Origin of the sequence: Streptococcus thalassemiae (assembly GCF_903645285.1) — a bacterium.
Classification (GTDB): Bacteria; Bacillota; Bacilli; order Lactobacillales; family Streptococcaceae; genus Streptococcus; species Streptococcus thalassemiae.
On sequence record NZ_CAHJXN010000004.1, the window covers coordinates 305 to 461,677 of the forward strand.

A 461,373-nucleotide genomic window follows, 5' to 3' on the forward strand; every position below is an offset into this window, starting at 1 on the left:
TCGGATTTTATCCGAAGGGCTATTTTTGTATTTAGGGGGCAAAAAAGGGGCAAAACTTTTTAAAAAATCTTTTTCATAACTTTATCCAGTACATTGATTGCTTCATCTTTCATGTTCTTCGTGACGTGGGTGTAGATGGAAGTAGTGACTTCAGAGTCGGAATGACCACCCCTGTCCATGATTGTTTTTAGCGGAATTTTATTTTCAGCTAAAATGCTAATAGTTGTATGTCTGAAGATGTGAGGGGACAGATGTTTGGGGATTGGTTTTTTAAGGCGTTCGTTTGTTCGATGGAGAGATTTACTTAGAATAGAACTATGGATTGACCTACCAATGTTTGTGACTAATATACGAGTGCTTTTGTACCAATTTAGGTCAGTATTTTCACTGAGCTGGTTCAGTTCAATCATTTTGTCTAGTATCTCAATTTCTCTTTTAGTTAAGTGGGTAGTTCGAAAGCTTGCAAAAGTCTTAGTACCGTCATCATCTGGAATGTATCGGTTGAATGTTGTGTGGATGTCTAATGTCTTGCTATCTTTGTGATATTTGTCTGACGTAAGAGCAGCTAATATCTCCAAACAATTGAGGAGGATAGAAGTTTGATTAGTAGCTGACTAGTCCTTGTGTTATCTTGCTATATCGTGCAGCAATATTTCTATGTACAAGGTTCTAATACCTATATTTTTGACAATAATATAAGAAAATAGTATACTAAATAGACAGTCATTTATTGTAGTGATAACGGTTAGGAGAAAATAGTGTTAAAACGTATTTTAAATATAGCATTAGCTTATGTCGGTGTTGTTATTGGTGCTGGACTATCTTCAGGCCAAGATTTAATGCAATACTTTGTTAGTTTTGGTAAATGGGGTATCATTGGAACGATTGTTCTTGGAATCATAAGTATTATTTTTGGTAAAATTATCATTACCTTAGGAAGCTATTTCCGTTCAAATGATCATTTTGAAGTTCTTTCCCAAATTGCCGGGCCTATTACTAATAAGATTCTTGATTTTGCTTTAATTGTTTCCTGCTTTGTAATTGGTTTTGTTATGATTGCTGGGGCTGGTTCAAACCTTAACCAACAATTTGGTTTGCCATTTTGGTTGGGAGGATTGATTTGTGCTATCTTGGTCATTATTGTCAGTTTTCTTAATTTTGAAAAGATTACCAGCGTTCTTGGGATATTTACTCCTTTGGTCTTTGTCATGATTATCATTATGGCAGTCCATACGTTCGTAGGGAAAAGTTTTGATTTTGAAGAGTTAGAAGCAATCACAGCTACACTTTCTTCTCCGATGCCCAATGTATGGGTTTCTTTACTAAATTATTTCGCACTAACTGTTATGACTGGTGTATCCATGGCATTTGTCTTAGGAGGTTCTGTCATGAGAATTGGTGTTGCGGAAAAAAGTGGTCTCTTAGGTGGACTTGTAGTTAGTTTGATTATTACCGTAGCAACTGGTATTTTATACGCCAATATAAAACTTGTTTCAACTGTTGATATTCCTATGTTAACCATTGCGGAGCAGATTCATCCTCTATTTTCTTTGCTGTATGCTCTAATTATTTTTGGACTCATTTTTAATACAGCTTTCAGTTTATTTTATGCCTTGGCAAAACGTTTCTCTTCAAACAAACCTAAGAGCTTTTACCCTATTCTAATTGCTACGGTCGCTATAGGATATGGTTTATCTTTTATGGGATTTAAAGAATTAGTCTCCATTATGTATCCTCTTTTAGGTTATGTCGGTTGTCTAATGCTGGTCATTTTAGCAGTGGCATGGATAAAAGAAAGAGGAAACATCAAAGGGGAAAAATCTTTAAGACGAAAGATGATTCGATTGATAACCAAAAAATATGACGATGAACAAGAATATACTATTAGAGATAAAGCGACATTTCACCAACTCGGTGAAGATTCTATTATAGATACTAAAAGTATCAAAAGTGATATCAAGGATTTGGTAAAAGAACAGTTTGTTGATGATGATGCAAAACATGATGGAAGCATCTTATCTTAAATGATAATAAAGTTGGAGAAAAATCTTTAAAATCAGAAAAGTGCATGTTATCAGGTGTCAAAAACACTTGATAATATGCCTTTTATTGTAATACTAGATAATTTATATTCTCTTAAAAATTTCTTCAAACCATGTCAGTCTAATCTACAAATTCAAAACAGTGTCTTGAGCTGACCGCGTTAGTTTGATCTGTAACCTCAAAGTTCTGCTTTAAGCAAGCTGTGGCTAGATTTTTAGTTTGCTATTTGATTTTGATTGAGTATCATTTCATATTCTCTTAAAAATTGAGTTTTTTCATCCTTAGCTGAACTGACTTTTGAAGTATTTTTATTTTCATAAATAGACACTAAACATTAACTCATCTATTTGCTAGTAGCTAGTCAGACAAAGACTGACTTATATATGGGGAAAATCTTCTTTCAAGTGAGTTTTATCTTTATCCGGAACTAGAAAATAGCAATTATATCTACGAACTATATTCCATCGTGGGGAGGAGAGAGACTAGTTTGGATGATTAAGAATAACCTACTAGTAAAAAATAGATCATTTTTTAATATGAGATAAAAACCGATATTAAAAGCAATTTATTTCTATTTTTTAACATTTCATTGTATAATAGCAATATACGCAAATATCATGTGTCATTAGGTTAATACTCTTAGAAAATCTTTTTAAACCACGTCAGGCTAATATACAGACTCAAAACAGTGTCGTGAGTAGCCTGCGTCTAGTTTCCTAGTTTACGCCTTGATTTTCATCGAGAATAACTTTTCTATTTCAATTTTAAGGAGAAAATACAGAGTGAAAAAAATAATGCTAATTATCAATCCAACTTCTGGAGGAGAAAAAGCTTTAGATTACAAAGAGAAGCTGGAGAATAAAGCAAGAGAGTATTTTGATGATGTGGAAACTAAAATTACTCAAAAAGCCAAAGATGCTACAAATTTCGCAGAAGAAGCTGCTAGAGAAAGATATGAATCAATTCTAGTTTTTGGTGGAGATGGTACAGTCAATGAAGTTATTTCAGGGATTGCTGAAAGGGACTATATTCCTAAACTGGGAATTATACCAGGTGGTACTGGTAACCTGATTACAAAACTTTTAGAAATCAATCAAGATATTGACGGAGCTATTGAAGAGCTAGATTTCAATTTAACTGATAAGATTGATATCGGAAAAGCAAATGGTCACTATTTTGGATATATCTTTAGTATCGGGTCTCTCCCTGAAGCCATTCATAATGTTGAAATTGAAGATAAAACGAAATTTGGTATCTTGGCTTATGCAGTTAATACCATGAAGTCTGTCATGACAGATCAAGTCTTTAACATTAAAGTTGAAACTGAAAATGGAAATTACCTTGGGGAAGCAAGTCATGTTTTAGTACTTCTAACAAATTATTTTGCCGATAAAAAAATTTTTGAAGAAAACAAGGATGGATATGCAAATATTCTCATTTTGAAAGATGCTTCTATATTCTCTAAATTATCTTTGATTCCGGATTTGTTAAAAGGAGATCTTGTAGAGAATGAAAATATTGAATATATAAAGGCACGTACTATTAAAATTTCTTCTGATATCGAATTAGAGTCGGATGTCGATGGTGATAAATCAGATAATCTACCAGTCGACATCAAGGTACTAGGACAACACATTGAAGTCTACTCTGGACCTAAGGAACAATCATAAAACTCAAAGCCTTGTTACCGAGGCTTTTTTATTATGTGATTTTCAGTAGCCAGATTTATTCTATCTAATACAAGTAAAATTAAGTATTTAAGATCTAGCAGATTTAGCATATGATGAATAAAAGAAAGGATGGCCTAAATATTTTAACAGATTTACGAGGCTAATCATGGTATAATAAAAGGTAATGAAAAATTCCAACGAGGCAGAGATGAAATTACTTTATACTGATATTCGGACTTCTTTGACTGAGGTTCTAACCAGAGAGGCGGATGAGCTAGTTGCTGCTGGTAAGCGGGTTTTCTACATCGCCCCCAACTCTCTTTCTTTTGAAAAGGAACGTGCCGTGCTGGAATGCTTGTCCCAGCAGGCTTCTTTTGCGATTACCGTCACGCGTTTTGCTCAAATGGCTCGTTACCTGATTTTGAATGATTTGCCTGCCAAGACCAGTCTTGATGATATTGGTCTTGGGATGGTCTTTTATAAGTGTCTTGCGGCACTCGATCCCAAGGATTTACGTGTTTATGGTGCGATTAAGCAGGATCCTCAATTTATCCAGCAGTTGATTGAGCTTTACCACGAGATGACCAAAGCTCAGATGAGTTTTTTGGACTTGGAAAACTTGACTGATGAGGATAAGCGAGCGGATTTGCTCTTGATTTTTGAGAAAGTAACGGCTTATCTCAATCAAGGCCAGTTGGCTCAAGGAAGTCAGTTGTCCCATTTGATTGAAGCTATTGAGAATGACAAAGTTAGTAGTGATTTTACTCAAATCGCCTTGGTTATTGATGGCTTTACTCGTTTTTCTGCTGAGGAAGAGCGAATTGTGGACCTACTTCATGGCAAGGGTGTTGAGATTATCATTGGAGCCTATGCTAGTAAGAAATCTTATACCAGTCCTTTTAGCGAGGGGAATCTCTATCAAGCCAGTGTGGAGTTTCTCCATCATCTAGCCTCTAAATACCAAACACCTGCTCAGGATTGTTCTCAAACGCATGAGCAGATGGATAGTTTTGATAAGGCCTCTCGTTTATTGGAATCGTCCTATGACTTTTCAGAATTAACATTGGATGTCGATGAGAAGGACCGTGACAACTTACAAATCTGGTCTTGCTTGACGCAAAAAGAAGAGTTGGAATTGGTAGCCCGTAGTATTCGTCAGAAATTACATGAAAATGCAGACCTGAGTTACAAGCATTTTCGTATTCTCTTGGGGGATGTAGCTTCTTACCAATTATCTCTTAAAACCATTTTTGACCAGTATCAGATTCCTTTCTATCTTGGTAGAAGCGAATCCATGGCTCATCATCCCTTGACACAGTTTGTCGAGTCTATTTTGGCTTTAAAACGCTATCGTTTCCGTCAGGAAGATTTGATAAACCTTCTCAGAACAGGTTTGTATACCGACCTCAGTCAGGCTGATATTGACTCATTTGAGCAATATATCCGTTATCTTGGTATCAATGGCTTGCCAGCCTTTCAGCAAACCTTCACCAAATCCCACCACGGAAAATTTGATTTAGGACGTTTGAATGCTCTTCGTCTGCGTATTTTAACCCCTCTTGAGACTCTTTTTGCTAGCCGAAAACAAAAGTCTGAAAATCTCTTGCAAAAGTGGAATGTCTTTCTAAAAGAAGGAGCAGTAACTAAGCAGTTACAAGATTTAACAGCTACCATGAAAGCCCTAGAGCAGGAAAGACAGGCCGAAGTTTGGAAGGCATTCTGCCATGTTTTAGAACAATTTGCGACCGTTTTTGCTGATTCACAGGTTAGTCTAGAGGACTTCCTAGCCTTGCTCCATTCTGGAATGAGTCTATCTCAATACCGTACTATTCCAGCGACAGTGGGCACCGTTCTGGTGCAGAGTTACGATTTGATTGCGCCCTTAACAGCTGACTTTGTCTATGCCATTGGTCTGACTCAGGATAATTTGCCAAAAATTGCTCAAAACACCAGTCTTTTGACAGACGAAGAAAGACAAAATTTAAACCAAACGACTGAAGAGGGAGCGCAATTGCTGATTGCCAGCAGTGAAAATCTCAAGAAAAATCGCTACACTACGCTTTCCTTGGTCAATTCTGCTCGTAAGCAGTTGGTCTTGTCGGCTCCAAGCCTTTTTAATGAAAGTGAAAGCAAGGAATCAGCTTATCTTCAAGAGCTAGTTCATTTTGGATTTAGGCGGAGAGAGAGGAGGATGAATCACAAGGGGCTGTCTAAGGAGGATATGGGTTCCTATCACAGTCTTTTGTCTAGTCTGGTTGCCTATCACCAGCAGGGCGAGATGAGTGAGACGGAGCAAGATTTGACATTTATTAAGGTTCTGGCGCGTGTCATGGGTAAAAAACTAGACCAGCAAGGTCTGGAAAATCTAGCCCTCCCAACCAGTCCAAGTAGCAAGCAGTTAGCTAAGGACACCTTACAAGCTCTCTATCCATCTGACAAGGAATTTTACCTGTCTACCTCTGGTTTGACGGAGTTTTACCGAAACCAATACAGTTATTTCCTCCGTTATGTTTTAGGCTTGCAGGAAGAATTGCGCCTGCGTCCAGATGCCCGTAGTCACGGGAATTTTTTGCACCGCATTTTTGAACGTGCCTTGCAGTTGCCTGACGAAGATTCTTTTGACCAACGTTTAGAACAAGCTATTCAAGAAACCAGTCAAGAGCGGGAATTTGAGGCTATTTATCAGGAAAGTTTGGAAGCCCAGTTTACCAAGGAAGTTTTGCTTGATGTTGCACGGACAACTGGACATATTCTCCGACACAATCCAGCCATCGAAACCATCAAAGAGGAAGCGAATTTCGGTGGGAAAGAGCAAGCCTTTATTCAATTGGACAATGGACGCAGTGTCTTTGTACGAGGTAAGGTTGACCGGATTGATCGTTTGAAAGCTGATGGAGCGATTGGAGTGGTAGACTACAAGTCGAGTTTAACTCAGTTCCAGTTTCCTCATTTCTTTAATGGGCTTAATTCTCAGTTGCCAACCTATTTAGCTGCCTTAAAAAGAGAAGGGGAGCAGAACTTTTTTGGTGCTATGTACTTGGAAATGGCTGAGCCCGTCCAATCTCTGATGGCCGTTAAAAGTCTGGCAGGTGCAGTAGTAGAAGCTAGCAAGTCAATGAAATACCAAGGACTCTTTTTAGAAAAAGAAAGCAGTCATTTGGGCGAATTTTACAATAAAAACAAGGCCAATCAGCTGACGGATGAGGAATTCCAGCTCCTGCTGGACTACAATGCCCATCTTTACAAGAAAGCAGCTGAGAAGATTTTAGCAGGTCAGTTCGCCATTAACCCTTATACTGAAAATGGCAGAAGTATTGCCCCATACGTCCAGCAACATCAAGCCATCACAGGATTTGAAGCCAATTACCACTTGGGCCAAGCCCGTTTTCTAGAAAAGTTGGACTTAACTGATGGCAAGCGTCTTGTCGGAGAAAAACTCAAGCAAGCTTGGTTTGAAAAAATAAGAGAGGAGTTGAATCGATGAAGCCTATTCCCTTTTTAACTGAGAAGGAAATTCAAAAACTGCAAGAAGCAGAAGCGCATTCGAGCAAGGAACAAAAGAAAACTGCCGAGCAAATTGAAGCCATCTACACTTCTGGTCAAAATATCCTTGTTTCAGCGTCGGCTGGTTCTGGGAAGACCTTTGTCATGGCCGAGCGCATTCTGGATCAATTGGCGCGTGGTGTCGAAATTTCTCAACTCTTTATCTCAACCTTTACCGTTAAGGCTGCCACAGAGCTTAAGGAACGTTTGGAGAAAAAAATCAGCCAACAAATCCAAGAAACGGATGATGTCGAGCTCAAACAACACTTGGGTCGCCAGTTGGCAGACCTACCCAATGCTGCCATCGGAACCATGGACTCTTTCACACAAAAATTCCTTGGTAAACATGGCTATCTGCTTGACATTGCGCCTAATTTCCGTATTTTACAAAACCAAAGCGAGCAACTTCTTCTAAAAAACGAAGTCTTTCATGAGGTATTTGAAGCCCATTACCAAAGCAAACAGAAAGAGAAGTTTAGTCATTTGCTGAAAAACTTTGCTGGACGTGGAAAAGATGAACGGGGGCTACGCCAGCAAGTCTATAAAATTTATGACTTCCTCCAATCCACCAGTAATCCGCAAAAGTGGCTGAGTGAATCTTTCCTCAAAGGCTTTGAAAAAGCTGATTTTAGCAGTGAAAAAGAAAAACTGACCACACAAATCCAGCAAGCCCTTTGGGATTTGAAAAGCTTTTTCCGTTATCATCTGGATAATGATGCCAAGGAATTTGCAAAGGCTGCTTATTTAGAAAATATCCAGTTAGTTCTGGATGAAATTGGCTCCCTAAATCAGGAGTCCGATGGTCAGGCTTATCAGGCAGTACTTGCGCGTGTTGTCGCAATCTCTAAAGAGAAAAATGGTCGAGCTCTGACGAATGCCAGTCGTAAGGCTGATTTGAAGCCACTGGCTGATGCCTACAACGAAGAGAGAAAGATCCAGTTTGCTGAACTGGGACAACTAGCAGACCAGTTAACGATTCTTGACTATCAAGAACGTTATCATGGAGATACATGGGAACTAGCTAAGACTTTCCAAACCTTCATGGGTGATTTTGTAGAAGCTTATCGTCAGCGTAAACGTCAGGAAAATGCCTTTGAATTCGCTGATATTAGCCATTACACCATTGAGATTTTAGAGAATTTCCCGCAAGTTCGTGAGGCTTATCAGGAGCGTTTCCACGAAGTCATGGTCGATGAGTATCAGGATACCAACCACATTCAAGAACGGATGCTGGAATTGCTGTCGAATGGTCACAATCGCTTTATGGTGGGAGATATCAAGCAATCTATCTATCGTTTCCGTCAGGCAGATCCGCAGATTTTCAATGAGAAATTCCAACGCTATGCGCAAAATCCCCAAGAAGGCAAGCTCATTCTCCTCAAGGAAAATTTCCGAAGTAGTTCAGAAGTGCTGTCAGCAACCAATGATGTCTTTGAACGTCTCATGGACCAAGAGGTCGGCGAAATCAACTATGATAACATGCACCAGCTTGTTTTTGCCAATACCAAACTGACTCCTAATCCAGAAAACAAAGCAGAATTGCTCCTCTACGATAAGGACGACTCAAATGAGGAAGAAGAGAGTCAAACAGAAACGAAACTAACAGGCGAAATGCGCTTAGTTATCAAGGAAATCCTTAAACTTCATCAGGAACAAGGTGTTGCCTTTAAAGAAATCGCCCTTCTGACCTCCAGCCGCAGTCGTAATGACCAGATTCTTCTCGCCCTGTCTGAGTACGGGATTCCTGTCAAAACTGACGGAGAGCAAAACAATTACCTCCAATCCCTAGAAGTACAAGTCATGCTGGACACCCTTCGTGTTATTCACAATCCCCTGCAAGACTATGCCTTGGTTGCCCTTATGAAGTCTCCTATGTTTAGCTTTGATGAAGACGAGTTAGCACGTTTGTCCCTTCAGAAAGCAGAGGATAAAGTCCAAGAAAATCTCTATGAAAAACTGGTCAATGCACAAAAAATGGTAACAAGCCAGAAAAACTTGATTCACACCGCTCTAGCTGAGAAACTAAACCAATTCATGGATATATTGGCTTCTTGGCGACTGTATTCCAAAACCCACTCCCTCTATGACTTGATTTGGAAGATTTACAACGACCGTTTTTATTATGATTATGTGGGAGCTTTGCCAAATGGGCCTGCTAGACAGACCAATCTCTATGCCCTAGCACTGCGTGCTGATCAATTTGAAAAGAGCAATTTCAAGGGCTTGTCGCGTTTTATTGGTATGATTGACCAGGTTTTAGAAGCCCAGCACGATTTGGCAAGCGTGGCCGTCGCACCGCCAAAAGATGCAGTAGAGCTCATGACCATCCACAAGAGTAAAGGGCTGGAGTTTCCTTACGTCTTTATTCTCAATATGGATCAAGATTTCAACAAGCAAGACAGCATGTCAGAGGTCATTCTCAGCCGTAAAAATGGACTTGGTGTCAAATATATTGCCAAAATGGGGACAGGAGCAGTGGAAGAACACTATCCTAAAACCATCAAACTCTCCATTCCTAGCCTGACCTATAGACAGAACGAAGAAGAATTACAGCTGGCAAGCTATTCTGAGCAAATGCGTCTGCTGTATGTTGCCATGACGAGGGCTGAGAAAAAGCTCTATCTTGTCGGCAAGGGTTCTCGCGAAAAGTTGGAAGCCAAGGAATATCCAGCAGCTAAAAATGGAAAACTAATTAGCAATACTAGACTGCAAGCACGGAATTTCCAAGATTGGCTTTGGGCTATCAGTAAAGTGTTTACTAAGGACAAACTCAACTTTAGTTATCGTTTTGTTGGAGAAGAACAGTTGACCAGAGAAGCTATCGGAGAGTTAGAAAACAAGAGTCCTCTACAAGATAGCTCCCAAGCAGACAATCGCCAGTCTGAAACCATTAAAGAAGCCCTTGAAATGCTGAAAGAGGTGGAAGTTTATAATAGTATTCACCGCGCAGCCATTGAACTTCCTAGTGTTCAAACCCCAAGTCAAATCAAGAAATTCTACGAACCAGTTATGGATATGGAGGGTGTCGAGATTGCAGGTCAAGGCCAGTCAGTAGACAAGAAAATTAGCTTTGATTTACCAGATTTTTCAACCAAAGAAAAGGTAACAGGAGCTGAGATTGGTAGTGCTACCCACGAACTCATGCAGAGAATGGACCTCAGTCAGCGACCAACGCTTGCTAGTCTGACAGAAACTCTCAAACAAGTTCAAACCAGCCCAGCTGTCAGAGACAAGATCAATCTTGCTAAAATTCTTGCATTCTTTGACACAGCGCTCGGTCAGGAAATTCTCGCTAATACCAACCATCTCTACCGCGAGCAACCTTTCTCCATGCTCAAACGAGATCAAAAGAGTAACGAAAACTTTGTTGTCCGTGGTATCCTTGATGGCTATCTGCTTTACGAGGACAGAATCGTTCTGTTCGACTATAAGACAGACCGCTATGATGAACCAAGTCAACTCGTAGACCGTTATCGTGGTCAGTTAGCGCTATACGGAGAAGCTCTATCTCGAGCCTATTCGATTGAAAATATTGAAAAATATTTGATTTTACTCGGTAAAGACGAGGTTCAAGTTGTAAAAGTATAATCTAGAAAGGAGACCTCATGACACTTCCAGTTAGAAAATCCCTACATGATGCGGTTTTACAGGCTTCAAAAGCGGATACTTGGGAACAAGCTACCAAGGAATGGAATGAAGTTTCCTTGATTTTTAACGGTATCGGCCGTAGCAATTGTGTCTGTGGAAATGCCATCAAGTACGCCTACGAACTCTTTAACGGTGTCACAGGTCAACGCCTCTTTCCAATTGGTAGCGACTGTGTTCGTCATTTTCATCGATTGTCCCTTGACCAGCAACTGGAAGAGGAAGAAAAACTGCTCAGAAAGGTTGAAAATCTGACAAGAAAAGCCCATAAAAAAGAGAAAATCAAGGTCAATAAAAGTGACTTTGACGAGCGACTTCTAAAGTGGCTCTGGGAAAAAGGTGTTTTTAAACCCAATCGTGGCAATCAGTTCTCCCCTGATAGAGACTACCAGCTCTTCCTAGAAGTCTTTCAAGGAGGAAGTTGGACCAAGGCGGAGCCAAAGAAAAAGGCTCGGATGGAAGAAGTGCTTGAAAAGTGTATCAAACCCTTTTTACTTGGAAAACCAGATGACCAACTCTATCTTGTCAAGTTAGGCAAGGAGAAAATTGATTACGAACAAGAACTCCGTATCCAGGCAGAGAAAGAGCGCAAGAAAAGAGATAAAATCGCCAAGCAATATGCAGATAATCTGGTTCTAGCTATGGGCCCAGCAGAGCGGGCTTATCAAGATTACTTTGGTTTTACAGAGACACTGACTCAAGAAGAACGAAAGTGGGAGAAAATTCTTTTTGGTAAAAATCGGACAGAACGGGCTATCAAGGCCAAGCAATATCAAAAAGAGCTGGAAAAAGACCAACGAATTGCCAGTCAGGATCCAATTGAAAGAAAGCAGAAGCAGACCTGGCTCCTCAATTCCTATTTTCGTGAGCTTCCTGAAGAAAAAGCCAGATTTGCTCGGCTCTTATTAGAATATCGAAAAAGTGGAGAAGTGCCTTTTTCAACTGAATACTTATCAGACCATCTGCTAGACTTTTTCTATAAAATGAAAGCCTTTGAGTTTGAAATCGCACCAGAACAAGTCCGAGACTTTTTAAAAGAAAGCCTCCCAGCAGATCATCTCTCCTCAGCACAAGAAAGCTGGATAGAAAGCATTCTCCTCAACTGCCTCAAACCATTTTTAGAACGATTAGTGATATGAGTAACACCTACCGTGGAAGTTTCATGGTGGGTTTAATTTACAAAAAATATAGGGACAAAGTCTAATATTTTCTATCATCTTTGAGTACTAAAACTTCTTAGTTTTCGTACATGTCAATTAGCGTCAATTGTAAAAATCAAAAGCATAAAATAATACATAATTTATTTTATGTTATATCTGTGTTATAAAAAACCAAAAGCCTATGCAAAAGTGCTCAAATTATGATAAAATAGACTATAAGAAAAACACTATTTATATTAATTAGATTTTTATTTTATAAGGAAAAAAACTCAATGGCTACTATTCAATGGTTTCCTGGTCACATGTCTAAAGCGCGTCGACAGGTGCAGGAAAATTTAAAATTTGTTGATTTTGTGACGATTTTGGTGGATGCTCGGCTACCTTTATCTAGTCAAAATCCTATGTTAACCAAGATTGTGGGTGATAAACCAAAACTCTTGATTTTAAATAAGGCAGATCTGGCTGATCCAGCAATGACCAAAGAATGGCGTCAGTATTTTGAATCACAGGGAATCCAAACTCTGGCTATCAACTCCAAAGAGCAAGTGACTGTAAAAGTTGTGACTGATGCTGCTAAAAAGCTCATGGCTGATAAGATTGCACGCCAGAAAGAACGCGGTATCCAGATTGAAACCTTGCGTACCATGATTATTGGGATTCCAAATGCTGGTAAATCAACTCTCATGAATCGTTTGGCTGGTAAGAAGATTGCCGTTGTCGGCAACAAACCAGGTGTTACCAAGGGACAACAATGGCTTAAAACCAATAAAGACCTGGAAATCTTGGATACACCAGGGATTCTCTGGCCTAAGTTTGAAGATGAAACTGTTGCACTGAAACTGGCATTGACTGGAGCTATCAAGGATCAGTTGCTTCCTATGGATGAGGTAACTATTTTTGGTCTTAATTATTTCAAAGAACATTATCCAGAAAAGCTGGCTGAACGCTTCAAGCAAATGAAAATTGAAGAAGAAGCGCCTGTTATTATTATGGATATGACCCGCGCCCTCGGTTTCCGTGACGACTATGACCGTTTTTACAGTCTCTTCGTGAAGGAAGTCCGTGATGGCAAACTCGGTAACTATACCTTAGATACATTGGAAGACCTCGATGGCGACGATTAGAGAAATCAAAGAACTACTTGAAACGGTCAAAGACATAGATAGCCCTATCTTTTTAGAACTCGAAAAAGATAATCGCTCAGGAGTTCAAAAAGAAATCATCAAGCGTAAAAAAGCCATTCAGGCAGAATTGGATGAGGATCTTCGTTTGGAAGCCATGCTTTCCTATGAAAAAGAACTTTATAAGCAAGGATTGACCTTAATTGCTGGTGTTGATGAGGTCGGCCGTGGTCCTCTGGCTGGACCTGTAGTCGCAGCAGCCGTTATTTTACCTAAAAATTGTAAAATTAGAGGCCTCAATGACAGCAAGAAAATTCCTAAAAAGAAACATCTGGAGATTTTCAAAGTAGTTCAAGACCAAGCCTTGTCAATCGGAATTGGTATCATGGATAATCAGGTCATCGACCAAGTCAATATCTATGAAGCAACCAAACTGGCTATGAAGGAAGCTATCTCCCAGCTCAGTCCTCAACCTGAGCACCTCCTGATAGATGCCATGAAACTGGAATTGCCCATTTCACAAACCTCCATCATCAAAGGAGATGCCAACTCCCTCTCGATCGCAGCAGCTTCTATAGTAGCCAAGGTGACACGTGATGAATTGATGAAGGACTACGATCAGCAGTTTCCTGGCTATGATTTCGCTACTAATGCAGGATATGGAACATCTAAACATCTGGACAGCCTCATAAAACTAGGAGTTACCCCAATTCACCGAACCAGCTTTGAACCCGTTAAATCACTGGTTTTAGGTAAAAAAGAAAGTTAATTGAAAGGAAATACCATGGAGGAACAGTCGGAAATAGTCCGTTCTAAGAAAGAATTCGCCTTTGCATCCAGCACTATACTATCCCAAGTTGGTCGAGGAATCATTGTCGGTCTCGTCGTTGGAATTATCGTCGGATCCTTTCGTTTCTTAATTGAAAAGGGCTTCCACCTGATACAAGGACTTTATCAAGATCAAGCGCACCTATTTGTTAATTTATTTATTATCGCCCTGTTTTATTTAATCATCTGCTGGCTCAGTGCCAAACTGACACGCTCTGAAAAAGACATCAAAGGTTCGGGAATTCCGCAAGTCGAAGCCGAATTAAAGGGATTGATGACCCTAAACTGGTGGGGCGTTCTTTGGAAAAAATATGTGCTAGGTATTCTTGCTATTGCCAGTGGACTCATGCTGGGGCGTGAAGGGCCAAGTATTCAACTGGGAGCAGTTGGTGGCAAAGGAATTGCCAAGTGGCTCAAATCCAGTCCAGTAGAGGAACGTTCCTTGATTGCCAGTGGAGCTGCAGCAGGTTTAGCCGCTGCCTTTAATGCTCCGATTGCTGGACTTCTCTTTGTGGTAGAAGAAGTCTATCATCACTTTTCACGCTTTTTCTGGGTCTCAACTCTAGCAGCCAGCATCGTAGCGAATTTTGTGTCTCTACTCATATTTGGCCTAACACCCGTACTGGATATGCCAGACAATATCCCACTCATGACCCTAGACCAGTATTGGATTTACCTTCTTATGGGAGTTTTTCTTGGACTATCTGGTTTTCTCTATGAGAAAGCTGTGCTCAATGTTGGCAGAGTTTATGATTGGCTTGGTAAAAAAATCCGTTTGGATAGAGCTTATTATCCAATTCTAGCTTTTATTCTCATCATACCAGTCGGAATCTTCATACCCCAAATCCTTGGTGGTGGAAATCAGCTGGTTCTTTCCTTAACTGAGCAAGATTTTAGTTTTCAAGTTCTATTAGCGTACTTTTTGATTCGCTTTGTTTGGAGCATGATTAGTTATGGAAGTGGCCTTCCAGGAGGAATTTTCCTACCTATTTTGGCGCTCGGTTCCTTACTTGGTGCCCTAGTTGGTGTTATCTGTGTCAATCTTGGACTTGTCAGTCAGGAGCAATTCCCTATATTTGTCATTCTAGGAATGAGTGGCTATTTTGGAGCCATATCAAAAGCTCCCTTAACCGCCATGATCCTCGTAACTGAGATGGTAGGAGATATTCGCAACCTCATGCCACTTGGTCTTGTCACTCTTGTTTCTTATATTATCATGGATTTGCTCAAGGGTGCACCAGTCTATGAAGCCATGCTGGAAAAAATGCTTCCAGAAGAAGTATCCAGCGAAGGAGAAGTTACACTTATCGAAATACCAGTTTCTGATAAAATTGCTGGGAAACAAGTTCATGAACTCAACTTACCACACAACGTCCTCATCACCACCCAAGTCCATAATGGCAAGAGCCAAACAGTTAATGGTTCAACCAGAATGTATCTCGGAGATATGATTCACCTAGTTATTCCAAAAAGTGAAATTGGGAAAGTCAAGGATTTGTTGTTGTAGAAGTTATTACATAATTTAAATTATGTAATAACAACTATCCTCAAATACATTAGAAAACCGATTCTCAGCAATGAGATCGGTTATTTTTTACTGATGGGGAATTTTACATATAAATAATTGAATCTTCTTAAAAATAAGACTATAATTAAGTTAGAAATGATAAAACATAAAGCTAGAAAGGAGTTTACTGTATCAAATCTGTACAGTAAGATTAAAATCATGAAAAAGAAAACGATAGCAATTATACAATGTATTTTGTATCTCATAGCTCCTTATATAGCTCTTCAGTTATGTAGAATGAACAGAAGTATCGTTACTGATAATCTCTTTTTTATTTTCCTTGTTCTGCTGACTATTTCATTCTGGTTTAGTATTTGGAAACTAGAAAAAGCACTAGCTAATGATTCACAATAATAACTCCGAAGACTTAGATCCCTTTTACTCAGGTCTAAAAATCTCCACAACATCTTTCCGAAAAACTATAATTTTCTTGAAAAATATACAAGTCTATGCTATACTACTAGTAGACTTATTTATGGAGAAAATACATGAAGCGTGAGATTTTACTGGAACGAATCGACAAACTAAAACAAATCATGCCCTGGTATGTTCTGGAATACTACCAATCTAAGCTTGCTGTTCCCTATAGCTTTACAACCTTGTACGAATACCTCAAGGAATATGACCGATTTTTCAGCTGGGTTTTGGAGTCTGGTATTTCAAACGCTGATAAAATGTCCGATATTCCTTTATCAGTTTTGGAAAATATGTCTAAGAAAGATATGGAATCTTTTATCCTTTATCTACGTGAACGTCCTTTGCTGAATGCTAATACAAGTAAACAAGGTGTTTCACAGACAACTATCAATCGAACCTTATCAGCACTTTCTAGTCTTTACAAGTATCTGACCGAGGAAGTTGAAAATGACCAGGGAGAACCTTATTTCTATCGTAATGTAATGAAAAAAGTTTCAACCAAGAAAAAGAAAGAGACCCTTGCTGCCAGAGCTGAAAACATCAAGCAAAAACTCTTTTTAGGTGATGAAACAGAAGGTTTTCTAACTTATATTGACCAAGAGTATCCACAAGATCTTTCAAATCGCGCTCTCTCATCATTCAACAAAAATAAAGAACGTGATTTGGCCATTATTGCCCTTCTCTTGGCGTCTGGTGTCCGCTTATCTGAAGCTGTTAATCTGGATTTAAGAGATCTCAATCTAAAAATGATGGTGATCGATGTCACTCGAAAAGGGGGCAAAGGTGACTCAGTCAATGTCGCTGCTTTTGCTAAGCCTTATTTAGAGAATTATCTAGCCATTCGAAATCAACGCTATAAGACGGAAAAAACAGATACAGCCCTTTTTTTGACTCTCTACAGAGGTGTTCCTAATCGTATCGATGCTTCTAGCGTTGAGAAAATGGTTGCTAAGTACTCAGAGGATTTTAAAGTGCGTGTAACACCCCATAAACTGCGCCATACGCTAGCAACTAGGCTCTATGATGCTACTAAATCACAAGTTTTGGTCAGTCACCAGCTAGGACACGCCAGTACACAAGTCACTGACCTCTATACCCATATCGTCAACGATGAACAAAAAAATGCCTTGGATAGTTTATAAACTACATAAAATAAATTATGTAAAAAAATTCAAAAAAAGAAGTTGCTTGTTTTAGCAACTTCTTTTTCTTTATATCTGATACCAGTAAAGTAGCGTGGAATATCAATTGTTTCTATATTTTTGAAGTTCTCGTCTACCTACTACTAATTAAAATAATGTAGATAAGGAAGGATATTTTTGCTTGTAGGAATTCTAAAAATCAAGCTTTTCTGGATTCAAATCTCTTCATAATCACAGTTAGACGCCAACGGTAGAGAACCCCACTCACGATTAGACTAATAATCAAACCGATCCAGTAAGAATAAGCTCCAAAATCTGTTAGGGAATCAAATACCATAGCCACTGGTATTGCTACGCCCCAATAACCAACCAAACCAAGGTAAAAAGGAATAACGGTATCCTTATACCCCCGCAAAATTCCCTGAAGCGGTGCCGCAAAGGTATCTGCTAACTGGAAAAAAAGACTATAAGTCAAAAAACGCGCTGTCAAATCGATAAATTCTGGGTCGTTACCATAAAGACTGGCCACATTTCCCCTAAAAATGTAAAGGAAAGATAAGGTGAAGGCCGCAAAAACGAGGGCAGTCCATCTTCCTAGACCAATATAGGTTTTCGCATCATCAAATCGCTTGGCTCCCACTTCATAGGAAACGACAATGGCCATAGCCGATGAGATACTCATAGGAAAGGCGTACATAAGACTTGAAAAGTTCATAGCTGACTGGTGACTAGCAATAATCAAGGACGAAAACTTAGCCATAATCAAGCCAACCACGGAAAAGATAGCCACTTCCGCGAAGACAGTCCCCCCAATAGGCAGACCTAAACGAACTCCTTCCTTGATTTTATCCATATTAAGCGGAATGCGTTTCTCAAAATGCAAGGCTTTGAGCTTCTCCTGTTTAAATAAAACCAGAACAGAAATCCCCAGCAATACCCAGTAAGCCAAGGAAGTTCCTAAACCAGCACCAGCCCCTCCCAGCTCTGGAACTCCAAAGGCACCGTAAATCAAGAGATAGTTAAATCCGCTATTGAGAGGGAGTAACAAAAGCATGAGATACATGGACAGTTTGGTCAAGCCCAGCGAATCCAGCAAGGAACGAATGACACTAAAGAGCAACAAAGGGATAATCCCAACAGATAAAAACCAGAGATAACGAACCGCTACTGCAGCCACTGGTGCTTCTAGTCCGATATGATTCAAGATTGGTGGTGCCAAGAAAAGTACCATCCCCAGCAAGACCACAGATAGACCCAAGGCCAAATAGATGAACTGGTAAAAATCTGACACAACTTCTTCCTTTTTACCTCTACCAAGATGGTGACCAATGATGGGCACCAGAGCTGACACAATCCCTGTTAGGAATGTAAAGAATGGATTCCAGATACTGGTTGCCATAGACACACCAGCCAAGTCCAAGGTATTGTATTGGCCAGTCATAGTCGTATCAACAAAGGATGCAGAATAATTGGCAAATTGATAAATCAGGATTGGGAAGAAAATTTTTAAAAATAATACTAACTTCTCTCGTAAACACTTTGTCTTATACATACTTCTCTTTCTATTCTGATTTATCTAAACCAAAGAGTTTCAGACCATAGTTTTTCAAACTTAGCGGAGGGTTATTAGATTTTGAAGTAGTATGCCAACACGCACATGTACGACAATAATAGCTTCTAACTAAACCTCCATTATCATATTGAACCGCATGGTCAGCTTTTTCTTTAGTTTCATATTGAATTTTAGAACGATTAGATGCGGGACAGTAAATTCCGCTATTAGATTTTGCTTTTCTCTCCCTACGTTTTCGAAAATAATTCATATTCTAACTCCTATCAAGCTTGATAGACGATTTGTCCCTTACAGATGGTATATTTAACCTGCCCTTTTAAGGTTTCACCGATGAATGGTGAATTAGCTGCTTTCGAAGCAAAATGGGAGTCCACAAGGCGGTCAGCCTTAGCATCAAAAATAGTGATGTCCGCTGGACCATTCTCAGCCAAGTAACCTGCTTCAAAATTGTAAAGCTTGGCTGGGTTATATGTCATTTTTTCGAGTAATCCCATCAAGCTTAACTCACCAGCTTCCACCAAATAAGTTAAACCGAGAGAAAGAGATGTTTCCAAACCAGTCATACCAGATGGCGCTTTGGTAATATCCTCAACATTTTTTTCATCTACATGATGAGGCGCATGGTCAGTCGCAATAACTGTGATGACACCTGACTTGAGACCTTCAATCACGGCACGACGGTCTGATTCCAAACGAAGCGGCGGATTCATCTTGGCATTACTTCCTTGTGTCAAAAGGAGCGCTTCGGTCTTAGAAAAATGCTGTGGCGCTACTTCTGCTGTGACTTGCGCACCCAAACCTTGAGCAAACTCAACTACTTTGACACTTTCTTCCTTAGACAAATGCTGAATATGGACATGAGCCTTAGTTGCATAGGCAATCATAACATCACGCGCCATCATAGCATACTCAGCTACCCCAGTCGCACCGCAGATATGGAAATGCTCTTTAGCAATGTTTTCGTTAAATCCAAGAACACCGTTCAAACCTGGATCTTCCTCATGGAGACTAATAAAGGTATTAAGCTTTTTGGCTTCCTCCATGGCTTCCTTGACAACTTTACTGCTTTCAAGTGGGATACCGTCGTCTGAGAAACCAACCGCACCAGCTTCTAAAAGTGTCTTGAAGTCAGTCAAGTCTTGGCCATTAAAATTCTTAGTAATGGTCGCAACCGTCTTAACATGAATCTTCTCTTTGGCAGCTGACTGGAGAACTTCTTGCAAAGTCTCCACGTCCGAAATGGTTGGACTAGTATTAGCCATCATGACAACCGTTGTAAAACCACCGGCAGCAGCTGCTAGGGCACCTGTATGAATATCTTCCTTGTGGGTTTGACCAGGTTCACGGAAATGAACATGAATATCGACCAAGCCAGGAGCAACTACAAGACCACTAGCATCAAGCACCTCCGTCCCTTCTTCTTTAATCTCAGGAGAAATTTTGACAATTTTCCCATCTTGGACTAAGACATCACACACTTGATCCAAACCAGACTTGGGATCCATTACACGACCATTTTTGATTAGTAGCATCTACTTTCTCCTTTATTCATAGAAATCAACTTGGGTATCCAACAATTTATCCCCATCATAAACAAACTTGGCTGAAAAGAAGGGTTTGTCCTCTAAAAGCCACCCAACAAAGGTATGGTCACCTTCCCAAGTCGGCTTACTCAAAACCTCGTCATAGGGAACCCATTCCAGCGTCCCCTCATTGCAGTCAATCAAGTCCCCTTCAAACTCTGTCACCTTAAAAACATAGGTGTACCAGTCTAAATCTGGCGTAAATTCAGGAAAAGTGATGACACCTTTTAGAACTGGTTTGGCTTTGAGCCCTGTTTCTTCAAGGATTTCACGCGCTGCGCATTCCTGAGGGGTCTCTCCTCTCTCTAGCTTACCACCCACACCAATCCATTTGCCTTCGTGGACATCATTAGGTTTCTTATTACGGTGGAGCATGAGTAGTTCTTTCCCGTTATCAATGTAGCAAATCGTCGCTAACTGAGGCATATTTTCTCCTTATCTAAGCCAATCGATTGGCTCTTGTCCTGTCTCTTTTAAGAATGCATTAGCCTTGGAAAAAGGCTTGGAACCCCAAAATCCTCTGTAAACAGATAACGGACTGGGATGGGCTGATTCGATAATCAAGTGATGAGGATTGGTAACTAAGGCCTTCTTCTTGCGTGCATAGGCTCCCCAGAGTACAAAAACGACTGGTCTATCTAGATGATTGACCACCTGAATCACAGCATCCGTAAAAGGCTCCCATATCTGCCCAGCATGAGCATTGGCCTGTCCAGCAGGAACCGTCAAACAAGCATTAAGAAGTAAGACTCCTTGCTCAGCCCAAGCTGTCAAATCATGAGATTTCTTAACTCCGATATCATCTGACAATTCTTTCAAGATATTTTGCAAGGAAGGCGGAGCTGGGATAGAGTCAAGTACAGAAAAACTCAAGCCCTGCGCTTGACCTGGCCCGTGATAGGGATCTTGCCCTAGAATCACCACCTTAACTTCTTCTAGGGGTGTGGTCAAGAGAGCTTGAAAAACCTTTTCCTTGGGCGGATAAATAGTCCCCTGAGAATAGACCTGCTCCATAAACTGATTGATTTTCCCAAAATAACCCTCAGGTAATTGCGCCTTAATCAAAGCATGCCAAGACGAGTGTTCCATAGCTGACTCCTTTATTTTTACTGCCTCTATTATAGCAAAAAGTGGCTGTCTAAACCACTTTTTACAGTTTATCTAAATAATCCAACAAGTCTTCGTAAGAATGGACTTCGTAAGTCGGCTGGGCTTGTGTGTGATTTTCAACACGATGAGGGTTGTACCAGATAGTATCAATCCCCGCATTATTGCCACCTTGAATGTCGGCGGTTAGGGAATCTCCAATCATCAGAGTCTTTTCTTTACTAAATCCAGCAATTTGCTGGCCAATCTTTTCATAAAAAAGAGCATCTGGCTTTTGTGTTTGCAACTGTTCAGAGATAAAGACTTGATTGAAATAAGGTACCAGACCCGATTGAGCCAAACGACCTGTCTGAATGACAGTAATGCCATTTGTCGCAGCATACAGCTCGTAATCTCTCTCGATGAGGCTATCTAAAAGTTCATGAGCACCTGAAAAAGTTTGCCCCTGTTGGGCAAGATAAAATTGGTAACGCTGGGCTAGAAAACTACCGTCTTTTTCCTGTCCAAAATGAGCAAATAAACGAGAAAAGCGCGTGTTAACCAGCTCTTGTTTACTGATTTTCTTTTGCTCCAAGTCCTTCCAGAGAGCCTTGTTCATAGGAACGTAATAGTCTTTATAGGCCTGAATATCTGCAACCCCTTCTTCTTTTAGAAGTTGCGTCAAAGCCACATCCTCAGCAGCATCAAAATCAAGAAGAGTGTGGTCAAGGTCGAAAAGTAGAAATTTGTAGGACAATTTGAGGTTTTCCTTTCTAAGATAAACAACTTTTACTTCAGCCAGCTGTTCAATGTAAAAACTTAAAAGTAGTATAGTATCACAAAGAATAATAGTTCTAATGTATTAACTAACCCATACTATTCTAGTGAATTATAGAAAAATCTCCTATAAATTCGAGCAATAGTTAACATACATACAAATATGACTCCCAAAATAGATAACACTATTTTCACAAAATTCATTTCAGAGCCTATTACATAGATATGAAAAAGAGGGACTAGTCCTACACATAGAGACAATAGATAAATACTAAATCTTATCTCCCCAAATCCTGCAAAAAAATGTTTCATTTTAAATATCCTAATTTTACCTTTCGTCTTAATAATCCACTAACAAATCTATTGACTTCTCATTTTTTTGAAAAATTTTGACAACAAATTTACTCCACTTAATGCTACTAAGACTTCAATGGGCAAAAAATAGTAATTCCATATCAAATGAGAAATCAGCAATGTTAGAAATAGTATACAGTCAATATAACTATTCTGAAAATACTCTGTAATTACATAATACAGAAATACCACAACCATCAAAATTAAAACAACCATCATAATACTATTATCCTGTTCTTAATTTATTGTCACTTTTTCCATCCCATTCATCAATAGCATTAAAAAATCCAATCAATAAATGGTTACCTATTCACGAACGCTATTTCCAAAATTTAATTTTTGGGGAATTTAGTAACGCAATTCCAATTATCAATACACCTAATATAAATAAAAGTATTTCCCAAAATTTATTCTCAGTTTTAATAAAAGGTATAAGATACATACTAACCAATATGGAACTTACTCCTAAAAGAGCAAATATTAGTCTAACTTTATCACTTAGTCGAATCATCTTCTATCCTCATAAAATAAGTAAGCGCTCCATTCAGTACAACGTTTCTCCAAAAAGAAAGCAATCCCTTGTGTAGAGATGATACTTCATTAAGAGACACATCTCTTCATTACCTAGATAAGATGCTTTTTTGCATAATCATATTCTATAGATGAACAGATTTGCAAACCTAATTAGTTAAAATTATTTCATTTGTTGTACGAACAGGATGAATCTAGATTATCTTCTTATTACTAATCAATATCCTTCGTGACTTCATCTTGGCATATTCTCTATTCATACAGAAATCAAAATTTTGCCTTAACCAACTTGTATAATAGAAAAAATCTAGTTGATTGATTCTGATGAGCCGTATTCTAATTTTATCAATCTTTTCTTGCCAGTTATTATTGTTACTAATAGAAATCTCATACAGCAGTAACTCGGCAAGACCTGTACACAGAAGGGTGTTCTGAGAATCTTCGATTTTTTTCAAAATATCCTCAAAGATCTCGCTATCCGTTAAAAAGGTAGATTGGTTAATCGCATCATACAGCAGAATACACATTAAGTCAGAATAATTTAGCTCTGATTTTTGTATTTTATCCTTTAAAGTATTGCTCAAATCCCTGTCAAACGAATCTTCTTTTTGCCATTTATTTTGATTGAAAAGAAATTCCGTCTTATTAAAAACGATATGGTTGATATCCATTATATTCCAAAAAAATATTGTAGTAAGCACGATGAGGGCAGAAGGAATTTTTAAAATAAATACTAGAATAATAGCTATTTCAAGAATAAAACTCCATATAATCCTCGATTTTAAATCATCAGCAGACAAACTTTTACGGTGGAATGAAAAATAGGGTGAGAATCTCACATTTACTTTCTTCTTTCCTGTAAAAATAAAAGGAAAAATTGTAATAAGACCTTCTTTCTTGTATACATCTTTCAATGCATATACTAGGTCTAAAACTATTTTTGAGAAAATCAAGCTACAGAAAGTAAGACCCATACTGATAACAAAATCAAGGGGAATTTCTAAATTCAATGGCAAGTTATTCACTAAGACATGCAACTCTAACCACAAAACTAAAAAAGGGAGCATTAGTAACAAAATAATTAGTTTACGCATCATAATTTTACAGCACCCTTATCTTTTTTTAAATTTTACATAAACTATCATTGCTATGGTTAAAATCAAAAATATTAAATTAATCATAATGATTAATTTCTTTAGTTCCTCATCAACATGATCATATGCTAAAAAAGTTACAGAGGAAATTAGTAGAAATGCCAAAAATACAATAACAAAAATTTTTTCAATTTTCATACCCATTTTACAATCACCATAAGTCCTTTAAGTTTAGATTTCTGCGATGAATATCATTATTTGCCCAAATTGTTGTGATGGCATCACCAATTGACATCCAAGTTGCAAATCTGTTAATAGCAGAAGTTGCAAAACCTGCTTTATTGATAACAACTTTAATCATCATCGTCTCTATAAAAATATTTTCTATACACTCTTGATAATACCAAAATTAATGTCAATATCATACCAAGAGCCATAATAATGGAATTTATTAGATTTATTTTAGTATGTCCAATCACTAGTCCAATAATTGGACTAGTAGACATGCTTAGATATAATAAAAATAACAAAAAATGAATTTCACCAATTCCTGCAAAAAAATGTTTCATAGCTATAGTTTTATCCCCATAAATATCCATAAAATTTACCGTCTACGATATCTAAACCATATGCAATGGCTCCTCATAATGAGAATACTTCAGCAACAGTAACCGCAATATTAAGAGTATTAGTAATAGTTGCCATACTAACTCCACCAATATATCTTGTTAGAGCACTTCTAACGACTCGGCTCATCATACCACGATTAGCAATTAACTTTTTAATGGCATATGTCTGGTATACTGACATCCCTCCATAAACTGCAGTTGCAGCAATATTATCACGTTTGTTCCACCAGTTACAACCAACACCACCCCCATCAAGATACATCATCTCTTCTTCATCAATCGCAACATAGTTGTTTGGTAATACAAGCTCCATCAAAATACTCCTTTTTTCATACAGCGTGGTTAGGATAGTGTCCTAACGATAGACAACTTCGTTTTTTTCTCTTCGTCAGCTAGATAAGATATCCTTTCACTATTTGATTTTAAAGAGAACTAAGATTTAACCATATCTATCTCATTTCTTATTTTTAAATAACTCATACTCTTTTTCTCTGATAAAGGGAAGTGAGAAATTAGAAAAAATTAGTAGAATTGAAAATAGGTATCCGTCTTTTTGCATTGCTAAAACATAGCCTAAAAATAAATAGACCATCAAATCTAGTACAAAAAGAGAAAATATCCTCCTTTTCATTACCTTACTTTTCTTAAAGATTCTGTTTAATAGAATCTTTATCGTAGTATCTACACAAATTTTTATCAAAAAGATAAGAGCAAATACACGATTAGCAACTGTACCATGAAGAATAAATGGAAATATAGTTAATATAAAACTAGAAATCTCTAAATATTTTATCCAAGGAGATTGAGACATCTTACTTTTAAACTGACTGATTTTCCTATACTCGCTAGCTAATCTAGTATCAAAATCTTTACCAATTATATTAAAGATTAAGAACTCCAGGATAAAAATAACTATTAATACGATATAAGTAGAAACCTTTCCTGGGAAATATTTATTGATTAAAATCGGGAAACTCATTAACAGAATCGAATTTATGGCTAGACAGATAGATACTATTTTATTTTTCGCTGAATATATAGGGAGCGATACTATCGAATAGAGAAACGCTAAAAAAAGAAGCAAGAAATACTCCGTGCTGCTAATTAGCGGAGCCCTTAATGATAAAAATAGATAGACACCCCACACGATGATATGCGCTTTACGAATTGACTCTAGATTACTCATCTACCTACTCCTAATATGCAAAGAGAATCCATTTTTAGCTCACATTCTCTTTCCAACAAGTCATAAACGTTTCATGATATTTCTTTCTTCTACATTAGGTAAAGTTGAAATACATTTTTTGCAAGTGAAAATATAATCGTTATTAAAAATCCCAAAAAGATCTATCCTTCTTCTAGACCTAAACCAAGTCAGATTAAAGATACAAATATAATGATAAGGCTTTATTTTACTTTAGACTACCATAAAACAAGGAATCTTTCAACAAAATTCATTGGTAAAACACTATCCTATACAATTGACAGCTCAAATCTTTCAGAATAGAACAATCCTAACTATCGAATACCCTGATTTCATAAATATCTATGTAATTCTAGACTTAGAATTCCTATAAACTAAATGTTTTCGCACGATTCTAAGCCATTGATTGCCTTAAATTTTAATTTTTGAAGAATTCTAAAGCTAGAATAGTCGTACCATCACAATCATTTTTGAATTATTATACTCAATGAAAATCAAAGAGCAAACTAGGAAACTAGCCGCAGGCTGTACTTGAGTACGGCAAGGCGACGTTGACGTGGTTTGAATTTGATTTTCGAAGAGTATTAACAATTTAGAAACGCTATGATTCCACTCCTTTTACATTAAAAAGGAACTGCCCAAGCAATCCCTTTCTGATTTTGAAATTATTTACTTAAAATTTTATAGTTGAGATAATCAATAGCCCACCTATAAAAAGAGTTATAGTAAAATTTCTTATTTATTGATTTCAAGCTCCGACAACTGTGTTTGAATAACTGACAGTTCTGCACCAGCCTGAAGAAGAGCAGCTGCAGTATAGGCACCTTCTACAATTGGAACCCTATTGATGATGATACTTTTATCACTGAAATCAGCCACTATTTCTAAGTTCATTTTAGCAGAACCTAGGTCAAAAAAGGCTAATAAAGTATCTGCTGGATTTTCGGAAACAACCCTATCTACTTGATCAAAACTTGTTCCAATTCCTCCATCTTCGGTTCCTCCTACATAAGTAATCGGAACATCTTTAGCTACTTCACTAATCAGTTCAACAACACCTTGTGCAATGTGTTTGGAATGTGAAACGATAACAAGACCAATACTTCCCATTAAACCACCCCAGTTTCTAAAAGAGCAGTAAAGAGTAATCCTGATGAGAATGATCCAGGATCAATATGTCCAAGAGAACGTTCTCCTACATAAGATGCCCTTCCTTTAGTTGCAAGTAAATCTTTGGTAGCATTCACTACCTTATCAATAACCTCTTGAGTCAATTGACCAGCAGACAAAGCGGCAATAACAGGAGTCCAAACATCAACCATTGTCTTTTCTCCAACTTCTGCTTTCCCACGTTTGATAATCATATCCAAACCACTTTGTAAGATTTCTTCTAATTTCGAATTTGAATCAGCCTTGGCCATGCCCATAAAAGCAGAGCCATACAAGGGACCAGAAGCACCGCCTACCTTACTCAGTAATTGCATTGAGACAAGTTTAAACACATCACTGTTAGTCTCAAATTGCTTTCCTTCTAAGTTTTCCATAACTGCAGCCATGCCACGCGCCATATTTCCACCGTGGTCTCCATCTCCTATAGGAGTGTCTAACTCACTAAGGTAATCTTTCTGTTCTTGAATCTTTTCATTAAAAAGCTTCATCCATTCAAGAGCTTGTTCAGTATTCATTTGACATTTCCTCCTTGAGTTTTACCAAGCTGGGGTAGTAACAGGTGCATTTAGAGCATCCAACCACTCATCATCTGCCAATCGAATCAATGTTAATGACAAGCCAGCCATATCGATTGATGTCATATAGTTTCCAATTTTCTTAAATGCCAACTCAACACCTTTTTCATGGAGTAATTTAGCCACATCATTTGCAAATACGTATTGTTCCATAAGTGGAGTGCTTCCTAAACCATTGATGAGAAGGCCATAGCGTTCTCCAGCTTTAAGTTGGAAACCTTCAGATAATTTTTCAACCAATTCTGAAGCCAATTGTGCTGAAGGTTGCATTTTCTCTTTCTTATATCCTGGTTCACCGTGGATACCAACTCCATATTCAAATTCATCATCTTCTAGAATAAATCCTGGTTTCCCAACCTCAGGAACGGTTGCTCCAGACAGGGCCAGCCCAATTGTTTTAATTTCTAACACAAGTTTATCGGCCAAGTCCTTCATTTCAGCTAATGATTTACCAGAACGAGCTGCAGCACCCAAAATTTTATGGACTAAAATAGTACCTGCAACACCTCGACGGCCTTGGGTATAGAGACTATTTTCAACAGCGATATCATCATCAACCACAACACTTGCTACATCAATACCTTCCATTTCAGCAAGTTCTTGTGCAATTTCAAAGTTCATAATGTCACCAGAATAGTTCTTGATGACCATGAAAACTCCAGCACCTTCATCAGCTGCCTTAATGGCTTCTAAAATCTGGTCCGGAGTAGGTGAAGTAAAGACTGCTCCACAAATGGCAGCAGACAACATTCCTTCTCCTACAAATCCAGCATGACTTGGTTCATGTCCTGAACCTCCACCAGAAATGAGTCCAACTTTTCCTGTCTTTTCTGCCTTTCTAACGATGACATCAAAACCATCTAAACGTTGAACCAAGTCATCATGCATGAATGACAATCCCTGCAACATTTCATCAACAACTTGTGTCGGTTCATTTATAATTTTTTTCATGAGAAACTCCTTTCGGCATGTACCTTTGTTTTCGCTTTCATTATATATTTTTTACTGCTGGCTGATAAGGGACAGATTCTATTATTTGTCCCCTTTTAAACCCGTTTCAAAATTTTTTTTGGTAAAATGAAGTAAGTAAAAGAAAGGCTTCCTATGGCATCATCACTTATTACAAAAAAACGGATTGCCAAGGCATTTAGAGACCTATTGGCTACTAGAGAATTTGACAAAATCTCTATTGTAGAGATCATGGAATCAGCTGGCATTCGTAGACAGACCTTTTATAATCACTTTCTTGACAAATATGAACTGCTAGACTGGATATTTGAAAATGACTTAACCGAGTATATCACCAATAACTTGGACTTCATTTCAGGCCAAAAACTATTGCAAGAATTATTTTTTTATTTCGAACAAGAGCGTGACTTTTATATTCAACTTTTTGATATTCAAGGGCAAAATAACTTCTATGACCACTTTATCAGCTACTGTCGCTTGCTTGTATCAAAAATTTTAAGAGAATACGGTCAGATTGATATCGATTCATCTGCTTATACTTGTTTTTTGTTAGACTACCATTCACATGCTCTATCAGAAATCGTGAAGGCTTACGTCAATAAAAAAAGTCCAGTTCCACAACCAGACTTTCTAATCATGACAATTATTGGAAAGAAACCACAATGACATTTATTTCAAATCATAAACAGAAAATTATTTCAAGTTACATTTCAGCAACTGTCAGCAGTCATCCTGAATTAGAAAAACACCCTACCTTACCATTAGTCTATCAAAAAAATCGCAATCCTCATCAGGTTCCAATATTGTCGGGTGGGGGTTCCGGTCACGAACCTGCGCATATTGGATATGTGGGAGAAAGAATGCTTACTGCTGCTATCTATGGCCAATTATTTACTCCTCCTACAAGAACTGAAATCTTAGAGTCCATTCGTTTTTTAAACAATGGTCACGGTGTCTTCATCATTGTAAAAAATTTCGAAGCAGACATCAAAGAATTTAGCTCAGCCATTAACACTGCTAGAAAAGAAGGGATTAAAGTTGGCTATAGTCTAGCGCACGACGATATTTCCATTGAACCTCATAATAGATTTCAAATTAGAGGAAGGGGGCTTGCAGGGACTATTTTACTTCATAAAGTTCTAGGATATGCAGCTCAAAATGGTGCTGACATAGAACAACTAACTGATTTAGGTCATGAACTTGCTCCCGAAATCGCAACAATTGGCTTTGCAACGAAAGCTGCTAGTCTCCCCCAAGCCACCCTTCCACTATTTAACTTGGAAGAAGGAAATATTTCTTATGGTATTGGGATACATGGCGAAGAAGGCTATCGTATCGTCCCATTCCAATCATCGGAAATCCTTGCAAATGAAATTATAAGTAAATTAAGATTGCACTATCATTGGAAAAAGGGTGATCAATCTATATTGCTTGTAAATAATTTAGGCACTACCAGCAACCTAGAAATGGGCATATTTCTCAATGATCTCCTTCAACTCTTAGAAATTGAAGGAGTCACTATTACCTTTATAAAATCAGGAACATTTATGACCAGTTTGGATATGGCAGGCATATCCGTAACTCTTTGCCCTGTAAAGAATAAGCAATGGTTAGAAGCGCTCAATGCTCCAACAACAGCTTTTGCATGGTAATTTGCTTGTATAACTCAAAAGGGCTACATCACTTGATGGCCCTTTGTTTTTATCTTATACTCAATGAAAATCAAAAAGCAAACTAGGAAACTAGCCGCAGGCTGTACTTGAGTACGGCAAGGCGACGTTGACGCAGTTTGAATTTGATTTTCGAAGAGTATTACGTTTAAAAGAACTCATTCTTGCAATTTCAAATAGGCCATCTATCCCTTACAATTCTTCCGGTGAGCTTTGAGTTTTTTTAGAGCCCAATCATAATGACTGGAGGTGCTACTGACAAAGTAGGAACCTAGACTTGTCCCTCCCGTCCACTTATAGATACCTTTGGTAAAGAGTTCGTCATTGCTAAAAACTTCTATCAACTCTAAAACCTCCCTATGTGATTGTTCTAGGAGTCTAGTCGCTTCTTCTAAGGAGGTTTTCTGGTGCTTTTTCCAAAAAGCGACATTCATCTCCCCATAAGTTTTCCAATTATAAGGTTCAGGGAGAAAAGGTTTTTCGTGACCTTCTTGATTAGAATATACCCAAGTCGAAAGTAACTGATGCCATTCATAAAGATGAATCAGGACATCCCGTAGATTTTTATCCCTTTTCCAGTGAGCTTCTTTTTTCTTTGGGTCTCTTGAAAAATCAAAAGGAGTCTGTAGCTCATCTTCACTTAGTTGGGAGATGAAACGATTGAGCTTTTCATAATTTTCCTTAGAGGCTAATACTAGTTCCTCTTTCGTTCTCGATCTAGGCACAGAGTTCTCCCTTCATTTTCAAGTAAGTTGAGGTGTTTTCTTACTTCATTATACCACAATAAAACTGGCTGTTTCTCTCAACAACCAGTTTTTTCACTTTTAAGCTAATTACTTACTGTTTTTCTTCTGAAAGAAAAGTGATACTATGGTTAAGATAGCAAAAGCTATACCAACATACCAGTAGGGTTGATCTAGGGTCGTTGAACGACCTGATAGATTGACGATTCCGCGAAAAAGCATACCAGTTGTTAGAACAGCTACTGACGAGTTCCATAAGTTTAGACTGATTCGCCCTAAGTTTGGAATGATTTTCAACAGTAATGCCAGAATAATGCCCCCTACTAGAGGGACTACAAAAAGATAGTGCATATGAAGGGAGATTTCCCCAAAACTGAAAGACTCGTAGATATGGCTAAATACTAAAAAGAAAATAGTAAGAATGCTATAGCTGACTAGCGTCTTTTGGAGGCGTTTGTTTTTATTTTTAGTAACCGATGTAGACAATATCACTCACCGCCCTTTCTGATATTTTGCTTCCACCTGTAGTCGGTTTATTGATTACCTGACCATTACAGTAGAGAGTTGAAGAACCTCCACCATCTAGGTTGTAGGCCGTCTTCACTTCGTAAGATTTCATCACTTCTGCCATCTGGTAAAGAGACAAGCCCTTGCTCTCCGAAGTACGACCATCTGAAACAACAATGATATAGTGGTTTTCATCGATAATTCCAATAGCTGTACGAGGATTTGAAGCCATAGCCTGACCAACTTCTGTATTGATACCGACAGAAATCTCACCGTTTTCAACTAGAGACGGACCAAATGCCAGTAGATTAACTACACCATCTTGAACTAACTGGTTAGCTGTGATTTGCTTCTCGTAAATGATTTTAAAAGAGCCATCCTTGTAAATGGCAAGGTCACCATTACTGGCGTCTTCACGGACACTATCCCGATAGACGACACCATTACGGATAACATAACCTGAGCTATTAGCTCCATAGTAGTCGCCATTGACAGCTAAAATAGCATTGTTTTCAGCTGCTGTCACGGAGGTTTTGGCTGTGACGTTGGTTCCATAGGAGTTTTGAGCTAGGGCTGTTTTCAGATAATCTGCAGAGCTCAGAGTCACATCCGCCACATAGATTTGCGTATCATTCACCGTCTTTTCAGTTAGATTGACACTGATATTTCCATCTGAATAGCTGGTATCCGTTACTTGGGCATTTTTTGCTGCTTGACTTGCTACTGCTGTGTTAAATGTCGAGTTACTATTAGATACAGTGGAGATAGTCTCCGCTAGTACAAATGTCTTTAACATCGAATAGGTAAAGGAACTTGTCAGAAGCAAGCCAAAGACCGAGGCGTATAGATAAGCTTTCTTAAAAAATTTCATACTGGATAACAAGTCCTTTCTTTGAAAATAAATCGTGTCTGAACAGTCCAAGATACCATAAAGAGAAGCATTCCTACAAAAATTTTAGCCATGAATAAATTGATTCCGAAACCTGTATTAAAAAGGCTAATTAGGAGAGTATCTAAGAAAAAGAGAACAACAGACAAGGTTAAATAACCTGCACCTGTTTTTAAATTACTTGCTTTATTTTTAAATACCAATTTTTTATTAGTCGAAAAGTTGAAGATAGAGCTGGTCACACGAGCCAGCCCATTTGATAGGAGGAGGTGTAAACCTGATGGAATAAAGCTTAAGAAAAGAATCGAAAAAACATAAACTAGATAATCCACGATAAAACTACTCAATGATGAAAGAGCGAATTTCAAAATGTTTTTGTAAATTATTAAACCATCTCAAATAGGTCGAAAGTGAGAAGCTTGATTGTCGTTTATATAGACTGTTTCAATAGGAACTTCCAAAATCGGATATTGCTTGCTGGCTTCCAATAGCATATTCATTTCGTACTCATAGCGTTGGCCTTCCACTTCCATCATAAAAGGAATCAAGTCTGTCGTGAAAGCACGAAGTCCTGTCTGTGTATCTGAAACTGCTACGCCTGTTTGGATTTTAAATAAGATACGTGTCAAGCTATTTCCAAAGCGACTACGCAAGGGAACCTTACCAGTAAAAGCACGAACACCAAGAACCAAAGTGCTAGGATTTTCGTTGGCCTTGTTACTAGTGCGGAGTATGTCCCAAATCTTGTGTTGACCATCCGCATCTGCTGTAACGATAGTTCCAGGCATCTTGAGGGATTGAATGTAAGCAAAAGCTGTTTTCAAAGCCTGACCCTTACCTTGATTGACCTGATGACGAAGTACAGTACCATAGTTTTCAGCCTGAGCAAATATTTCTTTACATTCAGGAGAACTACCATCATCAATTACAATGATAGAAAAATCACCCTTCTTGTGAATTTTTTCAATCAGTGTTAGCAGATTAAAATCAGGTTGATAAGCTGGAATAACTAGATAATTCATAGCTGTACCTCTTTCTTTTTGTTTGTATAAGTATACGTTCACTTGCTTAAAAAATCCTTATAACTGCTTTTTTATAAAAATAAATTGATGATTTCTCAAAAATAGACCATAAAGAGAAAACTCCATAGAAATGATTTCTACAGAGTTAGAACAGTATCTTTATAATAAATCTCTACAACTTATCCTTTAATTTCTCAACAAAGAGATAGGCTGCTGGACAGGTCAAAGTATTCTTAATCGTCAAATGGTTGATTTGATGAATCTTTTTGCGGTCAGTATGAGGGAATTCACGACAGGCCTTTGGACGAACATCATAGATAGAACAGAGATTATCTCCTCCTAAAAATGGGCAAGGCATGGATTTGAAAACCTTGTCTCCATCTTCATCCACCTGCAGAAACTCCGCTTCAAAAGCAGGTAATTTCATCTTAAAATACTTGGCAATACGAGTAATATCCGCTTCTTTAAAATCAGGTCCCAATGTCTTGCAACAGTTAGCACATGCAGTACAATCAATCTCCGCAAAGACTTCTTGGTGAATCTGCTGGGCTATCTTATCTAGATTTTTTGGTGGCTTTTTCTTTAGATTGGCTAAAACTTTTCGATGCTCCTTCTGTTTTTGCAAGGCTAGCTGATGGTAATACTCAATATCAATTTCTTTAGACATGGTTTCTCTCTTATTCTATTTGTTTCCCCCTATTATATCATGCCTCTGACTCATTGAAAAGTAGACTTTATCGAACCATGCTTTTCTAAAATACGTCAAAAAACCTTGCAACTAGGTTACAAGGTTGATCACACATTAATCGAAATTAACGTATTCTTTTTGAAGTTCAAGCACTTCTTCCATTGTTGAACACTCTGTAAGGGCACGGTTAGCGTACTCTTCCATCTTAGCAGTATCCAATTTCTTCATCAAGCTACGTGTACGAAGGACAGATGTTGCTGACATAGAGAATTCATCCAAGCCCATTCCGACAAGAAGTGGAACAGCTGTTTGGTCACCAGCCATCTCACCACACATACCAGCCCATTTACCTTCAGAGTGAGCTGCCTTGATAACGTTGTTGATCAAGCGAAGGATTGATGGGTTATATGGTTGGTAAAGGTATGAAACTTGCTCGTTCATACGGTCTGCTGCCATTGTATATTGGATCAAGTCGTTTGTACCAATTGAGAAGAAGTCAACTTCTTTAGCAAATTGGTCTGCAAGCATCGCTGCTGCAGGGATTTCAATCATGATACCAACTTGGATGTCATCCGCAACTGCAACTCCTTCAGCAAGAAGGTTTGCTTTTTCTTCATCAAAGACTGCTTTAGCTGCACGGAATTCTTTCAAAAGGGCAACCATTGGGAACATGATACGCAATTGACCATGAACAGAAGCACGAAGAAGGGCACGGATTTGTGTACGGAACATTGCATCTCCAGTTTCAGAAATAGAGATACGAAGGGCACGGAATCCAAGGAATGGGTTCATTTCATGTGGCATATCGAAGTAAGGAAGTTCCTTATCTCCACCGATATCCATTGTACGAACAACCACTGGTTTACCATTCATTCCCTCAAGAACAGCCTTGTATGCTTCATACTGCTCGTCTTCTGTTGGGAAATCTTGAGAATCCATGTACAAGAACTCTGTACGGTAAAGTCCAACAGCTTCTGCACCGTTGTTGTTAACACCTTCAACGTCTTTTGGAGTACCAATGTTAGCGGCCAACTCGAAGTGTTTACCGTCAGCAGTCACTGTTTGAGCATCTTTCAAAAGGGCCCATTCAGCTTTTTGTTTAGCATAAGCTTCACCAGCTGCTTTAAATTCTGCCGCTTGTTCATCTGTTGGGTTGATAATCACTTCACCAGTAATTCCGTTAACGGCAAGGATATCACCGTCTTTCACCACTTCAGTGATGTTATTTGTCCCCAATACAGCTGCAATTTCAAGTGTACGTGCCATGATAGCTGAGTGGCTTGTACGTCCACCGATGTTTGTTACAAAAGCTTTTACAAAGTTTTTGTCCAATTGAGCTGTATCAGATGGTGTCAAGTCATGCGCAATCACGATTACTTCTTCGTTGATAGAAGCTGGGTTTGGCAATTTCTTACCAAGAAGATTTGCCAAGACACGTTTTGTCACGTCGCGGATATCCGCTGCACGTTCTTGCATGTATGGGTTGTCTTCCATACCTTCAAAGATAGTGATGAACATGTCAGTCACTTCTTTAAGACCTGCTTCTGCGTTGACTTTCTTAGCACGAATTGTTTCTTTAATCTGACCAATCAATTCTGGGTCAGAAAGAACCATCAAATGAGCGTCAAAAACTTGAGCCGCTTCTTCACCAAGCGTACCTACAGCTTTCTCGCGGATAAGAGAAAGCTCGTTTTGAGAAGCTTCAAGAGCAACATCCAAACGAGCCTCTTCTGCGTTTGTATCTTCGACTGAAATAGTCTCGAATGACAAATCCGGTTGAACGAGTAGATATGCTTTTGCAACTGCAACACCGTCAGATGCTGCGATTCCTTTAAGCATTTCTGTCATTTCCCTTATGCCAATCCTTCTTTTTCCATTGTTTCTGAGATTGCAGCGATAGCGTCATCTGCATCTGCACCTTCAGCTGAGATAGTTACGTCAGCACCTTGGCCAACACCAAGACTCATAACACCCATAATTGATTTAAGGTTAACTGATTTACCTTTGTACTCAAGAGTGATATCTGAAGCAAATTTGCTAGCAGTTTGTACCAACAATGTTGCTGGACGTGCGTGAATACCTGTTTCTGCCACTACGTGGAAATCTTTAGAAGCCATAGTTTGACTCTCCTTTTGTTCTTTCTTTTTTGAGTTATATGTGATAACCCTTACAATTTGGTATTATATCATCTTCTAGGATTTTTTTCAAGCATTTTCTGGATTTTCCTTCAATTTCCTTTCAGATAACTTGCTGAAAATCTTCTGTCCTAGATAACAAAACACAGGATATAGTTTCTTTAAAAACAGTTTATAGGATAATCATTGCTGTTTTACAAAACAAACACTACATATTGTGTTTTGTGAGCTTGAGTAGAAAAATTGACCACTATATTTAGTTCAAATCATTGACAAAATTTTATTTTCTGATATACTAAGATAGTATTAAATTTTGAAGAGGAGTTACACAATGGTAACCGTTTATTCTAAAAACAATTGTGTCCAATGTAAAATGACCAAGCGTTTCTTGGACAGTAATAATGTCTCTTATCGTGAAATCAATCTTGATGAGCAACCTGAGTACGTCGATCAAGTTAAAGAGCTCGGTTTTAGCGCAGCTCCTGTTATCCAAACACCAACTGAAGTCTTTTCAGGTTTCCAACCAGGAAAACTGAAACAATTAGCATAATCTTAGTACATCATCCAGAAGAAACTGCTTTTAGGGCTAACTTAGAAGCCTTTCTTTTGTAATTAGATAAGGGAAATTTTATGGGATTAAAACATCTTGAAGACGTGACTTACTTCCGTCTTAATAACGAAATTAACCGTCCTGTTAATGGACAAATCATGCTTCATAAAGATAAGGAAGCCTTGGATGCTTTCTTTAAAGAAAATGTAGTTCCAAACACTATGGTTTTTGATTCAATCAAAGACAAAATCAATTACCTCATTGAACACAACTACATCGAAACAGCCTTTATCAAGAAATACCGTCCAGAGTTCTTGGAAGAATTGGCTCAATTTATCAAAGACCAAAACTTCCAATTCAAGTCATTCATGGCAGCTTATAAATTTTACAATCAATATGCCTTAAAGACTAATGACGGTGAATACTATCTTGAAAATATGGAAGACCGTGTCTTCTTCAACGCCCTTTATTTCGCTGATGGGAATGAAGCTGTTGCAATCGATATTGCCAATGAAATCATCCACCAACGCTACCAACCTGCTACTCCTTCCTTCTTAAATGCTGGACGTGCTCGCCGTGGTGAATTGGTATCATGTTTCTTGATTCAGGTAACAGATGATATGAACTCTATCGGACGTTCTATCAACTCTGCTCTTCAACTTTCACGTATCGGTGGAGGTGTGGGTATTACCCTCAGCAACCTTCGTGAAGCTGGTGCACCTATCAAAGGCTACGAAGGAGCAGCTTCTGGTGTCGTACCAGTCATGAAACTCTTCGAAGACAGCTTCTCTTACTCTAACCAATTGGGGCAACGTCAAGGTGCTGGGGTGGTTTACCTCAACGTCTTCCACCCAGATATTATCGCCTTCCTTTCAACTAAGAAAGAAAACGCCGATGAAAAAGTTCGTGTCAAAACCCTATCACTTGGTGTTGTAGTACCAGATAAATTCTACGAATTAGCACGTAAAAATGAAGAAATGTACCTCTTCAGCCCTTACTCTGTAGAAAAAGAATACAGTGTGCCATTCAACTACATCGACATTACTGAAAAATACGATGAATTGGTCGCAAATCCAAATATCCGCAAGACAAAAATCAAGGCGCGTGATTTAGAAACTGAAATCTCTAAATTGCAACAAGAGTCTGGCTACCCTTATGTCGTCAACATTGATACGGCTAACCGTGCAAACCCTGTTGATGGAAAGATTATCATGAGTAACTTGTGTTCTGAGATTCTTCAAGTCCAAGAACCAAGCTTGATCAACGATGCTCAAGAATTCCTTCAAATGGGTACTGATATCTCATGTAACCTTGGTTCAACCAACGTAGTCAATATGATGACTTCACCTGACTTTGGTCGCTCTATTCGAGCAATGGTACGTGCCTTAACCTTTGTAACAGACAGTTCTCACATCGTAGCAGTTCCTACTATCGATAATGGAAATAGCAAGGCTCATACCTTTGGTCTTGGTGCTATGGGGCTTCATAGCTACTTAGCTCAACAATTGATTGAATATGGATCTGCTGAGTCTGTTGAATTCACTAGCATCTACTTTATGCTTATGAATTATTGGACCTTAGTTGAGTCAAATAATATTGCGCGTGAACGTGGTATCACCTTCCACAACTTTGAAAAATCAGACTACGCTAAGGGAAGCTACTTCGACAAGTATGTAACTGGCGAATTTGTTCCAAAATCAGACCGTGTTAAAGAACTCTTCAAAGATGTCTTTATCCCAAGTGCTGCTGACTGGGCTGAATTGCGCGACAAGGTTCAAGCAGATGGTCTTTACCACCAAAACCGCCTTGCTGTAGCGCCAAATGGTTCTATCAGTTACATCAATGACGTTTCGGCTTCTATCCACCCGATTACGCAACGTATCGAAGAGCGTCAAGAAAAGAAAATCGGTAAAATCTACTATCCTGCTGCTGGCTTGTCAACAGAAACCATTCCTTACTACACTTCTGCTTATGACATGGATATGCGTAAGGTGATTGATGTCTATGCTGCTGCAACTGAGCACGTGGACCAAGGACTTTCACTCACTCTCTTCATGCGCAGTGACATTCCAAAAGGTCTTTACGAATGGAAGAAAGAAAATAAACAAACGACACGTGACTTGTCTATCCTTCGTAACTACGCCTTTAACAAGGGTATCAAGTCTATCTACTACGTCCGTACCTTTACAGATGATGGTGGAGAAGTCGGTGCCAACCAATGTGAAAGCTGTGTAATTTAGTTTCTAGCATAGAAACACTATTTTTCCCTAAGCAGCACTGATAAAATCAAATCTACTATGTCATAACATAATTTATGTAACATTTTAAAAGTCGGGCTTCCGACTTTTTGTGCGATACTCCTATAGAATTATGATAAAATAGAGATAATTGTGAGTTCGCAATACTAAACACAGAAAGAGATTTCAAATGGAAACTTACTACAAAGCCATTAACTGGAATGCCATCGAAGATGTCATCGATAAATCAACTTGGGAAAAGTTGACAGAGCAATTCTGGCTCGATACACGTATTCCCTTGTCAAACGACTTGGATGACTGGAGAAAGCTATCTAACAAAGAGAAAGACTTGGTCGGAAAAGTCTTTGGTGGTTTAACCCTTCTGGACACCATGCAATCTGAAACAGGTGTTCAAGCCCTTCGCGCAGACATCCGTACACCACATGAAGAAGCTGTTTTCAATAACATCCAATTTATGGAATCTGTTCACGCTAAATCTTACTCTTCAATCTTTTCTACCTTAAATACTAAGGCTGAGATCGAAGAAATTTTCGAATGGACCAATACCAATCCTTACCTACAAAATAAGGCTGAGATTGTCAACGAAATCTACCTAAACGGTAGCCCACTTGAAAAGAAAGTTGCTAGCGTTTTCCTAGAAACCTTCCTCTTCTATTCAGGTTTCTTCACTCCCCTCTACTATCTTGGTAACAACAAACTTGCCAACGTTGCGGAAATCATCAAATTGATTATTCGTGATGAATCTGTTCACGGAACCTACATTGGTTACAAATTCCAACTTGGTTTCAATGAATTACCTGAAGAAGAGCAAGAAAAGCTAAAAGAATGGATGTACGACTTACTCTATACTCTTTATGAAAATGAAGAAGGCTACACAGAGAGCCTCTATGACGGTGTTGGTTGGACGGAAGAAGTTAAAACCTTCCTTCGTTACAATGCTAACAAGGCACTCATGAACCTGGGACAAGATCCACTCTTCCCAGATTCAGCTGATGATGTCAACCCAATCGTTATGAACGGTATTTCAACAGGAACTTCCAACCACGACTTCTTCTCTCAAGTCGGAAATGGTTACCTTCTTGGCGAAGTTGAAGCCATGCAAGACGATGATTACAACTACGGTTTAGACTAATACTCTTCGAAAATCTCTTCAAACCACGTCAGCTTCGCCTTGCCGTAGATAAGACTGACTTCGTCAGTCTTATCTACAACCTCAAAACTGTGTTTTGAGCAACCTACGGCTAGCTTCCTAGTTTGCTCTTTGATTTTCATTGAGTATAATTCTCCACCACTCTTAACCATCAAAAAGTAAACTAGAAACAACAAAATAATAACTTAATAAAAATATCGAAAGTTTTGAAAATAAACCTCGATATTTTTGTTTTTGTTTTATTTTGTTGTTTTTGTATTTGAATGATGAGCTAGTTTATGGTAAGATAGTAGTAGGAAACGAGGTGATAGTATGCTCAAACAAGAAAAATTAACCAAAATTTTAGAGATAGTAAATAGTAAAGGAACCATAACGGTTAAACAGATTATGGACGAAATAGCCGTTTCAGATATGACTGCAAGGCGCTATTTACAGGAATTAGCTGATAAAGATTTGCTGATTCGTGTGCATGGTGGAGCTGAAAAACTTCGAACCAACTCCCTTTTGACTAATGAGCGATCAAATATTGAAAAACAAGCCCTCCAAACGGCAGAAAAACAAGAAATAGCCCGTTTTGCAGGCAGTCTAGTAGAAGAAAGAGAAACTATTTTTATTGGACCAGGAACAACATTAGAATTTTTTGCGCGCGAATTGCCTATTGACAATATCCGCGTCGTGACCAACAGTCTACCTGTCTTTCTGATTTTAAGCGAACGAAAATTAACAGATTTGATTTTGATAGGTGGAAATTATCGCGATATTACAGGTGCTTTTGTTGGCACATTGACCCTACAAAATCTCTCTAATCTCCAATTTTCTAAAGCTTTCGTTAGCTGTAATGGTATTCAAAACGGAGCTCTAGCTACTTTTAGCGAGGAAGAAGGAGAGGCTCAACGCATCGCTTTAAATAATTCTAATAAAAAATATTTACTCGCAGATCATAGTAAGTTCAATAAGTTTGATTTTTATACTTTTTATAATGTATCAAATCTTGATACTATTGTTTCAGATTCTAAACTAAGTGATTCAATCCTTTTTGAGCTATCTAAACATACTAAAGTCATCAAGCCTTAATCAACTGAAAGATTCTGGGTAAGAACTCAATTTCAGAAGTAAATCTTCCCACAATAAAACGCATAATATCAAGGTTTTTCAACACCTGATATTATGCGTTTTTCTGTATCAAAAACTTTTTGCGCGATTGCTTTATCTGCCACCTCAAAGCTATGCATTGAGAAATCTGCGACTCGCTTCCTAGTTTAAAGTTTCTCTTTGATTTTCATTGAGTATAAGCAACGTGATTAGATAAGAGTTTTGCAGAGTACTAGATATAAGATTTAAAACTTTTTTGGAAATTGGTTACGATTGTTGAAACGGCATAAAATCTGAATCAAAGGAGATAGTATCCCATTCTTCAGGATTGATAAAATTTAAAAACAAATTTTTAAATTCTTCCAGCTCATAATCCGAATGACAAATCCATTCTTTACCAGTCGAGACATACCATTTCCCAAGTTTTTTCAGCTCCTCATTAGTCAAACAAGGTATTTGAGAACATTTTTCGAAATTTATAATATAAACTTTTTCATAAATAGATTGGATAAAATCTTTGAACATCTTTTGCCTCACTAGAATTCTATATCTAATGACTCATTCTACTACTCAATCACTTGAGTTTCCGCTAGTTTCTTGTACCAGTGAGCTGATTTCTTCGGATAACGTTCTTGAGTTTCAAAGTCTACATAGAAGAGACCGTAACGTTTTTCATAACCATTTGACCATGAGAAGACGTCCATCAATGACCAAATGAAGTAACCTTTTACATTCGCTCCATCTGCAATCGCATCAGACAAGACCTCTAAGTGTTGTTTGACATAATCAATACGGCCATCATCGTAAACAGTGTTATCAACGAACTCATCTTTATAACCAAGTCCATTTTCAGTGATGTAAATCTTCTTGTAGTTAGGATAATCTTTCTTCACTCGCATGATTTGATCATACAAACCTTGAGGGTAGATAATCCAATCCCAGTCCGTGCGTGGCACATAGTCAGGAGCTACACGACGACCAACACCTTTGATTTGGTATTTAGAGCTTCCTTTTTTACCTTTACCATTATGGATGATTTCAGTTTCTCCATCAAAGGCTTCCATCCAGTCACTCATATAGTAGTTAATTCCAAGGAAGTCATTCAAGTCTTTTGCGGCTTCTAATACTTCGAAATCTTCGTCACGCAAGTCAAGCTTTCCACCATTGGCAGCCAAGATAGCCTCTACCCCTGCCAGGGTCTTTTCAGAGTAGTGACCCAGATAAGTTGCATCCAAGATAAATTTGTTATGGATAATGTCCTCCAATTCTGCCGCAATAACATCTGCTGGATTTTCAGGATCTAGAGGATACTTGGTTGGCAGTGCGTGAACAACACCAATTTCACCTTTATAACCTTTATCTTTATATAGCTTAACTGCACGCGCATGAGAAACCATCATATTGTGGTGCGATTGGAAAACTTTGGCAAGGTCGTACTGAATACCTGGAGGGAATTTCCCAACCAAGTATTGACCATCACCAATTGGCCCAATTTCATTAAAGGTTGTCCAATAGTTTACTTCTGGAAATTCTTCAAAACAGAAGGCAGCGTAGTCTACAAAGTGTTCGATATTTTCACGGTTTAAGAAGTCTCCATTTGAGTGGAGAGCTTCTGGCGTGTCAAAGTGATGAAGAGTTACAAAGGGCTCAACATGACGTTTGTGACACTCCGCAAATAAATTATGATAAAACTCGACACCTTTCTGATTTACTTGACCGTAACCAGTCGGGAAAATACGTGACCAAGCAATAGAAATTCGAATGCCATTGACACCATACTCTTCTGCCAACTTGAGGTCAACTGGGTATCGATTGTAAAAATCACTGGCTGGTTCTGCAGTGTACCAGTAGTTATCTTCAAGATACTTATCCCACGCAACTGGTCCTTTTTCATCAGTATGTGTAGCACCTTCTGCTTGATAGGCAGCTGTTGCGCCACCGAAAATAAAGTCTTTTGGTAATGTTTTTGACATATAATTCTCCTTTTAATTAAAAAAGAAATAAGATGGAGAGGAGGCTAGTGAGGCTTTATTCTCCATCTCACTTCTTGTATCAAGTCACCGAATTAACAAGGCGATTAGGAAATTCGCCATAGCGATTTCCGTAACGATAGGAGACTGTTTCACAGTCCCTAGCCTTAATCGAATTGAGCTTGTACGAATGCAAGAGCACCTTTTCCATCACGAGTTAATTTGATGTATTGAGCACCTTCTGTTTTCGCAAGTTTAATACCGAGTTTATCAGTTTCTGCTTTCATATCTTCAAAGTTTGAAGCAACTTGAGGAGCAAGGATAACAAGATCAAACTCTGGTAACATTTCACGGTGAGCACCATAACCACCTGCTGCTGCTTTCACAGGAACATTGTACTCTGCTGCTGCCTTATTCAAAGCATTTGCAAGGAGTCCACTTGTACCTCCACCTGCACAGAGAACGAGGACATTTGTTTCTTCAGTGATTGTATTTTGTGCTGCTTCTACACCCGCTTTCTCAAGAATAGCATCTGCTTTTGCAGTGTTGAAGTTTGCAGCAACTTTTTCTTTCAATTCATCATTAGACTTACCTGAACGTTCTTCTTCAAGAATTTGTTCATCATAGACTTTAAGGAATGGATAGTAAATGACTACGTCAACCACGATTAGAAGAGCAGCAAGAATGAATGATAGAACTTGGAAGTTAGTACCAAGAACTAGACCTAGTGGAGCTGGAGTTGTCCATGGTAGATTAGCAGTAAATGAGTTCATTCCAAGTGTTTCAATAAAGAATTTGAAAATCCAAACGTTTGCGATTGGAGCAAAGATAAATGGAATGAAGAAGATTGGGTTCAAAACAAGAGGTGCACCAAACAAGATTGGTTCATTTACACCGAAGAAGGTTGGAACTACTGAAGCACGTCCGATTGCACGGTTACGTTTAGATTTTGTCAACCACATGAACATGAATGGAACAACCAGTGTCGCACCAGTACCACCCATGGTAACGATAAACATTTGTGTACCAGAAGTAAGAATCTTGTCAGCGTGCATACCTTGTTGGAGAAGGTTCAAGTTGACTTCGGCATTGGCATAGGTAATAGCTGCGATAGCAGGTTCAACGATAGATGGACCATGGATACCAACAAACCAGAAGAAGGCAAAGGCACCAAAGATAATGGTAATACCAAGGTATCCGTCTGCTGCTGAGAATAATGGTGCAAAGAATTTACCGATTGATTCAGCTACGCTTGCACCAACAAAATGACGAGCTAGTAAATCAAGAGCATAAAGTGAAACCACTGAGAGAGTGAATGGAATCACATCTTTAAAGACTTGTGAGATATTTGGTGGAACTTCGTCAGGCATGCGAATAGTGACGTTGTTCTTAACACAAACCTTATAGATTGCTACAGTAACAAAGGCAGCAAGGAATGCTGAAAGCAAACCTTTTGTCCCCAAGAATCCAGTAGCTAGACCATTTTCGATAGGGTCAGCTGCCAACATCAACAAACCAACAATTGCTGCCAACAATGTTGACATATAGTTGATTTGATTTGTTTTCTCCATGCTACGGTTTACTGAGTCGGTCAATGACTTAGCTGTTGTACCAGCTACCAAGAGAGCTAGAATCCCCATTGAATAGCTATAAGGTTTCATGAGGAGATTAACAACATCATCAGACCATTTAAAGCCCCATGAGTTGGGTACAAAAGCAATCAAGATAAAGATACTTGAGAAGAGAATAACAGGCATACCTGCAATGAAACCATCACGAATAGCACGAAGATAGATATTACGAGATAATTTCTCAAAGAAAGGCTTTCCTTTCTCGATAAATGCAATTAGTTTGTTCATTACTTAACTCCTCTCTTGTAAAGTTCAATTAAGTGATGCATCAAATCTTTTAACAAGATAGTTGTCATCAAGTGGTCTTGACCATGCATCATGGTTACACTATAAGCCAAATCTTCGCCAGCTGCTTCCTTAGTCAATAGACTTGTTTGTGCGTGGTGAGCCTCAGCGATACAGCTACCAGCTTCCTCGACTAAGATATCCGCTTTCGCAAAATCGCCGGCTTCAGCAGCTTTCAAGGCTTCCAATAATTTTGAACGAGCATCGCCAGCATAGGCTACGATTTCAAAACCTAACAATGTTACTTCTTCTCTATTCATGATAGAATTCTCCTTATATAATTTTAAATAATTTTTATGATAATAAACGTTGGATATGTAGAACTAGATAAACTCGTTCACTTTTATACAAATCAAGACCCGTATGTTGTGTAATCACATCATAGATTTTGGAACCAATCTCGAACGCTTTTGGATAGGATTGTTTGATATGATCTTCCATATCAAGAAGCGATTGGTTATCATCCCTAGATCTGTCTAAATAATCCAAGAAATAATTCAGATGAATCATAAAACGATCATAGAAATGATTATTCTCTTTGGTTCGTTGAATTGCATATTCCTTTAGAACTTCCTCAACATTCTTGAGAATTTCTTTCCTCTTATCAATCGACTCCACAAGTTCCACTTCATTTTCACCTTCGGCATTGATGAAATGATAAGCAATCCGAATAATTTCGTCCTCAGGAAAATGATCTGCTAGCTTCTGGCTATAAATTTCAAATGCTTCATTTGCGATTTGAAAAGCGACAGGATACTTAGTGGAAATATCTGGCAGATTACTATCCTTGTACCTTCCTTGTGCTAGAGCTTGGTAAGAACAGTAAATATGATCTGTCAAGGTTACGTAGAGATACTCTTGAATCGGATAATGATATTTCTTTGATAGCTTATCAATGATTTCATAGGTCACTGTGATAAAATCAAGCGGAACATCTTTGAGGAGAGCCATAAAGTTTTCTCTTGACTCTTCGGTCTTCATCCGAAAGATTTTCTCAACCTGATGTTCAGCAATCAAATCCCCCTTCTTCTTTCCAAATGTAATCCCTTTACCAATCACAATCACTTCTTCTCCTTTATCATTTCTGACAAGCGAAACATTGTGATTCATTGGATTTAGAATTCGATACATGTCAACCTCCTTTTATATCTTAAAGGTATATGAGTACAAAAAATGACCACAAATGAACTAGAAAATCAGTCGATTTCTAATTCACCCGTGATCATGCCTAATATTACTTAGTAACACTCACCTTGTATTAACTTGTGATTTAAGTATAGCACAAGTCGGTTATTTTGTAAACCTTTACATACAACTTTTTTTAAAAATTTTTAGATTCATGTTCCTAGACTAGGAGGACTTGCTTACACACGTTCTTTCCATGAAGTCGCTGTTGTTTGAAGGACTTTGTTGAGTTCGTCAATGTTTTCAAATCCAGTTGTGCGAAGCCATTCGCGAGCTGCTGCTTCACCATCTTTGATGTAAGCTTCAACTGATCCAGCCCATGTAGCACGGCCACAAAGAACTCCGTTAAAGTTTGCACCTGATTCATGGGCAAATACAAGAGTATCTTGGAAGAGTTTAGCTGATACACCAGCACTCAAGTAGATGTATGGCAAGTTAGTTGCTTCATCTTGTGCTTTGAAGAAGGCTGCTGCTTCTTCACGTGTATAAACCACTTCACCTTCAGCGAAGCCTTCAACATATTTAATGTTAACAGGAACTTCTACTTTCAAGACATCAATGTTAAAGCGTGGGTCTGAGAAGACTTTCATAGCACCAATAACTTTGTGTGGTTTTACTTTCGCATATTCTACAGAACCAGCGTCCGCAATTTTTTCATCATAAGCAAGGATTTCAAGGAAGAATGGGATATCTTCAGCCACACACTCAGAACCGATACGTTCGATGTAAGCTTGTTTTTCTTGGTTGAGTTCGTCTGAGCTATCTACATCATAGTAAAGCAAGAATTTAACTGCATCTGCACCTTCTTCTTTGATACGTTTTGCAGACCAAACATCCAAGCAGTCTGGCAAGCGTTTTGTACTTGTTGTATCATAACCTGTTTTTTCATAAGCAAGGAGAAGACCAGCTTTTTCATCAAGAGCTTTAGTTGCTGGAAGTCCATACTCAGGGTCAAGAAGCATAGATGAAGCGTATTTAGTCAATTCATCTGCAACTAAGACTTTAAGTTCTTCCATTTGAGCCACAGTTGGTTCTTCTGTTTGGTGTTGAGCCATGAGGCGTTTCAAAGCACCGCGTTGGTCAAATGCAAGAGCTGAGATGATACCATTTTCATCAGAAAGTTTTTCTAAGCGTGCACGTTTTTGTTCTGTTAAAGCCATTTTATACCTCTTTTACTATTAATTGATCATATAGAGCTTGATAGTTGGCCATGTTGACATGACCTGTCATTTTTTCTTGAGCATTGAGCATACCAAGGACATTTGCCTTGATGAGTAATTCTGCATCCGATTCTTTGTGAAGAAGTCCTGAAGAAATTCCTGCCACAGTAGAATCTCCAGATCCGACAGGGTTGACTACCTGAATTCTAGGAATATCTACCTTGTAGAAAGTGTCGCCATGTTTGGCAAAGGCACCGTTGGCACCAAGTGAAACGATAATCCATTCAATCCCTGCAAACAAGGGTTCTTGAAGGACTTCTTTTAATTCATCCAAATCCTCAGAAACTTCTCTTCCTAGAAGTTGAGACAATTCCTCATTATTTGGTTTGATGACTGTTGGTTTATGGGGTGATTCAAGAACCGCCTGAAGTGCTGCACCAGAGCAGTCCAAGACAACAGGCTTGCCAGCTTGATTAGCAAGTTCTACCAAGCTCGCATAGTAATCAACTGGAAGACCAGCTGGTAGACTACCTGAGATAGCTACTACTTCAACTGACTCCAAGAGTTTTTTGAAATGTTCCAAAAAGTCTTGACCTTCCTGTTCCAATACTACAGGTCCTTTTTCAAGAACTTCTGTTTGGTTGTCTCCGTGAAGAATAGCAATACAGTTACGAGTTTCTCCCTGAATTGAGAAGAAATCTTTCTTTACTTGATCATCGATATGTTCAACCAAAAACTCACCAAGTTTGCCACCCACTAAACCAGTAGCAAGAACAGAATCACCAAATTCTGAAAGTACTCGAGTGACATTGAGTCCCTTACCACCAGCCGTTTTGGTTACATCCACCACACGATTGACAGTATCAATCTTCAACTCATCCAAGGGATAGGAAATATCAATGGATGGGTTCATTGTGACTGTTAAAATCATAAGTCACCTCTTAATCGTGGTATTCTCCGCGATCCCATTTTTCAAGGAATTCAGTGAAGAAGTTTGCGTCTGTTTGTTGAGCATTGTGACTTTCAAGGTGTTCAATTTTCGCAATCAATTTCTTGTTTTCTTCAGATGGTTTGTATTCAGCATGGATGAAAGCTTCGATGATGTCACACATGAGCAATTCACCAGTAATCTTACCACCAAATCCGATAACGTTGGCGTTCAATTGTTCTTTAGCATAAAGTGCTGTTGTCATATCACGAACCAAGGCAGAACGGACACCTGGAACTTTATTTACAGCGTTGTTGATACCAACACCAGTACCACAGATACATACCCCAAGATCAGCTTGACCGCTAGTTACGGCTTCACCAACTTTTTTACCAAAGATTGGGTAGTGAGTACGTGTATGGTCATATGTACCAAAGTCAATGACTTCATATCCTTTTGATTTCAAAAATTCTGAAACCGCCATTTTTTCATCTGTTACGATGTGGTCACATCCAATTGCAATTCTCATTTTTATCTTACCTTTCTTACTGTAATCTAATTAGCACATTTTGTTCAACATGTCGACACGAATCTGGTGACGTCCACCATCGTATTTACCGTTAACAAATCCTTTAGCGATGTTTTTAGCCAATTCATCACCGACAAGTTGTGCACCCATAGTGATCATACGTGAGTTGTTGTGGCCACGAGTCATATAAGCTGAACGTTCGTCAGATACTTCTGCAGCAACCATTCCTTTGATTTTTGTTGCGACCATAAATGGACCAGCACCGTAAGCATCAATCACGATACCAAGGTTTTGTTCTTCTTTGTTTACTTCTGCAGCAACAGCAAGAGTCACATCAACAAAGTCTTGACCTTCAGCTGTAACATCCACAACGTGGAAGTTTTCTTTTTCCAAGAAGTCTTTCACAACTTCTTTCAATCTCAAACCTGCAGCATCTGCACCGATAACAATAGACATATTGTATACTCCTTTTTATTTTTTCTATGCTGGATTCCAGCAGTGTATTGGCTGTCTTTAAAAAACAGTCAATTAGTCCTCACAAACATAATATACTACTATTGTTTGAAAAAGTCAACAGTTTGTGTTTGTTTTTGTTATTTATTTTTTACTTTTTTATAAAACTTCTATCTCAAACCCTATTTCTTCAACCTGATTGGCTTCTAAGAGACGAACATTCTTCTTATCTTCTAAATGATCTCCTTCTTCAAGGGATGTTGACAAGCCAGACCATGGTTCAAAGGCAATGAAAGGTCCCTTGTTCAAAGTTGACCAGATGATGAGGTTTGGAAACTCTGCAAAGTGCACTTTCAATCCCTTATCATGTTTACGGGAACGAAGGGCAATTGTTCGAGATTGCAATTCATCCAAAGTCACTGCATCTGTGCTGAAAAGATCATAGCTGAGGTCTAATTCTTTTTGACCATCTAGCCATGGACTTCTATCTTGAAAATCAAGCAGACCCGTGTCTGGGAAAGGACGTGGAACAGAGCAAGTCTCTTCTTTCTCAAACTCTAAATAGTAATCTTCATAGACCTCATCATCCAGTAGAGGACAATTAAATCCTGGATGTCCACCAATAAAGTAAGGCATGACCTTGCTAGTTTCTTTATTAAATATTTTGTATTGAGTCCGTACTGTCTTTCCTGTAAGGATATAAGTGATTTCTAGGCGGAAATGATAAGGGTAGTTCTGATAGCTATTCTCATCGTCTTCAATTGCAAAAGTTACACTCTTGTCTGTCTGTTCAACTAATTCAAATTCTTTCTTACGAACCAGACCATGACGAGGAATCTTTCCTTTGCTTGCCTGACCCTTCTCATCTATATAGACGGCTGTATCCTCTCTCAATGAACCACAAATAGGAAAGAGAACAGGAGCTTGTCCGCTCCAATAAGTGACATCCCCTTGCCACAAATACTCAAGTCCCTCAGCATCTTTTATAGAAGAAAGAGTCCCACCAAAACTGTTAAATTGAACTCTTAATTGTTCTGATTTTAATTCAATTACCATTATTTTCTCCAATTTCTTGATAGTTTATAAAAAACTAGGCTGTCACTCCTAATGGTATGACAACCTAGTTTCAACAATTTACATTTTATAGGAGCGCATTATTTTGCTTTTGCTGCGTACTCTTCGTTACGTTTGATCATTTGTTTTCTGTACCAAGCAAAGATACCGATATAGAATACAAGGAAGACTACAGCACCAAGGATTGCTTTGATATCACCAGTTGTAGTGTTACCAATTGTCCAACCAAGAAGTTTTTCGATTGGTCCTTCAAGAGTTGAGTGAGTGATCAATTGAGTTTCACTCACACCTGCTGGGAAGGCACCTACACCTTTAGCAAGTTCTGTTGCAAATGGTGCAATAAGGGTACCTGAAAGAAGGAAGAGAGGCAACAAGAGTGTTCCGAAGATGATCATACGGAGCAATTTACCACGAGTTACAACCAAGAGAGCTGGAGTAACACCCATAGCAATGATACCTGCAAGTGGCAAGATACCATTTCCGACTTTTGAAAGAAGCACAGCTTCAATCAACATGATTGGTGCAAGTACGTTAGCACAAGCCCAGATTTCAGCACGACCAGCGATGAATGGCCAGTCAAGACCGATGTTGAATTTACGTCCTTGAAGACGTTTAGTAGCAACGTTTGTAATACCTTGTGATAGTGGTTCTACGGCCGCGATGAACCATGAACCGATAAGTGAGAAGAGTTCCAAAGATACACCGGCAGTCAAACCAAGAGACAACCATCCTCTGATAACAAGACGCCATTTATCTGCATCTTCAACTCCTGCAATTGGATGTGGAGTTCCCATAATACCGATAACGATACCAAGGATGAAACCGATGAAGAATTTAGATCCCCAGAAACCGATTTTCTTGTTCAATTTTGCAGCGTCAAAGTCATATTTATCAAGACCTGGGAAGAATTTTTCAAAAATCTTATCCAAAACCATGATAACTGGGTTCATCATGTAGTTCATGTGAGTTGATGTCATTGGTGATGAACTTGGTGCGTTAAGAAGGTCATCAAATGTAGGTTTCATCAAGTCAGAGTTGATAATTTTCAACACACCAACAAGGACGATAGCTGCTGTAGCAATAAAGAGTGAAACCCCTTGACTCACACCGTTGTTATCTGCATACCATTTAATCAAAAGACCTGTGATAGACAAGTGCCAGATATCAAAGATATCAACGTCAAGTGTATCAGTTTTCTTCATAGCTAGCATCACTATGTTGACAATCAACATGATGAGCAAGAAGTAAAGTGTCCAAGCAGATCCCCAAGTGATTGTTGCAAGTGGTGCCCAACCAACGTCAGTAATACTCAATTGGATACCAGTGTTTTCAACGAATTTTGCTAGTGATGCTGAGAAAGCAGTGTTTAGCATACCGATGATGGCACCGATACCTGTAAGAGCGATGGCAAGTTTGATACCACCTTCAAGCGCTTTGGAGAATTTCACTCCAAAAAGTAGAGCCAATACTGTCAAAATGATTAACATGATGACAGGTCCACCCATATCTAAGATGGGATTGAAAACCTTTCCGATTAGGTCAAAGATTGCATCCATAACAGTTCCTCCCTTTTTTATGTTATATGAATGTTAACAAATTAGAATTAGCTTAACCCGTGTTCTTTAATGGCTGCTTCAATATTATCATATACTGGAGCACTCATAGCTGGGATACGGAATAAGATTGGTCCAGCTTCGATAACTGGAATACCTGGGTCAAAACCAAGGTCTGTCGCAGCAATTGGTGTGAAGATGTCATAACCTTTGATAAGGTCTTCGTTAACGTCTTTGACCATGACTGCATCACAGTGCACATCGTAACCACGGTTTGAAAGTTCTTCTTCAAGAGCACTTTTAATTTGGTGGCTTGAGTTAACACCTGCACCGCAGGCAGCAAGAATTTTAATCATATGGATCTCCTCCGATTTAATATTTTTAATAGACAAGATTAAGCGATTGCTTCAGCGATATAAGCATAGAGGGCTTCTGGTTCAGAAATTTTTGATAGGTCTTCAAGATGACCATTTCCAGTAAAGAAGTCCATCAACTGAGCAAGAATGTTTGTTTGACTTGAACTCGAATTATTGATGATAAAGAAGAGCAAGGATACTTCTACTTTCTTATCCGGCGCAATCATATTGTGGAAAGTCACCGGTTTCTCTAATCGAACGACCACAACTTTTTCAGCCAGATTATGAACAATATCTGTGTGAGGAATAGCCACATTAGGCAAATCCTTACCCAAAAATTCCATATCTAAGCCAGTTGGAAATGACTTTTCACGCGTGATCAAGGCTTCACGATAGGTTGGAGTTACGATTTCTCGTTCTTCCAATAAAGTTGCAACCTGATCAAAGAGATGTTCTTGATTATCCGCTTCTAAGCAAAACACAAGGTTTTTGTCAAAGAAATGATCTAATCCCATAAGTTTTTCCCTTCTTTCCATTAACTTTATGCCATAAGTATAACACTATATGAAATCGTTGTCAATAGTTTTCTGTTGATTTTTGTCTCTTTTTTTATATTTTTGTTGTGTTTATAGTTTGTTATATAAAAATAAACACACAAACAAATACTACCAGCATTTTTTCTGTTCTAATACTCAATGAAAATCAAAGAGCAAACTAGGAAGCTAGCCGCAGGTTGCTCAAAACACAGTTTTGAGGTTGTAGATGAAACTGACGAAGTCAGTAACCATACCTATAGCAAGGCGACGCTGACGTGGTTTGAAGAGATTTTCGAAGAGTATAAAAACTAAAAAAGCAGACCATTTAAGCCTACTTTACGATTGATTCTTATATAAATTCCTATTAACAAGAAAAACAATTCTGATAACTTATTCTTCATCCATACTCAAGACACTGAGGAAGGCTTCTTGTGGGACTTCAACTGATCCGATAGCTTTCATACGTTTCTTACCAGCTTTTTGTTTTTCAAGGAGCTTACGTTTACGAGAAACGTCACCACCATAACATTTAGCAAGTACGTTCTTACGAAGGGCCTTGATATCAGTACGAGCCACAATTTTGTGTCCAATTGCTGCTTGGATAGGAACCTCAAATTGTTGACGAGGGATGATTTTCTTGAGTTTATCAACGATGAGTTTCCCACGTTCGTAGGCAAAGTCCTTGTGAACGATAAAGCTGAGGGCATCCACCTTGTCTCCATTGAGAAGGATGTCCATTTTAACCAGCTTAGACGGACGATACTCTGACAATTCGTAGTCAAAGCTTGCATAACCACGCGTCGAAGACTTGAGTTTATCAAAGAAGTCAAAGACGATTTCAGCAAGTGGAATTTGATAGATAACATTGACACGGTTATCATCGATATAGTCCATCGTCACAAAGTCCCCACGCTTACGCTGTGCCAACTCCATCACTGCTCCAACAAACTCCTGTGGTACCATGATCTGCGCTTTAACATAAGGCTCTTCAATGGTCGCAATCTTAGTTGGGTCTGGAAACTCAGATGGGTTAGACACATCCATTGACTCACCGTCGGTTTGATTAACCTTATAGATAACAGATGGAGCTGTCATGATGAGATCGATATTGAACTCACGTTCCAAACGTTCTTGGATAACATCCATATGGAGAAGTCCAAGGAAACCACAACGGAAACCAAATCCAAGTGCCTGAGATGTTTCTGGTTCAAATTGGAGACTAGCATCATTCAGCTGCAATTTTTCAAGGGCTTCACGTAGGTCATTGTACTTGTTTGATTCGATTGGATAGAGACCCGCAAAAACCATAGGATTCATCTGTTTGTAACCATGTAATGGCTCTGCTGCAGGATTGGTTGCCAAGGTAACGGTATCACCCACACGCGTATCCTGAACAGTCTTGATAGAAGCCGCAATATAACCAACATCACCAGTCGCAAGAAAATCACGACCAACTGCTTTGGGTGTAAAAATACCGACTTCCGTAACATCAAAAGTCTTGCCATTGCTCATGAGCTGAATCTTATCGCCAGGTTTAACAACCCCGTCCATAACACGCACTTGGAGGATAACCCCACGATAAGCATCATAAACTGAGTCGAAAATCAAGGCCTTAAGTGGCGCCATCACATTACCTGTTGGTGCTGGAACTTTTTCTACGATTTGCTCGAGGATTTCCTCTATACCAATACCAGCCTTAGCAGAAGCCAAAACTGCTTCACTGGCATCCAAACCAATGACATCTTCAATCTCCGTACGCACGCGCTCAGGATCTGCAGCAGGTAGGTCAATTTTGTTAATGACTGGCATGATTTCCAAATCATTGTCCAAGGCTAGATAAACGTTGGCAAGGGTTTGAGCCTCAATCCCTTGAGCGGCATCGACCACCAAAACAGCACCCTCACAGGCAGCTAGCGAACGCGAAACTTCATAGGTAAAGTCAACGTGCCCCGGTGTGTCAATCAAGTGAAAAATATAAGTTTCCCCATCTTTGGCAGTGTAATTCAACTCGATGGCATTCAACTTAATGGTAATCCCACGTTCCCGTTCTAGATCCATGCTATCCAAAAGCTGAGCCTGCATTTCACGACTTGAAACCGTCTCTGTTTTTTCCAAAATGCGGTCTGCTAGAGTCGATTTCCCGTGGTCAATATGGGCGATAATAGAGAAGTTACGGATCTTCTCCTGTCGTTTTTTCAATTCTTCTAAGTTCATGATTCTCTTCCTTTCAGGGTATCTATTTATTATAAATTGTTTTTGACATTTTGACAAGACCATACCCTGCTAGGAGTACTAATCTTCAGCAACAAAGCCGTCATTTTCGATAAAGTGGTGTTCTGTCATTCCTTGGTCTGTAAAGACAATCCCGTGAAGGACACCACCATAAACAGCTCCTCCATCCATCCCAATCTTACCATCTTCTGTAATCCAAAGCTCAGCTGTACCACGCTCTTGCTTTAACAAACCATAAACCGGTGTGTGACCAAAAACAATAGTTTTCCCAGTATGATTTTTGGCTTCGTGGAACGGTTTTCTAAGCCATACTTTCTTGTAATCTGTGGTTTCATGCCAGTCATCCAAGGTCAAATCAATACCTGCATGAACAAAGATATACTTATCTGTCTCTACCACAAAAGGCATTTGACGAATAAATTCGACCAAGTCTGCTGCTTCAGTAGCAACACGCTTGGCATCCTCGACCCCATCAACTGGTGCATCCAAGGGACGACCTAGGATAGAGTTAATGGTTGTATCTCCACCATTGCGACGATAGTGGTCATAGCTTTCTTCTGGGTTATCAAGCCAAGTCAAAAACATATACTCGTGGTTCCCTGACAAACAGATAGCCCCTTGATTGTCCACCAAGTCCTTGACCATTTCAAGGACACGGCGACTATCTTCACCACGGTCAATCAAATCGCCTAGAAAGAGCAACTGGGTCTGACCATCCCATGTTTTGAGAAGGTCTTCCAGCATCCCAGCTTTTCCATGAACATCTCCAATTACATAATAGCCTGTCATCTTATTTCTCCCTGTTTCTCAACAATTCTCTGGCTTGCGTCAGGGCTGCTTCCGTCACATCATCACCTGCCAGCATCTTGGCAACTTCTTCCACTCGCTCTTCAACCGTCAAGAGACGAGCAGTTGAAACCGTTGAATGGTCATTACTAATCTTCTCAATAAAGAATTGATAATCCGCAATCGCAATCACTTGTGGTAAATGGGAAATAGCTAGAACCTGCCCATGCTGACCAATCTTGTGAATCTTCTGTGCAATAGCCTGAGCTACACGACCTGAAACTCCTGTATCCACCTCATCAAAGACAATACTAGTCTTACCCTCTTTACGAGAAAAGGCAGACTTAATGGCTAGCATGAGACGAGATAATTCCCCACCAGAAGCAACCCTGACCAAGGGTTTAAAGTCTTCGCCAGGGTTGGTTGAAATGTAAAACTCGACCATTTCATTGCCTTCACGACTGAATTTGCCCTTGTTAAAACGAACCTGAAACTGGGCTTTTTCCATATAAAGATCTTGCAGTTCTTGTTTAATCTCTGCTTCGAGCTGCTGAGCCAAGTCATGACGAGCAGATGCAAGCTGACCTGCCAAATCAACAAGATTGACTTCCAATTTCTTAAGCTCTGCTTCCATGTCCTCAGACGAAAGGCTATTTCCTGTCAAGAGATTGTATTCTTCCGTAATCTTTGCAAAATAAAGCAAGACATCGTCTACAGTCCCACCATACTTACGCGTAATGGTATGAAGGAGATCCAAACGATTCTCGACCTGCATGAGACGATTGCCGTCAAAATCAAGGTCCTCAATGATAGCTTCTAAACGCTTGCTAATGTCTTCTAAGACATAGTAGGTCTCAGACAGAGAACTTGAAATTTCACGGTACTCAGGGTCATACTCTTCAACACTTTCCATGTCATTCATGGCTGAACGAACATTGGCCAGACTTGAAAAGTCTTCATTGTCCAACATACTGTAGGCATTAGTCAGTGTATCCGCAATATTTTTATGGTTGAGAAGTTTATCTCGCTCTTGGTTAAGAGCCAAGTCTTCCCCTGCCTGCAAGTTTGCCGCCTCTATCTCTGCCATTTGAAATTCCAACATTTCAATACGTGCCTTGTGTTCCTGTTGGTTTTTCTTGACTTCCAGAACCTGCTTACGCATTTTACGGTAGGCATCAAAACTCGTTTGATAGGTTTCTTTCAAGTCCCAAAAAGATGCATCGCCAAATTCATCCAGCATCTGGATATGCAGTTGGGGACGCATTAACTCTTCTTGGTCATGTTGACCATGAATATCCACAAGATGTTGTCCAATAGCACGCAAAACAGACAGATTAACCATCTGGCCATTGACACGACTAATACTCCGACCATTTTGCAAGATTTCCCGACGAATGATAATTTCATCACCCAATTCTAAACCTTGCTCATCAAAAATTTCCTGTAAAAGGCGACTATTCTCAACTGAGAAAAGCCCCTCAATCTCTGCCTTTGGCGCACCATGACGAATAACATCTGTCGTCGCACGAGCTCCCAACATCATATTCATGGCATCAATGATAATCGACTTCCCTGCACCCGTTTCACCAGTCAGGACAGTCATCCCCTTTTCAAAATTGAGGGAAATAGCCTCAATAATGGCAAAGTTTTTTATCGAAATTTCAAGTAACATATAGACCTACCAATTTTTTACTTGTTCAAAGATTTCCTCAGCTAGACTTTCACTTCTGGCAATGACTAAAATCGAACTATCATCAGCTAAACAGCTGAAAATCTTGTCCGCAAAAGTCTCAATTAACTGAGCTTTTACAAAAGCTGTATTTCCTGGAATCACTTGGAGATTGATCATCTTGTCCATCAATTCAGCTGACTCAATATTATCTTCAGCCAGTTGCAAACTTTTCACGATTGATTTTGGTAATTCGTAGACATAGGTGTTGTCTCTCAAAGGAATTTTGACAATACCTAATTCTTTAATATCTCGGGATACAGTTGCCTGAGTGGCAGTGATCCCTGCCTCTTTCAAATGTTCTACAATTTCTTCTTGTGTACCGATTTGATAATCTGTCACAAATCGTCTAATTTTTTCAAGTCTCTCTTTTTTATTCATTTTTAAATTGACTATGCGCCCTCTCTACTACTTCTTCAATATCAGCAAGAATCTGATTGCCTGCTGACTCTTCTTTTTTCAAATACGCTAAAAACTCAATATTCCCATGACCACCTTGGATGGGAGAAAAGTCCAAACCAAGGACTGAAAAACCTTCCTCTACTGCCATAGCTGTTACAGATTCAAGAACATTCTGATGGACCTTGGCATCGCGAATAATTCCATTTTTCCCAATCTGCTCACGTCCTGCCTCAAACTGGGGCTTAACCAAAGCCACAACCTGACCCTGATTAGCCAAGACACGGTGCAAGGCCGGAAGAATCAGACTGAGGGAAATGAAACTCACGTCAATACTGGCAAAGCTCGGTTCCTTTTCAAAATCAGTCTTTTCTGCATAACGAAAATTGAACTGCTCCATGCTGACCACTCGTGGGTCTTGGCGTAGTTTCCAAGCCAACTGATTGGTGCCGACATCAACTGCAAAGACTAACTCAGCACCATTCTGCAACATGACATCGGTAAAGCCTCCAGTAGAAGCACCGATATCAATCGTGGTCGCTCCATCAACTGACAAATCAAATACCTGCAAGGCCTTTTCTAATTTCAAGCCACCACGGCTGACATACTTGAGTTTTTCACCCTTGAGTTTTAGCTCGGTGTCGTCCGGGATTTTCTCTCCTGGTTTATCAAACCGTTCTCCATTCAGGACTGCTACGACTAGTCCAGCCATGACACCGCGCTTGGCCTGTTCTCGCGTTTCAAACAAGCCCTGTTTATAAGCTAGTACATCCACTCTTTCCTTAGCCATTGATTCTCAAACTTTCTACTACACTTACAATTGATTCTGTTTCAAAGGGAACCTGCTGAGCAATTTCCTCTAGTTTTGCATTAGCTTGATCCAAGGTTTGGTTACAAAAGGCAATGGCCTCTTCCAAGCCCAACAAGGCTGGATAGGTTGACTTTTCAGCCTGCAAATCCTTTTGAGGAGTCTTGCCGATTTCCTCAAAACTAGCTGTCACATCTAGCACATCATCTCGAACTTGAAAAGCAAGACCAATCAATGCACCAACAGTTTTCAGTTTTGCCTGCATCTCAGGTGCCAATTCGGCTATAATAGCAGCTGCTTGGAAGGGATAAGCTAATAGTTTTCCAGTCTTATTAGCATGAATCGTCTGAAGTTCTTCCAAAGACAAATGCTGGTGTTCACCTTCCATATCCAAAACTTGCCCTGCCACCATGCCTAGACTTCCTGAAGCAAGAGATAAATTGGCAATCAAGTCTACCTTTATCTGACTTGGCAAATCTGCCTGCGCTATCAAGGCATAGGGGTCCAAGAATAAAGCATCTCCAGCCAAAATGGCCATAGCTTCACCGAATTTCTTATGGTTGGTCAAGCGCCCCCGACGGTAATCATCATCATCCATGGCAGGAAGGTCATCGTGAATCAAACTCCCTGTATGAATCATTTCCAAGGCAGCGGCCACCTGCGCGTGAGCAGGTTTGATAGCAACTTGCAAGGCTTCCAGAACTTCTAGCAAGAGAAAAGGCCGAATTCTCTTGCCACCAGCATGAATGGAATAGAGAACAGACTCTCGCAAACTAGAGGCAAACTGCTGGTCTCCATAAAAATCTTCCAAAGCCGACTCAACAAGAGCTAATTTTTCTTGCTTCTTCATTCAAAATCACTTTCTGTTCCGTCTTCTTGCATGACCTTGACCAAGGTCTTTTCAGCCTTGTCCAGCGTCGCTTGGAGCTCTTTTGACAAGACTATACCCTTTTGAAAGGCAGCAATCGCATCTTCCAGAGCAATCTCACCATTTTCCAAACTTTGGACAATGGTCTCCAGTTCTGCTAGATTTTCCTCAAATTTCTTTTGTTTTGACATCTTTAACCTCTAATTCTACTTGACCATCTCGCATCAAAAGCGTTACTTGATCTTTTTTCTTCAAACTCTCAACCGAATCAACCACGGACTCTTCTTTTTTGACAATAGCATAGCCACGCGCCACGATTCGACTGGTATCCAACATCAACAAGGCTTCTGAAAGTCGCTTGACTTCAGCAACCTTGGCATCATAAACCAGCGCCATTTGGCTACGGAGGAGCTTATCCAGCTGACCAAGACGGTCTTGATAACGTTGGATTTTGGTAACAGGTGATAACTGAACCAGTCGATGCGTCCTTGCTTGGACGACTTGTTTGTTATCAGAAATCCGTGTACGTAAACTTTGTTTTAAGCGCAGTTGCAGTTGATCCAAGCGTTGCAAATAGCCATCATACAAGCGCTCTGGCTGTCTAAAGATAACTGACTGACTGCATTTTTTCAAAGCTTCTTGTTTCTTAGATAGGACATTTCGGACTGCTGTTGCCATCCGCTTTTCCTGATTTTGCAAATGAGCTAATAGATCCAACTTGGTCACAGGTGTTGCTAGTTCAGCAGCAGCTGTTGGTGTGGCAGCGCGGCGATCTGCCACAAAATCTGCCAAGGTCACATCTGTCTCATGCCCCACACTAGAAATAACTGGCAAACGAGACTCAAAAATAGCTCGTACCACAATTTCTTCGTTAAAGGCCCAAAGATCCTCGATAGAACCACCACCACGACCAATAATCAGCAAGTCCAAACCGTCTCGTTGATTAGCACGCGCAATATTTCGAGCAATTTCTTCTGCTGCTCCATCTCCTTGAACCTTAGTCGGATAGAGAAGGATATCTACACCTGGAAAGCGCCTGCTGACGGTCGTGATAATATCTCGAATAACGGCTCCACTGCGACTGGTTACTACACCAATTCTCTTAGAAAATTGGGGCAGAGGTTGCTTGAAACGTTCTTGAAACAGGCCTTCTTCTGTCAATTTTTTCTTGAGTTGTTCAAACTGAATCGCAAGCGCACCAACCCCATCAGGCTCAGCTTTTTCAATGATGATGGAGTAGCTACCGCTCGGTTCATAAACCTGCACACGCCCAATCACATTGATCTTCATCCCTTCCTCCAGGTCGAAACCTAATTTCTGATAAATCCCAGACCAAATAGTCGCTTGAATAACTGCATGGTCATCCTTTAGGGAGAAATATTGGTGAGTAGGTCGTTTACGAAAGTTGGAAACTTGACCAGTTAAATAGACCCGTTCCAAGTAAGGGTCTTTATCGAATTTCATTTTCAGATACTTGGTCAAAGTTGTTACCGATAAATACTTTTCCATCTCCACCTACTACTCATTTTCTTGCTCTTTCATGGGTATTATTATACCAAAAATATGCCTAAAAATCTCCATTTATGTACCATTATGAGTGAAAAATAGAAAAAGGAGGCAAGGCCTCCACGTCTGATTATTTACTATTTCGAGCTTCTTCCAAAATCTTTGCAATTTTGGTCGTCAACAGGTCAATAGCAACTGTATTGCTGACCCCTTCAGGAATGACGATATCAGCATAACGCTTGGTTGGTTCGATAAACTGGTGGTACATTGGTTTAACTACACCTAAGTACTGGTCAATAACGCTATCAAGGCTGCGGCCACGTTCTTCCATATCGCGCTTGATACGACGAATAATGCGCACATCATCATCCGTATCCACAAAAATCTTGATATCCATCAAATCGCGCAGACGCTTGTCCTCCAAAACCAAAATCCCCTCAACGATAAAGACATCTTGAGGCTCCTGACGATAGGTCTTGCTACTCCGTGTATGTTCTGTATAGTCATAAGTCGGGATGTCCACCGGACGCCCTGCCAACAATTCCTTAATCTGCTCAATCATCAAGTCTGTATCAAAGGCAAAAGGATGGTCATAGTTGGTTTTGACACGCTCTTCAAAGGTCAAATGAGACTGATCCTTGTAGTATGAATCATGCTCAATCATGGAAATCTTTTCATCAGGAAAATGCGATAAAATGGCTCTTGAAACACTGGTCTTACCTCCACCAGAACCACCTGTCACTCCGATAATGATTGGTCTATTTTGCATGCTATCCTCCGTTTTTTTATCCGTCGTCTATTCTATCACATTTTTTGCAAAATTTATAGTCTGATTTGGATAGTCTAGGGGAAACAACACTCCCTACACCCCAGTTAGACTAGCTAAAAACCTTCCTTGGCTTGTAGAGTTTGTCCCGTTTTTCTAGAATGGCTAGCAATGTATCGCCTTCAAAAGCAGCCAGTTCTTTGTCTGTTTGGTCGAGCTCGATAAAGCGACCAAAGCGCACTTCTGTAGCCTCTTCTGGACTTAGAAAAACTTTGACGAGGTCCCCTGTCCCAATCTCTAGAGGATGGAGAAAGTCCAATTGGCCAGCCTCCACTTTTTCAGCAATTTCTTCCAAGGTAAGAGCATCTTCTAGTTGCAAACCTGCTGCACTAGTCCGTGTCAGATGTGACATATGAGCCGCATAGCCCAATTTTTCTCCCAAGTCAACCGACAAGGTACGGATATAAGTCCCTTTACTGCATTTTACTCGAAAAGTAAAACGTGCCAAATGGCCCTCATAAGAAATAGGACTTGTTCGCTCAAATTGATAAATGGTCACCTGACGCTCTGGACGCTCCACTTCTTGGCCAGCACGCGCATACTCATAAAGCTTACGACCATTGACCTTGACAGCTGAATACATAGGCGGAATCTGAGTAATAGGCCCAGTCAGATTGGCGATTGCTTCATCAACAAGCTTTTCATCCAAGTGCGACAAAATAGGTGTCTCAGCGACCACTTCCCCACTAGCATCCTCTGTCGTCGTTGAATAGCCAAGAGTGATTTCCCCCTCATAGACCTTGCCCTCATCCTGCATGAACTCGACCATGCGTGTCGCCTTGCCAACCGCAATAGGCAAAACGCCCACTACATCCGGATCCAAGGTCCCACCATGACCAATTTTCTTGGTTCCCAAAATCTTACGCAGTTTAAAAACCGCATCATGCGAGGTCATACCCGCTTCTTTTTTTAAGTTGATAATACCATTCATATGTTACTTTCTACTCCCCCTTCAGTGCTTCAAACTTCGCTTTCATGGTTGGATTTTTTCGGGTCAATTTTTTAACAGAGACATCTTCCAATTTGTTGTTAGCTAGACGGAGTTGGTTTTCGGATGTGGTTAGGAACTTCTTAACCTCTTCCATGCGTTTGATGGCCTTGTCGATTTCATCGATAGCTTTACCAAAGTTGGTCGAAGCTGAATTATAGTTCTTAGCAAAGGCTAGTTTAAAGGCATCCAAATCTTCCTCAAAATGTGTAATGTCAATATTTTGTTCGCGAACCAAGGCCAACTCCTGCTTATATTTTAGAGAATTAAGCGCCGCATTACGCAAGAGCCCAATCAACTGAATAAAGAATTGAGGACGGACCACATACATCTTTTCATACTCGTGACTGACGTCAACAATCCCTGTATTAAAGTAATCATTATCGGCCTCAAGCATGGTTACCAAAACCGCATATTCACAGTTCTTCTCCCGACGGTCCTTGTCCAATTCCTTGTAAAAATCTGCATTCTTGTGCTTCTTCTCTGTCCCGTCAGCTTCATTTTTCATCTCAAACATAATGGATATAATCTCTACTCCATTTTCATCACACTCCCGGAAGATAAAGTCACCCTTAGACCCACGCGCTGAAACCTTGTTATCCTTCTCAAAGTAAGCATTTGGGAAGGCAAAACTACGTACCTTGTTAAACTCACTTTCCGCATAGTGTTCTAGGCTTTCCCCAATCGCTTTTGTGGATTGTTGAGCTTTGAAATTCTTATAAAACTCGACTTGTTCACTGGCTGCCTTGAGCTGGGCTTCGTAGTTTTGCTTAACAGAAGCCAAAGATAATTCATTTTCCTTTTCCTGCAAAAGCAGTTGGTTTTTAACCTGATCCCGTTCTTTTTCTAGGTCAGAAAGTGTCTTTTGCAGTTGATTTTCATGCTCTAAACGCAAGGTGACCAATTGGTTTTCCAAGGCCTGTACTTCCTTGTCCTTGGCCAAGAGAGCCTCATGGCTTGTCTGTTCAACCTCTTTCTTGGCCAATTCTTTTTCTGTATCAAAATTTTGGATTTGACTCTGTAATTGCGCAATTTCTTGATCCTTCTGAGCTAGTTTAGACTGTTGTTCATTCATGGCCTTTTGCTCAGCCAAAGCCAGTTCCTGCTTCATGCGATCGTGCAATTCCTTATCAAACTCTGCTGTTCTCACTTGGGATAAAAGTTCAGCATACTGACTTTCATTTACTGTAAAGACTTCCCCACAGTTGGGGCATTTGATTTCGTTCATATCGTTCCTCTTTCTAGACTTCTGTAACCATTATATCATGCCTGAGGGAAAATCAAAAACAGTGAGTCGAAACCCACTGTTTATCTTCTTTTACTTTAAATTTTTTCCAAGGCCAAGCGCAAATCTTCAATCAAATCATCTACATTTTCAAGTCCGATAGACAAACGAATTTGGTTTGGTGTGACACCTGCTGCTTCTAAGTCTTTTTCTGACAATTGACCGTGAGTAGTTGTTGCTGGGTGAACAACAAGAGACTTGGCATCTGCCACATTTGCAAGGTCAGAGAAGATTTCCAAATTATCAATAACCTTGCGTGCTTCTGCCTCCCCACCTTTGACATGGAAAGTAAAGATTGAGCCCACACCTTTTGGCAAGTATTTCTCAGCCAAGGCATGATAAGGACTGTCTGCAAGTTTTGGATAGTTTACCTTTTCTACCTTAGGATGGTTGACAAGGAAATCAACAATTTTCTCTGCATTTTGCACATGACGTTCGACACGAAGTGAAAGGGTTTCCAGTCCTTGGAGTAACAAGAAGGCATTAAATGGCGACAAGGCTGCACCTGTATCACGAAGCAATTGGACACGGACAGCGATAATAAAGGCTGCTGCACCCACATCACGAGTATAGCTCAAATTGTGGTAGCTTGGATCTTCCTCAACAAATTGAGGGAATTTTCCTGAAGTCGCCCAGTCAAAACGCCCGCTATCGACAATCACTCCTCCAATAGTTGTACCATGCCCACCGATAAACTTAGTCGCAGAGTGAATGGCAATATCGACACCGTGAGAAAAAACGTTAATCAAATAAGGTGTTGCAAAGGTATTATCCGAAACTAGTGGAATCTGGTGTTTATGAGCAATCTCAGCCAATTTTTCCAAGTCAGGAATGTTAATCAAGGGATTGCCCAAGGTTTCAATCAAGACAAGCTTGGTATTGTCATTGATAGCTTCTTCTACTTCCTCCAAATTATCCACATCGACAAAGGTTGTTGTGATCCCATAACGAGGAAGGGTTTCTTTCAAGAGATTGAAGGTTCCACCGTAAATAGTCGAAGCAGCCACTATATGGTCACCTGCATGAGCAAGAGCCAAAATCGTATAAGTCACTGCGGCCATACCTGATGCTGTTGCAAGAGCTCCGACACCACCTTCGAGAGCTGCAATTCTTTCTTCAAGAGCAGCCGTTGTAGGATTGGTGATGCGAGTATAAATGTTCCCTGGTTTTCTCAAGGCAAAAAGATCTGCACCTTCCTGCGTGTCATCAAAAACGAAGGATGTTGTTTGATAAATAGGTACTGCACGAGATTTGGTCGCTGGATCAACTACTTGTCCAGCATGTAATTGTAGGGTTTCAAATTTAAAATCACGAGTCATAAGGCGACCTCCATATAGTTTGATTAAGGATATTGTAGCACCTTGAGTTATAGTTTACAAATATCAGTTTTCTATATTTTGATATAAGAAATAGCTATTACCTTATTTTGAAAATGAAAAAAGCACGACTCAATCGTGCTCATTTTCTTAATCTACATAAGTATCTTCGTTTTTATTGAGGAAGGCATATGGAAGCCCCATCAAAAGACCTCCTCCGATAAAGTTTCCAACGAAGGTTACACCCCAGTGGCGAAGCATATTTCCAACACCGAAATTAGCAATTGAGTCAGCAGCAACACTGAATTTCACAATCGCGAAAGAAGCAAAGTTCGCCGCAATGTGCTCGTTTGTTAAGAATACAAACATGTAAATCGCTGACAACACAAGCCAAAGTTTGGCACCACCATCTTTGACCAAAACAAATGAAAGAATCGCAATATTTACGAAAATATTTGCCAAAATCGCCTCAAGCAAGACCAATTCATTTGAGCGGCCTAACTTCATCTCAACAACACCTGAAATAAAGCTATCGTGAGTCAGATGTGCATAGGCTGCTGAATGAGCAAATCCCCAACCGGCTATCAAGGCCCCGATAAGGTTGAACAAGGTACAGTAAAGTAAAATCTCAGCTGTTTTTCTCCAAGAGATTTTTTTCAAGAAACTACCTGCAGTCAAGAACGTCATGTTTGATGTTACCAACTCGGCATTCAAGAAAACAATGTAGGCCAAACCCCAAGCAAAAACAAAGGGGAAGAGGAAACGTCCACTACCTGGTGCAATTTTATTAATCAAGTCAGCCCCAACTGCACCAGCAGCAGTACTGAAGGTTAAAAATGCACCCGCGAACATAGAACGAATCGCATACTTAAATTTGCTTTGACTATAAAGACTTTCTTTCTTCTTGCAAGCAAATTCAATCTTTGAGATAAATTCTGATGAAACCATAATAAACTCCTAAATCTTTTTTCTTGATAATTATATCACAAACTTTAGAATTAAGGAAGCGTTTTCTGTGTTTCATAAAAGTTTATTTTTATGAAAATCTTAAAAAAATCAGTGAAATTCTGGATTTCACTGATTTGTACTAATAAAATTGTTTATATGGTTGATTGAAAGCTGTTAGGATTTCATCAGATGTTTGTGAATAATCTTTTGTTTCTTTCAAATCACCTTTTACAATAATACGTTCTGTAGCAGCAAGGTCTTCACAGGTTACTAATGTGATTTCATTGACCCCATCTCTATCATCAACTTCATCAACACGATCCGGTGTCACACGTTTGACTTCACGGATTTCATAGGTATAAACTTTATTTTTATCAGTTAGATAAATCTTCATACCATTTTTAGCGTTATCCAAAGGAGAAAATAACATTTTATTAGCATTATCGACCCCAAAAATATGATGACTAGCTAGACTATAATTTCCTTCTCCCATTACTTGCTCGCGTTTCATTGTACCAGCGCCGTAGAAGAGATTAACATTATCAAGTCCTTTAAAAATCGGCAAATTCATTTCCAATTCAGGAATTGCAATTCCCCCAATAACTGGTAATTTTTGAGCATCCCATTGAGAAGCTAGAACAGCTTCCGAAGAGATCGCTTTGACCGAATCAAAATCAAAATTTCCTTCTGTATCCTGATTTTCTTCTATTTTTTCTTTTGATACCTGGCTAACTTGATACTTATTGGTATTCCAGACCATGAAAATATTTCGAATTTGCGCATTAAAAATCAAAGCCAGTGACAGTAATATCAGAAATCCTGCTAGGATATTTGTCAGCAGATTTTTTCGTTTGTTTTTCTTTTTATTATTTTTTTGAGACATTATGCTTCACCTTCTGTTTCATTTTCTGTCCCAACTTCTTCTTTTTCTGCCGCTGCAACCGTTGTGAAGGTCACTATCTGAGCATCTTGATCCAGGCGCATTACTTTAACTCCCATAGTTGCGCGTCCTGTTTGTGAAATATTGGCAAGATTGGTTCGAATCATGACACCTGTATCAGTGATAATCATCAAATCCTCATCCCCTTGAACAGTCATAAGACCGGCCAGTAAGCCATTTTTTTCGGTAATTTTAGCTGTCTGCATTCCCTTACCACCACGACCTTTTGTTGGGTATTCAGTAGCGACTGTACGCTTACCATATCCTTTTTCTGTGATAATAAGAACCTCATCTTGATCAGTAATCAAGCTGGCACCAACAACTGTGTCTCCTTCACGAAGGTTAACACCTTTCACACCAGTGGCGATACGGCTCATACCACGAACGGCTGATTGATTAAAACGAACTGCATAACCAAACTTGGTACCAATGATAATATCCGTATCTTCTTCCGTCAACAAGACATTGATTAACTCATCTTCATCCTTTAGATTCAGCGCTTTGAGACCATTTTGACGAATATTGGCAAATTCCTTAACACTGGTTCTCTTCACAATACCGTGACGGGTTGTAAAGAAGAGATAAGCATCATCACTGCGATCAGACTCAACATTGATAACCGTCTGAATACTTTCGTCTTCATCCAATTTCAAGAGATTGACTACTGGTAGCCCTTTGGCCGTCCGACCATACTCAGGAATTTCATAACCTTTCAGGCGATAGACACGTCCTTTATTTGTGAAGAAGAGCAGGTGATCATGAGTGCTAGTTGACACTAACTCTCGGACAAAATCGTCATCCTTAACGCCTGTACCTTGAACACCGCGGCCACCACGTTTTTGAGCAGTAAACTCAGCTTGGTCCAGACGTTTAATGTATCCCTTGTTAGAAAGGGTAATCAAGACATCCGATTCTTCAATCAAATCTTCATCTTCAAGACTCAAGACTTCACCGATCATCAACTCTGTACGGCGTTTATCGGAAAATTTACGTTTAACTTCATCTAATTCGTCTTTGATAATTTGAGAAACACGTTCTGGCTTAGCAAGAATATCCGCCAAATCCGCAATCAGAGCTAAGAGGTCATCATACTCAGACTGAATCTTATCGCGTTCCAAACCTGTCAAACGACGAAGACGCATATCTAGGATAGCCTGACTTTGACGTTCAGACAGCTTGAACTTACTCATCAACTCGGCTTGCGCTTCCGCATCCGTTTCACTAGCACGGATAATACGAATCACTTCATCGATATGGTCTAGCGCAATTAAGAGACCTTCTAAGATATGAGCGCGTGCTTCCGCTTTTTCCTTATCAAAACGGGTACGACGAACAACTACTTCTTTTTGGTGCTCGATATAAGCATCCAAAATCTGACGAAGGGACAAAATCTTCGGTACACCATTTTGGATAGCAAGCATATTGAAACCAAAGTTGGTTTGCATCTGGGTCATCTTAAAGAGGTTATTGAGGATAACATTGGCTGAGGCATCGCGCTTGACTTCAATAACAAATCGAACACCTTCACGGTTTGACTCATCACGAACCGCTGTGATCCCCTCAATGCGTTTTTCCTGAACCAAACGAACAATATGCTCATGCACCTTGGTTTTGTTGACCATATAAGGAAATTCTGTTACAACAATGCGCTCACGGCCAGTCTTAGTTTCTTCGATTTCAGTACGAGAACGAAGAACAATCGAACCTTTACCTGTTTCGTAAGCCTTATGGATACCTGATTTCCCCATGACAAGGGCACCTGTTGGAAAATCTGGCCCAGGCAAGACTTCCATCAAGTCCTTGGTAGTCACTTCAGGATGATCCATGACCAACTTCACTGCATCAATGGTTTCACCCAAGTTGTGAGGTGGAATATTGGTCGCCATCCCAACGGCAATACCAGTTGCTCCATTGACCAAAAGGTTTGGAAAACGAGCTGGCAAGACCAAGGGTTCACGTTCATTGGCATCATAGTTATCAACGAAATCAACTGTATTTTTATTGATATCACGAAGCATCTCCAGAGCAATCTTGCTCATACGTGCCTCAGTGTAACGCTGGGCGGCAGCACCATCACCATCCATGGAACCAAAGTTCCCATGCCCATCTACAAGCATGTAACGGTAGCTCCACCATTGAGCCATACGAACCATGGCTTCATAGATAGAGGAATCCCCGTGTGGGTGGTATTTACCCATGACGTCCCCTGTAATACGAGCAGATTTTTTATGAGGTTTGTCTGGAGTAACACCCAATTCATTCATTCCATAGAGAATCCGACGGTGAACCGGTTTCAAGCCATCTCGAACATCAGGAAGAGCCCGGGCTACGATAACACTCATGGCGTAATCGATAAAGCTCGTCTTCATCTCCTTTGTCAGATTGACATTCACTAAATTTTTATCCTGCATTAATAAATGCCTCATTTCACAATTAGTAAGTAACAACATTATACCATAAATTCCCATCTATTTCAGCCTCTAAACCACTAAAACGTTTACATTGAGAACTATAAGGCATATTCGTGACAAAGTTTTTTAAAAGTGATAGAATGAAGTTATCTGGGGAAAATCCCCTAATAAAATTAAGGAGATGTTTAGAACAATGACTTCAACTAAACAACACAAAAAAGTTATCCTTGTCGGTGATGGTGCTGTAGGTTCATCTTACGCTTTTGCACTGGTTAACCAAGGAATTGCACAAGAGCTTGGAATTATCGAAATTCCACAATTGCATGAAAAAGCTGTTGGTGACGCGCTTGACCTTAGTCACGCCCTTGCCTTTACTTCACCTAAAAAAATCTATGCAGCTCAATACTCTGACTGTGCAGACGCTGACCTTGTTGTAATCACTGCAGGTGCTCCTCAAAAACCAGGTGAAACACGTCTTGACCTTGTAGGTAAAAACCTTGCTATCAACAAATCAATCGTAACTCAAGTTGTTGAATCAGGTTTCAAAGGTATCTTCCTTGTTGCTGCTAACCCAGTTGACGTTTTGACTTACTCAACTTGGAAATTCTCTGGTTTCCCTAAAGAACGCGTTATCGGTTCAGGTACTTCACTTGACTCAGCTCGTTTCCGTCAAGCACTTGCTGAAAAATTAGATGTGGATGCTCGTTCAGTGCACGCCTACATCATGGGTGAACACGGTGACTCTGAGTTCGCTGTTTGGTCACACGCTAACATCGCTGGTGTAAACCTTGAAGAATTCCTTAAAGACACTCAAAATGTTCAAGAAGCTGAATTGATTGAATTGTTTGAAGGTGTTCGTGATGCAGCCTACACAATCATCAACAAAAAAGGTGCAACATACTACGGTATCGCAGTAGCCCTTGCTCGTATCACTAAAGCAATCCTTGACGATGAAAACGCAGTACTTCCACTTTCAGTATTCCAAGAAGGTCAATACGGAGTTGAGAACGTCTTTATCGGTCAACCAGCTGTTGTTGGTGCACATGGTATCGTTCGTCCAGTAAATATCCCATTGAACGACGCAGAAACTCAAAAAATGCAAGCATCTGCTAAAGAATTGCAAGCTATTATTGACGAAGCATGGAAAAACCCAGAATTCCAAGAAGCTTCTAAAAACTAATTTAACTATAGACAACTCCTTGAATCATCAAGGAGTTGTTTTTTATCTATATGATATAGTCTATTGAAGTTAGAGTAGTACACAACTGCTTCTAAGATCTGGTTAAAAATTGCTTTCTTCAGATTTTATAGTGCGTTGAATCTATAACAGTACGCATCAACTGCTAAAATATTTCTATAAATCAATTTTCCTTTCCTAATCGATTTGTTCATATCTTATTTCAATCCATTATACATCTTCCCACAATAAAACGCATAATACCAAGGATTGTCAATACCTTATCTTATGCGTTTTTTCTGATTTCAAAGAATGTTGACTCGGCCTTCTTTTTTAATTATTTTCAAAATAGGAATCAACCAACTTTTGAATGCTCCCTTCTTTAGCTGCTGGAATGGTATCTGCTAAAACAAAATTCTTTCTACTGATATCTTGAGAGAGATTTCCAAAGATAAAATTAGTGGAAATGTTATAGATAATTTCTGAAGGAGCAAATCCATAAACTTGATTTTCTAGGATATGTTTTAAACGTTCTTCAGGATTTGGGAATGCATCTTTTAAACCATTGCTATTATATAACCGCTTCACAAGTTCTGCAATATAGAGGCCTGACTTCATATATAAATCAATAAAAGTTTTAGATGAATCTTCAAATATCTCTGGATTTTCCTTTTCTAAATCATCTACCATCCTTTTTACCACACGTTTAGGCGTGAAAATCTGGTTGGTCTTCTGCGGTGGAATATAATCAAAAATATCTTCTTTTTGATCTTTAAAATAATCTGCCAACTCCTTTTTCTTGCGGAGAAATCCTTGAATAGCTTCGTCAAATGTTGCTTTATCAAAGAGATGCCCTGCAAAATCTTGTCCACCATCTCTCAAATAACGAAATTGGTCAATCGTAATACCAGTCACCTCAAAGAAGACTTGCTCAGGAACAAAGGTCTCAAAATTATCAAGTGTTAGAGATTGATTGCCATAAGCCATAATAAAACTTGGGATGGTTCGTGCAAATCCACGAAGATGGTCACGAATCTCATCTTGAGCTGATTGTTTCAACTGCTCAACACGTTTTCTCTCAACCTGTTCGATAAATCTCTCAGGCATTTTCTCTACTTCTTTTTTGAGTGTTTGTTCTAGTTTTTCTTTGTGAATGAGATTATTTTCTTCTAAACGTTTATCCAAATCTTCTTGAATCTTATCCTTTTGCTCCTTATCAACTGCTTCTTTAATTTGTTGCTGCAATTCTTCCCTGATATGAGCTTCAGAAATTTTTCTTTCGATATCATTTTTTCGAATTTCATTCTCAAATGTTGCTGTAATTTGTTTCTTGATTTGGTCTGTTTCCCGAGTTTTAAAGTTGTATTCAGCTTTTAAATCTTCTACAATCACTGAAGAAACTGTCTTGCTCAAGTCATTGACTAGTTGCTTTTGAGTTTTATCTTCGTCCTTAGTGACCAGTTCAACAACAGACTGACCGAGTCCATAGACTTTTTCTCCAAAAAGTCGCATTTGCTGATTAACTACGATTTCATGGTCTACTACTGCATTCCCCTCATCATCTACTGTAACATCTGAAAAGTCTAATAGTTCAGATGATGTTTGTAACTTCCCTTCCTTTTCAACTGGGAGTTCATTTAAAATGTCTAGAACTGTTTGACTAGCTTGGAAAATACCGCTGATATTATCAAATAAGAGATTGGACATAAAGCCACGTTTAAGAACTTCTCTAGCTTTTATCTGGCGAGGAATGGTTAGAACCGCCTTAGCATCAATTTCAACCATCTTACCAGCACTATCTTCAGCTATGACAGGGAAGAAATTTAGTAATTCTCTGATATTTTCTTCACGAGTTGTCGAAGTCCCGCCGCCTCCTGCAGTTGCAAGCGATAAGTTGTTGGCAAACTCATCAAAGAGAATCAAGGTTCTTTCCGGCGCAAAGTCAAATACATAGGCTCTTTCTTTGCGAAAGTGATTTCCTTTGTTATCGGTCCATGAGTAAGGATTTTGAGCACGGAAGGCGGCCTGCATATAAAGTGCAGGTGATTTCAAATTTGATAACATCAATACGCCCGTCCATTCAGGGATAGTGACACCTGTCGTCAATTGACCGACGGATAGGGTGATGGTTTTGTCATTCTCTGCTATCGCTTTTCTAACCAAATCTAAGGATTTGAGTTTGACTTTATCGTCATCCTCAGACATACGCCCGTCGCCAGCAGCTAACACAATCTCATAATTTTCATAGATGGGATGTTCTTCTAGTAGAGCTTTTAAAGCTTTAGCTGAGGCTACACGTTCTAACAGCCAAAAAGTATGCTTGAGTTCATTTCGAAGTTCTTTAGTTGAAAATGGATATTTTTCATTGCTCGATAGAGTATCTAACCAATTTCTGACATCTTGCTCATGGATAAATTTCCCTTTATCATCTGTGGCGAAAAATTCACTCAAGTCAAAAGCATAGTCGATATTTTCGCCATCCAGTTGAACACCTTTTTCTAACTCCTCACCAATCATCTGAGACATTTGATAGGTAAAGAGATTTAACTGAGGTAAGGTTTCATATGGATTTTCCTCTTCTTGCTCAGAAGACCAAGTCGATTTAGCAGACTGTTCATCCGCATAAGACCAGTTGTAGATTTGATCCTCTGTAAAATCTCCTTTGGCCAATGCCTTAAATGGTGTACCTGACAAATGCAGAGTGAAATTCCGCCGAATCTTATTAAAAGCTTGGTCTGTCTTAAAGGTATCAACTCCTTCGTGAGCCTCATCGATAACCAATAAATCCCAGTAGAGATCTGTAACCCATTTAAGTTTGTTATGCTCTCCACCTAGATAAGCAGAGCCTTTCAAGTCTTGGAGACTGATAAAAGCAAGTTGTCTTACATCGTCATCTAAAATACCAACAAATTCTTTACGTGACAAGGTTGGACGACTCTTAAGGCTGTCTGATTCAGAAACAAACTTATAAGTCGTTTGACCTGCTATGAATGTTTCGAAATCATCATACCATGAGTTAGCAATGGCAGGCCTGTTGGTTACAATTAGGACATTAACAGCTTCCATTCGACGAGCTAGGTCATAGGTAGACAAGGTTTTACCAAATCGTGGCTTGGCATTCCAGAGAAATTTGCCTCCAGCATGTTCTTGGAAATAAGCTAATGTATTAGCAACTGCTTCTTCCTGCTCTTGTCGCAAGGTATAGTCCTGTCCTTGTCCAGGCTGATAACCTGATAAATCATGCTTAACAAACTTATCGAAGAGATTTTTGGATTTTTCAGGAGTTCCATTAAAATAGAACCATTCCGTCTTAGGACGACGCTCCACATCATGAAAAGAAAGGAAATGGTGGAAATCATGATCCTTAAAAGTCTTTCCTTTATCAGGTTCTTCCGTATAAGTCGCATCTCCAGTCCATAAGACATCTGTATCAATATGAGCAGTATGCGTTTGCTCCTTGATACGTTGTGTGACATCACGTTCTGTATAACCAATCTTAATCCAGCCTTCATTACTGGTTACCGTAGGAGTTGTGTAGGCATAGATTTTAGGATGAATTTCTTTAGTTGTTTTAATTTCTACTGGCATAAGTATTCCTTTTTTTAAAAAACTAAGATAATTTTTCTAACTCTGTTAAATCGATTCCCATCGTGTTTAAAATGTCATCAAACACTACAGTTTTAAATTCATCAGCATACTGATTGAATAGATTCATTAAAGCTTTATATAATCTTTGAAAATCTTTCTTATCAAGTACAATTTTTAAAAATAGAATAACCACTATAAAACGTTTATTATCATATCTCCTTATCCCAAAATGATTTGCTATTTGAGATATTCTGACATTTCTTAAATTAACATTATACAGTCGTTCATCATGTGCACAGATATTTCTAACTAGGTTAGCCACTTTCAAACATGCACTTAAATCTGCACTAGATAGTCTAAATGTATTGTCTTTATTTTGTGTTCTATATTTATCTGTATAAAATTTTGCAATGATATTCTTTGTACTATCCGTTAAAATATTGTAAAAATTAGCAATGTTTCCCATTGTAAGAAAATTAACTAAAACCCAAAGTGGTACTTCCCCATGTTCCTCAATGTAATGTTTAATAGCGCCAGTTCTATCTACCTTATCATGAATCGTCTTGGTTAAGATAGAGATTTGTTGAAGAACTTTTTTAGGATCATTGTCTACAAAATTTGCAATATCTAAATAAGCATTCTTACGAGGGTGTTTTTTAGAGAATTCATATGCAACTGTGGTCTTTATTGAATTTTCGAATATCAATAAATATTTCAATAATAATATCCTTAGTTCTCTATCAAATAAAAACAAGGCCTTTAGTTCGTTAAAGTGGGTTCCTTTTTGATAAATTTCAGGTTCAACAGGTCGATTATTGCTGTCCTTTACTAAAAATAAATCTTTATAACCGTTTATAACATTGTAATAGTTTTCTTGTTCTAAAAATCTCTTTGGTTTCCCATTCGTTGGTACTACAACACCCCTGTTTCTTAAGATTGTTAACTGTTGATTAAATGTTTTATGTTCCTTCAAACTTATCTCCTATAAAATAAAAAGGGTCAGGGCATCGTATGCTTCCTGACCTAATCCTATATATCTATTATAGATCACTGAGCGCTATTTGTCAAATAAAAATACTTCTCTAATCCATCTCCCTTACATGTGTCTCAATAAAGGCAATTTCCTCAGGAGAAAGGTCATATTTTTGATAGAGCTGATGGTCAATATCAGCCACTGATTGTGTCCAATCAATGTCCGAATTGACCGTGAAGTCTTGGAGTGGGACTTTGGCCCAAGTTGCTGGAGGATTATCTTGCGTTAATTTCAAAATACCTAACATAACTCTAGCAAATTTAGTTTTAATATACTTAAAACAAGCCTCTGCTTCTATTTTTGTGTCAAATTTTCCAATAGATATAAACGTCTGAGAATACCCGATTAGGGGTTCCCCGATTAGGGGTGTTGAAAGCACTTCACCTAAAGCACCACTTCCGTTAGCTTTAGGTAAAATAATTTTCCAAAAGAGCAAGTTAGGATGCTCTCGTAAGTATTCTTTTTTTAGATATTTTACAGAGCGCCCGTTTTTCTCTCGTCCAATTATTTGAACGTATTCTGTATTTGAATCTACTTTATCTTTAAATACCTCAGGGTATCGTTCAAAAATATTTGTAGAAACAGCTTTTCTGTGACTTGAATCAGTTCTAGAGATTAGTTCCGGAAAATCTTCAAACATAATGTCTGTCAACTTGTGACTATCTGAGCCAAACATAATTTCTGATAGTGATGGTTCTTGCAACTTTTTAACTTTTCTATAGATACTATCAAGTAAAGGCTCAGAGATAAATGTCTCTATTGGTTCAAAATCTTTATTTTTGTCATGATAAGTGATGACAACACCGCCTTTAATATCAGTCCCAGGAAAAACTTTATTGCTCTTTAATTCATAAAATTTAACTTTTAAATGTCTACTATTTAACATTTTATGATTCCATTTTTTGGGAGTTCCTCCTGTATTCGCAAGAAATCTAGCTGGGGTCACTAGCACAGTTTTATCTGAAATTTTATAAGATTCCTCCATAAAGAAATGATAAATAGGCCTTGTCTGAGTATTCGCCCCTTCAATTTCCTCCTGATAAGGCGGATTTCCTATCACGACATCAAATTTCATTTCACTTTCCTCACTTGATAGGCGCTCAAAACCTATCATTTTATTCTTTTTCCAGTCTTTGATTTGGGTTTTAGATTCTTCTACTTCTTGAATTTCTAGCTCATCTGTAAACAAGCTTAGTTGTTGAGATTGCCCTTGGATAGCTGAATAAGGACTGGTTTTTTTCAGTCCATCCATCTGAAAGACATTGTAAGAGATAATAGTCGCAATCTCTTTCTTTTGCTCTAATGTTGGTTGATTTCCAGTCTTAGCAAGATAGTAGTCCTCAAATGTCGCCAAAAGATTCTCACGCGCCAAAAGGAGAGAATCTCCTTGATACTCATAACCATAAGAAGCTCGGTAAGCTTTTTTTAAAAGTTCATAGAAGGTTACTTCATCAGAAACTTCACGACTAATCCTTTGCAGTTTTCTATCTACAAACCCAACACGCTCAGATAATGGAATTTCCTCACCAGTTACCGTATCATATCGCGTTACCATATAAGGTGCTTCACCACAGGTAATTTCTAGCCAGCGCACTTGGATATAATCTTCAAGATTCAGAGTTTCAAGTTTAGCTTCAACGTAACCATTTTGCTTTTCAACTAACCAAGTTGGCGTAAAAACTTCGGCTCTAATCTTAGTCCGATCTTTTTGCTCATATTTGGATTTTTCAGATCTGGGTTGAATCAAGTTGGCATAGGTTCCCGTCACCTTACTTGGATTGATGCGATCACTTGGAGCAAATCCCTTTCCTAACAATTCATAAGAATGCGTAGCCCAAACAATTGATTTCTTTGTCGTTCGATCTTTTAAAAGAATTTTTAATAAGTCAGCCGATTCTTTAGCTAAACTTTCTTCACTAATATCTATTGTCATAAGCAACCTCTCTTATATTGTAAGCCCTATTATATCATATTTTAAAGAATGAAAATTGACTTGGAAAAAAGTAATTCAATAAATATCTCTCCGATGACCAACTTCTAAAGTAGCAATGACTAATTCATCATCTACAATTTGTACGATAACTCGATAATTACCAATTCTATAGCGCCATTGACCAACGCGATTACCAACCAAAGCCTTTCCGTGTCGTCTTGGATCTTCCAAAACATTGGTTTGTAAATAGTTTGTAATTATCTTCTGCGTATAACGATCCAATTTTTTCAATTGCTTGATGAAACGTCTTGTTGGAACTAATTTATACAAATTATTCATCCTCCAAGCCTAAATCATGCATCATTTCTTCCCAAGTAATGGGTTCAACTCCTTTTTCCAAGTCTTCTAAATACTCTTGATAGGCTAAATCTGCCACACGAGCATCGTATTCATCTTCTAGAGCTTCAAGAGTTTTGGTGCGGATAAGTTCCGACAGGGAAACTCCTTCAAACTTAGCCATTGCTTTCATAAATGTTTTATCAGCTTCAGAAACTTTTAATGTAATAGTAGCCATCTTTTGTACTCCTTTTTTAATGGTAACACTATTGTATTACTTTTTAGGTGTTCAGTCAATATAAAAAGAACACCTTCTCAGCGTTCTTTCTATATGTCTGTCAAGGGTGTTGCGGTATCTGGTGAGGTATCATAAACCTTAAAGTCTACTCCAACTCCTAGATCAGCTTGTGCTAGCTGATTGACCATAGTCATGTGAGCCAGTTCCTTGATATTGTTCTCCTTAGACAAATGTCCTAGGTAGATTTTCTTAGTACGATTTCCTAGCGTCCGAATCATGGCTTCGGCACCATCTTCGTTAGAAAGGTGACCCAGATCCGATAGGATTCGTTGTTTGAGTCGCCAAGCGTAAGAACCTGCTCGCAAAATCTCTACATCATGGTTGGACTCGATAAGATAGCCATCCGCATTTTCGATAATCCCTGCCATACGGTCACTGACATAACCTGTATCTGTCAAAAGGACAAAACTTTTATCATCTTTCATAAAGCGATAGAACTGCGGTGCGACTGCATCATGACTTACACCAAAACTCTCGATGTCAATATCTCCAAAGGTTTTGGTTTTGCCCATCTCAAAGATATGCTTTTGCGAAGAATCCACCTTGCCAAGATATTTACTATTTTCCATAGCTTGCCAGGTCTTTTCATTGGCATAAAGATCCATACCATACTTGCGAGCCAAAACGCCCACTCCATGGATATGGTCTGAATGCTCATGCGTAATCAAGATGGCATCCAAGTCTTCTGGCTTGCGATTTATTTCAGCAAGTAGGCTGGTGATTTTCTTACCAGATAAGCCCGCATCCACTAAAAGCTTCTTTTTTGGGGTTTCCAGATAAAAGGAATTTCCACTGGAACCCGACGCTAAAATACTGTATTTAAAGCCTATTTCACTCATTCTAGTCTTCTACTTCATCCTCCCATACTTCTTCTTTCACTGCATCCTTATCATAAGGGAGCACAATGGTAAAGGTTGATCCCTTACCGTATTCACTCTTGGCCCAAATAAAGCCCTTATGTTGTTTGATAATTTCCTTGGCAATAGACAGTCCCAAACCTGTACCACCTTGGGCACGACTTCTAGCACGATCCACACGATAAAAACGGTCAAAGATACGTGGTAAATCCTGCTTAGGAATGCCTAAACCATGGTCTGAGATGGATAAAATCATCTGGTCTTCAGTTGTCTTCATTCTGACAGTGATTTTACCCCCATCTGGCGAATACTTAATAGCATTATTTAAAATATTGTCGACAACCTGCGTCATCTTATCTGTATCAATTTCCATCCAGATAGAATTGATAGGATAATCTCTCACCAACTCATATTTTTTCTCCTTTTCCTGTCCTTTCATCTTGTCAAAACGATTGAGGATAAAGGTAATAAAGGCAGTGAAGTTAATCAGTTCCACATCCAAGTGACTAGTGGCGTTATCAATCCGTGAAAGATGAAGGAGATCGGTCACCATGCGCATCATACGGTTAGTTTCGTCCAGAGACACCTTGATGAAGTCTGGTGCTACAGTTTCACACAAAGCCCCCTCATCCAAGGCTTCAAGATAGGATTTCACGCTGGTTAAAGGAGTCCGTAACTCATGACTAACGTTGGAAACAAAGAGTCTTCGTTCGCGCTCTTCCTTCTCCTGCTCCGTCGTATCATGCAAAACAGCCACCAAACCTGAAATAAAGCCAGACTCTCGACGTATCAAGGCAAAGCGAACTCGAAGGTTCAAATATTCGCCATTGATGTCTTGGGAATCTAGCAACAATTCTGGACTTTGGGTAATCAAATCACGCAATTCATAGTCTTCTTCTATCTTGAGTACTTCCAAAATACTTCTATTCAGGACATCTTCTTTAACCAACCCCAGTTGCTTCTTGGCTGTATCGTTAATCATGATAATCTGCCCCCGACGATTGGTCGCAAGGACCCCATCTGTCATATAAAACAGAATACTATTTAGTCTCTTACTCTCTTGTTCTAGATTTTCCTGAGTGAGACGAATAACCTCCGACAAGTCATTCAAATTATTGGTAATATTGGTGATTTCAGACCCACCTTGCATATCAAGAACCTTGGAATAATCTCCTGCAATCAAATCTTTAACCTTTTGATTGATTTGCTTCAACCGAATATTATCACGTCTATTCTCCAGTAATAAGAGGGTCACAACAAGGATGAAACCTAACAAAATCAGGATAAAGATAAAATCTCTGGTAAAAATGGTTTGTTTCAGTAAATCAAGCATTATTTCTCATGTAATACCCTACACCACGGCGCGTCAAGATATACTCTGGTCGGCTAGGCGTATCTTCAATCTTCTCACGCAGACGTCGTACAGTCACATCAACCGTACGGACATCACCAAAATAGTCATAACCCCAGACCGTCTCAAGCAAGTGTTCGCGCGTAATGACTTGACCTGTATGCGATGCCAAATGATACAAAAGCTCAAACTCACGGTGGGTTAAGTCTAGTTCTTCGCCATATTTTTTAGCCACGTAGGCGTCTGGAACAATTTCTAAATCCCCAATTTGGATAGGCTGAGGTTTGCTATCTGCTTCCTGCCCATCTACTGGCATAGGTTGAGAACGACGCAGCAAAGCTTTAACACGCGCCTGCAACTCACGATTGGAGAAGGGTTTGGTTACATAGTCATCTGCTCCAAGCTCTAAACCGATAACCTTATCAAATTCACTGTCTTTAGCCGACAGCATGATAATAGGCACACTGCTGGTCTTGCGAATGGTCTTAGCAACTTCTAAACCATCAATTTCTGGAAGCATCAAATCCAGAATAATAATATCTGGCTGCTCTGCTTCAAATTGCTCTAGCGCTTCACGACCATTAAAAGCAGTTACAACCTCGTAACCTTCCTTGGTCATATTAAACTTGATAATATCCGAGATTGGTTTCTCATCATCTACAATTAGTATTTTTTTCATATGTTCACCTTTTTCTCTACTATTATACCAAAAAAATAACAAGAAGACACAATAGCTAGTCTTTGTTAGTGTCTATATTGGCTTTTGCATAAGCCTGCCAGATTTTTTGTTGGGGTTTGGCAAGTGGGTAATTCTTGAACTCTTCTGGTGAAAGCCAGCGAACTTCTCTATCGGAAAAGTCATGGTAGTCAGTCACCTGACCTGTTACAATTTGAACATGCCATTTACGATGACTAAAGACATGCTTGACAGTCTCAAAATAAACATCAAACCAAGCAACATCTAGGTCATAGTCCTGCTGGAAACTCTCCTCTGGACTGGGGCCAAAGTTTACACTTTCTTCCGCAACCTGATGAAAGAGGTCAAACTGCTCTTCTTGCGAAAAATCATCAACTTCTACCAGTGGGAAATGCCAAAAACCTGCCAATAGCTTTTCGCTTTCATTTTTTTCAAGCAAAAATTGTCCCTGAGCATTTTTCACAACTAAGGCTTTTAGATAAATGGGAACTGGCTTTTTCTTTGGAGCCTTAATTGGATAACGCTCCATGGTTCCATTCTGATATGCCGCACTAAAGTCCTTCACTGGACTGTCTTCTGGTCTAGGATTAACTGGCGCCTCAATATCAGACCCCAAGTCCATCAAAGCTTGATTAAAATCACCTGGCCGTTCTGGGTCAATCAAGATTTCCATCATTGCCTGAAAAATTTTGCGATTACTTGGAATCCCAATATCATGGTTGACTTCGAACAGACGGGCCAAAACACGCATAACATTACCATCTACAGCTGGCTCAGGCAAATTAAAAGCGATACTGGAAATGGCTCCTGCTGTGTAAGGACCAATCCCTTTTAAACTAGAAATTCCTTCATAGGTGTTTGGAAATTGGCCACCAAAGTCAGTCATAATCTGCTGGGCTGCAGCCTGCATATTACGAACTCGAGAATAATAACCCAAACCTTCCCAAGCCTTCAACAAACGCTCTTCAGGCGCATTCGCCAAACTTTCCACTGTTGGAAACCAGTTCAAGAATCGTTCGTAATAAGGGATAACCGTATCCACCCTGGTCTGCTGGAGCATAATTTCAGATACCCAGATATGATAAGGATTTTTACTTCTGCGCCACGGTAAATCTCGCTTGTTTCCATCATACCAACTGAGGAGTTTCTCACGAAAAGAAACAATCTTCTCCTCCGGCCACAGAACGATACCGTATTCTTTCAAATCTAACATATCTCTAGTATAACACAGAAGACTCTAACTGTCCTTTTCCTAGTATTAAAAAGCCTCTTCCCAAGAGAAAGAGGACTAATACTCAATGAAAATCAAAGAGCAAACTAGAAAGCTAGCCGCAGGTTGCTCAAAACACTGTTTTGAGGTTGTGGATAGAACTGACGTAGTCAGCTCAAAACACCGTTTTGAGGTTGTGGATAGAACTGACGTAGTCAGCTCAAAACACCGTTTTGAGGTTGCAGATAGAACTGACGTAGTCAGTAACATCTATACGGCAAGGTGAATCTGACGTAGTTTGAAGAGATTTTCGAAGAGTATAATTCTTATTGATGAACTGCTTGCAGTCTGAGAAAAAATGAGCTTGGATTAAAATCTCCAAACTCATTTAAAGTCAATTGCAATATACTAGAACAAGCCTAATACTGTTCCATCGCTTTCAACATCCATGTTGAGAGCAGCTGGTCGTTTTGGAAGTCCTGGCATGGTCATGACATCACCAGTTAATGCAACGATAAAGCCTGCACCTAATTTTGGTACCAATTCACGAATGGTAATTTCAAAGTTTTCAGGTGCTCCAAGTGCATTTGGATTATCTGAAAAACTGTATTGAGTTTTAGCCATACAGATTGGCAATTTGTCCCAACCGTTTTGAACGATTTGGGCGATTTGTGTTTGAGCTTTCTTCTCAAAGTTTACTTTGCTACCACGGTAGATTTCAGTAACAATCTTTTCAATCTTTTCTTGGACAGAAAGGTCATTATCATACAAACGTTTGTAGTTAGCTGGGTTTTCAGCGATAGTCTTGACAACCGTTTCAGCAAGCGCTACTCCACCTTCTGCACCATCAGCCCAGACACTTGCCAACTCAACTGGTACATCGATTGAGGCACAAAGCTCTTTCAAGGCTGCGATTTCTGCTTCAGTATCAGAGACAAATTCATTGATTGCTACGACTGCAGGTACTCCAAATTTACGGATATTTTCAACGTGGCGTTTCAAGTTAGCAAAACCTGCACGAACCGCCTCCACATTTTCTTCTGTCAAAGCGTCTTTAGCTACACCACCATTCATCTTAAGGGCACGAAGGGTTGCGACGATAACAACTGCATCTGGAGATGTTGGCAAGTTTGGTGTCTTAATATCAAGGAATTTCTCAGCACCAAGGTCTGCACCAAAACCAGCTTCAGTAACTGTGTAATCAGCCAAGTGAAGGGCTGTGCTTGTTGCCAAGACTGAATTACATCCATGAGCAATATTAGCAAATGGACCACCATGTACAAAGGCAGGCGTTCCATAAATTGTCTGAACCAGGTTCGGCTTAATAGCATCCTTCAAGATCAAAGCTAAGGCACCTTCAACCTGCAAATCACCTACAGAAACAGGGGTACGGTCATAGCGATAACCGATAACGATATTAGCCAAACGGCGTTTCAAGTCCTCGATGTCTGTTGCCAAGCAAAGAATTGCCATGATTTCGGAAGCAACTGTAATATCAAAGCCATCCTCACGTGGAATACCATTTAGAGGGCCACCAAGTCCAACGGTCACATGGCGAAGGGCGCGATCATTCAAGTCCACAACGCGTTTCCAGAGGATACGACGTTGGTCAATTCCCAACTCATTCCCTTGGTGCAAGTGATTGTCAATCAAGGCTGAAAGCGCATTGTTAGCAGTTGTAATAGCATGCATGTCTCCAGTGAAGTGGAGGTTGATGTCTTCCATTGGTAGCACTTGGGCATAACCACCACCAGCAGCACCACCCTTAATCCCCATTACTGGACCAAGAGATGGTTCGCGGATAGCAATCATTGTTTTCTTGCCAATCTTATTCAAGGCATCCGCAAGACCAATAGTAATAGTTGATTTCCCTTCACCTGCAGGCGTTGGATTGATGGCAGTAACCAAAATCAATTTACCAACTGGATTACTCTCAACTGCACGAATTTTATCAAAGCTGAGTTTAGCCTTGTACTTTCCATACAACTCCAAATCATCGTAAGAAATACCCAGTTTCTCTACAACATCAACGATTGGCTTCAACTCAATACTCTGTGCGATTTCAATATCTGTTTTCATTCAAAACTCCTCTAACCTCTTATATGATAATTCATTATAACACAAAACAAGATTTTTAACATCCCAAAACTCTCTAAACGTTCGTAAATATCCCTATTTTTGAGGTTTTTAGAGTCCTTTCTTAAATTTTATATGGCTTTATAGTTTTAAACTATAGTAGATTCTTATTATTTTTTATATATATTCAAGCGCTTTCTTTTGCTTATTATTTTTTTTTTGGTACAATGGTGCTATGAAAATTTTAGTTACATCGGGCGGTACCAGTGAAGCTATCGATAGCGTCCGCTCTATCACTAACCATTCTACAGGTCGCTTGGGGAAAATCATCACAGAAACCTTGCTTGCTGCAGGGCATGAAGTTTGTTTAATTACGACAAAACGAGCTCAGAAGCCAGAAGCTCACCCTAATCTAAGCATTCGAGAAATTACCAATACCAACGACCTTCTACTGGAAATGCAAGAACGGGTTGCAGATTATCAGGTTTTGATTCACTCAATGGCTGTTTCTGACTACACTCCTGTTTATATGACAGGGCTTGAGGAAGTTCAGGCTAGCTCCAATCTAGAAGAATTTTTAAGCAAGCAGAATCATCAGGCCAAGATTTCTTCAACTGATGAGGTTCAGGTTTTGTTCCTTAAAAAAACACCCAAAATCATCTCTCTAGTCAAGGAATGGAATCCTGCTATTCATCTGATTGGTTTTAAACTACTAGTTGATGTATCTGAAAATCATCTAATTGACACTGCTAGAAACAGTCTTATCAATAATCAAGCAGACCTAATCATTGCAAATGACCAGACTCAAATTTCAACAGACAAGCATCGAGCAATCTTTGTTGAGAAAAATCAGCTTCAAGTAGTCCAGAGTAAAGAAGAAATTGCAAAACTCCTCCTTGAAAAAATTCAAGCCTACCATTCTTAGAAAGGAAAGCTATGGCAAACATTCTCTTGGCTGTAACGGGGTCTATCGCCTCTTACAAGTCGGCAGATTTAGTCAGTTCTCTAAAAAAACAAGGTCATCAAGTCACGGTTTTAATGACTCAGGCCGCTACAGAGTTTATCCAACCTTTGACACTACAGGTCTTATCACAGAATCCTGTCCACCTTGATGTCATGAAGGAACCCTATCCTAATCAGATTAATCATATCGAACTTGGAAAAAAGGCAGATTTATTTATCGTAGTCCCTGCAACAGCTAACACAATTGCAAAGCTAGCCCACGGCTATGCTGACAACATGGTAACCAGCATAGCTCTAGCCTTGCCCAAAAATATTCCTAAACTCATCGCACCAGCTATGAATACAAAGATGTATGACCATCCAGCAACTCAGGCTAATCTGAAAACATTAGAAACCTACGGCTATCAGCTGATCGCTCCTAAGGAATCCCTCCTAGCTTGTGGAGACCACGGACGAGGAGCTTTAGCTGACCTCACAATTATTTTAGAAAGAATAAAGGAAACTCTCGATGAAAAAACGCTCTAATATTGCACCTATTGCTATCTTTTTTGCAACCATGCTCGTGATACACTTTCTGAGCTCACTTATCTTTAACCTTTTTCCATTCCCAATCAAACCGACTATCGTTCATATTCCTGTCATTATTGCCAGCATTATTTACGGTCCACGCGTTGGGGTTACACTTGGATTTTTGATGGGGCTACTTAGCTTAACTGTTAACACGATTACAATTCTACCGACAAGTTACCTCTTCTCCCCATTTGTACCAAACGGAAACATCTACTCAGCTATCATTGCAATTGTCCCACGTATTTTGATTGGTTTGACTCCTTATCTAGTCTATAAACTGATGAAAAACAAGACAGGTCTGATTCTAGCTGGTGCCCTGGGTTCACTTACCAATACTGTCTTTGTCCTTGGTGGAATTTTCTACCTTTTTGGAAATGTTTTTGATGGTAATATCCAAAAACTCCTAGCAACTGTTATCTCAACAAATTCGATTGCCGAATTAGTCATTTCCGCAGTTCTAACCCTAGCCATTGTTCCAAGACTACAGACTTTGAAAAAATAAAAACATCTCCACTTTCAAACCTGAAGGTGGAGATTTTGCTCTATACAGTTTCTTTTTAATGAAATCTTTACTAACTTTTAACTAAAAAATGATCTATAAACCCAAGTAAATTCTTGCTTTATTGTCTGGTTTATTGTACTATACTAGTGTATATACAGTTAAAAAGGAGATTCTTATGAACACACGGAAAAAGACACAATTTATGACAATGACAGCCCTCTTAACGGCTATTGCAATTTTGATTCCAATTGTTATGCCTTTCAAGATTGTCATTCCGCCTGCTTCTTACACTTTGGGGAGCCACATCGCTATTTTTATCGCCATGTTCTTGTCGCCCTTGATGGCAGTTTTTGTCATCCTAGCCTCTAGTTTTGGATTTTTGATGGCTGGCTATCCCATAGTTATCGTTTTTCGAGCTTTTTCCCATATCTTTTTTGGGACTTTGGGAGCTCTTTACCTACAAAAATTCCCCGATACTCTAGATAAACCAAAAGCTTCCTGGATTTTCAACTTTGTTTTGGCTGTTATTCATGCCCTTGCTGAAGTATTGGCCTGTGTCCTTTTTTACGCAACTTCTGGTACCAATGTAGAAAATATGTTTTATGTTCTCTTTGTGCTAGTTGGATTTGGTACAATTATCCATAGTATGGTAGACTATACATTAGCACTAGCTGTCTATAAAGTGCTTCGAAAACGCCGTTAAAAGGAAGAACTATGACAAAAGATCGCAAACAAGCCCTTCTCCAACTCTTGAAAGAAGCTCCAAAAGCCCTCAATGGCCAAAGTTTGGCGGAACATTTTCATGTCACACGTCAGGTCATTGTGCAGGACATTGCAATTTTGAGAGCCGATGGCGCTCCTATCCTATCCACTAATCGTGGCTACGTCTATAAGCAAGTTGATGTCAATCCATACGTCCACAAACTTTTCAAAGTCAAACATGAAGTTGAAGAAATCGGTCAAGAACTCCTTGCTATCGTAGATAATGGAGGGCGTGTCCAGAACACCTTGATTGACCATCCCGTTTATGGAGAAATTGAAACCTTGCTGAAACTGTCTTGCCGCAGAGATGTGCAACATTTTCTAGAACAAGTCGAGCATTCTGACTTTAGACCTCTATCTGAATTGACAGATGGCATCCATTACCACCTAGTCGAAGCCGAAACACAACAAGACCTCCACTATATCGAGGAGGCCTTGGATCAGCTAGGTTATTTAGTAAAAGATTAGAAAATTTTCTTTTCCCAATCATCTTCTGTACGGTGGCGGTAGAAAAATTCAGATTTGTCAGGATCTTCCATCATCTCCATCAAGGGTAACATATCATAGGCCAGATCCAAGTTTGGAATCTGGTCTTTTTGCACCCAAGAAACTTCTCCAAATCCAAAAGATTGAGACTTTTATATAGAATCAGCTATAGCATGCTCTAAAGACTATCCGCTTGATTTTATATCGAAAAGCTTCTCCATAATTTTTCACAATTCTTTCCCTTAACTTTATTTTCGAGCGATAAACATTCCATATTCTTTAGGAATAATCAACATACCATTATTAAACTCAGTTTCCAACCTTTTACGAATTATTTCCTCTTCTAGCGAACCTATTTCTGAAATTCCTTTAAAGGATTGGATGTATTGAACTAGATCATCTATTCTAGTTACCTGTAACTCATCATCATAGAGTAATGTATCGACAGAGTTAAAATACCTACTCAGGTACCTTTTACCATTTTGTAAAGTAAACGTTTTATTTTCTAAATCTTGATTAACCTCATATTTAAATAAACTTGCCAAATAATCTACAACTCCATTTTCACCAAATGTAGCACAGTAAAAAATTCCGCCTGTTTTTAAGACTCTATTCACCTCAGAGAGCGCTTTAGGAATATCATTTACATGATGTAGAAGCATATTAGCAATAACAATATCAAAGGTTTCATTCTCAAAAGAAATCTTTTGAATATCCATTATTTCATAGTTAACATTGTCTCTATTTCCAATCACTGATCTCGTTGTTCTCACCATATCTTTAGAAAAATCTGTAATAACCAACTGCTTCATTTTATCTATAGAATCACTATTACTTTTCCACAGTTCTCCTGTACCACATCCCAATTCTAGAACATTTACTTCATCAGCTATTTGGTAGTTAGAAAATATCCAATTGTTAAATCCTAATTTATTTTTCGAATACTTCTTATGTATGCTTACTCTAATATCAAGATTATCTTGTTTTGCATATTGTTCAATTACTTTATCATCCATTTTCTGGTACTTCCTTTCATATTTTAAGATTATACCATAAAATAAAACAATCTCCGATTTCAACATTGAAGGTGGAGATTGTTCAAAATATAGATCGAAAAGAATAATAAGAAATTTAGAGATATTCAGTTGACTTACACCACCATACTTAGCCTATATTTCAGTACCTTACTTTAAAAGATAACATCTATCAACTAATCATAGAACTAAAAAATTTCTTTCTCCCAATCGTCTTCTGTACGGCGAGGATAGAAAAATTCAGATTTGTCAGGATCTTCCATCATCTCCATCAAAGGTAACATATCATAGGCCAGATCCAAGTTTGGAATCTGGTCTTTTTGCACCCAAGAAACTTCTCCCTCTTCTGAAGAGCGAAGGGTACCAGAGAACTCAGTCGCCTTATAACAAATGACAATGTAGCGCCCACCTGTATCTAGTGGCCAATTTTTAATGCCGACAAGTTGAGGATTTTGAATAGTCAATCCTGTTTCTTCGTAGATTTCACGAATGACAGACTCCGCAAAAGCCTCACCATTTTCAACATGACCTCCAGGAAAGGCATAACCTGACCAGCGATTGGTTTCAGGAGCGCGATACTGCATCACCACGCGCTGAGTTTCGAGGTCTTCAATCAGACAAATATTTGTTAAAATCGTTAATTGGGAACGGGACATAAATTTACTCGCTTTCTAAATATTTAAATATAGAAATCAAGTATTTCTATATCATCAAAAACATCAAAATCCAAGTCATAAATAAATGATATTTCAAAAGTAGCATCTAATTCTGATGACTCATACTCAAATTCTGTATCTCCAACTTCTTCGTAGAAAGGGCTCTTGGTAACAATATTAAAGTCTATATTCACATCAATGCTTGCTTTACACTTAATTTCATAAAAGTCATCTTCAAATGTGTATTCTTCAATCTCCACTCCTGTAATCGTTACATATTCAAATTCTCCCCAACCTAAATCACCATAGTCATTTTCAAAATTCATGTTTGGCAGTTCACTTTTTAAGTATTCCTCTATTACATCACTAATTCCATAATCATTTTCTACAATTTTTAATAATTCAGAAACATCTGTGACTTTTCTTCTTTTGATTACAGATGATATACTACTTATTGATTGAGAAGGCGATTTTACTAAAGGTTTTACTGTACTATCATTTAGAGAAGGTGATACTATTTTAGCAAAATCTAGTAGTGTATCACTAATAGATTTTGCTACTTGAGATGATACTTCCTCTTGTGAGAATTGTTTCATGAATTCCAGTTCATCCATTAAATAAAAATCTGCTCCAGTCTCATTTTTCATTTCCTCAATAAGTTCAATCCTTGGACCAATAATCTGATATTTCTCCTTACCATTTCCATCATTTCCAACACAAACTTTATAGTTTAAATCGGTTTTACTATCCTGTTTTCCATCAGAGGTTACAAAAATTACATGTTTGATTCTATCTTCCTTTGCTTTGCTAATTATATCCTTCCAAATAATTAAATCTCCAAACTTTTGTTGGTACTTTATACCATTATAACTTCTTGATAATTTTTTATTAGCATCATTAAAACCAGGTGGTATCCCATTTTTATATCTTTCTTCTCCCTCCTTTTCAATTTTTGTAATCATATCTTGAGTATATCGCTCTCCTGTTTTACTCTCCATAATTTGAATCAAAATTTTAAAGGTATTTTTTTGATTATCGCTAATTGATGAAATCTTTTCAATAAGTTTGGCTTCTATGTCAAGTTTATCGGAATTCAATAAATTTGATAAGAATGTAGTTAATTCGTTTTGTTGTAAATCATTTCTAAAGGTGAGACTTGAAAATAGCTTTTTGAATCCGACTTCACCTTATTCCAATTCTTGCTGAAATCATTTTTAAACTTTGTCACATTTATTTCATTCAATAACAATGTTTCGGATTTATGAAAGTGGAATTCTAAAGCTACAAGATATGGAATATAAATTTTATCTTGTACTTTGAATTATCTCAAAATATTCTTTTGATGCTTCTGGTGTAAACCTAAATACACAATGAATTAGTATCAAACACAATAATTGTATTTTCATTTGTCATATTTTCTTTATTAAATGGTTCTCTGTAAAAACCATAAAATTCTTCTTTATAGTCCATCTTTTTTCTATCTCCCTAATCCAAGGCCTTTACTTCCAGCATCATATCACGAATCTGTGCTGCTAGTTCAAAGTCAAGCACTTCGACGGCTTCTTGCATTTGTTTTTCGAGTTTCTTGACTAGTTCTTTGCGCTCTTGCTTATTGAGGCTATTGATATCAACTTCCTTGTCTTCTTCCTTAGCAACTGCCTTGGTTACGGCAATCAGGTCACGGATTTCTTTCTTAATGGTTTGTGGCACGATACCATGTTCTTCATTATAGGCCATCTGGATTTTGCGACGACGGGCCGTTTCATCGATAGCACGTTGCATAGACTGGGTCATAGTATCTGCATACATGATAACATGCCCTTCGCTGTTACGGGCAGCACGGCCAATGGTCTGGATAAGGCCACGTTCATTACGAAGGAAACCTTCCTTGTCAGCATCGAGAATGGCAACCAAGCTCACTTCAGGAACATCAATCCCTTCACGGAGGAGGTTGATTCCGACCAAGACATCAAAGACACCCAAGCGCAGGTCACGGATAATCTCAGTCCGCTCCAATGTCTTGATATCCGAGTGCATGTACTTGACCTTGATACCCATTTCCTTGAAGTAGTCGGTCAAGTCTTCTGCCATCTTCTTGGTCAAGGTTGTGATAAAGGTACGCTCGTTCTTTTCAACACGGGCATTGATTTCACCTAAAAGGTCATCAATCTGTCCCATTGTCGGACGGACTTCCACCTCAGGATCCAAAAGACCTGTCGGACGAATGATTTGCTCAATCACTGTCTCGGTCTGTTCATTTTCATAGTCACCAGGTGTCGCTGAAACGTAAACAATCTGATGCACATGGCTTTCAAACTCTTCACGACGGAGAGGTCGATTGTCCAAAGCTGATGGCAAACGGAAACCATAATTAACCAGCATTTCCTTACGCGAACGGTCCCCATTGTACATGCCCTTGATCTGCCCCATAGTCATGTGACTCTCGTCAATCATAATCAAAAAATCATCTGGGAAGAAGTCGAGAAGCGTATAAGGAGGCTCACCTTCGCTACGACCATCCATGTGACGAGAATAATTTTCAACCCCGTTAGTATAGCCCATCTCACGCAACATTTCAATATCATACTCTGTCCGCTGTTTCAAACGCTGGGCTTCAAGTAATTTACCTTCCTTTTCAAAGATAGCTAACTGCTCCTCCAACTCGGCCTGAATCTTGGCAATGGCAACTTCCATGTGGTCATCATTGGTCACAAAGTGAGTAGCTGGGAAAATAGCCAAATGATCCACTTCTCCTAAGACCTGACCTGTCAGAGCCTCAACTTCACGAATACGGTCAATTTCGTCTCCAAAAAATTCTACTCGAAAGGCGTGTTCATCACGAGATGCTGGGAAAATCTCCACTACATCCCCACGCACACGAAATCTTCCCCGTTGGAAATCAATATCATTACGTTCAAACTGGATATCAACCAAGTCATGCAAGAGTTTATCACGAGAAATCTCTAGACCAGGACGGAGACTCACGACACTATCAGCGTATTCCTTGGGCGAACCCAAACCATAGATACAAGAGACTGAGGCCACGACAATAACATCATTACGCTCCAAAAGGGCTGAAGTCGCTGAGTGACGGAGCTTGTCAATCTCGTCATTGACAGAACTATCCTTCTCAATATAGGTATCGCTTGAAGGTACATAGGCCTCTGGCTGGTAATAATCATAGTAGGATACGAAGTACTCAACAGCATTTTCAGGGAAAAATTCCTTAAACTCCCCATAGAGCTGTCCTGCTAGAGTTTTATTGTGGGCAATAACCAGAGTTGGTTTATTGACTTTGGAAATGACTTGACTCATGGTATAGGTCTTCCCTGTACCAGTCGCCCCCATCAGAATCTGAGCTTTTTCTCCCCCCTCGATATTATCAACCAACTGCTCAATAGCTTGAGGTTGGTCTCCTGAAGGTTGATATTTTGATACTAGTTTAAATTGATTATCTGTAATGCGGTTAATCATAAGAATCCTCTCTCCATGTGCTATTCCTATTTTAGCATACTTGTAGCATTTTCACGAAGAAAAGGACGGACCGAAGTCACATCCTTTCATTTTCTTTCTTTAATTGATAAGCGAGATAAAGAATCAGCAGAAACAAAATAATACTGGACACGATGGAACCCTCAATACCAAAAGACCCACCAGATAGCCAGTCTTGATTGCCTTGTGGAGTAAATTTCATGATTGATGTTCCTGAAGACTGACCACTAACTAATACTCCAAAGAGGTTTCCCTGTGCGAAATTCCAAGCTCCATGAATACCACCTATACCCCATATAGTATCTGTTTTAAGAAGATATAGGGACATGGCAACTCCGAATAAAAAGAGATCAATTGCAGATAAGAAAGTTATGCCTGGATTTCCTAAATGAAGTAAGGTAAAGAGACTACTAGATATGATAATAGCGACTTTAATATTGGTTCTCTTAGCCAATTGTGGAATCAGCCAAGCACGAGTAACCAATTCTTCTGCCGTTCCTTGTAAAATCCAAAATGGAATGGTAAAAATGACAAAGATAAGCGAATAAGTATCCAAGTGAATGGAGTCAAATTGATACTGCCCCAACACTACTAGTCCAGCCAAAGCAAGTATAAAGAGGGATAGACCAAGACCGTATCCTTTAAATAAGGCACTTAAAAAATTTTCTTTATAGAATCCCAAGGTTCGAATCGGTCTTTTCTCTACTTTTCTAGTCCATCTAAACACAGTTAAGATGATAAAACCAAAGGACAGTAAATCTAAAATTAAATGAAAGTCACTTGTTTTATCCATCAAGCTCTGATGCAAGGTCTGTAAGTAGCTTGCAAGATTTTGACCAGCCTCTCCAAAATTTCTAAAAAGTCCGATGAGAGCTAACAAACTAATACCATACAGAGTAAAAGCCACAAACTCTCCTATGAAGACAAAAGCAAAGGCTAACAAGGGGCTTGTGTAAATGTTTAAACTCATTTTTGAAGCTTGGAAGTCTTTAAATATTCTTTTGTTCTTCATATCCCCGTCCTCTTTTCTTCTATTATATACTATTATTATAGCACTTTATAGTAGCAATTCAAGAAAGAAAAGAAAAAATCAATGTTATATTTTCTGACACAAAAATATAAAAATTTGCCTTTTTTTACTTTTTCTGATATAATGGGAGAATATTCGGAAAAGGAGACTAAAAATGAAGAAAAAATTTCTAGCATTTTTGCTAATTTTATTCCCAATTTTCTCATTAGGTATTGCCAAAGCTGAAACGATTAAGATTGTTTCTGATACCGCCTATGCACCTTTTGAGTTTAAAGATTCAGATCAAACTTATAAAGGAATTGATGTTGACATTATTAACAAAGTCGCTGAGATTAAAGGCTGGAACATTCAGATGTCTTATCCTGGATTTGACGCAGCGGTCAATGCGGTTCAAGCTGGTCAAGCTGACGCTATTATGGCAGGGATGACAAAGACGAAAGAACGTGAAAAAGTCTTCACCATGTCTGATACTTACTATGATACAAAAGTTGTCATTGCAACTACAAAGGCACACAAGATTAGTCAGTACGATCAATTGTCTGGTAAAACTGTTGGTGTTAAAAATGGAACAGCCGCTCAACGTTTCCTAGAAACGATTAAAGATAAATACGGCTTTACTATTAAAACATTTGACACTGGTGATTTGATGAACAACAGCTTAAGTGCTGGTTCAATTGATGCCATGATGGATGATAAACCTGTTATCGAGTATGCCATTAACCAAGGTCAAGACCTCCATATTGAAATGGATGGTGAAGCTGTAGGGAGTTTTGCTTTCGGTGTTAAAAAAGGTAGCAAATACGAGCACCTAGTTACTGAATTTAACCAAGCCTTGGCTGAAATGAAAAAAGATGGTAGTCTTGATAAAATCATTAAGAAATGGACTGCTTCATCATCTTCAGCAGTGCCAACTACATATACTCTAGCAGGCTTAAAAGCCATTCCTGTTAAAGCTAAATATATCATTGCCAGCGATTCTTCTTTTGCACCTTTTGTTTTCCAAAACTCAAGTAACCAATTTACTGGTATTGATATGGAATTGATTAAGGCAATCGCTAAAGACCAAGGTTTTGAAATTGAAATCACCAACCCTGGTTTCGATGCCGCTATCAGTGCTGTTCAAGCTGGACAAGCTGATGGTATCATTGCTGGTATGTCTGTCACAGATGCTCGTAAGGCAACTTTTGACTTCTCAGAATCCTACTACACTGCCAATACTATCCTTGGTGTCAAAGAATCAAGCACCATTGCTTCTTATGAGGATTTGAAAGGAAAGACAGTTGGTGTTAAAAACGGAACTGCTTCTCAAACCTTCCTAACAGAAAATCAAAGCAAATACGGTTACAAAATCAAAACCTTCGCTGATGGTTCATCAATGTATGACAGTTTAAACACTGGGGCAATCGATGCCGTTATGGATGATGAACCTGTTCTCAAATATTCTATCAGCCAAGGGCAAAAATTGAAAACACCAATCGCTGGAACTCCAATCGGTGAAACAGCCTTTGCCGTTAAAAAAGGAGCAAATCCAGAATTGATTGAAATGTTCAATAACGGACTTGCTAACCTTAAAGCAAACGGTGAATTCCAAAAGATTCTTGACAAATACCTAGCTAACGAATCTTCAACTGCATCAACAAGCACTGTTGATGAGACAACTATCTGGGGCTTGCTTCAAAACAACTACAAACAACTCCTTAGCGGGCTTGGTATCACTCTTGCTCTAGCTCTTATCTCATTTGCTATTGCTATTGTTATCGGAATTATCTTCGGTATGTTTAGTGTCAGCCCGTATAAATCTCTTCGTGTGATTTCTGAGATTTTCGTTGACGTTATTCGAGGTATTCCATTGATGATTCTTGCAGCCTTCATCTTCTGGGGAATTCCAAACTTCATCGAGTCTATTACAGGCCAACAAAGTCCAATTAACGACTTTGTAGCTGGTACTATTGCCCTTTCTCTCAATGCAGCGGCTTACATCGCTGAAATCGTTCGTGGTGGTATTCAGGCCGTTCCAGTTGGCCAAATGGAAGCCAGTCGAAGCTTGGGTATCTCTTATGGAAAAACTATGCGTAAGATTATCTTGCCACAAGCAACTAAATTGATGTTGCCAAACTTTGTTAACCAATTCGTTATCGCACTTAAAGATACAACCATCGTATCTGCTATCGGTTTGGTTGAACTCTTCCAAACTGGTAAGATTATCATTGCCCGTAACTACCAAAGTTTCAAGATGTATGCAATCCTTGCTATCTTCTATCTTGTAATTATCACACTTTTGACTAAACTAGCGAAACGCTTAGAAAAGAGGATTCGTTAATGGCAAAATTAAAAATTGATGTAAATGATTTACACAAAAGCTACGGAAAAAATGAAGTTTTAAAAGGAATTACGACCAAGTTCTATGAAGGAGATGTTGTTTGTATCATTGGTCCTTCAGGTTCTGGTAAGTCAACTTTCCTTCGTAGCCTCAATCTTTTGGAAGAAGTTACTAGCGGTCACATCACTGTGAACGGTTATGACTTAACTGAAAAAACAACCAACGTTGACCACGTCCGTGAAAATATCGGAATGGTGTTCCAACACTTCAATCTCTTCCCACACATGTCTGTATTGGACAACATCACCTTTGCTCCTATTGAGCACAAGTTGATGACTAAGGAAGAAGCTGAAAAATTGGGAATGGAGTTGCTTGAAAAGGTTGGACTAGCAGATAAGGCTAAGGCCTGTCCAGATAGCCTGTCAGGTGGTCAAAAACAACGTGTAGCCATCGCTCGTGGACTTGCAATGAATCCAGACATCATGCTCTTTGATGAACCAACTTCTGCCCTTGACCCTGAGATGGTCGGAGACGTACTAAACGTTATGAAGGAATTGGCTGAGCAAGGTATGACCATGATTATCGTAACCCATGAGATGGGATTTGCTCGTCAGGTTGCTAACCGCGTTATCTTTACTGCAGATGGCGAGTTCCTAGAAGACGGAACACCTGATCAAATCTTTGATAACCCTCAACACCCACGTCTGAAAGATTTCTTGGACAAGGTCTTAAACGTTTAAATGCAAACTGTAAGGATTTCCTTGCAGTTTTTTTCTATCTCGTATTGGAATTTTTGATTTTTCGGAAAATTATGTTAGAATTAAGTTTATGAAATGAGGTTTCCTCATACCTAGCAAAACTAGGAATAAAAATAGAAATTAGGTAGCTAGATGTCATCTAAGGTTATTGTTACAATTTTCGGTGCGAGTGGAGACCTGGCTAAACGCAAGCTCTACCCTTCCCTATTTAGACTATATAAATCCGGCAATCTTTCCAAACATTTTGCCGTTATTGGAACTGCCCGTCGTCCTTGGAGCAAGGAATATTTTGAATCTGTTGTCGTCGAATCGATCCTTGATTTGGCAGATAGTACCGAACAGGCTCAAGAATTCGCTAGCCACTTCTACTATCAAAGTCATGATGTCAATGATACAGAACACTATATTGCTCTACGTCAATTGCAGGCTGAACTAAATGACAAGTACCAAGCTGAACACAACAAGCTCTTCTTCTTGTCTATGGCGCCTCAGTTCTTTGGAACTATAGCAAAACACCTCAAGTCTGAAAACATTGTAGACGGTAAAGGTTTTGAACGTTTAATCGTTGAAAAACCATTTGGTACAGATTACGCAACTGCAAGCAAGTTGAATGACGAGCTCCTAGCAACATTTGACGAAGAACAAATTTTCCGTATTGACCATTATCTTGGTAAGGAAATGATCCAAAGCATCTTTGCAGTTCGCTTTGCAAACCTGATTTTTGAAAATGTTTGGAACAAGGATTTTATCGACAATGTTCAAATTACCTTTGCGGAGCGCTTGGGTGTAGAAGAACGTGGTGGCTACTATGACCAATCTGGTGCCCTCCGCGACATGGTACAAAACCATACACTGCAACTTCTTTCTCTCCTTGCTATGGACAAACCAGCCAGCTTCACAAAAGATGAGATCCGTGCCGAAAAGATTAAGGTCTTTAAAAACCTCTATCATCCAACTGATGAAGAACTTAAAGAACACTTTATCCGTGGTCAATACCGTTCTGGTAAGATTGATGGCATGAAATACATCTCTTATCGTAGCGAGCCAAATGTGAATCCAGAATCTACAACTGAAACCTTTGCATCTGGTGCTTTCTTTGTAGACAGCGATCGATTCCGTGGTGTTCCTTTCTTCTTCCGTACTGGTAAACGTCTGACTGAAAAAGGAACTCATGTCAACATCGTCTTTAAACAAATGGACTCTATCTTTGGAGAACCACTTGCTCCAAACATTTTGACCATCTATATCCAACCAACAGAAGGCTTCTCTCTTAGCCTCAATGGGAAGCAAGTAGGAGAAGAATTTAACTTGGCTCCTAACTCACTTGATTACCGTACAGATGCGACCGCAACTGGTGCCTCTCCAGAACCATACGAGAAATTGATTTATGATGTCTTAAATAACAACTCAACTAACTTTAGCCACTGGGATGAAGTTGGTGCGTCATGGAAATTGATTGACCGTATCGAAGAACTCTGGGCTGAAAATGGTGCCCCACTTCATGACTATAAAGCTGGAAGCATGGGACCTCAAGCAAGTTTTGACTTACTTGAAAAATTTGGTGCCAAATGGACTTGGCAACCAGATATCGCCTATCGTCAAGATGGTCGTTTAGAATAAAAAAAATTTCCTGCAAGTTTGTAGCTTGCAGGATTTTTGCTTCTGATTAGATTAAGCCTTCCAAGAGACCCTTCATAAAGTTTTCTGAGTTAAACTCTCCAATATCATCGATTTTTTCACCAAAACCAATCAATTTTACAGGAATATTGAGTTCTTCACGGATGGCTAGAACCACACCACCTCGAGCAGTTCCATCAATCTTAGTCAAGACAATTCCAGTTAATGGCGTTATTTTTGAAAATTCTTTGGCCTGTACAAGAGCGTTTTGACCTGTTGATGCATCCAGAGCCAAGAAGGTTTCATGGGGTGCCTCTGGAACAACACGCTTGATGATACGACCAATCTTTTCCAACTCAGCCATGAGGTTATCCTTATTTTGCAGACGACCAGCGGTATCAATCATGAGAATATCAATACCTTCAGCTACGGCACGTTCCATGCCATCAAAGACTACGCTGGCTGGGTCAGCTTTTTCAGGTCCAGTCACAACTGGAACATCCACACGGCGTCCCCATTCTGCTAATTGGGCAACGGCACCAGCACGGAAGGTATCTGCCGCAACCAACATGACCTTCTTCCCAGCTTGTTTGTAGCGGTGGGCTAGTTTCCCGATAGAAGTTGTTTTCCCAACACCATTCACACCAACGAAGAGCATGACAGTCAAGCCCTCTTGGAAGTGGATGCTTTCATCGTAGTTTCCATCCTTTTCATAAAGCTCAACCAATTTCTCAATGATAACACGGCGAAGGGCATCAGGTTTCTTGGCGTTTTCAAGCTTGGCTTCGTAGCGTAGCTCCTCGGTTAAGTTAGAAGCGACCTGTACACCAACGTCACTCATGATCAGCAGTTCTTCCAGTTCCTCGAAGAATTCTTCATCGACAGAGCGGAAATTGGCAAAGAAGGCATTCAAGCGGGCACCGAAGCCTGTGCGAGTTTTCTTGAGACTGCGGTCATATTTTTCCTGAACAGTTTCTTCTTCTTGAGACCTTTCTGGTTCAAGCACTTCAGAACTATTTTCTTCTACAGTCTCTAGGAGCTCAGTATTCTCTTCCTCTGGGACTTCTTCTGAGTTTGGCAATTCTTCCACTTGTTGAACTTCTACAACTGGCTCTGAATCCTGACTCTCTTCAACTGTCTCTTGATTTTCCTCTTCTTGGAGCTCAGCTTGTTCAACAATTTCAACCTCTGCTTCTTCTTGAGGAATTTCCTCAGCTTCTGTAAGGGCAGGCTCCGTATCTTCAAACAAATCAAGATTTTCCAGAGCTTCTTTTACAACTTCTTCGATTTTAGGTTCTTCTTTTTTTCCGAATAGACGGTCAAATAATCCCATATCTTAGTTCTCCTTTAGCACATATTCTTCGATAACCCAGGCGACAGCCTCTTCATCATTGGTCATTGGAGTTACCACATTTGCGACTGCCTTGACTTCAGGAACAGCGTTTTGCATGGCAACACCGAGCCCTGCCCATTCAATCATAGAAAGGTCATTGGCCTCGTCACCACAAGCCATGACTTGGCTTTGGTCGATTCCAAGATGGCTGATTAGTTTTGCCAAACCTGTTGCTTTGTGAACATTCTTTGGTGACCACTCTAGCAACATTTCACGTGATTTAAAGATTTCATATTGGTCAAACAATTCTGGAGAAATATTCTGAATAGCTGCATCCAAGGGTTCTTGAGCAAAGGCAGTAACACATTTATTATAGGTCATTTGACTAGCTAGGTCTTCAAAGTCCACTGGAACAAAGGCCAAAGCTGGATTAAATTTGGCATAAAGACTTTCTTGGTCAGATTGGATTTGATAAACAGTTCCTTCTGAAATAGCATCAAGAGGCAGCGATAATTTCTCTGTTTCCTCATACAAGCGCGCCACATCATCATATGAAAAGACTGTCTTATCAAGGATTTCACCTGTATTTTTCTGAACCAAACCACCATTAAAAGTAATGGTATACTCATCTTCCTGACCGTCAGTCCCTAGCTCATGGAGAAAGAAATCCATGGATTTTAAGGGACGACCAGTTGTCAATACAACCTTGATACCACGATCACGCGCAGCTTTCAAAGTTGCCTTGGTACGATCCGTCAGCCTTTTATCAGTAGTCAACAAGGTCCCGTCTAAGTCCAATGCAATCAATTTTATATCTGCCATTATAAGCCCTCCATATAAGCTATAACCGACTGGTCCTTATGGTGACCAATCACAGTCTTTGCTAATTCTAAAATTTCAGGTCGTGCATTTTCAGGAGCTACAGGATGTCCCACAACCTGCATCATATGCAAGTCATTTAGATTGTCTCCAAAAGCCATGACCTGATTCATTGTGATACCAAGTTTTTTAGCCAATTCAACAATAGCCACTCCCTTATCGACATAGTCCAGAACAATATCAATGGATTCAAAGCCAGTTGTCATGGCCTTAACACCAGGAACATGTTCATTAACCCAAGTTTCCCCAGCTTCCAGCGTCTCTTCTGTGAAGTTGGTTGTGAATTTGAAAATGTCATCTGTGATATCTTCCAAACTTGCTACTTTTTGAATATTTTCATTATAGTGCTGACTGACTTTTAAATAGGTCTCATCAACCGTATCTAGCACATAAGATCCCTTTTTTCCCGTCAAGAGCAATTTATTGATATCTACATAAGGTGACGTTTTCAGCTTTTCAAAAGTCGCCAGATAAAAATCACGAGACATGGTCGCTTCATACAAGTCTTGACCTCGATATTCGACTAAACTGCCATTTTCCGCTATGAAAATAATGTCATCACGTACATCAGCAAATAATTTTTCTAGAGACAGAAATCCACGCCCCGAAGCCACCGCAAAGTAAATCCCTTTTTCCTTATAGGAAACCAAGAGAGACTTAAGGCGATCCACATCAAAGCACCCATTTCCATCTAGGAAGGTTCCGTCCATATCCGTTGCTACTAGTTTAATTGTCATCCTTCAATACTTTCTAAATCTTTTAACTTAACTGAAACAATTTTTGAGACACCCGATTCTTGCATGGTCACTCCATAGATAGAATCAGCCGCTGCCATGGTTCCCTTACGGTGGGTCACAACGATAAACTGGCTGTCCTTATCAAATCGATTGAGGTAATCCCCGAAACGTTTAACATTGGCTTCGTCAAGTGCAGCCTCTACCTCATCCAAGATAACAAATGGAATGGTCTTGACACGAATAATGGAGAAGAGCAAGGCAAGAGCCGATAGAGCTTTTTCTCCACCACTCATGAGGTTGAGAGACTGGATTTTTTTACCTGGAGGTTGAACAGAAATCTCCACACCAGCTGTTAAAAGGTCGCCCTCAGTCAATATCAAGTCTGCCTGACCTCCGCCAAACATCTGTTTGAAGGTCACTTTAAAGGACTCACGAATAGCTTCAAAGGTGGATTTAAAGCGGTCTTTGACCTCATCATTCATCTCTGTAATGGTCTCAAGGAGCAGATTTTTCGCTGACAAAATGTCATCTCGCTGGCTATTGAGGAAATCCAGACGGCTGTGAACTTCTTCGTACTGTTCAATAGCATCTAAATTGACAGGACCCAGTGAGCGGATAGCTTTCTCTAAATCCTGCACCTCTTGCTCTGCCAGATTGAGATTGTCCAACTCATGTGCCTTTTCTAAAGCTTCAGTATAGCTAATCTGATACTGGTCTGTTAATTGACTTTGTAAATGGCGTAAGCGCTCGCTGACCTTTTCTTTCTTAGCTTCAGCACGTGTTTGCTTGCGAATCCACTCCTCATTCTGCTGGCGAGCCTGATCCAAATGACTAGCAATATCATCTAGTTGCCCTTCAATATCATCCAACTCAAACTGCTTGCGAATCAAACCTTGTTGGAGGTTTGTTTTCTGAGTTTTGGCTTCTTCGGCCTGTTGACTGAGCAAATCCGTATCAACTTTCTCAAGATTGTCAACCTTTTGTTGTAGAAGGCGCTGGATCTCCTCTTGCTCGATATTCAAATTATCCAATTCCTTGCCTAAACGCTCAATATCAGCTACTTCATAACGTTTTTGCCCTTGTAGTTCGGTCTTAAGCAAGCGAGCTTGCGCTAGCTCTTCCTGCAAGTTCTGATAACGTTCTTGGATGGCATTTTTGTTAGACTTAATCCCTTCAATCTCAGCTTCCAGATTTTGCTTATCACTGGCAATAGTAGCAAGGCGTGCTTGGCATTTTTCCTTGTCTGCTTGCCAATCTCCTTCAGAAAGACGATCTAATTCCTCTTCTTGGAGTTTCCAAAGAGTTTCTAGATCTTCAACTTGCTGACTGGTCTGCTGATAAGCAATAGACAAGCCCTGCTCCTGAATACGTGCCTGCTCTCCTTGAGATTTGATGGCTTCTAATCTTTCTGTTAATACTATCATCTCATCTTGCAAGGTCTTCAAAGATGCTTCTTCTAAACGAAGACTTGCTTCTTCTTCAGCAATTTCTTTTTGCAATTGCTCCAGTTCTGGCTTGATGAAGATGCTGTTGTTCTGACGATTGGCACCACCTGCATAGGAACCACCTGTACGCAACTCTGTCCCATCTAAAGTCACCATACGAACCTGGTAACGAACTTGTCGAGCTGCTGCACGCGCATGTTCTACAGTATCAAAAATAGCCGTCGTAGCTAGCAAGTTCTTGAAAATAGCTTCCAGTCTAGTATCGAAAGTAACTAACTCATCAGCCATACCCAGAAATCCTGGACTTGCAGCGATAGCATCTTGATTCTGGCTAGAAATCGTACGCGCCTTGATCGTTGTCAAAGGAAGGAAGGTTGCTCGACCTGCTCTGTTTCGTTTAAGGAAATCAATCGCCTTGGTTGCCGCATGTTCATCTTCTACTATGATATGCTGGATACTTGCCCCTAAGGCAATCTCAAGAGCTGTTTGATAATGAACATCAAAGGTCAGATGCTCACTGACTGCCCCAATAATCCCACCAAGGCGGTCTTTTTCTTGGAGAACACTCTTAACACCTGCATAAAAGTTGCTATGATTTTTCAGGATATTTTCCAAACTTTGAGCTCTGGCTTGCTTGTTTTTAAAACTGTCCAGACGGTCAAAGAGTTGACTTTGTTGAACTTGATAGGAAGTTTTCTGTTCCTCTTGCTCCTTGGCACAGACTTGGTAGTCGGCCAATAATTTTTGAACCTGCTCCTTGGCAGTTTCAAGCTCTTCCTTTTGCTGATCAGCTTTCTCTTTAGCTGTAGCCAGTTGTTCTTTCAGTTTTTCTAATTGATCTGCTTGTTTTTGAGAAAGCTGACGACTATTTTCCAACTCGTTTTCGATACGGGTCAGTTGATTTGAGACATCTGCTTCTTCTTGTAAAAGACCTACAAAGCGTTCACGCAAGAGCTCAATCATCTGATCAGGATCATCTGAAAAAGCTAGCAATTCAGCCTCTAAACGATTGAGTTTTTGATTATTTTGGACTAGATTTTCCTCTAACAGAGTTAAAGAGCTTTCTTTATCAGACTTTTCTTTGCTGAGTGAATTTCTCTTATCCTCCAAAGCAGCCAAACGAGCTTGTGCCTCCTGTTGATTCAAGGCCACTTGCTCGGACTCCAGTTTCGATAAGGCTAATTTTCTTTCTAAATCACTAATCAGACTGGTCAAATCCATCAAACTGCCTTGGTCTTTGGTCATTTCAGCCTGTAAATCTTGGCGTTGCTTCTTGAGATTCTGATTTTCTTCTTCTAATTTTTCACGCTTTTGGTAATAACTAGTCAAGAGTTCCTGAACCTGAGCCAACTCTTCTTCTGTCGAGTCTAGTTCAGCCTTATTTTCCTTGATTTGAGCAACAAGGACATCCAAGTAAATAGCCTTGCGTTGACCTTCCAAGTCTAAAAACTTACGGGCATTCTCAGCTTGCTTCTCAAGAGGCTTGATTTGATTATCCAACTCGTAGATAATGTCTTCAAGACGGTCTAGATTATCCTGAGTTTGTTGCAGTTTACTTTCAGTTTCTTTTCTGCGAGTCTTGTATTTTAAAACTCCAGCAGCTTCTTCAAAAATAGCTCGGCGTTCTTCAGGCTTGGAGTTAAAAATTTCCTCAACCTTCCCTTGGGAAATAATGGAGAAGGAATCTCGTCCCAATCCAGTATCCAAGAAAAGGTCATGAATATCACGCAGACGGACTTTCTTGCCGTCAATCTTATATTCGCTATCTCCACTACGATAGATATGGCGTTCTACCCTAATTTCTTGCCCTGCATCCTTGATAAATCCGTCATGATTATCCAGAGTCACAACTACAGAAGCATAATTAAGCGGTTTGCGACTTTCTGTTCCGGCAAAGATAACATCCGGCATCTTACCGCCACGGAGACTCTTAACACTTGACTCCCCCAAGGCCCAACGTAGACTTTCTGTAATATTCGACTTTCCAGATCCATTGGGTCCAACAACTGCCGTCACACCTTGGTCAAAGACGACCTTGGTCTTATCAGCAAAAGACTTGAATCCCTGAATTTCGATTTCCTTTAAATACATGAATCCAGCCCTTTCTCAACGGCGTTTTTGGCAGCTTCCTGCTCTGCTAATTTCTTGGAACGACCTTGACCTTTACCAATGCTCTTGCCTTCAACAAGAACTTCTACATCAAAAACCTTATCGTGGGCAGGACCCGTTTCAGAAATCACCTGATAACGAATAGCCACATCTCCATTGACCTGAAGTAACTCTTGGAGATGGGTTTTGTAGTCTGTAATCATCTCAAACTCACCTGCTTCAACCTTAGGAATCATGACTTGATAGATAAATTCCTTGACCTTGGCCACATCCTTATCCAAAAGAAGGGCACCAAGAAAGGCTTCAAAGGCATCACCAAGAATGGTGTCACGATTGCGACCACCAGATTTTTCTTCCCCCTTACCCAACTTGATAAATTGATCAAACTGGCAATCACGCGCAAAACCAGCCAAACTCTCCTCGCGAACAATCATGGCACGGAGTTTAGACAAGTCACCCTCAGGCTTTTTAGGATATTTTTTATACAGATATTCTGAAATCAATAACTGTAGAACAGCGTCTCCTAAAAATTCCAAGCGTTCATTGTGTGAAATTTTTAAGAGGCGGTGCTCATTGGCATAACTCGTATGAGTAAAGGCAGTCTCCAGTAAATTTTTGTCTGCAAATTCGATTGCAAAATGGTTTTTAAGTACAGTTTGTAATTCTTTCATACCAACCTCTTTCTAACTGATAACAGTCCTTTTTATTATATCAAAAAAAGCCCCCTGAGTCACTCTAAAACGGGACTGGAGAGCATTTGGGAATTCTTTAAAAAGAGATTTTCAGTTTTAAGGGCCAATTTAGGGCTGTGTAAAGAAAAAAGCCCTACTAAAGGCTTTCTTAGGATGTTTACATCCACCCTGAGGGAATCGAACCCCCATCTCAAGAACCGGAATCTTACGTGATATCCATTACACTAAGGGTGGAAACTTGTTTTATTATAACAGAAATTTGCTCTAATAACAAGTTTTTTTCTAGTGAGATAGCCCGTCTTAGTGGGAAGCATCCCCATTCCAAATAGAGTTTTTCACAATCACATAATCAACGTGTTTAAGGTCAGCAACCTGACGTCCACCTGCATAGGAAATAGCACTTTGAAGGTCTTGTTCCATCTCAGTTAAAGTGTCTTGCAAATGACCTTTTGCAGGAAGCAAGATACGTTTGCCTTCCACATTTTTGTAAGCACCTTTTTGATATTGTGAAGCTGAACCGTAGTATTCTTTGAATTGTTCACCATCGACTTCAATCGTTTTCCCTGGACTTTCGATGTGTCCTGCAAAGAGGGAGCCAATCATAACCATGCTGGCACCGAAGCGGATAGACTTAGCAATATCACCGTGAGTACGAATTCCTCCATCAGCGATAATCGGTTTACGCGCAGCCTTAGCACACCAGCGTAGAGCAGCCAACTGCCAACCACCTGTACCAAAACCAGTCTTAACTTTGGTGATACAAACCTTACCAGGACCGATTCCAACCTTAGTAGCATCCGCACCAGCATTTTCCAATTCACGCACAGCTTCTGGTGTTCCCACATTTCCAGCAATAACAAAAGTATCTGGCAATTCTTTCTTAATGTGTTGAATCATAGAAATCACGCTATCCGCATGACCATGAGCAATGTCTATCGTGATGTATTCTGGAGCATCAGCCTTGAGCTGGCTAACAAAATCATACTCATAATCCTTAACACCGACAGAGATAGAAGCAATGAGCCCTTGATCGTGCATGCGTTTAATAAAAGGAATGCGTCCTGCCTCATCAAAACGGTGCATAATGTAGAAGTACCCACCTTTAGCCAGTTGCTCTGCTACATGTTCATCCAAAATCGTCTGCATATTCGCTGGCACAACAGGTAGTTTAAAGGTGTGCTTTCCTAGAGTGACACTTGTATCCGCTTCTGCACGGCTTTTAATCACACATTTATTTGGAATCAATTGAATATCTTCGTAATCAAAAATTGGAAATTCATTTAACATCTCGATGTCTCGTTTCTTTTGTAATGACCTACCTATGCTCTCGCATCACTACGCCTTTTCTGACGTTTCCTTAACTTATTATAAACTAAAGTACAGTTTTTGTCAAATTATTTTGTGAATTAAAATATATCGTTCGGTTTTTATTGTATAAATAACAATAAAAAGAGGAGAGATTATTTTCTCTCCATTTCTCCTCTATCCTAATAATACTCTCCCTGGCGGTAGTCCCATGAGTTAAAGGTGTCTGACAGGTGCATCATAATCTTATCAATGTCAAGCCCTTTGCGGATTACAACTGGAGCTGGTGAAGTTGAACGTGCTCCCCCTTGTTCTGGGATGAGTTTGCCGTCCTTATCGACCATAGACACCATCACACCTTGCTCGTAGCGAGTTTCAATCGTTTTGTCAGGTTGGATAGATGCCACATAGTCGTCTGCTTCAATGACAAGGTCCACTGCTCCTTCGATACGTTCTCCGATTCCTTCTACCTTACCACGGTTTCCTTTTCCAGATGGGTTTGCAGATGAAGCGTATACCATCTTGCCTTCTTCCCAAAGTTTGGCAGCCAATTGTTCACCAGCTTTCCCAAATTTGATAACAAAACAGCTAGTACCACGCACGTCAGTCATGAGTTCTTCACGGCCATCCCCGTATGCTTTCAATTTTTCAAAGGCTTCTGGTTTCCAAGGAAGGATACAACCAAGAAGAATATCTTCATCCCAATGTTTTTGGTAAAAGGCTTCAATTTCTGGGTTAAGTTGTGCTAAAGCACGAAGCTCATCCATGCTACCGCAGAGAACAACACCTGGTTTGTTACGGTTACGCTCTTTGGCTTCAAACTTACGTTCAAGACCTGCCTTGTCGCTAGTCATAATAATGTAGCCAACTTTTGTAGGACAAACGATACATCCGCCCTCACCTTTTAAAATATCATAGCCTTCTTGTGAAAGTGTTCCCTTCCATTGAATATGTTTTGTCATAATTCTATTTCCTTTTCTAATTTTCTTCTAATCCTGCCAGTAGGCTGGTCGTTGTTTTTCATAAGCAGCAATCAAATCTTCATACTGCAAGGTAATACCAATATCATCCAAACCATTTAAGAGTTTGTGTTTCCATTCGCTATCAATTTCGAAAGTGAATTCTCCAATTGGTGAGATGATTTTTTGTTGTTCCAAGTCCACAGTTACCTGGTCGATTGGTTTCAAGTGGGCTAGTTTCTCTCGAACCTCTCTAGGCTGAACAATAGGTAGCATGCCATTATTGAGTTCATTATTGTAATGAATGTCACCGAAAGATCCTGCAATCACGACTTTAAAACCATAGTCTGCTAGAGCCCAAGCCGCGTGTTCCCTCGAAGAACCTGCGCCAAAGTTATCCCCTGATATGAGAATACTGGCTTTCCGATATTCAGGTCGGTTAAAGACAAAGTCTGGATCCTCAGTATACTTGTCATCCAAATAACGCCAAGCATACATGAGGTACTTACCAAAGCCTTTTTTATCAATTAACTTGAGAAACTGCTTGGGTAGGATTTGGTCGGTGTCGATGTTATCATTCATGAGAGGAACGGTCGTTCCCGTATAAACTGTAAATTTCTCCATATCCTCTCCTTACTGGGCTTCTGGCATTTTCCGAACATCTACGAAACGCCCTGCGATAGCTGCCGCAGCTGCCATAGCTGGACTGCAGAGATGGGTCTTAGCGCCAAAGCCTTGTCTGTCCTCAAAGTTTCGATTGCTTGTTGAGGCACAATGTACACCATCTGGAACCTTATCAGGATTCATCCCTAGACACATGGAGCAACCTGGGTCTCTCCACTCAAAACCAGCATCCAGAAAGACCTTGTCCAAGCCCAACTTCTCAGCAGCTCGTTTCACAGGACGAGAACCTGGGACTACGATAGCCGTTAAGTTGGGAGCTATTTTCTTCCCTTTGACAAATCGCGCAGCCAGTTGCAAATCGCTGAGACGAGCGTTGGTACATGAACCTATAAAGATATAACCTAGTTCAATATCCGCTGGCTTTTGACCTGGTTCCAAATCCATATAATTGTAGGCTCGTTCATCATTCATATCCTTAATTTCTGGGAAACTACTGTCAAAGTCAACCCCCATAGCAGGGTTGGTTCCCCAGGTCACCATAGGAGCAAGGTCTGAGACATCCATCTGGATAACCTTATCGTAAACAGCATCCTCATCACTGACAATTGTTTTCCAATCCGCCACAGCCTCTTCAAAGTCCTCTGGAACACATTCCCGTCCCTTGAGATAGTCATAGGTGGTTTGGTCCGGATTCATGATTCCCATCTTAGAACCAAACTCGATGGACATATTGCAGATAGTCATTCGCTCTTCCATGCTCAGTGCATCAATCGCTTGTCCCCGATATTCCACCACATAGCCAACTCCACAGGCAACGCCGTATTTAGCAATCAAGGCTAAAATGAAATCCTTGGAATAAACTCCTTTTTGAGGAACACCAGTGAATTCTACCAACATTTTCTTGGGTTTAACCTGCCAGAGGGTCTGGGTAGCGAAGACATGCTCTACCTCACTGGTCCCAATTCCAAAAGCGATTGCTCCGAAAGCTCCGTGGGTTGCGGTATGGCTGTCTCCACAGACGATGAATTTTCCTGGTTGAGTCCTTCCAGTTTCTGGACCTACCATGTGAACAATGCCCTGCTTTTCAGAACCATGTGCAGCATGTTCAATCCCAAACTCCTCAACATTTTCAGCCAGCTTATCAATTTGAGCCTTGGAAATTACATCTCGAATATCGTAGATATTGACAGTAGGGACGTTGTGGTCAAAGGTTCCAAATGTCAAGTCTGGTCGTCTTAATCTGCGACCTGCGTCTCGCAATCCTTGAAAAGCCTGAGGACTGGTCACTTCGTGGATATAGTGCTGGTCCACATACATGAGTTGGGGTTGCCCCTCTTCTCCTGTGATGACATGACGGTCCCATAATTTATCAAAAATCGATTTTCCTGCCATCCATTACCTCCAAATAAAATATAAGGCTACTAGTGTAGTCACCATCCCAAGAAACCAAACTGTTTTAAAGTACCATTTTCGAGTCTTATGGTGAAAAGTGATTCCTGCTAACCAAGCACCAAAACCACCACAAGAAAGGGCTAAAATAAGTAAGATTTTCTCTGGGATGCGCCAAGCTCTTCTCCTTGCCTTGGATTTGTCAATACCATAAATTAAGAAAACCATGACATTCCAAATCAAGAGGGCAAGAGTAATTTTTTCATCTAACTTCATAACCTTGCAATAATAGCTTCTGTCATTTCCTTGGTCGAAGCCTGTCCACCTATATCTCTTGTTAAAATGCCAGCCGCTAAACTAGCTTCAACAGCACGCTCAATACGCTCTGCATCCTCAAAACGTCCAAAACTATCTCTCAACATCATGGCCACTGATAAAATCATGGAAATAGGATTTGCAATTCCTTGACCAGCAATATCAGGTGCTGAACCGTGAATAGGTTCATAGAGACTTGGCCCATTTTCAGAATGACTGGCTGATGGCATAACTCCAAGTGTGCCAGATAAAACGCTTGATTCATCAGATAGAATATCTCCGAAAAGATTCTCCGTCACGATGACATCAAACTTATCAGGATTGGTAATCATAAGCATAGCAGCTGAGTCTACCAACTGGTGTTCCAAGGTCACATCTGGGAAATCCTGTGAGACCTCCTCAGCCACTTTTCTCCAGAGTTTTGATGTTGCTAGAACATTTTGCTTATCGATACTGGTAAGGATTTTTCTGCGATTTCTTGCGATTTCAAAGGCCTTGCGAATAATCCGCTCCACTTCCTCATAGCTATAGTCGTTGATATCACGTGCTTTTCTCTCTTCAAGAACATGATCCCCAAAGTAAATCCCGCCTGTCAACTCCCGCACCACGACAAAGTCCACACCAGCAATTCGTTCTGGTTTGAGAGGTGACAAATGCTTGAGACTATCAAAGATTTTTACAGGACGAATATTAGCGTAAAGATTAAGTTCCTTACGGAGAGCCAGCAAGCCTTGTTCAGGCCGAACCGCTTCTCCATCATACTGAGGACTACCGATAGCCGCTAGAAGAATGGCATCTGCTTCTCTACTTGCCTTGAGGGTTTGATCAGGTAAGGGATGCCCTGCTGCATCGATACCTGCACCTCCAAAAGGTCGTCTATCAATCTCATAGTCAAAACCTGTTTTTTCAGCTAGAGCTTCCAGGACTTCTAAACCAGCCTCCATGATTTCTGGGCCAATTCCGTCCCCTGCTAGAGCTACTATTTTCTTTGTCATAGCCTTCTCCTTTACACACTAGGCATGTCACGATAGGAAACACTGCGTCCCATCTCACCAGCATTCTCTTTTTGAACAAAGGTATTGGCATTGATGTAGGCAATAGCCGAAGCCTTCAACACATCGAAATCAAGACCTGCAGCGTTAAAGATGGTTTCTGTATCTCTGTTTTCAACAGTGACCAAAACCCGAGCTTGGGCATCAATTCCATCTGTCACAGCGTCAATAGTGTAGGACACCAAGCGGACGGATTGGTTAAAGAACTTATCGATAGCGTTAAAAATTGCTTCAACGGAACCTTGCCCTGTCGCATTAAATTCGACTTTTTCACCATCCATATTAGCCAGGCTAACAAGCGCTTCAATGTCATTATCTGCATGAGTTTGAAGTTGTAAATCATCAAAATGGAAGCCTTCTGGGTTTTCAACCATGGTTCCAGCTACCAGAGCTCGAATATCTGCATCTGTGATTTCTTGTTTCTTATCGGCCAGTGCCTTGAACTTAGCGAAGAGTGGTTTGATGTCCTCTTCTGTAAAGTCTAGGGCCAATTCTCTTAGTTTTTCAACAAAGGCATGGCGACCAGACAATTTTCCAAGTGGAAGACTATTACTCTTAACACCAACTAATTCAGGGGTGATGATTTCATAGGTAAGAGGATTTTTAAGGACTCCGTCTTGGTGAATACCAGATTCGTGAGAAAAGGCATTGCCACCGACCACAGCCTTGTTTTTAGGAACTGGAATTCCTGAGAAGCGAGAAATCATTTCTGACGTATTGATGGTCTCATTTAGGACAATACTGGTTTCTGCTTGGTAGTAATCTTGGCGAATACTGAGGGCTACTGCAATTTCTTCCAAAGCAGCATTTCCAGCTCGCTCCCCGATACCATTGATAGTCCCTTCAACACGTCCTGCTCCGTTCTTGACAGCAGCAAGGCTATTAGCCACTGCCATTCCAAGGTCATCATGACAGTGAGGTGAATAGATAATCTGACGATCCGTCTTGACATTCTCAATCAAGTGTTTGAAGATAGCTCCGTATTCCTCTGGTGTGGTAAATCCTACCGTATCAGGGATATTGATATAAGACGCCCCTGCATCAACCGCTGTTTGAACGACTTGTAAGAGGAAACCCAACTCTGTTCTAGTCGCATCTTCAGGAGAGAATTCAACCACTTCAAACTTAGAACGGGCATAAGAAACATGTTCACTGATTGCTTCCAAAATCTCTTCCTTGGTCTTATTGAGTTTATACTTACGATGAATCGGACTGGTAGCAATAAAGACGTGAACTTGTGGATACTTGGCGTCCTTGAGGGCCTCATAACAAGCATCAATATCAGACTTGACCGAACGTGCCAAACCAGTCACCGCCGTTTTCTTCAAGACCTTAGCAATCTCCTGCACTGCTGTGAATGAGTCTGGGCTAGCCGCTGGAAAACCAGCTTCGATGGCTGAAATACCCCATTTCTCCAGCTGCCTTGCAATGGCAATTTTTTCCTTGATTGAAAAGTTAACACCCGGTGTCTGCTCTCCATCCCGAAGGCTGGTATCTAGAAATTCAACTGTTCGCATAAGATTTCCCCTTTTCCAAATGTGATTTTAAAAAAACATCTCGCTCAGAAACCCAAGCGAGATGTTGATTTACTCCCGCTTGGTAAGCCAAACAGGACTAATGCTTTTTGCACTAGCCCGAGTACCTCAACAACAAAGCAAATTGATTAAACTTAGCTGTTTTCATGTTTGACTTTCTCCTTCGTTTGATATCTTGTTTAGTATTTTAGCATAGGCAAAAGCACTTGTCAAGAAAAAATCCAATATTTTCTGAAAATTTCTTCAGTAGAGAATATTTAGCTAATTGAAAGTTATTGAAAATCCTTGAAATATTTCATTTTTTAGTGGTTAAGTTCCAACTTTTTTCTATCAATTCTAACACTTCTTCATCTGATAAAGTATCATCAAGCGCCACACTAATCCAGTAACGTTTATTCATATGAAAAGCTGGATAAATGCCCTTTTGTGAAAGCAAGTCCGCTACTTGGTCGTGTTTTAGATTGACTGCTTCGACTAGACCTTCTCTACCCTTATCTAACCTATCCCAAGGTATTCTCATCAAAACAGCATACCATTTTTGATTGCCTTCATGACGTAACACTGCCGTATCAGGAGATTTCTCCCACAGATATTCCAACTGATTTCCGTACTTTTCCTGAACTTGAGTCATAATACGCTTAGTTTGAGGACAGATAAAATCCTGCACATCAAAACAAGCCTTCCGAATCTGGTAAAGAGTCTCCAAACAAGCCTCACGGACACTTCCTACAAAACTTCCACGCATGCTTTCCATATGAACTTGAGGATAGAGATCACCAGTCTCCTGGTCAAAGACTTGAAAACTCACATTATCAGCAGTGATGGACACAGTCATGACAAAGTCGCCCTGCAAAATCTGGCTGCTATAATTCCAGACTCCCCTATTTTCTACAAAACCAAAAGCTTTAGCCTTTTCGTGATTAAACTGATAGGATTTAAAAATTTCAAACATAAGTTAAAACTGCTACCCAAAGCTAGCAGTTCCTTTCTATTTTTTAAAAGACAACCTTAGTTCCGTGCAATTGTGTCACGCCCAGCTGGTCAATAAAGGTTTGACGGTTGTCAAGGTCAATCCCCCCACCTGGTAGAATTTCAATTTTACCTTTAGCGTGCTCCAAAATTCTGTGATAGTGAGCAAAACGTTTGTCTAGTGAATCGCCAGACACACCAGCGCGAGTTAGGATACGAGTGACACCAGCTTGACTAAGCCAGTCAATAGCTTCTAACTGGTCTTCTTCGCTCAATTCATCAAAGGCCATGTGAAAGACAATTTCCATTCCTTTTGATGCAGCTATCAACTTCTCAAGATTTTTCTTATCCAACTTCTTATCAGCAGTTAAAGCTCCAAATACAACCCCTTGACTTCCAGCCTGAGCAGTCAACCGAATGTCTTCTAGCATAATAGCAATTTCTAGGTCATTGTAGACAAAGTCGCCACCACGTGGACGAATCATGGTCATGATGGTCGTATCATAGTTAGCTGCCAATTCAACCGCTGCCTTGGTCACTCCATAGCTGGGAGTTGTCCCACCAACTGCAAGATTATCACAGAGTTCGATTCGACGAGCTCCAGCCTGCATCGCTTTTTCAAGCAAGGTCACATTTTCAGCACAAAATTCGTAAATCATTTGATTCTCCTTGAAGATTACTTTGAATTTATTATAGCATATTGTTGTGAATATGCTTTCATTTATATCAAGGAAAACAGATACTATTTTTTATTCTTTGTCCGGAATGACCTTGAAGAGATAATAAGTGATAAAGATGGTCAAGGCTCCCAGACCGATTTTGACTGGTAAGAGAGGGGCAAAATAAATGGAAATTCCCATCAAGATGTAGATAGAGACGATAATTTTTTTCTTTCGTTCACGCGCAATAGACTTGGTCTCCCGAAAATCAGCTACATATGTTTGATAGAGCTTGGTATGATAAAGCCAATCTTCGAAGCGCTTGGAACTTCTGGAGAAACAAGCAATAGACAACAAAAGGAAAGGCGTTGTCGGCAACAAGGGTAAGACGACCCCAACAATAGCCAAGGCTAGTGATAAAAAACCAATAATTAGATAGATAAGACGCATAACTTCTCCTAGTTAATACTCTTCGAAAATCTCTTCAAACCGCGTCAACGTCGCCTTGCCGTATATATGTTACTGACTTCGTCAGTTTCATCTGCAACCTCAAAACAGTGTTTTGAGCTGACTTCGTCAGTTCTATCCACAACCTCAAAGCAGTGCTTTGAGCAACCTGCAGCTAGTTTCCTAGTTTGCTCTTTGATTTTCATTGAGTATAAAATAATCTTCTTCTAGTTTCGCATACAATAATGAATTTTGTCAAGTTCCAACCAAAAAGAGCCTGAAATTCACTTTCAGGACTCTCCTCTTATTTAATCTTTTCTTCTTCGTAGTCGCCATTACTACATACAACCTGCTTGCCACCACCACGGACTTTTTTCTCCATGAGGAAGTTGCCACATTTTGGACAGTCACGACCAACAGGCTTGTCCCAAGATGTAAATTCACAGTCTGGATAGCGATTGCAACCATAGAAAAGGCGATTGCGTTTGGTTTTTCGCTCAATGATTTGTCCCTGATGACAACTTGGACACTCTACACCAATCTCTTTCACGATTGCTTGGGTATGACGGCAATCTGGGAAATTGCTACAAGCGTAGAACTTACCAAAACGACCAAGTTTAATGACCATTGGACTGCCACACACTTCACAGTCAAATCCAGCTGGTTCATCCTTGATTTGGATTTTTTCCATTTCTTCTTCAGCCTTGGCGACTTCTTTGGAGAATGGTTTGTAAAAGGCATCAATGACACGTTGCCACTGCTCTTTTCCGACTTCGACATCATCCAGCTTGCCTTCCATTTCAGCTGTGAAGGTCACGTTTACGATATCTGGGAAATATTCAACGATGAGCTTGTTAACAATTTCTCCCAACTCTGTCGGTTCAAAGCGTTTGGCTGCAAGGCGAACATAATAACGTTTCTGAATAGTTTCAATGGTCGGTGCGTAGGTTGACGGACGTCCAACCCCATTTTCCTCCAAGGTCTTAATCAATGTCGCTTCAGAATAACGAGCAGGCGGTTGAGTGAAATGTTGCTCTGGTTTACTATTCACCTGCTTAACCACATCTCCAACAGCCATATCTGGTAACATTTTATTCTTGTCAGAATCATTATAAATGGCAAGATAACCATCAAACTTAACCTGACTACCATTGGCAGCAAATTGAACTCCATTTTGAGACAATTTAACAGCCATTGTATCAAAGACAGCAGCTGTCATCTGGCTCGCTACAAAACGATTCCAGATAAGGGTATAAAGCTTGAGCTGATCCTTGTCCAAATACTTAGCAATACTTTCAGGTGTATTAAAGACACTAGACGGACGAATCGCCTCGTGGGCATCCTGAGCACCTGAAGCGTTTTTGACCTTGCTACCATGCTTAGAATACTTGCTACCAAAACGGTCCGTAATGAAACTTGCTGCTTCGTTCTGTGCCACTGGACTGATACGAGTCGAATCGGTACGCATATAGGTAATCAAACCTTGCACACCAGAACCGATATTGATCCCTTCATAGAGCTGTTGGGCAACCATCATGGTTTTTCGAGTACGGAAATTAATTTTATTGGCCGCATCCATCTGCATAGATGAAGTGGTATAAGGCAAAGGAGCATTGCGCTTACGCTCTTTCTTATCCACCTGATCTACTGAAAAGTCTTTACTAGTCAGACGAGACAAGACTTCCTTGACCTCATCATTGCTAGTCAGTTTCAGCTTTTTACCATCCACTCCATAGAAGGAAGCCTGAAATTGCTTGGTTCCCTTTTTAAAGACAGCATCAACTGTCCAGTATTCTTCTGGCTGGAAGGCATTGATTTCATTTTCACGGTCAATAATGAGTTTAAGAGCAATGGACTGTACGCGCCCTGCTGACAAGCCCTTCTTGACCTTCTTCCACAAAATGGGCGAAATCGAATAGCCTACCAAGCGGTCCAAAACACGACGAGCTTGTTGGGCATCGACCAAGTCCATATCAATCTTGCGTGGTTCTTTAAAAGCATTTTTGACCGCATCCTTGGTGATTTCATTGAAGACCACACGGTTGGCATCATTTTCATCCAAGTTGAGAATATGAGCCAAATGCCAAGAAATCGCTTCTCCTTCACGGTCCGGGTCACTCGCCAGAAAGACTTTATTAGCTTTTTTGGCTTCTTTTTTCAAGTCATTGATGAGAGGACCTTTTCCTCGGATATTGATATATTGCGGTTCATAATTATTTTCAATATCGACGGACATACTGGATTTCTTCAAATCACGGATATGCCCGACACTGGCTAGAACCTTATAATTTCTGCCTAGATATTTTTCAATCGTCTTGGCCTTAGCAGGCGACTCCACGATTACTAGATTTTTTTTAACTGTTGATTTTTTCTTTTTTGTTGCCGTAGCCACAGTATCACACCTTTTCAAAGTAATAAACTTTATAAAGTGTAAACCATTTTTTGAACCCTGTCAAGACTTAGCTATTATAATAGAAGAAAAGTTTATACTTAAGACCACAATCTTCCTTTGAGATACATAGAAGACTCACGAAAAAAACCAGCTATTCTCAAGAAATTATTGTTCCTCAGACTCTGTATCAAATTTATTAGCCTTTTCCTTTTCTTTTGCTTCCTTATCCTTGATATACTGGAAGAAATATTCTACCAGTTCTTCCTTGCTAAGTTGTTCTGAATCAGACAATTGGGAAACTTGAACAGAAACATCACTTAAACCATAGTCCCCCCTCTTACTGGAAATCATATCAAGCTCTTCTTCTGTCAAATAATTTCCTGAAATGGTTAGCTTTAGGGTATGAGTCTTTTTAGAATAGGTTTTTTTCAAAATATTATGCCCCTGAAACTGCTCTGATATAAATTTATTAAGGGATTCTTTTTTCAACGTTTCTCTGACTAAAGTCGTTGCAGAGATGAAACTCGGAATCATCAGCAAAACAGCAACTAAAAGCAAAATCCTGCGCATTTTAGAGTCTTCTTCATTATCTCTAAAATAGTGCTTCTTAACCATCATCAATCTGACACCTATATAAGTCGCAATGACAATAAAGCTACAATTGATGAGGAATAGGTAAGAGGAGCCTATGATAAATTTTAGATTAGCAGAAGCAATAGCATAACCTACTGTACAAAGAGGAGGCATCAAGGCGGTTGCAATAGCGACACCAGGGACAATATTATTGGTCCCTTTTTTCCTAGCACCAATAATACCTGCTATCCCTCCTACAAAAGCAATGAGAACATCCCAAATAGTCGGAGAGGTTCTAGCAACAATCTCCGAACTAGCATACGAAATGGGAGAAAGATAAAAATAAAGGGCTGAGGCTATTAAACTGGCAAGAATTTGAATAGCTAATATTTTAAAAGATTTTCTTAACAATTTAAAATCAAATATAGCTAGAGAGAGCCCCACTCCTAGAATAGGTGTCATCAAAGGAGAGATTAACATGGCTCCAATAATCACGGGAGTCGAATCCATATTTAATCCGATAGAGGCGATAAGCATGGCACATAGCAAAATCGCTAAATCACTTCTGGAGAGTTCTAATTCTTCATATATTTTATTTCTAAATTCTACCAACGAATACAGTTTATTATTTGTCACAAATATCTTCCTTTCCTAGCTAACTAGTCGTTAATACTCTTCGAAAATCTCTTCAAACCACGTCAGCTTCACCTTGCCGTAGATATATGTAACTGACTTCGTCAGTCTTATCTACAACCTCAAAGCAGTGCTTTGAGCAACCTGCGGCTAGCTTCCTAGTTTGCTCTTTGATTTTCATTGAGTATAAAATCCTAACAAACTCAATACTTTAGTAGTCTGATATGCCAATCTCATGAGGTCTTTTTATCATTTTCCATCATATCCTGACGCAAATGTCTACTGCTAGCTCTCATCAACTTCATTTCTAGTAAATGAAAATCAAACTCGGAAGCTCACCGTAGATTGCTCAAAACACAACAAGACAAAGCTGAGTTGACGTAAAAAGTTTTTTGAAGAGTGTCACCATCAATTTCAGACCATTTTTTATAATAACCATTTTATTTTTATCTGTCAAGGTCTTTAAATTCTTTCTTAAACAAGCCTTGTAATCTCTACTTTTGAAGAATTTATTTTTCCTTACTGGCAATACTTGAGACGATACTGCTCCCTGATAATAAGCTGACCAAGATTAGTCACAAGCAACTCTCCTTTCTCAATCACACTAAATTGCTTTCCTTCCTATGAGAAAAGTCCTCCACTCTACTTATTCACTTAGAAAAAACGCATAAGATCAAGTGAAAAAAACCTGATAGGATGCGTTTTATTGTGGGGATATTTACTTCATTTTTTATTAAAAATTGATTTTTTCTCAGGATTCTATCTTAGGGAATATTTATACTCAATGAAAATCAAAGAGCAAACTAGTAAGCTAGCCGCAGGCTGCTCAAAACACTGTTTGAGGTTGCAGATAAAGCTGACGTGGTTTGAATTTGATTTTCGAAGAGTATTAAAATTCAAATTCCGCAAGAACATCTTGCCCGCTGGTGACCAATTTTGCACCTTCTTGAATCAAATGATGGCAACCGTCTGATAGTCCATCTAAAATGCTACCAGGAATAGCAAAGACATCGCGCCCTTCTTCCATTGCTCGCTCACAGGTAATGAGACTACCTGAACGCATCTTGGCCTCTGCTACAATCACACCACGACAAAGTCCAGCAATGATGCGATTACGGGCAGGAAAATGAAATTTCAGAGGTTGTTCACCAGGCCCATACTCACTGAGAACTAGATGATCATTGCCGATGTAATCTTGTAAGCGTTTATTAGCTTTTGGATAAAATACATCCATTCCTGTTCCAATCACTGCAATGGTTTTTCCGCCATTCTGAAGAGCTGCCATATGAGCTGCTGTGTCAATGCCCTTGGCTAAGCCACTGACGATAACCAGTTCATTTTCCAATCCCTGAATGACTTTTTCAACTGACTTAGCTCCCTGTCTGCTACAAGCACGACTACCCACAACCGCTACTTTTGGAAATTTCAAGAGGTCAAGATTTCCCTTGTAAAATAAAAGTACAGGCGCGTCGTATATTTCACTCAAATCCCAAGGATAACAGTCATCTAAAATAGAGAAAGATGGAAATTTTTGAAATTCTTTCTCCAAATGCGCATCGTCTATCTGAAAATAACGCTCCATAAAAACGGCTGGATTACGGCAACCTGATATATCTGCAATATCACCTAACAAAAGCTCCTGATCGACATTTTCACCGTATTCTAGGACTTTCAAAATCTGTTGATTGGTCAAACCTGATTTTTTTAACTTATAGATTTCATAGTTTGTGATTTTCATAAATAGCTCCATTTCTTTTTCTACTCATCTATTTATTCGTAAAAAAATCAAAAAACATCCGACTATTTTAGCCAGATGTTGGAATCTTTAATTTTCGTTTTTAAGAATTTCTTCTAATTTATGATAGTCTTGGACACTATCGATCTCATAGATGCTATTGCCTTCTAACTCTTCAACATAGACATCTAGCTCTTTGATATTGTCCTTAACCATATTGTCCCAGTATAGATCAACAAATTCACCACTTGCATAGGCCTTGTCAATAAAGCTAACAATCTTTTCTGCAGTTGGGGCATCCCAGAAGGATACCCCACTAAGGATACGACCTGCCTTACTATCAACAGTAATGTCTTGAACCTTGTAGTCATCTCCATAGACCAAGAACCATTCGTTGGTACAATCTTCACGATAAACACTAAAATAAGTCGAACGTGTCAAATCATTGCGGAACATATTTTTGAAGAGATAGTTATCGGCATCAATAACATAGCTGTTAGCCAATTCTTCTTTTACAAGATAGAGAGAGTAAAAGTTATTGTAGTCAGCGTATTTATCATTGAAAACGAGGCGAACACCATATTTTTCTTTTAAGTAATCGAATTGTTCTTTAAGGTAACCAACGATGATGATGATGTCATTGATTCCTTTTTCTTTGAGAAACTCAATCTGGTATTCAATCAAAGGTTTTTGATTAACCTGAACCAAGGCTTTAGGGGTATTTTCAGTCATAGGACGCAAGCGAGTTCCCAATCCCGCTGCTAAGATAATGGCTTTCACACGAATCTCCTTTATTCTTTAATAATAATATAAACTCCAGCAATGACGACAAGTGACGTAATAATTGTCAGCATATCTAGCGGTGCACCCAAGAAAACAACTGCAAACAAGACAGTCCATACTACATAGCTCACGTTCAAGCCTGTAGCCTTGGCTGGTTGCAATCGATTGATAGCGATATAATAAGCCAAGTAGGAAATCATATCAAAGGCTGCAAAGACAATCATAAGACCTAGCAATTGTCCACTGGCCACTTCTGCAAATGACTGATGAGAGAAGAGCACAATCACAAGATAGGACAAGAATGAAGTCACTTGACGGATTAAGAGGGCTTCGATTTCACTCAATTCACTTTCCATGGCAAAAGAGCTAAGAACACTCTCACTTCCCCATGCAATGGCACAAACCAAAGCACAGAGAATACCAATGTAGAAGGAATTAACCTGTTCAACCTTATAGGTCTGAGCAATTATCCCTCCAATAATCAAGACAATCCCAAATACAGTATTTTTTGAAATCTTGTGCTTCAAAAAGAAGAAAGCTAATAAAACTGAAATCGCAGGATAGATAGCGGATACTGATGAAGCTAAGGAACTTCCGATATACTTAACCGCATAAAGATTGGCCTGCATACCGATAGGGCCTGCTAGCAAGGCTCCGATGATAACACTAACATTGCGAATATTTAAGAAAATTGAGAGGCGAACTTTTCCTTCTTTTACCAAGAGAAAAGCTAGTAAGATAAAGATACTCAAGAAATCGTGAGCAGCGGCCACCACAAAGGGCGACAAATCTGTAAAAATCGAAAAGATATAAGCACTAATCGTTAGACCCAACCCCCAGAAAATACCTGAAAGTAGACCAAAAGAAACTCCATTTTTAGTTTTCATCTGAACCTCCATAATAAGCCAAACCTTTGACAGCTCTTTGGTAACGACTCACACCATAGTCACCAAAATCTGCACCTTGCTCTTCTTTATAGACTGTCCATAAACTCCAAATGATATCTTGTAAAATTTTATAAATGGTAATCTTTTCTCGAGAGACAGGTGTTTGGTCACTCTCATAGTGAGACAAGAAGTCTTCTTCCTCTTGACGAGTGAATTCAGACTCTAAAAAGAGGGCAGCCAAATCCCACATTGGATCGTTCATTGATGAATATTCCCAGTCAATCAGATAAAGTCGTCCTTGTGGTGACTCGATAAAGTTTTCAGGCACCAAATCGATATGACAAGATTTTCTGTCAACACCTAAGTCAGCCAGTCTTTTCTCTAAGGAGAAGACTTCTTCTCGAACAGTTTCATAGTTGGCATAAGGGATTTTCTCTTCAATCAAGGATTCGTATTTTTTGATTTCTTCAAAAGGAGCAAATTCTCCCCTTAATTCCTTGCCAGAAGCATGAATGGTTTGTAATATTGGAGCAATTTTATCAAATTTGGTCTTGATTGACCTTGAATCAAGCGTAATAGCAGATTCGATATACTCATTTACTTTGATACCAGCTTCAATATCAAAAAGATAATTTTTTACATCTAAGTCTAAATCCTTTAGTAGTTCAAGATTGTACTTTTCATCTTGTCGATTGATCAGTTTTTCTGTCCCTTTACCAAAGAATTTAACAATGTATTGCTTATTTGTTGTTTTGACCAAATAGTTTTGATTGGTCATTCCCCCCAATTGTTCGACACTGAGGACTTCCTCTTCTGCGCTAAGTAGGGAAGAAATTTTCTCTTTAATGATTTTCTCCACAATTAACCTCCAGCACTTATACTTCCCACTTAAACACGGTTTTAAAGGCTGTGTTTAAATCGGTTGCAAAGACACGGTGAATATCTTTAATTTCTCTTACAGGTTCTTCTAGATAAAGGATATTTTTAAGACGATTTGCGAATTTCTTGACTTCCATCATTTGGATGGCATTTTCAAAATCGATGCGACCAGAACGAGAGGAACCAACCAAGAGCAAGCCTTTTTCTAAGGCATCGCGTGTATTGAGATTGACTTTATACTCGCTAACGCCCATCATGAGAATCGTTCCCTGAGGACGAATATAGCGAATCAGGTCATTTATAGCCGGTCCAGTACCATTACCACCACAACACTCAAAAGCATGGTCAAAGGCCAAATCTTCAGGAATATTATCCGTAATATAGCATTCTTTGGCAAATGAGAAGAGTTCCAACTTTTCCCAATGACGACCAATAACCACAATCTCTGCTTCTGGCAAAGTATAGTTGATAATATTGGCAACCACAAATGCTAAACTTCCATCTCCGATAACGGCGATTCGGTCCCGCTTGCTATGAGCAAGGGTCAATAGACGATTCATAGCATGCATGCCGACACTAACAAACTCTGTAATGGCTGCAACCGTATCTTCGATAGCATCATAAGCCACCACACGGTCTTTAGGGAGAGAAACAAACTCTCTCATAAAGCCATCAGATCCACTAGACAAGAAATGGGTCCCTGTCATGTAGTTCTCATAGAATTCTTCATCACTCTGCATAGGAGGCTGATTGGGAATCATGACAACTTTTTGCCCAACCTCATAGGTTCCTGTCGGGTCAGAAATAACGGTTCCACATGACTCATGAATCATTGCCATTGGGAGTTTTTTATTCAAAATCTTTGGATCACGTTTTCCCTGGTAGTAACGCTGATCCGCATGACAGACCGCCATATAATTAGGGCGGATGAGGATATGATTCTCTTGGTCAATAGCCTCTTCCTGATATTTGACATTGATAAACTTAGGCTTAGTTAGTTGATAAATTTGATTAATCATATCACTAGTCTTTCTCAATCATACTTTTTGCAATCTTCAAATCTGTTACGGTTGTAATTTTTAGATTTGAATATTCACCCTTAGCCAATGCCACATCTTTTCCTTTGATCACAAAGATTTTACATGCATCTGTCAAGATTTCCTTCTCTTCAGTAGAAAGAGAGCCATAAAGGTCCATGAAATCCTTGCAACGGAATGTTTGAGGTGTCTGTCCTTGATAAAGGTGAGCACGATTTGGAATATCTGTAATAAATTGACCATTGGTACTTTCAACGATAGTATCAACCGCTTCTACCACTGTGTCCACTGCGTCATGATTTTGGGCAAGTTGGATATTGTCCTGAATCATGCGAAGTGTAATAAATGGACGAACAGAATCGTGTGTAACAACGATATCCTCTGGAGTAAGCGGACGATAAGCATCAATGGCTTCAATGATTTTCTCAATACTCGTATTGCGGTCAGCACCACCTTTTGTAATGATGATACGTTCCTTATGAAGAGGAAGATATTTATCTACAAGATCTTCTGCATGAGAAACCCAGTCTCCATGAACCCCAACTACAATTTTTTCAATGCTTGGTTCCAAGACAAATTTTTCAATTGTATGAATCAAAATAGGTCGATCACCTAGCTCTAAAAATTGTTTTGGCAAGTTACTGATCCCCATGCGTGTACCAGTTCCACCAGCAAGAATTCCTGCATAAATCATCTATTTTCTCCTTCGTCTTACTAAAAAAACTTATTCTCTCTATTATACCACAATCTAGTCCTATCATGAAAGAAATACCGACCCTCCCGTTCTAGAATAGAAGGATTAAAGAGTTCTATTATTCAAAGAAACTAGTCCATTTCTAGTAATGACTGGGAATTCTGTAGTCATTACCAATAAATGGCTGTGAAATTTTAGAGTTCTTCAGAATAATATAGTTTTCTTAAAGAAAACTTAAAATTAAGCTTTGAAACTTCAAAGTGATTACTTGACTTATACTCAATGAAAATCAAAAAGCAAACTAGGAAGCTAGCCGTAAGCTGTACTTGAGTACGGTAAGGCGACGCTGACGTGGTTTGAATTTGATTTTCGAAGAGTATTACTGCCCTTCATTTCTTATTAGCTGACTTTATGATATAATGAAAAACGAGGTAAATTGAATGAAAAGTATAAAATTAAATGCTCTATCTTACATGGGAATTCGTGTCTTAAATATTATTTTTCCCATCCTAACTGGAACCTATGTCGCGCGTGTCTTGGACCGAACTGACTATGGTTACTTCAACTCAGTCGACACAATTTTGTCATTTTTCTTACCCTTTGCAACTTATGGAGTCTATAACTACGGTTTACGGGCCATCAGTAATGTCAAGGATAACAAAAAAGATCTGAATAGAACCTTCTCGAGTCTTTTTTATTTGTGCATAGCTTGTACGATTTTGACCACTGCTGTCTATATCCTAGCCTATCCTCTCTTCTTTACTGATAATCCAATCGTCAAAAAAGTCTATCTTGTTATGGGGATCCAACTCATTGCCCAGATTTTTTCAATCGAGTGGGTCAATGAAGCTCTGGAAAATTACAGTTTTCTCTTTTACAAGACTGCCTTCATCCGTATCCTGATGCTAGCCTCTATTTTCCTGTTTGTCAAAAATGAACACGATATTGTTGTCTACACACTAGTGATGAGTTTATCGACACTAATTAACTATCTGATTAGTTATTTTTGGATTAAAAGAGACATTAAGCTTGTTAAGATTCACCTAAGTGATTTTAAACCGCTCTTTCTCCCTCTGACAGCCATGTTGGTCTTTGCTAATGCCAATATGCTCTTCACTTTTTTAGATCGTCTCTTCCTCGTTAAAACAGAGATTGATGTCAACGTTAGTTACTACACCATAGCTCAGCGAATTGTGACCGTTATAGCTGGGGTTGTAACAGGTGCAATTGGAGTGAGTGTGCCTCGTCTCAGTTACTATTTGGGTAAAGGAGACAAAGAAGCCTATGTTTCTCTAGTTAATAGAGGTAGTCGAATCTTTAACTTCTTTATCATTCCACTGAGCTTTGGACTCATGGTCTTAGGGCCAAATGCCATCCTACTTTACGGTAGTGAAAAATATATCGGAGGCGGTATCTTAACCTCTCTCTTCGCTTTTCGTACGATTATCCTGGCACTAGATACCATTCTTGGTTCCCAAATTCTCTTTACCAATGGCTATGAAAAACGTATCACAGTCTATACAGTCTTTGCTGGGTTACTCAATTTGGGCTTAAATAGTCTCCTCTTTTTCAACCATATCGTGGCTCCTGAATACTACTTACTCACAACTATGCTATCAGAGGCCTCTCTACTTGTTTTCTATATCGTTTTCATCCATAGGAAACAGCTTATTCACTTGGGACATATCTTTGGCTATACTGTTCGATACTCGCTCTTTTCACTTTCTTTCGTGGGAATTTATTTCCTGATCAATTTCTTGTATCCTGTGGATATGGTCATTAATTTGCCATTTTTGATGAATACTGGTTTGATTGTCTTGCTATCAGCTATCTCTTATATTGGTCTACTCGTCTTCACAAAAGATAGCATTTTCTATGAATTTTTAAACCATGTCCTAGCCTTAAAAAATAAATTCAAAAGATCATAGGAGTTTAAAATGAAACAACTAACCATTGAAGATGCCAAACAAATTGAATTAGAAATTTTGGATTATATTGATACTCTCTGTAAAAAGCACAATATCAACTATATTATTAACTACGGTACTCTGATTGGGGCGGTTCGACATAAGGGCTTTATCCCTTGGGACGACGATATTGATTTATCCATGCCTCGAGAAGACTACCAACGATTTATAAACATTTTTCAAAAGGAAAAAAGTAAATACAAAATTTTATCCTTAGAAACAGATAAAAACTACTTTAACAACTTTATAAAAATAACCGACAGTACGACTAAAATTGTTGATACTCGAAATACAAAAACCTATGAGTCTGGTGTCTTTATTGACATTTTCCCTATGGACCGATTTGATAATCCTAAGGTCATTGATACTTGTTACAAACTGGAAAGCTTCAAACTACTGTCTTTCAGTAAACATAAAAATATTGTCTATAAGGATAGCCTTTTAAAAGATTGGATACGAACAGCCTTCTGGTTACTCCTTCGACCTGTTTCTCCTCGTTATTTCGCACATAAAATCGAGAAAGAAATTCAAAAATATAGTCGTGAGAATGGGCAGTATATGGCTTTTATCCCTTCTAAATTTAAGGAAAAGGAAGTCTTCCCAAGTGGTACTTTTGATAAAACAATCGATTTGCCCTTTGAAAATTTAAGCCTTCCAGCACCTGAAAAATTTGATACTATTTTGACACAATTTTATGGAGATTATATGACCCTACCACCAGAAGAAAAACGCTTCTACAGTCATGAATTTCACGCTTATAAATTGGAGGATTAGGATGCAGTATTTAGAAAAAAAAGAAATTAAAGAAATTCAACTAGCCCTGCTAGACTATATTGATGAGACTTGTAAGAAACATGATATTCCTTATTTTCTCAGTTATGGAACCATGCTTGGAGCTATCCGCCACAAAGGTATGATTCCTTGGGATGATGATATTGATATTTCCCTTTATCGTGAGGATTATGAGCGTTTACTGAAGATTATTGAAGCAGAAAATCACCCTCGCTACAAGGTTCTTTCCTACGATACATCTTCTTGGTACTTCCATAATTTCGCATCGATTTTGGATACTTCTACTGTTATCGAAGACCATGTTAAGTACAAGCGTCATGACACCAGTCTCTTTATCGATGTCTTCCCAATTGATCGCTTTACAGACTTGAGCATTGTCGATAAGAGTTATAAGTATGTAGCCCTTCGTCAACTGGCTTATATCAAAAAATCACGCGCAGTTCACGGTGATAGCAAGTTAAAAGATTTTCTAAGATTATGTAGCTGGTACGCCCTCCGAGTGGTCAATCCCCGTTACTTTTACAAGAAAATTGATCAGCTAGTCAAAAATGCTGTAACCAGCACTCCTCAATATGAAGGAGGAATTGGGATAGGTAAGGAAGGGATGAAAGAAATCTTCCCAGTTGATACTTTTAAAGAACTGATTTTAACCGAGTTTGAAGGTCGTATGTTGCCTGTGCCAAAAAAATATGACCAATTTTTAACCCAGATGTATGGGGATTATATGACACCACCATCAAAAGAAATGCAAGAATGGTATAGTCATAGCATTAAAGCTTATCGTAAAAACTGATTGAGGGCGACCATACAAACTACTAAGATAGAGGTTATTCAAAAACATAATTTTAGTAGAAAATGAAGTAAATATTCCTACAATAAAACGCATAATATCAAGGTTTTCAACACCTGATATTATGCGTTTTCCTTATCTTCTTAAAGACCTTTTGTCCAACTTATTTTCCTATTTGTACTCTTCGAAAATCTCTTCAAACCGTGTCAATGTCGCCTTGCCGTACTCAAGTACAGCCTGCGACTAGTTTGCTCTTTGATTTTCATTGGGTATTAAATGGCTTCTGTAACAAAACTACGGCTTTCCAATACTTTGAGCATGGCGTTAGCTGTATCTAAGGCTGTAAAGAGGGGCACCCCGTGTTCAATGGCTGAACGGCGGATTTGCTCACCATCTTCGTCAGCAGTTCGTTTGGTTCCCACTGTATTAATGATAGCCTGGATTCTTCCTTTGCGAACAAAGCTTGGGATATCCTGATCATCATCACCAATCTTACCAACAGGTTGAGCTTGCAGTCCATGACTAGCAAAGAAGGCTGCTGTCCCTTCTGTCGCAAGGATTCCATAGCCAATGTTTTGGAAACGACGAGCCAAGTCCAAGGCTTCTTCTTTTGCATCATCAGCAATGGTAAAGACAACATTACCAAAAGTTGGCAAGTGTAAGTAAGAAGCTTCAAAGGCCTTATAGAGAGCTTTTTCCAAAGTCGTATCAGAACCCATAACTTCCCCTGTTGACTTCATTTCAGGACCAAGTAAGCTGTCTACCTTAGCTAGTTTGGTAAAGGAGAAGACAGGTGCCTTGATATGAACGCGGGTGCTTTCAGGGTAAAGTCCATCTTGGTAGCCAAGTTCTTCAAGTTTTTGACCAAGAATGAGCTTGGTTGCTACTTGAGCCATAGGGATATTGGTTACCTTAGAAAGGAATGGAACGGTACGGCTGGCACGTGGATTGACCTCAATAACATAGACTTTTTCATCCTTGATGACAAACTGGATGTTCATCATTCCAAGGCAGTTAAGACCGATTACTAGGCGTTTAGTATAGTCTGCGATTGTTTCTTGTACCTTTTGCGACAAGGTTTGTGGTGGGTAAACGGCCATTGAGTCACCTGAGTGGACACCAGCACGTTCGATATGCTCCATGATACCAGGGATGAGTACATTTTTACCATCTGAAATGGCATCAACTTCGCACTCTTGTCCAACGATATAAGAGTCTACAAGGACTGGATGGTCAGGACTAGCCTTAACCGCTGTACGCATGTAAGAACGAAGATCTTCTTCATTTTCTACGATTTCCATAGCACGTCCACCTAAAACATAAGATGGGCGAACTAAGACTGGGAAGCCAATCTTGCGAGCTGCAAGAACTGCTTCTTCTTCATTGGTAGCCGTTTGTCCTGGTGGCTGTGGAATATTCAAATCTTTAAGAGCTTGCTCAAAGAGGTCACGATCTTCGGCACGGTCTAGGTCAGGAACCTGTGTACCAAGGATGGTCACACCTGCTTTTGCCAATGGCTCCGCAAGGTTGATGGCTGTCTGACCACCGAACTGAACGATAACACCTTTTGGTTGCTCCAAGTCAATGACGTTCATAACATCTTCGAATGTCAATGGTTCAAAATAGAGCTTGTCAGATACCGAGAAGTCTGTAGAAACGGTCTCTGGATTTGAATTCATGATGATGGCTTCATAACCAGCAGCTTGAATCGCCTTAACAGAGTGAACAGTTGCGTAGTCAAACTCGACCCCTTGCCCGATACGGATTGGACCTGAACCTAGGACCAGTACAGATTCCTTGTCAGACTTGATAGACTCATTTTCCCAACCATAGGTTGAATAGAAGTATGGTGTTTCAGAGTCAAATTCTGCCGCACAAGTATCTACCATCTTATAAACTGGAACAATCTTATTTTCCAAACGAAGCTGACGAACTTGGGCTGCAGTCGTTTCCCAAAGTTCAGCAACCTTACGGTCTGAAAAGCCATTCAATTTTGCAGTTTTCAAAACTTCAAGATCTTGTGGATGGGCACCCAACTCCTGCTCAATTTCAAAGATATGCAAGAGTTTATCGAGATAAAAGATATCGATTTTTGTAAGCTCTGCAATTTCTTCTGGTGTGTAGCCACGACGAATGGCTTCTGATACGTAGAATAGACGATCATCTTGGGCTTTGACTACTTTTTCAATCAAGGCATCATCAGAAACTGATGCAAGTTCAGGCATTTCATTGTGGTGCACCCCAATTTCAAGGGAACGACAAGCTTTAAGGAGAGATTCTTCGATGTTACGGCCAATCGCCATGACTTCTCCAGTCGCCTTCATCTGTGTCCCAAGACGGCGCTCACCCTTTTCAAACTTGTCAAATGGGAAACGTGGAATCTTGGCAACAACGTAGTCAAGGGCAGGCTCAAACATGGCATAGGTTGAACCTGTAACTGGGTTGATAACCTCATCCAAGGTCAAACCTACTGCAATCTTGGCAGCCAACTTAGCAATCGGGTACCCTGTCGCTTTAGAAGCAAGGGCTGACGAACGCGATACACGAGGATTTACTTCAATAACATAATACTTAAAGCTGTGGGGATCAAGGGCCAGCTGAACGTTACATCCACCTTCAATCTTGAGGGCACGAATAATGCTCAAGCTTGCGTCACGAAGCATTTGGTTTTCATAGTCTGACATAGTCTGAGCTGGGGCAAATACAATGGAATCCCCTGTGTGAATTCCAACCGGGTCAAAGTTTTCCATGTTACAAACAACCAAAGCATTGTCAGCTGAGTCACGCATCACTTCGTATTCGATTTCCTTGAAGCCAGCAATCGAACGCTCAATCAAACATTGGGTCACAGGTGACAATTTCAATCCATTTTCAGCGATTTCACGCAATTCTTCCTCGTTGGCACACATACCACCACCAGTACCACCAAGAGTAAAGGCTGGACGAACGATGACTGGGTAGTCAATTGTTGCTGCAAAGGCAACAGCTTCTTCGACTGTATTTACAATTTCTGATTCTGGAATTGGTTGATTCAGCTCTTCCATCAATTGTTTAAAGAGGTCACGGTCCTCCGCTTGGTCAATGGCAGATAATTTAGTTCCCAGAAGCTCAACACCAAGCTCATCAAGGATACCATTCTTAGATAATTCCATGGCCATGTTGAGACCTGTCTGACCACCGAGTGTTGGTAGCAAAGCATCTGGACGTTCCTTACGGAGAATACGAGTCACAAACTCAAGTGTAATCGGTTCGATATAGACCTTGTCCGCAATCTCCTTGTCCGTCATGATGGTGGCAGGGTTTGAGTTAACCAAGACAACCTCATAACCTTCCTCTTTCAACGACAAGCAAGCCTGGGTCCCAGCATAGTCAAACTCAGCAGCCTGACCAATAATAATCGGACCAGAACCAATCACCATAATTTTTTGAATATCAGTACGTTTAGGCATAGTTTATGATACAAAGCCCGTAAAGAACACAGTGAAAATAGGAAACTCGGTGCAGACGCCTTTAGCGTCAAGACGATGTTTATCTTTTTCACACAGTTCTTAGGGCGTGTTCACTTCCGCGAACAATGTATCTTCTCCTTTCTATTCGTCGCCTCTCAGGGCGACATTAAATAAATTCTCCGATAATTTTTTAGCGAAACGATACTTTTCGGTAAAAAATCTAGTGCAGGGAGTTTTTAGTTCGCCTGATAGCGACTAAAAGAAACGACCTGCCTTTCTATTCGGCAACTCTCGGGTTGCCATTAAATAGGATACAAAGGACGAATAGAGAGCGATTGAATGTTAGGAAACTAAAGAAGGATTAACAATCCAAGTTGGTTTCTCTAAATTCCGAGCTTTCCGTCCGTGTTCAGTTACATAAGTTCTCCGACGAGCTATCACTCGTCCTTAGTTTGATTGTTTAAAAGCTTCCATCATCTCGATAAATTCGTCAAATAGGTAGCTTGCATCATGAGGACCAGGGGCTGCATCTGGATGGTATTGAACAGAGAAAGCAGGTTGGTATCTGTGACGCACACCTTCAACTGACTTGTCATTGATTTCTTCGTGGGTAATGATTAAATGCTCTGGCAAATCCTCACGGCTGACTGCATAACCATGGTTTTGACTTGTAAAATCCACACGTCCTGTAGCAATTTCGCGTACCGCATGGTTGAATCCACGGTGTCCAAATTTCATCTTATAGGTCTTAGCACCATTTGCCATTGCAAAGAGTTGATGTCCCATACAAATACCAAAGATTGGAATTTTCCCTTGCACACCACGAATCATGTCCAGTGCTTGTGGAACATCTTCTGGGTTACCTGGACCGTTTGACAACATAACTCCGTCAGGATTGAGATGGAGAATTTCTTCCGCCGTTGTTGAATAAGGAACAACCGTCACGTTACAGTTTCGCTTAGAAAGTTCACGTAGGATTGAGTGCTTGAGACCAAAGTCCACCAAGACAACACTCAAACCAACTCCTGGAGCTGGATAGGATGTTTTAGTAGAAACCTGCTTGATATTGTCTGTCGGCAAAACTGTTGCTTGGAGCTGATCCGTTACATGGTCCATACTGTCTCCAACATGAGTCAAGGTTGCACGCATAGTACCATGCTTACGGATAATCTTGGTAAGGGCACGCGTATCAATTCCTGAAATACCTGGAATTTTCTTGGATTTCAAAAATTCATCCAAGGTCATTTGGTTGCGCCAATTACTTGCTCTACGTGCTTCTTCAAAAACAACGACTCCCTTACAAGTTGGAATAATGGATTCGTAATCATCACGGTTGATTCCATAATTTCCTACCAAAGGATAAGTAAAGGTCAAGATTTGTCCATTATAAGACTGGTCTGTAATGGATTCTTGATAGCCGGTCATTCCTGTATTAAAGACGATTTCGCCTGTTACATCAATATCTGCTCCGAAGGCCTTGCCTTCAAAAACTGTGCCATCTTCTAATACTAGAAGTCTTTTTGTCATATTTTCACCTCTCGTGGACGCTCACTGGCGTCTTTTAACGTCTTGTGTTTTAGTTGGCGTTTCTACTCGCCAGTACGGATTCTAAGATTGCCATTCGAACAAAGACACCATTGGTCATTTGTTGGACAATCCGTGATTTTGGTGCTTCAACCAAGTGGTCTGCGATTTCTACATCACGGTTGACTGGAGCTGGGTGCATGAGGATTGCTGTTTCTTTCAAACGGTCATAACGTTCTTGAGTCAAGCCATGTTGGGCATGGTAGTCTTCTTTTGAAAATACAGCTCCACTATCATGGCGTTCGTGTTGCACACGGAGAAACATCATAACATCCACCTGATCAATGATTTCATCAATAGTTACAAACTGTCCATAATCTGCAAACTCTTGACTTCTCCATTCCTCAGGTCCAGCAAAATAAAGTTCTGCACCTAAACGTTTCAAAATCTGCATATTAGATTTGGCAACACGTGAGTGATCCAAGTCGCCTGCAATCGCAACCTTGAGACCCTCAAAGTGGCCAAATTCCTCATAAATGGTCATCAAATCAAGCAAGCTCTGGCTAGGGTGTTGCCCCGAACCATCTCCACCATTGATGATGGAAGTCGTAATCGTGGGACTAGCGATCAACTCTCTGTAGTAGTCAACCTCTGGGTGGCGAATCACACAGACGTCAACTCCTAAAGCAGACAGAGTCAGGATGGTATCATAAAGTGTCTCACCCTTATTAACCGAGCTGGTCTTCACATCAAAATCAAGTCGTTCCAGCCCCAGTTTAATCTCTGCCACTTCAAAGGACTTATGCGTCCGTGTAGAATCCTCAAAGAAAAGATTGGAAACAATCGGATGGTCTTCATAAGGAAGCTGAGCTCCGTTTTTAAACTCAATTCCTCGCTTGATCAATTTCATCACTTGATCGACAGTGAGGTCTTCCATGGACACCACATGGTTCAATGCTTGTTGATTTTCTGACATGGCTACTCCTTTAGCTTTCTAAGCTTCTTCAGTAATCAGAACTCTGTCTTGACCATCAAGTTCTGCCATCTCTACGATGATTTCTTCAGAACGACTGGTTGGGATATTTTTTCCAACGTAATCTGGACGGATTGGCAATTCTCTATGTCCACGATCGACTAGAACGGCTAAACTCACGCGCGCAGGACGACCATGACTGACAATATTATCAATAGCAGCACGGATGGTACGACCTGTATAGAGCACATCATCCACCAAGATAACTTCACGGTCTGTCACATCGACAGAAACCAAAGAAGTATCTTCTCCACTTTTAATATCATCACGGAAAGGTTTGGTATCCAATTCCACAACAGGAACTGAAAGATTTTCTAACTGCTCCAAGCGTTCTTGGATTCGGTGGGCGATAAAGACACCACGAGTTTTAATACCAGCCAAGACGATTTTGTTCAAATCTTTGTTGCGTTCGATAATCTCATAAGTAATACGCGTAATCGCTCGTTTGACGGTCAATTCGTCTACAACTTCTTTTGCCTTCATGACAAACCTCCAAAAAGAAAAGTCTCCTTAAACAAGGAGACTTGAAATGTATAGCCAAGCGAGCCTTACTGCAAACAGTATAGACTTCACACTACTACTTAATCGTTCTCCTTGCCTGCCTCACGGGACAGGTTTAAAGGAATATTTAGTTATCAAATACTATAGCACAAAGCATGCTTAAAATCAAGCAAAAACTTTTGAAAGCCCATCTTATAAATTGCTAAAATCATATAACTGTGGGTACTGGTCACACTCTGGATTTTTAGGATGACAAATGGCTCTTCCAAAATAAATCATGGCCTGATGGGCAGCTAACCACTGCTCAGGCGGCAAGATATCCATGACCCGCTTTTCCACCTCAAGTGGTGTCGCTGATTTTTTGACGATATCGTGGTGTTTGCAAATACGCTCTACATGAGTATCCACTGCAAAAGCTGGAATCCCAAATCCTACACTCATAACAACATTGGCTGTCTTGCGACCAACACCTGCCAAACTCTCTAATTCCTCACGTGTTTGAGGAACTTGGCCATCAAAATCGTCTAGTAACTGTTGGGCACATTTTTTAAGGAATTTAGCCTTATTCCGATACAGTCCCAGGCGAGAAATATGTGAAGCAATCTCACTCTCAGTCGCCACAGACATGGCTTGTGGCGTTGGAAAGGCAGCAAAGAGACCTGGTGTGGCCTTATTTACCGCTGCATCCGTTGTCTGAGCTGACAACATGACCGCAACCAAAAGTTCAAAATGATTGGTAAAATCAAGACTGGGCTTGGCATCTGGAAAAAGAGCAATGATTTCTTCTAGCACCTTTCGTGCGCGTTTTTTTGACAAGACCATTATTCGTCTCCATCAAATAGTCCTTGTAAGCCAGCAAAAGGACTGTTTTCTTCTTTCTTAACTGCTTGTTGAGCTTGGTATTCTTCCTCAGTCATGATTTGCCAGTCATTTCCTGACACAAATCCTTGACCAGCCTCTTCTTCAGCCGTCAAAACCTTAATAGGAATATTTAGTAGGATATTGTCTGACACGCTCTCAGCAAGATCAAGTTCCCCATTTTCGATAGGTAAGACCAAATCATCGTCTAAAACTTCCTGATCTAGCTGGTTAGTTGCGCCTTCCATGAAAACTTCTGTGACTGGATAAGATTCAACTAACTCAACTGGCTCCATACTGCGACTTGAAGCAAGGACAATGGTATAAGACAACTGATAATCTAAGAAATACATACGGTCTTCGTACTGTACTTTTCCAACAGCAAGGATATCTCTCACATCTAAAATTTCTTGATTGCGTGCACGCAGGTCAGCAACTAGGTCTAAGGTTTGTTCAAAATGCAAGCCTTCAGACTGCTTACGAATTTCTTGAATATTTAATTTCATACTTCCTCCATAAAGATTTACTCTCTTGATTATACCATGAAAAGGCTACAAATCAGCACAGCAAACTTTATAATCAAAATTCAATTTTTTAACATATTTACTATGTTATTTTTGTTTTTTAGTGCTATACTACATCAGAGCAAGGATGATGCTCACATGGAAGACAAAGAACTCATTACTAATGCAACCCAACTCCTATCCGAGTTAAATAAAAGTTTCCAAAGCTGCAAACAGGGTAGAGCAGATGATATTCGACTACAAGAGATGCTAAACACCACTATGAAAGAACTAAAAAGCGGAAAAGTTGGACAACAGTATTTTAATCGATCTTGAGAAATTTTACCAACCTACCAGTCTTCTGATTGGACTTGGTAACCTAAAACTAAACGACCAAGCACGTATCTCTTGGCGCAACTATAATAAATTCCATTACGAGCATGTCAAACACCTACTAACTCTTTAGGTACCTGTTTTTGGATTTTAGAGCATAGAATTTCCAGTTTTCTATTGACAAAATTTCCTTAAAGGTATAGGATAAAGGTACTAATACTCGGAGGTAAGGGAGACATGAACAACTAAGTCTATCAAATAAAGAACCTTTATTTAGTAGATCTTGTTTTTGTCTCTTTTTGTGTGCTCTTATGCTCTTTTTCTGGCATGTTCATAGAGTTTTTTTGACATAGACTTTGGCTCTACTAGGTAAAGTAGAGCTTTTTGTTATGCACTATGGACATTATAGAAAGGGCAATCATATGATAAAAATCAATCACCTAACCATCACACAAAACAAAGATTTACGAGATCTTGTATCTGACCTCAGCATGACCATCCAGGATGGTGAAAAAGTAGCTATTATTGGAGAGGAAGGAAATGGCAAATCAACCTTACTTAAAACTTTAATGGGAGAAACTTTGCCTGATTTCACTATCAAGGGAGACATTCAATCTGATTATCAATCAATAGCCTACATTCCTCAAAAACTCCCCGAGGACCTGAAAAAGAAAACTTTACACGACTACTTCTTTTTAGATTCTATTGATTTAGACTATAGTGTCCTCTATCGTTTGGCTGAGGAATTACATTTTGATAGTGATCGCTTTGCTAGTAACCAAGATATCGGGAGCCTCTCGGGTGGCGAAGCTTTGAAAATTCAGCTCATCCATGAGTTAGCCAAACCCTTTGAGATTCTATTTTTAGATGAACCTTCAAATGATCTAGACCTTGAGACGGTTGATTGGCTAAAAAGACAGATACATAAGATGAGGCAAACCGTTATTTTCATTTCCCATGATGAAGACTTTCTGTCTCAAACGGCAGACACTATTGTTCACTTGCGACTGGTCAAGCACCGTAAAGAAGCAGAAACGTTAGTAGAGCATTTAGACTATGATCGCTATAGTGAGCAGAGAAAGGCTAATTTTGTCAGACAAAGTCAGCAAGCTGCCAACGATCAAAGAGCCTACGATAAAACCATGGAAAAACATCGCCGAGTCAAGCAAAATGTAGAAACTGCACTTCGAGCTACTAAAGATAGTACTGCCGGTCGCCTATTGGCTAAAAAGATGAAAACTGTCCTCTCTCAAGAAAAACGCTTTGAAAAGACAGCTCAGTTCATGACCCAAAAGCCACTTGAAGAGGAAGAAATCAGACTTTTCTTCTCAGATATCCAACCATTACCGGCTTCTAAAGTCTTAATCCAATTGGAAAAAGAAAATTTGTCTATTGGCGAGCGAATTTTGGTGCAAGAACTACAATTAACTGTCCGTGGCCAAGAAAAAATTGGTATCATCGGCCCAAATGGTATTGGAAAATCAACTCTGTTAGCCAAGATACAGCAACTTCTTAATGATAAAAGAGAGATTTCGCTTGATCATATGCCACAAGATTACCACAAGAAACTGCAATTGGAGCTATCTCCAGTAGACTATCTAAGTAAAACTGGGGAAAAAGATGAATTGCAGAAAATACAATCTCACTTAGCCAGTCTCAATTTCAGTTATCCAGAAATGCAACATCAAATTCGCTCCTTATCTGGCGGACAACAAGGCAAACTCCTGCTTTTGGATTTAGTCTTGCGCAAACCAAACTTTCTCCTTCTGGATGAACCTACACGAAACTTTTCTCCAACTTCTCAACCAGAAATCAGAAAACTCTTTGCCACCTATCCTGGTGGACTCATCACTATTTCGCATGACCGTCGTTTCTTAAAAGAGGTCTGTTCAAGCATCTATCGCTTAACAGAACACGGTTTGGAGGTAGTTAATTTAGATGATTTATAAATTTGCAACATAGCAGATAGGTGGGGCAAAAACACAATTTTAGGAGAAGAGAAAGTAAATCTTCCCATAATAAAACGCATAATATCAAGTTTTTTCACACCTGATATGATGCGTTTTTCAGATTTTAAAGACTTTTTTCCAGCCTTCATTTTACATCTGTTTCAAACGTTCAATCCGCTCTGAAATAGGTGGGTGGGTATAAAATAGTTTTTGGAACCCTCCCCCTTTCTTGGGATCATTGATATAAAGTGCACTGCTAGCATCATCGACAGGACAACTCATGGGTTTACTATTATCCAACTTACCTAGAGCATTGATCATCCCTTGAGGATTGCGCGTCAACTCAACACTGGAAGCATCTGCTAGGAATTCCCTCTGACGAGAAATAGCTAGTTGCACCAAGGTTGCAGCGAGAGGTGCCAGAACAATAGCTAGTAGTGAAACCACGAGCATAATGATTTCAAGACCATTTCCATCCCGATCATCGTTACTTCGTCTGCGACCTGCACCACCCCACCACATCATACGACCTGCCATACTAGAAAGCATGGTGATAGCACTAGCAAGTGCAACAGCAATAGTCGAAATTCTAATATCGTAGTTACGAATATGACTAACCTCATGTCCCATAACAGCTTCTAGCTCCTCGCGATTCATGATAGCTAGGAGACCTGAAGTCGCAGCAACCGCCGCGTTTTGAGGGTTAGAACCTGTCGCAAAGGCATTTAAGGCTGGATCATCAATGATGAAAACACGAGGCATAGGAATCTGAGCCACCATAGCCATATCTTCCACTACATGGTAGAGGTCTGGTGCCATTTGTTCATCAACCTCACGCGCTCCATTCATGGACATGACAATCTCTGTCGATTGAAAAATCATGGACAAGGCATAGATAAGGCCGATAATCAGTGCGATAACCAAACCACCAAGCCCAGACCGCATAAAGAGGTAACCAACCGCATAGCCAACAAGAGCTAAGAGTAGGAAAAATACCAGCAACAAAATCCAGGTTTTTCGTTTATTGCTTGCAATTTGATCAAACAACATCTTAGTCACCTAAACCGCTAAAATCAACTTTAGGTACTACCTTTTCCTCTTCTGGAGTTTGAAGGAAATCTGCTGCTTTAAATCCAAACATTCCAGCGATAATATTGCTTGGGAAAGTTTCTAATTTTACATTGTAGTTGCTGACAACACTGTTGTAGAGTTGACGAGAGTAAGAAATTTTATTTTCTGTATTTGTCAACTCCTCTTGCAATTTAACAAAGTTGGCACTAGCTTTCAAATCTGGATAGCTTTCTGCAACTGCAAAAATACCTGAAACCTGACGAGTAAGGGCATCACTAGCTTTCATAGCTTCTGCTGGTGAAGTCGCTGCCGCCACTTGGTTACGAAGTTCTGCCACCTTTTCGAGGGTAGAACCTTCATATTTAGCATAACCTTTTACAGTCTCAATCAAGTTTGGCAAGAGGTCATTTCGACGTTTCAACTGAACATCAATCTGGCTCCAAGCCTCCTTGGTTTGCATACGATTTTTAACCAAACCGTTATAGCTAACAATCACAAAAATAACAATAAGAGCGATAACTCCAAGAATAATCCAAGTCATGGTATAAGTCCTTTCTTCTTTTAGATTAGTACCAGTATATCAAATTTTTAATGATTGTGGTAAAATAAGATGATACTAAAGAAGGAAATAACTATGAAACCAGAAACATTTTACAACTTGCTTGCCGAGCAAAATCTTTCACTTTCGGACCAGCAAAAAGAACAATTTGAACGTTATTTTGAGCTCTTGGTCGAGTGGAATGAAAAGATTAATTTAACAGCCATTACAGACAAGGAAGAAGTTTATCTCAAACATTTTTACGATTCGATTGCACCCATCCTTCAAGGTTTGATTCCTAATGAAAATATCAAACTTCTTGATATTGGAGCCGGGGCAGGATTTCCTAGTCTGCCGATGAAAATTCTCTATCCTCAGCTAGATGTGACCATCATTGATTCACTCAATAAGCGCATCAACTTCCTCCAACTTTTGTCTCAAGAACTGGATTTGGATGGTGTTCATTTCTACCATGGACGTGCCGAAGATTTTGCACAAGACAAGAACTTCCGTGCTCAGTATGATTTTGTAACGGCTCGTGCGGTTGCCCGTATGCAGGTTTTATCTGAATTGACAATTCCTTACCTTAAAGTTGGCGGAAAACTATTGGCACTCAAGGCCAGCAATGCGCCTGAGGAGTTGTTAGAAGCTAAGAATGCCCTCAACCTCCTTTTTAGTAAGGTCGAAGACAATCTCAGCTACGCCCTACCAAATGGAGATCCGCGTTACATCACAGTGGTTGAAAAGAAAAAGGAAACACCAAATAAATATCCACGTAAGGCTGGCATGCCCAATAAACGCCCGATTTAATCTTTTTAGTAAAAAAATATTTACAAAGTTTGCAATTTTTGCTATACTATCACAAGCAAAGGTTTTTAATGTCATCCCGTGAGGTGACGAAGACGCAGAAATACTTGAAACTCTTTAAAGTCTAGATTTTAGAGAAGTCTTACTCTGAGGGCCTATTGCTGTAAAATAATGGGCTCTTTTTTGATGCCCAAAAGTGAGGTTTATATGAAACAAGAATCAACTGTTGATTTGTTACTGGACGTTGACCAACGTCCTTCAGCTGGAAAAGGAATTCTCCTTAGTTTCCAACACGTTTTCGCCATGTTTGGTGCGACCATCTTGGTACCATTGATTTTGGGAATGCCTGTATCTGTTGCCCTTTTTGCTTCAGGTGTTGGGACACTCATCTACATGATTGCTACTGGTTTTAAAGTTCCAGTTTATCTAGGTTCTTCATTCGCCTTTATCACAGCTATGTCACTGGCGATGAAAGAAATGGGTGGTGATGTATCTGCTGCCCAAACAGGGGTTATCTTGACTGGTTTGGTCTATGTCCTTGTTGCTACCAGCATCCGATTTGTAGGAACAAAGTGGATTGATAAACTCTTGCCACCAATCATTATCGGACCTATGATCATCGTTATCGGTCTTGGACTTGCAGGTTCAGCTGTTACCAATGCAGGTCTTGTAGCAGACGGAAATTGGAAAAATGCTCTGGTAGCCGTTGTTACGTTCTTAATTGCTGCCTTTATCAATACAAAAGGAAAAGGCTTCCTACGAATTATTCCATTCCTCTTTGCCATTATCGGTGGTTACCTCTTCGCACTAACTCTTGGCTTGGTTGATTTTACACCAGTTCTTAAAGCTAACTGGTTCGAGATTCCTGGTTTCTACTTGCCATTTAATACAGGTGGTGCCTTTAAAGAATACAATCTTTACTTTGGTCCAGAAACTATCGCTATCTTGCCAATCGCTATCGTAACAATTTCTGAACATATCGGTGACCATACTGTTTTGGGTCAAATCTGTGGCCGTCAATTCTTGAAAGAACCAGGTCTTCACCGTACTCTTCTTGGTGACGGTATCGCAACTTCTGTTTCTGCCTTCCTTGGTGGACCAGCTAATACAACTTACGGAGAAAATACAGGGGTTATCGGTATGACTCGTATCGCTTCTGTCTCAGTTATCCGTAACGCTGCCTTCATCGCGATTGCTCTTAGCTTCCTTGGCAAATTCACTGCCTTGATTTCAACTATTCCAAATGCTGTACTTGGTGGCATGTCAATCCTTCTCTATGGAGTTATCGCCAGCAACGGTTTGAAAGTTTTGATTAAAGAACGTGTTGATTTCGCTCAAATGCGAAACCTGATCATCGCAAGTGCTATGTTGGTGCTTGGACTTGGAGGAGCTATCCTTAAACTTGGTCCAGTTACTCTTTCAGGTACTGCCCTATCAGCCATGACAGGAATCATCTTGAACTTAATCTTGCCATACGAAAATAAAGACTAAACATCTAAACACATCAAAAAACGAGCATTTCCAATTACGGAAGTGCTCTTTTTTTTGATACTTAGAAGTGAGTGTATCCCCTCTAACACTGTCTAATATAGTTCCCCTATATCCATAAGTTGCCAATCAGAATAGTTAACCTCAATGATTTCTGGGGCTTTTGTAGTACCATTGTACACTACAATAAAGTGACCTTTACGATTCCAAAACTTGCCTAAAATAGTAGCATCTTCTAATTTTGCCCTTAACTTGCTTTCTTGAAATCCAAGGCTTTCCCTTTGTACTGTTTTAGTCTCTTCCTTGCTACCTACACCAACAGTCACAAAGTTTACACCTACTTCCATAAGCTCCCACTCAGAAGCATCAACCTCAACGATTTCAGGGGCTTTTGTAGTATCTCTATACACCACAATAAAATGCCCTTTATCATTCCAAAACTTTCCAAGTATTTTAGCATCTTCCAACTGTATCTCTTGCTTTAAGTATTCTGATGGTTCTTTTTGTACTGGTTTAGGCTCTTCTACCCCAACAGTTACAAAATTTACACCTATAAAAATAACCATGTAAAACAATACCAAGGCAATACCCAAACCCTTTAATAATTTCATTTTCTTTTCCCTACTTTCTTCTTTTGTGTTAGTCTTTTTAGTTTATCTTAATTGTATATACTCTTAAATCCCAAGGGGTAAAAATACCCCCTTACAATCCTACCATTTCATCAAACCACTGCTTAAATTGCAACTCGTTTGACTCTTCATCATTCCACTCAAAGTCCTCTAAATAAGTGCTATTAGTGAGTAGCTTGATACGTGTGTTTTAGCATTGGAAATCTAAATAAAACTCGGGCTCCTCTGCACTATACAAGTTAGCAAGGACCCGAACTCTTTTTGTATATTCTAATTGTTTTATTGAACCACTTTTTGAGATAGTTCTAGTGTATATGTTTTATATAATTGATGGCAAGCTTGGTTCTCTCCTGTTTTAATCAAGGCAACACAAGGTAAGACAAATTCTGCCCAAATAGACTCTAGTATTTCCTCCCTATCTTACAATATTTAATAATTCCTCATAACTAGAAACCACATCATAGATGTGCTGATCATTAATCAATCCAGCTTGAGCTAAAGCTTTAAAGTGAGCACGCGCACATGCAATTTTTGCTTGCTCAGCTTGTTTTAATTGAAGACTAGACATAGATCCTTTCGTTTCTGCAACAAAATAGATATGTTTGACACTACCTTCACGGAAGGCGATTGCCCAGTCAGGATTATAGTTTCCAAGCGGAGTCGCAATACTGAACTTCCCTGGTAGCTTCACATAAACACGAACATCCTCGTATTGTTCCAAAGATTCTTTAAAGGTCTTCTCCGTATTTGAATCAACTTTTACAAAATTGTAAATCCCTTTTTTGGATTCAAGTAAGTGATCATCTGATCTGTTAGCAGTTTCAGGATTGTCATAAAACAAGTCCATATCATACTCTTCATTTAGCACATTATACTGAATATGCTTGATAATTTGACTTGCTTTTTGTTCATTAATGAGTTTTGAAACCTTAAGAATAAATTCTTCTGGATTCTGTTTAAACTTGTCAAATTGGTAGACATAGATTTTACTTAATATTTCCGCAACCAACCTACGAGTTAAACCAGTCTGCTCAGCAATTTCTCCTAATAAATCATATTTGGTCATAATCTGCGAATCCGTTAGATACTCTTGCTGACGATCATTCTCAGCCACTGTCAGATGGAGTCCTTCTTCCTTACTCATCTCAGTAGCGCTTGCTTGAGTTATATGAAAGCTTGGTTTGCTAACGACTAATTTCTCATTGATATAGTCAACCGAATGTTTTACCAATTCCGCATCATCAAATTCTACTTGATAGCTGGTCTTTCGATTGATTTGCTTCCAGAGATTTAAAAATTCTTTTCGGGCAATATTTTCTTGATTGACCTCGTTTGAGAATTGAATTACCGCATTATTCGCATTTTCAATTTCATACTGTCCAGCATGATAAACGCTCTCCAATATCTCTACCAACTTATCCTCATAACCTGCTAATGTCTCAGACAGTTTCAACTGATGATTTTCTTTTGCAGTAAAATATTCTGTTGTTAATTGTCCTTCACGGTCTATATAGCCTTGTCGAATTAAATCAAAGTGAATCGAATCTGCTTGTTCCTTGGTAATACGTATTGTTTTGCCTTCTTGATTGGTTAGAACTTTATTCGTAAAGAGAGTAACATCCACTTTTGCAGGACGATCTGCTAAGAGTTCTTTGATTTCTTCTTGTAGACTTCGAGCAAATTGATCATAACTTTCATTTGCAATTACTGTCAGTTTATTGATTTCATGAACATCATTTCCTAGGAGTTCAAAATCCTGACGAATTCCATTTTGGTCAACTGCCAAACGCATACCTCGGCCAATTTCTTGACGCTTACGAGTCTCTGCTGAAGATTGCTTTAGCGTACAGATTTGAAAGACATTAGGATTATCCCATCCCTCTTTTAGAGCTGAATGAGAAAATAGGAAACGAACTGGCTCTTCAAAGCTCAACAAACGCTCCTTGTCCTTCATAATCAAGTCATAGGCATCGATGTCATTTGAAAGATTGTTTTTCTTTTCACTAGCAGATTTATAATCTACGAAAATGGTCTTATCTGACTTCTTCACTTTATCTACCGAAAAGTAACCAGCATGAACTGAATTTCCTTCAAGATTAGCCTCCAAATATCTACGATAAGGAGTTGGTTCCTGTGTTCGGATAAACTGGTTTACTTGATTTCGATATTCTTCTTCAAAAATCTGAGCGTATTCACCATTATAGGCATCATTATGTTCATCATATTGTTTATACTTGGCCACTTCATCGATGAAAAATAGGGATAATACTTTAATTCTTCGATTGTACAGTTTACTTTCTTTTTCGAGATGACTTTTTATAGTCTCTCGGATTTGAATTCTTCTGATGCTAGACTCATCCACTTCCCCTATCACTTCACCGACATGAAGTTCTTGCGTCACACCAACTTGAAGTTTGTTCTCTCTTGCATCAAAGTGACTAAGGGTCATTCCTTTATAAGCAGATAAATTCCCTGATTCAGCATACAAATCAAAGGGTTCTTCCACCACCTTCAATTTCCTTTTGACACCTGACTGCGTTTTTACTTCAAACTCAATTTTTGCTTTGGGTGCTCCTGTTTTTTGTGGAATGATTTCTTGTAGATATAGATAGCCTTGTGTCCCGGTCGTCCCAGTTTGCTCGATAGCCTTAACCGCAATCTTCTTCACTAATTTTTGATTGTAAGCATCCATGGCATCCAATCTATAAACCATATCATGCTTTTCCTTGTGGGTAGCCGAATAACGTAGTGTAAACAATGGCTTGAAATCTTTTAGTCTTTCCTTGGTTTGTTTCCCTTCAACAGACTGAGGTTCATCAATAATCATAATCGGATTCATAGCTGCCAGTACATCAATCGGACGGCGCCAGCGGAAACTTTCCTGTTCAGAATGAATCCGTCGCGCATCTTTGCCTTTTGCATTAAAGGCTTGAGAGTTGATGACCATGATTTGAAGATCTGACGAATTGGCAAAACTATCCAAATCACCTAAACGTGAGGAATCGTAGACAAAATAGCGTGGTTGCTTGCCATACTCCATCTGAAAGTGACTTGACATGATCTGTAGAGACTTGAGAACTCCTTCACGAATGGCTACACTTGGAACGACAATGATGAACTTGAGCCAGCCATAACGTTTATTCAATTCCATAATTGTACGGATATACGTGTATGTCTTCCCTGTTCCCGTCTCCATCTCTATGGAAAAATTATAAGCTTCTCGTCCAGCAATCATATCAATCGATAGTTTATCAGAAGGACGCAAACCATAACAAGTTTGCATAGTATGGACATTTTCTCGTATACTTGCTTGACTCAATTGAATCGGTGCATTTCGATAAGCATCTAAAACCAAATCTACCTCATCTGACTTGAGACGACCTGGATCCGCCATATACTGAACTCCAGTATGTTTGGCTTGCCCTTGAAATAAATCTGCAATGGCACTAACCGCATCCAACTGAAATTGTTGTTTTTTAAATTGTAGTTTCATAATTCTATATTCTTTTTATTAAATTCACATAAACTATTTCACATCTATAACTATATTTAATAGTTACGCCATATTATATTTCTTTTTAATTTCTTTCATTTTTGATGATGTAATATCGTTAAAATACTCTTTTTCCCACTTCATTGCATCACTAAGTACAAGACAAATAGAAATAAGTCTTTGATTATCTTCTTGTATCTTTCCGTCTTCAACTTTCTCGATAGTATCTTCAAGTTCTTTATTGAATTCTATGGCTAAACTATACATTTCTTTATTAGATAAAAAATATAATTTAGTTATATTTTCATCAATTGCCTTATGTTGCTTTTCTAGATTAGAAACTGTATGATTTGCAAGTAAGTACTCCAAATGTAGAATAAAATCACTATACAATATCATCCTTTTTTCAAATAAATTTTGTTTTAAGTTATCTTTAAAAGCACGTCTAGTAACCCAGATTGCAATGCTGATAGAAACAATAATCGCAATCGAATCTACTATAATCCCTCCGATACTTATCCAATTATCAGTTGTCAGCTGATAGAACATCGCCTACACCACCTTCACTTTTGTATGAGGTGATAATTCTTTGAAGATTTCACTTACGTTAATCTTATCTGCTGAATTGGCAAATGAACTATCACGGAAAACAGCACGGAGTGGTTGTGCTTGAGCGATATGACGGATAACTTCTTCTGATATTTCATCTTCAAAACAAGCCATGAGTGATCCTTGATCTACATCATAGATTTCTGCTCCTGCTACTTTCTCCAAATCAATGGCTAATGACAGTTCCATTCCCCATGTCAGCATAACTTGGAAAAGTAAGTCGAGGCCAGTACGTCCTTCCTTGATATTGGATATACTATCGAAAAGTTCTCCTTGGATAAATTGATCAGGTCGAGCTGAAACATCCTTAAAATTAGAAGAATCTAGTTTGTAAGCCTTAAATCCAAAGTCCTGCTTGCCAACCAACTCTGGATGCTCCTCCTGAATCTTGGTAGCAGCACGACGAATCCGCTCACGTGAAATTTGGTCAATAGTTTCATAACCTGCTTCTTTAGCAGCAGATTTTTCAGCAACTGTTTCATCCAAGGTACACAGGATAAACTTACGATTTCCACCATCTTCCGCATTCAGCTGCATGACTGCATCTGCCGTAGTACCAGAACCACCGAAGAAGTCTAGTATTAGTGAATCTTCATTGCTTCCTATTTCTAAGATTTGTTTAATAGTCCCTAATGGTTTAGGAAAATCAAAAAACGTATGTCCACCAAATAGCTCTTGAACTTCTTTAGTTCCTTTATTAGAAATAAATTTTGTCCCTTGCCAAAGAGTTTTCGCAGTCTGAGTTATTTTTCTATATTTTTGATAAATCCTAATAACTCCATCAGAACCTTCACGAGCTATTAAATTATGTTTTTCTACTTTTGCTTTTTCTTTTCCCCATCTCCAAACACTCTCAAATCCATTAACCGTAATCGGCCACACTTCTGTTAAGCCTTCTTTTTCCTCTAAATAAACATTTAAAAATCCTCCTTCCTGTCTCTCCGATAAATTGATAAAGAATGGATAGCGTAGATTTGGACGGTTAATAACATTAAAGGCACGGGCATTTTGATTTCTTAAATCAGTTAAATTGTAGCCCCCAAACTTATCAAAATAGGAAAAATCAGCTCCCTCAACACTAATTTCATTTAATTCTATTCTTGATTGATTTTTAGAGTATACAAACAAATTTTCATGTGTTTTAGCAAAATATCCATATCGTCGTCCTTCTGTCTTTACAATAACAATATTCTCAGCTACAAAATTCTCCTCTCCAAATATCTCATCACAGATAGCTTTAAGATTAGCTTGTTCATTATCATCGATAGAGATAAAGATAACACCTGAATCCTTGAGGAGATTACGCGCTAGACGGAGGCGTGGATACATCATATTGAGCCAGTCTGAGTGATAACGGGCCGAAGTCTTTTCATTTTTTGTGAGCCCAACGACCTGGCGTCCTTCTTCATCCAAAAGATCCATCTCTTCCTTCAACTCTTCATCTGTTTTTTGGAACTTATCAGAGTATACAAAGTCTTTCCCAGTATTATAGGGTGGATCGATATAAATCATATCGATTTTTCCTAGATAGGATTCTTGTAAGATTTTTAAGACTTCTAAATTGTCCCCAGTAATAAAGACATTTTCACTGTTTTCAAAGTCAACACTTTCATCAAGATCTGGTCTTAGTGTTTTGGTAGTTGGTCGCCCAGCTTCTGCGATAGCTTCACGCTTTCCAACCCAAGTAAACTCATAGGATTCTCGACCATCCACAATTTCCTCTGATAAAAACTGTTTTAGCTTCTCAAAGTCAATCGCAGGACCTAATCTGCCGTATTCATCCCTCTTTTCCGTCAGAACTTCAGGAAAAAGTTGACCAATTTTTGAAATATTATCTGTAAAAACATCTTTTGAAGTGAGATTTAATTTTTCAAGTCCAGAGTTTTCACCTGTGTGCTGTGCTGTGCTGTGCTGTGCTGTGCTGTGCTGTGCTGTGCTGTGCTGTGCTGTGCTGTGCTGTGCTGTGCTGTGCTGTGCTGTGCTGTGCTGTGCTCATGGTAGTATCCTTTCTTAGCTTTGTCAAGCTTTTGTAATTTTAATTTTATAAAAAATTAAGTTGGCTTATCCTATCTTTGTAATGCTTCATTTTTAATACATTACAGCTTCATTTTATCAAAAATAGGGGTTGAAATCAAAAGTGTTCCCTAATCTCAATTTCTGATTGTCCTTAATCAAAACTTACAATCAATTTTGCTTCTTTAAATCTTCTATTTCTTTCAATGTAGTCTGATAGTCTCTTTTTATTTCCATTTGTTTTCTCATTGATTTTTCAGAATACATCTTTTTCTTTAACTGTTGTGCCCTTTTTTCTAATTTATCTAATTGGTCACTGAGTTCAATAGAGTTTCTAAGATTACTTGTTTCTAAAACTTGTAATTCTTTCTTACCAGTTTCTTTTACAAGACTCTCATAAACATCATCTAAATCATTTCCCTCAAAGTCAATGCTTACATCATCATTCGTCTGAAAGCGACGGACAATCTTAAAGTGCTTGCCATCCTTTTCTTGACTTAAAGGCTCTTTATAATGAATAAGAAGTTCTTCTTGACCTTGTGGATATTTTAATACAAAGGCTGTGTAAATCCCTAATCTTATATCTAGCTGTTCTAATAAAGTTAAGAAAACATCCATTTGTTCGAGTTCTATTTCTAAAACCATGATTTGCTTCACTTTTTTTCCAGCAGGAATATTAGTGGTGCTTGTATCAATCTGATGAGTAATTTGAATTGCTCTAATCTGTTCTCTTAAATCTTTCTTTTCTTTTACAGATACATTAAGATTATCAAAAAAATCACTATTTCCCTTTTTATGAGGCCTATAGAGAAGGTGAGGTTTTGATAAGGCTGTATAGGTTGGAAATTTAATCATCAGAATCCCCTTTCATCAATATGAAGAAACAAATTAACTCAAAATCATCCATTCCCTCAATACTAGTATTCATCAAGTCAACAGATCCAAAGTTAAATAGGGCATCCATCGTTGAGATCTGATCATGTTCCATTAGTTGATCGATTGCCTCTTGAAGCAATTCCGAATAAACAACCATTTCTTTACCATCTTTTGTTTGACGATTAAACTTGTCTACTACTTGACTTAATGGCTTACTTTGACCCCGACAAATACTACTGAGGTGTTCCAATATTTTCTTGCTTTCGGAAGGGGATAAAAGTAATTCTCCATTTCTATTGATGTAGAGGATATAATATGGATGAAGCTGATTTTGATTATTTTTTCCTTTTATCTGTTCTTTATTTTTTAGGACAAAAATGACACCTTCTGATTCTTTATTGGAGGCAGGTAAAATAGCTTGCAATCCTTTTGGAACTTTTTCTAACTCAGGATGTTCTTCCAAATACTTAAGAAGGTCTATACGATAATCTTCTAATCCTAAATCCATAATGGAAATACCATCATTCATCTCCTCTAAATCGACTACCTCATCTCTAAGACGTTCTAATTGTTTTCTTCGGTAATTATTATCCTCTATTTCTTCACTAGACAAAACATTATCATCTGCTGTTGAAGTCAAAACAGAAATCTTCATCCTCGATTCAACCCTAGACTTAAGATCGATATACTCATCTAACTCAAGATTTGGCCAAAAGTTAACCAATTGAATGTATTTATTTTGACTACCAATTCGATCCACTCGACCAAATCGTTGAACAATACGGACAGGATTCCAGTGGATATCATAATTGACCATCATATCTGCATCTTGTAAGTTTTGACCTTCGGAAATCACATCTGTTGCAATTAAAAGATCAATCTCACTCTCATCACCAGGAAACAAAATATCACGAGATTTTGATTTAGGAGAAAAATAAGTTAATAAAGAATTGAGATCTTTATTTTTAGTTTCCAAAGTTGTTGCAAAGCCTTTTGTACCTGAAATCTGAGCAGTGTAAAGACCATACTTATCCAAGACATACTGACTAATATGTTTATAAAGGTAGTTCGTTGTTGTCGCAAATGCGGAGAAAATAATCAACTTTTTATTACCAACATTGATTGGATTTGTTAGTTTCTCATCTATCAAGGTAAAAAGAGTCTGCAGTTTTTGGTCTTCTTGTGGCGTTATTTTACTGATTAGATCTTCTAGCTCTATCAATACTGCAAAATCTTGTTCTAACTCGACCTTCCAACTACGATAATCCATATCTTGTAAAGTAATACGATTTTTCTTACCAATAGAGAACTCGAAATTACTATCTTCCAAATCAAAATCATCTTCATCAAGATGAGAATCAAGAGATAAATGATCCAAGCCTGTCAATTCATATTCCTCGATAGCCTTTAAGGTCTTTTCTACATAATCTTTAACAACATCTATTAAAGTATATCGAAAAGCTGCAACAGAACTTTCTAAACGTTTAAGCAGGTTAATCATCATCAGTTTTTTGATACCAGACTCACGACCAAACTGAGTTAAATTCCCCATTTTTCCTTCTTTACTTTTATCGTATTTAGCTCTCTTTGATGGGTAAATATGTATTGATGGTTGATAGATAGTCAACTGTAGTTTATCAAGTAAGTGATATAATTTTTTATAGGTAATTCCGAGATTTGAAACTGTTAAATCAGGTTCAAAATTAAGTGGTTTTAAGCGCTGCGGAAATTCTCCAATAGCTTCTCTATCATAAAATTCCCGAATATGTTTTCTACTTCTAGCTATCGTTACACTATCTAGTACTTTAAAGAAATCAAAATCTAATGTAGATAGCAATTTATCTGTTGTTCTCTCTTCTGCAGGTAGATCAGCCCACTTATTATAAGCAGATTGAGCATTTCTGAAAATATCGTTTATAGATGATTTTGTTTCTAATTTACTATCAATTTGATCCGTATCTCCCTCATAGGCTAAAGCAATTTGATTTTTCAAATCATTAAAGCGATTATTAACAGGTGTGGCTGATAGCATGAGTACCTTTGTAGGAACACCAGACTTTATGATGCGATTCATTAAACGGCTGTATCGATTTTCTCTCCCCTCGGATAAGTCATTTTCGCTAGAGCCTCCATTTCTAAAATTATGGGACTCATCAATAACAACCAAATCATAAGTATGCCAATTATTTAAGGACAGATCAATTCCATTAGAGTGTCCTTTATCTCTACTAAGATCTGTATGATAAAGCACGTCATAAAGCAAATGTCTATCATAAACTGGATTATTTACATAATCATGACGATACATATTCCAGTTATTTTCTAACTTTTTAGGACAAAGTACTAAAATACGTTTTCCTCGATAAGCATAATAAGTCATGACCGCTAAAGCTGTATAAGTCTTCCCTAGACCAACCGAATCCGCTAGAATACATCCATTAAATTTTTCTAATTTAGAAATGATCGATTTTACTGCATCCTTTTGGAAATCATATAACAGCCCCCAAATTTTACTTTCTTTATAGCCAACCCCTTCATTGGGTAAAAAGTCTTCATTTATATCTTCTAAAAATTCATTGAATAAATTATATAGCATCACATAGTAAATGAACTCAGGAGAATGTTCTTTATGAGCTAGGTTTAAATTCTCCAAAAACTCTTCTGTAACATCACGAAAATAATCATCTTCTTCCCAAAGATTATCAAATTCATCTAAATAATTTAAACTAAGTGGTGCATGATAGAGGTTTCTACTCGTTTTAAATAGAGAAGCTTCATATCCTAATTCTTTGCGATCAAAGTTTTTCAAACGATCTACTGCCACTACATCATCCGAATTTTCAATTCGAATACCATTTGGCATTTCATCTGTTTCAATATTAATCGATTTGAATTGCGCTTTTCTTCGGATCCAATCAGCACATTCACGAGCAATCGCTTTTTGGGTCAGCTCATTCATCAATTTCAGTTCATACTTTCCACCAAAAATCGATTGTTCCCGTTCTTTTTTGGGTATCGTATATTCACGAAAATCTGTTTTGGTTTCATCTGTTATAAAAGTCGGATTTGTAAAAATAAATTTTAACTCTTCTATATTCTCCAATTCCTCTTTCAACTGCTGATAAGCAAACATAGAAAAGGTTGCTGCTGCAATCTTGACTCGGCTCTCTGATTTCAATTCTTTCTTTAACTCATCTCCAAGACGAATTGATCGATTATCAATTTCCATAATTCCTCCTTGTTAGACTATTTCTACTATTATATCATTCTTTGCAAATTCAAAATAGACTTTTTTTCTTCTTTCTAATACTCAATGAAAATCAAAGAGGAAGCTAGCCGCAGGCTGCTCAAAGCACCGCTTTGAGGTTGTAGATAAGACTGACAAAGTCAGTCACATATGTACAGTAAGGCGACGCTGACGTAGTTTGAAGAGATTTTCGAAGAGTATAAAAAAGGAAAGCCCTGCGGCCTTCCCTTGTCTTACTTGCGTTTCTTCTTCGCTTTTTTCATTTTATTCGCCATGCGTTTCATGGACTGTTTCATAGCAAATTCACCGATTTTACCTTTGAGTCCGCCACCAAACATTTGGCTCATATCTGGCATTCCTGCTCCTCCGAGAGCTGACAGGTCAGGCATGCCACCTTGTCCCATCATTCCTTCAAGGGCAGACATATCCATTCCTCCCATATTTGGCATATTTTTTGGAAGGTTGTTTGGATTGATTCCCATCTGCTTCATCATCTTGTTCATATCACCAGACATGACTCCTTGCATGAGCTGTTTAGCCTGGTTAAAGTCCTTGATGAATTTATTGACTTCGACAAAGGTATTTCCAGAACCTGCAGCGATACGACGGCGACGGCTTGGATTTAACAAATCTGGATTTTCACGCTCTTCAGGTGTCATGGAAGACACAATGGCACGTTTGCGCGCAATCTGGCGCTCATCTACCTTCATATTTTGAAGGGCTGGGTTGTTGGCCATACCTGGAATCATCTTGAGCAAGTCTTCCATTGGCCCCATGTTTTGCACCTGATCCAACTGATCAATGAAATCATTGAAATCAAAGGTGTTTTCACGCATCTTCTCAGCCATTTCAAGGGCTTTTTGCTCATCGTATTCCTGAGAAGCTTTCTCAATCAGAGTGAGCATATCCCCCATACCAAGGATACGGCTAGACATACGGTCTGGGTGGAAGGTCTCAATGTCCGTAATCTTTTCACCTGTACCAGTGAACTTGATTGGTTTTCCAGTAATGTGACGAACAGATAGAGCAGCACCACCACGAGTATCGCCATCAATCTTAGTAAGGATAACCCCAGTCACTTCCAACTGAGCATTAAACTCACGCGCAACATTGGCTGCTTCCTGACCAATCATGGCATCAACGACGAGCAGAATTTCGTTTGGTTGAGCCAGTGCTTTTACGTCACGAAGCTCGTTCATCAAAAGCTCATCAATCTGCAAACGACCTGCCGTATCAATCAAAACATAGTCGTTATGATTGGCTTGGGCTTGTTCCAAACCTTGACGTACAATCTCAACAGCTGGTACTTCTGTTCCAAGTGCAAAGACAGGCACATCAATCTGCTGTCCTAGTGTCTTAAGCTGATCAATGGCAGCTGGACGATAGATATCCGCCGCAATCATCAAAGGACGGGCATTTTCTTCCTTCTTGAGTTTGTTAGCCAGCTTACCTGCAAAAGTTGTTTTACCAGCTCCCTGCAAACCAACCATCATGATGATTGTAGGAATCTTAGGTGACTTGATAATTTCTGCCGTATCAGAACCTAAAACAGCTGTCAGTTCCTCATCAACGATTTTAATAATCTGTTGCGCAGGATTAAGTGTATCAATGACCTCATGCCCGACTGCACGCTCACGAACTTTCTTGATAAAGTCCTTTACAACAGGCAAGGCAACGTCGGCCTCGAGCAAGGCCAAGCGAATTTCTTTGGTTGCCTCTTGGACATCAGATTCAGAGATTTTTCCTTTTTTACGTAGACTTTTAAAGACGTTCTGCAAACGTTCTGTTAAACTTTCAAATGCCATTTTTCTTCCTCTTATTCTCTATTATCAATGCTTGTTAAAATTTCTATCTGCTCCTGCAGAAAGTCATCCTTGGGATAGCGCTCCAAAATCTGGTCAAAAATCTGACTGCGGACAAGGTAGTCCGAGTACATGTGCAATTTCATCTCATAATCTTCCAGAATCTTTTCTGTCCGTTTGATATTGTCATAGACAGCCTGACGACTAACGCCGAACTCCTCGGCAATCTCAGCAAGGCTGTAATCATTAGCGTAGTAGAGCTCGATATAATTCATTTGCTTATCTGTCAAAAGCGCTGCATAAAATTCAAAGAGCGCATTCATACGATTGGTTTTTTCGATTTCCATAACTTTTATTATACCAAAAAATAGCCTAATCTACCACACTAGGGAGCCAATCTAAGAAGATAACTAGCTAAATTTGAAAAAGACATGAGACTAACCCCAAGTAATTTCCAATTGATAGCGGGCAAAGGGATGTCCCTCTTGATTTTGTAGTTGATAATCTAGTTCAATCTTTTGCCCATCAACTTGATAATGGCTCGTTTGGATGATAAACTCCTGCATGCCCATAGGTGTAGGAATATAGGCTAAACTATCGCTATCCTTTAGAAAGCGCATAATGGTCTTGGGATTGGAAAATCGACTCATCACCAGTTCTTGACCATGAAATTTAATAACCACTTTTTCCTTTTCCTCATTATAGAAAAGCAGGTAGCTATAATCTCCTTTTTCATGCACTTCCACGTCATAAAGCTGGTCAATCACTTCCAACTGTTCATCAAACTGAATGGTATTTCGCATCCGAATCTTCACATCAGGTCCTCTTTCTTGTCTCTTGTCCTACTATTTTACCAAAAAGAGCAGGATTTTGCTATAATGGTCATATGAACGAAAAAGTATTCCGTGACCCAGTTCACAACTACATCCATGTCAATAATCAAATCATCTATGACTTGATCAATACAAAAGAATTTCAGCGTTTGCGTCGTATCAAACAACTGGGAACTTCCAGTTATACCTTCCACGGTGGAGAACACAGTCGCTTCTCTCACTGTCTAGGAGTCTATGAGATTGCTCGTCGTATCACGGAAATTTTTGAAGAAAAATATCCTGAAGAATGGAATCCTGCCGAGTCTCTCTTGACCATGACCGCTGCTCTCCTACATGACCTTGGACATGGTGCCTACTCCCATACTTTTGAAAATCTCTTTGATACAGACCACGAAGCCATTACTCAGGAGATTATCCAAAGCCCTGAAACGGAGATTCACCAAGTTCTGCTACAAGTGGCGCCAGATTTTCCAGAAAAGGTTGCCAGTGTTATCGACCATACCTACCCTAACAAGCAGGTCGTGCAACTCATTTCCAGTCAGATTGATGCGGACCGCATGGACTATCTCTTGCGCGACTCCTATTTTACAGGAGCTTCTTATGGGGAATTTGACCTGACTCGCATCCTCCGAGTCATTCGTCCTGTTGAAAACGGTATCGCCTTTCAGCGCAATGGCATGCATGCTATCGAAGACTACGTCCTCAGTCGTTATCAGATGTACATGCAGGTTTATTTCCACCCCGCAACACGCGCCATGGAAGTTCTCCTGCAAAATCTTCTCAAGCGCGCCAAGGAACTCTATCCTAAAGACAAAGACTTCTTTGCACGGACATCTCCACATCTCCTGCCTTTCTTTGAAAAAAATGTGACCTTGTCTGATTATCTGGCTCTGGATGATGGTGTGATGAATACCTACTTCCAGCTCTGGATGACCAGTCCTGATAAGATACTCGCAGACCTGTCGCAACGCTTTGTCAACCGCAAGGTCTTTAAATCCATTACCTTTTCACAAGAGGATCAAGACCAACTCGCTAGCATAAGAAAATTAGTTGAGGATATCGGCTTTGATCCAGACTACTATACTGCCATTCATAAGAATTTTGACCTCCCTTATGATATCTATCGTCCCGAATCTGAAAATCCACGGACACAGATTGAGATTTTACAAAAAAATGGAGAACTGGCCGAACTCTCTAGCCTGTCTCCTATCGTCCAATCCCTTGCAGGTAGTCGCCACGGAGATAATCGTTTCTATTTCCCAAAAGAAATGTTGGACCAAAACAGTATCTTTGCTAGCATTACCCAGCAATTTTTACACTTGATTGAGAACGATCATTTTACCCCAAATAAAAACTAGAAGAGGAAATTTATGAGTATTAAACTAATCGCCGTCGATATTGACGGAACTTTAGTCAACAGCCAAAAGGAAATCACTCCTGAAGTCTTTTCTGCCATCCAAGATGCCAAAGAAGCTGGTGTCAAAGTCGTGATTGCAACCGGTCGCCCTATCGCAGGTGTTGCCAAACTTCTGGACGACCTGCAGTTGAGAGACGAGGGTGACTATGTGGTGACCTTCAACGGTGCCCTTGTCCAAGAAACTGCTACAGGACATGAGATTATCAGTGAATCCTTGACCTATAAGGATTATCTGGATATGGAATTTCTCAGTCGTAAGCTCGGTGTCCACATGCACGCTATTACCAAGGACGGCATCTACACAGCCAATCGCAATATCGGAAAATACACAGTGCACGAATCAACCCTCGTCAGCATGCCAATTTTCTACCGTACACCTGAAGAAATGGCTGACAAAGAAATTGTCAAGTGTATGTTCATAGATGAGCCAGAAATCCTCGATGCTGCGATTGAAAAAATCCCAGCCGAATTTTACGAACGCTACTCCATCAACAAATCTGCTCCTTTCTACCTCGAACTCCTTAAAAAGAATGTTGACAAGGGTTCAGCCATCACTCACTTAGCTGAAAAACTCGGATTGACCAAAGGTGAAACAATGGCTATCGGTGACGAAGAAAATGACCGTGCCATGCTGGAAGTCGTTGGAAACCCCGTTGTCATGAAAAATGGAAATCCAGAAATCAAAAAAATCGCCAAATACATCACTAAAACAAATGACGAATCTGGCGTTGCCCATGCCATCCGTACATGGGTACTGTAAAAGGGTATGAATAGACGAAAACCGCTCAGCTGAGCGGTTTTTGATGTCTAATTACTGCCCCCTGCAGGAATCGAACCTGCAACTACTCCTTAGGAGGGAGTTGTTATATCCATTGAACTAAGGGAGCTAGATAAAAACTCTGCTGAAAAGCAGAGTTTTTTAGTCGAATTAACGACGGATTTCTTTGATACGAGCTGCTTTACCTTGAAGAGCACGCAAGTAGTACAATTTCGCACGACGTACTTTACCGTAACGAACAACTTCGATTTTTTCAACACGTGGAGTGTGGATTGGGAAGATACGCTCAACACCTACACCGTTAGAGATTTTACGAACTGTGTAGTTTTCTGAGATTCCAGCACCTTTACGTGCGATAACAACACCTTCAAAAATCTGGATACGTTCACGGTTACCTTCGACAACTTTCGCGTGTACACGAACAGTGTCACCAGGACGGAATGATGGGATATCTGTACGAAGTTGACCTTCAGTCAAGCTTTGGATTAATGGATTCATTTTATTCTCCTATCTTTGTCAATCTTGAGGAAACTTCCTCAGCGGATAAACTGTATTTTTGTGCGTCCATTACACACAAGATACAGTTTACCAAATTTCCACAAAAAAGTAAAGAAATTTACAACAGAATTCCTAAAAAAATCGCAACCGAACCACCTAGGTAGGTCAAAGCTAAATAAGAATAAAATACCTTCTTATCACTTAGCAGTCTTTGGAGTTCGTCATTCAAGGTGGAAAAAGTTGTCAAACCGCCACAAAAACCCGTCGCTAAAATAGCATAGATTTCCTTAGACTCTACATGATTGTAGAATAATCCAATCAAAAAACACCCTAAAAGATTTGCTATAAGCGTTCCGAGTGGCAATGTAGAAGCTTGATTATAGCGGGAAAAGAAATAGCGCATTAAAGCTCCGAAACCACAAGCAATTGCAAGATAGGCGATTACCATTTCTTCCTCCCTAAATAGTAAGCTAAAAGCAGTCCTCCACCGATGCTCAAAAGCAAATACATAACCAAACTAAGATAACGCCCTGTATCCAGTAATTTTACAGCATCAAGCATGAGACTGGAAAAGGTTGTTAAGCCGCCACAAAAGCCCGTCCCCAGTGCTAAAACCAAGCCCTTACTAGTCCCCTTATAGACCAGATAGCCCTTGACAAGATAAACCAAGCAGAAAATGCCTAGATAGTTAACAAGAAGAGTGCCCCAAGGAAAATCTGGACTGGCTGGTAACCAAGTGGAAACTAGATAGCGTACAAGTCCGCCCAACATAGCAGCTAGAAAAATCCCTAGCGGATAAAATTGTTCTTTTTTCATTTGATATTTTGATCCTGATAATCACGCGAACGTTTGAGTATGTCCGAAAAAGTCGCTACAATAGTCTCCTGATAGCGCTTGTCTCCTACACGACTTCTAACCTTTTCAAAAATAACTTCTTCTCTCTTGGTATCTAAAATCGGTTTACCCGAAGCTTTCTTATAGGCAACTACACCCTCAACTAAATGCATTCGTTCTTCTAAGAGCTTGACGATTTGATCATCGATTTGATCAATTTCTTGACGAATAATATCTAAATCCATACAGTCTCCTCCTTTATTTGAATTATTGTATCAAAAAGCCACCAAATAGGCTAGTAAAATCCCAACTCACGATAAAAAACTGCACTGATTGATTACATCAGCGCAGTTTTATACTTATCCTACTTTAGCAGCCAATTCTTCTGCGAATTGTTCCAAACGTTCAATGTCTTCTTCCTCAGCAGAAAGATCAACTTTAACACACTCTGAACCTTTTTCTGCTCCTGTTGACACAAAGACACGGTCAAAGTCATCAACAGCCTTACAAAATTCATCGTAGAAGGTATCTCCTGAGCCGACCACTCCGTAGATTTTACCATTCAAGTTGAGATCTGCTAGGTCTTCGTAGAAGTCCATCATCTCATCTGGCAATTCTCCATCACCATAAGTATAGGTCGCAACGATAGCGATGTCTGCTTCCAAGAAGTCTGAAGCGTCAACAGTTGTACATTCATCAACATCAACATCCAAGCCCAAGTCACGTAATTTGTCTGCTACAATATCTGCAATTTCTTCGGTATTACCGGTCATACTGGCAAATACAATTTTTGCTAATGCCATATCGTCCTCCTCAATTTATCTTTCTCCATTATATCACATCTTTTTCATTTTAAAAATAAAAATTCTTGTGCTACAATGAAATGAGAAAGAATTGAGGTTATTTATGGAAATTTGCCATCAAATTTTAGAAAAAATCAAAGAATACGACACGATTATCATTCACCGTCATATGAAACCAGACCCTGATGCCTTGGGAAGTCAAGTGGGCTTGAAAGTTCTTCTCAAACATCATTTCCCAGAAAAAACCATCAAAGCCGTTGGTTTTGATGAACCAACTCTTACTTGGATGGCTGAAATGGATCTTGTTGAAGATAGTGCCTACCAAGACGCCCTTGTCATCGTCTGTGATACAGCTAATACTGCTCGTATCGATGATAAGCGCTATATTCAAGGTGATTTTCTCATCAAAATTGACCATCATCCAAATGATGATGTATATGGTGACCTATCTTGGGTGGATACTAGTTCAAGCAGCGCTAGCGAGATGATTACCCTATTTGCCCAAACAACTCAACTATCCTTGTCAGATCGCGCTGCTGAATTGCTCTTTGCAGGTATTGTTGGTGATACAGGTCGCTTTCTTTATCCTTCTACGACTGCACGGACTCTTCGCCTTGCTGCTTATTTGAGAGAACATAACTTTGACTTTGCAGCTCTCACTCGCAAAATGGACACTATGAGTTACAAAATTGCTAAACTTCAAGGCTACATCTACGACCATCTGGAAGTGGATGAAAATGGTGCTGCTCGCGTTATCCTGAGTCAAGAAGTCTTGAAACAATTCAATGTTACCGATGCTGAAACTGCAGCCATTGTCGGTGCACCTGGACGTATTGACAGCGTCAGTATCTGGGGAATTTTTGTAGAGCAGGCTGATGGCCACTACCGTGTTCGCTTACGCAGTAAAATCCATCCTATCAATGAAATTGCCAAAGAACATGATGGAGGAGGCCACCCTCTAGCAAGTGGGGCTAATTCCTATAGCCTAGAAGAAAACGAAATCATCTACCAAAAGTTAAAAAACTTGCTTAAAAACTGAAAAAATACTTGCCAAACTTTTCAGAATCTGATAGACTAGTATGGTAACAATCTATGGCTCGCAAAGAGACCATGGCAGAAAGGAAATATTGCAAAATGAAAAAAGATATCCATCCAGAATATCGCCCAGTTGTTTTCATGGACACAACTACTGGTTACCAATTCCTTAGCGGTTCAACAAAACGCTCTAACGAAACAGTTGAGTTCGAAGGCGAAACTTACCCATTGATCCGTGTGGAAATTTCATCAGACTCACACCCATTCTACACTGGACGTCAAAAGTTCACTCAAGCAGATGGACGCGTGGATCGTTTCAACAAAAAATACGGTCTCAAATAATGATAAAAAGACAGCTTCGGCTGTTTTTTTTGTTTCTTGAAATCAACTGCTGTTTTCATATTCCAGACTCAAAAAACTTTGCACTCTCGATTGCCACACAATGGCTTCCAGAGTACAAAGTTTTTTATTAGACAAGGTTTAGTCTTCCTTATCTTGATTTTCAGCTCCTTTAACTGCTTTTTTAAATTCAGATAGCATTTTACCGATTGACTCGCCTAGTTCAGGCAATCGTTTTGGTCCAAATATCAAGAGAGCTCCTAAAACGATGATAATCAATCCTGGTGCTCCAATATCACGTAAGATTCCCATTCCTCTCTCCTTTCTGCTTGCGTTTCATAATGTATTTGCTGATAGCAATACTCAATTCATAGAGTAAAATCAAGGGGGCAGTCATTGCCAAATCGCTGACAAAGTCAGCTGGTGTCAAGATGACTGCGAGTACCAATAAGATAAAATAAGCATATCGGCGATAAGCAATCAATAATTCTGGTCCAATGAGTCCAATCGTCGTCAAAAAGGCAATGATAACTGGCAATTCAAAAATCAATGCCAAAGGCAAGGTCGTTTGAAAAACAAAGGACAGATAATTTTGGGCGGTTAATTGCGTTTCAAATAGTCCTTCTCCTAGCCCTAATAAAACCTGAAGTATGGCTGGTGTTACAAAGTAAAAACCAAAAGCCAGTCCAACTAGAAAACAAAGAAAACTAGCTGGAATATAGGCAAAGACTGCTCTAGCTTCTTCCTTCTTTAAACCTGGTTTGATGAAAGACCAAATATGATACACCGTGTAAGGTAAGGTTATGGTAAAGGCCATCAGACTAGCTAAACGTATGTATATCCATAAAATATCATTAGGGCCTAGAACAATCAACTTTTGCTGAAAAGATTGGGTCACATACTGGTAAATCTGATCTGCAAAAAGCAGAGATACACAGAATACCAAAAAGAAACAAATGACCACTGCCAATAATCTCTTTCTAAATTCTACCAGATGTTCCACGATTGTCAATTCTTTTCTATCCATTTATTTTTCACCCTGTCTGAAAGTGACAATCAAAACAATAATAACAAAGACTAGCTGGCTAACCAAACCTTCCCAACTTGGATAAATTCCCAGCAGGTCGATCGTTGGAAATCCTGTCAGCAAGTGGTTAGGTGCCATATTGGTCAATTGAAGAGCATGGATACTAACCCCCAGCATCTTAAAGGCTAGAGCATAAATCATCCAAGTCAGGATAAAGAAGACCTTATGTGGCAGGAAGAATTGACTGGCCTTGTTCATCACAATGGCAATAATTACCAGAACCAGCAAGGCAAGTGAAATGCCCAATACAAATTCAAAGCTGGAAATCCTTGGTAAAATTCCAACATAAAAGAGAATGGTTTCTGCTCCCTCACGGAAAACAGCTAGAAAACTGAGGGCAAACATGGAAATAAAGGAGCCTGTTTTGGTCACTGTTTCCATTTGTGACTCCATAAAGGCATTCCATTTTTTGACCGAGGATTTGCTGTGGAGCCAGATTCCAATCAAAATCATCATAGCTACTGCAAAAATTCCCACTGCTCCTTCGATGATTTCACGATTGGAGCCTGATGTTACTGCTGGAAAGGCAATTTGCAGGATGAAAGCAATAAGGAGACTAGCCATGATTCCTGTGATAGCACCACCATAAACCCACTTGAGTCCTTTTCGCATCTTGGCTGCTTTCAAGGTCGTCACCAAGGCCATAACGATTAAGAGAGCCTCTACACCTTCTCTTAGAAGAATCAGCATAGCATCAAAGGCATTGTAACGTGCGCTAGTATCAATTTGTGATAAATCTGCTATCAGTTTTTCTAATTTTTCTTGGTATTCCTTCTCACTTCCCTTGACCATAATCACAGGGCTTTCACTTTCCACTCGTGTATAGAGGGAAGGATTGGTCGTGCTAACAGAACCCTCAATCGTTGGCCAAATGGTAATAAATTCCTTCATACTGGCTACTCCTAATGCTTGGTCACCAGCTTGGAATTGTTCCAAAGCCTTCTTCAAAAGGGCAATACCATCTTTAAGACTCAAATCCGAAGATGTTGCTACTACTTCTTTTCCACTCACAAAATCATCAATAGCCTTTTTTAAGTCCTCAAAGGAAGTCTGGATTGAGTTGAAATCTGTAGGTTCGGTTTCCATGCTACTACGCAGGAAGGAAATAGCTGTTTCAACACGCCCATAATGAGCTGTACTATTGTCACGAACCACACTTTCATTTATGGTCCAAGTGGAATTCATTTTCTTAAAGGCTTCACGAACCTTTTCCAAATCTTTGGAGGCAATGGCCTGCTCCAAAGCTTCAAAACGAGGACTTAGACGGTTGACCAATTTTTCCTTTTCCGCATCTAAGTTAACAGGATTTTGTTCTTTTTCAAAGGCCAATAAGGCTGAAGAAAGTTCGGTGAGTTTGTCTTCAGTAATCTCACCTGATTGAGCTAACTTTTCCTTGACGACTTTACCAGCCTCAGAATTACTGTCTTTTACTCTCTCGAAATCTGATGCCATCTCTGTAACGAGTTTCTGGGCCTCAACCTGATTGCCATTTTTGACCGCTTTAGACGCATCTGTGATTTTCACAAAGTAAGAACTCAGACTTTCTTGGGCACCTACTGGGGAAAGAATTAAAAATAACAGAGCTAAAACTAGTAACCAGCTTCTAGCCTTCCAATAATTTCTGACCAATATAGCCTCCTTTCTCCACACCACCAAAGCAAGCAAAAAGTCCACTACCAATATGAGTGATATATTCATTCATCTTATCTGTAGCACCTAGATTGGTTTGAACCTTTACAAAGTTATCAGGATCCTTCTGGAAAGAAATGAAAAGCAATCCTGTATCAAACTGGCCAGTTTTTTCATCAATTCCATCTGAGTAAGAATAAGAACGACGTAAAAGTGGCTTATCCACTTCCTTAGCCAAACGGACATGTGAATCATCAGGTAAGAGACTTAAATCCACTTCATCAAACTCATTTTTCTTACCAAAGGGGGCACCACTTTCCTTGTAACGACCAAAGGTATTTTCTTGTTCTTCAAGACTAGTGCGATCCCAGGTCTCTAAAAACATCTGAATACGACGAACTGCCATATAAGAACCATTTTCCATCCAGTCCTTACTATCAGCCCAGATAACGCGGTCAAAGTCTTGCTCCTTGGTTGGATTTGCTGTTCCATCTTTAAAACCAAAGAGGTTACGCGGAGTCTCCATTCGATCTCCGATAGCTGCAAATCCCGACTGACTCCAACGAAGGATCACGGCATTTCTCCCCTTACGGATGAGATTGCGAATAGCGTGAAAGGCAACTTGCTCATCATCGGCACAAGCCTGAATCACAATATCTCCACCAGTATATTTTTCACGCAATTGCTCCTTAGGAAAAGGCGGCAAATCCCTAAACACTTGAGGACGCTTGTTTTCCAAGTTCATCTTTTTCAAGAAACTGGCAGACACACCAAAAGTCAACGTCAAACGATGAGGGTGGAGCCCGACTGTTTCACCAGTGTCGCTCGGAGGCAAGAGAGCATTCTGGCCATCTTTTTTGACCAGTTCCCCATCAACCAACTTGGCACTATAATCCGTCCAATCCTTGAATAGCTGGATAATCTTATCTCTATCCGTCGTATGCAGGTCCAAGACAACAAAATAGATATTCTTTTGCATGGGCGTACTAATTCCAGCTTGATGCTTGCCATAAAAAGCAATTTTTTCATTTCCGTACGAGATTTTTTCCTGAGTCCCAAGCTTGGGTGCGAAAAAAGCAGAAGCACCAGAGAGTCCTAGCGCTAAACCAGCCCCTCCAATCCCTGCTTTTTTTAGAAATTCTCGACGGTCCATTTTCTTCTCAAAAAACTTTTCGTCTTTTTCAGTCATGACTCTTATTCTCCACTAAGAAATTTACCCATTTGTGATAGAGGCTCACCAAGTTTTGTCACAGCTTCTGACAATTCTTTGGTATCTTCTTTTGTCAAATCAGTATAGAGTTTGTAGTGTTCCTTATCTGTCATGTGTTTATCCAACAAACTATTGACAGACTTGAAGTCTGCTTCCAATTCTTTAACTAGGTTAGCGTCTGATTTTTCAAGTAAAGGTTTAAAGAGTTGGAAAATCTTCTCAGCACCTTCGATATTGGCACGGAAGTCATACAGGTCTGTGTGAGAATAAATTTCCTCTTCACCTGTAATCTTGCTTGTCGCTACTTCGTTAAGCAAGTCAACTGCTCCAGTCAGCATAACCTTGTAGTCCACATCAACAGTTGCAATCTTGGCTTTCAATTCCTTGATATCATTTACCAACTGATCGCCGTAGCTTTCAGTTCCTTTAGTTGTATTGTCTTCCCAAAGGATACGCTCAATACGGTGGAAACCAGACCATCCTTCTTCAGTCTTGTTTTCGTCCATGTAGTCTGCCAAACGGAAGTCAATTTTTACATCTGACTCACCAAAACTCTCGGCAATTGGTTCTGAACGCTCATAAGACATACGAATCAGTGGATAAACCTTTTTGGCTTCTTCTAACTTACCTTCTTTCAACAGTTTGACAAAGCCTTCTGTATCTGTCAACAGTTTATCGATTTGCTCTTGCACAAAAATCTTATAGTCAGCAGTGGCCTTATCAAGCATTTTCTGCTTGTCTTCAGACAAGGCTGTCACCTTAGATGAATCATTTGTCTCGGTTGATTTTTCAAAACGGACTGCACATGCTGTCAATAGCAAGGCTGAAGATAAAAGGACAAAACCTAGTTTTTTCATTGTATACTCCTATTGGTTCAGGATACCTGAATTAATTTTACGTTTCATTATAGCATGTTTTCACTCATTTTTCAATAAATTTTCAGACAATTTAATGTTATGAATAGCATTACAAATGCAAAAAACTAAGCCTAGGACAATCTCCAAAGCTTAGTTTGATCTAGTTTCTTAATTTCCAGCGTAATATTTTTGAATTCCTTTAATAATGCCTTCAACTAACTTATCTTGGTATTGGTCACTACGGATTCGTTGGTTTTCTTCTGAATTATCCATATAACCCAACTCTAATAACACAGCAGGTTTCGCAGTCTCACGAAGAACAGCGAAGGTGGCTTGCAGAAGTCCAGCATCCCTAGCTCCTGTCTCGGTCAAGAGTGATGAATGAAGGTCAGCGGCCAAACGATTACTTTCACTTATACGGTCTGGATTATTATGCCAGTACTGGTTAATCTTGCTCGGGTAACCTGCATCTTCCTTATAAGAATAAGTCTGTATTCCCAGATTCAGTGTTGTGTCATTCCCAGTAGCGTTAAAATGAATACTAATAAAGAAGTCTGCATTCGTCTTATTTACCATACGAGAACGCTCTGTCACAAAGTCAACATCCACATCACTATCACGAGATGTTAAAACTGTATAGCCAAGTTCTTCTAAACGTTTCCGTAATTTACGAGAGACCTGTAGATTCAAATCTTTTTCAGCTATTCCATAATAGTAAGCGCCCGAATCACGTCCACCATGCCCAGGATCTAGGAAAATAGTCTTACTATAGCGCCCCTTTTCAAATCCTTTTGGAAGTTCTTGCACCCATTTACCATTATCTTTGAAAAAATGACTACTTCCATCAATAGTATAAGTTCCAGTGACATAAACGCCATCTTCTTTAAGATAATACCAAGCTTTATAATCTTGATCATAAATCCACTCTTTGTGAGCCATGTAGCCACCAGATTTTAGATAGTAAGAGCCAACCCATTGCTGTTCAGCATAGTGCCCACCTGACTTGAGATAAAACCAGCTAGAGTAGTTAGGATCGTACACCCATTCTTTGTCTGCCATAGCCCCACTGGATTTCAGGTAATAATTTCCCTTCCAGGTATTAGCCATCATGACACCATTTTGATCAAATGCATACCATTTACCATTGATTTGACTCCATTGGTTAGACAGATATTTTCCTGAGCCATTGGCGTAGTACCACTTGTTAGCCATCTGATACCAGCTATTTTCAAGTAAGTAACCATTCTTATCAAATAGGTAGCCCTCATAGAGAGTATCTGTAAATTTGACACCCGTTTGACTATAATAAGTCCACTTCCCATCTTCTTTTACCCAACCAGTTTGTAGCTTAGACTCAGTAGGAAGAGTTGGCTTTGTCTCCTGCTTACTCGAACTAGGGGTCGTTGGCTGGTTTTCTGTAACTGCTTGAGAAGCATTTGCAGAGCTAGTAGTGGAACTACCGATAGAGTTATTCGTAGGATGACTAGTATCATTAGCTAGAACTGTTTGGCTAGTAAATCCAAGAAGAGCTAGAGCAAGAATCGTAAATTTCTTATATGATTTCATTTATTTAACCTTTCTAGGGGAATGGAATCCCTGTATTATTGAGTTATTTTACTTCCTTGATGAAAGAAGAGTTGTTCTACATCCTCTAAACTATAATTTATATGATGTCATGGAGTGTTTAGCTTATTTAAATATGTAAAACCTAAAAAGCATGGCTAAGTGGGAACCTTAAAAATTCAATCTCTGAACACCTAATCTCGCTTCAGATAGTTATCGAACAAGTCGAGTAGATTCATTAAAATCATCTATTTATATTATACACCAAATTTAAGAAAAATTTTTGCAAACATCTAAATTTAAAATAAATCTAGTCCCTAGCTATACCGAATTTTAGTTTACTCTGCCCAGTAGAGATGTTATAATAAAAATAGGAGGACACAAAATGAACAATAAAACTAAAAAGTTCACACTTGCTACAGTTTTAGTACTTTCCTTGTTAGGAGCTGGAACTCTTACATCACAATCAGTAGCTGCTAATGATAGGCTGGTTTCCACTCAAGCAATCAATGGTCAATCCTACAATATCTTAAACTCTGAGGTCACTAGTGCTTCTTCTGGTACTACTCTAGTTGGTATTGAAGGGACTTTCTTAACGCCAGATAAACAAGCTATCTTAGACCGTATCAATGCCATTCGAAAAGAGGCGGCAGATGAAGGTCTAGTTACTAGCTATGTTCCCATCAAATGGTCAACTGCACTAGAAAAAACAGCCTTCGTTCGTGCAGCAGAAGCTTCGATCACCATTGATCACACACGCTTGTCTAGCAAAGATATTTGGACTTCCTGGCCTGCAGGAAATTTCTCCCTTTCAGAAAATTTGGCTTGGAACTATGACGGATTTATGAAGGCCATCCAGCAATGGTATGATGAAAAAGCCGATTATGTTAAATCTCGTAGTGGTGTCAGTGTTACAGGTCAAACTGGACACTATAAATCCTTAATTGATCCAAAACTGACCTATATGGGGCTTGCAGCCTTTGAAAACCCTGCCACTCAAAATGGATGGATTACTGTTGCACAAAGTCTCGGAACAGCATCTGGTGGCTCTGAAGAACTAGCTGGTAGTTATGGAAAAGCCATTCAATACACAGAAGCAAATTCTTCTCAGATTCAAACATTTGCGACTAAGGCGAATCTTTTTGACAAAGACTTGAAGGCTATCGGAACTCATAAAACCAAAACTGCAAATACAAATTCAAGTCAGAAACTAGACGATGAGACCAATGACCCTGCCGAATTTCTTAATCGACTAAGAAGTTGGTTCAATCATTCTCAATACTTCGGAAGTTGGATTCAATCAAACGGACGTTGGTGGTTTAAACACAATGACGGCTCATACACGAGTAATGGATGGGAAAAAATAAATAGAACTTGGTATCGCTTTGACAACTCTGGCTGGATGCAAACAGGCTGGGTAAAAGACGGTAGCTGGTACTATCTCGACGGTTCAGGCGCTATGAAGACTGGTTGGCTCAAAGATAACGGTAGCTGGTACTACCTTCAAGATTCAGGTGCTATGAAAACAGGCTGGATGAAAGTATCTGGCAAATGGTACTATGCCTATAGCTCTGGAGCCTTAGCAATCAATACGACGACCCCTGACGGCTATCGTGTCAATGCCAACGGTGAGTGGGTAGTATAATTTAACTACAACAAAAAGACTCTATACTATCTCACAGTGAGTAATCTTCACTTTCAGATAGTATAGAGATTTTTATTTACCTAGTATAGCTCTTATCTTAGGCGTTTATAACAAACTGAAACAAGAACAAGACAAAAGCACCTCGTAAAAAGTACTGCAAGTTGCTCATACCTTTTTGAGGTGCTTTTTGATATGAGCCTATGTTTTCTCAATAGGATTGTACTCAGGTGAGTAGGGAGGAAGAGGTAAAAGTTTATGCCCAAACTCTTCACACAAGAGTTCTATCTTATCCATTCTATGGAATCTTACATTATCCATAATAATAACTGAGGGTGTATTTAATGTTGGTAAGAGAAACTTCTGAAACCAAGCTTCAAAAAAGTCGCTCGTCATCCTCTCTTCGTAGGTCATTGGAGCGATTAACTCACCATTTGTGAGCCCTGCAACCAAAGAAATCCTCTGATATCTTCTTCCAGATACTTTACCTCTTATTATCTGACCTTTTAAAGAGCGACCATACTCTCGATAAAAATAAGTATCGAATCCTGTTTCATCAATATAAACAGGTGCTAAGTGCTTTAAACTATTAAAATTTTTCAGAAATAAGGCTACTTTTTCTGGATCTTGTTCATGAATAGTATAGTACTTTATGGTTACCGAACAAGTCTAATGAAAAAATTCCGATGATAGTTCTAAATCACAATAACCGCTTGGGTTCCATGATCCAACTCCAGCAAGACATCTATACTTGTATAGAAAATCCTGCCCTGAATAAGGGGATGTAAATATTGCTTTCCTCCAAAATGGTCATAGTTTTGCTGGCAAATCTAACATATCACGGATAAATTAACAAGTGATTTCTGAATTGCTAAACATTTTCTTTTCTTATAGCATACTTTAAGATTTTCTCTTTGAGAAAGATATTTACAAGAAAAACGTTCGTTTTTTTATCTATTTTCAAAAAATCCCAAAAACTGAATTGAAAGAATTTTTAGAAAATTTCTGTTTTTTTCTTTACAGTGAAAAAAAATTCTGCTATAATGACTCATGTAATAAAATATGACAATAAAAGGAGAACGATATGACATCTGCTAAAGAATATATCCAAAGCGTGTTTGAAACTGTAAAAGCTCGTAACGGGCACGAGGCTGAATTCCTCCAAGCTGTTGAAGAATTTTTCAACACTTTAGAACCTGTATTTGAAAAACACCCTGAGTATATCGAAGAAAATATCTTGGCACGTATTACTGAGCCTGAGCGCGTGATTTCTTTCCGTGTTCCTTGGGTTGACCGTGATGGAAAAGTTCAAGTAAACCGTGGCTACCGTGTTCAATTCAACTCAGCTGTTGGACCATACAAAGGCGGACTTCGTTTCCACCCAACTGTAAACCAAGGGATCTTGAAATTCCTCGGATTTGAACAAATCTTTAAAAATGTCTTAACTGGACTTCCTATCGGTGGAGGTAAAGGTGGATCAGACTTCGATCCTAAAGGTAAAACAGATGCTGAAGTGATGCGCTTCTGCCAAAGCTTCATGACTGAATTGCAAAAATACATTGGGCCATCACTTGACGTACCTGCTGGTGATATCGGTGTAGGTGGACGTGAAATTGGTTATCTTTACGGTCAATACAAGCGTCTTAACCAATTTGATGCTGGTGTCTTGACTGGTAAACCTCTTGGATTTGGTGGTAGCTTGATCCGTCCAGAAGCAACTGGTTACGGTTTGGTTTATTACACTGAAAAAATGCTCAAAGCTAACGGTAATAACTTTGCTGGTAAGAAAGTGGTCATTTCAGGTTCTGGTAACGTTGCTCAATATGCTCTTCAAAAAGCAACTGAACTCGGTGCAACTGTTATTTCTGTTTCTGACTCAAACGGCTATGTTATCGATGAAAACGGTATTGACTTTGATCTTTTGGTTGATGTTAAAGAAAAACGTCGCGCCCGTTTGACTGAGTATGCAGCTGAGAAAGCAACTGCTACTTATCATGAAGGTTCTGTATGGACTTACGCTGGAAACTATGACATCGCTCTTCCATGTGCTACTCAAAACGAAATCAACGGTGAAGCAGCTAAACGTATAGTAGCTCAAGGCGTTATCTGTGTATCTGAAGGTGCCAACATGCCAAGCGACCTTGATGCCATCAAAGTTTACAAAGAAAATGGTATCTTCTACGGACCTGCCAAAGCTGCCAATGCTGGTGGTGTAGCCGTTTCAGCCCTTGAAATGAGCCAAAACAGTCTTCGCCTCTCATGGACTCGTGAAGAAGTTGATGGACGTCTCAAAGACATCATGACGAATATCTTCAACACAGCTAAAATAACTTCAGAAACATATGGTCTTGATAAAGACTATCTTGCAGGAGCAAACATTGCTGCATTTGAAAATGTAGCAAATGCCATGATTGCCCAAGGTATTGTTTAAGATTTATTTCCTCAATCACTACGATTGGGGATTTTTATGTTGAGTTTAGACAGTTGGGAAATTCTAATTAAATGAAATAAAAACCAAACAAATTGATTTCGGAATTCAAACCAATTTCTAACAATGTTTTATAAAACTCGGTGGACTATTCTAAATTCAATCTATTTTATACTTTTCGAAAATCTCTTCAAACCACGTCAGCGTCGTCTTACCGTAGATATGGTCACTGACTTCGTCAGTATTATCTACAACCTCAAAACTGTGTTTTGAGCAACCTGCGGCTAGTTTCCTAGTTTGCACTTTGATTTTCATTGAGTATGACTTACTCGCCAACTTTTTTGGGCTCTATAATATTTGTAGTGGGTAAATCCCCTATGGATATTATGGAGCCTATTTTTGTGTAGAAAAAAAGTTCCATATGACCTATAATGAAAAGCGACAAAACAACTCATTAGAAAGAATCATATGGAACAATTACATTTTATCATAAAACTACTCAATATTAAAGACCCTAATATCCAGTTTCTAGGCATCATCAATAAGGATACACACAAGGAAATCATCGCCAAACTGGACTATGAAGCTCCATCTTGTCCTGAGTGTGGAAGTCAAATGAAGAAATATGACTTTCAAAAACCGTCGAAAATTCCTTACCTTGAAACGACTGGTATGCCTACCAGAATCCTCCTTAGAAAGCGTCGTTTTAAGTGCTATCAGTGCTCTAAGATGGCGGTCGCTGAGACTCCTCTAGTAAAGAAAAATCACAAAATCCCTCGTATCATCAACCAAAAAATTGCGCAAAAGTTGATTGAAAAGATTTCTATGACCGATATTGCCCATCAGCTGGTCATTTCAACTTCAACTGTCATTCGAAAGCTCAATGACTTCCATTTTGAGTGTAATTGTAGAAATCTGCCTGAGATTATGTCTTGGGACGAATATGCCTTTACAAAAGGAAAGATGAGCTTTATTGCGCAAGATTTTAAAAAGCTCGATATCATCACTGTTCTTGAAGGTAAAACACAAACTGTCATCCGAGATCACTTTCTTAAATATGATAGAGCCGTCCGATGTCGCGTCAAAATCATTACTATGGATATGTTTAGCCCTTACTATGACTTGGCTAAACAGCTTTTTCCGTGTGCCAAAATCGTTCTAGATCGCTTCCACATTGTACAACATCTAAGCCGTGCTATGAGTCGTGTGCGTGTTCAAATCATGAAGCAATTTGAGCGAAAATCCCATGAATACAAGGCTATCAAGCGCTACTGGAAACTCATTCAACAGGATAGCCGTAAACTCAGTGATAAGCGATTTTATCGCCCTACTTTTCGTATGCACTTAACCAATAAAGAGATTCTTGACAAGCTTTTGAGCTATTCACAAGACTTGAAACACCACTATCAGCTCTATCAGCTCTTGCTTTTTCACTTTCAGAATAAGGAACCGGAGAAATTTTTCGGACTTATTGAGGACAATCTTAAGCAGGTTCATCCTATTTTTCAGACTGTTTTTAAAACCTTCCTTAAAGATAAAGAAAAGATTGTCAACGCCCTTCAACTACACTATTCTAACGCCAAACTGGAAGCGACCAATAATCTCATCAAACTTATCAAGCGCAATGCCTTTGGTTTTCGAAACTTTGAAAACTTCAAAAAACGGATTTTTATCGCTCTGAACATCAAAAAAGAAAGGACGAAATTTGTCCTTTCTCGAGCTTAGCTTTTCTTCAACCCACTACAGTTGACAAAGAGCCCTTTTTTGCCCCTTCTTGAACAAAAAGAAAAACCGCTACTCCTAAGAATAGCGGTTTAATCATGTTTTTAAGCTACTAATGTAGTTGCTCTATTATTTAAGAGTAACTGAAGCTCCAGCTTCTTCCAATTTAGCTTTGATTTCTTCAGCTTCTGCAGTTGCAACGCCTTCTTTAACAAGTGCTGGTGCACCGTCAACAAGTTCTTTAGCTTCTTTAAGACCAAGACCTGTGATTTCACGTACAACTTTGATAACGCCAACTTTTTTGTCGCCTGCAGATGTCAATTCAACGTCGAATGAATCTTTAGCAGCACCAGCGTCAGCAGCACCAGCTGCAGCAACAGCTACAGGAGCAGCTGCAGTTACACCAAATTCTTCTTCGATAGCTTTTACAAGGTCGTTCAATTCAAGGATTGAAGCTTCTTTAATTTCAGCAATAATGTTTTCAATGTTCAATGCCATTGTTATTTCCTCCAAATATGTTTTAAATTTATGATAGATTTTCGTAGCTAGGCTACGCTGCGTAGCTTAAGATTAAGCTGCGTCTTCTTTGTTGTCTGCAACCGCTTTGACTGCAAGAGCAACGTTGCGCACTGGCGCTTGAAGTACAGAAAGGAGCATAGAAAGAAGTCCTTCGCGGTTTGGAAGAGTTGCAAGTGCAAGAATCTCTTCTTTAGATGCGACAGCGCCTTCGATTGCACCACCTTTGATTTCAAGTGCTTCAGCGTTTTTAGAAAAGTCGTTCAAGATTTTCGCTGGTGCGATAACATCTTCGTTAGAAAATGCTACTGCAGATGGTCCAACGAATACAGATGCAAGATCTTCAAGACCAGCTTTTTCAGCTGCACGACGCAAGATTGAGTTTTTAATAACTTTATACTCAACTTCGCTTCCACGAAGCTCACGACGAAGAACTGTATCTTGCTCAACTGTCAAACCACGAGCGTCAACAACGACGATAGATGCAGCAGCTTTCATTTTTTCAGCTACTACGTCAACTAGTTCCGCTTTTTTAGCAATAATTGCTTCACTCATTAGTGTGTTCACCTCCGTAATTATTTTGCTTGGGGAATTTTTCCAAAAGAAAAACGCGCCCAAACCTAGACACGAAAGTACAATACGCTTCTTTTTACATGATACGTTTTGTCCTCGGTAGGATCCTTATGAGTCGAGCTCCCCTACTGTCTTAGGCAGTTTTTTCAAACCGTATATAAGTATAGCATAGTTAAAAAAAGAATGCAAGATTTTTGCAAACTTTTTTTAAAATTTTTCGTGATTTTTCTTTTAAAGTTCTACTGTCAGGACTTGACCTTGCTTAACAACTTGTTCTCCGGCAATATAGACATCATCAACATCACTAGATTTGACAGCATAAACTAGGTGAGAGAGCATATTTTCTTGGGGTTGGAGATGAATTTTCCCTTGTGGTTGAATAACAAGAAAATCTGCCTGTTTACCTACTTCCAGACTTCCTATCTGTTCTTCCATCCCTAGGACCTTAGCCCCTTCGATTGTTAGTGCCTTGAGGGCTGTTTCGATTGGGAATTGGCTAGCATCCTCACTCTTCATTTTCTGTAGGAGAGCGGCTGTCCGTCCTTCCTCAAACATATCAAGATTGTTATTGGAAGCAACTGAATCTGTCGCAATTCCTACTGCCACTCCTGCTTTTTGGAGCTGGATGATTGGAGCAATCCCTGATGCCAATTTGAGGTTACTGATAGGATTGTGGGCAATAGCCACGTGAGAAGTTGCCAAGCGTTCAATTTCTCGCTCGTTTAATTCGACCCCGTGAGCAAAGACAGACGGATGATCTAAATACCCCAGTTCTTCGAGAAAAGTGAGGGGGCGTTTACCATATCGTTTCAGGATAATTCCTGACTCCTCCTTGGTCTCCGCAACATGGATATGGATGGGGATATCCAACTCTTTTGCCATTTCCAGGCTCGCTTCCAGCAAGTCTCTACTACAGCTGTAGGGAGAATGTGGTGCCACCATCACCTTGAAATTTGGATTTTCATATCCTATGATTGTCTCGATAATAGATCGTGTTCTGCTTATGGTCTCATCAATTGTTTCTGTCTCTGAAGAAAAGAGGGTCGGTGAGAAATAACAACGTATCTTGGAAGCCTTGACTGCCTGATAAATCTGCTCAATCTCCACTCCATTGGGATTATACATATCGTTGAAGGTTGTTGTTCCTGACTGGAGCATTTCTGTCAGCGCTTCTTTGACCGCCTTGGTAGTCATGTCTGGAGTAAACTCAGCTTCTGCAGGCCAAATATAGTCATTGAGCCATTCATGGAGATTGCTGTCATCCCGAATTCCTCGCAAGCCTGTCATAGCAGAATGGGTGTGGCAATTGACCAATCCAGGCATGATCCAAGCTCCCTGATAGTCTATAATCTGCTCAGCTTGCTCTAAAATCTCTGGATTCTCTTGACCGACATAGACGATTTGAGAATCCTTAACTGCTAAGATTCCATCCAAATAAACATGGAAATCTTGGTCACAAGTCACGATATTTACATGCTGAAAGACTTTCATTCTAGGTTCCTTTTCTAAAAGACAATTTATACTCTTCTAAAATCTCTTCAAACCACATCAGCTTCACCTTGCCGTATGTATGGTTACTAACTTCGTCAGTTCTATCTACAACCTCAAAGCAGTGCTTTGAACAACCTACGGCTAACTTCCTAGTTTGTTCTTTGATTTTCATGGAGTATTACAGTGAACAATTTTTCTAGCTATTGTAACAAAAAAGTCACCCGAAGGCAACTTTTTTTATCTATAAGAGTTCGAAATTAGAAAGGCTTATTCAGAGCTAAAAGCTGCAGCTTGCTGCATTTGATAATACTTGCCCTTTCGAGCCATAAGGTCCTGATGGTTCCCATACTCAACAATGTCACCATCCACCAAGACGAGAATCAAATCCGCATCCTGAATGGTAGACAAGCGGTGAGCGATGATAAAGCTAGTACGCCCCTTCATGAGTTTGGCAAAGGCATCCTGTACCAGCACCTCTGTCCGTGTATCGATTGAGGAAGTCGCCTCGTCTAAAATGAGAATCTTTGGAATAGCTAAAAAGACTCGGGCAATGGTCAAGAGCTGAGCTTGACCAACAGAGAGAGGTTCTCCTGCATTTTCCAACTTGGTATCGTATCCCTGCGGCAACTGTTGGATGAAAAAGTCTGCATTGGCTGCTTTGGCAGCAGCAATCACCTGCTCCCGACTGGCTTCAGGATTTCCAAAGGCAATATTATCATGAATAGTTCCTTGCTTGAGCCAGGTTTCTTGGAGCACCATGCCAAACTGCTGGCGTAAAGAGGCACGACTATAATCATAAATGGATTTCCCATCCAGCAAGATATCTCCCGAGCTAATGGGATAAAAACGCATGAGAAGATTGATAAGAGTTGATTTTCCAGCACCTGTCGGACCAACGATAGCCACCTTGCTAGCAGCTGGAATATCAATAGATAAATCCTTAATCAAGATCTTCTCAGGATGGTAGCCAAAAGAAACATGTTTAAAGGAAATAGCTCCCTTGACTTGGTCACTAGTCAAAACTTTCTTACCTGTTTCAGCAACCTCATGACTTTCTAAGACAGCATAGACGCGCTCTGCACAAGCGAGAGCACTTTGCAACTCGGCTAAAACAGAAGAAATATCATTAAAGGGCTTGGTATACTGCTGAACATAGTTCAAAAAAGTCACTAAACGCCCAATGGTCAAGGTGGAACCCATCATGATACGATAAGCACCCACTCCAGCTAAAAGCGCATAAATGAGCGCATTGACAAAGCGAGTCGAAGGATTAACCGTTGAAGAATAAAAGATAGCTGACTGCGAATAACCTGCATAGTTGTCATTAGCCTCACGCAGCCTTTGGATAAATTCTGCCTGAGCATTAAATGACTGGATAATGGTTTGCTGGCTAAGAGATTCTTCAATCAACTGAGTCTGAATCCCCCTGGTCTCTGTTTGCTTCTGGAAGAGATGATAAGAGCGTTTGGCAATAAAGCGTGAAATCACCATAGACAGTGGCGTCAACAGCAAGACCAAGAGGGTCATGAGGAGGTGAATTTGCAGCATGGCTAGAATACTAACCAAAATCATCAAGATGCCAATGAAAAATTGGTTAAAAATCATGGTCAAGCCAGCTGCCAACTGTTCGATGTCCGTGGTTACACGACTAACCATCTCTCCACTACCTTGCCTATCTACAAAGGCAATCGGTAAACGATGGAGCTTATGGATGATTCGCTCCCGTAAATCTCTGGTATAAGAGAAGATTAGACGATTATAGAGGAGAGGATTGGCCCATTGTACCAGAGTATTTCCTATTACCACCAAAATCATTTGAATGAAAATCTGCCAAAAAACTGGTGAAGAACCAGCCACTAGGACCTGGTCAATGACCTGCCCAATCAGAATAGGTAGGTAGATTGATAAGGCAACTTGGGCAATAGTTCCTAGAAAGGCTAGGAAAAGGAGGAAAGGATGACTTGCTAAATCTTTGGCCAAACGTGTGAGTGTTTGATTTGCAGTTTGTCGTCTCATGCTAGTCCTCCTTTCCATTTTGGGATGCATTGATTTCGCGATAGACTTGACTGGATTTCATCAAGTCCTCATGCTTGCCGATAGCTAGGAGCTCACCTTTTTCCAAGAGGAGAATCTGGTCAGCCATCTGTAAAGTCGAGGTTCGTTGAGAGATCAAGATTAAACTTGTATTTGGCAGATTTTCTCGGATAGCTTTCAAGAGCTTAGACTCGGTAATAGTGTCGAGGGCCGAGGTAGCATCATCTAGGATGAGAAACGGAGCCTGGCGCAAGACTGCTCGTGCGATAGACAGCCTTTGTTTTTGACCGCCCGAGAAATTTCGCCCTCCTGCCTCAACTAGGGCATCCAAGAGTCCTTCCTTATCACTGACAAAATCCTTAGCTTGCGCAATTTCTAAGGCCTGCCAGAGTTCTTGGTCCGTTACTTCTTGATGTAAACCTAGAGTCAAGTTGGAACGAATGGTTCCTTTAAAGAGTTCGACCTTTTGAGGTACATAGGCAATCCAAGACCGCCACTGCTCCAAATTAAGAGGACTACGTCCATTTTGATAAAGGTCAATGTTCCCCTTGTCTACTGGATAAAGTCCAAGTAAGAGTTGCACCAAGCTTGATTTACCAGAACCCGTTCCCCCAATAATACCAAGGATTTGCCCTTGCTTCATATCAAAGGAAATGCCTCTCAGAGATGGCTGGGCCGAATCAGGATAGGTAAAAGTCAGCTCTTGGACTTGTAAAACCTGATCACTGGTAGCTTGCTTTTGTTCTAATTCTGAATGGATGTCTTCTGGAGCTTCGGCAAAGACTTCCTCGATTCGCTTGGCTGAGATATAGGACTGGTTGAGGGAATTGATCAGCATGGCGAGCTTAACCAATTCCACCAAGATTTGCAAGAGGTAGTTGATAAGGGCGATGAGGGCACCTTGACTGAGTAAACCTCCTTGAATTGAAATATAGCCCTGCCAGATGATAACGAGGAGGGTTCCATTGACAATCAGATAGGTCAGAGGGGTTAATAAACTGGACCAGAAACCTGTCTTTTCTTGTAATTTGGCATAAACTTGATTAAGGGTTTGAAAAATCTGTAACTCTCGTTTTTCTTGCCCAAAAGCACGAATAACTCGCATGCCTTGTAATTGCTGACGTGTTTCCTGAACCAGTTGATCCGTTTTCTTTCTGAGAACACTGTAGAGAGGATTGACCAACCGAGAAAGGCCTACAATGACGACGGTCAAAATGATAACCATGACCAAGAACCAGAGAGTCAGCTCATCTGAGATTCGATAAGCCATAAAAATGGCACCAAAAACGATAATGGGCGCTCGCAAAAAGAGACGCAGGAATTGATTGATACCAGTCTGAATCTGGTAGGTGTCCGAAGTCAAGCGAGTGACCAAGCTAGAAGTTGTCAAACGGTCTCTGCTGTCCTTGGGCAAGGAAAGAATATGGCGATAGAGGTCACCTGTCAGTTCTTTGGCAAATCCAACCGCAGCCTTAGCCGAGTAGAACTGAGCTACCAAGGCCACTAAAACTCCAATCACTGCAAAGATAAGGAGCAGACCAATCTGCATCCAGAGATGTCCTTGATTTTTCTGGGGCAAGGATTGGTCAACAATCCCAGCAATCACCATGGGAACCAAGAGCTCAAAAACAGCTTCCAACAGCTTGAACAAGGGGGCTAAAATTGATTCCTTAATGTAGGGTTTGAAGTAAGATAATAGGTGTTTCATAAATCCCTTCTATTCGTATTCTGGAAATGAAGAAAGTGGGAAGCACCCACCCTCTCAATTTTATTTGTTTAAGTATGGCAATAGATAGCCATATCCTTCCTCTTCCATCTCATCCTTGGCTACAAAACGCAAGGAAGCCGAATTGATACAGTAACGGAGGCCGCCTAACTCCCGCGGTCCATCTGTGAAAACATGACCCAAGTGAGCATTGCCTGACCGAGAACGAACCTCGATTCGCTCCATTCCATGGCTGAGATCCTTGTAATAATGAATCAATTCCTTGGAAATCGGACGGCTAAAACTTGGCCAACCACAACCTGAGGCAAACTTATCCTTGGCAAAAAAGAGTGGCTCACCCGTCGTGATGTCTACATAAATTCCCTCTTCAAAGGTTTGGTCATAGGCATTGGTAAATGGAGCCTCTGTAGCAGCTTCTTGGGTAACACGATAGGATTCTTCAGTTAAGCTTTCCTTTAACACCTCTTGACTAGGTTTTTCATAATTTGCTGCGTCAATCAATGGCTTCTCAGCATCAGTCACATCAATATGACAGTAACCTGAAGGATTCTTCTTAAGATAGTCTTGGTGATAATCTTCAGCCAGAATGTAGTGGCGAAGTTTATCCACCTCTACTGCAATCTTTCGCCCAAGCATGCGCTCCTGCTCCTGCACCACTGTGTAGATAGCTGGCAAGTCTGCTTCATCCTGGTAATATATACCAGTCCGATACTGACGTCCACGGTCATTCCCTTGTTGATTGATTGATAATGGATCAATAACACGGAAATAATAAAGTAAAATCTCTCTGAGTGACACTGTCTTCTCATCATAAATCACTTGAACCGTTTCTGCATGGTCTGTTTCCTTGAGCAACTGGTAATTGGTCGTTTCGACTTGTCCATTAGCGTAGCCAACACTGGTTGCTAATACACCAGAAATGCGTGAAAAATACTCCTCTAGGCCCCAAAAACAACCACCTGCTAGATAAATTTCTGCCATCTTTATTTCTCCTTTATCACGTTTTTAACTAATATTCTTCGAAAATCTCTTCAAATCACGTCAGCTTACATCTGCAACCTCAAAACAGTATTTTGAGCTAACTTCGTCAGTTCTATCCACAACCTCAAAACAGTGTTTTGAGCAGCCTGCGGCTAGCTTCCTAATTTGCACTTTGATTTTCATTGAGTATAAACTTCTTTTCAAAAAAAGGATAGGAAGCCCTCTGGTCGAGAGTTTCCCCATCCTATCTGCTATTCTTTATTTTGCTTCTACACGGACACCTTGGGTATCAACTTTCAAGTCATGCAGTTTTCCTTTGAAGGGTTGCTTTTCCAATTCTGCCTTAATCATTGGCATCTTATCATGAGAAGCCAAAACCATAACTGTAGGCCCAGCACCAGAGAGGTAGGTTGCATAGGCACCATTTTCTTTGGCCACTTGCTTAATCGTCGCAAATTCTCTCACCAAGTCCTGACGATAGCGCTCGTGGAAGAGGTCTCCCTCGATTGCTTGCCCAGCGGTCACCATGTCTCCTGCCAACAAGGCTGCAACCGCGACATTGGCGATAGAACTAGCTGCAACAGCTTCCTTGTAAGACAATTTCTTAGGCAAGACGCCACGGCTGTCTCGAGTACGCAATTCATAGTTTGGAATGTAGGCTAGAAAATCACATTCTGGGAAGTCTGCTACAATAGCTGAAACTTGTCCATCAACGGAACTTGCAATAACGAGATTACCATAAATGGCTGGAGCCACATTGTCAGGATGTCCTTCAATCTTGGTCGCTAACTGCAATTTTTCATGGTCTGATAAGTTGAGTTGCCCCAATTGGTTGGCTAGTTCAATCCCAGCCACAATAACCGAGCTAGAAGAACCCAAACCACGCGCCAAGGGAACATCACTGTTCATTTTCAAACGTCTTGGTTGCAAGTCTGGCACAATTTGTAAAGCGATTTTGAGCAAGAGATTACGCTCATCATGTGGTATCCATTTGCCAATCTGGTGTTCAATCAACCACTCTTCTCGTTCTTCGCAGATCTCGATTTGAAGATACTTGGTTACAGCTACACCGACAGAGTCAAAACCTGGCCCGATATTGGCACTGGTTGCAGGTACAATAATCTTCATCTTATTCTCCTAGCACCTTGAAGGTATTCAAGAGGTCGAATTCTGAAATCTTCTTCAATTCAGCTGAGACATTTTCAAGCTGGGCTTTATTGATCTTATGTGTAATGATCACAACACGCGCCTTATCACCTTCTTTGCCATCTTGGAGGATTTGCTTGAAGGAAATATCTTGAGCGTTGAAGATTTCAGCCAATTTCAAGACCTGACCTTTTGAGTCTGGAGCCAAGATTGAGAAGTAGTAATTTGCTTTGACATCCTCTGGATTTGCCAAGACCAAGTCACGGCTATATTCGTTGAAGTCTTTGCCAATGGTACCATCATTCAGGCGACGAACGATACGGACAATATCCGCCACCACACTTGTTGCAGTTGGTTTTTGACCAGCACCTGGTCCGTAGTACATAGACTCACCAATACCGATAGATTCTACAAAGACAGCGTTCATCACTCCATTCACACTGGCAAGTGGATGCGCTTTAGGAAGGAAGGTTGGAGTCACTTCTGCAGCAATTCCTGAAGGAGTTTCCTCGATAGAGCCAACCAATTTCACTACATAACCCAAGTCTTGAGCTACAGCTACGTCTTCTGGTGTGATATTGCGGATTCCCTTGTGGGCTACATCATCAAAGGCAACCTTCATGCCAAAGGCAAATTGGCTCAAAATAACCATCTTGTAGGCTGCATCAATCCCATCTACGTCATTTGTCGGATCGCTTTCTGCAAAACCAAGTCTTTGCGCTTCCGCAAGAGCATCATCATAAGACCAGCCTTCTTCCACCATCTTGGTCATCATGAAGTTAGAAGTTCCGTTAACTACTCCAAGCACGCGCGTGATTTTATCAGAAGCCAAGGAATTTGCTAGAGTGCGAAGAATTGGAATCCCACCAGCTACTGCTGCTTCATAGTAAAGTGCTACCTTGTTAGCTTGAGCGATTTCTAACAATTCTGCACCATGGACAGCCAAAAGGTCCTTGTTAGCAGTAACAACGTGTTTGCCAGCCTCCAAGGCACGAGTGATAAAGGTCTTAGCAGGTTCGATACGACCCATCAATTCCACTACGATGGTAATGTCTTGGTCTGATAAAATGTCATCCACATTGGTTACAAAGTTAAAGTCATTTCCTGCTGCAAGTAAGCGATTCTTTTCATCTTCATCCTTGACCAATACCTTAGCAACTTCAATCTCTGAATGTGCTGATTGATTGATTTTTTCTCCATTTTCCTTTAGGAGGAAAGGCACGCCGCTTGCAACGGTACCAAATCCTAGTAAAGCAATTTTAACTGTCATGTTTGTCTCCTCGAAATTTTCTAATATAGCCATTATAACAGAATTTTGTGAAAATTCCTATCATAGTAAATCACTATTTCAGTATAAAAAGAAAAAACGAATCAGACGATTCGCTCTCCTTAAAATCTGAAAATAGCTTTCCAGAAATGATTATCCGATTTTTTGCAGATTGATCACTGCATCGTGATTCATCAAGACTTGGCCATACTCTTGCAAGACTGAGCGACTGATGTCACTATCGTCCGCAAACTCGCGCATACGAGCCAACAGCCAAGCTGGATATGGACTTGGATGATTTTCAATATCCACTAAAATGGTCAAATAATAGCGCTCGTTCATTTTGTAGAGTTCAGAAGTTTCCATCTCAAAAGTCACTGTCTGGGCAAAAGCCACCAAGTCAGCCAACTTAGCAAAAGAAAGGATGTAGTAGATGTAAGGTTCTTTCTTGCTCTCAGCTTCTTGTTCAGCCTGTTCCTGCTCTTCTTCCTTGGTTTCGACTTGCTCTAGAGATTGAATCGCTTCGATATCATCCTTGGTTTTGTCCGCAATGCTTTTTTCCAAGGTTTTGATAAATTCATCTGGCGACATTTGAGCCAATTCTTCCATATCTGGCAAATCCGATAAGTCTTCAAAATCTAGATTTTGGTCAATCTTTGATTTGGTTACAAAAACATCAACCTTATCAGGTTTTGGAGTCACACGGAAGCTCAACATACCTGTATCCAAAAAGCTATCAGGCATCTCTAACTCATCCAAGATAGCATAAAAGAACTCTTCTGTTTTTTCTTGAGGAACGAGAAAGTCAGCAATCTCCATGCCACGATCCATCAAATCCTCTAAAGACATCGTGATTTTCAAAGTTGTATCACTAATTTGTTTCATTTTCATTGCTAGTAACCTCATACTTTCAGTTCTATCTATTATACTAGATTTTTACGATTTTATCAAAAGAAGGCTCCTCTGTCGGGATAGATTTTCCCTAGGGTAACTTCTGTAGAAGACTCTAATACTCTTCGAAAATCTCTTCAAACCACGTCAGCTTTATCTACAACCTCAAAGCGGTGCTTTGAGCAACCTGCGGCTAGCTTCCTAGTTTGCTTTTTGATTTTCATTGAGTATAAAAGAAAATTTCTACAGACAGATAGAAAAAGCCTTCAAAATCAAACTTCTTGTCCGACTTTGAAGACCTGATACATCAGAATGCTTATAATTTAAAAGTTGCTACACCGAGGATAGAACGATTTAAGTTTCTGAGAATTTGAAGACTTTGCTCAAACTTCTTATAACGAGTCACTCCGTACTCTTCAACAAGAAGGACTGTATCTCTTTCCAAAAGCGATGGCACATCTTGTAAATCGACAAAATGCATTCCTTTTAAAGACTCTTGATTTTGTTTCAATTTATCTAGGATAGCTTTGTTTGAGCTAACGATTGTTAATTCTTGTCCAGCATTTTTGTATGACAAGACATCTGCTAGGTTAGCAATTGTTGTAATCTCTGTTACAAAATCAATTTGATACTGAGAAAAATCACCTGCTCTATTGATTGTTGGGTTAAAGAGATAAACCAATACATTTCCCATCACAACCAAAATCACACAGACTACTCCAATAACAGCTAAACGGAGAATCAAATTCTTCACATTCAATCCAAGCGCTGTCTCACCATTTGCATTCAATTCTTTAGAGTTGATGGTTTCCAATTTTTCAATTTTTACATTTGCAAAAGTGTGTTTAAATTTCTCAATCAATCCATCAATTTTTCGCTCTAACAAGTCATTGACATCTTTACTTGGTGTCAAAATTTTCACACCGACCCCTGCATCGTCAATCATATAGTAGACGGTCAATTTTTTCCACCAATAGTCATTCGTTGAATTTTTCAAGGTTGTTTCTGTCGTGTCTAATTCACTGGCAATTTTTTTCAACTCACTGGGTTCTACATCATTGAAAAGATAAGCTCCATTCAAATTCCCATCAATCAATTTCCCATAAAAATCACTATAACCACCAATTTGATGATTCAAAATCGTTTTGGCTGAGTCTTCTGGAGGAGTGATTTTATAGCTAAGATAAGTTGAATAACTTGTTGTGTCTTTGACAGTATTTTTATTCCTAACTGCTTTAATGGTAAATGGTACAGCAATGAGAGCAAATAAAGCGATGAGAGCTAAAATATTTGCTTTTCGTTTTTTGTAAAGATTTGCAAATAAATCAGCTACTGAATAATGTTCAAACATGATTTTTTTCTCCTTTGTTTAGTAGATACTGGTTTTCTTTTGTAAGCATTTTTGCTACAAATATAATCACAAGAACAATTCCCCAGAATTGCATTGTAAATAGATTGAAGAAACTTTCTGAAAAGCTACTTCTTGGCATAAAGAATAAATTATTCAAGATGAGTAGGGACAAGGCAAATAGGATTGTTCTTGAACGATAGGCTACTTGCAGCATGGCTATGAATAACATACCTAGCAAGAGACTAAGTAGAAAGACTCCTATCATACCATAGTCTGTATATAACTCCATGATATAACTACTTCCGATACCATGTCCTTTCAAATATTCCTTGTTCAAAACAAGATAGGATAGATTGTGGGCATAACTATTACTATCAATAGCCAATTCCACACTATTGGTTGTATGCTCAAAGGCTTTTCCTCCGAAAATGGCCCCCAAACTCCCCCTTGCAAAATAATCAATAACAGGACCAAAAGTAAAATTACGGAAATCTCGGTAAGGGAGGCTACTGTTAAATAGAAAACCTCTAGCCAAAACACCAAAACTAGTCCCTTGTTTATAGATAAAGTCAAGTAAGATATCCCAGAAACCTGTATGGGAAACTTGGACATTATCCCGCACATAATTGAGCACTCCCATCGCTAACATGAGAATAGGAGAACCTACAAAAATTGCTAACTTTTCTTTAAACCCAATCCATTTTCCCTTTTCAGTTTGCTCCCGCATAAAGTAATAAACAAAAGCAAATAAAATACTTAAAATAAAGGGATTTCGTGTCCCGATTGCCAAATGAATAGTATTGGCTGCAATAAAGGAGACAAGCACTGCTGTGGCCTGCAATTTCTTTGGCTTGGTTGCCAGATACATACACATTGCGTAGACCGTAAAGGTAGACAAAATGTAGGTAAAATAAGGCAGTTTACTTTCAAAATTTGCATAGTAGGCATAGTAGGAAGTCTGCAAGCGATACAGGAGCCGTTCGAATAACCGAATGAAATAGAAAGGATAGGTGAGAAGAAAAACTCCTAGCGAAACAAAGCGCAACCTCTTGGTATAAACCTCTTTTAGAGAATTTCCTATATTTGGTACTTTTATTTTCTTCCTAGCTATGAAGTAACGAGCCAGGACGCCTCCTGTGGTCAAGCCCAGAATCGAAACCATGACGACTATAAAGGCAAAACGATAGGCTATGGGATGATAGGTATCCAAAGCTCCATCCCTAAAATAATCAATGGTCGGTCTTGATACCAGAAAGACAAAAATAGTTAAATAGAAAATAAAATGGATTAAATAATACTTGATATCATTCCAACAAGCAATTAAGCTACTAACCAGTAAGAACAACAAAGTAGAAAGCAAGCTAACATTGTTATTATTAAACAGATACACAATTCCACTTACTAGCGTCAAGGCATAACTGACTATGGTCAAACTAAATAATAATCGTTTTCCATCAATCACTTGCTCACCCCCGTTCTAATGTAATTTTTTAGATTTTTCAATATTTTTCAGTAATAAGAATCGGTATAAGGAAATGTTTATGAATAGAGCCAGAGCACTAATTCTTCTCCCCTTACGAAAAATTGGATTTCTAGCAATAGCAAGGGCATGGCCTTTTAAAAAGCGATGAATCTGAGAATAGGCTTCAAACTGTTTATACTGATCATCTAGCAACATCTTATCCAGAATAAAGAAGTGGGCATAGGCCAATCTGAAAAAAGCAACCTCTTTCAAATCAGGATAGTTTTTCATAACTTCATTATAAAACTTTTGGTAGATATCAATATAGGCTAAATCCTTCTCTGCATAGGGTTTGGTCGTAATGCTATCCCCTCTATGGAAATAGTAATAATAGGGTTTGGTATTAACCACATACTTCTTGGCCAACTTGATCAAATCAAAATGATAATAGGCATCTTCGTAAATCAATCCCTTTGGAAAGGATAGGGCAGTTGCAATCTCTCTCTTGATTAGCTTATTGCAGATCGTTCCAGGTATTTTTTCACCTATGAGGTATTCCCTTAAAAATGTTTGAGAATCACAGACAAAATAGTCATCCTGATTGGCTGACTGTGGGCTTTCATCATTAGCATAGACATTCATGACACCACAGCTCGAAACATTCGCATCTTCTTGAATTAATTGCTCATATAAGCTCTGAATCATTGCTGGATGGATATAATCATCTGAATCAATAAAAATCAGATAATCTCCGTGAGCCTGTTTCATTCCATCGTTTCGTGCTTGTGACAATCCTTCGTTCTTTTTATGAAGCACTGACACCCTATCATCTTGTTCAGCGATTGAATCACACAAGCGACCACTCTCATCTGTTGCACCATCATCAACAAGAATAATTTCCAGATTTTGATAAGTCTGCTTCTGAATGGAAGCTATCGATTTTTCTAGGTACTGCGCCACATTATAGACTGGCACAATGACACTAATTAATGCAGTTTCCATGCTACTCCTCTAATAGTTTTTCTACTTGTTCGATTTGTTTGGCAATTGTAAATTGTTGAATGAATTGACTAGCCTCATCGACATCAAAGTTTGAGGCAGAAGTCATATAGTTCGTAATTGCCTGAGCTGCCTCTTGATTGCTCTCAATGATTTGTCCAAATCTTCCTTCTTGGGATAGTTCCTCAGCACCTCCAACATCCGTAGAGACAAAAGGGATTCCAAGGCTCAAGGCCTCCACATACACCCCAGGAAAACCTTCTTGTTTAGACATAGACAAGAGAACTTTCATCTGAGATAAATACTGATAAGGATTTTTTTGATAGCCAAGGAAATGTACGTAGTCCTCAAGCTCATACTCTTTGACCCGTTTTTTCAGTTCCTCTTCCATATCACCAGCACCTATAAAGTAAAGGTGATAATTTTTCCCCTCTTGGTGTAATAACCGTATCACTTCCACCACACGGTCAGAACCCTTATTTTCTTCAATCCGTCCGATAGTACAGATACTTTGAGGAGCAATCTCGATATCAATCTTCTCTTGAGATTTTTCTAGGATAGTCTTAAAATCATAACCATTGTAGACCGTCTGTAATTTTGAAGCATAATCTGGGTAGACTTCCTTGATAGAATGGCTGGTCTTTTTTGAGATCCCTACAATGGTATCCGCAGCATCCAACTGGCGTCTATGTGATTTTCTTTTTGAGCTATCCTTAAGAAATTCTTCAATACTTCCATGAATCCAAGAGATTTTCTTGACTTCTCTTCTTTTAGAGAACAACAGTGGTGGATTCATAATGGTAAAGGAAACTTCAACATCATAGTCATCTTTCACAAGCAAGCGCCGAGTCAGTCTTGGAAAATAAATTCTCATTCTCCACAAAAGAGCTCGTAACCATCTGGCTTGGCGATAATCCTGAAAGGATTTTAAAATGCCTACATGTTTAGGAACTGATTCGTATCCCTTGTCAAAATGCTCCATTTCAAGAATATCAATATCATACTTTTCTGGATCCAGATTTGAAACAATGGTAGATAAAATCTTCTCTGCTCCACCTCCGAGAGAAAAAGACCACATAAAAAATAAGATTTTTTTCTTAGCCACCATATTCTCCCTTGTATTCTGTATAAGACTTATCCATATCAGCGATGACAGCATCATGATGCGGTAGCTGCTTGTCTGCTGGTGGTGGCGTCATATAATCCCCAAAAGCAGTACTGAGATAAGCATCATAACCAACTGGAATAGGCATCTCTGTTCCTTCAAATGGCAAGAAAAGATTATCCTCAAAAGATGCGATTAGGTACTTATTTCTCATGTAGCCAGGACCTGAGCATAATTCTGTAATGCCATCACTCTCAGCCAAACCATACTTGGTCATTTCTTTCTCAGCTTTTTTCCAAATGCGATAACGGAGAGATTTTGGAGTCACACCCAGTAAAATGCGACTTCCCCATTTCATAAGTGCACCATGCTTTTCTGGAATAGTTTGGGCACAAAAAAGAGAATAAATCAAGGCCCAGCGAACCTGTTTCTTCCGCTCAGCTGGATTTTTCGGATAATAATCCAAAGGCAAGACATCCAAGGCAAGACCATGTGGCAAATTCAAATCCTGCTGATAAGGCTTGATACAGGTGGTTTCCTTGTCACGAATGGTAATAAAAAGATTACGGTCTACAAAATCTTTGTGACTCTTTGACAAGAAATAACGCTTATCTGCATAGCGAGGCCATAATTCTGCTAGTTTTTCATAATCCTTACGAGGCATAAAAAAGTCTAGGTCGTCATCCCAAGGAATAAAGCCCTTGTTTCGAAGGGCACCAATAGCACCTCCTCCACAGAGGTAACAAAGCAAATCATGTTCTTTACAAAAGGCCACAAAATATTCAGCCATCTCCAGACTACGAGCCTGAATTGCTTTTAAATCAGTCATATTGTTCATTATTCTTTCTATCGTATCGTTTCATTATACCACAAATAGGGGGTGAAAATCTATTGCAGACTGTAAAAAATCAAAGCCTGACTGCTACCCAAATAGCTATCAAACTTTGATTCTCCTATCTTATTTTATCTCAAGCCCATTTGAGCGAGCTTGGTTTGATATTTGTTTTGATCAACCAGCAAGCCCAAGCCTCCATAAACATCATAGGCATCTACCCAGTCACCCAGTTCTGGAATCGTCAATTTTTCAATACCATTTTTTGCTCCATCCAAAACAGATAAACCGTTTGTTAGGAGGAAAGTATAGGGTGCATTGGTTGAGGTCATAGCAAAAACCTTTCCAAGAGCTTCAGAACCAGTGAAAAGTTTAGTGGGATCTTTAATTTGCTCTAAAATTGCTGTTAAAACTTGTTGCTGTCTTTTTGTACGGCCGTAATCCGCCTCATCGTCATCACGGAAACGAGCATAATTGAGCAGGGTCGAGCCATTCATCTGCTGCTTCCCGACTTTGATGGTTTGGGTTGGAGACTCAGTCTCAGTAGCGTGTAAATCATCTCCGACTGTAGCTTCTGTTAGTGGACGCCCATTCAATGTTGAAAATTGGGCATCAATTGTCACCCCATCAGGGAAAAGCGTGTCAATCGCTGTTGCAAAGGCCTGAAAATCGACCAAGGCGTAGTACTTAATGTCCAAATCAAAATTATCTTTCAAAACTTGACGAACCATTTCTGCCCCTTTTTGCCCCTCTTGTTCTCCTAACTCATAGGCTACGTTTAACTTGTTATCCGTCTGTTTTCTACCGTTAATCACTTGGCTATAACCGTCTATATAAACCAAATTGTCACGCATGAAGCTGACTAGCTTCATTTTCTTATCTGAGCCGCCAACATTTAATACCATAATAGAGTCTGTCCGCGTCTCAGCACTATTTTGACCAATTCGACCGTCCGTCCCCATGATCAAAATATTAACCCCGTCTCTAGTGTCCTGACCATTAAAGACTTGAACCTGTGCTGCCTTAGCATCAGCAGTTTTCTTTGCGCTAGCATCTTGGTAACCACGCAAAAACATGAATACCATGGCCAAAGCCACACAGACCAAAAGTGAAAAAATCACCATAAAAATGCGTTTAAGACGGAGCTTCCGTCTTTTCTTTTTGGGAGGAGCAGAGAGTGCTTGTGATTTGTATTGTGAGCGACTCCGGTTCGCATAGCTTGGTAAGTCGACCTGCTCTTCTCTTTCTTGTTCCAAGCTGGAACTACTATTTACTCTAGCAAGAGTTAGCTTTTCTTGCAAGTAAGCAAACTCATTTTTTTCTCTCTCATTGAGATAGTGAATATTTTTTAGCAAATAATCATAACGCAACTGCTCATGATGACTGAGAGGATTTTCTTTACTCATCTTCTCTCCTTTCCATGGTCTGATATTGGATAAATCGGATAGGTACCCAGAACTTTATACTGGATTCCAATCGCTTCTAGTTCTTTTTGGGCAAAGTGAACCAAGTCCCTATCAGTATAGTCCACATCGATAATGAAAAAGTATTCGCCCAGTGCTGTCTTAAGTGGACGACTTTCAATTTTTGTTAAGTCAATTCCTCGCCAAGCAAAGGTCGACAAGGCCTTATAAAGTGCACCTGGAAGGTTATCAGGTAAGGTCAAGGCCAAACTCATTTTTTCAGTTTGTGCTTGCAAGGGAATAGTAGGAATTTCGGCTCCTAGCACCCAAAAACGTGTGAAATTGGCTTCCATTTCCTGAATATCCTCGGCAATCAGTTCCAAGCCATATTCTTCTGCAGAACTTCTAGGTGCAATTGCCGCAAAAGGCTGGTCTGGATGTTCGGAAATAAAGCGGGCCGCATAAGCTGTACTAGCTGTTACCTCGATTTGAGCCTCTGGATACTGTTCATCGATGAATTTCTTTCCTTGAGCCAAGGCCTGTGGATGAGAAAAAATCTTTTCAATCTTAGTATGACCTGGGACTACCATCAACTGCTGATGAATAGGCTGAACGATTTCTCCTACTGCTTGGATGCGAGCCTGATGAAAAAGGTAGTCCAAGGTTTCATGCACACTACCCTCGATAGAATTTTCAACTGGCACCACAGAATAGTCCACCAAGCCTTGCTCGTAGGCCTTGATGACATCTGTAATGTTGGCGAAGGCCTGCAATTCCTCATGAGGAAAAGCAGTCTGCACAACATGGTGTGAAAATGATCCCTTGGGACCTAGATAAGCAATTTTCATCTCAGTTCCTCTATAATTTCCTCTGGGCTTAGCTTGGTCACATCCAAAATCCGACTGGCTACTTCCTCATACCAAGCCTGTCTTTCTTGAAAAATAGCTGCAAGTTCTTCCTTGCTATTATTTAGAAAAAGCGGACGCTGATTGTCCTGATCAGCTGCGATGCGTTGGTAGAGGGTTTCAAAATCGGCTTTCAGATAGATATTATCAGAATTAGTCTTGAGTAAGTCACGATTTCGCTGAGAAATAACCACTCCACCACCAGTTGACACAACTTGATCTCTTTGTAGTAACTCAGCTAATACTTCTGACTCTACCTGTCGAAAGACCTCTTCTCCCTTTTCAGCGAAAAAATCCGCAATGGACATACCTAAGCGCTTCTCTATCAGAGCATCCATATCAAGGTAATTAGGGTCCAATCCTCTTGCAATAGTCGATTTGCCAGCTCCCATAAATCCTAGTAATACCTTAGCCATGAATCAAGCTCTCCAAATCATCAAAGAAGCTCGGATAGCTGGTATTGATGGCTTCTGCACGATCAAGCTCCACCTCTCCATCTGCAACCAAAAGGGCTGCAATGGCTGTCATCATTCCGATACGATGGTCTCCAAAAGTATTGACTCTAGCACCGTGAAGGGCTGATTTCCCTTTGATAATCATCCCATCTGCCGTAGGAGTAATATCTGCTCCCATACTATTTAAGGCATCTGCCACAACCTGAATGCGGTCTGTTTCCTTAACCTTAAGTTCCTCAGCATCCTTGATAACTGTAACACCTTGGGCTTGGGTCGCAAGTAGGGAAATAATAGGCAATTCATCAATCAAGCGTGGAATCAAAGCGCCACCAATCTCTGTTCCTTTCAAGTCAGAAGACTCAACAATCAAGGTAGCAGATTTAGCGACTGGGTCAATTTCAGTTATTTTCAATTTTCCACCCATGGCACGAATGACATCGATAATACCGGTGCGCGTTTCGTTGATCCCCACATTCTGCAGCACTAGACGAGAATTTGGAACAATCAAACCTGCGACCAACCAAAAGGCTGCACTGGAAATATCTCCTGGCACGACCACCTTTTGTCCTGTCAATTTTTGTGGCCCTTGGACTGTGATTTTCTTGCCCTCTACACTTAAATGACCACCAAATTGTTGCAGCATATCTTCAGTATGATTACGGGTACACTCTTTTTCGATAATAACAGACTCCCCCTGAGCCTGCAAGGCTGCAAACATCAAGGCTGACTTGACTTGGGCAGAGGCAATTGGCAACTCATAATGAATAGGTCTTAGGTTTTTCGTCCCTTTTAAATGAAGGGGAGGAAGGTCTCGCTCAGTTTGTCCCGAAATGCTGACGCCCATTTTTTTCAGTGGAATCGTCACACGATCCATAGGACGTTTGGAAAGACTATCATCGCCAAACATTTCTACTTCAAAGTCTGCACCAGCAAGGACACCTGAAATCAGGCGAATCGAGGTGCCAGAATTTCCCATATCAAGGGCATTTTGTGGAGTTTTCAAGCCGTCCACACCTACACCTTGAATAGTAATGACACCGTCTTCATCCTCAATCTCTACACCAAGATCACGAAAGACCTGTATGGTCGAAAGAACGTCTTCACCTCGAAGAATATCATAAACCTTGGTCTCACCCTCAGCCAAACTTCCAAAGATAATAGAACGGTGACTGATAGACTTGTCACCTGGAACTCGGATACTGCCGTGTAAGTGGCGAATGTTTGTTTTTAGTTTCATACTGGACCTCATACTTGCAATACTTTTACTTATTTTATCATAAAAAGCCAGAAATTCCTTAAAATTTCTGACTTTATGATAGTTATTTTCTTATTTTAGCAATTCTGAAACTGGTTCGAAAACAATTTTTTCAATGTCAGAAAGGTAAATGGCCAATTGTTGTTGCTTGGTAAAGAATTCCGACAATAGGCTGTTTCCTTGAATCTGCTTGCCAAAGCCTTCCATCTTCGCTTGGAAGGAAGCATCTGGCATTTGACCTGTTTGTGCTAGTTTTTGAATTTCCTCTTGGAAAGCAACATATTCTGTAAAGATTTTGCTTGCCTCAGCGTCTGCTGCAATCGCATCTTTAGCCGCTTTGACAGCCTTGTATTCTGGCAATTCGCGTAGGCCGCGACTGAGTTCATTTGCACTATCGTAAATATTTGACATGATTTTCTCCTTATTTGATAACGACTGTATAGTCGGTGTTTTCTGTTATGAGGTGCTCGGCTCGTTCTAAATCTTGAGCATTTTTAAATGAAATTTGTAGAATCCCGTGAATATCCTCACGGTTTTCCTCGTTGATGTGGATGTTAACCAAGGAAGTTCCACGTAGCAATTCCAAAATCCGCAAGATGACATTTTCTTCATCGGGAACATCGACATAGAGGTCATAAGAGCTATCCACACCACCACGCTTATGGATTTCCATGGCTTGGCGTTGCTCACGCGCTTGGTTGAAAAAGTTCCAAATTTGCTCTTCATCTCCCTTACTGATGGCTTGTCCAACCTCATCTAAACGTTCCTTGAAATCCTCAATTCGATCCAGAATGGTTTCACGATTAGATAAGAGAATGGAGGTCCACATACCCGGCTCGCTTTCCGCAATTCGAGTCATATCTCGAAAACCACCGGCCGCAAAGCGCCTCGCCATCTCATGTTCTTGAGCATAGACCGCAGTCTGCTCCATGAGACTGGAAGCCAGAATATGAGGAAAATGGCTAATCTGAGAAGTCACACGATCATGCTCCTTGGCATCAATCTCGATAAAACGAGCATGAAGCCCTGAAAGCAAGTCCTTCATTTCCTCGAGCGTATCAGGACTTGTCAAGCTAGAAGGTGTAAAGATATAATAGGCATTTTCAAAGAGATTGACATCTGCAGAAGCTGCCCCTGTCTTGTGACTACCAGCCATAGGATGGGCCCCGACAAAGCGAACAGGCTTGCCAGCCAAATAGTTCTCCGCTGCGTCTACAATGGCTGACTTGGTCGAACCAGCATCTGAAATAATAACTCCTTCTTTCAAGTCCAAGTCGGACAACTCCTTAATGAAAGCAATGGTTTGTTTGATTGGCAAACTGAGGATAATGATATCTGCCAAAGGAGCAAAACTGGCAAAATCATCCGTTGCACGGTCAATCATGCCTTCTTTCAAGGCGATATCTCTCGAAGCTTGGCTACGATTATAACCTAAAATTTCATAATCTGGATGATCACGTTTGATGCCAAGGGCCAGAGAGGCACCAATCAATCCAAGGCCTGCGATATAGACTGTTTTTGCCATAGGAACTCCTTAATAGTTCTTTGTATAGTCTCGGTGTTGGGCTACCGCTTCTTTTAGTTCCTCAAGATTGTCTGATGAGAATTTTTCAAGGATTTCTTGTGCCAGAACCGTTGCCACAACGGCTTCCATGACCACTCCTGCAGCTGGAAGGGCGGTCGGATCACTTCTCTCCACAGTCGCCTTGTAGGGTTCATGGGTTTCGATATCCACACTCATAAGTGGTTTGTAGAGAGTAGGAATAGGTTTCATGACTCCACGAACAACGATGGGTTGCCCATTGGTCATACCACCTTCAAAGCCGCCCAGATTGTTAGTGCGGCGAGTATAGCCGTCTTCTTTAGACCAGAGAATTTCGTCCATAACTTGGCTGCCCTTACGGTAACCAGCTTCAAAGCCGAGACCAAATTCTACTCCTTTAAAGGCATTGATAGAGACAACTGCTTGGGCCAATCGCGCATCCAATTTTCTGTCCCATTGGACATAGGAACCAAGACCAACTGGAACACCTCCAACGACTGTCTCCACAACCCCACCGATGGTATCACCGTCACGTTTAATTTGGTCAATATAATCCTTGATTTCCTGTTCTCTTTCTTGGTTGACAATAGAAACTTCAGACTGGGCAGCTCGTTCCTTAATCTCAGCGACTGTTAAATTTTCAGGAACATCGATTTCCTTACCACCAAAGACCACGACATGGTTGGCAATCTCCATATCCAGTTCAGCCAAGAGGCGTTTGGCCACTGCCCCAACAGCCACTCGCATGGTGGTTTCACGAGCTGATGAACGCTCCAAAGAATTTCGCAAATCATCAAAACGGTACTTGATGCCCCCAACCAAATCAGCATGACCTGGGCGAGGATGGGTGATTTTTCGTTTGCTTTTAAGACGGTCTTCAATGTCCTCCGCAGACATAATGTCCAGCCATTTTTGGTGGTCCTTATTGATGACATCCATGGTAATGGGAGCCCCTGTCGTCTTCCCATGACGAACGCCTGAAGTAAAGACAACTTGGTCGCTCTCAATCTTCATACGGCCACCACGACCGTAACCACCCTGACGGCGTTTCAAATCCTCATTGATATCCTCTGCTGTCAAAGGTAGTCCAGCTGGAATTCCCTCAATAATAGCTGTCAGACGGGGACCGTGTGATTCTCCTGCAGTTAAATATCTCATACACTCTCCTTATTTTACCAAGTAGTCTTTCATCTCTTCCAGAGAAACTGGGTGAATAGTCGCTGAACCAAGCTCTGGTACCAAGACCAATTTCAAGGTATTGCCACGCGCCTTCTTATCATGAGTCAAAGCCTGATAAAGCTTGTCAACATCCCAGTTTTCATAGTCAATAGGCAAGCCAAATTTCTGACACATAGCTGTAATGGACTGAGTTATGCCAGCTGGCATGAGACCTTTTTCCTCAGCAACCTTGGAAATCTGAACCATTCCCATGGCCACAGCTTCACCATGCATGACTTTTCCATAACCGGCAGTTGCTTCAATGGCATGACCAATAGTGTGACCAAAGTTGAGGTAAAGGCGTACACCATTGTCCAGCTCATCCTCAACCACCATCTTGCGTTTAACCTGACAAGAATGTTCAATCAAAGTCTCCGCATGTTCCAAAATGCTCTCAACAGAACCATCCAGCTCCGTCAAAAGAGCCCAAAGTTCTGGATCCTCAATCAAGCCATACTTGATAACTTCACCCATTCCTTCAATCAACTCTCTTTTCCCGAGGGTTTCAAGAACAAGTGGGTCAATCAGAACCCCATCTGGTTGGGCAAAGGTACCCACCATATTCTTAGCAAATGGAGTGTTAACGCCTGTCTTTCCGCCGATAGAAGAATCCACCTGGGCTGTCAAGCTGGTCGGAATCTGAACAAAATGAATACCCCGCATATAGGTAGAGGCTACGAAACCAGCCAGGTCTCCAACGACACCACCTCCGAGAGCCACGACTCCATCGCTACGAGTCAACCCCTGCTTAACTAGAAATTCATAGACTTTCTGGACAGTGGTTAAATTCTTTCTTTCTTCCCCTTCCAAAAAGTCAAAAACTGCTACCTGAAAACCAGCATCTTCTAGGCTGAGCTTGACCTTCTCTGCATAAAGAGAAGCTACATGGTTATCTGTCACAATGACCACTTTTTGTGGTTGCCAGAGTTCTCGCAACCATTGGCCAGCCTGAGCCAGACAACCTTTTTCAATCTGAATATCATAAGGATGATGAGGAATATCGATTCTGATTTTCATAGGAGAATCTCCTTTTCTTTATTGGTATTTTTCTGTTAAAGACTGCCAAATCTCTTCTGTCGGCATTTCCTTGCCTGTCCACAGTTGAAAAGCTTCTGCAGCTTGATAGAGCAACATTCCCAGACCATTGACCGCTGGATTGCCCTGCCTCCTAGACCATTTCAAAAACGGCGTCTCAAAGGGTTGGTAAATAATATCTGCTACTAAGAGAGTTTCTGGTAAGACTATGCTTTCAGGAACTGGGGATGATTGACCGTCCATTCCTACACTTGTCGCATTGACCAGTAAATCCGACTCGGCAATCCTTGCTTGCAGTTCAAAAACATCTTCTAAAGCATACAAGTCCACTTTAAAGCCTGTCTGCTCCTGTAATTTGTCTAGGTAAGGTCTTGTTTTTTCCATGGAAACTGAACGAACAAAGACCGAAATCTGACTGACACCATCCAAAATAGCTTGCGCCAGAATGGATTTAGCCGCACCACCTGCACCCAGCAGGGTCATCTTCTTACCTGTAATTGTAAAAGAAGGCAAGCTCTTAAAAAATCCCTTGCCATCTGTATTATATCCAATTAAAGTGCCATTATGATTGACAACCGTATTGACCGCACCAATCAAGCGCGCTTCGTCACTCAGCTCATCCAAATAAGGAATCACTTGCTCCTTATAGGGCATAGAAAGGTTGATGCCAAACATCTGGTAGCGACGAATATTAGCCACTGTTTCTGCCAAATCACCCGCTTCAATCTCCCAAGCCACATAAGCACCGTTGGTAGCTGTCGCCTCAAAGGCGCTGTTGTGAATAAAGGGGGAAATAGAATGCTTAATAGGATTGGCAACAACGGCAGCTAAACGTGTATAGCCATCAAGCTTCATCCAAAATCTCCCGAATTTTTTTCATGTTAGCTAAGGAAATCTGACCTGGGGCACTTGCCTCATCTAGACTAGCAAAGGACCAGCTCGAACCTGTCACATCCGCAGTGATACGAGAGACCTTACCCACCTTGCCCATAGAAATGGTCACATATTCCTGCTCAGGATTGAGGGTTTTAAAGCCTCGTGTATAGTTCATCAAGTCTAGCACATCCTGCTCTGTGTGAGCCATCACCGCAACCTTGACCAGTTTTGGATTTAGGCTCGTCAACTCTGATAAGATTTCCATCATATTTTCAGGTGTTTCTTGGAAATTGTGGTAACTCAAAACGAGATTTGGGAAGTCCAACATTTCCTCAAAAACATCCTTGTAGCTATAGTACTCAAAATCAATGTAGTCTGGTTGATAGAGTTGCGCCACTTCCTTGATGAGATGGATATATTCTTCTGGAGAAAGGTCGATTTCTCCCCCTTCAGAGCGAGTTCTCAGAGTGAAAACTAACTCACGACCTGCGAATTTTTCAAAAATAGCTGGAGCCACCTGCAAAATCGCTTCTTTAGGCAGATAGTCGGCACGCCATTCAATGATATCAGCATCCTGATACCTCGTAGCATCCAGAGCCTGGGCCTCCTCTAAACTCCTTGGCATTACTGAAACGATTAATTTCATTTACTAACCTTCATACTAATCACCTTGAGGTAATTACTACTTTCATCTTTTTTATTATAGGCGAAATCTGCTGGAAGACCATATTTATTTAAAATCTGGTAACTTCTTCCTGCAAAGCCTTTATCAATTTGTTCTGTAAATTTCTGACGGGAAACATTGGCAGCATTGGTACTGGCAATGATAATCCCTCCCGGATTTAAAATCTCCAGACTCTGGGAAATCAACTTGTGATAATCCTTGGCCACAGAGAAGGTCTGTTTTTTGTTCCGAGCAAAGCTAGGCGGATCTAGGACAATCACATCATAGGTCAAGCCTTTTCGTTTGGCATACTTGAAATACTCAAAGACATCCATGACTATAAAACGATGGTCGTCTGTGCTGAGCCCATTTGCCTGAAAATGCGCTTGAGACAATTCTCGTGAACGTTTAGCTAGGTCCACAGAAGTTGTCTGGCTTGCTCCTCCCATGGCCGCAGCTACTGAAAAGGCTGCTGTGTAGGAAAACATATTGAGCAAGGATTTACCCATAGCCAAACCGTCAACCAAGCTACCTCGAACTTCATGCTGGTCTAGGAAAATACCTGTCATCAAGCCATCATTCATGAAGACCTGATACAAGACACCATTTTCCAGAACAGTGAAAAAGTCAGGTGCTTCTTGACCATAAACATGGGCAGATTCATAGTCCAAACCCTTGAAGCGGATCTTCTCATAAATCCCTAAAACCTCAGGAAAAACCTGTCTAAAGGATTCTGAGATAAGCTTGCGAATCTGATAAACATAAGAGTTATACCAAGAAAAGACAGCATAGTCGCCATAAAGGTCCACTGTCAGACCGCCAAAGCCATCTCCCTCTTGGTTAAAGAGACGAAAGGCAGTTGTCAAATCATCTTGATAGTAGGCTGTTCTCTTTTCTTTAGCTTGTCTAAACAGTGTTTCAAAGAAAGCTTGATTTAAGGCCACCTTGTCCTTACTAACAAACCAGCCCAAGCCCTTGTTTTGCTGAGAAAGGTAGGCAGTCCCAAGAAAGTTTCCATCTTGACTATGGACTTCTACTTCCTGATCCTTGAGATTGACATTCTCAAGATCACTGGCTTCTAGTAAAACCAGACCTTTGGCGAGCTTCTTTTCAACCCTTTTGCTAACTCTTATTCTATTCATAACTATCATTATATCAAACTTTTAGGCAATTCTCAAAAAAGAAACTACCCTTGCTTTTTTACTCTTCTTTTAAAAAATGGTATACTAATACTAATAAAAAATTAGGAAGTAAATGTGTGAAAAGCAATTTTAACAAAATCCAAAAAGCCATCGGTACCAGACTGGGTTTTGTCCTAACCCTTTTAATCGTCTATTGGTTCAAAAACTTATTAGCCTATGCCGTTGACTTTAATTTAGACATTCAATTGGGCAAATTGCAGGGAAATTACCTTGCCTTTATCGCCTTTTTCAACCCCCTTCCTTTGGGCCTCCTTCTACTAGCTCTAGCCCTCTATGCTCGGTCAACAAAGGCCTTTTACAGTCTCAGTATAGCTATTTACAGCCTTTTATTCATTTGGCTCTATTCCAATGTCTTTTACTATCGAGAATTTAGTGACTTTATCACAGCTAATACCATGAAGGTGGTCAGCAAGGTGTCTGTCGGCACTGCAGAACTAGAGTTACTGCGTCCTTGGGATTTTATCTATTTTATGGATTTCCCATTGCTAGCTTTCCTTTTCTTTAAAAAATTCATCCATTTAGATAGGAGACCTTTCAAATTCCGCTCCAGTGTTGCTATCACTGCTCTCTCAGCCTTGCTCTTTTCAGCTAACCTTTTCTTAGCAGAGATTGAACGTCCCGATCTCCTGTCGCGAGGATTTTCTAATTATTATGTTGTTCGTGCCCTTAGTTTGCCAGCCTTTTTAGGTTATAGCGCCAACCAATCCTACAGTGCAAACAAGGAACGTGCCAAGGCCTCTGAGACTGATCTCCAACCTATTACAGACTATATTCAAGAACATGCTGCTAAGCCCAATCCAGACTATTTTGGCTTAGTCAAAGGGAAAAATGTGATTTATCTCCACTTGGAGAGTTTCCAGCAGTTCCTACTTGACTATAAACTCAACATAGATGGAACTGAGCACGAAGTCACTCCCTTCCTTAATTCCCTCTACCATTCGCAATCTACACTAGCCTTTTCGAATATCTTTAACCAAGTCAAGGCTGGTAAGACATCAGATGCGGAAACCATGCTAGAGACTGGTTTGTTTGGACTTGACCAAGGTTCCTTTATGGTCAACTATGGAGGTACCAATACCCAGCAAGCAGCTCCTTTTATCCTATCAAAAAACGGCTATCAATCGAGTGCTGTCTTTCACGGTAATATCGGGACCTTCTGGAATCGAAATACAACCTACAAACAGTGGGGCTACCAATACTTCTTTGACGCTTCCTATTTTACTAAGCAAGACAGTAGCAATTCTTTCCAATATGGTTTAAATGATAAAATCATGATGAAAGATTCTATCCAGTATCTGGAGCACTTGCAGCAGCCTTTTTATGCTAAGTATATCACGGTGTCCAATCACTATCCCTATGCTAGCAATCTGACAGGCGATGAGCTTGGTTTCCCCTTGGCTAAAACCAAAGATGAAACCATCAATGGCTACTTCCAAACAGCTAACTATCTGGATAGTGCTATCAAGGCCTTCTTTGACTATCTCAAAGAAAGTGGCCTCTATGAAAAATCCATCATCGTCATCTACGGAGACCATTATGGAATTTCTAACTCCCGCAATCCTGAGCTGGCACCCTTGATTGGAAAGACTTCTGATAACTGGTCGAATTACGACAATGCCATGTTGCAACGAGTGCCTTTTATGGTGGTCATGCCTGGCTATAAAAAAGGACAAATCATCAATACCTACGGTGGACAAATCGATATCTTACCGACTCTCGAACACCTCCTTGGTATCGAATCCAGTTCCTTCCTTCAAGTTGGACAAGACCTTCTGTCTCCAGACCACCAAGAGATCGTTGCCTTTCGGACTGCCAATTCCTTCGTCACACCAAAATACACCAGCTACGACGGACGAACCTACTATACTGAAAGTGGTCTCGAAATCAGTAATCTTGATGAACAAACTCAGACCGAACTGGAAAGCGTTCGGCAAGCAGCTAGTCAACAGCTAAAAATCAGCGACCAGATTCAAACTGGCGATTTGATCCGTTTCTACCAAGCAGATCATCTTGGAAAAGTTGATACAGAAAGTATTTCTTACCTCAATTCCTTGCCAATTCTACAAAAGATTGAGCAGGAAAAGGGAAGTCAGTCAACTAGCCTCTTTAGCCAACGAAAAGGTAAAACCAGTACTGACCTTTTCAAGGCACCAAGTTACCAAGAACTCCATCCAGAGTCGGCAGAAACCGAATCAAAATCACAATAAAAATGCTCTTCCGTCTTGGAGGAGCATTTCTTTTTATAAAATAAAATTCAAAGAAAATCAAAGAACAAACTAGAAAACTAGCCACAGTTTATACTCAATGAAAATCAAAGAGCAAACTAGGAAGCTAGCCGCAGGCTGCTCAAAACACTGTTTTGAGGTTGTAAATAAGACTGACGAAGTTAGTCACATATATACGGCAAGGCAAAGCTGACGTGGTTTGAAGAGATTTTCGAAGAGTATTAACTTTGAGATTGTAGCTGGAGAGGCTGTATCAGTAATATGTGTCTGTCAAGTTTAGTGACGTAGATAGTAGAAGAAATATTAGGATATAAATCAGCTTCAGCAGGTATCTGGAAAATTTGATTTTATAGAAAAGCCTTTTGTTACAAACTCAATATACTATCAATAAATAATATTATAGAAGCAACAATAATTATAATTTCACCTATCTGCATCATTCTATTTCGAACTTTAAATATATGTTCTCTCAAAAATACTTGGATCACACACATTATAGGAATGAAAGTTTTTGAAATTGAAAAATATCCAAATAAATAAACTATAAACAACAATAATAGAACTATATTATATTTCTTATTCAAAACGTTCCTCCCTATATATTTTTGATTACCAATCCTAATCATTTACAACTACATTCTAACAAACTATAAAAGTGTTTGTCGAATTGAATTTATCAAGCGAGAGACCAACTAGCTCATCTTTTTTCTATCTCTGCCAATATGCGTGACAGGTAGTAATGATAGCCAAAAATAGCAAGAGCAAGCAAGAGGATAAGAGCTCCTACTCCCAAGCTTATGGCAAGGACAGGGGTGAGAGACTGAACCAAGAATAAGCTCCCTATTACAAGGGCCATTAAGATTGCACTATAAATAAAAATCAAAACAATTGCTACTATACGATTTGAACGGTTCACCAGGTCCGTAATGTTACTCCAATTGGTTGACAGATTTTTCACGTCCTTAAAGTAATTGTGGCAAGAAAGGATGACACTGGTAAGGATCCAGACTACAAGAAGGTAAATCATCGAAAGGATGGGCAAGCCTAGATATAGAGAAAGGCCAAGTAAAGTCAGAACTGGTAAAAAGGACTGGACAGCAAATATAATCCAAAATTTCACTTTCACATAGCGAGTAAAGTCAAAGGGTAAACTCTTAAGAAAATCAACATTTTCCCTCTCCAAGGATAAAGCAATTGAATGCAGGCTGGTGATATTGTTATTGACAACTGCTATAAACACTCCTACAAAAAACAAGGGTAACCAGTATAGAGGATGAATATCTGGAACTATCTGAGAATCTCGGATTTTGGAAATCAGACCAATCATCATGAGATAAGGAAGGAAAGCACTTGTAAAAAGCACTGTAATCACGCCAGTCCCCTGTCCCAAGAGGGTGAGGTGGTAGCGTAAAACCATACGGAAAAATCCTTTTTTAGTAGTTGAAATTCTCTCCTTACTGCGACGTTCTTTCTTGACCTTCTCCTCACTGTTAAGCAGAATCACGTCATAAAAATGAGGAAGAACCTTCTTTTTGGTCAGGTAAAGTAAGAAGACAGTTAGAGTTATCCAAGCGAGCAGACCCAGTATGGCTTCTGTCGAAAAAGGCTCCACTGCTATTTTGTAAAAGATATGAAGAGGATAAAGGAGAAATGGAATGTCTCTAACTTTGTCAACAATACTTCCAAAAGTCGACTGTAGAAAGAGGACAAATATTAAAGGTATGAGAACTCCTATCCCAATCATCACATTGGCAAAAATAGACTGATACTTTCTGAAGACCGTAGTCTGAGCCAAGAAATGTACTGCCACTACCATCACTAAAGTAACAGAGACAAATAATAAGGCCAAGGACAGCAGCATCAAAGGCAAGCCAAGCCAAAGAGAAGGTGCTAGCCTAATGTAGAGAACTAGAAAATAAGCTAGGATTGGTACAATTCCAGGCAGAGCTGGCAAGAGGACAGACAGTCCTTTAGCAATTATAATCTCTGATTCTTTAAAGGCATAAGGCCTATACGATACCAAATCCTTACTCTCATAAAAGACATTGTAAAATGCAGTGAAAGAAGTTGAAAAGGCAAGCACCAGTAAAATAGCAACCATGCTACTAAAAAAACTTGGCATTTCCTCAAAAGGAAAACGAAAGGCTATATTTATAAACATCAAAAGCATCAAGAGACTGGAAAAAATGTAAGAACTTAGGACTCTAGCGGAAACATTTACTTTTTTCCCAGGATTCTTGGCTTGCTTCTTTCGTAGGTTAGCCAGATTAGCTTCTTGAGATGAATAAAGGATATTGATATCAACTAATTTTTTAATGACCTTGAGACGCATCCGCAACCTCCTCTTTTCTACCAGCAAGACTAAGGTAGATACTTTCCAAAGACTGGTCTGGGTGGTCTTTTCTCAAGTCCTCTACACTACCACAATAAATCAAATGCCCCTTTTTCAAAATGGCAATCCGATCACAGACTTGCTCAGCTACCTCTAGGACATGGGTTGAAAACAAGACTGTCTTGCCTTTTTGCGCATGCTCCTTCATCATTTGCTTCAAATCAAAGGCAGCTTGGGGATCCAAACCAGCCAAGGGTTCGTCCAAGACCCAAATATCAGGATCAGACAAGAGTGCCCCAATGACAAAGACTTTCTGACGCATTCCGTGAGAAAGGGTTTCAATAACCTGATAACGATTTTCAGCAAAATCAAAAACACTCAATAGCCTAGCTAGACTAGCCTCCAAGTCAGAGCTAGTCAGATCATAGGATGAGGCGATCAATTCCCAAAATTCATTGGCCGTTAAACGTAAAAATAAGTCAGGCGAGTCTGCAACATAGCCAATCTTTCGTTTGATCGCCAAGCGATTTTCCGATAAATCCTGACCGTCTACTAAAATACGACCACTGCTGGGCGAAATGATACTGACTAGGGATTTTATGGTGGTCGATTTCCCAGCCCCATTATGGCCAATCAAGCCCATAATCTCTCCATTTTCAATCTGCAGATTGAGATTGCTCAAGGCCTCTTTATCACCATACAACTTACTAACATTTTGAAATTCAATCATGGGACAACTCCTATCTTTATCTATATTACATACTATTATATTAGCACTTTAATACAAAAAAATCAACACTTTATTTTAAGTAGATACAATAGTTTCCTCCTATTCTTACGCAAACGTTTGCGCCGAGAGATACTTTATGATAGAATAAAGAACAAGATTGACAAGTAAGAGGAAACATCATGCAAAATCAAACACTCATGCAATACTTTGAATGGTATCTGCCCCACGACGGTCAGCACTGGACACGTCTGGCTGAAGATGCTCCACACCTAGCTGATCTCGGTATCAGTCATGTCTGGATGCCACCAGCTTTCAAGGCTACCAATGAAAAAGATGTAGGTTATGGGGTCTATGACTTATTCGACCTAGGCGAGTTTAACCAAAAAGGGACTGTCCGCACCAAGTATGGTTTTAAAGAAGACTATCTTCAAGCCATTCAAACTCTAAAAGCACAGGGAATCCAGCCTATGGCCGATGTGGTACTCAACCACAAGGCTGCGGCCGATCACATGGAAGCCTTTCAGGTTATCGAAGTGGATCCTGTAGACCGTACAGTTGAACTTGGAGAACCCTTCACTATCAATGGCTGGACTAGCTTTACCTTCGATGGTCGCCAAAATACCTACAATGACTTCCACTGGCACTGGTACCACTTCACAGGTACAGACTACGATGCCAAACGTCGTAAGTCTGGGATTTATCTGATCCAAGGGGACAATAAGGGCTGGGCAAATGAGGAATTGGTCGATAATGAAAACGGTAACTACGACTATCTCATGTATGCCGACCTAGACTTTAAGCATCCTGAAGTCATCCAAAATATCTATGACTGGGCTGATTGGTTCATGGAAACGACTGGTGTAGCTGGTTTCCGCTTGGATGCCGTTAAACACATTGACTCTTTCTTTATGAGCAATTTCATCCGCGATATGAAGGAAAAATACGGTGAAGATTTCTATGTTTTTGGTGAATTTTGGAATCCAGACAAGGAAGCCAATCTAGACTATCTTGAAAAAACGGAAGAACGCTTTGACCTTGTCGATGTTCGTCTCCACCAGAATCTCTTTGATGCTAGCCGAGCAGGTTCCAACTACGACCTTCGTGGTATTTTTACAGATAGCTTGGTTGAACTCAAGCCTGACAAGGCTGTGACTTTTGTCGACAACCACGATACACAACGAGGTCAGGCTCTTGAGTCTACCGTTGAAGAATGGTTCAAACCAGCAGCCTATGCCCTCATTCTGTTACGCCAAAATGGTCTTCCATGTGTCTTTTACGGCGACTACTATGGGATTTCAGGGCAATATGCTCAACAAGATTTCAAAGAAGTCCTTGACCGCCTCCTAACCATCCGAAAAGATTTGGCCTATGGAGAACAAACAGACTACTTTGACCACGCTAACTGTATCGGTTGGGTCCGTTCAGGTGCTGAAAATCAATCCCCAATCGCAGTCTTGATTTCAAATGACCAAGAAAACAGCAAATCAATGTTTGTCGGCCAAGAATGGGCTAACCAAACTTTTGTAGATTTACTTGGAAACCACCAAGGTCAAGTTACAATCGATGAGGAAGGTTATGGACAATTCCCTGTCTCAGCTGCTTCGGTAAGTGTCTGGGCATCCAATACAATCTAATAGTTCTTAATAATCAAGTCAGGTCCAAGCGGATTTGGCTTTTTTGCATTCACAAAAAGACCTACCCAAATGGATAGATCTTTATACTCAATGAAAATCAAAGAGCAAACTAGGAAGCTAGCCGCAGGTTGCTAAAAACACAGTTTTGAGGTTGTAGATAAGACTGACGAAGTCGGTTACCTATACCTACGGCAAGGCGAAGCTGACGTTGTTTGAAGAGATTTTCGAAGAGTATTACTTGATTACAATTTACCTGCTACTGCATCCAACAATTCTTGGATCTTAGCTTGGTTGCTTCCTCCTGCCATGGCCATGTCTGGTTTACCACCACCACGTCCATCGACGATTGGTGCCAATTCTTTGACAAGGTTTCCTGCATGAAGGTCTTTTGTCTTACTTGCTACAAGAACATTGACTTTGTCACCGATAGCAGCAACTAGGACAAGAAGATCAGAGTAGTCTTTTTGTTTCCAGTTATCCGCAAAAGTACGAAGGGCACCTGCATCAGATACAGACACTTGGCTAGCAATGTAACGGTGACCGTTGACTTCCTTAACGTCCTTGAAGATATCGCCTGCGGCTGCAGCTGCGGCTTTTTCTTTCAACTCAGCATTTTCTTTTTGAAGTTGACGAAGTTGTTCTTGAAGTCCTTCTACCTTGTGAGGTACTTCCTTGACTTGTGGTGCTTTCAAGGTTGCTGCGACAGCTTTAAGAGCATCTTCTTGTTCACGGTAGGCCTCAAAGGCTTCCTTACCAGTCACTGCCAAGATACGGCGAGTTCCTGATCCAATCCCTTCTTCTTTGACAATCTTGAAAAGACCAATTTCAGAAGTGTTGCCAACGTGGGTACCACCACAAAGCTCGATAGAGTAGTCACCGATAGTAACAACACGGACTTCCTTACCGTATTTCTCACCAAAGAGAGCCATAGCTCCCATTTCTTTAGCAGTATCAATATCCGTTTCAACTGTCTTCACTTCAAGAGCTTCCCAGATTTTCTCGTTGACTTGCTGCTCAATGGCACGCAATTCTTCTGCAGTTACTGCTTGGAAATGAGTAAAGTCAAAGCGAAGGAATTCAACTTCGTTAAGAGATCCTGCTTGTGTTGCGTGATTTCCAAGGATATTGTGAAGGGCAGCGTGAAGCAAGTGAGTAGCAGTGTGGTTTTTCATGACACGGTGACGACGATTTGTATCAATTGCCAAGGTATATTCTTGGTTCAAGGCAAGTGGTGCAAGGACTTCAACTGTATGAAGAGCTTGTCCGTTTGGTGCTTTTTGAACATTTGTCACAGTAGCCACAACCTTACCTGACTCATCCAAGATTTGTCCATGGTCAGCGACCTGTCCACCCATTTCAGCATAGAATGGCGTTTCCGCAAAGATAAGAGAGGCAGTTCCTTCTGATACAGCTTCTACTTCTGCATTGTCAGCTACGATAGCCACCAATTTAGAAGACAATTGACTAGCATTGTAGTTGAAGACACTTTCTACAGTGATGTTTTGAAGGGTTTCATTTTGCATCCCCATTGAGCCACCCTTAACAGCTGACGCACGCGCACGTTCTTGCTGTTCTTTCATGGCCGCTTCAAATCCTTCACGGTCCACAGTCATACCAGCTTCTTCAGCGATTTCTTCAGTCAGTTCAACTGGAAATCCATAAGTGTCATAAAGTTTGAAGACATCTGAACCAGCGATGACAGATTGACCTTTTTCTTTCAAGTCTGCTACGATGCCTTGGGCAAAGTGTTGACCTGAGTGAAGGGTACGGGCAAATGACTCTTCCTCGCTCTTAACGATTTTCTCAATAAAGTCACGTTTTTCAAGCACTTCTGGGTAGTAGCTTTCCATGATTTTTCCAACAGTTGGAACCAGTTTGTAAAGGAAAGGCTCGTTGATTCCCAATTTTTGACCATGCATAGAAGCACGACGAAGCAAACGACGAAGGACGTAACCACGGCCTTCATTTCCTGGAAGGGCACCATCACCGATGGCAAATGAAAGGGAACGGATGTGGTCAGCGATAACCTTAAAGCTCATGTTATCACCATCTTGGTCATAGACCTTACCAGACAATTTCTCCACTTCACGGATAATCGGCATGAAGAGGTCTGTTTCAAAGTTAGTCTTAGCCCCTTGGATAACCGCCACCAAACGCTCCAAACCAGCACCCGTATCAATGTTCTTGTGTGGCAATTCCTTGTATTCACTACGAGGAACAGCAGGATCTGCGTTAAATTGTGATAACACGATGTTCCAGATTTCAATATAACGGTCGTTTTCAATATCTTCTGCAAGGAGACGAAGGCCGATATTTTCTGGGTCAAATGCTTCTCCACGGTCAAAGAAAATCTCTGTATCAGGTCCAGAAGGTCCCGCACCGATTTCCCAGAAGTTATCTTCAATTGGAATCAAGTGACTTGGGTCCACTCCCACTTCAATCCAACGGTTGTAAGAATCTTTATCATCTGGATAGTAAGTCATGTAAAGTTTCTCAGCTGGGAAGTCAAACCACTCAGGGCTGGTCAAAAGCTCATAAGCCCAAGTGATTGCTTCGTCACGGAAGTAATCTCCGATTGAGAAGTTCCCCAACATTTCAAACATGGTATGGTGACGTGCAGTCTTCCCTACGTTTTCGATATCGTTGGTACGGATAGCCTTTTGGGCATTGGTAATACGTGGATTTTCAGGAATAATAGTCCCGTCAAAGTATTTCTTAAGGGTTGCTACACCAGAGTTGATCCACAAAAGTGTTGGGTCATTTACAGGAACCAAACTCACTGATGGTTCTACAGAGTGACCTTTGGTCGCCCAGAAATCAAGCCACATTTGGCGTACTTGTGCACTAGATAGTTGTTTCATATTGTCTCCTTATTTACTTGTTTAATGTGATTGGCTTTCCAACATTTCCACATAGTCAATCGCGACACAGAGGGAAATGACTAGGTCTGCATAAGCGTCCTCAAGAACCGTTACGGTATAGGTAGAGGTCAGATGGAAGAGTTCCTTCTTAATTTCCGCAATCAGCTGATCGCGATCATCCAGCAATTTGAAATTCAAATCCCAGATATTGCCTTCGATACGAAGACCTAGATTATCAAACTCATACTTATCTCGCCAGAAGGTCAACTTCTTGCGAATGACAAAACTCGATCCGTCCTGAAGCTGAATCTCAAAACGAGGAAGCAAGGTCAAGATTTCTTTACTAATCTGACTGACCTGTTCACCATTAGCATCATAGATGGTAAAGGTTTTGGGAATCTTAAAAAATGATCCCTCCACCTGATAGGCGATTTCTCCCCTGTCATCCTTGATAGCGAAGCGTTCGCCTCCAAGACGAAACTTTTGTTTGACAAGAAATGTTTTCATCAACACCTCCAAAAATCAAAAGACAAGCTCATATCACGAAGGGCGAAAAACCGCGGTACCACCTTCATTCAATGAACTTGTCATTCTCTTGTTCTTATGCAATTGTATGATTGAGTAGCATGACCTCCTAGCTTAGATGGCTCGCAGCACCGCCATTTCTCTGGACTAAGACAAGAGAAAATCAATTCTCAACTTTCTTATTATAACGTTTTTTTAAGTCTACGTCAACTGAAAATCATCTCCGTTGAATCAGACCAATTCTCTATATCTCAGATTACTTTTTCAGGATATATTTTTTCTTACTGCCATTTTTCTTTTTATCCCAACTTTTATCCCAAGTTTTCGAATTGCTAAATATAGCTACACAAATATTTGCAAATATAAAGTTTCCTATCACCAAATATATAGACTCAGTTGTTAGGTATTGTCGATCCAAGCCATCCTTTAGATAAAATAGTATATATGTTTGCTGAACAGTCAAAAAGGTTGGCCAGAAACTTTTTTTGAAAAAAGTAGACATTTTCATTATTTGTTACCGCTTTCTGTAAGGTTAATCTTAGTATACTACTGGGCAAACAAATAAGCAACTATCATAGAAAAACATACAGTTACAAAAATTACCTTTTACATAAAAAAACGAACCAGCTTGACTGATTCGTTTCGTGACTGCTAACTCCTACTTCCGATACATTTTAAATTGTAGGAAGAGGTCGCTATATTTTCCTGTCCATTTATGGTCAAATTTCTCATAAACTTCTAGGTGTTTCATGGTTTCAGCATCTGGATAGAAGGCTTTATCTTCTTTTTTCTCCTCTGGGAGTAATTCCTTAGCTGGTAGGTTTGGTGTTGAATAGCCAACATACTCCGCATTTTTGAGAGCATTTTCAGGTTTCAACATAAAGTTGATAAAGGCATAGGCTGCATCTTGGTTTTTGACGGTTTTGGGAATGACCATATTGTCAAACCAAAGGTTGCTGGCCTCAGTCGGAACCACATAGCGTAGATTTTCATTTTTTTCTAGCATTTGACTGGCTTCACCAGAGAAGGTCACACCGATTGCAGCGTTATTCTGAATCATGTATCCCTTCATCTCATCGGCAACGATGGCCTTGATATTTGGAGTCAGTTTGTAGAGTTTGTCTACTGTCTCTTCTAACTGCTGGGGATCCTTGGAGTTGAGGCTGTAGCCGAGGGAATTGAGCCCCAGACCCAGCACCTCACGCGCTCCATCAAAGAGCATGATAGAGTCCTTATACTCTGGCTTCCAGAGGTCGTCCCAATGCTCAGGCGCTTCATCTACCATAGTTTCATTGTAGACAATTCCCAGGGTTCCCCAGAAGTAAGGGATAGAGAATTTATTACCTGGGTCAAAGGACTGGTTGAGGAACTCTGGTCCGATATTTTCAAGACCTTCAAGTTTTGAATAGTCAAGCGGTACCAAGAGGTCTTCGTCCTTCATCTTGTTAATCATGTATTCACTAGGAATGGCAATATCGTAGGTCGTTCCACCCTGCTTGATCTTGGTATACATGGCTTCGTTGGAGTCAAAGGTCTCGTACTGGACTTGGATTCCTGTTTCTTCTGTAAATTGCTCCAAGAGTTCAGGATCGATATAGTCCCCCCAGTTGTAAATGACCAGTTTTTGACTATCTCGGCTATTGATTTTACTATCGAGATGAGTCGCAATTCCCCACAAGACCAGGATAATCGCTACAATTCCTGCTAAAAATGAATAGAGTTTTTTCATGCTTGCTCCTCCTTCTCACGTGAGATAAAGTAATATCCAACGACTAGGATAATACTAAAGAGAAAGACGAGGGCAGACAGGGCATTGATTTCTAGGGAAATCCCCTTGCGAGCACGAGAGTAAATCTCGACTGATAGGGTTGAAAAGCCATTTCCCGTCACAAAGAAGGTCACAGCAAAGTCATCTAGCGAATAGGTGAAAGCCATGAAATAACCTGCAATGATAGACGGAGTCAGGTAAGGAAGCATGATTTCCTTGAACATCTGAAATTGACTGGCACCAAGGTCATAGGCCGCATGAATCATGTCACCGTTCATTTCCTTGAGACGAGGCAAAACCATCAAGACCACGATAGGAATGGAGAAGGCCACGTGACTAGAAAGAACGGTCAAAAAGCCAAGTGAAAACTTGAGTTGGGTAAAGAGAATCAAGAAGCTGGCACCAATCATAACGTCAGGCGCAACCATGAGGATATTATTGAGTGATAGAAAGGCTTCTTGGTATTTCTTACGAGACTGGTAGATGTAAATGGCACCAAAAGTCCCGATAATGGTCGCAATCAAGGCTGACAGGAAGGCCAAGAAAAAGGTCTGAGTTACAATCAACATAAGACGACCATCGCCAAACATGGTTTTAAAATGGCTCAAGCTAAAGCCTGTAAAGCTATTCATGTCATTGCCTGCATTAAAGGCATAGCCAATCAGGTAAAAAATCGGCAAATAGAGGACAAGAAAGACCAGTCCTAGATAAAGGTTGGCAAATTTTTTCATCGTTCTCTCCTTTCCTTGGTCACCCACATGGTGATGAACATGGTCAGGATGAGAATCACACCGATGGTTGAACCCATACCGTAGTTGTCATTGGTCAGGAAGTTCTGCTCAATGGCTGTTCCCAGCGTGATAACGCGGTTCCCACCAATCAAACGGGTCAGCATAAAGAGACTCAAACTTGGGATAAAGACCGATTGGACCCCACTTCTCACTCCGTTCATAGATAGAGGGAAGATGACATGACGGAAGGTTTCCCACTTGGTCGCACCGAGGTCGTAGCTGGCATTGATGAGATTGTTATCCATATCGTCCAAGACATTAAAAATCGGCAAAATCATAAAGGGTAGCTCGATGTAGCTTGCAACAAAGATAAAGGAGAAATCGGTAAAGAGCAACTGTTGTGAGCCGATTCCGATAAATTCCAAGAATTGGTTAATAGAGCCATTCTGACCAAAAATTCCGATAAAGGCATAGGCTTTAAGGAGCAAATTGATCCAGGTTGGCAGGATAATCAGCATGAGCCAGAGTTGACGGTGCTTGAGACAGGTCAAAAAGAGGGCTGTTGGATAGCTGATAAGCAGTGTCACTAGAGTTACAATTCCTGCATAAAGCACTGAGTTGAAACTCATTTTGAGATAAGTCAAGTTTTGTGACGCAAAGTAAGATCTATAGTTTTCTAAACTAAACTGGCCTTCGATATTGAAAAAGGATTGTCCGAAAATCAAGACCAAGGGTGCCAACACAAAGAGGGCAATCCAGAGCATGTAGGGCACTACAAAGAGTTTAGAGCTTGTTTTCTTCATCTCTTTCCTCCTCGATTGCATTGATCAGACCTGCTTCTTGCTCTTCAATTTCCACGTATTCTTCGATACGAGCATCGAACTCTTCTTCGGTTTCGTTGAGACGCATGATATGGATGTCTTCTGGCTCAAAGTCCAGACCGATTTCCTCACCCACGATGGCCTTACGAGTCGAGTGGATCATCCATTCATTTCCAAGTTCGTCATAGGCGATAATTTCATAGTGAACCCCACGGAAGAGCTGAGTATCCACCTTAACTTGGAGCTTGCCTTCTTCAGGAAGGGTAATGCGCAAGTCCTCTGGACGAATAACGACCTCAACAGGTTCATTTGGCTTCATCCCTCCATCGACTGCTTCAAAGCGTTTGCCGTTAAACTCAACCAAGTAGTCCTCAATCATGGTACCTGGCAAGATATTTGACTCACCGATAAAGGTGGCAACAAAATGGTTAATCGGCTCATCGTAGATGTCCACAGGTGTTCCAGACTGGACAATCTCGCCATCATTCATGACAAAAATCCAGTCACTCATAGCCAAGGCTTCTTCCTGATCGTGAGTAACAAAAACAAAGGTAATGCCCAATCGTTGTTGCAGTTCACGCAGTTCGTACTGCATATCTGTTCGTAATTTTAAGTCAAGCGCTGACAGAGGCTCGTCCAACAAAACCACACGAGGTTGGTTGATGATGGCACGGGCAATAGCCACACGCTGACGTTGTCCTCCAGATAGTTTACGAATGGAACGTTTTTCGTAACCTTCCAACTGAACCATCTTGAGAACTTCCGCTACGCGTTGCTCGATTTCTTTCTTGTCAATTTTACGCAAGCGAAGTGGAAAGGCAACATTTTCAAACACATTCATATGTGGAAACAAGGCATAGGATTGGAAGACCGTATGGACGTCTCGCTTGTTGGTTGGGATGTCATTGATGCGGACACCGTCCAGTAAAATATCTCCTGTCGTCGCATCCAGTAAACCTGCAATGATGTTAAGGATAGTTGATTTCCCTGAACCAGACGCGCCTAGAAGAGTATAGAACTTCCCTTCTTCCAACTCAAAGTTGATGTCTTTGAGAACCTTGGTGTTGCTGTCTTCAAAAACTTTTGAGACGTTTTTGAATTCAATAATTGGTTTTTTCAATTGTCATTTATTCCTTCTTTTTCATAGATTAACAGATCAGGGCTCTGTCAGGCCGCTACTACCTCGTGTAGGAGATTGAACTGCCTAAATTCTTCTGCACTAACGATAGGCTTTCACCCCCTTTCCATGACATAGCAGCAGCTTTTCAAATACAGCTTTCTACTTGCCTTCACCTAAAATACGGACTTCTCTTTCAAGCGTGATACCTGAGTGTTCCTTGACCTTTTCAATCACAGACTCAATCAAGTCTTCGTAGTCTTTGGCCGTTCCATCTGCGACATTGATCATAAATCCTGCGTGCTTTTCAGACACTTCAACACCACCGATACGATAACCTTTCAAGCCAGCTTCTGAAATTAATTGACCCGCAAAATGCCCTACTGGACGCTTAAAGACCGAACCACAAGATGGATATTCCAAAGGTTGCTTGAGTTCACGTAGGTGCGTCAAGCGGTCCATTTCCTGCTTGATAACCTGATGGGTTCCTGGAGCTAGGGCAAATTTAGCTGACAAGACAACTGCACCAGACTCCTGAATAGCTGAGTGGCGGTAACCAAAAGCCAAGTCTTTAGCAGACAGGGTTTCGATTTCTCCATCCTTGGTCAAGACCTTACAAGACTGCAAGATGTGAGCAATCTCGCCACCATAGGCACCTGCATTCATGAAAACAGCTCCACCGACGCTCCCTGGAATGCCACAAGCAAACTCAAAACCAGTCAAACTATGACGAAGGGCAATGCGAGTTGTTTCAATCAAGTTAGCACCAGCTTCTGCTTCAATGGTATAGCCATCAACGGAAACGTTATTGAGCTTGTCACACAAGATGACAAATCCACGAATCCCACCATCACGAACGATGATATTGCTGGCATTTCCAAGAACCATCCAAGGGATATTTTCTTGATTGGCAAATTTAACAAGGCGCGCCAACTCAAAACGATTTCGTGGAAAGACCAAATAATCGGCCTCTCCACCTACTTTTGTATAACTATAGCTATGCAAGGGTTCCTTAAAACGGATATCAATTCCTTCTAAGATTTCAAGCATTTTTTCTCTTACAGACATGTCACTCTTCCTTTTACAAAATTCATTCCATTATACCATTTTTAAGACCATTTGACGACCCTAAAAAAATCTTGGGCTTATTTTAAACAAAAAAAGAGGTTTCCCCTCTTTTTCTTATAATTTTTTGCAAAAGATTGCCTTGGTTCCATAGGCAACCAGAACGAGCTCTAGCGCTAGGACAACTTCCACCAAGACAGGATTGGTCAACCAGCCAACTTGGACTAGAGATGGTGCCAGATCAAAGAAGGCATGTAGGCCATAGGCTACTAGGAAATAAATCCATTTCTTCTGGCGAACAGCTTGATAAACCCAAACAGTCAAGAGTAATTGGAAACCTAGGGCCAAGATTCTCTCAAAACCAAGCAAATAAATCTGCCAGACTGATAGCGACTGAATGGTTTTCAACATATTTTCAGACAGTAATTGCATGACCTGTGGATCCTGAGTTTGAACTGCCGAAAGCACGAAGTAGAGATTGAGCAAACTAGCAAGGCCTAGGAAAATCAATTCCAAACCACCATGCCCCAGTCCATAAGCCAAAGCATCTGCCTTTTCCAAACTTCTCTTTTTCTCCAACCATTTGAAGAAAACAAGACGAGCAGTTTCCTCAAAAAATGCTGCCATGGCTAGGCCATAGATGATATAGACAAGCGGATGATCTTGCAAGAGGGCAATACTACCGTCTTTTTGAGGATGCAAAACCAAGATATGCACCAGTTTTTCTAAAATCTGCGAAGAAACAAAGAAGGCAACAGCACCCAAGCCCAAGACAGCTAGATTGATCTGGTATTTCTTTCTGGCATACCAAATGCTTCCTATCAAGAAAGCCAGTAACAGCACCATGGTAATGATAATATGAATGGTCATTTTCTTCTCCTATTCTGCCTTTTCAATATCTTTTTTCATCTCGTCAACATTGAACTTAGCAAACAAATATTGACGGTCTTGGACTGGAAAACGTTGGTCCAACTGATCAACTGCTCCCACCTCGATAATTCCTTCTTTGATGACAAAGTCCATGACATGTCCACCAAAGGTCAAATCATCTGAGATGAAGTGGAGATGATAGCCTGCCACACTGACCCCATGAAAAATCTCTGGCGTCCAGAAACCAACGATGGTTCCCGCAACATTGTCACGACTATATTCAGGTTGATGGGTTGCGACATCAGCAAACTTGGTATCTGGTGTCGACTTGGGAATCATGCGCACATGCATATGCGAAAATTCCCCACGAATCTTGATAGAGCGGAAAAGATTTTCCCCATCATAATAAGACTCAATTCGTTCTTCCAATTCCTTGTCCGTCATCTCAAAGCGCTGGCGGAAAATGACCTCTGCCTGGTGTGGTACTACTGCTGCGTAAGGAATAAGGGCATCTGGTGACACTTCCACAATTTCTGGCTGGTCTCCTGAGCCTTTGGCTTGATAAGCCTTGCCATCCAAGACAATCAATTCCCCATCAATAGAATCCAAGGTTCCCAAACCAAGGTCACCATGCTTAAGTAATTCTCCCACTGTCATGGTACCACCATAAAGGCCAGCCATCAAGGCTCCGAGGGTATTGTATTGAAATAATTTCACTGGTTCCTGCACGTTCTTATCCATTCACTTTCTTGTCTGTTATTCTATAAATCTTACTCCTAAGTATACCACATTTGCCCCTAGATGTGAACGAGAGAAACACCCTAGACATTGCCAAGAAAGAAAAAAAAGGGTACAATGTAACAAAATCAAGGGAGGTTTGGAATGAAGAAACAAAGCAAGTACCAAGAGGTCGTTTCCTATCTAAAAAGCGGTATCGAGTCTGGACGTTTTCCAACGGGAAGTCGCCTGCCTTCTATCCGTCAACTGAGCCTTGACTTTCACTGTAGCAAGGATACTGTCCAACGCGCCCTACTGGAATTACGGCACGAACAATACCTCTATGCCAAGCCCCAGAGTGGCTACTATGTCCTAGAACAAGGGCAACACCAGGACCTAGAAATCGAAGTTACCGACGAACACGCCAGCGCCTATGACGATTTCCGACTCTGTGTCAATGAAACCTTGATTGGCCGAGAAAACTACCTCTTCAACTACTATGACAACCAAGAAGGATTAGAAGACCTAAGACAGTCCATTCACAAACTCCTCTTTGACCAAGCTCTCTACTGTAAGGCTGACCAACTAGTACTGACTTCTGGAACCCAACAAGCCCTTTTTATCCTCTCTCAAATTTCCTTCCCTAGCCAAGCCAAGGAAATCTTGGTGGAACAGCCAACCTACCATCGAATGAATCGCCTCTTGATTGCTCAGGGTCTGGACTATCAAACGATTGAACGAGGCATTGATGGAATTGACTTGAAGAAGCTGGAAGGTCACTTCAAAACAGGAAAAATTAAGTTTTTCTACACCATTCCTCGTTTTCACTATCCTCTGGGGCATTCCTATTCTGAGCAGGACAAACGAGCTATTCTTGACTTAGCAGCTAAGTATGGTGTTTATATCGTCGAAGACGATTATCTGGGGGATTTGGACTCCAAGAAGGGCCAGACCTTCCACTATCTGGATACAGAGGAGCGGGTTATTTACATCAAATCCTTCTCAACCAGCCTCTTTCCAGCCCTGAGGATTACGGCACTCATTCTTCCAAATGCTATCAAAGAAGCCTTTGTAGCCTACAAAAATATCCTAGATTACGACAGCAACCTCATCATGCAAAAGGCCCTGTCACTCTATATTGACAGTCAATTGTTTGAGAAAAACCGTCTAGCTCGCTTGTCCAATCAGGAGGCTTATCAGAAGCAAATCGAGGAAAGGTTAACTAAAACACCTTGTCCTCTTTCTCATTATCCCCTACACGATGGTTTGCTGCTAGACCTGAGACAGTATCCTAAAATCGCTAGTCTCAAACACAGTCAACTGGGCTTGGACTTCTTTGAAGAGGCCTATTTAAGCACCTGTCCTTATCAATTTGCCAAGGTGTCCCTAGACAATCTGGAAAAGGTTTTAAACTATTTAAAAGCAGAATTGGATTGACTTCCAACTCTGCTTTTTTCTTATACTCTTCGAAAATCTCTTCAAACCACGTCAGCGTCGCCTTACCGTAGATATATGTAACTGACTTCGTCAGTCTTATCTACAACCTCAAAGCAGTGCTTTGAGCAACCTGCGGCTAGCTTCCTAGTTTGCTCTTTGATTTTCATTGAGTATTATTCTTCAACTTCTGTTAGGCTTGCTGCTTTTTCAAGATATTTTTGGTAAGTTCCTTCATCCTTGAGTTTTTGGATGACCTTGTCCACCACTTCTTTCAAATCAGCACTGTTTTTTCTAAGGGCAACTGCATTGGCTTCGCCATCCTTCATCTTCAAGCTGACAGTTGCGACAGCTAGGTCAGCATTTTTAGCAGCGTAGCTAAGGGCAACTGGCTCATCCATGTGAACAGCATCTACTTTTCCAGCCTGCAATTCATTGACAGCTTCACCCATATTGGTTAGGGAAGTCAGCTGAGCTTTTGGCAATTGTTCCTTGACCATAGCTTCTGGAACAGTTCCTTTTTGGGCTGCAATATTAGCACTTTCTAGGCTAGTTACATCCTTGTATTTTTCTACATCAGCCTTACGAACCAAGAAACTAATCTTGTTTTCATAGTAAGGGATTGAAAAATCAAAGACTTCTTTTCTCTCGTCAGTAGCGCTAATTCCCGCAACTGCTAGGTCAGCCTTACCAGTTTGAAGACTGGTCAAGACATTGTCAAAACTCATGCTTGAAATTTCCAACTTCACCCCAAGTTCATCAGCGATAGCTTGGGCCATATCAATATCCGCACCGACTACCTGGTTTTTTCCGTCAACTAAGGATTGGAATTCAAAAGGTGCATAGTCAGGACTAGTCGCCACAACTAATTTCCCCTTTTGCTTAATGGCCTCAACAGCTGACTGAGACTCATTAGAACCTGACTGGCAAGCTACTAAAAAGAAACTTGCAAGAAGACTACATACAACAAATATCCATTTTTTTGATTTCATAAATAAACAACCTCTCTGTTGATTTTGTATAATTATAACGCTATTCAAGTTACTTGTCAAGTGTTTTTTGAATTTTTATCTTAAAAATATTTTTTTCATTCAAGAAAAGGAGCTATCAGTTGATTTCCAGCTCCTTTTTATACACAATGAACCTATTTTATAGTTCGACAATCTTACCTGTTTCAAAGTAAACAACCCATTCACAGATATTTTTGGCATAGTCTCCAATACGTTCCAAGAAGGTAATCACTTGGAAATAATCACGACCTGTAACGATGGCATCTGGATTTTTCTTGATTTCTTCTGTAGCCAAATCACGAATGCTATCAAAATAATGGTTGATTTTTTCGTCCATAGCTGCTACTTCATAGGCCTGGTCTACTGAACCATTCAGATAGAGTTCAAGGGCTGCTTCAACGAAGTTCTTGACATCGCGACCCATTCTCTTGATTTCTTCTTCAACAGCTGGAATACGTTGCTCCCCCTTCATACGAATTGCCGCCTTGGCAATGGAAACGGCATGGTCACCCATACGTTCCAAGTCAGATACAGCCTTCAAGACTGTCAAAACAGTACGCAAGTCCTGAGAAACTGGTTGTTGAAGGGCAATCATTTCAAATGATTTCTTCTCCAATTTCACTTCGTATTCGTTTACTTCTGCATCATCTTCGATGACTTCCTTGGCCAAATCACGGTCATGCGTAACAAAGGCACGCACCGTACGATTGATTTGGGATAGCACTTCTTGTCCCATAGCATAGAACTGGTTGTGCAATTTCTCTAAATCTTCTTCAAATTGAGAACGTAACATCATTTATCTCCTTATCCAAATTTTCCTGAAATATAATCTTCTGTTTCCTTGTGTTGTGGGTTGAGGAACATCTTCTTGGTATCGTTAAACTCAATCAAATCTCCATCAAGGAAAAATCCTGTCTTGTCAGAGATACGAGAGGCTTGTTGCATAGAACGTGTAACCAAGAGCATGGTGTATTTATCTTTTAGACCATACAAGGTTTCCTCAATCTTACCGGCCGAGATAGGGTCCAAGGCTGAAGTCGGTTCATCCAAGAGGATGATTTTAGGACTGGTTGCCAAGACACGGGCAACACAGACACGTTGCTGTTGTCCACCTGAAAGCCCGATAGCTGAATCATGCAGGCGATCCTTGACCTCATCCCAGATAGAAGCTCGTTGCAAGGCTTTTTCTACTGCTTCATCCAGAACCTGCTTATCCTTAACTCCATTGATACGAAGCCCGTAAACAACATTTTCGTAGATAGACATAGGGAAAGGGTTTGGTTGTTGGAAAACCATACCAATCTCCTTACGTAATTCAACTGTATCTGTACGTGGGCTGTAAATATTGTGGCCATTGTAAACCACTGAACCAGTTGTAGTCACCTCTAGATTGAGATCCCCCATGCGGTTGATGGCCTTGAGGAGGGTTGACTTCCCTGATCCAGACGGACCAATCAAGGCTGTAATTTCCTTAGGTTGGAAGGATAGGGAAACACTATTCAAGGCTTTTTTTTGATTGTAGTAAACGGACAAGTCTGACACCTGTAAAATCGCTTCTGTCATACTGTTTCCTTTCTATCCAAAGTGTCCTGTTACGTAGTCATTGGTTGACTGCAACTTAGCATTTTGGAAAATATTAGAGGTCTTATCGTACTCGATCAAATCACCCAAGTAGAAGAATCCTGTGTAGTCACTAGCACGCGCAGCCTGCTGCATACTGTGGGTCACGATAATGATGGTGAAATCCTTCTTCAATTCCAACATGGTTTCTTCCAGCTGGGCTGTCGCAATCGGATCCAAGGCAGACGCCGGCTCATCCATCAAGAGAATATCTGGTTTAACCGAAATAGCACGAGCGATACAGAGACGTTGCTGCTGACCACCTGATAGGGTCAAGGCTGACTTGTGTAAATCATCTTTGACCTGATCCCAAAGGGCAGCTTGACGAAGAGAAGTTTCCACAATTTCATCCAAGACTTGCTTGTCCTTAACACCTGCACGTTCATGGGCAAAAGTGATATTGCGGTAGATAGACTTGGCAAAGGGATTTGGGCGTTGGAAGACCATTCCGATGTGCTTACGCATCTCATAAACATTGATTTCTGGACGGTTAACATCAATCCCTTGGTAGAGGATTTGACCTGTTACCTTGGCAATATCAATGGTATCATTCATACGGTTGAGACTGCGGAGGTAGGTTGATTTCCCTGAACCAGATGGACCAATTAAGGCTGTGATTTTATTTTTTTCAAATTGCATATCGATGCCCTTGATGGATTCATTTTTACCGTAGTAAACATGTAAATCCTTAGTAGAGAGGGCCACTTTCTCTTCAGGAAAGGTGATGATATGCTTTTCATCCCAATTATATTTTGACATGGCTTCTCCTTTAGGCAGCGGTTAATTTCTTATGTAGGTAGCTTCCGAGTTTACGGGCTCCAAAGTTAAAGATGAGGATAAAGATGAGGAGCACGGCTGCAGAACCTGCTGATACGATAGTTCCATCAGGAATGGTTCCTTCACTATTGACTTTCCAGATGTGGACAGCCAAGGTTTCTGCTTGACGGAAGATAGAGATTGGGCTGGTTACACTGAGAATATTCCAGTTAGACCAGTCTAGAGCTGGAGCGGATTGTCCTGCAGTATAGATAAGAGCAGCCGCCTCACCAAAGATTCGACCAGAGGCCAAGACAACCCCAGTGATAATACCTGGAAGGGCTTCTGGAATGACCACATGAACCACAGTCTCCCAACGAGAAATCCCAAGGGCCAGACCAGCCTCACGTTGCGTATGGTGAACGTGTTTCAAGCTGTCCTCAACATTACGAGTCATCTGAGGTAAGTTAAAGACTGTCAAGGCCAAGGCACCTGAAATGATTGAAAATCCATACTCAAACTGAACTACAAAGATCAAATAACCAAAGAGACCTACAACCACTGATGGCAATGATGACAAGATTTCAATACAGGTTCTGACAAAATTGGTCACAGGACCTTTTTTGGCATATTCAGCTAGGAAAATCCCAGCCCCCATAGATAAGGGAACAGAAATAATCAAGGTAATGACTAGAAGGAAGAAGGAATTATAGAGCTGAATTCCAATCCCTCCACCTGCTTGGTAGGAAGATGATTTGCCAGTCAAGAAAGACCAAGAGATATGAGGCAAACCGCGAACCAAGATATAAAGAATCAAGGATGCCAAGATGGCCACAATAATTCCTGCAATCGAGTAGAGGACAGCTGTTGCAATTTTATCTAATTTCTTAGCGTGCATAGTTTTTCTTTCCTCTTTCTTTCGTAATCAATTTAATCACACTGTTAAAGGCCAAACTCATCAAGAGCAAGACTAAGGCCAGTGACCAAAGAACGTTATTGTCAACAGTTCCCATAACGGTATTTCCGATACCCATGGTCAACACAGAGGTCAAGGTCGCAGCAGGTGTTGTCAATGAAGTTGGGACTACGGCTGAGTTTCCGACCACCATCTGAATGGCCAAGGCCTCACCAAAGGCACGCGCCATCCCAAAGACTACTGCTGTAAAAATCCCTGAACGCGCCGCCTTCAAGGTCACGCGCCAGATGGTTTGCCAGCGAGTGGCCCCCATAGCCAAACTAGCTTCGCGGTAGTGACGAGGCACCGCACGCAAGCTATCCGTTGTCATAAACGTTACTGTCGGTAAAATCATGACAAAGAGAACGAAAATACCTGACAAGATCCCAAAACCAGTCCCACCAAATACACTACGAACAAAAGGAACTACGACCTGCAAACCGATAAATCCATACACGACTGAAGGAATCCCGACCAGCAATTCAATAGCTGGTTGCAAGATTCTAGCACCTTTTGGTGAGACCTCCGTCATAAAGACTGCCGCACCAATGGCAAAAGGAGTTGCGATAAGGGCTGATAGGATTGTGACAATAAAGGAACCCAAAATCATAGGAAGGGCACCAAATTGTTTACCTGAAGGATTCCAAGTTTGTCCAAAGAGGAAATCAGAGATATTAACTCCATTGACAAAGAAGGTCGACAAACCTTTTTGGGCTACGAAGATCAAAATCATAGCCACAATGATGACAATCAAAGACAGGCAGGCAAAGGTCAAGCTTTTTCCTAGTTTCTCTAAACGAGAGTTCTTTGAGGGAGAAAGTAATTTTTTAGCTAATTCTTCTTGATTCATTATTGACTCCCTTCTAGTGCTGTCACCGTTCCTACAGCATCTTTTTCAACCTTCATTTCCTTAACAGAAATATAGCCCATCCCCTTAACGATTCCGCTTTGCGCTTCATCAGAGAGGACAAAGTTGAGGAATTCTGCCACCAATTCATTTGGTTGACCTAGGGTGTACATGTGTTCATAAGACCACAAAGGCCAGTTATTGCTTGTAACATTTTCTGCAATTGGCTCATAGCCATTCAACTTCATGCGTTTCACCGAGTCATCCACATAGGCAAAGGCTAGGTAAGAAATAGCTCCTGGTGTCTGGGAAACAATGTTTTTGACCATCCCATTTGAATCCTGTTCTTGACTCTGCACAGCAGATTGACCATCCATGATAACACTATCAAAGGTTGCACGCGAACCAGAACTTGCCGCTCGGTTGATAATGGAAATGGCTAGGTCTTTCCCACCGACCTCTTTCCAGTTGGTCACTTGACCTGTGAAGATGCTACGGAGTTGTTCAGTTGTCAGATTTTCAACGTCAACCTCCTTATTTACAATGACTGCCAAGCCCGCTACGGCTACCTTATGGTCCACTAGAGCGGATGCGTTGATACCGTCTTTTTCCTCGGCAAATACGTCTGAATTTCCTACATCAACGGCTCCAGATTGAACCTGAGACAGACCTGTACCAGATCCTCCACCTTGGACGTTGACTGTTTTTCCAACGTGCATAGAGCCAAATTCATCTGCTGCTGCTTCGACCAAGGGCTGAAGAGCCGTTGAGCCAACAGCTGTCATGGATTCCCCACGATCAATCCAGCTAGCACATCCCGCCAAAGAACCTGCCAGCAAAAGAGCCGCAAGGGATAGAGCGAGTTTTTTCCTTTTTTTCACTGTTTTTCTCCTTGAAAATAATGGTGAATGCTGTGAATTTTTTCAACTATTTATTTATATTTTTCTTTTTAAAATTGGGAGTCAACTGACATTACTAGCTTAGTTTTACTAGAAATTTGCTCAGTTACCTTGCCCACCAATTTTGACTTAAAATGAAAGACAATTTGAAAAAAATCCATACTTCCACTATAACATAGACAAGTTACTTTGACTAGCATTTTCACTTGAATCTGAGGCCTTTAGGAAAATAATTTTTCAAAACATTTCCAGTCACCTTAGCAAAGCCCAAACCATTTCCTTGAACTAAAACTTGGTACCAACCATTTGGCAGACTTTCCGCCAGCTGAACGGTTTCTCCAGCAACATACTTTACAAACGCTTCTTGGTCAATTTCAAGCGACTGCTTGACCTGACTCGGTTTCAAGGCCAGACCAAGAGCAAAACTAGGCTCAAAGCGTTTCTTCTTAAAAGTACCCAAATGCAGGCCATTGCGAGCTATCTTGAGTTTCCCTAAATCCGGCAAAAGTTCTGGCAAGAGATAGAGTTGGTCACCAAAAGTCTGCAAGATTCCTCTTAGATTGACCTTTAAGTGTTTTTGGGCAAATTCCTGCCACAAGGCAACTTGTTCTCGGCTGAGATTGCTCTTACTTTCCTTAAATTTAGGAGCTGGATTGTCACCTTTAAATTGTAAATGGGCGACAAACTGCCCCTCTCCCTTAAAATGATGAGGATACATCCTAGCCGTTTCTGGCAGGTCAATTCCAGCTACCATTCCATTGATATGTTCAATTGGCAACAAATCAAAATCATACTCTTCCAGCAACCAATTGACAATCTCTTCGTTTTCCTCAGGTGCCCAGGTACAGGTCGAATAAACCAAGCGACCACCTTGAGCTAGCATGGTCACTGCATCTGCTAGAATTTCTCTTTGCAAACTAGCACATTGACTCGGATAATCTAAGCTCCAATAGTCCATAGCATCTGGTTGCTTACGGAACATCCCTTCACCAGAGCAAGGGGCATCAAGGACAATGAGGTCAAAATAGCCCTTAAAAACCTTGGCCAAGCGGTCAGCAGATTCATTGGTCACCACGACATTTATCGCTCCAAAGCGCTCCATGTTTTCTACTAAAATCTTAGCCCGTTTGCTTGAAATTTCGTTTGAAACCAAGATACCTTCACCTGCTAGATAGGCTGCCAGTTGGGTTGATTTGCCACCCGGTGCAGCTGCCAAGTCCAAAACCTTCATACCAGGACTGGGCTGGGCTACCTGAGCAACCATCTGAGCAGCAGGTTCTTGCGAATAAACCAAACCAGTAGCATGCTCAGGTGATTTCCCTGAAACCTTCCCATAATGTCCCCAAGGGGTTTGAGGAATGGCATCAGAAAAGGAAAGTTGCTCTTCTTTTAAGGGATTGACCCGAAAGGCCGAAACCGCTTCCTCCTCAAAAGAGGCAAGAAAATCTCTTGCCTCATCTCCTAGTATCTCTTCATATTTTTCAACAAATCCTTCTGGAAATTGCATTTAAGTTCTTTTCCTTTCGTAAATATAGGACTGAATTTCCTCCTGCATCTCAAGAGGCACCATCATGACCGGCTGTCTGGTTTGAAAATCAGGAGCTTCACCAGATAGGGTCACCACCCGATAGCCCAGACTTTCCCCTAAAATACTAGCCGCAGCATAATCCCATGGTTGCAGATAAGTGACATAGGTCAACAAACGCCCTGATAAAATCTTGGCAAAACTAATAGCCGCACTCCCATAGACACGTACACCGAGGACCGCTCGACCCAAATCAGCCAAGCCCCATTCATTGGTTTCCAACATACCACTATTCCCTGCAATGAGAAAATCTCCAAGTGGTTTTGGTTTAAAGGGAGCTAGGGGCTTATCATTTAGACAAACTGGAAACTTACCACCACCGTGATAACAATCCCCCTTGACCACATCATAAATCAGACCAAACTGTCCCTGACCATTTTCAAAATAAGCCATCATAACAGCAAAATCTTCCTGCTGGGCGACAAAATTATTGGTACCATCAATGGGATCAATGACCCAAACCTTGCCCTCTTGAACCGAAGCTCGCAGACAACCTTCTTCAGCACAAATCTTATCCTCAGGATAACGGGACAAAATCTCACCAACCAAGAGTTCCTGAACTTCCTTGTCCAGTTTGGTCACCAAATCTGTTGGAGAGGACTTGATCTCAACACACAAGTCTTCCTGCATGTGGTCAAGGATGTACTGGCCCGCTTTCTTAACAAGTTCTTTGGCAAATTCAAATTTACTTTCCAAGAGAAATCTTTCCTTCCCCTTTTTCCTTAGCCGCCTGAACCGCTCGGTAAAGCGAATAGCCACTAACTGTTTCAAATTCTCGTCCCAAACGTTTCTCTTCACTCTTGCTTGGCACAACCGCTTTAAATTCCTTATAGGAGTCCAGTAACTTTTTAGCCTCTACCTTGCCTTCATAGGCGGCTTCAACATCATTAAAAAAAGAAAGCACTGAAGCAAGTTCTTCAGTGCTCCACGACAAATCTAGTGGGTAACTATACTGTTTGTTCATTAACTAATACCAGCTCTCATTCTTGCTTCTTTTAGTTCTTGCTTACGGTAACTACGAGGGAGAAAAGCACGAATCTCATCTTCATTAAAACCGATTTGCATGCGTTTGGCATCGATAATAATTGGACGACGCAAAAGACTAGGATACTGCTCAATCAAATGAAGCAATTCCGATACCGAAATACTCTCTACATCAATATCCAATTTTTGAAAAATTTTTGAACGAGTTGAAATGATGTCATCAGTACCATTTTCGGTCAAGGAAAGGATGTGTTGCAATTCTTTTCTTGTTAAAGGACTGGTCATAATATTGTGCTCCACAAAGGGAACCTTATGTTTTTCTAACCAGGCCTTCGCCTTACGACATGATGTACAGCTCGGTGATAGAAATAGTGTAATCATGCTTTTCTCTTCTTATCTATACTTTGCTAATTCTATTATACAAAAAAATAAAGCGCTTGACTAGAGATTTTTAGAAAAAAAGCCTATTTTTTCAAGAAAAATAGACTGTTTGCGAACGATTGATACAATTGGATTTGGTTAATTAACTCTTAACGATGGTTTCAAATGATATACATTTTTATATATACAAATTAAAAACATCTTTCTTTTCACTTCTTACGACTTTTTAGACACAGATAGCCAAAGAAGCTTTCATAGAGGGCGAAAAAGAGGAGGAAGGCATGAAGGAAAAAGGTCTCTGGCAAAATCAGAATCACTGGATCCTTGGCTGGGTCAAAAAGCCAGGTATCATCTCCCACAAAGAGAATTTGATGGAAAAGGGTAAAGAATTGGTCAAAACCAATCAACACTCCCCCAAGCCCAATCAGTAAAGGCAAAACCACTAGAGCCAAAAGCCCCTTACTAAATAAAGACAAAAAGCCCTTTTTCACAATCCCTTTGACAAAGACGTAAAAACTTGGCAGTGTCACTAGGGCTACTAGCTGAACCAAGTGGAAGAGATTCTTGACCACCGCAAAGTGGTGCAGACCAGCTGCTGACGAACGAAAATCTGGCATCTCTAGGACCTGACTAAATGGATTGGTCAGATAATTCATCAAGATATGAAAGTTGTACTGAATGGTTTCTGGTTTTAGATAAACTCGATCCGTCAAGTTCAGCCACTCAATCTCCAAAGGATAAAAAATCCAAGCCAGATAGATAGTCAGAAGGATTGAGAGGGAGAGAAGAAAGAGCATAGAGCTCCAAAAGGTCAGTTTAGTTTTCATCAAAATCCCACTCCGCTAGACTAGAAACCACATGAGTCGGTGCGATTGGCAGGTCTGCTACTTCTTCTGCCTTGGTAAAACCTGTTGTCACCAAGAGAGTTGGAATGCCATTGTCAATCCCTGCTCGGATATCCGTCAGATAGTTGTCCCCGACCATGATTAACTCTTCACGTTCCAAACCTAAGGGCTCAACCGCCTTGTTCATAATGATAGCATTTGGTTTCCCGATATAAACAGGCTTCACTCGTGTTGCCACTTCAAGAAGTGTAATCAGTGAACCAGCACCAGGCAAAAGACCACGCTCTGTTGGGATATTGAGGTCAGGATTGGTTCCGATAAAATGAGCTCCCTTTTGGATAGCCAGAGTTGCTGTGGCAAATTTTTCATAGTCGACTTGCCAGTCCAGACCTACTACCACATAGGCAGGATTTTCCTTGTCTTCGACATATCCAGCCGCCTTAATGGCTTCCTTGAGCCCTGCTTCTCCGATGACATAGACGGTCTTTTCAAGACCCAAGTCGTTCATATAGTCGATAGTGGCCAAAGTAGCTGTGTAGACAGTCGATAGGGGAGTATCGATATTAAAATTCTGAGCCAACATCTCTTGAACACTCTCTGGAGTGCGGGTTGTATTGTTAGTCACAAAGAGATAGGGGATGTCTCGCTTTTGCAATTCACGGACAAAAGCCTCCCCTGCTGGGATTCTGTCTTTCCCCTTATAAATGGTTCCGTCTAAATCAATTAAATAGCCTTTATATTTCATCTATTTCTCCCTAATCCTTTTTTTCTTGCCAAGTGATGATAGCTTGGGCATTGGTAGCCCCATCACTTGTAATCTCATGTTTGCTCTCCAGTCCAGTCCGTTCAACAGCCGATGTAATCACCCCACCTGGTCGAACTTCCTTGACATACTTGAGGTTGATTTTCTTGGGAATATAGTGGGTCAAAAAGTCCGCTCCCATGACCTCAAAAATCCAGTCCAAGTATTTACTGTTATTGACATGACCATTCATATCCAAGTCGTAAAAACGAACATGGTAATCCTTACTGATTGGATTTTCCAAACTTTGATATTTAGGTCCTCGCAGCAATTTTTTGGAAAACTCAGACTGGTAAGGAGCCACAATCTCAGGTTCTACTGCATGGACTTTTCGACTGTCTCGATCCATGAGAACAAAGGTCGCCATCATGTGGATAAGCTCCTGTCCCGCCTCATCATAAATGGTAAAGCGACGGTAGCAAAAGAGTCGATTGTAGCTCAGGGCTTCCGTTTCGATGGTAATTTCTTCCGCAAAACGAGGCAAACGAACCACCTCAATATCGTATTCTGTGATAATCCAGACCAGATTATAGTCTTCCAAAATGATCTTATCACTCACTCCCAGTTCAATCGACTGCATCCCTGAAACTTGAAGGGATAGCAATATCACATCTGGAAGCTTGATATGACCATTCATATCAGCCATATCAAAAGGAATTTTCATTTTCATTTGATAAGTTAAGCCCATCATCCTACTCCAAAATAAATCGTTCTGCTACGGTGTCTCCTAAAAAGAGACCTCTCTTTGTCATACGCACGCAGTCACCCTCTATTTGCATGAGACCTTGTTGAACCAAATCTCTGACAATTTGTCCATAAAGTCCATCAAAAGACCGGCCAAATTTTTCCTCAAATCGCGCCATGGAGACTCCTGATTTCTTTCGGAGTCCCAAGAACATTTCCTCTTCCATTTGCTCCTTTTGACTCAGGTGTTCTTCTGTGATCCGAGCATTGCCTTCCTCAACTGCACTGAGATAATGACGAATCGGACCATGATTTTTATATCGAACACCATTGACATAACCGGATGCCCCAGCACCAATGCCATAGTATTCAGCATTGTCCCAGTATATAAGATTGTGGCGACTTTCAAAACCGGGTTTGGAGAAATTGGAAATCTCATAATGCTCAAAACCAGCTCGCTCAAGCTCAGTGATGATGTACTCAAACATCTCAGCTTCCAGCTCTTCCTTAGGCAGAGGTAATTTTCCTCGCCGCATCCGATTCATAAAGACCGTATGGTTTTCTAAAATCAAGCTATAGAGGCTCATGTGGGGAATATCCAGTCCAATGGCTTTAGCCACATTTTCCTTGACCTGCTCCATTGTCTGGCCAGGCAGCGCATAAATCAAATCAATGGATATGTTGTCAAAACCAGCCAGTTTCAGGCGGTCGATATTTTCATAAATATCTTTCTCCAAATGACTGCGCCCAATTTTTTTCAGCATCTTGTCGTCAAAGGTCTGCACACCTAGTGAAACACGATTGACAGCCGAGTTTTTCAAAACAGCTATCTTATCTGCATCCAAGTCACCTGGATTAGCTTCAATGGTCAACTCTTCTAAGACAGACAAGTCCAAGTTTTCAGTCAAGCCCTTCAATAACACCTCCAATTGAGAAGCTGACAAAGCTGTCGGTGTGCCACCACCGATATAGAGGGTTCTCAATTTTTGAATATCATAAGATTGAAACTCTTCTAACAGATGTTCCAAATAACTATCTACCGGCTGATTCTTGATGAAGACTTTTGAAAAGTCACAATAATAACAAATCTGGGTACAAAATGGGATGTGCACATAGGCTGACGTTGGTTTTTTCTGCATAGTAATTATTATACCACAAAAGCGAACAATACTCAGAATTCCCTTTAACAAAATCCTAGCATTGTTCGCTTTCTTTATCTAAACATTCTTTGTATTTTATGACGAACACGATTCCCAGAACCAATCTAGTTTGTCTTTACAATACAAAAGAATGAATGTTCATTTGACTAAATTTTTAGTCTTCTTTTTTCTTGCGAGCTACAAGTCCAAATCCACTCAATAGTCCAAGAAGTCCTAGAGAGGCAAGAGTCGCATTTGATTCTGTTCCTGTATTTGGCAATACATTTTGAGAATCATTTGATTTAGCTCCGTTATCACTAGCATCTGTAGTATCTTCATGATCTGCATTCGGTGTAACTGCATCTGGAATTGGAGTTGTTGGCGCAGGTGTATCTTGACCAGAATCTCCATTAGTATCAGGTGTGACTGGTATTTCTACCTTAGTTCCTGGTTTACCATTTCCTTTGTCGTACTCTGGTGTGTAGATGTCTTTGTCTTTTTCTCTAACCGTTACTTCCACTGGAACGATATCTTTTGAACCGTCTGGGTAAGTTACTGTGATTTCTCCTGTAATCTTATCGCCTGGTTTCGCTCCTTCTGGAATGGTTACGGTTACTGTACCATCTTTGCCAACTGTGATTCCTGGTGTATCACTTTCGAACTTAGTTCCTTCTGGAATTGGTTTTCCAGCTTTTTCTTTCAATGGTAATTCTACAGTTCCACCCGGTTTGCCATTTCCTTTGTCGTACTCTGGGGTGTAGATGTCTTTGTCTTTCTCTCTAACCGTTACTTCTACTGGAACGATATCTTTTGAGCCATCTGGGTAAGTTACTGTGATTTCTCCTGTAATCTTATCGCCTGGTTTTGCTCCTTCTGGGATTGTAATAGTTACTGTACCATCTTTGCCAACTGTGATTCCTGGGGTATCACTTTCGAACTTAGTTCCTTCTGGAATTTCTTTGCCAGCTTTCTCTTTCAATGGTAATTCAACAGTGCCACCTGGTTTGCCGTTTCCTTTGTCGTACTCTGGGGTGTAGATGTCTTTGTCTTTTTCTCTAACCGTTACTTCCACTGGAACGATATCTTTTGAATCGTCTGGGTAAGTTACTGTGATGGTTCCTGTAATCTTATCGCCTGGTTTCGCTCCTTCTGGAATGGTTACGGTTACTTTACCATCTTTGTCGACTGTAATTCCTGGGTTATCACTTTGGAATTTAGTTCCTTCTGGAATTTCTTTGCCAGCTTTTTCTTTCAATGGTAATTCTACAGTTCCACCCGGTTTGCCATTTCCTTTGTCGTACTCTGGGGTGTAGATGTCTTTGTCTTTTTCTCTAACCGTTACTTCCACTGGAACGATATCTTTTGAATCGTCTGGGTAAGTTACTGTGATGGTTCCTGTAATCTTATCCCCTGGTTTCGCTCCTTCTGGAATGGTTACGGTTACTGTACCATCTTTGCCAACTGTAATTCCTGGTGTATCACTTTGGAACTTAGTTCCTTCTGGAATTTCTTTTCCAGCTTTCTCTTTCAATGGTAATTCAACAGTGCCACCTGGTTTACCATTTCCTTTGTCGTACTCTGGTGTGTAGATGTCTTTGTCTTTCTCTCTAACCGTTACTTCCACTGGAACGATATCTTTTGAATCGTCTGGGTAAGTTACGGTGATTTCTCCTGTAATCTTATCGCCTGGTTTCGCTCCTTCTGGGATTGTTACGGTTACTGTACCATCTTTGCCAACTGTGATTCCTGGGTTATCACTTTCGAACTTAGTTCCTTCTGGAATTTCTTTGCCAGCTTTCTCTTTCAATGGTAATTCGACTGTGCCACCTGGTTTGCCATTTCCTTTGTCGTACTCTGGGGTGTAGATGTCTTTGTCTTTCTCTCTAACCGTTACTTCCACTGGAACGATATCTTTTGAATCGTCTGGGTAAGTTACGGTGATTTCTCCTGTAATCTTATCGCCTGGTTTCGCTCCTTCTGGGATTGTTACGGTTACTGTACCATCTTTGCCAACTGTGATTCCTGGGTTATCACTTTCGAACTTAGTTCCTTCTGGAATTTCTTTGCCAGCTTTCTCTTTCAATGGTAATTCGACTGTGCCACCTGGTTTGCCATTTCCTTTGTCGTACTCTGGGGTGTAGATGTCTTTGTCTTTTTCTCTAACCGTTACTTCTACTGGAACTTCATCTTTTGAGCCGTCTGGGTAAGTTACGGTGATGGTTCCTGTAATCTTATCGCCTGGTTTCGCTCCTTCTGGGATTGTTACGGTTACTGTACCATCTTTGCCAACTGTGATTCCTGGGGTATCACTTTCGAACTTAGTTCCTTCTGGAATTTCTTTTCCAGCTTTCTCTTTCAATGGTAATTCGACTGTGCCACCTGGTTTGCCATTTCCTTTGTCGTACTCTGGGGTGTAGATGTCTTTGTCTTTTTCTCTAACCGTTACTTCCACTGGAACGATATCTTTTGAATCGTCTGGGTAAGTTACTGTGATGGTTCCTGTAATCTTATCCCCTGGTTTCGCTCCTTCTGGAATGGTTACGGTTACTGTACCATCTTTGCCAACTGTAATTCCTGGTGTATCACTTTGGAACTTAGTTCCTTCTGGAATTTCTTTTCCAGCTTTCTCTTTCAATGGTAATTCAACAGTGCCACCTGGTTTACCATTTCCTTTGTCGTACTCTGGTGTGTAGATGTCTTTGTCTTTCTCTCTAACCGTTACTTCCACTGGAACGATATCTTTTGAACCGTCTGGGTAAGTTACGGTGATTTCTCCTGTAATCTTATCGCCTGGTTTCGCTCCTTCTGGGATTGTTACGGTTACTGTACCATCTTTGCCAACTGTAATTCCTGGGGTATCACTTTGGAATTTAGTTCCTTCTGGAATTGGTTTTCCAGCTTTCTCTTTCAATGGTAATTCGACTGTGCCACCTGGTTTGCCATTTCCTTTGTCGTACTCTGGGGTGTAGATGTCTTTGTCTTTCTCTCTAACCGTTACTTCCACTGGAACGATATCTTTTGATCCGTCTGGGTAAGTTACTGTGATTTCTCCTGTAATCTTATCGCCTGGTTTCGCTCCTTCTGGGATTGTTACGGTTACTGTACCATCTTTGCCAACTGTAATTCCTGGGGTATCACTTTGGAATTTAGTTCCTTCTGGAATTGGTTTTCCAGCTTTCTCTTTTAATGGTAATTCGACAGTGCCACCTGGTTTACCATTTCCTTTGTCGTACTCTGGTGTGTAGATGTCTTTGTCTTTTTCTCTAACCGTTACTTCCACTGGAACGATATCTTTTGATCCGTCTGGGTAAGTTACTGTGATTTCTCCTGTAATCTTATCCCCTGGTTTTGCTCCTTCTGGGATTGTAATAGTTACTGTACCATCTTTGCCAACTGTGATTCCTGGGGTATCACTTTCGAACTTAGTTCCTTCTGGAATTTCTTTTCCAGCTTTTTCTTTCAGTGGTAATTCGACTGTGCCACCTGGTTTACCATTTCCTTTGTCGTACTCTGGTGTGTATTTATCTTTGTCTTTATTAGTTACCGTAACTCTTACAGGTACTTCTTCTTTTGATCCATCTGGATACGTTACTTTGATTGTACCTGGGAATTCATCTCCTGGATTTTTATCTTCAGGGATTGTGACAGTTACTTTACCTTTATCATCTACTGTGATTCCTGGTGTTAGACTTTCAAACTTAGTTCCTTCTGGAATTGTCTTACCATCTTTTTCTTTTAATGGTAATTCTACAGTTCCACCTGGTTTCCCTTCTCCATCATCATATTTAGGAGTGTAGATATCTCTATCTGGAGTTGTTACTGTTACTTTAACTGGTACCTCTTCTTTTGATCCATCTGGATACGTTACTTTAATCGTACCTGGGATTTCATCTCCTGGATTTTTATCTTCAGGGATTGTGACAGTTACTTTACCTTTATCATCTACTGTGATTCCTGGTGTTAAACTTTCAAACTTAGTTCCTTCTGGAATTGTCTTACCAGCTTCTTCTTTTACTGGTACTTCAACCTTAGCTCCTGGAATTCCACTTCCATCATCATACTTAGGATTGTATTTATCCGCTTGTTCTTGGACTGTAATCGTAATCGTTTGTGTCGTTACATTGCCGTCCTTATCATGCGCTTTGATAGTTACAGTATAGTCACCTTTATTTCCTGTTGGTGTTCCTGTAATTTGTCCATTCGCATAAGTTAATCCTTCTGGTAAATCTGTTACTTCTACTGGATTTTCTTCTCTTAAGCCTGATCCACCTTCGTTATCCGTTACAGTTACTGGAATTGGAGTGATTGGTTCGTTCTTCGTTACGGTTGCACCTTCAGCTGTAATTGTTGGGCCTGTTACGTCTTTTACAGTTACTGGTACTGTTACTTCTTCACTTGATCCATCTGGATATGTTACTTTAGCAACCGCATTTCCAACATTACCTTTTGTAACTGTTGATGGTTTACTTACAACTGTAACGGTTCCTGGACCATTACCTTTTACTTTAGCAATGACTTCTGAATCTTCAATCACATGATTTTGATCAACCGTTAAACCTTCTCCTGTTGGATTGTATTTATCCGCTTGTTCTTGGACCTTGATTGTGATTGTTTCAGTTGTTTCATTACCATCCTTATCATACGCTTTAATCGTTACAGGGTAGTCACCTTTAGGTGCTGTTGGGGTTCCTGTAATTTCTCCATTCGCATATGTTAAACCATCTGGTAATCCTGTTACTTCCACTGGATTTTCTTCACGTAATCCACGTCCACCTTCATTGTCTTTTACAGTGACTTTGATTGGTGTAATTGGTTCATTTTTCGTTACTGTTGCTCCATCAGCTGTAACTTTTGGGCCTGTTACGTCTGATACAGTTACTGGTACTTTCACTTCATCAGTTGAACCATCTGGGTACGTTACTTTTACAATCGCATTTCCTGCATCACCAAACGTTGATGTTGATGGTGTGCTTGTAACAGTCAGCTCTCCTGGACCGTTATCTTTTACTTTACCTGTCACTTCATCATCTGTAATAGTGTGACCTTGATCAACTTTCAGACTATCTCCTGTTGGATTATATTTATCCGCTTGAGTTTGAACTGTGATAGTAATTTGTTTTTCTGTAGAGTTACCATCTTTATCGGTTGCTTTGATCGTTACAGTATAACCACCTTTTTCAGCTGTTTTAGCTGGTGTTCCTGTAATTTCTCCATTTGCATATGTTAAACCATCTGGTAATCCTGTTACTTCTACTGGATTTTCTTCACGTAACCCACGTCCACCTTCATTGTCCGCTACGTTTACTGGAATTGGAGTAATTGGTTCATTTCTAGTTACTGTTGCTCCATCAGCTGTGATTGTTGGGCCTGTTACGTCTTTTACAGTGACTGGTACATCTACTGTTTCACTTGATCCATCTGGGTACGTAACTGTTACTACTGCATTAGGTACATTATCTGTTTTTGCTGTTGATGGTTTACTTGTAACTGTTAGCGAACCTGGTGCGTAATCTTTTACTTTAGCTTTCACTTCGTCATCTGTAATTTCATGACCTTGGTTTACTGTTAAGCCCTCAGCTGTTGGAGTGTACTTATCTTTTTGTTCTTGAACAATAATCGTAATTTTAATTGGGGCTTCACTTCTATTACCGTTTTTATCAAATGCGGTAATTGTTACAGGGTATTCACCCTTATCTGCTGTTGGTTTTCCTGTGATTTTTCCATCTGTGAAAGTTAATCCATTTGGTAATCCTTCTACTACGATTGGATCATTATCACGCATTCCAACCCCACCTGGGTTATCTTCAGCTCTAATTGGAATTGGTGTGATTTCTTCATTTTTCGTTACAGTTGCACCTTCTGCTATAATTGTTGGTCCTGTAGTATCAGCTACTGACGTATCGCGTACTGTTACCGGTACATTTACATCTTCAAATGATCCATCTGGATACGTTACTGTTACTACTGCGTCTTCTGGGTTTCCTACAACTGCTGTTGTTGGTTTGCTCTTAACTGTCAATTGAGTTGCTGGTGCGTAATCTTTCACCTTAGCGATCACTTCTGAATCTTCAATCACATGATTTTGATCAACCGTTAATCTTTCTCCTCTTGGATTATGAGCATCCGCTTGGCTTTGTACGGTAATCTTAATCGTAGTTGTTGACGGATTATCGTTTTTATCATATGCCGTAATGGTTACTGTACTTTCACCTGCTGTTCCAGTTGGTTTACCAGTAATTTGACCATTCGCATACGTTAATCCTTCTGGTAGGCCTGTTACTACGATTGGATTTGTATCACGCATTCCAACTCCGCCCGTATTATCTTTAGCCGTTACAGAAATTGGCGTGATGTCTTCACGATTTGTAACTGTGGCATTATTAGCTGTAATCGTTGGACCAGTTACGTCTTTTACCTTAATTGGAACATTTACTAAGTCATGTGATCCATCTGAGTAAGTTACTTTCACAACTGCATTTCCTGGTGAACCTGCTGTTGCTGTTGATGGTTTGCTTACAAGTGAAAGTGTTCCTTTTCCAGGATTGTTTACTTTAGGAGTTAATTTTTCAATTGTAATGTCTTCATTTTGGTTGACTGTTAATTCCGTTGCAGTTGGAGTGTACTTGTCAGCTTGTTCTTGGACGTGAATTTTAACTTTTTTCGTTGAAGGCGTATTGTTCTTGTCATACGCTGTAATTGTTAATGTATAGAACCCTTTTCTTGCTGAAGTTTTACCTGTAATGTTTCCATTTGAATATGTTAATCCTGCTGGTAAATTACTTACTGTAATTGGATTTGTTTCACGCATTCCAACTCCGCCTGCATTATCTTCAGCTGTAATTGGAATTGGTGTGATTTCTTCATTTTTCGTTACAGTTGTTTCTTCTGCTGTAATTGTTGGTCCTGTTACGTCTCTTACAGTTACTGGAACAGTTACTGTGTCATGTGAACCGTCTGGGTAAGTCACTTTAACAACTGCATTTCCTGCTGAACCTGCTGTTTCTGTTGAAGTTGGTTTACTTTGAACAGTTAGTTTTCCTGGGGCAAAGTTTTTCACTTTTTCTTTCACAGCGTCATCCGAAATGGCTTGTCCTTGATTTACAGTTAATGTTTCTCCAGTTGGATTGTATTTATCCGCTTGTTCTTGAACTTTAATCGTAATGTTCGTTGTAGTTGGGTTTCCATTCTTGTCATACGCTGTAATCGTTACAGGGTAATCCCCTTTTCCTGCTGTTGGCGTTCCAGTGATTCGATTATTCGCATATGTTAATCCTGTTGGTAATCCAGTTACTTCGATTGGATTCTTATCACGTAATCCTACTCCACCTGGATTATCCACAGCTGTTACTGAAATAGGTGCAATTGGCTCATTTTTCGTTACCGTTGCTCCATTTGCTGTGATTGTTGGTCCAACTGTATCACGTGCTGTTACCGTAAAGTTGAAGTTTACTGGATCTGCATTATTTCCATCATTATCTGCAGCGTTAAATGTAATCGTATTTTGTTTACCGATATCTTCAGCTGAAGTTGTAATTGAAATACGAACAACTTTTTCTGTTTCAGTTGTTTTTACTGGTGTATAAGTTGCTTTACCTGCATTCACACGACCAAGGTATTTATTTAAGAAATCTGTAGCATTCAATGTAACAGAAGTATTATCTTTTGCTGTTACTGTAAATTCTACTTTTTCACCTTCAACGACTGTTTGACTTGACGGTGTAATCGTTAATGTTGGTTTTTGAGCATCTTTTGCATTTTGTTTAGCTGCTGGACTCTCAAGAACCACATTGTTATCAATTGTCTTAGACACTTTTGCAGATACTTCTTTACCATCTGCTACTTCAAGGTCAGTGATTTTCACAACACCTTGAGGTGTTACAGATACTTTATCCGTTGGTTTACCATTTACTGTCCAGTTACCTCCTGTTTTAGTAACGGTTACCGTTTCAGGAGTTGTTTTTCCTGTTGGAGTATAAGTCAATGTAATCGTATCAATATCTTGAGGATTATTACTATTTGGACGTTTTGGTGGTGTAATTTCCACGCTACCATCTTTATTTGCCACTACGTTAGGTGCTGTTGGAGTCACTGCAAGAACTACTTGACGCTTAATTTCAGCTGGGGCAAATATTGGTCTAGTTGTACTATTTGTATCTGTATAAGCAGTTGGGAATTTTGCTACAGCATATCGTGTATATTTACCTGAATTATCAAGTGTTATTCCTGGTTCTAACTTATCTCCAGATTTCCATGTCCATACCATACCTTGAGGTAAATAACTGTTTCCACGATCTCTTTGGTCGTTGCTATCTACTACTTTAAGGTAATTATGAGCATCAACATTTGTAGGGCTATTTGCGATATTTAGAGTTGAGCCTACTGGAACTTTTGCGATACCATTTTCAAGATTTTTAGTTGTAATATCCACAACACGGTACTTGAATTTCAAGTCACTGCTGTCAGCTGCACTGCTTCCCTCTACATGAAGAGTTCCGATATGTTCTCCTAATGTTTGAGTATCGATTACTCTACCTGAAGACAAGCGAGTTTTATACTTCTTATCTTCTGAACTTCCATCTTTACCCGTTTGAGCTGTAAAACTAGAAGGTCTTACTCCATACGGAAGATTTCCAACTGTTACTTTTGAGATGGTACCTGAGTTATCCCACACTTTCAATTCAGGGTTAAATTCAGCACCACGATAGACTGTAAATATTGGTGAATTAGCTGTTTCTGTTAAAGTAACACCATTTAGTGTAGCTTGTGGTTTTTGAACATCTTTTGCAATTGCTTTTGCAGGATCTGAATCCGCACCATTTCCATTTTTAGTAATAGCAGTTACTTCTGTTAAATCTTTTACTTTATTGGCTGGGATTGTAATTTCACCGTTATTTGCATCAATTCGCACATCAGGATTATTTACAGTCCATTTACCATTTGTTCCTTTATTTCCTTCAGCTGTTTTTTGCTTGTTATCTTCACCTGTAAAGCTTACTTTGATTTTATCTACTTTTGTAAAATCTTGTGGTTTTGCAGTTACATCCCCATTATCCTTAGCTGTCGCAATTGGTTTTGCAGCCTTGTCATCCACAACATGAACGGGTGCATCAACAATAAACGTTCCACGTTGTGGTATTACTACTTCTACCTTACCATAAACAGGTTTTCCTGACTCAGTAGCTTTTGATACATCAGGATCTTTAAACCAACGATACGTTGTACCTCCTGGTAAATTATCGGTATTTCCAATACTCTTAATAGCATCTGGGACAACTCCCACTTTTGTAGTTTGCTCTTTAGAAACTGGTTGGAAAGTATACTGATTTGCCTCCTCTGGTTTCAATGGCAATGTACCGATAATAGCATTTTCACCCGTTCTATAACGAATGCGTCCTGTAGTTGTATACCCTCCATAGGCAATATACGGATCATTCGCTAAGCGTGATTTGATTTCTGATAACATCGGATTGCTTTTATTTTTATCTACCCAATCCGACATAATACTTTGATCCAATTCATCCCCTTCTAAAACTTTTGTTTTAAAAGTTATGATTGAACGTTGACCACGAACAACATTTAATTTATCTTCTATAACACCTCTAACAAGATTGTATTCAAGACGGTTCTTCTTGATACCTAACATATCCAGGACTCGAGGGAATGCATCTGCATTAGGCTCTGTCCCATCTCCGCTATTCTTTCGATAAATATTTCTCTGCCACCCATTTGATGGTTCTATATAATCCAGCCATCCGTCTACATTTTCAGGATAAGATGCCCCCGAACGTCGGACACCATCTTTTACATATGCTCGATAAGCTGAATTCTCATATTCCCATGCCGATGCACTTCCAAACTCCTCATGAGATATTTGTTTTCCATCTTTGTATTTTGTATAAGTAAACTCATACGGATCCCCAACTGTACGCGGAATAGCAAGTGAGATTTTCTTAGAAGAACCTGCAAGAGCATTTGCTGCCGGACCTGAGTCTAAAATCCAATAGTAATACTTATTGCCATTGTCTTCAACTCGCATCTCACGATACACACGAATGTTATCATAAGCTTGTTCAGCTTTTCCTTTACTTACAAAAGCATACTGCTTAGTATCTGGTAAGAATACATCGCGGTGTGAATAGTCAATCATAGGGTTTTTATTCCATCCAACACCGAAGTCTGTTACTTTCGTGTCACGTACTGTACTTGTTCCAGAACCTACTTCTTTCCCATTCTTTTTAATAACTGTTGTAATAACGGCATCGTTCACCATCAATTTCGTATCAACATTGACTGTGAAGTATCCATTTGATTGTGATCTAGTCGTGTATTTTTGTCCACCAATTGATATTTCTACATCAGCTTCTGCTGCTGTATATCCATCAACTTGAGCAATACCAGCTAAACTGTCATTGAATGATACAGTATCTGTTTTCTTTACAGTAGTATTAGAAACACTTTGTCCATTCACTACTAAGTCAACTCTATCTCCAACTTCAATACCTGGGGCATTTAATTTGAAGGCTCCTGTATCATCTAATTTAGAAGTCAGTATCGTTTTCCCATTTTTCTTAATTTCAATTGTCGAAGATGGTGTTGCATATCCTGTAACAAATCCAGAATTTGCTACAACGAGATCTAATTTTCCACGTTTGGTATTTTTATCAATAGGTGCTGAGCGAAGATCAGATCCTTCTTCCATGGTTTCGCCATTACGTGAATCACGAGACCCAGTATTAGCAATCGTATTTTTGCCTTCTTTTACTACTTTTTCAGGAGTGCCAATCTTAGGCATTGAAGATAATATAAACAATTTATCGCTAAGCGTTTTAGCTGCCGCATCTACTTCAGCTTGTGTTAACCCAAGACTATTGTTATTAAGCACACTATTAGCTGTTTCTAAATCTGCCTGGATTGCAGCAAGGGTCGAAGCTGGAGCTTTTTCTTTGTTGACTTTATCCAAGAGTTCTTGAACTTTTGTAATATTAGCCTGTAATTTAGTCTTATCTAATGTTTGTTTTTCAACTACCTCTTTATCAAGGGCAGTAGTCTCGTTTTCAGATGCATTCTCAGTTGAAGTTTCAGGTAGTTTCTCAGATAAAGTCTCAGCCGGATTCTCAGCTGTGGTTAGTGATTTTTCTTCTTTACCTGTAGTTAGAGAATCTTCTGTTTTAGGCAAATCTACTATTGTAGCAGTATGAGCCTCTTCTTTATCTGGGATAACCGGTGCTTCAGTAGTATCTGAAACTTGAGCAGCTTCAACTCGGACAGCCTGATGCCCAGACAAAAACAGTAGTGCCGCAACAGCTACTGAAGCTGCACCAAAGCTATATTTACGAATAGAAAAGCGTAAAACCTTTTCACGTTGGTGTCGATTTACTTTATATGAATTCGATTTGTGTTCCATTTCTCCTCCCAAGGAAAATATAATAAAAAAGCAATCTTTATAACTTCAACTCCTTAAAAAGAGTTAAGCTACAAAAATCACTATGATGATTGCTATAGGCAAATAACATCACAGCCATCACAGCCATCACAGCTATCACAGCTATCACAGCTATCACAGCTATCACAGCTATCACAGCTATCACAGCTATCACAGCTATCACAGCTATCACAGCTATCACAGCTAATTATACCATTTTCAACATATTTAAACAACTATAAATCGGTTTGTTTTATCAAATAAATTTAAAAATATTTAGCAAAATATTTAATTGTTTTATAAAATATCAATATATTATATTTTATAAAAAAAAGAGAGGTTTCCCTCTCTGTCAAATCTAGATTTTTTCTTCTTTGATATCAATCACAATCTCTTCTGATTCATCAAGAATTTCGGCCTTTTCTTGCCATTGCTCCTTAAGATTATTGAATTGATTTTTTGATGCTTCTGTCGCTTGAAAAGCATAGGATTTAGCTTGAGCAAGTACACTGTCCACAGTGATTTCACCTGACTCAACCTGTTCTTTGGTTTTCAGAACGAAATCTGTAGCCTGCTCCTTGACTTCTGTCAGTTTTTCACAGACCTGCTCCTTGGCATACTCAGGATCTTCTCTCAAATCATCCAGAAAATCTTGAGCCTGACTGCAAACTTGTTTGCCCTTGTCGCTTGTTAAAAACAAGGCAAGAGCTGCACCTGAAACGGTTCCTAAAAGGATTGAGGATAGTTTACCCATAAGGATTCTCCTTTTTTATTTTTTTAAAAATTTACTTGCGAGACGAAGAGCTGACAAACTTGCCCCAGTCTTGAGTGTTTTTGAACCAGCTGATGAAGCTTTCTTACTCAAGACACGCGCATGGTCATTGAGATCTGAAACGGATAGAGATAAATCTGCAACAGCACTAAAGAGTGGATCAATCGTTGCCATCTTGACATTGATATCATCTGCCAAGACATTAACCTTAGCCAGCAACTCATTGGTGTGATGCAAGGTCACATCCACATCTGAAGTCAAGGTTTTAATCGTCTTTTCTGTTTCATCAATAACACGTCCAAGCTTTTGTACAGTAATGATTAGATAGACTAAAAAGACAATCAAAGCTAGGGCAACAAGAATATATGCAACTTCTAACATTTAGTTTTCCTCCTCTGTAATATAGTAAGGGGCCTTCTTTCGATTTTGATAAATAACGATCATTATACCGAGACCGATAAGGACAACTGATAGCCATTGAGACACTCGAAGTCCAAAGAACATGAGGCTATCTGTTCGCATGCCTTCAATAACCATACGACCGAAACCATACCAAATCAAGTAGAAAGCAGTGATATGACCTCGTCTGAGACTCTTCCATTTTCTTCTGAATATCAAAATCAAGGCAAAGCCAAGCAGATTCCATAGAGACTCATAAAGGAAAGTCGGTTGACGGTAGCTCCCCTCAATATACATCTGGTCACGGATAAAGGCAGGTAGATAATTCAGATTATCCACTGCTGCACCATAAGCTTCTTGGTTAAAGAAATTGCCCCAGCGTCCCAAACTTTGGGCAATCATGACGCTAGGCGCCGCAATATCTAGGAAATCCCAAGTATTGATGAGTTTACGATCAGCAAAGATATAGAGCACAAGAGCCCCGGTAATCAAACCACCGTAAATAGCCAAACCACCATTCCAAATGGCAAAAATCTCTCCTACATTCTGACTATAATAATCAAAACGGAAAATGACATAGTAGAGACGAGCTCCTAAAATAGCCAAAGGAAAGGCTATCAAGATAAAATCTAAAATATCGTCTGGTATAATCTTCTTTCTAGGCGCTTCTTTCATGGTCAAATAAACCGCAAGAATCAAGCCTGTCACAATACATAAGGCATACCAACGAATGGCTAGGGGTCCTAGTTGAATAGCAATTGGATCAAGCATTTTGCACCTCATTTCGAGCGATGAGATTTGTCAAGCGTTCTTCGAACAAACGAGTCGCATCAAAGCCCATTTCCTTGGCACGATAATTCATGGCAGCAGCCTCAATCACGACAGAAATATTACGACCTGTTTTAACTGGGATACGGATACGAGGAATGGCTACGCCAGAAATTTCAAGTTCCTCTGGATTGTTTCCAAGACGATCAAAAGTCTTATGCGTATCGTAATTTTCCAAATAGACAGCAAGCTGAACCTGTGAAGAATCCTTGACAGCACTGGCACCGTAGAGACTCATAACATCGATAATCCCAACTCCACGAATTTCAATCAAGTGTTTCAAAATTTCAGCTGGTTCACCCCAGAGAGTAATCTCATCCTTGGCAAAGATATCAACACGGTCATCGGCTACCAAACGGTGACCACGTTTGACAAGTTCCAGACCTGTCTCACTCTTACCAATTCCACTATCTCCCTGAATCAAGACGCCCATTCCATAGATATCCATCAAGACTCCATGCACACTGGTCCGTTCTGCCAAACGAGAATCCAGATAGCTAGATAACTCTCCAGACAAACGACTAGTAGCCGTACGGCTGGTTAAAATGGCAATCTTACATTCTCTGGCTGCCTTTAACATCTCCTCTGGAACCACCAAACCACGGGCAACAATGACCGCAGGTGTCTCAGGTAGAAACATTTTTTTCAAAACTTCATAACGGCTGTTGGAAGGCATGCTAATCAGATAAGACCACTCCTTCATCCCCAAGAGCTGAATCCGCTCTGGCGTGTAGTAGTCAAAGTAGCCTGTCATTTCAAGACCAGGTCGCGTAATATCCGCTATATTGATTTCCTTTTCAAGCAATTCTGGTTCGCCATAGACAATGTCTAGTCTAAGCTTTTCAATCACTTCTTTTACTAAAACCGACATCATTTCCTCCTTCAATCGAGTTCTTTTTACTATTATATCAAATTGTAGGAGGATATTTCAGATTTTTGCAGGCTTTGGAGTATTTATTTATACTCAATGAAAATCAAAGAGCAAACTAGGAAACTAGCCGAAGGTTGCTCAAAGCACTGCTTTGAGGTTGTAGATAAGACTGACGAAGTCAGCTCAAAACACTGTTTTGAGGTTGTAGATGGAACTGACGTAGTCAGTATCCTACACATACGGCAAGGCGACGTTGACGTGGTTTGAAGAGATTTTCGAAGAGTATTAAAAGAAAAAGGACTAGATTTCTCTAGCCTTTCATTTCTAATTAGAATTTTTTACGTTTACGAGCTGCTTCTGATTTACGTTTACGTTTTACAGAAGGTTTTTCATAGAATTCACGTTTGCGTGTTTCTTGAAGAGTACCAGCTTTAGTAACCGCACGTTTGAAACGACGAAGTGCGTCGTCAAGAGATTCATTCTTACGTACCACTGTTTTAGACATTTTTTTCACTCCCTTCAAGTTCAATATCTATTTTATTCTACACGTAAAAGGAATAATTGTCAAGTAAAAATGAGGTTTAATTTTGATTTTTTCTTCCATTTATACAAGAGTTGAAAGCGCTCAATAGAACATTGCTTTTTATTTTTCAAGTAAGCTGAGCGCTTCAGCATCCGCAATAATAGTCACATCAGGGTGATTTTGTAAGCTACTTGCTGGTAGAGACTCAGTAACTGGGCCAGACACTGTTCCAGCGATGGCTTCTGCTTTTGACTCACCGTAAGCAAAAAGAAGGATTGACTTGGCATCCAAAATGTTTTTAATCCCCATTGAAATGGCTTGGGTTGGAACGTCTTCAATCTTGTCAAAGAAGCGAGCATTAGCTTCGATAGTCGACTGGTCAAGTTCTACTAGATGCGTTTGACTGTCAAATAGAGTACCAGGTTCATTAAAGCCGATATGCCCATTGCGACCGATTCCCAAGATTTGGAGGTCAACTGGATGGTCAGCCAAAATTTGGTTGTAGCGTTCCACTTCAGCTTCAGCATGATCCTTAACACCACGAGGCAAGAAACTTTCTTTAAATGGTTTTTGGTTAAACAAGTTTTCTTGCATGAAGTGACGGTAAGACTGAGGATTGTCGCCATCAAGGCCTACATACTCATCAAGGTTGACACTGGTTAGATTTGAAAAATCAAGGTCACTCTCAACAATTTCCTTGTAAAATTCAAGTGGGCTACTTCCTGTCGCAAGTCCTAGGGTTTGAGCTCCATTGGCCAATTTTTCCTTCAAAATCTCAAAAGCAACTTTTCCACCTTCGATTTGGTTTTCAACTTTGATAACTTTCATCTTTTCATCCTCCATTTCTGTCTATATTCATTATATGGTATAGACCAATTTTTGTCAAGTGAAAACGATTTAATTTCTAAAAAAAGAGCGACTATACTTGAAACATGTTATAATGGATAGGATTAGAACTTAGAAAGAATGAACAGATATATGAATACAGCTGATTTTGACTTCCACTTGCCTGAGGAATTGATTGCCCAAACGCCCCTTGAAAAACGAGATGCTTCTAAACTCCTCATTGTCAACCGTGAGACGGGAGAAATGCAGGACAAACACTTCCACTCTATTATTGATATGCTGGAACCTGGTGATGCCCTTGTCATGAACGACACCCGAGTTCTCCCTGCCCGCCTCTATTGTCAAAAGGAAGAAACTGGAGGCCATGTGGAACTGCTCCTGCTCAAAAATACTGCCGGAGATGAGTGGGAGGTTCTGGCAAAACCTGCCAAACGCCTCAAGATTGGTACACGTGTCAGTTTTGGTGATGGTCGCCTCAGCGCTGTCGTTACAGAAGAATTGACCCATGGGGGCCGCATTGTCCGCTTTGAATACCAAGGAATTTTCCTAGAAGTCTTGGAAAGTCTGGGAGAAATGCCTCTGCCACCTTATATCCACGAAAAACTGGATGACCGTGAACGCTATCAAACGGTCTACGCCAAAGAAAGTGGCTCTGCTGCAGCGCCGACTGCTGGACTGCACTTCACCAAAGAACTGCTAGCAGAAATCCAAGCCAAGGGTGTTCATCTGGTCTATCTGACTCTTCATGTCGGACTCGGAACCTTTAGACCTGTTTCAGTTGACAATCTGGACGAACACGAAATGCACTCAGAATTCTACCAACTTTCTGAGGAAGCTGCTGCCACCCTTCGATCTGTCAAGGAAAATGGAGGCCGTGTCATCGCTGTCGGAACCACTTCTATCCGCACCTTGGAGACTATTGGTTCCAAGTTTGAGGGGCAAATCCAAGCAGATTCTGGCTGGACCAATATCTTTATCAAACCTGGGTATGAGTGGAAGGTCGTGGATGCCTTCTCAACCAACTTCCACCTGCCAAAATCAACTCTGGTCATGTTGGTTTCTGCCTTTGCTGGCCGTAAATTAGTCTTAGACGCTTACCACCATGCCATCCAAGAACACTATCGCTTCTTTAGTTTTGGCGATGCCATGTTTATTTATTGAGAAAGAATTTCTCTAAATCTTCTAATACCAATAAATCGATAAGATATTATATCTACAATAGATTGCGTTGACTCTCCAAATTGATTCATCTATATTTTATTTCAGCTTCCTATATTTTCTTCGCTGTTTGTAAATCAAAATGCAAGATACATGAGTAGCACCATATTTGTTACTCTTATCTGTCCTCTCAAGAGACTATTATGAGTTGTTTCAGAATCATTCACTACTTTGACCCTGACTCTCCTTAGTCTCAAAATCAAAGACTTATACTCTTCAAAAATCTCTTCAAACCGCGTCAACGTCACCTTGGATTATATATGTGACTGACTTCGTCAGTTCTATCTACAACTTCAAAGCAGTACTTTGAGCAACCTGCGACTAGTTTTCTAGTTTGCTCTTTGATTTTCATTGAGTATTAAACAAAAAGTGAACAAACCTGAATTCTAATGCACAGAAGACTAGGCTTGTTCACTTTTTTATAGTCGCTATAAGATGAGCTTATCTATAGCTTTTTATACATAATTATATATCCAGACATACTATTATCAATTTTGTCGCAGGGAGGAATCTATTAACGCACCCATTCACCATTATCATTGACTCTATAACCATCTATACTTGTATTGACCGCTAGCTCACCCGATGCATTTACATAATACCATTTACCACCAACTTGGAACCATTGATTGGCTTTCATAGAACCGTTGCTGTTGAGGTAGTACCATGAACCATTATTTTGTAGCCAACCTGTCTCCATAGAACCGTTAGAGTTGAGATAGTACCATGAACCATTCACTTGTACCCAACCCGTTACCATGGAACCATTAGAGTTGAGGTAGTACCATGAACCATTCACTTGTACCCAACCTGTTGCCATGGAACCATCAGTATTATAAAAATACCACATACCATTTTCTTGTTTCCAGCCTGTTGTTGGAGCAACTGGTTTAGATGGTTCTACTGCTGCGTTTGTTCCTTGGTTAGATGTAACAGATACAGGATACGAAGGAATAGATGATTGCTCAGGAACAACAACTTTTTCAGGTTCTCTCGTCCCTCTCCTTATACGTCTTTTTACCATCTCTTTAGTAATTTGACGAGAAGTAGTTTCTTCAATTGTTCCATCACGTTCATCTACAGTATACATTGTAGTAAGCGTAATTTCACCAATTTCTCCTGCTTCTTCTACTTCTTGACCCTTATCAAGAGTTGGGTCATCGAGATACTCTGTTTCGATTGGAATTTCTTGGACAAGAACTTGGGGCTTGGTTCCTTTTTTAACAACTCGTGTTTGAGAGTCTTCTTTTTGACTTAAAGTACTCTCAGTTACTTGTCCACTCTTTCCATCTACATCATAAGTTATCGTTGTAACTGTTTTCCCATTCTTTCCTAGAGTAATCTCTTTCTCCTGTCCTGCAGAAAGGTCATTGTCTGCTTCATATTTAGTAGCAAATGGAACAAGAACTTCTTCAACCTTGCTTTTGGCTGGAACTTTGATAACTGTGTCTGTCGGTTCTTTTCTGTCTACAGTAACCTTTTCTGTGACCTTACCAGTCTCTGGATTAACATCATAGGTTCTTGTCGTGGTTACATAGCCATCCTCTCCGTCAACCATCTCAATAGAAGCTCCTCGGTCTCTACTCTCATCTTTTTCATAACGGATGACACTTGTAGGAAGGACTTTACGCTCAACCTTGCTTTTGGCTGGAACTTTGATAACTGTGTCTGTCGGTTCTTTTCTGTCTACAGTAACCTTTTCTGTGACCTTACCAGTCTCTGAATCAACATCGTAGGTCCTTGTCGTGGTTACAGTTCCGTCCTCTCCGTCAATTGTAATAGGATTTTCACTACGGTCTTTAGTTTCATCTTTTTCAAAACGGATATTTGTACTTTTTTCGGTGATGCGTTTTTCTACCTTATCTTTAGCTGCAACTTTATAGATAATATCCTTTGATTCTTTTTCAATGGTGGATGTTGTTTCTCTAATTGTTACCTCACCTGTTTTATCATTTACATCATATGTTGTAGTAATTTTTCTAAGTCCATCTTCTCCATCACTTTCTGTTAAAACATTACTTCCAACAGGGCGAGTGGCATCTTTTATATATCTAATAAGAGAGCTAATCGTTTCGGTAACTACAGTAGGCTTTGTTCCCACTTTGATAACTTCTGTTTGAGGTTGAAGAATAACAACGTCAGATTTCTCGCTGACCAACTGTAAAGTTGTAGATGAATATGTTTTTACGGTAGCTTTTATTCCTTTTTTACCAGGTGTTTTTGTTTCTTTCGTTCCTTTAGGAAGATTGTCATCTCTTTCGTATATTGTTTCATAGGGGATATCTTTTCGGTTATCTTGGGTTTCAAAATTATCATCCAATTCACTTGTCACATCTGCCCCATCAGCATGAACAAAACTTGTATTCAGGATTCCTCCTAAAAATAAAGTTAGCCCGACTATCACAGAACCAAAAATCTTTCCGAGTTTACGTAATGCATAGCGCTTATTGGTATTAAATTTTTCCATTACATCCTCCTTCTAAAAGTTACTACTTCTAGTATAGCATCTTTTCTGGCAAATGTTAAACAATATGTTTTGTATATTAAATAAACTCAGAATGAGATATTGATTATTGAACTAACACTTCAACTATATCGTAATCAATCTCATATATAGAGGATTGCAGACATCTTATCTAAATACATGCTAATATATTTCGATACAAACATTCCAACTTGATAATTTTCACTCATCTTTCATCATTCCTTATACAACGATGCAGTAGCAATCGAATAGTTTGCTCATCAGAATGAGACTATTTTAATGTTAGATATTTTGATAGAAAAACATAAATAAAATTGGTAGAATTCAATTCCCTAACTCGATAGAGGATTCTATTTTAAATTTAACAACAGTTAGGATTACACTATAAAAAACATATTACCACCTGTTCGGCTGGAGAATCTAGTCGATTAGCTCCCTCTTAGTTACAAGATTAAAGCGATTTTTTAACTAATACTAAACAAGATTAAAGAAGGAACTAGAACATCTGTCTTGTGCTAATCAATATACTATTTTAAAGTTGCAAATAAACTTGGAATGCCAATTATTATATTTACAATAAATAGTTGACTTCGATGGAAACAGAAAAAATTCACTAGTCTTCCCTGCTTATCTGATAATAAATAAGATCCGCAAGATAGCCTTTTCTCTCTACACCATTAACAATGGTTTGTAGATAGGACATTCCAGCCTTTTCCATGACACGACCTGAAGCCGGATTAAGACTGGCATATCGAGCTTTGACTTTTTGAAAACCTGCTTGAGTAAAACAAAAGTCTAACACAGCTTTCAAGGCCTCCGTCATCATACCTCGGCCCCAATAGTTTTTTCCTAAAACATACCCAATTTCACAAGAAAAATCGTTCTCATCTATTGCAACGATGCTGATATCTCCTATCACTTGCTCTAGGTTTTCTTTGAGACAAATGGCCCATTTGTAATAGTTGGGATTTGTATAGGAGGCAACCCAATTTCGAATCGAATTTCGAGTCACCTCAACATCAGGATGGGGATTCCAGGTGACGTAGGTTAGATTCTCAGCAGATGAAGCCCAATTCTGAAACATGGCTTCTGCATCACTCTCCACAAATCTTCTTAAAATCAAACGTTCTGTTTGTAATATTTGTGTACCGATAGATTTCACGATACTACCTCACTTTCTGATAGATGATTCTCTGTCCAATCTCCATTGAAATTTGTTTTACTTTTTAATTTCAAGGTAATAAGCTAAAAAGGCCCACTGGACCTTCTCTCACTTTCTCATTTCTAGGTGAGAGGCTAAAAACCTCCACTGGAGGTTATTCTTGCTCTCGAATTTCAAGGCAAGAAGCTAAAAAGGTCCCCCGGACCTTTTTACTCCCAAAAGTCATCAAATACGGTGATTGGTAGGTGGCGTTTGTGTTGGCCTTTGTGCCACCAGTTTTCGATTCTTGTTTGAGCTTCTGGGCTGATTGTTTTGCCTTCTAGATAGTCGTCAATCTCTTCATAAGTGACTCCGAGAGCCACTTCGTCAGCTAAGCCTGGTTTGTCTTCTTCTAGGTCTGCTGTTGGGATTTTTTCATAAAGGGCTGGGTCTGCACCAAGTTCCTGCAAAAGTTGTTTTCCTTGACGTTTATTGAGGCGGTAAAGAGGAAGAATATCCGCACCACCGTCACCAAACTTGGTAAAGAAACCTGTGATATTTTCCGCAGCATGGTCTGTCCCAATGACCGCTCCGCTATGGGCACCAGCAAGGGCATACTGAGCAATCATACGGCAACGAGCCTTGATATTGCCCTTGTTAAAATCTGAAACAGGACTACCTGTCGCTTCAACTGCTGCCGTCATGGCGTCAGCTGATTCCTTGATATTCACAACCAAGCTGACATCTGGCTGGATGAAGGCTAGGGCTTTTTGAGCATCTGCTTCATCAGCTTGCACTCCGTATGGCAGGCGGACAGCGATAAATTTGTAGCTGTTATCTCCCGTTTCTGCTCGCAGTTCTTCCATAGTTAATTGAGCCAATCGTCCTGCTAAGGTTGAGTCTTGTCCCCCAGAAATCCCTAGTACAAAGGTTTTTAGGAAGGGATGTTTTTTCAGGTATCTTTTTAAGAAATCAATGGAACGACGGATTTCTTCCTGGGCATCAATCGCTGGTTTCACGCCCAGTTCTTGGATAATCCTTTCTTGCAAACTCATTCTTCTTCTCCTTCACCAAGGGCTTCCTTGCGCATCTTGTCAATCAAGTCCATCTTGTCTCGCCATACATCACGCGCCAAATCCACTGGATAATGCTGCGGATTGAGCACACGCTTGTACTCATCCCAAAGCTTGTCAAATTCCTTACGAGCATAATCCTGAATCTCAGTCAAACTAGGCAGATTGTAAATCAATTTCCCGTCTTTAAAGATATCCACCAAGAGAGGAACAGCGTCAAAATTACGAACGGTCTTCTTGATGTAGGTATAAATCGGATGGAACATCTTGATTTCTGTCATGCTGGCAACATCTACGCCATCATAAGTGATATAGTCACCTTCTGACTTGCCTTTTTCACGACTGGTAATCCGCCATACCTGCTTCTTACCTGGCGTCGACACTTTTTCCGCATTATTAGATAGCTTGATAGTATTACACATCTTACCATTTTCATCTTCAATTGCAACAATCTTGTAAACTGCCCCAAGAGCTGGCTGGTCATAAGCTGTAATCAGCTTGGTTCCCACTCCCCAGACATCAATCTTGGCCTTTTGCATCTTGAGGTTGAGGATAGTATTTTCGTCCAAATCATTAGAAGCATAAATCTTAGCCTCTGCAAATCCAGCCTCGTCCAGTTGCTGACGAACTTTCTTGGAAATGTAGGCAATATCCCCAGAGTCAATCCGCACACCCATAAAGTTAATCTGGTCACCCAGCTCACGCGCCACCTGAATGGCAGCGGGTACCCCAATGCGAAGGGTATCATAGGTATCCACAAGAAAGACGCAATTTTTGTGGGTCGCAGCATAAGCCTTGAAAGCCTCATAGTCATTGCCATAAACCTGCACCAAGGAATGGGCATGGGTCCCCAAAACAGGAATGTCAAAGAGTTTACCAGCACGCACGTTGCTAGTTCCATTGGCACCACCAATCACCGCTGCGCGTGTTCCCCAGATAGCCGCATCCATTTCTTGCGCCCGACGTGTCCCAAACTCCATCAAGGGTTCATCTTCGATGACCGAACGAATACGAGCTGCCTTGGTCGCTACCAAGGTCTGGTAGTTGACAATATTCAAAAGGGCCGTTTCGACCAACTGACATTGGGCTAGAGGACCTTCCACCTGCACAATCGGCTCATTAGCAAAGACCAAGTCCCCTTCTTGGGCAGAACGAACGGTCAACTCCAACTTGAAATTGCGGAGGTAGTCCAAGAATGCCCCATGATAGCCTAGCGACTCCAAATAGGCAATATCACTATCTGAAAAACGCAGGTCTTCAAGATAACTCACAATTCTTTCCAAACCTGCAAAAACCGCATAGCCGTTCTTAAAAGGCTGTTGGCGGAAATAAACCTCAAAGACCGCCTTTTTATTGTGAATCCCTTGGTCAAAGTAAACCTGCATCATGTTGATCTGGTACAAGTCCGTGTGCAATGTTAAACTATCATCTGGATACATACTTTTCCTACTTCCTTAGCTAGAAACTCATGAAAATTTTCAAGAACTTTCACATATTCCAATAAATTAGTACTATTATATCACATTTTAGCTGTATTGAGAAAAGAGTAACAAGCTATTCTCCACTCTCGACTCCATACTTTATCACTTAAAAAATAAAAAAGGACAGCTAATCCCTTGCACATCAAGGGATTTCGCCATTCTTTAATCTCGTTTAAGTGTTGTATATGGAGCTTAGCATAATTTTTTAAAACTAAACAACTACATTAAGCACGAACTGTGACGCTGGTTCCATCTTCCTTATAAAGATTGATGAGACCCTCTTTGAGAGCGCGAACCATATCTCCAGCTTGAACAGGTTGTGGGACTTTGATTGTCAAGAGTTCCATTGGATTTGGAGCACGGTCAATTTTATTTCCTTTGGCATCATGTAAATCTTCGATATACGTTTCAAAATGACGGAAACCTGGGCCATAAAACTCAACTTGGTCGCCTTCGTTAATGACATTCCGTTGACGAATGGTTGCTGTTTGTGTCGCATCATCATAAGAAACCACTTCAGCGACAAACTTGTATTCAGGAATTTTACGACGAGCACCAAACAACTGCTCATTTTCAGATGGTGTACCGTAGTAGAAACCTGTAGCCAATTCACGTTGGGCAACCTTCCACATCTCGTCCACCAAGTCTTGTTTGATAGCTTCAAACTTTTCAGGACTTTCAAGATAGGCATCCACAGCCGCCTTGTAGCAGTTGGTTACTGTTGATACGTAGTGAATAGACTTCATACGCCCTTCAATCTTCAGACTGTCCACACCATTTTCAATCATATCTGGGATATGGTCAATCATAGACATGTCAACGGCTGACATTGAAAATTCTTCTGGAATTTCACCCTTCAAGCTCTTGCGTTCTTGACCAAATGGCATATCGTAAAGGTCGTACTTCCAACGGCAAGACTGAGAACATCCACCACGGTTGGCATCACGCATACTCATGTGGTTTGAAAGTGTACAACGACCAGAGTATGAAATACACATAGCTCCATGGACAAAAGCTTCAATCTCAACATCTGTACGTTTGCGAATTTCAGCTAATTCTTCCATTGAAACCTCACGCGCCAAAACGACACGTGTTAAGCCTAGCTCTTTCCAGAACTCAAGAGTTTCATAGTTAGTGGCACTTGCTTGGGTAGAGAGGTGGATTTCAAGACCAGGCGCTTCTGTCGCTGCAATCATAATCAAGGCTGGGTCAGATACGATAACTGCTGCAATCCCGATATCACGTAGTTTACGGAACCACTCACCAGCACCAGCTTCATTTCCTTCGTGCATAACCATATTAGCCGCTACATAGACCTTAGCTCCATACTTGGCAGCAAACTGGACGCCTTCTTCCATCTGTTCAAAGGTAAAGTTACCGGCACGGCTACGGAGACCATAGGCCTGACCACCGATAAAGACAGCATCTGCCCCATACTGAACAGCTACTTTTAGCTTCTCTAAAGTCCCTGCAGGTGATAAAACCTCAGGACGTTTTAATGTTTTTGTCATGATTTCTCCTATTTGCAATATAAAAGTTTGACGTTTTTCCTTCTCATTTTATAGTAAATAAGCGATAAAATCAAGCCTAGACAGATTGTTTTGACAATTCTAATCTTTTAATACTCTTCGAAAATCTCTTCAAACCACGTCAGCTTCCATCTGCAACCTCAAAACAGTATTTTGAGAAACCTGCGTCTAGCTTTCTAGTTTGCTCTTTGATTTTCATTGAGTATATGCTTTGCATAATGACTGATAAACTGTCGAAAATTAACCCAGTTTTAACAAGTAGCCAAAAAGTCTAGAAAAGTAAAAACCAGTACCCAAAGATACTGGCTCGTAAAAATATATAAATTAGTCCTTAGATGACTATTCCCATTCAACTGTTGCAGGTGGTTTACTTGTAATATCGTAGACGATACGGTTAACATGATCCACTTCGTTTACGATACGTACTGAGATTTTTTGAAGGACTTCCCAAGGAATTTTGGCAAAGTCAGCAGTCATACCATCAATAGAGGTGATGGCACGGATTGCAATAGTGTAGTCGTACGTACGACCGTCACCCATAACACCAACTGAACGAACGCCTGTGTTAACTGTGAAGTATTGCCAGATGTCGCGGTCAAGGCCAGCTTTAGCAATTTCCTCACGAAGGATAGCATCTGATTCACGAACGGTTTCAAGTTTCTCTTCAGTGATTTCGCCCATGACACGGATAGCAAGTCCTGGTCCTGGGAATGGTTGGCGCCATACGATATGGTCTGGCATACCAAGCTCTGTACCAAGGGCACGAACTTCGTCCTTGTAAAGAGTATTCAATGGTTCGATCAATTCAAACTGCATGTCTTCTGGAAGACCGCCAACGTTGTGGTGTGACTTAATAGTTTGAGCTGTATCTGTACCAGACTCAATAACATCTGTATAAAGAGTTCCTTGAGCAAGGAATTTCACATCTTTGAGCTTGCTTGCTTCGTCATCAAAGACATAGACAAACTCGTTACCGATGATTTTACGTTTTTGTTCAGGGTCAGAAACGCCAGCAAGTTTGTCAAGGAAACGTTTAGCAGCGTCTGCTTTGACGATATTCAAACCAAACTTACCACCAAGCATGTCCATAACTTGGTCCGCTTCTCCTTTACGAAGAAGACCGTGGTCTACAAAGATACAAATCAATTGATCGCCAATAGCCTTTTGGAGAAGAACTCCAACAACTGAAGAGTCAACACCACCTGATAGACCAAGAAGGACACGTTTATCACCGACGGTTTCACGGATTTTTTGGATCTGCATATCGATGAAGTTATCCATTGTCCAGTCGCCTTTAGCCTTACAGATGTTAAGGGCAAAATTACGAAGGATATCATTCCCGTATACAGAATGGCGAACTTCTGGGTGGAACTGGATACCGTAAATGTGTTTATCTGGGTTTTCGATGGCTGCGTATGGGCAGTCAGCTGATGTACCTGTACGAACAAAGTCAGCAGGAATTTCAGTAACTGCATCACCATGGCTCATTAAAACAGTCTGTTCATCAGGTGTTGATTCAAAAAGAGCTGATGGTGTGTGAGTAAGAGTTGATTGACCGTATTCACGATTTCCAGCATCACCTGCCGGGACAACTTTTCCTCCAAGTTTATGGGTCAATAACTGCATACCATAACAGATTCCCAAAATAGGAATTCCAAGTTCGAAGATTTCTGGGTCAATATCGAATGAACCATCTTCGTATACAGAATTTGGACCACCTGAAAGGATGATTCCTACAGGGTTGATTTCACGAACTTCAGCGGCTGAAATTTTATGGCTTTTTAGTTCTGAAAAAACACCAATCTCACGGATACGGCGTGAAATCAGCTGGTTGTATTGGCTACCATAGTCCAAAACGATGATTTTTTCTACATCTTGCAAATCAGTTGAAATGTTGCTCATCTTTTTCCTTTCTCAAAAGAAATATCTTTTTTCAATATTCTATCACAAATAAGGGCGAATTACCAACTAAACAAGGCGAAGTTTGACTTTTTCTAGTTTATTGGGGTACAATAGAGAAAAGATAGAAATGAAGTGAAAAATATGCTACCCGCTTATATGAAAATCCATGATCAGATTAAAAAGGATATTGACGAGCACCGTTGGGCTATTGGGGAGAGGCTTCCTAGTGAACGAGATTTAGCAGAGCAGTTTGCGGTCAGTCGCATGACCCTTCGCCAAGCTGTATCTCTATTAGTCGAAGAAGGCGTTTTAGAGCGTCGTGTAGGAAGCGGCACCTTTGTTTCCAGTACTCGGGTACAAGAAAAGATGCGAGGGACAACCAGTTTTACTGAAATTGTTAAGTCCCAAGGCAAAGTTCCCTCTAGTCAACTCATTTCCTACAGAAAAACCATTCCCAATGAGCAGGAAGTTGCTAAGTTAGGAATTTCTCCAACCGAAAACATTATCCGAATGGAGCGGGTACGCTATGCCGACCAAGTTCCTCTGGTTTATGAGGTTGCTTCTATTCCTGAAAAATTCATTAAGGACTTTAAAAAAGAAGAAATCACCAGTCATTTCTTCCAAACACTGCAACAACATGGCTATCGTATTGGTAAATCACAGCAGACTATTTATGCTCGCCTTGCTAAAGAAAAAATTGCCCACTATTTAGAAGTTGAAAAAGGACATGCTATTCTTGGTCTGACTCAGGTTTCCTACCTGGAAGATGGTACTGCATTTGAATACGTAAAAAGTCAGTATGTAGGCGAACGATTTGAATTTTATCTTGAAAACAATTAATACTCTTCGAAAATCAAATTCAAACCGCGTCAACGTCGCCTTGCCGTACTCAAGTACAGCCTGCGGCTAGTTTCCTAGTTTGCTCTTTGATTTTCATTGAGTATAAAATACTACATAAAAACTCTCTGTCACGGACAAAGAGTCTTTTTATTTTTCTAAGAGTAAATCCTTCAAAGAAATCAGAGTTACAGCAAACAATATCATTGCCATACCAAGAAAATCAATAGGATAAAATTGTTCATTCATGATTAGGAAGGCAAAGAAAACCGCCGAGATTGGTTCAATTGAAGCTAACAAACTTGATTTGACCGGTCCAATCAGACTGGCTCCTTTAAGGAAAGCTGTATAGGCGAAAACAGTCCCGATAAGGATAATGCCCGCAAATGCAAGGAGAAAATCAAGACTAGTTGGGATAGTAGCCTCTAGAACTCCTGTAAAAGGAAGGGCGACCAAACCTGCTATGACCATTCCCACACCAATGACCAAGCTGCTCCCCCACTTCTTAATCAAGGTTATGGGCAAAATGATATAAAGGGCGTAAGTCAGAGCAGAAAATAGACCCCAGAACAGGCCTGCAGGTGTCATGGATAACTGGTCCAACTGCCCATGAGTTGCGATCAGGAAGGTTCCTCCGATGGCTAATATGATGGAAACTATCTCTCCCAGCGTCGGCGCCACCTTATCCTTGATACAGCTATAAATCAAAATCCCAACAGGACAAACATACTGAAGCACCGTCGCGGTTCCTGCATTGGTCTCCTGAATAGCAGTTAGATAGGCGAATTGGTTGAGGAATAGACCAATTAGGGCAAAAATAAGAAGAGACAGCAAACTCTTTCTATCCGTTAAAAAGGCCAGCATTTTATCTTTTGCAGTGGCATAAGCCAAGAGCATGAGAATTCCACCAGCGATTAAAAGACGCAAGTTGGTCAAAACCAGAGCCGAAATTCCGTGTGCCATCAGGTATTGGCCACTCGTTCCTGACAAGCCCCAAGCAATCCCAGCCACAACTGTTAATAAAGTCCCTTTTAAACTGTTTGACATGTCTCTCCTTACTCTTCTTTGCGAATCAAGTCCATCACTTGATTACGGTCTAAAATCCACTGAGCCCTCTCATCCTTTTCATAGGTACGATTCGATAGGAAAATAGCCGCTTCTTGGTTCTGACGATTCCACATGATAAAGGTACCTGTATAGCCCGTATGGTCTAGCCAATCTCCTTCCAAATTCCATGCTAAAGAACGTTCCTTGTCATCCAAAGGAGAAAAATTTTGACTCAAATCTCTTGCAAAATCATCTGCTAAATAGTGTTCTAAAAAGATTTGTAAATCCTTTACAGTCGAAAACAAACCAGCACTACCAGCATGTCTGCCCAGGAGGCGAGCCTTGGGATCATGTACCAGACCTGTCTCGATACCTCTGACGGTTGGAACAGCAAGCTCAACAGGTCCAAATTGGGTTTCCGTCATTCTCCAAGGATTCCAAACTTGTTCCTGTAAAATCTCATCCAAATCCTTATCAAAGATTCTTTCCAAGATAAAACCCAACAGCAAAAAATGAACATCCGAATAAAGAAAGGCTGGCTGACTTCGTCTGTTGAGATGAGACATCGCTTCCTTTAATTCTGAGGCTGTTAAAAGGTCTCGATTTGGAATAAAAGGATCAAGATCTGTAGCATGGGTTAAGAGCTGACGAATAGTGATGTCTGGATAATCACTCTCAGCTAAAAAATCGGTTACTGGTCTGTCAATATCTAATTGACTTCTTTCCCACAAGAAGGTAAAAACAGTACCTACCCCAACAACCTTGCTGACACTAGCTAGGTCATAAACAAGTCCTGCCTCAGTCTGCAAGCCATGCTCTGGGTCACTCTGGCCTAAATAGAACTCCGTCCATTGATTGTCCTTAAAATACGCAAAAGAGGCTCCGGGATAAATCCCTGCCTCGATTTGTTCTTCTATTTTTTTAATAATCTTGGTCCACTTCATACTTCTTCAAACCACAATTCAACATTATTTCTATCTTTACCAAGGAAGAATTTTTCAGACTTAGGAATAAAATATTCGGTAGACTCAAATTTCTGGCACAGACTTGCTATGTCTAATTCATTTACCAAGAACTTGAGCATAGACAAGTCCCAGGTAACCGTACTGTCCACAGTCAAATCCTGCCCCTGTGCTGGGATAAAATCAAGGGATGTCCCAATTTCAGATAGTTCCAAGAAACTATCTACATCCGTTGGGAGGTGTAATTCCATAGAAATTTCAAATTTACTTAAAGAAATTGACTCCAGATCTGTTTGAAATTCTGGCTTTTCTCCTACTTCTACTAGACTTGCTCTGTCATCTTCCGCATGAATCAAAATCAAATCATCTTCGGGTGAAAAAATCTCAAAAGCGTATCCATTTTGACCTTTATATAATTGATGAATCGAATCTGTTTTAGCTAATAAGGCCTCGATTTCTAAGGGATTTTCCACCTTGACAATCAATCTAGCTAGTTTTTTTCTTCCCTCTACCTTACGAGTGCGCATACTTGGAGCTTCTTCTAAAACCAGCTTTTCTAAACCTGTTTGATCACCTAGTGATAGAAAGGCCGACTCTTCTAACAAGGCCTTCATTCCAAGGGTTTCAATATAAAATGTTTCATTTAATTTTCTATTATTAACTTTTAAAGTAGGAATAATCCGTACAATCTGATTTACATTCATAAATTCCTCCATCACTTTTTATTTTAAAGGATTTTAGAATTTTTTACAAGATATTATGCTCAAATTTAACATTATTTAGCTATTTAGTAAAGATAGTCTTTCAAAGCTTTGGTCAAAACCTGATAACCGGGAACACTGAGGTGCAATCCATCAGTTGTATAATCTTTTTTGAGTTGGCCCGCTTGGTCTGTCAAACTATCAAAAACTGGCACAAATTCCACCTGCATATAGGCAGAAGCAAGCTCTTGATAGGCGTGATTCCAGTTCTGAATTTTTTCATTCGAGCGGATATAGACTGTCTGCTTGTACTCCTCTCCTTCATTGACTGGCAAAATGGAAAGCAATTTTATCTCTGTCAGTGGATAATTGCGAGCAATAGACTGTATGATAGCTTCGAGATTATTGAGAGCCTCATTCACAGGCACATCTTTTCCAATATCGTTCGTCCCAATTAAAAGGACAATTTTATCTACCGCCCCACCGTACAGATGCGCATCCAGATTCTCTAATAACAGCCCTGTCTGATAACCTCGAATGCCTCGATTGACAATCGTCTTTGAAGTCCCAAATAGTTCCTGCAGAGGATAATATTCGACAATGGAATCCCCAATAAAAAGAATGTCTGGCTCTACAACAGAAACTTGATTTAGATGACGATACTTGGTTTGGATTTTTTCTTGTTCCTTTAGTAACCAATTTTCTAATAACTGTACTGCCACTTCATTCTCCTTTTTCTAACCAGTTTTCCAAGACTTGATAAACTCCTCCTTGGCTATTGGCTGGCGCTAGAGCAGTAGCCACAGCTTTGGCTTTCTCATCAGCATTTTCCATCGCATAGGCAATTCCAGCCATTTCAAGCATTTCAACATCATTTTCACTATCACCAAAAGCCATGATTTGTTGAGGGTTCAAGTCCCAGCGCTTGAGTAATTCTTCCAAGCCCCATGCTTTATGAATTCCAGCTTGGAGGATATCAATGCAACCATAGCCACTCGATACAGCCCGAACACGGCCATCAAAGAGGTCATTGATTTCTTCCAAGACCGAACTCAAACGTTCCTCACCAACAACCATACTCATCTTGAGCACACCACCAAAGAGGTCAGAGGTTAATTCGTCCACAAATTGCATCCGTTGGTAGAATTTTTCAATCATTTCTGGAGTCATAAAACTTTCAAGGTCTGTAAAAATAGTACCTTCCTTGACGAAACCACCCTTCATCCCCGTTACAACAAACTGGTCCTGACACGCTCGACCCTTGAAATGAGCCAAAGCCTTGTCGACAATGGCATCATCCCAAGTCTGAGCTTGAATCAATTCGTTGTTTTCAAATATACGAGCACCGTTGGCAACCACCAGAACCACTCGATCCACCAAGTGTCCCAGTAGTTGCCTCATGCGGTGAATTTCATTGCCCGTCGCGATGACAAAACGAATCCCCCTTTGATCCAACTGATCTAAAATCTTTTCCAAACGTGGAAGATCCAGCTGACCTCTAGCATCCAGCAAAGTTCCATCCATATCTGTCGCAATTACTTTAATCGTCATTTACTTCCCTCTGGATTCAAACTAATCCCACTTCAATCCCACATGTTCGTTCATTTCTTTATAGGCTGTATCAATTCGTTCCCTAGTCGCTTCATCTAACTGGTCACGATGACTGCCACCCTCTATAAAATCTTCCAAGATATAGGTTTGATAATGATATAAAGGATAGCCTTCTGGTGAAAAGGTTCCCTTTGGTGTTCGATTGACCCAAGTAGGATGAGCTTTAGCTGTTTCGATAGTTGTTTTTCCATCCTTCTTCTTAATGGTTACATCCATGAGAACGCCACGTTCAGTCCACTTAGCATTTTCTTCATCTCCCATAGATTCAATCCGTTGATTGGAAATGAAGTTCCCCATTGAATAGATAATGAGTTTCTTTTCTCCATCTTTTTCAACCGTTTCAGATGGTTCAACTACGTGAGGGTGCCCTCCAAAGATAATATCAGCTCCCCAATCAATCATCTTGTGATAAAGAGCCTTTTGTTCTTCAGTTGGTTCCAAGCGATACTCCACACCCATCTGAGGCATGATAATGGTGATATCTGCCTCCTTTTCTGCCCGTTCAATTTCAGCCTTCATCTTATCTTCGTTTAAATCTGAAAGATAACGATTATAGTCTTCCTGAGAAATATACTGCTCAATTCCATTGAAACCATAGGAATAGGCCAAAAGAGCAACCTTGATACCATTCACTTCCTTAATGACCAGCGGAGCCTGATCACGTGGCTCGTGCGTATAAACTCCGATTGGAGTGATTCCAGCTTTCTCAATAATATCGGCCGTTGAAATAACTCCCTCAATTTGCGAATCCAAAATATGATTATGAGCTAAATCCAGCACATGATAACCTGCATCCTTAATAGCATCCATAACTTCAGCAGGAGCATTAAAGAGAGGATAACCTGCTAAATAATGATCCTTATTGATGGTTCCTTCAAAATCGCCAATAGCTAAGTCTGCTTGCTTAAGCCAAGGAGCCACATACTCAAAATTCTCATGAAAGTCATAGGTACCGTCTTCTTTCTTAGCTGAAAAGAAAAGTCCATCGTGGTAGAGCAAATCTCCGTTGGCCATAATTCTAGCAGATTTTTCCTCTTCCTGCTCCTGAGACTTTTGCTTAGTCCCCTCTTGAGAAATAGTATCTCGTTTTTGACTGGTCAGAGGCATGCCTTGGAAACTTTCAAACAACAAGACCAAGCCCATTGATAAAGCAACTGCTAGCAAGAGTACCGCCACAAATCCTTTATTGCTCCACCTGCGATAACTCCTAAAAAAGTTTACCAAGCCCTTCATAAAACGAAAAGCTAAACCACCCTGATTTCTATCTTGTCTTCTTTGCATCTTCATTCTCCCTACTTTCTTATGCAAGCCTTTTCTTTTTATTATATCACAGATAAGTATTTCTTTCACAATTGAATTGAACATCCTATCTATTTTCTATAAATCCTAAAGGCTATAATACTTTCAATCCTTGTCATTTTGTGTTATCATGTAGAGGTAATGAAAGGAGAGAAAATGTCTGCAATAGAACGTATTACAAAAGCTGCTCACTTAATTGATATGAACGATATTATCCGCGAAGGGAACCCAACTCTACGCGCGGTTGCTGAGGAAGTTACTTTCCCCCTATCTGACCAGGAAATCATCCTTGGTGAAAAGATGATGCAATTCCTCAAACATTCCCAAGATCCTGTCATGGCTGAAAAAATGGGACTCCGCGGTGGTGTTGGACTTGCTGCTCCTCAATTGGATATCTCAAAACGCATTATCGCTGTTTTGGTGCCTAATATTGTTGAAGAAGGAGAAACTCCACAGGAAGCCTACGATTTGCAAGCTATTATGTACAATCCAAAAATCGTCTCTCACTCTGTTCAAGACGCTGCTCTTGGCGAAGGAGAAGGTTGTCTGTCTGTTGACCGCAACGTGCCTGGCTATGTGGTGCGTCATGCTCGCGTCACTGTTGACTACTTTGACAAGGATGGAGAAAAACACCGTATCAAGCTCAAAGGCTACAACTCTATTGTTGTTCAGCATGAAATTGACCACATCAACGGAATCATGTTTTACGATCGTATCAATGAAAAAGACCCATTTGCAGTTAAAGATGGTTTACTAATTCTAGAATAAAGAAAATCCCGTTGCAAGACGGGGTTTTGTGTTATAATAGAGGCATGAAAACAAATGATATTGTCTATGGCGTCCACGCCGTTACCGAAGCCCTCCTTGCAAACACTGGAAACAAACTCTACCTCCAAGAAGATCTCCGAGGTAAGAATGTTGAGAAAGTCAAAGAACTGGCTACAGAAAAGAAGGTGTCCATTTCTTGGACTTCAAAAAAATCCCTCTCTGAGATGACTGAAGGTGCTGTCCACCAAGGTTTTGTTCTACGAGTGTCTGAATTTGCCTATAGCGAGCTGGATCACATCCTTGCCCAAACGCGTCAAGAAGAAAATCCTTTGCTATTGATTCTGGATGGCTTAACTGACCCTCACAACCTAGGCTCCATCCTGAGAACGGCCGATGCGACCAACGTTTCAGGTGTCATCATTCCCAAACACCGTGCTGTCGGTGTTACTCCTGTCGTTGCCAAAACGGCCACAGGTGCTATTGAGCACGTTCCAATTGCTCGAGTGACCAACCTAAGTCAAACCCTAGATAAACTTAAGGATGAAAGCTTCTGGACCTTTGGAACGGATATGAATGGGACTCCTTGCCACAAGTGGAATACAAAAGGGAAAATCGCCCTCATCATTGGAAATGAAGGAAAAGGTATCTCTAGCAACATCAAAAAACAAGTCGATGAAATGATTACCATTCCCATGAATGGACATGTTCAAAGCCTTAATGCCAGTGTTGCTGCGGCCATTCTCATGTACGAAGTTTTTCGAAATAGACTATAAAAAAGTTTCCAGTCATCTGATTGGAAACTTTTTTATGATTATACTCAATGAAAATCAAAGAGCAAACTAGGAAACTAGCCGTAGGTTACTCAAAGCACTGCTTTGAGGTTGTAGATAAGACTGACGAAGTCAGCTCAAAACACTGTTTTGAGGTTGTGGATAGAACTGACGAAGTCAGCTCAAAACATGTTTTTGAGGTTGTAGATAAGACCGACGAAGTCAGTAACCATACCTACGGCAAAGAGAAACTGACGTGGTTTGAAGAGATTTTCGAAGTGTATTAACTATGTTCTGTGATAAACTTGTAGGCTTCTTGACCGGCGATAGCTCCATCTCCAACTGCCGTTGTTACTTGGCGAAGATCTTTCAAACGAACATCTCCAACTGCAAAGATACCATCAACTGCAGTCTTCATGTGATTATCTGTCACAATCCATCCAGCCTGGTCTTGAATATTCAATTCTTTAACAAAATCGCTAACAGGGTCCAAACCAACATAGATAAAGACACCACCGAAGGCTTGCTCTGTCACTTGACCTGTTTTCACATTTTCAAAAACGACAGATTCTACTCTGTTTTCACCCTTGATTTCCTTAACGACAGAATCCCAGATAAAGCTGATTTTCTCATTCGCAAAGGCGCGGTCTTGTAAAACTTTTTGGGCACGAAGTTGGTCACGACGGTGAACAATGGTAACAGTCTTAGCAAAACGAGTCAAGAAGAGTGCTTCTTCAACAGCTGAATCTCCACCACCGACTACCAACAAATCTTGATCACGGAAGAAAGCTCCATCACATACGGCACAGTAGGAAACACCACGACTGTTCAGTTCTTCTTCTCCAGGCACTCCCAAAGGACGGTGTTTAGAACCAGTTGCTACGATAACTGTACGTGTTTCATATGTTTGGTCATCGGTCATCACTGTTTTATAATCACCATGGTCTTGGACATTTTCAACATAACCATAGATGTGCTCAACACCAAGATTTTCAAGTGGTTCAAACATCTTTTCTGCCAATTCTGGCCCACTAATATTAGCATATCCTGGGTAATTTTCGATATCAGAGGTATTATTCATCTGACCACCTGGCAGACCACCTTCAATCAAGGCTACTTTCAAATTGCTTCGAGCAGCATACAAGGCTGCAGTCATCCCTGCAGGTCCAGCACCGATAATAATAGTATCGTACATATAGTTTCCTTCTTTCTTGTTGTAACTATCTTTATTCTAACTCTTTCTTGTCAATCACGCAAGGATTATGCCTTGAAAACAAGAATTAAACTCATAACCGCAAAGGATAATACTGGAACAACCAAGATCCCAATCATAATCATATCATAGAGATGGGCTTGGCGAGCCTTAGCTGTCTTATCAACTCCCGACATGGCTCTCAGTCCAATCCAAATCCCTAAAAAAATCAGGACGAGGATGGTGGTCAAGATCAAACTCTCGAAATATAAAGAAAATAGTTGCAGTAGCATGATTTCTCTCATTTCTATCTTTTTTAAAGAGTAAACTCAGCTAGTCCAGCTAACTGAGTTTTCCTTTATCTATTATATCAAATATAAGTTCGTTTGTAACTAGCAAAGAATTCTTTTGTGCGCTCTTCTTTAGGATGGTGGATAATCTCATCCGGTGTTCCAGACTCGATGATTTTCCCCTTATCTAAGAAGAGAATCTTATCAGCCACTTGGGCTACAAAGGACATGTCATGACTGACCAAAATCATGGTTTGACCTGACTTAGCAGCATCTGCAATAGACTTCTCTACTTCACCGACCAATTCTGGGTCAAGGGCTGAAGTTGGTTCGTCTAAGAGCAAGACATCTGGTTTCATGGCAAGCGCACGCGCCAAGGCAACCCGTTGCTTCTGTCCACCTGATAAATGACGAGGGTAATGGTTTTCACGATCAGAAAGCCCAACCTTAGCCAACTCTTCCTTGGCAATCTTAGTCGCTTCTTGGTCAGATAATTTCTTGACAACAACCAAGCCTTCTTTCACATTATCAAGTGCTGTACGGCGCTCAAACAAATTAAACTGCTGAAATACCATAGATAACTTGCGACGTAGGGCAAGGATTTCTTCTTGAGTGATTTTAGAAAAATCAACCGAGAAATCATCAATCTGAATCGAGCCACTATCAGGTGTTTCAAGATAATTGAGACTGCGAAGAAAGGTTGATTTTCCAGCTCCTGAAGAACCAATCAAGGCTACAACTTCCCCTTTTTGAATATCCAAGTCCAGATGATCCAAGACAGTCTGTCCTGAAAAGGATTTGCTTAAATTCGAAATCTTAATCATTAACGAAGGTCTCCTTTCACATCTGTTTGCACTGTATCAGGTGCAGAAATAGCCATTTTTCTCTCGATAAAGCGACCGAGGCTTTCAATTCCGATATTGACTACCCAGTAAACAAGGGCAACGGAGATGAAGCGTTCAAAGTAACGATAATCAGCTCCACCCAGAATCTGAGCTTGGGCAAAGACTTCTACAACACCCGCACTAAAGGCTAGGGAAGTTCCCTTGGTCAAGCCGATGAGGGAATTGATTAAGGTTGGAGTTGCCACAACTGCTGCATTTGGAATAATCACTCGTCGATAAACTTGTGCTCGGGTCATCCCCAGACTGCGTGCCGCTTCAATCTCACCAGGATTGACTGAGAGAATGGCTGCACGAATGGTTTCACTAGCATAAGCTGCCTCATTAAAGGCAAAGGCGACAATCGCAAAAGCAGCAGCTGGAATAGCATTGATATTGAGACCAGTACCCCATTGCTGATTGAGAGCTTTCAAAGCCAAAGGGATTCCGTAGTAGGTCAACATGAGTTGCACCAAAATCGGTGTCCCTTTTAAGAAACTAACAAAGAAGGCCTGCAAAGGATATAAAATCTTGACACGATTGATCTTCACAATGGCAAAAAGAAGCGCCAAAACCAAGCCAAAAAAGGCACCACCAATGGTCAACATAATCGTTGTTGGAAGTTGTTGGACAATTCTCGGGATTCCATCAAAGACCGAACGCAGGCTAAAAAGCTTGCCATCCGGAATCAATTGCATCAAGTTTTGATACCAATCTGATGCTAAAATCGTTGTAACATTCATAAAAACATCCTCTCCTGATAATGATTCATTCTACCATACTTCTGCCGTCAATGAAATTATTTGCTACGGTCAGATACAGACTTTGTCTACCTACTAGTTTATCATACTTTGAAACAGGGAGGTTATATATTTTATCTATCAAAGAGATAAGTAAAAACTATTTCAATCCCAATTCTTCATAAGCTTTTCGATAACCGATTTGCTTAACAGTCCCGTTTTCTACTAAAATGGGCCGTTTTAACAACATACCGTCGCTTGCTAGTAACTCAGCTGCTTCTTGGTTTGACAGGCTTCCTACCTTATCTTTCAGCCCTAATTCACGGTATTTGATTCCACTAGTGTTGAAAAATTGCTTCAACTCGAACCCTGAGGTTTCTAGCCAGTTTAAAATGACTTCTTGGCTGGGTGTTTCTTCGACGATATGAACGGCTTTATAGTCCACACCGAGTTGGTTTAATTCTTGTTTTGCTTTTTTACAAGTTGAACATTTTGGGTATTCGATAAATTCTAACATGTCTTTCACTTTCTATTTTATATCTCTAAAATCTGCGCCTTCATGCTCCAAGAGCCAAGCTTTCTTTTCCACACCTGCAGCATAACCTGTCAGACGCTTGCCTGCTCCAAGCACACGATGACAAGGTACTAGGATGGACCAAGGATTACGTCCTACAGCTCCACCAATTGCTTGAGCAGAAGCTACTTGCAGGTCTTGAGCTATTTGTCCATAGGTCACTGTCCTACCATAAGGAATTCCCTGTAAATAGGACCAAACTCTCTTTTCAAAATCCGTTCCGATTGGAGCCAAGGGCAAGTTGGATAAATCCTGAGGCTTGCCCTTAAAGTAAGCATCTAAGCAAGCAATAACTGGATTTAAAATGGGATGACTAACAACTTCTTCTATTGTTTCATCTCCTATCCCCCTCTCAAAATACTTCTGCTCCTGCACCCAAATGCCATACAGATATTGCTCGTCGGCAACCAAAGACAAGGTTCCTATTGGCGAAAAGTAGAGCATTTTTACGTACATCTTTTGCATTATTTCTTCAATTTTTGATAGGCCAAGCGTTCGCCATCAACTGGAACCTTACCAACCTGTTTAAAACCGAGTTTTTCAAAAATATGCTGCATGGCCTTGTTTTCAGCATGCGTATCTGAACGAAAATCAAGATAATCAAAGCCTTCAATCAAGCCCTCTAAGAAGGTTTGAGCAACTCCTTGTCCCTGCACAGCTACTGCCACAGCAATACGGTGAAAGACTAGATACTCTGACTCCTCAGCTTGCCATTTTCCTTCATAAATGGCTTCATAGGCTGCCTCTGGACTCTTGGTCACAGCAGCATAGGCTAGTAGTTCTCCTTCTTCCAAGGCTACATAGGCTTGACCCGAGATAATATCCTCAATAATAATGTCTGCATTTGGATAACCATTTTGCCACTGGTCACTACCAGCATCTGCTAAACATTTTTTAGCATCCTCCATCACCTGCATGATGTCATCTACTTCATTTGGAAAAGCTAAACGAATTTCCATCTTTTCTCCTCATTTCTGACTAGTTTCTCCCATCATAGCATAATTTAAGCCTTTTCACAAGCAGTTAAAGCTTGACTTTCTGTTTTTATTATTTTATAATCTAGTTATTAAAACTAGATAAAAAGGAGTTGGAAATGAAAACTACCTTTTCCTACCCAAAATGGGCAGAAATTCCAAACATTGACCTCTATCTGGACCAGGTTTTACTCTATGTCAATCAGGTCTGCGCCCCTATCTCTCCTGATAAAGACAAGGGCTTGACAGCATCCATGGTCAATAATTATGTCAAACATGGTTATCTGACAAAGCCTGACAAGAAAAAATACCAACGCCAACAGATTGCCCGTTTGATTGCTATCACAACCCTAAAGTCTGTCTTTTCAATCCAAGAAATCGCTCAGACACTGAATACTCTCCAAAGTCAAGCAAGTTCAGACCAACTCTACGATGCTTTTGTGGACTACATGAACCACGGAATTGACCCAGCTAACCCCATTATCCAAACCAGCTGCCAAACCGTTAAACTCTATCATCAAACTCTAGCCTTAATCCATCATACTCAAGAGGAGGTAATCCGATGAACACTAGTCTTAAACTCAGCAAACAACTCAGTTTTGGAGAGGAGATTGCTAATAGTGTGACCCATGCCGTAGGTGCAGTCATCATGCTTATCTTACTCCCCATTTCATCCACCTATAGTTATGAGGTACACGGATTTTTATCCTCTATCGGCGTTTCCATTTTTGTTATCAGCCTATTTCTCATGTTCCTCTCGTCCACCATTTATCACTCTATGGCCTATGGTTCGACCCATAAATATGTCTTGAGAATCATTGATCATTCTATGATTTATGTTGCTATTGCAGGCTCATACACGCCCGTCGTCTTGACCTTAATGAATAACTGGTTTGGCTATCTAATTATTGCCATTCAATGGGGAACGACCATCTTTGGTATTCTCTATAAAATCTTTGCTAAAAAGGTCAATGAGAAATTTAGCCTTGCTCTTTACCTGATTATGGGCTGGTTGGTTCTAGCTATCATTCCTGCCATTATCAGTCAAACGACACCCATTTTCTGGAGTCTCATGGTAACTGGCGGACTCTCTTATACAGTTGGAGCTGGATTTTACGCCAAGAAAAAACCTTATTTCCACATGATTTGGCATCTCTTTATCCTAGCTGCGTCCGCACTCCAATACATCGCCATTGTTTATTACATGTAAAAAAGTTGAGAAATTCAATCTCAACTTTTTTCTTTACACATATTGATAAAGTACTGGTGCAAGCGCACATCATCAGTCAATTCTGGATGAAAAGAAGTTACCAGCATATTTTTTTCTTGGGCTGCAACGATTTGATTGTCCACTGTTGCTAGAATTTCTACATCTTCGCCAACACTGCTGATAATTGGACCACGGATAAAGGTCATTGGAATCTGACCAACTCCCTTACATTCTGCTTCCGTATAGAAACTTCCTAATTGGCGCCCATAGGCATTGCGCTCGACCACCATATCCATAGTTCCTAGATGACGCTCTTCCTGAGAAGTAATTTCCTTAGCCAGCAAAATTAAACCCGCGCAGGTTCCAAAGGCTGGTAAACCAGATAGAATGGCTTCTCGAATGGGAATCAGCATGTCCTGGTCTCGTAAGAGCTTGCCCATGGTTGTAGACTCACCACCAGGCAAAATCAAACCCGACAAGTCACTCTGAGATTTCTGAAAATCCTCTAAATTTCTGATTTCAACACTCTCGACACCTAATTGATCTAGCACTTTTGCATGTTCTGCAAAGGCACCTTGCAAGGCCAATATTCCGATTTTCATCTATTTTCCTCGCTCAGCCATGAGAATTTGAATTTCATTTTCATTGATACCAACCATGGCTTCTCCTAAATCTTCAGAGATTTGTGCTAGGATTTGAGGATTTCGGAAGTTAGTCACAGCCTTAACAATGGCACTAGCCCGTTTAACAGGATCTCCTGACTTAAAAATACCTGAACCGACAAAGACCCCCTCTGCCCCTAACTGCATCATCAGCGCAGCATCTGCTGGCGTTGCAACGCCTCCAGCTGCGAAGTTTACAACTGGCAATTTCCCATGTTCATGGACGTATTGAACCAATTCTACAGGAACTTGCAAGTCCTTGGCAGCAACATAAAGCTCGTCCTCACGTAAGTTTTGAATGCGGCGAATTTCTTGATTCATCATACGCATATGACGAACAGCTTGGACGATGTCTCCTGTCCCTGGTTCTCCTTTTGTACGAATCATAGAAGCACCCTCAGCGATACGACGCAAGGCTTCCCCCAAATCCTTAGCCCCACAGACAAAAGGAACTTGGAATTCTTTTTTGTCCACATGGAAACGGTCGTCTGCTGGAGATAAAACTTCACTCTCATCGATATAGTCAATCTCAATAGCCTCTAAAATCTGAGCTTCAACAAAGTGCCCGATTCTGACCTTGGCCATTACTGGAATGCTAACCGCTTCTTGGATTTCCTTAATCATCTTTGGGTCACTCATGCGGGAAACTCCACCAGCCGCACGAATATCAGCCGGAATCCGCTCCAAGGCCATAACAGCAGCCGCACCAGCAGCCTCTGCAATACGGGCCTGTTCAGGATTTTGAACGTCCATGATTACACCGCCCTTAAGCATCTGTGCCAAGTTTTTATTTAATTCATAACGATTTTCAGTCATTTCTTTTTCCTCATCATTTGTATTGGTAGCTACCATTTCATTTTAAGTTAGATTAGAATGAATCACAAGATAAAAAAACCATAATTGTATGGGTACAGATTGACTAAAAAACTATCTGACCTTAACTTAAGGCCAGATAGTTCATCATTTTTATTTTTCAGCTGTAAGGGCAGCCATTGTGATGTAGTTGTATGGTTTGTTGAAGTGTGGCAAGAAGAATAGGTCTGTCAATGCCAATTTATCAATTGTAACATGCTCTTGGATAGCAAGTGAGAACATATGGATTCCCATACTGATAGCAGAATCACGTGATACCATTTGAGCGCCAAGAATTTCACGGCTATCTTTGTCAAAGACAATCTTAATTGCTACTTCATGGTTATCATGTTTCATGAATTCTGGTTTTTGAAGATCGTTAAAGCCTGTTTCAGTTGCGTTGTAACCTGCTGCTTTAGCTTTTTCAAGGGTCAAACCAGTTGAAACCATGTGAAGACCGTAGATTGAGATACCGTTTGAGCCTTGAACACCAATTCCTTCCAATTCATGTCCACATGCGTTATATGCACCAACGATACCAGTACGCACAGCATTTGATGCAAGAGCGATGTAGCTTGTATCTTTACGAGCATTGTCATAGACAGTCGCACAGTCACCAACTGCAAATACACCTGGAATTGAAGTTTCTTGTTTCTTATCTACAAGGAAAGCACCGTTGCGGAAGAGTTCAATCTTACCATCAGCAAGGGCTGTATTTGGACGGAAACCAACTGCAAGAACAACCATATCCACGTCAAAGCTTTCTTTGTCAGTAATCAAGCGTTCAACTTTACCGTCACCTTCGATAGCTTTTACTGTTTGACCTAGCGCCAAGCGGATGTTGTGGTCTTCCAAGTTCTTGGCCATCATTTGAGTGAAGTCTTTGTCATAGTAACCGTTCAAAACAGTGTCTACAATATCAACAAGGACAACTTCTTTTCCAAGACGCTCGAAGGCTTCAGCAAGTTCAACACCGATATAACCACCACCAACAACGGCGATGCGCTCAAGGTGTTTACTCTTGTCAGCAAGTTTATTGATAACTTCTTCAGCATTTTGGTACAATTTCACGAATTGTACGTTTTCAAGAGTTGCTTTAAATTCGCGGTTGCCTTTAACAATTTCAACACCTTCGATTGGTGGCAAGATTGGTGTAGAACCTGTAGCGAAAATCAATTTCTCGTATGATTCTTTGTGCTCTTTTCCTTCAACTTCTGCAGTCACAACTTTATTGTCGTAGTCAATTGAAAGAACAGGTGAGTTCATGTAAACTTTAGCACCTTTTGCTTCCAATTTTTCTTTATCAGAATAGAACAAGCCTTCAGCACCGTCAATTTGTTCCCCAATCCAAAGGGCCATTCCACATCCTAGGAAAGAGATGTTAGAGTTTTGGTCAAATACAACGATTTCGTTCTCATTTCCAAAATTATCCAACATGGTATTGATACATGCTGTACCAGCGTGGTTAGCACCGACTACAACGATTTTACTCATAGAAAAATTCCTACCTTCAATTTTTAATTTACTCTACTAGTATACCATTTACTGTTAGCGTTTTCAAGTGATTTACTATTATTTCAGCATTTTTTATCAAAAATAATTCCCCATTTATCCTGATTTCAAGACTAATGAATTTTTGTGAGCATATTTCTTGACTTTTGCCAAATTTTATTTGTGAAAAGTCTAACTTTATGGTATTCTAATAACATGAAAATAAAATGTAAGGGCTTCAATTTAGATAATTGCTTGATATTATAACTTATTTTCTATAAGAGAAAGGAGTTGGTAGCTTGCCTCTTAGTTCACATTCTGAACGCCTAATGGGAACCACTATCACTATTTCATTAGTGGATGAGCGAGCAGATATCTTGCTCCAGAAATCCTTTGATTTACTCAGAGAGCTAGAATACCGCTTCAACGCCAATAGTCAAGAATCTGAGTTGATGGAAATCAATTATCAAGCAGGAATAGCCCCTGTCAAGGTTCATCCAGACCTGTTTGAACTGATTTCACTTGGGTTAGAGCATAGCCTAGCGCCCTCTAGCCACCTCAATATCAGCATTGGTCCCTTGATTCAAACCTGGCGCATCGGTTTTTCAGATGCCAAGGTTGCCCAGCCTCAAGAAATTGAATCGGTGCTGCCTCTAATCAATCCTCATTATATCGAGTTAGATTCTTCTACTTCCACTGTATTCTTAAAGCAGAGAGGAATGAAGATCGATCTTGGTTGTTTAGCCAAGGGTTATAGTGCGGATAAGGTTGCCCAATTTCTGAGAGAAGAGGGAGTGACATCTGCCTTGATCAATCTGGGAGGGAATATCCTGACCATTGGAAAAAATCAGACAAGAGGAAATCAGCCTTGGCAAATTGGGATTCAAGACCCAGCCAATCCGAGGGGAAATCACTTAATGACCATCCCTGTTATCAATCAATCTGTCGTGACTTCAGGCATTTATGAACGTCACCTGACAGTCGATGGAAAAGATTACCATCATATTTTTGACAGCCAAACAGGATATCCTGTTGAAACAGAACTCTCTAGTCTGACAATTATCTCTGATAAATCAGTTGATGGCGAAATCTGGACAACTCGTTTATTTGGAGAAAGACCTGCTTCTATCCTCTGGCAAGTCGAAAGTTTGGAGGGCATCGAAGCCATCCTCATCGATAAAGAAGGTCAGCTAAGCTGTTCTTCAGGAATTCCTACTCTATAGAGACAACTGTTTCAATGGAGTTTTAAAATTGTATTATGTAAAAAGAGAAAGGAAATCTCATGTTAAAACTTATTGCTATTGTTGGAACAAATTCAAAACGTTCTACAAACCGTCAATTGCTTCAATACATGCAAAAACACTTTGCTGACAAAGCTGAAATTGAACTTGTTGAAATTAAAGACATTCCTGTCTTCAACAAGCCAGCTGATAAGCAAGTACCTGCTGAAATTCTGGAAATTGCTACTAAAATCGAAGAGGCAGATGGTGTTATTATCGGTACTCCTGAGTACGACCACTCTATCCCAGCTGTTTTGATGAGCGCTCTTGCTTGGTTGTCTTATGGTATTTACCCACTCTTGAATAAACCAATCATGATTACAGGTGCTTCTTACGGTACGCTTGGTTCATCACGCGCCCAAATGCAACTTCGCCAAATCTTGAATGCTCCAGAAATTAAAGCAAGTGTCCTTCCTGATGAATTCTTGCTTTCACATTCTCTTCAAGCCTTTAATCCAAGTGGAGATCTAGTAGATCTTGATGTTATTAAAAAACTGGATGCCACTTTTGACGACTTCCGTATCTTTGTAAAAATTACAGAAAAATTGCGCAACGCACAAGCCCTACTTCGCAAAGATGCTGAAGAATTTGACTGGGAAAATTTGTAAGATAGGAGACCAAAAAGAATGAAATTTGTTGGACTTGTAGGATCAAACTACGATCAATCATATAACCGTAAACTCTTGGAATTCATCCGTCGTCACTTCAAACTAAAATTTGAATTAGAAGTCCTCGAAATTGACGAAGTTCCAATGTTCAACCAAGACGAAAAATGGGATGAAAGTTTCCAATTGCGTCTCTTGTATAACAGAATTACTCGTGCTGATGGTGTCATCATCGCTACTCCTGAGCACAACCATACAATCTCAGCTTCCCTAAAATCTGTTCTTGAATGGCTTTCATACGAAGTTCATCCATTTGAAAACAAACCAGTCATGATTGTGGGAGCTTCTTACTACGACCAAGGTACTTCTCGTGCCCAAGTTCACCTTCGTAAGATTCTTGACGCTCCAGGTGTCAATGCCTACACTCTTCCAGGAAATGAATTCCTTCTTGGTAAAGCCAAAGAAGCTTTTGATGTTGATGGGAATATCACAAATGAAGGAACTGTTAATTTCCTTGAAACATGTTTAGACAACTTTGTAAAATATGTGGGAGTCGTTTCAAAATTGAAAAAACCAAAACCAATCGAACCAGAAGATTTATATTGTACAAATCCAATCGCAACTACCATTCAAGGTGTTGACCCTGATGATCCTGAATGGGTAGAAAAAGCAGCTGAACTTGTTGGAGCTGTTTCAGGAGATACTTACGTTAAATTAGACCACGGTATCTTGACAGTTAACCAAATTGACATGTTCTTGAAAGCAATGCCATTTGAGTTGACATTTGCAGATGATAATAACCAATTCTTGTACTTTAATAACGCACACCAAGATCCAAATACAATGTTTGGTAAACGTGTACGTGCTCAATCAGGAAACCGTTTAGGAACTGTACACGGTTCATTGCCAGACTCTAGAATGAAAAACGTTGAATGGGTTGTCGGTGTACTACGTAACGGAGATCAAGAATATGTCCGTACAATTGTGCCGGGAACACCTGAAGGTGTTATCAATACCCATAATTACCAAGCAATGTACTATCCAGATGGTTCATATGCTGGAATCAATGAAATCATCTTCAATTTCCAACCATGGCTCGATTGGTACTTGGAAACAACTGGTCAACGTCTAGTTGGTGGAAATGCAGCAACTCCTGCTGGAGGACATGGCGGAGCAGATGCTACATCTGGAGCTTCAGATTCAGGTGATGCTGGAGGTCACGGTGGTGGCGCAGATGCTACAGCCGGTGCAAGTTACTAATAATTTTAGGAACCGTTATGGTTCCTTTTTAAGTGACAAAAGACTAGCAGTTTGTGTCTGCTAGTCTTTTGATTATTATTTCACCTATCTTTGTTAAAAGAAAGAATACTTATTATGAATTTGGATCGTCGAGACTACGGCCATGTAACCCTTTTTCACGTTGGACTTGGCGTAGTTTTTCTGGTGTAACATCGTTCCCTTCTTCGTCTACAATTTTGATTCCCTCAATGTGATGACGAACAGTGCGACGATAACCTTCGATGTACTCCTCACGTAGTTTGGCTTGTTCTACTTTTTCTTCTGGGGTCAAGCCTTCTGTTTTTTTCTTTTTGGCAAGCTCGTTAATACGATCAATTTTTTTAGGATCCATGTTTCTCTCCTTTATGATAAGATTTAATCCGTTTAACAGATTTTATTTGGTATTGATTTGGTTAAAACGTGCAAGTTTAGCTGCTTTCTTGGTTAATTGCGACAAGATTGCCAAACGATTTTGTCGAACAGTCTGATCTTCAGCCATAACCATAGTATTCTCAAAGAATGCATCAATGACTGGGCTAAGAGCAAAGAGTTGTTTCAATTGCTGACTGGCAGTCCCTGACAAAACGAGTGATTCTACTGCTTCTGCCAAGGTTTTCTCTTCTTCATTCTCAAAGAGAGCTGAATCAACTGTGGCAACTCCTTCTGCCTTCTCAGCTAAGTTAAAGGCACGAGAAAGTGATTCAACAGAAGGTTTGAAGTCTTCTTCCTTACTTGCTTCTACGAGAGCACTTGCTGCTTCCAACATATCTGCCACAACAAAGTTTGATCCTGCAAGTACTGCTTCCTTAATATCTTTTGGAGTAGAGCCCATCATCTTATCAACACGAGCCTTGATAAAGTCCATAACCTCTGTCTTATTTTCATAAGTCAAGCTATCAAATTTCAAAGCATAAAGGCTATCAATCAACTTATCCATAGCAATGTGCCAACCAAAGGCATCCAAGATACGAACCACACCTTGCGTCGCACGACGAAGAGCATAAGGATCATTAGAACCGGATGGAATCAAACCTACTGAGAAGAAACTCAAAATCGTATCCAATTTGTCTGCAATGGCTAGAATGGCTCCAACCTTGCTCTCTGGAAGTTCTCCTTCAGCTGATGTAGGCATGTAGTGTTCACGAATAGCAGCTGCCACTGCTGGAGTTTCCCCAGCAAGAAGGGCATATTTTTCCCCCATAATTCCTTGGAGCTCGTCAAATTCACCAACCATCCCAGTCAACAAGTCAAACTTGTAAATGGCTGCTGCACGGACTAGGTCAATCGTTTCATCCGCTGACAAGCCTGCTTTTTCTGCCAAAAGTACAGCGATTTGACCCGTACGAATCATGTGTTCACGAAGGGAACCGATTTTCTCATGGAAAGTCACATTGTTTAATTTTTCAACAAGATCTGAAATCACCAATTTTTGGTCTTCACGCCAGAAGAATTCTCCGTCTTCCAAGCGAGCTACCAAGACTTTTTCATTTCCTTTGATGACATTTTCCAAATACTCTTCATTTCCATTACGAACAGAAATGAAGTTTGGCAAGAGTTTACCATCTTGATCACGAACAACAAAGTACCGTTGGTGTTCTTTCATCGAAGTCACCAAGACTTCTTCTGGAACGTCAAGGTATTTGACATCAAAACTTCCCATAAAGGCAGTTGGGTATTCAACCAAGTTCAAGACTTCATTAAGCAAATCCGCATCAATCTCGATGCGTACACCATGTTCAGTTTCGATTGCCTTGATTTGGTCAATAATCATTTGCTCTCGTTCACGAGGATCCGCGATTACAAACTGCTTACGAAGGTCTTCTTCATAGCTCAATGCTGACTGAATCTTAGTTTCTTGTCCCAAGAAACGATGACCACGGCTCACACGATCACCCTTGATATCAAGGAAATCCAAATCAAACTCTTCTTCATCTAAAAGAACAGTTAAAGTGTGAACAGGGCGGATGTATTCAAAGGTGTTGTTAGCCCAGTGCATGCTGACAGGGAAAGTCAAGGACTTCAAGACATCTACAACACCAGGAACAATGGCTTCAACTGCTTGACCAATTTCTTCCTTGGTAACATAGACATATTCTTCACCCTTGATTTCACGGAATTCGATATCTTCAACAGTCAAGCCTTTCCCACGGACAAATCCTTGAGCTGCTTTTGTGAAGTTTCCATCACTATCCAAGGCAATTTTCTTTGCTGGACCCTTGAAATCTTCTGTCAAATCAGACTGTTTGTCTGCAAGACCAGTTACACGAACAGCCAAACGACGTGGTGTTGAGAAGGTCTGAATAGCTTCAAAAGACAGGCGGTTTTCCTTGAGGAAGGCTGCCATTTTTTCGCCTAGTTGTTTTTCACTTGGCGTGACAACATAGGCTGGTAATTCTTCAAGACCGAGTTCTACTAATAAGTTTTTTGTCATGTTTTTTCTCCGAAAAGTATCTTTTTATTTTCCAGTTTGCCTTATGTGATTGGCACGCAAGCAACCAACTTCGTTGTTTCATTGCTAAAATTGGAGCCAAAAGTCTCCAATTTTGCCTAATATCCTTAGCTTCACTAAGGATACCTTCATCACTGCGGCAACTGGTTCAGGGCTCACACTGTTCGCCCATTTTCATAATTTGTCACTTTCTTTATTCTGCGTCTTCTGCTAAGAGTTTAGCTCGTATTTCTTCATCTAAAAGTGGGTAGCCTAGGCGTTTGCGTTCTGCGACAAAGGTTTTGGCTACGATACGGGCTAGGTTACGAATACGAGCGATATAGCCTGCGCGCTCTGTTACAGATACTGCACCACGCGCATCAAGTAGGTTAAAGGTATGTGAACATTTGAGAACATAGTCATAGGCAGGGTGCACCAAGCCTTCTTCCAAGGCACGACCAGCCTCTTTTTCAAACTTATCAAAGTTTTCCAGCAACATTTCTTGGTCCGAAATTTCAAACGAATATTTTGAATGCTCATACTCAGGCTGAATAAAGATTTCTCCGTATTTTACACCATCAGCCCACTCAATATCATAGACAGAATCTACTTCTTGGATGTAAGAAGCCAAACGTTCCAAACCATAGGTAACTTCCGCAGTCACAGGGCCAGTTGCCAATCCACCAACTTGTTGGAAATAAGTGAACTGGGTGATTTCCATACCATCAAGCCAAACTTCCCAACCAAGACCAGCTGAACCAGTTGAAGGATTTTCCCAGTTGTCTTCAACGAAACGAATATCGTGCTCCAAAGGATTGATACCCAATTTTTCCAAAGACTCAAGGTAAAGCTCTTGAATGTTTGACGGAGAAGGTTTCATAACCACTTGGAATTGGTGGTGTTGGTAAAGACGGTTAGGATTTTCTCCATAACGACCATCAGCAGGACGACGTGATGGCTCTACGTAAGCCGCATTCCATGGCTCAGGTCCGATAGCGCGAAGGAAAGTGTAAGGACTCATCGTTCCCGCACCTTTTTCATTATCATAAGCCTGCATAAGCATACAACCTTGGTCATTCCAAAATTGTTGCAAAGTCAAAATAATTTCTTGAAATGTTAATTTCTTAGACATTGTTTACTCCTTTTTATATAAATTACTTGCGACACGAGTCTGCCTCGTCGATCATACGAGGCAAGACGAGTTAGTACTGCGTCTAGCTCAGGCACTCTAGTGCTGAGCGTGGGGTAGCCCGACTGTAAGGAGGTCTCTGCCACTGACGCAGTGAAATGTTAATTTCTTAGACATTGAATACTCCTTAATAAAAAATGATTTCTTGCGACACGAGTCTGCCTCGTCAATCATACGAGGCAAGACGAGTTAGTACTGCGTCTAGCTCAGGCACTCTAGTGCTGAGCGTGGAGCAGCCCGACTGTAAGGAGGTCTCTGCCACTGACGCAGTGAAATGTTAATTTCTTAGACATTGTTTACTCCTTTAGTTTTTATATTTCTTTCTCAATTAACTTCTGCTGAACAAACCAATTTAACAAGGGAAGAGTTTTATCTGTATTTGCCCATAAATGATAAGAATCGAAGACCGCTTGTACACTACCTAGATTTTCTACCAACTTATCTATTGTCAAAAAACTACGCCAGTATTCGTAAAAAATACTTGCATAGTTCTTATCATAAGTCGAAGAACCAAAATCATTCAATGAATGCCAACCATATTTCTTCTGAAAAAGTTCTACAAGAGACTGATTACAAATTTTTTCCGCTTGAAATTCCTCTTCTGTCAAGAAATACTTGCGACTAATATATTCAACCATTCCCTCTTCGAACCAGATATAAGAGTCGTAACCATCAAAATCATCTAAAAAATGCTCCGACCAATGAGCTAACTCATGTCCTACAATCTGTAAGAGGAAATTTTCAGATAAAGAATGATAGTGACTTTCTATTGCTTGAGTTTGCTCAGAACACTCGTAGTTCAGCAACTGATACAAATACAACTCTTTCCAAACAGCTAAATCAGGCGTCATAACCATTCGTCTATTATTTGTATAGGCTGGAACAGCGCTTTCCCTAATAATCTGTGTAGCAGCATTAAAACTTGACCAAATAACGGCTTGCGGTAAATCACAGACTGCAAGTTCATTCTTTAAAAAAGATTGATAATCTTTCAACTTTTCAGTATTTCTTACTACAAAATCACGAAATGCAGCTAGTTGACTATCGTCTTTTACAAGATAAAGGTTTTCCACGTCTCTCCTTTCTTTCACACAATAGACTGAATAAGCAAAAGAACCACATCTGACAATCCTAGGTTGATTTAACCTAGGGGCGTCAGAAACGCGGTTCCACCCTAATTTATTACTTCATTGTTTTTTAAAATACGACAGAAAGCGCCAGCTCTTGATTTTGTTCTACTTGGCTCCCACTATCCCAAGCTCGCTTGAAGAACGCCATAAGACTTTCTTTCCTGCTGTCTATTATATCAAAAATTAGAATAATGTACAATTCTTTTTATGATTTTCTAAAAATCCATATCATCAACTCGTGGAGCACCAGATTGAACAGCAATCGTTTTTAAGGTTTCTCGCTCCTCATGACTCAATTCAATTCCAAAACAATCAAGATTAGCATGAATACGAGATGCAGTAACAGATTTTGGAAGTGGTAAAAATCCTTCTGCCAAGCTCCAGGCCAAGGCTATTTGAGCAACCGATTTTTCGTGATTTGCCGCAATTTCTTGCACTTGCTTGCTATCAAACAGTTCTCCCTGACCAAAAGGTCCCCAAGCTTCCAATAAAATTCCTTTTTCTCGACAGTAATTTACGACTTCCTCTTGATACACACCTGGCGCCAAACGAACTTGATTGACCGTTGGAAGAATTTTTGCGGTTTCAAGCAAGGCATCCAAATGATGGGGAAGGAAATTACTAACCCCAATAGCACGGATTTTCCCTTCTTGATAGAGGTCTTCCATCGCTCTCCAAACTTCCGCATTTCGGATTTTCCATTGGTTATTTTCTCTGAGCGGTTTTGGATTTGGCCAATGAATCAAATACAAATCCAAATAGTCCAGTCCTAGCTTCTCTAAAGACTCTTCAAAAGCCTGACGAGCTTGCTCATAGGTTTGTTGGCTATTCCACAACTTGGTAGTTACGAACAATTCCTCTCGCGGAACTCTGCTATCTTTGATTGCTTGACCAACACTTTCTTCATTCTGATAAATCGCCGCCGTATCAATATGGCGATAACCAGCCTTTAAGGCCTCTAACACTGCACGATAGGCTTCTTCTCCATCCTTAGCCTTAAAAGTTCCAAATCCTAATACTGGAATTTCTACTCCATTATTTAATTGATAGGTATTCATATGCTTCTCCTTCTATTTTATACTCTTCGAAAATCTCTTCAAACCACGTCAACGTCGCCTTGCCGTAGGTATTGTTACTGACTTCGTCAGTTCTATCTGCAACCTCAAAACAATGTTTTGAGCAACCTGCGGCTAGTTTCCTAGTTTACTCTTTGATTTTCATTGAGTATTATAGTGAAATGAAATAAGAATAGGACGAATTGATTAGGACAGTCAAATCAATTTCTAACAATGCTTTAGAAGTCAAGGTGTACTATTCTAGCTTCAATCTACTATATTCATCAATTATAGCATAAAACATTTTTTAAGTAGTACTATCTTCTGTAAAAAATAAGTCTATCACATATCTGACAGACCTATTTTTGTTGCTTATTCATCACGACTATAATACAGTTCATGAGGTTTTAGGCGAGTATTAAGCATCTCTGGTATGGTCACAAAGGTATAACCTTGATTTTTCAAATACTCAATGACCCTTGGCAAGGCATTGACTGTCGGACTATGAATATCATGCATCAAAACGATAGAGCCGTTAGCTACTTGATGCTGAATTTCCGTCAAAATAGCCGCTTCATTTTTACTCTTCCAGTCCAGACTATCCACATCCCACATGATAAAGCTCAAATCCAAGCTATTGCGAATATCATCTGTAATAGCTCCATAAGGCGGACGCATAAGTTTAGAACTAGAACCCAGCACTTTAGTTAGCACATTCTCAGTATCAGTAATCTGCTTTTTAGCTTCATCAAGAGAAAGTTGCGAGAGAATCGGATGGCTCCAACTATGGTTTCCAACAACATGACCTTCAGATTTTATCCTCTTCACCAAGTCCTCATTCCCAGAAACATTTTTCCCAAGCACAAAGAAAGTGGCTTTAACACCATATTTAGCTAGAGTCTCTAATGCCTGCGGGGTCGTTGCTGGATTTGGACCATCATCAAAGGTTAGAGCGACAACTTTTTGATGTTTCTTATCAAAGTAAGACTGGTACAAGGCCGCATCTTTTTCGAGTAAGTACGAAGATTGGATAACATCAAAGAAAGCAGATACTGGCAAGGCTATCTCTTCTAAATTTTCAACCGCAGGACTTGGATAAAGGATAATCTGACTATCCTTGTAATCAAAATTCCATGCAGACAAGTCTTGGTCAGAGAAGCTTTTTACAATCTGCTCACTCTGGTCTTGCTCTATTTTTTTATCCTCTATAAAGGAGGTCAATTCTTTTATCAGCTGTTCCTTAGCCTTACTAGCATCTGAAAAGAGTTGGTCAAGTGTAAAAGGTTGCCCATCTTCTGTTAGGTGAACCTTTCCTAGGCTGGTCTTTTCAGTCTCTTCAACCTTAAAAGCAACTAAATCATAGATTTGTTTGGTCGCATTACGATTGACGACTCCCTTTAAACCTGACTCTTCTTGCTCTGTATAGTAGAAAACAAGATTGTCCTTACTTTCTAGCTTGTCCTTAATATCTTGATTTATCAGCTCCTTAACAGACGAAATCACTTGCTCCCCTTGGAGAGGATAATAGGCAATCACTTCGGTTTGACCCTTACGAAAATGATCCTTCTGATTTCCCTCACTCAATTGATCATCTTTCTCTTTTTTGAGCGATTCAATCTTTTGTTCGAAACTTTTTTGCTGATACATTTTAAAAGCAATAAATCCGCCTAATAAGCAAATAGAAATTGCTAAAATACCAATCAAAGCCAATAATACATGTCTCTTTTTCCCGTGTCTGCCACGTCCCAGTCTACTTTTATTCATATTTATATCATAACAAATTTGAGCAATAATTTCAATGATACAGTTTGGCAATCCTCAATTCCTCCAGCAAGCCAAAGCATCTCACATCAACTCCAACATCCGTATCTGTAGAGATTATGTAGTTTTCTATCTATGGAATTTCTAGTAGATTGAAGCTAGAATAGACACCGTGACTTCTAAAAACATTCTGAGAAATTGATTTATTTTTCTCAATCGATTTATCCTCAAACATCCCTACACCTCTGATATTTTCTTGATAATACTATATACCCAGGCACTTGTAGTTTTACCTTCAGCTAGTAATGTTGACTTTTCTTCTTCAGATAATTTTTTCCGTAAGTAGTCAATCTGCTGAGAAGTAATGTTCTCTTTCCCCATTGCCTTGACAGATTGTATCACCATTGCAGTTAAGGTTGACATATTTGAAATATCTCCATTATTTCTATGCTTAAATTCTATCCTTGCCTTACCAACATTAAAACTGGCATATCTTCCATCTGATATATAGGTCCATTTTGCTGGTACCTGCGTAGATAAACCAAGTAAATTAAGGGCTGTGTTTCCCGATGGAGCAATGGTCCAATTATATTTTCTAGCAATAGCATCAGCAACTTCATCCACAGAGGCCATTGCATACTCTCCAATCAGTTCTATATATTTTGGTTTATAATAAATACCTTTCAAAATGCGAGTAACCTTTTTGTCTTTTACAAGACGATTTAATGTACTACGAACAGTTTCATCTCCTGCAATATCAAAGAAATCATTTGCTATAAAAACTTGATTCGATTCAAAATTTTCTATCCTGTTTACTATTTCCTGCTTATCGTTCATCTATCACGCCTCCTTTGCGCCGAATATGATGCTATTTTTGGTGCAAAAAGTCAAATGAGAGTCATTTTATCAAGAGGGAACAGACCTCTTACAATTTCTTATGTAACATCTCTATCCATTTTTATCCCATTTCTTATTTCAGTAATAGCTTGATTATAAAAATCATGATAATCAGCCGCATTTATTTCTTTTATAATAACGCCATATGTACACAAGAGTATTCTCACATTATCATCTAAATCTCCAACTTTCGAGTAAAAATACACCTTTGTAAATTCAAAATGTTTCTTCTTGTATGCGAGTAGCCACCACAAATCGATTTCAGCTAAATCGAAAGCAAAACCAAGGATATGCACATCATTGCTTACAAAATAATCAATCCATGAATGATGATAAAAATCATTTTTAGAATTCCATCTTCTTAATAATTCAGACGTATATCCTATCACTTGCGAAAGCAAATAACCATAATGGTATTGTCCTAGTATAATAGAATTTTTTCTGGTTGCTATTCCATGTATATGCCATAGTTTTTGTCTCTCACTTAATTTTATATACTGATAGATTCCTAGCTCCTTCTCCTTTTTACTGATTTCCCCCTCTTTCCCATATCCATATAGATTTAAGATTTTTCCAATAGATGGATTAGTACAAATTGTTTTTTCAAACTCAAAGCTGTAATTCGTCGTCAAAATATTCTCTACTTCTAAGTTTAATAAATCCTCAAGAAACTTTTTCTTCCTTTTTGAAATCGTCATCTTATCTTTCAAAAAATCAGTTAGTTCTTCTGCGACAGTTTCTTCTTTCCCCTTATAAAGTACTGAAATCCTCATTGGAAAACGCAAAGACTCGCTTATCTCAGCATGTAGTGAGCATTTCTCAGATTCTTTTTCGCCTCTAAACTTTTCTGCATTAAAGGAATCATCATCTTCTGGCTCGTTTGCAAATAATCTATTGATTCCATTCCCTACTAATAAAATAGGTTTGTTTTTTCTACTTTCATGTTTCCCCATTCCATTACCCCTTCTATCTTTTAAAGCGCTTACATCTATTCCTAAAGAAAGATGGATAGAAAGACGCTTTTCAACTTCTTTCTATCCATTACTTCCTTCAAGAGTCCACACCAGCAATTTTCAGTTCCATTTCATGAACTATCTTACTTGTCTCGTGTTTCTTCCTTATCTTACTCTGCCATCGAAGACTTCTACTTGTACTAGAAGATGACGCTATCCAGCCATGTATTATCTTCTATGGTCGCCTGCGATATTTCACATGTCGCTTATCTTAGCTGAGCAAGAATAGCTTTGAGTTTATCAATCAACTCATCTTCTGTGTGGTCAGACTCTTTCTCATTGGCTAGGAAAGCAACCGCTTGAGCGAGAGCTTCTCGTGCTTGGTCGAGAACTTTCGCATCTACACTTGTAAGGTCGCCGTCTTGCAGAACCTTAGTCAATTCCTTGGTCAATTTCTTGAGTTCAGACTCTTTCTTACGACGAGCGATGAGGAAGAGAAGGAGACCAAGAAGGGCAAGTAGGCTGCCAATCATGGTACCGTATGGAAGATGACCTTGCTCTTTGCTTGTTTCTTTCGTTTCTTCTTCATCCTTAGTCGCTTGCTTGCCTTTCAAGGATTCGAGTGCTTCTTTGACCTTAGCAGTCATCTCTCTCAAGCCTGCTTCTGTCAAGTCAGCATTTCTAAGGGCTTCTTGACCCTCTCCGAGAATGATCTTAGCAGCGTCGATGACAGATTGATCAATAGCATCCAAGTCTTTCAAACGAGTTTCCAGTTCTTCAACCAATCGAGCAAGTTCAGACTTGTCAACAGGACGAGTCTCGCTAGGAGTCACCGTATTGCCTGTATTGCCTGAATTGTTTGGAGTCAAAGTAGAAACTGGAGTTTCTTGAGCTGGAGTGCTTGCTTGAGCCTGTCCAACAGTAGATGATGGAGTAGCAGGGGTGGTATTGCTACTATCGTCTGTCGTCACACCAGGGACTGGAGTGTTAGCACTGTTAGCCGGGGTCGCACTGTCGCTATTACTGTCAGCAGGGGTAGTAGTACCGCCGTTGTTGGTGTTAGCACTATTATTAGTGTCGCCACTAGTATTGCTGTTGCTGCTATTGTCGGTATTAGCACCGTTATTAGTGTTGACACCGTTGTTAGTGCTACCATCATTACTTGGTACAGAAGTTGGTTTATCTACCAAGCCTGCTTTGGCTTCCGCAAGTTTTTGCTTAGCTTCGTCTACTTTCGATTTTGCATCCGCTACGTCTTGTTCCGTTGCGTTCGCGTTCGCAATCACTGTTTCAGCTTCGGTTACAGCTTCTTGAGCTTTTGCCTTCGCGTCTTCATAAGCTTGCTTGCTGGCTTCTGTCTTACCTGCTGTATCGACAACTTGGTCAACGTCTGCTTCCAAGTCCTCTTTCGCATTCGTTAGAGCTGTCTTGTCTGCTTTATCGACTAACTTCTCTTTCGCTTTGTCCAACTTACCTTGAGCTGCTGTTACTTTTTCTTGCGCTGCTTGAACTTCAGCTGCTGTCGCATCATCACCTTTAGCTAATGCTGCTTCTGCTGCTTGCTTCGCTGCTGTAACGTCGGCTTCTGCTTCTGCCTTAGCGTTATTATAAGCTTCAATACTTTCTGGTGTCTTACCGTCTGTATTTACCACTTCATCTAACTTAGCTTTGTCTGCTGTTAGTTTGTTTTTCGCTGTGGTTGTCGCTGCTGCTGTTACCGCATCTTCCGCATCTTTCAAGGCTGCTTTGGCATTGTTTACTTTCGTAATCTCTGCTTGGACAGCTTCTGGTGTCGCATTGTCGTTCGCTATTACAGCTTCCGCTGCTGTCTTCGCTGCTTCTGCTGCTTTCTTAGCGTCGTTATAGGCAGTCACTTTGCTTGCTGGCTTGTCAGCTGTGTCTGGTGCACTTGTGATTTCGCTTCCTAAGGCATTATTCGCTTGCGTTAGAGTTGTCTTGTCTGCTTTATCGACTAACTTCTCTTTCGCTTTGTCTAACTTACCTTGAGCTGCGGTCACTTTTTCTTGCGCTGCTTGTACTTCAGCTGCTGTCGCATCGTCCCCTTTAGCTAATGCTGCTGCTGCTGCTTGCTTCGCTGCTGTAACTTCGGCTTCTGCTTCTGCCTTAGCGTTATTATAAGCTTCAATACTTTCTGGTGTCTTACCATCTGTATTTACCACTTCATCTAACTTAGCTTTGTCTGCTGTTAGTTTGTTTTTCGCTGTGGTTGTCGCTGCTGCTGTTACCGCATCTTCCGCATCTTTCAAGGCTGCTTTGGCATTGTTTACTTTCGTAATCTCTGCTTGGACAGCTTCTGGTGTCGCATTGTCGTTCGCTATTACAGCTTCCGCTGCTGTCTTCGCTGCTTCTGCTGCTTTCTTAGCGTCGTTATAGGCAGTCACTTTGCTTGCTGGCTTATCAGCTGTGTCTGGTGCACTTGTGATTTCGCTTCCTAAGGCATTATTCGCTTGCGTTAGAGTTGTCTTGTCTGCTTTATCGACTAACTTCTCTTTCGCTTTGTCTAACTTACCTTGAGCTGCGGTCACTTTTTCTTGCGCTGCTTGTACTTCAGCTGCTGTCGCATCGTCACCTTTAGCTAATGCATCTGCTGCTGCTTGCTTCGCTGCTGTAACTTCGGCTTCTGCTTCTGCCTTAGCGTTATTATAAGCTTCAATACTTTCTGGTGTCTTACCATCTGTATTTACCACTTCATCTAACTTAGCTTTGTCTGCTGTTAGTTTGTTTTTCGCTGTGGTTGTCGCTGCTGCTGTTACCGCATCTTCCGCATCTTTCAAGGCTGCTTTGGCATTGTTTACTTTCGTAATCTCTGCTTGGACAGCTTCTGGTGTCGCATTGTCGTTCGCTATTACAGCTTCCGCTGCTGTCTTCGCTGCTTCTGCTGCTTTCTTAGCGTCGTTATAGGCAGTCACTTTGCTTGCTGGCTTGTCAGCTGTGTCTGGTGCACTTGTGATTTCGCTTCCTAAGGCATTATTCGCTTGCGTTAGAGTTGTCTTGTCTGCTTTATCGACTAACTTCTCTTTCGCTTTGTCTAACTTACCTTGAGCTGCGGTCACTTTTTCTTGCGCTGCTTGTACTTCAGCTGCTGTCGCATCGTCACCTTTAGCTAATGCATCTGCTGCTGCTTGCTTCGCTGCTGTAACTTCGGCTTCTGCTTCTGCCTTAGCGTTATTATAAGCTTCAATACTTTCTGGTGTCTTACCATCTGTATTTACCACTTCATCTAACTTAGCTTTGTCTGCTGTTAGTTTGTTTTTCGCTGTGGTTGTCGCTGCTGCTGTTACCGCATCTTCCGCATCTTTCAAGGCTGCTTTGGCATTGTTTACTTTCGTAATCTCTGCTTGGACAGCTTCTGGTGTCGCATTGTCGTTCGCTATTACAGCTTCCGCTGCTGTCTTCGCTGCTTCTGCTGCTTTCTTAGCGTCGTTATAGGCAGTCACTTTGCTTGCTGGCTTGTCAGCTGTGTCTGGTGCACTTGTGATTTCGCTTCCTAAGGCATTATTCGCTTGCGTTAGAGCTGTCTTGTCTGCTTTATCGACTAACTTCTCTTTCGCTTTGTCCAACTTACCTTGAGCTGCTGTTACTTTTTCTTGCGCTGCTTGAACTTCAGCTGCTGTCGCATCATCACCTTTAGCTAATGCTGCTTCTGCTGCTTGCTTCGCTGCTGTAACGTCGGCTTCTGCTTCTGCCTTAGCGTTATTATAAGCTTCAATACTTTCTGGTGTCTTACCGTCTGTATTTACCACTTCATCTAACTTAGCTTTGTCTGCTGTTAGTTTGTTTTTCGCTGTGGTTGTCGCTGCTGCTGTTACCGCATCTTCCGCATCTTTCAAGGCTGCTTTGGCATTGTTTACTTTCGTAATCTCTGCTTGGACAGCTTCTGGTGTCGCATTGTCGTTCGCTATTACAGCTTCCGCTGCTGTCTTCGCTGCTTCTGCTGCTTTCTTAGCGTCGTTATAGGCAGTCACTTTGCTTGCTGGCTTGTCAGCTGTGTCTGGTGCACTTGTGATTTCGCTTCCTAAGGCATTATTCGCTTGCGTTAGAGCTGTCTTGTCTGCTTTATCGACTAACTTCTCTTTCGCTTTGTCTAACTTACCTTGAGCTGCGGTCACTTTTTCTTGCGCTGCTTGTACTTCAGCTGCTGTCGCATCGTCACCTTTAGCTAATGCATCTGCTGCTGCTTGCTTCGCTGCTGTAACGTCGGCTTCTGCTTCTGCCTTAGCGTTATTATAAGCTTCAATACTTTCTGGTGTCTTACCGTCTGTACTTACAGCTTCATCTAACTTCGCTTTGTCTGCTGTTAGTTTGTTTTTCGCTGTGGTTGTCGCTGCTGCTGTTACCGCATCTTCCGCATCTTTCAAGGCTGCTTTGGCATTGTTTACTTTCGTAATCTCTGCTTGGACGGCTGCTGGTGTCGCATTGTCGTTGTTAATCACTTCTTGCGCTGCTGTCTGAGCTGCTTCTGCTGCTTGCTTAGCTTGCTCATATGCTGTAACTTTGCTTGCTGGCTTGTCAGCTGTGTCTGGTGCACTTGTGATTTCGCTTCCTAAGGCATTATTCGCTTGCGTTAGAGCTGTCTTGTCTGCTTTATCGACTAACTTCTCTTTCGCTTTGTCTAACTTACCTTGAGCTGCGGTCACTTTTTCTTGCGCTGCTTGTACTTCAGCTGCTGTCGCATCGTCACCTTTAGCTAATGCATCTGCTGCTGCTTGCTTCGCTGCTGTAACTTCGGCTTCTGCTTCTGCCTTAGCGTTATTATAAGCTTCAATACTTTCTGGTGTCTTACCATCTGTATTTACCACTTCATCTAACTTAGCTTTGTCTGCTGTTAGTTTGTTTTTCGCTGTGGTTGTCGCTGCTGCTGTTACCGCATCTTCCGCATCTTTCAAGGCTGCTTTGGCATTGTTTACTTTCGTAATCTCTGCTTGGACAGCTTCTGGTGTCGCATTGTCGTTCGCTATTACAGCTTCCGCTGCTGTCTTCGCTGCTTCTGCTGCTTTCTTAGCGTCGTTATAGGCAGTCACTTTGCTTGCTGGCTTATCAGCTGTGTCTGGTGCACTTGTGATTTCGCTTCCTAAGGCATTATTCGCTTGCGTTAGAGTTGTCTTGTCTGCTTTATCGACTAACTTCTCTTTCGCTTTGTCTAACTTACCTTGAGCTGCGGTCACTTTTTCTTGCGCTGCTTGTACTTCAGCTGCTGTCGCATCGTCACCTTTAGCTAATGCATCTGCTGCTGCTTGCTTCGCTGCTGTAACTTCGGCTTCTGCTTCTGCCTTAGCGTTATTATAAGCTTCAATACTTTCTGGTGTCTTACCATCTGTATTTACCACTTCATCTAACTTAGCTTTGTCTGCTGTTAGTTTGTTTTTCGCTGTGGTTGTCGCTGCTGCTGTTACCGCATCTTCCGCATCTTTCAAGGCTGCTTTGGCATTGTTTACTTTCGTAATCTCTGCTTGGACAGCTTCTGGTGTCGCATTGTCGTTCGCTATTACAGCTTCCGCTGCTGTCTTCGCTGCTTCTGCTGCTTTCTTAGCGTCGTTATAGGCAGTCACTTTGCTTGCTGGCTTGTCAGCTGTGTCTGGTGCACTTGTGATTTCGCTTCCTAAGGCATTATTCGCTTGCGTTAGAGTTGTCTTGTCTGCTTTATCGACTAACTTCTCTTTCGCTTTGTCTAACTTACCTTGAGCTGCGGTCACTTTTTCTTGCGCTGCTTGTACTTCAGCTGCTGTCGCATCGTCACCTTTAGCTAATGCATCTGCTGCTGCTTGCTTCGCTGCTGTAACTTCGGCTTCTGCTTCTGCCTTAGCGTTATTATAAGCTTCAATACTTTCTGGTGTCTTACCATCTGTATTTACCACTTCATCTAACTTAGCTTTGTCTGCTGTTAGTTTGTTTTTCGCTGTGGTTGTCGCTGCTGCTGTTACCGCATCTTCCGCATCTTTCAAGGCTGCTTTGGCATTGTTTACTTTCGTAATCTCTGCTTGGACAGCTTCTGGTGTCGCATTGTCGTTCGCTATTACAGCTTCCGCTGCTGTCTTCGCTGCTTCTGCTGCTTTCTTAGCGTCGTTATAGGCAGTCACTTTGCTTGCTGGCTTGTCAGCTGTGTCTGGTGCACTTGTGATTTCGCTTCCTAAGGCATTATTCGCTTGCGTTAGAGCTGTCTTGTCTGCTTTATCGACTAACTTCTCTTTCGCTTTGTCCAACTTACCTTGAGCTGCTGTTACTTTTTCTTGCGCTGCTTGAACTTCAGCTGCTGTCGCATCATCACCTTTAGCTAATGCTGCTTCTGCTGCTTGCTTCGCTGCTGTAACGTCGGCTTCTGCTTCTGCCTTAGCGTTATTATAAGCTTCAATACTTTCTGGTGTCTTACCGTCTGTATTTACCACTTCATCTAACTTAGCTTTGTCTGCTGTTAGTTTGTTTTTCGCTGTGGTTGTCGCTGCTGCTGTTACCGCATCTTCCGCATCTTTCAAGGCTGCTTTGGCATTGTTTACTTTCGTAATCTCTGCTTGGACAGCTTCTGGTGTCGCATTGTCGTTCGCTATTACAGCTTCCGCTGCTGTCTTCGCTGCTTCTGCTGCTTTCTTAGCGTCGTTATAGGCAGTCACTTTGCTTGCTGGCTTGTCAGCTGTGTCTGGTGCACTTGTGATTTCGCTTCCTAAGGCATTATTCGCTTGCGTTAGAGCTGTCTTGTCTGCTTTATCGACTAACTTCTCTTTCGCTTTGTCTAACTTACCTTGAGCTGCGGTCACTTTTTCTTGCGCTGCTTGTACTTCAGCTGCTGTCGCATCGTCACCTTTAGCTAATGCATCTGCTGCTGCTTGCTTCGCTGCTGTAACGTCGGCTTCTGCTTCTGCCTTAGCGTTATTATAAGCTTCAATACTTTCTGGTGTCTTACCGTCTGTACTTACAGCTTCATCTAACTTCGCTTTGTCTGCTGTTAGTTTGTTTTTCGCTGTGGTTGTCGCTGCTGCTGTTACCGCATCTTCCGCATCTTTCAAGGCTGCTTTGGCATTGTTTACTTTCGTAATCTCTGCTTGGACGGCTGCTGGTGTCGCATTGTCGTTGTTAATCACTTCTTGCGCTGCTGTCTGAGCTGCTTCTGCTGCTTGCTTAGCTTGCTCATATGCTGTAACTTTGCTTGCTGGCTTGTCAGCTGTGTCTGGTGCACTTGTGATTTCGCTTCCTAAGGTATTATTCGCTTGCGTTAGAGCTGTCTTGTCTGCTTTATCGACTAACTTCTCTTTCGCTTTGTCTAACTTACCTTGAGCTGCGGTCACTTTTTCTTGCGCTGCTTGTACTTCAGCTGCTGTCGCATCGTCACCTTTAGCTAATGCATCTGCTGCTGCTTGCTTCGCTGCTGTAACTTCGACTTCTGCTTCTGCCTTAGCGTTATTATAAACTTCAATACTTTCTGGTGTCTTACCATCTGTATTTACCACTTCATCTAACTTAGCTTTGTCTGCTGTTAGTTTGTTTTTCGCTGTGGTTGTCGCTGCTGCTGTTACCGCATCTTCCGCATCTTTCAAGGCTGCTTTGGCATTGTTTACTTTCGTAATCTCTGCTTGGACAGCTTCTGGTGTCGCATTGTCGTTCGCTATTACAGCTTCCGCTGCTGTCTTCGCTGCTTCTGCTGCTTTCTTAGCGTCGTTATAGGCAGTCACTTTGCTTGCTGGCTTATCAGCTGTGTCTGGTGCACTTGTGATTTCGCTTCCTAAGGCATTATTCGCTTGCGTTAAAGCTGTCTTGTCTGCTTGTTTCACCACATACGGCACTCTCACGTTTTCTGTACTTTGATCTGCGTAAGTAATAACAACGTCAAGATTATGGCTACCTACTGTAGTTGGATATTGTGTTCCTTCTTTCAGTGCAGCTGATTGTTTGTTAGCTACATCTACGACAGCAAGTAACTCTGCATTTGTAGGATTTTCACCGACCACTTTTGTAATCGTATTAGTCGTCACTGTATGTGCAGGCGCTGAAATTGACGTTGGTGTTTGTGCACTCTTGGTATCGCCACTTCCTGCTGTCGCAACTGCTGTTACTTGACGATTTCCTTGTACTGAGTTCGCTGGGAAGACCCACGTATTTCCACGTTTTTCAATACCATCTGCTGTCCAACCATTCGCTTTACTTACAGTTATTGTATTTACAGTTGTATCAGTTGTAGAAACAGTAAATACTACTTCGTCTGCATCTTCTGGAATAGTTACAACAGTTTCACCATTTTGTTTATTCTCATAAGTCAACTCTGCTGGTGCTGGATTCGTCACTGTAATCGTTACATCATATTCGCCGACTTTATTTGTGCCAGTTGCAGAAGTTTCAGTTAATTGAACCTTATACTTTCTTGTTCCAACTGTTTCAACGTCAGGTGTCTCTTTCCATGTAGCTGTAAAGTCACTTGGGAAGTCTTTTTCTACATCTTTTTCAGTATATTTAATACCTTTTCGAGCATCTGTTTTCAAGTCAGTCAGAGTTTGACTTCCCTTAGCTGCTGTAATGGTTTTACCTGTGAAATTACGCTCTTTGGCTACATAAATCGTGCTTTCGTCACTTTCTGCAGTAAAGACAGTCTGTTTTACTTTAACAGGCAGTGTAGATGAACCAATTTCAGCAGATTGTTCTGTCTGACGTAAGTAAAGGTTGTCTTCAAGTTTATAGGTCCAGACACCATTTTTCAGTGCACCTTCGCCTGGTTGAAGATTAGCTGGGTCTTTTCCGTTATTAGCGTCAATTTCAACAGTTTTACCAGTTTGTAAGGTCAATACAACCTTCGTAGCACTTTCAAGAGCTGTACCAGAAATCGTACGATCAACATCACTTAATTTCGGATTTTCTTCAGTTCCTGCCGTCTTAGTAAATGTCGGCGCTGTTGGTTTGGCTACTTGCGTATGAGAAATGTCAATAGTAGAGCCATCATCTGGGAAGTTAATCGTAGCTACTTTAGTCTTATCATCCGTAGTTCCCTTAGTATAAGTTACATTTGCAGGTAAGTTACTATTATTTGCATTAACTTCTTGAATTTTAGCTGCAAAGCGCTCTTTGGCTGCATCCGTAAAGTTACCATTAGCGATATCACTATTACCATAAGTCACTTTTTCAGCATTCGTTGGATAAGTGACTTGATTTCTGTAGAAGTCAGCATACGTTTTAACAGTTACCGAATCACTCTTAGCAGAAGATACTTCATAAGCAGTGTCTTCTGTTGTATTTTTTGCAATTGTTTTCTTGTATGTTCCAGAAACAAGAACATTAGTCGTTAATTGTTCTCCTAATGTTAGGTCTTTCTTGTAGTCAGCTGCCGCGAATGCTACTGTTGTTGTCCCAGCTGTAATTTCTTTTTCTGCTACAACATCACCTTGAGCGTCTTTAAGTTGCACTTTTACAGTTGCTCCTGACGCTAATTGCGAAGCTTCTGGTAAGTTTGATACCGTAACGGCAGGTCTAGTTCCTGCTTGACCTTGAAGTGTTGGTGCTTTTGGTTTAACAGCTAGAGCCACTTTGACTCTTTGGTCTGTATACCTATGACTAGTGTCACCACGATATTCATCAACCTTAGTTCCATAGTGAACATTGGCCTCTTCTTCTCGTACTCCTATAGTTGTCTGTACTTTAGCTACTGGAGAAGAACCATAACCATCGCCCCATCCGAAGAATTTTTGTGATGGTGTTCCGAAGTTAGTACTTGATTTTACATAAGAAGTAACATTTGTATTTGCAAATGGTTTTCCTACTTCTGTTTCAAAATAGTCTTTTCCTGTTGGATAATTTGGCTCATAGCCATATATTTTGAAAGTAAGTTCTCTTTCAAATTTCCCAGCCCCATTTGGATAAGTCACAATGATTTTTTTAGTGATTTCTCCCGCTGTTGTACTTGGTGTAGGCGGCATTCCACCTTCAAATTCAATAGTCGTACCTGCTGGTTTATCACCTTCAAAGGCTACATAGAAATCAGGCTTAGCTGGTTGCGTTCTACCTCCAGTACCCCATACTGCTGATGTCAATGGCTGACCAACAACCTCATAGTAAATTGTCACTTCTCTACCATTCACTTTACGAAGAGTAACCCCTGGATATACAATTACTGGGGTGCTTAATTCAAGGTTATCATAACCATCTAGATTTGCCACTACAGTTTCAGTGGTTCTTCCTAGAACTTCTGTTGTTGGTTTTGAGTCGTCTTTCCACGTTGCAGAAGTTAAAGTAACACCTGCCGGTACTTCTACGAAGTTAGCTGCATCATCAACATTTTCAATAGTTCCGCCACTGATTGCATAAACTGTTTTTGGCTTCACAGCGACTAGAGAAATAGTTTTCTCAGCTTTATTACCATTCTTATCTAAAACAGCTACTTTTATATCGCTCTTAGAAACATCTTTCAACGTTCCTTTGATAGAGTTGCTTACTGCATCGTAACTCAAACCTTCTGGTAAGTTTGTAACTTTGATATTACTTTCATCAATACCTACTCCATCGTCTGATAGCTCAAGAGGAATATTGACTTCTTTTCCAGCTTCGACAAGTTTCGAAGAAGCACCGATAACTGGTAACGTAGTATCTCCATTAGCAGCTGTTTGACTAGCGCTGTCACTTGAAACATTTTGAGCAACAACCTTAGCTACAACATTTGATTGACCCTTAACGACTTGGTCCTTCAATGTAATTTTACCAGTGTTCGGATCTATGCTAATACCATCTTTCGCACCTTCTGTAATGCTCCATTGATTATTAGCATCCTTAGTAGCAACAACTTTTGTCTCTGCTTGAGGAGTTTTCATCACATCTCCATTATCTTGCAATTGATTTATATCTGCTGGAGTATAAGTTACTTCTAGTTTATCGACATTTGGTTCGTCTACTGGAGTTGCTGTAACATCTCCGTTAGTTTCAGGAGTTACAGTTGGTACAGCTGGTTTTATACTCTTAACCGGGATTTCAAAGTCTTCCCTTGTTCCATCTGGATAAGTCACAGTTGCTCCGACATAATGACTACCATCCTCTTTAGACTTAATTAAACCACTGTCTTTCATAGCAACTGTTAAGTCTGATGTTTTATTAGTTACATTTACATTACCTTTTGTCGAAGTGAAGGTCAAATTTTCCTTCATAGCGTTAAACTCATCCCCAGTCACTGTCGTCGTGCTAGTAATATATTTCTCCAACGGCTGAGTAGTGATAGTAGGTATGTATTTAGTTGCTTGTGTTCTTGCTTTAAGTATTACACGTGTTGGACTGTTTTTAGTATTGTCTTTAGCTCCTGGAGACTCATGCAACCTATTTCCTGCTACATCTTCTGCATCAGCATAAATAGTTCCAATCGTTCCTCCATCTGTCCACAAGTTATTTCTATCAGCAGGATTTGTTTTCGATAACTTACCTGTAACATTTAATGTAATTGGTGCATCATGTTGTGTTTCAGCGCTATCTTTAGCAAATCTATTAGAAAATTCAAGATTTACACTGCTTAAATTAGTAGGACTTCCATCATATCCAACAAAATTAGCTGCTACTAATTTCCCTGAATTGTCATTAAACGTTGCTATTGGTAAATTAGCTTCTTCTGTTGGTGTGATATACACTACGCGATTTCCATCAGCATCTGTTTCTACGTTTTGGAATGTTACTGTAGGGAACTGGTGGTCTCTATTTCTTACAGTTTCAGTAGTTTCAGTACTTTCTACATTTCCTGTTGTTGGTGTAGTAAGAGCTTTAACTTTTACCGTTGAACCTTCTTTCACATAACCGTCTTTAAGTTTAATCTCTCCTGTTGTTGGATTTACTGTCAGAGGGGCACCCGAACCAAATGACCAAGAATCACCATTCTTCGTCGCTGTGTATGTCACTTCCCTTGGATTATCTCCTTGAGTTGTGTATGTTACACTAATACGATTTACATTCGGCTGGTTGTCATGTGTAATAAGCACAGTGCCATTATCTTGTGGTCTTACTGTTGGCGCTGTTGGTTTGACTTTAAATGTAACTGGTTTTTCTATCTTATCCGGTGCGTAGATAGTTACTCCATTGCCTATTCCAGCAATATCTTTAGTGTATTTTCCACCTTGATTATAAAAATCAGCCACTGCTTTATAGGTTACAGTTCCAGGAGTCGTAAGTTGAGTATCATTTGCTACATCCGAGCTGTCCTTAGACCATTTGAATGTCATTGATCTTGGATAGTATTTATCATCTCCATCCGAATTTGAAGCAACAACCGCTTTAACAAACTCGTGTGCATCTCCTAATGTTGAGTTGAATTCTACTGTTTTTTCAGAAGTTTTTAATTCAACATCAGCAACAATATACTTGAATTTGTATTCTTTTTGGTTATTTGAAGCATCTTTAACTAAAACCTTTGCCTCATGTTCACCTAAAACTGCAGTACTTGGAACTGTATTATCACTATTGAGTTGCGCATTTGTTCCATTAGACATACTTTCGTCTTTAACGAATTCACGCCCTGTTGGAAGGTCCGATGCTTTTAGATAAGTTGTTGTTCCAGAGTTATCGTTAACTTCAAAGGTTGGATTAAATGTAGCACCACGGAATACTACAAAAGTAGGGTTTTCGGTCACATTGTCTTTTAATTCGACACCATTTACTTTCACCTTCGGAGCTACTTTATCTCCTTGGTCTAATGGAATTTCAAAATCTTCCCTTGTTCCATCTGGATAAGTCACAGTTGCCTCAACATAATAAGTATCCGTATCCGCCTTACGTTTAATCGCACCATTGTCTTTACGCTCAATAGTTAAATCAGTGCTATTACGATTTACTTTCACGTCACCTTTTTTAGCCGAGAAGTCTATCTGTTCCTTGATTTTGTTAAACTCGTCTGCAGTCACAGTCGCATTGCTTGCAGTAATATCTTTATTCAAAATCTGTGTTGAGATTTGAGGAGTATATTTATCTTTTTGAGTTAGAAGTCTAATTACAACACGAGTCGGTTCAGTAGCAACGTTTCTGATACTCTTCAGTTGATTACCAGCAGCATCTGTTGCTGAAACGTAACGAGTCACTATGTTACCATTATTAAGATTAGGGTCCCATGCACGCCTTGTGTCTGGATTTAATTTTGGTAGTTTACCTGTAATCTGAATATCATATGGAGCAGCAAAATCACCATTATTAGTTTTAGGTTTTATATTATATTGCAACTCATATTGCATATTAGTGCTTTGAGAATCACCCTGGAATAATACTACTTCACTCAGCTTACCAGAATTATCTTCTACAGTTCCTAATGTAATTGAACCATCCGCCAAGTCTTCTGTTGGTGTCACATAAACAACACGTTCCCCATTCACGACTTCTGTATACTTATCGCTAAAAGTAAAGGTTGGTGCTACACGATCTCCAACTTTTGAGTTAGCTGTTACCGTAGTACTGTCTACATTATCAGTCGTCACTGATTTTGCTGTTATTTGTGAATTGTCTTTGATTTCTCGGTCTTTAATCGTAACTACACCTGTAGTGGCATCGATTGTTACACCATCTGTCGGAGCACCTGTCAGTGACCAGCTATTATTTGTCTTATTGGCTGTTACCGTCTTATTCGTAGGACTTGTCGTATTAGCATTTGTATAGGTGAAACTTACTGTATTCACATTATCCTGCATTGCTGGTCTTACTGTTACGTCACCGTTATCCCCTGCAGTTACTGTCGGTGCTGTTGGCTTAACTTTAACCGTTACATCTAATTCAGACGATGATACTCCTTGGCTATCTGTTGCTTTGTATTTCACAACATAAGAACCTGGTCTATTAACATCGACAGTTTTTGTCGCAGCAACTCCATTTACCGAAACAATCTCTTTTGTCACACCATTCCCTAGTGTTGCATTTTGATCGTCTTCTTTATCGTGAGCTGTGACTAGCGTATCTAAGTTTAACTGTCCACCTTTTTCGATTGTTGTTGTATTTCCTTGAGGTCCAGCTAGTGTCGGTGCCTCATTTGTCACAGAAATAGCTTGCCAATCTGCTGGTGTACCATAGTTTCCTTCTGAGATATTGGTCTTCGTGCTGGCTGTTCCCGCTTTGATAGGTTTCTTCATTGTGATTGTCACTGTTTCTGTGAAACCATCTTTCGTTGGAGTACCTTTTACTTCTGCTTGTGACGAATCTACCGAAGTCCACGGTCCATCAATACTAGTGCGTTTGAATCCTAAGTCTTTTGTAGCTCCAGTATCTTTATCTGTATATTTCAAGTAGAACATACCTGCATCATGAGGTGTTTTTACGACTACTTCTTTAGCTCCTGCGTACAAGGTAGTTCCACCTGTTTCTGATGGTTCAATAGTTGTCGAACCTACCGCAACAGTAACATTTGTGCTAGGACTTTCTACGCCATTAACCGTCTGAGTAACAGCTACAGGGTCTTTAGCAACTAGTTGAGTCTGGTTAGCATGGTTACTATTTAACCCTTCTCTAAGGTTTACTGTCCAATGTCCGTCACTTCCTACTTGGATATTTTCAGCCACTGTCTGACCTGCAACTGTTACTTTGATTTTAGCACCAGCTGTAGCCGTTCCCTTTAGAGTTCTATCATTTGATAACACTTGGTTACCTGTCTGAGTAGTAGGTGTCACTGTTGGAGCGGTTGGAAGAACCTTATACTTAAAGTAATAGTTCTTATCACCCGTTGTTCCATCGCTAACTGTTATAGTAGATGTATAGACACCTGGTATTGTATCCTCAGGTATATTCCCTGTGAATGTTGGACTAAATGGTGCTTGTTGACTGTACTTAGTCGTCGTATTGAAGGCATCATTTGCATTAGTAGCTGTTATGCCAGGACGCAAATTATCTATTCTAAATTTCGTTAGCTTCTCAAAATTATCCCAGGCTTTTAGTTCTGGTCTGAATGCCTGACCTTGAACCACTTCATATACAGCTTCCCTAGCATCCGAGTCATTTCGTGATTGAGGTAATGTTTGAGCATTATCTCCTGTCCCAATTTTAACTTCAGGTACTGTCGTATCTGTTGGAACAGTAATTGTAGCTGCCTCACTCGGATCTGTATCATTACTTCTTTGTTGTGCACTAAGCTGTGTTCCTGAACGCGCGGTACCAAATGGAACTGTAACCATCGCTGTACCATCTGCAGCATTTACAACCGTAGCTGGAGTTTGCCCTAATCCTTCAAACTTAGTCCAAGTGCCATTTTGTTTTTGGAGTATTACAGGTTGTCTTCCATTTTCTACCTCATAAGTAACAACCGCAGATGTAGCTCCGTTTTGTCCTATTTTGACAGTCACATCTCCATTCGGAGTTGTTGCTAGAACTGGTTTCGTTGCGAAAGGTTGTTTCTGAGAAGTTGCCTGAACTGTACTTGTGCTTAGAGGCGATACAACTCCATCAAAGATTGTATCAGTACCTTTGTGAACTAAAGCTGTGACGACTTTTAACGGATCTGTTCCTACATTCGTCTGTCTATAACTTGCAGCATCAAAGGTTGCCTTACCATCAGCAGTTATACTTGACGAAGCTAAGACTGTATAATCAGTAGCTGATTTAAAGTAATAGTTTTGATAATCAGGTTCAGCGTCTCTACCACCTTTTACAAGATAGGCCTTCCACTCAAGTTCAGGAGAAGTAATATTTCCAAAACCAAGATTTGTATTCAAGTCTTTCACTTTAATCGTTGGTTTTTCACTTGCTTTTTCTTTTAATTGCTCGTTAGTTGTTTCAAAAGTTCCTGCCTTAGGTGGAATAATTACACTAGTCTCAAATGTTTCCTTTTTACCATTTTCTGTAGTAACAGTTACTGTCAGAGGATGAACTCCTCCTTTATCTCTAGAGAAGCCACTAGGATTATTCGCCTTGATAGATGCTCTTGTGCCTCCGACTCCCTCTTTTACCCAGTTAATGCCTAAAGACTCACTTCCAGTGACAGCTATATCTGTAATTTTAGTGTTTCCTTGAGCAATAAATTTGAGTGTATTTGCTGTAGCAGGCCAGTCCGGTACTAGTGTTTTAAATTTATCTCGTCTGATGTCCGTTCCAAGACCATTAGACAATCCTATACGTAATTGAGAAACCTCTTTTGATGCTTCCTCACTATAGGCTTTATTCTCAATCTTTTGTTTAGCATAGACAGTAGAGGCTGGTTTTGCTGTTCCATTCGGTAATGTAACTACTGCTATTCCATTACTACTTGACTGAATACTAATCCCTGAGTTTGCTGTCGCTGTTTCTTTGCTCCAGTTTCCATCAGTCCCTTTGACAAATGTAACATTTTGCTCTTTGCTATTCGTATCAGTATAACGAACTACAGCCTTAGTAGCATTATCTTGACCAATCTTAACTGCCAGAGATAAGTCTGTCACATCCTGAGTAATAACAGGTTTAGTAGCAAACTTTTGACCAACGGTAGCAGTCATCTCTGCACTATTATCTGACTCAACAATTGGTTGTTTGCTACCGTCATAATCAATCCAATCCTGATCTATAACCGTTTTAACAACGTACTTACCTTGGGGTAATTCTACACCTGTAAAAGTAGCTTGCCCTTTAGCATTTGCTTTCACTATAGCGTCCTTCTCTACGCCATTTTCAAGCATTTTAACTTTTTCAAGGTTTCCATTATCCAACTTACGGTAGAGAACCATGTTATAACCTTCTGTACCACCGCTAGCGGTAACACTAGTCGCAATCTCAGCTTTATTAGTCAATGCTTCAAGCGTTGGTGTCTTAGGTTTTGTTACAAAGCTCAATTTCCCATCATCAGAAGAATTATCAGTTGGGAATCGACGTACATAACGGAAATTATGAACACCAGGTTTCGAAATAATGTCCATAGTCATTTGCTTCTTACCAGCATCCGTTGTTAAATCATATACCTTATTAGTATCTTCGTCAATTACTCTAAAACTCTGATTTCTCTGATTGGCTTCTTGTTTCCCTTTTTGTTTCTCAATTGGTTGATCATTTTCATCACTGTACTCCCCGTATGAAGTGAAATCAATATTGAAAGCACCATTAACGGTAAGATCTCCAGAGTACGTTAAAACCCCTTTTGTACCGGTATTAAGTGGATCATCAATGTACCTTGGATAGTTTAGAGCTTTATTCGCTCCTTCTGCTTTTACTTGTGTACCATCTGGATAAGAAGTTGCGAAATTAACATACGCTGTATTCTGATCAACTTTAAAATATCCATTTCCGCTTATTTTAAACTTGAACTTGTCTGTGTCGTCTCTTTCTTCAGGTGTTCTTGCATACCATTGGTTGATTAATTGACGAGTAGCATTTTCTACACGCTTAAGACCACCAGCGTAAGTTAATTTACCTAAATCATTTGAACCACTTGTCTCAAAAGTGATTTTATAAGAATGGTCATCACCACTATTTAACGAGAAAGTATACACATCACGAACATCATTCTGAATGGTGTTAAATTTAGCATCTGAATATTTTTGTAAATTACTCGGTTCAATATCTCGTCTATTATAGAAACCTCTGTTTAGATAACCAGCTCCGTAAGTTTGTTCTCTAGCAATATCTTCTAAAGTTCCGACTTTAAAACGTTGAGCTTGAGTTGTTCCTATATTTGATATCCTTGCGTTTGTTTTATCTTTTGTTCCTTTTTCTACATCTTTAAGTTCCGCACCTCTAAAAGGCGAATCCTGAGGAAGATTTCTAAAAGCATTTGACAAAGCGTTCTTCAGCTCATCTTCTCCTGATGCTACTGTTGGTCTTTCTAGTAATGTTCCACCATTTTTATTAAACGTTTGAACAGATACAGATCCGCTCTTTAGAACTTGACCTTGTGGAAGGGTAAAGTAAACCTTATTGACTCCCAGCGTTTTATGGTTCTCATTAACCGTTATCTGCCAGTATAAACCTGTTTTTGTTGGTCGAACATTGATGTGAAACCCTTGGTAAGCTTCGCTAATCTTTCCACCTTCATAATAAGTATTCCCTACTCCACCTTTTGAATAGAATACATAAGAATACTTAGGGTAGGGAGAACCATTCTGACCACTCTCAAATAAGTAACCTGTTTTTGTATCGTAGTCCGCTGATTCTATACCACTTCTTGTAGCTATCGCTCTATCCTGTCCAGGCGCACGTCTCATACGTGTTTGTGCTCCTGCCGGCATCGAGCGGAAACCTGACCATCCTGTAGCGTTGGTGCGCGGTTGGATGGTTACATTGTCAGCTCTTGCTGATTCATCCTCAGTTGGAATAGCTTCATAGTCAGATGAACCACCATTCAAAGCTCGTGGTTCAAGGGGACTTGAAACAACCGCTCCATTAGCCTCTTTTTCAGAGAGGACTCCTTCGATTAGTTCACGTGATTTTTTCAGGTCTGCTAAGGCAGCACTAAAGTCTTCTTGACTAATAGTGTCACCTTTAGAGAAGGCTTCATTGAACTTATCAACAGCTGCCTTGGCTGCTTGGATTTTATCTGCTGATGCTCCGTTAGCTCGGAGTTGCTCAGTGATGAACTCTAATTCATCTTTTAGTCCATAAACACCATTTTTACCTTCTGTATTTGTGTAGGTTGGGAGCGCCTGTGGAGTAGCTTGAGAGCCAGCTCCAGAACCTGTTGAGTCTCCTCCAGCAGATGGCCTAACTTGATTTTCATCTGATGTAGGCTCGCTCAAAGTTCTTCTACGACCTTTTCCTCCACTTGTTTGCGCAGTCGTAGCTCCCTCTGGAGTAGCAAGTCCAGTAGGTGTCAGACTTGTAGATGTCAGACCTGCTTTTTCCAAGATTGTTGGAGTTTCTAAGCTAGGTGTCAAGGCTTGATTGACACGGCTCATAAGCTCTGCCATCAGTCTTGCTTGCTCATCAACCTGCGCTTGCGTCGCTTTTGGATCTTCCAAAACTGCCTTAGCTGCTGCTAGGCGCGCTTCCACTTCAGCATGTAGTTCCTGCATTGAGCTAAGCGTTAGTTTTGCCAACAAAGCTTGCAGATTGCCTTGAGTCGATTTGGCTGCTGTCGTATCAGCGACGGTCGGCTCTTCTTGCTCTTTTACTTCTCCTGCTTGAGAAGGTTCTTGGTTAGCTGGATTTGTCTCGGACTGAGCAGAGTTAGACTCAGCTCCTGCTTGCCCTTGATTGGTTCCCTCAGCTGGAGCTTCTTGCGTTTTCACCTCATCAGCTGCTTTGAGTTCAGCTGGCTGGTAAGTTAAAACCTTGTTCGAGTCTCCCTCATCCGAGCTTCCTAAATCACCGTCTGCCTTTCCATCAGAACCCACCGTAGCTACTTCATTTGCCGTAGCTGGAGTAATTGTCTCACTCGCCGCCACAGCTCCATTGGCAAAGAACATCAATGCCGCAACCGCGACACTGGCAGCACCAAAGTGGTATTTTCGAATCGAATATCGGAAAACCTTTTCTTTGTTATATTTTCCAAAGTCCATGAAATCTTTCTCCTTTTTTGTAAGTTGTTTTGAAAACAAAAATAGCCTTATCATCTTCAAACTCACATGATATTAAATAGTATTGATAGCACTATTTAACCCACTGCACCCAGTGTACAGTCTAGTAATAATTATACCATACCCCCCCCCGAATTTACCATCTAATCATCCAAAAATCTTGATTTTTAGACAATTTTTTAGTATATATTTATTATATTGATTATAGATATACGCTTTTTTGATTTATTTCCTAGAAACTAATAACTTTTCTATATCTTTATTTATGAAAATTTTAGTATAATAATAGTTATAATTGGATGGTTTTTAGTAGTCTGAATATATTAAATTTGATTTAGAAACCAAGTATGGATTCGGATTTTAGTTTGAAAAACCTCCCTATTTTTTATTGGAAGAGCTTATCATCAGTTTTTGAAAAATGTCTCAGACTTATACTAGACTTGTTCGATACCTATTTGCAGCAAGATTAAATGGTTAGCTGGTTAGAAATTGAATTGTTAGCTTTTATTTCATCTCACTATCCCCTATTCCTAGAGCCACAATCTCCTTATTCCTTCCTTTGACGATTCTCATCTCCAAAATCACTCCTATTCCTAGACCGCTTTCAGCCCTTACCTCATGATAATCAAGCTTGGAAATATAGTAGATTGAAATAGAATATGAACAAATTGATAAGGGGATTTTAAAGTAATTTCTAACAATGCTTTAGAAACTAGGATGTGCTATTCGAAATTTAACTCACTATAAAAATCAACTAAAACAAAATGAAACAAGAATCAAACAAATGGGTCTTGGAATTTCAATCAATTTATAACAATATTTTAAAATCCCCTTGTACTATCCCAGCTTTAGCTCATTATATTTGTTCTAAATCCATTGATTATCATTCTACTCTTATCCTTAATCTAAGATTAGTATTTTGAGCTATCCTACATAAGTCTCCTGGCTTGCTTTTTGATTTTCGTTTATAGAATATTGAATTTGGAATAGTTCACTAGTACTTCTAAAACATTGATAGAAATTACTTTAACTTCCTGACTGATTTGTTCAGTTCTTATTTCATTCATATATGCTATGCATTAACCGATAGCGGATACCTACGGAGAACTTGCCACTCAGATGTAGGACTTGCCCATCATACAAAAAAACAGACTTCATCCCACAAAGAGATAAAATCTGTTACTATTTTCTACACGATATTTCCTAATTTTTAATCCAGCAGTTGGTCCGCCTGGCTGATGGCTCGCTCGGGGCGCTGGGTAAAGGGCTTGTTGCCGAAAAACTCCAACCATGGTTTACGAACCTCGTCTTTGCTGGTTTCTCTGTATTTTTTAGGTCTTATTTGTAATGTTCTTTCAACAGCACCTCAAACTCAGAGACAGTCATTCCCAATTGCTGGCTGGCTACCTCGGAAGTCAGAAGACCTTGGCGAACCATATCTAGGAAAGCAAAAAGTTTTCCACGTTCAAGTCCACGCTCCAGTCCCTGTTCAATCCCCTCTGCACGGCCACGTTCAAGTCCACGCTCTAAACCTTGTTCAATACCTTGTTCAAGACCTTCTGCCCTAGCAGTTTCCAAGGCATAGTCCTGTGCTAACAAGGCTTGTTCTTCGCGCATACGTAGTTGACTAAACATCTTCCTGTCCTCCTCGGACCAGCTCTTGTAATCCAGCAGCTGGTCTGCTTGGCTGATGGCTCGCTCGGGTTGCTGGGTAAAGGGCTTGTTCCCGAAAAACTCTAACCAGGGCTTGCGAACCTCATCTTTGCTGGTTTCTCTGTATTTTTTTAATTCCAAGAATGCCATCTTGACTAGATGGTTTTCCTGACCATTGTTGGTAATGGTTAAAACATCACCTGTCGTATCTTCTCGCATACTAAAGCTATGAAAAGCTAAGTCATCTGAAAAGTAATTGCTGTCCACGATTGCAATGGCATAGACTGGTGCAATGTGTTTATAGCTCTGGTGTGTATCACCTTCTCGTTGGCGAATTTTTTCAAGATTTTGATTGACCTGACTACACAGGTAAGCCCATAAGCGATTGATGAAAAAATTCTGATGATGCACCTGAATCTCAATAATTACCTGAGTGCCATTGTCCAACTCCGCCAAAACATCTATACTGGTATAGAAATCCTGCGCCGAGTAGGGTAAAGAAGGCAAGACATGAATGTTACTTCCCTCCAAAATGGTCACATTTTTTGCTGGTAAATCCAGCATATCGCGAATAAATTGACAAGTAATTTCTGGATTGCTAAAAATTTTCTTAGCAACCAAGTCATTAGTTGGGCTGATGCCCGGATGTCTTAGAATCATCCTTTTCCTCCTTCTATTATAGCACATTTTTTAATCTAATTTACTAGATTTGATGCTTCTATCTATTTATTCGTAAAAGAAAGCTTTTTTCAGAAGAAAGCGAATCGCTTATTTGAAATTTTTTCCCCTCTGTTGGATAGTCCCGTCTATCTATGTTATAATGAAAGAAGGATTTAAAATCGGAAAAGGAGTATCTATGCTTAAATTAGGTGTCATCGGCACTGGCGCTATCAGCCACCACTTCATAGAAGCAGCCCATGCTAGTGGAAAATACCAGCTGGTCGCTGTCTATTCTAGGAAACTTGAAACCGCAGCAACCTTTGCTTCTCACTATGAGAATATCCAACTATTCGATCAATTAGAAGTCTTCTTCAAATCTTCCTTTGATGTGGTCTATATTGCCAGTCCAAACTCCTTGCATTTTGCTCAGGCAAAAACTGCCTTGTCTGCTGGTAAACACGTCATTCTTGAAAAGCCAGCTGTCACTCAGCCACAAGAATGGCTAGACTTGAGACATACAGCTAAGAAAAATCGCTGTTTTATCTTTGAAGCAGCTCGGAATTACCATGAAAAAGCTTTCACTATCATCAAAAACTTTTTAGCAGACAAACAAATTTTGGGAGCAGATTTCAACTATGCCAAGTATTCTTCCAAGATGCCTGACTTGTTGGCTGGGGAGACACCAAATGTCTTTTCAGACCGTTTTGCTGGTGGAGCTCTTATGGATTTGGGGATTTATCCTCTCTACGCTGCCGTTCGCCTTTTTGGAAAAGCTAATGACGCGACTTACCAGTCTCAACAGCTTGACAATAGCATTGACCTAAATGGTGACGGAATTCTCTTCTACCCAGACTTTCAAGTTCACATCAAGGCTGGGAAAAACATCACTTCCAATCTTCCTTGCGAAATTTACACAACAGATGGAACCTTGACCCTCAACACGATTGAGCATATTCGCTCAGCTATTTTTACCGACCACCAAGGAAATCAAGTCCAGCTCCCTATCCAACAGGCTCCTCATACAATGACTGAGGAAATCGCTACATTTGCACAGATGATTCAGCAACCAGACCAGACACTCTACCAGAATTGGCTGGATGATGCAGGCTCTGTTCATGAGCTACTATATACCATGCGCCAGACTGCTGGCATTAGATTTGAGGCAGAAAAATGAAAACCAAACTACCGACTGAATGGCAAGAACTGAGTGACCAACTCGGTTTCCAAGAATTCACCCCCATTCAAACTCAACTATTTGAGCCCCTTCTTGCTGGAGAAAATCTTCTAGGAGTAAGCCCAACAGGAACAGGTAAGACCCTAGCTTACCTCCTACCAAGTCTTCTCAGACTACAAAAGAAAAAAGCCCAACAACTCTTGATTCTAGCACCAAATACAGAACTTGCTGGACAGATTTTCGATGTATGTAAAACGTGGGCTGAAGCTATCGGCTTGACTCCCCAACTCTTCTTATCAGGTTCAAGTCAAAAACGACAAATTGAACGACTCAAAAAAGGACCAGAAATTCTGATTGGAACCCCTGGCCGTATCTTTGAACTAATTAAATTGAAAAAAATCAAGATGATGAATGTGGAAACCATCATCCTGGATGAATTTGACCAATTACTAGATGATTCTCAGATACACTTTGTAGAGAAAATCACTCACTACGCACCGCGTGACCACCAACTGGTCTACATGAGTGCCACGACCAAGTTTGACCAAGAAAAGATTGCGCCGAATACACGTACCATTGATCTCTCTGATCAAAAACTGGATAATATCCAACATTTCTACATGCAGGTAGACCAGCGTCACCGAGTGGATATGCTACGAAAACTAGCTCATGTGGAGGATTTCCGCGGTCTGGTCTTCTTTAACAGCCTATCAGACCTTGGAAGTGCAGAAGAAAAATTACAGTATCGTGATATCTTGGCTGTTTCTCTCGCTAGTGATGTTAATGTCAAATTTAGAAAAGTCATCTTAGAAAAGTTTAAAGATAAGCAACTAACCCTACTCCTTGCAACTGACCTTTTGGCTCGAGGGATTGATATCGATAGCCTAGAATGCGTCGTAAACTTTGATGTTCCTAGAGATAGCGAAACCTACACACACCGTGCTGGCCGTACTGGTCGTATGGGCAAGGAAGGTTATGTTATCACTCTCGTCACTCATCCAGAAGAACTTAAAAAACTCAAGAAATTTGCGAGCGTACGTGAAATTGTCTTAAAAAACCAAGAACTCTATATCAAATAAAGCTCCGTTGCTCTATACACATCCAGTGTATGGAGCTTTTTTATAAGCAATTCAATTTTATACTCTTCGAAAATCTCTTCAAACCGCGTCAGCTTCGCCTTGTCGTATGTATGGTTACTGACTTCGTCAGTTCTATCTACAACCTCAAAACGGTGTTTTGAGCTGACTTCGTCAGTTCTATCTGCAACCTCAAAACGGTGTTTTGAGCTGACTTCGTCAGTTCTATCTGCAACCTCGAAACCATGTTTTGAGCTGACTTCGTCAGTTCTATCTGCAACCTCAAAACAGTGTTTCGAGCAGCCTGCAGCTAGCTTCCTAGTTTGCTCTTTGATTTTCATTGAGTATTAGTTCAATATCTGAAAAAAAAGAACCTTGCAAAGCAAGATTCTTTTAGTGTCTGACTTAAATAATTGTTCTTCTGGGAACTAAATCGAATTAAGCTTCGATTTCTGTAACCATACCTGAACCAACAGTACGTCCACCCTCACGGATAGAGAATGTAGTACCTTGTTCTACGGCGATTGGGTGGATCAACTCAACGTCGATTGTCACGTTATCACCAGGCATTACCATTTCAGTACCTGCTGGAAGTTCGATTGAACCTGTAACGTCAGTAGTACGGAAGTAGAATTGTGGACGGTAGTTGTTGAAGAATGGAGTGTGACGTCCACCTTCTTCTTTAGTAAGGATGTAGACTTCACCTTTGAATTTAGTGTGTGGGTTGATTGAACCTGGTTTAGCGATAACTTGTCCACGTTCGATTTCATCACGTTGAACACCACGAAGAAGGACACCTACGTTATCTCCGGCAAGACCTTCGTCAAGTTGTTTACGGAACATTTCAACACCAGTAACAACTGCTTTTTGAGTTTCTTCTTTGATACCAACGATTTCGATTTCGTCGTTGACTTTAACGATACCACGGTCGATACGTCCTGAAGCAACTGTACCACGTCCAGTGATTGAGAATACGTCTTCGACTGGAAGAAGCAATGGTTTGTCAGTGTCACGTTCTGGTTCTGGGATGTACTCATCAACTGTGTTCATCAATTCCATAACGATGTCTTCGTATTTAGAGTCACCTTCAAGAGCTTTAAGAGCTGAACCTTGGATAACTGGAAGATCGTCACCTGGGAAGTCGTATTCTGACAATAGGTCACGGATTTCCATTTCAACCAATTCAAGCAATTCTTCGTCGTCAACCAAGTCAACTTTGTTCATGAAGACGATAAGGTGTTTAACACCAACCTGACGTGAAAGAAGGATGTGCTCACGAGTTTGTGGCATTGGTCCGTCAGTTGAAGCTACTACAAGGATAGCTCCGTCCATTTGAGCGGCACCAGTGATCATGTTTTTAACGTAGTCCGCGTGTCCTGGAGCGTCGATGTGAGCGTAGTGACGTTTTTCAGTTTCGTACTCAACGTGCGCAGTGTTGATAGTGATACCGCGTTCGCGTTCTTCTGGAGCAGCATCGATAGACGCATAGTCTTTAGGTTGGTTAACTGATGAAGGCAAGCGACGTGCCAAAACAGTTGTGATAGCTGCAGTTAGGGTAGTTTTACCGTGGTCAACGTGTCCGATAGTACCAATGTTAACGTGTGGTTTACTACGATCGTATTTTTCTTTTGCCATTTGAGTAAAAGCCTCCAATAAAATATATTTTATAGATAGACAGTAGGCAATACAGTCTAACTTTCCTTACTATTTTATCAAATTTCAGCTAAATTGCAAGTGTTTTACAACGTTTTTGTGAATTATTCTTGGTAAAAATTTAGCTAGCTAGTAGAAAGTACTAAATAGACTTATCCTTCAAGGAGTTTTCACCATTATTCATCCACTCACTTGCTGAGAATGCAAACAGTCTCTGGTTTATACTACAAAAGCAAACTAGGAAGCTAGGAAGCTAGGTAAAAGTTACTCACAACATCGGTTTAATACTCTTCGAAAATCTCTTCAAACCACGTCAGCGTCGCCTTACCATGGGTATAGTTGAGACTGGTCAAAAAGTCTTTGAAATCAGAAAAACATATAGTATCAGGTCTTGAGAACCCTTGCTACTATGCGTTTTATTGTGGGAAGATTGACTTCATTTTCTCCTAAAGTCGAGTTTTTGCCCAACCTCTTCATCTACAACCTCAAAACACTATTTTGAGCTGACTTCGTCAGTTCTATCTACAATCTCAAAACTGTGTTTTGAGCAACCTGTGGCTAGCTTCCTAGTTTACTCTTTGATTTTCATTGAGTATAAGATTGCAGATAAAACGATAAGGACGTCGGTCGAAAATAGCCCCCTAATCGCTTATTTTATAGTAAAATGAAATAAAAACTGAACATTTTGTTGAGGAAGGCAAATCAATTCCTCACAATGTTTGAGAAAGAAGGGCGGACTATTCCAACTTTACCCCACTATAAAGCAGACTTACAAGATAGGGAACCCATCACCGATAATATATATAGTAGAATGAAAACTGCACAATTTGATTGGGGAATTCAAACCAATTTCTCACAATGTTTTAGAAACAAGGAGCTATTATTTCAACTGCAAGCTACTATAGCCCATTAAAGCTGAATAGCCTACTGAGACTTCTAAACAACTGCTGGAGAGGAGTTTGTTTCGATTTTCTTTCATTTCCCTAAAAAATCAAAAAAAGAGAACCAGTATGATCCTCTCTTACTTATAGATGGTGCTCACTCAAATGTTAAAGGAGCTATTTCTTAGAGATAAAGGAATTTGAATACAGCTACTGCCGCAATTGCTGCTGCAATAGGTGCTACTACTGGTACCCAAGAATACCACCATTTTGAATCGCCTTTATGCTCACCAAGAACTGATTTTGGAAGGAAAGCATGAAGGAGACGTGGTCCCAAGTCACGAGCTGGGTTCAAGGCAGGTCCTGTAGGTCCTCCAAGTGATGTTACCAAGGCCATAACGAGGAATCCAAGTGCCAAGTGAGCCACAGAAAGTCCTGAAGCAGTGTGTGGAGCCACCTGTGCTTTAATAGCCAAGTCAGAAAAATCAACTGTTTGTCCTGCTTGTGTTGCCATTTGTTTCATGTATTGAAGCACTTCAGCACCAAAGAAGTTTTTAGTCAAACCAAGAGCTGCAAAGAACAAAACAAATGAACCAACAAACTCGTTTACAAAACCATTAACAGTTGCTGCATAGCGACTTTCTTTTGTACCATGGTCAATACTTGAAATAGTTGAGAAAGTTCCCAAGATGTTATTTGAGTTTTCAGTTTTCAAGTAGAATGGGCGGTGTGTTGCCACAACCAAGGCTTGACCAAAGATAGCCCCCAAGACTTGCGCGATAATGTAAGGTACCACTTGTGCCCAAGGGAAAAGACCGCTAACTGCAAGTCCTAGAGTGAAAGCAGGGTTGATGTGGTTCCCAGATACGTTACCAAACATCAAGGCTGGGATCATAACCCCCATACCATAACCAACAGCGATGACGATCCAGCCACTTTGGTGACCTTTCGTACCTTTAAGTTCAACGTTGGCAACTGCACCATTCCCAAGAATGATCAAAATGGCAGTTCCCAAAAATTCAGTGGCATACTTCAGTGCCCATGTGAAATCCATTTGCTAGATTCTCCTTAAAATTTTTTAGATATTCCTTATTTTATCAATTTTTAGCCTATTTAGCAACTAGTTTCTGGAAAGATTTTTAAAAAAATAGGATTCAAAGTTTCCCAGTTCAATGGACTTGTAAGCGTTTTGCTTCCTAGCAAAAAGTTCCCTCTTAAAACCAGGAAAAAAGCCCACATCTGTGAGCTTTTCCTTGTTCCTAGATTCTAAAATCTATTATTTTTCATCTTCTTTTTTCTTGAAGAATCCTAGTCCTAGACCAGCTAACAAGGTCATGATACCAGCACTAGCCAAGGTAGCATTCGCTTCTGTACCTGTGTTTGGCAACTCTGCTTTATCAGATGTTTTTGTAGATGTTGCACTATCTACTGTCTTTTCTGATGTAGCTGTAGCCACTGCTTCACCTTTTTGTTCTGAAACTTTAGATGGTGCTGGGCTTGCAGCTTGTTCTGGACTTGGAGTTTGGTCTTTTGGAGCAGGAGTTTGAGCTTGCTTGGTTCTAAACACATGAACTATCAAGTTATCTCCCTCACGGTGACTCTCAACAAATTCATAGCCTGGAACTTCACCTGCTTCTTGCTTATCAACTGATGGAACCTTCAAGTCTTTTCCATTTTCATCGCGCCATACTGTACGAACCGCTGGAGTTTCAGCTTTGTTTGGTTTTTCTGGCGTTGAAGTTGATGGCGAACTTGATGGAGTCATTGGATGACTAGTTGGGCTTTCTGGTAAAATTGGAGTTCCATTCGCTACTTTCTCAAATGTATGCGTCAAAATACCTTCTTCTAAGCGACTAGATAACCACTTGTAGCCTGCAATTTCGCCAGCAGGTTCTTTTTTGCCAACCACTGGTTTCTTAAGCTCAGTTCCTGCTGTATCTACCCATAGCGTTACTGGATGCTCTGGGTTTGCTGCTTCGATTGATAAAGCAGCGTATACAAACGGAGTATAATCACTCGTTTTATGCTTGGCTTGAGCTTGGACTTTTTCTTTATTGACAACTGATTCTCGTGGAATGGTTACAGTACCTGTTTTCTTGTCTAATGTAACATTTTCAGGTTGTTTGTCTAAGCTCCATTCTCCGTTAGGTTGCTTGGTAAGTTTGAGAACTTCCTCACCAGAGCCATCACTCTTAGGATAAGTGATTTTGACCGTATCCGCATCTTTCTTAGGTGCTTTGACTTCGATGCTTGCTTTATTCGCTTCTTCCACAATAGCGATAGTCGGCGGAGCTACCTTAAGATTTGGTTGGTCTTCAGGCTCAGATGGTTGTCCTGGTTGAGTTGGTGCTTCCTCAGGATTTGTTGGTTTTTCAGGTTGTGGAGTCTCTGGTGTTTCTCCTGGTTTTGGTTGTGGAGTCTCTGGTGTTTCTACTTTTGGTTGAGTACCACGTTTCACAACACGAGTTACAGGGTCTGTTGTTTCTGTTGTTGGTTCATTTGGAGTTACAACACCTGTAGTTTCATCAATATTGTAAGTCGTAGTCTTAACAGTTTCACCATCCTTACCTGCTGTGACTTCTTCTTCTGTTCCTTCTGGAACTGAGTCATCACGTTCATAACGAGTTGGGAATGGAATTGGTGTTTTCTCTACTTTTGGCTGTGTTCCCTTTTTAACAACACGAGTTACTGGGTCTGTTGTTTCTGTTGTTGGTTCATTTGGAGTTACAACACCTGTAGTTTCATCAATATTGTAAGTCGTAGTCTTAACAGTTTCACCATTAACACCTTTAGTAACTTCTTTTTCAGTTCCTTGCGGTACTGAGTCATCACGTTCGTAACGAGTTGGGAATGGAATTTCTGTTCTTTCTACTTTCGGTTGGGTACCACGTTTTACAACACGTGTAACTGGGTCTGTTGTTTCTGTTGTTGGTTCATTTGGAGTTACAACACCTGTAGTTTCATCAATATTGTAAGTCGTAGTCTTAACAGTTTCACCATTAACACCTTTAGTAACTTCTTTTTCAGTTCCTTGCGGTACTGAGTCATCACGTTCGTAACGAGTTGGGAATGGAATTTCTGTTCTTTCTACTTTCGGTTGGGTACCAACTTTAACAACTCGTGTTACTGGCTTCGTTATTTCTGTTGTTGGTTCATTTGGTGTTACGACACCTGTGTCAGGATCCATCGTATACGTTGTCTTTTTGACTGTTTTTCCATCAACACCTTTTACAGTTTCTCTTTCTTCTCCATTTGGAACTGAGTCATCACGTTCATAACGAGTTGGGAATGGAATTGGTGTTTCTTCAACTTTTGGTTTTACTCCAACACGAACAACTTTTTGAACCATTTCTGTTTTTTGAACAGTTGGTTTATTTTCAGTAGTTGTTCCATCTTGTTCATTGAGAGTATAAGTTGTCCTTGTTACAATTTTTCCTTCTGAACCTGGATTGTCAATAACCGTTTTTCCATAGTCTAGGTCTGGGTCTTGGATATACTTAGTCGTAATGTCAATAATCTCTGTTGTTTCTACAGGTTTGATACCAACTTTCACTACTTTTTGCTCCATTGGTGTATCGTTTTCTGTTACAACAGGAGTATGTGTCTCACCAGTTTTTGGATTAACACTATAAGTCGTAGTTTTTGTATGAACCCCTTTCGAACCTGGAGCTACCACTTCTTTCTCATCACGAGTTTTAGTTTCATCAGGAATATAACGAGTTGTGATTTCAGTCTCAACCACTTCTTTCTCAACATTCCCAACCTCTATAACTGTTGGAGTTGGATCTTCTTCACCATCACCACCTGGAACTTCTTCAACTTTATCCGTGTTAGGAATCCACTTATAGGTGATTTCTTGAATCCTTTTCCCTGGAGTTCCTTGAGTTTTCGTTTTCTTTTCATCTTTCTTCAAGTCTGGATTCGCTTCATAGGTAATCGGTGATGGAATAGGTGTCTCTACTTCTTTTGGTTTGGTACCAACGCGAACCACTCTAGGTGTCATTTTCTTCGTTGTCTTTTCTGTAGCCTGAGGATTGCTTAAACTTCCATCCGTCTCAGACACATCATAAACAGTCGTAGTTTCCTTTTCTCCCGGAGCACCCTCAACATCTACAACTGTCTTACCACCTTCCAAGGTAGGATCTTCTTTATAAGTGACCGTCATTGGAATTTCTGATGTAGTTACTTGTTTATTCCCAACTTTGATAACGGTATCTACCTTGTCTACACGCCCTGTAATCGTTTCGTGTGGTGTCACCTGACCTGTATGCTCATCTAAATCATAGGTTGTCTTTTTGGTAACTGAACCATCATGACCATCAACAGATGTTACTTGCGTATTGTAAGGAGTATCAGGATCTCCTACATAACGAGTTGTTTTAGGAGTTGTTTCTACTACTTCCTTCGGTTTTGTTCCGACTTCGTAAACATCGTCTTTTTTATCTATATGATCCCCTTTGTTTACATGGATTCTATATTCAGACGATAATACTACTGAGCCGTCTTCCTTAACTACGTTTTCATCAGCATTCTCATCAACCGTAATAGGTTTACGAGCAACAACTATAGTGTCTTGGTCATCAATTTGCCCATCACTTGGTGCATATTTTCCATCTGGATTGTATTTCCACACACCTGGTTTATTTGGACCATCACCAGTTAACCCAGAGTCAACCACATGAGGATATTTAGGATCTATTTCACTTCTATATGGGACAGTTTTGCCGTCAATTATTCCCCCAGCTTGGCTATTATCTACAGGTTCTGGATTTTTATATTCATCATCAACAGTACCATCTTCATCTTTGTCATACAATTTTGTAAACAACTCTGACATTGGATGATCAAAAAAATAACTGTCCTCTCCCTCTTTAGGTAAAATAAAACTTCGCCCATTATACCCTTCCTCTTTAAGAACAGGTTCATGGCTTTCAATCTCATCATTTCGAACGTATTGCTTACCTTTTGGAATAATAACTTCATAACCAGAATCCGAACTCGAAAGATCTTCAATATTAGTCTCTCCGGGGCCCGATTCATTACCATTAGCATGAACTACATTTGGTGCCATGATTGCAACACCACCTAGGGTAATGACAGTAGCCACTACACAGGAACCGAAAACTTTTCCGATTTTGCGTAAAGCATATTTTTTATTCTTAGTTGATTGTCTTGACATATTTTCCTCAATTTAATATTTATTTTAGTTTATAGATTGTTGACTCCGAGCCAAAAGCCAGATAACTCATCCAACTTTTGGCAGGAAACAACATTTTCTATATTATTCGGATTCATCTTCTTTTTTCTTGAAGAATCCTAGTCCCAAACCTGCTAACAAGGTCAACAATCCTGCCCCAGCTAAGCCAGTATTAGCCTCTGTACCTGTATTTGGCAACTCCTCTCTCTTACCTGTCTCATAAGTCGGAACTTCTGGATCTGGATTCACTGGAGTTTCAGGTCTTGGAGCATCTGGTTCTGGAGTTGGCTCTGGTATTGGAGTCTCTTGATTTGGTAGTTCTGGGCTTGGTGTCGGAGCACTTGGATGCTCTGGATTTGGTTGTGGTCTTGGCTCCTCAGGTCTATCTGGAATTGGTTCGTTAGGAAGAACTGGCGGTATCTTTTCAAATCGATGAATCGTAATACCATCCTCCGTTACAGTTGTAATATATCTGTATCCTGGAATATTTCCAGCTTCATGAGTACCTGGTTGATCTGGTTTAAGTGGATTACCATCTTTATCAAACCAGACTGTAATTTTATATTCTGGCTTGTCTACAGATGGAGAACCTGCAAAGAAAATATGTGTGACTTTATTTCCTTCCAAACGACTTTCCAACCAAACATGATTTGCAATTCGACCTTTTTCATGTAAACCATTTTCAGTTGGTCTTAAGACATTTCCATTTACGTCAATCCATTCTGTTGTTCCTTCAAATTTAGGTACATCAAGAATATTCGGCATAACACTAACAATCTTACTTTGTTTGTACTTATGTTTTGTTTGCGTATCTACCCATGTCTTCGGTTGAACTTGTTCACTTGGAATGTAAACACGACCATTCGTCGGATTGATAGTCACTCCAACTGGAGATTTTTCAATTTTCCACGTACCATCTTTATCTTTCTTCGTAACGATAGTTTCTTTTTCAGTACTGTTTCGTTTTGTAAATGTAATAGATAAAGTATCAGCATCTTTATTTGGCACGTCAACTTCTACAGTATTACCACTTGGACGTTCGACAATTCTCGGTGTCGGTGGAATAACATAGATTTGACGTAACTTCACGACAAAGACTTGAGACGGATCTTTTCCTTCTTCATCTTTTACGTTATCAAATGTTGCTCCATCTTTCAGAGGATTGTCTACTAACTCGTAGTCACCATTATTAACTGGGTCACCTGTTAGTTTCTTCAATGTATCATTAAAGTTTTCTGTTGGGATTTTCTCTCCAGTCTTACCAGTAACTGTGATTCTTGAAGTTTCAAGCTCCGTTTCTTTTCCGTCTTCGCCTACGACAACAAATTTGACAATAGCTCTTTGTCCATCTGGTGTATACTTGATTGGTGTATCCATCTTAGGATCATTTGGCGTTTCTGGAACTGGTGGCACCTTATATCCTTTTTCTGGATGTTCTGGATCTATAGGTACTAATGGAGTTCCGTTTGGTGTCTTAGGTGTATATCCTGGAACGTATGGAATCACTGGCACTTTCGGTACTGGTTGACCTGGTTGTGGCGGAGTGGTTGGATAATCTGGAGTTTTAGGCTTAGTTGGATCATCTGGATCATTTGGATACGGAATTGGTGTTGGTTCTTCTTTTCCTGGTACTTTTGGCACCCATGAACCGATTTTTCTGTATTCAACTGTCACCTCATATGATTCTGTATCAGGTGAAACAGATTTATTTTCTACAGAAGCGACACTTGCAAGGTATCCATCTAATACAGGTGTATTAACTTTTGATAACTCTTTTGTTTCAGTATCCCAAGTACCAATTTTTGTTAAACCTGTTGTTAAGCTTGTGGTTGTATTTCTTGAAAACTCAACCTTATCTACTTTTGTTTTGATTTTTTCCGTATTAAGTTCTGTTCTGACTTCATTTCCATCTTGAACATCAATTTTAACGTATTTAATCGTACGTATTACAGTTGTAGATTCTTTATCTATTGAGATTTTTTCTCTTACTACTAATTTATATGTCTGCGTTGGTTCTTGTTTTCCTTCGTCAGACTCTGTGTCATATTTTGTAGTTGCAGTTATTGGGTTTACTGTATCTACAATGTATCCACGATTTCTTAGTGAAGTTATTTTATCATCAACAGAATGTTTATCTGATTCTTTAACCGTTTCACCAGATTTTCCATTAAACTCTAATTTTTCATTATCCAGTGGTATTTCTACCCCTGTTGTTACATTAACTACTTTAATTAAAATCTTTTGCGGATTTCCTTCATAAGTAATTGGTGTATCCATCTTAGGATCATTTGGCGTTTCTGGAACCGGTGGCACCTTATATCCTTTTTCTGGATGTTCTGGATCTACTGGCACCAACGGTTTCAGTGGATTTGTATTTGGATTTACTGGTTTTGTTGGATCTGTAGGAACCATTGGTGTATATCCTGGTACATATGGAATTACTGGTGGCACTGGTTTATTAGGATCCGTTGGAGTTCCTGGTGTCTCATTACCACCTGGTGTTTCTGGATATTCTGGATTCTTAGGCTTAGTTGGATCATCTGGATCATTTGGATACGGAATTGGTGTTGGTTCTTCTTTTCCTGGTACTTTTGGCACCCATGAACCGATTTTTCTGTATACCACTTTTTCCTCGAATGATTCACTATCTCCTGTCACTTCACGAGATTCTACCTTGGCTTTATCCGCTAGATAGCCTTCTAACACTGGAGTCTTCACTTCTCCTAGTATTTGTTTTTCACTCCATTTTCCATTGCTAATCCGACCTGTAGCCAAGTTTATACTGATGTCACGACTAAAGTTTACAGTCTGAGTATTGGTTGGTTGTGCATTCTCAACTTCTACTTCTGCGCCATTTTGTTCTTCAATTTTAACGTATTTAATCGTTCTTGTAACTGCTTTTGTCTCTGTATCAAAGCTTATCCGTTCTCTAACGAGGAGATCATATACTTGTGTTGGGTCTCCATTTTCTGGATCTTTTTGGTTATCAAAAACTTTACCTTTCAACAAGTCCTTGTTATCAACAGTGTATCCACGTTTTTCCAACTCTTTGATTTTATCTTCTAAAGATTTAGTTGGAATAGCTTGATCCGTTTTACCATCATTGATACCTACAGTATCGTTTTCTAATGGTATCTTCACTCCATCTTTCACATTGTACACTTTGACCAATGCTCGTTGCGAATCAGGGACATAGCTAATTTCTTTATCTGTTCCTGGTTCTGTCGGTATTGATGGCGGAATATAACCTTTTGTTGGGTCTCCTGGAACTTTTGGTTGTAATGGAGTTTCCCCAATTTTCGGTGTGTATCCTGGTACATACGGAATTACTGGGACGTTTGGTGTATTTGGATCTGTTGGATCACCTGGTTTGGTTGGATCAGTTGGGTGGTTAGGATATGGTAGTGGCGTTGGTGTTTCTACACCTGGGACTTTCGGAATCCACGAACCTAATTTCGTATAGACTACTTTCAGTTCTTGATTTGCAGAGTCTGCTTTTAGATGTTCACTTGCTACTACACTTGCTCCACTTGCCTCTACTAAACCACCTTGTGTATCTTGGTTGGCCTTTAAGACATAACCTTTAACCATCGGAGATAGTACCGCATCAAATGTAGTGTCATTATCTACAGCCATCCATTCTCCATAAGTAATGGTTTTGGTCACGACATTGATGGACGCTGTTCTAGTAAAGGTTACTTTATCTGTCACTGCATCTGTCGTTTCTTGACCATTAGCTGTATAGGTGACCTTAGCTCCCTCTTCATCCACATACGTAATTGTACGTGTCACTTCCTTCTTAGTATCCAACTGTTTCACTAAGTCCTCTGTCCATCGTGGGATGGTTGGATCATTTGGTTTGTCTGGATCAACTGGGGTCGTTGGATCAATTGGTGTTCCAGGTTCAATTGGCTTATCTGGCGTTGGCGGTGTTACTGGCACCACTTTTTCATGAACTTTCAGTGTAAAGACTTGCGTTGGGTCTCCATCATCTGGATCCTTAACATTATCAAATTTTTGATTATCTAATAAGTCTTTGTTTTCTACGACATAGCCACGTTTTTCCAAGTCTGTAATCTTCTTGTTAACGTCATCTTTCGGAATATCTGCATCTGTTGAGCCGTTACCAATAGCTACCGTATCGTTTGGTAATGGTATTTCTTTTCCTTCTTTAACGTTTACGACTTTAACGACAGCTCTTTGTGGATCAGCAAGATAGCTTATCTCTGTATTTGTATTAGGTTCTGTCGGTACTGCTGGTGGAATATAACCTTTTGTTGGGTCTCCTGGTACTTTTGGTTCCAACGGTGTTTCCCCAATTTTCGGTGTATATCCTGGGATATACGGAATCACCGGAACATTTGGATCTGTTGGATTACCTGGTTTGGTTGGATCGGTTGGGTGGTTAGGGTAAGGTTTTGGATTCGTATCAGTTCCTTCTGGTGGCACTACACCTTTTGGTATTTTCGGAATCCACGCGCCTAATTTCGTATAAATAACTTTTTCTACTAAATCATTCGAAGTTTCAGAAACTGTTACACTAGCTACGGATAGCTTATCTGCTACATATCCATCTAGTTTTTCTGTTGTTACTTCTGCTAAGTTTTTATCCGTACTTGTCCAGTCTGTATACTCTACAACCGTTCCAGTTGCTACGTTTACTTTTACAGTACGTTTAAAGTGTGCTGTTTGAGTTACAGTTGGTTTAGCGTTTGGAATTTCTTCTCCATTTGGAGTGTCTTTCTTAACATAAGTAATGGTACGTGTAACATCTTTCTTAAGTGACAATTGGTTCACTAACTCTTCTGTCCATTTTGGAATACTTGGATCATTAGGGTCATCTGGAGTATCTGGGTCAATTGGTGTGTTTGGTGTTGGTGGTTCTGTTACTTCTACCACTTTTTCATGTACTTTTAGCGTGAATACTTGGGAAGGGTCTTTCCCTTCTTCGTCTTTTTGCTTATCAAAGCTTGACTTGGTAATCTCAGCGACTACCTCATCCTTATTATCCACAACAAAGCCACGTTTTTCCAAGTCCGTAATCTTGGCAAGCACTTTCTCTGTTGAAATCTTTTCTGCAGTTTTACCTTCAAGATTGACATCTTCTGCCGGTAAGCGCACTTCCACTCCAGTCGTGGTATTGACGACTTTGACCAATGCTTTTTGCGAATCTGGTTCATAGGTGACAGCTGTGTTAGACTTAGGATCGGTTGGTGTTGGCGGTGTATAACCTTGCGTTGGGTCTCCTGGTACTTTTGGTTGTAATGGAGTTTCCCCAATTTTCGGTGTATATCCTGGCACATACGGAATGACTCCTGGTGTCGGATCACCTGGTTTTGTTGGATCAGTAGGATGGTTTGGATAAGGGATTGGATCAATTGGAGTTTCTCCTGCTGGGAGATTTGGTACCCAAGTCCCAATCTTAGTATAAACCACTTCTTCTTGAATATCTTCCGTCGTAGCTGTTACTTCACGTTCTCCAACTTCCGCTCTATCTGCTATATAGCCTGATAGGACTGGCGATGCGACTTTATTTAATGTTTGTGCTTCACTCCATTCACCATAGGTTGTTTCCCCTGTAACAAGGTTGAACTTGACTTCACGGTTAAATGTTGCTTTATCTATAACTGTTGCATGTGCTTCTGTTGAAACTTCTACACCATCTACAAGATCTTTTTTCACGTATTTGATCGTACGTGTTACAGTTTTACTGTCAGTGTCTATGCTGATTGGTTCTTTAACAACTATCTTATAAGTCTGAGATGGTTCTCCTGTAGTGGCATCGTCCACTCTATCGTACTTGGTAGTTGTCGTGATAGGATTGGTGCTCTCCACATTATAACCACGTTGTCTCAAGGCTTTTATCTTGTTATCAACTTTAGTTTTATCATCATCCTCAACTACTTGGTCGGATACGCCACTAAATTCCAGCTTTTCTGTTGGCATTTCCACTTCTTTCCCTGTCGTGATATTGACAACTTTTATCAGGATTTTTTGTGGATTTGGCACATACTCTATCTCTTTATTCTTCTTAGGATCACTAGGTATTTCTGGCACCTTGTATCCCTTTTTAGGATCATTTGGATCCAATGGTTCTAATGGTTTTAAAGGATTCGTATCTGGATTTTCTGGTTGTGTTGGATCCGTCGGTACTTTTGGTGTGTAGCCTGGTACATATGGAATGACTGGTGGGGTTGCTGGAGTTTCAGGTGTCCCTGGATCTCCCGGCTGAGGATTTGGTGTCTCTCCTGGAGTCTCAGGGGTTTCTGGATAAGTTGGAGTTTTAGGCTTGGTTGGATCGTCTGGGTCATTCGGATATGGAATTGGTGTTGAATCTTTTCCTGGTATTTTCGGTACCCATGATCCTAACTTAGTATAAACAACTTTTTTCTCAATGTTTGTTACTTCACCAGTCTTAGTAGGTTTTGTTGCTGTTTCCTCTGTCACCACTTTCTTATCTGCTAGGTAGCCTTTTAATAATGGTGTCTTGACTTCTGGGAAATTCTGATTGTCAGTAGTCCAGTTTCCATATGTAACTGCTTTTGTAACTAGGTTATAGGTAGCAGTCCGTTTGAATAGAACTTTATCTACCTTATTTTCTACTCCACTTGGCTCCTCAGCTCCATCTGGACTTGCTTTCTTGACATAGGTGATGGTTCGTGTTACTTCTACCTTGAGATTAGACTCTTTTAGTCCTGTTTCTGGCCATTTTGGTCCATCTGGAATATTAGGGTCAATCGGGGTATCTGGAGTTGGCGGTTCTGTTACTTCTTTTGTACGCTCTTGTACTGTAATCGTATAAGACTGCGTTGGCTCTTGTCCGTCTACGTCCTCTTGGTCATCACCTTTTCTTGATTCAGGTGTTCCGTCTGTAAAGGTATTGCTGACAATCTCATAACCTGCTTTTTTCAAGGCAGCAACTTTGGCATCAACATCTGTTGATGGGAAGTCTTCACCTACTTCTGTTTCAAGGTTGAGCTTATGTTCTGGTAATTCAACAGCTGTTCCTCCATCTTGTTGTTTCATCACATGAACAACTGCTTTTGCTTTGGTGGCTTCCCCTTCTTCATAGACAAATGTTACAACCTTATCAGCTGAAGTTACTGAACCTGTGACAGCTGCTGAATTTGTATATAAGCCATCAGTATTATCAAGAGAGCGTTTTAGGCGGTATTTTTTCTCACCTGTGTTAATCCCACGTAATTTCTTACTTGTTACATCGTAGCTTGACCCAATAAGGGCTTCTTTTTCTACAAGGTAGGTACCATTATCAGATTTTTCTCCAACTTTTTTAGCTTCTTCATCAGATAGTGGTATATCTTGTCCCTGTTCATCGACATAACGAACCTTTACATTACCAGAGATAGCCTTTCTAACTTCCGACGTTTTCTTACTTTCATCGATTTTTCCTTTGAGTTTTTCCCCTTCTTCTGGTGGAATTTTCTTCTCTTTCACCTGTTTCTCAATGATCCGTTTGGCTACTTCTTTTGATGGTTCTACCGTATCTTGAATAACTGAGAAATCGGCTAGGATAGGTAGGTTATATTGAAGTCTTGGACTTTGCTTATTAACCCCGACACGTTTTTCATTTTCCGCAAACACTTGCACTTTATAGGCTACGACATCTTTGTCCAATGGAATATCCCCTGTTGAGAAGTATCCACCTTTACCTAATTTGTCATTATCTCCATCAATTGCCTCAGTAATTTTTTTTGATAATTCCTCATCAGAAATTACCTTTGAACGTGCAACGTTTTCTTTTTCAACAAAATAGGCAGTGAATTTTGAAAGACCATCTTGTTCCTTCGCAGCAAGTTCATTGGTCTTTAGTCTATTGTACTCAGCTTCTTTTAGTTGACTTGCATCAGGTTGCACTTTCGCTTCCATATGTGAGCCAAGGATTTTTGCTTCTTTACTACCGTTTCTTGCTTCCAGGTAAGTGTAGGCGTTTGTTGATCCAATGGCTGATTTTAAGGCAGAGATTTCTTTTTTTAGTTTAGTTTTTTCCTCTTGATTCGTACTGCTTGCTAAGCTAGCTTCTTTTGTTTTTAGTCTAGCTTCAAGTTCTTGACGATGACTTTTCACTTTTTCTGGATCTGTTTGGAGTTCTAATTGGTCTGTATCTGCATGATAGATAATTTTTTTCGCAGTCGGCAATACAAAATTTAATATTTCATAAACACGATCTGGGTCAGTTCTTTTTAGAGTTCCATCCGATTTCTTATCATTGGTATTCGCCCATGTTGGAGAGTTTGGTTGCACCTCTGGATCCAAAGTTTTGCTAAAACTATTATTAAGCTTATTGGCTACAGTTGTATAACCATCTGTAAAAGGAATCCCTTCTTTAAAAGAGTTTTTTCCCTGAAGTTGTAACTTATCCTTATCTATAGGTAACTCGTAGGTAACTGCCCCTTTGTCTTTTTCAGCGAGCTCTTTTGTGATAATAGGCATTAGGTCTTTATATTGGCTAAATTTAGGGTTTTTTACTTCTGGATGTTGCTCCTTATATCTTGCTGCTGCAAGAGGCTTAACTTTTTTCTCGTGTTCCTCTGTCAATAACTGTTTAATTAGTTTGTTAAACCCTTTTAAATCTACACCTTGGCTGTAGCGTTCTTCGTTCTCTACTACTCCGTCAATTCGGTTGATAGTGTGATCATAGATAGTTTCTTCTTTAGTTGCACCGTCAGTATCACCTTTTTTAATCGCTTTAACAACGATACGATAGGTCCCTTTTGACCCTTCATAGTCTGAGATATATCCTGTTACAAAGTCGATTTTCAAGCGACTTCCATATTTGGTAGAAAAGGCAGTGAAGGTTTTTTCTATTCCATTGAATCCCTCAATATTTGGAGAATGTTGGAGAATATCTTCCTTCTCTTTTACAGGTAAGCTATTAAGATGATCTTTATTCAACTTGTTATTTGCTGTCTTTATATCAAACTCAGAGTTATCTTGTGCTTTATCAGTTCTATTGGCGATAGTACGTCCTTTAGCAAGCATAAGCATATACTTGAAGCGACGGTCTAGGGCTTGCTCGTGGACGTAGACTCGGTCCATGGCGTCAGAACCAAGCATTCCACCTTCTTGGCGTTTGCCATCTTTATCAGTGTACCAACCAGTAAAGTAACCTTCTTTATTTTTCATCCCAACGGCGAATTTACCAGTTGTACCATCTTTTTTCATAATGGCTGTCCATCCACCAAAGCTACTGATTTCTCTAATTTCACCTGGTTGAAGTTTTTTACCATTTGGATCATCAGTGACGTTTCCATTTTCGTCAAATCTAAGTGCATCCCCAAGGGTGTTCATATTTCTCAAGTATGAACGCTCGTTGTTTTGGAAGTCATCCGGCATATTTTGGATGATTTTGTACATGTACTCAACTGTAGCATTCTCATCAGGAGTATCAAATGTTAAGTGGGCATTCTTATCATCCGAACCCTCTTCTCCATCTTTAGGTACATGTACCCCTGGTTGGTCAGTTTTTACTGTCTCACCTTTACGATTGGCATCCAGTACAGGTGAATTTTCACCTGTTGGCTGGTTCTCTCCTGATGCAGTCCCTGTAGCGCCAGCTGGTGTCTCTCCTGTATCCCCATCAGGTAGAGCCCTTTTACCACGAGGTTTGGCACTTCCTGGAGCTACTAGCGGATTTTCAGCTACGGGAGCATTATAGGTGTTTGCTGCTGCATCAGTATTGCTGAGGTCAGGATTGTTTCCTGTCTCTCCATTTCCAGACTGTTCTCGATCTGTCGGGTTTGCTGTCCTCTCAGTTTCCCTCGCTGACTCCACGCCCTCAGCATGAGCAATCCCAGCTCCCATCAAAAGATAGAGCGCCCCAATGACAACACTAGCTGCACCGACACTCACTTTCCGAATACTGTATTTTAATTGTTTTTCTGGATGATTCATTCTTACACTCCATATATATATATATATATATCGTACCCTATTACTTCCTATATAATAGAATACAATTCATGAATATATTATACACCAGTCGGCTTGAAACTTCAAATTTTTTGAATGGAAAGACGACTCTTTTTACTAAGACCAAAGCTAGGTTAGAAGTCCATCATCAGTAAGCCAACACCAAAGATGAAGCCTCATCATCCTTGCCTTGTCGTGTGCATCTTATGGACTTACTTCCTCCTATCAGCAAGCTCAGCGCCGTGCTTTGAGACCTTTCCAGCTTGCTTTTAGATTTCCATTAACTTTTACACTTATTTCTTTAAAAATGAGACAATTCGACATTTTTTCTACTCTTTTTCTACTTTTTCCCGAATAAATAGATAGAAGCATCAAATCTAGTAAATTAGATTAAAAAATGTGCTATAATGAAAGGAGAGCAAACATGACTGTACGTCATCCGGGCATTAGCCCGACCAACGATTTGGTTGCTAAGAAAATTTTTAGCAATCCAGAAATCACTTGTCAATTTATTCGCGATATGCTGGACTTGCCAGCCAAAAATGTGACCATTTTGGAAGGAAGTAACATTCATGTCTTGCCCTCCCTGCCTTACTCAGCGCAGGATTTCTATACCAGTATAGACGTCTTGGCGGAGTTGGACAATGGCACTCAGGTAATTATTGAGATTCAAGTTCATCATCAGAATTTTTTCATCAATCGCCTGTGGGCTTATCTGTGCAGTCAGGTCAATCAAAACCTAGAAAAAATTCGCCAACGTGAAGGAGATACTCATCAAAGTTACAAACACATCGCACCTGTTTACGCAATCGCTATTGTGGATAGTAATTATTTTCAAGATGACTTGGCTTTCCATAGCTTTAGTATGCGCGAGGACACGACAGGTGAGGTCTTAACCATCACAAACAATGGACAAGAAAACCATCTGATCAAGATGGCATTCTTGGAACTAAAAAAATATAGAGAAACCAGCAAAGACGAGGTTCGCAAGCCGTGGTTAGAGTTTTTTGGGAACAAACCCTTTACCCAGCACCCCGAGCGAGCCATCAGCCAAGCAGACCAACTGCTGGACTACAAGAGCTGGTCCGAGGAGGACAGGAAAATGTTTAGTCAACTACGTATGCGTGAAGAACAAGCCTTGTTAGCACAGGACTATGCCTTGGAACAAGCTGAAGAAAAAGGGTTGGAACGTGGTCGTGCAGAAGGTCTTGAACGTGGTCGTACAGAGGGGATTGAACAAGGTTTAGAGCGTGGTCTTGAACGTGGTCGTGCAGAGGGTCGTGAACAAGGACGAGAAGAAGGATTAAAAGTAGGTTTAGTAAATCTAGTACGTCAAGGTCTTCTGACTTCCGAGGTTGCCAGCCAGCAGTTAGGAATGACCGTGGCTGAGTTTGAAGAGCTATTGAAAGACCATCATAAATAAGACCTAAAAATACAGCGAAACCAGCAAAGACAAGGCTCGCAAGCCGTGGTTGGAGTTTTTCGGCAACAAGCCCTTTACCCAAGAACCCGAGCGAGCTATCAGCCAAGCATCCCAACTGCTAAGCTACAAGAACTGGTCCGAGGAGGACAGGAAGATGTTTAGTCAACTACGTATGCGAGAAGAACAAGCCTTGTTAGCACAGGACTATGCTTTGGAACAAGCTGAAGAAAAGGGCTTAGAGCGGGGACTAGAGCGTGGGCGAGCTGAAGGTATTGAACAAGGCATCGAAAAAGGTTTAGAACAAGGACTTGAACGTGGAAAACTCTTTGCCTTCCTAGATATGGTCCGCCAAGGTCTTCTGACTTCTGAGGTAGCCAGTAAGCAATTAGGCATGACTGTCGCTGAGTTTGAAGAATTATTGAAAGACCATCATAAATAAGACCTAAAAAATACAGAGAAACCAGCAAAGACAAGGTTCGCAAACCGTGGTTGGAGTTTTTTGGTAACAAACCCTTTACTCAACAACCCGAGCGAGCCATCAGCCAAGCAGACCAACTGCTGGACTACAAGAGCTGGTCCGAGGAGGACAGGAAAATGTTTAGTCAACTACGTATGCGAGAAGAACAAGCCTTGTTAGCACAGGACTATGCCTTGGAACAAGCTGAGGAAAAAGGACTGAAAAAAGGATTAGTAAATCTCGTTCACCAGCATCTTTTAACCGCTGAGGTTGCAAGTCAGCAATTGGGAATGACTGTGGCTGAGTTTGAAGTGCTGTTGAAAGAACATAAGTGAGAAATCTGTAAATATTACACGATACAAAAACAACTAAAAAGGATAGCTAAATTTCTTGATGTAAAGAGTTTGGCTATCTTTTTTATCTAAGATATTGTTATTTTCAGGAAAGTTTGAACTTTTCACTTTCTTTTCCGAATAAATAGATAGAAGCATCAAATCTAGCAAATTAGATTAAAAAATGTGCTATAATGAAAGGAGAAGAAATATGACTGTACGTCATCCGGGCATCAGCCCAACCAATGATTTGGTTGCTAAGAAAATTTTCAGCAATCCAGAGATCACTTGTCAATTTATTCGCGATATGTTGGATTTACCAGCTAAAAATGTAACTATTTTAGAGGGAAGTAACATTCATGTCTTGCCTTCTCTGCCCTACTCGGCTCAGGATTTCTATACCAGTATAGACGTCTTGGCGGAGTTAGACAATGGCACGCAGGTTATTATCGAAATCCAAGTTCATCATCAGAATTTTTTCATCAATCGCCTGTGGGCTTACTTGTGCAGTCAGGTCAATCAAAATCTTGAAAAAATTCGCCAACGCGAAGGTGATACTCACCAGAGCTATAAACACATCGCACCAGTATACGCTATCGCAATCGTGGACAGCAATTATTTCTCAGATGATTTGGCTTTCCACAGTTTTAGCATGCGAGAGGACACGACAGGTGAAGCCTTAACCATCACAAATAACGGACAAGAAAACCATCTGGTTAAGATGGCGTTCTTGGAATTAAAAAAATACAGAGAAACCAGCAAGGACGAGGTTCGGAAGCCATGGTTGGAGTTTTTCGGGAACAAGCCCTTTACCCAAGAACCCGAGCGAGCCATCAGCCAGGCAGACCAACTGCTAGATTACAAGAGCTGGTCCGAGGAGGACAGGAAAATGTTTAGTCAACTACGTATGCGAGAAGAACAAGCCTTGTTAGCACAGGACTATGCCTTGGAACAAGCTGAAGAAAAAGGGTTGGAACGTGGTCGTGCAGAGGGGATTGAACAAGGTTTAGAGCGTGGGCGAGCAGAAGGCATTGAAGAGGGATTAAAAGTAGGTTTAGTAAATCTAGTACGTCAAGGTATTCTGACTTCCGAGGTTGCCAGCCAGCAATTGGGAATGACTGTGGCTGAGTTTGAAGCGCTGTTGGAAGAACATTACAAATAAGACTTAAAAAATACAGAGAAACCAGCAAAGACGAGGTTCGTAAACCATGGTTGGAGTTTTTCGGGAATAAACCCTTTACCCAGCAACCTGAGCGAGCCATCAGCCAAGCAGACCAACTGCTAGACTACAAGAGCTGGTCCGAGGAGGACAGGAAAATGTTTAGTCAACTACGTATGCGCGAGGAACAGGCATTGTTGGCACAGGACTATGCCTTGGAACAAGCTGAGGAAAAAGGATTAGAACGTGGTCTTGAACGTGGTCGCGCAGAGGGGATTGAACAAGGACTTGAGCGTGGAAAACTCTTTGCCTTCCTAGATATGGTCCACCAAGGTCTGCTGACTTCTGAGATTGCCAGTCAGCAATTGGGAATGACTGTCTCTGAGTTTGAAGAATTATTGAAGGACCATCATAAATAAGACCTAAAAAATACAGAGAAACCAGCAAAGACAAGGCTCGCAAGCCGTGGTTGGAGTTTTTCGGCAACAAGCCCTTTACCCAAGAACCCGAGCGAGCTATCAGCCAAGCATCCCAACTGCTAAGCTACAAGAACTGGTCCGAGGAGGACAGGAAGATGTTTAGTCAACTACGTATGCGAGAAGAACAAGCCTTGTTAGCACAGGACTATGCTTTGGAACAAGCTGAGGAAAAAGGACTGAAAAAAGGATTAGTAAATCTCGTTCACCAGCATCTTTTAACACCTGAGATTGCCAGCCAGCAGTTAGGCATGACTGTGGCTGAGTTTGAGGCACTGTTGAAAGAACATAAGTGAGAAATCTGTAAGCGTTATGCAATCTTAAAACAACCTAAAAAAGATAGCTAAATTTCTTGATGGAAAGAGTTTGGCTATCTTTTTTTACTTAATGTATTGCTATTTTCAGGAAAGTTTGAACTTTTCCCTTTCTTTTCCGAATAAATAGATAGAAGCATAGAATCTAGCAAATTAGATTAAAAAATGTGCTATAATGAAAGGAGAAAGAATATGACCTTACGTCATCCGGGCATTAGCCCAACTAATGACTTGGTTGCTAAAAAGATTTTTAGTAATCCAGAAATCACTTGTCAATTTATTCGCGATATGCTGGATTTACCAGCCAAAAATGTGACCATTTTGGAGGGAAGTAACATTCATGTCTTGCCTTCCCTGCCCTACTCGGCGCAGGATTTCTATACCAGTATAGATGTGTTAGCGGAGTTGGACAATGGCACTCAAGTTATCATTGAGATTCAGGTGCATCATCAGAATTTTTTCATCAATCGCCTGTGGGCTTACCTGTGCAGTCAGGTCAATCAAAACCTTGAAAAAATTCGCCAACGAGAAGGTGATACACACCAGAGCTATAAACACATCGCACCAGTATACGCTATCGCAATTGTGGACAGCAACTACTTCTCAGATGACTTAGCTTTTCATAGCTTTAGCATGCGCGAGGACACGACAGGTGAAGTCTTAACCATCACAAATAACGGTCAAGAAAACCATCTGGTTAAGATGGCTTTCTTAGAACTTAAAAAATACAGAGAAACCAGCAAAGACGAGGTTCGCAAGCCGTGGTTGGAGTTTTTCGGCAACAAGCCCTTTACCCAACAACCAGAGCGAGCCATCAGCCAGGCAGACCAACTGCTGGACTATAAGAGCTGGTCCGAGGAGGACAGGAAGATGTTTAGTCAACTACGTATGCGTGAAGAACAAGCCTTGTTAGCACAGGACTATGCTTTGGAACAAGCTGAGGAAAAGGGCTTGGAGCGTGGTCGCGCAGAGGGGATTGAACAGGGCATCGAAAAAGGTTTAGAACAAGGACTTGAACGTGGAAAACTTTTTGCCTTCCTAGATATGGTCCGCCAAGGTCTTCTGACTTCTGAGGTAGCCAGCCAGCAATTGGGAATGACTGTCTCTGAGTTTGAGGCGCTATTGAAAGATTATCATCATTAAAAGATGCTGGGTAAAAGTCTTCTCATAATAAAACGTTTGGTATCAATGTTTTATTATGAGAAGACTTACTTTTTTACTGAGATTGAATTTTTCCTAGCCTCAACATCGTATAAACCCCAAATTCAATCTGACCTGGTTTGAAGAGATTTTCGAAGCAGATAAGGTTTTACTAAAACTAAAAAAAATGATATAATCAAACTGATTAAATGTTTTAAAAATAAAGGAGAATTTGAATGTCTTACCAAGAAAATTACCAGAAATGGGTTGATTTTGCGGAGCTTCCTGACTACCTTCGTCAAGATTTGGAAAATATGGATGAAAAAACTAAGGAAGATGCCTTCTATACAAATCTTGAATTTGGTACTGCAGGTATGCGTGGCTTGATTGGTGCTGGTACAAACCGCATCAACATCTATGTTGTTCGCCAAGCTACTGAGGGATTAGCTCGTTTGATTGAGTCAAAAGGTGGAAACGAAAAAGAACGCGGTGTAGCAATCGCCTACGATAGCCGTCACTTCTCACCTGAGTTTGCCTTTGAATCTGCGGCAGTTCTTGCTAAACACGGTATCAAATCTTACGTATTTGAAAGCCTTCGTCCAACTCCAGAACTATCATTTGCGGTTCGTCATCTCAACTGTTTCGCAGGTATCATGGTCACAGCCAGCCACAACCCTGCTCCATTTAACGGATACAAGGTTTACGGTGAAGACGGTGGACAAATGCCTCCACACGATGCGGACGCTTTGACTACTTATATCCGTGCAATCGAAAACCCATTTGCGGTAGAAGTTGCTGATGTGGAAGCTGAAAAAGCTTCTGGCTTGATTGAAGTTATCGGCGAAGCTGTTGACGTAGAATACCTTAAAGAAGTTAAGGACGTAAACATCAACCCAGCCTTGATTGAAGAATTTGGTAAAGACATGAAGATTGTCTACACACCACTTCATGGTACTGGTGAAATGTTGGCTCGTCGTGCCCTTGCCCAAGCAGGATTTGACTCTGTTCAAGTCGTTGAAGCGCAAGCAACTGCTGATCCTGACTTCTCAACTGTAAAATCTCCAAACCCAGAAAGCCAAGCAGCCTTTGCCCTTGCTGAAGAACTTGGTCGTCAAGTTGGTGCAGATGTGCTTGTGGCAACTGACCCAGACGCTGACCGTGTTGGTGTTGAAGTTCTTCAAAAAGATGGTAGCTACCTCAACCTTTCAGGTAACCAAATCGGTGCTATCATGGCTAAATACATCTTGGAAGCCCACAAAAACGCTGGAACTCTTCCTGAAAATGCAGCCCTATGCAAATCTATCGTATCAACTGACTTGGTAACGAAGATTGCTGAAAGCTACGGTGCAACCATGTTCAACGTTTTGACAGGTTTCAAATTTATCGCTGAAAAAATCCAAGAATTCGAAGAAAAACACAATCACACTTACATGATGGGATTTGAAGAAAGCTTCGGTTACTTGATTAAACCATTCGTACGTGATAAAGATGCTATCCAAGCCGTTCTTGTCGTTGCTGAACTTGCTGCCTACTACCGTTCACGCGGTTTGACACTTGCTGATGGTATCGAAGAAATCTACAAAGAGTACGGCTACTACGCTGAAAAGACTATCTCTGTTACTCTTTCTGGTGTCGATGGTGCAGAACAAATCAAAGCGATTATGGCTAAATTCCGTAACAATGCTCCAAAAGAATGGAACACAACAGCTATCACTGTCGTAGAAGACTTCAAGGCTCAAACTGCCACTGCTGCTGACGGAACTGTTACAAACTTGACAACTCCTCCAAGTGATGTGTTGAAATACACACTTGCTGACGGTTCATGGATTGCTGTTCGCCCTTCAGGTACAGAACCAAAAATCAAGTTCTACATTGCAGTTGTAGGTGAAACCAACGAAGAATCACAAGCTAAAATTGCTAACATCGAAGCAGAAATCAATGCTTTTGTAAAATAAAATCCTATAAAAGATGAGACCAACCAATCTCATCTTTTTTTCGTATCAAATCTAAGCAATTTTAGAAACTTTATGGCATACTAGAGTTATCAATGAAAGCGAGGTAATCTCATGGAACAATTTTTAGATAATATCAAAGACCTTGAAGTCACTACAGTTGCGCGTGCGCAAGAAGCTCTTGATAATAAAGAAACTGCAACTTTCTTTATCGGTCGCAAAACTTGCCCTTACTGCCGTAAATTTGCAGGTACATTGGCTGGTGTCATAGCTGAAACCAAAGCTCACATCTACTTCATCAACAGTGAAGAACCAAGCCAACTCAATGAGTTGCAAGCATTCCGCTCACGTTATGGAATCCCAACTGTACCAGGCTTTGTTCACGTTGCAGATGGACAAATCAACGTCCGTTGCGACTCTTCAATGTCAGCACAAGAAATCAAAGAATTTGCAGGATTGTAAAAAATCAGCTAACAATCACAAAACGCATAATATAAGGTTCAAAAACCTTGATATTATGCGTTTTATTGTTCCTAAAACAGTTGCATCAGCATTTCATTACAGAACATTTTAATTTTGGAAATCAAATCAATTTTTAACAATGGTTTAGAAATCACAGTGGGCTATTCCATATTCAATTATCCAGATTCAATCGCTATTATCGTTTTCCTAGATTATAAAAAAACTACGTTTTGCTAATCAAAACGCAGTCTCAGCCACTACTTTATCTTACTGTCCTTCTTTCACTTCTTTAGTTGCTACATCTTCTCCAAACCATTTATGGCTAATCTCTTGGAACTTTCCTTCTTGGTATAGTTCAATAAAGGCTTGGTTTAAAGCTTGCAGCAATCTCTTGTCTGCTGGTCTAACTCCGACCGCAAAAGATTCACTCTCAAATCCAGCTGAAAAGACATTATAGTCATTTAATATCCCCTCAGACTGAAGATAGTAATTAGCATACACTCGGTCAATCAACAAGGCATCAATTCGATCATTTTTCAAATCAATCAAGGCTTCATTGAAACTCTGGTACTGATTAGCCTTCTGGTCTTTTACACGATTTTTCAGTAAATCTGGCTGAGCTTCAAAATCCAAATAACCAGAGGAACCGGCTTGGGCTCCCAATGTCTTATCCTCCATATCCTCTACTGAATGAATCTGCTGGCTTTTCTTCGCAACCAGAACTTGCTGATTTTCCATATATGGAATGCTAAAGGCAACCTTCTCTCGGCGTTCATCAGTGGCAGAATAGCCATTCCAGATGGCATCTATGGTTCCATTTTGCAGTTCCGTCTCCTTCATATCCCAGTCGATTGGTTGAAATTGAACCTTAAAACCTAATTTTTCAGAGACAGCTTGTGCTAAGTCAATATCAAAGCCTGTATATTGGCCATTCTTTTCTTCAAAACCCATGGGTACAAAAGTATTGTCAAAACCAATAGTTATACTGCCTTGCTCTTGATACTTATCCCAGTTATCCTGCTTTGGATCGCTAGCCTTCTGAGTACAAGCCGTTAAAAAGAGAGTCAGGATAGAAACCAATACTAAAACAACTTTCTTATTAGTCATCGACACCTCCTACTTAGGCTCAACCTTGAGAATCTGATCTGCGATATTTTCAGCAAACTGCAAATCATGGGTTACCACAATCTGTGTCATACCAAGTTCCCTATTTTGCAAGATTAGTTTTTCCACTTCCAAGCGTAATTCTGGATTCAGGGCAGAAGTTGGTTCATCGTAGCCAATAATTTCCGGGTCAATCATCATAGCACGCGCCAAAGCCACCCGCTGCTTTTGCCCACCAGATAATGAAAATGGATAGGCATCTGCATGCCCTGCTAGTCCTAATTGTTCCAAAAGACCACGCGCCTTCTTCTCAGCCTCATCCTGCTTCATTCCCATGGTCTTCACAGGCGATAAGGTCAAATTATCCAGAACTGATAAATGAGGGAACAGTTGAAAATCTTGGAAGACAAATCCCAGTAGGTTGCGCTTCTGCAATTCATCCAGCTCTAAAGGTTGTCCATTATAAAAGATTTGCCCTGAATCAATGGTTTCAAGACCCGCAAGCATACGTAAGAGGGTCGTCTTACCTCCACCAGAAGGTCCAACGATAGCCAGGATTTGCTTTTCAGGAATGCTTAGACTGAAATCAGACAGGATTCGTTTGTCTCCGAATTTCTTATTGATATTTCGTAATTCTAACATGGCTGCCTCCTATCTATAATAACTGTACTTCTTCTCAACTTTTTTGGCAAGAATGGTCACAATCCCAATCAAAATCAAGTAAATGGCTCCTGCCAAGAACATGGGAACCAGGCTGGCGTCACGGTTGGCAGCTGTTCGGCTTGCTAAGATAAGGTCTGAAATTCCTAGAGCGTAGACTAGAGACGTATCCTTGACCAAACTCATAACCTCATTAAAGACACTAGGAAGAACGATCTTGGTCACTTGGGGCAAGATAATATAGCGTACTGTGGCAAAAGGGCTAAACTTCAAGACCTTGGCAGCCTCATACTGTCCTCTTGGAATAGTGTCAATTCCCCCACGGAAAATTTCTGCAAAGTAAGCTGCATAGTTGAGAACAAAGGCAATAATGGCAGCAGGAAGGCGATCTAAACGAATCCCAATACTTGGGAGCACATAATAAATAAAAATCAGTTGCAAGAGTAAGGGGGTTCCTCGCATAACCCAGATGTAAATGTTAATCAGATAATGGAGGGGCTTCCAATGGACTTGCAAGGCAAAGGCAATCAAAACGCCCAAGGGAATCGAAAATAGCAAGACCAGTGCAAAGACCTGTACAGTCGTGCTCGCACCATTCAGTAAACTCGGTAATATCTCAAATAAATAAGACATACTGCACCTCCTAAAAGTAATTGTTCCTATTATAGCATGAATAAACAAAATAACCAACCATTTTTGTAAAAAAATTCTATCATATAAAAATAAAAACCGTAGCTATCAAAAGAGATAAACTACAGTTCTATATGTTTAAACATTCTTACAATCTCTCATACAGTTCTTGCATTTGAACATCATCTGGAACCAGTTTTAAGTAAGTTTGAGCATTGACTTTTGCTTCCTCAAAGTAGCCCAATTCACGCAAGAGATAGATATAGTGTTCCAGAAACTCTGGATTGTCCTTTAAATCTCCTGCCAACTCTTGATAATGCTCATAAGCAGTATCCAAATCATCCATTTCTTGATAGGAACGAGCAATCATCCACTTGGTCAAAGGATTTTCTGGCTCCTCACTTTGCAAGTCTAGAATATCCTCATAACGCTCCTGCTCCAGATAAATAGTGGCTAAACGAAGCAAGATTTCTTCTGTATCCTCAGCATCTACTTTTGCAGTAAGGAGATAATTTTCTGCACCACTAGCATCATGCAATTCATAAGAGAATTGCGAAGCAGCTAGCAAGAGGCGAGTTTCAAAGGGATTTTTCTCTAAACCTTGCTTAGCGATACGCAAGGCTTCTTGAACTTGGTGTTCCTTATGTAAGGCCTGACTGTAACCATACTCATAGCCTTCAAAGTCAGGAGAAATAGTATCAAGTTGCTTAAAATAGAGAACAGCTTTTTGGTATTCTTCTTGATCAAAGTAAAGGCTGGCTAACTCAAAAGCTGTTAGGTCATCGTATTCTAACTCCAAGGCTTTTTCTAAAAACTCTGTGGCCGTTTCAAATTTCCCTAACTGAGCATAGGCAAAGCCAATTCGTTGATAGGTGGAAATCCCTGTTTGCTCATAAATCGAGCGATTATCTAACTGGGCATAGCCTTGAATGGCCTCTTGGTAATTTTCCAACTCACTATCCAACTCTGCCAAGCCCAATATCAAAAGAGGATCCTCTGAGTAAGTCAAGGCTTCTAGTAATTTCTCACGCGCCACATCTGTCAAACCTTCCATCTGGTAAAGGTCTGCTTTCAGAGCCAAAGCCGAAACATACCAGTCACTGTCAGCTTGGATTTCCTCAAGATAGGCAAAGGCTTCTTCGATTTGACCATCCTCGCTAGCAATAGCTGCTAGATTAAGATGAACCTCTGGGAAATCCTCTACGATTTTCAGGTAAATTTCCTTGGCCTGAGGATAAAAACCAATCCCTTCAAGATAAGTAGCTAACTCATACAGAAGATCACTTGGATCATTTTCTAAAGCTTTGGCGAAATAATGCTCAGCCTTGGCTAAATCTTGCTCCTCCAAAGCCTGTAACATCTGTTGACTATTGTTCACTCTTGACTTCCTCGCCCTCTAATTCATATAGACCACTGACTACCTTATACCATTCGAAAATGGCTGAAATGACAACCTTAGCAGAGGCATAAACCGGAATACCAAGTAAAACTCCCCAGATACCAAACATAGATCCTGAAGTTAACAAAACAAAGAGAACATTAATGGGATGGATGTTTAATTGACTTCCCAAAATCAATGGAGAGACAAAACGGCCTTCAATAGTTTGTTCTACGATAAAGACAATCACTACTTTCAAAAGCATGACTGGACCAGCAATCAAGCCCAGAACTAAGGCAGGAAGCATGGCTAGGAAGCTACCAAGATAAGGAACCAGATTTAGAATACCGGCAGTAACACCCAGCGTAACCGCATAGCGTAGACCAATGATCTTGAAGAAGATCATAAACATTACTGCAACAATAATAGCCACTGTCACTTGCCCTCGAACATAGTTGGACAACTGTTGATTCACATCTGACAAAACTTGTCCTACAGGTTCTTTCAATTTTGTTGGCATGAATTGGGTCAAATAGTTACGCAAGTCTTTCCCATCACGCAAGAGATAAAAGAGCATGAAAGGAACGATAATCAAGGCAACAATCACTTGAGATGCCCCGCTAATAAAGGCGCTCACCCAGTTGACTGCCTGAGATGAAACCTTACTTGCCCAAACTGTAGCCTGGCTAGAGAAGTTTGTCAAAACTTGTTCTAACTGAGGCCTGAAATCATCTGGTAAACGCTTGGTTACCAAATCATCAATAACCCTATCTGCATCTTCAAGATAGATTGGTACATTTCTTGCGAATGTCAAAACCTGACGTTGCAGATTTGGAATGGCGACTGCCAAGCCCCAAATGATAAAGAGAGCTATGATGACAAAGACAATGCTGATGGCTATGACGCGATTGACTTTGTGTTTTTCCATCCAATCAACAATAGGATTCAACAAATAATATAACAAACCAGACAGAATGACTGGCAACATCACGACTGCCAAAAAGTCTAAAACAGGTGAAAATAAAAAACTAATCTTACTTAAAATAAAAAGATTGAGTCCCAATAATAAGGTTACCAAAAATACCGTAATGGCCTTGTTATCCAAAAACCACTTGAAAAACCAAGATAGGCTAAAATGTTTCTCTTTTTGCTCCATAAATACTTCCTTTCTATCGTTCTCTCATTATACCATTTTTAAATCAAAATAACTCTTTTTTAAAGTGCTTACATCTAATTGGATGTCTTTATTTGGCTTGTTTTTGTGATATAATAGTCTTATCTTTATGTAGAGGTAACGTTATGAAAGAAACTGTTTATTTTGGAACTTATACACGTCGGACTTCCCAAGGGATTTACAAGGCTGACTTTGATACAGAAACTGGTCAGCTTTCAAATCTAGAACTTTTTGCAGCTGAGCCAAGTCCAACCTACCTTGCCTTTGACCAGCACCAACACCTATACACTGTTGGTAGTCAAAATGGCAAGGGGGGCATTGCAGCCTATCAAATTGACGGGACTTTGTTAAATCATGTTGTTGAGGAGGGAGCTCCCCACTGTTATGTTGCTGTCGATGAAAAGCGTAATTTGGTCTATGCAGCCAACTACCATAAAGGACAGGTACTGGTTTATAAACGTCAGGAAGATGGGAGTCTTCTGCTTAGTGATGTGGATCAACACAGTGGCCAAGGTCCACATGAAAATCAAGCATCTCCCCATGTTCACTTTACAGATTTAACACCTGACCACTATCTAGTGACCTGCGACTTGGGAACGGACCAAGTCATCACTTATGACCTTGACCAAGAAGGAAAATTATCTAAGCTCTACACCTATCACAGCCAGTCAGGAGCAGGCTCACGCCATATCGTTTTCCATAGCCACTATAAAATCGCTTATCTGATTTGTGAACTCAATAGTACTATCGAGGTTTTAATCTACGATGGCGTTGGCGAATTTGAACGTATGCAGGTCATTTCAACTTTACCAGAAGCTTACGAAGGCTTTAATGGAACCGCTGCTATTCGTCTCTCTAAAGACGGTAAATACCTCTACGCTTCTAACCGTGGTCATGATTCTATCGCAGTATATACCATCCTTGCGGACGGTAGCTTAGAGTTATTAGAAATCGTTCCAACACATGGTAAAACCCCACGTGATTTTGATTTGACACCTGACCAAAAATTTCTTATTGCTGTCCACCAAGACTCTGATAATGCAACTGTCTTTAAACGTAATTGTGACAATGGTCGTCTAGCAGAACTCTCCAACGACTTCCATGTTCCCGAAGCAGTCTGCATCCGTTTTGCTCCTTAAGAAAACATAAAAAATGAACTTGGAATTTTCAAGTTCATTTTTTTCTTATAGTCTATTTCCGACATTGATACGGTTAATGGCACGTTGCAGTGCAATCTTCGCACGACGTTCTTGGTCAATCAAGTGTTTGTCTTGTGCTTCTTCAATTGCACGTTCTGCACGAAGTTTGGCACGTTCTGCACGACTGATATCGATATCACGAGCACGTTCTGCAGAGTCAGCGACGATTGTAATCATATCATTGGCAATTTCAATAACGCCACCATTTACTGCAATCCAGTTCACGTGATCTTCGTCATCAATACGTTTTACCTTTACTTCATCAACTGCTAAAACCGCAATCATATTTTCATGTCGTGGCAAGATTCCCATCTCACCATCCAGAGTTCGAACTGATACATAGCTGGCATGGTGATCATAGACGAGACCATCTGGTGTCACGATCTGGACAGTTAACTGAGCCATAGATCACCTCTTAAAATCCCATTTTTTCAGCTTTTGCAATCACATCTTCGATAGAACCTACACCACGGAAGGCATCTTCTGGCAAGTGGTCGTATTTACCATCAAGGATTTCCTTAAAGCCACGAACAGTTTCAGCAACTGGAACATAAGAACCTGGCTGACCAGTAAATTGTTCTGCAACGTTGAAGTTTTGTGATAAGAAGAACTGGATACGACGGGCACGAGCCACCAAGGTCTTTTCTTCATCAGAAAGCTCATCCATACCAAGGATAGCAATGATATCTTGCAATTCATGGTAACGTTGAAGGACACGTTTTACTTCTGCAGCAACTGCATAGTGCTCTTCTCCAACGATTTCAGGTGCCAAGGCACGTGAACTTGAAGCAAGTGGGTCAACGGCTGGGTAGATACCCAATTGTACCAACTTACGTTCCAAGTTAGTTGTTGAATCCAAGTGAGCGAAGGCTGTTGCTGGAGCTGGGTCAGTATAGTCATCCGCTGGCACATAGATAGCCTGGATAGAGGTTACAGAACCCTTCTTGGTTGATGTAATACGTTCTTGCAATTGCCCCATTTCTGTAGCAAGTGTTGGTTGGTAACCAACGGCTGATGGCATACGACCCAAAAGGGCAGATACTTCTGAACCAGCCTGAGTGAAACGGAAGATATTATCGATAAAGAGAAGCACGTCTTGGCCTTCTACATCACGGAAGTATTCAGCGATTGTCAAACCAGTAAGGGCAACACGCATACGTGCTCCTGGTGGCTCATTCATCTGACCAAATACCATGGCTGTTTTCTCGATAACGCCTGATTCTTTCATTTCCCAGTAAAGGTCATTCCCCTCACGAGTACGTTCCCCAACACCGGTAAATACTGAAATACCACCGTGTTCTTGGGCAATGTTGTGAATCAATTCTTGGATCAAGACGGTTTTTCCAACTCCGGCACCACCGAAAAGTCCAACCTTACCACCTTTTAAGTAAGGGGCAAGAAGGTCGATAACCTTAATCCCTGTTTCAAGGATTTCAGAAGAGGTAGACAACTCATCAAAAGTTGGAGCTTTTTTATGAATTGGCTGACGCTCTGCGTCTTCTGTAAAAGGAGCTTCCAAGTCAATGGTATCTCCCAAAACATTGAAGACACGTCCCAAAGTTTCTTTACCTACTGGCACAGAGATTGGACGACCTGTGTCCAATACTTCCATTCCACGAGTCAACCCATCTGTTGATTCCATGGCGATAGTACGGACCATACCATCTCCCAACTCCAAGGCTACTTCAAGGACGATTTTTGTTTTTCTTTCGTCATTTTTGTAGACGACAAGTGCATTGTTAATCTCAGGAAGTTTTTCCCCTGCTGCAAACAAAACGTCTACAACGGGACCGATAACCTGAGCAATTTTACCTGAACTCATCTCCTTCTCCTATTCTATATAAGATACTGTCGGTTCCTAGCTCAACTAGGTCCTAAGTTCATTTTCATACGAGCTGGACTAAAGCCTATTCTAAGGCACTAGCACCTGCTACGATTTCTGTAATTTCTTGTGTAATCGCCGCCTGTCTGGCACGGTTATACTGAATTGTCAAATCATTGATGACTTTCTTAGCATTATCAGTCGCTGTTTGCATGGCTGTCATACCGGCAGCATTTTCAGCTGTCTTGGCATCGATAATAGCCCCGTAAATCATACTTTCTGCAAACTGAGGCAACAACTGCTCCAAAATTTCTTCTCGGCTGGTTTCCAATTCAAAAGTCAAGCTGTAGTCTTCATCCGCTTCATTTGGATCCAAGTCAACAATCGGAAGCATTTGTTCCACACGCATTTGACTAGTTAGCGTATTGACATGGTGGTTGTAGCAAACATAAAGCTCATCAAAGAGTTCATTTTGGTACATTTCAACAGTTTTTGAAATAATCTTACGGACTTGATCAAAGCTAGGTTGGTCTGCCAAGCCACGTAATTCATAAAGTGGTTGAATACCACGAGCCTTAAAGAAATCAGCTCCCATTCCACCAATACAGATCATTTCAAAACCTGTACCGTCTGGGTGGTATTCTTCTTTCAACTCCATAACGGCTTTCAGAATAGAGGAATTATAACCTCCAACCAAACCGCGGTCTGAAGTGATGACGATATAGCCTGTCTTCTTCACGGGACGGCTAATCAACATGGGATTAGTTGAACCACCAGCTCCATTACCATGAAGAATATCTGTCAAAAGTTTGCGAACCTTCTGAGCGTAAACTTGGAAGTTACGAGCTGCTTCTTCAGAGCGACCTAGCTTAGCAGCCGATACCATTTGCATGGCATTAGTGATTTGACTCGTATTTTTTGTTGAGGCGATTTTTGTTTTAATATCATTTAGAGATACTGCCATCTGACACCTCTATTCTTATTGGAAGCTAGATTGATTGAGAAACTCTGTAATCGCAGCATCCAAGACTGCTTCTTCTGGCAAGTCTTTTGTATCACGAATGGTTTTCAAAATCTCTGGATGTTGAGCATCAAAGAAGGCATGGAACTCTTCCTCAAAACGAACAATATCATCTACTGGAACAGTATCCAAGAAACCATGTGTCAAAGCATAGAGAATGGTTACTTGTTTCTCAACAGGCAATGGTTTGTGAACAGGTTGTTTCAAGACTTCAACTGTACGACGTCCACGGTTCAATTTAGCCTGTGTTGCCGCATCCAAGTCAGAACCAAACTTAGTGAAGGCTTCCAACTCACGGTATGAAGCAAGGTCGATACGAAGTGTACCAGCAACCTTCTTCATAGCTTTGATTTGCGCAGAACCACCTACACGAGATACAGATGAACCCGCATCGATAGCTGGACGAATACCCGCATTGAAGAGACCATCGCCAAGGAAGATTTGTCCATCAGTGATTGAAATCACGTTGGTTGCGATATAGGCAGAGATATCTCCTGCTTGTGTCTCGATAAATGGTAGGGCTGTAATTGATCCACCACCAAGTTCATCAGAAACTTTAGCTGAGCGCTCAAGCAAACGGCTGTGAAGATAGAAAACATCCCCTGGGAAGGCTTCACGACCTGGAGGACGACGAAGCAAGAGAGACAGTTCACGATAGGCTACCGCTTGTTTTGATAGATCATCGTATACAATCAAAACATGCTTCCCTTGGTACATAAATTCTTCCGCCATGGCAACCCCAGCATAAGGAGCTAGGAAGAGCAATGGAGATGGTTGTGAAGCAGAAGCTGTCACAACGATTGTGTAGTCCAAGGCACCGTACTGACGAAGTGTTTCTACTTGCGTACGAACTGTTGATTCTTTTTGTCCAATCGCTACGTAGATACAGATCATATCTTGACCTTTTTGGTTCAAGATTGTATCAATCGCAATGGTTGTTTTCCCTGTCTGACGGTCACCGATAATCAACTCACGTTGACCACGACCAATCGGTACAAGGGCGTCAATAGCTTTCAAACCAGTTTGCAATGGTTCTGATACAGACTTACGTTGCATAACACCAGGAGCTGGTGCTTCTACTGGACGAGTTTTATCAGTGTGGATTTCTCCAAGACCGTCAACTGGACGACCAAGCGGATCCACAACACGACCAATCAGACTTTCACCTACTGGGACTTCCATGATTTTACCTGTACGGCGGATTGTATCGCCTTCACGGATATCTGTAAAGTCACCTAGGATGATAATACCAACGTCTGTTGACTCCAAGTTTTGAGCCATACCATAAGAGCCGTTTTCAAAAATCAACAACTCTCCACTCATGGCATTTTCAAGGCCGTGAGCACGCGCGATACCGTCCCCGATATAGGTTACAACACCTGTTTCAGTCACATCAAAATTGGGTTTGAAATTTTCAATTTGTTGCTTAATTAAAGCGCTGATTTCTTGTGCGTTAATTGCCAAAAGAACACCACTTTCTATTTCAAATTTTCTTTAACAACTTTAAGTTGTTGTTTAATACTCACATCAATTGTCTTGTGATTGGCAAAAATAACAAAACCACCAATGAGACTTTCATCGATTTCTTCTTTTACACTCCTTACTTTAAGAGACATTTTTTTCTCAATCAAAGGGAGCAAGCGACTCTTCTGTTCATCTGTTAAAGGATGAGCAGCAGTAATCGTCACTTCAAATCGATTTGTTTCTTTTTCAAGTCGGTTCAAGCAATCTACAAGCACATCATAAAAAAGATTTGCTCTGTGATTGTAGGCCAGAACCTGGATAAAGTTTTGTATTAAAGGTGACACAGAGTCTTGGAAAAAAGCAATTGTTTTTTCCTTATCCGACTCGTCTACTGCCACTTGTTTTAAAAAAGAAGGCAGACCTGTTTCTTCAGCAACTTGCTTGATTTGAGTCAAGTCTGAAAAGATACGGTCTTCTTCTCCTTTTTCAAGTACCAATTGGACAAAAGGCATGCTGTATTTTTCAATTACCTTTACTGTTTTCTTGTCCATTAAGCTTCTCCTAGCTGATCGATATACTGATCAATGAGTTCTTTATGGGCATGACCGTCAAGGTTTTGTGAGATGATTTTACCAGCCAAGCTGATGGTCAAATCTGCAACCTCACCCTTAACGCTTTGTAAAGCTTCAGCTTTGTTTTGAGCAATTTCTTGGTTTGCTTTTTCTTTTAAGCGTCCTGCTTCTAGTTTAGCATCTGCTAAGATACTAGCCTTACTTTGCTCAGCTGTTTCCTTTGCATTTTCAATGATTGTCTTGGCTTCTTTGCGACTGCCTGCCAATTCATCTTCACGTTTCTGAGCTAAGGCTTCTGCTTTTTGACGTGCCTGTTCAGCACTGTCAATATCAGTAGCGATTTTTTCAGCTCTTTCTTCGAAAATGCCTGTAATATTAGACCATGCAAATTTTTTAATCAAGACTAGCAAAAGAATAAAAGAGCCAGCGATTAAAATAAAGTTACCAATCAATTCACCTACTGTAACGTGCATCAGTTACTCCTTTCTACTCTTCTCCATCATTTATCTTATTTCCTAGGTACATAGAAGACAACATGGTAAACACATAGGCTTGGATGCAGGAAATAAAGACAGAAAAGGCTGTCCAAGCCAAGTTAGCACCAAAAGCAACTGGATACCAATATAGAGCTTGATGAGATAGAGTGATCAGCAAACTAGCCATCACCTCTCCTGCAAAAATATTTCCGAACACCCGCAAGGCAAGTGATAAAAAGTTGGTAAACTCTTCTAAGATGTTCATGGGAGTCATAAAGCCAGGTGTGATATAGGCTTTTAGATATTTTTTAATCCCACGACGACGAATACCCTCTATGTGTGTCAATAAAATAATGCCGAATGATAAGGCCAAGTCATACTGTAAATTTGCAGTTGGAGATGTCCAAAGATTGGTTCCATCTGTAGACTGTATCTTAGCCATCAAACCGAGGTTATTTGCCAGTACCATAAACAGAAATAGACAAAGGAAAAAGAGCGAGTAGTCTTTCATGTAGCTTTTACCAATGTTAGGTTCTGTAAATCCAATAACAAAGTCATAGAAATACTCAAGTACATTTTGCTTTCCTTTGGGTTTCAAGGTCATATTGCGACTCGCCCAATAAATAAAGACAAAAATAACTCCCACAATCAACAAGGTCATGGCTAACATGGTCAAATCAAAGGTAACAGGACCAATAGAGATGGTTGGAGTAATACTTTCTTCCATCTAAAATCCTCCCTTTTCTTCTCGTTCCGTTTGTCTATTTGATGATGAATGAAAAGACGAGGGTAACCAAGAACGTTCCTTCAATAAAGGCAATCCCCATAATCATCAAGCTACGCAATTCAGAAATAATATCTGGCTGGCGAGCTGCAGATTTAAGCAAACCGTTCATCAAAAAGCCTTCCGCAAGGGATACACCCATACAGGCAAGACATAGACCAAAAAATGTTAAATTCATGATAAATTCTCCTTTTGAATTAAAACTTACTTACTTAGTGTAGTCCTAAAATTTCGATTTGTCAACTTTTTTTGCACATTGGAAGCGTTTAATGAAAATTACCTCTATTTTCTCGCGTATTTCACTCTATTCTGAAAAACTTGTGTATATTTACTGAAGCTAGTAAGTCTTACCTGTAAATTTAATGAAAGCAACACAAAATCCGAGAGGGGAATCTCGGATTAAGGTCAATCTAAAAAGATAGAGAGTGTTAAGTTTAAATATAGGATTTCAAAATATCGACGACATCGCTTCTTTTCTTAACCTGATAGGACTTGATTCCCAATTTCTCAGCTGTCATTGCATTGTACCCAATGTTGCCCAGAAAGACACAATTTGTAGGATTTAACTGGTATTTATCGAGAATCCCCTTCATACTTATATAAAGCCCCTCTTTACTTTATTCTCCTTACAAATCCTTTTGGTAATAATATCTTTGCCCAATGTAGGGATAGTCTTGTAACCTAAAGACTTCCTTGTAGCCATGCCTTTTATAAAAATCTGGAGCCTGAAACTGGTAAGTATTGACAAAAGCAAAACGACAGTTACGATTCTTAGCTTCAGTTTCTGATTGCTGCAATAGTCTTGAACCGATTCCTTGCCCTCTCAATTCCTCTTTTACAAATAAATACTCGATTTCTAGCCAATTTCCAAAAGTCTCTGCTATCAAACCTGCCAGGAGATTGCCCTTTTCATCTTCGACATAAAGATTAAGTGGCTCACTTTCAGCCTCTTCTCTTTTTGAACGATTATAAGCACGAATCAAATTCCCAATTTCTTGTGCTTTCTGGGATTCCTTATTTTCCAATCTAAAGTACATCCAAACCTCCTCAAACACTGTTACAACTTGATTATAGTCTTATTTCAAAAGACTGTCAAACTAGCAAAAACCCACCAACCTGAGTTGATGAGTCTTTAATCTATTTTCTAAATTTCCACTGGCTGTAAATCCCAAAACCGATAATCCAGATAGCTGAGCCGATTACTCCTACAAATGTAGACTCTTGTAAAAAGAGGGTTACAAAGACAAAGGCAAAGAAGAGCATGGTTAAGGGATTTAGGAAACGATAATGGGGCATGAGATAGCCATCCGCCATAAAGTCTGGTGACTTGCGGTATTTAAGGTGAGCCACCATAATCAAGATATAAATGGCGATATAGACACCTGATGATGATGCCGTAATCAAGGCAAAGGCATCCGAAACACCTGGCAAGACGTTGATAAAGGCTGCTAGGGCAATCAAGATTGCTGAAGCAATGATAGCATTTTGTGGCACATTATGGCGAGAAAGGGTATCTGCCTTGATTGCTTTTAGGAATGGATTTGGCGAATCATGGGCAATCTGATACAAATGGCGCCCTGTTGAATAAAGGGTTGAGTTAAGAGCAGATGCTGCTGAGGTCAAAACGACGAAGTTAATCAAGGCTGCTGCCCACTTGACACCGGCCAATTCAAATACTGTAACAAAAGGTGAATCAGCAGAAGCCAGTTCACGCCATGGAATGATAGCCATGATGGCTAAGAGGGCACCACCGTAGAAAAAGGCGATACGCAAAGGGATTTCCTTAACGGCTTTTGGCAAGACCTGACGTGGATTTTTGGTTTCAGAAGTTGTGACCCCGATAAACTCAATCATAAGGTAGGCAAAGAAAACCATCTGGAAGGCCATGACAAAGTTGACACCTCCATTTGGGAAGAGGGAGAAATTGTCAGCAATATTAGCTAAACTTGCTACTCCATGAGGTGTCTTAAAGCCTGTCAAGACCATAAAGACTCCTGTGGCAATCATGGCTAAAATAGCCACAATCTTGACCATCGCAAACCAAAACTCAACTTCTCCAAAGAGCTTCACCGCAATCAAATTGACCAAGGCTAGAATGGTCAAAAATCCAATCTCAATCATCCAACTCGGCCAAGTTGGAAACCAAAATTGCACATAATGTGCGATAGCAGTGATTTCCGCCATACCGATAAAGACAACAGATAGCCAGTAAGACCAAACCGAGAAATAGCCCCAGCCCTTACCCAAATGGCGTGTGATAAAGTTGATAAAGGTATGTTGCTCAGGGTCTTGGTAAAGCATTTCCCCAACAGCACGCATCATGAGGAACATGAAAGCCCCTGTAATCATATAAATCAGTACAATGGAAGGACCTGTTAGGCTGATAGAGCGACCTGCTCCCAAAAAGAGTCCTGTTCCGATTGTTCCAGCGATGGCCATAACCTGCACATGACGATTAGTCAGACCACGCTCCATCTTATTTTTTTTCTTCTTTGAACTCATATCGTCTCCAATTCAATTTAAAATGGAAAAAGGAGTGAGTGAAGCGCACAGCCTCCCCACTCCTTTTTTTGTTTTTAGGCTGTTTTTTCAACCTTCAAGATTTTTACATCATAGCTACCAACAGGTGTTTCAATCGTTGCTGTGTCACCTGTTTTCTTGCCGATCAAGGCTTGTCCAATTGGGCTTTCATTTGAAACTTTACCTGCAAAGGCATCCGCACCAGCTGAACCTACGATAATATAAACTTCTTCTTCGTCCTCACCAATTTCTTGGATGGTGACTGTTTTCCCAATCGCTACTTCATCATCGGCAACTGAGTCGCTATTGACGATTTCAGCATAACGGATTTTTGTTTCCAAGCTAGAGATTTGTCCTTCAACAAAGGCTTGTTCATCCTTAGCCGCTTCGTATTCACTGTTTTCAGAAAGATCACCGTATGAACGAGCAATTTTAATACGTTCTACCACTTCTGGACGGCGGACTAATTTCAATTCTTCTAATTCTTTTTCAAGTTTTTCCTTTTCCTCAAGGGTCATAGGATATGTTTTTTCTGCCATTTTTCTCAACTTTCTTCTGATGATATTTTCGAAAGAAAATGATGTGAAGTATCACATAATTTTAGTTTGTTTGGTTTAATTTGCTGTTAACATGTTCAGCGACATTGCGGTCGTGGTCTTCTTGATTGTTAGCATAGTAGACCTTGCCTTCTGTGACATCTGCTACAAAGTAGAGGTTATCGCTCTTAGTTTGATTGATGCTTGACTCAATCGCATCCAGACTTGGACTATCGACTGGACCAGGCATGAGACCTACATTTTTATAAACATTATAAGGTGAATCAATGTTGGTATCAATCGCAACATCCTCAGCTAGACTGATATTTTGCCCCAGTTTTCCTTGGGCATACAAGATTGCAATGTTACTTTGAAGTGGCATATCACGATTCAAACGATTGTAGAATACACCTGCAATGAGCTTACGATCTTCTGTCTTGGCACCTTCTTTTTCGACCAAGGAAGCAATGGTCAACAACTCATTGACAGTCAAGTTTTTAGATTTGATCGTACTATAGTAAGGAGATAGGTTCTTATCCATAGCAGCTAACATCTCATCAATCAAGCTCTCAATAGTTGTGCTTTCCTTGATAGAGTATGTAGCTGGGAAAAGGTATCCTTCCAAACGATAACGAGCCCCACTTTCCTTTGTAGGCAAGCTTTCCAATAAAGTAGGATATTTGGCAACTTCTTGACTGATAAAGTTCTCATCTTGAACTTTAGCCAAGAAAGCCTCCGCTGTCAAAGGCTCTTTGAAGTCACCTTGCAATTGACCTACCGCTTGTGCAATTTGATCAATCGTATAACCTTCTGGAATTGTCAAAGTCGCAAGTACAGGTTCTTGTGGTTCAGCTGTTCCACCTTTTTGCAACTCTTTGAGTAAGTCTTCTGTACTCATACTCTTTTGCAAATTGTAGTAACCTGCTTTCAAGTCGGTATAATTTTTATACTTGGCATAAAAGCTAAAAATCAGACCATGCTTTACCAAACCAGCTTTTTCAAGCGTCGTACCGATTTCTTGAACGTTTGAACCTTCTGGAATTCCAACCGTCACATATTGTTTCGATGAAGCATCCACAGGCTGTAAAGATGACTGAACATACTGGTAACCAAAGTAACCACCTGCTGAGAGCAAGGCAAGGAATACAAGGAATGAAATCACAAAGGCTTTCACATGTGACTTCTTCTCTTTCTTAGGCTTAACGGGTTTTGATCCTTCTCTACGGCTACGACGTGGTGTATCGCTAATGATATCCACTGTTTCTGTAGCAGGCGTAGGTGTTTCTGGACCTGCTTGTTCTGCTTTTTTCTCTGCCGTCTTATAGGAAACAGCTACCCTTGTTGGGGTTTCATTGTATTCTCTTTCAAGTTTCTTAGGTCTAACAGGACCTGGTCCTGGTCTTGAACCACTTTCTTCCGCTGGAGAAGAAGGTACATCTTGACTTGGATGACTTGGAACACCAGGAGTTTCTCTTTGAATCTCATCTGCTGGAGAAGCTGGTACATCTTGACTTGGGTGAGTAGGCGCAGCAGGAGCTTTTCTCATAATCTCCTCTACCGTTGACAAGGAATCAGCCATGAGTTCTTCAGCTGAAGGTTCATTTGCAGGAGTGCGAACTACTGCCTTATCTTCTCTCAGAACTTCATCATAGCCTTTTACTTTTTCTAAATCTCTCAGAATCTGCTCTTTAAAGCTTAATTTCTCTTCTTCTCTTGACTTTTCACTCAAAAGTTTTTCCTCCTTGTTGACAATCCATAATATTATATCTTAAAAGTCCAAGAAAAGCAACCTATGATACTTTTCCTAGCTTATTTTTTATATTCAATGAAAATCAAAGAGCAAACTAGGAAGCTAGCCGCAGGTTGCTCAAAACACTGTTTTGAGGTTGTAGATAAGACTGACGAAGTCAGTAACATATATACGGTAAGGCGACGCTGACGTGGTTTGAATTTGATTTTCGAAGAGTATTAGCTTCCCAGACCATATCATACCAAGTTTCCCCTGCAAAGGTTGACTGAGACAAGCCTTCATTGACAAATCCGTGTTTTTCATAGTAGGCGATGAGATAGTCATGACAGGTTAGGTTAATACCTTCTCTCTTATCCTCAAGAGCAACTTCTTTCAAGGCTGTTAGCAATTTCTGACCCAGTCCGAGTCCCTGTGCCTCCTTGGCAATAGACAGACAGGTCACAGAGATATAACCACCAGGCTCATGACTATAGTCTTTTATTTCTTCTGTAAAGGACTGGTCTTGCAGATGGCGGTGTGGTCCAACTGGCCCTTCTATATAACCCATGATTCTTCCTTCTTTTTCCGCAACCAGAAAAGAGGTCTGAATTTCTCGCAAATGTGCCTCAAAGACAGATCGAGGAATGGCTTCTTCAACCGAGAAATTCTCTAGTTCAATCTCAACGATACGATCCAAATCTTCTAATCTTGCTTGTCTGATTTTCATTGTACCTCCAGATAATAGGGATTAAACCAAATCATACTAAAACCCTGGCTAGTTTCATAAAGGGAAGTTTCTTCATCAATAAAACCGTTCATTTCAAAATAGGAAAGCAGCTCAGAAGGACTCTCCAAACGAATCCCTTTGTAATCCAGCTCAACTGCCATCTCTTTCAAGGCTGCAAGAAGAAGTGTTCCCAAGCCCTGTCTCTGATGGTCAGACTCAATGACTAAAGAATGTATTTCTAGACATTGCGGATTGTCTGACTGGGGACTTGATAGAATATAGCCTAAAAGTTGATTTTCATCCCTAGCTAGAAGAAAGGTATCCGCACACTTACGGATACTTTCTTCTAAGATATGGGAAGGTTGCTGCTTTTCAGCTGGAAAAGACGAGGTCTGAAGTGCCTCTATCTCAGGAAAATCAGACTTGCTTGCCTGAATGATCTTAATTGGAATTTCCATGAGAACATCCTATTGAACATTGCTTGTCAAGTTAGACAAGAGACGCTCAAATGAGTATTCATAGGTTTGGATGTCTCCTGCTCCCATAAAGACGTAAACAGCATTGTCATGGTCAAGGAGTGGAGAAACATTTTCAACAGTGATCACTTGGTGTTTTTTGTTGATTTTTTTGGCTAGGTCTTCTACCTTAACGTCACCATGGTCTACCTCACGAGCAGATCCATAGATTTGCGCTAGGTAAACAGCATCCGCTTGGTTCAAAGCGTGAGCAAATTCGTCCAACAAGGCAATGGTTCTTGTAAAGGTATGCGGTTGGAAGACTGCTACAATTTCCTTGCTTGGGTATTTCTGACGAGCCGCATCCAAGGTCGCAATAATTTCTGTTGGATGGTGGGCAAAGTCATCAATAATCACTGTGTCATTGACAATTTTCTCAGTGAAACGACGCTTAACACCGGCAAATGTTTTCAGGTGCTCACGCACCAAGTTCAAATCAAATCCTGCTGTGTAAAGAAGACCAATAACGGCTGTCGCATTCATGATATTGTGACGACCAAAGGTTGGAATGTGGAATTGCCCCAAGTCTTGTCCACGGAAATGAACCGTGAAAGTTGACCCAGTTGTAGAACGAAGAAGATCGCTAACTACAAAGTCATTACCTTCTGCTTCAAAGCCATAATAATAAATCGGAGCATTGGCTGTAATCTTACGCAATTCTGCATCTTCACCATAGACAAAAAGACCCTTGGTAATTTGTTTGGCATAGTCGTTAAAAGCATTGAAAACATCCTCTAGACTTGTGAAATAGTCTGGATGGTCAAAGTCAATGTTGGTAATAATAGAGTATTCTGGGTGGTAAGGCATAAAGTGGCGCTCATATTCGTCAGATTCAAAGACAAAATATTTGGCATTGGCCGAACCACGACCTGTCCCATCCCCAATCAGGAAGCTAGTGTCTGTGATGTGAGACAAGACATGAGACAACATACCTGTCGTTGAAGTTTTTCCATGCGCTCCAGCTACTCCCATGCTAACAAAATCACGCATAAAGCTACCTAGAAATTCATGATAACGTTTGTAGCTGATACCATTTTGGTCTGCATAGGCAATTTCGACGTTGTTATCTGGACGAAAGGCATTTCCAGCGATAATTTCCATATCACCGTCTAGGTTCTTTTCATCAAAAGGAAGAATGGTAATGCCTGCCTGCTCAAGACCACGTTGAGTAAAGTAGTACTTTTCAACATCTGATCCCTGTACCTTATGCCCCATTTGGTGCAACATCAAGGCTAAGGCACTCATCCCTGATCCCTTAATTCCGATAAAATGATATGTCTTTGACATGTTTCCTCCCCTATTCTGTAATTCTGGTCAGATTCAACTCTTGGGCAACCCGACGTTCTTGTTCTCTTTGTTTACTTTTTTTATTGTAGATTTGGCTCTTCTTTAGAAAATCATAGTTGTTTTTCTTTGGAGCAGGTGCTGCCACTTCTTCATTCTTGGTAGGGATAGAATGAACTTCTTCCGCCAAGATATAATGAGACTGGGTCAATTTTTGGCTATATTTGACAAATTCACCAGGATTTTCCTTTTGGAAAGGCGCTGTCGGTTGGTTACCCTGTCTAACAAAGCCTGATTTAGAATGACGTCTCGCACGGCTGAAATCCTGAGTTAGATAGTTAGCAGAGCGTTTCTTTTTCAAGTCTGCACGCGCTTCTTCACGCGCCACCTCCGCATAGCTCTTTCCTTCTTTTTTTACCCCTAAAGGAGCTTTTTTAGGTTTCTCGACTTGCTTTTCAATCGGTTTTACTGGTTTTTCTTCAGTAATAGGAGCCCATTCTAAATAATTTTTATCTCGATACTCACCCTTGATATTACTGATCAGATCAGACTCATCATACAAGTTCATGACTGGCATTTCAGTCAGCATGACCTCGTCATCTGACACCAATGGAAATCGTTCTTCTCTCATTTTCTATTTCCTTTCAACACTTCATTATAGCGTATTGTCTTGATTTTTCAAGTACTGGCTTCAGAAATTCCCAAAATTTCTCTAATTTCTGCTAGGGTCAGACTGCCACGTGACTCTGTGCCATCCAATACTTGTGACACCAGATGTTTCTTCTGTTCTTGGAGTTCCTGAATTTTTTCTTCAATGGTTCCCTTGGTCACCAAGCGATAGACCTCAACCGTTTCTTCCTGTCCCATCCGATGGGCACGACCAATGGCTTGCGCTTCCACCGCAGGATTCCACCAAAGGTCAACCAATATAACTGTATCAGCACCTGTTAGGTTCAGTCCGACACCACCAGCCTTGAGGGAAATCAGAAAGGCATCTCTTTCCCCTTGGTTAAAGGCTTTGGTCATGTCTTGTCTTTCCTTGGCTGGTGTTGAACCCGTGATTTTAAAGGAAGTTAAGCCCAAGTCTGGCAGTTCTTGTTCAATTTTCTCCAACATTCCCTTGAACTGCGAGAAAATCAAGACACGGTGTCCACCGTCTGCCACCTGGACCAGCAGGTCTCGGAGACTATCCAGTTTGCCACTGGCTCCCTGATAATCTTCCATAAAGAGGGCAGGAGTGTCACAGATTTGGCGCAAGCGCATCAGACCAGACAAGATTTCCACCCGACTTCGCTGGAATTCTTGGTCTGACACTTGAGCCAGACGGTCCCGCATCTGTTGCAACTGGGCTAGGTAGATAGCCTTTTGCTGGTCTTCCAGTTCATTTTTATAAACTACTTCGATTAAGTCTGGCAATTCAGTCAGAACTTCTTCTTTCTTGCGCCGCATCACGAAAGGTTTGATAAACTGAGCAACGCGCTCAGCTGGTAATTTCATAAATTCTTTCTTGCTTGGCAAAAGTCCTGGCATGACGATTTGGAAAATAGACCACAGTTCACCCAGATGGTTTTCAATAGGAGTTCCTGACAGGGCAAAAACTGACGGCACCACAAATTGTCTCAAGGTCTGGGCAATCTTGGTCTGGGCGTTTTTCATGACCTGAGCTTCATCTAAGAAAAGGAAGTCAAAGGCCATCCCCTGATAAAGCTCACTATCCTGACGGAAAGTGGCATAGCTCGTCACATAGATTTGATGGCTCTCAGCAAGAATCTCTTCACGACTAGTTTTCAAACCATGAACAACAGCCACATCCAACTGTGGGGCAAATTTCTGAAATTCATCTGCCCAGTTGTAAATCAAACCAGATGGAGCGAGAATCAAAACCCGACTTTCTTTTGTCACTTGACTGGTCAAAAAAGCAATAGTCTGCAGGGTTTTACCCAATCCCATATCATCAGCCAAAATTCCACCAAAACCATAATGATGGAGCATTTGCAGCCAGCCGATTCCCTTTTCCTGATAATCTCGCAAGTCAGCCTGAACTTGAGTTGCTTGTCGAGGAAAGTCCTCTGGATGCGTCAAGTCGTGGGCCAGATTCTGGAATTCTTGTGAAAAAGAAACACGATCTCGCCCTTCAAAGAGATGAGCTAAACTGTAGGCCAAGGATTTCCGAGCCTGCAAGGAGCCATCTTTTAATTCAAATTGCCCCAGTTCCTGTAGATTTTGGCGAATTTTCTTGGTTTCTTCATCGAAAAAGTAGACTTGATTAGACGAATCGATATAAAAATCTTGATTGGCAATCAAGGCCTGCATGGCTTGGTCGATTTCCTCCTGGGCAATATCTTGAAAATCAAACTGGATTTCCAAGAGACCTCCCTTAGAAGCAATCTGCACTTGAGGACTCGCTAGGCTATAAAGCTCTTCTAGCTTGTCTGATAGGTCAACATGACCGAGTTTTTCAAAGACTGGAATGATTTCGTGAAAGAAATGATAAACAGACTCCGCTTTTAAGGCCTGACGCCAAGATTGAAAGTCTGCTTCAAAACCAGCTGCCAAACAGACTTGGAAAACTCTTTCTTCTAAGTCAGCATCACTTGAAAATGGCAATTCTTCTAGCTCGTGTCGGCTTGATACCTGCCTATCCCCATAATCAAACTGAATTTCTAAACGAATCCGATTATCCTCTTCCCTGTCAAAGTAAAAAGAGGGCGCAAAAGTTTTGATTTGTAAGCGTTCTGGAGCTGAAACCGTCCCCATCTGGTTAAAGAGCGTTAGACAAGAAGCCAACTTATCGCGGTCACTGCTATCAAATTGCAGGTATTTTTTCCCATGTTGATCCACAGGCAGCGCTTTGATTTCCTTGAGAAGACGCATCTGCTGGTCTGTTAGAAAATAAACCTGACCTTTATGGAACAGCACAGCTCCCTGATAAAAGGCATTAACTCTTGGACTTTCACTGATTTCCATTTCAAAATAATCCGAGTATGCTGTTACTGTAAAGGCAAATAGATTGGCATCAGCATGCATATCCTGAAAAAGTAGAGTCTGGTAGCTATCCACTTGATGGTCAAATTGAAAATGCGGCAAGGTCATCAGTAAATTTACACCCTGCTCAAAAAAGGTCAGAGGGAAAAAGAGGTGCCGACCTTGGTTTTGGAAAAAGAGGTCTGGAGCCTGTCCTTCCTCCGTTAGTCCGCGCAAGAAAGTCAGAAGTTCTTGACTGGCCTCATCAAAGGCTTCCCAAGAAAGAGACTCCTCATAAATCTTGCCAATCATATAAGACTTTCTCTGCTCAATAATCCTTAAAAAGAGTGGAATATCCCGAATGACATAGTATTTTTGGCTATTGATTTGGCCGATTCTCAGAGTCCACAAGATATGATTGGTTCCTGCTTCCACTTGCCCCACAGCCGATAATTCATAGGCGCGTTCTGATTTTGGAGACAAGATTCGATCCAAAAATTTGCCACCCAAGGTCACCTTGGTTTCAACGGCCTCTTTTTCTTCATAACCTTCTTCCAGATTTTGCAAGATTTCTTGGCCACGCTCATCATTTTTCAAAAAATGCTCTAGCGCCGCTAAGTGCACACAGTAGCCCCTCTTTTGGAAAAAATCGCAGGCACAAAAAACCACATCATCCTCTAAACTATAGCGCAGTTCTTCTTCTGCAACGCGAGCATAGAGCCGATTGTTCTTTTCCTTGATAATGTCAACCTTACCAGTTTCATAAAGGGCAACGCCTTCTATACGGACTTTCCCCGGAATCAATTTAGCCATATTTTCACCTTTACCTTATCTTTTTATTATACCATATTTTCCCCTATGAAAATAGCCTTCTAGGAAGACTTTTCTCCTAGAAGGCTGGATTTTTAACGTTTAGCAAAAGTCGTCACAATCCGCTGACACACTTCTTGCAGCAGGGATTTAGGCATGGCTACATTGAGGCGGGCATGGAGACTTCCTTCATCCCCATAATCCAAACCAGGATTGAGGATAACCTTGGCTTCATTTCTCAAAAGCTCTTGCAATCTTTCATCAGTCAGGTCATAGGCTGAAAAATCAAGCCAAATCAAGTAGGTTCCTTGCGGTTTCATGACCTTGATTTTAGTCTCTTTTCCAAATAAATCCACCACATAATTGATGTGGTCTTCAAAGACTTGCTTGAGTTCCTCTAACCAATCCTTCCCATAGCGATAAGCAGCTTCTGTCGCCAAATAACCCAAGCCTGAAATTTCATGCTGGTTATTGGCCAACTGGCGTTTCTGGAAAACCAGTCTCAACTTAGGATTTTCAATAACTGCATAGGAATTTTTTGTTCCAGCGATGTTAAAGGTTTTAGTGGCACTGGTCAAGACGATAGCAAAATCTTTAAAGTCAGGGTTGACGGTATTGAAAGACTGGTGTTTGTGACCAAAGAGGGCCAAATCTTGGTGAATCTCATCCGAAACCAAGAAAACACCGTGTTTTTGACAGAGTTGGCCAATCTTCTCCAACACTTCTTTTTCCCAAACACGTCCACCAGGATTATGAGGGTTGCAAAGAATATAGAGTTTGACCTCCTCTTCCACCAAATCCTTTTCAAGTCGGTCAAAGTCAATCTCAAACAGACCATCCTTTTCCACCAAAGAATTGGTAATCAATCTACGGTTGTTCAACTTGACACTGCGAGCAAAGGGTGGATAGACAGGTGTGTTAATCAAAACCGCCTCGCCTTCTTTTGTAAAGGCTTGAATAGCTGTTGAGATGGCTGGTACCACACCCTCGATAAAGACAAGAGCCTCTTTGTCAAAGTGGTAGCCGTGTTGTGTGGCTTCCCACTTTTGAACTTCCTTAATTAACTCTTCACTGGCATAGGTATAGCCATAAACCAGTTGATCAGCGTAAGTCTGCACGGCTTGGCGGATTTCAGGCAAGACTACAAAGTCCATATCCGCTATCCAAGCTGGTAGGACTTCACTATCCGTTTCTGCTTCTTTCCATTTATAGGTATGGTGCCCTAAACGATTGGGCAGGCTTGTAAAATCATATTTTCCCATCTTTGTCTTATCCTTCCAAGGCTTGGCGCAAATCTGCAATCAAATCTCTAGCATCCTCAATCCCAATTGACAAGCGCAAGAGGTCATCTGTCAAACCATAAGAATGGCGCACTTCTGCCGGAATATCAGCGTGAGTTTGCGTCGTTGGATAAGTAATAAGACTTTCCACCCCACCTAAACTTTCCGCAAAAGAGAAGACCTTGAGGCTGTTTAAAATGTGAGGAATGCGTGTTTCATCCGCTACTTTAAAGGAAATCATCCCTCCACGCCCAGTATAGAGAACTTCCTTGACTGCTGGAGAATCCTTCAAAAAGGCGACCACTTCTTGAGCATTGGCTGTTGAGCGCTCCATACGAAGAGACAAGGTCTTGAGACCACGAATCAATTGATAACTGTCAAATGGAGACAAGACTGCCCCTGTCGTATTGAGATTGTAGAAGAGTTTCTCGTATAGTTCTAAACTATTGGTCACAACCACTCCAGCCAAGACATCATTGTGGCCTGCTAGATACTTGGTTGCTGAATGAAGAACGATGTCTGCCCCATCTTCAATTGGGCGTTGGTAAATAGGACTATAGAAGGTATTGTCCACCACCACTTTGGCACCCTTAGCATGAGCCAATTTTGCCAGTTTTTCGATGTCAAATTCCAACATCAAGGGGTTGGTTGGTGTTTCGATATAGAGAACATCCACATCCTTCTCCAACTCGGCAATCAACTCTTCTTCTGTATTGGCATAGGTAAAATGGAAACGGCCTTCCTGCTCCACTTGATTGAACCAGCGGAAAGAACCTCCATAAAGGTCACGGACAGCCAAGACCTTACTTCCTACTGGGAAGACACTAAAGGCCAGTACAATAGCTGACATCCCTGAGCTAGTCGCTAGGGCATAGTCTGCTGACTCAATAGCTGCCAAGACTTCTTCAGCCTTGCTACGAGTTGGGTTTTTAGTACGCGTATAGTCAAATCCAGTAGATCTACCAAACTCTGGATGCTGATAGGTCGTTGAAAAATGAAGCGGTGTCACCAATGCACCTGTCGCTTCATCTGACTTAATACCCGCCTGGGCCAAAATTGTGTTAATGTGTAATTCCTTGCTCATACAATTCCTCCAAATCTATAGTAACTATTGTACCACTTATTTTCATCAACTCATTTTCTTCTTTTCAAGAGCTAGTTATAGTTTCAAACTATAGACTTATCGAGTAAAGCTAAAAAGAATCCAGAAAAACTTCCAGATTCTTTTGTGAAAATAATTGCTAGGGTTTACTTTAACCGAAAGAAATCCTGTTGGGCTAAATAGTCATAATGGTCTTTGTTAAATTGATATTGGCCCACATGCTGACCAATCTGACCGACATCCACGGAAAAAATATAGGCTTCATTTTGATAGTGCCAGTTCAGCCTAACTGTATTCAAGACTGTCTGATAAGTAAAATCTTTAACTTGATTCCAAAGCATCTCTACGACTTGATTAGAACGATTTTCAGTTACATCACTGATGTCCATCAAGTAGATTCCCTTAGGCGTGAATGCCAGAATCTTAGGCTTCACACTCGACTGAACATAGTAAGCTCCTCCTATAATGAAGAAATCAATAAAAGATTTCAGCCATGTCTTTTTCTTGAAGGCCATCAGAAAATTCTTTTGCCCTTCAATGCGACAAGTTGAAAGAAATGATGCAATCTGTTTTTCTGTTGCAAATTCCATAATAGCGCCCATAATGTTACCTCCATAACGATTAGTAAATAGGCAGATAAGAACTCTTCACATAAAGAAGAACTTATCATTTGTTACATTTTATCTTACTTTCCCAGTAGATGGCACCCCTCCTATAACATTACCCTAGCATGTGCATACTTCAATCAACATTGGGTAAATTTTCGAACGTAGTTTCTTATATTTATTATAGCATAAATTCAATTAACTACGAGAAAATGTAAGCACTTTTCTTCCAAATTTTCCATCATTCTATATAAAAACGACAGTTTCTTTCGAAACCATCGTTTTTCTTGAAAAATCCTTATTTGACATGTTTCGCCAATTCTTCTTGGGCTTTTTTATTAGATTCTTCTTTTTCTTTCAACCATTTTTCTCTGGCTTTTGCATATTCGTCTGTTGTGACTGTCTTATCTTGTAATTTGAGGTATTTATAGGATTCAACCCCTTTATTACCAGCCAATGAATATGGTGTTGAGAAAGGAACGATTTTTCTCAATGTTGGTGTTCCACCAAGTGAAACATTTGGAATTGCTAGAGAGCTATCTACTAACCAAGCTTGGATTTCAGCATACTTTTCATAGCGTTTTGCAATATCTTGTTCCTTATTAGCTTCTTCCAACATTTGAGTGTAGACATCCAATCCAACAGCCTTGGCCTTGTCATTGGCTTCACCTGGCTCGAGTCCAAGACTTTGTAGAACCCCACCATTCTTGACACTAAAGATATCAAGATAGCTAGATGGATCAAGATAGTCCGCACTCCAACCACCATTGTAGAGATCGTAGTCTTTTTGCGCAGCTGTTTGAGCTAGATAACCTGAACTATCATAGTCCTCTGTAGAAAGTAGGTGGACATCAATCACAACATTTTCTGCACCTAAGACAGACTCAATTGATTGCTTCATGGAATTGATTCCTTGAATTTCAGCCTTATTGGTCAACTCTATATTTTTATCTAAGTGGATAGGGAATGTTACCCCCTTAGCTTCTAATTCTTTCTTAGCTTCTGCAAATTTGGCTTTGGCTTTCTCTGGATTGTAGTATGGATCTTGGGCATCCGCGAAGTTGATTCCTTGCCATTCCTTACCATAATTGACCATCTTAGAAGCCACTACTTCACCAAAGTCTTTTCCCTTGATACTTACGAAGTTTGGAGGAACAACCAAGTTACGCAAAATCTTAGTTGCACCATCTTCTCCTTGAGATTGAGCCCCGTAAGCTGTCCGATCATAGGCAAAATTAATAGCTTGACGGAAGTTTTTATTAAGAACCGCTTCTTGAGTCGATTTCTTTTCAGCATCACTTGTCTTGGAAGTGAATTTATAAGATTGTCTATCCAGATTAAAGTTTAAGAAGTAAGAAGTGGCATCTTGCATGCTATAGACGATATCATCTTTGTATTTTTCTTTAATTCCTTCATAACTTGAACTATTCGGATAGAGACGAGCGTAGCTATAGGCTCCGTCTGTAAAGTTACGAACAAGAGCGTCTTGGTCACTACCATCATAGTAGGTCAATTTGACATCATCTACAAAGACATTTTTAGCATCCCAGTAGTTAGGATTTTTCTTGTATTCGATGACAGATTTTGAAACAAAAGCTTTCATCAAGAAAGGTCCACTGTACAAAATATTAGCAGGGTCTACCTTCCCAAAATCATCCCCTTTTGATTTCAAGAAATCTGCATTGACTGGGAAAAGAATGGTTGAGGTTGTTTTTGAGTTCCAGTAAGGTTCTGGTCGAGCCAAGGTGTATTGAACCGTTTGGTCATCAAGTGCCTTGACTCCGACAGTTGAAAAGTCGCTTGTTTTCCCAGTGATATAGTCATCCAAACCTGCAACAGAGTCCTGCACTAGATACAAGGCTTCTGAATTTTTATCAGCTGCATATTGCAAACCGGTTACAAAATCCTGAGCAGTTACAGGTGCATATTCTTCTCCCTCAGAAGTAAACCACTTAGCATCCTTACGAAGTTTGTAGGTATAGGTTAAACCGTCCTTAGAAACAGTCCAATCCTCAGCCAAGGATGGAACATAGTTCCCATATTGGTCATTTTCCATAAGACCATCTACCAGGTTGGTCACAATATCATTTGTTGTTGCACGGTTTTCTGCTAGATAGTTCAAACTAGATGGATCACTTGAGTAAACATAATTGTATGTTTTTGATGCTGTGCTAGAATTTCCACAGGCACTCAATAAAACTCCTGTACCCAGGACAAGACCTGCCAAGGTTAGATATTTGCTCTTAGACTTTTTCATTTCCAGAACCTCCTGATTTAAATATTTGTTTTATTATACAACGTTTAGTTTGTTTAGTCAATGTTTTTTTCCAAAAAAATCGAAAAAGACCTTATCTTCTACTTTTAAAAGATAATTTTAGCTGTTTTGACGCTAAAAAAGGAATAAGTTTCAAGTTCTCCTAAAAGATTGTTCAACTTATTCCTTTTATTTATAAATGCTATCTTACGAAAGCTTAAATTTTACTCGCAGGCGATCTGCTTGGGCTTTTCCAATCACCTTATCCAACAAACGGGTACGAAGACTCATAACTCCATAAACACCCCCACCCATGGCACCGACAAGGGCTATATATAGGAAACTCCATAAACGCCCACTTGGTTGGAAGAAAAATCCTAACAGCCACTGGATGGTTCCTATTAACAGAAACATAACTAGGGTCAGCAAACTGATTAAAATGGTTCGCTTCACAATCACCTTGCGCTTGACACCCGTTACCTTACAAATATCTCGATACATCAAGACGTTAGGAATGATGAGAGCAATGGTTGTTGAAATCAAAGGTCCATAACTGTGGAAGAGGGCGATGGTAGGTAGTTGCAAGACTAGCTTGGCAATAGAACCATAGATAAAATAGAGAACGGCCTTGCGGTTGCGGAACATGGCCTGAAGCATTGGAGACAAGACCATGTACAAGCCTAAAATAGTTGACTGCAAAACTGCAAAGACAAATAAGCCCAGAGCCAAACTATCTGGCTTACCATAGAAGACCGTATAAAGAGGTTCTCCTACCATAACCACTCCAACCGTTGCTGGTAGCAGGAATAAGAAAAGCATGGTAATGCTGTCCTGAACCAGACGAGAAGCTGCTTTCAAGTCCCTCTTGACATAGTTTTCTGTCAAAAGTGGCAAACCAACACTCCCAATCGAAACCCCAACAGAAATCAAAATCATCGTGATTTTATTAGGATTGGCTGAGAAATAAGAAAACATGATAACCAAGTCCTCATTGCTGTAGTTGGTAAACCAGCTCATACTATTGATAAAGGTCAGCTGGTCCAAAATCTGGAAGAGCTGGATGGCAGACCCTGTCAAGATAAAAGGAATGGCTTCCTTAATGGTATCGACCAAAAGATGCTTGCTGTTAATCTTATCCCCTGTTTCAAGGACTCTTTTGAGTAAGCCTTCTTGAGCAAGGAAATAAATCAAAACTGCAAAACTGGCTACCATACCGACAAAGGCAGCAAAGGTGGATTGGGTAACGGCTGCTAGGTAATCTCCTGAACCGAGCTTCATAATGATAAAGGTTGCTAGGAGCATCCAGATAACACGAATGACCTGCTCAGCGATTTGGCTCATGGCATAAGGTTTGAGGTTATTCATCCCTTGGAAAAATCCTCGGATAACACTCATAGATGGGAAAATCAAGACTCCCCAAGCCAAGCTTTGCATGATTGGGATCAAGTCTTTACCCACGCCAGACAAGTCTGCTAGCCAAGGAGCAAAGACATACAAGACTAAAGCAAAAACGAGGCCAAGTCCTGTCATAAATCCTAAAAAGCTCCGAATCAGGGCAAAGCTATGCTCTTCTTCTCGCATGGTATTATACTTGGCAACTTGCTTGGCCACCGCAACTGGAATACCTGCTGTTGAAACCAGCAAGAACCAGGCATAGATATTGTAGCCCATGGTAAAGAGACCATTAGCCGTAGCCGCATAAGACCCCATCCAGATGTACCAAGGTATAATGTAAATAGCCCCGAGCAGGCGACTGATAAAGTTACTAGCCGTTAACCAAGCAGTCCCCCGTAACATCTGGGCCTGCTGGTGATTGTTTTCGTGCGACATAGATTCCTCATTCAATTTTGATAACTAGGAAAAACTCCTTATCTTCCATTATAAACTTTTCCTTGTTACTTGTAAATTTGTGACTTTCGGTTTACAATAGAAAGTATGATTAAGATTGAAACCGTATTAAATATTTTAAAGAAAGATGGCCTTTTTCGTGAGATTATCGACCAAGGACACTACCACTACAACTATAGCCATGTCGTCTTTGACACCATCTGCTATGACAGCCGCAAGGCCAAAGAAAAGAGCCTCTTTTTCGTCAAAGGTGCTGCCTTTAAGAAGGAATTTCTGCTTTCAGCAATCTCTCAAGGACTCGGTTGGTATGTTGCTGAAAAAGACTATGAGGTTGGTATTCCTGCCATTATCGTGAACGATATTAAGAAAGCTATGAGTCTGATTGCTATGGAATTTTATGGAAATCCACAGGAAAAACTCAAACTCCTTGCCTTTACTGGTACTAAGGGTAAGACAACAGCAGCCTATTTCGCCTATAACATTTTATCTCAAGGGCACCGACCTGCTATGCTCTCGACCATGAATACAACTCTTGATGGCAAGACTTTCTTTAAGTCTGCATTGACAACCCCTGAAAGTATTGACCTCTTTGATATGATGCATCAAGCTGTGCAAAATGACCGTACCCACCTCATCATGGAAGTATCCAGTCAGGCCTATCTGGTCAAACGTGTCTATGGTCTAACCTTTGATGTGGGAGTTTTCCTCAATATCAGCCCAGACCATATCGGCCCTATTGAACACCCTAGCTTTGAAGACTACTTCTACCACAAACGTCTCTTGATGGAAAATAGCCGAGCAATCATCATTAACAGTGACATGGACCACTTTTCTGTCTTGAAAGAACAAGTGGCAGATCAAGACCATGATTTCTACGGTAGCCAGTCGAGCAACCAAATCGAAAACTCCAAAGCCTTTAGCTTTTCAGCTACAGGTAAACTCTCTGGTGTTTATGACATCCAGTTAATTGGGCACTTCAACCAAGAAAATGCCGTTTCTGCTGGACTTGCCTGCCTCCGTCTCGGAGCAAGTCTTGAGGACATCAAAAAAGGAATCGCTGCAACCCGCGTTCCTGGTCGTATGGAAGTCCTCACTCAGAAAAATGGCGCCAAGGTCTTCATCGACTACGCCCACAATGGGGATAGTCTGAAAAAACTCATCAATGTGGTTGAAACTCATCAAACTGGAAAAATTGCTCTGGTTCTAGGTTCGACAGGAAATAAGGGAGAAAGTCGTCGTAAGGACTTTGGCCTCCTCCTTAATCAACACCCAGAGATTCAAGTCTTTCTGACTGCTGATGACCCTAACTATGAAGACCCAATGACCATTGCAGATGAAATTAGTAGCTATATCAATCATCCTGTTGAAAAAATTGCGGATCGCCAAGAAGCCATCAAGGCAGCTATGGCTATCACAAATCACGAATTAGATGCAGTTATTATTGCTGGTAAGGGAGCCGATTGCTACCAAATCGTCCAAGGCAAGAAAGAAGCCTATCCTGGAGATGCAGCCGTCGCAGAAAATTATTTATAAGATAGAAAAAAATCAAGGGAAATGAAACCCTTGATTTTTTCTATCTTTATTTAAAAGCGTTTTTCAAACCTTCAACGGCACCTTCTACAGCACCTTTAGCATCTTCAACTACTTCTTTTGCCTTAGCAACTGTTTTTTCAACAGCTCCTTCAAGTTCTGTCTTGCTGTCTCCAGTAACTTTACCAAAACCTTCTTTGACAGCGCCTGTTGCTTGTTCCAATTTGTTTTCAAGTGACATATGATTGTCTCCTTTAGTCTTATTCCGATATGTGTTATCGGTTACATATAGTTTATACTGAATACTAAGGAAAGTCAAACAATGTGCTCAGAAAAAGCAATCACACTAAATAGAAAGTTAATCTTTCCTTATCAAAATCGATAGCCAACTCATACTTTCCATCTGCATTTTGGACAATATAACCTAGGACAACTAAACTGTCCACAAAGATGTCACGGCGTTTCTGCATAAGCTGGTCTTTTTTGAGAAATTTCAACAAAAAAGTCGTCATATACTTGAGGGCATACTCAGGATTAACATCTCCTAAAATGGCATAGAGTTCCTGCTGTTTTTCTGTCAAAGGATACTGATGTTTGACCTTGTAGAAATAATTAGACAGGGTCATTTTTGTTCGCGCAAAGTCCGTCTTTTCAACTAAAATAGCTGCATTGGTTTGATTGCATAATTCCGTCTCAAAACTCTGCTCTAACAAGGCTTGATAGATCGGACTATCTTCTCTAACAAAAATCTCTTGATCCAGTTCAAGACTATCAAGGGACTCAAGCATAGGAAGATTAAGGTAATAGCGCTTATTTTCCCGTAGAATCAAGCCTGCCTTTATATACTCTTCCATGAGTTTGTCAACTGCTACATCTGGAAACTTGGCCTTAATTTCCCGTAAAATCACATCATCATGCTGGTCCAGATAGCGGATCAATTCTCCAAAAAAAGGCTGTCTCGTCAAACGAGATGGATTAAAAATCTGAATCATGAAGATTCCTTTCTTTACATTCTAACAGAGGCGATGCTGCCAATTGATTGGGATTGGTCCCAGCTTGGTTCAGAGGCACAGGCAGACCCAGTTCTCTATAATACTCTCTCCAAAAATCACTAATGTCCTGCTTCCCATCACCAAATTTCATGGGAATGGTTTCAAAAATCGGTAGGATTTCTGCCATGTACTGGGAACAGTAAAAACCTTCTCCATCTGGATAGAAAGAAGCATTATAAGGAGCTCCCAGATGTTTGCTAGCTTTTTCCTTCACAGACTGGATATCCATTTCTGGGTAAACATAGAGATCGTACAAATGATTGGACTCAAAGAAGTCTGCTGGTTCTTGACAGACCACACCAAATTCTCCACTAGCATGATAAATCATCCCATCCAAATAAATGGCAACATGGTTATAGTTGCCTGTGGAAGTCTGGATGGCCTGTCCCATATCTGACTCATCTCTCACAAAAATCAAATCACCATTTTCTAACATGCTTCACTCCTAGAAAAAAAGGAGCCGAAACTCCTTTCGATATAAGTCAAACCAGACTTTCCGATTTTGAACTGACACCCAAAATCTTAAGCATTAAAGCTTTCAGTCAATTGAGGTACCACTTGTTTCTTACGTGAAACGGCACCCGCAAGGAAAGCATGGTTATTTTCAAGTTTGAAATTGAAAGCCGCTTCGACCTTGCCCATATTGGCACCAAGAGCCAAGATTTCTGAGTTTGAGTTGACGATATCTGTAATCATCAAGACAAAGTCAGAGTAGCCGTTTGCTGCGTTAGCAGCTTGCATTGCAGCTTCAATTTCTGCTTTGCGTTCCAAAACTTCAGCGATGTCAACTGTGTTTACTTGAGCAACACGGACATTATTTCCGTTCAATTCAAAAGTTTTAGCATCGATGTCAATCAATTCTTCAGCAGATTTGCTAGCCAAGTTTGTACCAGCTTTCAACATAGCTAAACCATATTCTTCCAAGTTGACACCAGCCAATTCAGCTAATTCAGGAGCAATGACTGTATCTGTTGGGTGTGTTGTTGGTGATTTCAAAAGAAGGGTATCTGAAATCAAACCTGAAAGCATCAAACCAGCAATCTCTTTAGGCACAGCCACACCATGTTCTTTGAACATACGGTAAACGATTGAAGACGCTGAACCAACTGGCTCCAAACGCATGTAGAGTGGGCTTGCAGTTTCAAAGTTAGCCACACGGTGGTGGTCTACAACACCGTAAACTTCTACTTCAGCGATATCTGATACAGATTGTTGGAATTCATTGTGGTCAGTCAGGATAACTTGCTCTGCCCCCTCTGCTTTGGCAGAAGTGATGACACGCGGTGCTTCCACACCAAAATAGTTCAAGACAAAGGCTGTTTCTTCATTTGGAGTTCCAAGGGCAACAGCTTCCGTATCCAAACCGTAAGCTTCTTTTGCAAGGTAGGCAAAAGCTACAGATGACCCGATGGCATCTGAGTCTGGATTTTGGTGACCAAATACTAGAATCTTAGACATGATAATACCTCATTTTGTTTATTCTCTTTATTGTAGCATTTTTTTCGCTTTTTGACAAAAGTAAGAGGAGTCAAAGGACTCCTCACGATTCTTCAAAATAACTGATACTCTTCGAAAATCTCTTCAAACCACGTCAGCTTCGCCTTGCCGTAGGTATGGGTACTGACTTCGTCAGTTCTATCCACAACCTCAAAACAGTGTTTTGAGCTGACTTCGTCAGTCTTATCTACAACCTCAAAGCAGTGCTTTGAGCAACCTACGGCTAGCTTCCTAGTTTGCTCTTTAATTTTCATTGAGTATAAGTAAATTTCTATCTTGATTTTCAGATAAAAATTGCTCCTTCTGTGGCCTCTTCTTACGCTTGAGAAGGGCTTCTGCCGACATGGCTTCTTCCTTACTGGCAAAACCTTGAGCATAGATAAGTTTGACTGGCAAGCGTGCTCGTGTATATTTGGCTCCCTTCCCACTATTGTGGACAGCGAGGCGTTTTCTCACGTCAGTCGTATAACCCGTATAGTAGGAACCATCACGACACTCCAGCACGTACATATAAGCCTTATGATCCATAATAAATCTCTTCGAGTTCCGGCGTATAAGAGCCATCATCATTGTGAACAATGAGAGGTGGCAAGACCTTAAAGCCACTTGTCGAGCCATCCTTGATAGCCTCAATCAAAAGCATATTGGCTTCCTTTTCCTTTTTTGGATAGACAAATTGCAGACGCTTAGGGGCTAGATTATGCCGTTGTAACGTATCCAAAATATCCAGAAGTCGATCAGGACGATGAACCATGGCCAAACGCCCATTAGATTTGAGAATACTCTGGGCACTACGACAGATTTCCTGCAAATTGGTCGTGATTTCATGGCGCGCCAAGAGATAATGCTCGCTCTCGTTCAAGTTGGAGTGAGGATCCACCTTAAAATAGGGCGGATTACACAAAATCATATCCACCTTACTTCCCTGAATGTAAGCAGGCATATTTTTCAAATCATCACAGATGACCTGCATCTGCTCCTCTAAGCCATTCAAACGGACAGAGCGTTCAGCCATATCCGCCAAACGCTCCTGAATCTCAACAGCCAAAATCTGTGCCTGAGTCCGAGTGCTAGCAAATAGCCCCACTGCTCCATTCCCAGCGCAGAAATCCACTATCAAGCCCTTTTTAGGAAAACGTGGAAAGCGTGACAAGAGAACACTATCCACCGAATAGCTAAAAACCTCTCTATTTTGAATAATTTTGATATCTGTTGAGAAGAGCTGGTTAATTCGCTCCCCTGATTTTAATAATTGTTCTTCTTCCATGGTTCTATTATAGCAGATTTATATTAACATTACAAAAAATATAAAATTCTAAACTACTTCTTCTTTTTTAAATGGTGCAGGGCCTCTCTAGTCCAGATTGGTAGCATTCGTCGAAAGGGCGCAAAGCCGTAGTTAAAGCGGTCGCTTGAAAAGCGTCTCCGTCTCGGAAACTGGTGCTTTTCTTCCTCCAAAGTGCGGATAGAAAGACTTACTTTCCCTGTAAATTCATCTAAATCCACCACCTGAACCTGAACCTCTTCATCGACTTTCAAGGCGTCATGAATATTTTCAATAAAGCCTGTCCGAATCTCTGAAATGTGAATCAGCCCCGTATCACCCGTCTCTAGCTCAACAAAGGCACCGTAGGGCTGAATCCCTGTAATACGGCCCTTTAGCTTATCACCGATTTTCATCTTAGTCCTCGATTTCAATGGTTTCAATCACAACATCTTCAACTGGCTTGTCCATAGCCCCTGTCTCAACAGAAGCAATGGCATCCAAGACAGCGTAAGATGCTTCATCAGCTAGCTGACCAAAAACCGTGTGACGGCGGTCTAGGTGAGGTGTCCCACCTTGGTTAGCATAGATTTCCGCAATCGGTTCTGGCCAACCACCACGAGCAATTTCTTTCTTAGAATAAGGCAGGTGTTGATTTTGGACGATAAAGAACTGGCTTCCGTTGGTATTTGGACCAGCATTAGCCATGGAAAGAGCTCCACGGATATTGTAAAGTTCTTCTGAGAATTCATCCTCAAATGATTCCCCGTAGATTGACTCGCCACCCATACCAGTTCCAGTTGGGTCTCCACCTTGGATCATAAAATCCTTGATAATACGGTGGAAAATGACCCCATCATAGTAGCCATCTTTTGAAAGAGCAACAAAGTTAGCCACTGTTTTAGGAGCATGTTCAGGGAAGAGCTTGATCCGCAAGTCTCCATGATTGGTCTTAATAGTCGCGATAGGACCCTCTACTGTTTCAATGTCTACTTGTGGAAAATGCAATTCTTTTTCTACCATACCAAATCCTTCTAAGGCATCAAAAATGCCATCTTCTTCTAGTGTTTTTGTAATATAATCCGCTTTTTCTTTGATGTTATCATGAGAAATTCCCATGGCAACGCTGATTCCAGCATAATCAAAGAGTTCCAAGTCGTTGAGTCCATCTCCAAAAACCATGACGTTCTCTGGTTTCAAGCCAAGGTGTTCCACAACCTTTTCCACCCCCGTCGCTTTGGAGCCTGAAATCGGCACAACATCAGACGAATGCTCATGCCAACGAACCATGCGAAGTTTGTCTGAGAGACTGTCAGGCAAGCGTAAGTCATCTCCTTTATCTTCAAAAGTCCACATCTGATAGATATTTTCTTTTTCATGGAAATCTGGATCTACATCTAAATCGGGATAAATTGGATTGATAGCCTCACTAATCATATCGGTGCGAGTCGACAACTTGGCAGCATGACTCCCAACCAAACCATACTCAATTCCCTCTTGCTTAGCCCAAGAAATATACTCCTCAACATCTGACTTCTCAATCTGATGCTGATAAATGACCTGACCTTTTTTATCTTCGATATAAGCCCCATTCAAAGTTACAAAAAAGTCAGGCTTGAGCTCACGAATCTCTGGCACGACACCAAAAATCCCTCGTCCAGAAGCAATACCTGTCAAAATTCCTTTCTCACGTAATTGCTTAAAAACAACTGGGATTGAAGACGGAATAAAACCTGTCTTTGAATTTCGCAAGGTATCATCAATATCAAAAAAGACAATCTTTATCTTCTTTGCCTTGTATCTTAATTTCGCATCCATCTCACTACCTCTTTCAATCTAACTCTTTCCATTATACCATAAAGTAGCTAAATCCCCTATTTTCAAAGAAATTCGCCATCTCTTATTCGAACTTCTTTGATAAGTACAGAACTAAATCATCATTATTTTGAATAGTAGCATTCATTTCCAAGGGTTGATTTCGATACCAGACACCTGTCCCATCTGGAATGTAGCCCCGTCTGATATACAATCTCTGGGCAGGTCCATAGCCTGAGTGCAAACCTACACCCAACGTCACTTTGTCTGAAAAAAACTTAACTCGATTTTCTGCCTCTTCTAGCAGTTGACTCCCAATCCCTTGATTTCGAAAAGGCTTAAACACATTAAAATCTGATAATTCTGGATAGACTTCTGCAAAAGGACCATGTTTAGCAGAGAGCAAAATGGTAACGTAGCCCGCTACAGCACCATCAATCTCTGCAACTAAGACTTCTCTCTCCCCACTTTCCTGTTCCAGAAAATATCTAGCCAAAATTTCCTCTCTACCAGGCCAACCTTGATTCATAAATCCATGAGATAAGGATTCAATATCAGACTTAATCATATTTCTAATCGTACAATTCATCTTTGACTTACCCACCTTTACTCTTTCTATTACCATTATAGCACGCCAAGGTCAGAAAAAAACTATCTCTTGAAAAAAGACCCAACCGGGTCTGAAAAAGAGGTCCACCCGGACCTGAAAAAAAGACCCGTCGGGGTCTGAAAAAGAGGTCCACCCGGACCTCTTTTTTAATCTTCGTTTACGAAAGGCATCAAAGCCATTACGCGAGCGCGTTTGATAGCTGTTGTTACTTTACGTTGGTTTTTAGCTGAAGTTCCTGTTACACGACGAGGAAGGATTTTCCCACGTTCTGAAACGAAACGGCTAAGAAGCTCAGTATCTTTGTAATCAACATATTCAATTTTGTTTGCTGCGATGTAATCAACTTTTTTACGGCGTTTGAATCCGCCACGACGTTGTTGAGCCATGTTTTTTCTCCTTTATAATTTTAGTTGTCCATTAGAATGGTAAATCATCATCTGAAATATCCAATGGATTTGTTGCTCCAAATGGATTTTCATCACGTGAAAAGTCTGGTACTGAATTTGTAGGCGCTGAATAGTTTGCAGTTGGTGCAGAATAAGCTCCACCTGTGTGACCCTCACGCACACTACGGCTTTCCAACATTTGGAAATTCTCAGCCACGACCTCTGTCACGTAGACACGTTGTCCTTGCTGGTTATCGTAACTACGAGTCTGGATACGGCCTGTCACCCCGATAAGTGAGCCTTTTTTAGCCCAATTAGCAAGGTTCTCAGCCTGTTGGCGCCACATAACGACATTGATAAAATCAGCCTCACGTTCGCCATTTTGACTCTTAAATGTACGGTTTACTGCAAGAGTAAAAGTCGCAACTGCTACATTTGATGGGGTATAACGCAACTCAGCGTCACGTGTCATACGCCCTACAAGTACAACATTGTTAATCATAGTTTACCTTCTTACGCGTCAATTTTGACGATCATGTGACGAAGAATGTCAGCGTTGATTTTTGAAAGACGGTCAAACTCTTTAAGAGCTGCATCGTCATTTGCTTCAACGTTAACGATGTGGTAAAGTCCTTCACGGAAATCTTGGATTTCGTATGCAAGACGACGTTTTTCCCAAGTTTTTGATTCAACAACAGTTGCACCGTTGTCAGTCAAAATAGAGTCAAAACGTGCTACCAAAGCGTTTTTAGCTTCTTCTTCAATGTTTGGACGAATGATATAAAGAATTTCGTATTTAGCCATTGATATGTTCCTCCTTTTGGTCTAATGACCCCAAGACTTTGCAAGGGGTAAGTGAGGTTCGCTCACAATAAACTATTATACTAGAAAAAAATTTTTTACGCAAGTAAAAACTCTGGAATTCGAAAAAACGCCACATGGGCGTTTTCCTGTTCTTACGGTTTAATACGGTGCAACATACGTGGGAATGGAATGGCTTCACGGATGTGTTTTGTTCCTGCTGCGAAGGTTACCATACGCTCGATACCAATACCAAATCCTCCGTGAGGAACTGTACCGTATTTACGAAGGTCAAGGTAGAATTCATACTCAGTACGATCCATACCAAGTTCATCCATCTTAGCGACAAGGGCATCGTAATCTTCCTCACGCATAGACCCACCGATAATTTCTCCATATCCTTCTGGAGCAAGCAAGTCTGCACAAAGCACGCGCTCTGGATTTCCAGAAACTGGTTTCATGTAAAATGCCTTGATGGCTGCTGGATAGTTCATGACAAATGTTGGCACACCAAAGTGGTTTGAGATCCACGTTTCGTGTGGTGACCCAAAGTCATCACCATGCTCAAGATGCTCGTAGTCAGCATCTTCATCATTTTCATGCTCTTGCAAGAGGTCAATGGCTTGATCGTAAGTGATACGTTTGAATGGCTCTGCAATGTAGCGTTTCAAGAGTTCTGTATCACGTTCCAAGGTTTCCAAGGCTTGAGGCGCACGGTCAAGAACACCTTGTAGAAGAGCTTTTACATAAGCTTCTTGCAAGTCAAGTGATTCATCGTGTGTCAAGTAGGAGTACTCTGCGTCCATCATCCAGAACTCAGTCAAGTGACGGCGCGTTTTTGATTTTTCAGCACGGAAAACTGGACCAAAGTCAAAGACACGACCAAGAGCCATAGCACCAGCTTCTAGGTAAAGCTGACCTGATTGGCTCAAGTAGGCTGGTGTTCCGAAGTAGTCAGTTTCAAAGAGTTCTGTTGAATCTTCAGCCGCATTTCCTGAAAGAATTGGGCTGTCAAATTTCATGAAACCGTTCTTGTCAAAGAACTCATAAGTTGCATAGATAATAGCGTTACGGATTTGCATCACGGCCACTTGCTTACGAGAACGAAGCCACAAGTGACGGTTGTCCATCAAGAAGTCTGTTCCGTGTTCTTTTGGTGTAATTGGGTAGTCTTGAGATTCACCAATCACTTCGATGTCTGTAATGTCCAACTCATAACCAAATTTAGAACGTTCGTCTTCTTTAACAATTCCTGTCACATAGACAGAAGTTTCTTGGCTCAAGCGTTTGATGACATCAAACTTCTCAAGCCCCACTTCTTCACCAAATTTTTCGACAAAGTTTGGTTTAAAGGCCACACCTTGGAAGAAAGCTGTTCCATCACGCAATTGTAAGAAGGCGATTTTCCCTTTTCCAGATTTGTTGGCAACCCAAGCTCCAATCGTCACCTCTTGACCAACATAGTCTTTTACATCAATAATCGTTACACGTTTTGTCATTGTTTTTCCTTTTCTTTTTTATTCTTTATGGCAAACCACTTCTATATTGTTCCCATCTGGGTCAATCATAAAAGCAGCGTAGTAAATCGGTTGCTCACTGCGATAACCAGGAGCCCCATTATCTCGCCCACCTACCTCTAAACCAGCCTCATAACAAGCCTGAACCTCTTCCTTATTTTCTGCTAAAAAAGCAAAGTGAATAGGATTTTGTGTCCCCTGAGCCAGCCAAAAATCACCACCAGGATGAGGGCTGTTTGGGGCAAGAAAACTGATTAGAGAAGTGGTCTTAAAAGCCAATTTATAGCCCAAAGGAGCGAGAAAACTCCTATAAAATCCTTCTGAAATTTGTAAATCCTTTACCTTAATTTCAAAATGATCAATCATTCTCACTCCCCATAAATGCTTTCAAGCGGTTAACTGCTTCTTTAAGCGTGTCTAGGTCTGTCGCATAGCTGAGGCGCACATTTTCTGGCGCTCCGAATCCTGCTCCTGTGACCAAGGCAACTTCGGCTTCTTCAAGAATAGCCGTCGTAAATGCTGTTACATCGCTATAACCTTTCATCTCCATAGCTTTTTTGACATTTGGAAAGAGATAGAAAGCTCCTTGTGGTTTGACAACTTCAAAACCAGGGACTTCACACAAGAGTGGATAGATGGTATTGAGACGTTCTTCAAATGCTTGACGCATAACTTCCACAGAATCTTGCGGTCCAGTTAGGGCTTCGATAGTTGCATATTGTGAAACAGCAGTTAGGTTAGAAGTTGTTTGACCTGTCAATTTGCTCATAGCAGCAATGATTTCTGGATCACCCACTGCATAACCTACCCGCCAACCTGTCATGGCATAAGCTTTTGATACACCGTTAATGACAATGGTTTGCTTGCGAATGGCTTCTGATAGACTAGATATTGGTACGAACTCATTCCCGTTATAGACCAAACGACCATAAATATCATCTGCTAGGATGAGAATGTCATGTTCAACTGCCCAATTTCCGATAGCCAAGAGTTCCTCGCGAGTGTAAATCATACCAGTCGGATTAGATGGCGAATTTAGCACCAAAACCTTGGTTTTGTCTGTGCGAGCTGCTTCCAACTGCTCTACGGTCACCTTAAAGTGATTGTCTTCCTTAGCAGGAACAAAGACTGGCACACCTTCTGCCATCTTGACCTGATCTCCATAACTAACCCAATATGGGGTTGGGATGATGACTTCATCACCTGGATTGACCACAGCCATAAAGAAAGTATAGAGTGAGAACTTAGCACCGGTAGCAAATGTGACTTCGTTGGCCGCTACGGAATAACCATAATAACGCTCAAAATAGGTATTGACTGCTGCTTTTAACTCAGGCAAACCTGAAGCTACCGTATAGAAAGAAGCACGTCCATCTCGAATGGCTACAACAGCTGCATCTTGAATATTTTTGGGAGTATGGAAATCGGGCTGACCTAAAGTTAAGAAAAGTACATCTTTTCCTTCAGCCTTTAACTTCTTTGCTCTCGCATCACTAGCTAAAGTGACACTTTCTTCCATTTCTAAAACACGGTTGGATAGTTTCATAGGCCCTCCTTATTGACCAATGCTCCTGTTTCAAAATCTACTAGATAAAAATTAGTTCCTGACTTGACTTCCCAGATTGGCTTGTCTTGATAACGACCAAAGGTAATTTTGTCAATCTCGCCAGCTCCTTTTTCCTTAGAAACAGCTTCTGCTTTTTCTTGTGAAATACCCTGATTTAGCTGATAAACGTAAATCTTATGGTCATCTTTTCCAATCAGGACAGCAAGTGCTTCTTGTTTTTTATTACGACCAAGAACGCTATAATAAGATTCCAAGCCATTGTATAAATCAACCTGATCAGCCTGCTCTAATCCTGCATACTGCTGAGCTAATTTTTCTCCTTCACTTTTAGCTGTTTGATAAGGTTTCATGCCAAGAGAAACCAGATACAGAAAGGAAGCACTGATAACCACAAGCAAAATCGTCATCCCTAGACCATACTGCCACAGTAGATTATTTTTTGCTTTATTTTGTCTTTTTTTCACTCGTCTATTTTACCATCTATTGGGCTTTATTACAAGCGAATGCAAGAACAAACCTATATTATTTCTTCCTTCAAAGTAAACCGATTTTTCTTGATTAAAACCGAGCAAGAAAAGTAAAGACAGCTCCAAAATCAACCTATTAAAAAACCTGAGCTTTGGTACTCAAGTTTTCGTAAGTTCTTTTACTTTATAGAATCACTTTATCATCCATTCTTTTAGCCATTTTTCCTAAAAAGATAGCCAGTAGAAGGCTAATCAAGACTAAAAATAATCCTAGATAAAGAAATGTTAGCACAAAGCCTAAATTGTCAATCAACCACCCTGTCAGTGGGAAGAAGACAATCATACTTAGGCTAAACATCATAGAGTAGACACTTAGCATGGTTGCCCTTACTTCACTTGGAAGTCGCTCTTGCAAATCATTGTCAAAAATCGGCTGAAAAAGAGCATATAGAGCATTACTAATCAAATAAACCAAAATATAGATTAGAGGTGTTCCAAAGTAGGACAGCAGGTAGGTAACTCCAGTCAGCAGGACGAGAATAGGGAAAAGCTTCAAGGCAGCATAGTTCTTTCCAATCTTACTCGCTAGATAGACTGCAAGGATATTCAGGAGACTTCCAAGTAGCATAACTGCTGAAATTTGCCAACTACTTAAATCTGGTAACTGATTTTGATAGTAAAAATAAAACATGCACATGAGTGTACCAACAATCTGAGACAAAATCATCCAGTTGAAGAGCATGGGATTTCGCTTCAACTCATCCTTAACAGTCCAAATAATCTGTCTCATAGTCACACTATTAGCTTTTTCTAGCTTGACACTAGGTTCTTTCAGCATCCAAATCAGGAAAAGAACTATGATAGAAGTGGCAATCATGATATAGTAGGTCAGGTGCAATTGGCCATGGACAAAAAATCCCGCCAACACTGTCCCCAAAGACCGAGTTCCTTCTGCTACTCCTGATAGGAAGCTTGAAATGGATAGATAACGCTCCTTTAGTCCAGCCTCTACAGCCGAGTCATAGACCATTGCTGCGCTTGTTCCTGAATCAAAATTGTAAGACAAGGCACTTACCGCCATAGCTAGTGCATAAATCCAAAAATTTCCCTGACCAGCCAACATGAGAATAGAAGAGATAATTCCTGCTATTCGACTTAAATAAAGGTTGGTCTTATAGGAATAGCGGTCAGCTAACATACCAGATGGAATTTCACAGAGAAGACTGGTAGTATGAAAAATACTCTCCAGAAGTCCAATCTGCCAAAGAGACATGCCGTTTTGACTGAGAAAGAGAATCCAAAAACTGGTAATCCCTAGAAATGCAAAAAACTCAACTCCTGCCATCAGGCCAATATTTTTCCGATAATTTCTTATTAACATCTTTTCTCCTTTAACAAGTGTATTATTATTTCTTTTGTCCGTCACTTGTTAATCTTTGCCTTACATAATCTCCACCCCTTTTAGAAGCATTCTTCAATGCCATTATTTTTCCTTTAATGATTTATGAAATGATACCGGAAAATAGCTGTTCTGCGGTTTCTATTGCGAGTTTTCTTGTTTATTTTAGCACTTATGTCATCATATTACAAGAGAATATAGGAATACTCATCTAAAATCAAATACATTCCAGTCGCAAGTAACTAAAGTTTCTACAATTTTATAATTTTAAAATAAACTCTGAGCAGATTTCTTGCAAGTCCTTTTCTTTTGTTGTAATATACATTATAACAACGAGAGGATTCTCGGAAATTTAAGAAAAAGGAGACACATCATGTCTAAAAAAGTATTATTTATCGTCGGATCACTACGTCAAGGCTCTTTTAACCACCAAATGGCCCTCGAAGCTGAGAAAGCACTTGCTGGTAAAGCGGAAGTTAGCTACCTTGATTATTCAGCCCTTCCTCTCTTTAGCCAAGATTTGGAAGTTCCAACTCATCCAGCTGTAGCGGCTGCTCGTGAAGCAGTTCTGGCTGCAGATGCCATCTGGATTTTCTCTCCAGTCTACAACTTCTCTATCCCTGGTACAGTGAAAAACTTGCTTGACTGGCTATCTCGTGCCCTTGACTTGTCTGATACACGTGGCGCTTCTGCCCTCCAAGACAAGTTTGTCACAGTGTCATCTGTAGCCAATGCCGGTCACGATCAACTCTTTGCTATTTACAAAGACCTCTTGCCATTTATCCGTACACAAATCGTTGGCGATTTCACTGCTGCACGTGTTAATGACTCTGCTTGGGCAGACGGAAAATTGGTTCTCGAAGAAACAGTCCTAAAATCAATTGAAAAACAAGCTCAAGATTTGATCAATGCGATCAAGTAACTAACATAATAAAAGCGAACAAGACTACTTTTCTGACACTCAGAAGCCTAGCTTGTTCGCTTTTTTCTCATTTATAAACTAAAATAGCTGATGATACATATTGCCAAATACAAAATATCTGATTTCTATACTTTCTTTACAAAAACCAATTCCTGTAGCTGGGACAGGTCTTCTCGGAAGCTAAATCCTGCAAAGCTTAAGCGACGAACTTCCTCCACCGTCTGCACTTGATTTTCTATCAGAGACGTTAGGAAGGCACCACGCGCTTTCTTGGAAATGGTTGAGTGAATCTTCAGCTGACCACCTCTATCCTCCATGAATTTGAAGGTCACCATTTTTTCTCTGATTTCCTTAGAAAACACCGTCTCAAACTCGGACGACAAGAGAGAAAAAATCACTTCTTCCTTCTTCAGAGCTTCATCATAAGCTGCCTTCCAATGGCTCTTCAAAGTCTTACCAGCGACTTTCAACTTCATCAAAAAGTCCAAACGGTGAGGTGCCATAGGTGACAAGGCTGGAACAACACCGTACAAGGCCGAAGTAATAAAGACATGATTTTCAAGATAATCTTGTTCCGCCTCGGTCAGTTTGTCTCTCTTGATGTGACGATACATGAGCCCATCAAAAAGTTTCAAGGCTGGGTAGTGTTGAGCAGTTTGCCTTTTCAAAACTTGGATATTTTGAAATTCTTCCTCTGCCTTTTCAACTGATACCTTGTAAAAACTCTCCAATTGACTAGCAGAATAGAGAGCCAAGGCGGCCAGCACGGCCTGACTTTCTGGTCTTAAAGGAGTTGCCTCGATACTTGGCAAGTCTGTGTTCATTTCTTTTGCTGTTGGGATTAAAATTTTCATATTGATAGTGTAGCATATTTTTTAGCCACAACCAAGAAATTCATCTGATACTCAATGAAAATCAAAGAGCAAACTAGGAAACTAGCCGCAGGTTGCTCAAAGCACAGCTTTGAGGTTGCAGATAAAGCTAACGTGGTTTGAAGAGATTTTCGAAGAGTATGAAAAACCTCGGTTTAACCGAGGCTTCTCTATTTATTTGGGCCATCCTAACCAGACAGCCACGAGAACAAGGGCTAGGCCAGCTAAACTTGTTAAGATAGATAAGAATTTATCTTTTTTCTCCTTGAACTGAGAAAAACCTAGCTTCAAAGCAAACAATCCAAGTAGCATTGAAGCAACCATCACATAAAAACCCATTTCTTTGTCCTCCATTAGGCTTAATTTACCTTATTATAACATATATTTCTTAAATAAAGCTATTTTTACTGGACTTTAAAGGTCTTGAGATAGTTGTCTTTTCCTACTTGACCTTCGAAGGTTTTACCATTTTCAAGGTAAGGAAGGTCATCCGATACAGAGGCCTTGACCTTGTAAATCTTGCCATCAACTTTAAAGAAGTAGACGGTGTCTCCCTTGATAACAGCTGATTTGAGGTCTGCTACTACTCCCTTAATGCTTTCTGTTGTTGCATTGTCAATTTCAAGGTCGTTTTTATTGGCGTACTTGCTGAGTAGCTCTTCCACTGTCGTAGCTACGATAACGTTTTGGTACTCGACTGCGTCTACCAGGGCGTACTCTTTGACCAAGCCAGCATTGTCCTTCAAGCCCATGATATAGAGAGGCTTGTCATTGAGGTTGATGAGGATTGGGAAGGTCGCCTTGTAGGATTTCTCCTGAACAGCACCTTCGGCTGATTCACGGGCTGATTCTTCTGTCGCAGAAGCCAAGCTGTACTTAGTGATTTCTCCTGTTCGCATATTTTCTAGGATGAAACCAAGATTACTTTCATCTGCATTGGCCGATGTCACGCCTGTGTAGAGGTAGATGTCATTGCCGATAGACAAATAATTATATCCCTTGGTAGTCTGGGTCACGTTTTTCTTGGAAATCATGGCATTCCAGAAACCGTCCTTGTACTTGCCGTTGTAGTTGATTTGCTCAATGGTTTCCTCAGCTGGATAAACCCTGTCCACCCATTCCGGAACATCTGCCAAGCTGTATTCCTTGGTTTCTCCATTTGTAGCATCCAAGATAATGACTGAAACAGGACGAGGAACCGCCAGTCCAAATTGCTTTTGGTAAACCGTCGCTACATAGAAAGGATTGCCCTCATCGTCCACCTCAAAAGATGGAGTCTTGAAGATTTTAGTTGGGTACTTCAAGCGCAGGTGACGCTTGACATCACGGTTAAAATACTCCGAGTCCGAATACTTGATTGGTGTCTTCAAGTCCACCAAGTCCGCATTACCAGTTACCATGTCCACCTTGATATACTCGCCGATTCCCTTGGCTTGATTGTTAAACCACTTGATAGGATCTGCATATTCTAGTGGTGTGACCCGATAAGGCTTCCCATCAATCGTCAATTGGGTATAGGTGTCTGCCGCTACGTACTGCGACACCTTATCCGTTAGGGAACCCAAGTAGCGGTCGCCAATTTTTTCAGCAGTACTTCTATCTAAGATAGGAACCTTACTGGTGTCAGTCTTAGGAAATTCAGTAAAGTCTTTTTCCGTGACCGTAACTACATTGGCATAATTTTTAGCCTGAAAAATGCTAGAAGTCACCAAGGAAACCAAGGCTGCTAAGAGAAGAATTCCTCCAATAGAAGCTAAAAGGATTTTCCCTAACCGATTGATTTTGAAACCCTCAAGATTTAAGGCAGCTTCCGCCTTGCCGTGGCGCACATGAACCGTTTTGACAAGGTTTATCCCCTTGCCAAAGCCAAATAAGACTGCTACAACCAGCAAATGCCCACAGAGGAAAAAGAGAAATTCCCAGCTGGTCAGGTTAAGGGGCGGTAAAAAGATATACCAGGTCGTTGCTATAAAAATAAGTTCAAAGATTATCCGTTTCATTTGCTTTCCTCCTAAATGATTCGTCCTTCCAAGTGATCCAGTTCATGCTGGCAAATCTGAGCTGGGAAGCCTGTCAAGGTAATGGTCTGTTCCTGCCACTTGCTGTCTCGATAGACAACCCTTATGGTTTCATAACGCTTAGTAGGTCTCACACCTGTCAAGGACAAACAGCCTTCTTCTGTCTCATAAGGTCCTTCAGAGGACAGGAGCACTGGGTTAAACATGACCACAGGAACCAAGCCCAGATTAAAGATAATCACGCGCTTCTGCACCCCAATCATATTGGCAGCCAAACCGACACAAGTCTCACGATTTACTAAGAGTGTATCCTGTAAATCTCTGGCAAGATGCAGGTCTTCCTGACTTGCCGGCTGAGATACCTGAGATAAAAATAAGATATCCTTTACAATTTTCTTTTCCACTTCCTCACACTCCTCTTGCTTTTTACTATATTATAGCAATTATAGCACAAAAGCTGATAACTGCAAGCCCTTTCCCTCAACTATAACAAAAAGCCATCCGAAGATGACTTTTTCTTTTTAAATCGCATTCTTGTCAAAGCCGAGTTTACGTTGGATAAATTTAACAATTTCGACGATAATAATCATTGAGAAGCTTCCGCCCATAACGATTCCCCATTGTGACAAGTCTAGTTTGGTTACATGGAAGATTCCTTCAAGCGGTTCTACGACGATTGTTGCCATAAGAAGGATGAAGGATACCAAGATGGACCAGTTGAATGTCTTAGACTTGAATGGACCAACTGTCAAGATGGATTGGTAAACAGACTTGACATTGTAGGCATGGAAGAGCTGAATCAAACCAAGTGTTGCAAAAGCCATAGTAAGGGCATCCGCATGAATGGCATGATTGTCACCCACGTGAACTGGGTAAAGAAGGGCAAGACCATAAACACTCATAACAAGGGCTGCTTGGAGTACACCTTGATAGATGATAGAACTCAAAACACCACCTGAGAAGAAGCTTGCCTTGCGTCCACGTGGTTTATGGTTCATGACACCAGGCTCAGCTGGCTCAACACCTAGAGCGATAGCTGGGAAGGTATCCGTTACCAAGTTGATCCACAAAAGATGAACTGGCTGCAAAACATCCCAACCAAACAAGGTTGATAGGAAGATGGTTAATACTTCAGCAGTATTTGCAGAAAGTAGGTACTGAATAGTCTTTTGAATGTTTGAGAAGACCTTACGTCCTTCTTCAACTGCAACAATAATAGTCGCAAAGTTATCATCTGCAAGAATCATGTCAGAAGCCCCCTTAGAAACCTCTGTACCAGTGATTCCCATACCGATACCGATGTCTGCTGTTTTCAGGGCTGGCGCATCATTGACACCGTCACCTGTCATGGCAACGACTTTACCTTGTTTTTGCCAAGCCTTTACGATACGAACCTTGTGCTCTGGAGACACACGGGCATAAACAGAGTATTGACCAACTACTTTTTCAAAGTCTTCATCTGACAGTTCGTTGAGCTCAGCACCAGTTAAAACGTGGCCTTCTGTATCGTTTGCATCAATGATTCCCAAACGTTTGGCAATCGCTTCTGCAGTATCTTGGTGGTCACCTGTAATCATAATCGGACGAATTCCAGCTTCCTTAGCCACATGAACAGCCTCAGCAGCTTCCGGACGTTCAGGGTCAATCATCCCAATCAAACCAGTAAAGATTAAATCATTTTCAAGCACTTCAGAAGTAAGGTTTTCTGGAATGCTATCAATAATCTTATAAGCACCTGCAAGGACACGCAAGGCTTGGTGAGCCATTTCAGAGTTGTTTGTGTGAATGAGGTTTGTAACCTTCTCGTCAATCGGAGCAATATCTCCAGCTTTGTCACGAAGAACACAACGTTTCAAAAGTTGGTCTGGCGCACCTTTAACAGCTACGAGGAAGCGTCCATCTGCAAGTGGATGAACTGTTGACATGAGCTTACGTTCAGAATCAAATGGCAACTCAGCCACACGAGGATATTTCTCTAAGAAACCTTTGACATCGTAGCCCTTGTCCAAGGCATATTGGATAAAGGCTGTTTCGGTTGGGTCACCAATCAGGTTGCCTTCAACATCAATTTTCGTATCATTGGCCAAAACAACTGAACGAAGTAGCGGCATTTCAAGACCCAGTTCAATGTCATCAGCTGAGTCATGTAGGACTGCATCGTAGAAGACTTTTTCGACTGTCATCTTGTTCATAGTCAGCGTACCAGTCTTATCAGAAGCGATGATTTCAGTTGAACCAAGTGTTTCTACTGCTGGCAACTTACGAACGATAGAGTTTCGTTTGGCCAAAACTTGAGTTCCAAGGGAAAGAACGATGGTCACGATAGCAGGAAGTCCTTCTGGAATAGCTGCAACGGCAAGCGCAACAGAAGTCAACAACTCACCAAGTGGATTTTTCCCTTGGATGAAGACACCAACTACAAAAGTAACAAGGGCAATGACCAAGATAGCATAGGTCAAGACCTTAGAAAGGTTGTTCAAGTTTTGTTTGAGTGGTGTATCTGTCTCATCCGCATCTTGAAGCATGCCAGCGATATGACCAACTTCAGTGTACATACCTGTATTGACAACAACACCCATCCCACGACCATAGGTCACATTTGAGTTTTGGAAGGCCATATTGACACGGTCACCAATACCTGCATCTGCAGCAAGCTCAACTGTCAAGTCTTTATCGACTGGAACAGACTCACCTGTCAGGGCTGCTTCTTCGATTTTAAGAGAGTTGGCTTCTAGCAAACGTAGGTCTGCTGGCACCACGTCACCTGCTTCGAGGGCAACAATATCACCTGGTACCAATTCTTTAGAATCAATCTCAGCCATATGACCATCGCGAAGAACGCGAGCAGCTGGACTTGACATAGATTTGAGGGCTTCGATGGCTTCTTCTGCTTTTCCTTCTTGGTAAACACCAAAGGCAGCGTTGATGATAACCACGGCTAGGATGATAATGGCATCTGCGATATCTTTCCCACCAGAAGTCACGACTGACAAGATTGCTGCCGCAACTAGGATAATAATCATCAAATCCTTAAATTGCTCGATGAATTTGACCAGGATTGATCGTTTCTCGCCTTCTTCGAGTTCATTGTGGCCAAATTCTGCAAGGCGCTTTTCCGCCTCACTTGATGACAAACCTTGCTCGGTCGCATCCACAGCCTGCAAGACCTCTTCAGGACTTTGAGTGTAAAACGCTTGGCGTTTTTGTTCTTTTGACATGTGTCTCCTCCTTGACATTGTGTGCAAAACAGACTCTCTTTTTCCTCATCGCATCTTTTCACGACAAACAAAAAGAGACCTGTTAATCATAACAAGTCTCGCTGTTTAAGATAGTGCCGGAAAGCATACTTTTCAGTATAAAATTCGGAATGACGACACTATCACAGGTTTCTGCCAGCTACTCCCTTGAGTAGTACTATTATACCAAATTTTGAAGAAAATTCAAGGAATTGAATCATCTTAGACAGTCAAACTATCATGACTAATCATTACTATTTCATCAATAATCAATAGTTAATACTTGAACACTTTCTCTATTATTCGAAACTTCTTCATCAAGATAGTCTATACTAACATCTTTTGTATGCAAGTCATAACGCAATAGAAACCATAAATATCCTTTAGATAGTGATTTTCTTTTTATTTGAACTACTGTAGGAATGTCTTTCTTATAGGATACACTTCTTAATCTTTCCTCTATTCTATAACGATCTGCTGTAAATTTACTTGTAATAAATTGATTAAATGCCTCTTTATTGATAAAAGCAACAGCTATCAATACAATAGAAAGCATATAGAGAAAATATTTAGAAAGCTGTACTGAGTATTTTAAAGAATAAATGAGCATAATCCCCAAAACAAATAATACAATTGTCATATTATATCTACTGAAACTATCTAAATTTTTTGCTTCATCATAGGGCATTGATACAATGTACATAGCTAACAAATTAAGATGATAAATAATATAAGTTAAACTAGGAAAAACGACTAACTCTATTCCCAATATTTTCTTTTTAGCTAAAATACAATAGATTAAAACTCCCCCTATTAGCACAAGCAAAATTAAAATAATATTATCAAATGAAAAAATTCGTTGAGCATATTGAAACATTATCTCAATTATTTTGCTTTTTCCTTTATCTAACAAATTCTCCTTATAACTCACTAAACTAAATGAATGTTTTGACTTATTTCCTGCAATAAAAACATAAGAAACATGTGCTTTCCATAAAATGTTTACAAAGACAATCCCAACAACTACATAGAATGTTTGTAACCAAATATGAAACCGTAATTCTTTTCTCATCCTAAAAGAATAGAAAATCATGAGAAATAGTGCAGAAATTACAAAAAATATACCACTTGTTTTTACAGATATCAAAAATAAAAAAATTAAACTAAGCTGATAAGTTATTTTTTGTAAACTCTTTTGATAAAAGACAATTATGTTGATAGTAGCCAATGCTAATGATGTCAACAATGTATCTACAAGTAAATCATAGGGCTGAATATTTACTATAAAGAGTAGTATGATAAACATTATGACTGGGATACTATACTTTTTCGAATTTCTAGAAATCCATACAAAAAATGTAAAGCATGCACTAAGTACTAGCCAAGATTGGGCAACACTCATAAATCCTTCAGAATGAAGACCTGTAATTTTTGACATATAGTAAATAAAGCTGGCACTACCTGTCGCATAACTTTGAAATTGTATTAGGTCAGATTGAAAATTAGGAAATTGATTATATGTTACAATTTCTTTAGCTACTATCCCCCAATGTGAAAAATTATCATAATGAATCCATAAATTATCTTTTAAAAGGATAAATAAGAATATCATAGCAAGAAAAAAACAAAAGGATTGCTGAATATATTTTTTATCAGTTATCAAATAAAGAGAATATTTATTCAGAAAGATTCCTATACAAAAAAGAACAATCGAGGTCAGCTTCAATATATTCAAAAGACCTGAAAGAAAGATGATTGTCCCAATACCTGAAAAAACCACAACTGGAATAAAAGAAACTTCTATCTTCGTCTTTAATCTAAAAAAACTGAAATATCCAAAAATTGATAAAAATAATAAGAGCATTCTAAAAACAATTAGCATGGTAACTCCTTCTCTCTAAACACCCACCTTCTTTGAACTTGATAACTGGCGAGAAATAAGATTGTATCGACTGCTATTTTAATAGCTGTTTCAGAACCAGAAAACATATTCCAAACAACTGTCACCATTGCTGCAGACAAGAACATTTGGAAAGCAGCCAAGCTATAGTATTTCACAATCGTTTTATGAATCCTTTTTTCACCATCAAAGACAAAATTCTTATTTATTGTAAAATTAAAATAAGATGAAATTATTCTTGACAAAATGGTTGATAGTAGAATCAACAATGCTCCTCTATGAATTCCTACAGATAGGGAAAGCCAAAGGAACAACTGAAACAATCCAATATCAACTAAAAAGGAAGAAAGAGAAGATAACAAATATTTAAAGAATGATGCAAAGATTACTTTGTAAATTCTCAATGAATCTTTAATAGGATTGAAATGAGTTTCAGCATTCCCATCAAAGTAAATAGTTTCAATCCTTATTTCTTTGATGGGAATTGAATTATCAAATGTATGGATTAACATTTTAGTCTCATACTCAAATCGTTCACCTGAAATCTCCAACATTTCATGTAAAATTGCCTTTGGAAAGCTTCGAAGTCCAGTCTGAGTATCTGTAATTTTTCGACCATAAAGCAATTTAAATACTAATTTTGTAAGCTTATTCCCAAATTTACTTTTTGGTGGAACATTTTCAGAATCAAAATCACGACAACCTAAAATGAGTGAGTCAGGATAATTAGAAATTGTCTCTACCATAGATAAGACATCTTCAACCCTATGTTGTCCATCCGAATCAGCAGTGACAATCCCGTTATATTCTTCTACATTTGGCATTGTCAGAAAATAGTTAAAAGCATTTTTTAAGGCACGACCCTTTCCTAAATTTTTTGCATGGGTTAATATCTGACATCCTTGTTTATCTCTTAGTTGTTCAAAAATATAACCACATTCTGACCTACTTCCATCATCTACAATTAGAATATCTTCTAAACCAGATTGCCTTAATTTTTCTATGTATTGAATCAAATCAAGTGGAGGATTTAGGGCAGGAATAACAATCAATGTTTTCATATAATCTCCTTTGGTATTTGCTAATATTTTTGTATAAAAAAGCATAAACTTCCAGATATCATTTTATCACGTTTCCTAAAAAAAAAAAGCATTTTCTGCTTTGTATTTTCTTAGTTTTATCCGTCCTATTTGAATTTTCCCTTGAAAACCAGTATAATGGTAGAATGCTATGTGACTAGAAAGGAAGTTGAATGAAGCAATCTATCTCAAATCTCAAGTTAGCTGAGCGTGGGGCCATTATCAGCATTTCAACCTATTTGATCTTGTCTGCAGCAAAATTAGCAGCTGGTCATCTTCTGCATTCATCCAGTTTGGTGGCTGATGGTTTTAACAACGTGTCGGACATCATTGGAAATGTGGCCCTCTTGATTGGGATTCGAATGGCACGCCAACCTGCTGACCGAGACCACCGTTTTGGTCACTGGAAGATTGAGGATTTGGCTAGCTTAATTACTTCCATCATCATGTTTTATGTCGGTTTCGATGTACTTCAGGATACCATTCAGAAGATTCTCAGTCATGAAGAAACGGTCATTGATCCTCTGGGTGCAACTCTAGGAATCATTTCTGCAGCGATTATGTTTGTGGTCTATCTCTACAATACTCGCCTCAGTAAGAAATCCAACTCCAAGGCGCTGAAGGCAGCTGCCAAGGACAATCTTTCTGATGCTGTTACCTCTCTTGGTACTACCATTGCCATCCTAGCTAGTAGTTTCGATTATCCCATTGTGGATAAACTGGTTGCTATCATCATCACTTTCTTTATCTTGAAAACTGCCTATGATATCTTTATCGAGTCTTCCTTTAGTCTTTCAGATGGCTTCGACGACCGCCTGCTTGAGGACTATCAAAAAGCCATTATGGAAATTCCCAAAATCAGCAAGGTTAAGTCCCAAAGAGGTCGTACCTACGGCAGCAATATTTACTTGGATATCACGCTGGAGATGAATCCAGACTTGTCAGTTTATGAAAGTCATGAGATTGCGGATCAAGTCGAATCTATGCTGGAGGAACGTTTTGGAGTCTTTGATACCGATGTCCATATCGAACCAGCACCTATCCCTGAGGATGAAATTTTAGACAATGTCTACAAAAAATTGCTTATGCGCGAGCAATTGATTGATCAGGGAAATCAACTGGAAGAACTCTTAGCTGACGATTTTGTCTATATTCGTCAAGACGGAGAACAGATGGATAAAGAGGCCTATAAAGCCGAAAAAGACTTGAATTCTGCTATCAAGGATATCCAAATCACTTCCATCAGTCAGAAAACAAAACTCATCTGCTATGAGTTAGATGGTATCGTCCATACCAGTATCTGGCGTCGCCACGAAACTTGGCAAAATATCTTTCACCAAGAAACAAAAAAAGAATAGAGAAATCCTGTCATGAGACGGGATTTTTCTATTCTTCTAGCTATCAAAGTCACTGAGATACTCATAGCGTTCGTATTTTTCAAGGAGTGCTTCGTTTTTCTCATCCAGTTCTTTTTGGAGAGTAGCCAGCTTACCAAAGTCAGAGCCGTTGGCCTGCATTTCCTCTTCAATAGCAGCGATACGGTTTTCCAAGGCTTCAATATCGCCTTCAATGCTTGCCCACTCCTGCTTTTCTTGATAGGTCATGCGTTTCTTGTCTTCACGGACTTTGACGACTTTTTCCTTTTCGGCCTTTTGCACTTGATTGGCCATCTCTGTTTCAAAGGCTTTTTCATCAAGATAGTCGGTGTAATGACCAAAGAATGGACGAATCTTACCATCCTCAAAGGCCAGAATCTTGGTCGCTACCTTATCCAAGAAATAACGGTCGTGACTAACTGTCAAGACAGGCCCTGCAAAGCCTTGCAAGAAATTCTCCAAGACTGTCAAGGTTGCAATATCCAAGTCATTGGTTGGCTCGTCCAAAAGGAGAACATTTGGTTTTTCCAAGAGCAGTTTGAGGAGATAAAGACGTTTTTTCTCTCCCCCAGACAATTTCTCAATCAAGGTTCCATGCGTCGAACGTGGGAAGAGGAACTGCTCCAGCAACTCTGCAATCGAAGTCGTAGAACCACCGCTGGTCTTGACTTCTTCTGCTACTTCCTGCAGGTAATTGATCACTCGCTTGCTCTCATCCAAGCCCTCAATTTGCTGAGAGAAATAGGCGATGCGAACAGTTTCCCCTATCACAACTTGACCTGCTGTCGGCTCAAGACTTCCTGCAATCAAGTTGAGGAGGGTTGATTTTCCAACACCGTTGTCCCCAACAATTCCAATACGATCTTTAGCCTGCACCAAGAGATTAAAATCTTGCAAAATAGGCTTGTTTTCATAGGCAAAGGAAACATCCTGAAACTCGATGACTTTCTTCCCAATCCGACTGGTTTCAAAGTTCATGGTCAAGTCTGTTTCAGCAACGCCACCTGAAACTTCTTTCTTCAAATCGTGGAAACGATTGATACGAGCCTGCTGCTTGGTCGCACGCGCCTGCGGTTGTCTACGCATCCAGGCCAATTCTTGCTTATAAAGTTGTTCCTTTTTGTGGAGAAGAGCCGCATCGCGCTCATCCTGTTCCGCCTTGAGGCGAACATAGTCCTGATAATTGCCCTGATACTCGGTCAAGCCTGCTCGATCCAACTCGAAAATACGTGTTGACAAAGCGTCTAGGAAATAACGGTCGTGGGTGATAAAGAGAACTGTCTTCTTAGAATTTTTCAAAAAGAGGGTCAGCCACTCGATGGTCGCAATGTCCAGATGGTTGGTCGGCTCATCCAAAAGCAAGAGGTCGTGATTACCAAGAAGAACTTGCGCCAACTGGACCCGTCTTCTTAGACCACCTGACAATTCCCCAACAGGAGTAGATAAGTCCTGAATCCCCAGCTTGCTGAGAACAGTCTTGACCTGACTCTCGATTTCCCAAGCTTGGAGAGAGTCCATTTCAGCCATGACCCGTTCCAAACGAGCCTGCTTGTCCTCACTGTAGTTGAGCATGATCAACTCATACTCACGAATGAGCTGGATTTCCTTGAGGTCGCTGGAAAGAACCGTATCCAAGACCGTCTTGCTATCATCAAAATCAGGATCTTGAGTCAAATAACCAATCTGGTAATCATTTTTAGCTGAAAAAGGACTGACATCCCCATCAAAGCCAGAAACACCAGAAAGGACATCCAAAAGGGTGGTCTTCCCCGTTCCATTGACACCAATCAGACCAATTCTGTCTAGGTCATGGATAATAAAGGAAATATCCTTAAAAACGGTCTTATCACCGACGGATTTATTTAGTTTTTCAACGATAAAATCACTCATTTTTTCTCCCTCAGATAAGCATGGATGGCTTGACGGTCATTTTCCAATTCTCCATCGACAATGGCATATTTAATCTCTGTTAAAATCTCTCCCAAATCTGGACCTGGTTGATAACCATATTCCTTGATCAAAATACTACCGTTGATTTGGATTTCTTTCTTATCATGAATGGTCAAACTCTGGTAGGTTTCTGTAATCACTTGTGGATTAACTTCTTTTCCTTGAGCCTGACGAAGATTTTCAGCCTGTAAAAGTAAATCCAAGTCAAAGCGATAACAATCGCGCTTGCTCAATTCTCCCTTTTCACGCAGAGCCAAAATAGTCAGCAAATCCTGAACTTGCTTGGCAAACTGGCGTGATGTCTTCCAAGCTTTCAAAAAGGACTGCGCATTTTCAATCTCCAGAGCCCACAGTAGAGCCGCCCAAGCTTGTTCAGAGGATTCAAAGGTGAAATCAGTCCCCAACTCAAACAATCTGTTGAGCTTGTCTTGGCTAGATGCCATATCAGGGAGATAGTCATAAGCTTGACTCTCAATCATGGAAGCCAAGCCCCTTCTCCAAAATGGAGCCAGCAAGAGTTTATCAAACTCAACAAAAGTACGCTCTACAGAAATTTTCTCCAAAAGGGGCGTCAAGGTCTTCATAGCTTTAAACGTTTCTGGCTCAAGTTCGAAGCCAAGACTAGCCTGAAAACGGAAACCACGCATAATCCGCAGAGCATCTTCGTTGAAACGTTCACTAGGCTCCCCAACTGCTCGCAAAACTTGATTTTCTAAATCTTCTAACCCATGGAACAAGTCAATGATTTCCCCTGTCTCGTCCAAGGCAAAGGCGTTGACTGTAAAATCACGGCGCTTGAGGTCTTCTTCTAGCGAGCGCACAAAGGAAACAGCACTGGGTCTTCGATAGTCCACATAGACATCTTCTGTCCGAAAGGTGGTTACCTCATACTCCTCATCCCCATCTAAAACCAAGACAGTTCCATGCTCGATTCCGATATCGGCTGTTCGCGGAAAAATCTGCTTGGTCTCTTCTGGATAAGAAGACGTCGCAATGTCCACATCGTGGATGGGACGATTGAGAAGGGCATCTCGAACAGAACCCCCAACAAAATAGGCTTCAAAGCCTGCTTCTTTAATTTTTTCTAATACTGGTAAAGCCTTCTGAAATTCAGAAGGCATTTGCGTTAATCTCATAATAAGTGTTCTAATCCATAGACAAGCTCATGACGCTTGACAACTTCTTTAATTCCCAAATTCACCCCTGTCATGAAGGAGCTGCGATCATAGGAGTCATGACGGAGAGTCAATCCTTCTCCCTGATTGCCAAAGATGACTTCCTGATGTGCTACCAAGCCTGGTAAACGAACTGAGTGAATCCGCATGCCATCAAAGTCAGCACCACGGGCACCTGCAATCAATTCTTCTTCATCAGGCGCACCTTGCTGAATAGACGCTCGAACTTCCGCCATCAACTCAGCTGTTTTAATGGCTGTTCCACTCGGAGCATCCTTTTTCTTGTCATGATGGAGCTCGATAATCTCCACATTTGGGAAATATTTGGCAGCCTGCTTTGCAAATTGCATGAGTAAAACAGCACCCAAGGCGAAATTTGGAGCTATCAAACCACCCAAATCTTGGGAACGGGAAAATGATTTTAGCTCTGCAATTTCTTCACTTGTGAAACCAGTCGTTCCAACTACTGGAGCAAAGCCATTTTCAAGAGCAAAACGTGTATTTTCATAGGCAACAGCTGGTGTAGTAAAATCTACCCAGACATCCGCTTCAAAGCCTGCTAAATCAGCCTTATCCTTGAAAACAGGAATACCCTGCCATTCTGACTCAGACTCAAAGGGATCCAAAACTGCTACCAAGTCCAAGTCTGGATCAGCCAAGACCATCTGACAAGCAGCTTGGCCCATCTTTCCCTTAAAACCAGCAATAATTACTCGAATACTCATCTCTACTCCTGTCTAAGATACAAAGCCTGTAGGAACACAAAGTGAAAATAGGAGTTTTGATCAAGAAGTGTCTACTCCTTGGAAAATCTATCTTTTTCACACAGGGTTCCAGGCGTGTTCAACTGCTAACTTCTTAACTAGTCTAAAAGTGCCAACTAAATCACTGGAATATAACCTAAAGCAATACTTCCTGCACCTAGGTGTGTTCCAATGACACTACCAAATGTAGCAAGTGAAATATCCGAACCCACTCCAGATTCTAGCAAGTGCTGGCGCAATTCCTCAGCCTTTTCGGGAGCATTCCCGTGAATGACAATGATACGGTATTGGCCTGAAGCTGTTGTTTCCTTGATAATCTCAATTAAGCGCTTGGTTGCTTTCTTTTCAGTACGAACTTTTTCGTAAACCTCAATCACACCTTGGTCGTTGAAATAAAGGATCGGTTTAATGCTTAGCAGATTGCCCAAAATGGCAGCCCCATTTGAAAGGCGCCCACCTTTTACCAAATGATCTAAATCATCTACCATGATAAAAGCTGACGTACGGCTGATTTGAATGGCTAGCTTTTCCTGAATGATAGCAAAATCATCGCCCTGGTCACTCCAATTAAAGACGCTTTCAACCATGATACCCAGAGGAGCACTTGTAATCAAAGTGTCTGGAAAAGCAATGGTTAAGCCCTCATATTCATCTATCATATACTGGATATTTTGGTAAAAACCTGAAATTCCAGAAGATAGGAAAAGTCCCAAGGCATGTGTATAACCTTGTTCTTTGAGCGAAGTTAAGATTTCATCTAACTTGGCAATACTTGGTTGACTAGTCTTAGGCAGTTCAGAAGCCTGAGCCATTTTTTGGTAAAATTCCTCAGCAGTCAGATTGATGCCTTCGACATACTCCTCACCATCAATATTGACAGGAATATCCAAGACAAATAAATCTTCTCTTTGCAAGGTCTCTGCACTGAGATAGGCAGAGGAATCTGTGATAACAGCTAATTTCATATTAGAACTCCAAATTGATTCCTGGTAAGTCTAATGCAATTTCAGTTACTTCGTAAGTCAAACGGTTGAGCATATTCAAACATGGACGAGCCAAAGTTTCCACTTCTTCTTGGCTCAATTCACTTGGTTCATTGACAATACGGCCATCGATGTGGTTTACCTGTGAAATGGTTCCACTGATGACAAACTTATCAAATACAATCATAAAGGTCAAGATGACAATCAAGGAAGTCACTTGATTTTCTTGATCATGTTGGAGCAATTGGAAGTTCACATCCACCTTAGTTTCAGGAGCTCCATTTTCATTTTCCCATTCAAAATTACGCGCATCAAAATGATACTGACTAACAAATTCTTGTTCACGTTTAAGATTCATGTCTTTCTCCCTCGGCTACAATATTATAAGCTATTGTACCATAATTTTTTATTTTCATCTAGTTTTCTCGGATTTAGTCAATCCCGATTTCAGCTCGAACTACGTCTGCGATGGTATCAACATAGTAGTCTACTTCTTCTGTTGTAGGCGCTTCTGCCATGACACGCAAGAGGGGCTCTGTTCCACTTGGGCGTACTAGGATACGGCCATTCCCTGCCATTTCTTCTTCCATCTTCTCGATGATAGCCTTGATAGCTGGCACTTCCATAGCCTTTTCCTTCATGGCATTTTCCACTCGGATATTGACTAATTTTTGTGGATAAATGGTTACTTCTGCTGCCAACTCTGACAAGCTCTTACCAGTTTCCTTCATGATTTTTGTCAATTGGACAGCAGATAATTGACCATCACCAGTGGTATTGTAGTCCATCAAGATGATGTGACCAGACTGTTCACCACCAAGGTTGTAGCCTGATTTTCTCATTTCTTCAACAACGTAACGATCGCCAACTGCAGTTACTGCCTTGTTAATACCTTCACGGTCCAAGGCCTTGTGGAAACCAAGGTTGGACATCACAGTTGTCACAATTGTATTTTGGGCCAATTGTCCTTTTTCAGAAAGGTATTTCCCAATGATGTACATGATTTTGTCACCATCAACAATCTCACCATTTTCATCAACAGCAATCAAACGGTCACTGTCTCCGTCAAAGGCCAAACCGATAGCTGAGTCACTTTCTTTGACCACTTCTTGAAGGGCTTCTGGGTGGGTTGAACCAACATTAAGGTTGATGTTAAGACCATCTGGTGTTTCCCCGATAACTGTTAATTGAGCACCAAGATCTGCAAAAATTTGACGGGCACTTGTAGAAGCTGCACCATTGGCTGTATCCAAGGCAACCTTCATTCCTTCAAGAGGAGTTCCAGTTGAAACAAGGTATCCTTCATACTTACGCAAGCCTTCTGGATAATCTACCAAGGTTCCTAAGCCTTCTGCACTTGGACGAGGAAGAGTATCTTCCGCAGCATCTAGCAAGGCTTCAATTTCTGCTTCTTTTTCATCATCTAGTTTGAAGCCATCACCGCCAAAGAACTTGATTCCATTATCAAGGGCTGGGTTGTGACTAGCAGAAATCATGACACCGGCACTTGCTCCCTCAGTTTTAACCAAGTAAGCTACTGCTGGTGTTGCCAAAACGCCTAGTTTGTATACGTGAATTCCTACAGATAGAAGACCTGCCACCAAGGCAGATTCTAGCATTTCCCCTGAAATACGTGTGTCACGTCCTACAAAGACTTTCGGTGCTTCCGTTTCATGTTGACTGAGAACATAGCCTCCAAAACGTCCTAGTTTAAAGGCTAATTCCGGAGTAAGTTCTACATTAGCTTCTCCACGGACTCCATCAGTCCCAAAATATTTACCCATTTTTATAAAATCCTTTTTCTATTTTTAATTCGTTTTTGAACTAGTTGCTTTCGTTGACGAAGATGTCTCCGATGAACTGCTTGTAGTTGAATTTGATGTACTTGAACTTGGTGCTACTGGTTTTGTAGTCACCTTCATTATTGTATCAAAGGGAGTGATAACTGCCGGTAAGACAACACCATTGCGGTCAATTGCCTGCAAAGGTACTGAACCACTGTAATTACCTGTTATGCGTTCGCTAGTTGGCAAGACAGCGATAATCTTATCAATTCTATCCAATGTCTCTTGGTCACTCGTAATCGACACTTCTTCATCTGACACCGTGACATTTTCAATCTGTACCCGACTATCAATTTGACTAGGGTCAATCTCTGGTACAACCTTTACCTTATTCTTTTGAGCCTTCTTACCAATCTTGACTGTAATTTTTTGCGGAGTCGCCACAGCGGTCAGCCCATTGGGTAAATCTTCAATGCTCAAAGGAACCTCAATCGTTCCAACACTGGCATCTGTTAGGTCAGCAGTAACCTTGAATTTACGTGTGCTTTCTTGCATTTCACTAGCTAGCGATAGGCGATTTGCACCAGTCAAGACCACTGATACTTCTGAAGCAAAACCGCTAATAAAATACTCATCACTATTATAGCGTATGTCAATAGGGACATTTGTTACTGTATTCGTATAGGTTTCCGTTTTTACCTGCCTAGCACTGGTACTGTTTTGAAAATTCGTCGCCGTAGCATAGACAAATAAGACACAAGCAAAAAAGAGTGAGGATATAATATATAAACTATTTTTTCTCATGTTTCCATCCTCCTAGCAATCGTTCTTTAAAACTAAGACCTGCTTCCTCTTTTGGAAGTAAGATTTCACGTAATTCTGTTTCAAATTCATCAAGTGTTAGGTTGTGCTTAAAGCTTCCATTATAGGTTATCGAAATTCCTCCCGTTTCCTCTGATACGACAAAAGTCAAGGCATCTGAGACTTCTGATAAACCGATAGCCGCCCGGTGTCTGGTCCCAAATTCCTTGGAAATTCCTGTACTTTCTGTCAAGGGCAGATAGGCAGACGTCACAGCGATACGTTCTTCTCTGATAATCACCGCACCATCATGTAGGGGAGTGTTGGGAATAAAAATGTTAATGAGAAGTTCTGCAGAAATCTTAGCATCCAAGGGAATTCCTGTCGAAATATACTCCTGCAAGGTACGTACACGCTGAATAGCAACCAAGGCACCGATTTTACGAGGACTCATGTATTCAACAGACTTAACAAAGGCACGAATCATCTGTTCCTCAGCACTAATAGGGGCATTGGAAAAGAAATCTGTCGCTCTTCCCAAACGTTCCAAACCAGTCCGAATCTCTGGAGAGAAGATAACAACCGCCGCAATAACCCCATAAGTAATAATTTGATTGATCAACCAAGAAATCGTAGTCAAGCCAATCATATTTGCAAGGATTTGAGCTAAAATAAACACCAAAACTCCACGTACCAAAATCATAATCTTGGTTCCTGCAATAGCTTTTGTAAAATGGTATAAAATATAAGCAACAATCAAAATATCAATCAGATTGATAGCTATCGTCCATGGACTTGCAAACAAACTGGTCCAATATTGCAGATTGGATAATTGTTGAAAATTCATCCCTGATATCCTCCCTATCAAAACACTTTCGTCCTATTATACCATTTTCTGGCATTTTTTTCCCTATCCTAGTTCATTTTACATTGAGCAAAAATATGATACAATAAACTGACTAGAAAAAACAAAGGAGAAACTATGTCTCAACTCTATGATATTACCATTGTAGGTGGTGGTCCTGTCGGGCTTTTTGCAGCCTTCTATGCCCACCTACGCCAAGCCAAGGTCCAAATCATCGACTCTCTTCCCCAGCTAGGTGGACAACCTGCTATTCTCTACCCTGAAAAGGAAATCCTAGACGTACCAGGTTTCCCAAACCTGACTGGAGAAGAGTTGACTAACCGCTTGATTGAACAGCTAAATGGATTTGATACCCCTATCCATCTCAATGAAACGGTGCTTGAAATTGAAAAACAAGAAGAAGGCTTTGCCATTACCACTTCTAAAGGAAGTCACCTGACTAAAACAGTTATCATCGCAATGGGTGGCGGTGCCTTCAAACCACGTCCGCTGGAACTTGAAGGGGTTGAGGGATATGAAAATATCCACTACCACGTTTCTAACATTCAGCAATACGCTGGTAAGAAAGTGACGATTCTTGGTGGGGGAGACTCAGCTGTTGATTGGGCTTTGGCTTTTGAAAAAATTGCACCAACTACCCTTGTTCACCGCAGAGATAATTTCCGTGCCTTGGAGCACAGTGTTCAAGCCTTGCAAGAATCATCTGTAAGCATTAAAACACCATTCATCCCTAGCCAACTCCTTGGAGATGGAAAAACGCTTGATAAACTTGAAATCACAAAAGTTAAATCTGATGAAACCGAAACGATTGACCTAGACCACCTTTTTGTTAACTATGGTTTCAAATCTTCTGTCGGTAACCTCAAAAGCTGGGGGCTCGACCTCAACCGCCACAAGATTATCGTCAACAGCAAACAGGAATCCAGCCAAGCAGGTATCTATGCTATCGGTGACTGCTGCTACTATGACGGAAAAATTGACTTGATTGCGACAGGTCTCGGAGAAGCTCCAACTGCTGTCAATAATGCTATCAACTACATAGACCCTGAACAAAAAGTACAACCAAAACACTCTACTAGTTTATAAAAAAGAACCACGAGTCACATAGGATTCGTGGTTTTATAATTCATCAGCTATCTTGTTAGCTCATATTTCCCCCTTCTTTAACAAAAATAAAAATGCCTATCAAACTGATAAAACATGTGATATAATAGGGACGGCACTAACAATACGCCTTGGAAAAGGAGGTATTACAGATGCTAGAACTTCTCAGAATAGTACTTATCGCAGTCATCGAGAGTATCATCTCATGGCTGGTGACTCGTTGGTTAGACGATCACTTCGACAAGTAACCTTCATGGTTAGTGCTATCTAACCCAGAAAAAATCCCCTCGGTATTGCAGTACCGAGGGGATTTCTGTTAGCACTAAAATGCTAGAACTTCTCAATTCCCCTTTATTATCTCACATGCTCTATTCAATTGTCAAGAAACAGGTTAATATTTTGTAAACTAGCGACATCAGGCTGTTAGAAAAATGGAATCAACCAATCATACTGATAATTCAAGGGCTTGTTTTATATCTTTATAACTCATCAGCTAATTTATTTATCTTTCTGAGTCTATGATTGACACCACTTTTGGTCAGGGGAGTGCTGAGGCTATCTGCTAACTGCTGGATAGAGTAGTCTGGGTGCTGAATCCGCAACTGCGCTACTTCCTGCAAATCCACTGGCAGATTTTCTAAGCCCATGATATCTTTAATTTTGCTGATATTGTTGATAGTCTTCATGCTGGCAGAAACTGTCCGAGCTATATTAGCTGTCTCGGCATTATTTGCCCGATTGAGATCATTACGGGTTTCTCGCAAAATCTTAATCCGCTCAAAATCATCACGCGCCTGCATGGCCCCAATCACTATCAAGAAGTCCATAATGTCTTCGGCACGCTGGAGATAGGTCACAGCCCCCTTCTTACGCTCAAGCACCTTAGCATCCAGTAAAAACTGCTGGAGAAGGGAGGCAAGCCCTTGCGCATGGTCCAGATAGACAGAACTAATTTCCAACTGGTACTTACCCGATTCAGGGTCACGAATACTTCCATTTGCCAAGAAAGCGCCACAGAGATAGGAACGACCTGCTTCCTCGTCTGATAAAATCGCCTCATCAATATCTGTTTCCAGGCCAAAGAAAGAGTCGGCTAAGTGTAAATCACTCAACAAGTCCTGCACCTTTTCATCTGTAAAAACGGTATAGACCCGATTCTTACGAAGATTACTTCTCTGGTGGTGTCGGATTTCCGATTTGATTTCATAAAAATGGAGAAAGGACTCATAGAGGTGCCGAGCCAGCTTGGCATTTTCTGTCACGACAGACAAGGTTAGGCCCGAAGTCGAGAGACCGATGCTACCGGACATCTTGATAATGGCTGATAGTTCATGTCGACTGAGATGGTGTTGACCTAGGATTTCTTCTTTTACTGCTACTGTGAAACTCATTTTCTCACCTGTATAATGCGCATCAACTCGTCCACGATCAAATCTCCATCGTGAAAGGCGCCCCCATTTTCCAGACGAAGGAAGTTGGATGAAATCACACGCGGAACTTGCTTACAAAGACCAGCAAAATCATGTTCCACCTGGACCAAGTATTCATCAAAGCGATTGGAATTCATGTATTCCTGAGGCACTTTTTCAATATTCACCAAGACAGTGTCGATAAAAGGGCGACCAAGGTGACGATGCAAGACTTCCACATGGTCACTATCTGTAAAGTGTTCCGTCTCCCCACGTTGGGTCATGATATTGCAGACATAGGCGATTTCTGCCTTGGTTTCCAAAAGCGCCTGCCCGATTTCCTTAATCACGATATTAGGTAAAATAGAGGTAAAGAGAGAGCCAGGCCCTAGGACAATCATGTCACTTTCAAGAATGGTCTGCACTACTCGACGGCTGGCCAGAGGCGTATCATCGTTGAGGGTATTGGTCACATAGACATGGTCAATCATGCCCGGATGGTCTGCAATATGACTCTCTCCAGCCACTTCTGTCCCATCCTGAAAGACTGCATGCAAGGTCAAGGGATGGTCACTGGAAGGATAAATCTTCCCAGTGGTATGGAAAAATTTGCTCAATAACTGCATGGCATTATAGGTCGAACCCTGCATTTCTGACAGGCCAGCGATAATGAGATTTCCCAATGGATGGCCAGCAAAGGCTCCGGCATCCTCAGAAAAGCGATACTGAAAGACCTTCTCATAGAACTTAGGCATATCCGACATGGCCACAAGGACATTGCGAAGATCACCTGGCGGTGTCAATTGCTGCATATTTTTTCGGAGTTCACCTGATGAACCACCATCATCCGCCACAGTTACGATAGCAGCGATTTCCACATCTTTTTCCCGCAGACTTTTAAGAATGACGGGTATCCCAGTCCCTCCACCAATCACCGTTATCTTTGGTTTTCTCATGAACGGTTTACCGTTTCCTTTCTTCGGTCTTTATCGCGATGCCCTTCATTAACAGGCCAATTCTTGGATAAGTCCTGCGCCAAGCGTTTAGCAAAGGCCACACTACGGTGTTGTCCACCCGTACATCCCATGGCAATGGTCAAAACGGACTTCCCTTCCTTTTGGTAACTTGGCAAAATCGGTTCAATCAAGGCCAACAAATGTTGATAAAAGTCTTCGGACTCTGGATGGTTCATGACATAGTGATACACTGGTTCATCTACACCCGTTTGGTTTCTCAGTTCTGGTAGGTAGTAGGGATTGGGCAAGAATCGGACATCAAAGACCAAATCTGCATCAATCGGGATTCCATATTTAAAGCCGAAAGACATGACTTCGATACGGAAAGACTGGGCTTGCTCTTGATCTGAAAACTGCTCTGCAAGGGTTTTACGCAGCTCACGCGGAGTGAGTTCAGTTGTATCCACCACATTTTGGCTCATATTTTTCAAAGGTGCCAAGAGTTCACGTTCCAGCTTGATTCCATCCAAAATCCGTCCATCTGCTGCTAGTGGGTGACTCCGTCTGGTTTCCTTGTAACGAGCGACCAATTCCTTATCGGCTGCATCCAAAAAGAGGATTTTGAAATCCAAATCATCTTGATTTTCCAACTCATCCAAAACAGCTTGAATCTCCGAGAAGAAAGAACGGCTACGCATATCCACTACTAAAGCCAACTTATGGTCGTCTTCCTTTGTTTCCACCAGCTGCAAAAACTTAGGCAAGAGAGCTGGCGGCATATTATCAATAGTAAAATAACCCAAATCTTCGAAGGACTGAATAGCAACTGTTTTTCCTGCACCACTCATTCCTGTCACAATCACCAAGTGAAGTTGTTTCTTTGTCATCTTTTTCTCCTTATATCAAAAGAAGTTTGGCAACACCAAACTTCAACTAGCTTATCCAATCTCTGCGATGACTTCAATTTCGACTTTTACATCACGAGGAAGACGAGCTACCTCCACAGCTGAACGAGCTGGAAATTCCTCTTTAAAGGCCGTTTGGTAAACCTCATTAAAAGGAACAAAGTCGTTCATATCGCTCAAGAAGCAAGTTGTTTTGACAACATGGTCAAAGTCTATTCCTGCTTCTGCCAAAATAGCACCAATGTTTTTCAAGACTTGTTCTGTCTGTTCTTGAATCGTTTCTCCAACGATTTCTCCAGTTTCAGGAGATAGGGGAACTTGACCACTAGCAAACAGAAGATTGCCAACGATTTTTCCTTGAACATATGGTCCGATAGCCTTTGGAGCTTTGTCTGTATGAATTGTTTTTGCCATTTTCTTTTCCTCACAATTTTTCTAAGATTGCATCCCAAGCCTCATCCATCCCTGCCTTGCTGACAGATGAAAAGAGAATAAAGTCGTCACTTGGGTCAAAGTTTAATTTCTTTTTGATTGCTGATTCGTGCTTGTTCCATTTACCACGAGGAATCTTGTCTGCTTTAGTCGCAACGATAATAACCGGAATCTCATAATACTTGAGAAATTCGTACATCTGCACATCATCTGCTGACGGGTCATGACGAAGGTCAACTAGACTGACTACCGCACGGAGATTTTCTCGAGTCGTTAGGTACTCCTCAATCATGCGCCCCCACTTTTCACGTTCCTTTTTGGAAACACGGGCATAGCCATAGCCAGGAACATCCACAAAGCGCATCTTGTCGTCAATGTTAAAGAAGTTGAGCAGCTGAGTTTTCCCAGGTTTCCCTGACGTACGAGCCAGATTCTTACGGTTCAGCATGGTATTGATAAAGCTGGATTTACCAACATTTGAACGCCCTGCTAGGGCAATCTCTGGTAGTTCATCCTGCGGATAGTGGGACTTATTAGCCGCACTGAGCAAGATTTCAGCATTGTGTGTATTGATTTCCATAGTCACCTCTAGGCTGTTTCTAGGATTGGTTTATCCGTTCCATCGACAGCTTCTTTTGTGATGCGAACCAATTTCACATTTTCCTGACTCGGTACTTCAAACATGACATCTAGCATGGTTTCTTCTATGATGGAGCGAAGTCCACGCGCCCCTGTCTTCCGTTCTATGGCTTTATTAGCAATTTCTTGAAGGGCTTCGTCATCAAATTCTAATTCAACATCATCATAAGAAAGCAAGGTTTGGTATTGTTTGACCAAGGCATTTCTTGGCTCTTTCAAGATGCGAACCAAGTCATCGACCGTCAATTGCTCAAGAGCAGCAAAGACTGGCAAGCGTCCAATCAACTCAGGGATAATCCCGAATTTTTGAATATCTTCTGCGATGATTTCTTGCATGTAAGAGCTATTTTCATCAATCGCCTTGTTATTTTGACCAAAGCCGATAACCTTTTCACCCAGACGTTGTTTGACAATTTCTTCAATACCATCAAAGGCACCACCCACGATGAAGAGAATGTTCTTGGTATCCACTTGAATCATCTCTTGTTGCGGATGTTTGCGTCCGCCTTGAGGCGGTACGCTGGCAACAGTTCCCTCGATAATCTTGAGAAGGGCTTGTTGCACCCCTTCACCAGAAACATCACGTGTGATAGACACGTTCTCACTCTTCTTGGCGATCTTGTCAATTTCATCCACGTAGATAATGCCACGCTCTGCACGCTCGATATTAAAGTCAGCGGCCTGCAGGAGTTTGAGGAGGATATTTTCCACGTCCTCACCTACATAACCAGCCTCCGTCAGAGCTGTTGCATCCGCAATCGCAAAAGGCACATTTAGGCTCTTAGCCAAGGTCTGGGCAAGGAAAGTTTTCCCTGAACCAGTTGGCCCAATCATCAAAATGTTTGACTTCTGCAAATCCACATCTTCTGACTCTTCACGCGTATCGTGGAAATTGATGCGTTTGTAGTGGTTGTATACTGCTACTGCTAAAGCACGTTTGGCACGATCTTGACCGATTACATAGTGGTTCAAGATATGGAGGAGTTCAATTGGTTTTGGCACCTCAGACAAGTCTGCCAAGACTTCCTCAACCAATTCTTCTCGAATGATTTCTTGAGCTAACTCCACGCATTCATTACAAATAAAAGCATTGTTGCCAGCGATTATTTTTTGTACTTCTTCTTGGTTTTTGCCACAAAATGAGCAATAAACCATCATATCATTTTTTCTATTTGTAGACATGATTTCCTTCCATTCTATACTGTCATTCTATCTAAAATAAGGTCATGTAAAAGGCATGAATACTATTGACCAGATTGGTAAAGGCATTTAACCAAAGGAGGATAGAAAGCCCGTAACGCTTTTTACGAAAAGCCTGTGCTCCTGCCAGAAGGCAGATGAAACACAGAAAAGCCGTGAATAAACCAAATAAACTCCGTTCCATTAGACTTCCTTTCTCTTGCGGTATTGGATGGTAAAATCATAAGGATTTTTCTCATCTTTGGCGTAAAATTTGCTTGAAACTGTCTCAAAAAGAGATAAGTCAAACTCCTCAGGAAAATAGGTATCTCCCTCCACCCGAGCATGAATGTGAGTGACAATCACTTCATCCAAATAGGACTCAAAAGCCTGAAAAATCTGCTTCCCACCGAGAATGTAGAGATTCTTTTCTTGAGTCTGATACCAGTCGAGAACAGACTGGACGTCCTGAAAAGTAGCAACCCCATCTATCTTTTCTTCCGGATTACGCGTCAAAATCAGGGTCTCCCGTTGTGGAAGCAAGCGACGCCCCATTCCATCAAAGGTTACCCGCCCCATCAAGATAGCATGATTCAGAGTTGTTTCTTTAAAGTGTTGTAGTTCTGCTGGCAAATGCCAAGGCAGACGATTGTCCTTACCAATCACACCCTCTTCATCCTGGGCCCAAATAGCTACGATTTTCTTAGTCATGCTTCCATCCTTTTCACTGATAGTACTATTTTATCAAAAAACTCAAAAAAAGACTGGTTTGGAATAGCTTACAAAATAGAAAAAATCTGTAAGAAATTTCCTACAGATTTATCTATGTTGTCTTGTTTCTTACAAACCAGGTGCTTGTCCAAGTTCTGCGGCAAGCATCCAAACTGTTTTCTCAAGTTCAGCCTTAGCACCAACAAAAATATCGTTTGTAACATCATCGCCTTCTTCGTCAGTCACATCCAACGCTTTTTGGAAAAGAGTGATGAGGTAGCGATAAATAGCTAGAACACGTTCCAAGCTTTCTTCAACATTACGGTATTCACCAGCTTCTTCTTCGATTTCACTGTTTTGAAGGAACTCTGTCAAAGTAGAGAATGGGCTTCCACCAAGTGTGATCAAGCGTTCGCTGATTTCATCTAAATGACCATCAAGAGCATCCATGTACTCATCCATTTTTGGATGCCATACCATAAAGCCGCGTCCACGCATGTACCAGTGCACTTGATGAAGAGCAATATGCGCTACATACAAATCTGCTACTGCTTGATTCAAAACTTCCTTTGTTTTTGCCAATGCTACTGGCGCTGCTTTTGTTAATGTTGCGACATCTTTTGCTGCTTCTTTTTTCAATTCTACCATTTTATTTTACCTCATTCATTATTTTTATGTAACCACTTCTTAATGATTACTACCTTAGTATACTACTAAGGAAAGATAATAGCAAGCCAAATGACCCACATGAGAAAAGTTGCAATAGACTGATAATTTAAGAATTCTTTAGAAGACGAAAAAGAGGTCTGGATGCTTATAGTCCATGGAAATCCATCAGCAAACTAGGAAGCCAAACCCATCTTGACCAAAGCACAAGTTTTGAGGTCGCAGGTAGAACTGAGCACGCTGATGTGGTTTGAAGAAATTCCCCAAGACTATAATAGATTGAAATAAGAGGGAACCAAGTCGATTAGGAAAGACAAATGAATTTCTAAAAATGTTTTAGCAACCGCAATGTCCTGGTCTATATTCAATCTATAGTAAAATGAAATAAGAATAAGACGAATTGATTAGGATAGTCAAATCAATTTCTAACAATGTTTTAGAAGTCAAGGTGTACTATTCTAACTTCAATATACTATATAAACATAAACTTCATTTCCGAGCAAGTTCTTGAATTTACTCGAGGATAAACTATCATAAAACAAAGAAAAAGAGGGTGCTAGTATCACATCCCTCTTTCAAATCATCGCTTAATACCAAACGCTGACATCTACGCGCCCTTGGATTCCTTTCATGTATTCAGAAGAGGTATATTGCCAACCTTTTTCTCCTGAATAATGAGGGTTTTCCCATTCTAAAGCATTGGTATAGGCCGCTACCCAGTTTACATGTTTTAAAATATCTGGGTGTTTTAAACGCGTCTGTAATAAACTACGATAGCTATAGACATACACATTTTGATAACCCGCCTGCTTCATTGTTGCCATATATTTGTTGATAATCTTGACCCAGGTTCCAGTATCACTTGGAGCCCTCTTGGTCTTATTGCCATATTCCCAGTTCTCAACATCGTAGTAGATAGGGTAAGACAAGTTCATCTTGTATTTTTTCAAGAGTTCAATGGTTTGATTAGCATCATTCTCAGCATCGGTCTCATTTTCAGCATAAGTATAAAGGTAAACACCGTAAGGAATTCCAAGACGGTTTAACTCCTTAATATTATGAGCCAATTCCTTGTCCTCAGTTCCACTATAGCCCAAACGAACAATGACACCATCTACTTCATTTTCATCAATAACCTTTTTCCAATCATTGATACGACCATTGTGCTCACTAATATCAATGACTTTCTTAGCATGTTCGGTTCCCACTTGCTCTTCTCTATTATTAAAGAAATAGCGTTTACCATCTCTGTGAACCCAGCCGACATTTAAATCTTTCTTTTCTTTGAGCTCACCAGAGGCCGCAAAGATATAGCGAGCACCATCCATAATCACTTCGTCAGTCGCCATGGCACCACTTCCAGTCAAATAGTAGTTGCCTTGCCACTCATTCCGAGCCATATAGCCCCACTTCTTGAAATAGTACCATTTGCCACCCACTTTTTGCCACTCTTGGTTGGCATAAGTTCCATCGGATTTTAGATAAAAATAAGCAGAATAAGCCGGATCATAAAGCCATTCATTTTGCATCATGGCACCTTGACCATTCAAGAAATAACTTCCTTGCCATTGGCTTTTAGCCATGTAACCCCACTCCTTGAAGTAATACCACTTATTTCCAATCAATTGCCATTCTTGATGAGCATAAGCCCCATCTGACTTGAGATAAAACCAACTCTTGTAATTATTATCATAAAGCCACTCGTTTTGGGCCATATAGCCACCTGATTTCAGGTAGTAATTTCCATGCCATTCATTCTGCGCGTAACGACCATCTGACTTAATATAAAACCAAGCCTTATAGTAGTTGTCAAAAATCCATTCACTTTGTGCTTTAGAACCATCAGCCTTTACATAATAATCCCCATCCCAGTGGGCAGAGACACTGTTTCTCTGTTCATTGCTACTAGTTGATGAAGTCCCTGTTGATAGACTAGATTTTTCTGAAACTGTGCTTCCACTTGTTTCATCTGCCGCAATTCCTGAAACTCTTGCGCCAAGTAAGCAGAGACTTGCTAGCCCTATACATACAATTTTTGTTTTCAATCTTTCCTCTCCTATAAAAAATGGAACAGGCACCTGAATGCTGTTCCACCTAGCTTTTGCTACTGATTATTTTACAAAGTCAAGCAAAGCCAAGAAGCTTTCAGCTTCAAGTGACGCACCACCTACAAGGGCACCGTCAACGTCTGGACAAGCCATGTATGAAGCAACGTTCTCAGGTTTAACAGAACCACCGTATTGAACACGAACTTTGTCCGCAACTTCTTGACCGAAGTCAGCAGCTACAACGTCACGAACAACTTTACACATTTTTTGTGCATCGTCTTGTGAAGCTGATTTACCAGTACCGATAGCCCAGATTGGCTCATAAGCGATAACTGATGCAGCAACTTGTTCAGCAGTCAATCCAGCCAGTGCAGCAGATACTTGAGCACCTACGAATTCAGCAGCTTTACCAGCTTCGTAAGTTTCAAGTGACTCACCACAACAGATGATTGGAAGCATACCGTTTGCAAAGATTGCTTTTGCTTTTTTGTTGATATCTTCGTCAGTTTCATGGAAGTAGTCACGGCGTTCTGAGTGACCGATAACAACGTAGTCAGTACCGATTTCTTTCAAAACTTGTGGGCTAGTTTCACCAGTGAAAGCACCTGCATTTTCAAAATAGCAGTTTTGAGCAGCAACTTTAAGGTTTGAACCTTTTGCAGCAGCAAGAACAGTTGTCAAATCAAGAGCTGGAGCAGCGATACCTGCTTCAACAAGATCTGATGAAGGAAGTTTTGATGCAACTGCTTCAACGAATGCTTTAGCTTCTTCTGGATTTTTGTTCATTTTCCAGTTACCAGCGATAAATGGTTTACGTGACATTTCACATACCTCTTTTTTCAATTTATTTTCTATTTATTTTATCACAATTAAACACAGCTTGCAAATCTTACTCGAATTTCAAGCCTGCTGCCAACGATTAATCCTTCCAGAGATCCATGGCATTTCTGAAATCTGCAGATACCTGTGTCAACTGAGGATTGCTTGCTTCTCTTTCTGCCCGCTTAGCCTCAATTTGAGCCACACTTTTGATACCTTCATGGCGCCAGTTTCTCAAAATCGCCTGAATGTACTTCCAGTTTGCTTTTCCATTTAAAACAGCTTCACGAAGAGCTTCCTTAATCAAGTCAGCACTGGTTTCATCTTCCTTTAGTGTCTTGGTCAAATCCTCAATCTCAAAAGGTGTCAACAAGCGTCCCAACTCCTGTTGGAAGGTTTCTACCAAATCTTTGAGCTGATTTTGAGGTGTCAACTGGTCTGAACTCGAATGAGTGACTCCAAGCAAATCATCCAAACGTTCCAAAGTCAAACTAGCATCAAAAAGCAATTCGATTTCACCATTTAATTCGATAGTACGGTACTGAAGCAGTCCCCTCTCCGTCAGATTAGAGATGGACTGGTTGACATCCGAAATTTCCTTTCCAATCCTTTCAGCAATCTGGCTGGGCGACATTTCTTCCAAACCTGTCGTATTTTGCAAATAGAAAAATTGCCAGACCAGAAAATCATCGCTGGAAGGAAAGAGTTCCTTAAAATGCAAGAGCAGGGTACTCGGTAAAACCAAGTTCCCTGATTTAAAAGCGTCTAAATATGTCATAATTCCTCTTATAAATACCCAAATGCGGATGCATCATCTTCTATTTTTCTCCAGTCAAAAGGCGTCTCCTGATAGACCGCATAGTTCACCCAGTTACTGAAAAAGAGGGCTGCCGATGAAGACCAACAAAGACAAGGCGTCTGATTAACATCATCATCCTTAAAATAATTTTCTGGAATATGAGGAGCTAAACCTGCATCACAATCTCTGAAATACTCTTTTGCCAAGGTATCACGGTCATATTCCAAATGCCCAAAACTATAAATTTCACGCAAATCCCGACTAGCCAAAATCGAAACCCCAACCTGAGGTCCCTCTGATAAAATCTCGAGATTGGTCTTATTCAGAATCTCTTCCTTAGAAATCTCCGTATGCCGAGAATGAGGGGATACATAGCTATCATCAAAGCCTCTAAAGAGAAGGTGCCCTTCTTTTAAAGTATCCTGAGGATAAATACCTGATAGCTTACTGTCCATCTGGTATTTTTCTACACCATAGCGCAGATAAAGCCCAGCCTGAGCCCCCCAACAGATATGAAGGGTCGAATAGACATGGGTCTTGGACCACTCAAGCACCTGGCTAAATTCCTCCCAATAGTCCACTTCCTCAAATGGTAAATGCTCAACTGGAGCACCCGTGATAATCATGCCATCAAAATACTCATCCTTAACTTCAGGAAAAGTTTTATAAAAGGTCTCCATGTGCTCTGAACGAGTTGTCTTAGAACGATGGCTTTCCATATAGAGAAAATCAATATCCAGTTGCAAGGGCGTATTGGCCAAATGGCGCAACAGCTGGGTTTCTGTGACCATTTTCTGTGGCATGAGATTTAAGATTAAAATCTTCAAAGGACGGATATCTTGGTGGGCCGCACGTTGATCATCCATGACAAAGATATTCTCTGTCCGTAAAATCTCAACAGCTGGCAATTTTTTATCAATTCGAATCGGCATAACCCTCTCCTAACTGTATTCTTTCAGGAATCATTGCATATGTTTGAAGCCAAATCTCAAACACCTAGTCCTTTTATTATACTGCAAGAAGATATAGTTTTCAATTATAGTTTTTCTCTAACTAGCTATAGTCTATTTTTATATCCTAATGTAGAGAAAACAGCCCTAGGGACTGTTTTTCATTAATAATGCATCAAAACTTTGTAATCGTAGTCACCGATTTTTTCACGACCGTTCAATTCATCCAATTCAACAAGGAAGGCACAACCCGCTACAACACCACCAAGTTTTTCAATCATTTCGATAGTTGCCTTAACAGTTCCACCTGTTGCCAAGAGGTCATCTACGATCAGAACACGTTGACCTGGCTTGATGGCATCAGCATGCATAGTCAAGGTATCAACACCGTACTCTTTTTCATAGTCAGCAGAAATGACTTCGCGTGGTAATTTTCCTGGCTTACGAACAGGAGCAAAACCAATTCCCAACTCAAAGGCAACTGGACAGCCCACGATAAATCCACGAGCCTCAGGCCCTACGATCATGTCGATTTTCTTGTCAGTAGCATACTGAACGATTTCACGAACAGCATAGCTATAAGCATTTCCATCAGCCATCAAAGGACTGATATCACGAAAAGTAATCCCTTCCTTCGGATAATTTTCAATTGTTGCAATGTAATCTTTTAAATTCATCTTTTTCTTTCTTTCAAAGTTTTTTACTCCCTATTATACCATATTTTCTAGTAAAGAAGAAAGAGAAAACAATATTTCATCTGCTAATCACCCTATAAGCCAAACAAGATGACCATTTTTATTCAAGGAGTATCACAAGATAGATGCATAATATGACTTCCCTAACAAAAAGGAGAGAAGCATTTTGTTTCTCTCCCTAGATTAACTGATATCTCTCCACTACAATTGATAAAGAGATATCTTTTCTTGTAGTGCTTTGAATTTTATTTATTTTAATAGACTGTTTTTTCAGTTTCTACATCAAAGAAGTGTGCTTTGTTCAAGTCAAATCCAAGCTCAACTGTTGCACCTGTCTGCAAGTAGTCACGAGCATCAACTTTAGCAACAAATTCGTCTTTACCAACTTGGCAGTAAAGGTGAGATTCTGAACCAAGCAGTTCTGATACAGAGATAGTCGCTTTTACAACACAGTCTGGGAATGTTTCAAGGAAAGCAGGTTCTGCATTCACATCTTCTGGACGGATACCGAAAATCAACTCTTTACCTTCGTAGCCTTTTTCGCGAAGAACTTTCAATGCTCCTTCTGGAACTTTCAAACGGAAACCATCAGAAATAATTTCGCTTCCAACCAATTTCACGTTGATGAAGTTCATTGCTGGGCTTCCGATGAATCCTGCTACGAATTTATTAACTGGGTTTTTGTAAACTTCTTGAGGAGTACCGATTTGTTCAACACGTCCGATAGTACCTGTACCAGCAGGGTTCTTAGTTGCTGACATGATAACGATACGGTCTGCAAGTGTCATCGCTTCTGTTTGGTCGTGAGTTACGTAGATAGTTGTAGCTCCGATACGACGGTGGATTTTCGCAATTTCAGCACGCATTGATACACGAAGTTTAGCATCCAAGTTTGACAAAGGTTCGTCCATCAAGAACACTTTTGCATCGCGGACAATTGCACGCCCCATGGCAACACGTTGACGTTGACCACCTGAAAGGTCAGCTGGTTTACGTTCCAAGAATTCTTTCAATCCAAGGATTTCAGCTGCTTCTTGCACACGTTTATCGATATCTTCCTTGCTGTATTTACGCAATTTCAAACCGAAAGCCATGTTATCGTAAACAGTCATGTGTGGGTAAAGAGCGTAGTTTTGGAATACCATGGCGATGTCGCGGTCTTTTGGAGCTACGTCGTTGACAACCACGCCATCAATAGATGCAGTACCTTCTGTGATGTCTTCAAGACCAGCAATCATACGAAGAGTTGTTGATTTACCACATCCTGAAGGTCCTACGAAAACGATAAATTCTTTATCTTTGATGTTCAAGTTGAAATCTTCAACTGAATAGTGTTCGCTGTTTGGATATTTTTTGTAAATATTTTTAAGATTTAATTCTACCATGAGGTGAACTCCTTTTGTCTTTTGATAATTATATTATAGATGAAAACGCTTTACATTTCTATGGCAAGATGACCAAAAAAATAAAAAAGTTCTGTGCAACTTGCACAAAACTTTAGAGAAGATCGGAGAATTTGAAAAAGATAATCTTTATTATTCTTCTATGACAAAAGCAGAAACAAAGATTAGCTTTCCCATATTTTCGCTGATTTTCCACTACATTTGACTGGATTCCAATTTTTTAGAGAAATACAAAAGAGCTAGCCTAAGCTAACTCTTATCCTATGCGGAGAGAGGGACTTGAACCCTCACGACCTAAAGCGGTCACAGGATCCTTAGTCCTGCGCGTCTGCCAATTCCGCCATCCCCGCGTCGATTACTTTACTAGTATATCAACTTTTGGGATACTTGTCAACACTTTTTTCAAATTTTTTCATTTCATTAACCAAATTACTCTAAAATTTCATTTAGATTTTCATCTACTAACTTAGCTCCAAGTGTGTTTTTGAAATGACCTAGGGCAAATTGATGATTTTCAGGCCAGATGGAAGCAACAGCTGGTTTAACAATCTCGATGTCATATCCTAGATTATAGGCATCTATAGCTGTATGTAGGACACAGATATCCGTCAAGACACCTGTTAAGATAACGGTAGAAATTCGACGCTCTCTCAAACGGATATCCAGGTCAGTCCCTGAAAAAGCTGAGTAATGGCGTTTATCCATCCAAAAGACACGACTGTCTGAACCATGCTCTTGATAAAAGGTCCCCAAATCTCCATATAAATTCCGTCCGCTCGTCCCAATCAGATTATGAGGAGGGAATAGTTTACTTTCTGGATGGAAACAATCATTTTCCTCGTGCGCATCAATGTTAAAGAAGATGTAATCTCCGCGTTCAAAAGCTAACCGAGTCACCTTGCTAATGGCATCCGAAATAGCCTGAGCTGGAGCCCCTGCTGTCAATTTACCACTATCAGCAACAAAATCTTCCGTATAGTCAATCGAAATCAAAGCCTTAGTCATTAGTAATCTCTTTTCTTCACTTCTTCAAAAATATCTGAAATCAAGACCTTAAGATAGGTTCCCTTCATTCCAAGCGAGCGACTTTCAATAATCCCAGCGGACTCAAGTTTACGAAGGGCATTGACAATCACAGAGCGGGTAATTCCAATACGGTCTGCAATTACAGACGCAGTTAACTGCCCTTCATTTCCATTTAATTCTCCTAAAATTGCTGAAACAGCACGGAGTTCGGAGTAAGAAAGGGTATTAACCGCCATGGTAACAGCAGTACGGCGACGGATATTTTTCTCATCTTCTTCACGCTGGAAGTTAAGAAGCTGAATCCCAACAACGGTACTGGCAATCTCAACAAGGATCAAGTCTTCATCTTCGAATTTCTTATCATTACGCCAAATAATCAAAGAACCAAGACGAATCCCCGATACATGAATCGGTGCAATAGTCGTCAAGCCATCTGGAAAATCGTCTCTACTCTCAACAGGGAAAATACTCATATCATGCTCAACAGGCAAGTTTGCTTCTGTTTCGTAAATCATATTAGCCCCTTGAACGTAGTCATCTGGGAAGATCTTAGTTTGGAAGAATTGCTCTACGCGATCTGTATTTGTTTTATAACGCATAAAATAGCCAAGCAGACGTCCCTTACTATTGATAATGCAGGCATTGCAATGAATAATATCCGCTAACTGACGCGTAATAGCGTTGTAAGGCAGCTCATCCTGCAACTGCTCCTCTGAGCGCTTCAAAATTGATGTAATTTTTCTTGTTTTTTCTAATAAATGTGCCATTTTTCACCTCGAATTTAATCGCTATCATTATAACATAAAAACGTCTCTTTTTCAATAATTATCTGAAAATTCCTTATTGACTTGCAATTTTTAAAAACAAGAATATTTTTAATTAAATTTTCCCTTTTCTATTGACAAGCTGCCTATTTTTGTGTATCATAACATTATAAAAAGATAATACAACAATTTTATTTATCTTTTTTCACATTCGGTCTCCTTATATAACAAAAGCGATTCATTTTGAACCGCTTTTTCTTATTTATCGCCCTTGTTACGAATAACAAAGCCTGTTTTCTTTTCGCTTGAAGTATTGCGTGGTTTTTTATTATCCTTACGGTAACGTTTTTCCTTATCAAAACGATCATTGCCACGACTTCCTTTTTTGAAATCATCACGGCGACCACCACGACGGTTGTCTCCTCTGCGATTATCACGACGGTCATCTCCACGACGACCTCCCTTAGCTTTACCACCGAAGCCATTACCTGATGGTTTAAATGGCAGTGGTTTTTCACGCGCAATCTCCACTTCAGGAAGACTATCTGGGTCTTGAACAGTCAGACTCAAGATATACATAGCCAATTCTTCTGGAGTAAATTCGGCAGCTAGCTTACGAGCATCCTTACCAAATTTCTCAAAGTTAGCACGGATAGTCTCATCTGCAAAATCACGTTCAATTTTCTTGAGAGCTACGTGTTTTTTTGCTTGGAAGGCTTCTTCTGCACTTGCAGGCTTGAGACCTTTCATGCGTTTCTTAGTCAAGTTTTCAATGATTTGGAGATAGCCCATTTCATTTGGAGCAACAAAAGTAATCGATTGACCTGACTTACCAGCACGACCTGTACGACCGATACGGTGAACATAACTTTCAGGATCTTGTGGAATATCGTAGTTATAGACATGGGTCACACCTGAAATATCCAAGCCACGCGCTGCAACGTCTGTCGCAACCAAAACATCAAGATTGCCATTTTTAAAGTCACGAAGGACACGAAGACGTTTGTTTTGGTCCAAATCACCATGAATTCCTTCTGCACGGAAGCCACGGATTTTCAAACCACGAGTCAATTCATCCACACGACGTTTGGTACGACCAAATACGATAGCAAGCTCAGGTTGCTCCACATCCATGAGACGAGTCATGGTGTCAAATTTTTCTTGTTCCTTGACACGGATATAGTACTGGTCAACCAATTCTGTGGTCAATTCCTTAGCAGCAATCTTGACATGCTCAGGTTCTTTCATAAACTGAACACCGATACGTTTGATGGCATCTGGCATAGTTGCTGAGAAAAGCAAAGTTTGACGGCTTTCAGGGACACGGGAGATAATGGCTTCAATATCTTCAAGAAAGCCCATGTTGAGCATTTCATCCGCTTCGTCAAGGATAAGCGTTTCAATATCTTGTAATTTCAAGGCCTTGCGTTTGATCAAGTCTAAGAGGCGACCAGGAGTTCCCACCACGATATGGGCACCAGATTTAAGAGCCTTAATTTGTTTTTCGATGCTTGATCCACCATATACTGAGCGAACCTTGACTCCCTTACTACGACCAAAGCGGAAGAGTTCCTCTTGACTTTGGACAGCTAGTTCACGAGTTGGAGCGATGACCAAGGCTTGGATAGTCCCTTCTTCTGTACGGATTTTTTCAAGGGTAGGCAAGCCAAAGGCTGCAGTTTTTCCTGTACCAGTCTGAGCTTGACCGATAACGTCCTTGCCTTCCAGGGCCAAGGGAATGGTTTGTTCTTGGATCGGACTGGCTTCTACAAAACCAGCTTTTTCAATCTCTGCTAGCAAATCAGCAGACAAGTTTAATTCATTAAATTTCACGTTTTTCTTCTTTCTAAAGGTGGTGCGAAGCCACCCTATAGGGCTTAGTGTATACTTTTCTTTTTATGACGTATTTTCATATACTGGATACAAAATCGTGTTGCTTCTTTTCCACAAAAGAAAAGTACTGTTTTCTTTGCAACCTATCTAGTATAACACAAGACCTGAGCAAAAGATAGCCCCATTTCTACAGAAAATCATGTAAGCGGTTTTTGACTTTCCTTTTTGATGGAACGACCTAGATAATAAGACAAAGCCAAGGCGATACTATATAAAATGATAAAAACGAACAAGGTTTGTGTGTAAGAATGAGCCATTTTATAAGTCTCTGCTAATAAAATAGGTCCTGCTAAACCAGCCATTGCCCAAGCTGTTAAAATATAACCATGCAGAGCGGCCAATTCCTTGGTTCCAAAAATATCACTGAGATAAGCTGGAATCAATGAAAAACCAGCTCCATAGCAAGTCATCAAAATAGACATAGCGACTACAAATAAAACGGAATCTGTAAAGAGCCAAAGTGAGAGAGAAAAGAAAAGATTGACAAGCAGTAATATACTAAAGGTTAGGGGGCGACCGATATAGTCAGATAAGCTCGCCCAGAGCAAGCGACCAAATCCATTGAAAATCCCCAAAACACCCACCATTACTGCTGCATGACTTGTAGACAAGCCAGCCATCTCCTGTGCCATTGGCGATGCCGCTGAAATTAAGCCTAAACCACAAGCTATGTTGATAAAGAAAATAATCCAAAGCATATAAAACCGATTGCTTTTTAGAGCCTGATTTGCAGTCATCCCTTGCGTCAGAGAGTCTGTTTTTTCTTTCCCTGAAACAGATAAACTTGCAAGCTCTTGCTCATTTGGACGCTTAATGAATTGTGAAGCTAGGAGCATGATAATAAAGTAACTTGCACCTAAAATATAAAAAGTTTCTACAAGCCCTACCCCTGCGATAAGATGTTGCGCTATGGGACTAGTCAATAGAGAAGCAAAACCAAACCCCATAATCGCTAAACCTGTTGCGAGACCACGTTTATCAGGAAACCATTTTATAATCGTTGACACAGGAGTAATATAGCCGGCTCCCAAACCAAGCCCACCTAAAATACCATAAGCGAGATACAACAACCACAGTTCCTGACGGTCTATTGCAAATCCTGTTAAGATATTTCCACCTGCGTATAGAAAGGCAGATAGACTCCCCATGACTCTCGGACCAAATTTTTCTACCAAACGCCCCATAAATGCAGCCGATAAGCCCAAACAAAAGATTGCTAGACTAAAGGCAAAGGCAACAGAAGCCTGATCCCATCCCGTTTTTTCAATAATAGGGTTGCGATAAACACTCCAAGCATAAGTCGAACCCAGCATTAAGTGTAAAATGACCCCAGCAAAGGCAATAATATAACGATTCGATTTCATAAAACCTCCTATTTTCGAACATTTATTCTATCTTATATAAAAATAGATAGGATTTTAGTTTATCAAGCTTGTCAAAAAATTACTAGTTTTTTGTCTGGAAAGCGTTTTTATCTTTTTCTGTCTTTTTCGTAGCAGAATTGTGCAAAAGTTTTTTTCTTGTGCTAGAATGAAATGCGAATAGGAGGAACTCTAAATGTTAACTTATGATTTAATCGTTATCGGATTTGGTAAAGCTGGTAAAACACTAGCAGGTAAATTGGCTTCAGCTGGTAAAAAAGTTGCCCTCGTTGAACGTAGCAAAGCTATGTACGGTGGAACTTGTATCAACATTGGTTGTATCCCAACTAAGACTTTGCTAGTTGCTGCTGAGAAGAACTTATCTTTTGAAGAAGTCATTGCTACCAAAAACACGATCACTGGTCGCCTTAACGGTAAAAACTATGCGACTGTTGCTGGTACAGGCGTAGATATCTTTGATGCGGAAGCTCACTTCCTTTCAAATAAAGTCATCGAAATCCAAGCTGGTGATGAAAAGAAAGAACTGACTGCTGAAACAATCGTCATCAACACTGGTGCTGTTTCAAACGTCTTGCCAATCCCTGGACTTGCTACAAGCAAGAACGTTTTTGACTCAACAGGTATCCAAAACTTGGACAAATTGCCTGAAAATCTTGGAGTCCTTGGTGGTGGAAATATCGGTCTTGAATTTGCCGGTCTTTACAACAAACTTGGAAGCAAGGTTACAGTCCTAGATGCCTTGGATACATTCCTACCTCGTGCAGAACCTTCCATCGCAGCTCTTGCTAAACAATACATGGAAGAAGACGGTATTGAATTGCTTCAAAATATCCGTACTACTGAAATTAAAAACGATGGTGACCAAGTCCTTGTCGTAACTGAAAATGAAACTTACCGTTTCGATGCCCTTCTCTACGCAACTGGACGCAAACCAAATGTAGAACCACTTCAACTTGAAAATACAGATATTGAACTAACTGAACGTGGTGCTATTAAAGTAGACAAACATTGTCAAACAAACGTTCCTGGTGTCTTTGCAGTTGGAGATGTCAACGGTGGCCTTCAATTTACTTACATTTCACTTGATGACTTCCGTGTTGTTTACAGCTACCTTGCTGGAGATGGCAGCTACACACTTGAAGACCGTCTCAATGTGCCAAATACTATGTTCATCACACCTGCACTTTCACAAGTTGGTTTGACTGAAAGCCAAGCGGCTGATTTGAAACTTCCATACGCAGTGAAAGAAATCCCTGTTGCAGCAATGCCTCGTGGTCACGTAAACGGAGATCTTCGCGGAGCTTTCAAAGCTGTTGTTAATACTGAAACAAAAGAAATTCTTGGAGCAAGCATCTTCTCAGAAGGTTCTCAAGAAATCATCAACATCATCACTGTTGCTATGGACAACAAGATTCCTTACACTTACTTCACAAAACAAATCTTCACTCACCCAACCTTGGCTGAGAACTTGAATGACTTGTTTGCGATTTAAGTTGAGATTTAATCGTATCGAACAGCCCTCTTCGGGCTGTTTTTGCTTCTGCGAAACACCAAATCTGTCTTTTCCCTCTTTTGTGATATAATAGAAACATGAACTTAAAAACTACTTTGGGCCTTCTTGCTGGGCGCTCTTCCCACTTCGTTTTAAGCCGTCTTGGCCGAGGAAGTACGCTCCCAGGAAAAGTCGCCCTTCAATTTGATAAAGATATTTTACAAAACCTAGCTAAGAACTACGAGATTGTCGTGGTCACTGGAACAAATGGAAAAACCCTAACAACTGCCCTCACTGTCGGTATTTTAAAAGAGGTTTATGGTCAAGTTCTGACCAACCCAAGCGGTGCCAACATGATTACAGGAATTGCTACAACCTTCTTAACAGCCAAATCTTCAAAAACTGGGAAAAATATTGCCGTTCTAGAAATCGATGAAGCCAGTCTATCTCGTATCTGCGACTATATCCAGCCAAGCTTATTTGTTATCACTAATATCTTCCGTGACCAGATGGACCGCTATGGTGAGATTTACACAACTTACAAGATGATTTTGGATGCTATTCGTAAGGTGCCTACTGCCACTGTTCTCCTTAATGGAGACAGTCCACTTTTCTACAAGCCAGCTATTCCAAATCCTGTAAAATATTTTGGTTTTGACTTGGAGAAAGGTCCAGCCCAGCTGGCTCACTATAATACCGAAGGAATTCTCTGTCCTGACTGCCAAGGAATCCTCAAATATGAGCATAATACCTATGCAAACTTGGGTGCCTATATCTGTGAAGGCTGCGGATGTAAACGTCCTGATCTGGACTATCGCTTGACAGACTTGGTTGAGTTGACCAACAATCGCTCACGCTTTGTCATTGACGGTCAAGAATACGGTATTCAAATCGGTGGTCTTTACAATATCTACAACGCCCTAGCTGCGGTTGCTATCGCCCGTTTCCTTGGTGCAGATTCACAACTCATCAAGCAGGGATTTGATAAGAGCCGTGCAGTCTTTGGACGCCAAGAAACCTTCCATATCGGTGACAAGGAATGTACCCTCGTCTTGATTAAAAATCCAGTCGGTGCGACCCAAGCTATCGAAATGATCAAACTAGCTCCTTATCCATTTAGTCTATCTGTTCTTCTTAACGCTAACTATGCAGACGGTATTGACACCAGCTGGATCTGGGATGCTGATTTTGAACAAATCACTGACATGGACATTCCCGAAATCAACGCTGGCGGTGTTCGTCATTCTGAAATCGCACGCCGTCTCCGAGTGACAGGCTATCCAGCTGATAAAATCACTGAAACAAGTAGTCTAGAACAAGTTCTCAAAACAATTGAGAACCAAGACTGCAAACATGCCTATATCCTGGCTACCTATACTGCTATGCTGGAATTCCGCGAACTGCTGGCTAGTCGTCAGATTGTTAGAAAGGAGATGAACTAATGGTTTATACTTCACTTTCCTCAAAAGCTGGCAATTACCCCTATCAGCTCAACATTGCCCACCTCTACGGAAATCTCATGAATACCTACGGAGATAATGGAAACATTCTCATGCTCAAGTATGTGGCTGAAAAGCTGGGAGCCCATGTGACGGTTGACATCGTTTCTCTCCATGATGATTTTGATGAAAACCACTATGATATCGCCTTTTTCGGTGGCGGCCAAGACTTTGAACAAAGTATTATTGCAGACGACCTACCTGCTAAAAAAGAGAGCATTGACAACTACATCCAAAACGACGGTGTGGTTCTGGCTATCTGTGGTGGTTTCCAACTATTGGGGCAATATTATATTGAAGCTTCAGGCAAACGCATCGAAGGACTAGGGGTCATGGGCCACTACACGCTCAACCAGACCAATAACCGTTTTATCGGTGACATCAAGATTCATAATGAAGATTTCAATGAAACCTACTATGGTTTTGAAAATCATCAAGGCCGTACCTTCCTCTCTGATGACCAAAAACCACTGGGACAGGTTGTCTATGGAAATGGAAATAACGAAGAAAAAGTCGGCGAAGGGGTTCATTATAAGAATGTCTTTGGTTCCTACTTCCACGGACCTATCCTCTCTCGCAATGCCAATCTAGCTTATCGCCTAGTCATCACTGCTCTCAAGAAGAAATACGGTCAGGACATCCAACTCCCTGCCTATGAAGATATTCTCAGTCAAGAAATCGCTGAAGAATACAGCGACGTCAAAAGCAAGGCTGACTTTTCTTAAACAAAGTGAAACTATATCAAAGAACTCCGTTATCTTGTCGGAGTTTTTTTGTCTGTTCTTTTACCCTTCTCCCTTGCATTTTCTCTCTTTTTTTGCCAAAATAGAGGGGTAGAAAGAAGGTAGCATATGTCTAAATTACAACAAATCGTAACATATCTTGAATCAGAAAAACTAGACGTCGCTGTCGTATCTGACCCCGTCACAATCAATTACCTCACTGGCTTTTACAGTGATCCCCATGAACGCCAAATGTTCCTTTTTGTCCTAGCGGAACAAGAACCCCTCCTCTTTGTCCCAGCCCTTGAAGTTGAGCGTGCTACTAGCACTGTTTCCTTCCCAGTTGTGGGCTATGTGGATTCTGAAAATCCATGGCAAAAAATGAAACACGCTCTTCCACAGCTTGATTTCAAACGTGTCGCTGTTGAGTTTGACAATCTCATCTTGACCAAATATCATGGCTTGAAAATCGTTTTTGAAACTGCTGAGTTTGAAAACCTCACACCTCGTATCCAACGCATGCGCCTCATCAAATCAGCTGACGAAGTGCAAAAAATGATGGTTGCAGGTCTCTATGCGGACAAGGCTGTTAAGGTTGGTTTTGACAATATTTCTCTTGATAAGACAGAAACAGATATCATCGCCCAAATTGACTTTGCTATGAAACGTGAAGGCTATGAAATGAGTTTTGATACCATGGTCTTGACTGGTGATAATGCTGCAAATCCACACGGCATTCCAGCAGCAAACAAGGTTGAAAATAATGCTCTTCTCCTCTTTGACCTTGGTGTTCTAGTCAACGGCTATGCTTCAGATATGACTCGTACAGTCGCTGTTGGTAAACCAGACCAATTCAAGAAAGACATTTACAACTTGACCCTCGAAGCCCAACAAGCTGCTCTTGACTTTATCAAGCCGGGAGTGACTGCCCATGAAGTGGACCGCGCTGCCCGTGAGGTCATCGAAAAAGCTGGTTACGGCGAGTACTTCAACCACCGTCTTGGTCATGGTATCGGTATGGATGTCCACGAATTCCCATCTATCATGGAAGGAAACGACATGGTCATCGAAGAAGGCATGTGCTTCTCTGTTGAACCAGGTATCTATATCCCGGGTAAAGTCGGTGTCCGTATCGAAGACTGCGGTGTTGTTACCAAGGACGGCTTTGACCTCTTTACAAGCACCAGCAAAGACTTGCTTTATTTTGATTAAACTATATAGCCCCTATGCTTTCCTTTAAAAATATCTAGGGGCTATTTTATTATCATTTTTCTGATATTATGCTAAACTAATAAAAATATTTTTAATTAAGGATACATTTCATGACTATTCGAAAAGCTAAACAAGAAGATATTCCTAAATTACTCGATTTATTACAACAAATCCTTACGGTTCACCACCAAGCTCGACCAGATATTTTTAAGCAAACTGGGACTAAATATAGTTCCTCTGAGTTGCAAACCATTCTCTCTCAAGAACATACCCCTATTTTTGTTTTTGAAGATGAGAAGGGACAAGTTCTCGGACACCTATTTTGTACCATAAAAGATAAAACAGATAATCCTGTTCTCCAAGAAATCAAAACCCTTTTTATCGAAGATTTATGTGTAGATCAAAATGCTCGTGGTCAAAAAATTGGTGATCAACTCTATCAATTCGCTCTCAATTATGCTAAAGAAATTGGCTGCCATAATCTAACCCTAAGTGTCTGGAATGATAACGAGGGTGCTCTCCGCTTTTATCAAAGACAAGGGATGAAACCCCAAGAAACAACAATGGAAATGATAATTGATTAAGAAGTAATCTATAAAAAGATGTTAGAAAAAGTTCAATTTCACTAAAAATGAGAAAAATCTTCCCACAATAAAACGCATACTATCAAGGTTTTCAATACCTGATACTATGCGTTTTTTCTGATTTTTAGGACTTTCTCCACAGCCTCTTACTTAATCTTCTTAATACTTTGACTAAGAATAAATCCTACAATCATTCCTACCATATTTTGCATGAAATTTGGTAGGATTTCTGGTAGGGCTGCAGCCCAGCCATTCATCAATGTAGAACCCAAGGCGTAACCCCCTACCATGGCAATCGTTGCTAAGATAAGACCTAACCACTGAGTTTTTCCTTTAAATCCTGCGAAAAATCCCTGCAAGCCATGGTTGACCAAGCTAAAGAACATCCACTGAGGATAGCCTGATAAGAGGTCAATCAAGAAACCTGCCAGTCCTCCGACTACAGCCCCTTCACGACTACCAAAGTAGAAGGCCGTAAAGAAGACACCCGCATCTAAAAGAGTTAGAATGCCTGTCGGTGTTGGAATTTTTAAGAAATAGCCTAGAACCACAGAGAGGGCGGTTAATAGGGATACAAGGGCGATTTTAGTTGTTTTGGTTTGCTTCATATTGTCTCACTCCATACTGATCTGCTTGTGCAATAGCACGATAAACGAAAGCCTTAGAGCTTTCTACTGCTGGCAAAAGTTCATCACCTTTGACTAGATGACTGGCAATACTAGAGGCAAAGGTACAACCTGCGCCAGCATTTTGCCCTTGAATGACAGGATTTTCTAGGATAGTAAAGGTCTGTCCATCATAAAAGACATCCATAGCCTTGTCCTGACTAAGGCGATTGCCTCCCTTGATAATGACTGCTGGCGCTCCTAAGTCATGCAATTTTTGTGCTGCAGCCTTCATGTCTTCCAAGGTTTTGATTTCTTGACCAGCTAATAATTCTGCTTCTGGGAGGTTAGGCGTAATCACACTGACATGAGGGAAAAAGCGAATCAACTCTTGGCAGAGTTCACTAACTGCTACGTCGTGCGTTTCCTTGCAGACCAAGACAGGATCCAGAACCACAGGCACTCCTGGACGTTGTTTGATAAAGTTCAAGGCCTTCTCAGCCACACTGACAGTAGGAAGGAGACCAATCTTAATTCCCCCAAACTCCACATCACACAAGCTATCTAATTCATGTTGAAAAATGGTATCATCAGTTGGAAAGACTTCAAATCCTTTTTCTGTCAAGGCTGTCAAACAAGTCACTGCTACAAAGCCATGCAAGCCGTTCAAGGTATAGGTAGCCAAATCAGCTGACAAACCACCACCACTAAAAATATCATTTCCAGAAAGTGCTAAAATACGATTATTCTTCATAACGAATCTCCTTTAAATATAAACCATTTGGTGCTGCAGTGGGACCTGCAAGCTGCCTGTCCTTTTTCTCCAAGATGAGGTCAATCTGCTCTACTGGCATGCGGTTATTGCCGATTTTGAGCAGTGTCCCCACCATATTGCGAATCTGCTTATACAAGAAACCATTTCCTGAAAAGGTAAAGGTCAAAAACTGGCCTGTCTCATCAACCCTGAGACTAGCTTCTGTGATGGTGCGAACCTTGTCCTCTACACTAGTCCCAGAGGCTGTAAAGCCAGTGAAATCATGGGTTCCTTCTAGCTTTTTGATTGCAATCTGCATCCGTTCCACATCAAGTGGGTAAGGGAAGTGGGTGGCATAGTGACGGCGCATGGGATTTTTGGGACGGCCCCTATCCACAATAAACTCATAAGTCTTGCTATGCTTAGCATAGCGGCAATGAAAATCATCTGCCACAAGCTCAATCGAAATCACATCAATATCTTCAGGGGACTGGGTGTCCAAAGCAAAACGGAGCTTCTCCTCATCCATCTGATAAGGCAAGTCAAAATGAAGCACCTGTCCCAGGGCATGAACCCCACTATCAGTCCTACCAGCACCGTGAACAGTAATAGCTTGCCCCTTATTTAACCTGGTCAAGGTTTTTTCAATTTCTTCCTGAACGCTACGCGCATGAGGCTGGCGCTGAAAACCAGCAAAGGCGTAACCATCATAGGAAATAGTTGCTTTATATCTCGTCATAACCTCTATTTTATCAAGAAAATAGTCTAGTAACAAGGTATAAAATCTATAATTGTCTGGGTACAAAATTCACAAAAAGAAAAACTTAGGAAACCAATCCTAAGCTCTCTTTTGAAGTAGGTACATAACAAAGATAGAGGTTACAATCAACCATGAGCCTAAAATGGCAAAGACCAACATAGCATTGTGAGTTAGTAAGCCAATTGCACCTAGAACAAATGGGGTCGTAAAGGCTCCGAAACTACAGCCTAAAACCGCAAATGAAGTGGCTTGATTGAGGAGTTTAGCTGGAATTCGTTCAGAGACCAGTTGAAAGACCGTCGTCAAGGCTACACTGTAGGCAAAACCAGCCAGAATACTTCCTGCCACTACCACCCACAAGGATGGAGACAAGGCAATCACAATTTGCCCTAAGCCAAAGGTAATACCAGACCAGAGGAGCAACTTTTCCTTAAAGATAGAAATCAAGAAAGAAAAACTCACCCCAGCCACAATCCCAATCAACTGCATGACACTAAGAACAAAACTAGATAACTGGGCATCTCCAAGCCCTCTTTCCACCATCAAACTTGGAATACGGATGGTAATAGCCGTATTGGTACAAACTACAACTGCCGCTTCAATAGCTAGGGTAAAAATCAAGCCTTTCATTTCTCGAGTTAAGCGACTTGCTTCCTTCGCTTTTTTCTTGACTTCTTTCTTTGATTTTCCATAAGGGACAAAGAACAGATAAAGGGTCAGCACCAAAAATCCAGCACTATAGGCTAAGAAAGTAGCTGTCCAACCAAATGCCAACAACTGGCCGACTGCCAAGGTAATGAGAGAAGCTCCAACAACCTCTGCAGAACCACGTAGCCCTAACATCTGAATTCGCGTTTTTCCTTGATAGCGTTCACTGATAATAGAAATAGCCTTGGCATTGATCATCCCAACACCCAAACCAAAAAGAATCCGTGTTCCAAAGACAAAAGGATAGGCTTGATACCAGAAGGGAGCCGTTCCACTCAGTGATAAAATCAGCAAGCCCAAACTAATTTGTAAGCGCTCAGGAAATATTTTTTCTAAGAAACCATTTAGCAGTAACATCATCATGATTCCAAAGGAAGGTAAGCTCGCCAAAAGCTCAATTTGTTCCTTAGGATAACCTTGATAATAGTCAAACATGGCTGGCAGGGCACTTGAAATCGAAAAGGACGTAATCAAAACGAGGGAGAGAGCCAAAATACTGGCCCGTTCTAAAAATTGTTTCATGAAATCTCTTTCTATCTTTCTCTTAATCTTCTACTTTTTTGATAGTTAGCAAACAAGCAAGAAAAGAAGAAGCCTCATTAGTATACAGACCCCTTCTCAAACTCGAAAATGAATCCCTTGTGTCTTAGGATGACTTTCTCTTGATTTGCTTAATAAAGTAGAAGATAAATCCTGCCACCATATAGGCAACAAAAATAATCAGACACCACTTGAACACGACATCCCAACCCTTATTCACATTCAAAAAGAAGTAAGGGAAAGGATTATCCTTGGCATTTGGAATATTGAGTTTTAAAACCAAGCCATTAAAAAGAGCAAAAATCATATACAGCAAGGGTAAAATCGTCCACACAATTGGATCCCAAATCTTGTATTGACCCTGTTTGTCAAAAAAGAGGGTATCTGCGAAAAACCAAAGGGGAACGATATAGTGGCAAAGGAAATTTTCCAGAGTATAGAAATTAGTCGCAATAGGCGCTAAGAGGAAATGGTAAATCACACAGGTAATCATGATACTCATGGTGACCCCACCTTTTAAGCGCAAGAGACTTGGTCTTTGCCAGTTTTCACCTACACGGCTCATAACCTTTAGAAGATAAAGGGTAAAGATAGTTACCAAGAGGTTGGACAGAACCGTGTAATAGAGAAGCATCCCAAAACCACCATGCTTGGTAATTTCAAGATAAACTCCCGTAAAAGCCGCTAGAAACAAGAAGATACGGCTATAAAATACAAGTTTATAGTGTTTTGACATACTTAAATCTTCTTCACAAACTCTGATTTGAGTTTCATGGCACCAAAGCCATCAATTTTACAGTCGATATTGTGGTCGCCTTCTACGATGCGGATATTTTTCACGCGCGTCCCTTGTTTCAAATCTTTTAGCGCACCTTTTACTTTCAAGTCCTTGATGAGGGTAACAGTATCACCATCAGCCAATTTATTTCCGTTGGCATCGATAGCGACAAGACCTTCTTCTACTTCTGCAACTTCAGCAGGATTCCACTCATGAGCACACTCTGGGCAAACCAGTAGGGCACCGTCTTCGTAGACATACTCTGAGTTACATTGTGGGCAATTTGGTAGGTTGTTCATGGTTTCTCCTTATCATCATTCACTATTCTTTGAAAATCAAAATTTCTCGAACAGCAACTATTATACCCTAAAATCAGCATTTTGACAAATTTAGAAAAAAACCGATATCCATCTATCGGCTTTTCTACATTTACATTCTTTTTTCAGCTTCTGCTTTGATTTTTTCAACTACTTCTTGAATGTTCAAACCAGTTGTATCAAGGTAGACAGCATCCTCTGCTTGTTTAAGAGGCGAAGTCTCTCGATGACTATCCTTGTAGTCACGCGCAGCAATTTCCTCTTTTAGAGTTTCAAGGTCTGTTTCAATTCCCTTGGCAACATTTTCCTTGTAACGACGCTCTGCTCGTTCATCTACCGAAGCTACTAGGAAAATTTTCAATTCTGCTTGTGGCAATACAACAGTCCCAATATCGCGACCGTCCATGACAATCCCGCCTTGTTGGGCAATCTCTTGTTGGAGAGAAACTAGTTTCTCACGCACTTGAGGAATTGCTGCAATAGCAGAAACATGATTGGTTACTTCATTTTCACGGATAGGATGGGTAATATCCACATCCCCTACAAAAACAAGCTGTTCCCCAGTTTCTGAACGCCCAAAACTAATTGGATGCTGGTCCAACAAGGCTAGAAGGGCTTCGACTTCTTCTACTCCTAACTGGTTTTGGAGAGCCATATAGGTTGCCGCACGATACATGGCACCTGTATCTAGATAGGTGTAACCAAAATCCTTGGCAATAATCTTTGCGACTGTACTCTTACCACTGGAAGCAGGACCGTCAATAGCAATTTGAATTGTTTTCATATCAACTCCTATTTTATTTTTATAACATCACCTGGATTAGCAAACCAAGACCCTGTAGCCATGTGCCCAGGATTCAAGGCCTCTAACTGAGCAATGGAGATTCCTGCACGAGCGGCAATAGCTGCTTCCCCTTCTCCAGCCAAAACTTTTATCGTTCCTTCTGGATCTGTTGAATGTTCTGAGCTAGTAGATGATTCTTCCTTATCCTCTGAACTAGAAGATGCCTGCTCTGAACTACTAGAAGATGAAATCTGTACTACACTTGCATCAGAATCATGAAAGTCTTTTAAGGCTGCTGTGCGATTACTCCCCCCCGATGATAGATAGATGAGAACGATAATCATCACGACTACAATCACAAAGAAAATACTAGCTAAAATCGTCAAGACACGATTGGCCACCACATCTCTGCCTTGAGTTCTCTTACGACGCTCTGCTCTTGATTCTTCTTGATCATAAATATCTTCTTGCCACGGTTCTTTTTCCATACCCTACTCCTTGTTTTTTTTTACTTTTCTTATTACAATATAAATATGAACATGAACATGAAAATCACACTTATACCTGAACGATGTATCGCCTGTGGACTTTGCCAAACTTATTCTGATTTATTTGATTACCACGATAATGGAATCGTGCGTTTTTACGATGACCCTGACCAACTGGAAAAAGAAATTTCTCCTAGTCAGGATGTCTTAGAGGCTGTTAAAAACTGCCCAACTCGCGCCCTGATTGGAAACCAAGAAGCCTAAATCAATGGCGATAATCCACTCCCTCTAGTTTAGCACATTTCCATGTAAAATTATAGTCTTTTCACTTTATTTTTTTCTGTAAAATCAGGAAGGTCACTTTTTTCTTTGATGAGATAAAGTGGTCTTTTTTTAGTCTCTAAATAAATCTTACTGATATACTTGCCGAGAATCCCAATGGTCAAGAGTTGAATGCCTCCAAGAAAGAGAATAACAGCCATCAGAGAAGTCCAACCTGATGTCGGATTGCCCAAAATGAGAGTCCGAACTACAACAAAAAAGGTCATCAGCAGAGAAATGAAACAAGATAGGAGACCAGCCGCAAAGGCGATAATCAAGGGAAAATCTGAAAAATTCACGATCCCTTCAATGGAGTAGAAAAAGAGTTGCCTAAAACTCCAACTGGTCTTACCAGCCTGCCTTTCGACATTTGGATAGTCCAGATAGTGGGTTTTAAAACCGACCCAGGCAAAGAGCCCCTTTGAAAAACGATTGGACTCAGTCAAGCTTAAAATGGCATCCACTACGGATCTTCTCATCATGCGAAAATCACGGACACCTGACGGCAGGGCTACTGGACTAATTTTTTTCATGAAGCCATAAAAGAGTTCAGCACAGAAACTGCGAAAGAAGGGTTCTCCCTCCCGACTAGTTCTCCTTGTTCCAACACAGTCCAAGTCTGCATTCTGGTCTAGTAAGGCTTTCATCTCAAGCAGCATACTAGGAGGATCCTGGAGGTCTGCATCCATTACCACCACCAGATCTCCTGTCGCATATTGCAAGCCTGCATAAAGAGCTGCTTCTTTTCCAAAATTTCGAGAGAAGGAAAGATAATGCACTGCCGGATTTTGTTCCCGATAGGCCTTTAAAAGTTCCAAGGTCCCATCACTCGATCCATCATCGACAAAGACATACTCAATTTCTGCTCCCAAATCAGGAACCAAATCTTCCAAAGCCTGATAAAAAAGAGGAAGTACTTCCTCTTCGTTTAAACAGGGGACAATGATTGACATCACCATCTTAGTCTTCAAATCCATTTGGATGCTTGCTTTGCCAACGCCATGCGTCTTCACACATTTGGGTGATACCTAATTCTGCTTCCCAGCCTAATTCTGCTTTGGCTTTTGCAGGATCTGAATAGCAGGATGCGATATCCCCTGGGCGACGGTCTACGATGCGGTAAGGAATTGGGCGTCCAACTGCTTTTTCCATATTTTGGATAATTTCAAGAACTGAGTAGCCTTTACCTGTGCCAAGGTTATAAACGTTTAGACCTGAACCTTTTTGGATTTTTTTCAGAGCTGCGACGTGACCTTTAGCCAAATCGACAACGTGGATATAGTCACGAACACCAGTTCCATCTTCGGTATCGTAATCGTCTCCAAACACTTGCACTTGCTCTAATTTCCCAACGGCTACCTGAGTCACATATGGCAAGAGATTGTTGGGAATACCGTTTGGATTTTCTCCCAAATCACCACTCTCATGGGCTCCGATTGGGTTAAAGTAACGAAGCAAGACAACATTCCATTCTGAGTCTGCCTTGTAGATATCCGTCAAAATTTCCTCTAACATGAGTTTAGTACGACCGTATGGATTGGTCACTGAAAGTGGGAAATCTTCCAAGATGGGCACTGTATGAGGATCTCCGTAAACTGTCGCAGAAGAACTGAAAATGATGTTTTTACAGTTGGCTTCTTCCATAACTTTCAAAAGGCTAACAGTTCCAGCGATATTGTTGTCATAGTAGGCAAGAGGGATACGGGTAGATTCTCCAACAGCCTTCAAACCAGCAAAGTGAATAACACCTGTTGGTTCTTCTTGTTTGAAAATGTCTCTGAGGGTATCTGTATCACGGATATCAGCCTCATAAAAAGGAATTGCAACTCCTGTAATTCTCTCAACAACTTCTAAACTTTTTCTGTTACTATTAACAAGGTTATCCACCACAACAACCTGATGACCTGCTTGGATCAACTCAATAACAGTGTGGGTTCCAATAAAACCTGCCCCACCCGTTACCAAAATCTTTTCTTGCATCTTTTTTCCTCGATTCTCGGATTTTTTCTTATTTTACCATTTTTGATAGGGAATGTCATTTACAATCCTAGGGGGGAGGCTAAAATTTCAGTAAAATTCTTATACTCTTCGAAAGTCTCTTCAAACAACGTCAGCTTCGCCTTGCCATATATATGTTACTGACTTCGTCAGTTCTATCCACAACCTCAAAACAGTGTTTTGAGCTGACTTCGTCAGTTCTATCCACAACCTCAAAGCAGTGCTTTGAGCAGCCCGTGGCTAGTTTCATAGTTTGTTCTTTGATTTTCATTGAGTATTATTCGCTTTTTACTCGTTTGACATAGTTTTCAATTGGGTAGTTTGCTGGGTCTAAGGTCATTTCCCTGCTTTTGACCAGTTGAGCTAGGTGGTAACCAATGATAGGACCAGTTGTGAGTCCTGATGAACCTAGTCCACTAGCAGCATAGACACCTGCCAATTCTGGCACCTGCCCAAAGAAGGGCGAGAAATCACTGGTATAGGCTCGGATTCCCACACGCTCAGCCCTTGAAGTCGCTTTAGCTAAAACTGGGTAGTGAGGCAAGGCAGCTTCCTCCATTTGCTGGAGTAAGATTTCATCCACCGTCAAATCAAATCCCATATCATTTTCATGAGTAGCACCTAGAGACAATTTCCCACCTGCAAAAGGAATCAAATCCCACTCCCCTTCTGGCATAACAACAGGGTATGATTCTATATCTTGGGCAAGCTGATAATCTCGGAGTTGTCCTTTTTGAGGACGGACATCCACAGCATAACCCAAGGGTTCTAACATATCCCCCAACCAAGCTCCCGTCGCCAAAATAACCTGATCAAACACCTCTTCACCAATCTGGTAACCTGATGCTAAAGGTGTCAGAGTCACTTTTTCTTTGACCAGCTTAACCTGACTGGCTTCCAGCAAACGAGTCACTAAGAGTTGACCATCTACTCTCGCTCCACCAGAAGCATAGAGCAAGCGGTCAAATCCCTGTAAGCCAGGGAATAATTCATTAGCTGATGCTGGGTCCAGAATGGCTAATTGCCCTATCAAGGGAGATTCTTCTCTGCGCTGGAGGGCTAGTTGATAGAGTTCTTCCAACTTAGTTTCATCCTTTTTCAGGAGAAAGACTCCCGAACGCTGGTAAAAGTCGATCTCTTGTCCTGACTTCTCTAAATCAGCCAATAAATCCACATAAAAATCAGCCCCCAAGCGCGCCATCTTGTACCAAGCTTTATTGCGGCGTTTGGAAAACCAAGGACTGATAATTCCTGCTGCAGCCTTGGTTGCCTGACCCTGTCCATGGTCAAAAACGGTCACCTCTAGGTCACTTTCTTTCGAGAGGTAGTAGGCAGCTGTTGCTCCCACAATTCCTGCTCCGATAATAGCAACTTTTTTCATTGTTTTCACTTTCTAACTAGATATGGTGGAAAGGATTGGTCGATGCTTGACTAGGTACAATATCGATTGTCCAGCCCTTTTCTCCTTTCCATTGATTAAGAAGCTCTGCAATTTTTTCCACAAAAAGCACTTCAATATAGTGACCTGGATCCAATGCCAACAAACCATCAGACAGCATATCCTGAGCAGTATGGTAGTAGATGTCACCAGTGATATAGACATCAGCTCCCTTAGCTAAAGCATCCTTATAGAAAGACTGCCCGCTTCCACCACAGATGGCCACTCTTGAAATAGGTTTCTGCAAGTCATTCTCTTGATAATGCACCATTCGAAGACTATCTAAACCAAAGATTTGCTTGACATGCTGGGCCAATTCCCCAAATGTCTGAGTCTGAATATTCCCAATACGACCAATTCCACGTTCTGGGCCTGTTTCCTGCAGATAAGACGTTTCCTCAATACCTAGCATCTGACAGAACCAATCATTGAGGCCATTTTCAACGATGTCAATATTGGTATGGCTGACATAAACTGCGATGTCATGCTTGATGAGATCAATGTAAATCTGATTTTGTGGACGGCTAGCTACCAAATCCTTGATGGGACGAAAAATCGGCGCGTGCTTGACGATAATCAAGTCCACACCCTTTTCAATGGCCTCTGCCACCGTCTCTTCACGAATATCGAGAGCCACCATGACCCTTTGGATATCCTTGTCCAAAGTGCCAATTTGCAGACCACGGCTGTCTCCCTCCATGGAAAATTCCTGAGGGCAAAAGGCTTCATATGCGTTAATTACTTCACTTGCTAGCATGGAGAACCTCCTTGATGGCTTGAATTTTATCTACTAAAACTTGACGCTCCTCTATATTTTTTTCTGGGATTTGTCCGAGGGCAAACTCTAGCTTAACAGCTTCTTTTTGCCATTTTTGGACAAAGACTGGGCTGACTTCTTTGGACAAGAAAGATCCAAATCGAACATCACTGGCTGATAGTTTCATTTGTCCTGCTTCCACCACCAAAATCTCGTAAAACTTGCCAGCTTCTTCTAAGATGCTTTCAGCTACAATCTGAAATCCGTTCTCTTGTAGCCAAATACGCAAGTCGTCTTCACGATTATTGGGCTGGAGGATCAATCGTTCTACATTAGCTAACTTGTCCAAGCCTTCTTCCAATATCCTAGCAATCAAACGACCACCCATACCAGCAATGGTAATGACAGACACTTGGTCAGTCTCTTCAAAAGCTGCCAAGCCATTGGCTAAACGAACCTGGATTTTCTCCTTTAGGCCGTGAGCCTCAACATTTTTAACCGCGGACTGGTAGGGACCTTCTACGACCTCACCTGCAATGGCACTTTCGATTTTTCCTCTTTCGACTAACTCGATAGGCAAATAAGCATGGTCACTCCCCACATCTAGTAAAATATCTCCCTGTGTCACAAAGGAAGCCACTAATTCTAATCTCTTTGAAATCATTCTCTCTCACTTTCCACACTCTATTACCTCTTATTATACCACATTTCAGCTGGCAATCTTGTACCTAAAAAGGCCGCAACCACAGATTGCAGCCTTTCTTTATTTTCTAGCTTGATAGCGACTAGTCAAGATGAAAATCACGGTAAAGACCAACATCATGACACCATAAACAGGTAATGTTTGTCCTGTTAAGGTTGAAATTTCAAGCAGTTTTTGAATTCTTGGGAAGAGAGCTGTGGCTAGGAAGCCTCCTACTGACCAGACAATCAAGAGGACACGACATAGGGTAAATGGCATGCAGGCTCTAAATACGGATAAGAAACCAATTGACCCCAAGAGATAATAGAGTAGGGTTGAGATTTCTAACTCATACCAGCCTTGACTCGCTCCAAATATTTTCACAAAAAGAACGCTGAAGACAACCATGAGAGCACTCGGTAGGGCACGAAGCATAGATCTTCTGAGGAAATTTGGCTCAACAGGTTTGATATTTCGCTCAAAAGTCAGAACGAATGGTGGGAAACCTTCCACAAATTGGTCAATCATGGTAATCTGTATCGGAATGAAAGGGAAGATCAAGATCCACTCAGATCGTCCCAGAAGAGCACTGGCGATACAGATAACTGCGAGCAAGAAAGAATAGATGGTCTTAATCAAGAAAATCGGTGCGATATGGGCGATATTATTAACCACGCGACGACCTTCAAAGAGAATCTCAGGAACATCATTAAAATCTGAGTTCAAAAGAACCAGATTAGCAATCTGACGAGTCGCAGGATCTCCCTCAGCCATCACGATGGAACAATCCGCCTCACGAAGGGCCAAGATATCATTAACCCCATCCCCTGTCATAGCCGTTGTATGACCCGCTTTTTTCAGCGTTTGGATGATGAGTTTCTTTTGATGAGGGGAAACACGTCCGAAAATAGCTGTCTCCTCCGCCATAGCAACCAATTCCTCATCCGTAATTTTCGAGCAATCTACATAGCTGTCATAGTCCGCAAAACCAGCCTTCTGGGCAATGCTGGATACCGTAACTGGATTGTCACCAGAGATAATCTTGAGCCCCACTTCCTGAGAACGGAGATAGTCCAGCGTCTCTGCTGCTCCCTCCCGAATGGGGTCCAAGATTTCCAGCAAGGCCAGAGCCTGAATATCAGATGGTTTCTCTGGCTTGTGATGGTCTAATTTCTCCTGACTGAGGGCTAAGACCAAGACACGTGACCCTCTCTCCAAGGCCTCTCTGGCTTCTGGAACCTCAGAATCCAGCAACATCTCAGGTGCACCTAAGAAAACTGTCCCCAGACCTTCCAATTCCATAGCACCCCACTTACGGTCGCTTGAGAAGGGGAGATTCGAAATCATAGGATAAGTAATTTCTCCCACAAAACGCTGTCGAATGGCTTGGGCAGTTGGATTCTTATCCTCACTATGGGCCATATAGCTAGTCAAAATGCTGGCAATAGTCTCTTCACCATAAGTTGCCGTCAAAGGAAGAACAGCCTCCACCTGCATCTTTCCTTGGGTGATGGTACCCGTCTTGTCCAAACAGAGCATATCCACGCGTGCCAAGGTCTCAACAGAGTACATCTCCTGCACTAAGACCTTTTTCAAACCCAGCTTAATCACCGCAGTCAAGAGCGAAGTAATGGTCAAAAGGGCAATTCCCTTTGGCAACATTCCCAGTAGGGCTGTCGACGAATTTACAACGGATGACTTAAGGGGCAAGCCTTTCAACATCAAGGCTTCTAGCAAGAGAGCCAGACCAAAGGGAATGATAATCTTTCCAGTAAAACCTGCTAACTTGTCCAGCGATTTCATGATACGAGAGTTGATTGGTTTCACTGTCTTAGCTTCCAGCATGAGTTTGGCAGCATAGTTGTCTGCACCGACATGGTGAACTTGAGCTAAAACTGACCCACTAGCCAAGAAACTTCCGGACAAAAGCAAGGCATCCACTTCCTTTTGCACCAAATCACTTTCCCCCGTTAACATGGCTTCATTGACTTCCGCAAAGCCTTCCAAAACCAAGGCATCACTAGGAATCTGCTCTCCTGCAGACAAACGAATGACATCTCCTAGCACCAATTCTTCAGGATTAAGAGCAACTTCCTGACCATCACGAATAGTCTTGACCTTTTCCTTGGTCATGAGATTGAGCTTGTCCACCATGTGTTTAGCCCGCAGCTCGGTCACAATTCCAGAAAAAGCGTTAAAGCAGATAACAGCAAAAAAGACCAGATTGCTCCAAGCCTGCACAAAGGCTAGTGCCAAAGCAATGGCAAAGTTCAAAGCGTTAAAAAGGGTAAAGACATTTCGTTTAACGATTTGCCAAGTGCTGGTACTGGCCGAAGCAGTAAAATCATTGACCAAGCCCTCAGCCTGTCTTTCCTTGACTTCTCTTTGGGTTAATCCCATAATCTTATTTTTATCCATAAATTCTATCATATCATTTTTTCTAAAAGAATTCTAATCTCATCCCAAATATGCACCTAGTCAAGGGAAAAGGCTAACTTCTCAAAGTAACTTCCACTTGCCTGACCAAAGTGGAAATTAGTCTAAAACGGATTTTTATGGTGGAATTAAGTGTGAGACGTTTGAGTTAGAAATGAGGTCTACTATGACAAAACATAAACATCTTACCCTTTCAGACCGTAATGATATCCAATTAGGCTTAGAGCGCGGCGAAACCTTCAAAGCTATCGGGCAACTTATTCTAAAAGACCCAACCACTGTTTCTAAAGAAGTCAAACGAAATAAACAAATTAGAGACTCTACCTCTAACAACCTTCCTTGCCCTCTACTCGACAAAGCTCCCTTTGTCTGTAATGGTTGCCCTAAAAGAAGACAGAATTGTGGCTATAAGAAGATCTTCTACCTCGCTAAACAAGCTCAAAAACAATACGAACAAACTCTTGTAGAAGCTCGTGAAGGAACTCCCCTCAATTCCAAGACCTTCTGGGACATGGACAAAGTCATCTCTGATGGGGTTAAAAAGGGGCAACACATCTATCATATCCTCAAAACTCACAACCTTGATGTCAGCTCCTCAACTGTCTATCGGCACATCCGAAAAGGGTACCTATCTATCGCTCCTATTGACCTAGCCAGAGCCGTTAAATTCAAAGAAAGATGGAAAAGTAAGCTACCTTCCATCCCTAAAGAAGCGAAAAAAGACCGTTCCTATGAGGATTTCCAAAACTATTTAGTACTGAATCAACTAGACTCTTGGCTGGAAATGGATACAGTTATGGGCAGGATGGGAGGTAAACTCCTACTCACCTTCAATCTCTCTTTCTGTAACTTTATCTTCGCTAGACTTCTGGATAATAAAACTGCCCTTGAGGTTACCAAACACCTCTATGACATCAAGAACACTCTTCACCAAGCTGACAAAGATTTCTTCCAACTCTTCCCTGTCATTCTCACCGATAATGGTGGAGAGTTTGCCAGGGTCGATGATATCGAAATGGATGTGCGAGGAGAGAGTAAACTCTTCTTTTGTGACCCTAATCGCTCTGACCAGAAAGGCAGAATTGAGAAAAATCACACGCTGATTCGCGACATTCTACCTAAAGGAACTTCTTTTGACAACTTAACTCAAGAGGACATCAATCTCGTTTGTTCTCATGTCAACAGCGTCAAACGCGCTGCTTTAAATGGAAAGTCAGCTTATGAACTCTTTGCCTTTACCTATGGAGAAGAGATTCCTAAGCTTCTCGGCATTTCTAAAATACTGCAGAAGACGTCTGCCAGTCTTCTAAATTACTCCAACATAAAATCTAAAAACTAACCTTTAACCCCATTTAAACGTCTCACACTAACTTCCACCATAGCGGAACTTAATCTGAAACGCTTTCAGATGAGGGGATTTTGTGCGCTCTTTTTTTCGATTCATTTTGGTTACAAAAGCGATGAAATCAAGCATGAGTAAAACCAGTGGAACTTACCTTGACACGGATTTCCACTGGTTTTTAGGATTTTTATCAGACTAACTTCCACTTGGATTAGCAGTGGAACTTAGTTTGGGAATTTACCGTCAAGGGAAAAGTTTGCCAGCCCTCCTTTGATAAGGTATAATAATAACAAGAAAACAATCGAAGGAGATCGCATGTTTTATACTTATTTACGTGGATTGGTTGTCCTGCTCCTATGGTCCATCAATGGCAATGCCCACTATCATAATACTGATAAAATTCCTAATCAAGATGAAAATTATATTCTGGTTGCGCCTCATCGCACCTGGTGGGATCCTGTTTACATGGCCTTTGCGACCAAGCCAAAACAGTTCATCTTTATGGCCAAAAAAGAACTCTTTACCAACCGTATTTTTGGTTGGTGGATTCGTATGTGTGGCGCCTTTCCCATCGACCGTGAAAATCCCAGCGCCTCAGCCATCAAATATCCTATCAACGTTCTCAAAAAAAGTGACCGCTCTCTCATCATGTTTCCAAGTGGGAGCCGTCACTCAAACGATGTCAAGGGGGGCGTAGCTCTGATTGCCAAAATGGCCAAGGTCCGTATCATGCCGGTTACCTATACAGGTCCTATGACCTTGAAAGGCTTGGTTAGCCGTGAGCGTGTTGATATGAACTTTGGAAATCCAATCGATATCTCAGATATCAAGAAAATGAATGATGAAGGCATTGAAACAGTCGCCAATCGTATCCAAACAGAATTCCAACGTCTGGACGACGAAACGAAACAATGGCACAATGATAAAAAACCAAATCCACTCTGGTGGTTTATCCGCATTCCTGCCCTCATCCTTGCCATTATCCTCGCTATCCTAACCATCATCTTTAGCTTTATCGCAAGCTTCATCTGGAATCCAGATAAAAAGAGAGAAAAACTTGCATAGAAGAAATGAACCTTGGTCAAACAGCCAAGGTTTTTCATTTATATTTATAAGAATCTCCTAATCAAAAGCCACTCTATAATAGAGTAACTTTAAGATTGTCCATCTAATTGAACTCAGTCTAAGTAAGTTGAGAAAAAGAAAAAGCCCTCTGAAAATCAGAGAGCCAATTTGAGCTCGGGATAAAATCCTAGTGAAACAAAAAATCTACACGGTCAGAAAAGTCTCTATCGTGCCATTTTCATACATGATGTATAGTCCAAGTAGAATGAATACTAAGGGCACAATGATTCGCTCGTATTTTTCAATTGTCTCGAATATTAAGGGAATAGAGGATAACACCCGACTAATCTCGCATAAGATAATTATGCCGATTACAAACACAAGCAAGGCCACGAGGGTCTGTGACCAATCTAACGAAGCAAAATAAGGTATATAGATACCTAAATTATCTCCGCCAGACGCAATTGTTAGCAATGTAACTGTCCAAAACAGTTGATTTGCCTTGCTTTGTTCTAATCTTTCAATAATTTCTTCCTCTTCTTCCTCTTCTTCCTCACCTTCTCCAACAATTGCAAAGCGAATCCCTAAATAGATAGGGATTAAACCAAGCAATCCAACCATCCATTCTTCAGGCACGAAATTAACGACATAAGCAGCAACTAAACTCGCCCCTACAAGTAAGCCTGTGCCTAGATATTGCCCCGCATAAATATGCCATTTTTGTTTATTCTGTGATAGCTGTGCAAATAAAATAAATAAAATAATTAAATAATCGATACTGGTGGAAATATAAACACCAATAGCAGATATGATTGTCTGTCCCATAAAAAACCTCCTGTATTGGTCAGTAATAAATCAGCAGATTTTAGGAGAGCACAGACACATTAATTTAGCTATCGCTAGTGGGTAATTTCGAACATAGGAAAGCATTTTACTCCTCCTCAAAACGTAGTTACAAAGTAATTTCTAACTGGAATTCGGTGACTACTTCCATGTAAAGTATAACATACTATACTTTACTTCGTAAAGTGTGGGCTCTCCGAGGGGGCTTGCAGACAGCTACTCGGCTTTTCAAGCCGAGTAGCTACGCACCCTTATGGTGTAATTAGCTGATACCATTTGAGGTTTTTGTAGTCTCCAAAATTGTGACCGATAAAACCTCAATAAAAAAGCCCTCTGAAGTCAGAGAGCTGATTTGAGCCCGGGCTAAAATCCTAGTGAAAAAGATGAAACTCCTTGTGTTCATCGAACACTGTGTCATTTCCCTATTTTCATACGGATTTCTTATGCCCTTAGCATCATAATTCTTGCTGGATAAACCGTTTATAGACTAGGCGGTAAGCCGAAGATTGTACAAAATTTTTAGTGAAACAAAAAATCTCCCCGAAGAGAGATCATTCTGGTTTATTTTACCTTACAGTGCTAGGAACCGTAACCGAAGATTATACTTGAGTATATCGAGGTAAGGTGACAACGCAATGTAAGTGGAAAATAAAGCAGATTAGCGACGAAGTCCTAGAGAGTTGATCAACTCACGGTAACGGTTAACGTCGTTTTTACGCAAGTATGCAAGCAAGTTACGACGGCGACCGATTTTTTTCATCAATCCACGGTAAGTAGCGTGGTCTTTTTTGTGTTGTTTGATGTGTTCGTTAAGGTGGTTGATTTCCCAAGTAAGGACAGCAACTTGAACCTCTACTGAACCTGTATCACCTTCGTGACGTGCATATTGTGCGATGATTTCATTTTTTTTCTCTTTTGAGATTGCCATGATGTTTCTCCTTTTTATTTGGCTTCATCCGAGTGACAGGTTGGCATGCCTGTAACCAAGAAGAAGTTATTTGTCTTTACGACAATCCCTATTCTACCAATAACTAACTTCTTTGTCAACAGATTTACTTTCTTGTTTTAAACATGCTATAATAATCATAGCAAGAAATCCAAGTTATCTGTTTTTAAACGAGGTGATTATCATGCCTAGATTCTATTCCCATGTCCCCTACTATTTGGTCGTATTTTTCTTTTATTGGCCATTTTATGAGTTGTTATCACTAATCATTTCTGACCCCCTTTTGCTCAAGAGTCTCTACGTAAATAATATTCTCTTCTTTACACCTCTGGTAATCTTGATTATATCGCTACTCTATAGCTACCGTTTACGTTTCTCACTTTGGTGGTTAATTGGTAACGGACTGCTCTTTTGCTTTACTATCATAACTTTTGGTGAGTTTATACTAATTTACTTGCTAATCTATGAAACCTTGGCTCTGGTGGGCATGGCTTCCGGTATTGGCATCAAGCATATTCTACAAAAATGAAAAACAAAAAACTTTCACAAAATCCTTGAAAAATCTCACAATCATGCTATAATAATCCATAGAGACAAGTCACTTAGTCCCTTTATACTAGAGAGTGCGTGGTTGCTGGAAACGCATAGGAGGCCTAAACTGATACTACTCTTGAGTTTTTATGCAAACATAAGACGGTGGCCACGTTAGAGCCAATCAGAGGTGTCCCTCTTTTTTGAGGAACATAAATGAAGGTGGAACCACGTTGCGACGTCCTTTTGAGGATGTCGCTTTTTGTTTTTCTAGCTTTCACAATCCTCTGTCCCTGTTTTCAGAATAGGGTTAACACATTCGTCAATAATATAAGTAAGGAGAACATCATGATTAACATTACTTTCCCAGATGGCGCTGTTCGTGAATTCGAATCTGGCGTTACAACTTTTGAAATTGCCCAATCTATCAGCAATTCTCTAGCTAAAAAGGCCTTGGCTGGTAAATTCAACGGCAAACTCATCGACACTACTCGTGCTATCACTGAAGATGGAAGCATCGAAATTGTGACACCTGATCACGAAGATGCCCTTCCAATCTTGCGTCACTCAGCTGCTCACTTGTTCGCCCAAGCAGCTCGTCGTCTTTTCCCAGACATTCACTTGGGAGTTGGTCCAGCCATCGAAGATGGTTTCTACTACGATACTGACAACACAGCTGGTCAAATCTCTAACGAAGACCTTCCTCGTATCGAAGAAGAAATGCAAAAAATTGTCAAAGAAAACTTCCCATCAATCCGTGAAGAAGTTACTAAAGACGAGGCACGTGAAATCTTCAAGAACGACCCTTACAAGTTGGAATTGATTGAAGAACACTCTGAAGACGAAGGCGGTTTGACCATCTACCGTCAGGGTGAATATGTAGACCTTTGCCGTGGCCCTCACGTCCCATCAACAGGCCGTATCCAAATCTTCCACCTTCTCCATGTAGCAGGTGCTTACTGGCGTGGAAACAGCGACAACGCTATGATGCAACGTATCTATGGTACAGCTTGGTTTGACAAGAAAGACTTGAAAAACTACCTCCAAATGCGTGAAGAAGCTAAGGAACGTGACCACCGTAAACTTGGTAAAGAGCTTGACCTCTTCATGATTTCTCAAGAAGTTGGTCAAGGTTTGCCATTCTGGTTGCCAAATGGTGCGACTATTCGTCGTGAGTTGGAACGCTATATCGTTGACAAGGAGTTGGCTTCTGGCTATCAACACGTTTACACTCCACCACTTGCTTCTGTTGAGCTTTATAAGACTTCTGGTCACTGGGATCATTACCAAGAAGACATGTTCCCAACTATGGACATGGGTGACGGGGAAGAATTTGTCCTTCGTCCAATGAACTGTCCGCACCACATCCAAGTCTTCAAACACCATGTTCACTCTTACCGTGAGTTGCCAATCCGTATCGCTGAAATCGGTATGATGCACCGCTATGAAAAATCTGGTGCCCTGACTGGTCTTCAACGTGTACGTGAAATGTCTCTTAACGACGGTCACCTCTTCGTTACTCCAGAACAAATCCAAGAAGAATTCCAACGTGCCCTTCAGTTGATTATCGATGTTTATGAAGACTTCAACTTGAATGAATACCGCTTCCGCCTCTCTCTTCGTGACCCTCAAGATACTCATAAGTACTTTGATAACGATGAGATGTGGGAAAATGCTCAAACCATGCTTCGTGCAGCCCTTGACGAAATGGGTGTTGACTACTTTGAAGCCGAAGGTGAAGCAGCCTTCTACGGTCCAAAATTAGATATTCAAGTTAAGACCGCTCTTGGAAAAGAAGAAACTCTTTCTACTATCCAACTTGACTTCTTGCTTCCAGAACGCTTCGACCTTAAATACATCGGAGCTGATGGTGAAGAGCACCGTCCAGTTATGATCCACCGTGGAGTTATCTCAACTATGGAACGCTTCACAGCTATCTTGATTGAGAACTACAAGGGTGCCTTCCCAACATGGCTTGCACCACACCAAGTAACCCTCATCCCAGTATCTAACGAAAAACACGTGGACTACGCATGGGAAGTGGCGAAAAAACTCCGTGACCGCGGTGTCCGTGCAGACGTAGATGAGCGCAATGAAAAAATGCAGTTCAAGATCCGTGCTTCACAAACCAGCAAGATTCCTTACCAATTGATTGTTGGAGACAAGGAAATGGAAGACGAAACAGTCAACGTTCGTCGTTACGGACAAAAAGAAACACAAACTGTCTCAGTAGATGATTTTGTTCAAGCTATCCTAGCTGATATTGCCAACAAATCACGCGTTGAGAAATAAGAACCTAGTAAAAAGTCCTTAAAATCAGAAAAACGCATAATATCAGGTGTTGAACCTTGATACTATGCGTTTTATTCTTTATAATTTAGCTATTTCAAAATTACAAGTTCTCCATTCTTAATTTCCCAAACTTGGTCAAACTTACTTAATAATTCGTTTTGGCGATGTAAAGTAACAATGACGGCACTTGGTAGTTCCAGAACTCTTTCCAATTCCATTTTAAACTGATTAGTATCCAAGGCAGAGAAAGGTTCATCTAGGATAAGCAATGGATTTTTACGATTTTTCTCACGATTTAAATACATTCGTTGTTGCTGACCACCTGACAGGGATTGTGGTGGAATTTTTTCAAAATCTTCTTCTCTAAATTTTTCATTGAAACTATTGAATAGCGTTACATTATTTTCATAACTCGAAATAAATGTATGTTCTTGTTGCAGAATCATACCGAATCTTCCCCAAAGATGGTCCAAAACAAGCCCATCTAGCACAATTTGTCCGTCAAAATCTTCATCTGTTCCATTTAAAATGTTGAGAAGACTACTTTTTCCAGACCCATTCTTACCAATAAGCGCAATTTTATCCCCTTTTTGAATCGTAGCTGAAGTAATTATCAATTTTGATTCTCCCAGTTGTTTGGAAATGTTTTTCAAAGTAATCGTATCAAAAGAATGTTGAGGTGCTTGAACTGAAACGGGTCTCCCAACAATGTTTTGAAAACTCTTGATTACAGGCTTTACGGACTCTAACATTTGTAAATCATAAAGGATTTCCTGTATTGGTTCAGAAAAAGCATTAATATATCCGAAACTCGCCACCACCTCAGGAATACCGAGTTGCTGGTGAGATAGAGAGTAGGCTAAATAAATAAACAGAACAAGACTAATGAATTCAAAAGAAACACCTGTCAATAAGATGCCTGTAATTTTTGTCAAACCATACTTAAAATACTTATCCTGCAAATTCTTTAGAGAACTCTTTTGTTGATTCAAAAAATGCGACATAGTTAGTTTATTTACCAAATGATGTCCCATGAGCAAATCCTCCAAAGTTCGATAGTAATCTCCTTGTTTTTTCAAGTAAACCTGTCTACGATTAGCGGTCAACTTCCCAACGATTTTAGGAATTTGAATACTAATTCCAGTAGAAAAGATTAAAATCAGTGATACAATAGGATTAATTGTTCTGCTAATAATGAAAGCGTAAATGATGATACGTAAAATTTGTTTGATAAAACTCATCAATGGAGGAAGGTAATCCTTTTCCAACGAATCTAGGTCATTAGATTGATAGGAAATATACTCTGCTACTGTTTTCTGCTTAAAATCGTGGTGACTGAGTCCCAGAAGTGAACGAAACCACTCATTTTTCAAAGTAGTCGAAAAGATAATCCCCTGCTTCCAATCAAGTATCATTTGGATATAGTTACAACTCAAATAGCCTGCCACTGACATAGAGTAACCATATAGAGCTACTTGATAATCCCCTTTGATTAATGCCTGCGTGAAATACGGTAACAAAGCTGTGCAGATATTCGATACTACACCAAAAAGAAAATTAAAGAAGAGATACCATCTAATAGTTTTAAGATATGGTAGCATATACGATACTCCTTGCTAATGCGTTTTTTTTACATATCGCAGAACAATCTCTACTATTCCCTATTTCAGATAGTGCGATACTCGGACATTGAGTGCAATAATTGTAAATCACACAAGTACTGCCGTTTTTACTATCATTCAAAATATAATTTGCTATTTTGTAAAATATAGGTCTATCCCATGTTTCTTTGATAGATGTAAAATGAATATTTCCAATACTTCTATTGAAAGTAAGCTTTTTCAGTTTTTCTAACGATTTAGGCTATTTCGTGACACACCCACAATCCGTGAAAATTCTGGTTATATCAGATTATGTGATTTTCGTAAGAATTTTATATTGTCTCCAATCATGGCAGTCTCCTTTTACTTGATAAAACTATTATCAACATTTAGAAATTAAAAACTGGTTCAAAATCAATAGAATGTGTGTATTCGATACATTCAATAAATTCTTGGAAACAGTTCTACACCAGTTACACAAATCTATATACACCTATCTCATTCAAAATAAAAAGAAAGCTGCAGTTCTTTTAATCCTGTATCAACGATTCATTCTGAAATCGAATAGGAGACATTTCCCAAGTCTACAATTCACTTCATCTCAAATTAATTTTTGTAATTCACCCTTAGTTTATAGATTTTATACTCAACAAAAGTATAAAGCATACAAAACTTCACTTTGAACCAGTATTTATACTATATTCCGTATTAAAAATTCTATTATTGGTTTTGTAAAAAACAGTCTTCAAATATCCTGAAATATAGCAAAAAGAGATTGGGTAAAAACTCATTGTCTCTTCTCACTCAATTATCAGATTTATATCGGAAAACTTAATTCTTACTATCGTTCCTTTTCCGACCTCAGACGCGATGCGAATCTGGTGACCCAGTTCTTCAGAAATTTTCTTAGATAGGTAGAGGCCAAGTCCAGATGACTGCTGGGTTAGGCGTCCATTATACCCTGAAAAGCCACGTTCAAAGACTCGGAGGACATCACTGTTTTTTATCCCGATTCCCGTATCCTTGATACAAAGCTCTTGCCCGTCCATATAAATCTCCAGACCACCTTCCTTAGTGTACTTGAGACTATTTGAGATGATTTGTTCAATGACCACTAGCAGCCACTTTTTATCCGTCACGATTTCTTTATCAAGGTCATGTAGATTGACATTTAAGCCTTTTTGAATAAAGAAAAGAGCATATTTACGAAGTGTTTCCTTGACCAAGTCCTCGATTTGAACCTGCTTTAAGACCAAATCATCATGGAAACTTTCTAAACGCAGGTACTGTAAAACTAGATTGGTATAGGAATCAATCTTGAAAATTTCCTGTTCTAATTGCTGCTTCAGTTGGCGATCGACCACTTCTCCAACTAAGAGTTGACTGGCTGCAATGGGGGTCTTAATCTGATGGACCCACAAGGTATAGTAATCCAGCAAATCAGTCAGTTTTCTTTCTGAATCTGACCTCTGCTGATAGAGTTCCATCTCACGCGCTTCTAATTTTTCAGCCAAAACTCTTTCCAAAGGAGATTCGGCTTCCCTCTCTCCATAGAGAATTTCCTGGCGATAGACCTGCATTTCTACCAATATGTCCCAAGTGAAAAATAAGATGGTTACAAAGCAACACAAGAGAAAAAAATAGAGAAAGTAAATTCCTAAACTGGCAAATAAAAACTGAAAGAGTAAGACCAGAAACGTCAAAGAAAGCAGATAGACAAACAGACGACTACGGGAGCGCAGATAGGCTAGAAAAAATTGTTTCCAATCAAGCATGCTTCAGTCCGTACCCTATCCCTTTCTTGGTCTCGATAAATCCTACCAAGCCCTGCTCTTCCAATTTTTTACGCAAACGAGCCACATTGACAGAGAGCGTATTGTCATCAATGAAAAAGTCACTGTTCCAAAGCTCCCGCATCAGGTCATCACGCGCTACAATATTGCCCGCATGCTCAAATAAAACGCGTAAAATCTGGAATTCGTTCTTGGTCAAATTCAAGACTTGCCCTTGATAATGTAAATCCATTGATTTGGTATTGAGGATAACACCGGCATATTCCAGTAAACTCTCGTCACGCCCAAACTCATAGGAACGACGCAACAAGCCCTGAACCTTGGCTAAAAGAACCTGCTGGTCAAAAGGCTTGGTCACAAAGTCATCCGCGCCCATATTGATTGCCATGACAATATCCATAGCCTGGTCTCTCGAAGACAGAAACATGATAGGCACCTTGGAAATCTTGCGGATTTCCTGACACCAGTGATAGCCATTAAACAAGGGCAAACCAATATCCATGAGGACCAGATGAGGTTCCGACTGAACAAATAGACTCAAAACTTCCATAAAGTCTTCTACCAAGACCACTTCAAATCCCCATTCAGAGAGCATTTTTCCGACTTGTTGACGAATAACCTGATCATCTTCTACTAATAAAATCTTGTGCATCTGATTCTCCTTTGCTATTATTATAACAGATTTTTCCATGCTAGAAGGCCAGAAACTGAATTTGACATAGCTTGTTTTTAGCCAACATAGTGAGGCAATCCTAGTAGCTAATTTGAGGGAAATTTGATAAGATAAATAAAAAGAAAGGAGCTTTTATGACCAATATTTTTGACTATCTGAAAGATGTCGCACACGCTTCCTTTTACGACCTTCCATTGAATGAGTTAGACATTCTAGCCTTAACAGAAACCACCTACTTACCCTTTTATAATCTGATCTCCACAAGTCCTCAGCGACTTTTAGACCTGGCACCTCAGGTTCCAAGGGATCCCAACATGTTGACCAACAAAAATCGCCTCCAACTATTGGATGAGCTATCTCAACACAAGCGCTTCAAAAATTGCAAACTCTCCCATTTTATCAACGACATCGACCCTGAGCTGCAAAAGCAGTTTGCGGCTATGACCTACCGCCTCACTCTCGATACCTATCTGATTGTCTTTCGTGGGACTGATGACAGTATCATTGGCTGGAAGGAAGATTTTCACCTGACCTATATGAAGGAAATTCCTGCTCAAAAGCACGCTCTCCGCTATTTAAAGAACTTTTTTGCCCAACATCCTAAGCAAAAGGTCATTCTGGCTGGGCATTCCAAGGGAGGAAATCTAGCCATCTATGCTGCTAGCCAAATTGAGCAAAGTTTGCAGGATCAAATCACAGCAGTTTATACCTTTGATGCGCCTGGTCTCCACAAAGAACTGACACAAACTGAGGACTATCAAAGGATAATGGATAGAACCAAGGTCTTCATCCCACAAGGTTCCATTATCGGTATGATGATGGAAATCCCTAACCACCAAATCATCGTGCACAGTACTGCCTTTGGTGGTATCGCCCAGCACGATACATTTAGTTGGCAGATTGAGGACAAACACTTCATTCAACTGGACAAGACCAACAGTGATAGCCAACAAGTTGACACAACCTTCAAGGAGTGGGTGGCCACAGTCCCTGATGAGGAACTCCAGCTCTATTTCGACCTCTTCTTTGGCACCATTCTTGATGCTGGTATCACCTCTATCAATGACTTGGCTTCCTTAAAGGCGATTGAACACATTCATCATCTCTTTGTCCAAGCGCAATCCCTCACTCCAGAAGAAAGGGAAACCATGGGACGCCTCACCCAGTTATTGATTGATACCCGTTACCAAGCCTGGAAAAATAGGTAAAAAGCTTATGAAAAGGTAATACTCTTCGAAAATCTCTTCAAACCACGTCAGCGTCGCCTTACCGTATATATGTGACTGACTTTGTCAGTCTTATCTACAACCTCAAAGCGGTGCTTTGAGCAACCTGCGGCTAGCTTCCTAGTTTGCTTTTTGATTTTCATTGAGTATAAAAACCTTCTCATAAGCTTTTTTATTTTAAAGAAAAAATTACTCCTTCATCTGACTCTCTGCATCGGCCACGACTTGTTCTAGACTGGTCTGACCAAGCTCAGCCTCCATAGCCAGCTGGATTCTCTCCAACTTTTGATCCAAAACCTCATGAATATGAGCTCCGACTGGGCAATTTGGATTCGGATTGTCATGGAAACTGAAGAGTTGACCAGTCTTACCAAGACACTCAACCGCCTGATAAACATCTAATAGACTAATGTCTTTAAGATCCTTAACAATCTCTGTTCCGCCCGTTCCACGCGCTACTGAAATCAGCTCTGCCTTCTTCAACTGGGACAAGGTTTTTCTGATAATGACAGGATTGACCCCGACACTAGCAGCCAGAAAATCACTGGTCACCTTGCTTTCCTTCCCCTCTAGGGCAATGATTATCAGCATATGAGTCGCAATGGTAAATCTACTTGGAATTTGCATCCTCTTCTCCTTTTTACGAGGCTACCCTGCCTCTACTCTTCTTTTTCTATTATTATACCCTTTTTAGTTGTAATGTCAATCGTTACCACTTTTCAACCAGGCATCTAATTCCCTATCATAGCCCTCTTTCTGGGCCAATTCTCTCAGAAATTCCTGATGATGAGTATGGTGGATACCATTGACCAGACTTTCATAGTAAACCTCAAAATAGGGAAGTTTGAGGTCTTTAGCCAACTTCAATTCAGCTGCCACATCGTAGTCTACCCGTCGGAAGTCCATATCTACCAAGCCCTTGTCATCAAACTCCAAAACCATATACTGGGCTCGCAAGTCCTTCCGCAACTGGGCATCTAAAAAGAAAGGTTGCCCAATCGAACCCGGATTGACAATCAATTGCCCACCAGTCCCGTAACGAAGTAACTGCTGGTGAATATGACCATAAACAGCAATATCACAAGGGGGATTGATCACCAAGCGGTCAAAATCCTCTTGCGCTCCAGTATGAATCAACTCTCGCCCCCAGTTCTTATCAGGCAGATGGTGGCTAATTCCCACCGTCAAATCCCCAAACTGACGATGAAGCTGGAGAGGTTGATTGTGGAGCAGTTCAATTTCTTCTAGGGAAATTTCCTCTAAAACATACTGGCACTGGCGCAAGAGATAGCGTTGACTGGGGCGAGTACTATCCAATTCCTTACGGACACCATGCCAAAGACTGTCTTCCCAGTTTCCCAAAACTCTAGCCGTAATCGGTAGTTGAGCCAACAAGTCCAAAATCCTTCTACGCCCTGTCCCTGGCATGAGAATATCTCCCAAAAGCCAGTATTCATCCACTCCTAGCTGCCGAGCATCTGCCAAAACAGCCTCCAAGGCGGTGGTATTCCCATGAATATCTGAAAGAAGAGCTATTTTCGTCATATCCATCTCCTCGTTTTTTCTCTTGCAATAAGTATAACATAAAAAGTCACAGCTAGAGAAATCTAGCTTTTTTTGATATACTAGATAAAGATATTAGACAAGAGGAAGCGAATGACCCCGAATAAAGAAGACTATCTAAAATGTATTTATGAAATTGGCATAGACCTGCATAAAATTACCAACAAGGAAATTGCGGCTCGTATGCAAGTCTCTCCCCCTGCCGTAACTGAAATGATTAAACGGATGAAAAGTGAAAACCTCATCCTTAAGGACAAGGAATGTGGCTATCTACTGACAGACCTCGGACTCAAACTGGTCTCTGAGCTCTATCGTAAGCACCGCTTGATTGAAGTTTTTCTAGTTCATCATTTAGACTATACGAGTGACCAGATTCACGAAGAAGCTGAGGTCTTGGAACATACTGTCTCTGACCTGTTCGTGGAAAGACTGGATAAACTACTAGGTTTCCCTAAAACCTGCCCCCACGGAGGAACCATTCCTGCCAAGGGAGAACTCCTAGTTGAAATCAATACCCTGCCACTAGCTGACATCAAGGAAGCTGGCTCCTATCGCCTAACTCGGGTGCACGATAGTTTTGACATTCTCCATTATCTGGACAAGCACTCACTTCACATCGGTGACCAGCTCCAAGTCAAGCAGTTTGATGGCTTCAGCAACACCTTCACTATCCTTAGTAAAGATGAGGATTTACAAGTAGGTATGGACATTGCAAAACAACTCTATGTCGAAAAAATCAACTAATTTCTCAAGTCCCCTACCACCCCTGAAAGTTTGATTTTCAGGGTTTTCTTATCTATTTTTTGTATCAAAAACAATGGTAAACGCTTTCATTCTTTAACTAAATATTGTATAATAACTATATACAATATTACGTCACCAACAGATGAAAACAGGAGGGTTTATCATGAAAAACATCATCTTCATCAAAACTATTCAACTCCTTGTCATTGATGGAATCATGTTGGCATTTTTGACATTTAAAGAAGGGCTTACTTGGGATTGGATTTTAATTTATAGCGGTTGGCTCATTTTCTTTCATCCTGTGCTATTGACCTATCTTTCTAACCAGCTTTGTGACCACTTTAGTCAACTCTATTCTCAGATTAGACCGAGATTCTGGCGATTTGCCTTACAAATCCTCCTCTGGGATAGCCTGATGATTCTCTCCTTGATATGTTTAAGTAGCATCCCACTTTTCCTTCAGGGAACTCTCCTCATCCTAGGACATCTCATACTTTCCTATCACATAAGCCAAAGCCTGAAAAGAGACTTCCCAAAAGCCTATCAGGAACCGATTTCATTTTGGGGTATTTTATGATAGATGAGAAAGACCAAGCCGGCTGGGCTTGGTCTTTCTTATCTATTTTTAGTATCTAGGATAATGGTAACTGGCCCATCATTGACCAGCTCAACCTGCATATCCGCTCCAAAAATACCTGTCTGAACGGGCACTTCTTGCGCTAATTTTTGATTGAATGCATCATAGAAGTCTGATGCAATATCAGGCTTGGCTGCCCCTGTAAAGGCTGGACGATTGCCTTTCTTGGTATCCGCAAAGAGGGTAAACTGAGAAATAGAGAGGATTTCTCCTTCAATATCTTTGACAGACAGGTTCATCTTGCCTTCTGCATCTGAAAAAATCCGCATGTTGACCAGTTTTCTCACGGCATAGTCCAAATCTTCCTCTTGGTCCTCTGGTCCAACTCCAACCAGCAATAAGAGTCCCTGATTGATTTTTCCCTGAACCTGACCTTCGATACTCACTTGGGCTTTTTTAACCCGTTGGATAATGATTTTCATAATAGCCTTTCTAGTAAGAGCTAGGCCAATTAGCCATTGGTCCGTTTGACAGAATAGACTTCTGGCACACTCTTAATCTTGTCCACAACCGTGGTTAACGTCGAGAGGTTAGCAATACCAAAGGATACATGGATATTAGCAAATTTCATATCCTTGGTTGGTTGAGCGTTAACTGTTGAGATATTCTTGGTTGTGTTTGAAAGAACTTGCAGTACATCGTTCAACAGTCCTGTACGGTTGAGGCCGTAAATATCGATATGGGCCATATACTCCTTATTTGAGCTAGAGTACTGGTCTTCCCACTCCACATCAAGGAGACGTTGCTCGTAGTTTTCTTGGGCACGCAGGTTCATACAGTCCACACGGTGAATAGCCACACCACGACCCTTGGTGATATAGCCAACAATATCGTCACCAGGAACGGGATTACAACACTTGGCAATCCGCACTAGGAGACCTGAGGCTCCTTCAATGACCACACCACCCTCATGCTTAACCTTGAGGGTTTCTTTATTTTCAACCTTGATCTCGCCACCTTTGACAAGTTCTTCTGCCTCAGCCTTGGCCTTGGCACGTTCTTCTTCACGGCGTTCCTTTTCAGTCAGACGGTTAAAGACGGTAATGGCACCGATTTCCCCGAAACCAATGGCCGCAAAGAGGGATTCTTCTGTCTTGTAGCTGGTCTTTTGCAGAACTTGATCCATGTGGCGCTTGTCCATAAATTTATTGGCCACATAGCCGTTTTCTTGGAACTGAGCCATCAGCATTTCACGACCCTTGTTAACGGATAATTCCTTATCTTGATTTTTAAAGAACTGACGAATCTTGTTGCGGGCCTTACTGGTCTTGACCATATTGAGCCAATCACGGCTTGGCCCAAAGGAGTTCGGGTTAGTGACAATTTCAACCTGATCCCCTGTCTTGAGCTTGGTTGTCAGTGGAACCATACGGCCATTGACCTTGGCACCAGTCGCTTTTTCACCGACCTTGGTATGGATTTCATAGGCAAAGTCAATCGGTCCTGAATCTTTTGGAAGGGAACGGACAGCTCCATCTGGGGTAAAGACGTAAATCTCCTCAGCCAGATAGTTTTCCTTAACTGAATCCACAAATTCCTTGGCATCATCAGCCTGGTCTTGGAGCTCCATCATCTCCTTGATCCAGTTCATCCCAATAGCCGATTCCTTGCTGTTAACCTGCCCCTTAACACCTTTCTTATATGCCCAGTGAGCCGCAACTCCGTACTCAGCCACCTCGTGCATGGCTTTAGTTCGAATCTGGAATTCAATCGGCCCTTTTGGCCCATAAACTGTCGTATGGATAGACTGGTAACCATTGGCCTTGCGGTTAGCGATATAATCTTTGAAACGACCAGGCATGGGTTTCCAAAGCTCATGCACATAACCAAGCATGGCATAAACATCACTTTGGGTATCCAAAATACAACGAATGGCAATCAGGTCATAGATTTCCTCAAACCGTTTTCTCTTGTCCTGCATTTTGCGGAAAATCGAGTAAATATGCTTGGGACGACCGTAAATTTTCCCTTTTAGGTGACGATCTGTCGTATATTCCTCTAATTTTGTGACCACTTCATCCACCAAGGCCTCACGCTCTCTGCGCTTTTCCTTCATCATATGGGTAATCTTGTAAAACTCTGTCGGATTGAGATAACGGAAAGACAGGTCTTCCAATTCCCATTTGACACTGGAAATCCCCAAACGATGGGCAAGTGGGGCATAGATTTCCATGGTTTCTTTGGAAATGCGCTCCTGCTTGTCTTTTCGAAGGTGTTTAAGCGTCCGCATATTGTGCAAGCGGTCAGACAGTTTGACCAAGATAACACGGATGTCCTCAGACATGGCCATGAGCATCTTGCGATGATTTTCAGCTAATTGCTCTTCGTGAGACTTGTACTTAACTTTACCAAGCTTAGTAACCCCATCTACGATTACCCGCACATCAGGACCAAACTCCCTTTCCAAATCGTCCAAGGTCGCATCAGTATCTTCCACCACATCATGCAAGAAACCACAAGCTACCGTTACAGCATCCAGCTTGAGTTTGGCTAAAATACCTGCCACTTGGATAGGGTGAATAATGTAAGGTTCGCCAGATTTGCGATACTGGCCACTGTGGCATTCAACAGCATAGACCAAGGCCTTATGGACAAAATGAACATCCTCTTCCGTTAAATATTCTTTGGTTAAAGCGACAACTTCTTCGCCTGTTAAATTCACTTCTTTTGGCATCTCTACTCTCCAATTCTTCCTACCATTTTATCACTTTTTTAAGAATATGAAAACTAGATTGGAACAGAATAAGAAAAAAATAATTCAGAATTGCTTGATAATTCTGAATTATTAGTCTATAATATATTACGAAGTTAGATTTTAAACTTAGGTGATAGAAGGAGAGATAGAAGAACGGAAACCATATTGTAACCGAAAGACTTTCTGACTTCCCCAATTCCATTGAAGATACGAAAGATAAACGGTGGAACTCGTGTCACATACAATGGTACCTTGACTGGATTTTGGAATTAAAAATCCTCAAGATGCTTTCTTTTATCCTTTAGTTTATAAGGAGAACGCCTATGAAAAAAACTGCTATTTCTATCTTTTCTCTCCTAGTGTTAGGAGTTTGCTGCCTGTTCCTATTCAGCCAGCAAAGCTATAAAAAAACAGTCGTTCAATACTATGCTAACGACCAGAACCTGCCCAATAGGATAACTTATAGTGAATATAGTGACAAACGAGAAGCCAACTACGGTGGCACTCTAAACATCACATCTATCAAACAAGCTAATGACGGAGTTTATGCAACCTATGAAGGGCAATTGACACCTCTCCAATAGTGATAAATTGATAACCAGCCTGTCTTCATCTAGTCATGCTGGTTTTTAAGTTCATCCTAAATCCTTACCTATTCTCCCTAACTGTGCTATACTTAATTTAGTACATTCTTTGTGATTGGAGCCAATATGAAAATCCATAAAACCGTGAATCCTGTTGCCTATGAAAACACCTATTACCTAGAAGGCGAAAATCACCTCATCGTTGTCGATCCTGGTAGCCATTGGGAAGCTATTCGTCAGACAATAGAGAAGATCAACAAACCGATCTGTGCCATTCTATTGACCCATGCCCATTATGACCATATTATGAGTCTGGACTTGGTTCGCGAGACTTTTGGCAATCCTCCTGTCTATATCGCAGAGAGCGAAGCCAGCTGGCTCTACACTCCTGTCGACAATCTCTCTGGTCTCCCTCGCCACGATGATATGGAAGATGTAGTCGCAAAACCTGCAGAACACACTTTTATCTTTCACGAAGAATACCAACTGGAGGAATTTCGTTTCACTGTCTTGCCAACACCAGGTCACTCTATCGGCGGTGTTTCTATCGTCTTTCCGCAAGCTCATTTGGTATTAACTGGTGATGCCCTTTTCCGTGAAACCATCGGACGGACTGATCTTCCAACTGGTAGCATGGAACAACTCCTCCATAGTATCCAGACTCAACTCTTCACCCTACCAAACTACGATGTCTATCCAGGACATGGTCCAGCTACGACCATCGCCCATGAAAAGACCTTTAATCCTTTTTTCTAGTAAAATGATGACAATCAATAGCACAATTTAAGTAAACTATCCAGCAAATCTTTCTATTACAAAAGGCATCCTATCATGGTTTTCACACCTGATTGGATGCCTTTTTCTGATGACTAGATTTTTTGCATTACCAAATAATCACGCGCTCTTCTGGTGAACGCCACATACCGTCGCCTTCTTTGACATCATAGGTTGTAAAGAAATCATCGAAGTTTGGCACTTGCACATTGACACGGAGTTTGGCTGGCGCGTGCACATCGACGCTGGCCAAAAGTTTCATAAATTCTGGACGACCTTTCATGCGCCAGATGCGACCAAAGTTGTAGAAGAATTCTTCTGCTGAGAAGTCTGCTTCTCTCTTAGCTGCTTCAAGCGCTGCTGCGATTCCTCCCAAGTCAGCCACATTTTCTGACACAGTCAATTTACCGTTGATGGTTGCACCATAAGAATCCTGTCCATCAAACTGGTCAATAACTTTTTGTGTTTTCTCCTTGAAGGCAGCATAGTCGCTCTCTGTCCACCAATCCTTGAGGCTACCATTTTCATCAAAGGACGCTCCGTTGGTATCAAAGGCGTGAGAAATTTCATGGGCAATCACTGCCCCAATACCACCGTAGTTAGCAGAAGATGACTGATGCAAGTCATAGAAAGGAGCCTGTAAAATAGCCGCCGGGAAGACAATCAGGTTCTTCTGTGGATTGTAATAAGCATTGACCATATGAGCAGGCATGCCCCATTCTTTGTAGTCTACAGGTTGGTTCCACTTGCTCCAACTGTGCTTGATTTCCACACACGCAAAGGCTAGAGCATTGTCAAAAAGACTAGCAGTCTCATCCACTACCTTGTCCTTGTAGCGTGCTGGCAATTCTTCTGGGTAACCGATGTAAGGCTTGATAACATTGAGTTTGACGATAGCCTTGTCACGAGTTTCTGGAGTCAGCCAGTCATTCTTGGCCAAGCGTTCCTTATAGACATCAATCATGGTTGCCACTTTTTTCTCCACGTCCGCCTTAGCTTCTGGGGAGAATTTTTCATGGGCATACCAGAGACCCAAGGCTTGTTTGAAAGGACCTTGTGCTAGCTGGTAGGCAGCTTTAATCTTGTCTTTGGCTTCTGGAACTCCAGAAAGCGCACGGCTATAGGCACCTGACAAGACACGGATTTCTTCTGTTAAATAGCTGGTTGAAAGATTGACAACACTCAAAATCAAGGTTGCCTTGAGAAGAGGCCAGGCTTCTTCACTATAGAATTGCTCTGCTGCTTGCCAGAAGCGTTCCTCATCTACAATAACCTTGTCTGGCACTTGTCCAAGAACGGCTTGGAAGAAGTCATCCAAAGGTAGGGCAGGCGCAAATTTCTTGAAATCTTCGTAATCATATGGATGGTAAAGTTTAGCATACTCTGAACTTTCTTCATTAGAAAGCACTACTGCCGCAACTCGGCGGTCCAATTCTAGTCTTTTCTCTAGCAAGTCTTCAATTTCTACATCAGAGAAATCATAAGCCTTGAGAAGATTTGCGCTGGTTTCTTTCCACAAAGTCAAGAGCTCCTCGCGCTGAGGATGGTCTTCAGCATAGTAGGTCGTATCTGGCAAAATCGTGCTTGGAGCGCTAGCCCACAAAACGTTGATTCTGGCATCCATAAAGTCTGGCGATACACCAAAAGGAAGGAAATTAGGTTTGCCAGCAAGCTCAAACTCTGCTAGTTTAGCTGTAAAATCCTCAAAAGTCTCCAATTCTTGGAATTCTTTAAGAAGTGGTAAGACAGGTTTGATACCGTCGGCTTCTCTCTTGTCAAAATCACGAACTAGGCGGTGGTATTTGACAAAGTTCGCCAAGATAGCATCCTCAGGCACCTCTTCATCTGCCAACCACTTGTCTGTTGTCGCCAACATCAAGTCTTCAATTTCCTGGTCTAAATCAACAAAACCTCCCGTTTGAGACTTATCTGCTGGA

At 40.5% G+C, this 461,373-nt stretch carries 404 protein-coding genes, 3 tRNA genes, 10 pseudogenes and 1 other annotated feature (1 of these 418 running past the window's edge); of the genes and pseudogenes, 85 read left to right on the forward strand and 332 right to left on the reverse strand.

What is annotated here, in order from left to right:
* Positions 1 to 59: 59 nt before the first annotated feature.
* Entirely contained in the window at positions 60 to 410 is a 351-nt protein-coding gene (locus HWX15_RS07600; RefSeq protein WP_367948264.1) for a tyrosine-type recombinase/integrase, read from the reverse strand.
* 348 nt (positions 411 to 758) lie between these two features.
* Here HWX15_RS07600 and HWX15_RS07605 point away from each other — a divergent pair, with 348 nt between their 5' ends.
* The 9 genes from HWX15_RS07605 (at position 759) to xerS (ending at position 17,136) form a co-directional block, all read left to right on the forward strand.
* Positions 759 to 2,024: a YkvI family membrane protein gene (locus HWX15_RS07605; RefSeq protein ID WP_175880735.1), complete on the forward strand. Its 1,266-nt coding sequence runs from the start codon at positions 759 to 761 to the stop codon at positions 2,022 to 2,024.
* An 801-nt stretch (positions 2,025 to 2,825) separates the two neighbouring features.
* A complete protein-coding gene (locus HWX15_RS07610) occupies positions 2,826 to 3,713 on the forward strand; it encodes a diacylglycerol/lipid kinase family protein (protein WP_175880736.1) in 888 nt (295 codons plus the stop codon).
* Positions 3,714 to 3,921: 208 nt separating this feature from the next.
* Complete coding sequence (gene rexB, locus HWX15_RS07615; protein WP_175880737.1) at positions 3,922 to 7,197, forward strand: ATP-dependent nuclease subunit B; 3,276 nt, start codon at positions 3,922 to 3,924, stop codon at positions 7,195 to 7,197.
* A complete protein-coding gene (addA, locus tag HWX15_RS07620) occupies positions 7,194 to 10,844 on the forward strand; it encodes a helicase-exonuclease AddAB subunit AddA (protein ID WP_175880738.1) in 3,651 nt (1,216 codons plus the stop codon). Before rexB ends, addA begins: the two co-directional genes overlap by 4 nt.
* Before the next feature lie 17 nt (positions 10,845 to 10,861).
* Entirely contained in the window at positions 10,862 to 12,040 is a 1,179-nt protein-coding gene (locus HWX15_RS07625) for a hypothetical protein (protein ID WP_175880739.1), read from the forward strand.
* A 293-nt stretch (positions 12,041 to 12,333) separates the two neighbouring features.
* On the forward strand, positions 12,334 to 13,185 hold the full coding sequence (gene ylqF / locus HWX15_RS07630) for a ribosome biogenesis GTPase YlqF (RefSeq protein ID WP_000201321.1): 852 nt from the start codon (positions 12,334 to 12,336) through the stop codon (positions 13,183 to 13,185).
* A complete protein-coding gene (locus tag HWX15_RS07635; RefSeq protein ID WP_175880740.1) occupies positions 13,172 to 13,951 on the forward strand; it encodes a ribonuclease HII in 780 nt (259 codons plus the stop codon). Before ylqF ends, HWX15_RS07635 begins: the two co-directional genes overlap by 14 nt.
* A 15-nt stretch (positions 13,952 to 13,966) precedes the next feature.
* Positions 13,967 to 15,517, forward strand: a complete 1,551-nt coding sequence (locus tag HWX15_RS07640) for a ClC family H(+)/Cl(-) exchange transporter (protein WP_175880741.1) — start codon at positions 13,967 to 13,969, stop codon at positions 15,515 to 15,517.
* 548 nt (positions 15,518 to 16,065) lie between these two features.
* Positions 16,066 to 17,136, forward strand: coding sequence for a tyrosine recombinase XerS (gene xerS / locus HWX15_RS07645; RefSeq protein WP_175880742.1), 1,071 nt, complete (start codon positions 16,066 to 16,068; stop codon positions 17,134 to 17,136).
* A gap of 199 nt (positions 17,137 to 17,335) precedes the next feature.
* Here the strand turns inward: xerS and pdrM are convergent, their stop codons facing one another.
* The 17 genes from pdrM to dhaK all read right to left on the reverse strand — a co-directional run bounded on the left by pdrM (position 17,336) and on the right by dhaK (position 28,663).
* Positions 17,336 to 18,688 carry a sodium-coupled multidrug efflux MATE transporter PdrM gene (pdrM, locus tag HWX15_RS07650; protein WP_175880743.1) on the reverse strand — a complete coding sequence of 451 codons (1,353 nt, stop codon included), beginning with the start codon at positions 18,686 to 18,688 and terminating at the stop codon, positions 17,336 to 17,338.
* Positions 18,689 to 18,698: 10 nt separating this feature from the next.
* Positions 18,699 to 18,959 carry a hypothetical protein gene (locus HWX15_RS07655; RefSeq protein WP_001105920.1) on the reverse strand — a complete coding sequence of 87 codons (261 nt, stop codon included), beginning with the start codon at positions 18,957 to 18,959 and terminating at the stop codon, positions 18,699 to 18,701.
* Positions 18,960 to 18,972: 13 nt separating this feature from the next.
* Complete coding sequence (locus tag HWX15_RS07660; protein WP_175880744.1) at positions 18,973 to 20,241, reverse strand: dihydroorotase; 1,269 nt, start codon at positions 20,239 to 20,241, stop codon at positions 18,973 to 18,975.
* A 12-nt stretch (positions 20,242 to 20,253) separates the two neighbouring features.
* Positions 20,254 to 20,718: an NUDIX hydrolase gene (locus tag HWX15_RS07665; protein WP_001135770.1), complete on the reverse strand. Its 465-nt coding sequence runs from the start codon at positions 20,716 to 20,718 to the stop codon at positions 20,254 to 20,256.
* 9 nt (positions 20,719 to 20,727) lie between these two features.
* Positions 20,728 to 21,381, reverse strand: coding sequence for a uracil-DNA glycosylase (locus tag HWX15_RS07670; protein WP_175880745.1), 654 nt, complete (start codon positions 21,379 to 21,381; stop codon positions 20,728 to 20,730).
* Positions 21,382 to 21,442: 61 nt separating this feature from the next.
* Positions 21,443 to 22,135 (reverse strand): pyrimidine 5'-nucleotidase PynA, encoded by a 693-nt coding sequence (pynA, locus tag HWX15_RS07675; RefSeq protein WP_175880746.1) that lies wholly within the window; start codon positions 22,133 to 22,135, stop codon positions 21,443 to 21,445.
* Between the two features lie 119 nt (positions 22,136 to 22,254).
* On the reverse strand, positions 22,255 to 22,467 hold the full coding sequence (locus HWX15_RS10015; protein ID WP_254867364.1) for a hypothetical protein: 213 nt from the start codon (positions 22,465 to 22,467) through the stop codon (positions 22,255 to 22,257).
* Between the two features lie 48 nt (positions 22,468 to 22,515).
* Entirely contained in the window at positions 22,516 to 22,728 is a 213-nt protein-coding gene (locus HWX15_RS10020; RefSeq protein ID WP_254867365.1) for a hypothetical protein, read from the reverse strand.
* 506 nt (positions 22,729 to 23,234) lie between these two features.
* The gene (locus HWX15_RS07680; RefSeq protein WP_175880747.1) at positions 23,235 to 24,137 is read right to left on the reverse strand and encodes a hypothetical protein; all 903 of its coding nucleotides are present in this window, start codon (positions 24,135 to 24,137) and stop codon (positions 23,235 to 23,237) included.
* Positions 24,138 to 24,152: 15 nt separating this feature from the next.
* Entirely contained in the window at positions 24,153 to 24,338 is a 186-nt protein-coding gene (locus tag HWX15_RS10270; RefSeq protein ID WP_050971588.1) for a hypothetical protein, read from the reverse strand.
* Positions 24,339 to 24,345: 7 nt separating this feature from the next.
* Entirely contained in the window at positions 24,346 to 24,495 is a 150-nt protein-coding gene (locus tag HWX15_RS07685) for a hypothetical protein (protein ID WP_175880748.1), read from the reverse strand.
* Positions 24,488 to 24,733 carry a hypothetical protein gene (locus HWX15_RS10025; protein ID WP_049521250.1) on the reverse strand — a complete coding sequence of 82 codons (246 nt, stop codon included), beginning with the start codon at positions 24,731 to 24,733 and terminating at the stop codon, positions 24,488 to 24,490. Before HWX15_RS10025 ends, HWX15_RS07685 begins: the two co-directional genes overlap by 8 nt.
* Before the next feature lie 43 nt (positions 24,734 to 24,776).
* The gene (locus tag HWX15_RS07690) at positions 24,777 to 25,076 is read right to left on the reverse strand and encodes an argininosuccinate lyase (RefSeq protein ID WP_254867366.1); all 300 of its coding nucleotides are present in this window, start codon (positions 25,074 to 25,076) and stop codon (positions 24,777 to 24,779) included.
* Positions 25,077 to 25,217: 141 nt separating this feature from the next.
* Positions 25,218 to 25,949 carry a hypothetical protein gene (locus HWX15_RS07695; RefSeq protein ID WP_175880749.1) on the reverse strand — a complete coding sequence of 244 codons (732 nt, stop codon included), beginning with the start codon at positions 25,947 to 25,949 and terminating at the stop codon, positions 25,218 to 25,220.
* Positions 25,950 to 26,702: 753 nt separating this feature from the next.
* Positions 26,703 to 27,077, reverse strand: coding sequence for a dihydroxyacetone kinase phosphoryl donor subunit DhaM (gene dhaM, locus HWX15_RS07700; protein ID WP_055356826.1), 375 nt, complete (start codon positions 27,075 to 27,077; stop codon positions 26,703 to 26,705).
* On the reverse strand, positions 27,077 to 27,652 hold the full coding sequence (gene dhaL, locus HWX15_RS07705) for a dihydroxyacetone kinase subunit DhaL (protein ID WP_175880750.1): 576 nt from the start codon (positions 27,650 to 27,652) through the stop codon (positions 27,077 to 27,079). The genes dhaM and dhaL overlap by 1 nt, the downstream gene beginning before the upstream one ends.
* Before the next feature lie 21 nt (positions 27,653 to 27,673).
* On the reverse strand, positions 27,674 to 28,663 hold the full coding sequence (gene dhaK / locus HWX15_RS07710; protein ID WP_175880751.1) for a dihydroxyacetone kinase subunit DhaK: 990 nt from the start codon (positions 28,661 to 28,663) through the stop codon (positions 27,674 to 27,676).
* A gap of 153 nt (positions 28,664 to 28,816) precedes the next feature.
* Here dhaK and dhaS point away from each other — a divergent pair, with 153 nt between their 5' ends.
* A complete protein-coding gene (dhaS, locus tag HWX15_RS07715) occupies positions 28,817 to 29,347 on the forward strand; it encodes a dihydroxyacetone kinase transcriptional activator DhaS (RefSeq protein ID WP_175880752.1) in 531 nt (176 codons plus the stop codon).
* On the forward strand, positions 29,344 to 30,333 hold the full coding sequence (gene dhaQ / locus HWX15_RS07720) for a DhaKLM operon coactivator DhaQ (protein ID WP_175880753.1): 990 nt from the start codon (positions 29,344 to 29,346) through the stop codon (positions 30,331 to 30,333). Before dhaS ends, dhaQ begins: the two co-directional genes overlap by 4 nt.
* A gap of 203 nt (positions 30,334 to 30,536) precedes the next feature.
* On the opposite strand, the gene HWX15_RS07725 is transcribed toward dhaQ, so the two are convergent.
* From HWX15_RS07725 to HWX15_RS07750, 7 genes and pseudogenes are all read right to left on the reverse strand, one after another.
* Positions 30,537 to 31,076 carry a ClbS/DfsB family four-helix bundle protein gene (locus HWX15_RS07725; RefSeq protein WP_175880754.1) on the reverse strand — a complete coding sequence of 180 codons (540 nt, stop codon included), beginning with the start codon at positions 31,074 to 31,076 and terminating at the stop codon, positions 30,537 to 30,539.
* 108 nt (positions 31,077 to 31,184) lie between these two features.
* Positions 31,185 to 31,586, reverse strand: a complete 402-nt coding sequence (locus tag HWX15_RS10030) for a hypothetical protein (RefSeq protein WP_254867367.1) — start codon at positions 31,584 to 31,586, stop codon at positions 31,185 to 31,187.
* Positions 31,561 to 32,472 carry a phosphodiester glycosidase family protein gene (locus tag HWX15_RS07730; RefSeq protein ID WP_175880755.1) on the reverse strand — a complete coding sequence of 304 codons (912 nt, stop codon included), beginning with the start codon at positions 32,470 to 32,472 and terminating at the stop codon, positions 31,561 to 31,563. The genes HWX15_RS10030 and HWX15_RS07730 overlap by 26 nt, the downstream gene beginning before the upstream one ends.
* Positions 32,469 to 33,512, reverse strand: a pseudogene (locus tag HWX15_RS07735) (glycosyltransferase). The gene HWX15_RS07730 and the pseudogene HWX15_RS07735 overlap by 4 nt, the downstream one beginning before the upstream one ends.
* A 172-nt stretch (positions 33,513 to 33,684) precedes the next feature.
* Positions 33,685 to 34,179: a YkgJ family cysteine cluster protein gene (locus HWX15_RS07740; RefSeq protein ID WP_000031476.1), complete on the reverse strand. Its 495-nt coding sequence runs from the start codon at positions 34,177 to 34,179 to the stop codon at positions 33,685 to 33,687.
* Positions 34,180 to 34,314: 135 nt separating this feature from the next.
* The gene (ptsP, locus tag HWX15_RS07745) at positions 34,315 to 36,048 is read right to left on the reverse strand and encodes a phosphoenolpyruvate--protein phosphotransferase (RefSeq protein ID WP_175880756.1); all 1,734 of its coding nucleotides are present in this window, start codon (positions 36,046 to 36,048) and stop codon (positions 34,315 to 34,317) included.
* Between the two features lie 5 nt (positions 36,049 to 36,053).
* On the reverse strand, positions 36,054 to 36,317 hold the full coding sequence (locus HWX15_RS07750; protein WP_000146947.1) for a phosphocarrier protein HPr: 264 nt from the start codon (positions 36,315 to 36,317) through the stop codon (positions 36,054 to 36,056).
* Between the two features lie 349 nt (positions 36,318 to 36,666).
* On the opposite strand from HWX15_RS07750, the gene nrdH reads away from it, so the two are divergent.
* The 3 genes from nrdH (at position 36,667) to nrdF (ending at position 40,275) form a co-directional block, all read left to right on the forward strand.
* A complete protein-coding gene (gene nrdH / locus HWX15_RS07755; protein ID WP_000259249.1) occupies positions 36,667 to 36,885 on the forward strand; it encodes a glutaredoxin-like protein NrdH in 219 nt (72 codons plus the stop codon).
* Positions 36,886 to 36,965: 80 nt separating this feature from the next.
* Positions 36,966 to 39,125, forward strand: a complete 2,160-nt coding sequence (gene nrdE / locus HWX15_RS07760; RefSeq protein WP_175880757.1) for a class 1b ribonucleoside-diphosphate reductase subunit alpha — start codon at positions 36,966 to 36,968, stop codon at positions 39,123 to 39,125.
* A 187-nt stretch (positions 39,126 to 39,312) separates the two neighbouring features.
* Positions 39,313 to 40,275: a class 1b ribonucleoside-diphosphate reductase subunit beta gene (gene nrdF / locus HWX15_RS07765; protein WP_175880758.1), complete on the forward strand. Its 963-nt coding sequence runs from the start codon at positions 39,313 to 39,315 to the stop codon at positions 40,273 to 40,275.
* On the opposite strand, the gene HWX15_RS07770 is transcribed toward nrdF, so the two are convergent.
* Complete coding sequence (locus HWX15_RS07770; RefSeq protein WP_050239713.1) at positions 40,272 to 40,415, reverse strand: hypothetical protein; 144 nt, start codon at positions 40,413 to 40,415, stop codon at positions 40,272 to 40,274. The two genes, nrdF and HWX15_RS07770, sit on opposite strands and share 4 nt — an antisense overlap.
* 190 nt (positions 40,416 to 40,605) lie before the next feature.
* Here HWX15_RS07770 and HWX15_RS07775 point away from each other — a divergent pair, with 190 nt between their 5' ends.
* Entirely contained in the window at positions 40,606 to 41,367 is a 762-nt protein-coding gene (locus HWX15_RS07775) for a DeoR/GlpR family DNA-binding transcription regulator (protein WP_049511817.1), read from the forward strand.
* Between the two features lie 285 nt (positions 41,368 to 41,652).
* On the opposite strand, the gene HWX15_RS07780 is transcribed toward HWX15_RS07775, so the two are convergent.
* The 13 genes from HWX15_RS07780 to HWX15_RS07840 all read right to left on the reverse strand — a co-directional run bounded on the left by HWX15_RS07780 (position 41,653) and on the right by HWX15_RS07840 (position 53,024).
* Positions 41,653 to 41,910, reverse strand: coding sequence for a DUF3884 family protein (locus HWX15_RS07780; protein WP_175880759.1), 258 nt, complete (start codon positions 41,908 to 41,910; stop codon positions 41,653 to 41,655).
* Positions 41,911 to 41,951: 41 nt separating this feature from the next.
* Positions 41,952 to 43,358 (reverse strand): 6-phospho-beta-galactosidase, encoded by a 1,407-nt coding sequence (lacG, locus tag HWX15_RS07785; protein WP_175880760.1) that lies wholly within the window; start codon positions 43,356 to 43,358, stop codon positions 41,952 to 41,954.
* A gap of 164 nt (positions 43,359 to 43,522) precedes the next feature.
* On the reverse strand, positions 43,523 to 45,214 hold the full coding sequence (locus HWX15_RS07790) for a lactose-specific PTS transporter subunit EIIC (protein WP_175880761.1): 1,692 nt from the start codon (positions 45,212 to 45,214) through the stop codon (positions 43,523 to 43,525).
* Positions 45,214 to 45,531, reverse strand: a complete 318-nt coding sequence (locus HWX15_RS07795) for a PTS lactose/cellobiose transporter subunit IIA (protein WP_175880762.1) — start codon at positions 45,529 to 45,531, stop codon at positions 45,214 to 45,216. Before HWX15_RS07795 ends, HWX15_RS07790 begins: the two co-directional genes overlap by 1 nt.
* Before the next feature lie 34 nt (positions 45,532 to 45,565).
* Positions 45,566 to 46,402, reverse strand: coding sequence for a PRD domain-containing protein (locus HWX15_RS07800; RefSeq protein ID WP_175880763.1), 837 nt, complete (start codon positions 46,400 to 46,402; stop codon positions 45,566 to 45,568).
* A 233-nt stretch (positions 46,403 to 46,635) separates the two neighbouring features.
* Positions 46,636 to 47,616, reverse strand: coding sequence for a tagatose-bisphosphate aldolase (gene lacD, locus HWX15_RS07805; protein WP_001229114.1), 981 nt, complete (start codon positions 47,614 to 47,616; stop codon positions 46,636 to 46,638).
* Between the two features lies 1 nt (position 47,617).
* A complete protein-coding gene (locus HWX15_RS07810) occupies positions 47,618 to 48,547 on the reverse strand; it encodes a tagatose-6-phosphate kinase (protein ID WP_175880764.1) in 930 nt (309 codons plus the stop codon).
* Positions 48,548 to 48,557: 10 nt separating this feature from the next.
* A complete protein-coding gene (gene lacB / locus HWX15_RS07815; protein ID WP_001216910.1) occupies positions 48,558 to 49,073 on the reverse strand; it encodes a galactose-6-phosphate isomerase subunit LacB in 516 nt (171 codons plus the stop codon).
* 30 nt (positions 49,074 to 49,103) lie between these two features.
* A complete protein-coding gene (gene lacA, locus HWX15_RS07820; protein ID WP_000029277.1) occupies positions 49,104 to 49,529 on the reverse strand; it encodes a galactose-6-phosphate isomerase subunit LacA in 426 nt (141 codons plus the stop codon).
* A gap of 156 nt (positions 49,530 to 49,685) precedes the next feature.
* Positions 49,686 to 50,582, reverse strand: coding sequence for an aldose 1-epimerase family protein (locus HWX15_RS07825; protein WP_175880765.1), 897 nt, complete (start codon positions 50,580 to 50,582; stop codon positions 49,686 to 49,688).
* A gap of 98 nt (positions 50,583 to 50,680) precedes the next feature.
* A complete protein-coding gene (locus HWX15_RS07830; protein ID WP_173227026.1) occupies positions 50,681 to 52,156 on the reverse strand; it encodes a PTS galactitol transporter subunit IIC in 1,476 nt (491 codons plus the stop codon).
* Between the two features lie 47 nt (positions 52,157 to 52,203).
* Positions 52,204 to 52,509, reverse strand: a complete 306-nt coding sequence (locus HWX15_RS07835) for a PTS sugar transporter subunit IIB (protein ID WP_000590550.1) — start codon at positions 52,507 to 52,509, stop codon at positions 52,204 to 52,206.
* A gap of 38 nt (positions 52,510 to 52,547) precedes the next feature.
* Complete coding sequence (locus tag HWX15_RS07840) at positions 52,548 to 53,024, reverse strand: PTS sugar transporter subunit IIA (RefSeq protein ID WP_175880766.1); 477 nt, start codon at positions 53,022 to 53,024, stop codon at positions 52,548 to 52,550.
* Between the two features lie 180 nt (positions 53,025 to 53,204).
* Here HWX15_RS07840 and HWX15_RS10035 point away from each other — a divergent pair, with 180 nt between their 5' ends.
* The gene (locus HWX15_RS10035) at positions 53,205 to 53,357 is read left to right on the forward strand and encodes a hypothetical protein (RefSeq protein WP_050246155.1); all 153 of its coding nucleotides are present in this window, start codon (positions 53,205 to 53,207) and stop codon (positions 53,355 to 53,357) included.
* Between the two features lie 78 nt (positions 53,358 to 53,435).
* Here the strand turns inward: HWX15_RS10035 and lepA are convergent, their stop codons facing one another.
* The 15 genes from lepA to gyrA form a co-directional block, all read right to left on the reverse strand.
* Complete coding sequence (gene lepA / locus HWX15_RS07850) at positions 53,436 to 55,259, reverse strand: translation elongation factor 4 (protein WP_175880767.1); 1,824 nt, start codon at positions 55,257 to 55,259, stop codon at positions 53,436 to 53,438.
* A 78-nt stretch (positions 55,260 to 55,337) separates the two neighbouring features.
* The gene (locus HWX15_RS07855; protein WP_175880768.1) at positions 55,338 to 56,066 is read right to left on the reverse strand and encodes a metallophosphoesterase family protein; all 729 of its coding nucleotides are present in this window, start codon (positions 56,064 to 56,066) and stop codon (positions 55,338 to 55,340) included.
* Between the two features lies 1 nt (position 56,067).
* A complete protein-coding gene (recN, locus tag HWX15_RS07860; protein ID WP_175880769.1) occupies positions 56,068 to 57,735 on the reverse strand; it encodes a DNA repair protein RecN in 1,668 nt (555 codons plus the stop codon).
* 6 nt (positions 57,736 to 57,741) lie between these two features.
* Positions 57,742 to 58,173, reverse strand: coding sequence for an arginine repressor (locus HWX15_RS07865; protein WP_020900686.1), 432 nt, complete (start codon positions 58,171 to 58,173; stop codon positions 57,742 to 57,744).
* Entirely contained in the window at positions 58,166 to 58,981 is an 816-nt protein-coding gene (locus HWX15_RS07870) for a TlyA family RNA methyltransferase (RefSeq protein ID WP_175880770.1), read from the reverse strand. The genes HWX15_RS07865 and HWX15_RS07870 overlap by 8 nt, the downstream gene beginning before the upstream one ends.
* Entirely contained in the window at positions 58,974 to 59,849 is an 876-nt protein-coding gene (locus HWX15_RS07875; protein ID WP_175880771.1) for a polyprenyl synthetase family protein, read from the reverse strand. The genes HWX15_RS07870 and HWX15_RS07875 overlap by 8 nt, the downstream gene beginning before the upstream one ends.
* Positions 59,846 to 60,058, reverse strand: a complete 213-nt coding sequence (locus HWX15_RS07880; RefSeq protein WP_175880772.1) for an exodeoxyribonuclease VII small subunit — start codon at positions 60,056 to 60,058, stop codon at positions 59,846 to 59,848. Before HWX15_RS07880 ends, HWX15_RS07875 begins: the two co-directional genes overlap by 4 nt.
* Positions 60,036 to 61,376, reverse strand: a complete 1,341-nt coding sequence (xseA, locus tag HWX15_RS07885; protein ID WP_175880773.1) for an exodeoxyribonuclease VII large subunit — start codon at positions 61,374 to 61,376, stop codon at positions 60,036 to 60,038. Before xseA ends, HWX15_RS07880 begins: the two co-directional genes overlap by 23 nt.
* Before the next feature lie 127 nt (positions 61,377 to 61,503).
* Positions 61,504 to 62,142 (reverse strand): uridine kinase, encoded by a 639-nt coding sequence (gene udk / locus HWX15_RS07890; protein WP_001181376.1) that lies wholly within the window; start codon positions 62,140 to 62,142, stop codon positions 61,504 to 61,506.
* A gap of 109 nt (positions 62,143 to 62,251) precedes the next feature.
* Positions 62,252 to 63,130 carry a tRNA pseudouridine(55) synthase TruB gene (truB, locus tag HWX15_RS07895; protein WP_175880774.1) on the reverse strand — a complete coding sequence of 293 codons (879 nt, stop codon included), beginning with the start codon at positions 63,128 to 63,130 and terminating at the stop codon, positions 62,252 to 62,254.
* A 10-nt stretch (positions 63,131 to 63,140) separates the two neighbouring features.
* Positions 63,141 to 64,415 carry a DUF2130 domain-containing protein gene (locus HWX15_RS07900; RefSeq protein ID WP_175880775.1) on the reverse strand — a complete coding sequence of 425 codons (1,275 nt, stop codon included), beginning with the start codon at positions 64,413 to 64,415 and terminating at the stop codon, positions 63,141 to 63,143.
* A 95-nt stretch (positions 64,416 to 64,510) separates the two neighbouring features.
* Positions 64,511 to 65,791, reverse strand: coding sequence for an O-acetylhomoserine aminocarboxypropyltransferase/cysteine synthase family protein (locus tag HWX15_RS07905; RefSeq protein ID WP_175880776.1), 1,281 nt, complete (start codon positions 65,789 to 65,791; stop codon positions 64,511 to 64,513).
* A gap of 147 nt (positions 65,792 to 65,938) precedes the next feature.
* On the reverse strand, positions 65,939 to 66,736 hold the full coding sequence (locus HWX15_RS07910) for a formate/nitrite transporter family protein (protein WP_175880777.1): 798 nt from the start codon (positions 66,734 to 66,736) through the stop codon (positions 65,939 to 65,941).
* Positions 66,737 to 66,875: 139 nt separating this feature from the next.
* Positions 66,876 to 67,619, reverse strand: a complete 744-nt coding sequence (gene srtA / locus HWX15_RS07915) for a sortase SrtA (protein ID WP_050261547.1) — start codon at positions 67,617 to 67,619, stop codon at positions 66,876 to 66,878.
* The gene (gene gyrA / locus HWX15_RS07920; RefSeq protein ID WP_175880778.1) at positions 67,619 to 70,087 is read right to left on the reverse strand and encodes a DNA gyrase subunit A; all 2,469 of its coding nucleotides are present in this window, start codon (positions 70,085 to 70,087) and stop codon (positions 67,619 to 67,621) included. Before gyrA ends, srtA begins: the two co-directional genes overlap by 1 nt.
* 193 nt (positions 70,088 to 70,280) lie before the next feature.
* Here gyrA and HWX15_RS07925 point away from each other — a divergent pair, with 193 nt between their 5' ends.
* A complete protein-coding gene (locus HWX15_RS07925) occupies positions 70,281 to 71,267 on the forward strand; it encodes an L-lactate dehydrogenase (RefSeq protein WP_000204727.1) in 987 nt (328 codons plus the stop codon).
* 330 nt (positions 71,268 to 71,597) lie between these two features.
* On the opposite strand, the gene HWX15_RS07930 is transcribed toward HWX15_RS07925, so the two are convergent.
* The 9 genes from HWX15_RS07930 to mutY all read right to left on the reverse strand — a co-directional run bounded on the left by HWX15_RS07930 (position 71,598) and on the right by mutY (position 82,570).
* The gene (locus HWX15_RS07930; protein WP_175880779.1) at positions 71,598 to 74,852 is read right to left on the reverse strand and encodes a DEAD/DEAH box helicase family protein; all 3,255 of its coding nucleotides are present in this window, start codon (positions 74,850 to 74,852) and stop codon (positions 71,598 to 71,600) included.
* Between the two features lie 22 nt (positions 74,853 to 74,874).
* Positions 74,875 to 75,825, reverse strand: a complete 951-nt coding sequence (locus tag HWX15_RS07935) for an Abi family protein (protein WP_000658133.1) — start codon at positions 75,823 to 75,825, stop codon at positions 74,875 to 74,877.
* Positions 75,826 to 75,934: 109 nt separating this feature from the next.
* Entirely contained in the window at positions 75,935 to 77,818 is a 1,884-nt protein-coding gene (locus HWX15_RS07940) for an Eco57I restriction-modification methylase domain-containing protein (RefSeq protein WP_175880780.1), read from the reverse strand.
* A gap of 75 nt (positions 77,819 to 77,893) precedes the next feature.
* Complete coding sequence (locus HWX15_RS07945; protein WP_004239453.1) at positions 77,894 to 78,148, reverse strand: type II toxin-antitoxin system RelE family toxin; 255 nt, start codon at positions 78,146 to 78,148, stop codon at positions 77,894 to 77,896.
* A gap of 1 nt (position 78,149) precedes the next feature.
* Complete coding sequence (relB, locus tag HWX15_RS07950) at positions 78,150 to 78,392, reverse strand: type II toxin-antitoxin system RelB family antitoxin (RefSeq protein WP_050223090.1); 243 nt, start codon at positions 78,390 to 78,392, stop codon at positions 78,150 to 78,152.
* Between the two features lie 89 nt (positions 78,393 to 78,481).
* Positions 78,482 to 79,291: an MBL fold metallo-hydrolase gene (locus HWX15_RS07955; RefSeq protein WP_061387624.1), complete on the reverse strand. Its 810-nt coding sequence runs from the start codon at positions 79,289 to 79,291 to the stop codon at positions 78,482 to 78,484.
* 1 nt (position 79,292) lies between these two features.
* The gene (gene vicK / locus HWX15_RS07960; protein WP_175880781.1) at positions 79,293 to 80,642 is read right to left on the reverse strand and encodes a cell wall metabolism sensor histidine kinase VicK; all 1,350 of its coding nucleotides are present in this window, start codon (positions 80,640 to 80,642) and stop codon (positions 79,293 to 79,295) included.
* Complete coding sequence (yycF, locus tag HWX15_RS07965) at positions 80,635 to 81,339, reverse strand: response regulator YycF (protein WP_050259789.1); 705 nt, start codon at positions 81,337 to 81,339, stop codon at positions 80,635 to 80,637. Before yycF ends, vicK begins: the two co-directional genes overlap by 8 nt.
* Before the next feature lie 55 nt (positions 81,340 to 81,394).
* A complete protein-coding gene (gene mutY / locus HWX15_RS07970) occupies positions 81,395 to 82,570 on the reverse strand; it encodes an A/G-specific adenine glycosylase (RefSeq protein WP_175880782.1) in 1,176 nt (391 codons plus the stop codon).
* A gap of 85 nt (positions 82,571 to 82,655) precedes the next feature.
* Between mutY and HWX15_RS10040 the strand changes: the two genes are divergently transcribed.
* Positions 82,656 to 82,853 (forward strand): hypothetical protein, encoded by a 198-nt coding sequence (locus HWX15_RS10040; protein ID WP_254867368.1) that lies wholly within the window; start codon positions 82,656 to 82,658, stop codon positions 82,851 to 82,853.
* A 122-nt stretch (positions 82,854 to 82,975) separates the two neighbouring features.
* Here HWX15_RS10040 and HWX15_RS07980 read toward each other — a convergent pair whose 3' ends face one another.
* Positions 82,976 to 84,646, reverse strand: coding sequence for a formate--tetrahydrofolate ligase (locus HWX15_RS07980; protein ID WP_153219561.1), 1,671 nt, complete (start codon positions 84,644 to 84,646; stop codon positions 82,976 to 82,978).
* Positions 84,647 to 84,878: 232 nt separating this feature from the next.
* Between HWX15_RS07980 and coaB the strand changes: the two genes are divergently transcribed.
* The 5 genes from coaB to HWX15_RS08005 all read left to right on the forward strand — a co-directional run bounded on the left by coaB (position 84,879) and on the right by HWX15_RS08005 (position 87,908).
* Positions 84,879 to 85,568 carry a phosphopantothenate--cysteine ligase gene (gene coaB, locus HWX15_RS07985; protein ID WP_175880783.1) on the forward strand — a complete coding sequence of 230 codons (690 nt, stop codon included), beginning with the start codon at positions 84,879 to 84,881 and terminating at the stop codon, positions 85,566 to 85,568.
* Positions 85,569 to 85,579: 11 nt separating this feature from the next.
* On the forward strand, positions 85,580 to 86,131 hold the full coding sequence (coaC, locus tag HWX15_RS07990) for a phosphopantothenoylcysteine decarboxylase (RefSeq protein ID WP_173212546.1): 552 nt from the start codon (positions 85,580 to 85,582) through the stop codon (positions 86,129 to 86,131).
* Complete coding sequence (locus tag HWX15_RS07995; RefSeq protein ID WP_000747412.1) at positions 86,115 to 86,678, forward strand: ECF transporter S component; 564 nt, start codon at positions 86,115 to 86,117, stop codon at positions 86,676 to 86,678. Before coaC ends, HWX15_RS07995 begins: the two co-directional genes overlap by 17 nt.
* Before the next feature lie 175 nt (positions 86,679 to 86,853).
* Positions 86,854 to 87,381, forward strand: a complete 528-nt coding sequence (locus HWX15_RS08000) for an ECF transporter S component (protein WP_175880784.1) — start codon at positions 86,854 to 86,856, stop codon at positions 87,379 to 87,381.
* A gap of 11 nt (positions 87,382 to 87,392) precedes the next feature.
* Positions 87,393 to 87,908, forward strand: a complete 516-nt coding sequence (locus HWX15_RS08005) for a transcription repressor NadR (protein ID WP_000159189.1) — start codon at positions 87,393 to 87,395, stop codon at positions 87,906 to 87,908.
* On the opposite strand, the pseudogene HWX15_RS08010 reads toward HWX15_RS08005, so the two are convergent.
* The 6 genes and pseudogenes from HWX15_RS08010 to HWX15_RS08035 all read right to left on the reverse strand — a co-directional run.
* A pseudogene (locus HWX15_RS08010) lies at positions 87,905 to 88,072 on the reverse strand (8-oxo-dGTP diphosphatase); the annotation flags it as partial. The gene HWX15_RS08005 and the pseudogene HWX15_RS08010 sit on opposite strands and share 4 nt — an antisense overlap.
* Positions 88,073 to 88,174: 102 nt before the next feature.
* Positions 88,175 to 88,942, reverse strand: a complete 768-nt coding sequence (locus HWX15_RS08015) for a class I SAM-dependent methyltransferase (RefSeq protein ID WP_175880785.1) — start codon at positions 88,940 to 88,942, stop codon at positions 88,175 to 88,177.
* Between the two features lie 206 nt (positions 88,943 to 89,148).
* Entirely contained in the window at positions 89,149 to 89,616 is a 468-nt protein-coding gene (locus HWX15_RS08020) for an 8-oxo-dGTP diphosphatase (protein ID WP_175880786.1), read from the reverse strand.
* Positions 89,617 to 89,639: 23 nt separating this feature from the next.
* The gene (locus HWX15_RS08025) at positions 89,640 to 90,713 is read right to left on the reverse strand and encodes a PIN-like domain-containing protein (protein WP_254867369.1); all 1,074 of its coding nucleotides are present in this window, start codon (positions 90,711 to 90,713) and stop codon (positions 89,640 to 89,642) included.
* 388 nt (positions 90,714 to 91,101) lie between these two features.
* A complete protein-coding gene (gene uvrB, locus HWX15_RS08030) occupies positions 91,102 to 93,090 on the reverse strand; it encodes an excinuclease ABC subunit UvrB (protein ID WP_175880787.1) in 1,989 nt (662 codons plus the stop codon).
* A 76-nt stretch (positions 93,091 to 93,166) separates the two neighbouring features.
* Entirely contained in the window at positions 93,167 to 94,120 is a 954-nt protein-coding gene (locus tag HWX15_RS08035) for a CPBP family intramembrane glutamic endopeptidase (protein ID WP_175880788.1), read from the reverse strand.
* A 172-nt stretch (positions 94,121 to 94,292) separates the two neighbouring features.
* On the opposite strand from HWX15_RS08035, the gene HWX15_RS08040 reads away from it, so the two are divergent.
* From HWX15_RS08040 to zwf, 3 genes are all read left to right on the forward strand, one after another.
* Positions 94,293 to 96,458, forward strand: coding sequence for an ABC transporter substrate-binding protein/permease (locus tag HWX15_RS08040; protein WP_175880789.1), 2,166 nt, complete (start codon positions 94,293 to 94,295; stop codon positions 96,456 to 96,458).
* On the forward strand, positions 96,458 to 97,198 hold the full coding sequence (locus tag HWX15_RS08045; protein WP_001096329.1) for an amino acid ABC transporter ATP-binding protein: 741 nt from the start codon (positions 96,458 to 96,460) through the stop codon (positions 97,196 to 97,198). The genes HWX15_RS08040 and HWX15_RS08045 overlap by 1 nt, the downstream gene beginning before the upstream one ends.
* A 150-nt stretch (positions 97,199 to 97,348) precedes the next feature.
* Positions 97,349 to 98,836: a glucose-6-phosphate dehydrogenase gene (gene zwf / locus HWX15_RS08050; RefSeq protein ID WP_000096150.1), complete on the forward strand. Its 1,488-nt coding sequence runs from the start codon at positions 97,349 to 97,351 to the stop codon at positions 98,834 to 98,836.
* Positions 98,837 to 98,882: 46 nt separating this feature from the next.
* Here zwf and ftsY read toward each other — a convergent pair whose 3' ends face one another.
* The 26 genes from ftsY to HWX15_RS08175 all read right to left on the reverse strand — a co-directional run bounded on the left by ftsY (position 98,883) and on the right by HWX15_RS08175 (position 124,895).
* Positions 98,883 to 100,166, reverse strand: a complete 1,284-nt coding sequence (gene ftsY, locus HWX15_RS08055) for a signal recognition particle-docking protein FtsY (RefSeq protein WP_175880790.1) — start codon at positions 100,164 to 100,166, stop codon at positions 98,883 to 98,885.
* A 3-nt stretch (positions 100,167 to 100,169) separates the two neighbouring features.
* Complete coding sequence (locus HWX15_RS08060) at positions 100,170 to 100,988, reverse strand: Cof-type HAD-IIB family hydrolase (protein ID WP_175880791.1); 819 nt, start codon at positions 100,986 to 100,988, stop codon at positions 100,170 to 100,172.
* Positions 100,988 to 101,782: a Cof-type HAD-IIB family hydrolase gene (locus HWX15_RS08065; RefSeq protein WP_175880792.1), complete on the reverse strand. Its 795-nt coding sequence runs from the start codon at positions 101,780 to 101,782 to the stop codon at positions 100,988 to 100,990. The genes HWX15_RS08060 and HWX15_RS08065 overlap by 1 nt, the downstream gene beginning before the upstream one ends.
* Positions 101,779 to 105,318 carry a chromosome segregation protein SMC gene (smc, locus tag HWX15_RS08070; RefSeq protein ID WP_175880793.1) on the reverse strand — a complete coding sequence of 1,180 codons (3,540 nt, stop codon included), beginning with the start codon at positions 105,316 to 105,318 and terminating at the stop codon, positions 101,779 to 101,781. Before smc ends, HWX15_RS08065 begins: the two co-directional genes overlap by 4 nt.
* Positions 105,309 to 106,007, reverse strand: a complete 699-nt coding sequence (gene rnc / locus HWX15_RS08075) for a ribonuclease III (protein WP_175880794.1) — start codon at positions 106,005 to 106,007, stop codon at positions 105,309 to 105,311. The genes smc and rnc overlap by 10 nt, the downstream gene beginning before the upstream one ends.
* A 183-nt stretch (positions 106,008 to 106,190) precedes the next feature.
* Positions 106,191 to 106,262: transfer RNA gene (locus HWX15_RS08080), tRNA-Arg, on the reverse strand.
* 66 nt (positions 106,263 to 106,328) lie between these two features.
* On the reverse strand, positions 106,329 to 107,315 hold the full coding sequence (locus HWX15_RS08085) for a GMP reductase (RefSeq protein WP_173235077.1): 987 nt from the start codon (positions 107,313 to 107,315) through the stop codon (positions 106,329 to 106,331).
* Positions 107,316 to 107,515: 200 nt separating this feature from the next.
* Positions 107,516 to 108,295, reverse strand: coding sequence for an L-threonylcarbamoyladenylate synthase (locus HWX15_RS08090; protein ID WP_000160496.1), 780 nt, complete (start codon positions 108,293 to 108,295; stop codon positions 107,516 to 107,518).
* A gap of 27 nt (positions 108,296 to 108,322) precedes the next feature.
* The gene (gene leuD, locus HWX15_RS08095; RefSeq protein ID WP_175880795.1) at positions 108,323 to 108,916 is read right to left on the reverse strand and encodes a 3-isopropylmalate dehydratase small subunit; all 594 of its coding nucleotides are present in this window, start codon (positions 108,914 to 108,916) and stop codon (positions 108,323 to 108,325) included.
* 9 nt (positions 108,917 to 108,925) lie between these two features.
* On the reverse strand, positions 108,926 to 110,308 hold the full coding sequence (gene leuC / locus HWX15_RS08100; protein WP_175880796.1) for a 3-isopropylmalate dehydratase large subunit: 1,383 nt from the start codon (positions 110,306 to 110,308) through the stop codon (positions 108,926 to 108,928).
* A 3-nt stretch (positions 110,309 to 110,311) separates the two neighbouring features.
* On the reverse strand, positions 110,312 to 110,581 hold the full coding sequence (locus HWX15_RS08105; RefSeq protein ID WP_175880797.1) for a DUF1294 domain-containing protein: 270 nt from the start codon (positions 110,579 to 110,581) through the stop codon (positions 110,312 to 110,314).
* The gene (gene leuB / locus HWX15_RS08110) at positions 110,578 to 111,615 is read right to left on the reverse strand and encodes a 3-isopropylmalate dehydrogenase (RefSeq protein WP_175880798.1); all 1,038 of its coding nucleotides are present in this window, start codon (positions 111,613 to 111,615) and stop codon (positions 110,578 to 110,580) included. The genes HWX15_RS08105 and leuB overlap by 4 nt, the downstream gene beginning before the upstream one ends.
* 11 nt (positions 111,616 to 111,626) lie before the next feature.
* Complete coding sequence (locus HWX15_RS08115; protein WP_175880799.1) at positions 111,627 to 113,189, reverse strand: 2-isopropylmalate synthase; 1,563 nt, start codon at positions 113,187 to 113,189, stop codon at positions 111,627 to 111,629.
* 313 nt (positions 113,190 to 113,502) lie between these two features.
* On the reverse strand, positions 113,503 to 114,159 hold the full coding sequence (locus HWX15_RS08120; protein WP_175880800.1) for an MmcQ/YjbR family DNA-binding protein: 657 nt from the start codon (positions 114,157 to 114,159) through the stop codon (positions 113,503 to 113,505).
* Between the two features lie 43 nt (positions 114,160 to 114,202).
* The gene (locus HWX15_RS08125; protein ID WP_057487766.1) at positions 114,203 to 114,835 is read right to left on the reverse strand and encodes a copper homeostasis protein CutC; all 633 of its coding nucleotides are present in this window, start codon (positions 114,833 to 114,835) and stop codon (positions 114,203 to 114,205) included.
* Positions 114,836 to 114,925: 90 nt separating this feature from the next.
* Entirely contained in the window at positions 114,926 to 115,285 is a 360-nt protein-coding gene (locus HWX15_RS08130) for a YbaN family protein (RefSeq protein ID WP_050083961.1), read from the reverse strand.
* A gap of 44 nt (positions 115,286 to 115,329) precedes the next feature.
* A complete protein-coding gene (locus tag HWX15_RS10045; RefSeq protein ID WP_050492352.1) occupies positions 115,330 to 115,488 on the reverse strand; it encodes a hypothetical protein in 159 nt (52 codons plus the stop codon).
* 98 nt (positions 115,489 to 115,586) lie between these two features.
* Positions 115,587 to 117,674 (reverse strand): type I DNA topoisomerase, encoded by a 2,088-nt coding sequence (topA, locus tag HWX15_RS08140; protein ID WP_175880801.1) that lies wholly within the window; start codon positions 117,672 to 117,674, stop codon positions 115,587 to 115,589.
* A 165-nt stretch (positions 117,675 to 117,839) separates the two neighbouring features.
* Positions 117,840 to 118,883 carry a TIGR00341 family protein gene (locus HWX15_RS08145; protein ID WP_175880802.1) on the reverse strand — a complete coding sequence of 348 codons (1,044 nt, stop codon included), beginning with the start codon at positions 118,881 to 118,883 and terminating at the stop codon, positions 117,840 to 117,842.
* Between the two features lie 52 nt (positions 118,884 to 118,935).
* On the reverse strand, positions 118,936 to 119,061 hold the full coding sequence (locus HWX15_RS10200; protein WP_002892731.1) for a hypothetical protein: 126 nt from the start codon (positions 119,059 to 119,061) through the stop codon (positions 118,936 to 118,938).
* 708 nt (positions 119,062 to 119,769) lie between these two features.
* Positions 119,770 to 120,618 carry a DNA-processing protein DprA gene (gene dprA / locus HWX15_RS08150; protein ID WP_175880803.1) on the reverse strand — a complete coding sequence of 283 codons (849 nt, stop codon included), beginning with the start codon at positions 120,616 to 120,618 and terminating at the stop codon, positions 119,770 to 119,772.
* Positions 120,619 to 120,705: 87 nt separating this feature from the next.
* Positions 120,706 to 121,395 (reverse strand): sugar phosphate nucleotidyltransferase, encoded by a 690-nt coding sequence (locus tag HWX15_RS08155; protein ID WP_000643974.1) that lies wholly within the window; start codon positions 121,393 to 121,395, stop codon positions 120,706 to 120,708.
* Between the two features lie 11 nt (positions 121,396 to 121,406).
* Complete coding sequence (locus HWX15_RS08160; RefSeq protein ID WP_175880804.1) at positions 121,407 to 122,285, reverse strand: DMT family transporter; 879 nt, start codon at positions 122,283 to 122,285, stop codon at positions 121,407 to 121,409.
* The gene (locus HWX15_RS08165; protein WP_175880805.1) at positions 122,275 to 123,144 is read right to left on the reverse strand and encodes a phosphotransferase family protein; all 870 of its coding nucleotides are present in this window, start codon (positions 123,142 to 123,144) and stop codon (positions 122,275 to 122,277) included. The genes HWX15_RS08160 and HWX15_RS08165 overlap by 11 nt, the downstream gene beginning before the upstream one ends.
* Before the next feature lie 16 nt (positions 123,145 to 123,160).
* Complete coding sequence (locus HWX15_RS08170) at positions 123,161 to 124,183, reverse strand: ribitol-5-phosphate dehydrogenase (RefSeq protein ID WP_175880806.1); 1,023 nt, start codon at positions 124,181 to 124,183, stop codon at positions 123,161 to 123,163.
* A gap of 4 nt (positions 124,184 to 124,187) precedes the next feature.
* On the reverse strand, positions 124,188 to 124,895 hold the full coding sequence (locus HWX15_RS08175; protein WP_175880807.1) for an IspD/TarI family cytidylyltransferase: 708 nt from the start codon (positions 124,893 to 124,895) through the stop codon (positions 124,188 to 124,190).
* A gap of 440 nt (positions 124,896 to 125,335) precedes the next feature.
* On the opposite strand from HWX15_RS08175, the gene tacF reads away from it, so the two are divergent.
* The 3 genes from tacF to HWX15_RS08190 are packed head-to-tail and all read left to right on the forward strand — an operon-like array spanning position 125,336 to position 128,447.
* Positions 125,336 to 126,823 (forward strand): type IV teichoic acid flippase TacF, encoded by a 1,488-nt coding sequence (tacF, locus tag HWX15_RS08180; protein WP_175880808.1) that lies wholly within the window; start codon positions 125,336 to 125,338, stop codon positions 126,821 to 126,823.
* Positions 126,824 to 126,832: 9 nt separating this feature from the next.
* A complete protein-coding gene (locus tag HWX15_RS08185; protein WP_175880809.1) occupies positions 126,833 to 127,636 on the forward strand; it encodes a LicD family protein in 804 nt (267 codons plus the stop codon).
* A gap of 1 nt (position 127,637) precedes the next feature.
* On the forward strand, positions 127,638 to 128,447 hold the full coding sequence (locus HWX15_RS08190; protein WP_175880810.1) for a LicD family protein: 810 nt from the start codon (positions 127,638 to 127,640) through the stop codon (positions 128,445 to 128,447).
* A gap of 269 nt (positions 128,448 to 128,716) precedes the next feature.
* On the opposite strand, the gene carB is transcribed toward HWX15_RS08190, so the two are convergent.
* From carB to HWX15_RS08220, 6 genes are all read right to left on the reverse strand, one after another.
* Positions 128,717 to 131,893, reverse strand: a complete 3,177-nt coding sequence (gene carB, locus HWX15_RS08195) for a carbamoyl-phosphate synthase large subunit (protein ID WP_175880811.1) — start codon at positions 131,891 to 131,893, stop codon at positions 128,717 to 128,719.
* Between the two features lie 447 nt (positions 131,894 to 132,340).
* The gene (locus HWX15_RS08200) at positions 132,341 to 133,420 is read right to left on the reverse strand and encodes a carbamoyl phosphate synthase small subunit (protein ID WP_175880812.1); all 1,080 of its coding nucleotides are present in this window, start codon (positions 133,418 to 133,420) and stop codon (positions 132,341 to 132,343) included.
* A 49-nt stretch (positions 133,421 to 133,469) separates the two neighbouring features.
* Positions 133,470 to 134,393 (reverse strand): aspartate carbamoyltransferase catalytic subunit, encoded by a 924-nt coding sequence (locus tag HWX15_RS08205; RefSeq protein WP_004260121.1) that lies wholly within the window; start codon positions 134,391 to 134,393, stop codon positions 133,470 to 133,472.
* Between the two features lie 18 nt (positions 134,394 to 134,411).
* On the reverse strand, positions 134,412 to 134,933 hold the full coding sequence (gene pyrR / locus HWX15_RS08210) for a bifunctional pyr operon transcriptional regulator/uracil phosphoribosyltransferase PyrR (RefSeq protein WP_175880813.1): 522 nt from the start codon (positions 134,931 to 134,933) through the stop codon (positions 134,412 to 134,414).
* 210 nt (positions 134,934 to 135,143) lie between these two features.
* Entirely contained in the window at positions 135,144 to 135,773 is a 630-nt protein-coding gene (gene nth / locus HWX15_RS08215) for an endonuclease III (RefSeq protein WP_000244443.1), read from the reverse strand.
* Positions 135,773 to 136,315, reverse strand: a complete 543-nt coding sequence (locus HWX15_RS08220; RefSeq protein ID WP_175880814.1) for a YceD family protein — start codon at positions 136,313 to 136,315, stop codon at positions 135,773 to 135,775. The genes nth and HWX15_RS08220 overlap by 1 nt, the downstream gene beginning before the upstream one ends.
* A gap of 156 nt (positions 136,316 to 136,471) precedes the next feature.
* Here HWX15_RS08220 and HWX15_RS08225 point away from each other — a divergent pair.
* A pseudogene (locus tag HWX15_RS08225) lies at positions 136,472 to 136,778 on the forward strand (helicase BlpT).
* Between the two features lie 256 nt (positions 136,779 to 137,034).
* Positions 137,035 to 138,594 carry an ATP-binding cassette domain-containing protein gene (locus HWX15_RS08230; RefSeq protein WP_175880815.1) on the forward strand — a complete coding sequence of 520 codons (1,560 nt, stop codon included), beginning with the start codon at positions 137,035 to 137,037 and terminating at the stop codon, positions 138,592 to 138,594.
* A gap of 150 nt (positions 138,595 to 138,744) precedes the next feature.
* On the opposite strand, the gene htpX is transcribed toward HWX15_RS08230, so the two are convergent.
* Both htpX and HWX15_RS08240 read right to left on the reverse strand, forming a co-directional pair.
* Positions 138,745 to 139,644, reverse strand: coding sequence for a zinc metalloprotease HtpX (gene htpX, locus HWX15_RS08235; RefSeq protein ID WP_175880816.1), 900 nt, complete (start codon positions 139,642 to 139,644; stop codon positions 138,745 to 138,747).
* Between the two features lies 1 nt (position 139,645).
* Positions 139,646 to 140,206: a LemA family protein gene (locus tag HWX15_RS08240; RefSeq protein ID WP_033680397.1), complete on the reverse strand. Its 561-nt coding sequence runs from the start codon at positions 140,204 to 140,206 to the stop codon at positions 139,646 to 139,648.
* A 93-nt stretch (positions 140,207 to 140,299) separates the two neighbouring features.
* On the opposite strand from HWX15_RS08240, the gene rsmG reads away from it, so the two are divergent.
* Positions 140,300 to 141,013, forward strand: coding sequence for a 16S rRNA (guanine(527)-N(7))-methyltransferase RsmG (gene rsmG / locus HWX15_RS08245; protein WP_175880817.1), 714 nt, complete (start codon positions 140,300 to 140,302; stop codon positions 141,011 to 141,013).
* 204 nt (positions 141,014 to 141,217) lie between these two features.
* On the forward strand, positions 141,218 to 142,501 hold the full coding sequence (locus HWX15_RS08250) for a uracil-xanthine permease family protein (RefSeq protein WP_175880818.1): 1,284 nt from the start codon (positions 141,218 to 141,220) through the stop codon (positions 142,499 to 142,501).
* Between the two features lie 92 nt (positions 142,502 to 142,593).
* Here HWX15_RS08250 and HWX15_RS08255 read toward each other — a convergent pair whose 3' ends face one another.
* The 9 genes from HWX15_RS08255 to HWX15_RS08295 form a co-directional block, all read right to left on the reverse strand.
* Complete coding sequence (locus tag HWX15_RS08255; protein WP_175880734.1) at positions 142,594 to 143,109, reverse strand: hypothetical protein; 516 nt, start codon at positions 143,107 to 143,109, stop codon at positions 142,594 to 142,596.
* A gap of 433 nt (positions 143,110 to 143,542) precedes the next feature.
* Positions 143,543 to 146,620: a type III restriction-modification system endonuclease gene (locus tag HWX15_RS08260; RefSeq protein WP_175880819.1), complete on the reverse strand. Its 3,078-nt coding sequence runs from the start codon at positions 146,618 to 146,620 to the stop codon at positions 143,543 to 143,545.
* 63 nt (positions 146,621 to 146,683) lie between these two features.
* Positions 146,684 to 147,169: a hypothetical protein gene (locus tag HWX15_RS08265; RefSeq protein ID WP_175880820.1), complete on the reverse strand. Its 486-nt coding sequence runs from the start codon at positions 147,167 to 147,169 to the stop codon at positions 146,684 to 146,686.
* Positions 147,170 to 147,172: 3 nt separating this feature from the next.
* A complete protein-coding gene (locus tag HWX15_RS08270) occupies positions 147,173 to 148,942 on the reverse strand; it encodes a site-specific DNA-methyltransferase (RefSeq protein ID WP_175880821.1) in 1,770 nt (589 codons plus the stop codon).
* A gap of 471 nt (positions 148,943 to 149,413) precedes the next feature.
* The gene (locus HWX15_RS08275; protein WP_175880822.1) at positions 149,414 to 150,097 is read right to left on the reverse strand and encodes a DUF4391 domain-containing protein; all 684 of its coding nucleotides are present in this window, start codon (positions 150,095 to 150,097) and stop codon (positions 149,414 to 149,416) included.
* Positions 150,090 to 153,347 carry a helicase-related protein gene (locus HWX15_RS08280; RefSeq protein ID WP_175880823.1) on the reverse strand — a complete coding sequence of 1,086 codons (3,258 nt, stop codon included), beginning with the start codon at positions 153,345 to 153,347 and terminating at the stop codon, positions 150,090 to 150,092. The genes HWX15_RS08275 and HWX15_RS08280 overlap by 8 nt, the downstream gene beginning before the upstream one ends.
* Before the next feature lie 251 nt (positions 153,348 to 153,598).
* A complete protein-coding gene (gene ffh / locus HWX15_RS08285; protein ID WP_175880824.1) occupies positions 153,599 to 155,170 on the reverse strand; it encodes a signal recognition particle protein in 1,572 nt (523 codons plus the stop codon).
* Positions 155,171 to 155,181: 11 nt separating this feature from the next.
* Positions 155,182 to 155,514, reverse strand: coding sequence for a putative DNA-binding protein (locus HWX15_RS08290; protein ID WP_175880825.1), 333 nt, complete (start codon positions 155,512 to 155,514; stop codon positions 155,182 to 155,184).
* 90 nt (positions 155,515 to 155,604) lie between these two features.
* Entirely contained in the window at positions 155,605 to 155,982 is a 378-nt protein-coding gene (locus HWX15_RS08295) for a YwiB family protein (protein ID WP_004242372.1), read from the reverse strand.
* Between the two features lie 71 nt (positions 155,983 to 156,053).
* Between HWX15_RS08295 and HWX15_RS08300 the strand changes: the two genes are divergently transcribed.
* Both HWX15_RS08300 and yidA read left to right on the forward strand, forming a co-directional pair.
* A complete protein-coding gene (locus HWX15_RS08300) occupies positions 156,054 to 157,358 on the forward strand; it encodes an HD domain-containing protein (protein WP_175880826.1) in 1,305 nt (434 codons plus the stop codon).
* A 12-nt stretch (positions 157,359 to 157,370) separates the two neighbouring features.
* Positions 157,371 to 158,177: a sugar-phosphatase gene (gene yidA, locus HWX15_RS08305; RefSeq protein ID WP_175880827.1), complete on the forward strand. Its 807-nt coding sequence runs from the start codon at positions 157,371 to 157,373 to the stop codon at positions 158,175 to 158,177.
* Positions 158,178 to 158,232: 55 nt separating this feature from the next.
* On the opposite strand, the gene HWX15_RS08310 is transcribed toward yidA, so the two are convergent.
* The 6 genes from HWX15_RS08310 to HWX15_RS08335 form a co-directional block, all read right to left on the reverse strand.
* Positions 158,233 to 158,304: transfer RNA gene (locus HWX15_RS08310), tRNA-Arg, on the reverse strand.
* Between the two features lie 41 nt (positions 158,305 to 158,345).
* Positions 158,346 to 158,693 carry a 50S ribosomal protein L19 gene (gene rplS, locus HWX15_RS08315; protein ID WP_001068669.1) on the reverse strand — a complete coding sequence of 116 codons (348 nt, stop codon included), beginning with the start codon at positions 158,691 to 158,693 and terminating at the stop codon, positions 158,346 to 158,348.
* A gap of 118 nt (positions 158,694 to 158,811) precedes the next feature.
* The gene (gene crcB, locus HWX15_RS08320; protein WP_175880828.1) at positions 158,812 to 159,141 is read right to left on the reverse strand and encodes a fluoride efflux transporter CrcB; all 330 of its coding nucleotides are present in this window, start codon (positions 159,139 to 159,141) and stop codon (positions 158,812 to 158,814) included.
* Entirely contained in the window at positions 159,135 to 159,509 is a 375-nt protein-coding gene (gene crcB / locus HWX15_RS08325; RefSeq protein WP_175880829.1) for a fluoride efflux transporter CrcB, read from the reverse strand. The genes crcB (HWX15_RS08320) and crcB (HWX15_RS08325) overlap by 7 nt, the downstream gene beginning before the upstream one ends.
* Positions 159,506 to 159,772, reverse strand: a complete 267-nt coding sequence (locus HWX15_RS08330) for a chorismate mutase (protein WP_078238390.1) — start codon at positions 159,770 to 159,772, stop codon at positions 159,506 to 159,508. Before HWX15_RS08330 ends, crcB (HWX15_RS08325) begins: the two co-directional genes overlap by 4 nt.
* A gap of 114 nt (positions 159,773 to 159,886) precedes the next feature.
* Positions 159,887 to 160,330, reverse strand: coding sequence for a flavodoxin (locus HWX15_RS08335; protein WP_001162128.1), 444 nt, complete (start codon positions 160,328 to 160,330; stop codon positions 159,887 to 159,889).
* A 103-nt stretch (positions 160,331 to 160,433) separates the two neighbouring features.
* Here HWX15_RS08335 and HWX15_RS08340 point away from each other — a divergent pair, with 103 nt between their 5' ends.
* A complete protein-coding gene (locus HWX15_RS08340; protein ID WP_175880830.1) occupies positions 160,434 to 161,369 on the forward strand; it encodes a DHH family phosphoesterase in 936 nt (311 codons plus the stop codon).
* Between the two features lie 95 nt (positions 161,370 to 161,464).
* On the forward strand, positions 161,465 to 161,707 hold the full coding sequence (locus HWX15_RS08345; RefSeq protein WP_000710764.1) for a type B 50S ribosomal protein L31: 243 nt from the start codon (positions 161,465 to 161,467) through the stop codon (positions 161,705 to 161,707).
* A 138-nt stretch (positions 161,708 to 161,845) separates the two neighbouring features.
* Here HWX15_RS08345 and tatA read toward each other — a convergent pair whose 3' ends face one another.
* From tatA to HWX15_RS08375, 6 genes are all read right to left on the reverse strand, one after another.
* On the reverse strand, positions 161,846 to 162,016 hold the full coding sequence (gene tatA / locus HWX15_RS08350) for a twin-arginine translocase TatA/TatE family subunit (RefSeq protein ID WP_000512107.1): 171 nt from the start codon (positions 162,014 to 162,016) through the stop codon (positions 161,846 to 161,848).
* A complete protein-coding gene (gene tatC, locus HWX15_RS08355; RefSeq protein ID WP_175880831.1) occupies positions 162,000 to 162,731 on the reverse strand; it encodes a twin-arginine translocase subunit TatC in 732 nt (243 codons plus the stop codon). Before tatC ends, tatA begins: the two co-directional genes overlap by 17 nt.
* Positions 162,732 to 164,420 carry an FTR1 family protein gene (locus tag HWX15_RS08360; RefSeq protein WP_175880832.1) on the reverse strand — a complete coding sequence of 563 codons (1,689 nt, stop codon included), beginning with the start codon at positions 164,418 to 164,420 and terminating at the stop codon, positions 162,732 to 162,734.
* The gene (gene efeB, locus HWX15_RS08365) at positions 164,395 to 165,609 is read right to left on the reverse strand and encodes an iron uptake transporter deferrochelatase/peroxidase subunit (RefSeq protein ID WP_175880833.1); all 1,215 of its coding nucleotides are present in this window, start codon (positions 165,607 to 165,609) and stop codon (positions 164,395 to 164,397) included. The genes HWX15_RS08360 and efeB overlap by 26 nt, the downstream gene beginning before the upstream one ends.
* A 5-nt stretch (positions 165,610 to 165,614) precedes the next feature.
* Positions 165,615 to 166,487, reverse strand: a complete 873-nt coding sequence (efeO, locus tag HWX15_RS08370) for an iron uptake system protein EfeO (RefSeq protein ID WP_175880834.1) — start codon at positions 166,485 to 166,487, stop codon at positions 165,615 to 165,617.
* Between the two features lie 168 nt (positions 166,488 to 166,655).
* Complete coding sequence (locus HWX15_RS08375) at positions 166,656 to 168,053, reverse strand: N-acetylmuramoyl-L-alanine amidase (protein ID WP_175880835.1); 1,398 nt, start codon at positions 168,051 to 168,053, stop codon at positions 166,656 to 166,658.
* 382 nt (positions 168,054 to 168,435) lie between these two features.
* On the opposite strand from HWX15_RS08375, the gene HWX15_RS08380 reads away from it, so the two are divergent.
* The gene (locus HWX15_RS08380; protein ID WP_175880836.1) at positions 168,436 to 169,695 is read left to right on the forward strand and encodes an N-acetylmuramoyl-L-alanine amidase family protein; all 1,260 of its coding nucleotides are present in this window, start codon (positions 168,436 to 168,438) and stop codon (positions 169,693 to 169,695) included.
* A gap of 165 nt (positions 169,696 to 169,860) precedes the next feature.
* Here HWX15_RS08380 and HWX15_RS08385 read toward each other — a convergent pair.
* Positions 169,861 to 170,343, reverse strand: a pseudogene (locus HWX15_RS08385) (transposase); the annotation flags it as partial.
* A gap of 433 nt (positions 170,344 to 170,776) precedes the next feature.
* Here HWX15_RS08385 and gdhA point away from each other — a divergent pair.
* The gene (gene gdhA / locus HWX15_RS08390) at positions 170,777 to 172,123 is read left to right on the forward strand and encodes an NADP-specific glutamate dehydrogenase (protein ID WP_175880837.1); all 1,347 of its coding nucleotides are present in this window, start codon (positions 170,777 to 170,779) and stop codon (positions 172,121 to 172,123) included.
* A gap of 156 nt (positions 172,124 to 172,279) precedes the next feature.
* Here gdhA and HWX15_RS10055 read toward each other — a convergent pair whose 3' ends face one another.
* The gene (locus HWX15_RS10055; protein WP_254867370.1) at positions 172,280 to 172,435 is read right to left on the reverse strand and encodes a hypothetical protein; all 156 of its coding nucleotides are present in this window, start codon (positions 172,433 to 172,435) and stop codon (positions 172,280 to 172,282) included.
* A 153-nt stretch (positions 172,436 to 172,588) separates the two neighbouring features.
* Between HWX15_RS10055 and HWX15_RS08400 the strand changes: the two genes are divergently transcribed.
* The gene (locus HWX15_RS08400) at positions 172,589 to 173,845 is read left to right on the forward strand and encodes an ISL3 family transposase (protein ID WP_175880838.1); all 1,257 of its coding nucleotides are present in this window, start codon (positions 172,589 to 172,591) and stop codon (positions 173,843 to 173,845) included.
* Between the two features lie 126 nt (positions 173,846 to 173,971).
* Here HWX15_RS08400 and rplL read toward each other — a convergent pair whose 3' ends face one another.
* The 27 genes from rplL to HWX15_RS08530 form a co-directional block, all read right to left on the reverse strand.
* Positions 173,972 to 174,340, reverse strand: coding sequence for a 50S ribosomal protein L7/L12 (gene rplL / locus HWX15_RS08405; protein WP_001196965.1), 369 nt, complete (start codon positions 174,338 to 174,340; stop codon positions 173,972 to 173,974).
* 72 nt (positions 174,341 to 174,412) lie between these two features.
* Positions 174,413 to 174,913: a 50S ribosomal protein L10 gene (rplJ, locus tag HWX15_RS08410; protein WP_001287277.1), complete on the reverse strand. Its 501-nt coding sequence runs from the start codon at positions 174,911 to 174,913 to the stop codon at positions 174,413 to 174,415.
* 38 nt (positions 174,914 to 174,951) lie between these two features.
* Positions 174,952 to 175,087, reverse strand: a sequence feature (ribosomal protein L10 leader region).
* Between the two features lie 75 nt (positions 175,088 to 175,162).
* Positions 175,163 to 176,422 carry a TRZ/ATZ family protein gene (locus HWX15_RS08415; RefSeq protein WP_175880839.1) on the reverse strand — a complete coding sequence of 420 codons (1,260 nt, stop codon included), beginning with the start codon at positions 176,420 to 176,422 and terminating at the stop codon, positions 175,163 to 175,165.
* A 1-nt stretch (position 176,423) separates the two neighbouring features.
* Positions 176,424 to 176,594, reverse strand: a complete 171-nt coding sequence (locus tag HWX15_RS10060) for a hypothetical protein (RefSeq protein WP_254867371.1) — start codon at positions 176,592 to 176,594, stop codon at positions 176,424 to 176,426.
* A gap of 95 nt (positions 176,595 to 176,689) precedes the next feature.
* The gene (locus HWX15_RS08425) at positions 176,690 to 178,438 is read right to left on the reverse strand and encodes an ABC transporter ATP-binding protein (protein WP_175880840.1); all 1,749 of its coding nucleotides are present in this window, start codon (positions 178,436 to 178,438) and stop codon (positions 176,690 to 176,692) included.
* A gap of 1 nt (position 178,439) precedes the next feature.
* Positions 178,440 to 180,164, reverse strand: a complete 1,725-nt coding sequence (locus tag HWX15_RS08430) for an ABC transporter ATP-binding protein (RefSeq protein WP_175880841.1) — start codon at positions 180,162 to 180,164, stop codon at positions 178,440 to 178,442.
* 60 nt (positions 180,165 to 180,224) lie between these two features.
* Positions 180,225 to 181,163 carry a peptide-methionine (R)-S-oxide reductase MsrB gene (msrB, locus tag HWX15_RS08435; protein ID WP_175880842.1) on the reverse strand — a complete coding sequence of 313 codons (939 nt, stop codon included), beginning with the start codon at positions 181,161 to 181,163 and terminating at the stop codon, positions 180,225 to 180,227.
* A gap of 60 nt (positions 181,164 to 181,223) precedes the next feature.
* Positions 181,224 to 181,346 carry a hypothetical protein gene (locus HWX15_RS10205; RefSeq protein ID WP_303048056.1) on the reverse strand — a complete coding sequence of 41 codons (123 nt, stop codon included), beginning with the start codon at positions 181,344 to 181,346 and terminating at the stop codon, positions 181,224 to 181,226.
* Between the two features lie 75 nt (positions 181,347 to 181,421).
* On the reverse strand, positions 181,422 to 182,291 hold the full coding sequence (gene thrB, locus HWX15_RS08440; RefSeq protein WP_175880843.1) for a homoserine kinase: 870 nt from the start codon (positions 182,289 to 182,291) through the stop codon (positions 181,422 to 181,424).
* 1 nt (position 182,292) lies between these two features.
* Positions 182,293 to 183,579, reverse strand: a complete 1,287-nt coding sequence (locus HWX15_RS08445; protein ID WP_175880844.1) for a homoserine dehydrogenase — start codon at positions 183,577 to 183,579, stop codon at positions 182,293 to 182,295.
* A 150-nt stretch (positions 183,580 to 183,729) separates the two neighbouring features.
* The gene (gene mecA, locus HWX15_RS08450) at positions 183,730 to 184,467 is read right to left on the reverse strand and encodes an adaptor protein MecA (RefSeq protein ID WP_175880845.1); all 738 of its coding nucleotides are present in this window, start codon (positions 184,465 to 184,467) and stop codon (positions 183,730 to 183,732) included.
* A 316-nt stretch (positions 184,468 to 184,783) separates the two neighbouring features.
* Positions 184,784 to 185,818, reverse strand: coding sequence for a teichoic acid biosynthesis protein TarQ (gene tarQ, locus HWX15_RS08455; protein WP_175880846.1), 1,035 nt, complete (start codon positions 185,816 to 185,818; stop codon positions 184,784 to 184,786).
* Complete coding sequence (locus HWX15_RS08460; protein WP_175880847.1) at positions 185,811 to 187,280, reverse strand: O-antigen polysaccharide polymerase Wzy family protein; 1,470 nt, start codon at positions 187,278 to 187,280, stop codon at positions 185,811 to 185,813. Before HWX15_RS08460 ends, tarQ begins: the two co-directional genes overlap by 8 nt.
* A gap of 15 nt (positions 187,281 to 187,295) precedes the next feature.
* Entirely contained in the window at positions 187,296 to 188,282 is a 987-nt protein-coding gene (locus tag HWX15_RS08465; protein WP_175880848.1) for a glycosyltransferase family 2 protein, read from the reverse strand.
* 1 nt (position 188,283) lies between these two features.
* Positions 188,284 to 189,387 (reverse strand): glycosyltransferase, encoded by a 1,104-nt coding sequence (locus HWX15_RS08470; RefSeq protein ID WP_175880849.1) that lies wholly within the window; start codon positions 189,385 to 189,387, stop codon positions 188,284 to 188,286.
* The gene (locus tag HWX15_RS08475) at positions 189,377 to 190,222 is read right to left on the reverse strand and encodes a LicD family protein (RefSeq protein ID WP_175880850.1); all 846 of its coding nucleotides are present in this window, start codon (positions 190,220 to 190,222) and stop codon (positions 189,377 to 189,379) included. The genes HWX15_RS08470 and HWX15_RS08475 overlap by 11 nt, the downstream gene beginning before the upstream one ends.
* Before the next feature lie 125 nt (positions 190,223 to 190,347).
* Positions 190,348 to 191,622, reverse strand: coding sequence for a polyisoprenyl-teichoic acid--peptidoglycan teichoic acid transferase Psr (psr, locus tag HWX15_RS08480; protein WP_175880851.1), 1,275 nt, complete (start codon positions 191,620 to 191,622; stop codon positions 190,348 to 190,350).
* Entirely contained in the window at positions 191,619 to 192,467 is an 849-nt protein-coding gene (gene pheA, locus HWX15_RS08485) for a prephenate dehydratase (protein WP_175880852.1), read from the reverse strand. The genes psr and pheA overlap by 4 nt, the downstream gene beginning before the upstream one ends.
* The gene (locus tag HWX15_RS08490; RefSeq protein ID WP_175880853.1) at positions 192,464 to 192,940 is read right to left on the reverse strand and encodes a shikimate kinase; all 477 of its coding nucleotides are present in this window, start codon (positions 192,938 to 192,940) and stop codon (positions 192,464 to 192,466) included. The genes pheA and HWX15_RS08490 overlap by 4 nt, the downstream gene beginning before the upstream one ends.
* On the reverse strand, positions 192,933 to 194,216 hold the full coding sequence (gene aroA / locus HWX15_RS08495) for a 3-phosphoshikimate 1-carboxyvinyltransferase (RefSeq protein ID WP_175880854.1): 1,284 nt from the start codon (positions 194,214 to 194,216) through the stop codon (positions 192,933 to 192,935). Before aroA ends, HWX15_RS08490 begins: the two co-directional genes overlap by 8 nt.
* Positions 194,217 to 194,306: 90 nt before the next feature.
* A complete protein-coding gene (locus HWX15_RS08500; protein WP_070478366.1) occupies positions 194,307 to 194,645 on the reverse strand; it encodes a YlbF/YmcA family competence regulator in 339 nt (112 codons plus the stop codon).
* 10 nt (positions 194,646 to 194,655) lie between these two features.
* The gene (locus HWX15_RS08505; protein ID WP_175880855.1) at positions 194,656 to 195,759 is read right to left on the reverse strand and encodes a prephenate dehydrogenase; all 1,104 of its coding nucleotides are present in this window, start codon (positions 195,757 to 195,759) and stop codon (positions 194,656 to 194,658) included.
* A 9-nt stretch (positions 195,760 to 195,768) separates the two neighbouring features.
* Positions 195,769 to 196,935, reverse strand: a complete 1,167-nt coding sequence (gene aroC, locus HWX15_RS08510; protein WP_175880856.1) for a chorismate synthase — start codon at positions 196,933 to 196,935, stop codon at positions 195,769 to 195,771.
* Between the two features lie 9 nt (positions 196,936 to 196,944).
* Entirely contained in the window at positions 196,945 to 198,012 is a 1,068-nt protein-coding gene (gene aroB / locus HWX15_RS08515) for a 3-dehydroquinate synthase (protein ID WP_175880857.1), read from the reverse strand.
* Positions 198,013 to 198,030: 18 nt separating this feature from the next.
* Positions 198,031 to 198,885 carry a shikimate dehydrogenase gene (locus tag HWX15_RS08520; RefSeq protein ID WP_175880858.1) on the reverse strand — a complete coding sequence of 285 codons (855 nt, stop codon included), beginning with the start codon at positions 198,883 to 198,885 and terminating at the stop codon, positions 198,031 to 198,033.
* Complete coding sequence (aroD, locus tag HWX15_RS08525) at positions 198,875 to 199,552, reverse strand: type I 3-dehydroquinate dehydratase (RefSeq protein WP_175880859.1); 678 nt, start codon at positions 199,550 to 199,552, stop codon at positions 198,875 to 198,877. Before aroD ends, HWX15_RS08520 begins: the two co-directional genes overlap by 11 nt.
* On the reverse strand, positions 199,549 to 200,712 hold the full coding sequence (locus tag HWX15_RS08530; protein WP_175880860.1) for a class I SAM-dependent rRNA methyltransferase: 1,164 nt from the start codon (positions 200,710 to 200,712) through the stop codon (positions 199,549 to 199,551). Before HWX15_RS08530 ends, aroD begins: the two co-directional genes overlap by 4 nt.
* Positions 200,713 to 200,828: 116 nt before the next feature.
* Between HWX15_RS08530 and HWX15_RS08535 the strand changes: the two genes are divergently transcribed.
* The gene (locus HWX15_RS08535) at positions 200,829 to 202,979 is read left to right on the forward strand and encodes an LTA synthase family protein (RefSeq protein ID WP_175880861.1); all 2,151 of its coding nucleotides are present in this window, start codon (positions 200,829 to 200,831) and stop codon (positions 202,977 to 202,979) included.
* Between the two features lie 383 nt (positions 202,980 to 203,362).
* On the opposite strand, the gene HWX15_RS10275 is transcribed toward HWX15_RS08535, so the two are convergent.
* The 3 genes from HWX15_RS10275 to HWX15_RS08545 all read right to left on the reverse strand — a co-directional run bounded on the left by HWX15_RS10275 (position 203,363) and on the right by HWX15_RS08545 (position 206,059).
* Positions 203,363 to 203,623 carry a hypothetical protein gene (locus HWX15_RS10275; RefSeq protein WP_367948265.1) on the reverse strand — a complete coding sequence of 87 codons (261 nt, stop codon included), beginning with the start codon at positions 203,621 to 203,623 and terminating at the stop codon, positions 203,363 to 203,365.
* 71 nt (positions 203,624 to 203,694) lie between these two features.
* The gene (locus HWX15_RS08540; RefSeq protein WP_175880862.1) at positions 203,695 to 205,329 is read right to left on the reverse strand and encodes a hypothetical protein; all 1,635 of its coding nucleotides are present in this window, start codon (positions 205,327 to 205,329) and stop codon (positions 203,695 to 203,697) included.
* Positions 205,310 to 206,059: an ABC transporter ATP-binding protein gene (locus tag HWX15_RS08545; RefSeq protein WP_175880863.1), complete on the reverse strand. Its 750-nt coding sequence runs from the start codon at positions 206,057 to 206,059 to the stop codon at positions 205,310 to 205,312. Before HWX15_RS08545 ends, HWX15_RS08540 begins: the two co-directional genes overlap by 20 nt.
* A 179-nt stretch (positions 206,060 to 206,238) precedes the next feature.
* Between HWX15_RS08545 and HWX15_RS08550 the strand changes: the two genes are divergently transcribed.
* On the forward strand, positions 206,239 to 207,693 hold the full coding sequence (locus HWX15_RS08550) for an alpha-amylase (RefSeq protein WP_175880864.1): 1,455 nt from the start codon (positions 206,239 to 206,241) through the stop codon (positions 207,691 to 207,693).
* Positions 207,694 to 207,935: 242 nt separating this feature from the next.
* Here the strand turns inward: HWX15_RS08550 and alaS are convergent, their stop codons facing one another.
* The 10 genes from alaS to budA form a co-directional block, all read right to left on the reverse strand.
* Positions 207,936 to 210,554 (reverse strand): alanine--tRNA ligase, encoded by a 2,619-nt coding sequence (alaS, locus tag HWX15_RS08555; protein ID WP_175880865.1) that lies wholly within the window; start codon positions 210,552 to 210,554, stop codon positions 207,936 to 207,938.
* A 21-nt stretch (positions 210,555 to 210,575) separates the two neighbouring features.
* Entirely contained in the window at positions 210,576 to 211,061 is a 486-nt protein-coding gene (locus HWX15_RS08560; RefSeq protein ID WP_175880866.1) for an LURP-one-related/scramblase family protein, read from the reverse strand.
* A 274-nt stretch (positions 211,062 to 211,335) separates the two neighbouring features.
* Entirely contained in the window at positions 211,336 to 211,587 is a 252-nt protein-coding gene (locus tag HWX15_RS08565; protein ID WP_054385332.1) for a hypothetical protein, read from the reverse strand.
* Between the two features lie 150 nt (positions 211,588 to 211,737).
* Entirely contained in the window at positions 211,738 to 212,808 is a 1,071-nt protein-coding gene (locus HWX15_RS08570) for an ABC transporter substrate-binding protein (RefSeq protein WP_175880867.1), read from the reverse strand.
* Positions 212,805 to 213,578: an ABC transporter permease gene (locus HWX15_RS08575; protein WP_000712740.1), complete on the reverse strand. Its 774-nt coding sequence runs from the start codon at positions 213,576 to 213,578 to the stop codon at positions 212,805 to 212,807. The genes HWX15_RS08570 and HWX15_RS08575 overlap by 4 nt, the downstream gene beginning before the upstream one ends.
* Entirely contained in the window at positions 213,575 to 214,381 is an 807-nt protein-coding gene (locus tag HWX15_RS08580) for an ABC transporter permease (protein ID WP_175880868.1), read from the reverse strand. The genes HWX15_RS08575 and HWX15_RS08580 overlap by 4 nt, the downstream gene beginning before the upstream one ends.
* Complete coding sequence (locus HWX15_RS08585) at positions 214,362 to 215,519, reverse strand: ABC transporter ATP-binding protein (RefSeq protein WP_000742900.1); 1,158 nt, start codon at positions 215,517 to 215,519, stop codon at positions 214,362 to 214,364. The genes HWX15_RS08580 and HWX15_RS08585 overlap by 20 nt, the downstream gene beginning before the upstream one ends.
* 159 nt (positions 215,520 to 215,678) lie before the next feature.
* Complete coding sequence (gene murB / locus HWX15_RS08590; protein ID WP_061439227.1) at positions 215,679 to 216,584, reverse strand: UDP-N-acetylmuramate dehydrogenase; 906 nt, start codon at positions 216,582 to 216,584, stop codon at positions 215,679 to 215,681.
* A gap of 114 nt (positions 216,585 to 216,698) precedes the next feature.
* A complete protein-coding gene (locus tag HWX15_RS08595; protein ID WP_175880869.1) occupies positions 216,699 to 217,451 on the reverse strand; it encodes a YhfC family intramembrane metalloprotease in 753 nt (250 codons plus the stop codon).
* A 9-nt stretch (positions 217,452 to 217,460) separates the two neighbouring features.
* Positions 217,461 to 218,192 carry an acetolactate decarboxylase gene (gene budA, locus HWX15_RS08600; protein WP_175880870.1) on the reverse strand — a complete coding sequence of 244 codons (732 nt, stop codon included), beginning with the start codon at positions 218,190 to 218,192 and terminating at the stop codon, positions 217,461 to 217,463.
* Between the two features lie 141 nt (positions 218,193 to 218,333).
* Between budA and HWX15_RS08605 the strand changes: the two genes are divergently transcribed.
* Positions 218,334 to 219,605, forward strand: a complete 1,272-nt coding sequence (locus HWX15_RS08605) for an aminotransferase-like domain-containing protein (RefSeq protein ID WP_175880871.1) — start codon at positions 218,334 to 218,336, stop codon at positions 219,603 to 219,605.
* Positions 219,606 to 219,778: 173 nt separating this feature from the next.
* Here the strand turns inward: HWX15_RS08605 and HWX15_RS08610 are convergent, their stop codons facing one another.
* The 20 genes from HWX15_RS08610 to hprK all read right to left on the reverse strand — a co-directional run bounded on the left by HWX15_RS08610 (position 219,779) and on the right by hprK (position 246,401).
* Positions 219,779 to 220,594, reverse strand: a complete 816-nt coding sequence (locus HWX15_RS08610) for an ABC transporter substrate-binding protein (protein ID WP_175880872.1) — start codon at positions 220,592 to 220,594, stop codon at positions 219,779 to 219,781.
* 157 nt (positions 220,595 to 220,751) lie between these two features.
* Complete coding sequence (gene phoU / locus HWX15_RS08615; RefSeq protein WP_175880873.1) at positions 220,752 to 221,405, reverse strand: phosphate signaling complex protein PhoU; 654 nt, start codon at positions 221,403 to 221,405, stop codon at positions 220,752 to 220,754.
* Positions 221,406 to 221,416: 11 nt separating this feature from the next.
* Positions 221,417 to 222,175, reverse strand: a complete 759-nt coding sequence (pstB, locus tag HWX15_RS08620) for a phosphate ABC transporter ATP-binding protein PstB (RefSeq protein ID WP_175880874.1) — start codon at positions 222,173 to 222,175, stop codon at positions 221,417 to 221,419.
* Between the two features lie 12 nt (positions 222,176 to 222,187).
* A complete protein-coding gene (gene pstB, locus HWX15_RS08625; protein WP_000049848.1) occupies positions 222,188 to 222,991 on the reverse strand; it encodes a phosphate ABC transporter ATP-binding protein PstB in 804 nt (267 codons plus the stop codon).
* A gap of 10 nt (positions 222,992 to 223,001) precedes the next feature.
* Positions 223,002 to 223,886 carry a phosphate ABC transporter permease PstA gene (gene pstA / locus HWX15_RS08630; RefSeq protein WP_175880875.1) on the reverse strand — a complete coding sequence of 295 codons (885 nt, stop codon included), beginning with the start codon at positions 223,884 to 223,886 and terminating at the stop codon, positions 223,002 to 223,004.
* Positions 223,876 to 224,793 carry a phosphate ABC transporter permease subunit PstC gene (gene pstC / locus HWX15_RS08635; protein ID WP_175880876.1) on the reverse strand — a complete coding sequence of 306 codons (918 nt, stop codon included), beginning with the start codon at positions 224,791 to 224,793 and terminating at the stop codon, positions 223,876 to 223,878. Before pstC ends, pstA begins: the two co-directional genes overlap by 11 nt.
* Entirely contained in the window at positions 224,793 to 225,671 is an 879-nt protein-coding gene (locus tag HWX15_RS08640) for a phosphate ABC transporter substrate-binding protein PstS family protein (protein ID WP_125393046.1), read from the reverse strand. Before HWX15_RS08640 ends, pstC begins: the two co-directional genes overlap by 1 nt.
* 220 nt (positions 225,672 to 225,891) lie before the next feature.
* On the reverse strand, positions 225,892 to 227,196 hold the full coding sequence (locus tag HWX15_RS08645; RefSeq protein ID WP_175880877.1) for an RsmF rRNA methyltransferase first C-terminal domain-containing protein: 1,305 nt from the start codon (positions 227,194 to 227,196) through the stop codon (positions 225,892 to 225,894).
* Positions 227,197 to 227,970 (reverse strand): inositol monophosphatase family protein, encoded by a 774-nt coding sequence (locus HWX15_RS08650; RefSeq protein WP_175880878.1) that lies wholly within the window; start codon positions 227,968 to 227,970, stop codon positions 227,197 to 227,199.
* Entirely contained in the window at positions 227,960 to 228,238 is a 279-nt protein-coding gene (locus HWX15_RS08655; protein ID WP_001041971.1) for a UPF0223 family protein, read from the reverse strand. The genes HWX15_RS08650 and HWX15_RS08655 overlap by 11 nt, the downstream gene beginning before the upstream one ends.
* Positions 228,238 to 228,639: a Spx/MgsR family RNA polymerase-binding regulatory protein gene (locus tag HWX15_RS08660; RefSeq protein WP_000631257.1), complete on the reverse strand. Its 402-nt coding sequence runs from the start codon at positions 228,637 to 228,639 to the stop codon at positions 228,238 to 228,240. Before HWX15_RS08660 ends, HWX15_RS08655 begins: the two co-directional genes overlap by 1 nt.
* 209 nt (positions 228,640 to 228,848) lie before the next feature.
* Positions 228,849 to 229,466: a TIGR01906 family membrane protein gene (locus tag HWX15_RS08665; RefSeq protein WP_175880879.1), complete on the reverse strand. Its 618-nt coding sequence runs from the start codon at positions 229,464 to 229,466 to the stop codon at positions 228,849 to 228,851.
* The gene (locus HWX15_RS08670; protein WP_175880880.1) at positions 229,456 to 230,229 is read right to left on the reverse strand and encodes a TIGR01457 family HAD-type hydrolase; all 774 of its coding nucleotides are present in this window, start codon (positions 230,227 to 230,229) and stop codon (positions 229,456 to 229,458) included. Before HWX15_RS08670 ends, HWX15_RS08665 begins: the two co-directional genes overlap by 11 nt.
* A gap of 10 nt (positions 230,230 to 230,239) precedes the next feature.
* Entirely contained in the window at positions 230,240 to 230,974 is a 735-nt protein-coding gene (locus HWX15_RS08675; protein WP_175880881.1) for an acyl-[acyl-carrier-protein] thioesterase, read from the reverse strand.
* A 4-nt stretch (positions 230,975 to 230,978) separates the two neighbouring features.
* Positions 230,979 to 232,109 carry a radical SAM family heme chaperone HemW gene (hemW, locus tag HWX15_RS08680; RefSeq protein ID WP_175880882.1) on the reverse strand — a complete coding sequence of 377 codons (1,131 nt, stop codon included), beginning with the start codon at positions 232,107 to 232,109 and terminating at the stop codon, positions 230,979 to 230,981.
* Positions 232,110 to 232,284: 175 nt separating this feature from the next.
* Positions 232,285 to 243,513 (reverse strand): YPDG domain-containing protein, encoded by an 11,229-nt coding sequence (locus tag HWX15_RS08685; protein ID WP_175880883.1) that lies wholly within the window; start codon positions 243,511 to 243,513, stop codon positions 232,285 to 232,287.
* A 376-nt stretch (positions 243,514 to 243,889) separates the two neighbouring features.
* Positions 243,890 to 244,285: a YtxH domain-containing protein gene (locus HWX15_RS08690; RefSeq protein WP_175880884.1), complete on the reverse strand. Its 396-nt coding sequence runs from the start codon at positions 244,283 to 244,285 to the stop codon at positions 243,890 to 243,892.
* 15 nt (positions 244,286 to 244,300) lie between these two features.
* Positions 244,301 to 244,684 carry a DUF948 domain-containing protein gene (locus HWX15_RS08695; RefSeq protein ID WP_173276076.1) on the reverse strand — a complete coding sequence of 128 codons (384 nt, stop codon included), beginning with the start codon at positions 244,682 to 244,684 and terminating at the stop codon, positions 244,301 to 244,303.
* On the reverse strand, positions 244,685 to 245,473 hold the full coding sequence (gene lgt / locus HWX15_RS08700; RefSeq protein WP_175880885.1) for a prolipoprotein diacylglyceryl transferase: 789 nt from the start codon (positions 245,471 to 245,473) through the stop codon (positions 244,685 to 244,687).
* Positions 245,466 to 246,401: an HPr(Ser) kinase/phosphatase gene (gene hprK / locus HWX15_RS08705; protein WP_175880886.1), complete on the reverse strand. Its 936-nt coding sequence runs from the start codon at positions 246,399 to 246,401 to the stop codon at positions 245,466 to 245,468. The genes lgt and hprK overlap by 8 nt, the downstream gene beginning before the upstream one ends.
* A 96-nt stretch (positions 246,402 to 246,497) precedes the next feature.
* On the opposite strand from hprK, the gene HWX15_RS10065 reads away from it, so the two are divergent.
* Entirely contained in the window at positions 246,498 to 246,668 is a 171-nt protein-coding gene (locus HWX15_RS10065; RefSeq protein ID WP_254867372.1) for a hypothetical protein, read from the forward strand.
* 61 nt (positions 246,669 to 246,729) lie between these two features.
* Here HWX15_RS10065 and rpsU read toward each other — a convergent pair whose 3' ends face one another.
* Both rpsU and HWX15_RS08720 read right to left on the reverse strand, forming a co-directional pair.
* Positions 246,730 to 246,906: a 30S ribosomal protein S21 gene (gene rpsU / locus HWX15_RS08715; protein WP_000048054.1), complete on the reverse strand. Its 177-nt coding sequence runs from the start codon at positions 246,904 to 246,906 to the stop codon at positions 246,730 to 246,732.
* 138 nt (positions 246,907 to 247,044) lie between these two features.
* A complete protein-coding gene (locus HWX15_RS08720) occupies positions 247,045 to 247,752 on the reverse strand; it encodes a glucosamine-6-phosphate deaminase (protein WP_175880887.1) in 708 nt (235 codons plus the stop codon).
* Between the two features lie 150 nt (positions 247,753 to 247,902).
* On the opposite strand from HWX15_RS08720, the gene queA reads away from it, so the two are divergent.
* Positions 247,903 to 248,931, forward strand: a complete 1,029-nt coding sequence (queA, locus tag HWX15_RS08725; protein WP_175881012.1) for a tRNA preQ1(34) S-adenosylmethionine ribosyltransferase-isomerase QueA — start codon at positions 247,903 to 247,905, stop codon at positions 248,929 to 248,931.
* A 571-nt stretch (positions 248,932 to 249,502) separates the two neighbouring features.
* On the opposite strand, the gene HWX15_RS08730 is transcribed toward queA, so the two are convergent.
* From HWX15_RS08730 to guaA, 6 genes are all read right to left on the reverse strand, one after another.
* Positions 249,503 to 251,455 carry a PspC-related protein choline-binding protein 1 gene (locus HWX15_RS08730; RefSeq protein WP_175880888.1) on the reverse strand — a complete coding sequence of 651 codons (1,953 nt, stop codon included), beginning with the start codon at positions 251,453 to 251,455 and terminating at the stop codon, positions 249,503 to 249,505.
* A 631-nt stretch (positions 251,456 to 252,086) separates the two neighbouring features.
* Positions 252,087 to 252,635 (reverse strand): GNAT family N-acetyltransferase, encoded by a 549-nt coding sequence (locus tag HWX15_RS08735; RefSeq protein WP_175880889.1) that lies wholly within the window; start codon positions 252,633 to 252,635, stop codon positions 252,087 to 252,089.
* A 209-nt stretch (positions 252,636 to 252,844) separates the two neighbouring features.
* A complete protein-coding gene (gene nadE, locus HWX15_RS08740) occupies positions 252,845 to 253,669 on the reverse strand; it encodes an ammonia-dependent NAD(+) synthetase (protein ID WP_175880890.1) in 825 nt (274 codons plus the stop codon).
* Positions 253,666 to 255,126, reverse strand: a complete 1,461-nt coding sequence (locus HWX15_RS08745; RefSeq protein WP_175880891.1) for a nicotinate phosphoribosyltransferase — start codon at positions 255,124 to 255,126, stop codon at positions 253,666 to 253,668. Before HWX15_RS08745 ends, nadE begins: the two co-directional genes overlap by 4 nt.
* Positions 255,127 to 255,392: 266 nt before the next feature.
* Entirely contained in the window at positions 255,393 to 256,679 is a 1,287-nt protein-coding gene (locus tag HWX15_RS08750; protein WP_000169096.1) for a peptidase U32 family protein, read from the reverse strand.
* A gap of 357 nt (positions 256,680 to 257,036) precedes the next feature.
* Positions 257,037 to 258,599 carry a glutamine-hydrolyzing GMP synthase gene (gene guaA, locus HWX15_RS08755; RefSeq protein WP_000065714.1) on the reverse strand — a complete coding sequence of 521 codons (1,563 nt, stop codon included), beginning with the start codon at positions 258,597 to 258,599 and terminating at the stop codon, positions 257,037 to 257,039.
* Positions 258,600 to 258,740: 141 nt separating this feature from the next.
* Between guaA and HWX15_RS08760 the strand changes: the two genes are divergently transcribed.
* Positions 258,741 to 259,439: a GntR family transcriptional regulator gene (locus HWX15_RS08760; RefSeq protein ID WP_175880892.1), complete on the forward strand. Its 699-nt coding sequence runs from the start codon at positions 258,741 to 258,743 to the stop codon at positions 259,437 to 259,439.
* Between the two features lie 147 nt (positions 259,440 to 259,586).
* Here the strand turns inward: HWX15_RS08760 and HWX15_RS08765 are convergent, their stop codons facing one another.
* The 6 genes from HWX15_RS08765 to HWX15_RS08790 all read right to left on the reverse strand — a co-directional run bounded on the left by HWX15_RS08765 (position 259,587) and on the right by HWX15_RS08790 (position 265,038).
* The gene (locus HWX15_RS08765) at positions 259,587 to 260,483 is read right to left on the reverse strand and encodes a DMT family transporter (protein ID WP_175880893.1); all 897 of its coding nucleotides are present in this window, start codon (positions 260,481 to 260,483) and stop codon (positions 259,587 to 259,589) included.
* Positions 260,484 to 260,491: 8 nt separating this feature from the next.
* Positions 260,492 to 261,427 carry a serine hydrolase domain-containing protein gene (locus HWX15_RS08770; protein WP_175880894.1) on the reverse strand — a complete coding sequence of 312 codons (936 nt, stop codon included), beginning with the start codon at positions 261,425 to 261,427 and terminating at the stop codon, positions 260,492 to 260,494.
* Complete coding sequence (locus HWX15_RS08775) at positions 261,424 to 262,149, reverse strand: CppA family protein (protein WP_175880895.1); 726 nt, start codon at positions 262,147 to 262,149, stop codon at positions 261,424 to 261,426. Before HWX15_RS08775 ends, HWX15_RS08770 begins: the two co-directional genes overlap by 4 nt.
* Positions 262,150 to 262,232: 83 nt before the next feature.
* Positions 262,233 to 262,868 carry an SGNH/GDSL hydrolase family protein gene (locus HWX15_RS08780; protein ID WP_175880896.1) on the reverse strand — a complete coding sequence of 212 codons (636 nt, stop codon included), beginning with the start codon at positions 262,866 to 262,868 and terminating at the stop codon, positions 262,233 to 262,235.
* 1 nt (position 262,869) lies between these two features.
* On the reverse strand, positions 262,870 to 263,697 hold the full coding sequence (locus HWX15_RS08785) for an HAD family hydrolase (RefSeq protein WP_175880897.1): 828 nt from the start codon (positions 263,695 to 263,697) through the stop codon (positions 262,870 to 262,872).
* A 21-nt stretch (positions 263,698 to 263,718) separates the two neighbouring features.
* Positions 263,719 to 265,038 carry a CapA family protein gene (locus HWX15_RS08790; protein ID WP_175880898.1) on the reverse strand — a complete coding sequence of 440 codons (1,320 nt, stop codon included), beginning with the start codon at positions 265,036 to 265,038 and terminating at the stop codon, positions 263,719 to 263,721.
* A 174-nt stretch (positions 265,039 to 265,212) separates the two neighbouring features.
* On the opposite strand from HWX15_RS08790, the gene def reads away from it, so the two are divergent.
* Genes def through HWX15_RS10070 form a run of 3 tightly spaced genes read left to right on the forward strand, consistent with a single transcriptional unit; the run spans position 265,213 to position 266,881 of the window.
* A complete protein-coding gene (gene def / locus HWX15_RS08795) occupies positions 265,213 to 265,824 on the forward strand; it encodes a peptide deformylase (RefSeq protein WP_001272956.1) in 612 nt (203 codons plus the stop codon).
* 44 nt (positions 265,825 to 265,868) lie between these two features.
* Positions 265,869 to 266,597, forward strand: coding sequence for a 23S rRNA (guanosine(2251)-2'-O)-methyltransferase RlmB (gene rlmB / locus HWX15_RS08800; RefSeq protein ID WP_175880899.1), 729 nt, complete (start codon positions 265,869 to 265,871; stop codon positions 266,595 to 266,597).
* A gap of 47 nt (positions 266,598 to 266,644) precedes the next feature.
* Positions 266,645 to 266,881 carry a hypothetical protein gene (locus HWX15_RS10070; RefSeq protein WP_050208688.1) on the forward strand — a complete coding sequence of 79 codons (237 nt, stop codon included), beginning with the start codon at positions 266,645 to 266,647 and terminating at the stop codon, positions 266,879 to 266,881.
* Here the strand turns inward: HWX15_RS10070 and trxB are convergent.
* The 7 genes from trxB to HWX15_RS08840 all read right to left on the reverse strand — a co-directional run bounded on the left by trxB (position 266,878) and on the right by HWX15_RS08840 (position 271,230).
* The gene (gene trxB, locus HWX15_RS08810; RefSeq protein ID WP_175880900.1) at positions 266,878 to 267,789 is read right to left on the reverse strand and encodes a thioredoxin-disulfide reductase; all 912 of its coding nucleotides are present in this window, start codon (positions 267,787 to 267,789) and stop codon (positions 266,878 to 266,880) included. The genes HWX15_RS10070 and trxB overlap by 4 nt on opposite strands.
* Before the next feature lie 65 nt (positions 267,790 to 267,854).
* Positions 267,855 to 268,079 carry a DUF4059 family protein gene (locus tag HWX15_RS08815; RefSeq protein ID WP_049511345.1) on the reverse strand — a complete coding sequence of 75 codons (225 nt, stop codon included), beginning with the start codon at positions 268,077 to 268,079 and terminating at the stop codon, positions 267,855 to 267,857.
* Positions 268,080 to 268,156: 77 nt separating this feature from the next.
* Positions 268,157 to 268,900 (reverse strand): amino acid ABC transporter ATP-binding protein, encoded by a 744-nt coding sequence (locus HWX15_RS08820; RefSeq protein ID WP_000590965.1) that lies wholly within the window; start codon positions 268,898 to 268,900, stop codon positions 268,157 to 268,159.
* Positions 268,900 to 269,700, reverse strand: coding sequence for an amino acid ABC transporter permease (locus HWX15_RS08825; RefSeq protein ID WP_001103446.1), 801 nt, complete (start codon positions 269,698 to 269,700; stop codon positions 268,900 to 268,902). Before HWX15_RS08825 ends, HWX15_RS08820 begins: the two co-directional genes overlap by 1 nt.
* 157 nt (positions 269,701 to 269,857) lie before the next feature.
* Positions 269,858 to 270,214: an arsenate reductase family protein gene (locus HWX15_RS08830; RefSeq protein WP_000889091.1), complete on the reverse strand. Its 357-nt coding sequence runs from the start codon at positions 270,212 to 270,214 to the stop codon at positions 269,858 to 269,860.
* Positions 270,215 to 270,226: 12 nt separating this feature from the next.
* Positions 270,227 to 270,736 (reverse strand): methylated-DNA--[protein]-cysteine S-methyltransferase, encoded by a 510-nt coding sequence (locus HWX15_RS08835; protein ID WP_175880901.1) that lies wholly within the window; start codon positions 270,734 to 270,736, stop codon positions 270,227 to 270,229.
* Positions 270,736 to 271,230 (reverse strand): GNAT family N-acetyltransferase, encoded by a 495-nt coding sequence (locus HWX15_RS08840; RefSeq protein ID WP_175880902.1) that lies wholly within the window; start codon positions 271,228 to 271,230, stop codon positions 270,736 to 270,738. Before HWX15_RS08840 ends, HWX15_RS08835 begins: the two co-directional genes overlap by 1 nt.
* A gap of 134 nt (positions 271,231 to 271,364) precedes the next feature.
* Here HWX15_RS08840 and HWX15_RS08845 point away from each other — a divergent pair, with 134 nt between their 5' ends.
* Both HWX15_RS08845 and trhA read left to right on the forward strand, forming a co-directional pair.
* Positions 271,365 to 271,811, forward strand: coding sequence for a DUF1836 domain-containing protein (locus HWX15_RS08845; RefSeq protein ID WP_175880903.1), 447 nt, complete (start codon positions 271,365 to 271,367; stop codon positions 271,809 to 271,811).
* Positions 271,808 to 272,455: a PAQR family membrane homeostasis protein TrhA gene (trhA, locus tag HWX15_RS08850; RefSeq protein ID WP_175880904.1), complete on the forward strand. Its 648-nt coding sequence runs from the start codon at positions 271,808 to 271,810 to the stop codon at positions 272,453 to 272,455. The genes HWX15_RS08845 and trhA overlap by 4 nt, the downstream gene beginning before the upstream one ends.
* 20 nt (positions 272,456 to 272,475) lie before the next feature.
* Here trhA and pdxT read toward each other — a convergent pair whose 3' ends face one another.
* From pdxT to nox, 3 genes are all read right to left on the reverse strand, one after another.
* Complete coding sequence (pdxT, locus tag HWX15_RS08855; protein WP_175880905.1) at positions 272,476 to 273,057, reverse strand: pyridoxal 5'-phosphate synthase glutaminase subunit PdxT; 582 nt, start codon at positions 273,055 to 273,057, stop codon at positions 272,476 to 272,478.
* The gene (gene pdxS, locus HWX15_RS08860) at positions 273,058 to 273,933 is read right to left on the reverse strand and encodes a pyridoxal 5'-phosphate synthase lyase subunit PdxS (RefSeq protein ID WP_000138517.1); all 876 of its coding nucleotides are present in this window, start codon (positions 273,931 to 273,933) and stop codon (positions 273,058 to 273,060) included. It abuts the gene before it with no gap.
* Between the two features lie 150 nt (positions 273,934 to 274,083).
* Positions 274,084 to 275,463, reverse strand: a complete 1,380-nt coding sequence (gene nox, locus HWX15_RS08865) for a H2O-forming NADH oxidase (RefSeq protein ID WP_173282851.1) — start codon at positions 275,461 to 275,463, stop codon at positions 274,084 to 274,086.
* A 296-nt stretch (positions 275,464 to 275,759) separates the two neighbouring features.
* Here nox and HWX15_RS08870 point away from each other — a divergent pair, with 296 nt between their 5' ends.
* Genes HWX15_RS08870 through HWX15_RS08880 form a run of 3 tightly spaced genes read left to right on the forward strand, consistent with a single transcriptional unit; the run spans position 275,760 to position 278,605 of the window.
* Positions 275,760 to 276,683, forward strand: coding sequence for an FAD:protein FMN transferase (locus HWX15_RS08870; RefSeq protein WP_175880906.1), 924 nt, complete (start codon positions 275,760 to 275,762; stop codon positions 276,681 to 276,683).
* A 59-nt stretch (positions 276,684 to 276,742) separates the two neighbouring features.
* Positions 276,743 to 277,348: an NADPH-dependent FMN reductase gene (locus HWX15_RS08875; protein ID WP_175880907.1), complete on the forward strand. Its 606-nt coding sequence runs from the start codon at positions 276,743 to 276,745 to the stop codon at positions 277,346 to 277,348.
* 18 nt (positions 277,349 to 277,366) lie between these two features.
* Positions 277,367 to 278,605, forward strand: coding sequence for an NAD(P)H-dependent oxidoreductase (locus tag HWX15_RS08880; protein ID WP_175880908.1), 1,239 nt, complete (start codon positions 277,367 to 277,369; stop codon positions 278,603 to 278,605).
* A 112-nt stretch (positions 278,606 to 278,717) separates the two neighbouring features.
* On the opposite strand, the gene HWX15_RS08885 is transcribed toward HWX15_RS08880, so the two are convergent.
* From HWX15_RS08885 to HWX15_RS09000, 10 genes are all read right to left on the reverse strand, one after another.
* Positions 278,718 to 278,975: a DUF896 family protein gene (locus HWX15_RS08885; RefSeq protein WP_000371299.1), complete on the reverse strand. Its 258-nt coding sequence runs from the start codon at positions 278,973 to 278,975 to the stop codon at positions 278,718 to 278,720.
* Positions 278,976 to 279,017: 42 nt separating this feature from the next.
* On the reverse strand, positions 279,018 to 281,054 hold the full coding sequence (gene glyS / locus HWX15_RS08890) for a glycine--tRNA ligase subunit beta (protein ID WP_175880909.1): 2,037 nt from the start codon (positions 281,052 to 281,054) through the stop codon (positions 279,018 to 279,020).
* A 211-nt stretch (positions 281,055 to 281,265) separates the two neighbouring features.
* Complete coding sequence (glyQ, locus tag HWX15_RS08895) at positions 281,266 to 282,183, reverse strand: glycine--tRNA ligase subunit alpha (protein ID WP_175880910.1); 918 nt, start codon at positions 282,181 to 282,183, stop codon at positions 281,266 to 281,268.
* A gap of 368 nt (positions 282,184 to 282,551) precedes the next feature.
* A complete protein-coding gene (locus tag HWX15_RS08900; RefSeq protein ID WP_175880911.1) occupies positions 282,552 to 283,313 on the reverse strand; it encodes an elongation factor Tu in 762 nt (253 codons plus the stop codon).
* Between the two features lie 272 nt (positions 283,314 to 283,585).
* Positions 283,586 to 284,428, reverse strand: coding sequence for an aldo/keto reductase (locus tag HWX15_RS08905; protein ID WP_175880912.1), 843 nt, complete (start codon positions 284,426 to 284,428; stop codon positions 283,586 to 283,588).
* A 369-nt stretch (positions 284,429 to 284,797) separates the two neighbouring features.
* Positions 284,798 to 286,189 carry a peptidoglycan-N-acetylglucosamine deacetylase PgdA gene (pgdA, locus tag HWX15_RS08910; protein WP_175880913.1) on the reverse strand — a complete coding sequence of 464 codons (1,392 nt, stop codon included), beginning with the start codon at positions 286,187 to 286,189 and terminating at the stop codon, positions 284,798 to 284,800.
* A 234-nt stretch (positions 286,190 to 286,423) separates the two neighbouring features.
* The gene (locus tag HWX15_RS08915; RefSeq protein ID WP_175880914.1) at positions 286,424 to 287,023 is read right to left on the reverse strand and encodes a DUF6088 family protein; all 600 of its coding nucleotides are present in this window, start codon (positions 287,021 to 287,023) and stop codon (positions 286,424 to 286,426) included.
* Positions 287,024 to 287,121: 98 nt separating this feature from the next.
* Positions 287,122 to 288,036, reverse strand: a complete 915-nt coding sequence (locus tag HWX15_RS10075; protein ID WP_254867373.1) for a hypothetical protein — start codon at positions 288,034 to 288,036, stop codon at positions 287,122 to 287,124.
* Positions 288,037 to 288,302: 266 nt separating this feature from the next.
* Positions 288,303 to 307,427, reverse strand: coding sequence for a YSIRK-type signal peptide-containing protein (locus HWX15_RS10080; protein WP_254867374.1), 19,125 nt, complete (start codon positions 307,425 to 307,427; stop codon positions 288,303 to 288,305).
* Between the two features lie 1,356 nt (positions 307,428 to 308,783).
* The gene (locus HWX15_RS09000) at positions 308,784 to 309,758 is read right to left on the reverse strand and encodes an Rpn family recombination-promoting nuclease/putative transposase (RefSeq protein ID WP_175880915.1); all 975 of its coding nucleotides are present in this window, start codon (positions 309,756 to 309,758) and stop codon (positions 308,784 to 308,786) included.
* Positions 309,759 to 309,954: 196 nt separating this feature from the next.
* On the opposite strand from HWX15_RS09000, the gene HWX15_RS09005 reads away from it, so the two are divergent.
* The gene (locus tag HWX15_RS09005; RefSeq protein WP_175880916.1) at positions 309,955 to 310,932 is read left to right on the forward strand and encodes a Gfo/Idh/MocA family protein; all 978 of its coding nucleotides are present in this window, start codon (positions 309,955 to 309,957) and stop codon (positions 310,930 to 310,932) included.
* Entirely contained in the window at positions 310,929 to 312,011 is a 1,083-nt protein-coding gene (locus HWX15_RS09010) for a DEAD/DEAH box helicase (protein ID WP_175880917.1), read from the forward strand. The genes HWX15_RS09005 and HWX15_RS09010 overlap by 4 nt, the downstream gene beginning before the upstream one ends.
* Here the strand turns inward: HWX15_RS09010 and HWX15_RS10090 are convergent.
* From HWX15_RS10090 to HWX15_RS10210, 5 genes are all read right to left on the reverse strand, one after another.
* A complete protein-coding gene (locus HWX15_RS10090) occupies positions 311,999 to 312,349 on the reverse strand; it encodes a hypothetical protein (RefSeq protein ID WP_254867375.1) in 351 nt (116 codons plus the stop codon). The genes HWX15_RS09010 and HWX15_RS10090 overlap by 13 nt on opposite strands.
* Before the next feature lie 97 nt (positions 312,350 to 312,446).
* Entirely contained in the window at positions 312,447 to 313,643 is a 1,197-nt protein-coding gene (gene tuf / locus HWX15_RS09020) for an elongation factor Tu (RefSeq protein ID WP_001040724.1), read from the reverse strand.
* Positions 313,644 to 314,726: 1,083 nt separating this feature from the next.
* On the reverse strand, positions 314,727 to 315,596 hold the full coding sequence (gla, locus tag HWX15_RS09025) for an aquaglyceroporin Gla (protein ID WP_112444212.1): 870 nt from the start codon (positions 315,594 to 315,596) through the stop codon (positions 314,727 to 314,729).
* Between the two features lie 222 nt (positions 315,597 to 315,818).
* Positions 315,819 to 319,721: a G5 domain-containing protein gene (locus HWX15_RS09030; RefSeq protein ID WP_175880918.1), complete on the reverse strand. Its 3,903-nt coding sequence runs from the start codon at positions 319,719 to 319,721 to the stop codon at positions 315,819 to 315,821.
* 102 nt (positions 319,722 to 319,823) lie between these two features.
* Positions 319,824 to 329,651, reverse strand: coding sequence for a mucin-binding protein (locus HWX15_RS10210; RefSeq protein ID WP_175880919.1), 9,828 nt, complete (start codon positions 329,649 to 329,651; stop codon positions 319,824 to 319,826).
* Between the two features lie 442 nt (positions 329,652 to 330,093).
* Between HWX15_RS10210 and HWX15_RS09040 the strand changes: the two genes are divergently transcribed.
* From HWX15_RS09040 to HWX15_RS09080, 9 genes and pseudogenes are all read left to right on the forward strand, one after another.
* Positions 330,094 to 331,092, forward strand: coding sequence for an Rpn family recombination-promoting nuclease/putative transposase (locus tag HWX15_RS09040; RefSeq protein ID WP_175880920.1), 999 nt, complete (start codon positions 330,094 to 330,096; stop codon positions 331,090 to 331,092).
* 7 nt (positions 331,093 to 331,099) lie between these two features.
* Positions 331,100 to 331,531, forward strand: a pseudogene (locus HWX15_RS09045) (RpnC/YadD family protein); the annotation flags it as partial.
* A gap of 5 nt (positions 331,532 to 331,536) precedes the next feature.
* Positions 331,537 to 331,884: pseudogene (locus tag HWX15_RS09050) on the forward strand (Rpn family recombination-promoting nuclease/putative transposase); the annotation flags it as partial.
* Between the two features lie 208 nt (positions 331,885 to 332,092).
* Complete coding sequence (locus tag HWX15_RS09055) at positions 332,093 to 333,043, forward strand: Rpn family recombination-promoting nuclease/putative transposase (protein WP_175880923.1); 951 nt, start codon at positions 332,093 to 332,095, stop codon at positions 333,041 to 333,043.
* A pseudogene (locus tag HWX15_RS09060) lies at positions 333,040 to 333,459 on the forward strand (Rpn family recombination-promoting nuclease/putative transposase); the annotation flags it as partial. The gene HWX15_RS09055 and the pseudogene HWX15_RS09060, both read left to right, overlap by 4 nt.
* A gap of 5 nt (positions 333,460 to 333,464) precedes the next feature.
* Positions 333,465 to 333,812 (forward strand): annotated as a pseudogene (locus HWX15_RS09775) (Rpn family recombination-promoting nuclease/putative transposase); the annotation flags it as partial.
* Between the two features lie 210 nt (positions 333,813 to 334,022).
* A complete protein-coding gene (locus tag HWX15_RS09070) occupies positions 334,023 to 334,973 on the forward strand; it encodes an Rpn family recombination-promoting nuclease/putative transposase (RefSeq protein WP_175880925.1) in 951 nt (316 codons plus the stop codon).
* Positions 334,974 to 335,206: 233 nt separating this feature from the next.
* Positions 335,207 to 336,925, forward strand: a complete 1,719-nt coding sequence (locus tag HWX15_RS09075; protein WP_004254235.1) for a phospho-sugar mutase — start codon at positions 335,207 to 335,209, stop codon at positions 336,923 to 336,925.
* A gap of 111 nt (positions 336,926 to 337,036) precedes the next feature.
* Complete coding sequence (locus HWX15_RS09080) at positions 337,037 to 337,384, forward strand: DUF6568 family protein (RefSeq protein WP_175880926.1); 348 nt, start codon at positions 337,037 to 337,039, stop codon at positions 337,382 to 337,384.
* A gap of 267 nt (positions 337,385 to 337,651) precedes the next feature.
* Here HWX15_RS09080 and HWX15_RS09085 read toward each other — a convergent pair whose 3' ends face one another.
* The 5 genes from HWX15_RS09085 to HWX15_RS09105 form a co-directional block, all read right to left on the reverse strand.
* Positions 337,652 to 338,491: an amino acid ABC transporter substrate-binding protein gene (locus HWX15_RS09085; RefSeq protein ID WP_175880927.1), complete on the reverse strand. Its 840-nt coding sequence runs from the start codon at positions 338,489 to 338,491 to the stop codon at positions 337,652 to 337,654.
* A 9-nt stretch (positions 338,492 to 338,500) separates the two neighbouring features.
* Positions 338,501 to 339,130: an amino acid ABC transporter ATP-binding protein gene (locus HWX15_RS09090; protein WP_175880928.1), complete on the reverse strand. Its 630-nt coding sequence runs from the start codon at positions 339,128 to 339,130 to the stop codon at positions 338,501 to 338,503.
* 9 nt (positions 339,131 to 339,139) lie between these two features.
* Positions 339,140 to 339,781 carry an amino acid ABC transporter permease gene (locus tag HWX15_RS09095; protein ID WP_175880929.1) on the reverse strand — a complete coding sequence of 214 codons (642 nt, stop codon included), beginning with the start codon at positions 339,779 to 339,781 and terminating at the stop codon, positions 339,140 to 339,142.
* Positions 339,782 to 339,926: 145 nt separating this feature from the next.
* On the reverse strand, positions 339,927 to 341,156 hold the full coding sequence (locus HWX15_RS09100; RefSeq protein WP_175880930.1) for a tetratricopeptide repeat protein: 1,230 nt from the start codon (positions 341,154 to 341,156) through the stop codon (positions 339,927 to 339,929).
* Complete coding sequence (locus HWX15_RS09105; protein WP_175880931.1) at positions 341,146 to 342,312, reverse strand: AI-2E family transporter; 1,167 nt, start codon at positions 342,310 to 342,312, stop codon at positions 341,146 to 341,148. Before HWX15_RS09105 ends, HWX15_RS09100 begins: the two co-directional genes overlap by 11 nt.
* Positions 342,313 to 342,455: 143 nt before the next feature.
* Here HWX15_RS09105 and HWX15_RS09110 point away from each other — a divergent pair, with 143 nt between their 5' ends.
* Entirely contained in the window at positions 342,456 to 343,469 is a 1,014-nt protein-coding gene (locus HWX15_RS09110; protein WP_175880932.1) for a lactonase family protein, read from the forward strand.
* A gap of 45 nt (positions 343,470 to 343,514) precedes the next feature.
* Here the strand turns inward: HWX15_RS09110 and HWX15_RS09115 are convergent, their stop codons facing one another.
* The 23 genes from HWX15_RS09115 to HWX15_RS09225 all read right to left on the reverse strand — a co-directional run bounded on the left by HWX15_RS09115 (position 343,515) and on the right by HWX15_RS09225 (position 367,824).
* Positions 343,515 to 343,934 carry a F0F1 ATP synthase subunit epsilon gene (locus HWX15_RS09115; RefSeq protein ID WP_000068041.1) on the reverse strand — a complete coding sequence of 140 codons (420 nt, stop codon included), beginning with the start codon at positions 343,932 to 343,934 and terminating at the stop codon, positions 343,515 to 343,517.
* Positions 343,935 to 343,944: 10 nt separating this feature from the next.
* Positions 343,945 to 345,351: a F0F1 ATP synthase subunit beta gene (gene atpD / locus HWX15_RS09120; RefSeq protein WP_000094360.1), complete on the reverse strand. Its 1,407-nt coding sequence runs from the start codon at positions 345,349 to 345,351 to the stop codon at positions 343,945 to 343,947.
* A gap of 85 nt (positions 345,352 to 345,436) precedes the next feature.
* Entirely contained in the window at positions 345,437 to 346,315 is an 879-nt protein-coding gene (locus HWX15_RS09125) for a F0F1 ATP synthase subunit gamma (protein ID WP_000301222.1), read from the reverse strand.
* Between the two features lie 15 nt (positions 346,316 to 346,330).
* The gene (atpA, locus tag HWX15_RS09130) at positions 346,331 to 347,836 is read right to left on the reverse strand and encodes a F0F1 ATP synthase subunit alpha (protein WP_175880933.1); all 1,506 of its coding nucleotides are present in this window, start codon (positions 347,834 to 347,836) and stop codon (positions 346,331 to 346,333) included.
* 14 nt (positions 347,837 to 347,850) lie between these two features.
* Positions 347,851 to 348,387 (reverse strand): F0F1 ATP synthase subunit delta, encoded by a 537-nt coding sequence (locus tag HWX15_RS09135; protein WP_023933459.1) that lies wholly within the window; start codon positions 348,385 to 348,387, stop codon positions 347,851 to 347,853.
* Positions 348,387 to 348,881: a F0F1 ATP synthase subunit B gene (gene atpF, locus HWX15_RS09140; RefSeq protein WP_175880934.1), complete on the reverse strand. Its 495-nt coding sequence runs from the start codon at positions 348,879 to 348,881 to the stop codon at positions 348,387 to 348,389. Before atpF ends, HWX15_RS09135 begins: the two co-directional genes overlap by 1 nt.
* 13 nt (positions 348,882 to 348,894) lie before the next feature.
* Positions 348,895 to 349,611 carry a F0F1 ATP synthase subunit A gene (atpB, locus tag HWX15_RS09145; protein ID WP_175880935.1) on the reverse strand — a complete coding sequence of 239 codons (717 nt, stop codon included), beginning with the start codon at positions 349,609 to 349,611 and terminating at the stop codon, positions 348,895 to 348,897.
* A gap of 34 nt (positions 349,612 to 349,645) precedes the next feature.
* Positions 349,646 to 349,846: a F0F1 ATP synthase subunit C gene (locus tag HWX15_RS09150; RefSeq protein WP_175880936.1), complete on the reverse strand. Its 201-nt coding sequence runs from the start codon at positions 349,844 to 349,846 to the stop codon at positions 349,646 to 349,648.
* Positions 349,847 to 350,102: 256 nt separating this feature from the next.
* Positions 350,103 to 350,261, reverse strand: a complete 159-nt coding sequence (locus HWX15_RS09155) for a hypothetical protein (protein ID WP_175880937.1) — start codon at positions 350,259 to 350,261, stop codon at positions 350,103 to 350,105.
* 33 nt (positions 350,262 to 350,294) lie between these two features.
* Positions 350,295 to 350,705: a GNAT family N-acetyltransferase gene (locus tag HWX15_RS09160; RefSeq protein ID WP_175880938.1), complete on the reverse strand. Its 411-nt coding sequence runs from the start codon at positions 350,703 to 350,705 to the stop codon at positions 350,295 to 350,297.
* Between the two features lie 100 nt (positions 350,706 to 350,805).
* Positions 350,806 to 352,170: an amino acid permease gene (locus tag HWX15_RS09165; RefSeq protein ID WP_175880939.1), complete on the reverse strand. Its 1,365-nt coding sequence runs from the start codon at positions 352,168 to 352,170 to the stop codon at positions 350,806 to 350,808.
* Between the two features lie 74 nt (positions 352,171 to 352,244).
* Positions 352,245 to 352,727, reverse strand: coding sequence for a transcription elongation factor GreA (greA, locus tag HWX15_RS09170; protein WP_000818767.1), 483 nt, complete (start codon positions 352,725 to 352,727; stop codon positions 352,245 to 352,247).
* A 61-nt stretch (positions 352,728 to 352,788) separates the two neighbouring features.
* On the reverse strand, positions 352,789 to 354,453 hold the full coding sequence (mltG, locus tag HWX15_RS09175) for an endolytic transglycosylase MltG (protein WP_175880940.1): 1,665 nt from the start codon (positions 354,451 to 354,453) through the stop codon (positions 352,789 to 352,791).
* A gap of 178 nt (positions 354,454 to 354,631) precedes the next feature.
* Positions 354,632 to 355,180: a GNAT family N-acetyltransferase gene (locus tag HWX15_RS09180; protein ID WP_254867376.1), complete on the reverse strand. Its 549-nt coding sequence runs from the start codon at positions 355,178 to 355,180 to the stop codon at positions 354,632 to 354,634.
* A complete protein-coding gene (locus tag HWX15_RS09185) occupies positions 355,177 to 355,638 on the reverse strand; it encodes a GNAT family N-acetyltransferase (RefSeq protein WP_175880941.1) in 462 nt (153 codons plus the stop codon). Before HWX15_RS09185 ends, HWX15_RS09180 begins: the two co-directional genes overlap by 4 nt.
* Positions 355,639 to 355,647: 9 nt before the next feature.
* Positions 355,648 to 356,982, reverse strand: coding sequence for a UDP-N-acetylmuramate--L-alanine ligase (gene murC, locus HWX15_RS09190; protein ID WP_175880942.1), 1,335 nt, complete (start codon positions 356,980 to 356,982; stop codon positions 355,648 to 355,650).
* Between the two features lie 10 nt (positions 356,983 to 356,992).
* Entirely contained in the window at positions 356,993 to 357,610 is a 618-nt protein-coding gene (locus tag HWX15_RS09195) for a divisome accessory protein ZapJ (RefSeq protein WP_175880943.1), read from the reverse strand.
* Between the two features lie 47 nt (positions 357,611 to 357,657).
* On the reverse strand, positions 357,658 to 360,756 hold the full coding sequence (locus HWX15_RS09200; protein WP_175880944.1) for a pilus expression-regulating Snf2 family helicase: 3,099 nt from the start codon (positions 360,754 to 360,756) through the stop codon (positions 357,658 to 357,660).
* Between the two features lie 92 nt (positions 360,757 to 360,848).
* A complete protein-coding gene (locus HWX15_RS09205) occupies positions 360,849 to 362,015 on the reverse strand; it encodes a MalY/PatB family protein (protein WP_175880945.1) in 1,167 nt (388 codons plus the stop codon).
* Between the two features lie 7 nt (positions 362,016 to 362,022).
* Entirely contained in the window at positions 362,023 to 363,117 is a 1,095-nt protein-coding gene (locus tag HWX15_RS09210; RefSeq protein WP_153224094.1) for a cystathionine gamma-synthase, read from the reverse strand.
* 164 nt (positions 363,118 to 363,281) lie between these two features.
* The gene (locus tag HWX15_RS09215) at positions 363,282 to 363,737 is read right to left on the reverse strand and encodes a hypothetical protein (protein ID WP_175880946.1); all 456 of its coding nucleotides are present in this window, start codon (positions 363,735 to 363,737) and stop codon (positions 363,282 to 363,284) included.
* Positions 363,738 to 364,038: 301 nt separating this feature from the next.
* Positions 364,039 to 365,997: a peptide ABC transporter substrate-binding protein gene (locus HWX15_RS09220; RefSeq protein WP_175880947.1), complete on the reverse strand. Its 1,959-nt coding sequence runs from the start codon at positions 365,995 to 365,997 to the stop codon at positions 364,039 to 364,041.
* 204 nt (positions 365,998 to 366,201) lie between these two features.
* Entirely contained in the window at positions 366,202 to 367,824 is a 1,623-nt protein-coding gene (locus HWX15_RS09225; RefSeq protein ID WP_175880948.1) for a putative polysaccharide biosynthesis protein, read from the reverse strand.
* A gap of 105 nt (positions 367,825 to 367,929) precedes the next feature.
* On the opposite strand from HWX15_RS09225, the gene HWX15_RS09230 reads away from it, so the two are divergent.
* Positions 367,930 to 369,375 carry a UDP-N-acetylmuramoyl-L-alanyl-D-glutamate--L-lysine ligase gene (locus HWX15_RS09230; RefSeq protein WP_175880949.1) on the forward strand — a complete coding sequence of 482 codons (1,446 nt, stop codon included), beginning with the start codon at positions 367,930 to 367,932 and terminating at the stop codon, positions 369,373 to 369,375.
* A gap of 46 nt (positions 369,376 to 369,421) precedes the next feature.
* Here the strand turns inward: HWX15_RS09230 and HWX15_RS09235 are convergent, their stop codons facing one another.
* From HWX15_RS09235 to HWX15_RS09320, 18 genes are all read right to left on the reverse strand, one after another.
* A complete protein-coding gene (locus HWX15_RS09235; protein WP_024478880.1) occupies positions 369,422 to 369,613 on the reverse strand; it encodes a CsbD family protein in 192 nt (63 codons plus the stop codon).
* Positions 369,614 to 369,713: 100 nt separating this feature from the next.
* Positions 369,714 to 370,364: a DUF1803 domain-containing protein gene (locus HWX15_RS09240; protein ID WP_175880950.1), complete on the reverse strand. Its 651-nt coding sequence runs from the start codon at positions 370,362 to 370,364 to the stop codon at positions 369,714 to 369,716.
* On the reverse strand, positions 370,348 to 370,860 hold the full coding sequence (locus HWX15_RS09245; protein ID WP_175880951.1) for a YiiX/YebB-like N1pC/P60 family cysteine hydrolase: 513 nt from the start codon (positions 370,858 to 370,860) through the stop codon (positions 370,348 to 370,350). Before HWX15_RS09245 ends, HWX15_RS09240 begins: the two co-directional genes overlap by 17 nt.
* 86 nt (positions 370,861 to 370,946) lie before the next feature.
* Positions 370,947 to 371,882 carry a manganese-dependent inorganic pyrophosphatase gene (locus HWX15_RS09250; protein WP_173306642.1) on the reverse strand — a complete coding sequence of 312 codons (936 nt, stop codon included), beginning with the start codon at positions 371,880 to 371,882 and terminating at the stop codon, positions 370,947 to 370,949.
* A gap of 92 nt (positions 371,883 to 371,974) precedes the next feature.
* Positions 371,975 to 372,175 (reverse strand): hypothetical protein, encoded by a 201-nt coding sequence (locus tag HWX15_RS10110; RefSeq protein WP_004257115.1) that lies wholly within the window; start codon positions 372,173 to 372,175, stop codon positions 371,975 to 371,977.
* Positions 372,165 to 372,449 (reverse strand): GIY-YIG nuclease family protein, encoded by a 285-nt coding sequence (locus HWX15_RS09260; protein WP_173307267.1) that lies wholly within the window; start codon positions 372,447 to 372,449, stop codon positions 372,165 to 372,167. The genes HWX15_RS10110 and HWX15_RS09260 overlap by 11 nt, the downstream gene beginning before the upstream one ends.
* Positions 372,439 to 373,188 (reverse strand): tRNA1(Val) (adenine(37)-N6)-methyltransferase, encoded by a 750-nt coding sequence (locus HWX15_RS09265; RefSeq protein WP_033680527.1) that lies wholly within the window; start codon positions 373,186 to 373,188, stop codon positions 372,439 to 372,441. The genes HWX15_RS09260 and HWX15_RS09265 overlap by 11 nt, the downstream gene beginning before the upstream one ends.
* Before the next feature lie 53 nt (positions 373,189 to 373,241).
* Positions 373,242 to 373,601 (reverse strand): S1 RNA-binding domain-containing protein, encoded by a 360-nt coding sequence (locus HWX15_RS09270; RefSeq protein WP_175880952.1) that lies wholly within the window; start codon positions 373,599 to 373,601, stop codon positions 373,242 to 373,244.
* 1 nt (position 373,602) lies between these two features.
* Positions 373,603 to 375,003, reverse strand: a complete 1,401-nt coding sequence (locus HWX15_RS09275; RefSeq protein WP_175880953.1) for a bifunctional Cof-type HAD-IIB family hydrolase/peptidylprolyl isomerase — start codon at positions 375,001 to 375,003, stop codon at positions 373,603 to 373,605.
* An 82-nt stretch (positions 375,004 to 375,085) separates the two neighbouring features.
* Positions 375,086 to 375,589, reverse strand: coding sequence for a GNAT family N-acetyltransferase (locus HWX15_RS09280; protein ID WP_175880954.1), 504 nt, complete (start codon positions 375,587 to 375,589; stop codon positions 375,086 to 375,088).
* Between the two features lie 167 nt (positions 375,590 to 375,756).
* Entirely contained in the window at positions 375,757 to 375,996 is a 240-nt protein-coding gene (rpsR, locus tag HWX15_RS09285; RefSeq protein WP_000068664.1) for a 30S ribosomal protein S18, read from the reverse strand.
* Between the two features lie 31 nt (positions 375,997 to 376,027).
* Positions 376,028 to 376,498, reverse strand: coding sequence for a single-stranded DNA-binding protein SsbA (gene ssbA, locus HWX15_RS09290; protein WP_000609606.1), 471 nt, complete (start codon positions 376,496 to 376,498; stop codon positions 376,028 to 376,030).
* Between the two features lie 11 nt (positions 376,499 to 376,509).
* Positions 376,510 to 376,800 carry a 30S ribosomal protein S6 gene (gene rpsF / locus HWX15_RS09295; RefSeq protein ID WP_001151785.1) on the reverse strand — a complete coding sequence of 97 codons (291 nt, stop codon included), beginning with the start codon at positions 376,798 to 376,800 and terminating at the stop codon, positions 376,510 to 376,512.
* A 152-nt stretch (positions 376,801 to 376,952) separates the two neighbouring features.
* Positions 376,953 to 378,296, reverse strand: a complete 1,344-nt coding sequence (gene asnS, locus HWX15_RS09300) for an asparagine--tRNA ligase (protein WP_033689129.1) — start codon at positions 378,294 to 378,296, stop codon at positions 376,953 to 376,955.
* An 18-nt stretch (positions 378,297 to 378,314) separates the two neighbouring features.
* Complete coding sequence (locus HWX15_RS09305; RefSeq protein WP_175880955.1) at positions 378,315 to 378,680, reverse strand: VOC family protein; 366 nt, start codon at positions 378,678 to 378,680, stop codon at positions 378,315 to 378,317.
* Positions 378,673 to 379,860: a pyridoxal phosphate-dependent aminotransferase gene (locus HWX15_RS09310; RefSeq protein ID WP_175880956.1), complete on the reverse strand. Its 1,188-nt coding sequence runs from the start codon at positions 379,858 to 379,860 to the stop codon at positions 378,673 to 378,675. Before HWX15_RS09310 ends, HWX15_RS09305 begins: the two co-directional genes overlap by 8 nt.
* A complete protein-coding gene (locus HWX15_RS09315; protein WP_175880957.1) occupies positions 379,857 to 380,345 on the reverse strand; it encodes a cell wall elongation regulator TseB-like domain-containing protein in 489 nt (162 codons plus the stop codon). Before HWX15_RS09315 ends, HWX15_RS09310 begins: the two co-directional genes overlap by 4 nt.
* 187 nt (positions 380,346 to 380,532) lie before the next feature.
* Positions 380,533 to 381,729: an MFS transporter gene (locus HWX15_RS09320; protein ID WP_102211609.1), complete on the reverse strand. Its 1,197-nt coding sequence runs from the start codon at positions 381,727 to 381,729 to the stop codon at positions 380,533 to 380,535.
* 391 nt (positions 381,730 to 382,120) lie between these two features.
* Between HWX15_RS09320 and HWX15_RS09325 the strand changes: the two genes are divergently transcribed.
* Positions 382,121 to 382,669 (forward strand): NADPH-dependent FMN reductase, encoded by a 549-nt coding sequence (locus HWX15_RS09325; protein WP_175880958.1) that lies wholly within the window; start codon positions 382,121 to 382,123, stop codon positions 382,667 to 382,669.
* Between the two features lie 125 nt (positions 382,670 to 382,794).
* Here the strand turns inward: HWX15_RS09325 and yaaA are convergent, their stop codons facing one another.
* The 7 genes from yaaA to HWX15_RS09360 all read right to left on the reverse strand — a co-directional run bounded on the left by yaaA (position 382,795) and on the right by HWX15_RS09360 (position 391,756).
* Entirely contained in the window at positions 382,795 to 383,523 is a 729-nt protein-coding gene (yaaA, locus tag HWX15_RS09330) for a peroxide stress protein YaaA (RefSeq protein WP_175880959.1), read from the reverse strand.
* Positions 383,524 to 383,715: 192 nt separating this feature from the next.
* The gene (locus HWX15_RS09335; protein WP_175881014.1) at positions 383,716 to 383,880 is read right to left on the reverse strand and encodes a YczI family protein; all 165 of its coding nucleotides are present in this window, start codon (positions 383,878 to 383,880) and stop codon (positions 383,716 to 383,718) included.
* Between the two features lie 65 nt (positions 383,881 to 383,945).
* Complete coding sequence (locus HWX15_RS09340) at positions 383,946 to 385,541, reverse strand: hypothetical protein (RefSeq protein WP_175880960.1); 1,596 nt, start codon at positions 385,539 to 385,541, stop codon at positions 383,946 to 383,948.
* Between the two features lie 11 nt (positions 385,542 to 385,552).
* Positions 385,553 to 385,963, reverse strand: a complete 411-nt coding sequence (locus HWX15_RS09345; RefSeq protein WP_175880961.1) for a peptide deformylase — start codon at positions 385,961 to 385,963, stop codon at positions 385,553 to 385,555.
* Between the two features lie 117 nt (positions 385,964 to 386,080).
* Positions 386,081 to 388,777 (reverse strand): cation-translocating P-type ATPase, encoded by a 2,697-nt coding sequence (locus HWX15_RS09350; RefSeq protein ID WP_175880962.1) that lies wholly within the window; start codon positions 388,775 to 388,777, stop codon positions 386,081 to 386,083.
* 280 nt (positions 388,778 to 389,057) lie between these two features.
* Positions 389,058 to 390,677 carry a hypothetical protein gene (locus HWX15_RS09355; RefSeq protein WP_175880963.1) on the reverse strand — a complete coding sequence of 540 codons (1,620 nt, stop codon included), beginning with the start codon at positions 390,675 to 390,677 and terminating at the stop codon, positions 389,058 to 389,060.
* Entirely contained in the window at positions 390,671 to 391,756 is a 1,086-nt protein-coding gene (locus HWX15_RS09360; protein ID WP_175880964.1) for a glycosyltransferase, read from the reverse strand. Before HWX15_RS09360 ends, HWX15_RS09355 begins: the two co-directional genes overlap by 7 nt.
* 191 nt (positions 391,757 to 391,947) lie before the next feature.
* On the opposite strand from HWX15_RS09360, the gene mntE reads away from it, so the two are divergent.
* Positions 391,948 to 393,132, forward strand: a complete 1,185-nt coding sequence (gene mntE / locus HWX15_RS09365; protein ID WP_175880965.1) for a CDF family manganese efflux transporter MntE — start codon at positions 391,948 to 391,950, stop codon at positions 393,130 to 393,132.
* A gap of 36 nt (positions 393,133 to 393,168) precedes the next feature.
* On the opposite strand, the gene HWX15_RS09370 is transcribed toward mntE, so the two are convergent.
* The 8 genes from HWX15_RS09370 to cdaA all read right to left on the reverse strand — a co-directional run bounded on the left by HWX15_RS09370 (position 393,169) and on the right by cdaA (position 401,454).
* Entirely contained in the window at positions 393,169 to 395,040 is a 1,872-nt protein-coding gene (locus HWX15_RS09370; RefSeq protein WP_175880966.1) for an ABC-F family ATP-binding cassette domain-containing protein, read from the reverse strand.
* Positions 395,037 to 396,236, reverse strand: coding sequence for a CCA tRNA nucleotidyltransferase (locus HWX15_RS09375; RefSeq protein ID WP_303048055.1), 1,200 nt, complete (start codon positions 396,234 to 396,236; stop codon positions 395,037 to 395,039). Before HWX15_RS09375 ends, HWX15_RS09370 begins: the two co-directional genes overlap by 4 nt.
* Complete coding sequence (gene dapB, locus HWX15_RS09380; protein WP_175880967.1) at positions 396,233 to 397,000, reverse strand: 4-hydroxy-tetrahydrodipicolinate reductase; 768 nt, start codon at positions 396,998 to 397,000, stop codon at positions 396,233 to 396,235. The genes HWX15_RS09375 and dapB overlap by 4 nt, the downstream gene beginning before the upstream one ends.
* Before the next feature lie 155 nt (positions 397,001 to 397,155).
* Complete coding sequence (locus HWX15_RS09385) at positions 397,156 to 398,004, reverse strand: DegV family protein (RefSeq protein WP_175880968.1); 849 nt, start codon at positions 398,002 to 398,004, stop codon at positions 397,156 to 397,158.
* A 1-nt stretch (position 398,005) separates the two neighbouring features.
* Entirely contained in the window at positions 398,006 to 398,380 is a 375-nt protein-coding gene (locus HWX15_RS09390; RefSeq protein WP_001050087.1) for a DUF1149 family protein, read from the reverse strand.
* 73 nt (positions 398,381 to 398,453) lie between these two features.
* The gene (glmM, locus tag HWX15_RS09395) at positions 398,454 to 399,806 is read right to left on the reverse strand and encodes a phosphoglucosamine mutase (protein ID WP_175880969.1); all 1,353 of its coding nucleotides are present in this window, start codon (positions 399,804 to 399,806) and stop codon (positions 398,454 to 398,456) included.
* A gap of 24 nt (positions 399,807 to 399,830) precedes the next feature.
* The gene (locus HWX15_RS09400) at positions 399,831 to 400,610 is read right to left on the reverse strand and encodes a CdaR family protein (protein WP_050153432.1); all 780 of its coding nucleotides are present in this window, start codon (positions 400,608 to 400,610) and stop codon (positions 399,831 to 399,833) included.
* Positions 400,597 to 401,454, reverse strand: coding sequence for a diadenylate cyclase CdaA (gene cdaA / locus HWX15_RS09405; RefSeq protein ID WP_050089436.1), 858 nt, complete (start codon positions 401,452 to 401,454; stop codon positions 400,597 to 400,599). Before cdaA ends, HWX15_RS09400 begins: the two co-directional genes overlap by 14 nt.
* Before the next feature lie 135 nt (positions 401,455 to 401,589).
* Here cdaA and HWX15_RS09410 point away from each other — a divergent pair, with 135 nt between their 5' ends.
* Entirely contained in the window at positions 401,590 to 402,558 is a 969-nt protein-coding gene (locus tag HWX15_RS09410; RefSeq protein WP_175880970.1) for an NAD(P)/FAD-dependent oxidoreductase, read from the forward strand.
* 497 nt (positions 402,559 to 403,055) lie between these two features.
* On the opposite strand, the gene whiA is transcribed toward HWX15_RS09410, so the two are convergent.
* The 20 genes from whiA to HWX15_RS09510 form a co-directional block, all read right to left on the reverse strand.
* Positions 403,056 to 403,967: a DNA-binding protein WhiA gene (gene whiA / locus HWX15_RS09415; RefSeq protein ID WP_175880971.1), complete on the reverse strand. Its 912-nt coding sequence runs from the start codon at positions 403,965 to 403,967 to the stop codon at positions 403,056 to 403,058.
* Entirely contained in the window at positions 403,964 to 404,941 is a 978-nt protein-coding gene (locus HWX15_RS09420; protein WP_001231075.1) for a YvcK family protein, read from the reverse strand. Before HWX15_RS09420 ends, whiA begins: the two co-directional genes overlap by 4 nt.
* Positions 404,938 to 405,828, reverse strand: coding sequence for an RNase adapter RapZ (gene rapZ / locus HWX15_RS09425; protein ID WP_175880972.1), 891 nt, complete (start codon positions 405,826 to 405,828; stop codon positions 404,938 to 404,940). Before rapZ ends, HWX15_RS09420 begins: the two co-directional genes overlap by 4 nt.
* A gap of 51 nt (positions 405,829 to 405,879) precedes the next feature.
* Positions 405,880 to 406,260, reverse strand: coding sequence for a RidA family protein (locus tag HWX15_RS09430; protein ID WP_050294384.1), 381 nt, complete (start codon positions 406,258 to 406,260; stop codon positions 405,880 to 405,882).
* Positions 406,261 to 406,270: 10 nt separating this feature from the next.
* The gene (gene yihA / locus HWX15_RS09435) at positions 406,271 to 406,858 is read right to left on the reverse strand and encodes a ribosome biogenesis GTP-binding protein YihA/YsxC (RefSeq protein ID WP_000405202.1); all 588 of its coding nucleotides are present in this window, start codon (positions 406,856 to 406,858) and stop codon (positions 406,271 to 406,273) included.
* Positions 406,859 to 406,866: 8 nt separating this feature from the next.
* On the reverse strand, positions 406,867 to 408,099 hold the full coding sequence (clpX, locus tag HWX15_RS09440; RefSeq protein ID WP_000106341.1) for an ATP-dependent Clp protease ATP-binding subunit ClpX: 1,233 nt from the start codon (positions 408,097 to 408,099) through the stop codon (positions 406,867 to 406,869).
* A gap of 31 nt (positions 408,100 to 408,130) precedes the next feature.
* Positions 408,131 to 408,301, reverse strand: coding sequence for a hypothetical protein (locus HWX15_RS09445; RefSeq protein WP_000442276.1), 171 nt, complete (start codon positions 408,299 to 408,301; stop codon positions 408,131 to 408,133).
* Positions 408,301 to 408,807, reverse strand: coding sequence for a dihydrofolate reductase (locus tag HWX15_RS09450; protein WP_175880973.1), 507 nt, complete (start codon positions 408,805 to 408,807; stop codon positions 408,301 to 408,303). The genes HWX15_RS09445 and HWX15_RS09450 overlap by 1 nt, the downstream gene beginning before the upstream one ends.
* A gap of 129 nt (positions 408,808 to 408,936) precedes the next feature.
* Positions 408,937 to 409,455: a Dps family protein gene (locus HWX15_RS09455; protein ID WP_000229854.1), complete on the reverse strand. Its 519-nt coding sequence runs from the start codon at positions 409,453 to 409,455 to the stop codon at positions 408,937 to 408,939.
* Positions 409,456 to 410,060: 605 nt separating this feature from the next.
* Complete coding sequence (gene lytC / locus HWX15_RS09460; RefSeq protein ID WP_175880974.1) at positions 410,061 to 411,551, reverse strand: choline binding-anchored murein hydrolase LytC; 1,491 nt, start codon at positions 411,549 to 411,551, stop codon at positions 410,061 to 410,063.
* Positions 411,552 to 411,584: 33 nt separating this feature from the next.
* Entirely contained in the window at positions 411,585 to 412,343 is a 759-nt protein-coding gene (tpiA, locus tag HWX15_RS09465; RefSeq protein ID WP_000087893.1) for a triose-phosphate isomerase, read from the reverse strand.
* A gap of 97 nt (positions 412,344 to 412,440) precedes the next feature.
* Positions 412,441 to 413,118: a DnaD domain-containing protein gene (locus HWX15_RS09470; RefSeq protein WP_175880975.1), complete on the reverse strand. Its 678-nt coding sequence runs from the start codon at positions 413,116 to 413,118 to the stop codon at positions 412,441 to 412,443.
* Between the two features lie 8 nt (positions 413,119 to 413,126).
* Positions 413,127 to 414,071, reverse strand: coding sequence for a homoserine O-acetyltransferase MetA (gene metA / locus HWX15_RS09475; protein WP_175880976.1), 945 nt, complete (start codon positions 414,069 to 414,071; stop codon positions 413,127 to 413,129).
* A 182-nt stretch (positions 414,072 to 414,253) separates the two neighbouring features.
* Positions 414,254 to 414,766: an adenine phosphoribosyltransferase gene (locus HWX15_RS09480; protein WP_001049318.1), complete on the reverse strand. Its 513-nt coding sequence runs from the start codon at positions 414,764 to 414,766 to the stop codon at positions 414,254 to 414,256.
* A 272-nt stretch (positions 414,767 to 415,038) separates the two neighbouring features.
* The gene (locus tag HWX15_RS09485; RefSeq protein WP_000229957.1) at positions 415,039 to 416,169 is read right to left on the reverse strand and encodes an ABC transporter ATP-binding protein; all 1,131 of its coding nucleotides are present in this window, start codon (positions 416,167 to 416,169) and stop codon (positions 415,039 to 415,041) included.
* 282 nt (positions 416,170 to 416,451) lie between these two features.
* Positions 416,452 to 416,537, reverse strand: a tRNA-Leu gene (locus tag HWX15_RS09490).
* 79 nt (positions 416,538 to 416,616) lie between these two features.
* Positions 416,617 to 417,192, reverse strand: coding sequence for a cysteine hydrolase family protein (locus HWX15_RS09495; RefSeq protein WP_175880977.1), 576 nt, complete (start codon positions 417,190 to 417,192; stop codon positions 416,617 to 416,619).
* Positions 417,192 to 417,980 (reverse strand): GTP-sensing pleiotropic transcriptional regulator CodY, encoded by a 789-nt coding sequence (gene codY, locus HWX15_RS09500; protein WP_000940732.1) that lies wholly within the window; start codon positions 417,978 to 417,980, stop codon positions 417,192 to 417,194. The genes HWX15_RS09495 and codY overlap by 1 nt, the downstream gene beginning before the upstream one ends.
* 255 nt (positions 417,981 to 418,235) lie before the next feature.
* Entirely contained in the window at positions 418,236 to 419,810 is a 1,575-nt protein-coding gene (cshA, locus tag HWX15_RS09505) for a degradosome RNA helicase CshA (RefSeq protein ID WP_175880978.1), read from the reverse strand.
* Positions 419,811 to 420,007: 197 nt separating this feature from the next.
* The gene (locus HWX15_RS09510; RefSeq protein ID WP_175880979.1) at positions 420,008 to 421,234 is read right to left on the reverse strand and encodes an L-lactate MFS transporter; all 1,227 of its coding nucleotides are present in this window, start codon (positions 421,232 to 421,234) and stop codon (positions 420,008 to 420,010) included.
* 193 nt (positions 421,235 to 421,427) lie between these two features.
* On the opposite strand from HWX15_RS09510, the gene HWX15_RS09515 reads away from it, so the two are divergent.
* From HWX15_RS09515 to HWX15_RS09535, 5 genes are all read left to right on the forward strand, one after another.
* Positions 421,428 to 422,744: an FAD-containing oxidoreductase gene (locus HWX15_RS09515; protein WP_175880980.1), complete on the forward strand. Its 1,317-nt coding sequence runs from the start codon at positions 421,428 to 421,430 to the stop codon at positions 422,742 to 422,744.
* Positions 422,745 to 422,842: 98 nt separating this feature from the next.
* The gene (gene murT, locus HWX15_RS09520) at positions 422,843 to 424,186 is read left to right on the forward strand and encodes a lipid II isoglutaminyl synthase subunit MurT (RefSeq protein ID WP_175880981.1); all 1,344 of its coding nucleotides are present in this window, start codon (positions 422,843 to 422,845) and stop codon (positions 424,184 to 424,186) included.
* Positions 424,186 to 424,968 (forward strand): lipid II isoglutaminyl synthase subunit GatD, encoded by a 783-nt coding sequence (gene gatD / locus HWX15_RS09525; RefSeq protein ID WP_173254849.1) that lies wholly within the window; start codon positions 424,186 to 424,188, stop codon positions 424,966 to 424,968. The genes murT and gatD overlap by 1 nt, the downstream gene beginning before the upstream one ends.
* A gap of 126 nt (positions 424,969 to 425,094) precedes the next feature.
* Positions 425,095 to 426,177, forward strand: coding sequence for a M24 family metallopeptidase (locus HWX15_RS09530; RefSeq protein WP_173254851.1), 1,083 nt, complete (start codon positions 425,095 to 425,097; stop codon positions 426,175 to 426,177).
* A gap of 110 nt (positions 426,178 to 426,287) precedes the next feature.
* Positions 426,288 to 426,761, forward strand: coding sequence for a GNAT family N-acetyltransferase (locus HWX15_RS09535; protein ID WP_175880982.1), 474 nt, complete (start codon positions 426,288 to 426,290; stop codon positions 426,759 to 426,761).
* 146 nt (positions 426,762 to 426,907) lie between these two features.
* Here the strand turns inward: HWX15_RS09535 and HWX15_RS09540 are convergent, their stop codons facing one another.
* The 8 genes from HWX15_RS09540 to HWX15_RS09575 form a co-directional block, all read right to left on the reverse strand.
* The gene (locus HWX15_RS09540) at positions 426,908 to 427,369 is read right to left on the reverse strand and encodes an ECF transporter S component (RefSeq protein ID WP_000814989.1); all 462 of its coding nucleotides are present in this window, start codon (positions 427,367 to 427,369) and stop codon (positions 426,908 to 426,910) included.
* Complete coding sequence (locus tag HWX15_RS09545) at positions 427,347 to 428,120, reverse strand: bifunctional hydroxymethylpyrimidine kinase/phosphomethylpyrimidine kinase (protein ID WP_175880983.1); 774 nt, start codon at positions 428,118 to 428,120, stop codon at positions 427,347 to 427,349. Before HWX15_RS09545 ends, HWX15_RS09540 begins: the two co-directional genes overlap by 23 nt.
* Positions 428,110 to 428,859 carry a tRNA pseudouridine(38-40) synthase TruA gene (truA, locus tag HWX15_RS09550; RefSeq protein ID WP_175880984.1) on the reverse strand — a complete coding sequence of 250 codons (750 nt, stop codon included), beginning with the start codon at positions 428,857 to 428,859 and terminating at the stop codon, positions 428,110 to 428,112. Before truA ends, HWX15_RS09545 begins: the two co-directional genes overlap by 11 nt.
* A 99-nt stretch (positions 428,860 to 428,958) precedes the next feature.
* Positions 428,959 to 430,110: an MFS transporter gene (locus HWX15_RS09555; RefSeq protein ID WP_175880985.1), complete on the reverse strand. Its 1,152-nt coding sequence runs from the start codon at positions 430,108 to 430,110 to the stop codon at positions 428,959 to 428,961.
* Between the two features lie 124 nt (positions 430,111 to 430,234).
* The gene (locus HWX15_RS09560) at positions 430,235 to 430,864 is read right to left on the reverse strand and encodes a Pr6Pr family membrane protein (protein ID WP_175880986.1); all 630 of its coding nucleotides are present in this window, start codon (positions 430,862 to 430,864) and stop codon (positions 430,235 to 430,237) included.
* Between the two features lie 2 nt (positions 430,865 to 430,866).
* Complete coding sequence (locus tag HWX15_RS09565) at positions 430,867 to 431,205, reverse strand: zinc ribbon domain-containing protein YjdM (protein ID WP_175880987.1); 339 nt, start codon at positions 431,203 to 431,205, stop codon at positions 430,867 to 430,869.
* Positions 431,206 to 431,335: 130 nt separating this feature from the next.
* On the reverse strand, positions 431,336 to 432,007 hold the full coding sequence (cmk, locus tag HWX15_RS09570; protein ID WP_175880988.1) for a (d)CMP kinase: 672 nt from the start codon (positions 432,005 to 432,007) through the stop codon (positions 431,336 to 431,338).
* A gap of 8 nt (positions 432,008 to 432,015) precedes the next feature.
* The gene (locus HWX15_RS09575) at positions 432,016 to 432,495 is read right to left on the reverse strand and encodes an SAG1386/EF1546 family surface-associated protein (protein ID WP_175880989.1); all 480 of its coding nucleotides are present in this window, start codon (positions 432,493 to 432,495) and stop codon (positions 432,016 to 432,018) included.
* A 57-nt stretch (positions 432,496 to 432,552) separates the two neighbouring features.
* Between HWX15_RS09575 and HWX15_RS09580 the strand changes: the two genes are divergently transcribed.
* Complete coding sequence (locus HWX15_RS09580) at positions 432,553 to 432,759, forward strand: ferredoxin (protein ID WP_000705155.1); 207 nt, start codon at positions 432,553 to 432,555, stop codon at positions 432,757 to 432,759.
* 50 nt (positions 432,760 to 432,809) lie between these two features.
* On the opposite strand, the gene HWX15_RS09585 is transcribed toward HWX15_RS09580, so the two are convergent.
* The 7 genes from HWX15_RS09585 to HWX15_RS09615 form a co-directional block, all read right to left on the reverse strand.
* Complete coding sequence (locus HWX15_RS09585) at positions 432,810 to 433,775, reverse strand: glycosyltransferase family 2 protein (protein ID WP_175880990.1); 966 nt, start codon at positions 433,773 to 433,775, stop codon at positions 432,810 to 432,812.
* A gap of 1 nt (position 433,776) precedes the next feature.
* Positions 433,777 to 434,796 carry a UDP-glucose 4-epimerase GalE gene (gene galE, locus HWX15_RS09590; RefSeq protein ID WP_175880991.1) on the reverse strand — a complete coding sequence of 340 codons (1,020 nt, stop codon included), beginning with the start codon at positions 434,794 to 434,796 and terminating at the stop codon, positions 433,777 to 433,779.
* A 130-nt stretch (positions 434,797 to 434,926) separates the two neighbouring features.
* On the reverse strand, positions 434,927 to 435,085 hold the full coding sequence (locus tag HWX15_RS09595; protein WP_175880992.1) for a hypothetical protein: 159 nt from the start codon (positions 435,083 to 435,085) through the stop codon (positions 434,927 to 434,929).
* 6 nt (positions 435,086 to 435,091) lie between these two features.
* The gene (locus HWX15_RS09600; RefSeq protein WP_175880993.1) at positions 435,092 to 436,195 is read right to left on the reverse strand and encodes an NAD(P)/FAD-dependent oxidoreductase; all 1,104 of its coding nucleotides are present in this window, start codon (positions 436,193 to 436,195) and stop codon (positions 435,092 to 435,094) included.
* 16 nt (positions 436,196 to 436,211) lie between these two features.
* Entirely contained in the window at positions 436,212 to 437,009 is a 798-nt protein-coding gene (locus HWX15_RS09605) for a Nif3-like dinuclear metal center hexameric protein (protein ID WP_175880994.1), read from the reverse strand.
* Entirely contained in the window at positions 436,996 to 437,673 is a 678-nt protein-coding gene (locus HWX15_RS09610; RefSeq protein WP_175880995.1) for a tRNA (adenine(22)-N(1))-methyltransferase, read from the reverse strand. Before HWX15_RS09610 ends, HWX15_RS09605 begins: the two co-directional genes overlap by 14 nt.
* A gap of 99 nt (positions 437,674 to 437,772) precedes the next feature.
* A complete protein-coding gene (locus HWX15_RS09615) occupies positions 437,773 to 440,109 on the reverse strand; it encodes a cation-translocating P-type ATPase (RefSeq protein WP_175881016.1) in 2,337 nt (778 codons plus the stop codon).
* 184 nt (positions 440,110 to 440,293) lie between these two features.
* Here HWX15_RS09615 and HWX15_RS09620 point away from each other — a divergent pair.
* Positions 440,294 to 441,459 (forward strand): annotated as a pseudogene (locus HWX15_RS09620) (IS30 family transposase).
* A 325-nt stretch (positions 441,460 to 441,784) separates the two neighbouring features.
* Positions 441,785 to 442,534, forward strand: coding sequence for a lysophospholipid acyltransferase family protein (locus HWX15_RS09625; RefSeq protein ID WP_175880996.1), 750 nt, complete (start codon positions 441,785 to 441,787; stop codon positions 442,532 to 442,534).
* A 204-nt stretch (positions 442,535 to 442,738) separates the two neighbouring features.
* Here HWX15_RS09625 and HWX15_RS09630 read toward each other — a convergent pair whose 3' ends face one another.
* Positions 442,739 to 443,359 (reverse strand): CadD family cadmium resistance transporter, encoded by a 621-nt coding sequence (locus tag HWX15_RS09630; RefSeq protein ID WP_000531713.1) that lies wholly within the window; start codon positions 443,357 to 443,359, stop codon positions 442,739 to 442,741.
* A gap of 676 nt (positions 443,360 to 444,035) precedes the next feature.
* Entirely contained in the window at positions 444,036 to 444,305 is a 270-nt protein-coding gene (gene rpsO / locus HWX15_RS09635) for a 30S ribosomal protein S15 (RefSeq protein ID WP_001018251.1), read from the reverse strand.
* Positions 444,306 to 444,507: 202 nt separating this feature from the next.
* Between rpsO and HWX15_RS10115 the strand changes: the two are divergent.
* Together HWX15_RS10115 and thrS are read left to right on the forward strand one after the other, a co-directional pair.
* Positions 444,508 to 444,881, forward strand: a pseudogene (locus HWX15_RS10115) (hypothetical protein).
* 321 nt (positions 444,882 to 445,202) lie between these two features.
* Positions 445,203 to 447,146, forward strand: coding sequence for a threonine--tRNA ligase (gene thrS / locus HWX15_RS09640; protein WP_175880997.1), 1,944 nt, complete (start codon positions 445,203 to 445,205; stop codon positions 447,144 to 447,146).
* An 89-nt stretch (positions 447,147 to 447,235) separates the two neighbouring features.
* On the opposite strand, the gene HWX15_RS09645 is transcribed toward thrS, so the two are convergent.
* The 3 genes from HWX15_RS09645 to HWX15_RS09655 all read right to left on the reverse strand — a co-directional run bounded on the left by HWX15_RS09645 (position 447,236) and on the right by HWX15_RS09655 (position 451,192).
* Positions 447,236 to 448,747, reverse strand: a complete 1,512-nt coding sequence (locus HWX15_RS09645; protein WP_175880998.1) for an ATP-binding cassette domain-containing protein — start codon at positions 448,745 to 448,747, stop codon at positions 447,236 to 447,238.
* A gap of 800 nt (positions 448,748 to 449,547) precedes the next feature.
* The gene (locus HWX15_RS09650; protein WP_175880999.1) at positions 449,548 to 450,522 is read right to left on the reverse strand and encodes a sensor histidine kinase; all 975 of its coding nucleotides are present in this window, start codon (positions 450,520 to 450,522) and stop codon (positions 449,548 to 449,550) included.
* Positions 450,515 to 451,192, reverse strand: a complete 678-nt coding sequence (locus tag HWX15_RS09655; RefSeq protein ID WP_000548991.1) for a response regulator transcription factor — start codon at positions 451,190 to 451,192, stop codon at positions 450,515 to 450,517. The genes HWX15_RS09650 and HWX15_RS09655 overlap by 8 nt, the downstream gene beginning before the upstream one ends.
* Before the next feature lie 155 nt (positions 451,193 to 451,347).
* On the opposite strand from HWX15_RS09655, the gene HWX15_RS09660 reads away from it, so the two are divergent.
* Positions 451,348 to 452,421 (forward strand): DUF2974 domain-containing protein, encoded by a 1,074-nt coding sequence (locus HWX15_RS09660; RefSeq protein ID WP_175881000.1) that lies wholly within the window; start codon positions 451,348 to 451,350, stop codon positions 452,419 to 452,421.
* Positions 452,422 to 452,628: 207 nt separating this feature from the next.
* Here HWX15_RS09660 and HWX15_RS09665 read toward each other — a convergent pair whose 3' ends face one another.
* A complete protein-coding gene (locus HWX15_RS09665; protein WP_050241979.1) occupies positions 452,629 to 453,066 on the reverse strand; it encodes an Rrf2 family transcriptional regulator in 438 nt (145 codons plus the stop codon).
* Positions 453,067 to 453,141: 75 nt separating this feature from the next.
* Positions 453,142 to 453,984 carry a metallophosphoesterase family protein gene (locus HWX15_RS09670; protein WP_175881001.1) on the reverse strand — a complete coding sequence of 281 codons (843 nt, stop codon included), beginning with the start codon at positions 453,982 to 453,984 and terminating at the stop codon, positions 453,142 to 453,144.
* Positions 453,985 to 454,095: 111 nt separating this feature from the next.
* Here HWX15_RS09670 and HWX15_RS09675 point away from each other — a divergent pair, with 111 nt between their 5' ends.
* Together HWX15_RS09675 and HWX15_RS09680 are read left to right on the forward strand one after the other, a co-directional pair.
* Positions 454,096 to 454,746: a metal-dependent transcriptional regulator gene (locus HWX15_RS09675; protein WP_175881002.1), complete on the forward strand. Its 651-nt coding sequence runs from the start codon at positions 454,096 to 454,098 to the stop codon at positions 454,744 to 454,746.
* 163 nt (positions 454,747 to 454,909) lie between these two features.
* Positions 454,910 to 455,323, forward strand: coding sequence for a hypothetical protein (locus tag HWX15_RS09680; protein WP_175881003.1), 414 nt, complete (start codon positions 454,910 to 454,912; stop codon positions 455,321 to 455,323).
* Between the two features lie 38 nt (positions 455,324 to 455,361).
* Here HWX15_RS09680 and dtd read toward each other — a convergent pair whose 3' ends face one another.
* Positions 455,362 to 455,805, reverse strand: coding sequence for a D-aminoacyl-tRNA deacylase (gene dtd, locus HWX15_RS09685; protein WP_068843991.1), 444 nt, complete (start codon positions 455,803 to 455,805; stop codon positions 455,362 to 455,364).
* Between the two features lie 29 nt (positions 455,806 to 455,834).
* Positions 455,835 to 458,057 (reverse strand): RelA/SpoT family protein, encoded by a 2,223-nt coding sequence (locus HWX15_RS09690; RefSeq protein ID WP_175881004.1) that lies wholly within the window; start codon positions 458,055 to 458,057, stop codon positions 455,835 to 455,837.
* Between the two features lie 380 nt (positions 458,058 to 458,437).
* Here HWX15_RS09690 and HWX15_RS09695 point away from each other — a divergent pair, with 380 nt between their 5' ends.
* Together HWX15_RS09695 and HWX15_RS09700 are read left to right on the forward strand one after the other, a co-directional pair.
* Positions 458,438 to 458,662: a hypothetical protein gene (locus HWX15_RS09695; protein WP_345789006.1), complete on the forward strand. Its 225-nt coding sequence runs from the start codon at positions 458,438 to 458,440 to the stop codon at positions 458,660 to 458,662.
* A 126-nt stretch (positions 458,663 to 458,788) separates the two neighbouring features.
* Entirely contained in the window at positions 458,789 to 459,418 is a 630-nt protein-coding gene (locus HWX15_RS09700) for an MBL fold metallo-hydrolase (RefSeq protein WP_175881005.1), read from the forward strand.
* A 127-nt stretch (positions 459,419 to 459,545) separates the two neighbouring features.
* On the opposite strand, the gene pepO is transcribed toward HWX15_RS09700, so the two are convergent.
* A protein-coding gene (pepO, locus tag HWX15_RS09705) for an endopeptidase PepO (RefSeq protein ID WP_175881006.1) crosses the window boundary here: on the reverse strand, positions 459,546 to 461,373 show its 3' portion. It continues 65 nt past the right edge of the window; only the last 1,828 of its 1,893 coding nucleotides appear in the window; its start codon lies beyond the right edge, outside the window — the gene reads right to left on this strand; the stop codon is at positions 459,546 to 459,548.

What these genes read in the sequence shown, in the direction of transcription:
- HWX15_RS09335 (WP_175881014.1), bottom strand. Translation starts at nt 383,880, where the DNA reads ATGGGTTTTTATGTGATGGTTGCTTCAATGCTACTTGGATTGTTTGCT.
- HWX15_RS07810 (WP_175880764.1), bottom strand. Translation starts at nt 48,547, where the DNA reads ATGATTTTAACAGTCACAATGAACCCATCCATTGATATTTCCTATCCC.
- atpB (WP_175880935.1), bottom strand. Translation starts at nt 349,611, where the DNA reads ATGGAAGAAAGTATTACTCCAACCATCTCTATTGGTCCTGTTACCTTT.
- clpX (WP_000106341.1), bottom strand. Translation starts at nt 408,099, where the DNA reads ATGTCTACAAATAGAAAAAATGATATGATGGTTTATTGCTCATTTTGT.
- budA (WP_175880870.1), bottom strand. Translation starts at nt 218,192, where the DNA reads ATGGATAAGAACGTGCAGGAACCAGTGAAATTATTTCAATACAATACC.
- HWX15_RS08015 (WP_175880785.1), bottom strand. Translation starts at nt 88,942, where the DNA reads ATGGATGATAAAGTAATTGAACAATATGCAAAACAAGATAATCTTGAT.
- HWX15_RS09275 (WP_175880953.1), bottom strand. Translation starts at nt 375,003, where the DNA reads ATGGATGCGAAATTAAGATACAAGGCAAAGAAGATAAAGATTGTCTTT.
- crcB (WP_175880829.1), bottom strand. Translation starts at nt 159,509, where the DNA reads ATGAAAAAAGAACAATTTTATCCGCTAGGGATTTTTCTAGCTGCTATG.
- recN (WP_175880769.1), bottom strand. Translation starts at nt 57,735, where the DNA reads ATGTTACTTGAAATTTCGATAAAAAACTTTGCCATTATTGAGGCTATT.
- yihA (WP_000405202.1), bottom strand. Translation starts at nt 406,858, where the DNA reads ATGGAAATCAATACACACAATGCTGAAATCTTGCTCAGTGCGGCTAAT.
- HWX15_RS08790 (WP_175880898.1), bottom strand. Translation starts at nt 265,038, where the DNA reads ATGCAAAGAAGACAAGATAGAAATCAGGGTGGTTTAGCTTTTCGTTTT.
- HWX15_RS09420 (WP_001231075.1), bottom strand. Translation starts at nt 404,941, where the DNA reads ATGAGAAAACCAAAGATAACGGTGATTGGTGGAGGGACTGGGATACCC.
- HWX15_RS08400 (WP_175880838.1), top strand. Translation starts at nt 172,589, where the DNA reads ATGGAACAATTACATTTTATCATAAAACTACTCAATATTAAAGACCCT.
- HWX15_RS08915 (WP_175880914.1), bottom strand. Translation starts at nt 287,023, where the DNA reads ATGAACGATAAGCAGGAAATAGTAAACAGGATAGAAAATTTTGAATCG.
- HWX15_RS08745 (WP_175880891.1), bottom strand. Translation starts at nt 255,126, where the DNA reads ATGTATCCAGATGATAGTTTAACATTGCACACGGACTTGTACCAGATC.
- efeB (WP_175880833.1), bottom strand. Translation starts at nt 165,609, where the DNA reads ATGACTGAAAAAGACGAAAAGTTTTTTGAGAAGAAAATGGACCGTCGA.
- HWX15_RS09660 (WP_175881000.1), top strand. Translation starts at nt 451,348, where the DNA reads ATGACCAATATTTTTGACTATCTGAAAGATGTCGCACACGCTTCCTTT.
- coaC (WP_173212546.1), top strand. Translation starts at nt 85,580, where the DNA reads ATGGCAAACATTCTCTTGGCTGTAACGGGGTCTATCGCCTCTTACAAG.
- HWX15_RS09455 (WP_000229854.1), bottom strand. Translation starts at nt 409,455, where the DNA reads ATGGTAGAATTGAAAAAAGAAGCAGCAAAAGATGTCGCAACATTAACA.
- HWX15_RS07835 (WP_000590550.1), bottom strand. Translation starts at nt 52,509, where the DNA reads ATGATTAAAATTCTTGCTGCCTGCGGTGCAGGTGTTAACTCAAGCCAC.
- HWX15_RS07870 (WP_175880770.1), bottom strand. Translation starts at nt 58,981, where the DNA reads ATGGCTAAGGAAAGAGTGGATGTACTAGCTTATAAACAGGGCTTGTTT.
- glyS (WP_175880909.1), bottom strand. Translation starts at nt 281,054, where the DNA reads ATGACAAAAAACTTATTAGTAGAACTCGGTCTTGAAGAATTACCAGCC.
- HWX15_RS08375 (WP_175880835.1), bottom strand. Translation starts at nt 168,053, where the DNA reads ATGAAATCATATAAGAAATTTACGATTCTTGCTCTAGCTCTTCTTGGA.
- pdxT (WP_175880905.1), bottom strand. Translation starts at nt 273,057, where the DNA reads ATGAAAATCGGAATATTGGCCTTGCAAGGTGCCTTTGCAGAACATGCA.
- HWX15_RS08500 (WP_070478366.1), bottom strand. Translation starts at nt 194,645, where the DNA reads ATGTCAAATATTTACGATAGTGCAAATGAACTCAGTCGCGGCCTACGC.
- HWX15_RS08655 (WP_001041971.1), bottom strand. Translation starts at nt 228,238, where the DNA reads ATGAACAAACAGTATAGTTACCCACTAGATTTGTCGTGGAGCACTGAA.
- thrB (WP_175880843.1), bottom strand. Translation starts at nt 182,291, where the DNA reads ATGAAGATTATTGTACCTGCAACCAGTGCCAATATCGGGCCAGGTTTT.
- HWX15_RS09200 (WP_175880944.1), bottom strand. Translation starts at nt 360,756, where the DNA reads ATGGCTAAATTGATTCCGGGGAAAGTCCGTATAGAAGGCGTTGCCCTT.
- leuC (WP_175880796.1), bottom strand. Translation starts at nt 110,308, where the DNA reads ATGGCAGGAAAATCGATTTTTGATAAATTATGGGACCGTCATGTCATC.
- HWX15_RS10270 (WP_050971588.1), bottom strand. Translation starts at nt 24,338, where the DNA reads ATGGGTATGAAAATTGAAAAAATTTTTGTTATTGTATTTTTGGCATTT.
- mntE (WP_175880965.1), top strand. Translation starts at nt 391,948, where the DNA reads ATGAAGCAATCTATCTCAAATCTCAAGTTAGCTGAGCGTGGGGCCATT.
- HWX15_RS08565 (WP_054385332.1), bottom strand. Translation starts at nt 211,587, where the DNA reads ATGAAAATGTCTACTTTTTTCAAAAAAAGTTTCTGGCCAACCTTTTTG.
- HWX15_RS09555 (WP_175880985.1), bottom strand. Translation starts at nt 430,110, where the DNA reads ATGAAACAATTTTTAGAACGGGCCAGTATTTTGGCTCTCTCCCTCGTT.
- ptsP (WP_175880756.1), bottom strand. Translation starts at nt 36,048, where the DNA reads ATGACAGAAATGCTTAAAGGAATCGCAGCATCTGACGGTGTTGCAGTT.
- truA (WP_175880984.1), bottom strand. Translation starts at nt 428,859, where the DNA reads ATGACGAGATATAAAGCAACTATTTCCTATGATGGTTACGCCTTTGCT.
- tuf (WP_001040724.1), bottom strand. Translation starts at nt 313,643, where the DNA reads ATGGCAAAAGAAAAATACGATCGTAGTAAACCACACGTTAACATTGGT.
- xseA (WP_175880773.1), bottom strand. Translation starts at nt 61,376, where the DNA reads ATGGAAAAGTATTTATCGGTAACAACTTTGACCAAGTATCTGAAAATG.
- HWX15_RS09260 (WP_173307267.1), bottom strand. Translation starts at nt 372,449, where the DNA reads ATGGATCATAAGGCTTATATGTACGTGCTGGAGTGTCGTGATGGTTCC.
- HWX15_RS08065 (WP_175880792.1), bottom strand. Translation starts at nt 101,782, where the DNA reads ATGACAATTAAACTAGTAGCAACGGATATGGACGGAACCTTCCTAGAT.
- HWX15_RS08415 (WP_175880839.1), bottom strand. Translation starts at nt 176,422, where the DNA reads ATGAAAGTCTTTCAGCATGTAAATATCGTGACTTGTGACCAAGATTTC.
- HWX15_RS09375 (WP_303048055.1), bottom strand. Translation starts at nt 396,236, where the DNA reads ATGAGATTAACGCAAATGCCTTCTGAATTTCAGAAGGCTTTACCAGTA.
- HWX15_RS07905 (WP_175880776.1), bottom strand. Translation starts at nt 65,791, where the DNA reads ATGACTCGTGATTTTAAATTTGAAACCCTACAATTACATGCTGGACAA.
- nadE (WP_175880890.1), bottom strand. Translation starts at nt 253,669, where the DNA reads ATGAGTTTGCAAGAAAGGATTATCCAAGAACTGGGCGTGAAACCAGCG.
- HWX15_RS09605 (WP_175880994.1), bottom strand. Translation starts at nt 437,009, where the DNA reads ATGCTAGCAAGTGAAGTAATTAACGCATATGAAGCCTTTTGCCCTCAG.
- phoU (WP_175880873.1), bottom strand. Translation starts at nt 221,405, where the DNA reads ATGTTACGTTCTCAATTTGAAGAAGATTTAGAGAAATTGCACAACCAG.
- HWX15_RS08380 (WP_175880836.1), top strand. Translation starts at nt 168,436, where the DNA reads ATGAACAATAAAACTAAAAAGTTCACACTTGCTACAGTTTTAGTACTT.
- HWX15_RS08605 (WP_175880871.1), top strand. Translation starts at nt 218,334, where the DNA reads ATGAAGAAACAAAGCAAGTACCAAGAGGTCGTTTCCTATCTAAAAAGC.
- gdhA (WP_175880837.1), top strand. Translation starts at nt 170,777, where the DNA reads ATGACATCTGCTAAAGAATATATCCAAAGCGTGTTTGAAACTGTAAAA.
- addA (WP_175880738.1), top strand. Translation starts at nt 7,194, where the DNA reads ATGAAGCCTATTCCCTTTTTAACTGAGAAGGAAATTCAAAAACTGCAA.
- pdrM (WP_175880743.1), bottom strand. Translation starts at nt 18,688, where the DNA reads ATGTATAAGACAAAGTGTTTACGAGAGAAGTTAGTATTATTTTTAAAA.
- HWX15_RS07955 (WP_061387624.1), bottom strand. Translation starts at nt 79,291, where the DNA reads ATGAGTGAAATAGGCTTTAAATACAGTATTTTAGCGTCGGGTTCCAGT.
- guaA (WP_000065714.1), bottom strand. Translation starts at nt 258,599, where the DNA reads ATGAGCAACATTTCAACTGATTTGCAAGATGTAGAAAAAATCATCGTT.
- psr (WP_175880851.1), bottom strand. Translation starts at nt 191,622, where the DNA reads ATGAGTAAAGAAAATCCTCTCAGTCATCATGAGCAGTTGCGTTATGAT.
- HWX15_RS07780 (WP_175880759.1), bottom strand. Translation starts at nt 41,910, where the DNA reads ATGTTCAAAGATTTTATCCAATCTATTTATGAAAAAGTTTATATTATA.
- HWX15_RS08830 (WP_000889091.1), bottom strand. Translation starts at nt 270,214, where the DNA reads ATGTTAGAATTTATCGAATACCCAAAATGTTCAACTTGTAAAAAAGCA.
- HWX15_RS07750 (WP_000146947.1), bottom strand. Translation starts at nt 36,317, where the DNA reads ATGGCTTCTAAAGATTTCCACGTAGTGGCAGAAACAGGTATTCACGCA.
- HWX15_RS09390 (WP_001050087.1), bottom strand. Translation starts at nt 398,380, where the DNA reads ATGAATCTTAAACGTGAACAAGAATTTGTTAGTCAGTATCATTTTGAT.
- HWX15_RS08200 (WP_175880812.1), bottom strand. Translation starts at nt 133,420, where the DNA reads ATGACAAAAAGACTTCTAGTATTAGAAGATGGCACAGTTTTTGAAGGC.
- HWX15_RS10075 (WP_254867373.1), bottom strand. Translation starts at nt 288,036, where the DNA reads ATGGGGAAACATGAAAGTAGAAAAAACAAACCTATTTTATTAGTAGGG.
- HWX15_RS09085 (WP_175880927.1), bottom strand. Translation starts at nt 338,491, where the DNA reads ATGACTAATAAGAAAGTTGTTTTAGTATTGGTTTCTATCCTGACTCTC.
- HWX15_RS09580 (WP_000705155.1), top strand. Translation starts at nt 432,553, where the DNA reads ATGAAAATCACACTTATACCTGAACGATGTATCGCCTGTGGACTTTGC.
- pstB (WP_175880874.1), bottom strand. Translation starts at nt 222,175, where the DNA reads ATGACAGAAGCGATTTTACAGGTGTCAGACTTGTCCGTTTACTACAAT.
- HWX15_RS07940 (WP_175880780.1), bottom strand. Translation starts at nt 77,818, where the DNA reads ATGACAATAGATATTAGTGAAGAAAGTTTAGCTAAAGAATCGGCTGAC.
- def (WP_001272956.1), top strand. Translation starts at nt 265,213, where the DNA reads ATGTCTGCAATAGAACGTATTACAAAAGCTGCTCACTTAATTGATATG.
- zwf (WP_000096150.1), top strand. Translation starts at nt 97,349, where the DNA reads ATGTCATCTAAGGTTATTGTTACAATTTTCGGTGCGAGTGGAGACCTG.
- HWX15_RS07695 (WP_175880749.1), bottom strand. Translation starts at nt 25,949, where the DNA reads ATGAGTAATCTAGAGTCAATTCGTAAAGCGCATATCATCGTGTGGGGT.
- HWX15_RS08060 (WP_175880791.1), bottom strand. Translation starts at nt 100,988, where the DNA reads ATGGCAGATATAAAATTGATTGCATTGGACTTAGACGGGACCTTGTTG.
- dhaL (WP_175880750.1), bottom strand. Translation starts at nt 27,652, where the DNA reads ATGAATACTGAACAAGCTCTTGAATGGATGAAGCTTTTTAATGAAAAG.
- ssbA (WP_000609606.1), bottom strand. Translation starts at nt 376,498, where the DNA reads ATGATTAACAATGTTGTACTTGTAGGGCGTATGACACGTGACGCTGAG.
- HWX15_RS09215 (WP_175880946.1), bottom strand. Translation starts at nt 363,737, where the DNA reads ATGGGCGCTATTATGGAATTTGCAACAGAAAAACAGATTGCATCATTT.
- uvrB (WP_175880787.1), bottom strand. Translation starts at nt 93,090, where the DNA reads ATGATTAACCGCATTACAGATAATCAATTTAAACTAGTATCAAAATAT.
- HWX15_RS08120 (WP_175880800.1), bottom strand. Translation starts at nt 114,159, where the DNA reads ATGTTTGAAATTTTTAAATCCTATCAGTTTAATCACGAAAAGGCTAAA.
- HWX15_RS08785 (WP_175880897.1), bottom strand. Translation starts at nt 263,697, where the DNA reads ATGACGATTAAAGTAATTGCGACAGATATGGATGGAACTTTGCTGGAT.
- HWX15_RS08580 (WP_175880868.1), bottom strand. Translation starts at nt 214,381, where the DNA reads ATGAAGAAAACAAGCTCTAAACTCTTTGTAGTGCCCTACATGCTCTGG.
- rplS (WP_001068669.1), bottom strand. Translation starts at nt 158,693, where the DNA reads ATGAATCCATTAATCCAAAGCTTGACTGAAGGTCAACTTCGTACAGAT.
- greA (WP_000818767.1), bottom strand. Translation starts at nt 352,727, where the DNA reads ATGGCAGAAAAAACATATCCTATGACCCTTGAGGAAAAGGAAAAACTT.
- HWX15_RS08885 (WP_000371299.1), bottom strand. Translation starts at nt 278,975, where the DNA reads ATGGATCCTAAAAAAATTGATCGTATTAACGAGCTTGCCAAAAAGAAA.
- HWX15_RS08490 (WP_175880853.1), bottom strand. Translation starts at nt 192,940, where the DNA reads ATGGCTAAGGTATTACTAGGATTTATGGGAGCTGGCAAATCGACTATT.
- trxB (WP_175880900.1), bottom strand. Translation starts at nt 267,789, where the DNA reads ATGTACGATACTATTATTATCGGTGCTGGACCTGCAGGGATGACTGCA.
- HWX15_RS09655 (WP_000548991.1), bottom strand. Translation starts at nt 451,192, where the DNA reads ATGCACAAGATTTTATTAGTAGAAGATGATCAGGTTATTCGTCAACAA.
- pdxS (WP_000138517.1), bottom strand. Translation starts at nt 273,933, where the DNA reads ATGACTGAAAATCGTTATGAATTAAATAAAAACTTGGCACAGATGCTT.
- relB (WP_050223090.1), bottom strand. Translation starts at nt 78,392, where the DNA reads ATGGCTACTATTACATTAAAAGTTTCTGAAGCTGATAAAACATTTATG.
- glyQ (WP_175880910.1), bottom strand. Translation starts at nt 282,183, where the DNA reads ATGTCTAAGAAATTAACATTTCAAGAAATTATTTTGACTTTGCAACAA.
- HWX15_RS09160 (WP_175880938.1), bottom strand. Translation starts at nt 350,705, where the DNA reads ATGTACTTTAGATTGGAAAATAAGGAATCCCAGAAAGCACAAGAAATT.
- mecA (WP_175880845.1), bottom strand. Translation starts at nt 184,467, where the DNA reads ATGAAAATGAAACAAATTAGTGATACAACTTTGAAAATCACGATGTCT.
- HWX15_RS09700 (WP_175881005.1), top strand. Translation starts at nt 458,789, where the DNA reads ATGAAAATCCATAAAACCGTGAATCCTGTTGCCTATGAAAACACCTAT.
- rplJ (WP_001287277.1), bottom strand. Translation starts at nt 174,913, where the DNA reads ATGAGTGAAGCAATTATTGCTAAAAAAGCGGAACTAGTTGACGTAGTA.
- HWX15_RS08665 (WP_175880879.1), bottom strand. Translation starts at nt 229,466, where the DNA reads ATGAAAACTAAACTGACCTTTTGGAGCTCTATGCTCTTTCTTCTCTCC.
- HWX15_RS08020 (WP_175880786.1), bottom strand. Translation starts at nt 89,616, where the DNA reads ATGTCCCGTTCCCAATTAACGATTTTAACAAATATTTGTCTGATTGAA.
- ffh (WP_175880824.1), bottom strand. Translation starts at nt 155,170, where the DNA reads ATGGCATTTGAAAGTTTAACAGAACGTTTGCAGAACGTCTTTAAAAGT.
- HWX15_RS07800 (WP_175880763.1), bottom strand. Translation starts at nt 46,402, where the DNA reads ATGTATCGAATTCTAAATCCAATGAATCACAATGTTTCGCTTGTCAGA.
- HWX15_RS09470 (WP_175880975.1), bottom strand. Translation starts at nt 413,118, where the DNA reads ATGACATATTTAGACGCTTTTAAATCAGGGAACTTGGTTTTACCGAGT.
- pyrR (WP_175880813.1), bottom strand. Translation starts at nt 134,933, where the DNA reads ATGAAGGCAAAAGAAGTTGTAGACGAATTGACCGTCAAACGAGCGATT.
- HWX15_RS07900 (WP_175880775.1), bottom strand. Translation starts at nt 64,415, where the DNA reads ATGAACGAAATCAAATGCCCCAACTGTGGGGAAGTCTTTACAGTAAAT.
- dprA (WP_175880803.1), bottom strand. Translation starts at nt 120,618, where the DNA reads ATGAAAATCACAAACTATGAAATCTATAAGTTAAAAAAATCAGGTTTG.
- codY (WP_000940732.1), bottom strand. Translation starts at nt 417,980, where the DNA reads ATGGCACATTTATTAGAAAAAACAAGAAAAATTACATCAATTTTGAAG.
- HWX15_RS09560 (WP_175880986.1), bottom strand. Translation starts at nt 430,864, where the DNA reads ATGTCAAAACACTATAAACTTGTATTTTATAGCCGTATCTTCTTGTTT.
- whiA (WP_175880971.1), bottom strand. Translation starts at nt 403,967, where the DNA reads ATGAGTTTCACAGTAGCAGTAAAAGAAGAAATCCTAGGTCAACACCAT.
- HWX15_RS08835 (WP_175880901.1), bottom strand. Translation starts at nt 270,736, where the DNA reads ATGCAAAAGATGTACGTAAAAATGCTCTACTTTTCGCCAATAGGAACC.
- HWX15_RS09105 (WP_175880931.1), bottom strand. Translation starts at nt 342,312, where the DNA reads ATGGAGCAAAAAGAGAAACATTTTAGCCTATCTTGGTTTTTCAAGTGG.
- HWX15_RS08690 (WP_175880884.1), bottom strand. Translation starts at nt 244,285, where the DNA reads ATGGGTAAACTATCCTCAATCCTTTTAGGAACCGTTTCAGGTGCAGCT.
- HWX15_RS08220 (WP_175880814.1), bottom strand. Translation starts at nt 136,315, where the DNA reads ATGAAATTAAATATTCAAGAAATTCGTAAGCAGTCTGAAGGCTTGCAT.
- dhaK (WP_175880751.1), bottom strand. Translation starts at nt 28,663, where the DNA reads ATGAAAAAAATTATAAATGAACCGACACAAGTTGTTGATGAAATGTTG.
- alaS (WP_175880865.1), bottom strand. Translation starts at nt 210,554, where the DNA reads ATGAAACAACTATCTAGTGCACAAGTACGCCAAATGTGGCTTGATTTC.
- rnc (WP_175880794.1), bottom strand. Translation starts at nt 106,007, where the DNA reads ATGAAAGAATTACAAACTGTACTTAAAAACCATTTTGCAATCGAATTT.
- HWX15_RS08240 (WP_033680397.1), bottom strand. Translation starts at nt 140,206, where the DNA reads ATGACTTGGATTATTCTTGGAGTTATCGCTCTTATTGTTATTTTTGTG.
- HWX15_RS09240 (WP_175880950.1), bottom strand. Translation starts at nt 370,364, where the DNA reads ATGATTCAGATTTTTAATCCATCTCGTTTGACGAGACAGCCTTTTTTT.
- HWX15_RS07640 (WP_175880741.1), top strand. Translation starts at nt 13,967, where the DNA reads ATGGAGGAACAGTCGGAAATAGTCCGTTCTAAGAAAGAATTCGCCTTT.
- HWX15_RS07795 (WP_175880762.1), bottom strand. Translation starts at nt 45,531, where the DNA reads ATGAATAGAGAAGAAGTAACATTGTTAGGTTTTGAAATCGTAGCCTAT.
- HWX15_RS10070 (WP_050208688.1), top strand. Translation starts at nt 266,645, where the DNA reads ATGAAAATCAAAGAGCAAACTAGGAAACTAGCCGTAGGTTACTCAAAG.
- HWX15_RS08340 (WP_175880830.1), top strand. Translation starts at nt 160,434, where the DNA reads ATGGAAATTTGCCATCAAATTTTAGAAAAAATCAAAGAATACGACACG.
- gatD (WP_173254849.1), top strand. Translation starts at nt 424,186, where the DNA reads ATGGTTTATACTTCACTTTCCTCAAAAGCTGGCAATTACCCCTATCAG.
- HWX15_RS09180 (WP_254867376.1), bottom strand. Translation starts at nt 355,180, where the DNA reads ATGAAAATCAGACAAGCAAGATTAGAAGATTTGGATCGTATCGTTGAG.
- HWX15_RS07730 (WP_175880755.1), bottom strand. Translation starts at nt 32,472, where the DNA reads ATGAAATTTTTTAAGAAAGCTTATCTATACGCCTCGGTCTTTGGCTTG.
- HWX15_RS08115 (WP_175880799.1), bottom strand. Translation starts at nt 113,189, where the DNA reads ATGCGAACAGTTGAATTTCTAGATACCAGCCTTCGGGATGGAGAGCAG.
- HWX15_RS08595 (WP_175880869.1), bottom strand. Translation starts at nt 217,451, where the DNA reads ATGACCATTCATATTATCATTACCATGGTGCTGTTACTGGCTTTCTTG.
- HWX15_RS08685 (WP_175880883.1), bottom strand. Translation starts at nt 243,513, where the DNA reads ATGGAACACAAATCGAATTCATATAAAGTAAATCGACACCAACGTGAA.
- trhA (WP_175880904.1), top strand. Translation starts at nt 271,808, where the DNA reads ATGAACACTAGTCTTAAACTCAGCAAACAACTCAGTTTTGGAGAGGAG.
- yaaA (WP_175880959.1), bottom strand. Translation starts at nt 383,523, where the DNA reads ATGAAAATTTTAATCCCAACAGCAAAAGAAATGAACACAGACTTGCCA.
- HWX15_RS08720 (WP_175880887.1), bottom strand. Translation starts at nt 247,752, where the DNA reads ATGAAAGTTATCAAAGTTGAAAACCAAATCGAAGGTGGAAAAGTTGCT.
- lacB (WP_001216910.1), bottom strand. Translation starts at nt 49,073, where the DNA reads ATGAGAATTGCAATTGGATGTGACCACATCGTAACAGATGAAAAAATG.
- HWX15_RS09090 (WP_175880928.1), bottom strand. Translation starts at nt 339,130, where the DNA reads ATGTTAGAATTACGAAATATCAATAAGAAATTCGGAGACAAACGAATC.
- HWX15_RS08090 (WP_000160496.1), bottom strand. Translation starts at nt 108,295, where the DNA reads ATGACAAAACATATTCAATGGAAGGGAACACTTTCACAAGAAGGCTAT.
- HWX15_RS07880 (WP_175880772.1), bottom strand. Translation starts at nt 60,058, where the DNA reads ATGTCAAAACAAAAGAAATTTGAGGAAAATCTAGCAGAACTGGAGACC.
- lepA (WP_175880767.1), bottom strand. Translation starts at nt 55,259, where the DNA reads ATGAACTTAGAAGAATTGAAAAAACGACAGGAGAAGATCCGTAACTTC.
- udk (WP_001181376.1), bottom strand. Translation starts at nt 62,142, where the DNA reads ATGCAAAATAGACCAATCATTATCGGAGTGACAGGTGGTTCTGGTGGA.
- HWX15_RS09250 (WP_173306642.1), bottom strand. Translation starts at nt 371,882, where the DNA reads ATGTCTAAGATTCTAGTATTTGGTCACCAAAATCCAGACTCAGATGCC.
- HWX15_RS07930 (WP_175880779.1), bottom strand. Translation starts at nt 74,852, where the DNA reads ATGCCAGTAGAAATTAAAACAACTAAAGAAATTCATCCTAAAATCTAT.
- aroA (WP_175880854.1), bottom strand. Translation starts at nt 194,216, where the DNA reads ATGAAACTAAAAACAAACATTCGCCACTTACACGGCAGTATCCGAGTT.
- HWX15_RS08815 (WP_049511345.1), bottom strand. Translation starts at nt 268,079, where the DNA reads ATGCTACTGCAACTATTTTCTTTATATTTCGAGAGTTTGATCTTGACC.
- HWX15_RS08550 (WP_175880864.1), top strand. Translation starts at nt 206,239, where the DNA reads ATGCAAAATCAAACACTCATGCAATACTTTGAATGGTATCTGCCCCAC.
- HWX15_RS09185 (WP_175880941.1), bottom strand. Translation starts at nt 355,638, where the DNA reads ATGGAAATTCCAATTAAGATCATTCAGGCAAGCAAGTCTGATTTTCCT.
- HWX15_RS09370 (WP_175880966.1), bottom strand. Translation starts at nt 395,040, where the DNA reads ATGAGTGATTTTATCGTTGAAAAACTAAATAAATCCGTCGGTGATAAG.
- HWX15_RS08230 (WP_175880815.1), top strand. Translation starts at nt 137,035, where the DNA reads ATGCACTATGGACATTATAGAAAGGGCAATCATATGATAAAAATCAAT.
- HWX15_RS08260 (WP_175880819.1), bottom strand. Translation starts at nt 146,620, where the DNA reads ATGAAACTACAATTTAAAAAACAACAATTTCAGTTGGATGCGGTTAGT.
- HWX15_RS07670 (WP_175880745.1), bottom strand. Translation starts at nt 21,381, where the DNA reads ATGGAACACTCGTCTTGGCATGCTTTGATTAAGGCGCAATTACCTGAG.
- vicK (WP_175880781.1), bottom strand. Translation starts at nt 80,642, where the DNA reads ATGCTTGATTTACTGAAACAAACCATTTTTACCAGAGATTTTATCTTT.
- HWX15_RS10020 (WP_254867365.1), bottom strand. Translation starts at nt 22,728, where the DNA reads ATGATGGTTGTTTTAATTTTGATGGTTGTGGTATTTCTGTATTATGTA.
- HWX15_RS08035 (WP_175880788.1), bottom strand. Translation starts at nt 94,120, where the DNA reads ATGAAGAACAAAAGAATATTTAAAGACTTCCAAGCTTCAAAAATGAGT.
- HWX15_RS09690 (WP_175881004.1), bottom strand. Translation starts at nt 458,057, where the DNA reads ATGCCAAAAGAAGTGAATTTAACAGGCGAAGAAGTTGTCGCTTTAACC.
- HWX15_RS10080 (WP_254867374.1), bottom strand. Translation starts at nt 307,427, where the DNA reads ATGGACTTTGGAAAATATAACAAAGAAAAGGTTTTCCGATATTCGATT.
- HWX15_RS09350 (WP_175880962.1), bottom strand. Translation starts at nt 388,777, where the DNA reads ATGTCAAAAGAACAAAAACGCCAAGCGTTTTACACTCAAAGTCCTGAA.
- HWX15_RS10040 (WP_254867368.1), top strand. Translation starts at nt 82,656, where the DNA reads ATGAAAATCAAAGAGCAAACTAGAAAGCTAGCCGCAGGTTGCTCAAAA.
- HWX15_RS09495 (WP_175880977.1), bottom strand. Translation starts at nt 417,192, where the DNA reads ATGACTAAGGCTTTGATTTCGATTGACTATACGGAAGATTTTGTTGCT.
- lacD (WP_001229114.1), bottom strand. Translation starts at nt 47,616, where the DNA reads ATGGCTTTAACAGAACAAAAACGTGCACGCTTAGAAAAACTTTCTGAT.
- HWX15_RS10025 (WP_049521250.1), bottom strand. Translation starts at nt 24,733, where the DNA reads ATGGATATTTATGGGGATAAAACTATAGCTATGAAACATTTTTTTGCA.
- HWX15_RS07825 (WP_175880765.1), bottom strand. Translation starts at nt 50,582, where the DNA reads ATGGTAATTGAATTAAAATCAGAACAATTAAGAGTTCAATTTAACAGT.
- HWX15_RS08425 (WP_175880840.1), bottom strand. Translation starts at nt 178,438, where the DNA reads ATGAGACGACAAACTGCAAATCAAACACTCACACGTTTGGCCAAAGAT.
- aroC (WP_175880856.1), bottom strand. Translation starts at nt 196,935, where the DNA reads ATGAGATATTTAACTGCAGGAGAATCACACGGTCCCCGTCTGACAGCT.
- HWX15_RS08330 (WP_078238390.1), bottom strand. Translation starts at nt 159,772, where the DNA reads ATGGATTTAGATATTATTCGTCAAGAAATTGATCAAATCGATGATCAA.
- carB (WP_175880811.1), bottom strand. Translation starts at nt 131,893, where the DNA reads ATGCCTAAACGTACTGATATTCAAAAAATTATGGTGATTGGTTCTGGT.
- HWX15_RS09360 (WP_175880964.1), bottom strand. Translation starts at nt 391,756, where the DNA reads ATGAAAACATTGATTGTTATTCCTGCCCTAAATCCTCCACTTGATTTG.
- HWX15_RS09235 (WP_024478880.1), bottom strand. Translation starts at nt 369,613, where the DNA reads ATGTCACTTGAAAACAAATTGGAACAAGCAACAGGCGCTGTCAAAGAA.
- HWX15_RS10210 (WP_175880919.1), bottom strand. Translation starts at nt 329,651, where the DNA reads ATGAATCATCCAGAAAAACAATTAAAATACAGTATTCGGAAAGTGAGT.
- HWX15_RS09450 (WP_175880973.1), bottom strand. Translation starts at nt 408,807, where the DNA reads ATGACTAAGAAAATCGTAGCTATTTGGGCCCAGGATGAAGAGGGTGTG.
- nrdH (WP_000259249.1), top strand. Translation starts at nt 36,667, where the DNA reads ATGGTAACCGTTTATTCTAAAAACAATTGTGTCCAATGTAAAATGACC.
- HWX15_RS07840 (WP_175880766.1), bottom strand. Translation starts at nt 53,024, where the DNA reads ATGGGATTAGATCATTTCTTTGACAAAAACCTTGTGTTTTGCTTAGAA.
- HWX15_RS07690 (WP_254867366.1), bottom strand. Translation starts at nt 25,076, where the DNA reads ATGGAGCTTGTATTACCAAACAACTATGTTGCGATTGATGAAGAAGAG.
- HWX15_RS10055 (WP_254867370.1), bottom strand. Translation starts at nt 172,435, where the DNA reads ATGAAAATCAAAGTGCAAACTAGGAAACTAGCCGCAGGTTGCTCAAAA.
- HWX15_RS09010 (WP_175880917.1), top strand. Translation starts at nt 310,929, where the DNA reads ATGAAAACCAAACTACCGACTGAATGGCAAGAACTGAGTGACCAACTC.
- HWX15_RS09545 (WP_175880983.1), bottom strand. Translation starts at nt 428,120, where the DNA reads ATGAAGAATAATCGTATTTTAGCACTTTCTGGAAATGATATTTTTAGT.
- rpsO (WP_001018251.1), bottom strand. Translation starts at nt 444,305, where the DNA reads ATGGCAATCTCAAAAGAGAAAAAAAATGAAATCATCGCACAATATGCA.
- HWX15_RS08175 (WP_175880807.1), bottom strand. Translation starts at nt 124,895, where the DNA reads ATGATTTATGCAGGAATTCTTGCTGGTGGAACTGGTACACGCATGGGG.
- nrdF (WP_175880758.1), top strand. Translation starts at nt 39,313, where the DNA reads ATGGAAACTTACTACAAAGCCATTAACTGGAATGCCATCGAAGATGTC.
- murB (WP_061439227.1), bottom strand. Translation starts at nt 216,584, where the DNA reads ATGTCTGTAAGAGAAAAAATGCTTGAAATCTTAGAAGGAATTGATATC.
- HWX15_RS08160 (WP_175880804.1), bottom strand. Translation starts at nt 122,285, where the DNA reads ATGAAAACTAAAAATGGAGTTTCTTTTGGTCTACTTTCAGGTATTTTC.
- asnS (WP_033689129.1), bottom strand. Translation starts at nt 378,296, where the DNA reads ATGACAAAACGTGTAACGATTATTGATGTAAAAGACTATGTTGGTCAA.
- HWX15_RS08290 (WP_175880825.1), bottom strand. Translation starts at nt 155,514, where the DNA reads ATGGAAATCGAAAAAACCAATCGTATGAATGCGCTCTTTGAATTTTAT.
- HWX15_RS09095 (WP_175880929.1), bottom strand. Translation starts at nt 339,781, where the DNA reads ATGTCTTATTTATTTGAGATATTACCGAGTTTACTGAATGGTGCGAGC.
- HWX15_RS08520 (WP_175880858.1), bottom strand. Translation starts at nt 198,885, where the DNA reads ATGAAGCTTGATGGCTATACACGTTTAGCTGCCGTTGTTGCCAATCCT.
- HWX15_RS10275 (WP_367948265.1), bottom strand. Translation starts at nt 203,623, where the DNA reads ATGATTAGGATTGGTAATCAAAAATATATAGGGAGGAACGTTTTGAAT.
- thrS (WP_175880997.1), top strand. Translation starts at nt 445,203, where the DNA reads ATGATTAACATTACTTTCCCAGATGGCGCTGTTCGTGAATTCGAATCT.
- HWX15_RS08130 (WP_050083961.1), bottom strand. Translation starts at nt 115,285, where the DNA reads ATGCGTCTTATCTATCTAATTATTGGTTTTTTATCACTAGCCTTGGCT.
- HWX15_RS07910 (WP_175880777.1), bottom strand. Translation starts at nt 66,736, where the DNA reads ATGGTTTCATCAGAATTTATCTCAAAGATTGAATTTGCTTGCAAGAAG.
- ylqF (WP_000201321.1), top strand. Translation starts at nt 12,334, where the DNA reads ATGGCTACTATTCAATGGTTTCCTGGTCACATGTCTAAAGCGCGTCGA.
- HWX15_RS09210 (WP_153224094.1), bottom strand. Translation starts at nt 363,117, where the DNA reads ATGAGCAAGGAATTACACATTAACACAATTTTGGCCCAGGCGGGTATT.
- HWX15_RS09565 (WP_175880987.1), bottom strand. Translation starts at nt 431,205, where the DNA reads ATGAACAACCTACCAAATTGCCCACAATGTAACTCAGAGTATGTCTAC.
- HWX15_RS07660 (WP_175880744.1), bottom strand. Translation starts at nt 20,241, where the DNA reads ATGCTACTAATCAAAAATGGTCGTGTAATGGATCCCAAGTCTGGTTTG.
- HWX15_RS09125 (WP_000301222.1), bottom strand. Translation starts at nt 346,315, where the DNA reads ATGGCAGTATCTCTAAATGATATTAAAACAAAAATCGCCTCAACAAAA.
- ftsY (WP_175880790.1), bottom strand. Translation starts at nt 100,166, where the DNA reads ATGGGATTATTTGACCGTCTATTCGGAAAAAAAGAAGAACCTAAAATC.
- pheA (WP_175880852.1), bottom strand. Translation starts at nt 192,467, where the DNA reads ATGAAAATTGCTTATCTAGGTCCCAAGGGATCATTTTCACACCATGTT.
- HWX15_RS09245 (WP_175880951.1), bottom strand. Translation starts at nt 370,860, where the DNA reads ATGTTAGAAAATGGTGATTTGATTTTTGTGAGAGATGAGTCAGATATG.
- HWX15_RS10060 (WP_254867371.1), bottom strand. Translation starts at nt 176,594, where the DNA reads ATGAAAATCAAAGAACAAACTAGGAAGTTAGCCGTAGGTTGTTCAAAG.
- HWX15_RS10110 (WP_004257115.1), bottom strand. Translation starts at nt 372,175, where the DNA reads ATGAAAATTAAAGAGCAAACTAGGAAGCTAGCCGTAGGTTGCTCAAAG.
- HWX15_RS07830 (WP_173227026.1), bottom strand. Translation starts at nt 52,156, where the DNA reads ATGGATGCAATCTTTGACCTAATCGGAAAGGTTTTCAATCCCATCTTA.
- HWX15_RS08445 (WP_175880844.1), bottom strand. Translation starts at nt 183,579, where the DNA reads ATGACAGTTAAAATTGCTTTACTAGGATTTGGTACCGTTGCAAGCGGC.
- dhaM (WP_055356826.1), bottom strand. Translation starts at nt 27,077, where the DNA reads ATGGGAAGTATTGGTCTTGTTATCGTTTCACATTCCAAACACATTGCA.
- HWX15_RS08670 (WP_175880880.1), bottom strand. Translation starts at nt 230,229, where the DNA reads ATGAAATATAAAGGCTATTTAATTGATTTAGACGGAACCATTTATAAG.
- srtA (WP_050261547.1), bottom strand. Translation starts at nt 67,619, where the DNA reads ATGTCTCAAAAAAATAATAAAAAGAAAAACAAACGAAAAAATCTGCTG.
- HWX15_RS07740 (WP_000031476.1), bottom strand. Translation starts at nt 34,179, where the DNA reads ATGTCTAAAGAAATTGATATTGAGTATTACCATCAGCTAGCCTTGCAA.
- HWX15_RS09150 (WP_175880936.1), bottom strand. Translation starts at nt 349,846, where the DNA reads ATGAATTTAACATTTTTTGGTCTATGTCTTGCCTGTATGGGTGTATCC.
- HWX15_RS07635 (WP_175880740.1), top strand. Translation starts at nt 13,172, where the DNA reads ATGGCGACGATTAGAGAAATCAAAGAACTACTTGAAACGGTCAAAGAC.
- HWX15_RS09610 (WP_175880995.1), bottom strand. Translation starts at nt 437,673, where the DNA reads ATGATTTCAAAGAGATTAGAATTAGTGGCTTCCTTTGTGACACAGGGA.
- HWX15_RS09320 (WP_102211609.1), bottom strand. Translation starts at nt 381,729, where the DNA reads ATGTTAATAAGAAATTATCGGAAAAATATTGGCCTGATGGCAGGAGTT.
- HWX15_RS09530 (WP_173254851.1), top strand. Translation starts at nt 425,095, where the DNA reads ATGTCTAAATTACAACAAATCGTAACATATCTTGAATCAGAAAAACTA.
- HWX15_RS08770 (WP_175880894.1), bottom strand. Translation starts at nt 261,427, where the DNA reads ATGAAGTGGACCAAGATTATTAAAAAAATAGAAGAACAAATCGAGGCA.
- HWX15_RS08545 (WP_175880863.1), bottom strand. Translation starts at nt 206,059, where the DNA reads ATGATTGAATTTCAAAATGTTAGTAAGTTGTATGGTGATAAAGAGGCC.
- glmM (WP_175880969.1), bottom strand. Translation starts at nt 399,806, where the DNA reads ATGGGTAAATATTTTGGGACTGATGGAGTCCGTGGAGAAGCTAATGTA.
- yycF (WP_050259789.1), bottom strand. Translation starts at nt 81,339, where the DNA reads ATGAAAAAAATACTAATTGTAGATGATGAGAAACCAATCTCGGATATT.
- lacA (WP_000029277.1), bottom strand. Translation starts at nt 49,529, where the DNA reads ATGTCTATTGTTATCGGTGCAGATGCTGCAGGTTTGAGATTGAAAGAA.
- HWX15_RS09325 (WP_175880958.1), top strand. Translation starts at nt 382,121, where the DNA reads ATGTCTAAAAAAGTATTATTTATCGTCGGATCACTACGTCAAGGCTCT.
- HWX15_RS08750 (WP_000169096.1), bottom strand. Translation starts at nt 256,679, where the DNA reads ATGACAAAAACATTAAAACGTCCTGAGGTTTTATCACCTGCAGGGACT.
- HWX15_RS08265 (WP_175880820.1), bottom strand. Translation starts at nt 147,169, where the DNA reads ATGTTCTATCAGCTGACAACTGATAATTGGATAAGTATCGGAGGGATT.
- HWX15_RS08190 (WP_175880810.1), top strand. Translation starts at nt 127,638, where the DNA reads ATGCAGTATTTAGAAAAAAAAGAAATTAAAGAAATTCAACTAGCCCTG.
- HWX15_RS09270 (WP_175880952.1), bottom strand. Translation starts at nt 373,601, where the DNA reads ATGAAAATCGGTGATAAGCTAAAGGGCCGTATTACAGGGATTCAGCCC.
- rpsU (WP_000048054.1), bottom strand. Translation starts at nt 246,906, where the DNA reads ATGTCTAAAACAGTGGTACGTAAGAATGAATCTCTTGACGACGCACTT.
- HWX15_RS08430 (WP_175880841.1), bottom strand. Translation starts at nt 180,164, where the DNA reads ATGAAACACCTATTATCTTACTTCAAACCCTACATTAAGGAATCAATT.
- HWX15_RS08250 (WP_175880818.1), top strand. Translation starts at nt 141,218, where the DNA reads ATGAAACAAGAATCAACTGTTGATTTGTTACTGGACGTTGACCAACGT.
- HWX15_RS09480 (WP_001049318.1), bottom strand. Translation starts at nt 414,766, where the DNA reads ATGAATTTAAAAGATTACATTGCAACAATTGAAAATTATCCGAAGGAA.
- HWX15_RS08880 (WP_175880908.1), top strand. Translation starts at nt 277,367, where the DNA reads ATGAAATTTGTTGGACTTGTAGGATCAAACTACGATCAATCATATAAC.
- HWX15_RS09430 (WP_050294384.1), bottom strand. Translation starts at nt 406,260, where the DNA reads ATGGCAAAAACAATTCATACAGACAAAGCTCCAAAGGCTATCGGACCA.
- HWX15_RS09030 (WP_175880918.1), bottom strand. Translation starts at nt 319,721, where the DNA reads ATGTCAAGACAATCAACTAAGAATAAAAAATATGCTTTACGCAAAATC.
- HWX15_RS08875 (WP_175880907.1), top strand. Translation starts at nt 276,743, where the DNA reads ATGTTAAAACTTATTGCTATTGTTGGAACAAATTCAAAACGTTCTACA.
- HWX15_RS09515 (WP_175880980.1), top strand. Translation starts at nt 421,428, where the DNA reads ATGTTAACTTATGATTTAATCGTTATCGGATTTGGTAAAGCTGGTAAA.
- murT (WP_175880981.1), top strand. Translation starts at nt 422,843, where the DNA reads ATGAACTTAAAAACTACTTTGGGCCTTCTTGCTGGGCGCTCTTCCCAC.
- HWX15_RS08575 (WP_000712740.1), bottom strand. Translation starts at nt 213,578, where the DNA reads ATGAAAAAATTTGCCAACCTTTATCTAGGACTGGTCTTTCTTGTCCTC.
- rapZ (WP_175880972.1), bottom strand. Translation starts at nt 405,828, where the DNA reads ATGACAAAGAAACAACTTCACTTGGTGATTGTGACAGGAATGAGTGGT.
- dhaS (WP_175880752.1), top strand. Translation starts at nt 28,817, where the DNA reads ATGGCATCATCACTTATTACAAAAAAACGGATTGCCAAGGCATTTAGA.
- efeO (WP_175880834.1), bottom strand. Translation starts at nt 166,487, where the DNA reads ATGAAAAAACTAGGTTTTGTCCTTTTATCTTCAGCCTTGCTATTGACA.
- atpF (WP_175880934.1), bottom strand. Translation starts at nt 348,881, where the DNA reads ATGCACGTTACAGTAGGTGAATTGATTGGTAACTTTATTTTAATCGCT.
- HWX15_RS08005 (WP_000159189.1), top strand. Translation starts at nt 87,393, where the DNA reads ATGACAAAAGATCGCAAACAAGCCCTTCTCCAACTCTTGAAAGAAGCT.
- HWX15_RS07790 (WP_175880761.1), bottom strand. Translation starts at nt 45,214, where the DNA reads ATGAACAAACTAATTGCATTTATCGAGAAAGGAAAGCCTTTCTTTGAG.
- HWX15_RS09040 (WP_175880920.1), top strand. Translation starts at nt 330,094, where the DNA reads ATGACTGTACGTCATCCGGGCATTAGCCCGACCAACGATTTGGTTGCT.
- truB (WP_175880774.1), bottom strand. Translation starts at nt 63,130, where the DNA reads ATGAATGGTATTATCAACTTAAAAAAAGAAGCGGGTATGACCTCGCAT.
- HWX15_RS09535 (WP_175880982.1), top strand. Translation starts at nt 426,288, where the DNA reads ATGACTATTCGAAAAGCTAAACAAGAAGATATTCCTAAATTACTCGAT.
- aroD (WP_175880859.1), bottom strand. Translation starts at nt 199,552, where the DNA reads ATGAAATTAATCGTTTCAGTAATGCCAAGGAGTTTAGAGGAGGCCCAG.
- HWX15_RS09340 (WP_175880960.1), bottom strand. Translation starts at nt 385,541, where the DNA reads ATGAAACGGATAATCTTTGAACTTATTTTTATAGCAACGACCTGGTAT.
- rplL (WP_001196965.1), bottom strand. Translation starts at nt 174,340, where the DNA reads ATGGCATTGAACATTGAAAACATTATTGCTGAAATTAAAGAAGCTTCA.
- atpD (WP_000094360.1), bottom strand. Translation starts at nt 345,351, where the DNA reads ATGAGTTCAGGTAAAATTGCTCAGGTTATCGGTCCCGTTGTAGACGTT.
- xerS (WP_175880742.1), top strand. Translation starts at nt 16,066, where the DNA reads ATGAAGCGTGAGATTTTACTGGAACGAATCGACAAACTAAAACAAATC.
- HWX15_RS08730 (WP_175880888.1), bottom strand. Translation starts at nt 251,455, where the DNA reads ATGGAAAAATTTAATACCAATAAGCGCTATGCATTACGTAAACTCGGA.
- HWX15_RS08765 (WP_175880893.1), bottom strand. Translation starts at nt 260,483, where the DNA reads ATGTCAAACAGTTTAAAAGGGACTTTATTAACAGTTGTGGCTGGGATT.
- HWX15_RS08045 (WP_001096329.1), top strand. Translation starts at nt 96,458, where the DNA reads ATGGCAAAATTAAAAATTGATGTAAATGATTTACACAAAAGCTACGGA.
- msrB (WP_175880842.1), bottom strand. Translation starts at nt 181,163, where the DNA reads ATGGCAGAAATTTATCTAGCAGGTGGTTGTTTTTGGGGCCTAGAGGAG.
- HWX15_RS08105 (WP_175880797.1), bottom strand. Translation starts at nt 110,581, where the DNA reads ATGAAGTTAGATGAAAAAATTACTCTTGCCCTCTTGATTTGGAATGTC.
- gyrA (WP_175880778.1), bottom strand. Translation starts at nt 70,087, where the DNA reads ATGCAGGATAAAAATTTAGTGAATGTCAATCTGACAAAGGAGATGAAG.
- HWX15_RS09115 (WP_000068041.1), bottom strand. Translation starts at nt 343,934, where the DNA reads ATGGCTCAGTTAACTGTCCAGATCGTGACACCAGATGGTCTCGTCTAT.
- tatA (WP_000512107.1), bottom strand. Translation starts at nt 162,016, where the DNA reads ATGGGAATCTTACGTGATATTGGAGCACCAGGATTGATTATCATCGTT.
- HWX15_RS10090 (WP_254867375.1), bottom strand. Translation starts at nt 312,349, where the DNA reads ATGAAAATCAAAGAGCAAACTAGGAAGCTAGCTGCAGGCTGCTCGAAA.
- HWX15_RS09070 (WP_175880925.1), top strand. Translation starts at nt 334,023, where the DNA reads ATGACCTTACGTCATCCGGGCATTAGCCCAACTAATGACTTGGTTGCT.
- HWX15_RS08345 (WP_000710764.1), top strand. Translation starts at nt 161,465, where the DNA reads ATGAAAAAAGATATCCATCCAGAATATCGCCCAGTTGTTTTCATGGAC.
- HWX15_RS08820 (WP_000590965.1), bottom strand. Translation starts at nt 268,900, where the DNA reads ATGATTAAGATTTCGAATTTAAGCAAATCCTTTTCAGGACAGACTGTC.
- HWX15_RS08185 (WP_175880809.1), top strand. Translation starts at nt 126,833, where the DNA reads ATGAAACAACTAACCATTGAAGATGCCAAACAAATTGAATTAGAAATT.
- HWX15_RS09055 (WP_175880923.1), top strand. Translation starts at nt 332,093, where the DNA reads ATGACTGTACGTCATCCGGGCATCAGCCCAACCAATGATTTGGTTGCT.
- HWX15_RS09265 (WP_033680527.1), bottom strand. Translation starts at nt 373,188, where the DNA reads ATGGAAGAAGAACAATTATTAAAATCAGGGGAGCGAATTAACCAGCTC.
- HWX15_RS09110 (WP_175880932.1), top strand. Translation starts at nt 342,456, where the DNA reads ATGAAAGAAACTGTTTATTTTGGAACTTATACACGTCGGACTTCCCAA.
- HWX15_RS09445 (WP_000442276.1), bottom strand. Translation starts at nt 408,301, where the DNA reads ATGGAACGGAGTTTATTTGGTTTATTCACGGCTTTTCTGTGTTTCATC.
- HWX15_RS08560 (WP_175880866.1), bottom strand. Translation starts at nt 211,061, where the DNA reads ATGAAAACATTTCTTGTCAAACAAAAGTTTCGTCTTGGAGGCGAACGC.
- HWX15_RS07685 (WP_175880748.1), bottom strand. Translation starts at nt 24,495, where the DNA reads ATGATTAAAGTTGTTATCAATAAAGCAGGTTTTGCAACTTCTGCTATT.
- HWX15_RS07995 (WP_000747412.1), top strand. Translation starts at nt 86,115, where the DNA reads ATGAAAAAACGCTCTAATATTGCACCTATTGCTATCTTTTTTGCAACC.
- rpsR (WP_000068664.1), bottom strand. Translation starts at nt 375,996, where the DNA reads ATGGCTCAACAACGTCGTGGCGGATTCAAACGCCGTAAAAAAGTTGAT.
- HWX15_RS08570 (WP_175880867.1), bottom strand. Translation starts at nt 212,808, where the DNA reads ATGAAAAAACTCTATTCATTTTTAGCAGGAATTGTAGCGATTATCCTG.
- HWX15_RS08255 (WP_175880734.1), bottom strand. Translation starts at nt 143,109, where the DNA reads ATGAAATTATTAAAGGGTTTGGGTATTGCCTTGGTATTGTTTTACATG.
- HWX15_RS08085 (WP_173235077.1), bottom strand. Translation starts at nt 107,315, where the DNA reads ATGTTAAATGAATTTCCAATTTTTGATTACGAAGATATTCAATTGATT.
- HWX15_RS10015 (WP_254867364.1), bottom strand. Translation starts at nt 22,467, where the DNA reads ATGAAACATTTTTTTGCAGGATTTGGGGAGATAAGATTTAGTATTTAT.
- HWX15_RS09155 (WP_175880937.1), bottom strand. Translation starts at nt 350,261, where the DNA reads ATGAAGGGGATTCTCGATAAATACCAGTTAAATCCTACAAATTGTGTC.
- pstC (WP_175880876.1), bottom strand. Translation starts at nt 224,793, where the DNA reads ATGAATCAAGAAGAATTAGCTAAAAAATTACTTTCTCCCTCAAAGAAC.
- cdaA (WP_050089436.1), bottom strand. Translation starts at nt 401,454, where the DNA reads ATGAATTTTCAACAATTATCCAATCTGCAATATTGGACCAGTTTGTTT.
- HWX15_RS09225 (WP_175880948.1), bottom strand. Translation starts at nt 367,824, where the DNA reads ATGTCGCACGAAAACAATCACCAGCAGGCCCAGATGTTACGGGGGACT.
- HWX15_RS08470 (WP_175880849.1), bottom strand. Translation starts at nt 189,387, where the DNA reads ATGGTGGCTAAGAAAAAAATCTTATTTTTTATGTGGTCTTTTTCTCTC.
- HWX15_RS07625 (WP_175880739.1), top strand. Translation starts at nt 10,862, where the DNA reads ATGACACTTCCAGTTAGAAAATCCCTACATGATGCGGTTTTACAGGCT.
- HWX15_RS09615 (WP_175881016.1), bottom strand. Translation starts at nt 440,109, where the DNA reads ATGGATAAAAATAAGATTATGGGATTAACCCAAAGAGAAGTCAAGGAA.
- lgt (WP_175880885.1), bottom strand. Translation starts at nt 245,473, where the DNA reads ATGCTTGATCCAATTGCTATTCAACTAGGACCCCTAGCCATTCGTTGG.
- HWX15_RS10035 (WP_050246155.1), top strand. Translation starts at nt 53,205, where the DNA reads ATGAAAATCAAAGAGCAAACTAGGAAGCTAGCCGCAGGTTGCTCAAAA.
- HWX15_RS09005 (WP_175880916.1), top strand. Translation starts at nt 309,955, where the DNA reads ATGCTTAAATTAGGTGTCATCGGCACTGGCGCTATCAGCCACCACTTC.
- HWX15_RS07655 (WP_001105920.1), bottom strand. Translation starts at nt 18,959, where the DNA reads ATGAATTATTTTCGAAAACGTAGGGAGAGAAAAGCAAAATCTAATAGC.
- coaB (WP_175880783.1), top strand. Translation starts at nt 84,879, where the DNA reads ATGAAAATTTTAGTTACATCGGGCGGTACCAGTGAAGCTATCGATAGC.
- dapB (WP_175880967.1), bottom strand. Translation starts at nt 397,000, where the DNA reads ATGAGTATTCGAGTAATTATTGCTGGTTTTAAGGGAAAGATGGGCCAA.
- htpX (WP_175880816.1), bottom strand. Translation starts at nt 139,644, where the DNA reads ATGTTGTTTGATCAAATTGCAAGCAATAAACGAAAAACCTGGATTTTG.
- HWX15_RS07865 (WP_020900686.1), bottom strand. Translation starts at nt 58,173, where the DNA reads ATGAATAAAAAAGAGAGACTTGAAAAAATTAGACGATTTGTGACAGAT.
- HWX15_RS09000 (WP_175880915.1), bottom strand. Translation starts at nt 309,758, where the DNA reads ATGATTCTAAGACATCCGGGCATCAGCCCAACTAATGACTTGGTTGCT.
- HWX15_RS07775 (WP_049511817.1), top strand. Translation starts at nt 40,606, where the DNA reads ATGCTCAAACAAGAAAAATTAACCAAAATTTTAGAGATAGTAAATAGT.
- HWX15_RS08205 (WP_004260121.1), bottom strand. Translation starts at nt 134,393, where the DNA reads ATGTCAGAAAATCAACAAGCATTGAACCATGTGGTGTCCATGGAAGAC.
- HWX15_RS09410 (WP_175880970.1), top strand. Translation starts at nt 401,590, where the DNA reads ATGTCTCAACTCTATGATATTACCATTGTAGGTGGTGGTCCTGTCGGG.
- HWX15_RS09075 (WP_004254235.1), top strand. Translation starts at nt 335,207, where the DNA reads ATGTCTTACCAAGAAAATTACCAGAAATGGGTTGATTTTGCGGAGCTT.
- HWX15_RS08000 (WP_175880784.1), top strand. Translation starts at nt 86,854, where the DNA reads ATGAACACACGGAAAAAGACACAATTTATGACAATGACAGCCCTCTTA.
- HWX15_RS09575 (WP_175880989.1), bottom strand. Translation starts at nt 432,495, where the DNA reads ATGGAAAAAGAACCGTGGCAAGAAGATATTTATGATCAAGAAGAATCA.
- HWX15_RS10205 (WP_303048056.1), bottom strand. Translation starts at nt 181,346, where the DNA reads ATGAAAATCAAAGTGCAAATTAGGAAGCTAGCCGCAGGCTGCTCAAAA.
- HWX15_RS09645 (WP_175880998.1), bottom strand. Translation starts at nt 448,747, where the DNA reads ATGCTACCATATCTTAAAACTATTAGATGGTATCTCTTCTTTAATTTT.
- HWX15_RS09600 (WP_175880993.1), bottom strand. Translation starts at nt 436,195, where the DNA reads ATGAAAAAAGTTGCTATTATCGGAGCAGGAATTGTGGGAGCAACAGCT.
- HWX15_RS09675 (WP_175881002.1), top strand. Translation starts at nt 454,096, where the DNA reads ATGACCCCGAATAAAGAAGACTATCTAAAATGTATTTATGAAATTGGC.
- yidA (WP_175880827.1), top strand. Translation starts at nt 157,371, where the DNA reads ATGAGTATTAAACTAATCGCCGTCGATATTGACGGAACTTTAGTCAAC.
- HWX15_RS09195 (WP_175880943.1), bottom strand. Translation starts at nt 357,610, where the DNA reads ATGAGAGAAGAACGATTTCCATTGGTGTCAGATGACGAGGTCATGCTG.
- HWX15_RS07925 (WP_000204727.1), top strand. Translation starts at nt 70,281, where the DNA reads ATGACTTCAACTAAACAACACAAAAAAGTTATCCTTGTCGGTGATGGT.
- HWX15_RS09680 (WP_175881003.1), top strand. Translation starts at nt 454,910, where the DNA reads ATGAAAAACATCATCTTCATCAAAACTATTCAACTCCTTGTCATTGAT.
- pstA (WP_175880875.1), bottom strand. Translation starts at nt 223,886, where the DNA reads ATGCACGCTAAGAAATTAGATAAAATTGCAACAGCTGTCCTCTACTCG.
- tatC (WP_175880831.1), bottom strand. Translation starts at nt 162,731, where the DNA reads ATGGATAGAAAAGAATTGACAATCGTGGAACATCTGGTAGAATTTAGA.
- gla (WP_112444212.1), bottom strand. Translation starts at nt 315,596, where the DNA reads ATGGATTTCACATGGGCACTGAAGTATGCCACTGAATTTTTGGGAACT.
- mutY (WP_175880782.1), bottom strand. Translation starts at nt 82,570, where the DNA reads ATGTTAGATTTGAAAGAATACGGTATCGTTCTGTGGCCGGAGGAGAAG.
- murC (WP_175880942.1), bottom strand. Translation starts at nt 356,982, where the DNA reads ATGTCAAAGACATATCATTTTATCGGAATTAAGGGATCAGGGATGAGT.
- crcB (WP_175880828.1), bottom strand. Translation starts at nt 159,141, where the DNA reads ATGGTAATCGCCTATCTTGCAATTGCTTGTGGTTTCGGAGCTTTAATG.
- HWX15_RS09310 (WP_175880956.1), bottom strand. Translation starts at nt 379,860, where the DNA reads ATGAAACTATCCAACCGTGTTTTAGAAATGGAAGAAAGTGTCACTTTA.
- cmk (WP_175880988.1), bottom strand. Translation starts at nt 432,007, where the DNA reads ATGAAAACAATTCAAATTGCTATTGACGGTCCTGCTTCCAGTGGTAAG.
- nrdE (WP_175880757.1), top strand. Translation starts at nt 36,966, where the DNA reads ATGGGATTAAAACATCTTGAAGACGTGACTTACTTCCGTCTTAATAAC.
- tpiA (WP_000087893.1), bottom strand. Translation starts at nt 412,343, where the DNA reads ATGTCACGTAAACCATTTATCGCTGGTAACTGGAAAATGAACAAAAAT.
- HWX15_RS09400 (WP_050153432.1), bottom strand. Translation starts at nt 400,610, where the DNA reads ATGAGAAAAAATAGTTTATATATTATATCCTCACTCTTTTTTGCTTGT.
- HWX15_RS08775 (WP_175880895.1), bottom strand. Translation starts at nt 262,149, where the DNA reads ATGAATGTAAATCAGATTGTACGGATTATTCCTACTTTAAAAGTTAAT.
- HWX15_RS08760 (WP_175880892.1), top strand. Translation starts at nt 258,741, where the DNA reads ATGCTACCCGCTTATATGAAAATCCATGATCAGATTAAAAAGGATATT.
- rpsF (WP_001151785.1), bottom strand. Translation starts at nt 376,800, where the DNA reads ATGGCTAAATACGAAATTCTTTATATCATTCGTCCAAACATTGAAGAA.
- HWX15_RS08540 (WP_175880862.1), bottom strand. Translation starts at nt 205,329, where the DNA reads ATGCGTCTCAAGGTCATTAAAAAATTAGTTGATATCAATATCCTTTAT.
- HWX15_RS07665 (WP_001135770.1), bottom strand. Translation starts at nt 20,718, where the DNA reads ATGCCTCAGTTAGCGACGATTTGCTACATTGATAACGGGAAAGAACTA.
- HWX15_RS09670 (WP_175881001.1), bottom strand. Translation starts at nt 453,984, where the DNA reads ATGACGAAAATAGCTCTTCTTTCAGATATTCATGGGAATACCACCGCC.
- nox (WP_173282851.1), bottom strand. Translation starts at nt 275,463, where the DNA reads ATGAGTAAAATCGTTGTAGTCGGTGCTAACCACGCTGGTACAGCATGT.
- HWX15_RS08300 (WP_175880826.1), top strand. Translation starts at nt 156,054, where the DNA reads ATGAACGAAAAAGTATTCCGTGACCCAGTTCACAACTACATCCATGTC.
- HWX15_RS09650 (WP_175880999.1), bottom strand. Translation starts at nt 450,522, where the DNA reads ATGCTTGATTGGAAACAATTTTTTCTAGCCTATCTGCGCTCCCGTAGT.
- HWX15_RS08845 (WP_175880903.1), top strand. Translation starts at nt 271,365, where the DNA reads ATGAAAACTACCTTTTCCTACCCAAAATGGGCAGAAATTCCAAACATT.
- leuB (WP_175880798.1), bottom strand. Translation starts at nt 111,615, where the DNA reads ATGACAAAGAAAATAGTAGCTCTAGCAGGGGACGGAATTGGCCCAGAA.
- HWX15_RS09305 (WP_175880955.1), bottom strand. Translation starts at nt 378,680, where the DNA reads ATGATTGATCATTTTGAAATTAAGGTAAAGGATTTACAAATTTCAGAA.
- lacG (WP_175880760.1), bottom strand. Translation starts at nt 43,358, where the DNA reads ATGTCAAAAACATTACCAAAAGACTTTATTTTCGGTGGCGCAACAGCT.
- pgdA (WP_175880913.1), bottom strand. Translation starts at nt 286,189, where the DNA reads ATGAATAAAAGTAGACTGGGACGTGGCAGACACGGGAAAAAGAGACAT.
- HWX15_RS07600 (WP_367948264.1), bottom strand. Translation starts at nt 410, where the DNA reads ATGATTGAACTGAACCAGCTCAGTGAAAATACTGACCTAAATTGGTAC.
- pstB (WP_000049848.1), bottom strand. Translation starts at nt 222,991, where the DNA reads ATGTCAAAATATAATTGGGATGAAAAGCATATCATCACCTTTCCTGAA.
- HWX15_RS08475 (WP_175880850.1), bottom strand. Translation starts at nt 190,222, where the DNA reads ATGAACAATATGACTGATTTAAAAGCAATTCAGGCTCGTAGTCTGGAG.
- HWX15_RS08530 (WP_175880860.1), bottom strand. Translation starts at nt 200,712, where the DNA reads ATGAATAGAATAAGAGTTAGCAAAAGGGTTGAAAAGAAGCTCGCCAAA.
- HWX15_RS07770 (WP_050239713.1), bottom strand. Translation starts at nt 40,415, where the DNA reads ATGAAAATCAAAGAGCAAACTAGGAAGCTAGCCGTAGGTTGCTCAAAA.
- dhaQ (WP_175880753.1), top strand. Translation starts at nt 29,344, where the DNA reads ATGACATTTATTTCAAATCATAAACAGAAAATTATTTCAAGTTACATT.
- HWX15_RS09595 (WP_175880992.1), bottom strand. Translation starts at nt 435,085, where the DNA reads ATGAAAATCAAAGAACAAACTATGAAACTAGCCACGGGCTGCTCAAAG.
- HWX15_RS07680 (WP_175880747.1), bottom strand. Translation starts at nt 24,137, where the DNA reads ATGATGCGTAAACTAATTATTTTGTTACTAATGCTCCCTTTTTTAGTT.
- HWX15_RS09385 (WP_175880968.1), bottom strand. Translation starts at nt 398,004, where the DNA reads ATGAAATTAGCTGTTATCACAGATTCCTCTGCCTATCTCAGTGCAGAG.
- HWX15_RS09220 (WP_175880947.1), bottom strand. Translation starts at nt 365,997, where the DNA reads ATGAAAAAGTCTAAGAGCAAATATCTAACCTTGGCAGGTCTTGTCCTG.
- HWX15_RS09585 (WP_175880990.1), bottom strand. Translation starts at nt 433,775, where the DNA reads ATGGTGATGTCAATCATTGTCCCCTGTTTAAACGAAGAGGAAGTACTT.
- smc (WP_175880793.1), bottom strand. Translation starts at nt 105,318, where the DNA reads ATGTATTTAAAGGAAATCGAAATTCAGGGATTCAAGTCTTTTGCTGAT.
- tarQ (WP_175880846.1), bottom strand. Translation starts at nt 185,818, where the DNA reads ATGTTTGAACATTATTCAGTAGCTGATTTATTTGCAAATCTTTACAAA.
- HWX15_RS09510 (WP_175880979.1), bottom strand. Translation starts at nt 421,234, where the DNA reads ATGAAATCGAATCGTTATATTATTGCCTTTGCTGGGGTCATTTTACAC.
- HWX15_RS09355 (WP_175880963.1), bottom strand. Translation starts at nt 390,677, where the DNA reads ATGCTAATTGTTTTTAGAATGCTCTTATTATTTTTATCAATTTTTGGA.
- queA (WP_175881012.1), top strand. Translation starts at nt 247,903, where the DNA reads ATGAATACAGCTGATTTTGACTTCCACTTGCCTGAGGAATTGATTGCC.
- nth (WP_000244443.1), bottom strand. Translation starts at nt 135,773, where the DNA reads ATGGTCTTGTCAAAAAAACGCGCACGAAAGGTGCTAGAAGAAATCATT.
- HWX15_RS08825 (WP_001103446.1), bottom strand. Translation starts at nt 269,700, where the DNA reads ATGAATGTTACAACGATTTTAGCATCAGATTGGTATCAAAACTTGATG.
- HWX15_RS07980 (WP_153219561.1), bottom strand. Translation starts at nt 84,646, where the DNA reads ATGAAAACAGATATTGAAATCGCACAGAGTATTGAGTTGAAGCCAATC.
- dtd (WP_068843991.1), bottom strand. Translation starts at nt 455,805, where the DNA reads ATGAAAATCATTATCCAACGGGTTAAAAAAGCCCAAGTGAGTATCGAA.
- HWX15_RS08275 (WP_175880822.1), bottom strand. Translation starts at nt 150,097, where the DNA reads ATGATTAAATTTCCAACCTATACAGCCTTATCAAAACCTCACCTTCTC.
- rsmG (WP_175880817.1), top strand. Translation starts at nt 140,300, where the DNA reads ATGAAACCAGAAACATTTTACAACTTGCTTGCCGAGCAAAATCTTTCA.
- HWX15_RS07875 (WP_175880771.1), bottom strand. Translation starts at nt 59,849, where the DNA reads ATGAAGAAGCAAGAAAAATTAGCTCTTGTTGAGTCGGCTTTGGAAGAT.
- HWX15_RS08905 (WP_175880912.1), bottom strand. Translation starts at nt 284,428, where the DNA reads ATGAATACCTATCAATTAAATAATGGAGTAGAAATTCCAGTATTAGGA.
- HWX15_RS09280 (WP_175880954.1), bottom strand. Translation starts at nt 375,589, where the DNA reads ATGAATTGTACGATTAGAAATATGATTAAGTCTGATATTGAATCCTTA.
- HWX15_RS08695 (WP_173276076.1), bottom strand. Translation starts at nt 244,684, where the DNA reads ATGTTAGAAGTTGCATATATTCTTGTTGCCCTAGCTTTGATTGTCTTT.
- aroB (WP_175880857.1), bottom strand. Translation starts at nt 198,012, where the DNA reads ATGAAAATCAGAATCGATATTCCTCATCATCCTTATGATATTCAGATT.
- HWX15_RS09165 (WP_175880939.1), bottom strand. Translation starts at nt 352,170, where the DNA reads ATGAGTTCAAAGAAGAAAAAAAATAAGATGGAGCGTGGTCTGACTAAT.
- HWX15_RS08505 (WP_175880855.1), bottom strand. Translation starts at nt 195,759, where the DNA reads ATGGCAAAAACAGTCTATATCGCAGGCCTTGGATTGATTGGTGCCTCT.
- HWX15_RS09625 (WP_175880996.1), top strand. Translation starts at nt 441,785, where the DNA reads ATGTTTTATACTTATTTACGTGGATTGGTTGTCCTGCTCCTATGGTCC.
- tacF (WP_175880808.1), top strand. Translation starts at nt 125,336, where the DNA reads ATGAAAAGTATAAAATTAAATGCTCTATCTTACATGGGAATTCGTGTC.
- HWX15_RS07855 (WP_175880768.1), bottom strand. Translation starts at nt 56,066, where the DNA reads ATGACAGGCTATTATGTAATTGGAGATGTTCATGGAAAAGCTGGGATG.
- HWX15_RS08170 (WP_175880806.1), bottom strand. Translation starts at nt 124,183, where the DNA reads ATGATTAATCAAATTTATCAACTAACTAAGCCTAAGTTTATCAATGTC.
- HWX15_RS09205 (WP_175880945.1), bottom strand. Translation starts at nt 362,015, where the DNA reads ATGGGAAAATATGATTTTACAAGCCTGCCCAATCGTTTAGGGCACCAT.
- HWX15_RS08610 (WP_175880872.1), bottom strand. Translation starts at nt 220,594, where the DNA reads ATGAAATCAAAAAAATGGATATTTGTTGTATGTAGTCTTCTTGCAAGT.
- metA (WP_175880976.1), bottom strand. Translation starts at nt 414,071, where the DNA reads ATGCCGATTCGAATTGATAAAAAATTGCCAGCTGTTGAGATTTTACGG.
- HWX15_RS08125 (WP_057487766.1), bottom strand. Translation starts at nt 114,835, where the DNA reads ATGATTTACGAATTTTGTGCTGAAAATGTGACCTTGCTTGAAAAAGCG.
- hemW (WP_175880882.1), bottom strand. Translation starts at nt 232,109, where the DNA reads ATGCAGAAAAAACCAACGTCAGCCTATGTGCACATCCCATTTTGTACC.
- HWX15_RS08465 (WP_175880848.1), bottom strand. Translation starts at nt 188,282, where the DNA reads ATGGAAACTGCATTAATTAGTGTCATTGTGCCAGTCTATAATGTGGCG.
- HWX15_RS08040 (WP_175880789.1), top strand. Translation starts at nt 94,293, where the DNA reads ATGAAGAAAAAATTTCTAGCATTTTTGCTAATTTTATTCCCAATTTTC.
- HWX15_RS09540 (WP_000814989.1), bottom strand. Translation starts at nt 427,369, where the DNA reads ATGAAGCAAACCAAAACAACTAAAATCGCCCTTGTATCCCTATTAACC.
- HWX15_RS09230 (WP_175880949.1), top strand. Translation starts at nt 367,930, where the DNA reads ATGATTAAGATTGAAACCGTATTAAATATTTTAAAGAAAGATGGCCTT.
- HWX15_RS09135 (WP_023933459.1), bottom strand. Translation starts at nt 348,387, where the DNA reads ATGGACAAGAAAACAGTAAAGGTAATTGAAAAATACAGCATGCCTTTT.
- HWX15_RS09630 (WP_000531713.1), bottom strand. Translation starts at nt 443,359, where the DNA reads ATGGGACAGACAATCATATCTGCTATTGGTGTTTATATTTCCACCAGT.
- HWX15_RS08335 (WP_001162128.1), bottom strand. Translation starts at nt 160,330, where the DNA reads ATGGCATTAGCAAAAATTGTATTTGCCAGTATGACCGGTAATACCGAA.
- rexB (WP_175880737.1), top strand. Translation starts at nt 3,922, where the DNA reads ATGAAATTACTTTATACTGATATTCGGACTTCTTTGACTGAGGTTCTA.
- HWX15_RS10065 (WP_254867372.1), top strand. Translation starts at nt 246,498, where the DNA reads ATGAAAATCAAAGAGCAAACTAGGAAACTAGCCGAAGGTTGCTCAAAG.
- HWX15_RS10045 (WP_050492352.1), bottom strand. Translation starts at nt 115,488, where the DNA reads ATGAAAATCAAAGAGCAAACTAGGAAACTAGCTGCAGGTTGCTCAAAG.
- hprK (WP_175880886.1), bottom strand. Translation starts at nt 246,401, where the DNA reads ATGTCGGTTTTAGTAAAAGAAGTGATTGAAAAGCTTAGACTAGACATT.
- HWX15_RS10200 (WP_002892731.1), bottom strand. Translation starts at nt 119,061, where the DNA reads ATGAAAATCAAAGAGCAAACTAGGAAGCTAGCCGCAGGTTGCTCAAAG.
- HWX15_RS09485 (WP_000229957.1), bottom strand. Translation starts at nt 416,169, where the DNA reads ATGGTAGAATTAAATCTTAAAAATATTTACAAAAAATATCCAAACAGC.
- HWX15_RS09080 (WP_175880926.1), top strand. Translation starts at nt 337,037, where the DNA reads ATGGAACAATTTTTAGATAATATCAAAGACCTTGAAGTCACTACAGTT.
- HWX15_RS08645 (WP_175880877.1), bottom strand. Translation starts at nt 227,196, where the DNA reads ATGCAATTTCCAGAAGGATTTGTTGAAAAATATGAAGAGATACTAGGA.
- HWX15_RS08660 (WP_000631257.1), bottom strand. Translation starts at nt 228,639, where the DNA reads ATGATTACACTATTTCTATCACCGAGCTGTACATCATGTCGTAAGGCG.
- HWX15_RS09665 (WP_050241979.1), bottom strand. Translation starts at nt 453,066, where the DNA reads ATGCAAATTCCAAGTAGATTTACCATTGCGACTCATATGCTGATAATC.
- HWX15_RS08280 (WP_175880823.1), bottom strand. Translation starts at nt 153,347, where the DNA reads ATGGAAATTGATAATCGATCAATTCGTCTTGGAGATGAGTTAAAGAAA.
- HWX15_RS08675 (WP_175880881.1), bottom strand. Translation starts at nt 230,974, where the DNA reads ATGGGCTTAACTTATCAAATGAAAATGAAAATTCCTTTTGATATGGCT.
- rlmB (WP_175880899.1), top strand. Translation starts at nt 265,869, where the DNA reads ATGAAAACAAATGATATTGTCTATGGCGTCCACGCCGTTACCGAAGCC.
- HWX15_RS08840 (WP_175880902.1), bottom strand. Translation starts at nt 271,230, where the DNA reads ATGGAAATTCGTTTAGCTTTTCCAAATGAAGTAGATGACATCATGCAG.
- leuD (WP_175880795.1), bottom strand. Translation starts at nt 108,916, where the DNA reads ATGGAGAAATTTACAGTTTATACGGGAACGACCGTTCCTCTCATGAAT.
- galE (WP_175880991.1), bottom strand. Translation starts at nt 434,796, where the DNA reads ATGCAAGAAAAGATTTTGGTAACGGGTGGGGCAGGTTTTATTGGAACC.